The organism is Streptomyces sp. CA-288835, from assembly GCF_050936385.1.
Classification (GTDB): domain Bacteria; phylum Actinomycetota; class Actinomycetes; order Streptomycetales; family Streptomycetaceae; genus Streptomyces.
The window spans coordinates 169,436-625,157 of sequence record NZ_JBNJMW010000001.1 but is presented as its reverse complement, the minus strand read 5'-3'; the positions used below and the strand labels follow the sequence as shown (position 1 = coordinate 625,157).

Here is a 455,722-nt window from a genome sequence, read left to right as displayed (position 1 = left end):
AGGGTCGCGTTGTACGCCGGCTTCTTGTTGCCGTTGCGGTCGAACAGCAGAGGGTTCTCCGAGGCCCGCCAGGAGTCGCTGTCGCGGATGCCCCAGACCGTGATGCCGGTGCAGCGCGTGACGTTCATGCAGGCCCTGACCGTGTTCGCGTACGCGGTCGGTGGTGCCTGTGCGATGTCCAGTTCGGTGATCTGGACGTCCACGCCGAGGGCGGCGAAGTTCGACAGCGTGGTCTGGAAACTGGCGGGCGGGCCGCCGGTGCCGAAGTGGGCCTGAAGGCCGACGCAGTCGATGGGCACGCCGCGGGACTTGAAGTCGCGGACCATGCGGTAGACGCCCTGCGTCTTCGCGGCGTTCCAGTCCTCGATGTTGTAGTCGTTGTAGCAGAGCTTGGCCGCCGGATCGGCGGACCGCGCGGTGCGGAACGCCTCCTCGAGGAAGCCGTTGCCCAGCACGTCGCGGAAGACGGAGCCGCGCAGCTGACCGCTGCCGCCGTCCGCGAAGGCCTCGTTGACCACGTCCCAGGAGTGGATCTTGCCCTTGTAGCGGTTCATCACGGTGGTGATGTGGTTGTTCATCACGCCGCGCAGGGTGTTCGCGTCCCTGATGGAGCTGACCCAGCCGGGCAGTTGGGAGTGCCACACCAGGGTGTGGCCGCGCAGGCGCTGACCGCGGGCCTGCGCGCGGTTGGCGATCTGGTCGGCGGGGCCGAAGTTGAACGAGCCGCGGGACGGCTCGGTCGCGTCCCACTTCATCTCGTTCTCGGCCGTGACCGAGTTGAACTCGCGGTCCAGGATCGAGGTATACGTCCCGTCGCCGAGCCGTCCGGCGGCCACGGCGGTGCCGAAGTAGCGTCCGGACTGGGCGGCTTGGGCGCCTAGCGTGGAGGCCTTGACGTCGTCGGGTGCGCCGGTCGCGGTCTCGGGCGTCACCAGGGTGACCGCCGCCAGGAGGGCTAACACCGAGGCTCGGCGACGGCCGAGTCGTTTCAGCGGGTTCATGGTTCTCCTCGTACGGTTGGGTGGGGGGTTGGGTGTGCGATCCCTCCGATCGTTCAAGGCGTGGACAGCTCGAACCGCGTGACGCGGACCACGCCGCCGAGCGCCTGCGTGGCGTGGTTGAAGAGGGCGAATCGGTAGCCCATGAAGAACCGCCAGTCGTTGCCCATGGAGAAGGCGGGCCCGAGGCGGGTGAACGTGGTGCCGTCGGTGCTGTAGGAGAAGGTGCCTGGGCGTGCCGCGCCGGGTCGGATGTCCGCGCCCGCGCGCAGCCAGATCCGGCCGCCTGAGACGTGCGCGCTCGCGACCTCGGTGCCGGTGCCGGTGGTGTTCCAATTGCCGTCCATGGTCAGCCCGTTGACCATCACCAGCCGCGTCGTGCCGCCGTCGCGCTTGAGGCCGATCCAGGCGGACGAGTCACGCAGCAGCGCGAGCCCGGCCCGGTCGCCGTCCCGCATCGCGGAGTGGTCGAGCTGGACCGTGGCGGTGGAGGTGGGGCCCTGGATGCGGTGGGTGAGGGTGTTGCGGGCCCAGTACAGGTCGTTGGTGACGGTCGCGGTCCGCAGGGTCAGGCCGTTGTTCACCGACCACTTGGTGCTGTCCGGGTTGTGGTTCCACTCCCACCTCGGTTTGAGGGTCGTGCCGTCGAAGGTGTCGACGCCGGTCATGGGGGTGACCTGGCGGGGCGGAGGGGGCACGGCCGGGCTGGGATACGAGGTGCCCCATGCGCCGTTGACGAGTTGCACGACGGGCCAGCCGTCCGAGGTCCAGGTGATCGGCGCCAGGGCGGGCATCCGGCCACCGGGGTACGCGTCCACGAAGGCCAGGTAGTACCAGGCACCGCTCTGCGTCTGTACCAGCCCGCCCTGGTGGGGGACACCACCGCCGGGGATCGGCCCGCGCAGGTCGAGCAGGACCTGCCGCATTGTGTACGGGCCGAAGGGGCCGCTCGACGACTTCAGGATGTACTGCCCGTTCGCGGGGCGGGTCAGGAAGATGTAGTACTGCCCGTTGATCTTGTAGAAGCGGGCGCCCTCCAGGGTGCCCACGTTCGACGGTGTCGTGAACACCTGCTGCGTGCGGACCTGGTTGCGGCCGTCGGGCGAGAGCTGGGCCACGTTGATGGTGGTGTTCCCGTAAGCCACGTACAGGGTGTCGTCGCTGTCGACGAGCAGCCCCGCGTCGAAGTACGGGGTGCTGATCGTCGTAAGCCTGCTCCACGGCCCTTCGGCGGCGGTGGCCGTGTAGACGTACGACCTGGCGAAATCGATCTGGCCGAGCCAGTAGAACGTCCTGTTGCTCGGCCGGTAGGCCAGCGACGACGCCCAGATCCCTCTGACATAGCCGCGGGCACCGTTCAGGTCGTACTTGGCGCCGAAGTCGAGCACGGGCACCGAGTGGCCGGCGATCTCCCAGTTGACCAGGTCGTACGAGCGCAGGACGGGTGCGCCCGGTGAGTAGTGCATGGTCGAGGCCGAGGCGTAGAAGGTGTCACCGACGCGGATGACGTCGATGTCCGCGAAGTCCTGCCAGATCACCGGGTTCGTGAAATCCGCCGCGGTCGCCAGGGCCGGACCTTGGGCGGAGGCGGTGCTGAGGGCCGCTGTCGGAGGAAGCAGGGCACCGGCGACCAGGCCGGTGGCGGCCGCCAGTGCGCGGCGACGGGACTGAGCTTGATGAGTCCATGACATCTGCATGCGGCATTCCCCTTACGTGGCCCAGCCGTTGGTGGTTGGAGTTGTCCGGAGGTGCCCTGCTCGGTTCGCGTGGAGCGGTTGCTCTGTATACGAGATGTCGAACATAGACCGGCTTGTCGCGCATTCTGGATGCTAAGGAGCCGGAGAGCCCCGTCAATACCTCTCGCATGAATCGTTGAGATCATCGAAACATTCGCAGCGCTGACTTCGTGTCACCGCAGGTCAGTTGGCCCGATGATGCAGGTGTGCCACCTTCCGCAGTCTGGGTGGCCGAATCGTGGACGCGGTTCTGTGAAGGGTGTTGACATGTTCGATCGCGTCCTTAGTATCCGTGAGGCCCTTGAGTTTCCGAATGACTCACGAAATTTCGAGCGACCATCTTCTCTCCTGAGTAGTGTCATGGACGTGACATCGATCTTCGCGTCGCCCGCCCATGGCGCCCTTCCTTCCAAAGGAGCCCTTGGTGCTCAGACGATCGGGCGGACGACTGCTCCGCCTCCTCGCGACCACCGTGCTGACGGTCGCCGCGTCCGTGACGGCCTCCGCTGACTCCACCGCTTCGGCCGCGCCCGGCAGCCCGGCGCTCACTCCACCGTTGGGTTGGAACAGCTGGAACAGCTTCGGGTGCGGGATCACCGAGGCACAGGTTCGCCAGGCCGCCGACGCGATGGTGTCCTCGGGCATGCGGGACGCCGGCTACCGGTACGTGGTGGTCGACGATTGCTGGTTCGACCCGCAGCGCGACGCGGCGGGTAACCTGCGAGCCAACCCGACCAAGTTCCCCAGCGGGATGAAGGCGCTCGGGGACTACATCCACAGCAAGGGCCTGAAGTTCGGGATCTACCAGGTGCCGGGCGAGCGCACTTGCGCGCAGACCGTGGGGAACTACCCGGGGTCGACGGGCAGCAGGGGCCACGAGGTCCAGGACGCCAACACGTTCGCCTCGTGGGGCGTCGACTACCTCAAGTACGACTGGTGTTCCTCCGAGGGCACCCGCGACGAGCAGGTCGCGCGGTTCTCGCTCATGCGCGACGCCCTGCGCGCCACCGGGCGGCCGATCGTCTACAGCATCAACCCCAACAGCTTCCACGCGATCACGGGTGCCACGTACAACTGGGGCGAGGTCGCCGACCTGTGGCGGACGACCGAGGACCTGCTCGACATCTGGCAGAACGGCAACACCAACAGCTATCCGATGGGCGTCGGCAACGTCCTGGACGTCACCGCGCCCCTCGCCGCGCAGTCGGGCCCGGGCCACTGGAACGACCCCGACATGCTGGTCGTCGGCCGCCCCGGCCTGTCACTGACCGAGTCCCGTTCCCACTTCGCCCTCTGGGCGCTGATGAGCGCCCCGCTCATGGCCGGCAACGACATCCGCACCATGTCCGCCGACGTGAGCGCCATCCTCCGCAACCCGCGTCTGCTGGCGGTGAACCAGGACTCGCTGGGAGCGGGCGGGCGCAGGGTGCGCGACGACGGCAGCACCGAGGTGTTCGCCAAGCCCTTGTCGGACGGCTCGGTCGCGGTGGGCCTGTTCAACCGGGGAGGGGGCACGGCGGCGGTCACCACCACGGCCGCGCAAGTCGGCCTGTCCGGCGGCCAGTTCACCCTCACCGACCTGTGGACCGGCTCCACGTCCAGCACGTCCGGGCAGATCTCGGCGAGCGTCCCCGCGCACGGAGTCGCCGTGTTCCGGGTGACCGGCGGCAGCCCGCTCACCGCCACCACCTCGCGCCTGCGGGGCAACGGCTCCGGCCGCTGCGTGGACGTGGACAACGCCTCCACCGCCGCCGGGGCCACGGTTCTGCTGTGGGACTGCCACACGGCCGCCAACCAGCTGTGGACCACGTGGGCCGGCGGCGAGATCCGCGTCTTCGGCGACAAGTGCCTGGACGCCTACAACCAGGGCACCACCAACGGCACCCGGGTCATCACCTGGCCCTGCAACGGCCAGAACAACCAGAAGTGGACCGTCGGCTCCGACGGGTCGATCCGCAACGTCCGCGCCGGGCTGTGCCTCGACGTCAACGGGGCCGGCACCGCGGGCGGGACCCCGCTGGTCCTGTGGACCTGCAACGGCCAGACCAGCCAGAAGTGGACCCGCGCGTGAACTACGGGGTCCAGTTGGTCGGGCCCGCGTTGCCGCCGTCGGCGTACGAGGCCTGCATCGTCGCCGGCTCGTCATCCCGGAACTGTGTGGGGACGCGGAACGACGCGGTCGTACCGGTCGTGTCCGACTGCACCGGGGCGCACGCACGACCTTGTGGAAGGACGTGTTCAGCTCGTTGAGCAGTTGGGGCTTGCGGGTGTTGTCGGCGTTGTCGAACTGGGGCTCGTTGACGCTCTCGAAGACCAGCTGGACAGGCTCGTTCCGGAACGCGGTGGCGATCTGGGTTCAGGTCGCGTCGAAGCGGGCCTCGACCTGGTCGTGGTCGGTGGACATCTTGCTGGTCCACTGCCAGGAGTCGTGATGCACGTAGAGGCCGTCGGCGATCGCCCAGTCGACGACCTGCTTGACCCGGCTCATGTATGCCGGGTCGATGGTGTAGTTCGGCGCCGCTCCCTGGTGGTCGCTCCAGGCCACGGGGATACGGATGCTCTTGAAACCCTGGGCTCGGACCGAGTCCAGCAGGGTCTCGGTGGTGCGGGGCTGGCCCCAGTTGGTCTCGTTTGGGACGGCGTCCAGGCTGTTGCCCAGATTCCAGCCCGGCTGCATGGCGGCCACGGCTGCCATCGCGTTGTCGGGCACCGGGGCCGGCGCAGCTGCCGCCTGCGTCTCGGCGTCGCCGAACGTCCCGAAGACCGCGTCGTAGGCGAGAACACCCGCGGCGATCAGCGCCAGCTGCATACCCACGGCCGGCCGGATCCTGCGTCGGCGGTGCTGTGGGCCTTGCTGCCTTCTGATTGCCAACCCGTCTGGAAGACCGAGCCGGTGTCGCTCACAGAAATGGCACAGAAATGTGACCACTGCCGTGGTCGGTGAGGGTCCAGACGGTCATGGGCCGGTCCGTCGCCGTGTAGTGGTTGAAGGCGGCGTAGACCGGGAGGGCTGGCGCATGAGGTCAATGAGGCCGACCCTGAACAGGGCCGGGGCCGTCGCGCGTTGGGCGAAGTGGACACCTTCGAGCAGTCGAGTGTGGCGAAGGCCGTCTCGACGCGGCGCGGACCGACGTCAACACCGCGCGGTACATGGGTCGGTCCGAGCGCGTCATGTGCGTCGCCTCCAGGCGCGGCCGTCGCCGCGTGTACGAGCGCATCGCCGCCCACGACCCGAGCGGTGCGGCCGAGGCGATGTTCACTCACGTCACCGAAGCCTGGCTTGTCCGCTGCAGCGCACCAGGCGACCCGGTACGCCTGGACCGTCGACAAGCGCCACCGGCGGCGGCACCGCGTTACGGGCTGGTGAGGGTTGCCCGGCCGCGCGCTCCGTCGCCGTACGAGCGCTGATGTTGTCGCGTGACCCGGGCGGGCTCGGCCTTCCGCCGAGCCCGCCCCACCGGCTCCGCTCCGTCGCGGAGCCGGACTCGTGTCACGCCGTCAGCGCCGCAGGGTCAGCAGACCCGGACGGTAGGGCCATTGGCCGTAGTCGCCGCCGGAGTTGGGGTCGCGTCCCTGGTAGAGGAACTGCAGGTTGCAGGGGTCGACGGTGAAGGTCTGATCGGCGCTGGCGCGGATCAGTTCGCCATGGCTGATGTCATTGGTCCAGGTGGCGCCGCTGTTGGCCTTGCCGGCGAAGGGATTGCTCTCGGTCGCGGCCTGGGGTGTCCACGAGCCGTTCAGACTGGTGGCCGTGAACGAGCGGAAGTAGCGGCCCTGCGAGCCGATCGCCTCGACGATCATGAGGTACCGGTTCTGGCCCTGGAGCTTGTAGACCTGCGGGGCTTCGAACAGGTTGTTCCTCGTATCGCTCATGATCGTGGTGTAGTTCGAGCCGAAACTGCTCGGGAAGTTCCCGATCGGCATGCTGGCCCGGTAGATCTTGCCGTTGTCACCGGCGAAGAACAGGTACATGTTCGAGCCGTCAGCGATGAGCGTCTGGTCGATGGGTCCTGTTCCGGAGTCGGGGAGGCTTCCGGAGAAGAGCGGCTGCTCCGCTGACCAGCCATTCGGGTTGGTGGGATCGCTCGACGTCCGGTAGGCGAACTGGGTCCGGCCCCACTGGTAGGCGAGCACCCAGATGTTCTTCGGCGCGAAGTAGAAGAGCGTGGGCGCGACGGTGGAATTCGACATCGCGTTCTGGCTGGCCGAGGCCATCTCCGGCCAGTTGGTGAACAGGCCGAAGTTCATCGAGCCCCAGCCCGATCCCTGTCCCACGCCGTGCGTCGTCGCATAGACGAGATGCTTTCCGTTGTACGGGGCGACGGTGAAGTCCTTGAGCGAGGCCCACCCAGGCCTGGGCTGCGCCAGCGCGCCCGTCGATGACCAGCGGTACGTCGACGGAAGGTCACACTGGCCGGGGTTGCCGCTACCGACCTTGACGAGCTGCCACTGCTGGTTGGTGCCACCCCAGTCGTCGTACTGGACGATGTTGCCGCCGTCGGCGGTGGAGCCGCCCTGTACTTCGAGGGCCTTGTTGCTGTGGCGCGCGATGAGCCGCACGTAGCCATCCGAGCTGTCGGCCAGCCGGAACTGCTGGTTGGTGCCATTCAGGTCGGCCCACTGGACGATCGAGCCGCCGTTGGCAGTCGAGAAGTTGTGGACGTCCAGCACCTTGCCGGAGTGGCGGGACTTGATGCGGTAGTAACCGCCGCCGGAGTCGACGAACTGCCACTGCTGCTGGTTCTGGTCGTTCCTGGTCCACTGGGTGATGCGGGCGCCGTCGCTGGTCGCCCTGTTGTAGACGTCCAGAGCTTTGCCGCTGCTGCGGTTGACCAGCACGTACGAGGCGTTGGGGTCTACGGTCGCCCGCGCAGCCGCGCCGGAGGGCTGGGCACCGAGGAAGGTGGCCACGAGCAGCAGGGGCGCAAGCACGGCGAGCAAACGTCTTGGACGGACCGGGGACGGGTGGCGAAACCACATCAGAGGGCCTCCGTTCGGGGGCGGGGGGTGAGGTGACACCGAGGAAGCGCGGAGCGGACGTACCGGGGGACAGGGCATCTCGAATGTTTCGAAGAATTCCCCGATGCTGTGACGCCACAAGCTAGGAATGCAGGGCACTCTGGTCAAGGCCTGTCACTGATCTGTCCATAAACAGCGCCTCCCGTGTGGGATTGACGAGCTGTATCAGCCTTACTGAAAGTTTCGGACGATGAACCGAAACTTCTTCTGCGGGGAGTATTGACGATCCATCGTCAATACTTCAATCTCCCTGTCTGAGCAACGGGCCTTAGTTCGAGATATCGAACCAAGTCGCCCTAAGCAATCTGTGCTGCATGGCAGACCCACGCACAGCTGCATGACAGATCCGTGCACAGCTGCACGACAGATCCGCGCACCAAAGCACCTTCGGCACCCCGTTCGTTCCGGTGAGGTTCGCACCAGCGCATCGTGGCTCTTCGCGCGGTTGGAGAGGTACGCGACGCCGCGTGGCGGCCCCCGGCTGAGCCGCGATGGAGGTACCCCCATGCCTGTGTCGGAACACCGCCGCCGCCCGCCGTAGGACACCCGGCGGCCGGCCGGGTGCCGTCCGTACCGGTTGAGATCGGCCCGGTCCCATCACCGCGATGTCCGGTGATTCCGTGCTGCCCGGATTCCGGCCAGCCCCGTTCGTCTGCCGAGTGAGAGCGGACGACGCATCCCCCTGCGCTCCAGTCCTTCCGTTCCTTCCGTGACTTATACCTTGGAGGCACAGCCATGGGCTCGTATGCCCTACCCAGATCCGCTATCCGCCGGAAGATCCGCGTCCTGCTGTTGGCGCTGGTCGTCGGCGTCCTCGGTGCGGCCGCCACGCTGGCCGCGCCGCCACCGGCCGCACACGCCGCCGAGAGCACGCTCGGCGCCGCGGCGAAGCAGAGCGGCCGCTACTTCGGCACCGCCATCGCCTCGGGCAGGCTGGGCGACTCGACGTACACATCGATCGCCAACCGCGAGTTCAACTCGGTGACGGCCGAGAACGAGATGAAGATCGACGCCACCGAACCGCAGCGGGGCCAGTTCAACTTCACCGCCGGTGACCGCGTCTACAACTGGGCGGTGCAGAACGGCAAGCAGGTGCGCGGCCACACCCTGGCCTGGCACTCCCAGCAGCCCGGCTGGATGCAGAGCCTCAGCGGCAGCAACCTGCGCCAGGCGATGATCGGCCACATCAACGGCGTGATGGCCCACTACAAGGGCAAGATCGCCCAGTGGGACGTCGTGAACGAGGCCTTCGCCGACGGCAATTCGGGAGCCCGGCGCGACTCCAACCTGCAGCGCACAGGCAACGATTGGATCGAGGTCGCCTTCCGCACCGCGCGCGCCGCCGACCCGGCCGCCAAGCTCTGCTACAACGACTACAACGTCGAGAACTGGACCTGGGCCAAGACCCAGGCCATGTACAACATGGTCCGCGACTTCAAACAGCGCGGCGTCCCGATCGACTGCGTCGGCTTCCAGGCCCACTTCAACAACGACAGCCCGTACAACCCCAACTTCCGCACCACCCTGCAGAGCTTCGCCGCCCTCGGCGTGGATGTGGCCATCACCGAGCTCGACATCCAGGGCGCTTCGCCCAACACCTACGCCGCCGTGACCAACGACTGCCTGACCGTCTCGCGCTGCCTCGGCATCACCGTCTGGGGTGTGCGCGACAGCGACTCCTGGCGACCGCAGCACACGCCGCTGCTGTTCAACTCCGACGGCAGCAAGAAGCCCGCCTACAACGCCGTCCTCAACGCACTCAACGGCGGCTCCTCCACGCCCCCTGGGAATGCCGGACAGACCAAGGGCGTCGGTTCAGGCCGCTGCCTGGACGTGCCGAACTCCAGCACCGCCGACGGCACCCAGGTCCAGCTGTGGGACTGCAACAACGGCACCAATCAGCAGTGGACGCACACCGACGCAGGTGAGCTCAGGGTCTACGGCAACAAGTGCCTGGACGCCGCCGGCACCGGCAACGGCGCCAAAGTCCAGATCTACAGCTGCTGGGGCGGCGACAACCAGAAATGGCGCGTCAACTCCGACGGATCCATCGTCGGCGTCCAGTCCGGCCGCTGCCTCGACGCCGTCGGAAGCAGCACCGCCAACGGCACCCTGATCCAGCTCTACACCTGCTCGAACGGCAGCAACCAACGCTGGACCCGCGCCTGATGGGACCTGCCACAGACGAAAGGGCGAGTCGATGAAGACCTACGGTGCGGCTTCCCCCGCCCCTCCACACAGACATCGCTGGTGGTCCCGGGTCGCCGCCGTGGTGGCGGCAACTCTCGCGATCGGCATGCTCACCGCGGTGAATCCGGCGCCCGCCGAGGCGGCGACGGTGGACACCAACGCCTGGTACGTCCTGGTCAACCGCAACAGCGGCAAGGCGCTGGACGTCTCTGGCACGTCCACCGCCGACGGCGCCCGGGTCAGCCAGTGGACGCGCCACGACGGAGCCAACCAGCAGTGGCAGTTCGTGGACTCCGGCGGCGGCTTCTACCGCCTCAAGGCCCGGCATTCGGGCAAGGTTCTCGACGTGGCCGGCTCCTCGACCGCGGACGGTGCCGCGCTCCAGCAGTGGGCCGACCACAACGGGGCCAACCAGCAGTTCCGCCTGGCCGACTCCGACGCGGGCCACGTCCGGCTGATCAACCGCACCAGCAGCAAGGCGGTGGAGGTGCAGGGCGCCTCGACCGCCGACGGCGGCAACGTCGTTCAGTACTCCGACTGGGGCGGCGCCAACCAGCAATGGCAGATGGTCAAGCTGTCGTCCGGTGGCGGCGGCGAGGGCGCATGCGGCAGCGCTCCGACTCTGACGAGCGGTACGCACACGATCCAGAGCGGCGGCAAGAGCCGCAGCTTCATCCTCAGGGTTCCGCCCAACTACGACAACAACCACCGCTACCGGCTGATCTTCGCCTTCCACTGGCGGAGCGGAACCGCCGGCGACGTCGCCTCGGGCGGCACGAGCGGGGCCGCCTGGTCCTACTACGGCCAACAGGAACAGTCGAACAACAGCGCGATCCTCGTCGCCCCCCAGGGCCTCGGCAACGGCTGGGCCAATTCGGGCGGTGAGGACGTCACCTTCGTCGACGACATGATCCGGCGCATCGAGGGCGGCCTCTGTGTCAACCCGGCACAGCGCTTCGCCACGGGATTCAGCTGGGGCGGCGGCATGAGCTACGCACTCGCATGCAGCCGCGCGAACGCCTTCCGGGCCGTCGCGGTCATCGCCGGCGCCCAGATCAGCGGATGCAGCGGCGGCAGCCAGCCCATCGCCTACTTCGGAATCCACGGCATCAGCGACAACGTCCTCAACATCGGGCAAGGACGCTCCCTGCGCGACAAGTTCGTCGCCAACAATGGCTGCACCGCCCAAAACCCGCGCGAGCCCGCGCCGGGCAGCCGCACGCACATCACCACCACCTACTCGGGCTGCCGTGCCGGATACCCGGTCCAATGGGCCGCGTTCGACGGAGGCCACATACCCGGTCCGGTCGACGGCTCCCCCAACGAAAGCGGCGTCACCACCTGGACCAAGGCAGAGATCTGGAGGTTCTTCGCACAGTTCCAGTGACACACCCGCACCACGGAGTGGAGCCAGGATCATCCTGGCTCCACTCCGGCTACGTCCGGGCAACCGACTTCACGCTCTAGAAGAAGTCAGGCTCCGGATCTTGATCCGTGAGCGGGACCGATCACGTCACCGTGAATCCGTCGAACGTGGCAATGCCCCGGGCGCCGTTCCAGCCGTTGGCCGCGGTCATGAAGACCCCGACGTCCTGTGCGGCCGCCGCACCTCCCGGCGTGGCCGTGCCCACCGTCGTCCAGGTGGCGCCGTCCGCGCTGGCTTCCCCGATGTACGAGGCGCCGGACCTGGTCAGCCGCAGCCGCACCGGCGCGGTGAAGGAGCCCGACAGCGCGATCGAGTCAAAACGGCCGTCACCGTCGGCGTCCCAGCTCAACGCGCAGCCGTTGGACGGCGTGACCGCCAGGTTCACATAGCCCGCGCTCCCCTGAGAGCCCAGGTCGTTGCGGACGACGAGGCCCGCCCGCGCCCAGCCCCCGGTCGCGTCCTGGGACGTGACCATGACCTCGGCCACGGTTCCGTCGCCGTACGCGCCCGCCCGGTACACCGCCGCGAACTCGTTGGTGGCGCCCCACAGGTCGGCCCCGGCGCCCTCGACGGCGATCTCGTCGCCGGCCTGGCCGAACACGGCGTCGTTGTAGGAGACAGTGCGGTACGGGTCGCCGACCCCGGCCGCGGCCACCAGCCGTACCGGCGCGACCGCCTTCCCGCCGCCCGCGTACGCCGCCGCCGCGACGACCCGGCCGACCAATTCCGTCGGCTCACCCGCAAGAGAGACCTCGAAGCGAGCGGCGAACGTCTCGCCGAACGCCACCGACGCCGCGCGCACCGGATCGAGCGGCTTCACCGCCATGCCCTCGGGGACGGTGACGGAGAGGGTCACGCCGCGGGCCGCCGCGAACCCGTTCCTGTTGGTGAAGGTGACCGTCACCGTCGCGGGCGTGTCCTCGGCCACCGCTCCCCGGTCGGTCCCCGCGGTGAGGGCCGCCTGATGGGGAGTGGCGGCGAGCAGGTCGCGCACGCGGCGGGCCAGGGCGTACGGGGAGCCGTGGGGCTCGGTCGGGTGCGTCTCGTGCGCGTGAGCCCAGCGGTCCTCCAGGGCGAACCAGTCGATCGTCGCAGGGTCCTTTCCCGTGGCGAGGCCCTTGGCGAGCGCGTCGAAGTACGTCTTCCAGCGGGTCCGGTACAGGCCGCCGACCAGCCCCGCCCACTCCCGGTTCGCGTAGTCGTGCAGGCCCTCTTCGCTGCTGGCGCGTCCGCCCCAAGTGGTGAGGATGGAGCGGGCGTCGTACTCCAGGTGGTCCCTCTCAGTGCGGTCGGCGCCCCAGGACCGTGCGTCGGCGAGCCACCGCCCGAGCAGGTGCGGGCCGGAGGTCGCCAGCAGGTCCTCGAGGAGGTCCATCCAGTCCAGCCAGGTCCTGGTCAGCTTGCCGAACAGGACCCTTTCCCCGGCCTCGTACGCGGCCTTGATCTGCGGCAGCAGGACACGGCTGCGGTTGGACAGGACCTGCCGGGCCACGTCGACGATGTCGTACCGGTAGGCCGAGCTGTCCCTCAACTCCGCTCGTACGGCAAGGAGTTCGGTGAGCGCGGTGTCGAAGGCGGTGGTGTCGTAGCGGTCCTTCTCCGGGCCCCAGGCGGCGGCCTTGTTCGCCGTCAGGCTCGGACGGGCGCCGAACAGGCCGTCGGGTGCCTCGCTCCAGGAGTCCGCGCGGGACATGTTGTACGCGGTGTCGCGGATCGTCTGCCAGGCCGCGGCGGCATGCCGGTCGGGGCCGCCGTAGCGGGAGTGGGCGTAGGCGGTGAACCAGTCGTCCAGGTCGATGACGCCGGGTGTCCAGGCCAGGTCGGTGAGGAGGGCGAGGGCGGGTGCGTTGTTGTCGGCGGCCTCCGGCATCGCCGCGATACCGGCGAGTGAACTGCCCTCCTTGTCACGCCATTTGGGGTACTGCTCCACCCAGTCCGGGGCGTTGGCGCCCATCGGGGTGTGGCCGCCGAAGTTCCAGATGCTGCCGAAGGCGTACGGGGTGCCGTCCCAGTCACTCTCCCGGTCCGTGACGGTGGTGTAGCGGTCCGACAGGCCGTCCACGATCAGCATCCGGCTCTTGTCGACGCCGTCGAGAAGCGCCTTGGACGGGTTGGACTGCCAGCCCAGGATGGCCCAGATCGCGCCCGGGTGGGCTTTCTGGAGCGCCCCTTCGACGGCTGCCGCGGCCTCGTCCACCGGCACGTCACCGGGGTTGCCGCCCTCGTGCAGCAGGTCCATCTTGTACATCGTGCTGTCGCTGAACCGCTCCGACTGGGCCCGGTAGAAGGCGGCGGACACCTCGTTGAAGGCCGTCGTGCGCGGGTCGAGCCAGTCGGGCCGTTTGAAGGCTCCCCAGTCGCCTTGGGGGACCACGGCAGCGTCCCCGCCGTGCTTGGCGACGAAGTCGTCCGGCACGGTGCCGAAGTAACCGGGCAGTACTGGTGTCATGCCCAGTTCGCGCACCCGGTCGGTGATCTTCCGCGCGAGGTCGGCCCGGCGCTCGATGAGCCGCCTGGACACCGGGCCGCCGAACCCCGACATGTTCTGCAGCAGCCACCACGGCTGATGGGCCGGTGCCGGTATCCACGCCCGCATTTCGGCGTCCGAGTAACCGAACTGCCGGAAGGTGTCGTAGTAGACGGCGTCGCCGCCCGTGTAGACCAGCACCCTGTTGATGCCGTGCAGCGCGAGCACGTCCAGCTCGCGCTCCCAAGCGTCCCAGTTCCGGTAGGGGCCGGTGTAGCCGTCGTTGGTGTCGTTGAGGGCGAACCGGTGCGGCACGTTCGCCGATCCGGCGATCTCCCCGTCGGGGCCGGGCAGCAGCCTGGGGAGGTTCAGCTGTTCGCCGTTCCAGGAGATGTCGGCCTTTGCCACCCGCGCGAGATAGGTGTTGAGGCCGGTGAGCAGCACCGCCGAACTGGTGCCCTCCACGGTGATCGCCCCGGCCCGGCCGGTGACCTTGAACCGGTCGGCACTGCCGGCGTCCAGCGCGCGCAGCGTCACCTGCCGGTGGTGGTCGGGCAGCAGCCGTCGCAGCGCGACCGATGCGGGGGTCGTGTTGAAGGGCTTGCCGGCCTTGTCCGCGGCCACTGGTGCGGCGTGGGCACCTGGCTGAGGGGTCAGCAGCACCACTCCGCCGAACGCGGCCGCTCCGGTCAGCAGGCGTCTGCGGCTGAGGGGTTGATTGCCTGTCATGAACGTCCTCTCGAAACTTCTCGGTTCAGGCGACGGTCATCGCGAAGATGTGCAGAGCGGGACTACCGCTCGGCAGGCCGTCGCTGACCTTCGGCAGCACGACGGAGTGCAGTTCCTTGTCCTCCAGTTCGACGCCGAAGGTGTAGAGGCTGACCGGGTTCCTGTCCTGGCCCGAGGGGGTGTTGCGGTACGGCAGCACCACCGCGGCCGCGGGGTTCGCCCAGTACCAGTCGGGGACCTCGACGGAGAAGGCCTGCTCCGTACCGTCCGCGTACACGACCTTCCCGGACCCCTTGCCGTCGCCCCAGGTGCAGGTGCCGAGGAAGGCCAGCCGCGAGCCGGTGCCGGACAGCCGCACGGTCTGCCCGGAGGACACCACGTTGTCCTTGGCCCCGGGCTCGGTGTCCGGCCAGGTGAAGGTCGTCCCGCCGTAGGTGACCGAAGCCCCGGGAGTCAGTCCGACCGAGGCCAGCGCCTGGGCGGACAGGCTGGAACGCGAGCCGTCGATGTCGGCGGTGGTGGTGGCGTCGTCGGAGGAGATGCCGGCGTTGTCGAAGGCACTGGCCAGAGACCGGTACGGCAGCCTCAGCGACGAGGTGACGCGGGTGCAGTCGGAGCCGTGCCGGTGGACGTCGAAGAGCGCGTGGGCGGTGCACTCGATGCGGCCCTCGGCGTCGTCGGGCAGCCGGGTTCGCCAGCTGCGGGTGACCGACCGTCCAGGCGCGATACCGCCGAGGCCGTCCGACTCCGCGATGTCGCCCACGGCGAGGTAGAGAACGGTGCCGCGCAAGGTGATCCCGGTGGTGTTCTTGAGGGTCGCGGTCAGGGTCACGGCCTGGCCCGGCCCGGGGGTGGCCGGGGTGACGGTGAGGGAGACGGGCGGCGGGAGGAAGTCCTGCTCGGGGCGGTAGACGGCCTGAGCGAGGCGATGGGTTGTCATCTCGGCTCCACTGAGAAGTGGTCGAACACGGCCTGCACGGTGGTGCCGGGGTAGTTGAGGTTCACGGCGCTCGCCACCACGGCGGCGTCCAGGGCGCCGCTCGCGGAGGGGACGTTCACGCTCGCGACCTCGGTCCAGGAAAGGCCGCTGTTGGTGCTGGAGTACGCGGTGCAGGTGGTGCCGTCGCGGACCAGACGCAGCCAGGCGGGGTGGGTGGAACCGCCGCCACCGGCCCAGGTGTCGAGCCGTCCGTCGCCGTCGCTGTCGGCCATGAACTCCAGGCCGAACGACTTCGACATGGTGAGTACGGCGTAGCCGCCCTTCTCCGGGGCCGTGAGGTCGTTGGCGATGGCGATGCCGTACTTGGCGGTGGGGTTGTCGCTGCCGGTGAGGCTGACCGTCTTGACCTGCACCACGCTCGCCTCGGCGGCGGAGCCGGGACGGAGGATGCCCCCCTTCTCGTCGGTGCCGCCGGAGAAGTCGCGGCCGCCCGCCCAGATCACCAACTGGCTGCCGTACTGGCCGAACTCGGCGTCGTCGGTGGTGGCGAACGTCCGGTACGGGTCCCGCACCTCATTGGGCTCGTAGGGCACCGTGACCGTCTTCGCGGACCGCGCGCAGTCGCTGCTGCGCCCGTCGACGTCGAAGACCACGTGCGCGGTGAACGACACGTTCCCGGCCACGTCGGCCGGCATCGCCGTCTCCCAGCGCCGGGTTGTCTTCGCGCCGCGCCGCAGGTCGCCGAGCGGGATGGTCTTCGCCGCCGTGGTGGCGCCGGGGTTGATCAGGTGGAGCACGGCGTTGCGGAGCGGGAAGGGGCAGTCGTTGGTGAGGACCGCGGTGGCGGTGACCGTGTCACCGTCGGCCGGCTCGGCGGGTTCCGTGGTGACGGTGAGCGTGGGCCCCAGGGTGTCGAACTGGGTACCGTTACTGATTCCCATGCCGGTCACCGGGCCCAGTCGACGGTGAAGACATTGGCGATGTTGCTCGGCAGGGAGGACGGGACGGTGATGTTGATCTTTCCGTCACGGCGGGTCCACCGCAGACTGCCGCTCTTGCCGAGCAGCCGGATCCGGGAAGTGGCGCTGATGGGGATGTCGCCGGGCACCGACAAGGTGCCGCTGGGTGCGCCCAGCACGATGATGTTGAACTTGCCCGGGGAGACGGTGTAGCGGATGCCGAGCGAGCTGCCCTCCTCCTCCGCCCGCACCCAGGGCGTCGACCCGTAGATCGCCGGGCCGTTGACCTTCAGCCAGGCGCCGATGTCGCGCAGTCGCTCCTGCATGATCTCGGGGATCGTGCCGTCCGGCCTGGGGCCGATGTTGAGCAGCAAGTTGCCGTTCTTGCTGACCACGTCGGCGAGCAGCTGGATCAGGAACTCGGAGGTCTTGTAGTCCCCGTCCGGCTCGTGCTTGTTGTAGCCCCAGGAGTAGCCCATGGTCATGCAGCACTCCCACTTCTGGGGATCCATCGTGGGGTTGGTGCGCTGCTCGTACGTCGCGAAGTCGAAGTGGGTGTCGAACCGGTCGTTGATCACGACACCCTTGGGGTGCCTTCGGTTCTTGGCCTGGTTGTAGTAGTGGGCCAGGGGTTCTTCGCTGCGCCACGGCGGTTCGCCGGTGGGCCGGAACCACTGTCCGTCCGCCCACAGCAGCTCCGGGTCGTAGCGGTCGATGATCTCGTAGAGCTGCTTGAGCTCGTAGTCGCCTATGTAGTCCTCGACCGGTTTGTAGCCGGTCATCGGGATTTCCTCGTCGGTGTAGAAGTTGCGCATCGGCCGGCCGATCGCCGGGTTGAAGTACTCGCCGAGCGAGTAGTACAGGCCCGGGCGCACGGTGCCGCGCTTGCGGGCCGCGGTCATCAGCTCACCGACGAGGTCGCGCTTCGGGCCGTACGCCACGGAGTGACGGTCCGTCACCTTGCTGGGGTAGAGGGCGAAACCGTCGTGGTGCTTGCTGGTCAGCGCGAAGTACTCGGCGCCCGCCTGCTCGAACAGCTTCACCCAGGCGTCGGGATCGTACTTCTCGGCCTTGAACTGCGGGATGAGGTCGTCGTAGGTGACGTCCTCGCCGTAGGTGTCGCGGTGGTACTTCCACTCGGCGGTGTCCTTGGTGCTCTGGTACCAGAGGTACCACTCGGAGGCACTTCTCGGCGTCGCGCCGGCGATCACCGAGTAGATGCCCCAGTGGACGAAGATGCCGAATTTGGCGTCCTTGTACCAGCGCGGCACGGGATGGGTGTCGAGGGATGCCTTGGTGGGCTGGTAGTCAGGGATGCCCGGGGCGCCGGGCGCCGCACCTCGGGCGAGGGCCTGGGCGGTGCCGGGCGGGGCGAGGAGCACGGCGCCGCCGACTGCGGCCGCCGTGGTCATGAAGTGCCTGCGATTGACTGCCATCGGGAGACCTCTCACTTGGTGGTGGAGAAGGAGTCGAATACCGCGGTGGTGGTCTGGCCGGGGTGGTTGAGGTTGACGGCACTTGCGACCAGGCCCGCGTCGCCGTCGCCGCTCGCGGACGGCACGGTCGCGGCGGCGACCTGCTGCCATGCGGTGCCGTCGGCACTGGCGTACGCCGTGTACTCGGCGCCGTCGCGGACGAGCTTCAGCCAGGCGGGGTGGTACGAACTGCCGCCCCCGGCCCAGGTGTCGAGCTCCCCGTCGCCGTCGCTGTCGGTCAGGAATTCCAGGCCGAACTGCGCGGACATGGTCAGCACGGCGTAGCCGCCCTTCTCGGGCGCGGTCAGGTCGTTGGCGACGGCGATCCCGGCCTTGGCGGAGGGCCCGCTGCCGGTCTGTCCGACGACGCGGGCCGTCACGGAGCCCGAGGCGGGCGCGGCGCCCGGCAGATGGATGACGGCCTTCTCGTCCTTCCAGCCGGACAGGTCCTGACCACCCGCCCAGATGGCGAACTGGTCGCCGTTCTGGGCGTATTGGGCGTCGGTGGTGGTGGCGGTCGTCAGGTACGGCGCCTGCACGCCGGACGGCACGGGGGTGACCGTGGCGTCCACCTTATCGGTGTCGAACCGCTGCCTGCCGTCCTGGCGGTAGGAGCTGCGGACCCCCAACGGATGGGTGCCCCACACGGCGTCCGACCCAGGCGTCACGGTCCAGGTGACGGTGGAGCTCTCACCCGGGGCGAGGGTGCGGATACGCGCGCCGCCTGCCGGGTCGGCGGACCAGCCGGCCGGAAGATCCAGCCGGGTACGGATGTTGGTGGCCGCCGAGCGGCCGTCGTTGGTGACGGTGGCGGTGATTTTCGTGCCCGGGTCGCCGTCTTGCACGCTCGGCCGGTACGGGGTGAGCCTGACGCGGGTCGACGGGCAGTCGCGGGCCGCCCCGAGGGTGGTGAGGTCGACGGCGTCGGCGAACGCCTTCATCCCGGTGTCGTTGGGATGCAGATGGTCACCGGAGTCGAAGGCGGCGGCGTAGCGGGTGGGGTCCTCCGGATCCCGTACCGCCTTGTCGAAGTCGGCGTAGTCGTCGAAGACGCCGCCGGAGTCGCGTACGAACGCGTTGACCTTCTGCCGGTCGGCCTCCTTGGCCTCGGTCCACCAGTCACCCCAGCCGCGATACGGGACGACCGTCGCGCCGATCACCCGCAGCCCGCGGGTGTGCGCGCGGCGCGCGATCTCCTTCATGCCGTCGATCACCTGGTCGCCGGTGGCGCCGCCCCAGCTCAGGTCGTTGACACCCTCGAACAGGACCACCGTCCGGGCGCCCGGCTGCGACAGCACATCGCGTTCCAGCCGGTCCAGCACCGACGGGTTGCCGTCGACGCCGGCCGTGATCCGGTTGCCGCTGATGCCCTCGTTCAGCACTCCCGCGGTGGACGAGCAGGCCGACAGCCGTCCCGCCAGATAGTCGGGCCAGCGCCGGTTGGCGTTCGCCGTGGAGGACGCTCCGTCGGTGATGGAGTCGCCGAGCGCCACCACGGAGCCCGCCGTGTCACCGCCGCGTACGTCGACACCGGTCAGGAACGGGAAGGTGGAGTCGGTCCTGGTGAAGGCGTCCCCGGCGGCGTCCGAGGCGTGGTCGCCGCCGCCGTCGGGCGTCCAATAGATGGTCTGCAGGCCCATCCAGTGCTGGCTGATGTGGGTCAGCCGACCGGGGAAGTACAGGCTGACGACCAGGTCACTGCGGGCCGGCACGGGGACCCGGACAGCATCGCTCACCGCCTGCTCCCCGGCGGGGATCGTCACCTCGTCCTTGCCGCCGAACCGCAACTCATACGGCTTCGCGACGGCCGAGCCGCCGTCACTGCGCCCCACGGTCGCGTGCCCGATCGTCACCGGCTCGGTGGTGAAGGCATTGGTCAGGCGGATGCGTACGCTCGACCCGCCGGCGCTCACCCGCACCGGTATCCGTACGGTCACCTCCGAGGTGCCCGGGTCGTACGAGGCGTGCTGTGCGGTTGCCCAAGTCCCTGTCCACTCCGGCTGCTTGGTCTCGGCCGCGGCCGGAGTCGCCGGGAGCAGGGCCGCCAGGACAGCCGCCACGGCCGCGGTCAGGGCTGCGAATCTTCGGCGTTCACGCAGGTGTCCACGTAGATGTCCGAACACGGGCCCTCCTCAGGAACAGCCGCGGCCGAGCCCGAGCGCGGCGAGGTCGATGGAGTCGGCGAAGGCCTTCATCCCGGCGTCGTTGGGGTGCAGATGGTCGCCCGAGTCGTATGCCGCGCCGAGCCGCCGCGGGTCCGCCGGGTCCCGTACCGCCTGGTCGAAGTCGGCGTAGCCGTCGAAGACCCCACCGGAGTCCCGCACGAACGCGTTGACCTGCTGCCGCCGGGCCTCCGTCTCCTCGCTCCAGCCGCCCCAGGTGAAGTCCTTGTACGGCGTGATCGTGGCGGCGACGACCCGCATCCCGCGCTGGTGCGCCCGGTCGGAGATCTCCGTCATCCCGGCGATGATCTGCTCGGCACTCGCCCCGCCGAGATCGTTGATGCCCTCGAAGAGGATCAGGGTCCTGGCCCCCGGTTGGGAGAGCACATCGCGTTCGAGCCGGTCCAGGGCCGAGGGGTTGGTCGCGGTCCCGGCGGTGATCCGGTTGCTGGTGATGCCCGCGTTGAGCACCCCCGCGCCGGGCCGGCAGGCGTTCAGCCGGGCGGAGAGCAGGTCGGGCCAGCGCTGGTTGGTGTCGGGCGTCGAGAAGGACCCGTCGGTGATGGAGTCGCCGAGCGTCACCACCGATCCGGTCCGCGGCGCGGTCACGTCGACGCCGCTGAGGAAGGGCCAGCTCGTGGTGGTCCAGGTGAAAGCGTCGCCGGCGGTGTCGGCGGCGTGGTCGCCCGCCCCGTAATCCGTCCAGTAGACGGTCTGCTGCGCCCACCAGTGGTCGGTGATGTGCGTGATCTGACCGGGCAGATGGAGGCTGACCACCAGATCGGCCAGGGCCGGTACGGAGAGGCGGAGGGGATCGCTGACCGCCTCGCCGCCCGCCGGGACGGTCACCTCACGCTTCCCGCCGAACCGCAGGTCGTACGGACGCGCCACGGCGGAACCGCCGTCGCGCAGCCCCACGGTCGCGTGCCCGATCGTCACGGGGTCGGTGGCGTAGGCGTTGGTCAGCCGAATCCGTACGGATGAACCGCCGACGCTGGTGTGCACCGGCATCCGTACCGTCACCTCGGACATGCCCGAGACCTCGTAGTGCTCGCTCGGTGCCGTGGCCCAGGTCCCCGTCCAGCCGCGCCGACCGTCCTGCTGACCGGCCTCGGCGGGCGCCATCGTCCCGGCCACGACGGCCGAGACCGCCAGAAGCAATGCCGCGAGCCTGCCGCGTATCCCACGCATGTGCCGCCCCTACCGTTCCGCGCCGGTGCGCGCGAGCGCCTGGTACGCCTTGGTGGCGCCCTTGGCCTTGAGATTCACGAACGCCGGGGTCACCCCGAGCGGCGTCGCGTACCCCTTGAGCGTCACCGGGCCGCGGACGACCTCGCCGTCGGTGACGTCGCGCCACGTTCCGGTCGGCAGGAAGACGTCCCGGGTGGTGCCTTCGTCGAGCTTGGGCGCGGCGAGCACGGCCGGGCCCAGCATCCACTCGTCGGTGACCGTGTAACTCGCCTCGTCCTTCGGGAAGTCGAAGAACAGCGGCCGCATGATCGGGTCACCGGTCCTCAGCGTCTGCTGCACCTGGTCCCAGATGTACGGGGCCAGCCGCTCGTGCGTCGCGATGGCCGACCGGTAGAGCTCGACCGTCTCCTGGTCGTAGCCGACCCACTCGCCGGTCGTCGTGTCCCGTACACCGGTGGGTGAGGTCGAGGCGTACATCAGCGGCATCAGGGAGGCGGCCTGTGCCCAGCGGGTCAGGACCTGTTTGGTGGGCGGCGGGTAGCCGAGCGAGCCGCCGATCATGTCGGTCTCGACGAAGGGGTAACCGATCGTGGAGACCGCCAAGTTGGCCGAGACCGCGGCGCGCAGCCCGGCGAAGGTGGTCGGTTTGTCGGCCGTACGGGTGGCGAAGCCCTTCGCCTGCGCGGCGTTCCACGCGACCCGCAACCCCGCCCCCTGCTGGTCGAACTCGTCGGCCAGCTCGGTGCCGTGCCGCACGTAGTCGCCGCGGGTGGCCCCCGGGTAGGGGGCGCACCGGTCGTCGAAGAAGGCGGTGTCGAACTTGAACCCGGCGACCCCCAACTCGCTTGCCTGCGCCTTGAGATCGTCGGTGTACCACTGCCGCGCGGCCGGGTTCGCCAGGTCGATCAGCCCGGTCTGCCGACCGTTCCACCAGGTGAACAGGCACGGTTTGGCCGGGTCGGACGGGTCCTTCAGCAGATACCCGTTGTCGATGGCTTCGGAGAAGTTGGCGGCGGTCTCGGGCATGTACAGGCCGGTCCACATGCCGAGGTCGAACCCGAGGCGGCCCAACTCCCGGGAAAGTGCGGGCAGATCGGGGAAGCGTTCGCCGAAGTCGGCGGCGATCACGCTCTCCTCGATCTGTAGAGCGTGCCCGCCGAGCCCGGCGCCGGCCAGCGCGCGGGCCCAGGCGAGGACGTTCTCCTGGTTCTGCTCGCCGTAGAGCTGGGCCCAGGAGTTCCACAGCGGGGTGGCGTACTGCTCGTAGGAGGTGTCGGAGCGCTCGGGCTTGCCGACCAGCGCGATGTGGTCGCGGTATACCTCGGCGGGGGTGTTCTCGACGAACACCGTGGAGGCGGCGGGCCGGGCCCCGGTGACGGTGAACTCGCCGAGCCCGTTGCCACCGGAGTTGATCCGCACGTCCATCGGGTCGTCCGTGTTCGCCCGCAGCCCGGTGGCGCTGGAGGTGTACCAGAAGGGCGAGACCACCTGGTACGACGCCGGGCTGAACCCGGTGTCCACCAGCTGCCCGGAGTCCAGCGGCCAGGGCTGGACGGTCTGGTCGCTGTTCTCGCCGTGGCCGTACCAGTGCCCGGCGCTGCTCAGGTCGTACGCCGTGCTGAGCACATCGGCGGTGGCCCCGGACAGCGACCAGTCGACGTCGTACCGGTCGGAGCGCAGCGTGATCTTCAGGGCGACGGTGACGCCCGGCAGATCGGTGGCAGCGGTGACACGCAGGGTGTTGCCGTCACGGGTGCTGCCGGTGACCTCCCGGACGAGGTACCAGTCGGCGCCGATCCGGAACCGGAACGCCGCGGGCGCGGTGGCCAGTACGGTCCTGCCCGCCCGTACCGTGGTGAGGGCCAACCGGTCGGTGGCGACGCGCAGTTCGTAGTCCGGTGTCGTGACGGCGATCGGCCCGGATGGGCCGGCCGTCGCGGGGGCCGCGCCGAGCAGCGGGGCGGCCAGGAGCAGCGCCGCCGAGCCGCGTCGGACGGTTCGTCTCCGCACAGGCATCAGGCACCGCCGCCGCAGGTCAGCTTGGCGTCCGCCCAGTCGGCGTGGTCGAGGGCGTTGCCGTCACCGGCGTCCGAGACGACGAGTTCGAGCCGCCGCGCGCCTGCCACGTCGACGTCGATCTCCTTCGTCGCGGTGTCCCGGTCGACGGTGCCGCTCTCGTAGACGGGCGTTCCGTCGGCGAGGACGGTGTAGGTGACGGTGGCCGGGCCGTCGGAGCGGCCGTAGGTCTCCTGGTCGAGGCCGAGCGCGGCGTGGAAGGTGGTGCAGGTGCCGCCGAGCCACACCTGGACGCTGCTGCCGGCGTGGGTGCCAAGTCCCTTGTTGTAGACGGTGTCGTGGAGAGTGAGCGGCAGGCCGTCGCCCTCGGCGTTCTCACCGTTTGACTGGTCGCGTTCGACCGGGCCCCAGCCGTTGCTGCTGGACTGGAACGGCAGATCGCTGACGTAGTGTTCACCGGCCGTGAGCGGCGGTGGCTGCGCGGCCACCACCTGTTCCCCGGTCACCGAACGGGGCTTGCCGACGCGGGTGAAGTCGGCGGTGGCGCGGAGGATCGCGACGGTGCCGGTCTTCTGGTCAGCGGGCACAGTGACGGTCCACTGAGCCTTCGCCGAAGCACCGGGCTTGAGGGTGCCGAGTCGCACAGGATCGGCCGGGGTCGCGGTCCAGCCTTCCGGCAGCTTCGGGCTCAGGGTGAGGTCGCGAAGCGGCTTGCCGTCGTCCGGTACGGCAGCCGTCGCCGTGACCTGGTAGCTGTGGCCCGGCTCCACGGTGTCGGGGGCGTCGACGGTCACCCGCGCCGGGGTGGCCGGGTCGGCGTAGGTGGCGGCGTCGTAGGCCGGGGCGGCCACATTGCCGACCCGCAGCGAGGAAGTGACATTGCCGAGTGTGGTGAGGCCGACCTTTCCGAGGCCGCCGCTCTTCGCGTCCTCGCTCCACGAGGCGATGGCGATGGTGTTCTTGCCGTCGGCGCGCAGGATGCCGTTGGGGACGGGGAAGGTGTGCTGGGGGCCGGTGTCGTTGATGTAGTGGCCCATCAGCCAGCCGTTGACGTAGATGAGGGCGCGGTAGTTCCGCTTGGGGTCGTCGGTGATGGTGACGCCGACGGAGACGTCCTGGCCCTTGGGCAGGCGGGGGTTGAACGTGGTGCGGTACCAGGCGATCCCGGGGGTCTTGTCGGTGGCCGGCAGCGTGGCTTCCTCCCAGGCGCGGTCCGGGTAGCCGGGCAGTGTCCAGCCCGAACGCTCCCCGTACAGACCGCTGTTGTTCATGTGCCCGCGTACGGTGTCGACGGGCTTCTCACCACCCCGGGCGCCCTGGAGGCGCCAGGTGATCTGCGCGTCGGAGCCGGCCAGATACGCCGTGGTCAGGCCGCGCGGCTGCTTGTGGTCGTCGCTGTTCCAGGTGAAGTCCTCGTTGTGGCCCATGGTGCCGACCAGGACGGAGATCACGTTCTCCTTGCCCTCGCGCAGCAGCCCTTCGGCGATGGGGAAGGTCTTGCGGCCGGTCTGACTCGTCCCGGCGAACTTCCCGTTGATCCACACCGAGTACGCGCCCACCGCGGCCGAGCCGGTGTCCGGGTTGGTGGCGTAGGCGGTCAGGGAGAGGGACTTCTCGGTGCCGGTGGCCTTGAAACGGCCGCGGTACCAGACGTAGCCGTAGTGGTAGCCGTACTCGTCCTGGTAGAGCACCGGCAGAGTCCCGGGCTCGGTCGGATTGTTGGTGGTCAGCTTGTCGGCGTACGTCCAGGACGCGTCGTCGAAGTCCGGGTCGGCCTCGGGGGTTTCGGCGGCCGTCTTCCAGCCGGTCAGCTCGGGGAGCTCGACGTCCTTCGGGCCGGGCACGGTGCCCAGCAGGCTGCCGGAGGAGGTCGGTTCCGCTTTCAGGGGTACGCCGTTCCAGGTGACGTTCCGTACACCGGGCGGGGCGAAGACCTCCAGCGGGCCTGCCTTCTTCGCATCGCCGGTGAGGGCGAGCGTCGTCCCCCGGCCGGTGACCGACGCCGTACGGACCAGCTCGGTGCCGCGTTCCAGGACTGGACCGGCTGCCGTGTCCTGCCGCCAGAAGCCGGCGGCCTCGTCGTCGGTGCCGATGAGCAGCAGCAGATCGGGGCGGCCGCCGCCCTGGACGAGGACCCGGGTGAGGCTGGAGTGGGTGTAGTCCAGCTTCAGGTCGCCGCGCTCGGCGTCCCAGGTGGCGTCCGCCTTGCCGTCGAGCACGGTGACCTTGGGCTCGGAGGAGTAGCGGAGCACGGTCTGTCCCGGGTCTCCCTCGCCGCCGTACAGCACGGCTTGCGTGCGGTCACCGGTTCGGGCCCGTGTACTGGTCAGCAGCTCGCTCGTGGAGTAGACGAGCCGCTGACCACCGCCGAGGTCGTGGCCTGCGACGAGGATCTTGCCGGTCTTGCCGTTGAGCCGTGCGGTGACCGGATAGGTGCCGTCCGGGGTCTTCCAGTCGAAGGTGGTGGTGGCGTCGGCGTCGGCCATCGGGTCGCCGTGCCGGAGATAGAGGAACTGGGTGTCGGTGTCCGGGTTGGCGCGGGCCTCGATGTGCACGGCGTTGTTGGAGGAGGCGGGCGCGTCGGCCGGATCGGTCGCGGTGAGCGGGGCGGTAGTGGTGTAGAAGAGGCCCTGCCGCTTCATCTCGTCGTAGTCGGCGCCGGTCTGGCGCGGTTCGCTGATCGGTGCGCCGTAGTCGTACGAGGTGTAGACCTGGCGTGGGTCGGCGAGCCAGCCCCAGTTGGTGCCGCCGTAGGTCATGTACAGGTTCTCGATCGTCGTGCCCTGCATGACCTCGTGCTTGTTGACGATCTTCTGGTAGGCGGGGCCCATCTTCTCCCGGCACTTCTCGTAGCCGGTGTCGCCCCAGGTCTGGAACCAGCCGGTGCCCGCCTCGAAGATCGCCAAGGGTGCGTCGTCCTGCTGCCGCTTGAGGGTGGGCAGCCACCACTCGCCCTTGCAGAAGGAGTTGTACTGGTCCAGCTCGCCGACGAAGTCCAGGCCCTCGCCGCCCGCGTACTGCGGCATCGGCTCATTGCCGACGAGGGGCACGGTGATTCCGTCGGCCCGTACCTGCTTGCTCAGCTCGACGATGTAGTCGCGGCCTTCCGGGTCGTACAGCTCGTTCTCGACCTGGTAGAGCAGCACCGGTCCCGTGCCGTCGGTGACCTGGCGGCGGGCGACGATCTTGTCGATCTCCTTGAGCCACTCGCGGGCGGCGTCGAGGTATTCGGGGTCGGTGGAGCGGGCCTGTCCCTTCTGCGTCATCAGCCAGCCGGGGAAGCCTCCGCCGTCCGTCTCGGCGTTGATGTACGGGCCAGGCCGGGCGATGACATAGAGCCCGGCCTCCTCGGCCATGTCCAGGAGCTTGTCGACGTCACGGACGCCGGTGAAGTCGTAACGGCCCTTCGCCGGGGAGTGGTAGCCCCAGTCGAAGTAGATCGAGACGGCGTTCATGCCGCTGGCCTTGATCTTCTGGAGCACGTCGCGCCACAGGTCGGGGCTGGGGAGCCGCCAGTAGTGGAACTCTCCGGACCAGACGAAGAGCCGCTCGCCGTCGACCTTGACGGAGTACTTGTCGTAAGTAACCGTGTGCGGCGAGGGCTTGGCGGCTGCTGCGGCCGACGGGACCGTGGCGTGGGCGGGAACCGCCGCGGAAAGGGCGAGCAGTACGGCGGCCAACGCTGCGGCCAGTAGGGTACGCAGCTGTCCAACTCGTGCGAGGCTCACGAGGTGCCTCCCGCACAGGTCAGCTTGGCGTCGGCCCAGTCGGCGTGGTCCGTGGACACATCGCCGTCGCCGTCGACCAACAGGTCCAGCCAGCGGGCGCCGGTCACGTCCACGTCGACCGCGGCACCGCCGTCGGAGCCGTACAGCACCGGGCTGTCGAACAGGGAGCGGCCGTCTGCGATCACCTCGAAGGAGACGCTGCCGTTGTCGCCGACCTCGTCGTCCACCCCGGCGGTTGCGGTGAACCGGGTGCAGCCGCCGCCGAGATAGACCCGGACCTGGCTGTTCGCGTGCACGCCGAGGCCCTTGTCGTGCGAGGTGTCACCGACCGAGAGCATCCGCCCGTCGCCCGCCGCGGACTCGCCGTTGGAGGCGTCCTTCTCCACCGGGCCCCAGCCGTTGACCGCCTTGACCAGGGTCAGGTCGCTGACATAGGCGTCGGCGGACAGCCCCAGCGGCGGCACCTGCACGGCCCGTACACCCGTGACGGTGCCCGGACGGCCGGGCTGTGTGAGCGTGGCGGTCGCGGACAGGACGGCGTAGTGGACCGGGTCGCCGGGCGGGATCACGGTGTAGGTGGCGGTCACCGTGCCGCCGGGCCGGACCCGGTCGAAGCGTGTGGTGTCGTCGGTGGTCGACGTCCAGCCGTCCGGGGCCTTCAGCGCCAGCTTGACGTTCCGGGCCGTCGGCGCGTCCTTCGGCACGCTCAGGGTGACGGGGACCTTGGCGGCGGTACCGGTGCCAAGGAACGGCTCGGCGTCGACGGTGACATGGGCGCCCGAGTCCGGCATGGCGTACGTCTTGGCGTTGTACGAGGGCGCGGCGACGGGGCGTACGTCGACACCGCCGGCGGAGGCTCCGAGGTCCACGAGCTTCGCCGAACCCGGGCCCGCGTCAGCCTCGGTGGACCAGACGGCCAGGGCGATGGAGTTGCTGCCCTGCTCGCGCAGGATGCCCTTGGGAATGACGTAGCGTGTCTGGGGTCCGGTGTCCGGCAGGTAGCGGCCTATCAGCCAGCCGTTGACGAAGATCTGGGCGCGGTAGCCGGTACCGCCGCCGTCGACTTCGGCGAGATCGAGTGCGATCGCGTTGTCCTGGCCCTGCGGCAGGTCGAGCCGGGCGGAGGTGCGGTACCAGCGCACGCCGGGCCCGGTCTTCCCGGAATGCCCGGGCAGGGTGGTGCTCTTCCAGCCGCCGTCGGGGAAGCCCGGTAGCGACCAGCCGGCCCGCTCCCCGTAAAGCCCGCCGTTGTTGTACGGGCCCCGGGCAGTGTCGACCGGGTCCTCGCCGCCCCGGCTGCCCTGGATCTTCCAGGTGAGCGTGGAGGCCCCGCCGACCACCTCGGCGCCGAGCAGACCGCGCGGCTCCTTGGAGTAGTCGTGGCCCCATTCCTCGTTGTGGCCCGCGTTCTCGACGAGCACGGAAAGGACGTTGTCGCCGTCCGCCTTGAGCGTCCCGGACGGGATGTCAAAGGTGTGCGCGCCGTCGCCGGAACTGCCGAGGTAGCGGCCGTTGAGCCAGACCGCGTACTGGCCGGTCGGGCCGGTGTTGGCGTCGAGTGCGAGCGCGGTCGCGGCACCGGTGGTTCTGAACCGGCCGCGGTACCAGACGTTGCCGTGGTGGTAGCCGTACTCGTCCATCGCGAGGACCGGCAGCGACCCGGCCAGTTCTGGGTTATTGGCGGTGAGGTGGTCGGCGGTGGTCCAGGTGGAGTCGTCGAAGCCGGGTGCGGACTCCGGCGCCTCCTCCTTGTACTTCCACGTCGTCAGCTCGGGCAGCTCGATGGGGCGCGGCGCCTGGGTCACGGCGACCTTGCGGCCGTTCCAGGTCACCTTCTTGGCATCGGCGATGACCTCGATCTTCGCGGCATCGGTGGAGTCGCCGGTCAACTTCAGGGTGTTGCCCGCCAGTTCGGCCGTACGGACGAGGGACGGGCCGCGTACGAGAACCGGGCCCGCGGCGGTGTCCTGTTGCCACCAGTGGGCGGTCTCGGCGGTGTCGGCGATCAGCAGTTCCATGCCGTTCACCAGCACACGGGCCAGGCCCTTGTGGGTGTAGTTCAGCCGCAGGTCGCCACGTTCCGCGTCCCAGGTGGTGGTGACCTCGCCGTCGAGGACGGTGACCTTCGGCTGCTCGGCGTACCGCAGCACGGTCTCGCCGACCTCGCCCTCACGCCCGTACAGCAGCGCCACGTCCCGGTCATCGATCCGGGCGTGCGTCATGATCTCCGAGGTGGAGTAGACGAGCCGCTGGGTCCTGCTCAAGTCGTAGCCTGCGACGAGGAGTTTGGCGTCCCGGCCGTCGACGGTGATCGTTCCCTGCTGCGGCACGCGCGGGTAGTCGCCGTCCGCGCCGGTCAGGGACAGGGTGGTCTCGTCCTTGTCCTTCACCCGGGTGTCGGCGTGCCGGACGGTGAAGAACTGGGTGCCGTCGTCGGGGTTGACGCGCCGGTCGATGCGCAAGGCGTCGTCGGCCGGGGCCGGGGCCTCGGCCTTGTCGGTGCGCGCCAGCGGGGTCACGGAGTTGACCATGTATCCGAGACGCTTGAACTCCTGGTATTTGTCGGTCAGTTGGCGGGACTCGTTGATCGGGGCCCCGTAGTCGTACGACGTGTAGACCGCGTTGGGGTCGGCGAGCCAGCCCCAGTTGGTGCCGCCGTACGTCATGTAGAAGGACTGGCCGCTCACCCCGGCGGCGATGTTCATCTTGCTGAACACCCGGGTGAAGTCGGTGCCGGTGAGTTTCGCGCAGTTCTGGTATCCGGTGCCGCCCCAGGGGTCGAAGGCGCCGCCCTGAGCCTCCGGGATGATCAGCGGGGACTCGGGCTTCCACTCATTGACGTACGAGTAGTCGGGCAGGTTCTTCCAGGTGTCGGGGTCCTTGCAGTCGAAGCCCTGCGGATAGGCGTCGAAGCCGTAGATGTCCGGCGCGCCCTTGCCGCTGACCCAGTTCTTGTTGGCGCCGCCGTCGTTGACGAAGGTCGGGACGTCGATGCCGTCCTCGCGCGCCCAGTCGATGAGGGTCTGCATGTAGTCGGCGTCCTGACGGCCGCCCTGGTACTCGTTCTCGACCTGATAGAGGATCACATTGCCGGTGCCACGCGTGAGTTGGTGCCGCGCGATGATCGGGTTGATCCGGCTCATCCACTCCCGTGCTGCCTTCATGTACTCCAGCTCGGAGGTGCGGTTCACGCCGGCCTGTGTCTTCCGCCAGGCGGGCATGCCACCGCCGGAGACCTCCGCGTTGATGTACGGGCCCGGGCGGGCGATCACGTACAGGCCCGCGCGCTCGGCCTCGTCGAGCAGCCGCTCCACGTCACGGGTGCCGGTGAAGTCGTACGAGCCCGGCTTGGCCGAGTGGTAGCCCCAGTCGAAGTAGAGCGAGACCGCGTTGAATCCGCCCGCCTTGATCTTCTGGAGGACATCGCGCCAGGCATCCGGGCTGGGCAGCCGGAAGTAGTGGAACTCGGCGCCCCAGATGTACAGGGGTTTGCCGTCGACCCGCACGGAGTACTGGTCGTAGGTCACGGTGTGCGGGGCCGTCGGCTCCGCCTGAACCGGTGCCGCGGCAGCACTTGCGCCGGTCAGGGGCATGACAGAGAGAGCTCCGGCGAGCAGCAGTGATCTCCACTTCCCCCTCATGACGTCAGCCCCTTCACGACTGCGGCCCGCGCGGTCTCGATGTCGCCGACGTCCTTCGTCCGGCCGTCGAGGTTCCGGGTCGCGGTGGTGAGGGCCTCGGTCAGCGCGTCGCTGTCGCCACCGCCGTCCTTCTTCCGCAGCTGGGCGATGAGTTCGTAGTCCTCGATGCCCTCCTTCAGCTGCTCCCAGCGGATGCTGGACATCGGGCCGCCCTTGCCCGGGTAGACCAGATACTCGTCGCCCTGCGTGAAGATGTGCACCGGCTGCTTGAAGGGGTCGCTGGTCCAGCTGTTGTACGACCAGCGCAGGAAACCGTCCAGATTCCGCTGGGCGGAGATCCACGGCAGCATCCGGGATTCGACGGCGGGCGAGTACGACAGCGTGTTGGGGTGGGCCGGCGAGCCGTACACGTAGAAGGTCGTGGTCTTGCCTGCCTTGCGCCGCTCCGCCACCTTCTCCTTCGTCATCGCGTCGATGCCGCCCCAGTCGACGGACAGGTTGGACGCGACGCCTTCGGTGCTGATCGAACCGGCCACGGAGATACGGGCGTCGAAGACCGGCGCGACCTCGTGGACGAAGTCCTTGACGACCGTCATGGTGTCGATGGGCCGCTCGTCGAAGGACAGCCAGGTGTCCTCCAGCCAGCCCTTGGCCTTCAGGTGCTTTTCGAAGGCGGGAAGGAACGCTCCCCACGCCTCCCGCCAGCGGTCGCCGCCGAGATCGACGTTCTCGTAGACAGTCTTGCCGGTGCGGGTGTCGGTGTAGGTGAGGTGCTCCTGGTCCTGGAACGCCAGCATGGAGAAGGCACCGATGTCGGGCCCGAGACCGGCGCGTCTGGCGGCCTGGACGTACTTGTCCCAGCGGCCGAAGTCGAAGGAGAACGTCTCTCCGTTCCAGGCCCAGCCCACCATGCTGGTGTACGGCGTGGCTGTCTGCGACTCCCGGGTGCCGAGTGACCACTGGTGGTGCCAGGGGTTGTCGACGATGGTGGTGTTGATGACCTTCTGGCCGCGCGAGGCCAGGTCGCGGTTGTACTTCTCGATCAGCTTCCAGTGCTGGTCGGACCAGAGCTTGACGCCGTGGTTCTTGGCCATCGTCTCCGGCTGCGCCCACACGTCGAGGAAGAAGTCATAGTCCGCCGGGTCGGGCACGCTCGCGTCCGCGACCTCAATGGTCAGCGGGTAACTGGCCTGAGTACGGCCGTCCGCGTTGACCTTCACTGTGCCGGTGTAGGTGCCGGGCCTGGCCTTCTCGGGGATCTGGAAGGTGAACCAGAGCGGCTGCGCGGCGTACGCGGGCACGTCCATGGAGGACCGCTCCTCAAGGGCGTCGCCGACCACATCGGGGTTGCGGTCGCCGGACACCTCCTTGCCGGAGCTGACCTGGTCGATGGTGGCGGACCAGTCGACCTCGCTCTTGGAACGCTGCACGGGCACGTACTTGACGAACCGGACGTCCGTGTCGGCGCCGGACAGCTTGGCGCCGCCGGGCCCGGTGAGGTCGCCGACCACGGCCTTCACGTTGTCGAGGTCCTGGCCGGAGGCGATCGCCAGCTGCGCGGAGACCTGCTCGTTGCGGACGGCGGAGAGCTTGAGCTCCTTGGTGTCCTTGCCCTGGATGGCGGTCATCGGGTAGCGCGGGACCCGCTCCTCCGCGGAGCCGGCGAAGGAACCGGTGGGAACCCAGGTGATGGTGTCCCTGGTGCCCATGGCGTCGGCGACCTTGGCGGTCAACCAGGTGGTGGTGGCCTTGGAGTTGAGGTCGGGGCCGGTGGTCGCCGTGCCGGTGACGGCGATCGCGGTGGTGCTCGCGGCCACGACCACGCCCGCGACGAAGCCGGCGACAGCTGAGGACGTACGTGCCATGGGGGTGGGTTCCCTCTCTCATGGACGTGCAGGGAGTGGTCCCCGGCAGGCCCCCAGGGGGGTGGGAGGCCTGCCGGGAAACGGGGGTGGTGCCGGCGGTGCCACTGGCACCTGTGGCGTCAGGAGGTGACGGAGAATCCGCTGAAGACGGCTTCGATGTTCTCGCCGGGGTAGTTGGCGTTGGCCGCGCTGGCGACCATCCCGGCATCACCGGTGCCGGTGGCCGACGGCACCTGGGCGGTGCCGACCTGCGACCAGGTCTCGCCGTCCTTGCTGGAGTACGCGGTGTAGGTGGCGCCGTCCCGGGTCAGCTTGAGATACGCCGGGTGGTAGGTGGAGCCACCGCCCGCCCAGGTGTCGAGCTTCCCGTCGCCGTCGCTGTCGGTCATGAACTCCAGGCCGTACTGCTCGGTCATGACCAGCACCGCGTAACCGCCCTTTTCGGGCGCGGTCAGGTCGTTGGCTAGGGCGATCCCGGCTTTCCCGACTGGTGACGCGCTGTCCTGGGAGACCAACTGGGCCTGCACGGTGGCCTTCTCCCCGGCGGCGTCGTCGCGGTAGATGACGCCCTTCTCGTCCTTCCAGCCGGACAGGTCCTGGCCGCCCGCCCAGATGGCGAACTGGTCGCCGCCCTGGGCGTATTGGGCACCCCCGGAGGTGGTGTCAGCCGTCAGATACGGCTCCTGCACGCTTCCCGGGGCGGCCTTCACCTGCGCCCGCACTGTGTCGGACACCTTCTGCGAGCCGTTGCCACCGTTGTAGGTGGCGGTGCCGGTGAGGTCATGGCTGCCCCAGCGGGCGTCGTCGGCCGGGGACACCGTCCAGGTGGTGGTGAGGGTGGCGCCGTTCTTGAGGGACTTCGCGGTGGTCGGGCCGGTCGCCTTGGCGGTCCAGCCGTCGGGCAGGTCCAGTGCCGCCTTGGCGTTCTTGAGGGTCCGGGTGCCCCAGTTGGTCACCTCGGTGGTCACCTCGAACGGCTTACCGGCGTCGGTGGACGGGGCGTCCGGGGTGATCAGGACGGAGGCGGCCGGCGCGTCGTCGCGCTTGAGCGCCTTGACGGCCTTGGCGGCACCCTTGGCCTTGAGGTTGACGAAGGCCGGGGTGACGCCGAGCGGTGCCGCGTACCCCTTGAGGGTCTTGGGACCGCGGATCACGGTGCCCTGGTTCACGTCGTACCACGTGCCCGGCGGCAGATGGACGGAGCGGGTGGCGCCGGTACTCAGCTTGGGTGCGGCCAGCACGGCTGGGCCGAGCATCCACTCGTCGGTGACCGTGTAACTCGCTTCGTCCTTCGGGAAGTCGAAGAACAGCGGCCGCATGATCGGGTCGCCGGTCTTCAGCGTGCTCTGCACCTGGTCCCAGATATAGGGGGCGAGCTTCTCGTGGGTCTCGATCGCCTCCCGGTAGAGGTCGACCGTCTCCTGGTCGTAGTCCACCTTCTGCCCGGTGGTGGTGTCGTTGGTGTCCACCGGGGAGGTCGACGCGTACATCAGCGGCATCAGCGAGGCGGATTGCGCCCACCGCACCAGTACGTCCTTCGTCGGTGCGGGCTGGCCGCCGGAGCCGCCGATCATGTCGGACTCGACGAACGGGTAGCCGATGGTGGAGATGGCCAGGTTCTGGGTGGCGGAGGCGCGCAGGGAGTCCCAGCCGGTGCCCTTGTCGACCTGGCGGGTGACGAAGCCCGCCTCATGGGCCGTCTGGTTCCAGTGCACCCGGATGCCGGCGCCCTGGAGGTCGAACTCGTCGGCGAGCTCGGTGCCGAGCTTCTGGTAGTCCGTGGCCTGGTGGCCCTCGCGCGGCGCGCACTTCTCGTCGAAGAAGCGGGTGTCGAACTTCAGCCCGTCGATGTCGTACGTGTCCATCAGCTTCTTGAGGTTGCCCTCGTACCAGGCCTTGGCGTCGGGGTTCGCCAGGTCGATGATCCCGGCCTGGCCGTTCCACCAGGTCACTTCGCACGGTTTGCTCGTGTCCTTGGCGTCCATGAGCAAGTAGCCGTTGTCGACGGCGTACTGGTAGTTGTCGGAGTCCAGGTTGATCCACAGGGTGACCCAGATGCCGAAGTCGAACCCCATGTCGTGGATCTTCTTGGACAGGCCCTTGGGATCGGGGAAGGTCTTGGGATCCCAGGTCAGATTGCCGTAGTTCGACTCCCACTTGTCGTCGAGCTGGATGGTGTGCCCGTCCAGGCCGTTGTCGTGGAGGTCGGTGGCGTAGTCGAGCAGTTTCTCCTGGTCGATCTTGGTGTAGAACTGCGCCCAGGAATTCCACAGCGGCTTGGCGTACTGCTCGTACGTGGCGTCACTCTTGGCCGGCTTGCCGACGATGCCGATGTAGTCGCGGTAGACCTCCAGCGGGGTCGACTCGACGAACACGGTGGCCTTGTAGGTGTCGGGCGACTCGACGGTGAAGGTGCCGAGGCCGTCCTTGCCCTTGTTGAGCGCCACGTCCATGACGTCCCCGGTGTCGACGCGCAGACCGGTCGACTTGGAGGTGTACCAGAACGGGTCGATCATGTTGTACGACGCCGGGCCGAAGGTCTCGTGGTCGACCTCACCGGTGTCGAGCGGCCAGGGCTGGTTGACACCGGGACCGCCCTGCGGGGTCTCCGCCTCGCCGTGGCCGTACCAGTGGCCGGCCGATGACAGGTCGTAGGCGAGGCCCAGTTGCTCCGCTCCGCCGCCGTGGACGTCCCAGTCGAGCTGGTAGCGGTCGGCGCGGGGGGTGATCCGGGCCTCCACTGTGGTTCCGTCGAGGGTGCTGTCGGCGGTGACGGTCAGGACGCCGTTCTTCCACGTCCAGTCGGTGACGCCGGTCGCGTGCTGCCATGTGCCGTCGGCCGCGGTGAAGCGCAGGGCGCCGGTGTCGCCGGTGGCGGTGGCGAGCACGGTCTTCCCGGCGCGGCGCGTGGTCAGGGCGAGTTCGTCGGTGGCCACGTCGAGGGTGTAGCCGGGGGCTCCGGCGGAGGCGGGCACGGAGACCGTGACGGCGTGCGCGGTGCGGGACACCTTCGGCCCGTCGGTCGTGGCAGTGGTGGCGGTGGTGGGGCGGGCGGCGGCCGTTGCCGCGGTAGAGCCGGTGACGGGCGCCATCAGCATGGCGGCGGTCAGGGCGGCAGCGAGCAACAGGCCGCCGGGATTGCTCAGTCGGGCGTGCACTCGTGTCCTCCTGTCGGACAGGACGGTGACGGTGACTCAGAAGCTGCGGTGCGTGGTGCCGGTGGCGTGCGGAGTGCGGCGTGCGGAGTGCGTGGTCACGAGGAAGCGCGGCGCTTGGGAGGCTTGATGCCTGTCTGATGCTGCGTGCAGATGCAAGGTTTCAAGCGATTTCGCTCATGTTCTTGCGGTGGCCGCCACCTGTCAACCTATGGGGCATACGGCTTCCCAAGGGCCCTGAGGGCTCTCGTGGAACAGTTGTTGTCCCTGGTGGCAGTCGGTCCCGGGGCCCGCTGAGAGGCCTCGACGGGCCCGGAATCCGTTCGTAACGGACGGGTAAATTCTGCGACTTCCCCGAGATCCGTCCGGGGGCGCCCGGTCAGGCCAGGATCACGGAACGGGCCAGATGGCGCGGATTGTCCGGGTCCAGCCCGCGTGCCGAGGCGAGGGCGGCGGCCAGCCGGTGCACCACGACAAGGTCGGACAGGGGGTCCCGGCCGAGTGCCACCAACTGCCCGCCGGTGCGGGCGATGTCGTCGGCGAGACCGGACGGAAGGGCCGCCGGGTCTCCGAACCACCACGCCACGCGGCCGGGTCCGGTAACACTGATCGGGCCGTGCCGGTACTCCATCACCGGATAGGCCTCCGTCCAGGCGCCCGCCGCCTCACGCATCTTCAGCGCCGCCTCCTGGGCGATCCCGTATGCCCAGCCCTGCCCCAGGAAGGTGAACTGCTCGGCCTCGAGCACCCCGGCCGGCAGCGGTTCGTCCAGCGCAGAGAGCCCCTGCTGCGGCAGATGTCCCAGGTCCTCGCCCAAATGCGCCCGCAGGAGCACCAGTTCCGTGCTGGCGAACCGGGTCTGGACGACCGAGATCTCGTCGGCGAAGTCGAGCACGACGACGGCGTCCGCCAACCCCGTCACCGGCGCCTGCGGTACCGCGGTCACCGCGGTCGTGGGGGTGCGCCCGTGCAGTCGGCGGAGCAGCTCCAGCACCTCGGTCGTGGTGCCGGACCGGGTCAGCGCGACCACCCGGTCGTAGGCACGCCCGGCCGGCATCTCGGAGGCGGGAAAGGCGTCGGTCTCGCCGTGGCCACCCGACTCCCTCAGCGCCGCGTACGCCTGGGCGATGAACCAGGACGTCCCGCAGCCGACGACAGCCACCCGCTCGCCGGTTCGGGGCAGCGAGGCGAGGCCGTCGGGCCGCCGGGCCAATGCCACGGCCTGCCGCCAGCAGTCGGGCTGGGTGGCGATCTCGATCTCGGTCTGACTCATCGGGAGTCTCCCCTCTAGGGCGCACGGTGTGACCGATACGTGATGTGACGGCCCTTGACGCCGTGCGCGTTTCATTGAGCATCATGTCGTTGGATGATTGATAACACCAGTAATCGAGCATAAACAAGCAAGCGAGCGCGCCATCGGGCGAGCACGCGCTTGACGAAGCACGCCATGCGTGCGGAGAGGTACTCCGTGAAACGGCACCTCGTATGCCTCGCCGGGGGACTGTCCCTGGCACTGGCCCTCACCGGATGCGGCAAGGGCAGCTCGTCGGAAAGCGGCGGATCCGACGGCAGGACGATCAGGTTCGTCGCGGCGAAGTACGACGACGACACCCAGGTCTACTGGACGGCGCTGATCAAGGACTTCGAATCCGCGAACCCCGGCTACCGGGTGAATCTCGAAGTCGTCGACTGGGAGCAGATGGACTCCAAGGTCAAGACGTACGTCCAGACCAAGCAGGAACCGGACATCCTCAACTACAACAAGTTCTCCGACTTCGCCCGCGACGGCCTGGTCCACAAGGCGCAGGACGTCGTCTCCCCCAAGGTGCTGGCCGACTTCCTCCCGTTGTTCCGGCAGAAGGCGCAGTACGAGGGAACCCAGTACGGTCTGCCCTTCATTTCCAGCGCGCGCCTGTTCTTCTACAACAAGGACATCTTCGCCAAGGCGGGCATCGCCCGGCCGCCGTCCACCTGGGCCGAGGTCGAGGCCGCCGCCAAGAAGATCAAGCAGGCCGGTTACATCGGCCTCGGGCTGCCCCTGGGGGCCGAGGAGGCCCAGGCCGAGTTCCAGATCTGGGCGATGAACAACGGCGGCGGCTGGACCGACACTTCGGGCAAGTGGGCCATCGACCAGCAGGCCAACGTCGACACGCTCACCTATCTGCGGAAACTGACCAAGGACAAGGTCACCCAGCCCAACCCGGAGACCACCAACCGCAAGGACGTCTTCAACCAGTTCGCCCAGGGCAGGATCGGCATGCTGAACGGGGCGGTCTTCATGCGGAAGGGCTTCATCGACCCGGTCGACAAGAAACTGAACTACGGCGTCGCGCCCCTGCCGAGCAAGGACGGCAGTACGCACAAGACGCTCGGTGTGCAGGATTACCTCGTCGCGTTCAAGAAGGGTGAGGGGGCGAACAAGGCGGCGGTGAAGAAGTTCCTCGACTTCTTCTACCAGAAGGAGAACGCCGCCGAGTTCGTCTCCACCGAGGGGTTCCTGTCGGTCACCAAGTCGGCCGGTGAGGTGCTCAGTTCCGACAGCCGGGACGCCGCCTACTACAAGCCGTTCGTCGAGGCCCTCTCCGACGCGGAGTTCGCCCCCACCGATGATCCCGCATGGGCCGCGGTCGACGGCGCCGTGAAACAGCGCATCGGCACGGCGGTGGCGGGCGGCGACCCGGCGAAGGTCCTGGGCGAGATCCAGAAGACCGCGCAGAAGGGCGACTGACCTCGGTGGCCGTACACGATGTCACTGTGAGTGCCACCGGGGCCGAACACCCGGCCCCGGTGGCGCCGACGCCACCCTCGCCGCGCCGCCGTCGCAGGACGTGGCGCGCGCTGGAGCCCGTGTTGTGGCTCGGTCCCGCGGCCCTCCTCATCCTGACCATGGTCGTCTGGCCGGTCATCGAGATGATCCGTACGTCCCTGACACGGGTGAGCTCCACCGGACAGTCCCAGGGGTTCGCCGGCGTCCGCAACTACACCGACCTGTTCGCCGAGGGCGACCTGCCCGGAGTGCTGCTGCGCACCGTCGTGTGGGTCGTCGGAGTCGTCACCGTCACGCTCGTGCTCTCTCTCGGCCTGGCTGGGCTGCTGAACTCCCGGTTCCCCGGGCGCAGGCTGGTGCGGTGGGCGCTGATCGTGCCCTGGGCCTCGTCCGTGCTGATGACGGCGCTCATCTGGCGCTGGATGCTCAACAACTTCTACGGCGTGGTCAACCGGCTGCTCATGGACCTCGGCGTGCTGGACGCGCCCGTCAACTGGCTGGCCGATCCGGGACTGGCCCTCGCCGCGATGATGGGCGTGGCGGTGTTCGTCTCGCTGCCGTTCACCTCGTTCGTCCTGCTGGCCGGTCTGCAGAGCATCCCCGCCGAGGTGTACGAGGCGGCGCGGGTGGACGGCGCAGGACCGGTCCGCGGTTACCTGGGCATCACCCTGCCGCTGCTGCGGCCCTCGCTGGTGGTCGCCGCGATCATCAACATCATCAACGTGTTCAACTCGTTCCCCATCATCTGGGCCATGACGCGCGGCGGCCCCGGTTTCGCCACCGACACGACCACCACCTACCTGTACAAACTCGCCTTCGACAACCAGTCGGTGGGGGAGTCGGCCGCCATGGCCGTCGTCAATTTCGGACTGATCCTGGCTGTGGTGCTGGTCTATCTGCGCGTCGTCCGCCGACAGAAGGACACCACGTGAGCAGGACCGCCGTCATCCCCCGCAAAGGCGCGCCGCGCAGGAGGCGGCCAAGACCGATGAAACTGCGCACCGTCCTGCTCACCGCCGTCGGATGGCTGGTGGCACTGGCGTTTCTCGCGCCCTACGCGGAAATGCTGCTGACGGCGCTCAAACCGACGCCCGAACTGATGAAGTCCCCGCCGTCCTATCTGCCCTCCCGATGGGAGTGGTCGAACTTCACCCACATCTGGTCGCTCACCGACCCGCGCGTCGCGGACGCGCTGGTCTTCTCGCTGTACGTCGCCGGGGCCGCGACGCTGCTCGCCCTGGCCGTCGGGCTGCCCGCCGCGTACTACACCGCCCGGCACCGCTTCCGCGGGCGCGGCGCCTTCCTGCTGCTCGTACTCGTCACCCAGATGTTCGCGCCGACCGCACTGCTGGTCGGCATCTACCGGGAGATGGTCAGCCTCGACCTGACCGACACCGCCGAGGGCCTCATCCTGGTGAACGCCGCGTTCAACCTGCCGTTCTGCGTGTGGATCCTCAACGCGTACTTCGCCAGCATCCCCCGGGAACTGGAGGAGGCGGCCTGGCTCGACGGCACCGGGCGGTTCGGCGCCCTCACCCGTGTCGTACTGCCGCTCGCGATGCCCGGTGTGGTGACCGCGCTCGTCTACACCTTCATCGCCGCGTGGAACGAGTACGTGGTGGCGCTCACCATCACCTCGTCCAGCAACCGGATGACCCTGACCAGGGCGATTCCCGGCTTCGTCACCTCGTACCACGAGCAGTGGCAGTACCTGTTCGCCACTTCGCTCGTCTCGATCGTGCCTGTGGTGGTGCTGTTCGTCTTCGTGGAGCGCCACCTCGTCTCCGGCCTGACCGCGGGCGGCGTCCGGGGATGACGACGGGATGTGCGTCGCGGCCGGGGCCGGCACGGGAGCGGCGTGCGGTGTCAGGCGCGGATGACCTCCACACCGGCCGCCACGAACGACTTGGTCAGCTCGTCCGAGGCGGCCTTGTCGGTCACCAGGACGTCGATCTCCTCCACCGGGCAGATGCGGGCGAAGGCCCGCTGGCCCAGCTTGGAGGAGTCGGCGACCGCGATGACCTGCTGCGCGCGGCGGGCCAGCGCCCGGTTGATGCTGGCCTCGCCCTCGTGGTGGGCGGTCGCCCCGTGGGCCACATCGATGGCATCCACCCCGATGAAGACCTGGTCCAGCGCGATCTCCGCGAGCAGTTCGGTGGCCAGCGGCCCGATCAACTCATAGGACGCCGGCCGGGCCACTCCACCGGTCACCACGAGCTTGACATGGCGCCGCACGACCAACTCGTTGGCGATGTTCAGGGCGTTGGTCACCACGGTGACCGCCGTCTCCGCGCCGCCGGAACTCAGGTCGGCGCGGGTGGCCAGTGCCCGCGCCACCTCGGTGGTCGTCGTGCCGCCGTTCAACCCCACCACGGCGCCGGCCTTCACCAGCTCGGCGGCCGCGTGCGCGATCCGCTCCTTCTCCGGAGCGTTGCGCGCGGCCTTGTAGCGCAGTGGCAGGTCGTAGGCGATGGCGTTGAGCGAGGCCCCGCCGTGCGTGCGGGTGACCATCTGCTGGCGGGCCAGCTCGTCGAGGTCTCGCCTGATCGTCGCGGCGGAGACCCCCAACTCCTCGGCAGCCGCCTCGACTTCGATCCGCCCGTCGCGCGTCAGCATCTCCAGCAGCGCGCTCCACCGGGCCTGCGGTCCCGCCATGTCTCACAACTCCCTGTCGCTGGTGTGCGCCACGATGTGCGCACCTCCATGGAATCACAACGCTTGATTGGGTATTTTATGGTCGCCAAACGAGCAAAACCCTGCACTCCTCATGAGTCCATGCCGCTGTCGCGGCCCACGCACGCCGCGATCGGAGGCCGTCCGTGCCGCTGACTCCCACCGCCGACGTGGTGAGCTCCGCGTGCCGCGGCAGACGGGCCGTAGGCGCCTTCAACGTGATCACTCTGGAGCACGCCGAGGCCGTGGTCACCGGGGCGGAAGCCGCGGGCTGCGCGGTCATCTGCCAGATCAGCGAGAACGCCGTGCGGTTCCATGGCAACCGGCTCGCCCCGATAGCCCGCGCCACCGCCGCGCTCGCCGAGGTGGCCGCCGTCCCCGTGGCGCTGCACCTCGACCATGTCACCGACGAAGCGCTGCTGCGCCGCGCCGCGGACTGCGGCTTCGGATCCGTCATGTTCGACGCGTCCGCGCTGCCGCACGCCGAGAACGTCGCCGCCACGCGCGCCGCGGCGCGGTGGGCGCACGCCCAGGGACTGTGGGTGGAGGCGGAACTCGGCGAGATCGGAGGCAAGGACGGAGTGCACGCCCCCACGGCACGTACGGACCCCGATCAGGCGCGCGACTTCGTGTCCGCCACCGGGGTCGACGCACTCGCCGTCGCGGTCGGCAGCTCCCACGCGATGACCACACGCACCTCCCGGCTGGACCACGGCCTCATCACCCGCCTCGCCGAGGCGGTCCCCGTGCCGCTGGTTCTGCACGGCGCGACGGGCGTGCCCGACATGGAGCTCCGGCAGGCGGTGGCGGCCGGCATGGTCAAGGTCAACATCGGTACGGCACTGAATGCCGCCTTCACCGGCGCGGTCCGCGACACGCTTGCCGCGGCGCCCACGGTCGTCGACCCCCGTCCGGCCCTCACCGTGGCGCGCCGGGCGATGGCCGATACCGTGACCTCGGCGCTGCGGACCCTGTCGGGCGGCGGATACGGGACGAGATGAGCCGACCGGGGTACGTAGGACCCGGCGGCGCCCCGAACCGCTCGGCGGAGCCCGGCACGGTGACCCTGGTGGCGCAGCCGGTCAGCTCAGTTTTCGGCAGTACAGCGCGTCCGGAGTCCGTGCTGAGCCCACCCGACCCGTGTACGCGATCCCGGCCGCGTACTCGTCGTCCGCGCACTGGCCCTTGTAGCGGCCCTGCGCGAAGTCGCCGCCCTTGGCGGCCGAGCCCCTGTTGTCGCCGCGGTCGAACCAGACGGTACGGCCGCCCGTGCCGAGCCCGCCGGCCGGAGCGGCCGCGCACAGGGCGGCGGAGACGGCGGAGCCGCGAACGCTGTAGCCGGTCAGGAAGTGGCCGTCGGCGCACTGGAGTTTGGTGTATCCGGACGCCCAGTCATGGCCCGGCCTGACGTACCGGTCGTCGACGACCACCACATGTCCGCCGGCCGGATCCCACAAGGGGCCGACGGACACGTCCGAGCACAGACCCCGGTTGCCGGTGTGGCTGAGGCCGAGCAGCCGCTGTCCGTCGGGGCACACAGCCTTGCGGGCGCCGGAGTCCCAGTCGGGCAGGGCCCGTATCCGCCGCGACTGGACGAAGTCGCCGTGATCGGGGCTGAGCATCGACCAGTCCGCCACGGGCTCCACCGGGCCGGTGCGACCCTGGGCCTGGATGAGCCGGGTCCAGGCGGCGGCCCGCCAGTCGTCGCCGTCGTAGAGGCCCATGCGGCGGCCCTCGGCGTCCCAGTGCAGAAGGGCCCAGCCGTTGCCCTTGCGGTCCTCGTGCCAGCCGACGAGCGGCCAGTACGCGAAGTCGGCGTCGGTACGGATCAGGTGGTCGACGAAGTTTCCGAACCAGGCGCGCTGCTTCTGGCCGCTCTCGTCACGGCCTCCGATGCCGAACTCGCTGATCCAGACGGGCGCGGTGAAGTGCCGGTCCTGTTCGGCGGTGACGAAGAAGGCCTGGCGGTTCAGAACGTCGACCAGTTCGGTGGGGGTCAGGTCGCGGTAGCGGGGGTCGCTGGTCTCGCCGGTTCCGGTGGCGCCGCTGTGGTTCGGGCCTGTGTAGTCGTAGAAGTGAGCGGAGTACACGAGCTTGCCGGAGTCGACAAGCGTGTGCGAGAGACGGCGTACGGGCTCCAGGGTGGGGCGTTCGTGGGGGAGTCCGTCGACGGGGATGCCGGTCCAGTTGATGCCCTCCACGATGATCAGGAGGTCGGGGTCGGCCTCCGTCAGGATGCGGTCACCGACGCGCTGGGAGGCGGCGAACCAGTCGTGGTTGTCACCGAGCCCCCAGTTGGGGTCGTCCCAGACATTGCGGCGCACCTCGTTGTAGAGGTCGGCGCCGACGACGCGCTGGTTGTCCCGGTAGCGGCGGGCCATGAAGAGCCAGTCGTTCTCCCAGGTCCCGGCGGACTGGCTCGCGTTCCAGCGCTCGTTGCCGTCGACTCCGCAGCACCAGCGTGTGGTGTTGGTGTGGTTGTTCAGGATCACCGCGAGCCCGGCGGCGGTGAGTTCCCGTACCACGACGTCGTACACCTGTAGCGGGGTCCGGCCGCGCAGGGAGGGATTGGCGGCAACGGCGTCGTCCGTGACGGGACGGCTGTCGTGGATCATCTCGTTGGAGAAGGGCAGCCGGATGCTGTTGATCCCGATCTCCCGGAAACCGGCGATGATCTCGGCCATGGGGGCGCGATCCAGGCCGAGCGGTATCCGGCCGGAGTTCTCGCCCGCGTGGTGGTTGGCGTCCTCGTCCGAGCTTCCTGAACCGCTCCAAGTGCCACTGGCTCCATGCCAGTTGCCGGACCGTAGCCTGAAGCGGTCGCCGTCCGCGTCGACGATCCAACGACCTCGCGTGCTCAGCGGCGGCGTCCAGTCCGCCGCGATCGCGGCGATTTCGGGTCGGGCACCGGCCTCGTGGGCGGGGGCGGGCTCTCGCCCGACTGCTGCCTCGGCGATGGGCGTCAGAGTCACCAGGAGGAGTACGGCGGCCAGCGTGGCCATAGCCCTGATGAAGGATCCGCGCATGGTCACCACCCTGAGGCATGCATTGTCATGGCGCCGTCATCATGGGGGACCGCACAGCATTGGTCCAGTCCTGCGCACAGATCGGGAGTGAGGTCGCGTTTCGACTCGCGGCACAGGAGTGCGCCCAGAAGGGCGCCTGACGGTCACCTTCCCTGGTCAGGCGCCCTTTCTCGGTGTCTAGAAGAAGCCCAGCTTCTTCGGCGAGTACGACACCAGCAGGTTCTTCGTCTGCTGGTAGTGCTCCAGCATCATCTTGTGGGTCTCGCGGCCGATGCCGGACTGCTTGTAGCCGCCGAACGCCGCATGGGCCGGGTATGCGTGGTAGCAGTTCGTCCACACTCGGCCCGCCTGGATCGAACGGCCCGCGCGGTACGCCGTGTTCATGTCCCGCGTCCATACGCCGGCCCCGAGCCCGTACAGCGTGTCGTTGGCGATCTTGATGGCGTCGTCGAAGTCGGCGAACGACGTGACCGAGACGACCGGGCCGAATATCTCCTCCTGGAAGATCCGCATCCGGTTGTCGCCCTGGAAGATCGTCGGCTGGACGTAGTAGCCGCCCGCCAACTCACCGTCGTACTCGATACGGTGACCTCCCGTCAGTACCTTGGCACCCTCCTGCTGGCCGATGTCCAGGTAGGAGAGGATCTTCTCCAGCTGGTCGTTGGAGGCCTGGGCGCCGATCATCGTCTCGGTGTCGAGCGGGTGACCGGGCTTGATCTGCTCGGTGCGGGCGACCGCCGCGTCGAGGAACTCGCTGTAGTGGCCCTGCTGCACAAGCGCCCGTGAAGGACAGGTGCACACCTCGCCCTGGTTGAGCGCGAACATCGTGAAGCCCTCGAGCGCCTTGTCGCGGAAGTCGTCGTCCCGCGCCCACACGTCGTCGAAGAAGATGTTCGGGGACTTGCCGCCGAGTTCCAGCGTGACCGGCTTGATGTTCTCGGAGGCGTACTGCAAGATCAGCCGCCCCGTCGTGGTCTCCCCGGTGAAGGCGACCTTCGCCACGCGCGGGCTGGACGCGAGCGGCTTGCCCGCCTCGACTCCGAACCCGTTGACGATGTTCACGACGCCCGGCGGCAGCAGATCCGCGATCAGGCTCATCCAGTAGTGGATGGACGCCGGAGTCTGCTCGGCGGGCTTGATGACGACCGCGTTGCCCGCGGCGAGCGCCGGGGCCAGCTTCCACACCGCCATCAGGATCGGGAAGTTCCACGGGATGATCTGCGCCACCACACCCAGCGGCTCGTGGAAGTGGTACGCGACGGTGTCGTCGTCCAACTCGCCGAGTGAGCCCTCCTGGGCACGGATCGCCCCCGCGAAGTAGCGGAAGTGGTCGATGGCGAGGGGGATGTCGGCGGCCAGGGTCTCGCGCACCGGCTTGCCGTTCTCCCAGCTCTCGGCGACCGCCAGCTTCTCCAGATTCGCCTCCATACGGTCGGCGATCTTGAGGAGTACATCGGAGCGTGCAGTCACCGAAGTACGGCCCCAGGCCGGGGCGGCCGCGTGTGCCGCGTCGAGCGCGCGCTCCACGTCCTCCGCCGTGCCCCGCGCGATCTCCGTGAACGCCTGCCCGTTCACCGGGCTGGGGTTCTCGAAGTACTGCCCGCGGGCCGGCGGCACATACTCGCCGCCGATGAAGTGGTCGTAGCGCGTCTGGTAGGAGACGATCGCGCCGTCGGTGCCGGGCGCTGCGTAACGGGTCATGCTGTTCTGCCTCCCGGGGAAGGACCGTCCGCCGTTGGGCGGCTCTCGGGGCGAGGGTAGGAGCGGAGACGTTGCAGGTACGTTGCGTGCGTACGGCGGGGGAGTGGGCGCGATGCGGGGCGAAAGGCGAGGCTGGGGCGGCGGGCACGGTCCGTCAGCGTCCGGTCCACCCGCGCGGCGCCGACTGCTCGGCCTCCAGTTCCTTCAGGCGAGCCCGTACGGGCGCCGTCGGCCGTATCGCGGCGAGCGTCCGCCATACGTCGAGATCGTCCTCACCCCACGGAGCGTGCGCCCAGTCCGCCAGCAGGTCCGGATCGCGACAGGCAACGAGCGCCGCGCGCAACCCGTCCGCGAGCCTCCGACGCAGCCGCACCACATCCGGCGCCTGCGAACCGGGCAGCAGCGGGCCCGCGTACGCCCTCGCCGCGGCCGTGACCGCCCCAGTGCTGAGCCCCCGCTCGACGACCGCGATGTCCGACTCCACCGGAACCGACAGCCGGTACGGCCGTGAACCGAGCAGCCCCGCACCGAGGAGCCGCCGCAACCGGGCCAGCTCCGCACGCAAGGTCACCGGCGTCACCGACTCGTCCTCGTACAGCGCGCACAGCAACTCATCGCCGGTCAGCCCCTCCGGGTGCCGGGACAGGAGCACCACGATCTCGCTGTGCCTGCGGCTCAGGCGTAGCCTGCGCCCACCCGCCATGAGCAGCGCCTCATCACGGCCCAGCGCGGTCAGCTCGAGCGCGGCGGTGGTGGCCGGAGCCGGCGCCAGCAGCGCCAGCTGGGACTCCGCGGCCCGCGCCACGGCCTGTACGAAACCCAGGCTGTGCGGATGCGCGAGCCCATCCCCACCGGTGATGTCCACCGCCCCCAACAGCCGCCCCGTGCGCGGATCATGCACGGGAGCCGCCGCGCACGTCCACGGCTGCACACGCCGGATGAAGTGCTCAGCCGCGAAGACCTGCACCGGCCGGTCGAGAGCGACCGCCGTACCCGGAGCATTCGTACCGACCGCCGACTCCGCCCAACGCGCACCCGGCACGAAGTTCATGCCGTCCGCCTTCTGGCGGGTCCCCGCATGGCCCTCGACCCACAGGAGCCTGCCCTGCGCGTCGCACACCGCCAGGAGATGCTCGCCATCCGACGCGAACGTGCCCATGAGTTCACGGAACAGCGGCATGACCCTGGCCAGCGGGTGCTCCGCACGGTAGGAGCCCAGGTCGCCCTCCGTGAGCTCCACCGAGGCGGTGCCGTCCGGTCCCACGCCGGCCCGCGCCGAGCGACGCCACGAGTCGGCCACCACGGAACGTACCGGCAGCGGCATCGTGCCCGCCTCGGTGAACGTTTCATGGGCGCGGCGCAGCACTCGCACCCTCTCGACGGGATCGGACCCCGGTTCCAGGGCAACCCATGGATCGGACAACTCGGCCTCCCCGGAAGGCGATGCGGCTGGGGACATCGTCACTCCGGTGACGAGCGCGGACAAGCGCCACGACCAGGCTCGGTACGGGACTCGGTACGGGAGCACCCCGGGCCCGCTGCCTTGCCCACTGACTTCCGCACCTGGACGGCCCGTCCCTCAGGCGGAGTTGACCAGCCTTATATAGCGTGCCCAGTCCCAGTGCGGCCCCGGATCGGTGTGGTCCGAGCTCGGCACTTCATAGTGCGCGAGGATGTGGGAGCGGTCCTTGGGGATGCCGTACTTGGTGCAGATCGCCGCGGTCAATCTCGCCGACTCCTCGTACATCCGGTCGGTGAAGTATCTGGGCTTGTCCACCCAGCCTTCGTGCTCGATACCGATGCTGCGTGTGTTGTAGTCCCAGTTGCCCGCATGCCAGGCGGTGTCGCGCTCCCGCACTATCTGAGCGACACGGCCGTCGGTCGATCGCACGACGTAGTGCGCGGACACGTTCTTCTCCCGGTTCTGGAAGATCCGCAGAGTGTTCGCATAGCTCGCCTGCGCCACATGAATGATCACGAAGTCGATGGGATGGCTTTTCGGACGGTCGGAGGCCGTGTAGTTGGAGGGGCTCGCCGGAACCCATTCGGCGGGCGCGTAGTCGAACGCCGGAGTCCGGGCGCCCGCCCGTGGACTGGGCAGTAACGCGGTGGAGAGTGTGGCGAGGGCGGCTGTCTGCAGGACGCGTCGCCTGCTGGGAAGTTGCTTGGGCCAGAGGCCGGCACGGTTCAAGAGGGAACTGCCTTTCGGTGGTCAGTGGTGGTGGTGAGTCGCTTCTCGCAGCCGAGCGTGCAGCACGCGAGGTATCTCGCGTTCCGACAGCCGCTCCCTGCGGAGCTTGGCCACGCACGGAAACCCGCCCGCCTCCGACCCGTTGCGGCACAGCGGCAGCACTACTCCTGACATGTGAATCCCCGTTCCCCCGGATCCTTGGACACACGGTCCATGGACAAGTCTGCGTCGCTCTGACAGCGGCGCCTCGCGTGAATTACGGTACGGCGCTTGCCGGTTGAGGAGGAAGTGGTCCCGTCAGATCCGTGGACAACACGGCCATTGTGGATAACTCGGCCACCCACAAGGGTGATTGGCGCAGGCGGCACGGCCAGGGGAGAGGCCGGACATGACTCCAAACGATCAAGCGAGTCCTGGCCTATGCCCCGCTCGCCACCGCCGCCGGATCATCGAGGACAGCCCGCACCACCGAGTGCGCGGCGCCCAGCAGTGGGCCCTCTGGCCCGAGTTGGGAGACGGCCACCGCGCATGCGGGACCGGCCGTGCGCCGAGCCAACTCCCGTTCCAGCGACGGCAGCAGCCACGGCGCGAGTTCGGACAGGGCTCCGCCCAGCACCACGGCTTCGGGGTCCAGCAGATTGACCGCGCCGGTCAGCGCGATGCCGAGCGCGGTTCCGGCGTCGTGCAGAGCCCGCCGTACGTCCTGGTCATCCTGCGCGGCGCGCTCGGCCAGCAGCCCGACGCGGTCCTCGCCCGATTCCAGCCCTGCCGCACGCAGTACGGCCTCCTCGCCCGCGTACTGCTCGAGACAGCCCCGCCCGCCGCACGCACAGGCCGGCCCGTCGGGACGTACCGGCACATGCCCCAACTCGCCCGCGAAACCGTGCCTGCCGCGCAGTAGCCGGCCGTCCACGACCACCGCTCCACCGATACCGATCTCGGCCGAGACATGCAGAAAGTCGCGAGGTGCGGCCTCGTTGAGCCAGAGTTCGGCGAGCCCGCCGAAGTTCGCCTCGTTGTCGACCGTCAGCGGGAACTCGGCGGGGAGCAGCGCACCGAGGTCCGTGTCCTGCCAGTCGAGGTTGGGGGCCCGAACCACGGTCCGGGCGTCGCGGGCCACCAGTCCGGGCACGGCGACGGCGAGACCCGCGGGCCACAGGCCTTCCCGGTCCGCGTCGGCGACGACCTGGCGTACCAGCGCGGTCAGGTCTCTCAGCACCGGTTCGGGCGACCGGCCTCGGTTTGCGCCGTGGCGCACCGCCCGTGCCCGCACCTCGCCGCGCAGATCCACCGCGCACACGGCGAGATGGTCGACGCCCACTTCCGCGCCGATCCCGGCGGGACCGTGCCCGCTGACGGCCAGCGCCGAGCCGGGCCGCCCCACCCGGCCGGGGCGCTCGGGGCCGAGCTCTTCGAGGAGCCCCGAGCGGATCAGCTCGTCCACGAGGGTGGAGACAGCTGCCCGGGTCAGCCCGATGCGGGAGGCGACGGCGGCACGGGACAGCGGCCCCTCGGCGCTGACGGTGTGCATCACGCGCGAGAGGTTGCGGCGGCGCATGCCCTGCTGTGTATCGGGCAGTCGGCGGCCGGGACTGCTCGGGTGGGCCTCGTGCAGCGGTGCGGTCATGCCTCCGTCAGTCCTCGTCTGGGGGCCCCTGTCAGGGCTGCCCTGGTCAGTGCGGGCCGAGGCCCGCGGAGTTGGGGTCTCGTCAGCGCTGATCCGGTCGGCGCTCCAGCAGCGGGGCCGCGTCGGAGAGTACCCCTGCGATGCGCGCCAGGGCAGCCTCGTCCCGCTCCACCGCATCGAGTACGGGTCCGCGCGCGGTGTCCCAGCGCCGGGCCACCGCCGCCGGGTCCTCGCCGGTCAGTACGCCCGCGGCCTGCGCGGCGGCGCCGAGCGCGACCAGTTCCTTGGCCTCGGGCACCTGAACGGGGCGTCCCGACAGGCGGCGTACGGTCTCCTGCCAGGCCGTTCCGCGCGCGCCCCCGCCGATGAGCAGGATGGGAGCCGAACGGTCCGCGTCCGCGTCGAGCACCAGGTCGAGGGCGCCGAGCAGCGAGTGGACGGCGCCGTCGTACGCGGCCTGCAGCAACTGCCCGGGTGTCGTGTCGTGGCGCAGCCCGTGCAGCAGCCCCGAGGCGTGCGGCAGGTCCGGGGTCCGTTCGCCGTCCAGGTAGGGGAGCAGGGTCACGCTCGTGCCCGGCTCGACGGCCTGGCGGTCGATGCCCAGCAGGGTGGCGACGCGGTCCACGGCGAGCGTGCAGTTGAGGGTGCAGGCCAGCGGCAGCCAGTCGCCGCGCGCGTCGGCGAAGCCCGCCACGGTCCCGGTCGGATCGGTGGGGCGGTGCGTCGAGACCGCGTACACCGTGCCGGAGGTGCCGAGGCTGAGCACCGCGGTGCCCGGGCGCAGCCCGAGCCCGAGCGCGGCGGCGGCGTTGTCCCCGGTGCCCGGAGCGACCAGCGTGCCCTTGGAGAAGGGCAGGTCGCCGCTGTCGCGTACGGTTCCGACCACCTCGCCGGGCCGGACCACCCGGGGCAGCAGCGCCGGGTCGAGGCCCACGTGGCGGAGGACCTCCTCGTCGTACGTCTCGGTCCCGGACGCCCACCAGCCCGTACCGGACGCATCGCCCCGGTCGGTCGTGCCAAGCCCCGTGAGGCGCCCGGTGAGGTAGTCGTGGGGCAGGCGTACGGCCGCGGTCGCGCGGATCGCCTCGGGCTCGTTCTCGGCGAGCCACGCCCACTTCGTGACCGTGAAGGAAGGGCCCGGCACGCTGCCCGTGCGCTCGGCCCAGGCCTTCGGGCCGCCCAGTTCGTCCACCAGGCGCCGGGCCTGCGGGGCCGAGCGCACGTCGTTCCACAGCAGGGCGGGGCGTACCGGGTCTCCCTGGGCGTCCAGCGTTATGAGCCCGTGTTGCTGGCCGCCAACGGACACCGCCGCGGCCTCGTGCGCCGCGTCGCCGCACTGGTGCAGCGCCTCGCACAACGCCTCCCACCACTGCCGCGGATCACTTTCACGGCCCGCTCCGGAGGAGACGGTGTGCGGTGCCTGTCCGCTCGCCACCACCTCTCCGGTGGCCGCGTCCACGACCAGCGCTTTGGTGGACTGGGTGGACGTGTCCACGCCGACGACGAGCGGACCCTCGGCTGCTGACATCGGGCTCTCTCCCTCTTTCCGCGGCTCGCGGGGTACGGCCTGCTTCCGGGCGCCCGGACCGACCTGGTCCGGCTTTCACACCTCGTCTCTTCCCAGAGATGCCTTCGCATACTAATTTGTTAAGCGCCATGACGAAATAGTCGGAGCGAGCTAGGAGCCGCGGCATGAACTACCAGCCCACCCCCGAGGACAGGTTCACCTTCGGCCTGTGGACCGTCGGCTGGCAGGGAAGGGACCCGTTCGGCGATGCCACCCGGCGTGCCCTTGACCCCGTCGAGACGGTGCAGCGCCTGTCGGAACTCGGCGCCTACGGAGTGACCTTCCACGACGACGACCTGATCCCCTTCGGATCCTCGGACACCGAGCGCGAGTCGCACATCAAGCGCTTCCGTCAGGCGCTCGACACGACCGGCATGACCGTGCCGATGGCCACCACGAACCTCTTCGCGCACCCCGTCTTCAAGGACGGCGCGTTCACCGCCAACGACCGGGACGTGCGCCGCTACGCACTGCGCAAGACGATCCGCAACATCGACCTCGCGGTCGAGCTGGGCGCCCAGATCTACGTCGCCTGGGGCGGCCGGGAAGGCGCCGAATCCGGCGGCGCCAAGGACGTACGCCTTGCACTCGACCGCATGAAGGAGGCCTTCGACCTCCTCGGCGAGTACGTGACCTCCCAGGGATACGATCTGCGCTTCGCGATCGAGCCCAAGCCGAACGAGCCGCGCGGCGACATCCTCCTGCCGACGGTCGGCCACGCCCTGGCGTTCATCGAGCGCCTGGAGCGGCCGGAGCTGTACGGCGTCAACCCCGAAGTGGGCCACGAGCAGATGGCCGGGCTGAACTTCCCGCACGGCATCGCCCAGGCCCTGTGGGCGGACAAGCTCTTCCACATCGACCTCAACGGCCAGTCCGGCATCAAGTACGACCAGGACCTCCGCTTCGGAGCAGGCGACCTACGGGCGGCGTTCTGGCTCGTGGACCTCCTGGAGAGCGCCGGTTACGCGGGACCGAGGCACTTCGACTTCAAGCCCCCGCGCACCGAGGACCTCGACGGCGTGTGGGCATCGGCCGCGGGCTGTATGCGCAACTACCTCATCCTGAAGGAGCGTGCGGCCGCCTTCCGCGCCGACCCGGAGGTCCAGGAGGCCCTGCGCGCCTCGCGCCTGGACGAACTGGCACAGCCCACCGCCGCGGACGGCCTTCAGGCGCTGCTCGCCGACCGCGCGGCCTTCGAGGAGTTCGACGTGGAGGCCGCCGCCGCGCGCGGGATGGCATTCGAGCGTCTGGACCAGCTGGCCATGGACCACCTGCTGGGCGCCAGGGGCTGATCGACCTCTCCTTGTGAAGCCCTGCGCGGAATTCTGCGGAATCGTGCGATCCATGCCATGAGTCCGTATCAAGTTCCGCGCAGGGGTCGCCTGATGACCGGCTCGAGGCGACTCTTGGCGGTATGGCCACGCCGCCCTTACCGCCCCAGCCTCCCCGGCCGCCGGACAACACACCGCCTTCGGGCAACGGTGGCTATGGCCCGCTGCCCGAAGGCTTCGGTCCGCCTCCCGAGGGTTACGGCCCGCCTTCCGGGGGTTACGGTCCGCCCCCCGGGGGCTACGGGCCGCCGACCGGAGGCGGTGGTCCGCCATGGCAGGGCGGCGGGGACTGGCAGCAACCGCCGCCGCCCCCTGGCCCTCCCACTGGACCGGGAGGGCGTCGCAACGTGCTCTTCATCGTGCTCGCCGTGATCGTGGCGATCGGGGCCGTCGCCGCGGTGGCGCTGGTGGTCACCAGCGACGACGGCTCGTCGGGCAAGAAGTCGCCTGCCGCGAGCAGCGACACCACCGGGAGTACGCCCACGCCATCGCTGAGCATCCCGTCGGAGCTGCCCTCGCTGCCTTCCGATGTGCCCTCCCTGCCCTCCGGAGTGCCCGATCTGCCCACTGACCTGCCCAGCGGTCTGCCCACCGACCTGGAGTCACTGCTGCCGACTCCGGCGGGCAATGAAGTGCCGTACTACATGCTGAAGGCCGGCGACTGCTTCAACGTCGACAACAGCAAGCCCGGCCAGGCCGCGAAGCGGTCGTGCCGTACGGCGCATGACGCCGAAGTCGTCAAAGTGACTGAGCTGACAGGCACTTACTCGACCGATGCCGCCCTCAAGAAGGCGGCGACGGACCTGTGCCAGAAACCCCTGCAGGCCAAGGCGGTCAAGCAGCCGGCCGGAACCGTGCGCGGCACCCTGGTGCAGTATCCGGACTCCACCGGCTTCAAGCTCGGCATCGACAACGTCGCGTGCAGCCTGGCCGCGGACCCCAACGGGAACGGCAAACTCACCAAGCCGCTGACGTGAGCCACGCGCGCGTGGAGCAAAAGCGTCAGCCACGCGCGCGTGCCGGATGAAAACGCGAGCCGGGCGTTCAGATGCCGCTTGCGCGCGGCAGCCGTACGTACGTCACCGTCGTCTCGACTCCGCTGTCCACCAGACGCCCCTGGTCGTCGAACGCGCCCTCGCCGTCCGTCATCCCGAAGTCGTTGTCGTTGATCAGGGCGAGCGTGTCGTGATCCACGCGCGCGACGCCCTCGATCTTCCCGGGCAACCCCTCGACCTTGCCGAGGTCGACGACGAGACGCTTGCGCAGCACCGGAACACCGGAGGCAGCCGGATCATCGAGCTGCTCCAGGGACGGAGACGTGGTGGCGTCGTCCCACTTGCCACCGAGGAGGTCCGCGCCCCGGCCCAGCTTCACGACCTGCAACCTGGCCGCCTTGTCGGTGCGTTCCTCGACGAGCAGCCGGTCACGGCCGACGGCCACCACGGAGGAGATCTTCAGCTCGGACGGGTTGTCCTCGCCCGGGTCGACCACGCTCACCGGGTCGAAGCGGTACGCGTACTCGGCCGTGACCGCCCGCTTCTTCGGCGAGAACCGCAGCAGGCGCGTCGTGGGCGAGGCCTCTCCCGCGTCCTGGTCCGGCACGGACAGCGGGCTCTGCACGGCCACCACCAGGTCCCCGCCTGGGAGTTGGGCGAGCCCTTCGAAGCCCCGGTTGACCTTCCGGTGCAGCAGAATCGAGGGCAGTGCCTCGACGACCGGGTAGTCCGCGCCGGTCAGGTTCAGCCCCTTCGGCACGTAGCGGGTGAGCACCCTCCCGCGCGCGGAGACGTGAACCAGCGAGGGCCCATACTCGTCAGCGAGCCAGAAGCTGCCGTCCTTGGCACGCACGATGCCCTCGGTGTCCACACCGTTCGGGTTGTACGAGAGCGGCGTCTTCGCGTCGTATGAGTACGGCGCTTCGTCGCGTCCCTTCTGGTTGGACAGACCTGTGACGGGCTTCCCGGAGGAGGTCGTGATCGGGATCGCGTTCAGGACCTTCACAGTGTCCCCGGAGACGCGGATCTTCACGATGGCCGGATCGAAGCCGGGCACGGGGAACGTACGGCGCTTCTTGCCGTCCACCGGGATCTGGCCGTTGGGCCCGCGATCGGTGACCGTCCAGAACTCGCCCTTACGACCCGCCGGGTAGAGGTCGCTGCCGATACCGCCGAGGTCCACGCCGCGGTCGTTGTCCACCGTGCCCGGCAGCAGCGCGTTGCTGAACGCACCGAGCGGGATGTCGCCGAGCGTCGCGGTGCGCGTGACCCGCGGCGCGTCCCCGGAGGACGAGCCGACAGCCGTGCCGGACGCCACGAGAGCGGCCAGCAGAGCCAGCGGCACGCCCGCGGCGACCGAACGGTGAACATGGCGCCGACCGACGGCGTGCGGGGACATCGAGCCTCCTGAGGCACAGGTGCGTGGACAGCGGCCAGATTTCGCCCCCGCACCGAACGCCGTACGACCGATAGGTGAACGCGGAACGTCAACCACTCATCCGCTGGGCGGTGTTGGGATCACTCATTCGCGGCCTTCCGCCAGAGCGAGGGCTGTCGCCGGATCCTGTGCGGCCGGGCCCACGGGAGCCCATCGTTCTCCTTCCTTGCGATAGGGCCACCAGCGGTCGTCGAGGCCCAGGCGCAGCTGGGCCTGCCCACCGTCGACGGTCCAGCGATTGCGGGACGCACGCAGTCGCGGCCGCTCGTCGTCCTCCCAGGCCGATTCGAGGGCGGCACGCGCGCGTGCGAGCGTTTCCGCCTCCACTGTCCACTCGGTCTCGAGCACGTCGAGGGCGGCCACACCCCCGTACTCCCAGGCGCGGACGGCGAGTTCCAGCCCCTCGCGGTCGCGGCCCGACCCTTCGCCGAGCCGAGCGGCCACGGCGGATTCCGCGGTGCCTACAGCCAGCCGCACCGCGTCCTGTGCGGCCGTCAACTCCGGTTCCACGGGATGCGCTTCGTGATCGGGCCGGAGCGCCTCGGCGAGCAGCCGGTGGGCCTCGCGAGCCGTCTGTGTGGCCAGGAACGCCAGGGCGGTCGGATCGACGCCCGGTGCCGGTGCTGCCTCCGTGTCCAGCGACGGCGGCTGTCCCGGCTCTGAGGGCAGCACAGGCGGGGCGGGCAGCGGCGGCAGGATGTCCGCCGCCGCGTACGCCTCAGCGGCGTCCACGCCCTCGTACGGCTCGTCCCGCACGGGGGCGGCTTCGGCTCGGGGGCCGCTGCGCGCCTGCAACTCGTCCAGCAGCTCACGCTCTCCCCGGCCGCGCATCAACAACAGCACGAATGGGTCCTGGTCCAGCAGCCGCGCCATCTGGTAGCACAGTGCCGCCGTGTGACCACAGTGGTCCCACGCATCGCAGTCGCACTCGGGCTCCAGATCGCCCAGCCCCGGCAGGAGTTCGACGCCGGCGGTCTCCGCGTCCTCGACCAGATGCGGCGGCATTTCACGGTCGAGCAGCGCCGCGATATGCCCGGCTCGCTCGACGGCCATGTCCAGGAAGCGGTCCCACTGGTCCTCGGACAGCTGCTGGAGCAGGACATCGGCGCGATGCGGCGTACGGTCGCGGCCCTGGACCACCGCGGTGATGCGTCCGGGACGCACCGACACGGCTCCCACGGCTCCTGCGCGCGCCAGCCTGCGGCCCGTCTTGACCTGCTCCGAGTCCAGTGCCGCGTCCTCCAGCGCCTTCAGCCAGGCCTGCCCCCACCACGTCTGTGCGAAGCCCCGCCCGTGCGCGGGCGGCAGCGCGTCGAAGGTGCGCTCCGGGCTGTCTTCGTACGCATCGTTCATCGGGCGCCTCCTCGCAGTTCCACCAGGTCGGCCAGTTCGGCGTCGGACAGTTCGGTGAGGGCCGCCTCCCCGGAGCCGAGTACGGAGTCCGCCAGCTTCTGCTTGCGCGCCAGCATGTCCGCGATGCGGTCCTCGATCGTCCCCTCGGCGATCAGCCGGTGCACCTGCACGGGCTGGGTCTGGCCGATGCGGTACGCGCGGTCGGTGGCCTGCGCCTCGACGGCCGGGTTCCACCAGCGGTCGTAGTGCACGACATGTTCGGCCCGCGTCAGGTTCAGACCCGTGCCCGCGGCCTTCAACGACAACAAGAAGACCGGCACTTCGCCCTCCTGGAAGCGATGCACCATGGTCTCCCGTTCGGCGACGGGCGTGCCACCGTGAAGGAACTGAGAGGGCACGCCACGCGCCGCCAAGTGGCGCTCGATCAGCCGGGCCATCCGCACGTACTGGGTGAAGACCAGAACACTCGCTCCCTCGGAGAGGATGGTGTCGAGCAGTTCGTCCAGGAGCTCCAGCTTTCCGGAGCGGCCCGCGATCTTCGGACTGTCCTCCTTGAGGTACTGCGCCGGGTGATTGCAGACCTGCTTCAACCCGGTCAGCAGCTTCACGATCAGCCCGCGCCGCGCCATGCTGTCGGCGCCCGAAATCTCCGCCAGAGTCTCGCGGACCACCGCCTCGTAGAGACCTGCCTGCTCCTTGGTGAGCGATACGGCACGGTCGGTCTCGGTCTTCGGCGGCAGCTCGGGCGCGATGCCCGGGTCAGACTTGCGGCGGCGCAGCAGGAACGGCCGTACGAGCTGGGCGAGCCGATCTGCCGCTCCGGGATCCTGTCCGCCCTCGACGGCCTGCGCGTACCGGGTGCGGAACGTGCCGAGCCTGCCGAGCAGCCCCGGAGTCGTCCAGTCGAGAATCGCCCATAGCTCGGAGAGATTGTTCTCCACGGGAGTCCCGGTGAGCGCCACGCGCGCGCGTGCACCGATCGTCCGCAGCCGGCGTGCCGTGTCCGAGTACGGGTTCTTCACGTGCTGCGCCTCGTCCGCGACGACCATGCCCCACGACGCCCCGGCCAGCTGCTCGGCGTCGAGCCGCATCGTGCCGTACGTCGTGAGGACGAACTCACCGTCGGCCAGGTCCTCCAGGCTCCGCCGCGGCCCGTGAAAACGGCGCACAGGAGTGCCCGGCGCGAACTTCTCGATCTCGCGCTGCCAGTTGCCCATCAGGGACGTCGGGCAGACGACGAGCGTGGGACCCGCCGCCGACTCGTCGCTCTGCCGGTGCAGATGCAGCGCGATCAGAGTGATCGTCTTGCCCAGGCCCATGTCGTCGGCCAGACAGCCGCCCAGCCCCAACGAGGTCATCCGTGCCAGCCAGTTGAGGCCCCGCAGCTGGTAGTCCCGCAGGGTCGCGGCGAGCGCTGCGGGCTGACCGACCGGCTCCTGTCCCTCCGGGTCCGCGAGCCTCTCCCGCAGCGTTGCCAGCCATCCCGTGGGCCGTACGTCGACCTGGCGCCCGTCGACCTCCGTGGAACCCGTCAGAGCGGCGCTCAGCGCGTCGATGGGGGTGACCTTGTGGTCCTGCTGCGCACGGGCGCGTTGCACCTCCTGCGGGTCGACGAGCACCCACTGGTCGCGCAGCCGCACCATGGGGCGGTTCGCCTCGGCGAGCCGGTCCAGCTCCTGCCGCGTCAGCTGCTGATCGCCCAGCGCGAACGACCAGTTGAAGGCCAGCAGCGAGTCGGCCGACAGGAACGAGGGTACGTCCGACGACAGCCGCCCCGGGCCCTGCTCGTCATCCGGCGGTCCGATGACCGCGCGGGCCGTCAGCTTGCGCGCCAGCTCCCTGGGCCAGTGCACCTCGACCCCGGCAGCCGCGAGGGCTCGCGCACCCTCGCCGAGGAGTTCGGTGACCTCCTCGTCGGCGAGTTCGATCGCGTCGGGCACGGCCGCCGACAATAGGGGCGTGAGCGGAGCCCAGGCCCGTGCGGCCCGGCGGAGGGCGAGCAGGGCGTCCAGACGCGCGCGCGGACCGAAGGCAGGTCCCGAAGCGCGCGCGTCAGCCCACACGTCGGCGGCGTCCGCGATTAGAGCCGGGTCGCTCACACTGTGCAGCTGAAGGACCGCGTGGAAGGGCAGTTGTGGCTCGTCCGCCATGGCCGAGTCCAGGCCCGGAACTTCGATGCGCAGCGAGATCCGTACGCCCGCGTCGTGCCCCGCGGCGACGTCGGCGGCCCAGGCGCGCTGCTCGGGGATGTGCTGCGGTGCGGGCGCCGCGAAGGCCGCACCGCCCGTTGCGAGTGGCGCCGCAGGAGACCGGGGGAGCGTGTCGGCGACCGCGTCGAGGAAGGCCCGCACCAGCCGCTCCGGGTCGGGCAGACGCAGCGGCTCGGTCTCGTCGACGGGCACCGCATGCGCGTGCGGTGGCATCGCGGCGGCGAGCTCGCGGATCCGTTCCAGGTCCTCCGCGCGCAATGGACCGACACGCCACGCGTCATGGTCTTCGGCGCTCAGACCGGGCAGGAGGAGTCCGCGCGCGGCCAGTTGAAGGGCGAGCACGGCCGCCATACCCCAGAAGGCGGCTGCCCTGTGCGCGTACCCGGCGGCACGCGCGCGCGTGAGGAGCGGCAGTGCGGCTCTTACCGGCAGCAGCACGGCAGTCACGGTCACCAGCTCGACACCATCCCCGCCGGGCAGGACGACCGTCAGCTCCTCGACGGAGCCTGATTCGATAACAGGAGGGCCGTCGCCGTCGGGGTGCCAGAACGCCACGCTGCCGGTGCGGGCCGGTTCGGCGGGCACGAACACGGCGCAGCAGCGGGCCAGTTCGGAGATCTCGGAGGGAGTTGCCGCGGGATTCCTCTGCACAGGAATAGTCTATTCCTCAAATTTGACTACTGGAAGGCAAGATTGCCGAGGATACAGCATCGATGGTGCTTGGGGGTGCGGCAAAGCTGTGACGTGAGTCACCTCTCCGCGGGGTGTCGTCAGGTCCACCTGAAGGCGGGTGGCTCCCCCAGGGCGAACACGGGTGGTGCCGCCATGGTCGCCCAAGGTCACTGATCCGTACGTTTCTTCAGGTCAGCCCGTTCCCGGAGAGACCGGAGACCACCATGCCCCAGACCGCCGCAGCCGTCGCGGAACGCCCTCCCGGAGCTACCGTCGGAAGCGAGTTCACGCCGCTCCTGCGCACCGTCAAGGGCCAGGGTCTCCTCGACCGCAGGCACGGCTGGTACGCACTCGGCATCACCGTCAACGCACTGGCCCTGGCCGCGGTCGTCGTCGGCGTCGTCCTGATCGGCCACTCCTGGTGGGTGCTTCTCCTGGCCCCACTGCTCGCCCTCCTGTGCGCGCGCACGGCCTTCATAGGCCACGACGCGGGCCACTCCCAGATCACCGCCAACCGGTCGGTGAGCCGCCTGATCGGACTCGTCCACGGCAACCTGCTGCTGGGCATGAGCTACTCCTGGTGGAACGAAAAGCACAACCGCCACCATGCCAACCCCAACCACATCGACAAGGATCCCGACGTCGCCGCCGACGTCCTGGTCTTCACCAGCGAACAGGCGAGCGGCCGGGCCGGCTTTCGCCGCTGGCTCACCCGCAACCAGGCCTGGCTGTTCTTCCCGCTGACCCTCCTCGAAGGCATCGCCCTAAAGATCCACGGTTTCAGGGACCTGCGCCGGCAGCCTCCGCGCGAGCGAACGGTGGAGGGCTTCCTGTTGATGATCCACGTCACGGCCTACGCGACGCTGCTGCTCACCTCCATGTCCATCGGTCAGGCCCTCGCCTTCGCCGCACTCCACCAGGCACTCTTCGGCCTTCACCTGGGCCTGGCCTTCGCGCCGAACCACAAGGGCATGGAAATGCCCGATCCCGAGGGCGAGCGCTGGGGTCATCTGCGCCGCCAGGTCCTCACCTCCCGCAACATTCGCGGCGGTGCTCTCACCGACTGGTTCCTCGGCGGCCTCAACTACCAGATCGAGCACCACCTGTTCCCGAGCATGCCGCGCCCGCACCTGAGGCTGGCCCAGCCCCTGGTGCGCGCCCACTGCCGAGAGTTGGGTATCCCTTACACGGAGACGGGCATCGTGGACTCCTACCGTGCGGCCCTGCGTCACATGCACAAGGTCGGAGAATCCCTCAGGGACGAGTAGGGGTCGCGACTCAGGGTCGTATCAGGGTCGCGTCCTGGAACCGCGAAGGGCACGGACCCGTTCTCAGGACAGAGAGCGGCAGTGGCCGCGAAGGAGGCGACACAAGATGTCGAAGAACGCGAAGATCGCCGCAGGAGGCGTGGCGGCCGGGCTCATCCTGCTGATCTGGCTGCCTTGGTGGGCCGCCTTTCTGATCATCGTGGGGGTTCCGGCGGCAGCGTATCTGACCCTGGACCCCTCACAGCGGCGCAGGCTGCGCCGCGTCACACGCAAGGAGCTCGGCCGCTGAGCCTTCACCGACCGGGTCAGTTCCCTTCCAGCGCACAGGAGTTGACCACACCGCCGCTCGCGGACCTGCCGACGGCACGGTTCGCGAGCGGCGCTTCATCCCGGCGATGAGTGTGTACGGGTCAGAGCGGGCGTACGGCCATCTTGTCCAGCGACTCCAGCAGGCCGGGCAGCTCCGGTCCGCGACCCACCGGCAGGATCTCTCCCGGCTTCTCGTCGAGCAGTACGAAGGCGATGTCGTCGGTCCTGGCCACCATCGACCAGCCCGGACCGTCGGCCCGCAGAGTCCGGGCACCACCCGGCGCGAAGGACGAGCGCACGCGACCGAGAGGCGGCGGCGTGTCCATATACGCGCGGACCTCGGCGAGAACGCGCCGGATACCACTGCGCGGCTCGCCCCCGTCGCCGTCGCTCTCCTGTTTGTCGTCGTCGCCTTGCGCCGTCGGGGCATCGGGAGATTCGCCGCCCGCAGGCACAAACTCCTCGTCGTCGATCTGATCCCGCCAGGCCGCCCACTGGAGCGCTATCTCGTCGGCCCCGAGGCGCCGTTGGGCCGGACCCCAGACCGAGGTGTCCGGCGGGGACAGCGGCTCCCGTTCGGCGATCTCGGGCGCGGGGTCGTGCGGGGCGGGCACATTGGGTGCCGCGACGGCCACGGCCAGCGGCCACCCGGGGAGCGCCGCGACCATCGAGCGATCGTCGGGCGAGAGGTCGTACTCCATGCCGCAGTCCCACGACGCGATGGCGACGGCGACCAGCGACACGTCGTCGACGACGACCGTCCACCGCGCTCCGTCCCCGTCCTGCCCCAGCACCAGGCCGTATCCGTCGGCCAGGGGCGCCAGTCCGAGCGCCGCGCAGGCTTCCGGATAGTCGTCCCCCAGCACGCTGGGGAACTGCGCCGGCGTCAAAAGCACCGCCGTCAGCACATACAGCGCGTCGTCGTCCACGGCGGCGACGGTGGTCTCATCCGTCCCAGCCATCCCAGCCTCCCCATTGCTTACGTCCGATCGGCGCACCTTAGTGCGATCGCTCGGCGGTTGTCACGGTCCCGGGTGCGCGCGGGAGCTGAGGGCAACCGCCTGGACATCGGCGAAACGGCCATCCGTCACGGTCCGGCCGTCCACCATGCCTGGGCGCCTCGGTACACGCAGTCGGCGTCAGACGGCAGGCAGACCGAGGAGCGTCCGCGCCACCGCGGTGGGCGTCTCGTCGCGTTCCCGCGCGAGGGCGATGACCGCCCGGCACGCCAGCTCGTTCACCCCGAACGACAACGCCTCCGGCGACACCCAGGCCGCGGCCTCGTCGATCCGGTCCTGGTCGTCCTCGGCGCACGCCGACACATAGGCCGCGGCCGCCTCGAAGAGGTTGTGAGTGCGCTTCTCCGGACGCCGGTCCTCCTGAGGCCCGGCCGCTTCCGGGCGTGAAAGGAACTTGCGGAGTCTGGCTAACATGCCGGACATGCGGGCCACCTTCCCCCTGTGTGAGTGCCATCGCTGATCGCGCACCTGCTGCTATTCAGCCTGCTACTCAACGTAGAGTTGAAGTCCCGGCACCAGAAGAGGGACGGTGCGGTGAAGCGGCACGGCACAGCCCCCGGTGTTACGTGCGCAGCCACTCCGGAGGGATCCTCAGCCCTCGCGTACGGCCAGTGCGAGGAACCTCGCGTCCTCGTCGACGTACGACGTCATGCGCCAGCCGGAGCCCGACAGGAGCGGGCCGAGATTGGCCTCCGCGCGCAGGTCGTCCGGTGTGATCTGCCGGCCCTGGCGAGCGGCGAGGGCCGCCCGGCCGAGGGGATGGAAGAGCGCCAGCTTCCCGCCGGGCCGTACGACACGAGCCAACTCCCGCAGATTCTCCGCAGGGTTTGGCAGATGCGCGACGAGGCCCGCCGCGAAGACGGCGTCGAGCGAAGCGGTGCGCAGGGGGAGCGCGGCCACATCGGCCAGCAGTAGCCGTCCCGCACGGTCCCGTCCCTCCTGCACCGCGGCCTCCAGCATGGCGGGAGTCAGGTCCGCGCCCAGAACCACACCGGAGGACCCCACGGCCTCCCTCAACGGCGGCAGGGCCCGTCCTGTGTCGCAGCCCGCGTCCAGTACGTGATCGCCCTTCCGCAGGCCCAGTTCGGCGACCGCCGCGGCGTACGCCGGACCGTCGTCGGGAAACCGGGCGTCCCACCCGGCCGCGCGGGCCGCGAAGAACTCCTGCACGTGTGCCTGGTCGTCGCTCATGCTTCGCATGATCTCGCACTGCCGTGAACCGCGAGGTGGTGTACATGTTCGAGCGTGACGCGATCGTTCAGGTACACCATGGCGTCATATTCCAACAGCTTTCGAAATGCGCCCCCTTTATGCGCACCGGGCCGGACTAGCGTCCCGGAGCCATGGGACACCTGGACCACGCCACCTTCGGCTGGCTGACCCCCGTGCTGTCGTACGTGATGGCCTGCATAGGCGCCGCCCTGGGGCTGCGGTGCACCGTCCGCGCGCTGGGCGCCTCGGGGCGTTCGCGCCGCAACTGGCTGCTCACTGCGGCCTCAGCGATCGGCACGGGCATCTGGACCATGCACTTCGTGGCGATGCTCGGCTTCAGCGTCAGCGGCACCGAGATCCGCTACGACGTGCCGCTGACCATCCTCAGCCTGATCGTCGCCATGGTCGTCGTCGGCGCGGGCGTCTTCGCCGTCGGCTACGGCCGTGACCGAGGCCGGGCACTGTTCCTCGGCGGCCTCACCACCGGCCTCGGCGTGGCGAGCATGCACTACCTCGGCATGGTCGCCCTGCGGCTGCACGGTGACGTGAACTACGACCCGGTGCTGGTCGGTATCTCCGTCCTGATCGCCGTGGTCGCGGCGACCGCGGCACTCTGGGCCGCACTGAACATCAAGTCGCCCGTCGCGGTCGCCGTCGCCTCCCTCGTCATGGGAGTGGCGGTGAGCAGCATGCACTACACCGGGATGATCGCGGTCAGCGTCCGTGTCTCCCCTTCCGGCGAGGCCCTGCCCGGGGCCACGGCGATGCAGTTCATCTTCCCCCTCGCCGTCGGCCTCGGGTCCTACCTCTTCCTGACCTCGGCGTTCGTCGCGCTCTCCCCGACCGCTGGAGAACGCCAGGCCTCCGCATCGGCCCAGCGCCCCGTCGAGAGTGCCGCCCACTAGCGCAGTGACCGCGCCCCGCAGGCGCGCCCCCGAACCACTCCGAGCGAGGAGGCCATGCGTACACCCCGTAGGACCCCAGCAGGCGGCTCTCCGCCGCCGCCCTCGACTCCCGCACGGGGCCGCCGCGCGCACGCCGGACCACCGGCCGACGAAGGCTCCGGCCCGGAAGAGCAGGACGGCGCCGCGTCGAGTGAGATACCCACGCGCGCGGGACGTTGGAGCCCGCGCCCCCGCACCGTACGAGCGAAGATCGTCTGCCTGTTGATGGTGCCCGTCATCTCCTTGCTCGCGCTGTGGGCATACGCCACCGTCAGCACGGCCCAGGACGTCGCACGGCTGCGGCAGTTGCAGCGGGTGGACGCCCAGGTGCGTGCCCCGGTGGCCGCCGCCGTCGCCGCACTCCAGGCCGAGCGCACCGCCGCCGTACGCCGGGCGACCGACGCCTCCGCCGAGAAAGAGAGCACCCTCAAGCAACTTGCGGCGCGCACCGACCGGGCAGTGGCGAAGCTGCGGCTCGGCGAGCACAACACCGTCGCCGACAGCCAAGAGCTGCCCTCCGGAGTGGCACAGCGCCTCGAAGCCTTCGTTACCCGTGCCGAGCAACTGCCTTCCCTGCGGACGGCGGTGCTCGAGCGGCGGACGGGATGGAAAGAGACGTACGGGCAATACACGCAGACCATTTCGACGGCCTTCTCAGTGGGCGGTGCGCTCACCGGCATCCAGGACGCCGATCTCGGCTCCGACGCGCGCGTGGTGCTCGAGTTCGCCCGCGCGGGGGAGGCCCTCGCACAGGAGGACGCGGTTCTCGCCGGCGCCCGCATCACCGAGACTCTCGACGGAGAGCGGCTGCGACTGTTCAACGGTGCCGTCCACACCCGCCGGTTGCTCACCGAATCCGCTGTCCCTGACCTGCGCGGGCACGAACACGCTGCATGGGGTGCCCTCGCGGAGAGCAGCGCCTACGCAGGCCTACGTGCTGCCGAGGACAAGGTGCTCGCGAGCGCACCCGGCCGCAGGGCGGTCCAGGCCGCGCCCGAGGAGAGCTGGACAGCAGCGCACGCGCGCGTGCAGGACGACATGCGGACGATCGAGACGAGCGCGGGCCATGCGGTCGCGGACCAGGCCGACCCGTTCCGGCGCGGCCTGCTCTCCCCGGCCGGTGCCGCGGTGCTCCTGGGCCTCGTCGCCGTGGCGGCCTCTCTCGTCATCTCCGTACGCATCGGACGCGGCCTCGTCGTCGAATTGGTGAGCCTGCGCAACAGCGCACTGGAGATCGCCCGCCGCAAACTCCCGCACGCCATGCGCAGACTGCGGGCGGGAGAGGAGATCGACGTCCGTGCCGAGGCCCCTCCCGGCCCGCCTGCCGAGGACGAGGCCGGCCAGGTCGCGGAGGCCCTGGGCACCGTGCACCGCGCTGCCCTGCGCGCCGCCGTCGAACGCGCGGAGCTCGCCAGCGGCATCTCCGGAGTCTTCGTCAATCTCGCCCGCCGCAGCCAGGTCCTCGTACACCGCCAACTGAACCTGCTGGACAGCATGGAGCGCCGCTCCGACGACCCGGACGAACTCAGCGACCTGTTCCGGCTCGACCACCTGACCACGCGTATGCGCCGCCACGCGGAGAGCCTGATCATCCTCTCCGGAGCCGCTCCCGGCCGGGCCTGGCGAATGCCGGTGTCGCTCTCGAATGTGGTCCGTGCCGCCGTATCAGAAGTCGAGGACTACGCGCGCGTGGAGGTACGACACCTCCCGGAGACGTCGGTCGTCGGAGCCGCGGTCGCCGACCTCACGCACCTCCTTGCCGAAATCGTCGAGAACGCCGCCCAGTTCTCGCCGCCCCACACCAAGGTGCGCATCACCGGCGAACCGGTCGGCAACGGCTACGCGCTGGAGATCGAAGACCGGGGACTCGGCATGGGCAAGGAGACCCTCGCCGAAGCGAACCGTCGCATCGAGCAGTCCGAAGCTCTCGACCTGTTCGACAGCGACCGGCTCGGGCTCTTCGTGGTGAGCAGGCTCGCCGCCCGGCACGGCATCAAGGTGCACCTGCGGACCTCACCCTTCGGGGGCACCACCGCGGTGGTCCTGCTGCCCACCGCACTGCTTCAGACAACCGCGCCTTCCGGTGCCCACCGGGAGGAAACGGGACCGCCCGCAGAACGCGAGTACGCGCGCGTGCCCGCCGCCGCCCCACAACAGGACTCCGTAGAGCCCCAGAACGAACGACCCGCTCTGGTGGCCCCCCTACAGGCGGCCATGCAGGCCTCCGGAGACCGGCCGAGGGCCGACGCGAACGGCTCCCACGACGCCCCACCGCCCGGCGTCACCACCCTGCGGCTGCACCGACCGCCCGACGACACGCAGGAACCGGATGAGCTCCCACGACGCGTACGACAGGCGAGCCTCGCCCCGCAACTGCGCGAGGAGCGCCCCGCCGAGCCCACGACCGCGGCGGACCCCCAGGGCGACGAGGAACGCACCCCTGAGCTGGTACGGGACCGTATGGCGGCCTACCGCGCCGGCTGGGCCCGCGGCGGCGGCCGCTCGCCCGGCCTCGGCGCAACCCCCGACCTCGCACCGGGCGCGGACGGCAGTGAAGGAGACCTCGCATGATCCACGACCAGGGCATGGGGACCACACAGCGAACCGGTGAACTCGACTGGCTGCTGGACGACTTGGTGACCCGCGTCGGCGAGGTACGGCACGCCGTGGTGCTGTCCAACGACGGGCTCGCGATGGGCGCGTCCGGCGCCCTCACACGGGAGGACGCCGAGCACCTCGCCGCGGTCGCCTCGGGCTTCAACAGCCTGGCCAAGGGCGCCGGCCGCCACTTCGGCGTCGGCGGCGTACGCCAGACCATGGTGGAGATGGACGACGGCTTCCTGTTCGTGGCTGCCGCAGGCGACGGCTCCTGCCTCGCCGTCCTCAGCGCCGTGACGGCCGACATAGGGCTGATCGCCTACGAAATGGCCCTCCTGGTCAAGCGGGTAGGCGAGCACCTCTCCACCGCTCCGCGTGCCGCCGCTCGACCGGCGTCCGGGTGAGCGAAGGACGGCGGACATGACCGAAGACAGAACCGGCCCACCTGAGCAGCCAGGCAGCCAGTGGTACGACGACGAGGCCGGGCCGCTCGTCCGCCCGTACGCGATGACGGGCGGACGCACCAAACCCGGACCCACCGGAGTGCGCTTCGACCTGATCGCGCTCGTCACACTGCACACGGGCGCCCCGGACGTAGGCGACGACACCTCGCTCGGCCCGGAACACCTGGCCCTCATCGACCTCTGCCGTGCGGAGACCCAGTCCGTCGCCGAACTGGCCGCGGGTGCCGACCTGCCCGTCGGCGTGGTCCGGGTGCTCCTCGGAGACCTCCTTGAGCGAGGCCGCGTCACAGTCAGCCGCCCAGTGCCACCGGCCCAGCTGCCCGACGAGCGCATCCTGCGCGAGGTCATTGAGGGACTGAGAGCACTGTGATGCGGACCCGAAACCACGCCGGCCGTGCCCGGCACTCCCGAGAGAAGTGATCGATGGCCTCCGAGCATCCCGACGCCCCGAACGCCGAGACGGCCCCACTGGCTCTGAAGATCCTGGTCGCCGGTGGCTTCGGCGTGGGCAAGACCACGCTCGTAGGAGCCGTCAGCGAGATCAAGCCGCTGCGCACCGAGGAACTGCTCAGCGAGGTGGGCCAGTCGGTCGACGACACCGACGGTGTCGACCACAAGGTCACGACCACCGTCGCCATGGACTTCGGCCGCATCACCATCCGGTCCGGTCTGTCGCTCTATCTGTTCGGGACGCCGGGACAGGACCGGTTCTGGTTCTTGTGGGACGAACTGTCACAGGGTGCCCTCGGTGCCGTCGTCCTCGCGGACACCCGGCGGCTCGGGGACTGCTTCCCCGCGGTTGACTACTTCGAGCACCGGCACATCCCGTTTGTCGTGGCCGTCAACTGCTTCGCGGATGCGCGCACTTACGGCGCCCACGAGGTGTCACGCGCCCTCGACCTCGACCGCGGCACCCCCGTTGTGCTCTGCGACGCCCGGGACCGCGACTCGGGGAAGGAGGTGCTGATCCGTCTCGTCGAGTACGCCGGGCGGATGCACACCGCCCGGCTGCTCGACTCCGTCGGCTGACGCTCCGGCTCGCTCAGTCCGAGACGGCGGCCTGGGCGAGGACCTTCTCGATGCTCACCCGCACGAGGAGTTCGCCCGGCACGCCGTTGCGGGCGGCGAACTCCTCGGCCCGGTCCTCGCCCATGTAGCGCGCTCCTATCCGCCCAGCCCACAGCCGGACCTCTTCGAGATCCTCCGAGATCCGGGCGCGCCCCCGCAGGACCACGAAGGCGTACGGGGGCCGGTCGTCGTCCACGCACAGGGCGACCCGGCCGTCCCGGGCAAGATTGCGCCCCTTGACGCTGTCCTTCCCGGTGTTGAAGACAAGGTCGTCCCCGTCGAGTACGAACCAGATCGGGGTCACGTGCGGACTTCCGTCCGCTCGAACGGTCGACAGCTTGCCGGTGCGGGTGCCCTCGGAGACGAACGCCCGCCATTCCTCATCGGTCATGTTCTGTGCCATGACCCCATCATGCTTGCCCCGACAGAGGCTGTGGGGAAGGCTGGCTCGTCAGAACCTCAGGCCAGAGGTGACTCACAACACGGGGAGACGGATCATGGAGCAGAACCAGGGACTCGGCTGGTTGCTGGACGACCTGACCGAGCGCGTCGAACACGTACGACATGCACTGGTGCTGTCCAACGACGGGCTGGTCACGGCGGCCAGTACGGGACTCAGGCGCGAGGACGCCGAACACCTCGCCGCCGTCTCCTCGGGGCTGCACAGCCTGGCCAAGGGCTCGGGGCGGCACTTCGGCGCCGGCCAAGTCCGCCAGACCATGATCGAGTTCGATGACGCGGTGCTGTTCGTCACGGCGGCGGGCACCGGCAGCTGCCTGTGCGTGCTCAGCGCGGCCGAAGCGGACATCGGCCAGGTCGCCTACGAGATGACGCTGCTCGTCAACCGCGTCGGTGAACACCTCGACATCGATGCGCGACAGCCGGAACACGCACCCGCCATAGACACCTGACCTGCAAGAACGTCGACCCGCTCCAAGTTATCCACAGGCCGAGCGGGAGGCGAGGCAAACCGGCTACGGTTTTTCCCGAAGCGAGCGCACGCATACGGCGCAAGCAAGGCAAAGGCACGCAAGTGCATATCGCTGTACGGGGGAGAACCACCATGTCCGGCAACACCATCACGCAATCCGCCCTGCCCACCACCACCCCGCGCACCGCGCAGGCGGTCCGGCCGGCCCTCACACCGAGCCACGCCGCACGGGAACTGGGCCTCAAACGAGGCGAATTCGACCTCGCCGTCCGACTCGGATGCATCAGGACCCTTCCCGACGAGGGTGGCGGAGGCCGCCGCGTGGCGCGCGCGGAAATCGACCGGGTGCGTTCCGAAACCGGCTTTCCCGAGGCGCTCCGCGAGCGCGTCAAGGCCGTGGGCACCGCGGAGGGCGCGGCCCTCATGGGGGTGTCGGCAGCCCGGTTCACGCGGTTCGCACGCCTCGGCCTGATCGCGCCCGTCAAGTGGTACTTGAACCGCTACCGAGCTGTGGTCTGGCTGTATCTGGCCGAAGAACTACGGCAGTTCGCCGCGAGCGAGGACAACGCCCGGCTGTTGAGGGGGCGTACGCCCGAAGGTCTGCGCGACCAGTTGGACGCGGGCGTGGACCTGCGGGCCCGCAACTGGCGGGGACGGCACGTGGGGTTTCTGCTGCGGCAGACCGAGGATCCCTGGGCACGCGCCGCGGCCGTGGCATCCCTGCTGGATCCCGTGCAAGTCGCGGAGATCATCGAGGACCCGTACGAACGCGCCTATCTGAACCGCTACCACCCCGACCAGCCGGCCCACGGCGCGCCCGATTCACCCGCCGCCCACGTCGCCGCACGGATCATGACGGCGCAGGACCCGGACGAGATCAGCTGGCTCCGCAGCGACCTGGCGAACGCGATCGAGGAGGCACGAGAGCACCGGCCCGCCCCACGTCCGACACCGAGGGGAGCCGAGACACCGCATGCGGGTGCGAAGCCACAGCCACGACCGGTCGAGGAGCAGGGGAGCGTCGAGGAACCGGAACGCTCCCGCCGCCGCTTCGGATGGCTGCGCCGCAGAAACCCCTGACCCGTCAAGGGCCGGGCTTGGAGCCGCGGACTGATTCAGAAGCCAGACAAGATCAGCCCAGCTTCCTGAACAACCCCTCCTGGACGACGGACACGATCAGCTGTCCATCGAGGTTGTAGATCCGCCCGCGCGCCAGGCCCCGGCCACCGGTCGCGATCGGTGACTCCTGGTCGTACAGGAACCACTCGTCCGCGCGGAACGGCCGGTGGAACCACATGGCGTGGTCCAGAGAGGCCATGTCGAAGCCGCGGGGGCCCCAGAGCGGCTCCACCGGGATGCGGACGGCATCCAGGAGGGTCATGTCGCTCGCGTAGGTGAGCGCGCAGGTGTGGATCAGCGGGTCGTCGCCCAGGGGGCCGACGGCGCGCATCCATACGGCGCTGCGCGGTTCGGCGTGCTCGACCTCCTCGGGGGTCCAGCGCATCCGGTCCACGTAGCGGATGTCGAAGGGCTGGCGGCGGGCCATGCGCTCCAACGTCTCGGGGAGCTCGCCCAGATGCTCCTTGATCTCCTGAGTGACGGTCGGGAGCGACTCAGGATCCGGGACTTCGCGGGCCGGCGGCAGCTGGTGCTCGAAGCTCCCCTCTTCAGGCTTGTGGAAGGAGGCGGTCAGATTGAAGATCGTGCGGCCCTGCTGCACGGCGGTGACCCGGCGCGTGGTGAACGACCGCCCGTCGCGGACGCGTTCGACCTGGTACACGATCGGCACACCCGGTCGGCCCGGGCGCAGGAAGTACGCGTGCAGCGAGTGCACCGGCCGTTCCCCGTCCGTGGTGCGGCCGGCGGCGACGAGGGCCTGGCCCGCGACCTGCCCGCCGAAGACCCGCTGCAGGGACTCCTGCGGGCTGCGGCCACGGAAGATGTTGACCTCGATCTGCTCCAGGTCGAGCAGGTCGACGAGTCGTTCCGCTGGGTTCGTCATGTGTCAGCTTCTCCTGTGCTCACAGCTGGCCGACGTCGGTGACCTTGACGACGGCACGTCCCTCGGCGTCGGAGGCAGCGAGGTCGACCTCCGCGCTGATGCCCCAGTCGTGATCGCCGTTCGGATCGGCGAAGGTCTGCCGGACGCGCCACAGGCCGTTCTGCGGCTCCTCCTCGATGAGCAACAGCTTGGGGCCGCGCGCGTCGGGGCCGGTGCCGAGGTCGTCGTACTCGTCCCAGTACTTGTCCATGGCCTCGCCCCAGGCATCGGCATCCCAGCCCGACTCGGCGTCCAACTCGCCGAGTTCCTCGACCTGGTCGAGGGCTGCGAGTTCGACACGGCGGAACATGGCGTTGCGGACGAGGACGCGGAACGCGCGCGCGTTCGCGGTGACCGGCCTGACCTGGTCGGCCTTCTCCTGGGCCTCCTCGGCCGTCATCTCCTCCGGGTTGGCGAGCTGCTCCCACTCGTCGAGGAGGCTGGAGTCGACCTGCCGCACCATCTCGCCGAGCCAGGCGATCAGGTCCTCCAGGTCCTCGGACTTGAGGTCGTCCGGGACGGTGTGATCAAGAGCCTTGTAGGCGCTGGCGAGGTAGCGCAGCACGATGCCCTCGGTGCGGGCGAGTTCGTAGAAGGAGACGAACTCCGTGAAGGACAGGGCCCGTTCGTACATGTCGCGGATGACGGACTTCGGCGACAGCGGATGGTCGCCGACCCACGGATGGCTCTTGCGGTAGGTGTTGTACGCGTGGAAGAGGAGCTCCTCCAGCGGCTTCGGGTACGTCACGTCCTGGAGCCGCTCCATCCGCTCCTCGTACTCGACGCCGTCCGCCTTCATCGCCGCCACGGCCTCGCCACGGGCCTTGTTCTGCTGGGCGGCGAGGATCTGCCGAGGGTCGTCCAGCGTCGATTCGACGACGGACACCATGTCCAGCGCGTAGGAAGGGGACTCCGGTTCCAGGAGCTCGAACGCGGCGAGGGCGAAGGTGGACAGCGGCTGGTTGAGTGCGAAGTCCTGCTGCAGATCGACCGTCAGGCGCACGATACGACCCTGGGCGTCCGGCTCGTCGAGCTTCTCGACGATGCCGCCGTCCAGCAGCGAGCGGTAGATGGCGATCGCGCGCCGGATGTGCCGCAACTGCTGCTTGCGCGGCTCGTGGTTGTCCTCCAGCAGATTGCGCATCGCTTCGAAGGCGTTGCCGGGCCGGGCGATCACCGACAGAAGCATCGTGTGCGTCACCCGGAACCGGGAGGTGAGCGGCTCCGGATCGGAGGAGATGAGCTTCTCGAAGGTGTTCTCCGTCCAGCCGACGAACCCCTCGGGAGCCTTCTTGCGGACCACCTTGCGACGCTTCTTGGGATCGTCGCCGGCCTTGGCGAGCGCCTTCTCGTTCTCGACGACGTGCTCGGGAGCCTGGGCGACGACGAACCCGGCCGTGTCGAAGCCCGCCCGGCCGGCACGGCCCGCGATCTGGTGGAACTCACGTGCGCGAAGCGTCCGCACACGGTTGCCGTCGTACTTCGCCAGAGCAGTGAACAGCACCGTGCGGATGGGGACATTGACGCCGACACCGAGGGTGTCGGTACCGCAGATGACCTTCAGGAGACCGGCCTGGGCCAGCTTCTCCACCAGGCGCCGGTACTTGGGCAGCATGCCGGCGTGATGCACACCGATGCCGTGCCGCACGTAACGGGACAGATTGCGGCCGAACTTGGTGGTGAAACGGAAGTTGCCGATCAGCTCGGCGATCTGGTCCTTTTCCGCACGCGTGCACATGTTGATGCTCATCAGCGCCTGGGCTCGCTCCACGGCCTGGGCCTGGGTGAAGTGCACGATGTAGACGGGGGCCTGCTTGGTCTCAAGGAGTTCGGTGAGCGTCTCCGTAAGCGGCGTCAGCCGGTACTCGTAGGACAGCGGCACGGGCCGCGTCGCCGAGCGGACGACCGAGGTGGGGCGGCCGGTCCGCCGCGTGAGGTCCTTCTCGAACATCGAGACATCGCCGAGCGTGGCCGACATCAGGATGAACTGGACCTGCGGCAGTTCGAGAATCGGGATCTGCCAGGCCCAGCCGCGGTCGCCCTCGGCGTAGAAGTGGAACTCGTCCATGACGACCTGACCGACATCGGCCCGCTTGCCGTCGCGCAGCGCGATCGACGCCAGGACCTCCGCCGTGCAGCAAATGACGGGGGCGTCGGCGTTGACGGAGGCATCGCCGGTCAGCATGCCGACGTTCTCGGTGCCGAAGAGCTTGCACAGCTCGAAGAACTTCTCCGAGACGAGCGCCTTGATCGGTGCCGTGTAGAAGGTGACCTCGTCCCGGGCGAGCGCCGCGAAGTGCGCACCGGCGGCGATCAGGCTCTTGCCGGAGCCGGTGGGCGTCGACACGATCACATTCGCGCCCGACACCACCTCGATCAGCGCCTCCTCCTGGTGGGGATAGAGCGCGATACCGCGTTCCCCGGTCCACGACTCGAAGGCTTCGTAGAGGGCGTCGGGATCTGCGGTCTGCGGCAGCTGATCGATAAGGGTCACGTCCCCATCTTGCCTGTGATCCCGGGCAATGAGGGAATCGGTTGCCGGACAGAAGATCACGAACGCTACGCTGTGGCGCCGACGAGGCATCAGCGCACATCGACAACTGGGCGCGAGCACACCGAGTACACGAGGAATGGGGCGGGGCGCGGCCATGATGGGACCAGCACACTCACTGTCCGGGGCCGCGGCCTGGCTGGGCGTCGGAGCCGCGGCGGCGGCCACCGGACACACGATGCCCTGGCCGGTCCTCCTGGTCGGCGCACTGATCTGCGCCGGCGCCGCACTCGCCCCCGACCTCGACCACAAGGCGGCCACCATCTCGCGGGCCTTCGGGCCCCTCTCACGGGGCCTGTGCGAGATCGTCGACAAGCTCTCGTACGCCATCTACAAGGGGACGAAAAAGCAAGGCGATCCGCGTCGCTCGGGCGGGCACCGCACCCTGACGCACACCTGGCTGTGGGCCGCGTTGATCGGTGCGGGCACCTCCGTCATCGCGATCACGGGGGAGCGCTGGGCGGTCCTGGCGATCCTCTTCGTGCACATAGTGCTCGCCATCGAGGGTCTGCTGTGGCGGGCGACGCGGGGGCAGAGCGCCGACGTCCTGGTCTGGCTGCTGGCCGCGACGAGTGCCTGGATCCTGGCGGGCGTCCTGGACGAGCCGGGCAACGGCGCCGACTGGCTGTTCACGGCGCCGGGCCAGGAGTACCTGTGGCTGGGACTGCCGGTCGTCCTCGGCGCGCTGGTGCACGACATCGGCGACGCGCTGACCGTGTCGGGCTGCCCGATCCTGTGGCCGATACCCATAGGGCGCAAGCGCTGGTACCCGGTGGGGCCGCCCAAGGCGATGCGGTTCCGGGCGGGCAGCTGGGTCGAGCTGAAGGTGCTGATGCCGGTGTTCATGCTGCTCGGCGGAGTGGGCTGCGCGGCGGCGCTCAACGTCATCTGAGCGACGCAGGTTCAGCCGGACTGGGCGTCCTCGTCGACGATGTGCATGGCCGCCTCCTCAGCCGAGGCGGCGGCACCGTCGATGCCCACATCGGTGGCGATCAGCCGACTCTCCTCGTCCCCATGCGCACCTTCGTCCGGGGCCACGAGACGTCCGGAGCGGATGGTGCCCACCTCGTTGTCCAGGGCCTCGCCGTCGGAATCGAGACTGTCGCCGATACCGTCCCCGTCGGGCGCCACGACCTCCGGGAGCTCCACGGCGAGCCGTTCGTCCAGCGTCTCGCCGCGAAGCCGTTCGGCCGCGGTCACGTCCCTGCGCTCCACGGCCCACGGCCGCTCCGGCGGGGACCAGCCACGGTCCAGAGGGTCGTTCACACCGTCGGACTCCAGGGTGTCCTCGGCGCCGAGCAGCCCCGCGTCGTCCTGCACCTCGGATTGGTCGGGCTGGTAGACGTCGTCTCCCCATCCGCCGGCGCTGTCCACGGGTACCTCCAGGTGATGCGGGCCGATCCGCCGCCACCGCGTTCAGCAGCGGGCGCGCGGGCCGCTGGGCTCAGGCAATCGCTCGTACGGAACCGGGTGGTGCCGGTGCGCTTCCCGAGCCCGTGCCGGTATCCAGCCTTCCACCCCTTGTCGATACACCGCAACGCCACGGAGCCGACCACTGGTCGGGCCCGCCCGCACGGCAGGGCCCGGGCCCGGCCGCCAGTACGGCCGTGGCGCCGGTCCGCCCGGACGCGGGCGGACCTGGCACCGGCAGTCGGCTCACCCGTGCCAGGACCGCCACAGCGCGGCGTACGCGCCGTCCGCGGTGACCAACTGGTCGTGGCTGCCGAGTTCGCTGATGCGGCCGTTCTCGACGACGGCGATGACGTCGGCGTCGTGGGCGGTGTGCAGTCGGTGGGCGATGGCGACCACGGTGCGGCCGTCGAGGACGCGGGCCAGGGAGCGTTCCAGGTGGCGGGCGGCGCGCGGGTCGAGGAGCGAGGTGGCCTCGTCCAGGACCAGCGTGTGCGGATCGGCGAGCACCAGCCGGGCCAGCGCGATCTGCTGGGCCTGGGCCGGGGTGAGGCCGAGGCCGCCCGAGCCGACCTCGGTGTCCAGACCGTCGTCCAGCGCCCGCGCCCAGTCATCGGCGTCGACCGCGCCGAGGGCCGCCCACAGCTCGGCGTCATCGGCATCGGTTCGGGCGAGCAACAGGTTGTCGCGCAGGGATCCCACGAAGACGTGGTGTTCCTGGTTGACCAGTGCCACGTGGGAGCGGACGCGTTCGGCGGACATCTCGGACAGTTCGGCGTTGCCCAGGGTGATGTGGCCGACGCGGGGCGCGTAGATCCCGGCGAGCAGCCTGCCCAGCGTGGACTTGCCCGCGCCGGACGGGCCGACCAGCGCCAGCCGGGTGCCCGGCGCGATCTCCAGCGACACCTTGCGCAGAACGTCGACGCCCTCCCGGTAGCCGAAGTGCACACGGTCGGCGCGCACCTCGCGCCCGTCCGGGTCCAGCGAGTCGTCACCGGCGTCCGGCTCGATGTCGCGTACGCCGACCAGCCGGGCCAGCGACACATGGGCGACCTGCAGTTCGTCGTACCAGCGCAGGATCAGGCCCACCGGGTCGACGAGCATCTGCGCGATGAGCGCGCCCGTCGTCAGCTGGCCGACCTCGATCCAGCCCTGGAGCACAAAGAACCCGCCGATCATCAGGACCGAACCGAGGACCGTGACATGCGTGATGTTGATGACCGGGAAGAGCACCGTACGAAGCCACAAGGTGTACCGCTCCCATGCGGTCCACTCCCTGACTCGCTGGTCCGACAGGTCGATGCGGCGCTCGCCCAGGCGGTGCGCCTCGACGGTGCGCCCGGCATCCACGGTCTCGGCGAGGACGGCGGCCACGGCGGCGTACCCGGCGGCCTCGGAGCGGTAGGCCGACGGCGCGCGCTTGAAGTACCAGCGGCAGCCGGCCACCAGGAGCGGGACGGCGATCAGCACGGCGGGTGCGAGCGGCGGCGCGGTCACGGCGAGCCCGCCGAGCAACAGGGCCACCCACACCACACCGATGGCCAGTTGGGGCACGGCCTCGCGCATGGCGTTGGCGAGCCGGTCGATGTCCGTCGTGATCCGGGACAGCAGGTCGCCCGTCCCGGCCCGCTCCAGGACGCCCGGCGGCAGTCCCACCGACCGGACGAGGAAGTCTTCGCGCAGGTCGGCCAGCATGCGCTCGCCGAGCATGGCGCCGCGCAGCCGCACCTGGCGTACGAACACGGCCTGGACGACCAGCGCGAGGACGAAGATCGCGGCGGTGCGTTCCAGATGCAGTTCGTTCGCCGCGGTGGCGCTGTCGGAGACGCGCTCGACGAGGGAGCCCAGCAGGTAGGGGCCCACCATCGAGGCGACGACGGCGACCGTGTTGACGGTGATGAGCAGCAGGAAGGCCCGGCGGTGCCGTTGGAACAGTTCGGCCACGTAGGCGCGTACGGTCGCGGGGGCGCCGACGGGCAGGGTGTTCGCCGTCGTCGGGGCCGCCGGGTCGTAGGCCGGTGGCGCCACGCCGATCATGCGGTCTCCTCGATCTCTTCGAGTGCTTCCAGGTGGTCCAGGTCGCGAACGGCGGACTCGTCGTCGGTCTCACGAGTCACCACGGCGCGGTACCGGGGTTCGCTGTGCACCAGTTCGCGGTGCACGCCGACCGCGGCGACCTCGCCCTCATGGACGAGCACGACCCGGTCCGCGTGGTCCAGGAGCAGCGGGGACGAGGTGAAGACCACCGTCGTATGCCCCTGTCGCAGCGACCGGATGCCGTCGGCGATCCGTGCTTCGGTGTGCGAGTCGACGGCGGACGTCGGCTCGTCCAGGACGAGCACCTCCGGGTCAGTGACTAGGGACCGCGCCAGTGCGAGGCGCTGGCGCTGGCCGCCCGACAGCGAGCGTCCGCGTTCGGTGATCCGGGTGTCCATCGGGTCCTCGGCGTCCAGCGACCCCTGGGCGAGCGCGTCTAGCACGTCACCGCACTGCGCGGCGGCCAGCGCGTCCTGGGCACTGACGCCGCCCGAGGCGGGCACGTCGAGCAGTTCGCGAAGGGTGCCCGACAGCAGTACCGGGTCCTTGTCCTGGACGAGGACGGCAGTGCGGGCGGAGTCGAGCGGCAGCTCGTCCAGCGGTACACCCCCGAGAAGCGCGGACGGCAGTTCCGAGGAGTCCGCGGCGTGCCCGCCGAGCCGCTCGGCCAGCACACCCGAAGCATCCGGGTCACCGCACACCACAGCGGTGAGCCGTCCGTCCGGAGCGAGCAGCCCGGTCGCCGGATCGTACAGATCCCCGGCCGGCGCGACCGCCTCGAGCGAGCCCTCGCTGTCCATCGCGCGCTCCAGCGCCAGCACCCGAGCCGCGCGTTTCGCGGACGGCCGGGAGAAGGAGTACGCCATCGCGATCTCAACGAAGTGGTGCAACGGGTACGACATGATCATGACGGCGCTGTACACGGTGACCATCTCGCCGACGGTGATCCGGCCCTCACGGGCCAGGTTCACGCCGTGCCAGACGACCGCGATCAGCAGCAGACCGGGCAACAGCACCTGGACCGCGGCGATCAGCGACCACATCCGGGCGCTGCGGACGGCGGCGTGGCGTACCTCCTGCGAGGCCCGGCGGTACCTGTCCAGGAACAGCTCCTCGCCGCCGATGCCGCGCAGCACGCGCAGACCCGCGACCGTGTCCGAGGCCAGCTCGGTGGCGCGGCCCGCCTTCTCCCGCTGGAAGTCGGCACGCCGGGTGGCGCGCGGCAGCAGGGGCAGCACCGCGAGCGCCAGGACGGGCACGCCCACGGCGACCACGATCCCGAGCGCGGGCTCGTACACGACCAGGGCGACACAGACCAGGACGATGGTCACGGCGGCCGCGGTGAACCGCGACACGGCCTCCACGAACCATCCAATTTTTTCCACGTCACCCGTGGATACAGAGACCACTTCACCGGCCGCCACGCGCCGCGTCAGTGCGGAGCCCAACTGGGCGGTCCTGCGGGCCAGTAGCTGCTGGACCCGGGCGGCGGCGGTGATCCAGTTGGTGACCGCGGTCCGGTGCAGCATGGTGTCGCCCACCGCGATACCGAGCCCGCACAGCGCGATCAGGCCACCCGCCAGGGCCAGCCGTGCGCCGGAGCGGTCCACGACGGCCTGGATGGCGAACCCGACACAGAAGGGCAGCCCGGACACGGAGAGGAAGTGCAGCAACCCCCAGGCCAGGGACTTCAGCTGTCCGCCGAGTTGATTCCGGCCGAGCCATACCAGGAATCGGGGACCCGAGCGGGCGTCCGGCACACCCGGGTCGGGATACGGAAGGTCTTGAATCTGCATGACGTCCCAGGGGCTCGTAGAACGGGGTTGGGGGGAGACAACAAACTGTGAAAGGTTCGCGCCACAGCGTGTCCGCAGGCAAACGGTTTTTCGGCGTCAGGCAAAGATTCGGCTCGCATCGCCCGCATATGGCCGGGATACCCCGGTGCCGGGCGCAATCGTCCGGAACACGGTGCGACGATGGATCGCATGCGAGTTGGCGGTGCGATGCGTACGACAGTTGCGGCCGCGGCCTGTGCTGCCCTTTTCATGTCCCTGACGGCTTGCGGCGGTTCGGACAGCGGAGGCGGTCACCAGAGCGAGGCGAAGCCGAGCGACCGGCCGCGACAGGCCCAGGCGCGCACCGTCGACCTCAAGCACATCCCCGACGTCGGGGACAGACTGCGGAAGCAGATTCCGGCCAACTCCCGTCAGGTCGTGGCCGTCTACGGCGAGGGCAAGAACTCGGCGGAGTCCAAGATCGTCCTCTACACCAAGTCCGGTTCCACCTGGGACCAGACGCGCAGCTGGCAGGGGCACAACGGCAAGAAGGGCTGGACCACCGACCACCGCGAGGGCGACAACCGCAGCCCTGTCGGCGTGTTCACCCTCAGCGACGCGGGCGGCGTCCTCCCCGACCCGGGCGCGGGCCTCCCGTACACCCGGTCCGCGGGCTTCCAGGCCCCGCGCTACTGGTCCAAGTCGCACTGGCACGACTTCGATTACGTCATCGCCATCGACTACAACCGCGTCAAGGGCACCTCACCCAACGATCCGACCCGCCCCCAGGGCCAGTCCAAGGGCGGCAGCATCTGGCTGCACATGGACCACGGCAGCGGTACGTCGGCCTGTGTGAGCCTGTCCAAGCCGGGCATGGAGTACCTGCTGCGCACTCTCGACCCGGCCAAGCACCCGGTCGTGGTGATGGGCGACAAGGCGAACCTCAAGGCCTGACAAGCCCCTCGTCGACCTCCCCATCGGTGCGACCCGGCCGGCTCGCACCAGCCACAAGCCACAAGCCCAAGTCCTCAGTAGTAGTGCCGGAGCGAGGGCCACAGTCTCGACCACGGCTGGGTCGTTCCCGAGCAGAGGACGATCGCCGCGTCCTGCTCCTCGTTCTCCACGCCGTGTCCGTTGTCGACGCGGGCGACCTGACGGCAGCCGGTGAAGTACCGCTTGATATCGCGTGCGTCCTCCTGCCGGACGAGGAGAACGGGTCCGTCGGCCGAGTCCGGCGGAGGACCCCAGTCGGCGTAGCTCATATGGCCGGAATAGGGCCGGGGCAGCCCGCGTGCGGGCCCGTAGCGGTCGAGGGCGCCCGCCTCACCGTAGTTCTGCGTGAACACCACGGCGCGTGCCCGCTCAGGCGCGGGAATCGCGGACCACCCTTCGCGCGCCGCGTCGGCGAGCGCGGGCCAGCCCACCTGCTCACCCTGTTCCTTGTTGAGCGCCATCGGTACGGCGAGCGCACTCTGCGGCAGCACGGGCAGCGTCACCATCGCGTTGATCGCCGCGGTCAGCGCGACGGCAACCACGAGCCACGTACGGCCATGGCGCCGCGTCCAGGCGAGAACCGGCTCGCAGCCCGCCACCAACAGGACGACGAGCAGCGGCACTGCGTAGTACCCCTTGCCGCCCAGCCCGAGCACCAGCACACACAGCAGCGGATACGCCACAGCCATCGACCGTGCCCAGCGCAGCGCCGGATCGCGCCACAGCCGCAGCCAGCCCGCGATCCAGGCGGGCACGAACAGCGGTGAGAGATAGATGAGTTGCTCGGGAAGGAAGAGGATGCGGTTCTCGGCACCGTCGTCCGAGCTGATTCCTTCCGCGACGGTGAACTGCGGCCAGCCGTGGTCTGCCTGCCACCACAGGTTGGGTGCCGCCACCGCGAGGGCGACGGCGATACCGGCCGGCAGCCAGGGGCTGCGCAGCATCCGCCGGGGCCCCACGGCGAGCACGGACGCGAGCAGGGCCACGACCAGCAGCGCCACGAGGTACTTGTTCAGCAGACCGACCCCGACACACAGTCCGACCGGCAGCCACCACCGTCCGTCGCCGGTGCGCAGCAGCCGCAGCACCAGCCAGCAGATCACCAGCCAGGCCAGCTGATCGAAGCTGGCGGTCGACACCATGTGCCCGACCGCCAGTGGCTGCGCGCCCAGAGCAGCGAGCCCCGCGGCAAGCACTTGCGTCCGGCGGTCGGAGCCCAACTCCCTTGCCAGCAGTGCGACCGTGAAGATGAAGGCCACAAAGGCGAGGGTCGCCGCGACGCGCAGCCCGACCGTCGAGTCCCCGAACAAGGTGGTGGCCGCCCGCGCGATGAGCGGCGTCAGCGGCGGCTGGTCGACGTATCCCAATGCCAGGTGATCGCCGGCCGCGAGGAAGTACAACTCGTCCCGGTGGTAGCCGTACCGGCCGGACAGCGCGGTCAGCACGACGGCGAAACCAACCGCCAGAGAGGCGACCGGACCGGTGGCGAAACGAGGCAAGTCGCGCGGTGCGTCATCGTCCCATGCCCGATCCATAGCGCCCCCCTCGCCAACCGGTCGCACCACGGTACTGACATGGCAGAAACCCGTCGAGAGGGCTGACTCATCGCCCGAGGACTCATTGCGGGCAGCTCCAACTCCCCGTAGAACTCCGGCCATGAGAAGACGGATCATCATGTCCATGCTCGCCGGGGTGACCCTCGTGGCGAGCACACTCCTCGGCGAGCCCCCAGCCCCGGCCGCCGCCCCATCCCACACCCTCGCCGCCGAATCCCCCGCCCCGCCCGCCGAGTTCGGCACCGACTGGCACGACCCCCTGACCGCCGCGCCGCCCGTCACCCGACCCAATGACGCGAAGTCCTGCGAGATGACGGTTGCCGAAGCTCAGTTCCGCGACTTCACGCCGTACAAGGGCACGTACGCGCCCCCGCGCGGCTGCGGCGACCGATGGAGCAAGGTCGTGCTGCGGCTCGACGGCAAGGTGAAGGGGCGGCAGTTCGACCGGCTCGGCTATCTGCACATGGGTGGCGTCGAGGTCTTCCGTACGTCCACCCCGCAGCCCTCGCCGGACGGCATCGAGTGGTCTGTGGAGAAGGACGTCACCCGATACAGCGACACGTTCCGGCACCGCCAGGACGTCGAGATGCTCATCGGGAACGTCGTCGACGACACGTACACGGGCATCATCGACGTCAAGGTGACGCTGACCTTCTACGAGGGCAGGCCCGCGGCCACCACCCCCGACCGCGTCCTCACTCTTAAGGACGGCACCCTCACCACGCCCCGTAACAGCGAACGCATCGTCGCCGAGGTGTACGCCACGGGTTCCGGCGGCGGCTGCGAGGAGTACTGGTATCTGACGGTGCCCGATGCCGCGCCGTACTCCTGCAAGGCGGACGACGGCCCCTACCGCGAGGTGCAGATCAAGGTCGACGGCCAACTGGCGGGCATCGCCACGCCGTTCCCGACCGTGTGGACCGGGGGCTGGTCCAATCCCTTCCTCTGGTATGTGATTCCGGGGCCGCGCACCTTCGACATCAAGCCCATCGAGTACGACCTGACACCCTTCGCGGGGCTGCTCAACGACGGCCGTCCGCACCGGATCGAGGTCTCCGTGGTCGGCGTTCCGGAGGGGCAGTCCGGCTGGAGCGCCCCGGTGAACGTCCTCGTCCAGCAGGATGCCAAGACTAGGCAGGTGACCGGAAAGCTGACCGCGCACAAGGCGGGCGACCTCGCCAACTCCTCGACGTACACGCCCGGTTCTGAGCACCGGCTGGACACCGAGGCCGGCCACGGGTTGACCGTGTCCGGGTACGTCGACACCTCCCACGGCCGCGTGACGACCACCGTCAGGCGATCGCTCGCCCATACGTCCCTGCACCGCTGGACCGACGGCGAGAACACCGACGCTCTGAAGGCGAACTGGACCGACGACGAGACGGTCACCGTCGACGGACGCGGACCGGCGACGTCGACCCGCACGCACCGGACGTACACGATGGACGGCACCACGACCCTCGGCGCGGGCGACCGGCTGCGGACCGTCATGTCGCTGGGGGACCAGGCCGCCGTCGTGGAGACGCGCGGCAGCCGGCGCACCGACTGGTACCGGCTCGACGACAGCTACGTGGGCGACGCGACGTATACGGCGAATGTGCCGCGCGACCAGCGGCATGCGGTCGGCACGACGAGTGAGCGCTACCGGTTGTACGGACAGGGCGGTTGCTTCGACCGGAGTGTGATCACTGTGCAGGGGATGGTCACCGAGGACCGGGAGCGCTGCTGAGTCCAGAGCCTGTGTGACGTGTCACACCCTCCATCATTTACATGGACGTGACACGGGTGTTGTCGGCGGTAGCAAACTCCCCCGATAGTGATCGACGCGGAAGCGCTTTTCCGCATCCCAGAAGTCTCATTCGGAGGAGTGCCCGTGCCGCCGTCTGTACCGTCCCCTACGCGACGCGTCGCACGCATACTGCGTACCTCATTGTTCGCCCAGGTCGCCGTCGCCCTGGTGCTCGGAATCATCGTCGGAAGGTTGTGGCCCGACACGGCCACAACCTTCCAGCCGCTCGGCGACGGTTTCATCCGGCTCATCAAGACGGTGATCTCGCCGCTGGTGTTCTGCGTGGTCGTCGTCGGCATCGCCAAGGCCGGCAATCTGAAGGCCTTCGGGCGGATCGGGCTCAAGGCCCTGATCTGGTTCGAGGTCGCGTCCACGGCCGCCTTGCTCATCGGCCTGATCGCCGCCAATGTCGTTGCCCCCGGCTCCGGCATGAACGTCGACCCCTCGCAGCTCGACACCTCGGCGGTCGACGACAAGACCGCCGGCGGTTCACTGCCGTCGACCACCGAGTTCATCCTGGAAGCGCTGCCGCAGAGCGCGATCGGCGCGTTCGCGGAGAACTCGCTGCTTCAGGTACTGGTGCTGGCCTGCCTCGTCGGTGCCGCGCTGCTGCACCTCGGCCACACCAAGGTTCCCAAGATCCTGCCCGCCATCGAGCAGGCCCAGGAGGTCATCTTCGCGATCGTCGGCTTCGTGATGAAGCTGGCGCCGCTCGCCGTGTTCGGCGCGATGGTCCACCTGGTGGGGGAGTACGGCCTCGGGGTGATGAAGACGTACGGCAAGCTCATCATCCTCTGCTACGCCGTGGCCGCGATCTTCCTCGTACTGCTCTCCGTCGCGCTGAAGCTGGTCACCGGGCTCAGCCTGTGGAAGTTCGTGCGCTACACGCGCGAGGAGATGCTGCTCGCGCTCGGTACCGCCTCCAGCGAATCCGTCCTGCCGCGCATGATGCAGAAGCTGCGGCAGGCGGGCGCCCGCGACGACGCCGTGGGCCTGGTGCTGCCCACCGGCTACTCGTTCAACCTCGACGGCGCCTCCATCTATCTCTCCATCGGCACGCTGTTCATCGCGCAGGCCGTCGGCGTGGACCTCAGCCTGAGCCAGCAGATCACCGTGGTCCTGGTCCTCATGCTGACCAGCAAGGGCATGGCCGGCATCCCCGGTTCGGCCTTCCTCGCCCTGTCGGCGACCGCATCCTCGCTCGGCGCCATACCCGCCGGGGCTGTGGCCCTGCTGCTCGGCGTCGACCGCATCATGGACTCGATGCGCGTCGTCACCAACCTGCTCGGCAACTGCGTCGCCGTGTTCGCGGTGTCGAAGTGGGAGGGGGCGCTCGACACGGAGCGGGCCAAGAAGATGCTCGACGGTGAGATCGCGTTCGTGGAGGAAGACGAGGCCGACGAGAACACGCCGAAGAAGGAGGCGCCTGCTTCCGAGAGCGCGTCGGGGACGGGGAAGCCCTCCTCTGAAGGCGAGGCTCCCGAGGGTGCCGCTGTCGAGAGCACCGCTCCCGAGGGCGCCGAGGTCAAGGCACCGGCCAAGTAGCCCGCGGGCTAAGTGAGTTGAGAGAGCATGGCCCGGCGTGCATCGCATGCCGGGCCATGCTCTGTTCAGTCCTCCACCGCGGGCATCCCGTCGACCAGTGTGTCCAGCAACCCGCCCAGTACCTTGCGCTGTTCGTCCGTCAGCGGAGCCAGGATGTCCTCCGCCGCGGCCCGGCGCGCGCCGCGCAGCTCGCGCAGTGCCCGGCGTCCGTCGTCCGTGAGCTCGATCCGTATCACCCGGCGATTGGTCGGGTCGGGTACGCGACGCACCTTGCCGCTAGCCTCCAGACCGTCGACCAGCGTCGTCACGGCCCGGGGCACGACCTCCAGACGCTCGGCCAGATCGGCCATGCGCGGCGGCGAGGCGTAGGGCGCGAGGGTGCGCAGCAGCCGTGACTGGGCCGGGGTGATACCGAGCCCGCGCTCCTGAAGATGACGCTTCTGGATGCGGTGCACACGACGGGTCAACCGCAGCAGTTGCTCGGCGAGCACGCCGTCGGCGTCGGGGGTGTTCATGCGGGAACAATATCAGGACCTTGTGCATTGTGAGTATAGGTAACAATGAGCTACGCTCCATCAGTCGACTTCGTCCCACACCCCGTAGGAGCCCATGCCTTCCGACACGCTCACCTGGACCCCGCCACCTACCAAGCCCGGAGAGCCGCGGCAGGTGCGCCGCATCCTGAAGCTCTTCCATCCCTACCGCGGCCGGCTCGCCGTCGTCGGCCTGCTCGTCGGCGCCGCGTCGCTGGTCTCGGTCGCCACGCCCTTCATGCTGAAGGAGATCCTCGACACCGCGATCCCGCAGGGCCGCACCGGCCTGCTGAGCCTGCTCGCGCTCGGGATGATCCTCAGCGCCGTACTCACCAGCGTCTTCGGCGTGCTGCAGACCCTCATCTCCACGACGGTCGGGCAGCGCGTCATGCACGATCTGCGCACCGCTGTCTATGACCGGCTGCAGCGCATGTCGCTCGCCTTCTTCACCAGAACGCGCACGGGTGAGGTCCAGTCGCGTATCGCGAACGACATCGGCGGCATGCAGGCCACGGTCACCTCAACGGCCACCTCGCTGGTCTCCAACCTGACCAGCGTCATCGCCACGATCGTCGCGATGGTCGCCCTGGACTGGCGGCTGACGGTGGTCTCGCTGCTCCTGCTGCCGTTGTTCGTCTGGATCAGCCGCAGAGTCGGCAACGAACGCAAGAAGATCACCACTCAACGTCAGAAACAGATGGCCGTGATGGCCGCCACCGTCACCGAATCACTGTCCGTCGGCGGCATCCTGCTCGGCCGCACGATGGGCCGCTCCGACTCGCTCACCCGGTCCTTCGCGGACGAGTCCGAGGGTCTCGTCGACCTCGAAGTGCGGTCGAACATGGCGGGACGCTGGCGCATGGCCGTCATCTCGATCGTCATGGCCGCCATGCCCGCCGTCATCTACTGGACCGCAGGGCTGGCCATGCAATTCGGCGGCCCCGCCGTCTCCATCGGCACGCTCGTCGCCTTCGTCTCGCTCCAGCAGGGCCTGTTCCGGCCGACCGTCAGCCTGCTCTCCACCGGTGTGCAGATCCAGGCCTCGCTCGCCCTGTTCCAGCGCATCTTCGAGTACCTCGACCTGCCCATCGACATCACCGAGCCCGAGCGCCCGGTCCACCTCGACCAGATCAAGGGCGAAGTCCGCTTCGAGGACGTCGAGTTCCGCTATGACGACAAGAGCGCGCCGATACTCGACGGCATAGACATCACCGTCCCCGCGGGCGGCAGCCTCGCCGTCGTCGGCGCCACCGGCGCCGGAAAGTCCACGCTCAGCTATCTCGTGCCACGGCTGTACGACGTCACCGGCGGCCGCGTCACGCTCGACGGGGTCGACGTACGGGACCTGGACTTCGACACCCTCGCGCGCGCGGTCGGCGTCGTCTCCCAGGAGACCTACCTCTTCCACGCCTCCGTCGCCGACAACCTGCGCTTCGCCAAGCCGGACGCCACCGACGAAGAACTGCACGCCGCCGCGAAGGCCGCCCAGATCCACGACCACATCGCGTCCCTGCCCGACGGCTACGACACGATGGTGGGGGAACGCGGACACCGCTTCTCCGGCGGCGAGAAGCAGCGCCTCGCCATCGCCCGCACCATCCTGCGCGACCCGCCCGTACTGATCCTCGACGAGGCGACCAGCGCCCTGGACACCCGCACCGAGCGCGCCGTACAGGAGGCCATCGACGCCCTCTCGGCCAACCGGACCACACTCACCATCGCCCACCGGCTGTCCACCATTCGGGGCGCCGACCAGATCGTGGTCCTGGACGCCGGGCGCGCGGTCGAACGCGGCACCCACGAGGAGCTGTTGGAGCACGAGGGCCGTTACGCCGCACTGGTGCGCCGGGACGCCCAACTGGAGCCAACAAGATGAAGATATGCCGGGTTTACACCCTTATGCGGGTTAGCGTGCCCGCATGCAGACCCACACCCCGCCACGGAGAACGATTCGACTGACGCGCCGAGGCCGGATCGCCCTCATCGCGACCGGAGCCGTCGTAGCGGCCACCGCCGTGGCGGTGCCGCTGCTGAGCACGGACGAAGCCGAGGGGCCCCAGCACGTGGTGATCCCGGAGGGCTGGCGTGCCCGCCAGGTGTACAAGGCCGTCGACACGGCCCTCGCCCTGCCCGCGGGCACCACCAAGAAGTCCCTGGACAAGGCCCGTCTCAAGCTCCCCGAGGACGCGAGCGGCAATCCCGAGGGCTACCTCTTCCCGGCGACATATCCGATCGACGAGAAGTCGACTCCGGCGTCCCTGCTCTCGTACATGGTCCATACGGCGAACAAGAAGTTCAGCGGCGGTACGGTCACCGCCGGGGCCGAGCAGAACGCCATGAACGTCTATCAGACCGTCACCGTCGCGAGCATGGTCCAGGCCGAGGCGGACACCAAGGCGGACATGGGCAAGGTGGCGCGCGTCATCTATAACCGCCTCGTTCGCGGTATGCCGCTCCAGATGGACTCGACGATCAACTACGCGCTGAACCGCAGCACGCTCCGCACCAGCGAGCGCGACACAAAGCTCAACAGCCCGTACAACACGTACCAGCGGATGGGCCTGCCACCCACGCCCATTGCCAACCCCGGCGAGGACGCGATGCGCGCCGCGGTCAGTCCGCCGCAGGGCGACTGGCTGTACTTCGTCACGGTCAAGCCGGGCGACACACGCTTCACGGCCGACTACGCCGAACACCAGAAGAACGTCGCTGAGTTCAACCGAAACCGCCAGAGCGCGTCCGCGTCCCGCTGAGCCCCGGCTCGGGGAGACTCACGCGGCGACCGGCACCTGAGCCAGCAGCCGGCGGATGTCCCGTACCGCCGAGCGCCCGGCACGGTTGGCGCCGATGGTGCTGGCCGACGGCCCGTACCCGACCAGATGGATACGCGGATCGGAGACCGCACGCGTCCCCTCGACTCGGATGCCACCGCCCGGCTCACGCAGCCGCAGGGGTGCCAGATGGTCGATCGCCGCGCGGAAACCGGTCGCCCACAGGATGACGTCGGCGTCCACGCGACGGCCGTCGTCCCATTCCACGCCGTCCGGAGTGATCCGGTCGAACATCGGCAGCCGGTGCAGCACGCCGTCGTCGATCGCCTGGCGGATCGTGTCGTTGAGCGGCAGCCCGGTGACCGATACGACGCTCTGGGGCGGAAGCCCCTTCCGGACCCGTTCCTCGACGAGCGCGACTGCGGACCGCCCCGTGCCCTCGTCGAAGGGTCCCTCGCGGAAGACCGGCGGTCGCCGCGTCACCCACGTGGTCTCCGCCGCGTACGGCGCGATCTCCATCAGATGCTGGGTGCCGGAGGCGCCGCCGCCCACGACGATGACCCGCTGCCCGGCGAACTCCTCGGGGCCGGGGTACTGAGCCGTGTGCAACTGCCGCCCGCGGAACGTCTCCTGGCCCGGATAGCGGGGCCAGAACGGCCGGTCCCAGGTACCCGTCGCATTGATCAGCGCCCGCGTCGACCAGGTCCCCGCCGAGGTCTCCACGAGCAGGCGCCCGCCATCGCCCTCGCGTACGGCCCGCACGTCGACGGGGCGCCGTACGCGCAGGTCGAAGGTTCGCTCGTAATGGTCGAAGTACTCCGCGATGACCTCGGAGGACGGGCGGGCCGGGTCAGCGTCCGTCAGTTCCATGCCGGGCAGTGAATGCATCCCGTGCACCTTGCCGTACGTGAGCGAGGGCCACCGGAACTGCCATGCGCCGCCCGGTTGGGGCGCATGGTCCAGCACCACGAAGTCCCGCTCGGGCTCGAAGCCGGTGCGCCGCAGGTGATAGGCGCTGGACAGTCCGGCCTGCCCGGCGCCGATGACGACCACATCGATCTCTCGTGCCGCGTCTTGTACCCCGATTTCGTTCACGCTTCTACTAACTCAACCGGAGAGCGGGATCTTCCCGTCGGCGCCCACTCGCGACAGACTCCAGCCAGATCGGACGTACGGGCATGGGGTGGCACGGAACTGATGCGCCAGGATTGACCCATGTCCGATGCCTTCACCACCCGCGTACTGAACGTCGCCACCGGCTCCACGGAGAGGATCGTCGACCTCACCCACGAATGCGAGGCCTTCCTCGGGGAGGCGGCGGGCGACCGTGACGGCCTGCTGAACATCTTCGTACCCCACGCCACCGCCGGAGTCGCGATCATCGAAACCGGAGCGGGCAGCGATGACGACCTCCTCGCCGCCCTCCGCGCCCTGCTCCCCGCCGACGACCGCTGGCAGCACCGCCACGGAAGCCCCGGCCACGGCCGCGACCACGTACTCCCCGGGCTCGTACCTCCGCATGCCACGCTGCCGGTGCTGGGCGGCCGCCTTGCGTTGGGGACTTGGCAGTCGGTGTGCCTGGTCGATACGAACCGCGACAATCCAGACAGGCAGGTTCGGTTGTCGTTCCTTGGCTGAGGGCCGGGGTGTGGCGACTGCAGGCCTCATGCCCCGCCGCTTCCTGAGCCTCGACATGGACAGGCTGCCACCAGGAACCGGGCGCCCGGCCCGCGGATGAGGCCGGGCGCCACCGGCGGCGCCTGCAACGCGGTGCCGCCGGTGCCGCCCGCTAACGGTCCAGCCGCACCGGGTCGCCCGGCGCGCTGCGGCGGACGAGCCAGGCTTCGGTGATGTGGGTGAACATCGCCTCGGCCGCACCGCTCGGGTCGTGGGCGGCGATGCGCTCGTACACGCGGCGATGGCCGTGGTTGGACGCGATGCACATGGCGCGCTCGGGCCGGCCCATGTACCGCGCGGTGTTGACGACTTGGCTCTCCAGTGCGCGTATCACCCCACGGGCGATGCGGTTTCCCGACGCCTGCATGATGACGTCGTGGAAGGCGCGGTCGTGCTCCGCGTATGTGACGTGGTCGTCCACGAGTTCGTCCATGCGGTCCACCAGTGTGCGCAGCTGATCCACGACGTCCTGAGTGGCCAGCCGGGCGGCGACGTGCGCCATGTCGGACTCCAACAGCCGCCGTGTGACCACGAGGTCGTCGAGGAGCTGCAGACTCTCGTCCTGGTCGATGCTCGCCGCCAGGACGTGCTCGTCGAGCATGTTCCACTTCGCCGGGGCGGTCACCATGGTGCCGGCCCCCTGGCGGACCTGCACCAGTCCCTTCTCCTGCAGGATCTTCACGGCTTCCCGGATGACGGTCCGGCTCACCGCGAAGGCCTCGCAGAGAGCGGGCTCGGGCGGAAGCGGCGTCCCCGGCGGGTGCTCCCCGCGAACGATGCGCCCCACCAACTCAGCCGTGACCGCCTTCGCAAGGTTGGTCGGCCGTCGTGCCCAGGCGGGAGGCGCCGAACTGCTCTCGGCTGCTGGCTGCGTTGCCGTCATGGCTTCCTCCGGTGGTCCCGCGACCACGCGGGCGACTCGAGGCGCCATCATACGCGACAACCATTGACGTCATACGTCATACGAGTTACGTTTCCGGATCATCGGCGGGCGGAGAGTCCCCGCAAGGCAACGGAGAGTGATCGGCATGAAGCGGCGAGCACTGTGGGCGGCCGTCCTGGTCGCGGCGATGACGCTGTCCGGCTGCGGCAGCGCGGGATCCGGCTCCTCTTCCGACAACGCGGACGACAAGCTCGTGGTCTGGGACTGGAAGTCCGGCGAGGAGTCGGCCGCCTCCTACATCAAGCAGGCGAAAGCCGACTTCGCCGAGAAGCACCCGGATGTGAAGGTGGAGTTCGTCGCCCAGCCGTTCGACCAGTACTACACGTTGCTGGGCACGGCCATTCAGTCCGGCAAGGGCCCCGACGTCATGCTCTTCAACGGCGGCGGTGAGATACGCGACCGTACGGACGCCCTCCTGCCCCTCGACGACTACGTGGCCAAGGACAGGAAACGGCTGGCGGGTTGGGAGGCCTTCACCGCGCAGGGCAAGGTCTATGCCGCGCCGGTGACGTTGCAGGGGCATCCGGTCTACTACAACAAGGCCCTCTACAAGGACGCCGGTCTCGACCCCGAACAGCCGGCGACGACGTGGCCGGAGTTCCTCGACGACTGCAAGGCCATCGCCGAGAAGACCAAGGCCAGTTGTCTCTCCCTCGGGAACAAGGAGGGCATCGGCATCCAGTTCTTCCTCTCGGGACTGGGGCCGGGCGTCCTCACACCGCAGGAGTACGACGACTGGATCGCCGGGAAACGGGACTGGAACTCACCCCATGTGCGACAGATCTTCGAGCTCTGGAAGGAGGCCGAGGACGCCGGCCTGAACAACGACGGGGCCAACTCGACCGCGCTGTTCAACGACGCCTTCGCCCGCTTCCAGTCCGGTGAGGCTGCCCACATCGTGGGGCTCATGTCGGACGTGGGCCACTGGAAGGACTTCAGCGAGTTCCTGAACCCGGACGACATCGGCGTGATGCGGGCTCCGCTCGTCAACTCCGAAGCCGACCCCGCCCTTCCGTACGACGGCGGTATCGGCTACGGGGTCGCCGAGTGGACGAAGAAGCCGAAACTGGCCGCGGACCTGGTGCGCTCCCTGACGTCGAAGGACGCTCTCAAGGCGTTCTACGCCGACGCCGGCGCGGTCGCATCCGACAGCACCCTTGACGTGTCGGGCGGCGGCCAGGCCCTCACCACGATCGTGTCGGAGATCAAAACCGGCAAGCCCGCCCTGCACGTCGCGCTGTCCTCGAAGACGCTGGATCTGATGGGGAGGCTGTCCCAGCAGATCCTGAGCGGATCGACCAGCGTCGACGACGCCTTGCAGAAGCTGGCCGACTCCGACCAGAAGGGCTGAACCCGTGCCGCTCCGGGGTTCGCCCTCGTCGGTCCGCCCGGCTGATACCGGGCGAATCGACAAGACGCAGGCAGGGCAGCGCACGCGCCGTACGGATCCCGGGGTGCATGCACCGCGGCGCATCAGTGGGCAGCGGGCCGAACGCCTCGCGCCCTACGTCCTGCTGGCCCCGGCCATCGCGATCGTCGTGGCGTTCCGCCTGGTCCCGCTGCTCATGGGCGTCAACTTCTCCTTCACCGGCGACGGCGAGCGCGACGGAACCGCGGTGGGCCTGGACAACTACGCGGAACTGTTCCGGGACCCGCTCTTTCGCACAGCCCTGCAGAACGTCGGACTGCTCGTGCTGCTGCTTCCGGTGGCGGTGGCGATTCCCGGCCTGCTCGCGACGTTCATCTATCTGCGCGTGCCCGGGCACCGGATCTACCGCAGCGTCTACTTCTTTCCGGCCGTGCTCTCTCCGGTGCTCGTCGGCGCGATCTTCAACCTGCTGCTGGCCTTCGACGGCCCGCTCAACGCGGCTCTCGGGAACACCGCCATCGACCCCGTCGACTGGCTCGGCGATCCGGACCTCGCCATGTTCACGGTGGTCGGCGTTCACGTCTGGGCGACGTTCGGTATGGCCCTGGTCGTCTTCCTCGCCGGGTTCTCCACCCTGGACGCCTCACTCCTCGACGCCGCCCGGGTCGACGGCGCGTCGCTGCCTCAGGTGATCTGGCACGTGATCGTCCCGGGCCTGTCCCGCACCATTCAGTTCGTCTTCGTCACCACCATGATCGGGATGCTGACATCCATGTTCGGCCTGCTCTACGTGATGACCAGCGGCGGCCCGGAGGGGGCCACCTATCTGCCCGAGTACTACATCTGGGTCCAGCAGGGGGAGATGAACCGGCCGGCGCTCGCCTCGGCCGCCTCGACGGTTCTCTTTCTCCTGATGCTCGTGGTGGGGCTCGCGCAGATCGCGCTGCTCCGCCGCGCGGGAAGGGAGCACTGATGCGCCGCGTGCGCCTGCGTGTGTGGGCGGTCGCCGTCCCGATGGCCGCCCTGGCAGTGGCGACGATCTACCCTCTGGTGTTCACCGCCAACGTCGCCATGAAGACCCGGCACGACTACATCCTCGACCGGTTCTCCCTGACGAATTCCCTGTCCTGGGACAACATCGCCACGGCATGGACGAGTGTCGGCCTGGGGCGGTACTTCGCCAACTCCGTCATCGTGGTGGCGTCCGCTGTCGTCCTCCTGCTGCTGATCGGCTCGATGGCCGGCTTCGCGCTGAGCCAGCTGCGGTTCCGGGGCTCACGGGCCCTGTTCCTGTGCTTTCTCGCGGCGCTGTTCATCCCGTTCCAGGTGATCATGGTCCCGCTTGCGCGGGTCATGGCGGACAGCGGCCTCATGGACACCTATCCCGGGCTGATCCTCGCCTACGTCGCGCAGTTCCTCCCGTTCACGATCTTCCTGATGACGAGCTACTACTCCGGGATCCCGGGCGAGATCATGGACGCGGCCAGGATCGACGGGAACACGACGTACGGCGTCTACCGGCGGATCATGCTGCCGATCGGCCGCCCGGCTCTGCTGTCGGTCGGCATCCTCAACGCCCTGTTCTGCTGGAACGACGTGCTCATCTCCCTGCTGATGATGCCGTCCCCCGAACATCGCACCCTCATGGTCGGAGTCACGTCACTGCGCGGTCAGTACTCCGACGACATCCCCACCTTCGCCTCCGGGGTGCTGATCGCCGCACTGCCGGTCCTCGTGCTCTACCTCTTCTTCCAGCGCCAGATCGCCGACGGGATCACCGCCGGTGCCACGAAGGGCTGACATGCGGATAACCGGGTTTCGCACTCTCACGACCGTCCACGAATGGGGTCGGCCCATCGGTGACGCCAACGGCGTCTACGCCGACGGGGTCACTCCGGTCCCGATCATCCTGGTGGACACCGACGCGGGCATCACCGGCGTCGGACTGGGACCTCACATAGAGGTGGACGCCGTCTTCTCCGCCATCGACGGCGAGGACCCGCGGTGCGTGACCGCGCTTTACGACCGCATGCTGCGGCACACCTTCAAGGCCGGCCACGCCGGAGCCCTCTTCGGAACCATCGGTGCCCTCGACACCGCCCTGTGGGACATCAAGGCGAAAGCAGCGGGCGAACCTCTGTGGCGCCTTCTGGGGGGAGGCGACCGGAGAGTCCCCGCCTACGCATCGGCCCTCGACATCGCCCTCAGCGACGACGAACTGGCCCACGTCTACCAGACCTACGCCGAGCACGGCCTGCGGGCAGCCAAGCTCAAGGGCGGTCTGGACGTCGAGCGGGACCGCGACCGGTTGACCCTCGTACGGGAGGTCCTGACCGAGGCCGGACGGGGGGCGCGACCGGCCCTGATGCTGGACGCGAACGAGACCTGGACCCGCAAGCAGGCGGTCCGTCACGTCGGGGAACTGGAACGCACACTCGACCTCACCTGGGTCGAGGAACCCGTCCGGCGCTGGGACGCCGAAGGAATGGCTGCCGTCGGACGGGGAATCCGGGCTTCCGTCGCCAGCGGGGAGAACCTCAGCGGCCTTGAACAGTACCGGCCGCTGCTGGCCCGGGACGCGGTCGACATCGTCCAGTCGGCGGCGGTCTGGGGCGTGACCCACTTTCTTCGGGTCGCCGCCCTGGCTCACGCCCACGACCTGCCCGTCAGCCCGATCGGCGACACTCCCGTAGCGCTCCTGCACGCCGCGACGTCCGTGCCCAACCTCATCGCCGCCGAGCTGCAGAACCTCCAGCCGCCCCTCGGCCTCTCCCTCGACCTGCACGTCGAGGACGGTGCCTTCGTCCTCGGCCACGCGCCGGGCCTGGGCATCGAGGTCGACGAGGAAGCGATAACGGCGTCAGGGCGTCAGCACACCGCTGCACCCGAAGGTCCCGGCATCCGGCCCGATCACGCAGGACGACGACTGCTCACAGCAGCCGACCGCCACACCGGCCCGCAGCAGCACCACCCCGGTCCTCCCCGGTTCCTCGTACCGCACCCCGTCAACGAAGTGCCGCGCACCGCCGGACCCTGACCGGCCCGGACCACCCCACCGCGAAGAAAAGGACGTAGCCATGCACTCGCTCCTCGCACGGCCCACAAGAACGTCCGTCGTGGCGACCGCCGCGACCCTGGCCGCCGGACTGCTCGCCGCCCTGCCCTCCGACGCACACGCCGCTCCAAAGGGATACAGACTCGTCGTCGCTCCCACCGGCGCTCCGCGCGCCAGCGACCACGGGCCAGGCACGGTCAAACGGCCGTTGAAGACCCTGGCGGAGGCGCAGCGCCGGGCACGGGTCCTCGCTGCCCGAGGCGACGGCGACGTCACCGTGAACCTCCTGGGCGGGACCCACCGGCTCACCTCGCCGCTGCGCTTCGGCGCAGCCGACTCCGGCCGCCGCGGGCACACGGTGACCTGGAAGGCCGCGCCCGGAGCGAAGCCGGTGGTGAGCGGCGCGGACCCGGTCACCGACTGGGAACTCGACGACCCGGACAAGGGCATCTACAAGGCACAGGTCGGCACCGGCTTCGATACCCGTCAGCTCTACGTCGACGGCGTCCCGGCACAGCGCGCGCGCCTCGCGCTGAACCGGTCCGACATCTCGCTCAACCCGACCGGCTTCACGCTCGACAAGCCGGACCTGGATCACCTGGCCACGCTGCCGAACCAGAAGCGCATCGAACTCCAGGCGATGCTGTCGTTCACCAACCGCTTCGCGCCCGTGGAGAGCATCTCCGGCTCCAGGGTCGTGATGCAGCAACCCGCCTGGGACAACAACACCTACGGATACGACACCATCCAGTCCCCGTTCCGGACGCCGAAGTTGTGGCTGCTGAACTCCAAGAGCTTCCTCGACGAGGCCGGAGAGTGGTACCTGGACACGACGGCCGGCACGCTGTACTACAAGCCGCTCAAGGGACAGGACCTGGAGAGCGCACAGGTCGAGCTGCCGCGCATGGAAACGCTGCTCGAGGTCGGTGGCACCGACGACGAGCCGGCCCATGACCTCCGGTTCCAGAAGATGACCTTCACGGGCACCACGTGGCTGCACCCCAGCTCGCCCAACGGATACGCCAACCAGCAGACGGGCGCGTTCATCACCGGCGTGCAGCCCCATCGGCCCGCCGATGCCTTCACGTCATGTGCCGTCGGCTGCAAGGGATTTGAGGGTGCACGCAACAACTGGGCACAGGCGCCCGCGGCCGTGCAGGTATCGGCGGCGCATGACATCACCTTCGCCGACAACCGCTTCGTCAACCTCGGCTCCGTCGGGCTCGGCATCGGCAACGACGCCAACGCACACGCCACCGGCGTCGGATTGGGCGCACAGAACATCTCCGTCACGGGCAACACGTTCACCGCGAGCGCCGGCGGCGGCATCGTGGTCGGCGGAGTGCGTCCCGACGCGCACCACCCGTCGGACGAGCGCATGATCAACCGCGACATCCTGATCGGCAACAACCGCATCTTCTCCACGGCGCTGGAGTACCTAGACCAGGACGGCATCTTCGCCAGCTACGCCACCCGGCTGACCATCGAGCACAACGACGTCTCCGACATGCCGTACAGCGGCATCGGGATCGGCTACGGATGGGGTGCCAACGATCCGGGCGGCAGCCCTGAGTACATCGCCCGCGGACTGTACGACTTCCAGCCGATCTACGACACGCCCACGACCCTGACGGACCTGGACGTGGTGGGCAACCACGTGAGCAACGTCGTACACACGCTGTTCGACGCCGGCTGCATCTACACGCTCTCCGCCAACCCCAAGGGCACCATCAAGGAGAACTTCTGCGAGAAGAGCGGGCAGCTCGGCCTGTACTTCGACGAGGGATCCCGCTACATGACCGCGAACCGCAACGTCTTCCTGAACACCGCGAGTCAGTGGGCGCACGCCAACAACCAGAACAGCAACCTCACCGGCGATCAGACCCTGATCGGAAACTACGCGACCAACCCCAACATCACCGGCCTCGTCGACGGCCAGCGCGGCAACGTCGTACGGAACAACACCATCTTCACCAGCGACAACATCCCCGCAGAGGCGCGAGAGATCATGTCCAACGCGGGCGCGGCCGACACGAAGCGTGGCCGCACCGAAGAATGAGGGTGCCGACGACCATGTCGACATGGTGACCTGACCGTTGTTGATCACCGTCACCCTCACCGTCACAGGCGGACGACACCCGGCCGCGCCCTCTCGCCGCATCCGCGCACGCACCGGGACGAGTGGGCGCAGCCGGGTCTTCGCCCCGGCCCTTGCGGATCGGGTGGCGCGATCGGATCGCGGACTACGTGGACCCGTGGGCCGATGCGCGAGCCTGCCGCTCCTGGCTGGCCCTGGCGGGCGCTGCCGACCGCCGCTGCACCCTTGATCTCGTTCCCGCACTGAGGCGGTTTACGACGCCCAAGTTGCTGATCTGGGGCGAGGACGACAGGCACAAGAAGGTGGAGTACGCCGAGCGGTTCGCCTAGTGAGCTGTTCTTGAGTTCGTGGTTCGCCACATGTGTCGTTTCTCGTTTCAGATCTAGGCTGTCTGCTGCGGCTGACCGAGCGGGGGCGCTGTGCTGGTTGATCGTCCCCACGAGCGTCGGAGCGAACAGAATCGCCGCCCAGCTGGAGCTCTTCTCGAAGTTGTCCACCACGTGGTGTTGACCTGGTGTTATGTGGTTTCTGCGTCCCCGACCTGCGCGGATGCTTCTTTGAGTGTCTTTGAGGTTTGTGCCGGGTGACGCAGTCGGTTCTCCCCAACGCCGCCATGCTCCCCAGATTCTCCCCAAGTGGGCCCGTCTTACGGACGCCTGCAAAGAGGTAGTCAGTCCGTCGGGCGCGCTGCTGTAGGCACGCTGAGTGACTGCGGAAGTTGGGCTACGCGGAGGGGGCACGCCAGCAGGTTCTTGGTCTGCTGGTGGTACGCATGAAGGGACCGTGCGTTGACAACCGGGCGACTCCGCAGCTCCAGCCGTTTGATGGCTTTCAGGGCGGCCTGCCGGTGTACCGACACAGGCGCTGGGCATAGAGGCGACCCCGACGCCGCCATTGTCACGCTCCCCTTCTCTTGGCCGTCCTCCGTCGCGGTTCGTGGTCCTTCCCCGTCGCCGGGGGACGGGTTCAGCAATGCTGTCAACCGACGTCGAAGAGATTCGGCAGTCGGAGGAGGTAACGGGTGCGGTCGTGGCGTTTGAGCGCCTCGAACTCGGGGGCCCGGTACAGCGGGGTGACGGTGCATCGCTCGGCGACCGAACCGATCCCGTCCAGCAGGGCGTTGACGGCCTGCCGGGCCGAGGTATTGGCGCCTTCCATGGTGGCCAGATCGATGGGCACGGCCACATAGTCGCCGGACAGGAAGAGGTTGGGGATCTTCGTGGCCGACCGCGGGCGGTGGTGGAAGGTCCCCGTCGGATGGATGAGCAGCTGTTCCTCGTTGACCGGGTTCGGAGTGCCGAGTCCGTCCACGGCGGGATCGAGGAACCAGGAGTGCAGTACGGAGTCCTTCAGGACCGTACGGCCGGTGTCGTTGAGTGCCGCCTTCAACTGCGCCCACACCTCGCGGGCGACTTCGGTGCGGGTGCACTGCTTGGCCGTCTTGCCGTACAGGATGCCCGGCTGGTCCCACTCGGAGACGTCCACGGACAGGCAGTCCGCGACCGTGCCGTCCCCGAAGTCGGCGGGGAAGTCGTGGCCCGGCCAGTGCTGCGCCTGGGCGATCGCGGTCAGCGACCAGGGGGAGTCGATGAGGTCGAGGTGGCCGTGCAGGATCGGTGTACGTTCGGTCAGATAGAACTGGATGCCGGTCATCCAGTCCGTCTCCAGCCGGTCGCACTCGGCCAGTTGGGGGTCGGCGGCGCGCACGTCGGAGTTCCAGGTGCGGCGGGCGTGCTCGACCGGCATGGCCGAAATGTAGTGGTCGGCGGTGACGGTCCGGCGGGCACCCCCCGGGTCCACCATGACAGCCCCGGCGATCCGGCCCGCGTCCAGAGTCAGGTCCCGTACGGTCCAGCCGATGTGGAACTCGACCCCGAGTGACTTCAGGTACGTCACCCAGGGGTCGATCCAGGCTTCGTTGGTGGGCGCGTTGAGGATCCGGTCCAGCGGTCCGTCCGCGCCCCGCCCGAGGAGGTTGAAGGCGAAGGCCTCCAGCAGGGTGGCGACCGTACGGGTGCTGGCCTCTTCCGCCTTGGTGGCCACGATGTTGCGGGTGATGCCAACGGCGAGGATCCGCTGGTAGTCGTACGACATCCGTCCGGCCCGTACGAACTCCCACCACGGCATCTGCTCCCAGGCGTCGTCGCGGCGTTCGTCGCAGCTGGTGAGGAAGACAAGAAAGCGGTTGGCGAAGTAGAGGGCCTCGTGGAGGGGGAGGTTGAAGGCGGTGTCCAGAACCGAGGTGAGGGCGCGGCGGATCTCGTCGGGGGTGAGTTCGGCCGGGGTGTTGCCGGGCCAGGGAAGCGGGATCCGGATGTCCTCGCGGCCGCCCGACCGGGCGAACAGCATCTCCTTGGGGGCGACGAGGTTGTCGTGGACACCGTTGGTGTTGCCGGGGAAGGGGATGCGCCGCATGGTGTCGGGCAGGTTGTGGTATATGCCGGGGATGAAGCGGAAGCCGTGCTCCCCGGGCAGCGGTCCGCGGCCGCCCGTGCCGGTGCCCGGTACGTCCATGCTGCGGGCCTTGCCGCCCAGCGCCTTGCGTTCGTAGACCGTGACGCGGAAGCCGCGTTCGGCGAGTTCGTGCGCGGCCGTGAGCCCGGCGACGCCCCCGCCCAGTACGGCCACGGTCTGTGGGACGGCGCCGTTCCGGGCCGCGGCCCGCTGGGGCGTTCCGAGGGCGACCCCGCCGCCGGCGGCCGCGGCTGTGCCCAGGAACCCTCTGCGTGTGGTGCCGCCCATGCCTACCCCTTACCATCGGTAACCATTGGCGCACGAGGATATGAGTGACGCACCAATCTCGGAAGGCGACCGACGAAGCTTGGGTCACTTTGGCTTGATGCCGCATCACTTCGGCGACACGCCACGGCGTGTGAAGGCCTTGCTGGTCACAAGTTGGACCAGGAAGCACCGGACGCCTGGCCGGCATCGGCCACCTCACCGGGCCCGACCTGACCTTCCGCCGCCCCAGCTGCTGCCTCTTCTACCGCACTCCCGCGGGCACGAAGTCGGGGACTGCTGCCTGGCCCGATGAATCAGTCGACGGCCGGGGTACCAGGGGGCGCGGCTGGGCAAGGCGCCTAGACCCGGGGCCCTGCCTGACAGGAGCGGCAGACGGACGTCCCCCGCCCACGTCCCTGGCCAGAACCCGAACCGGAGCCGTCCTGCTGACCGCCCTCGCCGGAGCCCTGCCGCCACCCCGCGATGTCCGCCCCGCTTCCGGTCCTCCACGTGAGACCGGGCCGACCCGCGCGGCGCAGTTGGCCTGGCGTGCGGTGTCCCGGGGGTAGAGGTAAGACTGACAGGGAGCCCGGCGGCACGGGCCCAGGGATCGCGCTGCCGCCGGAAGGAGCGTCCGGTATGCCTGAGCGAGAGACCCGGACCGGGAACGGCTGGCAGGACTGTGTCAGTGCTGCGCCTGGTGGGCTGCTCGATCTGCTGCGAGTGGCAGCCCTCGTCCTGGGGAGCGACGGCCGGATCGCGCTGTGGAGTCCCGAGGCCGAGTCGCTGCTCGGCTTCTCCGCCGCAGAAGCACTGGGCCGGGACGCGGGCGCGCTGCTGGTGGCCTCGGAGAACCGGTCCCGGGCTCGCGAGCTGTTCGAGCGCGTGCGCACCGGGGCGCGCTGGGCGGGAGTCTTTCCCATGCGGCACAAGGACGGCTCGTCGCGGTGGGTGGAGTTCCGCACCATGCAGCTGCGCGATGCACGCGGTGACATTCATGCCCTGGGCCTGGGCGCCGACGCCGAGACCGTACGGAACGTGGAGCGGGACCTGGCCCTGTCCCACATTCTGGTCGACCAGTCGCCGGTGGGTATCGCGGTGTTCGACACCGATCTGAGGTGGGTGGGTGTCAATCCGTCACTGGAACGCATCAACGGCGTCCCCGAGGAGGCCGTGCTGGGCCGCCGCGTCGGCGAGGTGCTGCCGGCACTCGACGTTCAGGCCATCGAGTCGCGGATGCGGCAGGTCCTTGAGACCGGTGAGCCACTGCTGGATCAGCAGACGATCGGCCGCACGGTCGCGGACAGTGACGATCACGCCTACTCCGAGTCCTATCGCCGGATCGAGGACCCGAACGGGCGTGTGCTGGGCCTGGCGATGGCGGTACTCGATGTCTCCGAGCGACAGCGGGCGGCGGCCGAGGTTGCCAAAGCGCGGGAGCGCCTGGCGGTCATAGCCGACGCCAGCGTCCGCATTGGCACCACGCTGGACCTTCGCCAGACGGCATCTGAACTCGCGGACGTGGCTGTTCCGGAGCTTGCCGACCTCGCGACCGTCGACGTGCTCGACTCGGTGGTCCACCCTGGCGGCGCGGCCGCAGTGCGGGCGGACGACTCCCTCGACCTCCGGGCGCTCGCCTTCAAGGCCGGCCATCCCACCGATGCGATCAAGGCCGCGGGTCCAGTCGGCGAGCCGGCGTCGTACAGCTCGTCACGGGTGATCACCCAGTGCGTACGAGAGGCGCGGCCGATCCTGCTGCAACACGTGAACAACACGGCGCTACGGCGTATCGCCAGGGACCACTCCGCCGCCGAGGCCCTGCGGCAGGCCGGCGTCCACTCCTATCTAGCCACTCCGCTGATGGCCCGCGGCGAGGTACTGGGCACTCTCAGCCTGTGCCGCACAGTGAACCCCCGGCCGTTCGACGACCAGGACCTCACACTCGCCACCGAGCTGGCCGCACGCGCCGCCATCTGTATCGACAACGCCCGGGTGTACGGGCGCGAACGGGCCACCGCGCTCACCCTTCAGCGCAGCCTGCTCTCCCAGGAGCCAGTGCCCCAGGGCGGCATCGAGGTCGCCTCCCGCTATCTGCCTGCGATCAGCGAAGTGGGTGGGGACTGGTTCGACGTGCTGCCCCTCAAAGACGGCAAGGTCGGCCTGGTCGTCGGCGACGTGATGGGCAAGGGCGTACACGCCGCAGCGATCATGGGACAGCTCCGCACGGCCACCCGCGCCCTCGCCCGACTCGACCTCCCTCCGGCCGAGCTGCTGCACCACCTCGACGACATCGCCGCCTCCCTCGGCGACTCCGACACGCTGGCCACCTGCCTCTATGTCGTCTGCGACCCAGGGCGCAGCCGATGCGAAGTCTCCCGCGCGGGCCACCTGCCGCCAGTACTGGTGGACCCGGACGGGAAAGCCGCATTCCTGGACATCGCCGGAGGCGTGCCACTCGGGGTGGGTGGAGTGCCGTTCAGCGCCGACGAGTGGGAACTCGCCGAAGGCACACTGCTCGCACTGTTCACGGACGGCCTGGTGGAAAGCCACGCAACGCCCATCGACGCAGGACTGCAGACCCTGCTACGCCTGCTGGACGACACCCACCTCCCCCTGGAAGAGACCTGCGACATGCTGCTCGGCGCGCTGAGCCGAGAGCCGGATGACGATGTGGCGCTGCTCCTCGCCCGGCGCAGGAGTTGATTCACATCGGCGGCGGTGGTGGCACTGCTCGAGCCGCCGTGGCGACATCGCAGTAAACTGAATCCAATTCAAGTGCTCGGTAGTCATACCGTGCAGATGTGGTGACCATGTCCCGGCGCTTCGGTGACGACGCCCAAGGTAATGGCCTGTTCAGGGCCAAATTCTCACATTCCCTGCCCACGCGCATTGTCTCCACTTCGGCTTTCTGTCTCCGCTTATCAAGAAAACCCGTGTATCAGGGCTAGCTGTACTGAGTTCAGTTCTGTACCGTCCCGGGCGTCGGCAAGGTACGGGACCGTGCCGTGGGAAGGAGAGCCGGAGGATGAGTGCCACTCAGCAGCCCGCCAAATCAGGGGAGGAGTCAGCGGCGTACGAACCGCGTACCGTGCGCCGCGCGATGCTCGCCGGGAGTCTGGGCACCCTGATCGAGTACTACGACTTCAGTGTCTACGGCTATCTCGCCGTAGTGATCGCTCCTCAGTTCTTCCCGAGCGACGATCCGGCGGCCTCGCTTCTGGCGGCGCTCGCGGTGTTCGCCACCGGCCTCGTGGTGCGGCCGGTCGGCGGCGTCTTCTTCGGGTGGCTGGGTGACCGATGGGGGCGTCGCAAGGCGCTGGTGTCCTCGGTGCTGTGCATGGGAGTGGCCAGCAGCATCACCGGACTGCTGCCGACCTACAGTCAGATCGGTGTGGCCGCCGCCGTGCTGCTCCTCCTCACCCGGCTGGTGCAGGGCATCTCGACGGGCGGCGAGTCGGTCGGCGCCTACACCTACATCTACGAGTCGGCGCCGCCCAGTCGCAGGGCCTTCCTCGGTGCCGTCACGCCCATCGGGTCCAACCTCGGGTTCATGTTCGCCGCTGCCACGGCCGGGGTGATCTCCGCGCTCGCCACCAAGGACCAGATGGCCGACTGGGGCTGGCGGCTGCCCTTCCTGATGGCCGTGCCGCTGACGCTGTTCTGCCTGTGGGCGCGGCTGCGGATTGAGGACACCCCGGAGTTCGAGGAGGCCGCACGTCGCGCCGACATCCCCACGGCTCCGATCCGGGAGGTCCTGTCCACCCATCGCGCGGCGCTGCTGCAGTCCATCGGACTGTCCATGGCGCAGGGCGGCGCCATCTTCCTCGGCCTGACGTATATCGGCATCTATCTCACCAACGATCTGGGGTACGACTCCACGCAGGTCCTCTGGCTGAGTGCGGGCGTCGTGCTCGGCACCGTGCTGCTCATGGTCCCGGCCGGATGGCTCTCCGGCCGGTTCGGCTCCCGTCGAGTCCTGCTGTTCGGGATGCTGGGATTCCTCGTGACGGCCTATCCCGCGATGATGCTCATGGGCCGGGGCAGTCTGGCCTTGGCCGGGCTGGCCTACATGCTCTTCATGCTGAGCAGCGCGTTCGTGCAGGTTCCGGCGGCCAGCTTGTGGCCGCATCTGTTCGAACGCCGGGTCCGCTACACCGGGATGGCCATCGGGTACAACATCGGCACCGTGCTCGCGGGCGGCACAGCTCCGTACATCGCAACCTTCCTGGTCCAGCGCACCGGGATCCTGCTCTCCCCGGCGTTCTTCGTCATGCTGGTCTGCCTGATCGGAATCGGCGCCCTGCTCACCGTCCGCAAGGACGTATGACGCGGGCCGCTTCAGCGGTTCAGCGTGCGGTCCAGCCTCCGTCGACGTACAGCTCCGAGCCGGTCATGAAGCCCGCGTCGTCCGAGGCGAGGAACGCCACGGCGCCCGCCACCTCCTCGGTCGTGCCCAGCCGGCCGAGCGGGGTGCCCTCGATCATCGCGGTGAGCCGTGGCGTGCCCTGCCACAGTTCCCGCGACAGGGGCGTCTCGATGAAACCGGGGTGCAGCGAGTTGACCCGTACACCGCGCCCGCCCCAGTGCAACGCCGCGTTCTTGGTCATCAGCCGTACGGCGCCCTTGGCCGCGTGGTACGAGAACTGGGCGCCGAAGCCGCCGACCGTACCGAAGATCGAGGCGATGTTGACGATGGAGCCGCCGCCGGAGCGCTCGATGGCCGGACCGCCGTGCTTCATGCCGAGCCACACCCCGGTCTGCGTCACCCCGATCACCCGGTCCCAGGTCTCGCGGGTCTCGGTCTCCACCGTGCCCATCGCGGCGATGCCCGCGTTGTTGACCAGCACCGACAGGCTTCCCAGACGGTCGGTCACCCGGGCGACGACCGTTTCCCAGGCCGTCTCGTCGGTGACGTCCAGGCGCAACCCCAGGGCGCCGTCCGGGAGTTCCCCGGCGAGCTTCTCGCACTTGTCCGCGTCGAGATCGGTGACCACGACGGTCGCACCCTCGGCCGCCAGCCGTCGCGCGATCGCCTCGCCGATGCCTCCGGTGGCGCCGGTCACCAGCGCCACCTTTCCCGAGAGCCGGTCTTCCCTCACCACTGCTCACACCCCTTCTCACGTACGCGGCACATCAGTTGCGCGGTACATCGATCGACAGACCGGAGCGCAGCAGTGTGGGCACCGCAGAGCCGACCCGGTCGAAGCCAGGGCCGACCGTGCGCCCGGCGAGATGGCGGGCGTGGATGCCCTCCGCGATGACCGCCAGCTTGAAGTAGCCGAGGGCCCGGTGGAACGGCAGCGCGGACACATCGCGGCCGGACCGCGCCGCGTACCGGTCCGCCAGCTCCGCGGCGGAGAGGAAGCCCGGGTTGGCCGCCGGGACGTGCCGTCCGCCGAGGACCGGCTCGCACGCGGGATCCCAGTACACGAGGAGCAGGCCGAGGTCGGCGAGTGGATCGCCCAGTGCGGCCATCTCCCAGTCGACGATCGCGGCGATCCGCCGCGGGTCGTCGGCGCTCAGGATGACGTTGTCCAGCCGGTAGTCCCCGTGCAGGACCGCCGGAGCGGCACCGTCGTCCTGCACCAAGGGCAGTCCGCGCTCCAACTTCCCGTGCAGCGCGTCCAGTTCGGGCAGTTTGCGGGTGGCGACGCGGTCCCACTGGCCGCGCCATCGCCGTACCTGCCGCTCCAGGTATCCGGCCGGGCGGCCGAATCCGCCCAGCCCGATCTCGTACGGATCGAGGGCGTGGAGCGCGGCCAGTTGGTCGACCAGCGCTTCGGAGCACCGCCTCGCGTCGTCGGCGGACAGTCCGGCCGCCTGATCACCGTCCCGCAGCACTTCGCCGTCGACGTAGGAGACGACGGTGAACGGCGCGCCGATCACCGACTCGTCCGTGCAGGAGAGCACGGTCCGCGGTACCGGGACGTCGGTGGCGGCGAGCGCGTCCATGACGCGGTACTCGCGGTCCATGTCGTGCGCGGTCGGGGTGAGCGTGCCAAGCGGTGGTCTGCGCAGCACCCAGCGGTGGGTGCCGTCGGTCACGAGGTACGTGAGATTGGACCGCCCGCCGAGCAGCAGGCGGATGTCCAGGGGGCCGGAGCACTGCGGGACTTCGCGCTCGAAGAAGCGCCGCAGCGCGGGCAGGTCCACCCCGGCCACGGTGGCGTCGCCGGGGGCGTTCCCGGGAGCTGACGCCGTCATCGCACACCCCCTTGCTCCCGGGCGGCCCGGACCGCGCGCTTGGCGATGGCCCACCGGTGGGTCTCCGACGGCCCGTCATAGACGCGGAACGGCCGGACCTCCCGGTAAAGGGAGGCCAGCGGCGCGTCCTCCGAGATGCCGAGCGCCCCGCAGATCTGCACCGCGCGGTCCACGACCCGGCCCACGGCCTCGGACACGAAGGTCTTCGCGATGGAGGTGTGCTGGGCGCCGGGCCTGCCCTGGTCGAGTTCCCAGCAGGCCCGCCAGAGCACCGCCCGGCTCGTCTCGATGTCGATCTCCGAGTCGGCCAACTGCTGCTGCACCATGCCCAGTTCGGCCAGCGGCCCGCCGAAGGCCGTACGTGTGGCGGCCCGGTCCAGGGCGATGTCCTGCGCCCGGCGGGCCACCCCGAGCCACCGCATGCAGTGCGTCAGCCGGGCCGGCCCGAGACGCACCTGCGCGTACTCGAATCCCTTGTCGGCCTCGCCGAGCACCGCGTCGTCGGTCACCTCGCAGTCGTCGAAGGCGAGTTCGCTGTGACCGGCGAACAGGGCCCGGTCCAGGGTGCCGATGTTCCTGACCACCTTCATGCCCGGATTGTCGGCGCCGATCAGGAACATGGTCGCCCCGCCCGGGTCGCCGGGCTCACCGCTGGTGCGCGCCATACAGATGGCGAACGCCGCCCCGTCCGCGCCGCTGATGAACCACTTGCGGCCGTTGATCCGCCATCCGCCCGGGACCCGTACCGCCGTGGTGGCCAGTGCCCGCGGGTCGGAGCCGGCGCCGGGGGAGGGCTCGGTCATCGCGAAGCACGACCGGGTCTCTCCGGCAGCCAGGGGAGCGAGGAAGCGAGCTTTCTGCTCCTCGGTCGCGACCACTTCGAGCAGATGCATGTTGCCCTCGTCGGGCGCCGCGCAGTTCAGGGCCAGCGGGCCCAGCAGCGAATATCCCGCCGCTTCGAAGACGACCGCCTGACCCCGCAGATCCAGACCGAGCCCTCCCCACCGCTGCGGGACATGGGGAGCGAACACCCCCGCCGCGCGGGCCGCCTCCTGCAGCCCGCGCCGCAGGGGTTCGGGACCCGCGTGCACGTCCCCGTGGCACTCCTCCTCCGCCGGAAGAACGGTGTCACGGACGAAGTCGGCGGTCCGCCGCGCGATGTCGGCGACGTCCCGGTCGATGTCGAACTCGATGGCCATACGGCCCCTCTCGATCCCGTTACCTGGTGCTGTACGAGGTCACTCCTGGACCCCACGCCATGCCAGCGCCCCGCCGTCGATGACGTACGAGGCGCCGGTGATGAACGCCGCGTCGTCGGAGGCCAGGAAGCAGGCCAGCTTCGCCACCTCCTCCGGCCGCCCCAGGCGCCGTACGAGCTGCGGCGCCGTCAACTCCCGCTCCATGGCGTCACGATCGTCGGCCGCCTCGAAGAAGTCCCGCGCCAGGGGCGTCTCGATGACGCCGGGGCAGAAGCAGTTGCAGCGCACCGGCGCCAGGTCGACAGCGGTGACCTTGGTGAGGTGGATGACGCCCGCTTTGGTGGTGCCGTAGATCGGGGCCAGGGCGAAACCGGTGAGCCCGGACACCGAGGCCGTGTTGACGATCGCCGGGCCGCGGGTGGAGCGCCGTAAGTGGGGCGCGGCGAACTTCGTCGTGAGCCACACGGCCTTGAGGTTGACCTCGTAGACCGCGTCCCAGACCTCTTCGGGGAGCGTGTCGATCGCGCGGTCGCCCGGCCGGTCCACCAGCGAGGATTCGACGATTCCGGCGTTGTTGACGAGGGCGTCGAGCCCGCCGAACCGTTCCGCCGTGCGGGCCACCATCGCCTCGATGTGCTCGCGGTCGCGCAGGTCGCAGACGATTGCCTCCGCCTCGGCCCCGGCGGCGCGTACGAGGTCGGCTGTCTCGGTCGCGGTCGTCTCGTTCCGGTCGGCGACCGCGACTGCCCCCGCGCCCTGGCGGGCCATCTCCACGGCGATCGACCGTCCGATGCCCTGGCCGGCGCCCGTGACGAGGACCGTCTTGCCGTCGAGCGAGCCCATGCCCATATCCCTGCTCCTCCTCACAGCTTCTCGAAGATGTCGGATCCCGCGACGGACATGGCGACGAAGACGCCCACGGATGTCACCAGCGTCATCACGAGCGCGATCGCCGCCACCAGCGGATAGGAGCCGTTGGCCCAGTAGTCGAACAGGATGGTGCCCATGACCTGCGTCGTGGGGGCCCGTACCAGCAGCGACGCGGTGAACTCGTGGGTGAGCAGCACGAACATCAGCGCTGCGGCACCCGCGAGCGTCGGGCGCAGCAGCGGCAGCACGATCTCGGTGTTGGTCCGCAGCGCACCCGCGCCGCTGGTACGCGAGGCCTCCAGATACGTGTCGCCGAGCGCCACCATCGCGGACAGTTGCATCCGGGTGGCGAAGGGCAGCATCAGCGTCACGTAGACGAGGACGATCACTGTTCGGGTGCCGTACAGAATGAACGGCTCACGGCTGTACGTCAGCAGGAAGCCGGCACCGAAGACGACGGCGGGGATCCCGAGGGGCATCGCCACGATGAAGTCGACCGCGGCCCGGATGATGCGGAACCGCCGCCCCTTGAGCAGCAGCGAGGCGGCGATGAAGCCGAGCGGCAGCGCGATGGCGACGGAGATGACCGAGGTGGTGAGGCTGTTGACGATCGCGTCGGTGATCCCCGACTCCTGGAACACCCGCCGGAAGTTGTCGAGCGTGAACCCGCTCGGTTGGATCTTCCCGCTCCAGAAGGCGGAGAGCGATACGACGATGAGCGCGCCCAGCGGCAGCGCCAGTGCCACCAGGCCGTAGAGAACGATGCCGGTGACCGCTACCCACGACGGCCGTCCACCGGACCGGAACGCCTTGCCGCCGTGGGTGACGAAGCGGCTGTGGTCGCCGAGGATCACCTTCTGGAAGAGCACGACGGCGATACCGAAGAGCAGCAGCGGTGAGCCGATCGCGGCGGCTTTGCCGTAGTCGACCGGGCTCTGTGACACGGCGACGTACATGTCTGTGGTGAGCACGTTGACGCCGTTGTTCCTGCCGAGCAGCAGGGGGCCCGTGAACTGGCCGAGTCCGAGGAGCAGGGCCACAAATCCCCCGTACACCAGGACCGGTCGCAGCAGTGGCAGCGTCACCCGGAAGAACACACCGGCCGGTGACGAGCCGCTGACCTGTGCCGCCTCGATCAGCTCCGCGTTGATGTTGCCGAAGCCTGCGCTGACGAAGAGATAGACGAAGGCGGTCAGGCCGAAGCCGGTGATGAGGACGATCCACGGCAGCGTGTAGATGTCTACGGGGCCTTCGTCGAGATGGTTCCACCAGGGCAGGTTGCGCAGCGCCGCGTTGAGGTAGCCGGGACGCGGCGAGAACAGGAACGCCCAGCCGGTCACCGCGGCCACGGCCGGCACCACGATGGGCAGGACCGGCACGACACGCAGCAGCCGCAGACGGGGTGGCAGGCGGGTCGCCGCCCAGGCCAGGAACGTGCCGAGGACGAGCGCGATGACCAGCGACCCCAGCGCCATACCGGCCGTCGTGCGCAGCGTCTCGGCCATGTCCGGGCTGTCGAAGGCGGCGCTGTAGCCACGGGCGTCGTCCTCAAAGGCCAGCCGCTGCAGGCCCACCAGCGGAGCGATCACCAAGTAGCCGATGACGGCCAGGAAGACGAGCGCGCCGAGGCGCGGCAGATGGCGCCGCGCACGGGTCAACGCCGTTGGGTGCTGCGGCACTTGGGGTGGCGGTGTCGTCGTGTGGGAGGGAGAGGGGGCGGGTACGGCGGGTGCGGCCACGACGTCACGCTCCCACTGCTGCGGCAGGGGCGTGCCCTGCGGTCCGTACCCCGTCGGCGTCGTAGTAGATGGCCGCGTCCTTGGCGAACCACGCGGTCACCTGCTGTCCGCGCGACAGACTCCGGGCCCATGGCTTGCCGGTCAGCGGCGCCCGCGCGTGCAGGCGGCTACCGGCGATGGTGACGACCACGTCCATGTGACGGCCGCCGAACTGTGCGTCGACGACCTCCGCCGGGAGGCCGACGCTGTGGGCCGGGGGTTTCTCCTCGGCGGGACAGAGCTGAAGGTCGTCGGGGCGCAGCCGGGCGGCGACCAAGCTGTGCGAGCGGGGTACCGGGAGTTCGTCGGCCACTGCCTGGGCCGCTGAGCCGTCGGCGCCCGGCTGGTCGGCGAGAGCCCATCCCTCGCCCTGACGTCGGAGCGGGAGCCGGTTCGACATTCCGATGAAGCCGGCGACGTACTCGGTGGCCGGTTCCTCGAAGACCCGCTCCGGCGTGTCCAGTTGCTCGATCCGCCCCGCCTTCATGATCGCCAGACGGTTGCCGAGCGCCAGTGCCTCGCTCTGGTCGTGGGTGACGAAAACGGCGGTAAAACCCAGTCGTGCGTGCAACTCGTGGAGCTGTGCGCGTACTTGGTCGCGCAGCCGGGCGTCGAGGTTGCTCAGCGGCTCATCGAAGAGCACCAGGTCGGGCTGGGCGGCCAGACCGCGGGCCAGCGCGACCCGCTGCTGTTGGCCGCCGCTGAGCTGCGCCGGATAGCGGTCGAGCAGGGCGGCGCAGTCGACGAGCTCCGCCGCCTCCTCGATCCGCGTCCGCGCCTGCTCACGGGGAACTCGTCTGGTTCTGAGGGGATATCCGATGTTGCGGCGCACTGTCATGTGCGGCCACAGCGCGTACGACTGGAACACCATCCCGATCCGGCGCTTGTTCGGAGGGAGGTTCACCTTCCCTCGTAGATCCAGCACTGTCTCGTCGCCCAGAGAGATGCGTCCCTCGTCGGGCGTCTCCAGGCCGGCCAGACAGCGCAGCGTCGTGGTTTTCCCGCAGCCGCTCGGGCCGAGCAGAACGATGAACTCGCCCGGCTCGATCTCCAGCGACAAGTCGTCCACCGCGACAGCCGGCGGCTTGCCGGCGAACCTTTTCGTCAGACCCTCGATGCGCACGTGGGACACGGAGGACTCCTCACATCCAAAGACCGAGACGTTCCTAGACCGAGACGGTCAAAGACCGAGTGAGTGGGCACCGTCGTGGGTGCCCACACTGCTGTGCACCGGCACTGGCCGACGCACCCACCGCCCCTACTGGAAGAGGGACTTCCACTTCTTCTGGTACGCGGCCACGGCCTCCGGGGTCAGCTTGGCCGGATCCTGCACCCGTACCTTGTCGTTGGTGATCACAGTGCCGGGAACCTTGGGCAGCACCGCGCCGGCGGACGGCGTGATCAGCTCCTGCCCCTCGGCGGTCACCATGAAGTTGGCGAACAGTTGGCCGGCGTTGGGGTGCGGGGCGCTCTCCAGCACCATTCCGTAGTACCGGGCGCCCCACGTGCCGTCCGGCGCCATGCGGTAGTCCACCGGCGCGCCCTTCTTCTTGGCGGGCTCGAGAGCGATCGGCGCTATGAAGCTGCCGGCGGCGATCTCGCCGGACGTCAGGGCCTCACCCATGGGCAGGGAGCTGGGGTAGATGCGGGGCTTCTGGGCGGCCAGCTTCTTCACGAAGTCGGCGCCGTACGTCTCCTCCAGCCACAGGTAGAAGTCGACGATCGAGGGCGCGGTCGGCTCGATGACGCCGATCTTTCCGCCTGCGAGGGACGGGTCGAGCAGGTCCGGGTAGTCGGTCAGCCCTTGGGAGTGGAGCTTGGTGTTCCAGCCGAAGGTGAGTACGGCGGAGTTGGTCTCGAAGTAGTTGCCGTCGTGGACGTACTGCTTGGCGTCGTAGTCGCCCTTGCCGGTGAGTTCGGGACCGGTCGGCGCCAGGAACCGCTTGGCCTCGGCCTGCGGCTTCACCCAGGACAGGCTCGCGCTGACGTACATGTCGGCGATGCCCTTGCCGGTGTTGAACTCCGTCTCGACCTTCACCCCGAGGTCACCGTCGACGCCCCGGACGGTCTTGACGTCGATCCCCGGGTACTTGGCCTCGAAGGCTTTGGCGAGGTTGTTGAGGGCGGTCAGATCCTGGGCCGAGTAGACGGTGAGCTGTCCTTCTTTCTTCGCTGCGGCGACCAGCTCGTCGATGCCCGCCGACGCGGGCACGACCTTGGACTCGGCGTTGTTGGCGGTGCCGCCGCCGCACGAGGCGACCAGCAGTGTGGTGATCGACAGCACGATGAGCAAAGCCCCGCGCCGTCGCGGATCTGATCTCATTCTCGGCTCCCTTAGGTGAACCGGCCCCGGCCGAACCGGCGCACAACCAAGCGAACTTTGCGCTGGACCGTGGCCGGATGGCCAAGATTGCGTGGAAGTTACCAAACTGAACTCGGTTAGGCAATACTGTTCACAGCTGTGCGGGGGATGGGTTGAGGGAGTGGTCGGGGTGGTCGCGCGCTGCGCTTTTCACGGCACCGGGCTGCACTGCGGAGTTGGGTGGGGTCGATCTGTGTGCGGAGCCAGGTGGAGTGGCCCGGCAGTACGGCCAGGCCGCCTCCAAGGTGGCGTAGGTTGGGCTTATCTCAGTTCAGTTCGGCGGCGTGGGCTCGGTAGGTCCGGCGCCCACACGACGTGCCTCAGTCGACGGTGCCCTCACGATGCGCGCCGTCATCGATCCGCACAAGCGTCTTGCCGGTGTTGTCGGCCCGCAGCAGGCCTGCCAGTGCCGTGGGCGCCTGCGTCAGCCCGTCAACGATGTTTCCCGGCAACGGAGTTGACCCTCGCGCATCCACGCGCCCACCTGGCGTTGCATCTCGGGCAGCAAGCGGGCGTGGCCGCTGGCCCGGAAGCCGCGGATCGTCAGGCTCTTCGTCACCGCCAACATGAGGTTTCCGGGGCCGCGGGACGGCTTCTTGGCCGCTTACTCCGCGCGCCTGCGGTCAGCCTGGCCATTCCCGCTCACCAGAACACGCTCGAGGGCACTCCTGCTGGAGCAGCTCGTTACCCCTTTCTTGACGTGCGTTGCGTGTCAGTCAGGGACGAGTACGGCCCGCCCCCGCACCTGGCCCCGGCGAAGCCGGCCGATTGCCTCCGGTGCGGCGGACAGCGGGAACTGCTCCGTTTCGACGTGGATCGCCCCCGAGTGGGCCAGCGCGACGACCTCGGCGAGCTCGGGGCGGGTTCCCCAGAAGGGGAGTGAGAGCCGGAATCCCGGCGGGAGAACGCCCGGCTTGGAGACCGTCAGCCGGCCGCCTCCGCTGCCGACGACGGCGAGTTCGCCCCCCGGACGCAGGATGCCGGCCGCGAGTTCCAGCGTCTGCGTGGTGCCGACGAAGTCGAGTACGGCGTCCGCTCCCGCTCCCGCGCCACCGCTCCGCTTTCGCAGGACATTCGCGGTGTCGGCCCGCAGCAGGGTGCCGAAGTCGGCGCCGGAGCGGTCCGCGAGAGCGAGCGCCTCCTCCCGGACGTCGACCGCCAGTACGCGGCTCGGGGTGGTTGCGCGGAGGATCTGCACAGCCAGGTGACCGAGTCCGCCGACACCGATCACGACGGCGGTGGTGCCCTGTTCGAGCGCGTGCCGGAGACCGGCCACGGCGTGATAGGACGTCAGGCCTGCGTCGGAGAGCGGAGCCGCCTGAGCGGCCGGCAAGTCGCCGATCGGTACGAGGTGGCGGGCGGACGGGACGAGTACGTAATCGGCCATTCCGCCGTTCTGGCCCAGTCCCACGCCGTGCCAGGCGAGGGTGTCGCGCCGGTCGCAGTAGTTGTCCCGGCCGGCGGCGCAACGGTCGCAGGTTCCGCAACCCCATGGTCCGTACAGCACCACGCGGTCGCCGACCGACACCCCGTCGGCGTCCGGTCCCAGGGCCACGGTCCGCCCGGCGACCTCGTGGCCGAGAGTGAACGGCATCCGGTAGGGGAGGGCTCCCGGAGCCGCGTCGATGACGTGCAGGTCGGAATGGCACAAGCCGGTGGCCTCGACGCGTACCAGCACCTCGGTGCCGTGCGGGACGGGTTGCTCGACCTCGGTCTGCGTCGGGGGCTCGCCCCACGCCGTGAGCCGCAGTGCCCTCATCTTCACCGTCCCAGGTCTTGTCAGCCCCGTGGCCGTCACGGTAACAGAGGTGAAGTCAGTTCAATAGATCGGGGAAGGCAGTGAAGGAGGGATTGGCTTGACGCGCAGCGACGTTCAGGCGGGCAGGTTCGCGGGCAAGGTCGCGATGGTGACAGGCGCCGGCTCCGGCATGGGTGCGGCGGTCGCCCGGCAGTTGGCGGCGGAAGGGGCGCGGGCCGTCGTCCTGGCCGACGTGAACGGCGAGGGCGCCGTGGCCATCGCCAAGGAACTGTCCGCCGCCGAGGCGGTCGCATTCGACGTGGCGGACGCGGCGGGCGTCGACGCCGCCGTCCAGGACGTACTTCAGCGGCACGGACGGCTCGACGTCCTTGTGCACGCGGCCGGGGTCGACGACCCCGAGGCCAAGCAGCACATCGCGGACGCGCTGGTCCAGGGGCGGCCGGTCGAGCTGACGGATTCCCTCGACGACGCCTCCTGGCGGCGCGTCATGCGGGTGAACCTGGACGGCACGTTCCACATGCTGCGCGCGGCGGTGCGGGTTATGCGGCCCTTCGGTGCCGGGGCGATCGTGGTGATCGGTTCGTCGTCGGCCTTCGACACCCCCGTCGGCTATCCCCACTACGCCGCCTCCAAGGCGGGTGTGCACGCACTGGCTCAGGCTGTGGCCAAGGAGGTCGTCGCGTCCGGAATCCGCGTGAACGTGGTGGCTCCGGGGCCGACGGAGACGGGGATGGCGGCCCGTACGCCCGAGGCGCTGCGAGCCGGTTTCGCCGACCCGCTGGTGCGTCCGTATGCGACGCCCGAGGAGATCGCGGACATCGCTCTCTTTCTCGCGAGTGATGCCGCGGCGAACCTGGTCGGCGCGGTGTTGCTCGCCAACGGGGGCCGGTTCACCGCCTGAGCGGGTTCCGGTCCGCTCTGCCCTGCCGGGGGCGAAGGTGCCCCAATCAACTCGTGCACGGGTCTTGCCTGTCTTGCAAGTCGATGCCTATGTTCTCGAATTGAGTTCAGTTTGTAGATCCGTTTCGCAGCTCTGAGTTCGCCGCTCTCAGTTCTCCGGCACACGAGCACGAGGGGACCCTATGCACCGTCGCCATCCCGAGATCGACCCCCAGCTGCTGTCCGAGACCGACGAACAGCGGCAACTGCGCGTCGTCCTGCGGGACTTCTACACCGAGACGAGCGGTCCCGAGGACGTCCGCAAGCATCTGGCCACCCCGCGCGGATACGACGAGGTGCTCTGGACGCGGCTCGCGGGCGAGATCGGGGTGCACGGACTGGCTGTGCCCGAGGAGTACGGCGGCTCGGGCTTCACATTCGCCGAACTGGCCGTGGCCCTGGAGGAATCCGGGCGGGCCCTCAGCTGCGCTCCGCTGCTGCCCACGGTGGCTCTCGCCGCCCACGCCCTGCTGTACAGCGACGACCGCGCGGCATGCGAGCGATACCTGCCGCGGATCGCCGACGGCACGCTCACCGCGACCGTGGCCGGATTCGACACCGAAGAGCACGGCGTCATCGCCGAGCAGGGCAGCGCGGGCTGGGTGCTGCGCGGCCGGGCGGACTTCGTGCTCGACGGGGCCGGCGCGGACCTGATCCTCGTACGGGCCCAAACCCCCGCGGGCGCCCGGCTGTTCGCCTGTGAGCCAACCTCACACTCATGTCGGCGGACTCCGCGCTGCGTCCTGGACGAGACGCGCCGCCAAGCGCTCGTGGAGTTCCTGGGCGCCCCGGCCACCGCCGTGGGCACGGCGGAGGGTGCCGAGGACATCGTCTCGGCGACCTTCGACACCGGGCGGGCCGCGCTGGCCGCCGAGCAGGTCGGGGGCAGCGGGCACGCGCTGGATGCCACGGTCGAATTCGTCGCACAGCGCCACCAGTTCGGGCGACCCATCGGTTCCTTCCAGGCTGTCAAGCACCGGCTGGCCGATGTGCTGGTCGCGCTGGAGGCGGCACGCTCGGCGTCGGCGTACGCGACCGCCTGCGCCGCCGTCGCCTCACCGCAGCTGCCGGTGGCCTCCTGCGCAGCCGCCGTGGTCTGCTCCGAGGCCTTCCGCCTGGCCACGGCCGAATACGTGCAACTGCACGGCGGCATCGGCTTCACCTGGGAGCACCCGGCCCATCTCTACGTGCGCCGCGCACGCAGCAGCGAGGTGCTGTTCGGCACGGCGGACGGGCACCGGGTCCGGCTCGCCGAACTCATCGGTCTCGCTGCCCGCTCAGCCGCCTGAACGGACACAGAGGTCAGCGAAGAGAGCCGTATGACGCCAACGCCAAGCACCGCACAACTTGCCCTCGCCGCACCATTCACACTCGGCGGGCTCACCCTCCGCAACCGCCTTGTCGCCACCGCCCACGCAACCGCCGCCGTCACCGACGGTGCCCCCACCGAGACCGACGCGGCCTACTGGCGGCGACTGACACAGGGCGGCGCCGGCATGGTGATCACCGGAGGAACCGCCGTGGCCCCCGAGTCGACGCTGCCGCAGCGCTATCTGACCGAAGCGTGGCGCCCCGAGATCAAGGACGCGGTACGCCGCCGTGCCGAGGCCATCACCGACGGGGGCGCTGTGGCCGTCGCACAGCTCGTCCACCTCGGCAGGGAGACCCTGGGCGCCGGCACCTACTACGCGCCGGTCTCCGCCGCGGCCGTGCGCTCGCCCCGCGAGGCGACCGCGCCCCATCCGCTGAGCACCGAAGAAGTACGCGGCGTCGTCGACGCCTTCCGCATCTCGGCGGCGAACAGCGTGCAGGCCGGTTTCCACGGCGTGGAGTTACACGCAGGCCACGGCTACCTGCTCGCGCAGTTCCTCTCCCGGGTCAACAACACCCGCGACGACGAGTACGGCGACCGCATCGCCCTCCCGGCCCAGGTGATCGACGCCATCCGCACCGAGATCGGTGAACTTCCCATCGGCGTACGGGTGTCGGTGGAGCCCGGCGAGAACTCCGGACTCGGTCTGGACGACCTGATCGAGCTGCTGCCGCGCCTGTGCGCCGCCGCGCCCTTCGCGTACGTCAACATCACCACCGGCGTCCGCAACACCTACGTCCCCGGCATGGCCACCACCCGCCCGCCGCTGCTGGAGTCCGTGGCCCGGCTCCGCTCGGCCGTCGCCCTGCCGCTCCTGGTCAGCCAGGGCTTCCGGTCGGTGACGGACATCGAGCGTGCGCTGGACTCGGGGGCCGATCTGGTCGGCATGGCCCGGCCGTTCATCGCCGACCCCGACTTCGCCCGCAAGGTGATCGCGGACGACGAGCGGTCCGTACGCCCCTGCACGGGCTGCAACGAGGGCTGCCGGACCTTCGAGCCCACCGGATCGTGCTCGGTGAACCCCGAACTCGGCCCGCCGGGAGCCGCCGGCCGCCCGGCCGTCCCGTTGCTGCTCACCCGGCCGGTCGAGCCGCTGTCGCGCACCCTGCCGGACTCCCGCAGTGAACCTGTCGCAGTCCTGGGAGCTGGCCCCGCCGGCATGGAGTGCGCGATGGCACTCGCCCGATCCGGCGCCGAGGTGACCGTCTTCGACAAGGCTCGGCAAGTCGGAGGTCAGGCGCGCCTCGCCTCCCTCGGCCCGCATCGCTCCGGCTGGCAGAAGTTCGTCGACTACCAGCGCGAGCAGCTTGCCGCTCTCGGCGTGCGAGTGCTGCTGGGCGCCTTCCCGGGGGCGGACGACATGGCGGCGTACACCCAGATCGTGCTCGCCACCGGCGCGGAGGAAGAGCCCGTCCCCGTGCCGGGCGAGCTTCGGACGCTCACCAGTACGGATTTCCTGCGCCGGTACGGGGACGTCGTACCAGAAGCACTCGGCGTCGCCGTCCTCGATGACGGTTTCGGCTGGTGGCAGGGCATCAGCGCGGTGGAGAGCGCGCTGTCGGCCGGCGCACGGGAGGTCACCGTCATCACACCCGGCACCGGTTTCGCGACGGGCCTGTCGCCTGAGAACCGCACGCAGCTGATGAACCGCCTCACCGGCGCGCCCCTGCGCGTCGTCGCGATGAGCACCGCGACCTCGACGACCGCCGACGGCGTGCGCCTGCGCCATGTGCTGGACGGTCAACAGATACACCTCGCCGCCGACATCCTGGTCACCGTCGGCGAACGCCGCCCGCACCGCCCCGACTTCACTCCGGCCGCCCATCAGACCGTCCGCGCGGTCGGCGACTGCGTCGTGCCGCGCCGCATCGCGCACGCCGTCGCGGAGGGACGCGCGGCCGCAGCGGCCGTCGCCGCGCGGGCCGCGCAGCCGCTGTGACGATCGGCGCGCGGGCAACGGCCGCGTACCGCGCCGATGCTGACACTTCTGACCGCGTGCGCTCGGGGCGATGCCCTGTGACCCGCCGCGCGACCGGCCGGCGCCGAACAATTCTCTTCCTCCAGAAGGTTTCCACCCCAGTGGTTCCGCGTTTCCGCAGAGAGGCAGTCACCACATGGCACACGACTACGACCGCATCCTCATCGGAGGCCGGCTCACCGCCCCCTCCACCGACCGTGTCGCACAGGTCGTCTCACCCAGCACCGAGGAGGTCATCGGCCACGTCCCCCTGGCCTCCACGGCGGACATCGACGACGCAGTCGCCGCGGCCCGGCAGGCGTTCGACACCGGCCCCTGGCCGACGTGGACCGTGCACCAGCGCGCCGCTGCCCTGCGCGACCTCGCCGACCGCCTCGACACGCGCGCGGCCGAACTCGCCGGTCTGGCCATGGCCGAGACCGGCTGCCCGCGCGGCTTCGCCGAGGGGTACTTCGCTGTCGCCCCCTCCAACTACTTCCGTTTCTACGCCACTTTGGCCGAGGGATTCGCCTTCGAGGAGGAGCGGGTCAACGGACCGACCCGCACCCTGATCGTCCGTGAACCCGTCGGCGTCGTCGTGGCCATCCCCGCCTGGAACGGTCCACTCCCGCTGACCACCCAGAAGATCGCCGCCGCTCTCATGGCCGGCTGCACGGTCATCGTCAAGGTGCCGGTGCAGGACCCGCTCGCCTGCCATGTGTTCGCCGAGGTCGTCGCCGAATCGGCCGTTCCCGAGGGCGTCATCAGCCTGTTCGCCGCCGATGCCGCGGAGAGCGAGTACGTGGTCGCCCACCCGGGTGTGGACAAGGTCAGTTTCACAGGAAGCACCGCCGTCGGCGCCCGGATAGCCGAGGCCTGCGGTCGCGACATCCGCCGTGTGACGCTGGAACTGGGCGGGAAATCCGCGGCCATCGTGCTGGAGGACGCCGACATCGACGCCGTCGTCCCGGCTCTCGTCGGTTGCGGCGCCGCCTTCATGCAGGGCGAGATCTGCACCGCCCAGACCCGCATCCTGCTGCCGCGCTCGCGCTACGCCGAGTTCACCGAGGCCTTGTCCCGCCACATGAGCGCCCTGCCCATCGGCGACCCGGCCGACCCCGCGACCGTGATCGGACCGCTGATCACCGAGGCGCACCGGGCGCGTGTCGAGGAGTACATCGCTCTCGGCCGGAAGGAAGGGGCCACCGTCGCATGCGGCGGCGGCCGCCCTGCGGGCCTGACCACCGGCTGGTACCTGGAACCCACCCTGTTCACCGACGTCACCAACGACATGCGGATCGCCCAGGAGGAGATCTTCGGCCCCGTCGTCGTCGCCATCCCGCACGACGGCCCCGACCACGCCGTCGAGCTCGCCAACGACTCCCCGTACGGGCTCTCCGGAACCGTCTGGACCCAGGACGAGGAAGCCGCCCTCCGGATCGCTCGCCGCGTGCGCACAGGAACCTTCAGCATCAACAGCTACACCCTCGACATCAACGCCCCCTTCGGCGGCAGCAAGAAGTCGGGCATCGGACGCGAGAACGGCCCCGAAGGCCTCGACGACTTTCTCGAGCCCAAGTCGATCGCCCTGTCCGGCGCGCGCCTGAGCGGCTGATACGCCCGCCTCCCGCCTGCGATTCCTTCATCTCCCACATCTCTGGACATCTCCTTCAGCGCTTTCATCTCCGTGATCTCCGTGATCTCCGTGAACTCAAGTCTTTCGTCTCAAAGAAGAGAAGAGGTAACCATGGCGCGTCGCATAGTGGTGTGCGGCGGAGGTTCCGCCGGTGGGGTCCTGGCCGCCCGGCTGAGCGAGGAACCCGCGAACACCGTCACGCTCGTCGAGGCGGGCCCCGACTACCGCACCCCGGAGGAGACCGCCCCCGAGGTGCTCGACGCCAACCAGTTCGGGTTCACCACCCACGACTGGGCCTACGAGTCGGCCGACCACGTCGTCGATGCCGACAGCATCCCGATGTTCGGGATCGTCGAGCAGGGCGTCGTGCCCGTCCTCCGCGGCAAGGTCATCGGAGGCTCCTCAGCCGTCAACGGCGCCAACGCTCTCCGGCCCACGCCCGAGGACTTCGCCCGCTGGACCGGACTGGGCAACGACCGCTGGTCCTGGGACCAGGTCCTCCCGTATCTGAAGAAACTGGAGGACGATCCGGTCGGCGGAGAACTGCACGGCACCGGTGGACCCGTACACATCGAGCGCTTCACCGAAGGCAACGGGCTGCGCCCGGTCATGGCCGCGTTCCTGGAGGCCTGTGCGCAGGCCGGCCACCCCATCCACGAGGACATCAACGGCGTCCGCAGGCGTGGTGCGGGCCCGGTCCCCTTCAACCGCAAGAACGGCATCCGCCAGAGCTCGGCCCTCGCCTACCTCGGCCCGGCCCGCCACCGCGAGAACCTGACCGTATTAGGCGAACGGACCGTTGACCGCGTGGAGTTCGCCGAGGACGGGACGGCCCAAGCGGTGATCCTCGGCGACGGCACCCGCCTCGAAGCCGATCTGGTCGTCCTCTCCGCCGGAACCGTCGGCAGCCCGGCGGTCCTGATGCGTTCCGGCATCGGACCGCGGCGGCTACTCGAAGAGCTGTCCATCCCCGTGATCCAGGCCCTCGAAGGCGTGGGCAGGAATCTGCGCGACCACCCGATGGTGTACCTCACCTATGCCGTGGACGAGGAGGCTGTCGGCGAACTCCTCCCGCCGCTGCAGACCGTGCTGGCCTTTTCCTCGGCAGGTGCCGACAGCGCAGGCGAAGTCGACCTGCACGCACTGCCGTTCACCATGGAACCAGGAGTGATGCTGGTGCCGCTCGGCCTGGTCCGTCCGTACTCGCTGGGCAGGGTGGAGATCACCTCACGCGATCCTGAGGCCGCCCCGCAGATCCGGCTGGGCCTGCTGGACCACCCCGACGACGTGCGGCGCATGGTGGCCGGTATCCGCCAGGTCCGGGAGATCATCGGCTCGGGCCCAATGGAGAAGTACGTACGGGCGGAACAGTGGCCCGGACCCGCGGCGACCACGGACGCCGACCTGACCCGTGCCGTTCTGCAGGGCAAGAACACCTACTGCCACGCCGTGGGCACCTGTGCGATGGGCGGTGCCGGAACCCCGACCGCGGTGGTCGACGAGAGCGGCAAGGTACACGGCCTCGACGGGCTGTACGTCGTCGACGCTTCGATCATGCCGGACATTCCGGCGGTGCCGACCAACACCACCGTGATGATGATGGCCGAGCGCTGCGCGGACGAACTGCGCCGAGGCGACTGACCGCCGACATGCCCACGCCGTACGACCGCAAGCCGCGGCCACGCCCGTACGACCGCACCGTATGAGTGAGTCGGACGCCGGATGTCCGGCGTCCGACTCACCGGCATGAGATGCCCCACTTTCCGGTTTGAATCAGGTTCGGTTCGATCAGCTGGCAGAAGTCTTTTAGGTTCGTCTCCAGTCTGGCCTCACCTTCGGAACGTGTCCCGATCAAAGGGTTGACAGCACACCTTCGTCCTCGCAGACTCGTAGTGAATTCAGTTCAATTGGGAGGCCGAGATGGCAGTGGAAGACGAGATCCAGTTCGAGCGCGACGGACACGTCGCGCGTGTGTGGCTCAACCGCCCGTGGAAGAAGAACTGCGTCACCGTGCCGATCCTGGACCGGCTCGACGAGATCATCACCGAGGTCGACGAGGACCCGGAGCTGCGGGTCCTGGTGGTCCGCGGTCGCGGCGGCACCTTCTGCTCGGGCTTCGACCTCGACAGCCTGAAGGCGGAGTACGTCGGCAAGTCGAACGCGATCGACGTCGCGGTGAAGTCCGCGAAGGTGTGCGACCGCCTCTACTCGATGAAGACCCCCTCGGTCGCGGTCCTGGAAGGCCATGTCACCGCCGGCGGCTTCGAGATCATGATCTCCTGCGACTTCGCCATCTCCGCGGACGACGCCAAGATCGGCGACTTCCACATCCGCCGCGCACTGTTCGGCGGAGCCGGCCCGATCTACCGGGTGCCGCGCATGATCGGCATCCGCAAGACCAAGGAGCTGATGCTCACCGGCAAGCTCCTCTCCGGCATCGAGGCCGCCGAGTTCGGGCTGATCAACAAGTCCGCCCCGGCCGACAAGCTGGACGCGACGGTCGAGGACTTCATCGCCGACCTCACCGACAAGAGCCCCTTCACGATGTGGCTCACGAAGATGACGATCGACCGCAGCCTGGACGCCGATACCCAGTCGCTGATGGTGATGGAACACCTCGCCGTGGGCGTGGCCCTCAACTCCGATGACGCGAACGAAGGCGTGTCGGCGTTCCTGGAGAAGCGCGAACCCAAGTGGACGGGGCGCTGATCCGGATGGCCACGGATCCGCGGAGTCCGACCGCCACCGCCGTCGGGCTCCAGGGCTCACGCTGCTCCGGCGACGGCTGCGCGGTGACGGTCTACCCCGCGGATGACGCCTGCCCGCGCTGCGGGGGACCGGCCGATCCTGCGGTCCTCCACGGCACCGGCACGCTGTGGACCTGGACAGTGCAGCGGTACGCCCCCAAGTCGCCGCCCTACCAGCCTCCGCCCGGCGGCTTCGAACCCTTCGCCCTCGGCTACGTCGAACTCGCGGAAGGCGTGCGCGTGGCCGCCGTACTCGAAGTCGACGACCTCGACGACATCCGTATCGGCATGCCCCTCACCGTGACCGCCGGCAACGGCGGCGTACCGCGGGCCAGGCCCACGACACCCGGCGAGGAGGGGACATGAGTACCGACGTGCTGATCTGCGGCGCGGGACGCACCCCGTTCGGCCGGTCGGAGGCGAGCGGTCGGCAGCTCGCCGTCCACGCCGTGAACGCCGCGCTGGCGGACGCCGGGATCGAGTGGTCGCGGGTCGGGGCGGCGTTCGGCGGCAGTGACAGCGCCGGACTCGCCGACACCCTGGTCGCCCAACTCGGCCTGACCGGCCTGCCGTTCGTCAACGTCAAGAACGGCTGCGCCACCGGCGGCAGCGCGCTGGTCTCTGCCGCGAACGCTATCCGCTCCGGCATGGCGGACGTCGTCCTCGCCGTCGGCTTCGACAAGCACCCGCGCGGCGCCTTCGATCCACGGCCCGAGGACTGGGGGCTGGGGGAGGAGTACGGCAGCGACGGGCTGATGGTCACCACCCAGTTCTTCGGCATGAAGATCCAGCGCTATATGTACGACCACGGGATCACCCCGCGCACTCTCGCACTGGTCGCCGAGAAGGCGTACCGCAACGGTGGCCTGACCCCCGAGGCATGGCGCCGCAAGCCGGTGTCCGCCGAGGAGATCCTCGACTCCGGCATGGTCAGCGATCCGTTGACCCGCTACATGTTCTGCTCTCCGGGCGCGGGCGCGGCCGCGCTGGTGCTCTGCTCGCCCGAGGCCGCCCGTGCCTTGGACGGACCGTCGGTCACTTTGCGCTCGGCGGCCGTACGCACCCGGCGTTTCGGCTCGTTCGAGGTGTTCAGCCCGTGGATTCCCGGAGGCGAACTGACCAGCGTCAGCCGTGACGCCTCGGCCGCCGCCTTCGAGGAGGCCGGGATCGGCCCCGGCGACATTGAGGTCTGCCAGTTGCAGGACACCGAGAGTGGCGCCGAGGTCATGCACATGGCCGAGTGCGGCTTCTGCGAGGACGGCGAGCAGGAGCGGCTGCTCGCCTCCGGTGCCACCGAGATCGGCGGGACGCTCCCGGTCAACACCGACGGCGGCTGCATCGCCAACGGCGAACCCATCGGCGCCTCCGGCCTGCGCCAGGTCTACGAGATCGTCCAGCAGCTCCGCGGACGGGCCGGCGAACGCCAGGTCCCCGGCGAACCCAGGGTCGGCTTCACCCATGTGTACGGCGCCCCCGGCGTGAGCGCCTGCACGGTGCTGTCCCGCTGAAAGTCCCGTGAACGCCCCGCCGATCGAAGGTGGAAGAAAGAGATGAGCGGTATCCCGGAACCCGAGGAGTTCCGCGCCCAGGCCCGGCAGTGGCTCACCACGGTCGCCCGGCCCCGCGCCGACGACGGAGAGTGGGGCAGCGGCTCCGACTCCGTCGCCGTGTTCGAGAACTGGACCGAGGAGCAGGAGCGCGAGCACACCTCCCGCACCCAGGAGTGGGAACGTACCCGCTACGACCAGGGGTGGGGCGCCCTCAACTGGCAGGCGGAGTACGGAGGGCGCGGCCTGCCCGCGTACTACGAGCAGCTCTACCGCACCGAAGAGGCCGCCTTCGACGTGCCGCACCGCACCGAGGTCTTCCCGGTGACGCAGCAACTCGTCGCCCCCGCGATCGGCATCTGGGGCACCGAGGAGCAGAAGAAGCGCTGGCTGCGTCCCATGCTCCGTACCGACGAACTGGCCTGCCAGCTGTTCTCGGAGACCGAGGCAGGGTCCGACCTCGCCGCGGTGCGGACCAGGGCGGTGCGCGAGGGCGACCACTGGGTGCTGACCGGGCACAAGGTGTGGACCTCCGGCGCCCGCGTCGCGACCTGGGGCGTCGCGGTGTGCCGTACCGATCCGGACGTACGCAAGCACGCCGGCATCACCGTCTTCCTGGTGCGCATGGACGCGCCGGGCGTGACGGTACGGCCCATCCAGCAGATGACCGGCGGCACCAGCTTCAACGAGGTCTACCTGGACGGCGTGGTGGTGCCCGACAGCGACCGGCTCGGGCCGGTCGGCGAGGGCTGGCGGGTCACGCTCAGTGTGCTGGCCGCCGAGCGGCTCGACTCCGGCAACCTCGGCCTGGACAACGCCGACCGGGCGCTCGAACTGGCCGGGAACCTGCCCCGCCCACTCACCGGCAGCGAGCAGCAGCGGGCCGCCGACCTCCACATCCGCACCCTCGTCCAGCGGCTCATCGGACTGCGGGTGACCGCCGCCCTCGTCGCCGGACGGGAGCCCGGCGCGGAAGCCTCGGTCGGCAAGCTCTACGCCACCGAGACCATGCGGCGCACCAGCGATCTGGTCTCGGAACTGCTGGGCCCGAGTCTCGTCGCGGACACGTGGGAGTGGGGCACCTACGCCTGGACGGAGCACCTGCTCGGCGCTCCGGGCTACAGCATCGCGGGCGGCACCGACGAGATCCAGCACAACATCCTCGCCGAACGCGTCCTCGGTCTGCCCAAAGAGCCGCTGCCCAAGGAGCCCGTCCGATGAGCACGGCCACCGAGGTGCCTCAGTTGGCCGTCAGGGTTCGCGAACGGCTCGCTCACCGTCATCCAGGCGCTCCCATAGGCGAGTTGGCGGTGCTGCCCGGCGGTCACTCGGGGCTGACGTACTCGGTTACGGCAGGCGATGCCAAGTACGTCGTCAAGGCAGTACCTCCGGGGCAGCGGCCCGTCGGACGCAACGACGTGCTGCGCCAGGCGCGTGTGCTGGGCGCGCTGGCCGGGTCCACGGAGCGGGTGCCGGTGCCGGGCGTCGCGGCCATCGACGAGACCCAACCGGCTTGGTTCGCCATGGACTTCGTGGCTGGGGAGGCCGTCGAGCCCGTACTCGACGAGCCCGAGGTGCCCGCCGCCACGGCCCGCGCCCGCATGCTGGAGATCGCCTCCGTCCTGCGGCGGCTGCACGCCACCGACACCCGGACGCCCGGGCTCGACGCGCCCGAACCACTCGACGCGGCAGGTGAGTTGGAGCGTTGGAGCCGCACCCTGCACGCCGTACCACCGGAACTCCGACCGGGCGGCGAGGAGTTGCTCGCTCGCCTGGCCGCCGACGTGCCCGGCGGCATGCCACCGGTGCTGCTACACGGCGACTTCCGGCTCGGCAACGTGCTGTGCGTCGGCGAGCGCGCGGTGGCCGTCGTCGACTGGGAGATCTGGAGCGTCGGCGATCCGCGCATCGACCTCGGCTGGTTCCTGCTGTTCGCCGACCACCGCAACTTCCCTCAGCTGGGGCGCGCCGTGCCCGGCCTGCCCACCGAGGCCGAACTGCTGGACGCCTATCTCGACGGTCGGCCCGCGCTGCCCGCGATGGACTGGTTCCGGGCGCTCGGCCGCATGAAGATGGCCGCGATCATGGGCCACAACCTGCGCCGGCACCGCGAGGGCAAGCACCACGACCCGGACCAGGAGCGACTGCCGCCCACCATCGCCGCGATGATCCGCACGGCACGCGACATCCTCGGCTGATCCGGACCCACCACACGAACCTCGACGAATCCCGGACAGGAGCAATCGTGGACTTCGGATTCTCGCCACGGGCGAGTGAACTCCAGGACCGCATGCGGTCGTTCATGGAGCAGCACGTCTTCCCCGCGGAAGCGGTCTACGACCGGCAGCTGGCCGAGGCCGACGATCCGCACGCGCTGCCACCCGTGATGACCGAACTGAAGGAGAAGGCGCGCGCCGAGGGCCTGTGGAACCTCTTCATGGCGCACGGCGACTGGGGCGCGGGCCTCACCAACCTCGAGTACGCGCCGCTTGCCGAACTGGCGGGACGCTCGATCATCGGCCCTGAGGTGTTCAACTGCTCGGCACCGGACACCGGCAACATGGAACTGCTCGCGCTCTACGGCACTCCAGAACAGCAGGAGCGCTGGCTGAAGCCCCTCCTCGACGCGGAGATCCGCTCCTGCTTCGCCATGACCGAGCCGGAGGTCGCCAGCTCCGACGCCCGCAACATCCGTACCCGCATCACCCGCGACGGCGAGAGCTACGTCGTCAACGGCCGCAAGTGGTACACGTCCGGGATCCTCGACCCCGACTGCAAGCTGATCATCCTGATGGGCAAGACCGACCCGGACGCGCCCACCTACCGGCAGCAGAGCATGCTGCTCATCCCCCGCGACACACCGGGCGTCACGGTCCTGCGCGACCTACCGATGTTCGGCTACACGGACCGGCTCGGACACGGCGACGTCCTCTTCGAGAACGTCCGCGTGCCGGTGGAGAACATCCTCAGAGGAGAGGGAGAGGGCTTTGCGCTCGCCCAGGGGCGGCTCGGGCCTGGACGGATGCACTATGCGATGCGCGCCGTGGGCTTCGCCGAGCGCGCCCTTCAGCTGATGTGCGAACGCGTCACCGAACGCATCGCTTTCGGCGGGCCGCTCGCCGACCAGGGCGTCGTACGCGAGTGGATCGCCCGCAGCCGCATCGAGATCGAGCAGCTGCGCCTCCTCGTCCTCAAGTCCGCCTGGCTGATGGACACCGTCGGCAACGCCGCCGCCCGCATGGAGGTCGCCGCGATCAAGGTCGCGGCGCTGGAGGTCGCCCACAAGGTGGTCGACCGCGCGGTGCAGGCGCACGGCGCGGCGGGCGTCAGCGACGACACCGTGCTGGCCCGGCTGTACGCCATCACGCGGGCGCTGCGCATCGCCGACGGCCCGGACGAGGTGCATCTGCGGACCGTCGCCCGCCAGGAACTCGCCAAATACAAGAAGACCGACACGAAGACGGGGGCAGCGTGAGCTCCAACACCTACGACGGCGGCGGCAACACCCTCGACGGCAAGGTCGCCGTCATCACCGGCGGATCCCGCGGCATCGGCCTCGGCATCGCCACCGCCTACCGAGCGGCCGGCGCGCACGTGGTGATCGCGGCCCGCAAATCCGCCGGACTCGCCGAAGCGCGCGAGGAGTTGCTGCGCGTCAAGGGCAACGGCGACGTACACACGGTGGTGGCCAACGCCGGCGAACCCGAGCAAGCACAGGCCTGCGTCGACGAGACCATGGCCCGCTTCGGCCGGGTCGACATCCTCGTCAACAACGCGGCGACGAACCCGTACCACGGCGATCTGCTCGACCTGGACCTGCCGCGCGCGGAGAAGACCGTACGCGTCAACCAGTACGGCATGATCGCCTGGACCCGCTGCGCCTGGCGGGCCTGGATGGCCGAGCACGGGGGAGCGGTGGTCAACATCGCCTCCGTGGGCGGGCTGATCGTCGATCCGCACATCGGCTACTACAACGCCACCAAGGCCGCCATGCTGCACATGACCCGGCAGCTCGCCTACGAACTCGGGCCGCGGGCACGGGTGAACGCCATCGCCCCCGGACTGATCAAGACCGAACTGGCGCGCGCGGTATGGGAAGTACGCGAGCCGATCCTCACCGCCAAGCTGCCGCTGCGGCGCCTCGGCACGGTGGAGGACGTGGCGAACGCGGCGCTGTTCCTGGCCTGCGACGCCTCCTCCTGGATGACCGGCCAGACCCTGGTGCTCGACGGCGGCGCAACCGCCCTGCCGATCGGGGTGGACGAGTGAGCGCGCCGACGCCCCCAACCGCCGCCGAGTTGTTCTCGCTTCAGGGCAGGACAGCCATCGTCACCGGCGCCTCCGCCGGGCTCGGCGCACGCTTCGCCGCCGTCCTCGCGCAGGCCGGCGCCACCGTGTTCGCCGCCGCCCGCCGTATCGACCGGCTGAAGGAACTCGCCGACTCCGACGCCCGTATCCACCCCGTCGCCTGCGACGTCTCGCTCGCCGCCGACCGTACGCGGCTGGCCGAGACCGCGCTCGACACCACCGGTCGCATCGACATCCTGGTCAACAACGCGGCCACCTCCGGCGAGACCCGCGCCGAGAACGAATCCCCGGACGCCTTCGCCGACGTCCTCGGCGTCAACCTCACCGCGCCCTTCCACCTCGCCCGCCTCACCGCCGAGGCGCCAGGCCCCGCCGACGGCAGGAGCATCATCAACGTCTCCTCCATCCTCGGGCTGGTGACCGCCGCCCCACTCGGCGGCGCGAGTTACTCGGCGTCCAAAGCCGGACTGCTGGGAATGACACGGGAGTTGGCCGGGCAGTGGGGCGGCAGCGGCATCCGTGTCAATGCGCTCGCTCCCGGCTGGTTCCGTACCGAGATGACCGCGGACCTCTTCGGCGACGAACGCTCCAGCCGCTGGGTCGAGCGCAACACCCTGCTCCGGCGCGGCGGCGACGGCCACGAACTCGACGGCGCGCTGCTGTTCCTCGCCTCGGACGCCTCCTCGTACTGCACCGGCCAGGTGCTGACCGTCGACGGCGGATGGACCGCGCGATGAAGGCCGCGGCGACAGGGGTCGGCATCGAGATCGACGACGGCGGACTGGCCCGCGTCACCCTGCGACGGGGCGAGGCGGGCAACGCCATCGACCTGGACATGGCACGCGGACTGCTGGACGCGGCGCGGGTCTGCGCCCGTGAGGCCGTACGGGTCGTGCTGTTGACCGGCGAGGGGAAGTCCTTCTGCGTCGGCGGCGATCTCAGGGAGTTCTCCCGGTTCTCCGGTGAGGACCTGGAGAAGCACCTCACCGCGGTGACCGACGCGTTGCACGATGCCCTGCGGATGTTCGCGGCGAGCGACGCTCCCGTGGTGGCCGCCGTGCAGGGAGCCGTCGCGGGCGCGGGCGTCGGTCTGGCCGCGGCCGCGGATGTGACCCTCGCTGCCGACAACGCCTCGTTCACCGCCGCGTACACCGGGATCGGTTACTCACCGGACGCCGGAGTCAGCTGGTTCCTGCCCCGGCTCGTCGGCCCCAAGCGGGCCCTGGACCTGCTGCTGACCAACCGCCGCGTTCCGGCGGCGGAAGCCGCTGAGATCGGGCTGGTGAGCAGGGTCGTCTCCGCCGACCGGCTGGCAGCCGAGGCCGCGTACACGGCGGAGGCCCTGCGTCGCGGACCCACCGCCGCCCTCGGCGCAACCCGCCGCCTCGTCGCCGCCGGACTGACCACGGACCTCGGCGCGCACCTGGACCACGAGGCCCGCGCGCTCGTCGCCGCGGCCGCCTCCGAGGCGGGCCGTGAGGGCGTCGCAGCTTTCCTCGGAAAGCGGACGCCCGACTTCACACACGTCCCGCCCAGCAGCTGAACCGTTGGTGCTCGAGACTCTTTGACCTGAAAGCCGATTGGCAACTGAACTCAGCTTGGGGCTACTCTCGGGTACGGACAGCTGGGCGGCAGCCAGGAGACAGGTAGGTCATGGCGACACGGATCGTTGAAACGGAAGCGGGACCGAGGTCCAAGCGCGCTGCCATTCTGGCGGCCGCCGTCGACTGCTTCGGTGAGACAGGCTTCGAGGCCACCAAGTGGTCGACCGTGGCGGAGCGGGTCGGCATCGGGCAGACCGCGCTGTACCACTACTTCGAGTCCAAGACCCACTGCCTGCTCACCATCATGCGCCTCGAACTCCAGCGCTCCCACGACAAGTTCACGGAGGCGACCGCGGACGCCACGGACCCGGTCGAGGCACTCCGGGCCGCCGTACGGGCGGCGTACGACGTCTCCGACCACGAGGTCCTGCAGATGCGCATCCTGCAGAACCACATGGACCTGCTTTCCGGGCCGCGCAAGTCCAAGCGGGAGGAGGCCGAGCGCGTCGCGGCCCGCCAGCTGGTCCAGCTCGTCGAGCGGGACTGGACGAACCTGCTGGTGCGTGGCATGTCCCAGGGCGCGTTCCCGTTGCGGGACGCGCAACTGCTGGGATCGAGCGTGCTCGGCCTGATCGTCAGCGTCTGGCGGTGGTACCGGCCGTCGGGGCCGACGCCGCTGTCCGAGGTCAGCGAACTGATCGAGGGTGCCTGCGTGCGGATGGTCGCCACCTGATGCCCTGAGCGGCCCTCGGCTTCTCCGGTCGGCCTTCCTGCCCCCTGGTGGACAAGCGTCAGGGGGCTTTGTCGTGCCCGCTTCCGGCGCCGCGCTACCGCTGCGGAAGCTTGGTGACGCACTATTGCCAGGCCTGTTTCCCCGGGATTACCATCCAAACTGAATTGAACTTGACTCAGGTTGATCTGAAGAGGGCTCCTATGGCGTTGCGTGCGTACATGGCCAGCATGGACAGCCGGTCTCCGGAACGGACGTTGGACCTGCTCGAACCGGACTTCCGCTTTCTCATCGCGCTGCCCGGCAAGGAGGTCGTCGGCAAGTCCAGGGAGGACTTCGCCGCGTACCTCGCGAGCCGCAATCCCGTGGACCGGGCGCACGAGATCCTGCGCTACAGCCGGGACGGCGATCTCGAGACCGTCTACGGAGTGGTGACGGAGGGCGGGCGGTACTGCGGGTCCTTCCTGTCGGCCGCGGTCGTGTCGCCCGGCGGACTTCTGGCGCGTTACCAGTCCTTCTTCACCACTACCTTCGAGCTGGTCGACTGGGCCCCGGACGACAGGAGCCGGACATGACGGACACGTCGACCCCAGCCCAAGGAGCCGCGGCCCCCTTCCTCACCGCCTGGTTCGAGATCCTCGACGGGGACGAGCCGTACCGGATCCTCGACCTGATCAGTGACGACTTCTCGTTGTCGATTCTGTTCTCCACCGGCGACGGCAACGCCACCGATTTCGCCGGAGGCCGTGACGCCCTGGTGGGCTACCTAGAGCAGCGCGAGCGGGGCACACGCACCCACCATCTGCTGTCGGCTACCACGCTTGGCCAGGACGAGCTCTTCCTGGGGGAGGTACGACGGGCGGGCGTCCCGGAGGCGACCTTCGTCGCCGCCGGGCGCGTCAACGGCGAAGGCCGGCTGCAACGCCTGCTGATCGGCCGCTCGTCCGAGATCCGCTTCACCTGACCGCGTGCGTCGGAACGACCACGACCGACGACGACGTACGACCGACCATGTACGGACGTACGACCGACCATGTACGGAGGACCGTCATGTACAACCTCGTCCTGCTGGCCGCCCGGCCTCCGGAGTGGACGCACGAACGGTTCATCGAGTGGTGGCGAGGCGACCACGCCGAGCTGACCTACCGCCTGCCCGGACTGCGCGCGTGGCGGCACACCGAGATCGACGCCGCTCTCGAGCCGCGCTCCGAAGGCTGGGACGGCATCTCCGTGCTCAGCTTCGACTCGCCGGAGGACCTGAAGAAGGCCCTGGCGAGCCCCGAGTGGGCCGATGCCGTCGCCCAGGTCGGCGACATGAAGGGCCGCCGTATCGCGGTGATGGGGCACGAGGCGGAGATGTTCGCGGCCTGAGGCTTCCGGCGGTCCGGAGACCGGCCAACCCCGTCCCGGTTCACCAGGGCGGCAGGCACCGCAGCGTTCAGTAGACGGAGTTCGGCACGGCGCAGCGAGGGACGAGATGCGACAGGTAGTGCGAGAGTTCCAACAGAAGGCAGACGAAGCCGACTTCGTGGCCGTGATCGACGACGCGGGCAGCCATACGGCCCGGCAGCTGCTCGAAGAGGCAACGCGGCTGGCCGGAGTGCTGTCCACCGCCGGCACGACGGGCGGGACCGTCCTGCTCCAGGCCGACAACTCATGGCGTACCGTCGCCGCCACCCTCGCCGTAGGCCTGAGCGGCGGCGACGGCGGTGTGGTCGCGGTGGTCAACCGGCACACCACACCGGCCGAGTTCGCCGCGGCTTGGGAGGACATCCGCCCGGACGCCGTCGTCGCCGAGCCCTCGGCGATGGCCGAGTGGGCGGTGCCCGAACGGCTGCCGGGACCGGCGCGGACGGTGCTCGACGGCTGGCAGTGCCTGTCCACTCCCGGCGAGCGCGACGTGGCGCGCTGGTCGGGCGGCGTCCTGATCGGCCTCACCTCAGGGTCGACCGGACGGCCCAAAGGCGTCGTCCAGTCCGAGCGGTCCCTGCGCTATGCCGCCACTAGCACCATGACCGTCAACGGCCTGTCGCCCGGGGACGCCGTCGCCGCGATCGTGCCGCTGTCGTCGACGGCGGCGTACTGCTTCGGCGTCTACCTCTCCCTTCTACTGCGCGGGCCACTCGTCATGACGGGGAAGTGGGACCGGGCCGTCGTACTGCGGCGGATGGCCGAGGCCGACGTCCGCTGGACCATGTGCGTACCGACCATGGCGCTCCAGATGGGCACCGAGGCGGCCGGCTCCGGCATCCTCCGAGGTGTCCGGTCGATCACCGTCGGCGGCGGACCCATGGACCGCGGCGCCCTCGCCCGGGCCGAACAGTCCCTGGGCACGAAGATCCTCCGCGTCTTCGGCATGTCCGAGTGCCTCGGCCACACCTCGCCCAGTCCCGACGAACCCGAGGAGATCCGGCTCGGCAGAGACGGCCGCCCCTTCCCGGGTACGGAGCTCCGCGCGCTCACCCCCGACGGGCGGACCGCGGGCCCCGGCGTGACCGGACGGGCACACGTGCGCGGCCCTTCCCTCTTCCTCGGCTACGCCCGCGACGGCAAGGTCGATCCGCCGGCGCTGACGGAGGACGGCTTCCTGCCCACCGGTGACCTGCTGATGACCCACGAGGACGGCACCATCAGCATCATGGGCCGCGAGAAGGACATCATCATCCGTGGCGGACGCAACATCGACATCACCGAGATCGAGCGCGCGGTGGCCAGTTACCCGCGTGTGGCCAGGGCCTGTGTCGTGGCGGTTCCCGACGACGTCCTCGGCGAACGCGTGGCGCTGCTCGTCGTCACCGAGGACGGCGGCGGCATCGACCTCGCCGAAGTGACCGGACATCTCGAGAGCGTCGGCCTGTCCAAGCCCAAGTGGCCGGAATTCGTGTACGGCATAGAGGAGTTGCCCCAGACCAAGGTCGGCAAGCTCGACCGGCGCGGAGCCCGGGACCTGGCGGCCAGACTCCATACTCGTACATCTGGGCGGTCCGAGTCACGCCACTACGATCCGGCCTGACGAGGCAACACATTCGCGAACCGTGCCGCCGCGCGCGCCCTCAGGCGTGATCCACGCGGCGGCACACCGATGAGGAGGATCATGACAACGCGGTTCGACCAGGGCCCGTGGGCCGCAGCCGGAGTGCAGACCGTACAGCCCGGGGTGCACCGCGTTCCTCTGCCGCTTCCCAACGACGGCCTGCACGCCGTCAATGTCTACCTGCTGGAGGACCTGGCCGACGACGGCGGCATCGTCATGATCGACGGCGGCTGGGCGATCCCCGAGGCGCGCAAGGCGCTCGAGGAGGCGCTTGCCGCCATCGGCCGCGACCTCGGCGACATCAGCCACATCCTCGTCACCCACATCCACCGCGACCACTACACGAACGCGGTGGAACTCCGCCGGCTGCTCGGCTCGCGCGTCTACCTCGGCGCGGGCGAACGACCGGGCCTGGAGATGCTCGACCGACTGCGCAGCGACATACCCGCCGGCTCACTGGAGACCCTGCGCACCGCAGGAGCCGGCGAACTCGCCGACCGCATCCAGGCGATGGACCACGGCGGCTACGACCCGAGCGTGTGGGAGGCGCCCGATCGCTGGCTCGCCGCCGAGACGCTCCGCTTCGGCGAGCGCGAACTACATGTCGTACCAACTCCCGGACACACCAAGGGACATGTCGTCTTCCTGGACGAGCAACGGGAGCTGCTGTTCTCCGGCGACCACGTCCTGCCGCACATCACCCCGTCCATCGGTTTCGAGCTGGCTGAGCCGGGCGGCCGGCCGCTCGCCGACTACCTGGACTCGCTGCGGCTGATGCACCGGTACGCCGACGCCCGCCTGCTGCCCGCGCACGGGCCGGTCGCCGACAGCGCCCACACCCGGGTCGCCGAACTGCTCGATCACCATGACGACCGGCTGGCCAAGAGCTTGACGGCGCTGGGCGAGGACACCCTCGACGCCCACGCGGTGGCACGCAAGCTCGGATGGACGCGCCGGGCGGTGCCGTTCGGCGAACTGAACGCCTTCAACCAGATGCTCGCGGTCAACGAGACCGCGGCGCACCTGGATGTCCTCGTGCTGCAGGGGCAGGCGACCGTGGCGTTCGTGGGCGGCGTGAACCAGTACACGCGCCTGCGATGACACCAAAGCCTGCGATGACACCCAGGAAGATCACTCGTCCAGGTCCGGCAGCCGCGCCGGGGCCGGGCTGATGCGTTCGCCGTGCTGGTCGAAGACGAAGAGATGCGCCAGGTCGACCAGCAGCGGGACCTGCATACCGAGGCGGAGCTCGATGTCGGGGGTCGTGCGGACCACCAGGTCACCGGGCAGGCGGTTCTCCTGCGCCGCCGGCGCCGCAAGGTCGGGACGCTCGTCGTCCGGCTCGTCCAGGACCACGACCGGGCCGGCGCGCAGGGCGCCCGCGCGACCCCAGATGCGATCGAGGACCGTACCGTCACGGCGGCGGCGACGGGCGGCGCGTACGGGATACGGGGCCTCCAAGTCCGGCACGAAGGCAGGCTGGGAGCCCGTGTTGAAGTGGACGAGGACCTCGTGCCCCTGGAACTCCAGATGCTCGACCAGGCCACTGATCGCCACCTCTCCAGGACGCGCGGAGCCGGGCTTGGCGATGCGTACCGCCTCCGAGCGCAGCCCGACGATGACCTCCCGGCCCTGCTGCACGCGCAGCATCTGGTGGTCCAGGGACAGGGGTTCGGGCAGGCGCAGGTATTGGCGGCCCAGGCTGATGGACATCGCGCCGTCGAGCGGGGCGCGGACCAGGCCGCGCAGCAGGTTGATGCGGGGCGTGCCGATGAAGGCGGCGACGAAGACGTTCCGGGGCAGCGAGTACACCGAGCGTGGGGTGCCCACCTGCTGGAGCACACCGCCGCGCAGTACGGCCACCCGGTCGCCGAGCGACATGGCCTCGGCCTGGTCATGGGTGACGTACACCGTCGTCACGCCGAGCTGCCGGGTGAGCGTGGAGATCTCGGCACGCAGGTGGTTGCGGAGCTTGGCGTCGAGGTTGGACAGCGGTTCGTCCATGAGGAACGCGGTGGGGTGGCGCACGATGGCCCGGCCCATGGCCACGCGCTGGCGCTCGCCACCGGAGAGCTGGCGGGGGTAGCGGTCGAGCAGGTCCTCGATGCCGAGCATGCGGGCCGTCGCGTCCACGCGGGGACCTCGGTCCTCGCCCGGGTTCTCGACGCGCAGCGGGAAGCCGATGTTGCCGCGGGTGGTCATGTTCGGGTAGAGGGCGAAGTTCTGGAACACCATCGCCATCGCCCGCTCCGACGGCTGCAGATCGTCTGCGGGTTCCCCGTCGAGCAGCAGCTCGCCCTCGGTGATCTCCTCGAGTCCGGCGATCATCCGGAGCACGGTGGACTTCCCGCAGCCGGACGGCCCGAGCAGCACGAGGAACTCGCCGGGCGCGATGTCGAGCGAGAGCCGGTCCACTACCCGGACGCCCCGCGTATAGGCCTTGCTCACGTCGTGCAGAGAGATGGCGCGTGTCATGGCAGATGCCCCCGAGGGCTTGCTGAGCGCTGGTGCTCCGCTGTCGGAGGTCCCGGGCGGTCGCACGGGACTTCTTCAGTCACGGAAATTACACGCGACTTGAGTCACGGAAATTAACGGACCGCACATGTCCGAGGGAAGACCCCGCCGGTACCGGAATTCGGATGGTTCCGTCCCGGAAGCCGAGAAAGCGGACAGATCGCGTGCCGGATCTCTCTGCCTTGGGTACTCGAGGCGTCCAGAGCCCAGCGAGTATCACGGTGGGAGGACGAAGATGATCTCCGACTTGGTGTTGGTGCCCGCAAGCGGGGCCCCGCTCGCAGGCGATCTGGTCGTCCCCGGCCCGGTGCGGTCGGTGGTGGTCATCACCGAGGGCAGCAGCAGCTCCCGCGGCAGTTCGCGCGACCGCGCGCTCGCCGATACGTTCCACCGGGCGGGCATGGGCACGCTGCTCCTTGATCTCCTCACCGAACTGGAGAAGCGGCAGGACGCACGCTCGGCCCGGCATCTCTTCGACATCCCGTTCCTGGCCCAGCGGCTGGTGGATGCCATCGACTGGCTGGACCAGCGGCCGGAGACCGCCGGTGTCCCGGTGTGCCTGTTCGGCGGCGATTCATCGGCTCTGCTGGCGGCAGCGGAGCGGCCGCAACGCGTTGCTGCCGTGGTCGTCCGAGGCGGGCGTCCTGACCTCACGTACGACGCGCTGCAGAGCGTCCGGGCCCCGGTGCTGTTCGTGGTAGGCGGCAACGAAGAGGCGGACCCGCGCCTCAACCAGGAGGCCGCCGGAAGGCTCAGCGGGCCGAGCCAGATCTACGTCGTGCGCGGCGCAACGCATCTGTTCCATGAGCCGGGGGCACTGGAGGACATCGCTGCCGCGGCCCGGCAGTGGTTCGCATCCCATGTGGAGAGCGGACCTCGCGCAGGCACAGGCCGGTGACGGCTGGGGCGGTACCTTCCGTACGCCGCCCCAACCGGCACCGGCTCGCGATCAGGCGGTGGTACGGAACGGGCCGGTCACCTCGTAGGTGATGCCGCCGGAGGAGCTGCCGCTCGTACCGCGCTGGCTGGAGAAGTACAGCCGCTTGCCGTCGGGCGAGAAGGCCGGGCCGCAGATCTCGGAGCCGGACTGGCCAGTGATGCGCAGGAAGGGGGCGACGATGTCGTTGGGCGTGATGATGCAGATCTCCATGTTGCCGCCGTCCTCGGCGACGAACAGGTCGCCCGAGGAGCTGCCGGTGACGTTGTCGACGCCCGTCAGCGGTGCGGCGCCGTTGGTGACCAGGCTGTCGTCGTAGGCCAGTTCGTAGGTGCTGTTGAGCAGGTTGAGCTGCCAGACGCGGTTGTCGCCCTTGGTCGTGAACCAGACGGTGTCGCTGGCGTAGTGGCAGCCCTCGCCGCCGTTGAAGATCTTGGCACCGGAGACCTGATCGCGGGTGTAGGTGGGGGAGCCGTCCGGGTCGGGCACGTTCGCCCAGGTGTAGGAGCCGGAGGTGCCGGTGCCGGCTCTCAGCACCTGGAGGGTGCCGGAGGACACGTCGCCCCAGGTGCTGGGGATGAACCGGTAGAAGCAGCCGTCCGACTCGTCCTCGGTCAGGTAGATCACCTTGCGTACCGGGTCGGCGGCGGCAGCCTCATGCTTGAAGCGGCCCATCGCGTCGCGGCGGAGGGCGGCCTTCACACCCCACGGATCGGTCTCGTAGACGTAGCCGCGGCTCACCTCCTCACAGGACAGCCAGGTGTTCCACGGGGTGGCGCCGCCCGCGCAGTTGTTCCGCGTATTGGACAGGATGCGGTAGGCGCCGGTGACGGCGCCCGAGGAGCTGAACTTGACGGCGCTCGCGCCGCCACCGGTTCCGACCTCGGAGTTCGAGACGTAGATCCAGCCGCTGCCGTCGGCGAAGCAGGCGCCGCCGTCGGGGGCGTTGTGCCAGGTGTACGAAGTGCCGGGGACCGTCTGGCTGGAGCGGGCGATGACTTTGCTGGTGAAGCCACTGGGCAGCATGATCCCGTTGGCGTTCGCGGCCTGCAGACCGCCGTACGGGCTGGTGCCGTTCTGGGCGGGGGCCGCGTACGCGGCGCCGTGCATGAGCGTGCCGCCGAAGACGGCGGCCGAGGTGCCGATCACTGCACCGCGCAGGAAATTGCGACGTTCCACAGCTACTCCTTCGTCAAAGAAGAGCGAACGATGACTTGTTGAGCGCCGCCGACTGGTCACCCGGACCCTAGAGCCGCTGGCAGGGAGCGGTAAGGAGCCTTTGAACCAACTCTTCCTGGCCAACTGGTGGGCAGATGCCGCGCAGAAACGATCAGCCCGGCACCAAATGAACGGGCAGGGAATCCTCACGGACGAACTGATGGAGATCTTTTACGGCGCCGTCAGGCCCCGGTGGAGGACGGGACGAACGGCGCGCAGACCGCATGGTGGCCAAGGTGGACCTTGCGGCTGGTGTTGACGAACGTGGCGTGGCCGCCCAGGAGTTGGCTGCCGTGCGCCTCGCGGGCGTAGATCGGCGTCAGCCGGATGCGTGCCCTCGGCAGCAGGCACAGCTGTCTGCTCTGCGGGTGCAGGAACTCCACGTCGAACCGGTCGCTGTCGACCAGGTCGCTGATCACGAAGCGGGAGCCGGTGGCCTCGGGACACCCCGGGACGTGACCGGCGGCGGCCGCGTCCAGCGCGCCCCGCCACCGACCGGCCGAGTGGTCGCCGAAGAAGACCCCTCGGCTTCCCCAGGTGAACTCCGCGGCGTCGGAGTCGATCACCTTCAGCACCTTCTCGCGGCCACACGCCTTGAACTGCTCGACAAGCCCCGGGTCGGGCCGATCCGGCAACACTTGCGACCACGGGACGCAGGTGCGGAGCACGCTCGTGACCTCTGCCCCGAGCCGCTCGGCGATCGGGGACTCCAGGGCCGGGTCCCAGACCAGCGAGAGCAGGGCCTTGGTGCCGAAGCCGTGGAACAGCGGGTTGATCAGCCGCTCCGCCGCCGCGAAGATCTCCCGGCGCAGGGGCGCTCCGTACTGCCGTAGCTCCTTGACGTAGCAGAAACGCCAGCCCCTGCGCCCGTCGTCATGGAAGCGGGAGAAGAACTCCACATCCACCGGGCGGCCGAACTGCTCCCGCATGCGGCGGGCGGCGAGTTCGTTCTCCGGCAGGTACGTCGGGTACTGGTCGTCCATCCAGATCCGCTCGATTCCGCGCCGATGGAAGGCCCGGAACAGCTCGCCGGCACCCACGCCGTACGCCCGCTCGAAGGCGTGCATCTTCCCGACGTTGCCGAAGGCCTCCTCGATCTCCGTCACACGCGGCACACCCTGGCTCACCACGACATCGAGCCGGAACAACTCGATACGGCGCTCCAGGTCGCGACCGCGCAGATCCTCGGGCACACCGATGTCCAGAGCGGCCCGGACGTGCGGATCCCCCTCCGCGTACAGATCCTGCGCCGTGTCGCACAGCGCGAAGACGGCGGCCCCGAGCCGTTCGAGCTGCCGCGTCAGACCCGGCCCGAGCGGGAAGGGACGCGCGGCAACGAGCCAGGGCGCGTGCTCCGGGTCCGATCCGCCGTACCGCACCTGCAGCGCGACGAGCGCGTCCTCGGCCCGCAGCGCAGCTCCGAGCCGGTCGGGGTCCTGCGCGGCAGGTACGTACGCGACACCGGCCAGATCGCGCCGCAGCTCGGCCCGCGCGAAGGCCTTCACACAAGAACCCTAAGTCCATCGGCGCCGGGCGGCAGTAAGCCGTATGGCGGCCGTGCCGGAGACGGCCCGTCAGAAAGTGGAATACCCCGCGCCGGGTGCGTGACGCACCGCTCGTCGAAACGCCTATGGCCCCGCCGAGAGGCTCGACCCCCAGCGGAACCGGACCAGGCCACCGCGCTGTCTTCAGAGTCACCATCCGATCTGCCGGTACGGGGGACTTCTGATGAGGCGGGTACGAGCATCGGTCTGGGCGGCAGCCATGGCACTGGCTGCGGGAAGCCTTCTTGTGGGCTGTTCTCAGGAGTACGACGACAAGCGGGGCAAGGGCGACGCCCCGGTGAAGGGCAAGAAGGGCGACGACACCCCGGCCGAGGTCTACAACATGCCGGACGGCTTCGGGAATCTCGCCACCAAGTGCGTGGGGCACGGCTTCCGCGCGTATGTCACGACGAACGCAGGTGCTCCGTCGAACGTCCAGATCGTCAAGGACAAGTCGTGCGCCGGCTGACCACGACGGGCGTCGCCACCTGCGCTGTGCTGCTGTTCGCCGTCCTGCTCACCGGCTGCTCCCAGGAACGCGACGACGAGCGGGGCAAGGGCGATGCCCCGGTGAAGGGCCGGGCAGGGGAGGACACCGCAGCGGAGGTCTACAACTTCCCCGACGGCTTCGGGAACCTCGCCACGAAGTGCGTCGGGGACGGCAAGCGGGGCTACGTCACCACAAGGTTCGAGGAGGACGCCGTGATCCTTCCGTCGAACGCGGTGATCGTCGACGACCCGCACTGCGCGGCACCCTGACGCACGCCGCGCTCGCCACGAAGGGGACGGCGCACTTGGATCTCCCGTACCCCGCACCCGCCCGCCACCGCTCGAGTGGTGACGCCACTCGGGCGGGCGTACCGTCGAACGGTGCAAGCAGGAGTGGACGGAACCGCTCGCTGATCCCTCGCGAGGGTTCGACCTCCGGGGGTGCGACACGCCATGACCAGCAGCCCGCAGCCGGCCCCTTCAGCGCAGGCCACCACCAAGGAACCCGGCGGTGGCGGAAACGCGATGGCTCTGCTGGTCATCGCGTCCTGCCAGCTGATGGTGGTCCTGGACATCACCATCGTGAACATCGCGCTGCCGCACATTCAGCGCTCCCTGGAGTTCTCCACCACCAGCCTGTCCTGGGTGGTCAACGCGTACACCCTCACCTTCGGCGGGCTGCTCCTGCTGGGCGGCCGCACCGGTGACATCCTCGGCAGACGGCGCGTCTTCATCTTCGGCGTACTGCTCTTCGTGCTCGCCTCCCTGCTCGGCGGACTCGCGCAGAACGCCGGCCAACTCCTCGCTGCCCGCGCCCTCCAGGGCGTCGGCGGCGCCATCGCGTCCCCGACCGCCCTCTCCCTGGTCAGTACGACCTTCCGCGAAGGCCCCGAACGCAACCGGGCCTTCGGTGTGTTCGCCGCGGTCTCGGCGGGCGGCGGCGCCATCGGCCTGCTCGCCGGCGGAATCCTCGTCGAGTGGCTGAACTGGCGCTGGGTGCTCTTCGTCAACGTCCCCATCGGGCTGCTCATCGCCCTCGCCACACCCCGCTGGATCAAGGAGTCCGAACGCCACCCCGGCCACTTCGACATCGCCGGAGCACTCACATCCACCGCGGGCATGGTGCTGCTGGTCTACGGATTCATCAGGGCCGCGCAGGAGGGCTGGCGGGACGGGCTCACGGTCGCCTCGTTCGCGGCGGCCGTCGTCATCCTCACGGTGTTCATCCTGATCGAGAAGCAGTCCAGACAGCCGATCACGCCCCTGCACATGTTCGCCGACCGTAACCGCGCGGGCACCTACGGCATGATGCTGAGCCTGGCCGCCGCGATCTTCGGCATGTTCTTCTTCCTCACGCTCTTCACGCAGAACGTGCTGGACTTCAGCCCGCTGCAGACCGGTCTCGCCTTCCTGCCCGTCAGCGCGGTCATCGCGATCGGCGCCGGGCTGGCCTCACAGTTCCTGCCCAGATACGGCCCCAAGCCCTTCATGGTGGTGGGCGGCATCCTGGCGGCGACCGGCCTGGCCTGGCTGACCCTGACCGACGTCCACTCCACCTACGTGGGCAGCGTCCTCGGGCCGATCCTGGTCTTCAGCCTGGGCATGGGCATGGAGTTCGTCTCGCTCACGCTCATGGCGCTCTCGAACGTCTCCACACATGAGACCGGCGCCGCCTCCGGACTCCTCAATGCCACCCAGCAGGTCGGCGGCTCGCTCGGCCTGTCCATCCTGGTCACGACGTTCGGCACGGCCAGCGGAAACGAGGCGGACAAGCAGGTACCGCGCTTCCTGGAGCAGGCGACCCCGGCAGAACGCGCGCGTTTCGAGCGCACCGGGGACCTCCCGCCGCCCTGGGCCGACGAGGTCCTCACCGCAGGCGTCTCGGCCGCCTTCATCATGGCGGCGATCTTCGCCATACTCGCCGCTCTGATCGCCGTCGTGGTCATCCAGGTCCGCCCCGCCGACCTGGAACGCCTGGGCGGGAAGGGCCTCGGCCCGGTCTGAGACCGAGGCCCTTCCGGGCGGGAGGATCAGCGGTACGAGACTTTGAGGCCGCGCAGCCGCCCGATGTTGTCGAACGACCCGAAGCCCACCCTGCCGGAGCCGAGCGTGGTGTCGACAGCCGTCATCAGCGGATACTTCGAGCCGTCGACGTACACCGCGATCTCACCGCTGCTCGCGCACCGCACCACCCGCACCTTGTGCCAGTCGCTGTCGGTGATGGCCGGTGGGGCGCCTGTCCTGCCGTTCCACTGGTCCTCGATCCGGAGCCGGTCGGCGTCGTTCACGACGAAGATCCCGTTGTGCGGATAGATCGTGTTGTCCGTGGACAGATGGGCGTAGGAGAACTTCGTGTCCGACTGGTAGTCGAAGACGATGATCACGTCCCGGTTGGTGATCTCGACGGGAGTGTCGATCCGCACCTCGGCATCGATCCGTACGGAGCCGAGCGCCGCCGGACCCGCGGTCAGCACGGCGTACTCGAAGGGACGGCGCGGTCCGGGCCGCTGGACTCCGGGCTCGGCGAGGACGGCCTCGTGGCCGGGGAACCGCCACTTCGACGGGGTGACAGGACCCCAGTTCCGACCGGCCATGACGTTACGGAGCGTGGAGCCGCCAGTGTCGCAAGAGGCGAACGTCCGGGTCCCGGTGACCTTCCAGATCTTGCCGTTGGCCTTGGAGAGCAGATACAGCTCGCCGTCCGCGTCCTGCCCGAAACGCAGGTCCACCCGGGCGTCCCCGGCAAGGTCCTGCATGGTGACGCGCTTGCCGCTCGCGCCGTACACCATCAGGTCGTACAGCTGGGCCAGTCCCTTCCCGCGCCGCATGTCCTTGGAGTCGGCGAAGAGCAGACGGCCGTCGACGATGTCCCCGAAGACGTACTTGCCGCGCAGCTGAGGCACGTCATGGCCGCGGTAGACGAAGCCACCGACAATCGCGCGGCCCACGTCGGAGGTGCAGTTCCAGTCGGCGGGCGGGTCGTGGTCGTAGGCGGCGACGGGATAGGTGTAGCCGTACTTCTCGTCGTCCTCGGGGAGCGGGAGCATCTGGTCGCAGGGGTCGGCGGCCGTCTTGTCGAAGACGAACGCGGCTTCGCGTTCGCTCCAGCCCAAGTTGTCGCCCGCGCGCACCTCGTAGACGGACTCGACGGCGTGCTGTCCGATGTGACCGAGGTACATGCGGTGGCTGCCACCGGTGTCCCAGCTGAAGCGGTGCGGGTCGCGCATGCCGTACGCGTAGATCTCGCCCAGTGCGCCGGGGGTGCGGGTGAACGGGTTCCGGGCCGGGATGCCGTACTTGCCGTTGGCGCTGTTCGTGCCGCGGGGGTCGATGCGCAGGATCTTGCCGTGGGGGAGGGAGAGGTCTTGCGGCTCGGTGTTCCTGACACCTTGACCGCCGTCGCCGACGGCTACGTAGAGGAGTCCGTAATCGGTGCTGTGGGGGCGGGAGTTGGGGTTGAAGTCGATCTGCTGGATGCCGTGGATCGTGCCCGCGAAGCCGATGCGCAGGATTTCGCGGCGGGTGCCCTGGAAGGTGTCGGCCGAGGGGTCGTCGGCGGTCCACTCGGTGATGATGCCGTGGTAGTTGGTCGCCGCCTGCTGCCGGAAGTCGGGTACGGCGGTGGTGGCGGAGGCCAGTTCGGTGTGGACGGTGTAGAAGCGGCCGTTGCGCCTGAAGCCGGGGTCGAAGGTCACGAACCCGAAGCCCTGGCCGAGACCACGGCTGGCGAAGAACGCGGGGCCGAAGGAGGCCGCGATGTCGAGATAGACCTGCGGGCTGCCGCCGTCCTCGACGAAGTACAGCTTGCCGTTGAGGTCGGGGACGGCCTTCCGGCCGGAACCGTCGGGGAGTTCGCTCAAGTAGTTGATCCGAGCGTGCCGCATCAGCCGTGGATCGGTGACCGGGCCGGGCGGCGGCTCGGTCTTCGGGAAGGAGGCGTACTCCTCGACGGTCAGCCCGATACCGGAGGTGGCGGGCCGCTCGGGGATGGGGTCGGTGATGGGCTCGGCGGCGTGCGCCGTGCCGGGCAGGGAGACGAGGGCCGACAGCAGTAGGGAGAGGACAAGGAGAGGGGCCAGTGCGAGGGGTCTCGGTCTGGCGCCGGGGGATGTGGTCATCGGTATCACTCCTTTGGTGCGCTCAGTGCCGGCCGGAGTGCGACAGGCGGTACTGCGCCCGGACCCGGTCGCCGTCCACGGCCCGGTTGAGGAACATCAGGCTGTCCATGCGGCAGTCGCAGGGATTGCGTTCACCGGTGTTCTGCGGAAAGCTCCCGCCGATCTTGATGCCCCGGGGATCGGTCGGTGAGGCCCGGTGCGGTCCCGGTCCCGAGAGGTCCCAGGGGTCGCCGGAGACGGTGTAGAAACCGTCCAGCCGCTGCCCGTTGCGGTAGAGCGCCATGGCTCCGGTGTCGAAGTCGAAGGTCGCGGCGAGGAAGACCCACTCGCTGTCCGGCAGCAGGGTCCGCCAGTCCTCGGACGCGGCGAAGGTCTGGGAGCTCGCCCCGTCGATGCGTCGGCCGAGGGCGACGAGCCGGAGTTCGCCGTTCACCTCGATGATCTCCAGCAGGCCGCGCACCGCGTGCCCGTCGGAGTCCCCGGAAAGTACGCCTGCCAGGCCGACGGCACCGTAGTAGTCGTCCGGGTTGGCCGTGTTGCTGTTCCGGCCCGGGTTCGGACCGGTCGCCTTGAACCAGCCCATGACGGTCATCCCCTTGGCGGCGTTGAAGGCCCGCAGGCTCGGGACACCCGAGGCCCCGTACACGCCCGCCTTCCAGTCGTCGTTGCCGGCCGCCTTCGGGTTCACCTGCCGCACCTGGAGCGAGGTCCGGCTGCCCCAGTGCGCCCCGTCCCGCGTGCGCATCGCCGCGCCGCCGTTGACGAGATCGATGTCGGTACGCGAGAAACCCTGGTCCCGCTCCCTCGCCGGATTGCCACGCACCGGGTGCTCGAAGTCGTAGTACGCCGCCAAGTACGGCCTGAGAGAAGGGTGTACGGCCCCACGGACCACGCCAGCTGCGGCAGGAGCCGAGGCCAGCGCGGTCAGGGCCGTCAGAAAGGCGGCGAGAGCCACCGCCGTGTGCCGTCTGCGTCGCGTGAACATTCCACTCGCTCCCTTTGCGAGGCGTTTCTACGAGCCGTGACCACGAGCCATGCCTGAGAGGCGCGTCATCGGCGGGCGGGCCGGCCCCCGAGATAGAGCTCGCCCAGTTGCGGATCGGCGAGCAACTCCCGTGCCGGGCCCGAGACATGGACCCGGCCGAGGTCGAGTACGCAGCCGGTGTCGGCTGCTTCCAGGGCGCGCCGCGCGTTCTGTTCGACGAGCAGGACGGCGGTGCCCGCATCCCGCATCCGTACGATCTGCTCGAAGACGACGCCCGTCGCCTTGGGGTCGAGCCCCATCGACGGCTCGTCGAGCAGCACCACCCGGGGCTTGACCATCAGCGAACGCGCGAACTCCACCTGCTTCTGCTGGCCTCCGGAGAGCAGCCCGGCCAGGCTCGTCCACCGCTCCCCGACGACCGGGAATAGGTCCCGTACGAAGCTCACCCGCTCGGCGATGAGTTGCTTGTCCCGGAGGGTGTAGCCGCCGAGCAGAACGTTCTCGGCGACCGTCATCTCCCGGAAAACGCTGTGCCCTTGGAGCACATGGGCGACTCCGGCGGCCAGCATCCGCTGAGGTCCATGGCCGGTGAGGTCTTTACCGTCGACGAGGACCCGGCCCGAGCGCGGGGCGAGGAGTCCGCTGGCGACCTTCAGGACGGTGGACTTGCCCGCGCCGTTCGGCCCGACCAGGCAGACGATCGCCCCGGCGGGGACCTGGACGGTCAGCCCGCGCAGCACGAGGGCCGCCCGGCCGTATCCGGCCCGTATGTCGTCGAGTTCGAGAAGGAATGGAGAGCCAGGAGATACACGGTCGGTGTGTGTGTCAGACGCCAAGGTATGCCCCGAGGACTCGTTCGTCGGACTGGATCACGGAGGGCGGGCCCTCGGCTATCGGCCTGCCGCGGTCGAACACGACGACGTGGTCGCTGAGACTCATGACCAGGTCCATGTTGTGCTCGACGATCAGGAAAGTGCGTCCCTCGGCGTTGAGTTCGCGCACCAGGTCGCAGATGCGGTCGATGAGGGCCGGGTTGACCCCGCCGGCCGGTTCGTCCAGCAGGATCAGTTCCGGCTCGCTCATCAGCACACCCGCGAGCTCCAGCAACTTCTGCTGCCCCCACGAGAGTTGGCGTGCCTCCGCCTGCTCCAGATGCTCGATGCCCATCCGCGACAGCCAGCCGCGGGCCCGCTCGGTCTCCTCCCGCCGGCCCGCGCGGGCGAGCTGCCCCGCGAGGGAGGACGGCTGTACGGCGGCGAGGAGGTTGTCGAGCACGGTCATCCGCGGGAAGACACGGCACAGTTGGAAGGACCGCCCGATGCCGGCGCGGGCGATCCGGTGCGGAGGCTTTCCGGTGATGTCGCGCCCGCGGTAGGTGGTACGACCCGCATCCGCGCGGATCATTCCGGTGACGCAGTTGAAGAAGGTGGTCTTGCCGGAGCCGTTGGGACCGATCAGGGCGTTGACCTTGCCGTGGTGGAAGGTCACGGTGGCGGAGTCGAGCGCGGTGACACCGCCGAAGGCTTTGCTGAGGCCGACGGTCGCCAGACTCGGCCGAACTCCGGGCTCAGCCGCCGCTTCCGCTTCGCTCACTGTCCCTCACCTCCGTTCCATTGCCCTGCCTGTGCCGCTCCTTCAGTTCGCCCGCGGTCACCTCGCGAATCGAGGTCTCGCCGGACTTGCGGAAGCGGGCAAGCAGCGAGGTGGCGGCCGGGATGACCCCGTCCGGCATGAACATCACGACCACGCCCAGCAGCAGCCCCGCCACGACCAGATGCAGAGGGGTGTCGCCGTACTCGACCTTGGAGTACTCCAGCGCGTACCCGACGATCAAGGCGCCGAGCAGCGGCCCGTACAGATGGCGTACGCCTCCCAGCAGCGCCATCAGCACCATGTACGCCCCGCTGAGGATGGAGAACTGGAAGACCGGGTCGAGATCGCCGAACCAGAGCGCGTAGAGCCCGCCGGCCAGCGAGGTGAAGGCGGCGGAGACCACGAAGACGACGAGCTTGTAGGCGAAGGTGGGCGTACCCAGGGACTGGGCCTTGTCCTCGTCCTCACGGATCGCCTTCAGGCCCATGCCGAACCGCGAACGGTCGATGATCCACCAGGTCAGCAGGGCCACCGCGAGCAGTGCGACGAACAGGAAGTAGAAGGTCCGGTGGTGCTCGGAGCGCAGCATCCCCGGGAACGGCCGCGGTACGACCAGCCCCCGCGAGCCGCCGGTGAACGAGGCCCAGCTCTGGAAGACCAGCAGCAGGATGAGGACAAGGGCGATGGAGACGATGACGAAGGAGGCGCCGCGCACCCGCAGGGCGGCATAGCCGACCGGCACCGCGAGCGCGGCCACCAGCACGGCGGCCATGAACAGCGCGGCGAACGGCGGGAGTTCGGCCTTGGTGACCAACAGCCCCGTCCCATAGGCGCCGAGTCCGGCGAAGGCACCGTGCCCGAGCGAGATATAGCCGGTGAAGCCGCCGACGAAGTTCCAGGAGGTGGACAGCACCGCGTAGTTGAGGATGGCGATGCCCACGGTGATCTCGTACGGGCTCGGGGCCATCGACGGGAAGGACAGGGCGACCGCGACGCCGGCGACCAGAGCGCCGACGTGCAGGAGGGCGCTCGTACGCAACCTGCCTGCCCGGAACGGGAGTTCAGAACCTTTGCGCAAGCCGCCCCCCGAAGAAGCCCTGGGGCCGGAAGGCCAGGGTGGCGAAGAGCGCGACGTAGAAGACGGTCTGCGCCCAGGTGGTGGAGAGCTCCAGTTGGAGCAGGCTCTGCAGCATGCCCAGCGTCATGGCGGCGATGGCGGCTCCCGGTACGCTGCCGAGTCCGCCGACGACGATGATCGCCATCAGTGGGCCGATCCAATGCCAGTGCAGTGACGGGTAGATGGTGGTGTCGAGGGCGAGGGCCGTACCGCCGACGGCCGCCGTGGCGAGGCCGAGTCCGAAGCCGTAGCCGGCGATCCGGTCGGTGTCGATGCCGAGCAGCTGGGCGGCTTCCCGGTGCTGGATGGTGGCGCGCAGCGCCTGGCCGAACCGGCTGTGCTTCATCAGCACATACAGCCCCAGCAGGGCGAGCGCGGCCATACCGAAGGCGATCAGCTTGACCGCCGCGATCCTCGCCCCCAGGAACTCGAAGCCGGCCGAGCTGTAGCCGAGCCGGATCCGGCGCTGCGTCCCGCTGAAGGCGTACCCAAGAAGTCCCTCGATGGTCAGGGCGACCGAGAAGGTGAGCAGCACCGACATCATGGTGAGGGTCGCTGGGCGGAGCCGGGTGAGCAGCAGCCGCTGCATGGCGACGCCCGCGACGAAGAACAGCGGCACGGTGACGACCAGGGTGAGCAGCGGGTCGATGCCGGTCTCCCGGTGGGCGTACCAGGCGAGGTAGGCGGCGAGGATCAGGAAGGCGGAGTGGGCGATCATCACGACGCGCATGACGCCGAAGTAGAGGGTCAGGCCTGCCGCGAGGAGGGCGTAGAGCCCTCCCAGCAGCACACCGAGGACGACGCTCTGGAAGACGAGGCTCGCGGAGGGCACGCCGGCCTCACCAGGCCGGCTTGGGGTGGACCAGATCCGCTTCCTTCTGTGCCTCCGGGAGCACGATCTGGATCTCCCCGTCGACCCACTGCTGGATCATGTGCGCGCTCTGCGGGCGGCCCTTGTCGTCCCACTTCAGCGGTCCGACGACGGTCTCCACCTCGTTGCCGCGCAGCCAGTCGATCAACTTGCTCTGGCATTCGGGGTCCTGGGTCGCACAGTCGGCGGCCTCGACGGCCGCGGCGACCACCTGGCCGGTGGTGTAGGCGTTGGCCTCGTCCTCCTCCGGGGCCTTGCCGAACTGCTTCGTGTACTTCTCGACGAACTCCTTGTTGCTCGGATAGTCGGCCTTCTGCGTATAGCCGGTGGGCGCGAGGATGCCCTCGGTCTTGTTGCCGATGGCCTTCGCGAACTCCGGTTCGGTGGGCGCGGTGGAGAAGGCGGCCATCTTCGGCTGGTAGTTGAGCTGCTGGAGAGCGACGATCAGATTGACGCCGTCCTGGTACTGCGAACCGCCCACCACCATGTCCGCCTTCGAGTCGGCGATCTTGGCGGCGATGCTGCCGAAATCAGTGGTGTTGGGCGGATAGACCTCGTCGACGACGGTCTTGACGCCGCCCTTCTCCAGCTTCTCCTTGAGCCCGTACGCGGTCCCCTGGGCGAAGGGGTCGTCCATGGCGGCGTACGCGACGGTCTTGGGACGCTCGTTCGCCGGCAGGGCGAGGATGTGTTCGGCCAGGTGGTTGTAGTGGTCGTTGGCGACGGCAGGCGCGGCGTAGAAGAGGTTCTTGAAGCCCTGGTCGAATACCTCGGGCGCGGCTCCCGCCGGTTCGACGAAGAGCATGCCGTACTCCTCGGCCACGCGGGCGGAGGGGACGACGAGCCGGGTGGAGAAGGGGCCGAAGACCAGGTCGACCTCGTCCCTGCCGATCAGCTGCTCGTAGTCGGAGACGACGCGGTCGGCATTCGACTGGTCGTCGAGGATCTTCAACTCGACCTTGCGGCCGAGGAGTCCGCCCTTGTCGTTGACGATCTTCGCCCAGGCCTTGTAGCCGCGTTCGACGCCCTTGCCGGGTTCGGAGAAGTCACCGGTGAGGGGCAAGGAGACACCGATCACGATGGAGTCATCGGATGAATCTCCGGAACCGGAACCACCGGCACAACCGCTGGCGGCGAGCGCCAGAGTGAGCGTGCCTGCGGCGATTCTCCCTTGTAGACGGCGTGTTGGTCTCATCGATGGACACCCCTCATCGGCTGGACACCCGCATGGGCTGGCCGGAATCCGTGGTGCGCGAAAGCGCTTTCGAGGGCGCTTTCATACTATGAAAGCCGTGTCCCACCGGTCTGGACAACAGTCGTGCACGTATCAGTTGTCCTTCGTGCGACGTGTCCTGACGGGATGTCCGGGCACCGAACGAGAAGTTGCCCGGGAGGACGGGATGAGTCCGTCCTCCCGGGCAACTGGTGGTGACCGATTTCCGCCAACAGCCGTGTGCTCAGGCCCCGCTGCCGCCGTAGATGGCGGCCTCCTTGGAGGTGGCAGCGATGCCGTTCGCGCCGTGGAAGATCCGCTGACCCCAACTGGTGAGCTGGTTCGGGTCGAAGTTCGTGACCACGTCCAGGTACTCGACTCCGCCGCCGTTGCCGCTCCAGGACCAGCCGAGGTAGCCGAGCCCGAGCTGCTGGGCGGTGGCCAGAATGGCATCCTCGTCGGGGTTGCCGTCCGAGTGCTCGTGGCCGAACTCGCCTACCACGATGGGGAGTTTCGCGGTGACGAAGCGGTTCAGATAGTCGCGGACCTCCGCGGTGGTGTTGAAGACGCCGTACATGTGGACGGAGAAGATCGTGTTGGCGTCCGGGTCCGCGGCGAACACCGAGGCGGCGTTGTTGCGCATGGTGAACGCCCAGTCCTGGCCCCAGTTGGGCGCGTCGACCATGATCGTGTGGTCGAACCCGGCGCCGCGGAGCTTCTGGATCGCGGCCTTCGTGTCCGCCGTCCAGCTCAGGAAATTGAGGCTCCCGTGCGGCTCGTTGCCGATGTTGACGATGACGTAGTCCTCTTGACCACTCAGCGCGTCCTGCACGCTGATCCAATAGTCCGCGGCCCGCGAGAGCGAGACGCTTCCGCTCTGTTCCCAGTAACCGGTCGTGTCGTGGACCTCCAGCACGCAGATGAGCCGGTTCTGCTTGCACTGGCTGACGACGTTCGCCACATCGGCAGCGTCGTTACGGGTCCACCGGTCACCGCTGGAGAGGACGACCCGTACGGTGTTGGCGCCCTTCGCCTTGATGTGCGCGAGCGAGCTGATCCGGTCCGGAAACCAGGTGTGAGCGTGGTTGACACCCCGCATCACGAAGTCGTTCCCCGACGCCTCCAGCAGCCGGCCGTTCTCGATACGGAAGCCGGTGGGCGAGGCATGAGCCGGGGCACCCAGGCCGAGCAGGGGGAGGAGCAGGGCGGCGACGAGGCCGAAAACCGGGGCGATCCGTAAAGGCAAGTGGCGGGTGCTGCGCATGATGTTCTCTTCTCTGAGTGAGGTGGGAGCGCTCGCGATCACCATCAATCGTTGTCATTGACACGTCAAGACCGACTGTGCAGCTGCTCGACCGGGACCTCAGACGGATAGAACTGCGCGTACCAGCGCCGCAACGCCCGGATGCCCTTCTCATGGGGCAGCAGCACCGGCCGCGACTGATGGATCTTGTGATCCCAGATCCGGACCTCCTCACGCACCTCGCCCAGGGCTTCAGCCCGGAAGACGAGCTTGAGAAGAGGCACCAGGAACGGCAGCCGGGCCGGCTTGCGGAGGTAGTACAGCATCCGCATCTCGCTCATACGGTCGTCGACGGGCGTCGTCAGGGCGACCGCGGTGACCGAGAGAACGGGCCCGTGGGAGCGGACCACCATGACGCCCGGTCCGTACATGAACGCGTCGAAGGTGTTGTTGATGTCCCAGCCGAGAACGCGCCGCCCGATCCGGCCGCGGACCTCCGCGAAGGGACCGTCGGTCCGCAGGTCCTGCACGGGTGGTTCACTCTGGCCGTGGATGAAGTGGAAGTGGGACTCGTCCACGATGTTCTCGCGCATCTCCTGGACGTGGATACGGGCCCGGCAGGTGTCGTCGATCGGCTTGGCGAAGTCGTCGGCCGCCGCCTCCGGAATCTCCGGCACCTCCCACGCCGGCTCGCCCGGCCCGGCATAGACGAAGACAAGTCCGCTGTGCTCACGAACCGGAAAGCCGCCGATGGACACCTTCGGCGTCCGGACCGCGAACGGCGCCTCCACGCACCGCCCGTCCGCACCGAACCGCCACCCGTGGAACGGACACTCCACCGTCCCGTCCACCACCTTCCCGCCCACGCCCAGATGCGCCCCGTAATGCGGGCAGTGCGCGTCCCGTACGGCCGGCTGACCGTCCGCTCCGCGGAAGGCGATGAGGGCACGCCCGAAGTAGTGCAGGCTGACGACCCGGCCCGGGCGTAACTCGACGCTGCGGAGCACGGCGTACCACCCATGCGGGACAGTCGGCATCGGGTACGCGTCGGCGCGCGGATCGCGCGGCAGGGCGGCGAGGCTGTCATGGCTACGACGAAAAGACATGGCGCCGAGGCTAACTTGATCTCCCCGACGGGCCGTCAGATATCGGCCGTCTCCACCGGCAGGGTCTTGGTTCCGGTCGGCATCATTTCCAGCCGTACGCGTACGCGGCGACCCACGTCACCTCGAGCTGGGCACTGCTGCCCGGGGCCGCTCCCGGCCCCTGCAGGGCGCTCTCGTTCTGAAGCACCCAGGACAGGGGGCGGTTCGGTACGCCACGCGTGTCGTGCCCCGTCTGCCGGCCGTCCACGAAGAACCGCACATGTCCCGGCGTCCACTCGGTCGATACGGTGTGCCACTCGGTCCAGTCGTCGGCCCCCGGGAAGTAGCCCTGCTCGCCCCCACTGCACGCGTGATGGAAGGCGGTGAGCTCGCCGGTCCACTCGCCTTCGGGGTGGTCCATCTCGCAGCCTCCGCCGTAGTGCAGCCAGGCGGACTTGTAGCCCGGAGCGAGCTTCGTCACCCGCCGTCGACCGCGTACGAGGCGTCCAGCCAGGCCCGGTAGCCTGGCGGGGTGACTGGCTCGGAAGCATCTCCCTCGTTCCGCCTCGCGTACGTTCCGGGGGTGACGCCCGCCAAGTGGGTGCGGATCTGGAGCGAGCGGCTGCCCGACGTTCCGCTGACCCTCGTCGATGTGCCGGCCGCTGAGGCGTCCGATGTGTTGCGGAGCGGGGGAGCCGATGTGGGGGTCGTGCGGCTTCCGGTCGACCGTACGGTCTTCAGCGCGATCCCTCTCTACACCGAGTCGACGGTGGTCGTGGTGCCGAAGGATCACCTGGTGACGGCGGCGGACGAGGTGAGCGTCGCGGATCTCGCCGACGACGTCGTGTTCCATCCGCTCGATGACGTGCTCTCTTGGGAGCGGTTGCCGGGGCGTCCCGCCATTGAGCGGCCTGCCACGACGGCGGATGCCATCGAGCTCGTGGCGGCGGGGGTGGGGTTGCTCGTCGTCCCACAGTCGTTGGCTCGGCTGCACCATCGCAAGGACCTCACGTTCCGGCCTGTGGTCGATGCGCCTCAGTCGAGCGTTGCGCTGGTTTGGCCCGAGGATGCGACCACCGAGCTGGTCGAGGACTTCATCGGGATCGTCCGTGGCCGGACGGTCAACAGCACGCGTGGGCGTGCGCCGGCTCCGGCGCAGCCGAAGGCCAAGCGTCGCGAAGCGGCGGACGGCCGCCGGAAGCCCGCGTCGAGCGGCGGAAGCCGTGGAAGCGGGGCCGGAGCGAAGGGCGGCAAGCGTGGGAAGCCTCGGCGTCGGTCGTAGGTAGCAGTTCCCCAATCCCGCCCCTTCCCGAAGCTGGGGCTGCGCCCCAGGCCCCCGCCAGGGGGAGGGGTGACATGTCGTGTCGCGGCTGCGGGTGCGTTGTGGCTGGTCGCGCAGTTCCCCGCGCCCCTAAACAGCCTGCGACTGCCCGCACCCAGACGAGCCAGCGAACCGAAAATCCCCCGCCCGGACGGGGCCCGCGCCCTGCACCCGCCCGCGCGGAAAAGCCCGGACCCCCTGCTACCCGCGCTCTTCAGCCGGTGGGAGGGGACGTGGGCCGGTGCGTCCTATGCCCGTCGCTTAGCTTCGGTCTGGGCACACCAGGACCCTGTGGAAGCACGGGGTCGTATGCCCCGTTGGCGACGGGCTGACGCACCGGACCGCGGCCCCGCACCCACCACGCACCCAAGGGGCGCGGGGAACTGCGCGACCAGCCACAACGGACCCGCAGCCGCCCAACCGCCGGAGGCACCCCGCGGGGAACTGCGCGACCAGCCACAACGGCGCCGCAGCCGACAACGAACCCACCCGCACAACCGCCGGAGGCAACCCGCTCAACCGCCGGAGGCACCGGTGGGGGCGATGGCGCTGCGGACCCGGAAACGGCCGACCTTGTTCCCCTCCACCTCGGTGAGCCGGACGGCAACCGGTCCGGCGAACGAGTAGCCCTGCTCCGCGGCGTGCCTGCGCACGTGGTTCGACAGGTAGTTGTCCAACGGGTCTCTGCTGTCGGCCAGTTGCCGGTGCGATTCCGGCGGCAATTCGATGACGAAGACATTGGGCACCAGGATGCGTTGCCGGTCCAGAATCAAGGCACGGTCGTCGCATTCCTGGTGCAGCGTCCTCACCAGCTCTGTTTCGTTGTGTTGTCTGTGGACGGGCGGGATGAGCAGGGTCCAGAGAGCATTGCTCCATCGCTCCATGGCCTGTTCCAGGGCCGTGAGGGATTTCATCTGGTGCCGCTGCCCGCCGGAATGCTGGGCACACTCCTCCGTACGGGTGTTGGTCGAGATGGATACGGGCGCTGACGTGCGTGCGCGTGTCGGGGGATGACTCAAGTTTCTCTGGGCAAGCGAGAAAAAGGTCAGCGTCCACCACCGGAGGCCTGTGATCGTGCATTCATCCGAGGAAGAAGAGGAAGACCACCAACCCCTGCACCTGACAAGTCCGCAGAGCGCGGGACGGGCGAGGAATGTGGCGCGCGGATTCTTGTCCGCGGTAGCCGCACGTGCCGGAGCCGAGACGGACGCGGTGTTGCTCGTGGTGTCGGAACTGGTCACCAACGCGGTCCGGCACGCCGGCGGGGTGACCCGGTTCCAACTGGCCGCCGGACCGGGAACAGTGACAGTGTCGGTAGAAGACGCCAGCACCACCGCCCCGCAGCCGCGGCGAACTGACGCGGTCAAACCGGGTGGGTTCGGCTGGCACATGGTGCAGGAGCTGTCCGCAGATGTGCGGGTCAGCATCGGACCCCGAGGAAAGACGGTGTCCGCAGTTCTGCCGTTGTCCCACTAAGGGGTCGCTGTCACCCTGCCAGGGAGCAGGTCCGGGCGCCGCACCACGACTGGGCACCCGTACCAACCCCGGTGCCCCGCACCACCCACGAACCCACCCGCCCGACCGCCGGAGGCACCCCGTGATGGCCACGATCGAGGTCGCGACGCCCGGACTGCGCGCCCGCGCCCGCGCCCGTGCCCGCGTGCGCGAGCGCGCCGACGCATGACGTCCCCACCGATGGCTGAGGACGGCGAGGGCCCGACTGCCGCGGCGGCCCGACTCACCGGGCACCCGGCGACCAGCGAGCGCCGTCTGTCCGGCGCCCTCGCCGAAGTCACCCTCAACGGCGGCCAGTTGGTGATGGTCAAGCGCGCCGACGAGCCGGGCGCGGCCCGCGCCGAGGCGGCGGGCCTGCGCTGGCTGGCGGACGCCGGCACGGTCCGTATCCCGGCGGTGCGCGGCCAAGACGAGCGCTGGCTCGTGACCGACCGCGTCCCGACCGGGCGCCCCAGCGCCGAGGCCGCGGTCCGGTTCGGCCGCGACCTAGCCGCGCTGCACGCCGCGGGCGCGCCCCAGTTCGGCGCCCCACCACCCGGCGGCCCCGTGGACGCGTACATCGGGCTCGCCCCGATGCGCAACGTCCCCGGCACCGACTGGCCACGCTGGTACGCCGAGCACCGCGTGCTGCCCTACCTGCGCCGAGCGGTCGACGACGGCACCCTGCGCCAGGCCGAGGCGACCGTCGTGGAGCGCGTATGTGAGCGCCTGCCCGAACTGGCCGGCCCCGCCGAGCCGCCCGCCCGGCTGCATGGCGACCTCTGGAACGGCAACGTGCTGTGGGGCGCCGACGGACACACCTGGCTGATCGACCCGGCCGCGCACGGCGGCCACCGGGAGACCGACCTGGCGATGCTCCACCTGTTCGGCTGCCCGCACCTGGACCGGGTGCTGGACGGCTACCAGGAAACGGCGCCGCTCGCCGACGGCTGGCGGGAGCGCGTGAGCCTGCACCAGCTCTTCCCGCTGCTCGTACACGCCGTACTGTTCGGCCGCGGCTACGCCGAGCAGGCCCTCGCGGCGGCCCGGTCGGCGCTGGCCGGGTGACCCGCTGACGGGACAGCCCGCTCTTCGGGCGTGATCGACGCGGACCGCACGTCATGATGAATCGGTGTCGCCGAGCCGGTCAGAGGAACGCCCGAGCCGCCGTGCCGTACAGCGACGATCTCGGCGGCGATGGCCAGGGCCGTCTCCTCGGGAGTACGGGCGCCGAGATCGAGGCCGATCGGGGAGCGCAGGCGGGCCAGATCCCGTTCGGTGACGCCGACTTCACGCAACCGCCGGTTGCGGTCGTCGTGGGTGCGACGCGAGCCCATCGCACCGACGTAAGCCACCGGTAGCCGTAGGGCAGCCTCCAGCAGCGGTACGTCGAACTTGGCGTCGTGGGTGAGTACGCACAGGACCGTGCGGCTGTCCGTCTCGGTGCGCCGGAGGTAGCGGTGCGGCCAGTCGACCACGATGTCGTCGGCCTCGGGGAACCGCACCCGCGTGGCGAAGACAGGACGGGCGTCGCACACGGTGACGTGGTAACCGAGGAACTTGCCCGTCCTCACAAGCGCCGCGGCGAAGTCGATGGCGCCGAAGACAATCATGCGGGGCGGCGGCACGCGCGACTCGACGAACACCGTCAGGGCAGCCCCGCGGCGTGATCCTCCCTCAGACTCCGTCCGGGGAGACCCCCATCTCGCTGTGCTCGCGGAGATGTCGAACGTGCCCGTGCGGCCGGCGCTCAGCAGGGCGCGGACCTCGTGCACCACTGTGCGGTCCAGCTCGGGATGCCCGCCGAGTTCGCCTTCGAACGATCCTCCCGCAGACTCCGTCCGGTGGGAATCCCATCTCGCTTCTCCCTCAGACTCTGTCCGGGGGGACCCCCATGTCGCTGCGCTCGGTCGGACGAGCAGCGCCCTGCCCAGCAGTTCGACGGGGCCCTGGACCACGCGCGCGAGAGCCACGGACTCGCCCTGGGCGGCGGCCGAGAGCGCCGACGCGAACACTTTCCTGCCCGGCGCGTCCGCACCTACCGGCGTGACCAGGACCTCGATGACTCCGCCGCAGGTCAGTCCCACCGCGAAGGCATCCTCATCGCTGTAGCCGAACCGCTCGCGCACCACCTCGCCGTCCTGGAGCGCCTGGACACACAGGTCGTACACCGCCCCTTCCACACAGCCGCCGGAGACCGAACCAATGGCTGTGCCCTCGCTGTCGACGGCGAGGGCGGCACCCGGACTGCGCGGCGCGCTGCCGCCCACGGCCACGACGGTGGCGACGGCGAAGTCCCGGCCCTGCTCGATCCAGCGGTTCAGCTCGTCGGCGATGTCAAGCATCCCGCTCGCCCTCCGCTTCGGCTTCCGCCAGCAGGACCCGGTCGGGCCGGATGGGGAGGTAGCGGTGGCGTACGCCGGTCGCGTGCCAGACCGCGTTGGCGATCGCCGCCGCGGCTCCCACGATGCCGATCTCGCCGATGCCCTTGATCCCGACCGGGTCGTCCGGGTCCGGGTCGTCCACCCAGTCCGCCTCGACGAGCGGGACGTCGGCGTGTGCGGCGACGTGATAGCCCGCGAGGTCGGCGCCGTAGTGGCCGCCCGAGGCCCGGTCCCGGACCGCCTCCTCGTGCAGGGCCATGGAGATGCCCCAGATCATCCCGCCGACCAACTGGCCGCGCGCCGTCAGCGGGTTGACGATCCGGCCCGCCGCGAAGATGCCGAGCATGCGCCGTACGCGCACCTCTCCGGTGGCGGGGTCCACGGCGACCTCGGCGAACTGCGCCCCGAAGGAGTGCCGTTCCTTCCGGGCCAGGGCGCCGATGGCCGCGGTGGTGTCCGACCGTACCGTGATGCCCTCCGGTGGGATGTCGGTGTTCAGGGCGAGCCGCTCCCGCAGTTCGCCTGCCGCGGCCGTGACCGCCCACGCCCAGGAGCGGGTGCCCATCGAACCGCCGGCGATCCACGCCGGTCCGAATTCGCTGTCGCCGATGCGGACCTGGACACGGTCCGGTGCCACCTCCAGCGCGTCGGCGGCGACCAGGGTGAGCGCGGTCCGGGCCCCGGTGCCGATGTCCGCCGCGTTGATCCGCACGGTGAACGTGCCGTCCGCCTCCGCCGTCATGGCCGCCGTGGACGGTCCGGCTCCGGCACCGAAGGAGGCCGCCGCCGTACCGGTGCCGAGCAGCCAGCGCCCGTCCCGGCGCAGGCCCGGACGGGGGTCCCGGTCCGCCCAGCCGAACCTGCGGGCGCCCTCCCGGAAGCAGGCGAGCAGGTTGCGGCTGCTGAACGGCAGCCCGGACACGGGGCCCGTCTCGGGCTCGTTGCGTACGCGCAGCTCGATCGGGTCGATACCGCACTTCTCGGCGAGCTCGTCCAGCGCCGCCTCCAACGCGAACGACCCCGGCGCCTCGCCCGGCGCGCGCATCCATGTCGGGGTCGGCACGTCGAGCCGTACGACCCGGTTGGCCGTGTGGTGGGCGTCGGCGTCGTACATCACCCGTGCCACCCCTGCGCTCGGCTCGACGAACTCGTGCACGGTCGAGGTGAGGCTCAGGGAGCTGTGGTCCAGCGCGCGCAGCCGTCCGTCGGCACGGGCGCCGAGCCTGATCCGCTGCGTCGTGGGGCTGCGGTAGCCGGCGAGCGAGAACATCTGACGGCGGGTCATGACGACCCGGACCGGACGCCGCAGGCCGGCCGCGGCCATCACGGCGGCCACCTGGTGCGCGCGGAGGCCCTTGCTGCCGAAGCCGCCGCCGACGTGCTCGGATCGCACCCGTACCGAGGCCGGGTCGAGGGAGAACATGTTCGCGATCTCGCTCGCGACCCAGGCGGTGCCCTGGTTCGAGTCGACCACTTCCAGTCGGCCGCCGTCCCAGAGAGCCGTCGCCGCATGGGGCTCCATCGGATTGTGGTGCTCTTCCGGCGTGGTGTATTCCGCGTCGACGACGAGGGCGGACGCGGCGAGTTCCGCCTCCAGGTCCCCCTTCTCCGTCACTGCCGGCATGAAGCCGTCCACCTGGTATGCGTCCGGGTGTCCGGCCGAGAACGTGACGTCGTGCGGCTCTTCCTCGTAGTGCACCACGAGCGCTTCGGCGGCCTCCCTGGCCTGCTCGGACGTCTCCGCGACGACCAGCGCCACCGGCCAGCCCATGTGCGGCACCCGCTCGTGCTGGAAGACGGCGGCGGTCGGGTCCGGGGTGCCCAGCATGCCGACGTAGTCGCTGTCGACCCGCGGGGCGTTCCCGTGATGCAGGACGGTGAGGACACCCGGCATCCCGAGGACGGCAGCGGTCTCCACCGAGCGGATGCGGCCGCGGGCGACGGTCGACAACACCAGCCATCCGTGGGCCAGTTCGTCGAAGGGGATCTCGCCGGCGTAGCGAGCGGCTCCGGTGACCTTGTCGCGGCCCTCCACGCGGGTGTGCGCGGTCCCGACGGCACCCGTCACCGCAGTGGCCTGAGTCGTCGTGGTCATCGGGAGGCCTCCTCGGCGAGTTCGGTCAGCACGGCCACGACCAGGTTGCGCATCAGCGTCACCTTGTAGGCGTTGTGGGGCAGCGGCCTGGCGGCCGCCAGTTCGGCGTCCGCGGCGGCGGCGAAGGCATCGGCCGTAGCGGGGCCCCCGGCCAAGGTCCGCTCTGCCGCCGTGGCCCGCCACGGCCGGGACGCGACCGCACCGAAGGCGAGGCGCACTTCGCGTACGACCCCGTCCTCGATGTCGAGAGCGGCGGCGAGCGAGCCGATCGCGAACGCGTAGGACGCGCGCTCGCGCACCTTCCGATAGCGGGAGAGGGCGGCGACCGGGGCAGGGGGCAGGGTGATGCCGGTGATCAGCGCGCCGGGCGGCAGGGCCGTCTCCAGATGCGGCGTGTCACCCACGGGCAGGTACAACTCGGCAAGGGGCAACTCGCCCGGCCCGTCGGTCGTTTCGTACGCGACGACGGCGTCGAAGGCGGTGAGCGCCACCGCCATGTCCGAGGGGTGGGTGGCCACGCAGTGTTCGGAGGCGCCGAGGATGGCGTGGTTGTGGTGCTCGCCCTCGATGGCGGGGCATCCGCTGCCGGGGACGCGCTTGTTGCATGGCTTGGTCACGTCGGTGAAGTAGCCGCAGCGGGTGCGCTGGAGCAGATTGCCGCCGACGGTGGCCATGTTGCGCAGTTGCCCGGAGGCGCCGGCCAGCACGGCCTGCGTCAACGCCGGGTAACGGCGCCGGACTTCGGGGTGGGCGGCGAGGTCGCTGTTGGTGACAGTGGCACCGATGCGCAGACCGCCGTCTGTCGTCGACTCGATCCGGTCGAGGGGCAGTTCGCGTACGTCGACGAGCCGCGCGGGCCGTTCCACGCCGGTCTTCATCAAGTCGACGAGGTTGGTGCCGCCGCCGAGGATGCGCGCGTCCGGATCGGCGTCGAGCAGCGTGACCGCGCCGGAGACGTCGAGGGCACGCTGATAGCCGAACTCCCTCATGCGGCTGTCTCCTCGGCCTCGGCCGTGTGCGCCTCTGCCGCCTGTGCGACTGCCTGCACGATGGACACGTACGCACCGCAGCGGCACAGATTGCCGCTCATCCGCTCCCGGATCTCCTCTGCGCTGAGCGGCGGGGATCCCGCTTCGGGCCGTACGTCGTCGGTGGCGGCGCTCGGCCAGCCCGCCGCGTGCTCCTCGATCACCCCGAGGGCCGAACAGATCTGCCCCGGAGTGCAGTAGCCGCACTGGTAGCCGTCGAGGTCGAGGAACGCCTGCTGTACGGGGTGCAGTTGCTCGCCCTGGGCGATGCCTTCGATGGTGGTGATCTCACGCCCCTCGGCGGCCACCGCGAGCTGGAGACAGGAGACGGCGCGGCGTCCGTCGATCAGTAACGTGCAGGCACCGCACTGACCTTGGTCGCAGCCCTTCTTGGTGCCTGTCAGATCGAGATGCTCGCGCAATGCGTCGAGCAGGGTGGTGCGGTGGTCGACTGGCAGTGTGTACTTCTCGCCGTTGATGTTGAGGGTGATGGCACTGTAAGCCGAGGGAGCTGGGGCCATGATCAGCCTTCCTTCGCGTGGGTGGTGCGCGTCGAAGCCGGACGGGACAATGCGGTCGACGATCGATTCCGGCCGTCCGTGCAGGAGTATTCGCCGCTAAGGTGGACCTAAGCGGACAGCTGTCCGTTAGGTTCTGAACCTAACGGACAGCTGTCCGCTTAACAAGGCGGGCCCTGACGTGATTCCTGGAAGGAGGACGAGTGCAGGACAGAATTGACGCGCCCATGCGCTCGGACGCGGTACGGAATCGCGAGCGCATCCTGGAGGTGGCGCTGGCGGAGCTGACCCGCTCGGCCGACGTCCCGCTGAGTACGATCGCCAAGAAGGCGGGTGTCGGGCAGGGGACGTTCTACCGCAACTTCCCCAGCCGTGAAGCCCTCGTCCTGGAGGTTTACCGCCACGAAATGCAGCAGGTCGCCGACGCCGCGGCCCAGTTGCTGCAGACTCACGCGCCGGACCAGGCGCTGCGCGAGTGGATGGACCGCCTTGCCCAGTACGCCATGGCCAAAGTGGGGCTGGCCGACGCGATCCGCAAAGTGACCAGTGCGCCCGGCAGCCCGGCGAAACCGGGGCACGGCCCGGTGAGCGACGCCATCGCACTCCTGTTGAAGGCGAACGAGGACGCCGGCACCATCCGCCCAGGGGTGACCCCCGACGACTTCATGCTCGCCATCGCCGGCCTCTGGCAGATAGATCCACAGGGGGACTGGCAACTACGCGCCGGGCGACTCATGGACCTTGTCATGGACGGCCTGCGCGCCGGAGCTCCGGGGCGCTGAGCGGGTGCCTTCGAGGGGCGATCCTCAGCCGGCCGCCTGGCTGCTGTCGCGGAGTTTGCCCCAGCCGTGCCAGCGGTCGATCTCCAGCCAGGCGCTGACCCGGGCGCGCTCCCGTTGCGGGTACGGGCGGCCGCCGTAGTGCCGGGACAAGCGGTCGATGTCGGCCAGGCCCTCGTCGTCGCGGATCTCGACCACCCGGCCGATGAGCGTGACGTGCGTGTACCAGTTGCCCTCGTCGAGCACCGTAAGCGTGACCCGTGGGTCGTTGCGCAGATGGTCGAGCCGCTTGCGGCCCTCGTCCATGTTGACCAGTACCCGCCCGTCGTCCTCCCAGAGGTACCAGGTGGCCGTGGACACCGGCTGCCCGTCGGAGCGCAGCGTGGCGATGACAGCCGGGTTGGGCTTCTTCAGCATGGCGACGGCGGCGTCCGGGAGCGGCGGCTTCGACATAAGTCCTCCTGCTGGTCGCGATCTTCCCGTTCCTCACATGGTGCACGGCCGCGCGATGCCGATCCACGGTTGGTGCGCCGCCCCCACGCTGCCACCACGTTTGCCTCCTGCGCAGGGGGAACGCGTCACGGTGACGGAGCCAGGAGAGGAGCCGATCATGAGTAGTGCAACCGGACTGCGGGTCGTCGTCACCGGGGCCACCGGGAACGTGGGCACCAGCGTGATGCGTCATCTGAGCGAGGATCCGCAGGTGGACTCCGTACTCGGCATCGCGCGCAGGTTGCCCGACGAGCCGCCGGTGTCGTCGGCGAAGTGGGCCGCGGTGGATCTGACGGCCGAGTCCGAGCTGACCAAGCACTTCGAGGGCGCCGACGTCGTCGTCCACCTGGCCTGGAAGCTGCAGCCCGCCCGGGACCCGGCGGTCACCTGGCGCACCAATGTGCTCGGCAGCGTGAAGGTGTTCCACGCGGCGGCCACCGCCAAGGTGCCGACGCTGGTGTACGCGTCCTCGGTCGGCGCCTACTCGCCGGGGCCGAGGGAGCGTGCCGTGGACGAGTCCTGGCCGACCCACGGGTGGCCGGAAGCGGCGTACTGCCGTGAAAAGGCGTATGTGGAGCGGGTGTTGGACACCTTCGAGTACGAGCGGCCGGAGACGCGTGTGGTCCGTATGCGGCCCGCTTTCCTCTTCAAGGAGGAGTCGGGGAGCCAGCAGCGCCGTCTGTTCGCCGGGCGCTTCAAGCCCGGACCGCTGGCCCGCCCGGAGCTGCTGCCCGTACTGCCGGACGTCCGCGGACTGCGCGTACAGGCACTGCACACCGAGGACGCGGCCGAGGCGTACCGTCTCGCCGTGACCAGCGATGTCCGTGGCGCCTTCAACCTGGCGGCCGAACCGCCGCTGGACGCCGAGGTGTTGGGCGAGCTGTTCCATTCCCGGCTGGTGCGGATGCCCCGCAAGGCGGCGCGGTCCGCCCTCGCCGCGGCCTGGGGCCTGCACCTGGTGCCCGCCTCGCCGCAGCTGTTTGACGCGGTGCTGCGGCTGCCCCTCATGGACTGCACCCGGGCTCGCCACGAACTGGGCTGGCGGCCGCGGTACACCGCGATCGAGGCCGTCGAGGAAGTCCTGCAGGGCATGCGCGAGGGCGCCGGCGAGGAGACCGCCCCGCTGGCGGGCGCGAAGGTCGGCTGACCCGGCCCCTCGGAGGTGAGCCCGGCAGCGGGTGAGCGTCGCGAAGGCGGGTACTCGCCGAGCGCCTCCGGCGACGACGAGCAGCAGGGCGAGCAGCCCGCGGCCGGGGCAGCCGACGAGCAGCCGCGAAGGGAGCGCACGATGAGGGCCGTGACCTGGCAGGGCAAGCGCGAAGTACGAGTGGAGACCGTACCCGTCCCGGAGATCGAGGAACCGACGGACGCGATCGTACGCATCACCTCCAGCGGGCTCTGCGGCTCCGATCTGCATCTGTACGAAGTGCTCACTCCGTTCATGACACCGGGGGACATCCTCGGGCACGAGCCCATCGGTGTGGTCGAGGAGGTCGGGTCGGAGGTGACCGGGCTCAAGCCCGGCGACCGGGTCGTCGTGCCCTTCCAGATCGCCTGCGGGCACTGCTGGATGTGCGGCGCCGGGCTGCCCACGCAGTGCGAGACCACCCAGGTGCACGACTCGGGCATGGGCGCGGCCCTGTTCGGCTACACCAGGCTGTACGGCGGCGTGCCGGGTGCCCAAGCCGAATATCTGCGGGTCCCGCAGGCGCAGTTCGGGCCGATCAAGGTACCGGACGGGCCGCCGGACGACCGTTACGTCTATCTCTCGGACGTCCTGCCGACGGCCTGGCAGGCCGTGCAGTACGCCGACATCCCGCCCGGCGGCTCCGTCGCCGTCCTCGGCCTCGGACCGATCGGCGACATGTGCTGCCGGATCGCTCGGCTCCAGCGGGCCGAGATCGTCATGGGCGTCGACCTGGTGTCGGAGCGGCTGCGCCGGGCGCGCGAGCGGGGCGTGGAGACGTACGACCTCCGGCGGTACGAGGGACGCAAGGAACTCATCGAGGAGATCCGCGACCGGACCGACGGCCGGGGCCCCGACGCCGTGATCGACGCCGTGGGGACGGAGGCCCACGGCAGCCCCGTAGGACGGACCGCCCAGCAGATGTCCGCGATGCTGCCCCGCGCGTGGGCCGCCCGGCTCGCCGAACGGGCCGGCACCGACCGGCTGGCCGCGCTCCTCACCGCCATCGAACTGGTGCGGCGCGGCGGCACGATCTCGCTGAGCGGTGTCTACGGCGGCATGGCCTCGCCGCTGCCGCTGATGACGATGTTCGACAAGCAGATCCAGCTCCGGATGGGCCAGGCGAACGTACGGCGCTGGGTCGACGACATCCTGCCGCTGCTCACCGACGAGGACCCCCTCGGAGTCGACGGCTTCGCCACGCACCGGCTGCCGCTGGAGGAGGCGCCGCACGCGTACGAGATCTTCCAGCGCAAGCAGGAGGAAGCGGTGAAGATCCTCTTCCAGCCTTGAACCAAGAGGGTGGAGGGGCGCCAGATCAGGACGACGCAGCCGAGCGTACGAGCCAGTCGTACGCGGCCCGTGCCGTGAACTCGCTCTGGCCGTCGCGCAGCAGCAACCCGGCCGTGGCGAACGCCGGGTCGTCGGCCTGCGCGGCCAGGTACGGGATCGCGATGCAGCGCATCCCGGCCGCGTGCGCCGCCGCCGCGCCCGGAGCGGCGTCCTCGAGGACCACGCAGTCCGCCGGGGCCGCTCCCAGTCGGCGTGCCGCCTCCAGGAAGACGTCCGGAGCGGGCTTGCCCTGGGCGACCTCCTCGGCCGAGACGACGGTGCGCAGCGAGGCGTCCAGGCCCGTGCCCGCCAGGATCGCCTCGATGGCCTCCCGCGAGGAACCCGAGGCCACGGCCATGCGTACGCCCTCGGCGGCCAGCAACTCCACGAACTTCCGCATCTCCGGGTAGACGTGCGTGGCGGTGCGGGCCAGCGTCAGATAGCGCCGGTTCTTCTCCGCGAGCAGCACGTCCCGCGGGGCCTCGAGGGCGTACCGCTCCTTCCAGTGAGCGACTGTCTCCGCGGTGCTGATGCCGACGTACTGCTCGAAGTCCGTCCAGGTGAAGTCGGTGACGCCGTGCTCGGCGAGTGTCTGGCGTCCTGCCTCGTAGTAGTTGGGCTCGCTGTCCACGAGTGTGCCGTCGAGATCGAAGATGACCGCGGTGTCGCCGAGAGTGCTCATGGCTTCCAGGATGCCAAGCGCCGGTTATCGACCGTTGAACAGCTCTGGGCTGTCGGTCGGCCTTTTGGCGCCGGTCACTTCCCGGCCGCGCGTCCGACCGCCTCCACGAGCGGCAGCAGCCGGTGCGGAACGCGCTCGCGCAGCGCCACTTCCGTACGGGTGCGGACGACGCCCGGCATGCTGATCAGCGCCTGGATCACATCCTCCAAATGGGCGTTGTCGCGTGCGACGACCCGCGTCAGCAGGTCACCGCCGCCAGTGATCGAGAACGCCTCGATGATCTCCGGTACGGCGGCCAGGGCGTCGCCCACCTCGTCGAGATGGCCCTGCGTGACCTCGATGTGCACGAAGGCGAGCACGGGATGGCCCAGCGCGGCGGGGGAGAGCGAGGGACCCGTGCCGGTGATCACGCCGTCGCGTTCCATGCGGTCGAGCCGCGCCTGGAGCGTTCCGCGGGCGACGCCGAGGGTGCGGGCGTATTCGCGGACGCTGGTGCGGGGCTGCTCGAGGAGCAGTCGCAGGATGCGGGTGTCGAGTGCGTCGACGGCCATGGTCCGTTGGCCTCCCTGCGGTCTCGGCTGATCGTCCTCGACTGTACCAATGGCTCAGCTGATCGCGAGCCTGTTGAGCCACTTCCCTCCCCTCGCTTACCTTGTGGCTGTACATGGCGTCGTGAAGCGCCGGACGGCAAGGAAGCCGGATCCGGACCCGCGGCGCCATTCCCATGTCCAGAAGGTCGCTGTGGTGAAGAAGATGTTCATGGCCCCGGATCCGGGGCTGGTACGGCTCCGGCTCGCGCTGCGGGCGGTCCTCGGCGTCGGTCTCGCGGTGACGGCCTGCGAACTCGCCGGGCTCTCGCTGCCCGCCTCGATCACGGGCGGGCTCGCCGCGCTTCTCGCGCTGTTCACGGTCGGCGACCCGACCGTGCGCGGCCAGGCGGCCACCACTGCTCTGCTGCCCGTCGTCGGCTTCCCCGTGCTCGCCCTGGCGACCGTGCTGCACTCGGTGCCAACCGTGCGCGACGCGGTCTGGCTTGCCGTGATCTTCTGCGGGGTGTACGCCCGTCGCTGGGGGCCGCGTGGTCAGGCGCTCGGCATCTTCGCGTTCATGACCTTTTTCATCACGCAGTTCCTGTACGCCGTACCCGGTCAACTGCCGCAGCTGTACGCCGCGATGGCGCTGGCGCTGGCCGCTTCCTCGGCGGTGCGCTTCGGCGCGTGGTGCATCGAGCGACGTACCCCGCCGCCGGCGCTTCCCGCCCCGCTCGACGGTCGCGGGCTCGCCCGGCCGACCACCCGGCAGGCCTTCCAGGCCACGGCCGCCTGCGCCTTCGCGATGGCGGCGGGCCAGTTCCTGTCGGACGAGCGCTGGTACTGGGCCGTCGGCACCGCCTGGTGGATCTTCGTGAACACGGCCTCGCGCGGCGAGACGCTGGTACGCGGCTTCCGGCGCCTCGTCGGCACGGTCACCGGAATCGCGGCAGGGCTGCTGATCGCCGTACCGCTGCACGGCGCGCCGACGCCCACGGCAGCGATCGTCGCCGTCTGCGTGGGGGGCATCTTCTACACCGCGGCGCTCTCGTACAGCTGGATGATGTTCTTCGTCACCGTCATGGCGGGCCTGCTGTACGGGCTCCTCGGCGTGCTGCATCCAGGGCTGCTGGGGCTGCGACTCGCCGAGACCGCGGCCGGTGCGCTCGGTGCCGCGCTCGCCGTCGCGCTGATCCTGCCGGTCACCACGCACGCGGTGACCGATCGCTGGGTGGCCCGGGCCGTGCACGCCGTACACGAGTGCACCTCGGCGGCGGCCCGGCGCCTTGCCGGTGACCTGGACGCTGATCCCGCGCGGCCCGCAGCGGAGTTGGAGGCGCTGCTCGGCCGGGTACGGTTCGCGCTCGCCCCGCTGGTCCACCCGCTCAACCCGATGCGGGCTCGCAAGGCCAGGGCCCGGCAGGTCCTCGCGCTCCTCGACGACTGCGCCCGCGAGGTACGCGGTCTCGCGGCCGTCGCCGCCGACCCCGACGCCTCGCACGACGCCCGCCTCACCGCGGCGTGCGGACGCGTCGAGGCGGCGATCGAGGGGCTGAGCGCTCCGCTGGGAGCCCGGCGCGTCAGCTACGGGTCCGTCGTGGCTGGCCGTGCGCCCAAGCTCTCGGCTTCGCTCGAACCCGGGGGAACCCGCATCGCGGCGGAACGGCAAATGTCCCAGTCCCGCGCTCCATTGGAGCGCTACCGCACCGCACCGGATTGTGCCGGACTCGGCGCGATGCCGGAGCGTGCCGTGGCGTCGTCCGCGGGGGCGGCGGACGTGGGAGTGCCGGGCGTGAGAGTGCCGGCCGCGGAGGCGCAGGATGTGGGGGCGCCGGGCACGGGCGTGTCGGCCGCCGGGCCGCAGGACGTAGGGGCGCCCAGCCACGACCCCGGAGCCGAGCAGGCCCTCGCCCACCTCCACAGCCTGGAGCGCGCGCTCGCCGCGCTGGCCGCGCCCCTGCAGGGCACCTCGACGGCGAAGGCCTGAGCACGCACGCAAGCCGTCACACAGGCACTCGGCTTGGTCCAGTCCTTTGATCGTCTGCTGCTACCGTCGCCCCGACAGCGCGGCACCGAGAGGGGACGGCAGTGGCAGACGGCGGCAGGCGGCAACGGCGTGCGTTCATCGGCTCGTTCACGGCGGCTGGAGGACTCGGTGTCCTCACCGCGGCCCTCGACGAGGACAGCGGCGCACTGACGGCTCTCAGCAGCGTTGACAGTGTCCCCGATCCGTCGTACCTCGCGCTGTCGCCCGCCGGGGACATGCTCTACGCGGTCAGCGAGATGGCCGAGGGCGCGGTGGCCGCGTATCGCGTCAAGGGCGACAAGCCGGAACTCGCGGGCCCGCCGGTCCCGGTCGACGGCAGCGGACCCACCCACCTCTGCGTGCACGCCGGACACGTTCTGACCGCCAACTACGGCTCCGGCAGCGTCAGCGCCGTGCCCCTCCGCACCGACGGCACCCTGGACGGCACCGCGTCCGGCGTGCTCCAGCACTCCGGTGCGGGCCCGCACACCCAGCGTCAGCAGGGCCCGCACGCCCACCAGGTGCAGCCCGATCCGAGCGGGCGGTGGGCCGTGAGCGTCGACCTGGGCACGGACTCCGTACGCGTGTGCACGCTGCGGGACGGGGCACTCACAGTGCACCGCGAGATCGCGCTGCGCCCCGGGTCAGGGCCCCGCCACCTCGCGTTCCATCCGGACGGCGAGCACGCGTACGTGGTCAACGAGCTCGCGCCCACCGTCACCGTCTGCCGCTGGGACGCCGCCGAGGGCGCCCTGCGGCCGGTCGGCGAGACGCCGGTGCTGCCGGTCGCCCCGGACGGCGACGCGTACCCTTCGGGCATCGTCGTGTCACCCGACAGCCGCTTCGTCTGGACCGCCACCCGGGGCCAGGACGTCATCTCCGTGCTCGCGGCCGACGCGGACGAGCTTCGCCCGGTCATGACGGTGCCCTGCGGCGGCACTTGGCCGCGCGCGCTCGCCCTCGACCCCTCGGGACGCTTCCTGTACGTGGCGAACGAGCGCTCCGGCGACGTGACCTGGTTCGCGCTCGACCCGGACACCGGCATCCCGCGCCGCGGCGGCTCCATCGAGGCGCCCGCGGCGTCGTGCGTGGTGTTCGACTAGCAACCAGAGACGACTGGCAATCAGATACGACTGGCAACCAGACACGACGAAGGGCCCGTTCCTGCGAGAGGAGCGGGCCCTTCGTCGTACAGCGTGCGGCGTCAGCGAACCGGCGCACCCTGCGGCTGCTGCGGGGCGATGCCCAGTGCCGTCGTGTACTTGGAGAGCGCGAGCTTGCCGATCGCCGGGTACGCGCCGAGCCCCTCGGCGGCGGAGCAACCCGCCTCCTTCGCGGCCGCGTGGAGCAGGGTCGAGTCGAGCTCGGGGCCGATCAGGTACGGCGCGAGCGCCAGCTGCTGGGACCCGGAGGAACGCAGCTGCTCGGCGGTGGACGCGATCGCGCCCTCCTCGTCGAGCGCCGCCGCCATCACCGGCACGGCGAGGCGGGCGGCGAGCAGCATGCCGGTGATCCCGGCCGCCTGCACGGCCTCCTCGCCACCCACGGACGCCAGGATGATTCCGTCCGCGGCCGTCGCCACGGTGAACAGCCGGGCGCGGTCGGCGCGCGCCAGACCCGCCTCGGAAAGCCGGACGTGCAGCGCCTCGGCGAGCAGCGGATGCGGTCCGAGCACATCGGTCAGCTCGGCAGCGACACGGCTCTCCATGACCGCCTGGCGGATGCGGCGCAGCAGCGCGTTGTCCGGGCCTGCGAGAAGCGGCACGACGACGGCGACGGGGCCCTCCGGCTCCCTGACGTCCACACCGGCGGCACGGGCCTGCTCAAAGCGGGCGGTGCGCTCCTCGGCGGCGTGCACGAGCACCGACTGAAGCGTGGGGAACTCCGCGTCGTCACCGTCGAGGTACCCGATCCGGGCGTCGAGGCCGGGCAGCTCGGAGCGTGCGATGCTCACGACCTCGTCGGCAAGGCTGCGCACGGCACCGCTGGGCGTGCCGGGCACCGCGAGGAGCAGCGCGGGCGCGCCCTCGGGAGCCGACAGCGGCTCCGGACGGCGGTGCCGCCCGGGCTGGCGGGGTCGCGGCATTCGTACTGGCAGGCCGGACTCGGGCCCAGTGGGGGAGCTCATGGCGCCGCATGTTACTGGTTTCTGGGGCTCCCCTGTTCGGGGAGGGTGCAGGTGAGCGGTATACGTCCCGTTTTGTCCGATGAGTTACGTACGGATTGATCTCTTTGCGTACGTACGGATCAAGGTGCGGGGGTCTCGGGTGCGAGGGCCTCGGGCGCGGCGGTCTCCGCCACCACGTGCAGCATGTCCACCTCGCGCGGCAGCGTCAGCCGGTCTTCGGCCAGGTCGGCGGCGATGCGTACGGCGCCGGCGAGCGGATCGCCCGCGGCCGGAACCTGTCGCGCGTACGGCAGCCGATCCGTCAGCGCGGCACGCAGGGGTACGAGCAGGGGGTCGCCCATCTTGAACAGTCCACCCGTAAGGGCGACTTGGACCTCCCCGGTGACCTCGCCGCTGGTGGGGCAGACCGCGCGGGCCGCGTCGGCGATATGCCGGGCGGCCTCGGCCAGGATGCCCGCGGCCACCGGGTCGCCGTCCGCGCAGGCGGCCACCTCGGGTGCGAAGGACGCGAGCAAGGCGGGGCGGTCGGTGCGCGGGTAGAGCTGCCCCGGCCAGGTGTCGGCCGGGCCGAACATCGCCTCGCCGCGCGCCAGGAGCGGGGCCGAGCCCCCGGAGCGTCCGTCGTGCGCGCGCAGGGCCGCTTCGAGTCCGGCTCGCCCGATCCACGCCCCGCTGCCGTGGTCGCCCAGCAGATGTCCCCAGCCGTCCGCTCTGCGCCAGCTCGTCAGCTCCGTGCCGATCGCGATCAGGCCTGTGCCGGCTGCGACCACCGCACCCGGCCGCTGCCCCAGTGCGCCCACGTACGCGGTGACCCCGTCGGCGGCCAACGCGAGCCTGCGCACGCCCAGTTCGCGGGCCAGCGCGGACGGCAGGTCGGCGCGCAAGGAGTCACCCAACGAGGTGTAACCCGCAGCCCCCACGGTGACAGCGGCAAGCGTGGCGATCCCCGCGTCCGCCATCAACTGCCGTGCCATCGGCACCAGTTGCTCCACCAGATGCCCGGCGTCGATACCGCGCGGCCCCGTGCGCACCGGCTCCCTGGACTCCAGCGGAGCCGTACTCCCGCCGTCCTGGCCACCCTTGACCGCCAGTACGGCCCGCAGACCCGAACCCCCGGAGTCCACACCCAGTACGCCCGACATCGCGCCGGGACCGGTCACGGCAGCCGCCAGTCCACGGGTTCGCCGCCCTGACGGACCAGCAGGTCGTTTGCGCGGCTGAACGGGCGCGAGCCGAAGAAGCCGCGGTCCGCCGACATCGGCGAGGGATGCGCCGACTCCACCGACGGCAGGTCACCGAGCAGCGGCCGGAGGTTACGGGCGTCGCGCCCCCACAGGATCGACACCAGCGGCCCGCCACGCTCGGCCAGCGCTCGTATCGCCTGCTCCGTGACCTCCTCCCAGCCCTTGCCCCGGTGCGCGGCGGGACGGCGCGGGGCTGTGGTCAGCGCCCTGTTGAGCAGCAGCACGCCCTGCTTGGTCCAGGGCGTCAGGTCGCCGTTGGACGGCTGTGGCAGACCCAAGTCGCTGCTCAGCTCCCGGTAGATGTTGATGAGGCTGCCGGGCAGCGGCCGCACCTCGGGCGCGACCGAGAACGACAGCCCCACCGCATGTCCCGGTGTCGGATAAGGGTCCTGGCCGACGATGAGGACCCGCACCTCCTCGAACGGTTGCTGGAAGGCACGGAGCACATTCGAGCCCGCCGGGAGATAGGTGCGTCCCGCGGCGATCTCCGCGCGCAGGAAGTCACCCATCTCGGCGATCCGTCCGGCCACGGGTTCCAGGGCCTTGGCCCAACCCGGTTCAACGATTTCATGCAACGGTCGTGGAGCCACGGCGTCACCCTACTGGCGCCCGAACGGGCTCCATCAACCGGTGGCCGCGGAACGACCCAGCGTGATACGTCCGTTGACGGCCAGGGTTGGCCAGGGCTCAACAGTTGACCGCGAGGGCTCAGTCGATCACCGCCGCCCGTACGCACAGCACATCCGGCAGATGCGACGCCAACTGCCGCCAGCTGTCCCCGTCGTCGGCCGAGGCGAACACCTCTCCGTTGCGATTGCCGAAGTACACGCCCGCCGGGTCCGCGCCGTCCGTGCACATCGCGTCGCGCAGCACCGTGCCGTAGTGGTCCTCTTGCGGAAGTCCCGCCGAGAGCGCCTCCCAGGTCTTGCCCGCGTCGGCGGTGCGGAAGACCCGGCATCGGCGCTCGGCCGGGACCCGGTCCGAGTCGGCGGTGATCGGGAACAGATATGCCGTGTCCCCCCGGTGCGGGTGCGCGGCCGCGGCGAAACCGAATGTGGACGGCAAGCCCTCGCCGATGTCCGTCCAGTGCGCGCCCGCGTCGTCGCTTCTGTAGACACCCCAGTGGTTCTGCAGATACAGCCGGTCCGGCGTCGCTGCGTCTTGTGCGATCTTGTGCACGCACTGGCCGAACTCCGGGTTCGGATCGGGCAGGAACACCGCGGAGACACCGGAGTTGGAGGGCACCCAGCTCTCTCCGCCGTCCTTCGTGCGGAAGACACCGGCCGTGGAGACGGCGACCGTCACCGCGCGCGGATCGCGCTGGTCCGTGATGACCGTGTGCAGGCCCTCTCCGCCGCCGCCGGGCACCCACTGCGAGCGCGTCGGGTGCTCCCACAGAGGGCGGACGAGTTCGAAAGTCTCGCCGCGGTCCTCGGAGCGGTACAACGCGGCCGGTTCCGTGCCCGCGTACACCACGTCCGGCTCGGCCGCCGCCGGATGCAGCTGCCACACCCGCTCCAGCGAAGCCCCCGTGTCCTGGGGGAACTTGACCGCGGGCTTGGCCGGTTCGGTCCAGGTGCGGCCCAGGTCGTCGGAGTGGAACACGGACGGGCCCCAGTGCGCGCTGTCCCCGCCGACGAGGAGCCGCGGCACATCACCGCGGGAGTCGATGGCGACCGAGTAGACGGCCTGCGCGTTGAAGTACGGACTGTCGTCGAACTCCCAGGCGCCGCCGCGCCGTCGCCCGATGAACAGGCCTTTCCGTGTGCCTACGGTGAGCAGTACGTCGGCCATGCCGACCACCTCCGGACGTCGTTGTCAGCAGACACGGGTCAGTCTGCACCCAGGCACTGACAATCACCTCTGGACGCGTCATCCGCGCAGGTCAGACGGTATTTCGGCGGCCAACGGCGATGTGGGGAACGTCTCCCTGTGAGCACCGGGGCGATCGCTCGCGTATGGGAGGGAGGGGGACTGGTGCGTCGGTGAGGAGATTGGGGCGTTCGATGGCGGCATTCCGTGGTCCGAAGGTGTGGCTGTGGCGATGGCGGCGCAACCCGCTGCGACGCCGCAGCGACGAACTGGAGTCCTGGCTCCTGCTCGCCACCTGGACCCTGATGCTGGTCACCGGTCTGCTCGCCGGACTGGGGACGGCACACGCGGTCGAGAGCACCCTGGCCCAGCAGCGCGCCGAGTGGCATCCCGTCCTCGCCCTGACCACCGAGAACACGCCCGCCGCGAGCACCTCCGCGGCCAGTCACGAACGGATCTGGGCCGAGGTGCGCTGGACCGCGGCGGACGGTGCGCCGCACACCGGCCAGGCGCGTGTCGACCCCGGCAGCACGGCCGGTACCCCCGTCGTCGTGTGGACGGACCGCGACGGGCACCTCGTCACCAAGCCCGCCAGCGCGCACCAGGCCGGACTGCGGGCCGGAATGTCCGGAGTGCTGGTGGGTGCCTGCGCCGCCGCCGTGCCCCTCGGCGGCGGGCGGCTGTTGCGCAAGCGCCTGGATCAGCGGCGCATGGAGCAGTGGGACGCGGAGTGGGAGAAGTTCGGCCCGCAGTGGGGGCGGAAGACGGGCTGAGGGGGCGCGTGGTCAGACGGACCGGTGGTACTGGTCCGGTACGTGCACCTCGGCGCCGAGTTCGCGCGCCGCATGCCGGGCCCATGAAGGGTTGCGCAGCAGCTCCCGGCCCAGCAGCACCGCGTCCGCCTCACCATTGGCGAGGATCTTCTCGGCCTGCTCGACCTCGGTGATGAGGCCGACGGCGGCGACGGGCATGGTCGTCTCGTTCTTCACGCGGGCGGCGAAGGGAACCTGGTAGCCCGGGCCGACGGGGATGCGGACGCCGGAGGCGTTGCCGCCGCTGGAGACGTCGAGCAGATCGACGCCGTGGGCGGTCAGTTCGGCAGCGAAGCGGACCGTGTCGTCGGCCGTCCAGCCGTTCTCCTCCAGCCAGTCGGTGGCCGAGATCCGGAAGAACAGGGCCTTGTCGTCCGGCCATACGGCCCGTACGGCGTCGACGACTTCGAGGGCCAGGCGCGTGCGGTTATCGTACGAGCCGCCGTACGCGTCCGTGCGCTGGTTGGAGTGCGGGGAGAGGAACTCACCGATCAAGTAGCCGTGCGCGCCGTGGATTTCGACGATCTCGAAGCCGGCGGCGAGAGCGCGCCGCGCGGCGTCGGCGAACTGGCCGACGACCTCCCGGATCCCCTCGACCGTGAGCTCGGTCGGCACCGGGTGGTTCGCGTCGAAGGCGAGCGGGCTGGGCCCGAGCGGCTGCCAGCCGTGGGCTTCGGGACCGACCGGAGCGCCGCCCTTCCAGGGGCGGTCGGTCGAGGCCTTGCGTCCGGCGTGCGCGAGCTGCACGGCCGGAACGGTGCCCTGTCCCTTGAGGAAGCCGGTGATCCGGCGGAAGGCCTCGGTCTGCGTGTCGTTCCAGATGCCGAGGTCGTGCGGCGAGATCCGGCCCTCGGCGCTGACGGCCGTGGCCTCGACGACGATCAGCCCCGTACCGCCGGTGGCGCGCGCCGCGTAGTGCGCGAAGTGCCAGTCGTTCGGGGCGCCCATGTCCGGGCCCTCGGGCGCCGCCGAGTACTGGCACATCGGAGGCATCCAGATGCGGTTGGGGATGGTCACATCGCGCAGGGTGTAGGGCTCGAAGAGCGCGCTCACGGCGGACTCCAATCGTCACGGGGCCGGGTTACGACTCGTACGATAGGCATCGTAGTACGGGAGATGTCAAACTACGAGAGTTCTCGTACAATGGGGTCCTCCGGAGCGATACAGCCCTCGGAGACCCGGGAATCCGCCGGACCTCCGGACCCGAAGGCCCGAGCACAAGGACTGGAGCTCGCCGTGACGACCGCCGCCCCCACCAGCAGCCGTGAACTCCCGCATCCCACACGCGAGGAGATCCGGCTGGAAGCCGTGCTGCACGCGCTCTCCGACCCGATGCGGCTCCTGGTCGTACGAGAGCTCGCCGCCGACGGCGAAGAGCTCTCCTGTTCGCATTTCGACCTGCCCGTCACCAAGTCCACGACCACGCACCACTTCCGGGTGCTGCGCGAGAGCGGAGTGATCCGGCAGGTCTACCGGGGCACCGCCAAGATGAACGGCCTGCGCCGCGACGACCTGGACGACCTCTTCCCGGGACTTCTCGACAGCGTCCTGGCCGCCGCCGCTGGTCAGGCCGCCCGCCTCGAGGACAGCTGAACCGCCCTGGGAGGCAAGGCGGTTGAAGGGCAGTCCCCTTACCGGGCGTTCGCTGCCCGGGCCGCCTCCAGCAGGGACTGCCAGTCCGGAAGCTTGACCACGCTCCGGCCCAGTGAGGCCCCCAGCTCCGCCTCCGCCCGCTCGATCGCCAGCCAGCCCGACCATTCGACCGGCCGCAGGCCTTCCGCCCGCAGCACCGCGAGGGGATCGTCCGGCACCTCACGGCGTACGAGTTCGGGGGCGTCCTCCAGCAGCGAGGTCACCGTCTCCTTCGAGCAGGGCCGGTTGGTGCCGATCACTCCCGTCGGACCCCGCTTGATCCACCCCGCCACGTACTCGCCCGGCGCCACCGAGCCCTCACGCAGGACCCGTCCGGCGAGATGCGGCACCGTGCCGCGTTCGGCGTCGAAGGGCAGGCCCTCCAGCGGCACCCCGCGATAGCCGACCGAGCGCAGCACCAGCTGCGCCTCGATGTCCTCGAACTGCCCGGTGCCCGTCACGCCCCCGGATCCGTCCGGCGCCGTCCGCTCGAAACGCACCGCGCCCACGCGTTCTCCGGCGGGGAGCAGCTCGACCGGGCGCAGGAAGAAGCGGAGCCGGATCCGCCGGGAACCGCCACTCGGTCGCTGCGTGGCCCAGCCGCGCAGCACCTCAACGTTGCGGCGCTGGGCTGCGGGGAGCGCGGAGGGGTCCGCGTACGCCGGATCGAGCGCCAACTCCTCGGGGTCCACGATCACTTCGGTGTCGGGCAGGGTGCCCAGCTCCCGAAGCTCCTTGGTGGTGAAGCGGGCCTGGGACGGGCCGCGCCGCCCCACCATCTGGATGTCCCGCACCTGGCTGTGGGCCAACGCGGCGAGCGCTCCCTGCGGCATGTCGGTGGGGCTCAGCTCCGCGGCGCCGCGGGCCAGCATCCGGGTCACGTCCACCGCGACGTTGCCCACGCCGATGACGACGGCCGCCCGCGCGCCGAGCACGAAGCCGTCGGCGGTGGCGTCCGGATGCGCGCTGTACCAGGACACGAACTCGGTCGCCGACCAGCTGCCCGGCAGCTCCTCGCCGGGCACCCCGAGATGCCGGTCGGTGGCGGCTCCCACGCAGTACACGACCGCGTGGTACAGCTCCCGCAACCGGGCGGCCGACAGCCCGCCCGGGCCGACCTCGACGCCGCCCAGGAACCGCACCCGCTCGTGCTCCAGGACCGTACGCAGATTGTTCTGCAGCGACTTGATCTTCTCGTGGTCGGGGGCCACGCCGTACCGCACCAGTCCGTACGGGCAGGGCAGCCGGTCCAGTACGTCCACGTGGACCTCGGGCACCTGGCTCTGCTGGACGAGACTTTGCGCGGCGTAGACCCCACTCGGCCCCGAACCGACCACGGCGACATGCAGCACGGCGGAACTCCTTCCCGTAGGAGAACGAGGAGATCGCTGCTACCTCCAGAATCGCACCGAGCCGCCGTCCACGGGAGGGCCACGAACGCGTCGCTACGCCACCGGAGTGCACCACCCGGGCGCCGTGCGTGCCGTCGTCAGGGCATGTCCCGCATCTTGTTGATCTCCGTCGTCTGCTGGGCGATCACGTCGTCGGCCATTTCGCCGATCTGGACGTTGTTGCCCTGTGCGAGCACATCCGTGGCCATGGTGATGGCGCCGTCGTGATGGGTGATCATCAGCTTGATGAACAGCTCGTCGAAGGCCTTCCCCTTTGCGGCGCGCAACTTCTTGAGCTGGGCCTCGGTCGCCATACCGGGCATCGCTTCATGGTCGTGCGCCTGGCCCTTCTTCGCGCCGCCGTGCGCGTGCTGCCAGGCCTTCATGGCGTCGATTTCCGGCCCCTGCGCGGCCGCGATCCGCTCGGCGAGGCGCTTCACCTTGCTCGACTCGGCACGTTTCGGGGCGAGTTCGGTCATGTCCAGGGCCTGGGTGTGATGCTCGATCATCATCCGCGCGTAGTCGTGGTCCGCCGAGTTGGGGGAGTCGTCGGGCCGCCGCTTCTCGGCCTCCTCGGCGGAGAGCGTCTCGGCCGCCTCGCCCGGCTTCCCCGGAGCGATCACCGAAGGACCTTTGCCAGACGCGGACTTGGGCTCGTCGTCCGAACCGGTGCAGCCGGCGAGGGTGAGCACGGCGACCGTCACGGCGGCGGTGACCACGTGACGGTACGTACGACGAATGAGCACAGCGGCCTCCTGTGGCACACGAAAGGACGGACACCTTGTGGGTGTTGAGAGACGTCCTACCCCGTTACCGATCGCCGATGACATGTTGCCGTTCGTGAATGATCGGAAGGATTCGTTACGACTGCATTGCGCCCTGTTGTTCTGAGCATGATGAAGACGATACTGCGGTGGTGCCTTAACCGTTCAACTGCGAACGGCTACAAGGGAGGACGCAGTGACCCTGTTGAACAACCACCGAACACGGCGCAGACGACTGGGAGTTGTCGCCACCGCGGCCGGACTCCTGGCCGCGCTGCTCACGGCCGGTCCGGCGGTCGCCACCCCGGACCCGGGGGACAAGCCGGCCACCCCGGACAAGGTCTCCAAGAGCACGGCGGCCGAGGTCAGGGAAGCGATCGAGAGCGGCGACATACCCGGCAAGGACGAGATCGTCCACTCGGACAACATCACCCACGTCGGCAACACCCCCAAGGACGCGCTGCCCGGCACCAACTCGGACCTGGCCTTCCAGGGCAAGTACGCGTTCGCCGGCAACTACGACGGCTTCCGCGTCTTCGACATCAGCAACCCCAAGGCCCCGAAGACGGTCGCCCAGGTGCTCTGCCCCGGCTCGCAGAACGACATCTCCGTCTCCGGCAACCTGCTCTTCCTCTCCACCGACTCCTCGCGCAGCGACAACTCCTGCAACAGCACTTCGCAGCCCGCGACTGAGAAGTCCTCGTGGGAGGGCATGAAGATCTTCGACATCAGCAACAAGCGCCACCCCAAGTACGTCGCCGCCGTCGAGACCGCCTGCGGCTCGCACACGCACACGCTGGTGCCCGAGCGCCGCAACGTCTACGTGTACGTCTCCTCGTACTCGCCCAGCGCCACCTTCCCGGACTGCCAGCCGCCGCACGACGGCATCTCGGTCATCAAGGTGCCGCGCAAGGCGCCCCAGAAGGCGGCGGTCGTCGGCTTCCCGGTGATCTTCCCCGGTGAGGGTCCCGACGGCGGCGGCAACCCGGGCTCGCCCACCAACCCGGGTGTCTCCAAGACCACCGGCTGCCACGACATCACCGTGCTGCCCTCCAAGGACCTCGCGGCGGGCGCCTGCATGGGCGACGGCATCCTGTTCTCCATCAAGGACCCGGAGAACCCGAAGGTCATCGACCAGGTCCAGGACAACGTGAACTTCGCGTTCTGGCACTCGGCGACCTTCAACCAGAAGGCGAACAAGGTCGTCTTCACCGACGAGCTGGGCGGCGGCGGCGCGGCCACCTGCAACGCGGCCATCGGACCCAACCGCGGCGCCGACGGCATCTACGACCTCGTCGGCAAGGGCGACAAGCGCAAGCTCGTCTTCAAGAGCTACTTCAAGATCCCGCGCCACCAGGCGGACACCGAGAACTGTGTCGCTCACAACGGCTCGCTGATCCCGGTCAAGGGCAAGGACATCATGGTCCAGGCCTGGTACCAGGGCGGCGTCTCCGTCTGGGACTTCACCAACTCCTCGAAGCCCAAGGAGATCGCCTACTTCGAGCGCGGCCCGATCTCCACGGACACCATGGTGGGCGGCGGCTCCTGGTCGGCGTACTACTACAACGGCTACATCTACTCGAACGACATGGCCAAGGGCTTCGACGTCCTGAAGATCAGCGACCGGCGTACGGACCCGGCGAGGTGGATCCGTATGTCCGAGCTGAACGTGCAGACCCAGCCGGACTACTTCGGCTGGTGGGGCTGACCGGCCCGGGCCGCCGCGTCGGCTTCGCGGCCCTGGGGCGAGAAGAACCGTGACAGGTCTGCGCCACAGGTCCCGCCGGGCGCTTCGGCGTCCGGCGGGACACCCAGCTCCCAGTCGAGCCGGTACCGCTTGAACAGCTCGGCCCGCAGAGTCGCCAGCGGCATCGGAACGCCCGGCACCAGGGCCGCGAACACCGAACCCATCAGCAGCGCCCGCAACATCGGATAGTCGGCGGCGGGGTCCGCGGAACCGTACCGGGCCACGGTGTCCTTGAGCAGCTCCGCCAGGCGCTGCTGCTCCGGGCACTGCACCAACCCCTCGGCCTGCAGTATCCCGGCCATGTGCTGGCGCATCAGCACCGGATGGTCCCGGGCCAGGCCCAGGACCGCGTCGATGGCGCGCGCCAAGCGCTCCCGCCCGTCCCCGGTGCGCGGCTCACGCTCCAGTGCCTCCCGGAGCGTGCAGTGCATCAGCCGGTGGACAGCCGACTGCACGAGCTGCCGCTTGCCCGGGAAGTAGTACGAGACGAGTCCGCGCGCGGAGCCCGCGCGGTCCGCGATGTCGCCAAGTGTTGTCGCCTCGTAACCATGCGCGCTGACCAGCTCAAGTGCCGCCTGCAGCAGCTTTTCCCGGGATCGCCGCCGCAACTCTTCATTGACCGAGCGGCTGCGGGGGGACATCCTGTAACTCCTGTGTTGACTGGCTGCCAGCCAACTATACTCAGCGGGTCCATGGCGACCCCTTCCCAGGGGTCTCTTTCGGGCTGCCGTTCGCCTGGGCGACGCGGGGGATCGTCCAGGCGGACGGGAATCTCAGAGCTCTCGGCCGACCAGGTCCAGCACCGGTCGCAGCCCGTCCGGGCGCTCGGTCACCGGCAGATGGTCGACGAAGTGCACCGCGCAGCCCAGGGCCGCCGCACCGCCGTCCGCGTGGCGGCTGTCGCCCACCATCAGCGTCTCCCGCGGATCGACGCCGAGCGCGTCGCAGGCGGCCGCGAACAGGCGTGGGTCCGGCTTCTGGATGCCGTGTTCGTACGACAGGACGTAGGCGTCGACGTACGGGTCGATGCCGTGGTCACGGAAGATGGGCCGCAGGTCCCAGCCGATGTTGCTGACCACACCGATCGCCACCCCGCGCTCACGCAGCGCGCCCAGCACCTCGGCCGTGTCGGGGTACGGGCGCCACGCGGCCGGTGTCATATGGCGGGCGTACAGCGCGTCGTGCAGGGCGGGATCGGGCAGCGGCACCAAACGGGAGAGGCCCGTGTACGCGGCACGGTGCAGCTCGGCGCTCTTGTCGCGGATCTCCCACACCTGGGCGAGCTCATCGGGGATGCGCCTCGACGGAAAGGATCCGCCGGGCAGCGCGCCCACCTCGTCCAGTTCCCGGGCCGCCCGGATCAACTCCGGATCGGAGAGGGGGATTTCGGCCTCGGCCAGCGCCGCGCGCAGCCAGGACTCGGTGGATTCAATACGGAAGAGGGTTCCGGAGAAGTCGAATAAGACAGCAGCCACGTGCTGGACCTTACCGGTGTTCCTGTTCTTCCTGTTGGGCAAGTGGCCGCTGTGGCACATCGGTCGAAGGCGCCCGCCACCGTTCGTACGCCACCACCGTCAGCGCGACGGTCAGCGCGCCGAGCAGCCAGCCGCCGAGCACGTCCGTCGGCCAGTGCACGCCGTTCCAGACGCGGGTGAGGCCCACACCGATCACGGAGACCGCCGCGAGGGTCAGGGCGATACGCCACAGGACGCGCCCGGCGCCGTACAGGTGCAGGAGCCACAGCAGCAGGCAGCAGACCACCGCCGCCGTCATGGCGTGGCCGGACGGGAAGGCGGCGTAGTGGGCCGAGTCCACGGGGTCGCGCCACACGGGGCGCTCCCGGCCGACCGCGGCCTTCATGCCCTGCTGAAGCAGGGTGCCGAGCAGGGTGGCGGCACCCAGCCACAGGGCGGGCCGCCAGGCCGAGCGCCGGATGATCAGCCAGAGCACGGTCGCGGTGGCCAGGGCACGCATGGTCCAGGGGTCCCAGACCCAGTCCGTCAGAATGCGGGACGTCTGCGTGACGTCGGGCTCGTCGACCGCCCACCCGTGCGTCGTACGCGCGATATCGCCGTCCAGGTCCATCAGCGGGTCCCAGGACAGGGCGACCAGCGCGATCAGCAGCACGGTGGGGACGGCGAGGGCCACCGCGGCGCGGACGGCGGTTGTGGGGGCCGCTGTACGGGGTGGCGAGTCGACGGTGGGGGAGTGCATGGAACGATTCTCGCGGACCGCTGGGGCCGAAGGCCAACTCCGGGGCGTACGTCGACTTGTGCGCTTCGTTACCCCAGCGCCCGTAGCCCCGGCACGAACGCCACCAGCAGCGGAACCACCGGCACCAGCGCCGCGGACGCCGTGAGCCGCAGCCGATGGACGGGCGGAAGGCGGTCCGGGGGAGTGAGCAGACGGTTCACGCGCTGCGGGACATGGGCCTGCGGGGCGGGGCAGGGGCCGAACACGCCCCGGTCCTCGTTCAGTTCCACCAGTGCGAGGGCGGTCGTCAGGCGGCCGAAGCGGCGGGACGCCATGTCGTCGGCGGCGAGTTCGACCAGGCGGTGCATCTCGTCTCGGAACGCCGCGAACACGGGGACCTGCGGAAAGCCGTTGGCCAGCGCCGCCGAGGAGTGCAGCAGCCAGTCGTGCCGGGCCCGCGCGTGCCCCTGCTCGTGGGCGAGTACGGCGTCGAGCTGGCTCCCCTTGAGGCGGCGCAACGCGGCGGTGGTGATGACCAGTTGAGGCGCCGCGCCGGGCAGCCACCAGGCATCCGGGCGCTCGCCCTCGAGCACGACGAGGCGGTCGCCGCCGGGCTCCTCGCCGGGCAACAGCGGGGCGCGCACCTGGAGTTCGGCGCGCTCGCGGCGGTGGCGGGCACGGGCCCGTACGATCTCGCGGACCAGCATCGCCGCGCTCCACAGGCCGCCGCAGGCGAGCGCCACGGCGGTCACGGCGGCCCAGGGGCTCGCCTCGGCGAGTGCGTAGGCGTCCACGACGTGGTGCGGGGCCGGGGCGAACACATGGCCGCGCACCGCCTGCCAGGCGGCGGCCGCGCTGAGGGTCATCGACAGCACGCAGCACAGCAGGACCGCCACCACCACGCACTGCCACACCCAGAGGGCGACCACCGGTTCGCGGTCCGCCCAGTCGGCTCGGGCGAGCAGCCGCGGAGCCAGGACGGCGGCCAGGGCGCCGAGCAGCAGCAGTGCCGCGGGGACCATCATGGGGCCAGCCTATTTGGGCGGCGCAGCGAGGGGATACGGGCTGCCGGGGCAAAGTGACACAGACCACGATCTCGTACAGGCCCCGCGCACGCCCGTCACATGGTGAGGAGCATGGCCAGCATCCCGATCCCCATCGAGAGCCGGCAGGCACACGCCAGCTCCGGGCGATCGGCCAGTTGGACCGTGCGGGCGCCTCGGGTGTTTCGGCTGGCCCCTTCGGTTGCGGCGACGGCGACGGGCACCAGGCGCGTCCCGGTCCAGAGCACATACCCGGTGAAGTACGCGAGGAGGGTCCCGGTCAGCACCGGTGGCCCGGAGTGTGTCCCGCCCGCCATCACCGCCGCCATGTAGACCATCGCGGACGCGCCCACCAGGTGGTGAAGGTGAAGGCGGTCGGCCCGTGCCGCCCACAGGGCCTGCAGCGCGGCGGCACCGAACACCACCGCACCGGCCAGCCAGGCCCAGCGCGGCGGCGACAGTGCGGCGGCGGGCACGGCCATCGCGGCCATGCCGAAGCCCATGAGTGCCTCACCGCCCGCCGTGCGCCGCTGCGCCTCGACGGAACTCCGCATCCTCAGCAGACCATAGGCCCCAGTCGCCGCGCACAGCGCGACGAGCAGCCAGAGCGCCGGCACCGGTCCGTGCACCGCGCACCTCCCCGATCGACGGTGTTCGGACAGTCCGGTCGAAGAGATGCCCTGGCCTGCTCGCGTGCACGCGAGCGCAAGGGTGTACACGGGGAGCGCCCGGGGTGCACTTCCCTCCGGAGCGGGCGCTGCGCGCCGGGCCGAGCGGACACCGTACGCTCGCAGCATTGGTACGACTGCAGGACTGCACGCACTCGGGGGCGCACAGGCATGACGACAGCGAATGGGCGGGCGACAGCGGGGGACACCGTCGGGGAGGTGGTGCGGCAGTGGCGGACGGTGCACCCGGACCTCGACACCAGTCCCATAGAGATCATCGGCCGCATCAACCGTTGTGCCGCCCTGCTCCGGGAGGCGGAGGACGCCCCGCTGCGCCATGCCGGGCTCACCCGTCCCGAGTTCGAGCTGCTGGCCGCGCTGCGCCGCACCGGCCGGGAGCTGACCCCCGGGGAACTGGCCCGGGAGACCTTCTCCTCAGCCGCCGCCGTGGCCAAGCGGCTCAAGCAGCTGACCGGGCGCGGCCTCGTCGAGCGCCGCGGTGACAGCCGTGACCGGCGCGTCGCCCACCTGCGTCTCACCGACGCCGGACGCGAACTCGTCGACGAAATCGTCCCCGAACAACTCGCGTACGAGACCGCCGTCCTGTCCGGGATCGACACCTCGACGCAGGGCGAACTCGGCGCGCTTTTGGGGGAGTTGCTGGGCCGCCTTGAAGAACGGCTGGGCGCTCCGCGGGTCTGAGAGCTTCTGTCGCCTCAGAAACTTCTTGGTTACTGCCCGTTGACATGAGACCTGTGTCACTCCTACGTTCGGCACGCCGGTTCGGTGAACCGGCTGACGTACGAAATGTCGAACGACTCTGGGTGTGGGGGAGGTGTGTCCGCGATGTCGAACCGGTTCGACGAGGTGGCCGAAAGCAGCCGCACCCCCGTGCGCGACGGCGGCCCCACTCCTACGGCCAGCGGCGACACCCCTGCGACCAGCGGCCCCAACTCCGCAACCGGCGGCCCCGACTCTGCGACCAAGGGCAGCCGCATACCCGTGAACAGCGGCAGCCCCACCCCCGTCAACATCGGCGAGATCGCCCGCCTCGCCGGTGTCTCGCGCAGCACGGTCTCGTACGCCCTGAGCGGCAAGCGGCCGATCTCGGAGCGGACCCGGCTGCGTATCCAGAAGGTCATCGACGAGCACGGCTTCCAGCCCAACGCCAGCGCCCGCGCCCTGGCCCACGGCCGCACCCAGACCATCGGCGTGGTGTTCCCGCCGGCCGGCCGGCGCTACACCGACATGCAGCTCGACTTCCTCAGCGCGGTGATCGACGCCGCCGCCGTGCAAGACCACGACGTACTGCTGTCCCGCAGCGGTGAGGGCTCGGACGAGGCCTTCGACCGGCTGGTGGGCCAACGCCGCGTGGACGGCGCGATCCTGATGGAGATACGCGTACAGGACTCGCGGGTGGACCGGCTCCTCGGCACCGGGTTCCCCTTCGTCACCATGGGACGGACCGCGGACCCCGACGCCCTGTCGTGGGTCGACATGGACTGGACGGAGCTCACCGCCCGCTGCGTACGGCATCTCGCCGAACTCGGTCACCGGCGGCTCGCCCTGGTGAACCGGCCGCGGAAGCTGTTCGCCGTGGGCTACGAGGCCGCGCATCGAGGCGTCGACGGCTTCCGGGCCGCCGTCGGCGAACTGGGGCTGACCGGCGAGATCCACCACTGCGAGGACGACGCCGCCTCCGGCGAGGCCGTCGTCCGCGAAATCCTCGACCACGACCCGCGGACGACCGGGCTCGTGGTGCTCAACGAGGCCGCGCTCGTGGGCCTGTACCGCGGGCTCGACCGGGCGGGCCTGTCCGTGCCCGGCGATGTCTCGGTGACCGGCGTCGTCGGCGCCCGCTGGGCCGAGACGGTCACCCCGATGATGACCGGCTTCGACAACTCGTCGGACGTCATGGGCCGGCTCGCCGTGGACCTGCTGCTGGAACGGCTGGCGGGCTCCTCGACGGCAAGGCCCCGGCAGCACCTGCTCACCCCCGAACTCACGGTCCGCGCGAGCACCGGCCCCGCGCAGACGCGCAGTTGATCCACGCACCCCCTGGGAGACGCACATGTCGAACCGGTTCGACCGCCGCTCGTTCATGCGGATATCGGGCTCTGGAGTTCTCGCCGCGGGCCTCGCGGGCCCGCTCACCGCCTGCGGTGGCTCGGAGAGCGGCTCCTCCGGCTCCAACGAGCTCGTCTGGTGGGACTACCTCGTCGAGGAGGCCCGCCAGCCCGGGATAAAGGCCCTTATCGCCGACATCGAGAAGCAGGTCGGCGTCAAGATCACGCGGCGGAGCTTCCCCTTCGCCGAGCTGGAGCCCGCGATCATCAAGGGCGCCGCCTCCGGCGACCTGCCGGACATCGCGATCGTCGACAACACCTCGATGAACTCCTTCGTCCCGCAGGGACTCCTCACCGATCTCACCGACCGTGTGAAGGAGTGGGGCCAGTCGAAGGCGTACTACGAGGGCCCGTGGAACAGCGGCGTCATCGACGGCAAGACGTACTCCGTGCCGAACAACTCCAACTGCCTCTGTCTGTACTACAACACCGAGATGCTCGAGGCCGCGGGCGTCGAGCCCCCGAAGACCTGGGACGAGCTCGCGGAGGCGGCGAAGAAGCTCACCAAGGGCGACACGTTCGGGTTTGCCATGAGCGCGGTCAAGACCGAGGAGGGCGTCTTCCAGTTCGAGCCCTTCCTGTGGTCCACCGGCGGTGACCTGGACACCTTCGGCACGGACGGCGCCAAGGCGCTCGGGTTCCTCAAGGAGTTGGTGGACGCCGGCTCGATGTCGAAGCAGAGCGTGGGCTGGACGCAGCAGGACGCCAACACTCAGTTCGTGTCCGGGCGTGCGGCCATGCAGATCAACGGGCCCTGGCAACTGCCCGCCCTGCAGGAGCAGACGAAGGTCAAGTGGGGCGTCGTACCGATTCCCATCGACAAGGAGCCGGCGAGCTGCCTCGGCGGTGAGAACTGGGTGATCCTCAAGACCAGCAGCAAGGCCGACCAGTGCTGGAAGGCCATCGTGCGCAGCCAGGAGAAGGCGGTCCTGGCCAAGTACCTCGACGGGCTCGGCCTGCTGCCCGCCCGCTCCGACATGGCCGACGCGGGCAAGTGGGCCACCGACCCCACCCTGAAGGTCTTCGTGCAGGAATTCGCCAACGCGCGCCCCCGCTCGTACGGCCCGAACTACCCGCAGATGTCGCAGGCGATGGCCGAGGCCCTCCAGGCGTCCCTCACGGGCAGCTCCAGCCCGCAGGCCGCCGCACGGAAGGCCGCGTCCGCCATCACGCCCAAGCTGAAGAAGTAAGGCAGGGAATGAGCCTTCAGGTGAAAGCCCGCGAGCCGCTGAAGGCGGTGGAGAAGACCGAGACCGTGCGGCGCGGCCGTTCCCTCGCGGTGCGCCGCACACGGGCCGGGTACGTCATGTCGGCGCCGGCCCTGCTGTTCCTCGGCGCGACCATGCTCTTCCCGCTCGCCTACAACTTCTGGACGTCCGTCCATGATGTCGCCATCGGTGATCTCCTCACCGGGGACTGGCAGTTCAGCGGCGCCGACAACTACGACAGCGTCGCCTCCGAGGGCGCCTTCTGGCACGCGGTGCGCGTCTCGCTGGTGTTCACGGCCGGCTCGCTGTTCTTCCAGTTCACGATCGGGTTCGCGCTGGCGCTGCTGTTCGTGAAGACGTTCCCGCTCGCGGGCCTGTTCCGCTCGCTGATGCTGGTGGCCTGGCTGCTGCCGCCGATCGTCAGCGGCACCCTCTTCCGCTGGATGCTCGACGCCGACGCGGGCGCGTACAACGAACTCCTGCGCCTCGTCGGCCTCGACTCCCTCGCCCACAACTGGCTGACCGACCCCAGCACCGCCCTGCCCGGAGTCATCGCCGCCAACATCTGGGTGGGCGTTCCCTTCAACATGCTGCTGCTCCTGGTCGGCCTGCAGTCCATCGACCCGACGCTCTACGAGGCCGCCGAGATCGACGGCGCCGGACCCTGGCAGCGGCTGCGCCACATCACCGTCCCGATGATGAAGCCGGTCGCGGCCGCCGTCCTCCTCCTCGGCCTCATCTACACCTTCAAGGTCTTCGACCTGGTCTTCGTCCTCACCGGCGGTGGCCCCGTCGACAGCACCAGAGTCCTGCCGCTGTACGTGTACGAGATCGCCTTCAAACTCTTCCAGCTCGGCCGGGGCGCGGCGGCGGGCACGCTCCTGCTGGTCATCCCACTGGTCGTCGCCATCGTCTACGTACGGCGCCTGCGCAAGGAAGGAGCCGCCTCATGACCCGCACCAAACGGCCCTGGCTGCTCACGCTCGTCGCGGGCGTCATCACGGCCTTCTTCCTGCTGCCGCTGTACTGGATGATCGCCACCTCGCTGAAAAAGCCCGACCAGGTGCTCGTCTCGCCACCGCAGTGGATCCCCTCGCCGTTCACCGGCGACAGCTACTCGCGGGCCCTCGACAAGCCGATGCTCGGCCAGGCACTGCTCAACAGCGTCGCCATCTCGCTCGGCGTGGTGGCGCTGACACTGCTGCTCGCGGTGCCCCTGACCTACGCGGTCGCCCGGATCCGGATGCGGGGCTCCGGCGCGATGGTCCTGTCGCTGCTGGTGGCGCAGTTGCTGCCGAGCATCGTGCTGGCCGCGCCGCTGTTCATCGTGCTGCGGCAAGTGGAGCTGACCAACACCCTCATCGGCCTGGTGATCGCCGATACGACACTGACCTTGCCGTTCGCGGTCATCGTGCTGCGGCCACTGGTGCGGGCCATGCCCGTCGAGGTGGAGGAGGCGGCGCTGGTGGACGGCTGCGGTCTGCCAGGGGTGTTGTGGCGGGTCGTACTGCCGGTGATGCGACCGGGCCTGATCGCGATCGGCGGCTTCTCGTTCCTGCTCGGCTGGGGCGAGTTCGTCTTCGGGATCACGCTGAACAGCGATCCCAAGGTGCAGCCGGTGACCGTCCTGCTCAACACCTTCGTCGGCCAGACGGGTACCGACTGGGGGCCCCTCATGGCGGTCGCCACGCTCGTCAGCATCCCCGTGGTATGCGTCTTCGCGATGCTCCAGCGCTACATCGTCGGCGGCCTGACCGCTGGCAGCGTCAAATCCTGAGGCCCCTCCTGAGACCCACTACAGCTTCGTAACTCCCCTCGTACGCAAGGAGATTCATGCCCGTCTTCCGTGTGCTCGACGAGGCCCTGGAGGTGCGGCACCGGCACGAGGTGCTGCGTGTCGAGGCCTGGGGCACGGACAGTGCCCGCGTCCGGGTCGCCCAGTACCGCATCCCCACGGACAGCGTCGGCGCCCTCGAGACGCCGCCGGAGCGCACCGGCACCCTGACCGTCGGCGCCGACAAGACCACGGCCCAGCTGGTCAACGGCGAGCTGACGGTCACGGTCGTCTTCAGCGGCGCCGAGTCACTGCTGACCTTCACCCGCACCAGCACCGGCGAGGAACTGCTCGCCGAGCGCCCGGAGCACCCCTGGTCGCCGGGCGCCCGCGAGTTCAAGGGCAACCGGTCCGGCGCGTACGAGATCCACCAGCGGTTCGCGGCGTACGAGGGCGAACGGCTCTACGGCCTCGGCCAGCACACCCACGGCCGCCTCGACCACAAGGGTCTGGGCCTCGACCTCATCCAGCGCAACGGCGAAGTGTCCATCCCCTTCGTGCTCTCCAGCCGGGGCTATGGCCTCCTGTGGAACCAACCCGCCCTCGGCCGGGTCGAGTTCGCCGAGAACTCCACCCGCTGGACCGCCGACCAGGCCCGCGCGATCGACTACTGGATCACGGCTGCGCCCACCCCGCGCGACATCCTCGCCCGGTACGCCGACGCCACCGGCCACGCACCCGAACTCCCCGACTGGGCCAGCGGCTTCTGGCAGTGCAAGCTCCGTTACCGCACCCAGGACGAACTCCTCGCCGTGGCCCGCGAGCACAAGAGCCGCGGACTGCCGATGTCCGTCATCGTCTCCGACTACTTCCACTGGTCGGCGATGGGCGACTACCGCTTCGACCCCGACGAATGGCCCGACCCACAGGCCATGGTCGACGAACTCGCCGAGCTGGGCATCGAGTTGATGGTGTCCATCTGGCCCACCGTGTCGCCCCTGTCGGAGAACTACGAGGACTTCCGCGACCGCGGTCTGCTCCTCGGCTCCGACCAGGGCGCCGAGGTGCACCACCTGGTCCAGGACAAGGGCATGGCGGCCCGGATGCAGGTCTCCGTCTACGACCCGACCAACCCCGACACCCGCGCGTACGTCTGGGACTTGGTCCGGCGCAACTACCTCGACCTGGGCATCCGCGTCTTCTGGCTGGACGCCTGCGAGCCCGAACTCGACCCGGCTCACCACGAGAACACGACGTTGTACGCGGGTCCCGGCGCCCAGGCCGTCAACGTCTACCCCCGCGACAACGCCCGCCTCTTCGCCGAGGGCATGGCCGCCGCCGGACAGCCAGGCACCGTACTGCTGTCCCGCTCGGCCTGGGCGGGCTCCCAGAAGTACGGAGCGGCCGTCTGGTCCGGCGACATCCCCGCGACCTGGGACTCGCTGCGCGCACAGGTGCGGGCGGGACTGTCCGTCGCCGTCTCCGGCATCCCCTGGTGGACCACTGACATCGGCGGCTTCCACGGCGGCGACCCGGACGACCCGGCGTATCGCGAACTGATGATCCGCTGGTTCCAGTACGGCGTCTTCTGTCCCCTCTTCCGCCTGCACGGCGACCGCGAACCCCGCATGCCCTGGGGATACGCGCAGACCGGCGGCCCCAACGAGGTGTGGTCATACGGCGAGGAGGCGTACGGAATTCTGAAGGAGCAGCTCTTCCTGCGAGAGCGTCTGCGGCCCTACCTCCACGAGCAGATGCGGATCGCGGCGGCCGACGGAGTGCCGCCCATGCGACCGCTCTTCGTCGACTTCCCCCAGGACGCGGCCAGTTGGACCGTCGAGGACCAGTTCCTCTTCGGCCCGGACATCCTCGTCGCACCCGTCACCGAACCGGGCGCACGCAGTCGCGAGGTGTACCTCCCCGCGGGCCGTACCTGGACCGATGCCTGGACGGGAGACACGTACGAGGGCGGCCGGACACTCACCGTCGAGGCGCCGATCGAACGCATCCCGGTCTTCACGACTCAGGGAGCCGAGCTGCCCCTCAGGGAGGAGGGCGAGTGATGGGCGGGGCCTATTCCTCGCCCGCGGTGTAGAGACCGAACACCGCGCCCTGCGGATCCCGCGGTACGGCGATGCGGCGGCCGTCCCCGATCGTGGTGGGTTCCATGAGGAGGGAGCCGCCGGCGGCGGTGCAGTCCTGCGCGGTCCTGTCGACGTCCTCGACGGCGAAATAGGGCAGCCAGTGGGAGGGCACCTCGTGCGGGAACTTGTCGCCCATCTCCACCATGCCGCCGAAGTCGGCTCCCTCTATGCCCCATTGCGTGTACGACGCCGAGGCGCGGACCGTCCAGCCGAACACCGCCGTGTAGAAGGCGGTCACCGCCACGGGATCGCGCGTCATCAACTCGACCCAGCCGAGCGAGCCCGGCGCGTTGAACAGTCCCGCGCCGGGAAAGGACCGCGCCTGCCACAGCTGGAAGGCCGCGCCGCCCGGATCGGTCACCACCGCGAAACGGCCCAGGTCGAACACGTCCATCGGCTCCATGAGGACCGCGCCGCCCGCGGCGCGTACCGCCGCCACGGCCGCGTCCGCGTCGGGCACCCAGAACGACACGTTCCAGGCGACCGGCTGCGACTCCTGGTACAGCGGAGTCAGCGCCGCGACCGGTGCCTCGCCGAGGTGCGCGATGGTGTAGCCGCCCGCCTCCTGACGCGGATCCGTCTCCGGACGCCAGCCGAAGATGTTCGTGTAGAACCGCTTGGCCGCGTCCAGATCACTGGTCCCCAGCTCGGTCCAGCAGGGGCCTCCGGGAACCGCCTTGTCCAGCTTCATGGTCGTCCCTTCGCCGGAAGCGCTCCTTGCACAGCACGCTAAACCCGGCCTCCGCCTCCCGGCCATCCGACGGAAATCCCATGGCGGGTCCAATCCGAGCGGCGTACCCTCAGCGTCGTACCGCACCTCATGGCGGCCTCCTCACGCTCATCTCCCCGGAGGTCCCCGCATGTCCGCGCTCCAGGTGCGCCCCTTCCACCGCGACGACCGCGATCAACTCACCGAACTCGTCAACGCCCATGTCGCCGCCGTGGTCCCCGGTGTCTCCGTCTCCGTGAACACCGTGCTCAGCGAACTCCAGCGCCAGCCCGACGAGTTCATCACCGACCCCTGGGTGGCAGAGCGTGTCACCCTCGTCGCCGAGCAGCGCCAGTACGTGGTGGCCGGCGCCCATCTGCTGCGCTACCGCGCCGACGCCGAGGTCGGCGAGGACTACCGGGACGCCGGCGAGATCAACTGGTTCGTCTGCCAGCCGACCGCCTCCTTCTGGAAGGACTCCGACGCCGCCGCCGAGTTGCTGATGGCCGCCTGCGTCGCCCAGCTCGCCCGCTGGAACGTCCGCGTCCGGTATGCCGACGGCGCCCTGCCCGCCCCCGCCGTGTACGGGCTGCCCCGGCCCTGGCCGCACATCCGGGCCGCATACGAACGAGCCGGCTTCCGGCACACGGGCGGCACCGAAGTCATCCTGATCGCCGAGGTGGCCGATCTGCCACCGCTGACGCCACTGCCGGGCGTCCACGTCGCCCGCACCCTCGGCGAGTGCGGCACCCGCTTCACGGCACGGACCGACCGGCGCGCCCTCGGCTTCATCGAGATCGACACCGCCCTCAGCCGCCCCGAACGCCACGCCCGCAGCGGCGGCCTCGCCGACATCGGCAACTTCCACATCGAGCACCCGATGAAGGGCCTGGAGAACTGGCTCCTCGCCCAGGCTGCCCACTGGCTGCGGCTGTGTGGCGTGGAGCGGCTCCTCGCGTACGAGGACGCCGACGACACGGAGGCGATCGGACGCCTGACCGCCGCCGGCTTCCACGAGCTGACCCGCACGGACCGCGGCTGGGTGCACCAGCCCAACTACCTGGCCCCGCGCGGAAGTTGAGCACCCGCTGTCGCGTGGTCGTCTCCGCCGACTGGATGCAGCACCTGTGGCGGCCCGGCCTCATGCCCGCGAAGGGAAGGGGCCGTGCCGTTCCACCAGTCGGCGTTGCCGTCCTCGATACAGCGGAGCAGGACGCCTTCGCGCAGCGCCCAGGGGCAGATGGTCACCTCGTCGATGCCCATCAGCTTCATGGTGGTGTGCGCGACGATGGCCCCGGCGAGGGACTGTTCGGCGCGCGCGGCCGAGATGCCGGGCAGGGCGGCGCGTTCCGCGGCAGGCAGCTCGGCGAGCCGACGCGTGGCCAGGCGGAGGTCGGCGCGGGTCATGGCGCGCGGCGTGAAGGGTCCCGACCGGCCGGGTTGCGCCCCGCACAGCCGGCCGAGCTGCTGGAACGTACGCGAGGTGGCGACGGTCGTACGCGGCGCCTCCCACCGTATGCGGGCCGCGACATCGCGCAGCTGGTGCCGGACATGGCGGCGCAGCGTCCGCACCCTGCGTTCCGAGGGCGGGTCCTGGCCGCGGAAGTGCTCACGGGTCAGACGGTTGGCGCCCAGCGGCAGCGAGATCGCGAAGTCGGGCAGCTTGCTGCGGCCGAACGCCACCTCCAGCGAACCGCCGCCGATGTCCAGCATGGCCAGCGGCCCCGCCCGCCAGCCCATCCAGCGCCGCGCGGCCAGGAACGTCAGCTCGGCCTCGACCTCGCCGGGCAGGATGTGCAGCGGCACCCCGGTCTCCGTGGCGACCTTCCGCAAGATCTCCGCACGGTTCGGGGCGTCCCGCACGATCGCCGTGGCGAAGGCGAAGGGCGCCGACACACCCCAGCGCACGCCCTCGTCCCGGGCGGCCGTGACGGCATCCACAAGCCTGGCCACCTGCTCGTCCGGCAGATGGCCACCCCGTTCGACGTACGCCGAGAGTCTCAGGCGCCGTTTCGCGGTGTGCACGGGCAGTGGAACGGCACCGTCCGTCTCCGCGATGACCAGCCGTACCGTGTTCGAACCAACATCGAGCACTCCCATACGCATCCCTCCTCAGTACCCGGGCCGGCGTCCGCCATGCGGTGCTCCCGCGCACGCGGACGCGTGCGCGCCCCCTCCGAGCTGGGCCCGCGGGCACCGTTTCAGCCGGTCCGGTGGGGTACACGAGGGGTATGGACACCTTCGGCAGAGGTTTGGCCATCCCTCACGAGATCGCGGCGGGGGCCATCCCCTTCGCGATGGGGGTGGTGATCGCGTCGATGCTGATCCTTGCGGTGTGGCTGGGTATGCGCGTGCGTTCCCGGGAGCCCGAGCCGCCGCGTCCGGAGGACCAGCCGCATCTCCCCGACTCCGGTCCCGTCCACGAGGTCCGCGAGATGCGCGAGCCGGACGAGGTGCCGCATGACGGCGGCTACCTCGCCCCGCACGAGCTGCGGGGCTTCGGCAACATCCGCTCGCACACCGCGAAGGACCAGACACCGCCGCGCTGGAGCCCGAACAGCAGCGGCGGGTTCGGCAGCGGCAGCCCCGGGCACCACTGAGGGTCGCCGGCCGGTCTACGAAGGGGCGGGGCTTGTGACGGAGCCCCGTCCCGTCGAGGGCTGCCCGCGCGACCCGGCCGGGTGGGGCGTCAGCAGTAGGGAGCGGCCGTGACCGCCATGCAGTCGTTCGTCGACCGGCTCGACCACCCCGCGTACGTCGTGACCGTCGCCGCCGACGGAGAACGAGCCGGCTGCCTGGTCACCTTCGCCTCGCCGTGCTCGATCAAACCCGCCCGTTTCATGGTCTGGCTCTCGACCCTGAACCGGACGTACCGGGTGGCCCGCTCCGCCGACCAGCTCGCCGTCCACCTGCTCGCGAGCGACCAGCACGCCCTCGCGGAACTCTTCGGCGGCGAGACGGGCGACCGCGTGGACAAGTTCGCCCGCACGCCTTGGACGCCGGGCCCCGGCGGCGTTCCCGTACTGGACGACACGCTCGCCTGGTTCGCCGGCCGGGTCGAAGGCCACGTCGACACGGGCGATCACATCGGCTTCCTGCTCAGCTCCGTCGCCGGCGAGACACAGGAGGCGACGGATCGGCGGCCGCTGTGCTTGAGCGATGTCGTCGACATCACCGCCGGGCACCCGGTCAGCTGAAGGCGGGCAGCTCGCACACGGCGACCCCGTCCTCCAGCAGGCTGCCCAGCACGAGGGTGCCCTCATGCGCGTACACGCTGGTCACCATCCGGTAGCCCGCCCTGGACCGCCTGAGGTCGTGGCGGACGCCGCCATCGGGACCGATGCCCATGACACGCGCGACCGGCAGCGGCCGGATACGCAGAGGGCGTACGGCCCGCCAGACCGCCCGGCGCACCGGGACCGGCGCGCGTCGCAGCCAGTCGAGGGGTGCCTGCCGCGGACCCGCGAGGGCGACCCAGATCGTCCCGTCCGCGCCACGGGAAAGGTTGTCCGGGAACCCTGGGAGGTCCTCGATCAGGGTGTCGCGGCGGCCGGCTCGCGGGCCGGACAGCCACAGCCGGGTCAGGCGGTACGCGCCTGTCTCGGCCACCACGACACAGGACTCGTCCTCGGACAGCACCACTCCGTTGGCGAAGTCGAGGCCGTCCAGCAGGACTTCCGGCGCGTCGGCGTCGGGCCGCAGTCGGAACAGCCGGCCGGTCGCCGTGTGCTCCATCAGATCGCCGAGCCAGTCCTGAAGCCCGTAGCGCGTGCTGGACGCGGTGAAGTACACGGTGCCGTCCGAAGCCGCGGCCGCGTTGCTGCAGAACCGCAGTGGCGCACCCGCCACGGAGTCCACGAGAACCTCGACCCTGCCCTCGCCGGAGCTGCCCGGGCCGCCGACGCTCGGCGTGACCCGCAGCAGCCCGCGCTCCGCGTCGCACACCAACAGCCGCCCGTCCCGCAGGACTTCCAGCCCCAGCGGACGCCCTCCGGTACGGGCGATCTGCTCGACCCGGGCAGGACCTTGGGTGTGGACGCGCAGGATGCGACCGTCCTCGACACCCGTGACCACGCGGCCTTCGTGGTCGGCGACCACATCCTCGGGTCCCGTCCCGCCGAGCAGGATCCGACGCGGCGACGGCAGCGGACGAGGAGCGGTTCGGCGCGGTGTCATGAAGCGCGTTGCGCCCGGACGCAGCGCCGCAGTTCCTCGGCGTAGGGCAGCGCGACACCGGCGCCGATCACCGCGCCGAGGCCCAGCAGGTACGGAGCCGACAGGGGCCGCTCCTTGGGCAGCAGCTTCCAGTCGTCGCGGCCGGGACCGCCACGCAGCGTCGCGCGCACCTGGTCCGCATGGAGGCAGCCGATGAAGGCGAGTCCCGCCAGCGGCAGCACCTCCAGGAAACTGTGGATGTGCTGCTCGATGGGGCGGACCTCGCGCTTGTGGGTGGCCAGGGTCACGTCGTAGAGGGCGGTGGCGGTGTGGGCCGCCGCGGCGCCGCCCATGACGGACAGGACAAGCGGGTTGATGCGGGCCAGGAGGCCCATGGCGACCGGGATTCCGGCCTCGGTCATCATGAGCGCGTGTACGGCGGACTCCTTCGTGCCGGAGGTGTGCTCGATCCGGGTGCGCCGGTGCATCCACCAGTCGGCGACCGCGGGTACGACCCACAAGGGCAGCACTCCGTAGAGGAGAAACCTCCGGTTCGCGTCCTCCACGTCGGTCGAGGAGAGGGGAACCGACAACTGGGCGCGCCCCTGCCGCCAGTGCCTCCAGGAGCGGGTCAGGGACTTGCCGGGCAGAGTCATGGAAACCTCCGTCGCAACACGGGCATGCGGCGTGCCCGGCTCCGGTACCCGACACCGGCCCGGGCACACACACCGTCGGCTGTCGCACCGGGCCTGCAACGGCTCGGTGTCAACGATTCCGCAGTGCCTTGATCAGCTCGTCCTTCGACATCGAGGAACGGCCCTTGATGCCGACCTTCTTGGCTTCCTCGTAGATGTCCGACTTCGACTGGTCCTCGTACTTGCCGTGCTTGCCGCCCTTGCGGGACGAGGACGTCGGGCTGTTGGCGATCCGCGCCGCCTTCTCCTTGCCCGCGCCCTCACGGCGCAGCGACTCGTACGTCTTCTCGTCCTTGATCTGCGACCTGGGCATGGAGATCCCTTCTTTCATCCAGGGCACGTTTCGGGTACCCCGCACCGGCCACCCGGAACTCATGGTGCGAATCGGATACACGATGATGACCGAGCAGACCGGCCCCCGTGAGCTCGTACGGGATGTGGTGGCCGCGGAGCAGGCCGGATTCGACTTCTCCGTCACCTCGGACCACTACTTCCCGTGGCTCGAGGAACAGGGGCACGCCCCGTACGCGTGGAGCGTGCTCGGCGCCGCGGCGCAGGCCACGTCCACGATTCCCCTCATGACGTACGTGACCTGCCCGACGACCCGCTATCACCCGGCGGTCGTCGCGCAGAAGGCCGCCACGACGCAGCTGCTCGCCGAGGGCCGCTTCCGGCTCGGGCTCGGCTCCGGCGAGAACCTCAACGAGCATGTGGTGGGCGGCGGTTGGCCCGCCGCGCATACCCGTCTCGACATGCTGGAAGAGTCCGTGGAGATCATCCGCGCCTTGTTCACCGGCGAGAACGTGAACCACCACGGCGAACACTTCGACGTGGTGAACGCCAAGCTGTACGACGTCCCCGACGACCCGCCCCCGATCGGCATCGCCGTCTCCGGCGAGCGCTCCTGCGCACTCGCCGGCCGCCTGGCCGACCTCCTGATCGCCACCGAGCCCAAGTCCGAACTGCTGGACTCCTTCGACCGCCACGGCGGGACCGGCAAACCCAGGGTGGGTCAACTCCCCGTCTGCTACGACCCCGACAAGGACGCCGCCGTCACCCGGGCCCACGAGCAGTTCCGCTGGTCGCTCGGCGGCTGGCCGGTCAACGCCGAACTGCCCGGCCCCAAGAACTTCGACGCGGCCACCGCGAACGTACGCCCCGAGGACGTCGCACAGACCATCCCGTGCGGCGACGACGTCGACACCTTCGTCGAAGCCGTACGCCCCTACGTCACCGCGGGCTTCACCGAGATCGCCCTGGTCCAGGTCGGCGGCGACCACCAACTGCCGTTCCTGGAATGGGCGGAGAAGGAGCTGCTGGCGGCCCTGAAGGACCTGTGAACGAGACCTGAGCGGAGAGAAAGGACGTCCACACCATGCCCATCGCCGAGTACCGCCTCGTAGCCCTGGACTGCCCGGATCCCCCGGCCCTCGCCGCCTTCTACGCGGGTGTGCTCGGCGGTGACATCAAGCAGTACAACGACGACTGGTACACCCTCCACGTGCCCGGCGGCCACCAGATCGCGTTCCAGCGGGCTCACGGCTACCGCCCGCCGGACTGGCCGCGCGCCGACGAGAACTCCCAGCAGGTGCATCTGGACTTCACCATCCAGGACATCGAAGCCGCCGAGGCCCAGGTACTGGCCCTCGGCGCCACCCCACTCGACCTGGACGACGAGAACGGCCGCCGGGGCTGGCGCGTGTACGCGGATCCGGTGGGCCACCCGTTCTGCCTGTGCTGGGACTGACGAGCCAAGCCCTACGGCCGATACCGCAGCGGATGGTCCGCCGGCACCTCCACCACCACGATCTCGGTCCCGTCCGGATCGGTGAGCCACATCTCGATCAGGCCCCACGGTTCCTTGACCGGGGGCCGTACGATCTCGACGCCCCGAGCGGTCAGCTCCTCGTACGCGGCCGTCGCGTCCGCCACCTGGAGCCATAGCTTGACCGCGGGGGAGGGGGGTTCCTCGGAGTGGCCCGCGACCTCCAGGAAACCGCCGCCGAGGAAGTAGACGGTGCCGCGCTCCGATCCGGTGCCGAACTCTCGGTAGACGGGGAGGCCCAGTTGCTCGCCGTAGAAGGCGCGGGAACGTTCGGGATCGGTCGGCCGGAGCAGGGTCCGGCTGCTCAGTACGTGCACCATGGAGTCGCACCTTAGTGGGAGAGGGCTACCCTCGTCGGTGCCCGAGCCGCGCCGAGATCGGAGACTCCCTCCATGGACACCGCCGCATCCACCGGACTGACCTTCCGCGATGCCACCGACGCCGACGTCGACTCCCTTGTCGCGCTGATCGAGTCGGCCTACCGCGGGGACTCCAGCCGGACCGGCTGGACCACCGAGGCGGACATCCTTCAGGGGCAGCGGACGGACCCGGAGGGCGTGCTCGAGGTCATCAAGGCGCCGGACAGCCGACTGCGCGTGGTCGAGCGCGACGGCAGCCTGATCGCCTGCTGTCAGCTCGAACACCGCGGTGACCACGCCTACTTCGGCATGTTCGCGGTCAGCCCGGAGCAGCAGGGCGGGGGCCTCGGCAAGGTGATCCTCGCCGAGGCCGAGCGGTACGCCCGCGTGAACTGGGGCGCCGTGGAGATGCACATGACCGTGATCACCGCACGAGAAGACCTCATCGCCTGGTACGAGCGGCGCGGCTACCGCCGTACGGGACAGAGGACGCCCTTCCCGTACGGCGACGAGCGGTTCGGCATTCCACAGCGCGACGACCTGGAGTTCGAGCTGCTGGTGAAGCCGCTCGCGTAGGCGTTATGCCGTGAAGCGGCCGGTGCGCTTGATCTCCGGGTAGTCGGTGGTCGCGCCGTCCAGCTCCAGGGCGCGTACCAGCCGCAGATGGTCCTGCGTGTTCACCACCCAGCCGATGATCCGCAGATCCGCCTTGCGCGCGCACTCGACGATCTCCAGGGTGAGCCGCCGGATGTTCAGTACGACACTGGTGGCGCCGGCCGCGATCGCGCGCTCGACGACATCGGTGCCGTACCGACTGGCGACGAGACCGGTGCGTACACCCGGGACGAGCCGCCCGATCTCGGCGACCGCCTCGTCGTGGAACGACAGCACCTCGACCCGTCCGGCCAGATCCCGCCGGTGCATGACCTCGGCGAGTGCCCGAGCCGCCGCGACGTCCTTGATCTCGGCCTGGAGCGGAGCCGCGACGGCGTCCACGACCTCCTCGAAGACCGGGATGCGCTCACCGCGGCCCGCGTCCAGCGTGCGCAGCTCGGCGAGGGTCTGCTCGGCGATCGGCCCCGAACCGTTGGTCGTCCGGTCCACGTCGGCGTCGTGCATGACCACGAGTGCGCCGTCCTTGCTCAGATGCAGATCGAGTTCGATCACGTCGAGGCCGGCCTGCTCGGCGGCGACGAAGGAACGGAGGGTGTTCTCGGGTTCGACACCCATGATTCCGCGGTGACCGATGGTGAGGAAGTTCAAGACTGACTCCGCTTCCGTCGACGGCGGCTCGGCAGCCGCGCGCTGCGGTCCCGTGCCCACGCGGCCAGCCGCAGCCTAATCGCCCAGCTCGGCGATGGACCCGGTCCGAACGCGAGGAATCACGCATTCCAGCTGCCTGCAGCGGGCCCGGGCTCACCCTCCGGTGGGCGAGTCCCGAGGCGGGTTGACCGTCCGCACGCCGACCGCCAGGCACCGCTACCCAGGCAACGGTGGAAGTAATCGCCTGAACGGTATCTCACAGGAAAAAGGGCGGTGAAGGTGGGGTGACACAGGACGATTTCCCGAACCTCCACTTGTGGGAGAGAACCCCACATGCATACGGTGTGGGTACGCGAGGTTCTCCCGTGGAGGATGGGGTCATGACGGAAATTCTTGTGCAGGTGGGTATGGAGGAGCAGGTTCCTCCCGGTGGCAGGGTGGTGGAGCACCCGGCCTGGCCCGTGCTCAAGGATGCCGTGGAGCGGATCCGGCCATGGCAGTCCAAGGACGGCTCGATCGACTTCGAAGCCAAGGGCGCCCCCGATCGCGAGGACGCCGAGCGCGCCGTACGCCGTGTCGTGGACGCGGTCGAGGTGCTCGCCCCTCTGCTGCCGCACGACGCCGCGTACCACAAGGCGCTGGTCGCCGACCTGCGCCGCTGGGCCGACGGCGGCTTCAAGGTGCCCGACTTCCTCGACTCACTGCTGGCCTTCCAGCCCGCCGCCAACCGCCGGGACGGCCTCCAGCACCTGGTCGTCTTCCCGATGTACACGCAGAACGGCAACCCGAACCGCAACCTCGAAGCCCTCGTGCTGCGCATGGTCTGGCCGGACTGGCTCGCCGAACTGGAGCGCACCCGCTACGACAACCCGCTGTTCTGCGGCATCACCTTCGAGGACTTCACCTCCGGCTACGACACCAACTCGGCTGTCCTCTTCCCGGAGACCATCGCCGTGCGCGAGGCCCCCGAGCGGTTCAGCTGGGGCGGCATCTTCTGTGACCGGGAGGCCGCCCGGTTCCGCCGGGTCACCGAGGCCGCCGTCGGCATCCTCGGGCTCGAACTGCCCGACGACGTCCGCGAGATGGTCGCCGACCAGGACCGCTGCCAGCAGGCCTTCGTCCTGTGGGACATGGTCCACGACCGCACCCACAGCCATGGCGACCTGCCCTTCGACCCGTTCATGATCAAGCAGCGCCAGCCGTTCTGGATGTACGGCCTGGAGGAGCTGCGCTGCGACCTCACCGCCTTCCGGGAGGCCGTGAAGCTGGAGGCCGACGGCGTCTCGCAGGGCCGTGACGTCCAGTACGCGGTGCTGTTCGACCGGATGTTCCGCTTCCCGGTCACCGGCGAGCGCGTCCGCAACTACGACGGCCTCGGTGGCCAGCTGCTCTTCGCGTACCTGCACAAGCACGATGTCGTCCGCTGGACCGACAACAAGCTGTCCATCGACTGGCAGCGCGCCCCGCAGGTCACCAACGAGCTGTGCGCCGAGATCGAGAAGCTGTACCGCGAGGGCATCGACCGCCCGAAGCTGGTCCACTGGTTCGCCGGCTACGAACTGGTCTCCACCTACCTCGCCCCGCACCCGGGCTCCAAGTGGGCCAAGGGCCCAGACGCCCTGGATCTGAGCCAGCCGCCGCGAAAACTCGTCGATGACGTGCTTCCGGACGAGTTTCCGCTGAGCATGTTCTATGAGGCACTGTCCAAGAAGCTGAAGAACGTGATTGCCTCGACGAAGGGCATCACCGCGGAGAGCGCCGAGCGGGTCGCCGCGTGAGTGACCTCGCTACGAACACTGCTCAGGAGGCGAGGACCATGGGGAACGGGGCGCTCGACGGCGCGGTGATCGCGGTGGCCGGTGCCGGTGGTCCCGCTGGCCGGGCCACTTTGATGCGGCTCGCCGAGGCCGGTGCGGTCGTCATCGGCTCGGACAACGATCCGGAGCGGCTCGCGGAGGCCGTGGACGCGGCGAGCTACGCACACGGCGGCGCGACCGTCGTCGGGGACACGGTCGACCTGCTCGACCGGCAGTCGGCTCAGGACTGGGCCACCCGCATCGAGAAGGACTTCGGGCGCGTCGACGGCCTGGTCCACCTCGTCGGCGGCTGGCGCGGCAGCGAGACCTTCGCCAGGACGAGCCTCGACGACTGGGACTTCCTCGAGATGCTGCTCATCCGTACGGTGGCGCACACCTCCCTCGCCTTCCACGAGGCCCTGCAGCGCAGCGATCGCGGCCGGTACGTCCTGATCAGCGCCGCGGGGGCGAGCAAGCCCACCGCGGGCAACGCCGCCTACGCCGCCGCGAAGGCCGCCGCCGAGGCCTGGACGCTGGCCATGGCGGACTACTTCCGCAAGGCCGGGGGTGAGTCCGGGCCCACGTCGGCGGCTGCGATCCTGGTCGTGAAGGCGTTGGTGCACGACGCGATGCGCGCCGAGCGCCCCAACGCGAAGTTCGCGGGTTTCACGGACGTCAAGGACCTGGCCGAGGCCATCGCCGACGTCTGGGAGCGGCCCGCCGCCGAAGTGAACGGACAGCGTCTGTGGCTGACAAAGAAGCCGTGAACCCTCCGAAGACCGACGCGCGGCGTCATCACGACCCGGAGATCCGCGGCTTCGCCAGCGACAACTACGCGGGAGCCCATCCCGAGGTGCTCGCCGCCCTGGCCCTGGCCAACGGCGGTCACCAGGTCGCATACGGAGAGGACGCGTACACGGAAAACCTCCAGCAGGTGATGCGCAGTCACTTCGGTGCGACGGCCGAGGCGTTCCCCGTCTTCAACGGGACGGGCGCCAACGTCGTGGCACTCCAGGCGCTCACGGACCGCTGGGGCGCGGTGATCTGCGCGGAGAGCGCGCACATCAACGTCGACGAGGGCGGCGCCCCCGAGCGCATGGGCGGCCTCAAGCTGCTGACGGTGCCCACCCCCGACGGCAAGCTCACACCCGAGCTGATCGACCGGCAGGCGTACGGCTGGGAGGACGAGCACCGCGCCATGCCGCAGGTCGTCTCGATCACCCAGAACACCGAACTCGGCACCGTCTACACGCCCGAGGAGATCCGCGCGATCTGCGAGCACGCCCACGCCCGCGGCATGAAGGTGCACCTCGACGGCGCCCGGATCGCCAACGCGGCGGCCTCGCTGAACGTGCCGATGCGGGCGTTCACCAACGCGGTCGGCGTGGACGTGCTGTCCTTCGGCGGCACCAAGAACGGTGCGCTGTTCGGCGAGGCCGTCGTCGTCCTCAACCAGGACGCCGTCAGCCATATGAAGCACCTGCGCAAGCTGTCGATGCAGCTCGCCTCCAAGATGCGCTTCGTTTCCGTGCAGTTGGAGGCCCTGCTCGCCAGGGACCTGTGGCTGCGCAACGCCCGCCACTCCAACGAGATGGCCCAGCGCCTCGCCGAGGGCGTCCGCGCGGTCCACGGCGTCGAGATCCTCCACCCGGTGCAGGCCAACGCCGTCTTCGCCCGGCTGCCCCACGACGTGAGCGAACGCCTCCAGAAGCGCTACCGCTTCTACTTCTGGGACGAAGCAGCAGGCGACGTCCGCTGGATGTGCTCCTTCGATACGAGGGAGGACGACGTGGACGGCTTCCTGGCCGCCTTGAAGGAGGAGATGGCGCGATGAGCCGTCACCGACGGCTGACCTCGCCCGTCCGCGCCTCCTCGGCGTCCTCCGCCTCCCAGCGCAGCAGGTCTCCCGGCTGACACTCGAGCACCTCACAGAGCGCGGCAAGGGTGGTGAAGCGCACCGCCTTCGCGCGGCCGTTCTTGAGCACCGCCAGGTTGGCGGGCGTGATCCCGACGCGGTCGGCTAGCTCGCCCACGGACATCTTCCGCCGGGCCAGCATCACATCGATGTCGACGGCGATCGGCATCAGATCACCTCGTCCAACTCGGCCTGCATCTGCGCCGCTTCGACGTCGCGCGCGACGGCCTGGGCGAGCAGCATCCGCAGCACGAGCACGATGAGCGCCACTCCCAGGATGGCCACGCCAATCCCGCCCATGATGAGGGTGACGCCCGGGTCGTCCCGCTGGCCGGGTGCATTCAGGGCCGTGGCCGCGAACCACACGAGAGCAGCCGCAACGATCGCGCCGATGATGACGTCCACGTACTGGAAGGCGGCGTGGGAGAACACGGTTCCGCGTCGCACCATCGTTACCAGTCGCCATATACAGACCAGGGCGACCTGGGCCGTCCCGATGCCCAGGATCGTGATCACGCGCAGCGGCGTCAGCGGGAGTGACCCGTCCTCCGGGTCACTCCCGCTGACCAACGCCCACACCATCGATGCCTGTACGAACACGGTGCCGGTGAGCACCACCACGAGCACGGCGCGCAGCGCAAGCACCGCCAGCTTTCCCATTGCTTCTCCCTCGATCGAACCACGATGGAAAGCTATCGATATTCGATAGGCGTGGCAAGGGGGGTGGGCTGTGCAGAGGGGGAGGCGCTTGCATAAATATGCGTTTGAAAGAAAAGTCATTGACTCTCTACTGGTCGCGTTCCTATGCTCTGCGGGCATGGAGCTGATCCAGGAAACCCCTGACCTTTCCGCGTACTTGGCCGCCGACGAGGTTATCGACCATCATCATCCGCTCGTACGGGAGACGGCGGCGCGGCTCGCCTCGACGGTCGCCGACTCGTATGCCTATGCACAAGCGGCGTACGAGTTTGTCCGCGATGGCATCCCGCACTCGGCTGACAGCGGTGATCCGCGCGTCACCTGGCGCGCCTCGGACGTACTGGAGCAGGGGACCGGTATCTGTCACGCCAAGGCCCACGCGTTGGCCGCGCTGCTGCGGGCCGAGGACATCCCTACGGCGCTGTGCTACCAGTCGCTGATGCATGACGACGGCAGCGCGCTCTGCGTGCACGGTCTCGTCGCCGTGCGGTTCAACGGGGCATGGCATCGGCAGGACCCCCGCGGCAACAAGCCGGGGGTCGACGCCCGGTTCTCGCTCGAGGGGGAGCGCCTGGCCTGGGTGCCCGACCCGAAGTCCAACGAGACGGACTACTCAGTTCTGTACGCCGAACCTCACCCGGCTGTTCTGCACGCCCTCAAGGCCGCTCCCGACCGCGAGTACCTCTGGAAGACACTCCCCACCGCACTCTGAGGGGGCAAGACGGATAAGGCGGACGCGAAGCAGCGGCTCAGCGCGCCTCGGCGGCCTTGACCTCTTCGGGAGTGGGGGCCGTGCCGCCGAGGTGGGCCGGCATCCACCAGGTGTCGTTCGGGTCCTTGGGGCGTACGGGGTAGGCGCGCTGGGCGGCTTCCAGGAGTTCCTGGACGCGCTCGCGGAGCTGGCGGGTGATCGCGCCGGCGTACTTGTCGCGGGAGGCCTCGATCGCCTCGCCCACCCGGATGGTGATCGGGATGTGGCTCCGCTTGAAGTTCTTCGGGTGCCCCTTCGTCCACAGTCGCTGCGTACCCCACAGGGCCATCGGGATCAGCGGGACGCCGGCCTCCTGGGCCATGCGCGCGGCACCCGACTTGAAGCTCTTCAGCGTGAACGACTGCGAGATGGTGGCCTCAGGGAAGACCCCGACGATTTCACCGGAACGCAGCGAGTCCAGTGCGTGCGCGTACGCGGCCTCACCGTTCCTGCGGTCCACGGGGATGTGCTTCATGTTGCGCATCAGCGGGCCGGAGACCTTGTGCCGGAACACCGACTCCTTCGCCATAAAGCGGACGAGGCGCTTCTGTGGCAGGGCGGCGAGACCGTCGAAGATGAAGTCGAGGTAGCTGATGTGATTGCTCACCAGCACCGCACCGCCCGAGCGCGGGATGTTCTCCGATCCCTTGCAGTCGATCTTCAGGTCCCAGGCCTTGAACAGCGTGCGGGCGAGACCGATGGCGGGACGGTAGGCAAGCTCAGCCATGGACGGAGTGGACCCTTCTCTCTGCCTGGGAAGGGGGGCTCCCGGCGGGAAAGTTACGCAGCCGTAGGTTTACGGCATTGGGCAGATCGTGCCCGAAGAACGGACGAGTAGCCAGTCCTCGTTCATTCGAACGGCGAGATTCTCGTCACTTCGGGGGACGGTCCGCCTCCAATGGGCCGGGAATCTTCGGGCTTTCATAAGTGCTGAAGGGGCAGGGTGCTCGCGGTGGCGGGCGACTACGGAGTGCGGCATCGGCGGCGAAGCAGGAGGATGAACGTGCGCGGGCGCGACACCGAACGGCGGCTCGGCGTGGCCGAGTTGGGGGACGACCTCGGTGAACGGGCCACGCTGGTCCAGTTCTCCAGCGCGTTCTGCGCGCCCTGCCGGGCGACCCGCAGGGTGCTCGCCGAAGTGGCCGGAATGGTCCCGGGCGTGACCCACGTCGAGATCGACGCCGAGGACCACCTGGATCTCGTACGCGAACTCGGCATCCTCAAGACCCCGACCGTCCTGGTGCTCGACACGGAGGGGCACATCGTCCGGCGAGCCACCGGACAGCCCCGTAAGGCGGACGTGATCGCGGCGCTGGGAGAGGCCGTTGCGACGCCCTGACGACCGGCGCACTCGCCCCGCGGCACCGGCGGTGACACATCTCCCAGATACTGGAACGCACTTGACTGCACGTACCACCCATCGTCAGCGTGACCCTGTGCCCCCGGAAGTGCTTCTCCCTCAACTCGCCTCTCCCGACCTGCTGCGCTCGGTCTTCCGGCGGCACGCGGCCGGAGTCGCCGTGATCACCGCACAGCGCGGCGGCAGCCCGGTCGGCTTCACCGCCACCTCGCTCACCTCCGTGTCCGCAGAGCCCCCGATGATTTCCTTCGGCATCGGCACGAACGCTTCCAGCTGGCCGGTGATCTCCGAGACGGAGCACGTCGGCGTCCACATACTCGGCGAGCATCAGCAGGAGCTGGCCGCCACCTTCGCCCGCAGCGGCGCCGACCGTTTCGCCGCGCCCACCAGTTGGCGTGAGGGCCCCGAGGGTGTGCCCGTACTCGACGACGTCCTGGCCTGGCTCGTATGCCGGATCGTCGCGCGCGTACCCGCGGGGGACCACCGCGTCGTCCTCGCCGAGGTCGCCCTCGGTGATCCCACCGGCCCCGGGCGCCCGCTGCTCTACCACCAGGGGCGCTTCAACGGTCTGCGTGAGTGAAGGGCCGACTTGTGCGCAAGCGTCGGGTTCCGATTACGCTGCGTTGCAAAGGTCACAGTTCAAAGCGCTTGCTTAGCGGGCAAGAACTGGGTGTACTGGCGAGTAATATTTGGTTCGGAGCGCAGGCCGCCCCAACCGGGACGGGCCGCTTGAGGCGCCTATGCTGCCTGAAAGAAGGCAGCTCGGAAATGACGATTGCAGTAGGAGAGCCGGCGTGAGCTTGAGGATCGTTGTCACTGTGAAGTACGTGCCCGACGCCACTGGCGACCGGCACTTCGCCGATGACCTGACCGTCGATCGCGACGACGTGGACGGTCTGCTCTCGGAGCTCGACGAGTACGCGGTCGAGCAGGCACTGCAGATCGCCGAGGATGCCGACGACGCGGAGATCACCGTCCTGACCATCGGCCCCGAGGACGCCAAGGACGCGCTGCGCAAGGCGCTGTCCATGGGCGCCGACAAGGCCATCCATGTCGAGGACGACGACCTGCACGGCACCGACGCCATCGGTACGTCGCTGGTGCTGGCCAAGGCGATCGAGAAGGCCGGTTACGACCTGGTGATCTCCGGCATGGCCTCCACCGACGGCACCATGGGTGTCGTACCGGCGCTGGTCGCCGAGCGCCTGGGCGTCCCGCAGGTCACCCTGCTCTCCGAGGTCTCCGTCGAGGACGGCACGGTCAAGGGCCGCCGCGACGGCGACTCCGCCTCCGAGCAGCTGGAGGCCTCCCTGCCGGCGGTCGTGTCGGTCACCGACCAGTCGGGCGAGGCGCGCTACCCGTCCTTCAAGGGCATCATGGCCGCCAAGAAGAAGCCGGTGACCTCCTGGGACCTGTCCGACCTCGACATCGAGGCCGAGGAAGTCGGTCTGGAGGGCGCCTACACGGTCGTCGACTCCGCCGCGGAGCGCCCGGCGCGTACCGCGGGCACGATCGTCAAGGACGAGGGCGAGGGCGGCAAGCAGCTCGCTGAGTTCCTCGCGGGCCAGAAGTTCATCTAAGGCCCAAGTCGCTTACCGCCCAGCACACTTCGCAAGCAGGAGAGAAGAAGTCCCATGGCTGAAGTCCTCGTCTACGTCGACCACGTGGACGGTGCCGTCCGCAAGCCCACCCTGGAGCTGCTGACGCTGGCCCGCCGCATCGGCGAGCCGGTCGCCGTCGCCCTCGGCGCGGGCGCCGCCGACACCGCCGCCGCACTCGCCGAGCACGGCGCGACCCGCGTCCTGACGGCCGACGCCCCCGAGTTCGCCGACTACCTGGTCGTCCCGAAGGTGGACGCGCTGCAGGCCGCGTACGACGCCGTGTCCCCGGCCGCCGTTCTCGTTCCGTCCTCCGCCGAGGGCAAGGAGATCGCCGCTCGCCTTGCCGTCCGTATCGGCTCGGGCATCATCACCGACGCCGTCGACCTGGAGGCCGGCGACGAGGGCCCGGTGGCCACGCAGTCGGTGTTCGCCGCCGCCTTCTCCACCAAGTCCCGTGTCTCCAAGGGCACTCCGGTCATCACGGTCAAGCCCAACAGCGCGGCCGTGGAGCCCGCCCCGGCCGCCGGTGCCGTCGAGGCGCTGTCCGTGTCCTTCTCGGAGCAGGCCACCGGCACCAAGGTCACGTCCCGTACGCCGCGTGAGTCGACCGGGCGTCCGGAGCTGACCGAGGCCGCGATCGTGGTCTCCGGTGGCCGTGGCGTCAACGGCGCGGAGAACTTCGCGATCATCGAGGCGCTCGCCGACTCCCTCGGTGCGGCCGTCGGTGCCTCGCGTGCCGCGGTGGACGCGGGCTGGTACCCGCACTCCAACCAGGTCGGCCAGACCGGCAAGTCCGTGTCCCCGCAGCTGTACATCGCCTCCGGTATCTCCGGCGCGATCCAGCACCGGGCCGGTATGCAGACCTCGAAGACGATCGTGGCGATCAACAAGGACGCCGAGGCCCCGATCTTCGACCTGGTCGACTACGGCGTGGTCGGCGACCTCTTCGAGGTCGTCCCGCAGCTCACCGAGGAGATCAAGACCCGCAAGGGCTGAGTGTCTCTGAGCAGTACGAGGCCCCTGTGACCGTCGACGCGGTCACAGGGGCCTCGCCTCATTCCGGGCTCGTGCCGGTGCTCAGCCCAGGGTCAGCGACGCCTGGACGGGCAGATGGTCGCTCGGGAACTGGCCGTTCACGGAGAAGGTGTTGATCGAGGCCCGGTGTGCGGTGACGCCGGGAGTGGTGAGGACCCAGTCGATACGGTCGCCGTCGGGGACCAGCGGCCGGTAGCCGTGGAAGGTCGCGTACAGCTTGCTCCGCTCGGCCGCCGTGTCCCAGGTGTCGACGAGGCCGGCGCCCAGCATCGTGTCGTAGACGGGGTTCTTGTGCGCGGCGACGTTGAAGTCGCCGGTCACGACGAGCGGCAGTGAGCGGTCGAGGCCCGCGATGCGCTGGGCGATCAGCTGGGCGGCACGCGCGCGTGCGTTCTGGCTCGCGTTGTCGAGGTGGGTGTTGAGGAAGTAGAACTGCCGCTCCCCGTCGCGCAGGTCGCGGAAGCGGACCCAGGTCACCATGCGGATGGAGCCGCCGCCCCAGGTGTTCGAGCCGATCACGTTGGGCGTGTCGGAGAGCCAGAAGTGGTCGTACTCCATCGGGGCCAGCCGGCGGGTGTCGTAGAAGACCGCCATGAACTCGTCGCGGCTGCCGCCCGCGCGGCCGGTGCCGATCCAGTCGTAGTGCGGTCCTAGGTCGGCTTCGATGTCGCGCACCTGCTGGTAGAGGCCCTCCTGGGTGCCGATGACATGGAGGCCTTCGCGGCGCAGCAGTTCGCGGGTCACGGGGCGGCGGGCGGCCCAGCTGTTGGGTTCGGTGGTGCTCGCGTAGCGCAGATTGAACGACATGACTTCCAGGCGGCGGCTGGATCTGTCCAGTGCCGCGGCGGTCGTGGTGAGGGGTGCTGTACTGGACAGAGGCAGGGCGACCGCGGCGGCGATGGCGGTCTTCAGGCCCAGACGACGCGTGACTCGGCTGTGCTTGATGGGCACGGGTGGGCTCCTTCGATGACGGATGCCGGGCGAGTCGTGCGCACTGAAGTGTCGGAGTTGGGCGTGAACATGTCGAGAGGGCGTGGTGGCCACAGAGGGAAGTCCCGGGGTGGAGCTGGGCGGAGGGGGGTGTTGACCAGCGGGAAGGTCCGCGGATAGCTTCGCTCTACGGACTGTTGATTCCGGCCAGCGGAAAATCGAGAGGGTGGCGGGATGGGCCAGGGCGCACAGGAGAAGGTGGCGACGAGCCTCGCGGGCGCTGTCAGCGAGGAGATCAGCGCCTCCCTCGCCTCCATCGACGCCGAACTGGAGCGCCGCTACCCCGGAGATCCCGGCACCCGTCAGCCCGTCCACACCGTCTACGTACCCGGTGACGTGTTCGCCGCCGACACCATCCGCTCCTGGGGCGACCAGGCCCTCGCCGCCCTCGACGAACACGCCCCGGACGCCGCCTCGTTCGCCGCCGTACTCGGCCTCTCCGACGAACTGGCCGAACCCGTCCACACCCGCGTACGCGCCAAGCTCGGGCAGGAGCCCATCGAAGACCTGCGCGTCGACTTCGAGGACGGCTACGGCCCGCGCCCCGACGCCGAGGAGGACGAGGCCGCCGCCCGTGCCGCGCGGCTGGTGGCGGAGGCGTACGAAAAGGGCACGGCAGCCCCGTACATGGGCATCCGTATGAAGTGCATGGAGGCGCCGGTACGCGACCGGGGCATCCGGACCCTCGACATCTTCCTGACCGGGCTGATGGCGGCGGGCGGACTGCCGGACGGGTTGGTCCTGACGCTGCCGAAGGTGACGTACGCCGAGCAGGTCACCGCGATGGGGCGGCTGCTGGAGGAGTTCGAGAAGGCGCACCAACTCGAGCCGGGGCGGATCGGGTTCGAGATCCAGATCGAGACCAGCCAGGCCATCCTCGCCGCCGACGGCACCGCCACCGTCGCCCGGATGATCCAGGCCGCCGAGGGCCGCGCCACCGGCCTGCACTACGGGACCTTCGACTACAGCGCCTGCCTCGGCGTCAGCGCCGCCCACCAGGCGAGCGACCATCCGGCCGCCGACCACGCCAAGGCGATCATGCAGGTCGCGGCGGCGGGCACCGGCGTACGCGTCTCGGACGGCTCGACCAACGTCCTTCCCGTAGGCCCGACTTCGCGGGTCCATGACGCCTGGCGGCTGCACTACGGCCTCACCCGCCGGGCTCTTGCCCGTGCCTACTACCAGGGCTGGGACATGCACCCGCGCCACCTCCCGACCCGGTACGCCGCCGTGTTCGCCTACTATCGCGAGGGCTTCGAGCAGGCCGCGTCGCGCCTCGCCCGGTACGTCAACCGCACGGGTGGCGACGTGATGGACGAACCCGCGACCGCCAAGGCGCTCAGCGGCTATCTGCTGCGCGGCCTGGACTGTGGCGCCCTCGACATCGCGGAGGTGGCGCGCGCGACGGGCCTGACCCGCGCGGACCTGGAGAGTTACGCGGCGCCGAGGCGTGCCGACTTGACGAACTCGGCCCGGTAGAGGGCCCGTTGGGCTGGGGTGACACCCGCGTACCGAGATCGTCACAGGAGCCGCTCCTGTGCATCGACTGTCACTCGTGACCCGTAGGCTGTACGCCACTCATGGCGTGACACAGGAACGGGGCAGGGGTGTCTTCGGGGGCGAACGAAAGCACGGACGGGGTCGGTCGGCTGCTTGCCGGGCGCTATCGCGTTGTGGCCCAGCTCGGGCGCGGCGGTATGGGCGTCGTCTGGCGGGCTCTCGACGAGGTCCTGGGCCGTGAGGTCGCGGTCAAGGAACTGCGGACGTACACCGACGCCGGAGGGCCCGAACTGGCCGACCTGGGGCGCAGGATGCAGCGCGAAGCGCGCGCGGCGGCCCGCGTGCGCCACCCCGGAGTCATCGCCGTGCACGACGTCGCCGAGGTCGACGGGCGCCCGCTGATCGTCATGGAGCTGGTCGACGGGCCCTCCCTGGACGACGTCCTACGTGAGGAGGGTCCCCGCGAACCGGGCGAGGCCGCCGAGATCGGCGCCAAGGTCATGGACGCCCTGGCCGCCGCCCACCGCGCCGGAGTCCTGCACCGCGACGTGAAGCCCGGCAACATCCTGCTCGACCGCTCCGGCCGCGTGGTCCTCACCGACTTCGGCATCGCGACGATGGAGGACCCCGGTGACGGCGCCACCACGCATCTCACCCGAAGCGGTGAACTGGTGGGCTCTCTGGACTACTTGGCGCCCGAGCGCGCCCAGGGCCACGACTTCGGGCCCGCCTCCGACGTGTGGGCCCTGGGCGCCACGCTGTACGCGGCCGTCGAAGGCACCTCACCCTTCCGCCGTACGTCGACCTGGTCCACGCTCACCGCGATCGTGTCCGACCCGCTGCCCGAGCCACGCGCCTCCGGGCCGCTGGCCCCCGTACTGCAAGAACTCATGCAGAAGCAGCCGGAGGACCGGCCGGACGCCGACCGCGCACGCGAACTGCTGGAAGCGGTGGCACAGGCGGCCGGTCAGGACTCCGCGACCACCAACCTGGGCGGACCCGCGGCGAAGCAACGCGAGGCCGCCGAGCGGAGCGCCCCGGCGGTCCCGCCCGGCTTCGGGCCGCCGGGCTCGGCCGCACCGGGCCCCGCAGCGCCACAGCCCCAAGGTGAGACCACCACCTCCGACTCCGGCGGCGGCTCCCGGCCTCGTAAGGCCCGAGCCCTTCTCGCCGCCGCCGCAGTCACCGCCGTCCTGGCCGCGACCGGCGTCACCGTGGCCCTGCTGACCAACACCGACGACTCCGAGAAATCCGCGCGGCCTTCGGCCTCCCAGGAAGCCGGCGACTCCCCGACCTCGGCGGACCCCGGCCCCGGCACGCTGAAGCCGTCCGACGACCCCGACCCCACAGAGCAGGGCGACAAGCAGACCTCGCCCACGCCCGCGCCCGGGAAGCCGGAGCGTACGGAGCCCGCCGAGCCGACGAAGAAGGACCCCGCCCCCGCGCCGAGCGCCACCGACGACGGCGGCTCCACAGGCGGCGGCAACTCGGGCGGCACGAGTGGCGGCGGAGGCGGCGCTGAGCCCGCCTCCGGCTGCGAGTCCATCGGCGGCGGCAAGTACAACTGCGACGTCTGGCGCACCGCCACGTCCTACACCGCGGACGGGACCGAGGTCGGCACCCTGAACGCGGGCATCAACTACTTCTACTGCCAGCAGAACCTGGGCCGCCGCGAGACCCACGGCGAGTGGACCAACATCTGGTGGGCGAAGACCGACGACGACAGCGGCAACAAAGACGTCTTCATCAGCGACGTCTACATCAAGGGCGGCGACAACGATCAACCGGTGCCGGGACTGCCGCTCTGCTGAGCGCGTACGTACTTCTCCAGACCGGAGGCCGTCGTCCACCCCAACTCGGCGAACAGCCGGGTGCCGCGCATGCACAGGGCCAGGTCGCCGCGCGACCGGGCGCAGAACTCCTCGGGAGTGGAGCCGAACAGAGCCCTCAACCGCGGTGATTCGGCGAGGAGTTCGGTGAGCAGCGCATGCTCGCCGGGATGCGTGCGCGGGGTTCCGGAGCCGTCCTGGAGGACGCCCCGCCGGTTCACGTAGAGATGTGCGCTGTCGAGCAGCTCGCCCGACTCCAGCTCGACGGGAACGTCGGCAGCGGGCAGCAGGACACGGTCGTACGGACCGGACGGCGAGGTGACGCCCTCGCTCCGGTCGATCGCGTCGAGCTGCGCCGGGTTCAGCCAGGTGAGGAACAACTCGCGGGTGAGTCCGGGAGCACGGAAGGGGGAGGCGGACACGTAACCGAGCCCGGTGATGTGCGCGGAGACGCCGATCTCGATGCCTGTGACCTTCGCCTTCACCAAGGGGAGGGGCGCGGTGATCCCGTACTCCCGCAGCTTGTGGCGGAGTTGGGCGGGGCAGGCGTTGGAGCCGACGGCGAGGACCGGGACGCGGTCCTCGAAGGTGAGGCGGGTCAGCGGCAACAGCCGGTCGCCGTCCAGGAGTCCGGACTCCTCGGGCCAGGCGCCCGGATAGGTCAGGGGGTGGTCGCGTGGGGCCTCGGCGAGGCCGAGTGCCGTCAGGGTGCGGTGATCCGGATGGGGCATGGGTCAGCTCGCCGGGGGCAGTTCGCCCGAGCCGCGGGTGATCAGCCTGGTCGGGAGTTCGACGCGCTCCGGGAGGGCGAGTGTGCCGTCGAGGCGGTGGAAGAGGCGCTCGGCGGCCGTGCGGCCGAGCTGGGCGGAGTCTTGGGCGATCACGGTGACGCCGGGCTGGAGGAGATCGGCGAGTTCGATGTCGTCGAAACCGACGAGGGCGACGGGCCGGGAGTGTTCGGCGAGGACGCGGACGACGGTGACCGTCACACGGTTGTTGCCCGTGAAGATCGCGGTGACTGGAGAGGGCCCCGACAGCATCGCCTCGGCGGCTTGGCGGACCCGTTGCGGATCGGTGATGCCCAGGGACGTCCAGGCCTCCTCGACCGGGATGCCCGCGGCGTCCATGGCGGTGCGATAGCCGCGCAGCCGCTCGGCGGCGGTGTGGATGCGGGGCATGTCGCCGATGAAGCCGATCCGGCGATGCCCGTGGGCGATGAGATGGGCGACGCCGTCGCGTGCACCGCCGAAGTTGTCGGACAGGACGACATCCGCGTCGATCTGGCCGGCGGGGCGGTCCACGAAGACCGTGGCGACGCCCGCTTTTATCTCCGGCTCCAGATAGCGGTGGTCGTCACCGGCCGGGATCACGACGAGCCCGTCCACCCGGCGCGCGCACAGCGCCAGCACCAACTCCTGCTCGCGGTCCGGGTCTTCGGCGCTGGAACCGTTGATCAGCAGGGCGCCGTGGGCGCGGGCCACCTCCTCGACCGCGCGGCTGAGCGGGCCGTAGAACGGGTCGGAGAGATCCTCCAGGACCAGGCCGATGCTCGCCGTACGTCCCTTGCGCAGCACCCGCGCGCTGTCGTTGCGGCGAAAGCCCAGCGCGTCGATCGCCTCCTGCACCCGGCGCTCGGTGTCCGGGGTGACCCCGGGCTCACCGTTGACTACGCGCGACACCGTCTTGAGGCCGACTCCGGCACGCGCCGCGACGTCTTTCATGGTCGGACGGTTGCCGTAGCGGTTGTCGGTTCGGCGGGCGGTCTCGGCCACGATGCGCTGTCCTGTCCTGTTGTCCACGGGGTGCGTTGGTCCTGACGTGCTCTACTGCGTACTCAGTGCGTGGTCAATGCGTGGTTGTTCCGTGCTCATACGGATGTGGCGTCGAGCATAGGGCCTGGACAACGTTGTCAGATGCGGGAGACACTATCCCCCGCATTCTCCGGCCCGCCCTGCTACGGGACCAGTCGTGCTGCCTGACGTCGAGGCCAGTCGTGCTGCCTGTTCCAACGGCCGGGGTCAAGGGGGGACATCCCTGGTAAGACTTCGGGGGCGCCGCCGCCGCGGCCGCCGCAGGAACGACACCGCACCGGGAGAAGCAGACACAAATGCACACCGACCTCGTGGCCGCGCTCGACATCGGCGGCACCAAGATCGCCGGAGCCCTGGTGGACGGCCAAGGCCGGATCCTCCTGCGCGCGCAGCGCGCCACGCCCGCACAGGAGGACGGCGACACCATCATGGGGGCCGTCGAGGCGGTGCTCGGCGAGATCACCGGCTCGCCGCTGTGGAGCCGCGCCACCGCCCTCGGCATCGGCAGCGCGGGCCCGGTGGACGCCTCGAAGGGCACGGTGAGCCCCGTGAACATCCCGGGCTGGCGCGACTATCCGCTGGTCGAGCGGGTCCGCGCCGCCACCGGAGGGCTGCCCGTGGAGCTGATCGGCGATGGCGTGGCGATCACCGCCGCCGAGCACTGGCAGGGCGCCGCCCGCGGGCACGACAACGCGCTGTGCATGGTCGTCTCCACCGGCGTCGGCGGCGGTCTGGTCCTGGGTGGCCGACTGCATCCGGGGCCCACGGGCAACGCCGGCCACATCGGTCACATCAGCGTGGACCTCGACGGCGACCTCTGCCCGTGCGGTTCCCGCGGTTGCGTGGAGCGCATCGCGAGCGGGCCGAACATCGCGCGCCGCGCCATCGAGGGCGGCTGGCAGCCCGGCCCCGACGGCGACACCTCGGCCGCCGCGGTGGCCGCCGCCGCCCGCGCGGGCGACCCGGTGGCTCTGGCCTCCTTCGAGCGCGCCGCCCAGGCCCTGGCCGCGGGTATCGCCGCGACGGCGAACCTGGTGGAGATCGACATCGCGGTGATCGGCGGGGGAGTGGGCAAGGCGGGCGACCTCCTGTTCACGCCCCTGCGCGCCGCCCTGCGCGACTACGCGACGCTGTCGTTCGCCCAGCGCCTCACCGTGGCGCCCGCCCAGATGGGGACGGACGCCGGCCTGGTCGGCGCCGCGGCGGCCGCGCTCAGCCGGAGGCCGAGCGCGACAGCGGCGGGGGTGGGAGGCTGACGCCGCGCCGCGCGGGATCCCGTACGAGCGGCTTGGCCGAACAGTGCGGCGGTCAGCACAAGGCAGCGCTTGCCGCGTCGACCGGGCCCGGCTCGGCCGAACGGAGCGCGGCGGTCAGCCTGCCCGCATCGGCCTAACCGGCTGCCTCCAGGGCGAGTTCGGCGGCGGCCGGGTGCTCGGCCCCCTTGGTGTCGGCCGAGATGCGGACGAGAACCGTGCCGTGCGCCGGTACGGTCGCCGTGATCGCGCCCGTCGTGGTGTCGCTCTTGTGCTGCCACAGGTCGCGCACCGTGTACGCAGCGGCCTCCGGCAGCCCGACGGCCCGCGCGGACGTGGCGATGCGCTGAGGGCTGCCCGTCTCGTTGAACAGGGCCACCGCGCGGCTGCCGTCCTTCATCTCCTTGGCGACGACCCAGCGCCCGCCCTCGGAGGACACGACCACGCCCTGCTTGCCCAGCGGGTCCTGATCGACCGCGATGACCTCCTCGTTGCCGAGGATGTCGAAGGTCTCCTCGGACACCGACCGCAGATCGGAGCCGATGAGCAGCGGCGCGGCCATGATCGACCACATCGAGAAGTGCGTGCGGTACTCCGTGTCCGTCATCCCGCCGTTGCCGACCTCCAGCATGTCGGGGTCGTTCCAGTGCCCGGGACCGGCGTGCTCGGCGAGCGGCAAGTTCTTCTTCATGATCGACAGCATCGAGCCCCAGTTGTCACTGATGTCGCCGGTCGTACGCCACAGATGCCCGACGTCCGCCGCCCACTCCCAGGGCCTGTTCTCGCCCCACTCGCAGATGCTGTAGACGATGGGGCGCCCCGTCTTCTCGGAGGCGGCCTTCAGGGCGTCACGCATGGTCGTGTAGCGCTGCTTGGCGTCCACGCCTTGGTTGTTGCAGTTGTCGTACTTGAGGTAGTCGACGCCCCAGTCCGCGAACTGCTGGGCATCGCTGTACTCGTGGCCCAGTGCACCGGGGAAACCGGCGGTGTTGCACGTCTTGGTGCCGGCGCTGGTGTAGATGCCGAGCTTGAGTCCCTTGGAGTGGACGTAGTCCGCAACTGCCTTGATTCCGTTGGGGAAACGGACCGGGTCCGGCACCAACTTGCCGTTCGCGTCGCGCTCTGGACGCGCCCAGCAGTCGTCCAGGTTGACGTACTGATAGCCGGCGTCCTTGAGCCCCTTCTCGACGAAGATGTCGGCGATACCCTTGACCATCGACTCGTCGAACTCGGCCCGGCAGTGCGTGGCGTTCCAGTTGTTGAAGCCCATCGGCGGGGTGCGGGCCTGCCCGTCGTCGAGGAGGGGGCCGGCTGCGTCGGTGTCGCCTGGGACCTGTGCCGCGACAGAGGCAGTGAGCCCGCTCGTGCACAGGACGGCCGTGGCGAGCGCTCCGAGCACTCTTCGTCGGGTGGTGCGGGTTGGGAGATGACGCATCGTTACGTTCCTCCGTACTCGCGAAAGATGGGTGACTACCGGGGTGGAAGTCGTCGGCGGCGCTCACGGTAGGCCGCGTCGAACCATGTTGGAAGAGCGGACCGTGTGGGAAGAAGGGCTGACCGTGACTCATGCGCCGTTTCGCAGTTGAGTCGGGCATGAAGAAGCGAAGCATGCTCGCCGTCGCGTCCCTCGCCGCCGGATTCGTGGTGGCGGCCGTCACCCCGTCCCACTCACTCGAAGGCGACGCCCTCGGCAAGCTCGACGTACAGGACACGCTCAGCACGCTGGACAAGACGGTCGGAGAGGGCAAGGCGGCCGTCAACCCCGTGGTGGAGAACACTCAGCAGCAGAAGGGCTGAGTCAACTGCGGCTCCCCGGGGCCGTATCTCGACATCTCAGTAGCCCGACATCCCGATAGCTCGGCATATCGACATCTCGATGTCCCGACAAGAAGCCCGGCCCGCCCACGGCCGGGCTTCCGCATGTGTACGACCCGGTGCCAGGCCTTGTCTCCAAGGCGGCGGAAGGCGCACTCATCAGGACCTGGTTTCCGTGGCAAGGTGGAGGGCAAGCCTCAGGGGGTCAACAGAAGAGGGGGAACCGTGACCGTCGTTTGGATCAACGGCGCGTTCGGTGCGGGGAAGACCACCACCGCACGGGAACTGATCGACCTGATCCCGAACAGCACACTCTTCGACCCCGAGCTCATCGGAGCCGGGCTGACGCACATGCTGCCGCCCAAGCACCTCGCCGAGGTCGGTGACTACCAGGACCTGCCCATCTGGCGCCGGCTCGTGGTCGACACCGCGGCCGCGCTGCTCGCCGAACTCGGCGGCGTCCTGGTGGTACCCATGACCCTGCTCCGGCAGGAATACCGCGACGAGATCTTCGGCGGACTCGCCTCCCGCAGGATTCCCGTACGGCATGTGCTCCTCGCCCCGGCGGAAACGATCCTGCGGGAACGAATAGCCGACCGCGAAGTGCCACCCGACCTGCCCGACGGGGAGATACGGGTGCGCCAGTGGTCGTACGACCACATCGAGCCCTACCGTGCCGCCCTGGCCGGCTGGCTCACCGCCGACGCCCATCTCGTGGACACCAGCACACTCACCCCGTACGAGTCCGCGGAACGCATCGCCGACGCCGTGCGCACCGGCGCCGTCCCCGTCTGCGACATCGTGCAGACCCCGGAGCCCACCGCCGAGACCGTCGCCGCCGGGGTGCTCCTCTTCGACGAGCAGAATCGCGTACTCCTCGTCGATCCCACGTACAAGGCGGGCTGGGAGTTCCCCGGCGGTGTCGTCGAACGCGGCGAGGCACCCGCACGCGCGGGCATCCGCGAGGTCGCCGAGGAGACCGGCATCCAACTCGACGACGTACCAAGCCTGTTGGTCGTCGACTGGGAGCCGCCCGCACCCCCCGGCTACGGCGGACTGCGCCTCCTCTTCGACGGAGGACAGCTCGACAGCACCGAGGCCCGGCGGATGCTGCTGCCGGGCCCCGAACTGCGCGACTGGCGCTTCGCCAGCGAGGAGGAGGCCGCCACCCTGCTGCCACCGGTCCGCTACGAGCGGCTGCGCTGGGCATTGCGCGCACGGGAACGGGGAGCGGCGCTCTATCTGGAGGCCGGCGTGCCCGTGGGATAAGTCCTCATCCAGCGCTCGCCAACTCGCTCAGCCAGCCGCGTAGTTGCGCAGGAACAGCGCCTCGGCGACCGACAGGCGCTCCAGCTCCTCAGGAGACACGCTCTCGTTCACCGCGTGAATCTGGGCCTCCGGCTCGCTCAGGCCGATCAGCAGGATTTCGGCGCTCGGGTAGAGGGACGCGAGGGTGTTGCACAGCGGGATCGAGCCACCCTGCCCGGCGTACTGCATCTCCGCCCCGTCGTACGCGACGCGCATCGCCTCGGCCATCGCCGCGTACGCCGGGCTGGAGGTGTCGGCGCGGAATGCCTGGCCCTGGCCGATCTGCTCGGTGCTCACCCGCGCGCCCCACGGCGTGTGCGCCTCCAGGTGGGCCTGGAGCAGCTTGGTCGCCTCGGCCGCGTCCACGCCCGGCGGCACCCGCAGGCTGACCAGGGCGCGGGCGCCCGCCTGCACGGACGGGGTGGCGCCGACCACCGGCGGGCAGTCGATGCCGAGCACGGTTACAGCGGGACGCGCCCAGATACGGTCGGCCACCGTGCCGGAGCCGATCAGCTCGACGCCCTCGAGCACCTTGGCGTCCTCGCGGAACTGGCCTTCCTCGTACTGCAGGCCGTCCCAGCGCGCCTCGCCCGTCAGCCCGTCGACCGTCGTGGAACCGTCCTCGGCGCGCAGCGAGTCCAGTACGCGGATCAGCGCGGCCAGCGCGTCGGGCGCCGCGCCGCCGAACTGCCCCGAGTGAAGATTGCCGCCGAGGGTGTCGATCCGGACCCGTACGAGGGTCATGCCGCGCAGCGCCGTCGTGACCGTCGGCACGCCGACCCTGAAGTTGCCGGCGTCACCGATGATGATCGTGTCGGCGGCGAGCAACTCCGGGTGGTCCTCCGCGTACCGCTCGAGTCCGCCCGTGCCCTGCTCCTCCGAACCCTCCGCGATCACCTTGACGTTGACCGGGACGCCACCGTTCGCCTTGAGCGCGCGCAACGCGAGGAGGTGCATGATGACGCCGCCCTTGCAGTCGGCGGCGCCCCGCCCGTACCAGCGGCCCTCGCGCTCCGTCAGCTCGAACGGCGGTGTCACCCACGCCGTTTCGTCGAGCGGCGGCTGCACGTCGTAGTGCGCGTACAGCAGCACCGTCTTCGCGCCCTCGGGACCGGGCAGGAAGCCGTACACCGACTGCGTGCCGTCCGGGGTGTCGAGCAGCGCCACATCCTGGAAACCCTCGGAACGCAGCGCCTCGGCCACCCAGTTCGCGGCGCCCTCACTCTCACTCCGGGGGAACTGGTCGAAGTCCGCCACCGACTTGAAGGCCACCAGCTCGGTGAGCTCCGCCTTCGCCCTGGGCATCAGCGAGGCGACGGTCTCGGCGACCGGGTTCGACGACATGGGCACGCTCCTCGTAGGTGCGACGTTGTGCGGCTGGGTACGTGTGGTTGGTACGTGTGGGATGCACGCGCGTACGGGTGCGCCTCGTGCATACGCTGCCGATACTCCCACAGCGGTCTGCCCCGGGGCCCGCCGTAGGATGCGGGAGGCAGGAGCGGCAGGCGGCTGGATCGGAGCAGCGGACCATCGTGAGCAGCGAGAACTCTTCGGGCGACGCACAGCGGGTATGGGATGTCGTCGTGGTCGGTGCGGGCCCCGCGGGCGCATCGGCGGCCTATGCGGCAGCGGTCGCGGGGCGCCGCGTGCTCCTGCTGGAGAAGGCGGAGCTGCCCCGCTACAAGACGTGCGGCGGCGGCATCATCGGCCCCTCGCGCGATGCCCTGCCGCCCGGCTTCGAGCTGCCGCTGCGGGACCGGGTGCACGCGGTCACGTTCTCGCTCGACGGCAGGTTCACCCGCACCCGCCGCTCCAAGCAGATGCTCTTCGGGCTCATCAACCGGCCCGAGTTCGACCAGCGGCTCGTCGAGCACGCGCAGAAGGCGGGCGCCGAACTGCGCACCGGCGTCACGGTCGCACGCGTGGAACAGCACGGCTCCGCCGTACCGGACCGGCGCACCGTGGCCGTCGTACTGCAGGACGGCGAGACCGTGCTGGCGCGGGCCGTGGTCGGCGCGGACGGCAGCGCCAGCCGGATAGGAGCCCACGTCGGGGTGAAGCTCGACCAGGTCGACCTCGGCCTGGAGGCGGAGATCCCCGTACCGGAGACCGTCGCCGAGGACTGGAAGGGGCGCGTCCTCATCGACTGGGGCCCCATGCCCGGCAGTTACGGCTGGGTGTTCCCCAAGGGCGACACCCTCACCGTCGGCGTGATCTCGGCGCGTGGTGAAGGGGCCGCCACCAAGCGGTACTTGGAGGACTTCATCGCCCGGCTGGGGCTCGCGGGCTTCGAGCCGAGCATCTCCTCGGGGCATTTGACCCGCTGCCGCGCCGACGACTCGCCCCTTTCGCGCGGGCGGGTGCTGGTGTGCGGGGACGCGGCGGGGCTGCTCGAGCCGTGGACCCGCGAGGGCATCTCGTTCGCGCTGCGGTCGGGGCGGCTCGCGGGGGAGTGGGCGGTACGGATCTCCGAGGCGAACGACGCCGTGGACACCCGGCGCCAGGCCTTGAATTACGCCTTCGCCATCAAGGCGGGGCTGGGCGTCGAGATGAGCGTGGGAAAGCGCCTGCTCATGGTCTTCGCACGCCGGCCCGGCATGTTCCACGCGGCGCTCACGGGCTTCAGGCCGGCCTGGAAGGCGTTCACGGGGATCACCCGCGGGGCGACCTCGCTCGGTGAGATCGTCCGTACGCATCCCCTGGCCGGGCGCGCCCTGAGCTCACTCGACCGCTGACCTGACCAGGACCGCCGGGCGGGGTTCAGCTCTTGACGGTGATCCGGAAGACGGGGTGGTTGCGCGCGGCGGCGAGCAGTTCCTCGTCGCTGGACTTGGCCGTGACGTCACCGAAGAAACGGCCGACCTCCCAGCCCCACTTCTTGAGGTAGGTGCGCAGCACGACGGGCTTCTCCTCGTCGGGCAGCTCAACGGCCGTGAACTCCCGCGTCTTGCGGCCCACTTGGAGCTGCCCGCCGCCGGCCGCCCGCAGATTGCGCACCCACTCGGAGTGGCCGCGCGCCGAGACGAGGTACGGGCCGCCCTCGTACGGGAGCGGGTTGACGGGTACGCGCCGCCACTCGCCGCTCTTGCGTCCGCGGACGGAGAGTTCGGCGCTGCCGACGAGGCTGAGGCCGCGGCGGGCGAGCCAGCCGATGAAGCGGTTCATGCCGGCCTCGAAGCCGCCGGGCTTGATGTAGTGCTGCTGTGCGGTCACGGGGTCCCCCAGTGGTTGAGATCGGTTGCGAGAGCACTGCTCTCGCTTGAGAGCAGTGTGCACGAGATCGGTGGTCCAAAGCAAGAGCAGTGCTCTCGAATGTGTGCACCGCTCTTGGAGGTGAGTGCCGCTCTCGGGCTCGATTCCTGCTCTCTGAGTTGAGCGCTGCTCTCGAAGCTGGAGTACTGATCTCGGGGTGGAGCACTGCTCTCGGACCTGGGCGTTGATCTCGCGGCAGAGCGTTGATCTCGGTCCGGGGCGTTGCGTCACCGCGAGAGCGTCGATCCAAATTCAGAGCACCGCTCACGTTTGTGTGCAGTGCTCCGAATTCATGGCACACTGCCCGGCATGAGTACCGCCCGAGGAGCTCGCGCCCGAGCCAGGACCGAAGTCACCGCGGCCATCAAGGACGAGGCGCGCAGACAGCTCGCGAAGGAAGGCGCCGCCAAGCTCTCGCTGCGGGCTGTGGCCCGCGAACTCGGCATGGTCTCCTCCGCGTTGTACCGCTACTTCCCCAGCCGCGACGACCTGTTGACCGCCCTCATCATCGACGCCTACGACTCGCTCGGACAGACCGCGGAGGCCGCGCACGAGAAGGTCGCCGACGTCGGCCCGATCCGGCGCTGGGCAGTGGTGTGCGAGGCGGTGCGCGGCTGGGCGCTCGCGCATCCGCACGAGTACGCGTTGATCTACGGTTCGCCCGTGCCCGGATACGCCGCCCCCGACTCGACCGTGCCGGCGGCGTCCCGGGTCGCGTTGCTGTTCGTCGAGATCGTCCGCGACGCGCACCGGGGCGTGGGCGTCGCCCTGCCCCGCCTGCCAGCCGAACTCAAGCCGGAGGCACGGCGGTTGGCCCAGGACCTCGCCCCCGATCTGCCGCCGGAGGTGGTGACGGCCTTCGTCGCCGCCTGGGCCCAGCTGTTCGGGCTGATCGGCTTCGAGCTGTTCGGCCAGTTCAACCGCGTGGTGGAGGACCGCGAAGCCTTCTTCCGGCACGCCGCCGCTCAACTCGGCCATGGCGTCGGCCTGGTGTTCCCTCAGGACACTGGCACGGGAGGAGCCGGAGACGGCAGCAAGTCGGGGGCCTGACGCAGGATGCCCGGGATCGCCCTCGTGGCGATGTAAGGGGGAGTAGCCGCGAACAGAGGCGGTACTTCCCCGGGAGTACGTCTGATCGCCACGCTCGGCGGACGCCCGGACCGGCCGACGCGTCTAGCGTGGCTGGCATGGAAGAGCAGCGCACACGCCTGTGCGGCGGTTCGCCCTGGGCGCGCGGTGGGCCCCCGTGGCGATGGCGGCACGGCACGCCGTGGTGGAACGACGGCGACGACGAGGCGGCGGAGCGCCGGCCGCGCTGGCCGTGGCGTTCGACGCTGCTGATCACCGTGTTCGTGCAGGTCGGCAGTAACTTCGCCGCCGAGGCGCAGGAGGGTGTGCGCGAGCCCTTCGGCCTGTTCGCCCGGGCATTGTTGCTTGTGGGCACCCTGCTGCTCCTGTGGCGGCATCGGTATCCGGTGCTGGTGGTGTTCGGTGTCGCGGTGTCGGCGCTCTTCTACTTCGGGGCCGGTTATCCGTACGGCCCGATCTTCCTGACCATCGCGCTCGCCTGCTTCAGCGCGGTTGTCGCCGGGCATCGGCGTGCGGCCTGGGCGGCGCTCGGCCTGCTGTGGGTGGCCCATCTGCTGGAGGGGCACTGGCTCTATCAGTGGCTGCCGCCGGACGGCGACACGGTGGGCGACTGGGGCGAGGACGTCTCGGTCGCCATCTGGATGGTGGCCATCGCCGCCGTCTCCGAACTCGTCCGCGTACGCCGTGAGCAGTGGGGACGGGAGCGTACGGAACGTCTGCAGGCGGCCCGGCGGCGCGCCGACGAGGAGCGGCTGCGGATCGCCCGCGAACTGCACGACGTGCTGGCGCACAGCATCTCCGTCATCAACGTCCAAGCGGGCACGGGCCTCGCACTGCTCGACTCCGACCCGGAACAGGCCCGTACCGCCCTCACCACCATCAAGGCGGCGAGCAAGGAGGCGCTGGGGGAGGTACGCCAGGTGCTCGACACCCTCCGCACGCCCGGCGACGCGCCGCGTACGCCGGCGCCCGGACTCTCCCGGCTGCCCGAACTCGTCGAGCAGGCGGCGAGCGCCGGACTGACCGTCGGCGTCGAGACCGAGGGGAAGCGGCGGGCCCTGCCGCCGGGTGCCGATCTCGCCGCCTTCCGGATCGTGCAGGAGGCGCTGACCAATGTCGTACGGCACTCAGGGTCGCGGCACGCGCGCGTGCTGCTCCGCTACGAGAACGACGCCCTGAAGCTCCGTATCGACGACGACGGACCGGCGACCGGTGCCGACGCGGGCGGCAGCGGAAACGGGCTGGCCGGAATGCGGGAGCGGGCCGCGGCCCTGGGTGGCACGATCGAGGCCGGGCCGCGCGAGGACGGCGGTTTCCGGGTGCTGGCCGTGCTGCCGCTCGAGCACAAAGCCAAGCTCGCCGAACTCAAGGAGGACCGGTGATCCGCGTACTGCTTGCCGACGACCAGTCACTGGTTCGCGCAGGCTTCAAGGCGCTCCTCGACGCACAGAAGGACATCGAGGTGGCCGGAGAGGCAGCCGACGGCGAGGAGGCGCTGCGCAAAGTGCGCGAACTGCGCCCCGATGTCGTCCTGATGGACATCCGTATGCCCGTGCTCGACGGTCTCGAAGCGACCCGCCGCATCACGGAGGACGCCGGCCTGCACGACATCAAGGTGGTCATGCTCACCACCTTCGAGCTCGACGAGTACGTCTTCGAAGCCATCCGTTCCGGGGCCTCCGGCTTTCTCGTCAAGGACACCGAACCGGACGAACTCCTGCGCGCGGTCAGGGCGGTGGTCGAAGGCGACGCGCTGCTCTCGCCCGGCGTGACACGGCGGCTGATCGCCGAGTTCGCGGCCCGGTCCAAGGAGCCGACCGCCGCTCAGTCGCTCGCCGAACTCACCGAGCGGGAGCGGGAAGTGATGGCCCTGGTGGGCATCGGGCTGTCCAACGACGAGATCGCGCGCCGGCTGGTCGTCAGTCCGCTCACGGCGAAGACCCATGTGAGCCGCACGATGGTGAAGCTGGGCGCCCGCGACCGGGCCCAACTGGTCGTACTCGCCTACGAGTCGGGCTTGGTGCGGCCGGGCTGGCTGGGCTGAGACCCACGCCCGAAACGGACCAGCACACTGACCACCCGTACGAAGAAGACCAGGACCGCGAGGCAGGTCCCGGCCATGAGCAGCAGGTCTTCGGCGCCGGCAGGGAGCTCGAAGACCAGCGCCGGACCGGCTATGGCCCCGAAGACGAGGGCGGCCGCGACCGCAGCACTCGCCAGTGCGTAGCCGATCTCGACGGTCATCGCGTCCCGCTCGGCCTGAGTGCGCCGTCCCCCGCTGTTCCCCATGTGCCGAAGTGTCACAGCAGAGCGCCCGGCGGGCAAGAACAGCCCGCCGGGCGCGCGTAGTTGCGTAGAGGGAAGGGGGGAGAGGGATCAGTCGCGGACCGGCACCCGCTCCTCGCGTGCCTCCTGTCCCTCCTGTACGGAGTCGGACTTGGCGACCAGGACCGTCGTCTGCTGCGTACGCTGCTTGCGCAGACCCGTGGCCGTGATCAGCAGGCCGAGGACCGCGATCGCCGTGACCACGATCAGCCCCGTGCGGTAGCTGTCGAGGACGGCCTGCGGAGAGGCGTCGTCGGAGGCGCTCGCGGTCACCACGGCCGTCACGATCGCCAGGAAGATCGCGCCGCCCACCTGTACCGAGGTGTTGAGCAGGCCGGAGACCATGCCCTGCTCGTGGTCGTCGACGCCGTTGGTGGCCTGGATGTTGAGTGAGGGGAAGACCAGCGCGCAGGCGGCGCCGATCAGGAGCATCGTCGGCAGGATCACCGCCGCGTACACGGGGTTGAGGTCGATGTTCAGGAACAGCGCGTACGCGATGACCATGCTGGCGAAGCCCACCGGGATCAGCCGCCGGGTGCCGAACCGATCGACGACGGCTCCCATCTTCGTGGCGGACAGCGCCACCAGCGCGCCCGCGGGCAGGAAGGCGAGCGCCGTCTCCAGGGCCGACCAGCCGAGCAGCGTCTGCAGATACAGCGTGGCCAGGACCTGGAAGCCGATGTATGAGCCGAAGAACGTCATCGCGCCGAGCTGGGCCCGAATCTGGTTGCCGGAGCGCAGCACGCCGAGCCTGACCAGGGGACCCGCCGAGCGCTGCTCGATCCGGACGAAGATCGCGAGCAGGACGGCGACGGCGAGGAAGGAGAGCAGCGTACGGGCCGAGGCCCAGCCGACCTCTGGGGCCTGGACGACGGTGAAGACGAGCAGCAGCATCGAGGCCGTGCCGATGATGGCGCCGGGGATGTCATAGCCGTTGTGGTTCTTCTCGCGCTCGCTGCGCGGCAGCAGCTTGAGGCCGGCTATCAGGGCGATGATCGCGATGGGTGCGGGCAGGAGCATGGTCAGGCGCCAGCTGGCCTCGGTGAGCAGACCGGACAGGACGAGGCCCATGGAGAAGCCGGTGGCGGCGCAGGTGGTGTAGATCGACAGGGCGCGGTTGCGCAGCGGGCCCTCGGCGAAGGTCGTGGTGATGATCGACAGGCCCGCGGGCGCGGTGAACGCCGCGCTGAGGCCCTTGATGAAGCGGCTGGCGATCAGCAGTGGGCCGGAGTCGACGAGCCCGCCGAGCAGTGAGGCGAGCGCGAACACGGCCAGGGCGATCAGGAAGACCTGGCGGCGGCCGAGCAGGTCGGCGGTCCGGCCGCCGAGGAGCAACAGGCCGCCGTAGCCCAGGATGTAGCCGCTGACGACCCATTGCAGGGCCGAGGTGGAGAGGTCGAGTTCGGAGCCGATGGACGGCAGGGCGACGCCGACCATCGACACGTCCAGCGCGTCCAGGAACATCGCGGCGCAGAGCACGAGGAGGGTGCCCCATAGGCGAGGTGTCCAGCGTTCCTGGGTCGCGGAATCGGGGAGCGGAGAGGTCATGCGCCACACACTACATGCGCATGCATTCAATGCAAGCGCATTTAATTCGGATGCAACAAAGCCTGATTTCTGCTACGGTCCGGCGTCATGGCGGCTGCGGAGAACGTTGAGCAGGGGCTCGTCGACCAGTGGCGCGACCTCCTCGCGGTGCACGCACGCACAGTGTCCGAGCTCGACCGCGCACTCCATCAACACGGCCTGTGCGCCAGCGACTTCGAGGTCCTCGACGTACTGGCAGGCTGCGCCGCGGCCGACGGTGCCGGTGCGTATCGCGTCCAGGAGATCGCCGAGCGGGTCCATCTCAGCCAGAGCGCACTGTCCCGGCTGATCGGCCGGCTCGAGAAGGACGGTCTGGTGGAGCGCTGCATGTGCCCGCAGGACCGGCGGGGCGTACGCGTCTCGCTCACGACCGAGGGGCGCGCGCTGCACGGCGACGTGCTGCCGGTGCAGCGCGCGGTGCTGGAGCGGATGCTGGCGGCGGGTCCGGGCGACTGATCACCGGCGCGCGGGTCCACTCCAGGTGATCGCCGACGTCTCGCGCCACAGCGTCGCGAGGGCGGGATCTCCGGTCACGCCCGGGAAGGGCCGACGGTTCCACAGCGACAGGTAGAGCTGGGCGGCCGGGCCCGCCAACTCGCAGTCGGCGTCGGCCAGTTCGCCCCGCTCGCTGACCGGCGCCTCGGGCGACAGTCGTACGGTCCACACCGCGTCGGTGTCCTCGGCCCGCACCCTCAGCACGCGCGGCACCTCCGTACGCACCGCGCTCTTCTTGCGGGCGTGGAAGCCGAAGAGCAACTCGTCGATTCCGTCGATTGCGAAGTCGACGGCGATCGGGCTCGGGGTGCCGCCGAGCGCGGATTCCGCGTCGTACCGGTGCACCGTCGTCTCGTGCGCCTGCCTCCGTGCCCAGAAGGCGAGCGGCGAGGGTGCGGGCAGGAAGCTCCAGCAGTCCACGTCGGCAGGGGCATCCGCGAGCGTGTCGACCAGCCGGCGGTGGCCCTCGCGGAACCAGGTCATCAGCTCCGTACCGTCCAGATCCGGCAGGCCCTCGTCGGGGTGGTACGAGGTGTGTCTCTCGGCGACGAACGCCGTCGCCCAGCGGTGCACCATGCCCGTGTGCCGCACCAGGTCCCGCACCTGCCAGCCGGGGCAGGTGGGCACCTTGGCGTTGGTCCCGGCCTCTTCGGCCGCCGTCGCCAGCAACTGGCCCTCGGTGTCCAGGGTTGCGATGAGCTGCGCGGTCTCCATGCGGTGAGTCTGCCGGATGGAGTGCGGTCGAAGGGAAGAGATTTACCCCGGTCTCGCGGGCGCGGTCGGCCAGTAATCGGCTGTGCCCCGGCCCCGCATGATCAATAGCCTTGAACGGCCTGCCGGTTGACGCTTCAAGGAGTCCCCCCACGTGACCACCGCACCGGACCTGCCCGACATCCTGTCGAAGGAATTCGCCGAAGACCCCTATCCCGCCTACCGGATCATGCGCGAGAACGCCCCGCTGATCTGGCACGAGGCCACCCAGAGCTACATCGTGTCGCGCTACGAGGACGTCGAACGGATCTTCAAGGACCGCGACGGACAGTTCACCACCGACAACTACGTATGGCAGATCGAGCCCGTGCACGGCCGGACGATCCTGACGCTCAGCGGGCGCGAACACGCCGTGCGCCGGGCTCTGGTGGCCCCGGCCTTCCGCGGCCGTGACCTGCAGGAGAAGTTCCTGCCCGTCATCGAGGACAACGCCCGGGCCCTCATCGACCGCTTCCGCCATACGGGGAGTGCCGATCTGGTCGCGGACTTCGCGACGCGCTTCCCCGTCAACGTCATCGCCGACATGCTCGGCCTGGACAAGGCCGACCACGACCGCTTCCACCGCTGGTACACGTCCGTGATCGCCTTCCTCGGCAATCTCGCGGGCGATCCGGAGGTCGCCGCGGCCGGTGAGCGCACCCGCGTGGAGTTCGCCGAGTACATGATCCCGATCATCCGGCACCGCCGTGACCACCTCGGCGACGACCTGCTGTCCACGCTGTGCGCCGCCGAAGTGGAAGGCGTGCGCATGAGCGACGAGGACATCAAGGCGTTCTGCAGCCTGCTGCTCGCGGCAGGCGGGGAGACCACGGACAAGGCCCTCGCGAGCATCTTCGCCAACCTGCTCGCGCATCCCGAACAGCTCCAGGCCGTACGGGACGACCGCTCACTGATCGAGCGGGCCTTCGCGGAGACCCTGCGGTACACCCCGCCGGTCCACATGATCATGCGTCAGTCGGCCGAGGAAGTGGAGCTGAGCGGCGGCACCGTTCCGCCGGGAGCCACGGTGACCTGCCTGATCGGAGCCGCGAACCGGGACCCCGCCCGCTACCGGGACCCGGACCGCTTCGACATCTTCCGCGACGACCTGACCACCACGAAGGCCTTCTCCGCCGCGGCCGACCATCTCGCGTTCGCTCTGGGCCGCCACTTCTGCGTGGGCGCCCTGCTGGCCCGCGCCGAGGTCGAGATCGGCGTCAACCAACTTCTCGACGCCATGCCCGACATACGGCTCGCCGACGGTTTTCGGCCAGCCGAGCAGGGCGTGTTCACGCGGGGACCGCAGGCGCTGCCCGTGCGCTTCACCCCGGCCCCGACCTGAGCCCGGCCCGCATGACGTGCCCGTACGACATGCTCGTACGGGCACGGGCAGGCCTCACCGCAGAATCGGCGTGAACTCCACCGGCAGTGAGGTCAGTCCCCGCATCCAGATCGACGGCCGCCATACGAGCTCCTCCGGCTCGACCGAGAGGACGACGTCGGGCAGGCGCTCCAGCAGCGTCTCGACGGCCGTGCGCGCGATGACGTCGGCGAGCAACGGAGCCGGGTAGGGGCAGCGGTGCTCGCCGTTGGAGAAGGACAGATGGGCGCCGTTCCCCTCGGCGCCGACATGGCCCTCGGGCCAGATCTGTGGATCGGTGTTCGCCGCCGCGAGCCCGAGGACCAGACAGTCGCCCGCCTTGATCCGGCGCCCGCCGAGCAGGGTGTCGCGCACCGCCCAGCGGCCGATGAAGTTCTGGGTCGGTGTGTCCAGCCACAGCACCTCGGTGAGGGCCTCGCCGACGCTGACCCGGCCGCCGGAGACGTTCAGCGCGAAGCGGTCGTCGGTGAGCAGCAGCCGCAGCGTGTTGCAGATCCAGTTGGCGGTGGGCTGCTGAGCCGCCGCGACGACCGAGATCAGGTCCTGGACGATCGCGTCATCGCTCAGCCCCTCGGGATGGGCCAGCATGCGGGAGACCACGTCCGCGCCGGGTTCCGCCCGCTTGTCCTTCACCAGCTGCTGGATGCGTTCCTGTACGCGGACGTAGGCGGCGACCGGATCCTCGCCCTCGCCCGTGTCCAGGGAGATCCGCAAGTCCCGTACGAGATCGTCGGTGTCCGTGCTGTGGGCCGACATGCCGCACATCTCCACCGCGGCCCGCATCGCCAGGGGATGCGCGTACGTGCTCATCAGCTCGGTCTCGCCGCTGCCTGTGAAGGCGTCGATGAGCTGGTCGGCGATCCGCGCGCAGTTGACGCCGAGCTCGAACTGGTCGACGCCCTCCAGGGCTTCGGTGATGACGCCGGCCCGGCGCTGGTGCTCGGCGCCCTCGGTGAACAGCACCGAGGGCTGGTAGCCGACGAAGGGCAGCAGCGGCCAGTCCGCGGGAATGTTCTCCCACTGGTTCCAGCGCCGCGAGTCACGGGCGAAGAGCTCGTCGTGGGCGGTGACGAACGAGACCTCCGGGTAGCCGAGGACCAGCCAGGCGGGTACGTCCCCGTCGAGCAGTACGGGCGCCACGGAGCCGTGGGTGCGGCGCAGTTCCTGGTACAGCGCGGCGGGAGTCTGCTGGTACTCCAGGCCGCTCAGCGGAACCGCGTTCGCGTGCGCCGGGCAGCCCGAGGTGGTCCGCTTCGCGTCGGCGGGGCGCGGGTCGAAGCCGGTCGCGTCGTCGTTCATGGGGTCATCTCCCGGGCCATGGCCAGTTCGTAGAGGTGGTCGACAAGACTGATCAGGACGTTCTTGCCGGACGAGCGGACCCGCGCGTCGCAGTCGATCAGCGGTACGTGCTCGGGCAGCGCGAGTGCCTGGCGGATCTCGTTCAGGGAGAAGGCGTTGGAGTCCTGCTCAAACCGGTTGACCGCGACGACAAAGGGCGTCCTGTGGTGCTCCAGGCGGTCGATCGCGTACCAGCAGTCGCTCATCCGCCGGGTGTCCACCAGCACGACGGCACCCAGGGTCCCCGCGAAGAGCCGGTCCCACAGGAACCAGAAACGCTCCTGGCCCGGGGCGCCGAACAGATACAGAACCGTGCGCTCGCTCAGGCTGATCCGGCCGAAGTCGAAGGCGACGGTCGTCGTGGACTTGTCGGCCAGACCCGCGGTCCGGTCGATGCCGACACCGGCCTCGGTCATGACCTCTTCGGTGTTCAGGGGGCGGATCTCGCTCACCGAGCGGACCAGCGTGGTCTTGCCGACGCCGAAGCCGCCCACCACGACGATCTTGAGCCCGGTCTCGGACGTGGCGCTGAGCGGCGTACGGGCAGGGGGCTCAGAGCTTGTGGAGGGCTCAAAGCTTACGGAGTCCATCGAGAACCTCCAGCAGGAGAGCGGATTCGGGCAGGGCGGCCGCCGCGGACGCGGGCCGGGGATGGCGAGCGGTGACCTTCGCCATCGCCAGCAGATCGCCCACCAGGATCCGGACGACCGTCACCGGCAGCTTCAACTCGGCGGCGATCTCGACCACGGCGGCCGGGCGACGGCACAGCTCCAGGATCCGGACGTGCTCGGACTGCATGCCGCGAGCGGGCTCGCACTCGCTGACGATCAGCGAGACGAGGTCGAGATCGTCGGGAGCTTCGCTGCGGCCCCCGGTGATGGTGTACAGCCGGTCCGGGTCCCCGGTGTCGACCGGACGTCGGCTCATCGGGATCAGCTCTCCTCTGTCGGGTCCATCGGGGTGCGGGCCTCGGCACGCAGGTGCTCGCCGATCCGCTCCACCAGGTCGGTCATGTGGTGTCCCACCACACCCGGGTCGGCGCCGTCGTCCGCGACGACCGCCAGGTGCGCGCCCTGCCCGGCCTCGACGATGAACAGCAGCCCGCCGTAGAACTCCGTCATCGAGTGGCGTACGCCGCCGCTGCCGTCGCCGAACTCGACCGAGGCGCCCTGCGCCAGGGCCTGCATCCCGGAGGCGATGGCCGAGAGCTGGTCCGCCTGGTCGACGTCCAACTGCTGGGTCCAGCACAGCTTCAGCCCGTCGCGGGAGAGCACGAGGGCGTGCCGGGTCCCGGGGGCGCGCTCGAGAAGGCCTTCCAGGAGCCAGGTCAGTGTGGTGTCAGTGGTCTGCATGGGTGGGTGAAGAGCTGGTGATCCGTTGAGGCCCGGCCACCGGCCCTTTCCTCCAATCTCCGGTCTGTGACGGGTCGGGACGCCCGGTCGAGGCGTCCCGCGAGAAGAAGGGCCGGGCTCAGTCGGCGTCGTGTGGGTCGGCCGGGTCGGCCGGTTTGGCGGCTCGGGCCGCCTCCTCGGCTGCCGCGGCCTCACCGGCCGCCGCGGCGAGGCGCGCGCGGTGGAAGGCGCCGAAGCTCTTGCCGGCGTCACGGGCTGCGGGCCGGTCGGCCGCCGGGCGTTCCCCGGGCGTACGGACACGTTCGGCTGCCGCCATCGTGCGCCCCGGGGGACGTACTGGAAGGCCGTTGGCGGTCACCGAACCGTTGTCGCCGGTCGGGGCGGAAGGGGCTGGCGGGGAGGCGGCGGGTGTGGGGGCCGGTGTGTCCGGCATGCGCGAACTGGTCCGTGCGGAGGGGGTGTTGGGCGTCCGCGGACTGTGCGGTGCGGCCGGAGTGTCGGGCATCGGCGAACCGGCTGGTGTGTCCGGCGTCCGCGAACCGGCCGTCGTGGCCGAAGTGTCGGGGGTCCGCGAACCGGCCGTCGCGGCGGGGGAGTTGGGCGTCCGTGACCCGTCCAGCGTGTCCGGCGTCCGTAAACCGCCGCCCGATGCCGCCCGCCTCCTGTCGCCCGCCCGCGCCTCGGTGCCCCCGGCGCCGGCCGCCACACGCTCGCGCGGTCGCGCCGACGGGTCGTGCAGCGGGGGCTCCGCGAGTGCCGTGCGCTGCTGGGCGAGCAGTTGGGCAGGGAGGTGTACGACGACTCCGGTGCCGCCTCGGGAGGAGGGGCGGTAGCTGACGGAGATGCCGTACTTGACGGCGAGCCGTCCGACGACCGCGAGCCCCAGCCGGGTCCCCTGGAGGGAGGCGAGGTCGCTCATCGCGCCCGACACCGCCTCCTCGGCCCGACGCAGCGCGGCGTCGGCCATCTTCAGGCCGCTGTCCTCGATGGTGACGACGATGCCGGCGGAGCGCTCCTCCACATAGACGTGAACCTGGTCGATCGGCGCGGAGAAGCTGGTCGCGTTGTCCATCAGTTCGGCGAGGAGATGCATCACGCCCTCGGCCGCGAACCCGGCCACCGCCGCCTTGCTGGCACAGTTCAGGCTGACCCTGCGGTACGCGGCGATCCGGCCCACGGCGCCGCGCAGGATGCTCTCCATCGGGATCGGCTTATTCCAGGAGCGGCTGGCCCGCCCGCCCATGAGCAGCGCCAACCGGTCGGTGAGGAGGCCGAGTTGGGAGGTGCTGTGGTCCAGCTCGAGCAGGTCGCCGAGGACCGCTTCGCCGTGCCTGTCCTGCATCTCCCGTAGATCCGCCAGGATGCCCACGGCCTGGGCCTGTACCCGGCTCAGCGCCTTCGCACTGGCGGCCCGGGCCGCGGCGGAACGCCGCTCGCTGACCGCGAGTTCGCGTACGCCGGCATCCACCAGCTCGCGCACGACGGTGCTGGAGAACTGGGACAGCCGCAGCTCCGCGCGGACCGTGTCCAGTGAGGCTCCCTCGCCCAGTCTCCGTACCGCCGTGGGCAGGATCTGCGAGGTCGCCTTCTGCAGATCGCGGGTGATGGCCTCCCAGGCCCGAACCGCCTGCTCGCGCTCGCCGTCCGCCCTGGCCGCGCGCCGCTGCGCCGCGCCCAGCGCCTCCGTCACCGCGTGCTGCACAGCCCTGAGTTGAGGCTCCGTCGGCTGCCAGGCACTGGCCGATCCCATCGCGGCGGACACGGGACCGCTCGTGGGGTCCTCGATCGCCGAGGTCAGCTCCGGGAGCACCGCGCCGGCCAGATACTCCGCCTCGGAGCGACGCCGCGCCGACTCCGCCATCGACCTGTCCACCTGCGCGGTGAGCTTGCGGTGCAGCCGCGTGGCCGCCGCGGCGAGCAGGACGAGGCAGCCGCCCGCCCCCACGACTGTGCCCGCGACCCAGTCGCGTGCGGCGTCCGGTGCGGCGAGTACGAGAGGTGTGCCGACGGCCGCGGTCACCACCGCCGAGGCGATCGGCAGAAGCCGCCACGCCGACCTCTGGCGTGGACTGGACGCGTCGGGATGTGCCATGCCGCGATCCTCGATGTTTCTCGGGGGTGATGTGCGTGCCGCGCACGCGTGGGAGGGTCAACTCGCCCCTGTGCTACGGCGGTTGAACTGCGAACCATGCTAACCACGCGTTCTGGCCGGAAGCCGGGCCTCCACATCGCCCACACATGCTGAAAACAATTCGACGCATACTGAGCCCCGGCGGACGTACCTGTGCTACGCACCGACCGACGGCACTTCGCCTTCGAATCCCCCTGAACACCCCCCAGCCAGGGGTGGAGCAGACGTTTTCGGCATGCCTCTATACACGCGATAATTACGGGGAATTCCGGCGGAAGAATGCCGACCGGCGGTGCCGAATTCGCGTGACGGCAATCGAACTTCAGCCATTTCGGGTGACGATCGAGACGACCGACGGGAAACGGGTCGTCGGGTGTGCGGACGTCAGCGCTCCGCCGATTGACGTGTCGTCACGCCGATGAGGGCGGCGACGGCCGCCAGCGCCGCCACGCTCGTGAGGGCGATGGGCAGGGAGAACCAGTCCGCCATGAAGCCGATCGCGGGCGGTCCGAGCAGCATGCCGCCGTAGCCGAGGGTGGATGCGGTCGCGACGCCGCTGGGGCCCGCCAGGGCGCCGGCCCGTTCGATGGCGACCGGGAAGATGTTGGCGAGGCCGAGCCCGGTGACCGCGAAGCCGAGCAGGGTCGCCCAGACCGATGGGGCTAGCGAGCCGAGCAGCATGCCAGCGGCGGCCATGGCGCCGCCGGCCACCACTGTCCGGGTGCGCCCGAGTCGCTCCAGGAGCGTCGTCCCGCTGAGCCGGCCGATCGTCATGGCGAGCGCGAAGCAGGAGTAGCCCGCCGCGGCGACGCCCGGGTGAGCGTCCAGGTCCTGCTCCAGGTGCAGTGCTCCCCAGTCGGCCAGGGCGCCTTCGCCGTACGCGGTGCAGAGGGCGATCAGGCCGAAGACGGTCACCAGAGTGCGGGTACGGGCGTCGAGGCGGCGCGGTGTACGTTCCTGGTCCTGCCCGCGGTCCGGCGGTAGCGGAGCCTCGTACCGCAGCAGGGTGCGTCCCGCGACGCCGGTCACCGCCAGGCCGATGAGGGTGAGACCGAGCAGGTGGCGGGTGGGGGACAAGGAGCCCGCGACCAGGCCGCCGAGCCCCGCACCGATCATGCCGCCCAGGCTGAAGGCCGCGTGGAAACTGGGCATGACCGGCCGCCGCAGCGCCGCGACCAGGTCGACGGCGGCGCTGTTGAAGGCGACGTTGATCCCGCCGTAGGCGGCGCCGAAGACCAGCAGTACCGCGCCCAGTGCGGCTACGGAGTGCGTCAGCGGCGGCAACGCGACGCTCAGCGACAGCAGGACGCCGCACACGACCGTCACCGGGTGGCTGCCGAAGCGGCGGCAGAGCCGCCCGGTGAGGACCATCGTGACCACAGCGCCTGCGGAGACTCCGAGGAGCGCGAGTCCGAGCTCGCTGGCAGAGGCGTTCGTCTGCTCCTTGATAGCGGGGATGCGCACGACCCACCCGGCGAAGATGAAGCCGTCGAGGGCGAAGAAGGTGGTCAGGGCGATACGGAGCCGGGTGAGGTCGTTGTCCTTGCCCGGCACGGCGTTGTGCGCTCGGGCTTTGTTTATTTGCGGCACAAAATCAGGCTAGGTGGGGTGGGTGGCTGGGGCAAGGTCGGCCTCGGCTTCCAGACAGCTCAGTGAAGTCGGGCTAGAACGTCTGGATTTGCGCAGTGCGCGAGGGGTCGGCCTTGCAGGAATCTTGCTACTTCCGAGGCCACGATGGAGGCGGCGTTGAAGGCGGTCTGTTTGCTGGCGCCGGCCAGATGGGGCGTCATGACGATGTTGGGGGTCGTCAGCAGGCGTGAGTCGGTGGGGATCGGCTCGCGGGGGAAGACGTCGAAGGCCGCGCCGAAGAGCTTTCCGGCGTCCAGGGCGTCGCACACGGCGTCGTAGTCGACAAGGGACCCGCGGGCGCAGTTGACCAGTACGCCGCCCGCGGGCATCAGGTCGATCAGCTGCCGGGAGATCAAGCCCTCGGTCTGCGGAGTCGCGCGGGCGTGGACGGTGACGAACGTGGAGCGCCGCATGAGGTCTGCCAGGTCGGTGACCTCGGCCGGTGACACGTCGTCCGGACGGACAAAGGGGTCGGCGACGAGCACGTGTGCGCCGAAGCCGCGCAGGATCCGGGCGACCCGGGAGCCGATGGCGCCGTATCCCACGATGCCGACGGTGCTGCCCTCGAGCTCCGGCCCGACCTTGTCGAACATGTAGTAGTCACCTCGCCAGGTGCCTGCGGCGAGGTCCGCGTGGGTGGCGGGGACGCGTCGGGCCGCGGCCATCATGAGGGCGACCGTGTGCTCGGCGGTGGCGGTGGCGTTGCGCCCGGGGGCGAAGGAGACCGCGACGCCGTGCCGGGTGGCTGCCTCGAGGTTGGCGTTGACGGGGCCGCCGCGGCTGACGCAGAACAGACGCAGATCGGGGCAGGCTTTGAGGATCCGGTCGGTGAGCGGTGCCATCTGGGTGACGCAGATGTCCACTCCGCTGAGGGCTTCGATGAGCTGCTCCTCGGTGCCCGATGCCTCCCGTACCTCGGCCACCTCCCCGAAGGGCTCGACCGGCCAGGGCAGGGTGAGTTCGCGGAAGGTCGCGGTGGGTGCGGCCGGCCGGAGTCTGTCGGTGAGCAGGGAGTTGAGGACGAAGTGGTCACCGGCGGCGAGGATGGTGGTCACTTGAGTGCTGGCGACCGCGCAACCGTCGACGGCGTTCCACGGCGACATCCGGCACCGCACCCAATCCATGACGTCGGAGAAGAGCGCACTCGCCCGTGCCGCACTTGGCCTCGTCAAGCCCGGGCAGTCCCTCATCGTCGACGACAGCACCACCGCCCTCGCGCTCGCCGGACTGCTCTCGCAGCGCGCACCGCTGACGGTCATCACCAACTTCGTACCCGTCATCCAGGTTCTCGCCGGCAGTCCGGGAATCGAGCTCATCTCACTCGGCGGCGCGTACTACCCCGCCTACGACGCGTTCCTCGGCATCCGGACCATCGACGCGGTCAACAGCCTGCGTGCCGACACGCTGTTCGCCTCGACGACCGCCATCACCCGCGGCCACTGCTACCACCAGTCCCAGGAGACGGTGGGAGTGAAACGAGCCCTGATGGAAGCCTGCGACCGCAAGATCCTTCTGGTCGACCACACCAAGTTCCAGCGCCGCGGCCTTTACCAGCTCGCACCCGTCACCGCGTTCGACCTCGTCATCGTCGACGCCGGCATCTCGGCATCGGAGCTTGACACGCTGCAGGCCAGCGGCGTGGAGGTCCTCGTTGTCGGCGTGGAGTGAAACCCGGTTCGCGTGCGTCGGGGGAGCGGCCCGCGGCCGCCACGGGCGTCGTGCGCGGGCTCCTTCACGGTGGGTCCCGTCCAGACCGCTTGAATGTCGGCCATTCCTCAGGGGAACGGTTGTGCGTGGGGGCAGTTGAGCGTTCGTACCCTTGCACTGCGGGGCACAGCAATCGCGTACCGTGGAGGCATCACAACCGGAGGTCACGCACATGTCCGCGCTACCGCACGAGCCGAGCCCGCAGGCCGATTCGGATCCGCAGCGACTCGAACACGCCGAGGGTCCGCAGACGCTCGGCGAGTTGCGCGCGGCGCTCGCGGTGATCAGCCCCGGAGTGTTGACGGCTTTCAATGCCCGGCTGGACGCCGCGACGTTCGGTGAGGAGCACGCCGAGGTCATCGCCAAAGCCCGCCGCACCGTGGCGTTCTCGAACCGCACCGAGGTGACGCCCCTCGCGGACCCCATCGACGAAACGCCCGCGGCGCAGCCGGCCGAGGATCCGTGGGCCCACCTCGACGTGCGGGACAGCTCCTAAGCGCCAGGTCACAGACTGCGCACGTCGTCGGCGACGGCGGGCAGAAGCAACAGGGGCGAACGTGCCCGGGCGGGCGGCCCGGCGATCCCCGTCGTCAGCCGTGCTGCCGCCCCGTCAAGGAGGCGAGCCCGTCCTCCAGGCCCTGGCGGAACGCTGACCGCCGTTCCTCCGGTATGTCGAGCAGCAACCGGTCCTCCAGCTTCTGCACGGCCGGCGCGCACGCCGCCAGCAGTTCCTCCCCCTCCCGCGTCAGCCGGGCCTCCATGATCCGCCGGTTACCCGGGGCATGGGCGCGCTCGATCAGCCCGCGCTCCTCCAGCGCTCGTACCATCTCGTGCATCGTCTGGGGTCTGACGAAGGAGCGGCGGGCCAACTGGGCGGAGGAGAGCCCGCCTCGGTGCTGAAGCACGGTCAGGGCCGTGTACTGGAACGTCGTCAGCCCGTACGGCCGAAGGGCCTCGTCCATGAAGTGACGGATGGCCAGTTCGAGTTGCTTGACGAGATAGATCGTCAGCGGGCCCTTGTGGCCCTCGGGGTCCGGATCGGGCCCCGCACCAGGTGCCGGCCCCGCACCCGGCACCGGCCACGGATCCCGATCGGCTGCCTCCGCCATCGTTCGCACCTCTTGGTCGGTCGCCGGGAGGTCGGGCGAGGTCGTCATCGAGGTCAGACGACCGGTGTCTTCACCCGATAGCCGACAGGTAGTAGTTCCAGATCACGTCGGCGAGCCACGGTACCCCACAGCCCATGGGGCATCCACAGCGTCATCCCGATGGCGAGCGCGCCGAGCCCGATCAGGTACCAGGTGCCTCCGGTGTCCCCGAACCAGTCCTGCACCAGGAAGAACACGATCGCCCCGATGATCGGTCCCTCGAAGGTGCCGAGGCCGCCGATGACCACCATGAAGATCATGTACGCGGACCAGTGGACCCCGAAGATGGAGTCCGGCTGCACCCGCAGGGTGTTGGCGAGGGTGAGTCCACCGGCCGCGGCACCGCCCACCGCCGCCAGGACGAAGACCAGCCGTTTCGCCGAGGTGACCCGTACCCCGACGGATGCCGCCCCCACCGGGTCGTCGCGGATCGCCTCCAGCGAAGCCCCCAGCCTGCTGCGCAGCAGCACGAACACGGCCAGCAGCAGCGCACTCATCAGTGCCAGGGCGAGCCAGTACACCTGAGCCTGCCGCACCGCCGGATCGGTGGCCGACAGATCGGTGAGCGAGCGGCCGGAACCGCCGCCCAGCGAAGGCGTGTTCACCACGACCAGCCGGAAGAACTCCGCGATCGCCCACATGCCGATGGCGAACTGCCCACCGGTGAGCCGGAACGCGAGCAGCGAGGTGGGTACGGCTAGGGCACCCGCGAGCAGGGCCGACAGGACGACCGCGACGAAGGGGTTGACGCCCCGGTCGACGAAGAGGAAGACACCGTACGCGCCGAGGCCGATGAAGCCCTGCTGGCCGACGGAGACAAGACCGGCGTAGCCCGCCAGCGCGTTCCACATGGCCGCGATGATGACGAGGACGAACAGGGTCGTCAGCTTCGCGGTCACCTCAGGGGTGAAGACCAAGGGCGCGAATGCCAGGACGAGCAGCAGGGCAGCCAGAGCACTCGAGGCCGTACGGGAGACGGGGGTCCATCGGTGGATGGTCGAGGGGGCGGTGGCGGTAGCGGGCGCCACCGGTGGTGCGGTGGTCATGTGCGGCTCCTTCTCATGCCGAGCAGTCCCTGTGGACGGAAGGCCAGGACCGCGAGGAACACCGCGTGTCCGGCGATGATGGAGAAGCGGGGATCCACCTGCGCGCCGACCGTCTGGGCGACGCCGAGGACCATGCCTCCGACGAGCGTCCCCCACAGCGAACCGAGCCCTCCGATCACGACGACCTCGAAGGCGAACAGCAGCTGGGTCGGCCCCATGGAGGGGCTGAACGACGACCGCATCGCGAAGAACGCTCCCGCCAGGCCGGCGGTGGCGACGGCGATGGCGGCGGCCCAGGCGTACACCCTGCGGCTGTCGATCCCGACCAGCTCGGCGGTGTCCGCGTCGGCGGCCGTGGCGCGGATCGCCCGGCCGATGCCCGTACGGGCCAGCAGCAGTTGCAGCCCGCCGAGCAGCGCGACTGCCACCGCCACGGTCAGCACACCGAGATACGGGATGCTCACCGACGACCCGAGCTGGAGGCCGTCCGTGGACAGCGAACCGACCTCCAGGGAGCGGGAGTCGGCGCTGAAGATCTCCAGCAGTACGTTCTGCAGCACGATGGCGAGACCGAAGGTGGCCAGCATCGACGACATCCCGCCGGTGCGCAGCGACCTGCTGAGGATGCCCCGCTGCAACGCCACTCCGACCAGGCCCATCACGGGCAGGACCAGCAGTACCGCGAAGAACGGGCTGATGCCGACGGCGGCGGCCAGCACCGCCACCAGGAACGCGCCGAGGACCGCTAGGTCGCCGTGGCTCAGGTTGACGGTCCGCATGACGCCGAACATCAGGGAGAGGCCGCAGGCGAAGAGCGCGTAGACACCGCCGAGCATGACGCCCTGCACGATGGCGTTGATCCAGTTCATGCCGGCTCCTCCTGCACGGTTGCGGCTGCGGCGCGGCTCAGCCCGAAGTACGCCTCGACGACCTGTTCGCGAGTGACGTCGCCGGCGGGTTCGTCCAGGACGACGCGGCCTTCGAGCATGCACAGCACGCGCCGGGACACCCCCAGGGCGCGGCCGAGGTCCTGCTCCACCAGCAGCACCGTCGTACCGCCGGAGAGGATCGTGCCGAGCGAGTCGTAGAGGGTGTCGACCATGACGGGCGCGAGGCCCAGCGAGACCTCGTCGAGCAGCAGCAGCCGGGGGTTGGTCATCAGCGCCCTGCCGATGGCCACGGCCTGCTGCTCACCACCCGACAGGTTGCCGGCCCGCCGCTTCAGCAGCCCGTCGAGCAGCGGGAAGGCGGCCACGACGGCTGCCAGGTCCCACGGTCCGGGGCGCCGTACCCGGGACGCGACCAGCAGGTTCTCCTCCACGGTGAGGTCGGCGAAGAGCCGCCGCCCCTCCGGGACCAGGGCGATCCCGGCCGCGACACGGTCGTGGGCGCGCCGGGCCGTCACATCGACACCGTCCAGGCCGATACGGCCCTCGGCCGGCTGGTGTGCTCCGGCGACGGCCCGCATCAGGGTGGACTTTCCGGCACCGTTGGCCCCGACCACCGCCACGACCTCGCCCTCGTCCACGGCGAAGGAGACATCGCGGACGGCGCGCAGCAGGCCGTGCCGTACTTCGAGATTCTCGACCGTCAGCAGACTCATGCCGCGCTCCCGAGGTAGGCCTCGACGACCCGGGGATCGGACATGACGGCGTCCGGTTCGCCCTCGGCCAGGACCCGGCCCTGCGCGAGACAGACCAGCCGGTCGATCACCCGCAGCAGCGCGTGGATGACGTGCTCGATCCAGACGATGGCGATGCCGTCGGCACGCAACTGCTCGATGGTGGCGATCAGTTCGTCCGTCTCGGCGTCGGTGAGACCGCCGGCGATCTCGTCAAGGAGCAGCACCTGCGGATCGGTCGCCAGCGCCCGCGCCATCTCGAGCCGCTTGCGTTCCAGCAGGGTGAGCGCGGCCGCGGGCCGGTTGGCCTGGCCGAGCATGCCGCAGCGCTCGAGTATGCCGAGCGCGTGCTGCTGCGCGGCCCGACGCCGGTGCGCACCGCCCTGCACCGACGCGACCAGCACGTTCTCGTAGGCCGTCATGCCGGTGAAGGGACGCGGCACCTGATGGGAGCGCCCGATGCCGCTGCGACAACGGCGGTCGACCTTCCAGCGGGTCACGTCCTGCCCCTGGAAGGTGACGCTGCCCTCGGAGGGGGACTGCGCCCCGGAGAGGATGTCGAGCAGGGTCGTCTTTCCGGCGCCGTTCGGGCCGACGATGCCCAGGGCCTCGCCGGGCGCGAGGGTGAGGTCGATGCCTTCGAGGACGACCAGACTGCCGAAGCGCCGGTGAATGCCGTTCGCCGAGAGCACCGGCGGGGCCGGGGCGGCCGCCCCGGCGGCCTCCCCTTTCCCCACGGTCATCGGCTCAGCGGAGGGGCTCAAGTTCGCCTCCCAGCGGGATGTCGCCGAAGCCGCCGTTGTCGACGATCACCGGCTCGACGGCGAACTTGCTGCCCCCCGTTGCCTTGCGCCACTGCGCCATGACCAGCGGCTCCGTGGACACGTTCTTCACCGGCCCGGACGTGAAGTCCAGCGGCCCGGCGACGGTGGTGAGCTTGGCCTTGCCGAGGGCGGCCGCCAGTTCCGTACGGTCCTTGGGGTCGGAGGTCGCCTTCAGCGCGTGGACCGCGACCTCGAAGAGCGCCATGTTGGACCCGATGACCTGGTTCCACTGCTTGCCCGTCGACTTCTCGTAGTCGTCGGCCAGTTGCTTGGCGGTCTGCTCGGTGAGGGTGGAGGTGTACGGGAACTGGGGCGACCACCAGAAGCCGGCGCTGAGGCCGTGTCCGAGCGAGCCGAGCGCCTCGACCTGGGAGGGGAGGAGACCGGTCTTGGCGATGGACGCGATACGCGGCCGATAGCCCTGCTGCCGGGCCTGCTTCCAGAAGGTGGCGAAGTCGGGCGGCAGCGGGAAGGTGTTGAAGATCTCCGCGTCCGCCTTCTTGAACGCCGCTATCTGTGCCGAGTAGTCGTTCGTGCCGTCCTCGTACGCCCCCGGGTCGACGATCCTGAATCCGCTCTTCTTCAGCTGCGGCCCGAGCCCCTGCCGGATCGCCTTGCCGTCGGGGTCGTTGGGCCACATGACGCCGACCCGCCGGTTGGTCTCCACCCCGCCCTTCGTCCACAGGGAGACGTACGCGGCATGGATCTCCGCGACGCCTATGAAGAAGTGGTAGGTGTACGCGAACGGCTTCTCGGGGGTGGCGCCGCGGCCGAAGTACCAGGCCTCCCACGGCACGGCGGTCGACAGACACGGGATCTTGGCCGCCTCGCACGCGTCGGCGACGGGGTTGACCGTCTCCGGGGTCGAGGTGACGAGCATCAGGTCGATCTTCTCGCTGTTGATCAGATCGCTCGCGACCTGCGCGGCCGTCTGCGGATTCGACTGACTGTCGCGGTCGACGATCTCGACCGAGTACTTCTTGCCGCCGATCTTCAGTCCGTCCTTGAAGGTGGCGCGCAGCTTCTTCAGCAGGAACGCGTTCGGCTCGCCGAAGCCCGCGGCCGGGCCCGTGCTGGGCGAGACATAGCCGATCCGGAGCACCGTGTCGGCCTGCGCGGCGGACTCCTTGATGCCGCCACACGCGGTCAGCAGACCGCCTGCGGTGAACAGCCCTGCGGCTCCGGCCGTCCCCCGGATAATGGATCTTCGGGACAAATTGCCGTTCGCGGGTGTGCTGATGGGCGCGCTCATGAATGCCTCCGGGCACTTCGAGGGAGCGGAGCTGAGGGTGGTGAAGCTGCTGAGGAAGCCGGAACGGGCGGCTGAAGCCGCTGGGGGAAGCCGTAGCCGGCAGCAGAAGAGCGGTGGCGGGTTCCTTGTCGTCCCGGTAGGGCCGGGCAACGTACCCGGATATCAGGAACCCTGATGATGGCCATGATGATGCACGCGGCGACGCCGGATGACAAGGGTGTTGCCGAGACATCTCGGACGCACTCCTCGGGGGCCGCCCATCCGGCCCCTCGGGGGAGGGGAGTTGCTGCGACGGCCTTGACGGGGCTTGTTCGCAGGCGTATTTGTTTCTCAGGTTTCCTGACATTCGTCCCGAGTGGACTGCTCTCGACGCATGCCTCGGCTTCGAGCTCTGGGTGCTCGAGACCGCGGACGACTTCGCCGAGCGGGAGAAGTCATGCAAACGGCGCCGGACGAGGAGTCCGACGCCGAGCAGAACGCCTACCTGGGAGGCAAGGGGATGTCAGGGGCCCGCCAGCCCTGTGGCTGCAAGTCGGAGAGGACTGACGCCGGACAGGTCGTGGGCCGTCACGCTGTTGCGGTCGGCGACCGAGCGGCCGAGGGCGTGGTGCGGCCATAGACCCCCGGCCACGCGACGGCTGCGCTCGGTCCATTCGCGGGAGGGTGCGCTGCTGGTCTTGTAGTGGTTGAGCGCGTAGCCGCCGGAGTGGATACGGAGGAGGCAGAAGCCGCCCGGATAGTCCTTGACGGCGCTGACCTCCTGCAGTGTGACGTGCGGGGTCTGCGGCAGGACGGTGCGCTTGTTGCGGTGGGTGTGGCCGGCGTGGTGGAGGAAAACACCGGGCGCGGCGGCATAGGCCTCCAGGATGGCGCGGGCCTGGCGGCGGCCGAGGCGCTGACCGCGGGCCACCGGGAAGGCGGAGTCCCGTACGGTCAGCGGATGGTGGCCGAACACGATCGTGGGCTGCTCTCTGTGCTCCCTCAACCGGGCCCGGAACCAGGACAGTTGCTCGGCACCGAGCCCACCCGCGTCCGCGCCGTTGCCGCGCTTCTCGTAGGTGTCGAGCCCGATGATCCGCAGCCCGCCGAGGTCGCGGGCGAAGTACGCGGGCCCTTCGCCGCCGAGGAAACCGTCGCGGAAGGCGTCACCGTCGCCGTCATGGCGGGGCCGGTCGTGGTTTCCGCGTACGACGAAGTAGTCCTGCCCATGGCTGCCGAAGCCGTCCAGGATCCGCTTGGCCTCGGCCAGGTCGTGCAGCGCGCCGCCGGCCGAGATGTCCCCCGCGGCCAGCAGCAGGTCCGCTCCGCGCCGCCGGGCCTCCTCCACCAGGGCGCGGCTCATGATCTCCGGATACGGAGCGAGCCCCGGCTCCTGCGCCACACCGCGCATCAGCGGTACGCCGGTCATGAGGCCGGATGTGGTCTCCCCGATGTGGAGGTCGTTGCAGAGCGCGATCGACAGCAGATGCCGTCCCGGCGGGGGCTGCGGTGTGGTGAAGGAGTACGTGCCTCCGCTCCAGCCGAGCCCGTAGAGGTTGGTGCCGACGGCGTTCCCGCGGACCAGGTGCAGGGGTGTGGGTTTGGCGGCCCGGCCCCGCGAGCGGGCCTGGTAGTAGTACGTCTGCCCCGGCTCCAGGCCCGTGAGCTCCACCTGGTGGTGTGCGGTGGGCCGGTCCTCCGCCGCGCTGCGGTCCAGCCGGGAGGGGTGGGTGCCGTAGACGACCTCGCCCTCCGTGACGGCGGGGAGCATGTGGCCAAGCCCGTCGTCGGTGCCGGGTATCCCCGTGTACCAGGTGATGATGGCGCGGTCCTCGGTCAGGGTGACCAGTTCCAGGTTGACGGCCGCCAGGGTGTCGGGGTGGTGACGGCGGTTCTTGTACGCGGAGCCGTGCAGCGCGCCGGCGGCGGCCCGCAGCAGAGCGGGGGCGAAGAGGGCACCGGACCGTAGAACTTCACAGGGGGAGGGCAGGGCCGACAGGGCCGCGAGGGGAGCGGAGAAACAGCAGCGCATGACTGAGTATGTGCCCGCGCGCGGTGAACGCCGACCGTGGTGCCGGGGGCGGAGCCGGGTATGGGGTGCGACATCTCCGCCCGGATGCCGACTTGTTGGATCTTTCTCCGAGCTTTGCGCTTGGTGCGCGCAGACTCAACAGCGTTGCGAAGCAGGGGTTTTGACGGGACCCGGAGAGTGCGTCCCTCGCGCGGACGTGGAGCGGGGCACCGGCGAGTTGGCCGCGCCGCTCACCGGGACGTGTTTTTCGCCACCATCCCAATGCCGATGTGGTGGATCACGGTGGAGCGTTGAGTGCGACGACGTTTCCGTGTCCGGATCTGCCTTCCGGTTCACGCTCTGCTCGCCTGCCATGTCTGAGAGTTAACGGCGCATTAGGGCACATGCGGTGTGAAGCACTCTTTTGGTGCCGATCATCTTGTCATGAACCTGCGATCCGATGGGCGGATCGCAGCCTCATGGAGGTGTGGGATGCACCGCAGACTCGCTACCGGTCTTGCCGCTTCAACCCTGGCCCTCTTCACCGTCGTAGGCACCGCCAAAGTCGCCGTCGCCGCCCCCGCCGACAAGCCCCAGGTCCTCGCGAAGTGGACCCAGACCAGCGCGTCGAGCTACAACCTCTGGGCGGCCGCCCGTGCGAACCGGACGGCCTGGGCCGCGTACCGGTTCAACTGGTCCACCGACTACTGCTCCTCCTCGCCGGACAACCCGTTCGGCTTCCCCTTCGCCCTCTCCTGCGCCCGGCACGACTTCGGCTACCGCAATCACAAGGCCGCCGGCACCTTCAGCGCCAACAAGTCGCGTCTCGACAGTGCCTTCCACGAGGACCTCAAGCGCGTCTGCGCCAGATACACCGGCGGGTCCAAGAACGCCTGCAACAGCACGGCCTGGACCTACTACCAGGCCGTCAAGACCTTCGGTGGCAAGGCTTTCGGCTGAGAGGCCGTCGATCGAATCGGGAGGTACGGCGCCGCTTGCGCGGCGTCGTACAACACGCGCCCCGGGGCCGGCGGAGTGGCCGGCCGTCAATTCCCGGAATCCAGCACCGCCGGAGCCACCCGGTCACGAGTCGGCCCCGGTCACGAGCCGGCAGCGGCCTCCGGGCGTGGTTGCCGATAGGGCTTCACCGCGCGGCGGGCGATGGCGAAGCGGTGCGTCTCCGACGGGCCGTCGTAGATCCGGAACGGCCGCACCTCCCTGAGCAGGCGCGCCAGTGGGGCGTCGGCGGCCGAGATGCCGAGTGCTCCGCAGATCTGCACCGCCCGGTCGACGACCCGGTTCACGGCCTCCGCCACGAACGTCTTGGACACCGACGTGAGTTGCGCGGCGGCGGCAGAGCCGGTGTCCAACTCCCAAGCGGTGCGTAGGATCAGGGCGCGGCTCGCCTCGATGTCGATCTCGGAGTCGGCCAGCATCTGCTGCACCATGCCGAGGTCCCCCAGCACGGAGCCGAACGCCATCCGAGTGCCCGCCCGCTCCAGAGCGACGCCCTGGGCGCGACGGGCGGCTCCCAGCCAGCGCATGCAGTGGGTCATACGGGCAGGGCCGAGCCGGACCTGGGCGTTCTCGAAGCCGCGGTCCACGGCTCCGAGCACCCGGTCCTCGCTCACCACGCAGTCCTCGAAGGCGAGTTCGCTGTGTCCGGCGAAGATGCTCTCGTCCAGGGTCTCGATGTCCCGGACGACGCGCATGCCCGGGGTGTCGGCGTCGACCAGGAACATGGTGGCGCCGCCCGGGTCACCGGGGCTGCCGGAGGTGCGGGCCATGACGATCGCGAAGCCGGCGCCATGGGCCCCGCTGATGAACCACTTGCGCCCGTCGATGCGCCACCCGCCGGGGACCCGCGTCGCGGTGGTCCGCAGGGAACGGGGGTCGGCGCCCGCGCCCGGAGCCGGTTCGGTCATCGCGAAGCAGGACCGCACCTCGCCCGCGGCGAGCGGCCGCAGGAAGCGGTCCTTCTGCTCCTCCGTTGCCACCTTCTCCAGCAGATGCATGTTGCCCTCGTCCGGAGCCGCGATGTTGAGCGCTAGGGGCCCCAGCAGCGAGTACCCGGCGGCTTCGAACACCACCGCCTGTCCGCGCAGGTCGAGCCCGTGCCCGCCCCACCGTGCCGGCATATGCGGCGCGAACACGCCTGCCTCGCGGGCACCTTTCTGCAGGGTCTCGCGCAGGGCCTCCGGAGCGTCGTGCACCGAACCGCCGCACTCGCGCTCGGCCGGGATGACCACCTCGCGTACGAACTCCGCGGTGGCCGCGGCGAGTCGGGCGACAGGTGGATCGACATCGAACTGGATGGGCACGGTTCCTCCCGCCGGCGGGCTACGGGCATCGGTGCCCGTCGCGTTCTAGAAACTGTACAGCGTCTTCAGTATCTTGCTGCGTGGCGCTCGACGTGAGGAGCGTTGGATCTGAGGAGCGCTTGATCTGGGGAGCACTCGGCCCGGCGGTCCTCGACGACGGAAGAAGACCCCTATGAGCACCCAGCCGGTCCGTGTCGTCCGTCATCCCGACGGAGTCGTCGAGCTGAGGCTGGAGGACCCCGGGAGAGGCAACGCCCTGGACCTCCCGACGGCCGAGGCGCTGCGGGACGCGACCGCCGAGGTGGCCGCCGATCCGGGCGGCGCGGTTCTGCTGCGGGCGGCGGGCGCCGCCTTCTGTGTGGGCGGTGACCTGCGCGCCTTCGCCGGCCGGGGCGAGGGCACGGGCGCCTATGTGCACGCCGTGGCGACCGCCGCACACGCCGCGGTGCGGACTCTGTACGAGCTGCCCGTGCCCGTGGTGACCGCCGTGCGAGGCGCCGCCGCAGGCGGCGGAATCGGTCTCGCCCTGGTCGGCGACATCGTCCTGGCCGCACGGTCGGCGCGCTTCCGGCTGGCGTACACGGCGATGGGGCTCACCCCGGACTGCGGGGCGACCTGGCTCCTGCCGCGCCTGGTGGGCCCCCGTCTGGCGACGGACCTGGTCCTCACCAACCGGGTCCTCACGGGCGACGAGGCCGAGCTGCTCGGCCTGGTCTCCCGGGTCGTCGAGGGAGGCGAAGTGGACGAGGCCGCGTACCGGACCGCCGCCGAACTGGCAGGTGGGGCGGGTGAGGCGCTGCGTGCCGCGAAGCGCCTGCTGCGGGACGAGGGTGCGGGGGAGGGGCTGAGCCGTCATCTCGACGAGGAGGCGCGGCTGATCGCCGGCCTGGCGGGGAGCGACGAGGCGCAGGCGCGGATGACCGCGTTCCTGGCCCCACGGGTCCGTGCACGGGTGCGCAGCGGCCAGTCCGCGCCAGGCAGTCCGGAAAGTGTTTCTTGATTCCCTCTTCACTAACCACTCCGTCGGAGCGTAACCTCCGGGCAACACAGATCTGAGGAACCGGGCGCGACAGCACCGGGGAAATGGTGTGGCGATGCAATCTGCTGCCGTGGGCCGGACGGACGCTCTCGACGAGAACCTCACCGAAGCCGTGGTCGACCTCGTTCTGCGTGGGATGTGGCGCGGCAGGCCCGAGGCGGACCACCGCCCGCTGGTCGACGCCGGACTGGCCATGGTGAAGGGCCCGATGGTGCTGCCGACCGAGCCCGCCAGGGCAGCCGCGGCGCAGCTCCTGCGGGTCGCCGCCGGTTCCGAACAGGAGCAGCGGATCACCGCCGCCTACGAGGCCTTCCTGCCCGTCAACAGGACGCTCCGCGAAGTGTGCACGGCCTGGCAGTGCCGGCCCGACGGCACGGTCAACGACCACAGCGACAGCGTCTACGACGCCGGGGTGCGCGAGTCACTGGAAGACGTGCACGAGGCCATCCAGCCCGTACTGCGCAGGCTAGACGGGCTCCCGTCGGGCAGCGGGAGTTATGTCACGGCGCTGGAGGAAGCCCTCGACCGCTTCGACGACGGCGCGGTGGAGTGGCTGGCCTCGCCCCTGTGCGACTCGTACCACACCGTTTGGATGCGGCTGCACCAGGAGCTGCTGCTGGTTCTGGGCATCAGCCGGGCGCAGGACGAGGCGCTCGAAGAGGAACTGGTCACCAGGAGCCGGGGTTGAGCATCACCGACCGCCACTCCGGCGTACCCACACAGGCGCACCCCCCTAGCCACGCCCTGGTGCCCTACGGCCAGGGACGGATCCGGGGGCTGGACGCCGGTGAACTGGGCACGCACGGCATCGCCATGGACCGGCTGGTGGCTCTCGGGCTCCCGGTGGTGCCCGGACTGACGGTGCCGGCCGGCTCGGCCGCGTCGCTGTGCGAGCCGGGTACCGCCCGCACCGCCCTGGAACTCGTGGAACAACTGACGGGACGGCGGATCGGCGATCGGAGCAGGCCGCTGCTGCTGCGTCTGTCGGCGAGCGCGTCGACCGAGGTCGCCGGGCTGCCGCCGGACCTCGCCTGCATCGGTATCACCCCGGCCGACGCCGATGGCATCCGTGCCGTCATCGGCCGCGACGACGTGCTGTACGAGGTATGGGCGGCCACCGTCCGGATGATCGCGGAGTACGCCCTTGACGTGCCCGCACCGGAGCTCGACGACGCATCGCTCGACGCCCCTGATCCTAGGGCCCGCGTCGACGCACTGCTCTCGACGGTCGCCCGGCATGCCGAGCGGCCGTACCCCGACGATCCGGCCGAGCAGCTCGCGCTGGCCGCTCGGGCGGTGCTGGGGCGGTGGGCCTCACCCCGGGCCAGGCGGTCCCGCAAAGCCCAGCGGCTCCCCGCGGAGTTGGGCATCGCACTGCATGTCCAGGCCGTGCGCATCGGGCCATGGGACCACTCCGGCTTCGGCACGGCGGTCAGCCGGCACCCCGACAGCGGCCGCTTCTCGCCGCAGGGCTCCTTCTTCCGGGGCGTACGCCGCAGCGCGCCGCCCCCGCGCACGGGCGAGCCGCTGGAGAAGCTGGGCGGGAGTTCCGCGCTGCTCGAGCACTCGCTGCTCACCCTCGAACGTCATCTGCACGCCCCGGTCACCGTCGACTTCGAGGTGCGCGACAGCGAGATCTCGCTGCTGGCCGCCTCGGCGCAGAGCCGCCCGCCGCTCCGTGCGGCGGTGTGCCTCGCCGCGGACCTGGCCGGGGACGGAGCACTCGACCGGGAAGAGGCCGTACGCCGGATCAGCCCCGCGCAGGTACAGGAACTGCTGCACCCCCAGCTCCGGCTGACCGGCGGCGAGCAGCTCCTGGTGAAGGGACTGCCCGCCTCCCCGGGGGCGGCGACCGGCGCGATCGTCCTCTCCAGCGAACGTGCCCTCGAATTGGCCGCGGACGGCAGGCAGGTCGTGCTCGTGGCCCATGAGACGACTCCGGCCGACGTGCCCGGAATGCTGGCCGCGGTCGCTGTACTGACCGGCAGCGGCGGTATCGCCTCGCACGCCGCCGTGGTGGCGCGGGGCGCGGGCAAGCCCGCCGTGTGCGGCGCCGAGGGACTGCGCGCCGACCGGGCCGCCGGCACCGTACGGATCGGGGACCGGGTGCTGCGCGAGGGCGATCCCGTCTCGCTGGACGGCCGTACCGGAGCCGTCTACGAGGGGACGCTGAGCGTCAGCGTCGCCGGACCGCCGCCCGAACTGTCCACCCTGCTGGAGTGGGCGGACGGCATGCGCCGGCTGGGCGTACGGGCCAACGCCGACACCGCCGCGGAGGTGACCACCGCCGTCGCCCTGGGCGCGGAGGGCGTGGGGCTGTGCCGTACGGAGCACCAGTTCCTCGGCGACCGGCTGCCGCTGATCCGTCGGGTGATCCTGGCCGCCGACGCCGCGGCTCGCGACGAGGCGCTGTCGGCACTGGAACAGGCCCAGCACGAGGACTTCAAGGCCCTGTTGACCGCGGTCGGGGACCGGCCGGTGACCGTACGCCTGCTGGACGCCCCGCTGCACGAGTTCCTGCCCGCTGCCGGAGAGGCTCAGGACGCCGCTGAGGAACAGCGGGCCGCCGCGCTGCGCGAGGCGAACCCGATGCTCGGTCTGCGCGGCGTACGCCTGGCCCTGCTCCACGAGAGGCTCTATCCGGCGCAGGCCGAGGCGCTCTTCACCGCCTGGGCCGATGTCGCCGCCACCGGAGTCCACCCCCAGCTCGAGGTGATGATCCCGCTCGTCAGCCTGCCGGAGGAACTGGCCGCCGCGGCCGCGTACGTACGGGGCGCCGCCGACGCGGTCGCCGCCCGGACCGGCGTGGAGGTCCCGTACCGGCTCGGCACGATGATCGAGACACCGCGGGCCGCGCTGCTGGCCGGGGAACTCGCCGAACACGCCGAGTTCTTCTCCTTCGGCACCAACGACCTCACCCAGCTCACCTACGGGTTCTCCCGGGACGACGTCGAGCGCCAGGTGCTCGCCTCGTACCAGGAACGCGGGTTCCTGACGGCCAGCCCGTTCGCCCGGCTAGATCCGCACGGGGTGGGCGCGTTGATCGCCCTGGCGGTGGAGCGGGCACGGAGCGTACGCCCGGACATCAAGCTGGGCGTGTGCGGTGAGCACGGCGGCGACCCGGAGTCCATCGCCTTCTGCGACGAGCTGGGCCTCGACTACGTCTCTTGCTCCGCGCACCGCGTGCCGGTCGCCCGGATGGCGGCGGCCCACAGTGCCGTGCGGGAGCAGCGCGACGAGAGCGGGAGCGCACGATGACGAGCACCGTGACCGACGGCACGGCCCTGTCGGACGCCGAACTGGACGACCTTCGCGAGACCGTACGGTCGGTGTGCGCCGACGCGGGCGGTACCGCCGCGGTGCGCCGGCTGTCCGAGCAATCCCCGGGCATCGACGCCAAGTTGTGGGACACCCTCGGCGGGCAGGTCGGCCTCGCAGCCCTCGGTCTGCCCGAGGCGGCCGGCGGCATCGGCGGCCTAGCCGAGATCGCCGCGGTCTGCGAGGAGTTGGGCCGGACTCTGACGCCGGTGCCCCTGCTGTCCTCAACTGTGCTAGCCGGGCAGGTCCTGGCAGGCTGTGGCACGGCCGACCGGGCACTGGCGGAGCTGGCCGAGGGCAAGGTGCACGCCCTGGCGGTGGCCGCGCCCGACGGTGTGTGGCGGCCGGACGCCGTGCCGGTGGCCGTCACCTGGCGAGGCGGCGTCCCGCTCCTCGACGGCACCGTTCCCTTCGTATTGGACGGTGCCGACGCCGAAGCCCTGGTTGTCGCCGCGGCCGGGGTCGACGGCCTGGACCTCTTCCTCGCCGACCCGCGCGAGCCCGGGGTTACGGTCCGCCGAGTGCCCACCCTGGACCTCAGCCGCGGACAGGCGGTGGTCTCCTTCTCCGGCGCCCGTGCCCGGCCCCTGACCGCCGGGGGAGAGGGAGCGGACATCGTGAGCCGCGCCCTGGATGTGGCCCTGGTGGCCCTGGCCGCCGAGCAACTCGGCGGTGCGCAGGCCGCGTTGGACATGACGGTGGCCCATGTGCGCGACCGCACACAGTTCGGCAGGGCCATCGGTGGCTTCCAGGCGATCAAGCACACCTGTGCCGACATGCTGCTCCAGGTCGAGGCCGCGCGGTCCGCGGTGGTGCGTGCCGTGCGAGCGGCCGACTCGTCCGAGTCGCTGGCCGAGGCGGCGGCGGTGGCGCAGGCATGGTGCGGCGAGGCGTTCGTGTTCGTGGCCGCCGAGTGCGTCCAACTGCACGGCGGCATGGGCTTCACCTGGGAGCACGACGCGCACCTGTACTTCCGGCGCGCCCAGTCCGACGCCGTCCTGCTGGGCGGCGCCGCACATCACCGGGAACGGCTGGCCGGACTGCTGGGCTGGTGACTTCACCCGCGGTCACCGCACCACCGCACGACGACCGTGCAGAGAACCGCACGACGACCGTGCAGAAAAGGGCAGGACGGCATGATCAGCAGACTCATCGACGAGGGCCTGTTCGAGAGCGCGAATCCACCACGCCTCACAGGCGCGCGCTGCTCCGGCTGCGCCACCGTGGTCTTCCCCCGGCAGGACTCGTGCCCCAAGTGCTCGGACGGAGCCATGTCCGCGCACGTGCTGCCGGTGAGCGGGCGGGTGTGGTCGTGGACGCTGCAGGCGTTCCAGCCCAAGTCGCCGTACCGGCCGCCGGCCGGGGGCTATCGCCCGTATCACGTGGGTTATGTCGACCTCGGTGAGGTGCTGGTCGAGGCGCGGCTGGAGGTTCCCCGCGCCGAGATACGGATCGGGCTGCCGGTCCGGCTCACCATGGTGACCGCGTACCACGACGAGGACGGGACCGAGGTTCTGACCTTCGCGTTCCGCGCAGACGGGCATGGGGAGCGATGAGCCGGAGCGACGAGGTCTATGTCGTCGGCTGCGGCATGCATCCCTTCGGCCGCGACGAGACCGTCACCGGGATGGACATGGCGGAGCGTGCGGTACGTGAGGCCCTGGCCGACGCCGGTGTCGCCTGGGAGGACATCGGTTACGCGGCGGGCGGTTCCGACGTGTCCGGTAAGCCCGACACACTGGTCGGCCGTCTGGGCCTGACCGGTGTGCCGTTCGCCAACGTGCAGAACGGCTGCGCCACCGGTGCCTCGACGGTGCTCGCCGTGGCCAACGCACTGCGCGCCGGCGAGGCCTCGCTCGGACTGGCCGTGGGCTTCGACAAGCACGAGCGGGGCGCCTTCAACGTCTCCGCGGCACGCTACGGACTGCCCGACTGGTACGCCGAGACCGGCATGATGCTGACCACCCAGTTCTTCGCCCTGAAGACACAGAGGTACCTGCACGAGCACGGGATCTCGGAGCGGGCGCTGGCGAGAGTGGCCGCGCGGGCCTTCCGCAACGGCTCCCAGCACCCCCTGGCCTGGCGGCGCAAGGAGCTGACGGAGGAGGAGATCCTCAACTCCGCCGAGGTCAGTCCGCCCCTCACCCAGTACATGTTCTGCTCGCCGGGGCAGGGCGCGGCGGCTCTGGTGCTGGCGCTCGGCGACCGCGCCTTCGACCTGTGCGAACGCCCCGTAAAACTGGCGTCGTTGGCCTTCAGGACCAGACGGTTCGGCTCATTCGAGGTGTTCTCGCCCTGGCTGCCGCCCGGCCCGCACCGCAGCCCGAGCGTCGACGCCGCGGAGGCTGCCTTCCGCACGGCGGGGCTGCGGCCCGCAGACGTACAGGTCGCCCAACTGCAGGACACCGACAGCGGATCGGAACTGATCCACCTGGCGGAAACCGGACTGTGCGGCCACGGCGAGCAGGAGGAACTCCTCTCCGGCGGGGACACCGACCCCACGGGCCGGATCCCGGTCAACACCGACGGCGGCTGCCTGGCCGGTGGCGAACCCGTCGGCGCCTCGGGGCTGCGCCAGTTCCATGAGGTCGTACGGCAGTTGCAGGGCCGGGCGCCGGGTGTGCAGGTGCCGGGTGCTCCCCGGGTCGGCTTCACCCATGTGTACGGGGCGCCCGGGATCAGCGCCTGCTCGGTGCTGACGGTCTGACATCGGCGCCGACGGTTTGAGAGGGCAGGCACACCATGGAGCACGGCAACAGAACCGCACTGGTCACCGGCGGAGCGCGCGGGCTGGGAACGGAGATCTGCCGTCAACTGGCCAACCAAGGGCTACGAGTCCTGGTGGCCGCCAGGAAGCGGGAGGCAGCCGAGGAGGCCTGCCGCGGTATCGGTCCTGCGGCGGTGCCGCTGGCCCTGGATGTGACCTCCGCCGCGAGCGTCACCGAAGCGGTACGCGAAGCTCAGGGGCGTTACGGCACGATCGACGTCCTCGTCAACAATGCCGGGGTCAGCGTTGACGCTTCGCGGACAGCCCTGGAACTCGACGAGGACACGCTGCGCACCACGCTGGACACCAATCTGGTGGGCGCCTGGCGGCTGGCCGAGGCCATCGTGCCGGGCATGGCACGGGGCGGCTACGGACGGGTCGTCAACGTCACCAGCTCATACGGCTCCCTTGCCCTGATGGACTCCGGCCGCCGCCCGGCCTACCGGATTTCCAAGACCGCGCTCAACGCCCTGACCCGTATGCTCGCGGCCGAACTGGCGGGCACAGGCGTCCTGGTCAACGCCGCCGACCCCGGCTGGACCCGCAGCGGCATGGGCGGTTCCGCCGCCCCGCGCGGTCCGGAGGAGGGGGCGGACACCCCGGTCTGGCTGGCAACCCTCCCCGAGGGCGACGGGACGACGGGCGGGCTGTTCGCCGACCGCAAGCCCCTGCCCTGGTGAACTGGACCTGGTGAACCCCCTCAGCTGGAAGCCGCGGCCGGCTTCTGCTCGGCGGTGACGATGCGCAGCGCCAGCGACCTGACCGCCTCCTGCACGGACCGCGAGGGCAACTGGGACAGCGGCCCGCCTTCCGCTCGCAGCGCGGTGACCAGGATGGTCGTACTGATCAGCGTGCGGACCGCGAGTGCCTGTGCCGCGTGACGTGACTTGGCCGCCCGGGGACTGCGCGTGGTGCTCTCCGGCAGGTAGTCGTACGCCCGCTGGATGTGCCGTTGCTCGAACTCGTCCCGCAACACCTTGACGTTGCCGTTGGCCGAGGCGATCTGCACCTGGTACAGCCGGGCCTCCTCCGGGTTCTGCTCCACCCAGTCCCAGACCGCGTCGATGACCCGCAGCAGACCTTCCGCACTACCGGGTTCGGACTCCGGGCGGGCCGCCTCCACCACCGCGTTCAGCTGGTCGAAGACGCGCCGCATGGAGAGTTCGAGCAGCTCTTCCTTGCCGTCGAAGTGGTAGTAAACGGCCGTGGGTACCACCTGGGCCTCGTCGGCGATGTCCTGGATGCTGGTCTCCGCGAATCCGTTGCGGCCGAAGACCCGTACGGCGGCGGTGATGATGTGCTGCCGTCGCGAGGGGCGGTGGGCGGGCTGCTTGCCGTTCTGCGTGGTGGCCATCATGCTCCCTGGCGGCTGCCGCGACCCGCGTCTGTGTGGGCCCTGTTCACTGACCATGCTATCCAGTAACTCCGGCAGGTCGATGGCGTAATTCCTGCTGCGCGTGTGCCGTCAGAGTACGAAGATCCCGGCATACTTGACACCATGACGACATCCGGAGCCCGCGCCGCGCACCGTCCTTCGCGCAAGCAGTGGGTGATCGAAGCGGCCACGGAGCTGTTCGCCACCCAGTCGCCGGACGAGGTGACGGTGGCCGACATCGCCGCTCGTGCGGAGATGACCTCGGCAGCGGTCTACTACCACTTCTCCTCCAAGGACAAGGTGCTGGTGGAGGGGATGCGGGTGTTCGCCACGGCGCTGCGCGAAGAGCTGCATGCGCTCACGGAGGCCCACGAGCCCGGCTCGCCCGTCGGACCGACCGTCACCGCTCTGGTGGCCTGGCTGGGCGAACACCGGTCCGCCGCCACCGTCTTCTTCACGTCCTCGGCCGGCATGAGCCAGGAGGCGGAGGCGCTGCGCCAGGAGAGCCGTACGCAGTTGCTGGAGGAACTGGTACGGCTGACCCGCAAGGCCCGTGAGTCGGTCTCCGACGCGGAGGCGGCCGTCATCGCCCTGGGCCTGCTGTCGCTGCTGGAGACCGCGGCGACCTCGCAGGTCCGCGGGGACGACGTCTACCGCTCGCTCGGACACCGCTCCTTCGTCCGCGAGGTCGGCCGCCTCGCCGAGCGGATCGCCGACCCGGCGGCGGCCGAATAGCCCTCGACCCAGTATCAGCTCTCCGCCCAGGATCAGACCAACAGCCGGAGCGGCTTGCGCAGCAACTCACCGACCGTGCGCAGATACTCGGCTGCCGGCGCCCCGTCGACGGCACGGTGGTCGAAGGTGAGGCTCAGGGTCAGCACCTGCGTCCGCAGCGGCCGGTCGTCCACCCACTCGACACCGTCCCTGAGCCTGCCCACGCCGAGGATGGCGACATTGCCCGGGTTGATCACGGGGGTGAAGAAGTCGACGCCGTATCCGCCCAGCGAGGTGACGACGAAGGTGGCGCCTTCCAACTGGGCCGGAGAGATTCGCCCCTCGCGCGCGGCCACGGCCAGGATTCGCGACCGGCGGGCGATCTCGGGCAGCGGCAACTCCACCGCGTCCTCGATCACGGGGACCATCAGGCCGCCCGGCACGGCCACCGCGAAGCCGAGGTGGATGTCGCCGAGCAGATGGATGCCGTCATCCCGCACCGTCGCGTTGAGCAGCGGGTGTTCGCGCAGGGCCAGTGCGGCGGCCTTGAGCAGGAAGTCGTTGAGGCTGGGGACGGGCAGGTCGCTGTCGGCCCATTCCTGCTTGAGCTGGGCCCGCAAGGACACGACGGCGTCCATCCGCACCTCGTAACCGTGCGTCAGCTGCGCCATCTCCTGGAGGCTGGCGTGCATCCGGCGGGCGATGGTGCCGCGCATTCCGGTCAGGGGGAGGACGTCTCCCGGTTGGGGTACTGCCTTCGGACGTACGGGCGCGGGTGCGGGTGCCGGGGGCACGGCGTCGAGGTCCGACCTGCGGATCTTGCCGCCCGGACCGGTGCCGTTCACTCCTGAGAGATCGATGCCCCGCTCCTTCGCCAGCCGGCGGACCAGGGGCGAGACAGGGGTGACCGCGTCGCCGTGCAGGGCAGCGGCGGACGGCACCTGTGCCACCGGCGCGGCGGCAGCGGCGGCGAGGAAGTCCTCCACGTCCTCGGAGACGATCCGGCCTCCGGGCCCGGTGCCGCGTACGGCGGTGATGTCCACGCCGGCCTCGGCCGCCACCCGACGGGCGTTCGGCGAGGCGAGCAGTCGACCTCCGTGACCGACGGAGGCCGCGCTGCCATTGAGAGATGGCGCGGCGGAGCCATAGCCGCCGTGACCGGACGCTGCCGCGCCGGTGCCATTGAGCGCCGGGGCCACGGAAGTGCCGCCGCCATCGAATGCCGACGCCGCGGAGCCAATGCCGCCGTGACCGGACGCTGCCGCGCCGGTGCCATTGAGCGCCGGGGCCACGGAAGTGCCGCCGCCATCGAATGCCGACGCCGCGGAGCCAATGCCGCCGTGACCGGACGCTGCCGCGCCGCTGCCACTGAGTGCCGGGGCAACGGAAGTCCCGCCGCCATCGAATGCCGGCGCCGCGGAGACAGCGCCCACGGCCACGGACTGCGCAGCCGTACCACCGGACCCGGATCCGGAAGCCATCGGCGAACCCCCCGGCTCCGGCAGCTTCTCTCCCTCGGCCAGCAGCCAGCCGATGAGTTCCCCGGCCGGGACGGTCGCCCCGGCGGGGACCACGGGGTGGAACAGTCCACCAGCCTCCGCTTCGACGTCCACGTCGACCTTGTCGGTGGCCAGCCGCAGCAGGGCGTCGCCCTCCGAGACAGCGGTGCCGGTGGGCACGAGCCACTCGTCGATCGTGCCTTCCTGCATGGTCAGGCCGATCTTCGGCAGCAGAACCTCGACCGCCACTTCGTCACGACCTTTCGAGAAGACGGCGGCACCCTTGTGCGATGCGGGCGCCATCGGGGACGTACGCCTTCTCCAGAACCGGGGAGAACGGCACGGGGGAGAAGGGGGCGCCGATGCGCAGGACCGGCGCGTCCAGGTAGTCGAAGGCCGCGTCCTGGATCTGGGCGGCGATCTCCCCGCCGAGCCCGCCGAAGGTGACGGCTTCGTGTACGACGAGGACGCGGTTGGTGCGGCGTACGGAGGCGATCATGGTCTCGGTGTCCAGGGGCTGGACGGTGCGAGGGTCGATGACCTCGATCTCGACGCCCTCGGCGGCGAGTTCGTCGGCCGCGGAGAGGGCCTCGCCCACCATGCGGCCGAGCGCGATGACGGTGACGTCGGAGCCCTGGCGCGCGGTGTGGGCCTGGCCGAGCGGGATGCCGTAGATCGGCTCGGGCACCTGGCTCTTGCTGCCCAGCAGGACCTTGTTGAGCATGACGACGACCGGGTTGTCGTCCCGGATCGCCGAGACGGTCAGGCCCTTGGCGGTGTACGCGTCGCACGGCATGACGACCTTGAGGCCGGGCACATGCGCGAGCCAGGCCTCCAGGCTCTGGCTGTGCTGGGCGGCGGCACCGAGGCCGGCGCCGGAGGCGGTCGTGATGGTGAGCGGCACCGAGAGGGCGCCGCCGAACATGTACTTCATCTTGGCGGCCTGGTTGACGATCTGGTCCAGGCAGACGCCGATGAAGTCCATGAACATCAGGTCGACGACGGGGCGCAGTCCCCGGGCCGCGGCGCCCACGCCGAGGCCGACCAGTGCGGCCTCGGAGATCGGGGTGTCGATCATGCGGCGTGGGCCGAACTCGTCGAGGAGGTTGTCGAACATGCGGAAGACGCCGCCGTATCCGGCGACGTCCTCTCCGGCGACGAAGACGTTCTCGTCCTCGCGCATGGCCTGCGCGAGTCCTTCGTTGAAGGCCTTGACGTAGGTCAGTTCGCGGGCCGTGGCGTCCGGGGCGACGGCGGGTGCTTCGGTGATGGTGGTCATGGCGGTCACCCCGAGTAGACGTTGAGGAGCAGGTCGGCGGTGTCGGGCAGCGGGCTGGCCTCGGCGTACGCGATGGCGTCGGCGATGTCGTCCCGGGTGCGCTGCCAGGTGTCGTCCAGCTCCGCGCGGGTGGCGGTGCCGTCGGCGAGGGCGCGGGCTTCCAGCAGGTCGATCGGGTCGCGGGCCTTCCACTCGGCGACCTCCTCGTCCGAGCGGTAGGGGTGGCGCAGTCCCTTGACGCCCTGGTGGTCGTAGAAGCGGTAGGTCTTGGCCTCGATCATCATCGGGCCCTCGCCTGCCCGGGCGCGTGCGACGGCGTCGGCGGCGGCCTGGTGGACGGCGGCCGCGTCCATGCCGTCGACGATCACGCTGGGCATGCCGTAGGCCGCGGCCCGGTCGGCGACGTCGGTGATCAGCATGTGCTTCGACTGGGGGGTGAACTCGGCGTAGCCGTTGTTCTCGCAGATGAACAGCACCGGCAGCCGCAGTACGGCGGCCATGTTGGCGGCCTCGTGGAAGGTGCCGATGTTGGTCGCGCCGTCGCCGAAGAAGGAGACGGCCACGCTGTCCTCGCCCTTGTACTGGGCGGCGAACGCGGCGCCGACGGCGATCGGGATGCCCGCGCCGACGATGCCGTTCGCGCCGAGCATGCCGAGGGTGAGGTCGTTGATGTGCATGCTTCCGCCGCGTCCCAGGCAGGCTCCGGTGACCCGGCCGTACAGCTCGGCGTACATGTGCCGGAAGCTGACGCCCTTGGCCACGGCGTGGCCGTGTCCGCGGTGGGTGGAGGTGATCTGGTCGTCGTCGCGCAGTGCCGCCATCACTCCCGCGGCCACGGCTTCCTGGCCGACGTACAGGTGCAGGAAGCCCGGCAGTTTGCCGGCCTCCATGAGCTTGCCCGCCTCGGTCTCGAACAGCCGGATGCGCACCATGCGCTCGTGCAGGTCCCTGACGACCTGCGCGGATGCCTGGTTCGCGGCCGGATCGGCCGACTTCTTCCGGGCCCTTGATGACCTGGATGTGCTTGATGTGCTTGAGGCCCGTTGAGCCATCGTCCGCCCCTTCGCCCGAGGGAGGTGTGCCGGTGTGCCACGCATTCGGACTTTGTTGTGCCGGTCTACAGTAAGTAGCAGTGGGCACCTTACTGAACAGGCTCTCTAATTACTACGCCTCTGTCCGATCCGGCCCCGGATCGTCGCCCCGCCCGTCGACCAACTCCACCGCGTTGCCTTCCGGATCCGCCCAGAAGCTGATCCGCCGACCCCGCGCGCGGACGACGACCGGGTCCGAAAGGGGCCGGGCGTCCGCGGCCGACAGCGCCGCCACCATCGGGTCCAGGTCGGCCATGTGGAAGGTGAGGTACGCCAGCCCCCGGTGCGCGGTCAGCGGCACGGCCGACTGGACGGGGGCCGGAGGCGTCTGAGGCTGGATCAGCTTGACGCGCCCGCCGGAGGGCACCTGCAGCCAGACGACCAAGAGCTCGCCTCCCAGTCCCGCCGGGGCGCCGATGGACTCCGGTATGCGCGAGCGGTGCACCGCGGGGCAGCCGAGCACCTCGCGGTAGAAGCGCTCCATCAGCTCCAGGTCGCGTACGACCACGCCCACCTCGAACGGCTCGGTCATGCGGGTAGCCGGCTGATGTGCCGGAGCCGCCTCGTCCTCGCTCACCCCGCCGCCCTCCTCGTTGAATGTCCGACCCTCGCACTCGCGTGACTGGAGCGGAAGCAAAGAAAGATCTCGGTCCACCGAGACCACGGAACCCGGGGAATGCGAGGTCGTCTGCGAGGCGCCGTATGGCGACTTCACCACTTTCTATTGACAGACAACACTAAGTCCTGTTGTCGTGTGCGTCACAGCCCAGCTGTCGCATCCAAAGCCCTTCGATGGCTCGCGGCTGGGAGGATTGTGAGGACAACGTGGTCCAGATCAGTACGCCGGAGGCTTCGGAGACAGACGCCCGGCGTCAGCCGCCCCCGGCCCCCGAGTACTCCTCGTGGATCAGCCAGGACCGGTCCACCGATGCCGCATCCGTGACGATGCGGCGGGAGGCCGCCGAACTCGTCGAGCGCGTGATGACGCACTACCGCGACAACACGACGCACGAGGTGGACGGCCAGTGGACCGAACCCGTGGCCCACTACCACGACGCCGACCGCTGGCGACGGGAGATGGACGCCGTCCACCGCAGCGTCCCGCTGCCGCTCGCCATGTCCGCGGAGCTTCCCGGGCCGAACACGTACAAGGCCCTGGACGTGCTCGGCATTCCGGTGCTGATCACCCGCGACCGCCAGGGCGCCATCCACGCGATGATCAACGCCTGCCGGCACCGGGGCGCGAAGATCATCGAACCGGGCTGCGGGGTGTCCAAGCGCCTCACCTGCCCGTATCACTCCTGGTCGTACGACCTCGCCGGGCAGTTGCGGGGTGTGTACGCCGAGAAGACCTTCGGCGACGTGCCGCGCGAGGGACGCAGCCTGATCAGGCTCCCGGCCGGGGAACGCGCCGGAATCGTCTTCGTCTCTCTCGACCCGGCGTCCGAGCATGACCTCGACGCCTGGCTGGGCGATCTGCAGCCACTCCTCGAGGGGATGCGCCTCGGTGAGTGCCACCACTACGGGACCAAAGAGCTGACCAGCCCCAACTGGAAGGTCACCCTCGACGGCTACCTGGAGACGTACCACTTCGCCTCACTGCACCCGAAGACGGTGTTCGAGACGAACCTCTCCAACATGATGGCCCACGACACGTGGGGCCCTCACCAGCGCCTCGCACCGGCCCTGCGCCCGATCGCGCAGGCGGTCGAGCTGTCCCCGGACAAGCGCGATCCCGGCGACTGCGTCGGCCCGATCTACTGGCTGTTCCCAGGTCTGGCGATCGCCGGTGGCTGGCGTCAGAAGATCGCCGTCTCCCTGGTGCTTCCCCGGACGGCCACCGAATCGGTGACCCAGCAGATCATCCTGCTGCGGGAACCGGCGGTCACCGAGGAGGAACGCCAGGCCGCCGACAAGTTCGGCGAGTGGTTTTACGAGGTGGTCCGCGACGAGGACTACGCGACCACCTACGGCGTCCAGCAGGGCCTGCAGGCCCTCAGCGGCACCGACTTCGTCTTCGGGCGCAACGAGCCCGGACTCCAGCACTTCCACCGCACCATTCACCAGCACCTGGAAAACACAGCAAGAGCCGCCAGGTGAAGAACCGACAAGACTCGCGGGAGAACACCATGGTGGCTACGGGCAGCCTCGACGGACGTGTCGCGGTGATCACGGGCAGCACGCGCAGCATCGGACGCGCCATCGCCGAGGCCTTTCTGGCCGACGGCGCAACGGTCGTGATCAGCGGCCGTTCGGAACTCAAGGGCAAGCAGGCCCTGGACGAGATGGACGCCGGGGACCGGGCCGTCTTCCACCCCTGCGACGCCAACAGCCAGGAGGACATCGAGGGCCTCGCCGACTTCGCCGCCGAGCGCTTCGGCCGGCTCGACATCTGGGTCAACAACGTCGGCGGCACCTCGGGCTTCGCCCCGATCCACGAGCTCAGCGACGAGGCCTGGAACGACGCCCTCAAGCTGAACCTCAACGCCTACTTCTACGGCACCCGCCGCGCCCTGCCGAAGATGCTGGCGGGCGGATGGGGACGCATCATCAACATCTCCTCCGTCGAGGGCAAGCAGGCCAACAAGCCGGCGATCAGCCACTACATCACCAACAAGCACGCCATCCACGGACTGACCAAGGCGACCGCCTTCGAGTACGGCACCCAGGGCATCACCTGCAACGCCATCTGCCCCGGCGCCGTCGACACCGATCTGATGCGGGCCGCGGGGCCCGCGGCGGCCGAGGCCGAGGGCATCTCGTACGAGGAGTGGCTGGGCCGCTTCGCGGAGCACGCCGCCACCAAGAAGATCACCACCGTGGAGCAGATCGCCGGTGTGGCGTCGCTGCTCGCGAGCGACGCGGGCGCGGGCATCACGGGCACGCTGATCAGCGTCGACGGCGGAACAGCGCAGTGGTAGGCGGCGAGACGAACGGCGGGAGGCCCTCGGCCATGAAGAGCTGGATCACGGACTGGCAGCGCAGTGAGCGGCTGCCGCACTACACCCGGGCCAACGCGGGCGAGACCCTTCCGGAGCCGGCCAGCCCCCTGGGCTGGACCCTGGTGTGGGGGCGCGGTCTGCAGGGCTGGCGTCGCGGTTTCGTCGGGTTCGGCATCTACCGCGAGGAGGAGGTGGCCGGTCCCCGGCCGCCGTTCGTCGGCATGTTCGGCGGCTACTTCTACCTCAACCTGTCGCACATGCGGCTGTTCGGCATCCGTATGGGCCAGACCGCGGACCAGATCGACACGGCCTTCGTCGGCCAGCGCTCCGACACCCCGGTGTACGTGGCGCACCCCGAGGACCAGGACGGCGAGCTGACGGCCAAGGCCGGCGGCACGCTCCAGCGGATGCTCGGCCAGACCTCCTTCCCGGAGGCCGACGCCGACCGCGAACGGCTGCGCCGGATCCGCCGCGAGCGGCCCGACCTGACGCGGCTGTCGGACGCCGAACTGGTGTCGCACGCCCGCTCGCTGCTCGACGAGGTGGAGACGACGTTCCAGCGGCATGTCGAGTCGTCGCTGCCCGCGTCCGTCGGACCGGCGATCCTCGGCCCGCTGTGCGCGAGCGTGGAGCGTTCCGGCGATCTGCTCGACCTCATCGGCGGGCTGGGGGACGTCGACTCGGCCTCGCCCTCGACCGGGCTGTGGACGCTGTCCCGCCAGGTGGCGGCCTCCGCGGAGCTCACCGCGCTCTTCGGCGAGGGCACGGCCGCGGTGGAGCGGGCGCTCGACGGGGCGACCGGGGACGTGAAGGCGTTCCGTGACGCGTTCGAGGAGTTCCTGGCCGAGTCCGGCGACCGCGGCCCCAACGAGTGGGACATCCACGCGCTGTCCTGGGAGGCGGCGCCCATCCAGGTGCTCGCCCTGGTCGACCGGATCCGGCACAGCGCGGACGACGACTCTCCAGCCGTACGCCATCAGCGGCTGACCGAGCGACGCGAGCGGACGGCGCAGGAGATCCGGGCCGTACTGCCTGAAGACGTGCAGCCGATGTTCGACGCCGGAATGCACGCCGCGCAGGTGTGGATCCCGGCCCGCGAACGCACCAAAGCGAACTGCGTGACCGTCGTCAACGAGATCCGGATGGCGGTACGTGAACTCGGCCGCCGCGGGGTCGAGGCGGGACGTTTCGCGAAGCCCGAGGACGTGATGATGCTGCTGGACACCGAACTCGACGACTATGTCGCCGACCCGGAGCCCTTCGGCCCCGTCATCGCACAGCGGCTTGAGGAGTACGCAGGCCTGCACGAGCTGGAACCGCCGTTCTTCGTCGCGGCGGACGCGCAGACCGAGATCGACACCTGGCCGCGGCGCACCGAGGAACGCACCGAGGCCGCCGTCGAGGGCGATGTGCTCAGCGGCGTCGGCGGCAGCCACGGCACCTACACCGGCAGGGTGCGGGTGGTCACCGACCCGGCCTCCTGCGAGGCGCTGGAGCCGGGCGAGGTACTGGTCGCGCCGATCACCGACGCGGCCTGGACCCCGCTGTTCCTCGTCGCCGGAGCCGCCGTCGTGGATGTGGGCGCGCTCAACAGCCACGCCGTCGTGGTCTGCCGCGAGCTCGGCATTCCGGCAGTCATCTCCGTCGAGGGCGGTACGCGACGGCTGCGTGACGGCATGGTGATCACGATCGACGGCGACAAGGGAACGGTCACCGTGGACAGCGTCCCGGCGGCGCTCGTCATCTGAACCGCCGCGGGCCCGTCGCTTCCCCTGACAGGGGCGACGGGCCCGCGCGCATGACCCGAGAAACCCGAGAAGAGGACCACCGTGTCAGAGGAAGTCATCGTCGCCGGCTGGATGGACTACGAGCCGGGCGACCGCGACACGATGCTGGGACAGCTGGTCGAACTGGGGCACCGGACCCTCGAAGAAGAGCCGGGCTGTCTGGACTACGCCATGACCGCGGACCCCAGCGACGAGCGCCGGATCCGCGTGTACGAGCGCTGGGCCTCCCAGCAGGCCCTCGACGAGCACTTCACCACCCCGCACATCAAGGACTTCCGGGCAGCCGTGTCCGGGCTGACCCGGGTGGACGTCTCCTTGCAGGCCCACGTGATCGCAGCGACCCGCTCCATGCGCTGACGGCCAACCCCCGGCGGTCTACGCGGAATCGCCCAGCCGGACCAGCATCTTGCCGACGTTGCCACCGTCCAGCAAGGACAGCAGCGCCCCGGGAGCGTTCTCCAGGCCGTCAACCACCGTCTCGCGCGCGGTGATCCGGCCCGTACGGAGCCAACCCGCGACCCGCTCCTCGAACTCCGGCCGCAGATCCTCGTGGTCGCGGACGATGAAGCCGCGCAGCGTCAGCCGCTTGAGCACCGCCTGGATCAACTGGTTGATGTCAGCCGACCGTTGGCCGCTGCCGGCGGCCCGCCGCTCTCCGCCGAACTGCGACATCATGCCGCACAGAGCGACCCGGCCACCGGTCCGCAACGCGTGCAGGGCGGCGACCAGTTGCTCCCCGCCCACGTTGTCGAAATAGACGTCGACGCCGTCGGGTGCCATCCGGGCCAGCGCCTCGCGCACCGGCTCGGCGCGGTAGTCCGCAGCGGCGTCGTAGCCGAACTCCTTCACCAGCAGGCCGCACTTGTCCGGCCCTCCGGCGGTCCCGACGACCCGCTCCGCGCCCAGCAACCGCGCGAACTGCCCGGCGGCACTTCCCACGGCCCCGGCCGCCGCCGACACGAAGACGGTGTCCCCGGGGCGTACCTCGGCGATCCGGGCCAGCCCGACGTACGCGGTGAAGCCGGTCTGCCCGAGCAGCCCCAACCAGGTGGGCAGCGGCGCGAGTTCGGGGTCGATACGACCGGCGCCGTCGGTGTCCGCGGCATCCAGCACGGCCCACTCCCGCCAGCCCAACTGGTGCCGCACATACGCCCCCGCCGGCACGGAGGCACAGCGGCTCTCCTCCACGACACCCAACGCCCGGCCGTCGAGCGGCGATCCGGGCGTGAAGTTGTGCGTGTAGTGCTTCTCGGTGCTCTCCAGCCGCCCGCGCATGGACGGGTCGACGCTCATGTACAGGTTGCGGACGAGCAGTTGACCCTCGCCGAGGGACGGGAGCGGGCGCTCCTCGACGGCGAAGTCACCGGTCACCGGTTCCCCGTCGGGCCGGCGCAGGAGACAGACCACCCGGGTCGTACGGGGCGTCACGGCGTCATTCCTCCGGCTGCTGGGCGACTCGCCGCTGAGCGAGGCGGCCCACCCAGCCGGCCATCTGGAGGTCGGCGTGGCGCAGTTCGCCCGACTGCCAACGGGCCTGGAAGTCGAAGATGCCCCGTGCCCCGGTCTTCGGGTCGGTCACCTCGACCAGACCGTCCTCGGTGAGCCGGTACACATGCCCGGTCAGCGGATGGATCACTTGCTTGGACATGGGGCTCACTCCTGCACTCGGCGGCGTACGCCGCGCTTGGTCACGGTCACCGGGCCCTCGACCCGGAGCCGGCAGGCGAGCCGGGTCAGGCCGTCCACGGGTTTACGCAGGGCTTCGATGCCCTCGCGTTCCAGCGGGTCCACGGGGGAACAGTTCTCGGTGCCCTCCTCGACCGCCACGAAGCAGGTACGGCAGGTGCCCTTGCCGCCGCAGACGGTGGGCCAGCGGTATCCGAGCCGCTGGGCGGCGCTGAACAGGTCTTCGCCGTCGAGCACTTCGAGTTCGACGCCGGAGGGCCTGACCGACACACGATGGGCCGCCACACGGTGGGTCACGTGTTCATCCACCGGTCGAGCGTCTGGTTGAAGTGGCGGATGCGGCTCTCCTGGTAGTTGGCCAGGGTGATGCCCGGCTTGCGCATCGCCTTCAGTCCCTGCTGGACGTAGGGGAGGTTCTCGCAGTCCTGGTCGAAGACGGGCCCGAGGACACCGAGTTCGGGGATGTCCGCGAAGAGCATGTCCTCCGGCACCCAGCGGATCTTGGCCGGGGGCGGCATCTCTCCGGGCTTCTTCGGGGCCGACATGAAGATGATCTCGGCAGTGCAGGAGTCGGGGTCGAGACCGTTGGGCCGGAACCGGTAGATGATGTTGGACTTGGCGCCGCCCCAGGGGTTGAAGTTGGGGAACAGCAAGTAGTTGATGGCGTCCAGCAGTTCGGTGTCGGCGGTCTGGGAGAAGTCCTGGGTCGAGGTGGCCGCCAGCTGTGCGCGCATCCGCTCGGCGAGGACCTGGCGGGCGGTGCCGCCGGCCGGGATCGCCGGCATTTCGTCCCCTTCCTGCATCACCAGGTCACGGCCCTGGGCCGCCGCGTAGAACGCACGCGAGTCGTAGAACGTCTCCAGTACGTCCTCCTCCGTGACGGAGTCCGCCACGTGCGGGCTGGGAGCACCCTGGATATTGATCATCCGGTTCCAGTTCGGCTGATCCGCCATGACGTCGTACTGCGAGTTGGCGTCCGCCAACCACGTCAGCATCTGCGGGTGGGTGGCGATCACATGGAAGGACTCGATGAACGCGTCCTGGGCCACCTTCCAGTTGCAGGGCAGCACCTTCGCGATGTGCAGCGACTTGTAGCGGTCCTCCAGCGGCCAGATGTAGTACTCGTCGAAGGTGCCGCAGTAGCTCTCGAAGGACTCCGCGTACGGGTCCATGTTGATGAAGACGAAGCCGCGCCAAGTGGCCACCTGGGCCTCGGGGAGCGCGAACTTCTCCGGTGTGACATGCGGGAAGTCCCAGGCGCAGGGCGGGGTCTGCATGGTGCCGTCGAGGTTCCAGGTGAAACCGTGGAACGAGCAGCGGAACTCGCCGACGTTGCCGCCGCTGGTACGCAGTTTGCGGCCGCGGTGCAGGCACACGTTGACGTACGCGCGGATCTCGTCGGGGGCCGTCCGTACGACGATCAGCGAGTCGTCGCCGATCTCGTAGACCTCGTGGTCGCCGACCTCCGGGATCTCGCTCTCCAGGCAGGCGAACTGCCACACGCGCCGCCACACCTGCCGCATCTCACGCTCCGCCCATTCGCGGGAGACGAAGCGCGCGGAGTCGATGTCCTCGCTGCCGATGTAGTCGTTCCTGTCATGCCTCAGGGCGGCGGGAACCGGGCGGCTGTCCTGGTCGAGGTAGTCCTGGACGCTGGGTCCGGGGCACCGCGCGGCGACCGACTCCGACGATTCGTCCATCATCTCTCCTCAGGCAGAAACTTTATAGTGAGTGTAGTTAGCGGGTGCGGCCAGGAGCAACACTCGCGACGCCGTCCGGATCCCGGATCTGCCGAGGTTGTTGAGGAAAAGTCCCGTACCGGCTTGAAATTATGGTGACGCACCTCTCCCCAAGCCTGCCGGGGCGTGTCACACTCCGACGCACTTGAGGCTGTAGTGCCTCATAAGTTTCTTGGCCTGAGCGGAGTTTCGCCGCCCCGGCCGCAGCGCCGCGCGGTCACCCCGGCGGCCCGCGCCGTACCCCACGACGGCGGTTCACGCAGCCCTCTCGACCCTCCATGCGTGGGAGTACTCAACGATGAGTTCCAGACCCCGTAGCGCGGTCCGCCGCGCCCTCACCGCGATCATCCCCGTCACCGCTCTGCTCGCCCTGACGGCGTGCGGCGGCGACGCCACTCCGGCCGCAGGCGCCTCGCAGGCCGCGGCGGCCAACAGCCCGGGCCTCGCGGCCGCCCGTGAGGCCGCGGAGATGTACTCCGACCGCCCGGCCCGCATCCCCGTCACCGAGCCGGTGGGCAAGGACATCCCCAAGGGCAAGCAGATCGACTTCATCCTGTGTGGCGTCCAGTCCTGCAAGGACCTCGCCGACTTCTTCACGGCCGCCGCCGAGGAACTCGGCTGGACGGTGAAGCAGATCCCCACGCAGGGCACGCCCGAGTCCGTCCAGGCCGCCTACGAGCAGGCCGTACGCGACAAACCGGACGCCGTCGTCGCCTCCGGCTTCCCACGCGCCGTCTACGCCAAGCAGCTGGCGCAGCTGAAGGCGGCCGACATCCCCGTCATCCAGTCGAACGCCGACGACGTGGTGGGCGACGGCATCTCCCTGCTGAAGAACGGACCGAAGGACGTCGGCGTCCAGGGCGAGATGCTCGCCTCATGGGTGGTGTCGGACAGCGGCGCCAAGGCCAACACCGTGTACTTCGATCTTCCGGCCTACACGATCCTCAAGCCCGTCAAGGAAGGGTTCGCGGCCAAGTACGAGCAATGGTGCCAGAGTTGTGCGCTCGACAGCGTCGACGTGCCGATCACGTCGGTCGGCAAGGACATGCCGGACCGCGTGGTGTCGTACCTCAGATCGCATCCGAAGGTGACCCACGTCGTCTTCTCCCTGGGCCTGCTCAACGTCGGCGTCCCGGCCGCGCTGAAGACCGCCGGCATCACCGGCAAGCACATCGTCGTCAACGTCGGTGACGCGCAGAACTACCAGTACATCCAAAGCGGCCTCACCGACGGCGCGATGGCCCTGAACTCCCACGAGACGGCATGGCTCCAGGCCGACGCGCTGGCCCGCCACTTCACCGGCCAGTCCATGGACGTGGCCCAGGAGGCGGTGCTGCCCAACATGCTGGTCACCAAGGACAACCTCCCGTCCGCCGACGGCGACTTCCCGCTCATCGAGGACTACGAGGCGCAATTCAAGGCGCTCTGGGGCCTGAGTTGACGCGCCCGCTGCTGCAGGTAGCCGCCCTGTCGAAGAGGTTCGGCGGAACCCAGGCGCTGAAGGACGTCGATCTGGAGGTCGCACCCGGCGAGATCCACGCACTGATCGGCCCCAACGGTTCCGGCAAGTCCACCCTCATCAAGATCCTCGCCGGCTACCACCACGCCGAGCCGGGAGCGAAGGCCGAATTGGACGGTGAACCGTTCGACCTGAGCCAGGTCGCCGCCTCCCGTCACGACCGGCTCCGCTTCGTCCATCAAGAGCTGGGCCTGGTGGGCGAGTTGAGCGCCACGGACAACCTCGCGCTCAGCCGTGGCTTCGCCCATACGGCCTTCGGCAACATCCGCTGGTCGGAGATGGAGCGGCGGACGACCGCGCTGGTGGAACGGTTCGGCCTCGGCATCGACGTACGCCTGCCGCTGTCCATGGCCTCTCCCGTCCAGCGCGCGGTGGTGGCCATCGCCGCCGCGCTGCAGGGCTGGGAGGGGCGGCGCGGTGTCCTCGTACTCGATGAACCAACCGCCATCCTCCCGCCCGGGGAGGTGGCCCGGCTCTTCGACATCGTGCGGGAGATCCGCGACACGGGTGCCGGCGTCCTTTACGTCTCGCACCGGATGGACGAGATCTTCGCGCTCGCCGACCGGGTGACCGTGATCCGCGGCGGGCGACGGATCGCCACCCTTCCCGTCGCCGGCCTCACTCCGCGCTCGCTGGCGGAGTTGATGGCGGGGGAGGAGATGGAGACCGACCACCGGCCGCCTTCTGCTCCCGGTCCCTCCGAGGCCGTACTGGAGGTCCGCGACCTGTGGGCAGGCCCGCTGCGCGGAATCGACTTCGACCTGGCCAGGGGCGAGCGCCTGGGCATCACCGGCCTCGTCGGCTCCGGCCACGAGATCGTGCCGTACGCGGTGTGCGGGGCCCACACCGGGCCGGTACGCGGCAGACTGCGCCTGCCGGAGCGCTCCGAGCGGTGGGTTGACGCGCGCGACGCCGGCGGTCTCGGCCTCCCCCTGGTCCCCGCGGACCGGGCCGGCGAGGGAGTGATCGGCGACTTCTCGGTGGGGGAGAACCTCACACTCCCCCTCCTCGACCGCCTCCGTGCCCGCGGCGGCCGACTGCACCGAGGACGGGAGGGCGCGCTCGCCGAGGAATGGATCGAGCGGGTCGGGGTGCGAACGGCCGGACGCGGGGCCCGGATCACCACCCTGAGCGGCGGCAACCAGCAGAAGGTCGTCATGGCCCGCTGCTTGGCCCAGCGCCCACCGGTGCTGATGCTCTGCGAACCCACGGCCGGCGTCGACATCGGCACCCGCCTGCAGCTGTACGACCTGATCGAGCGCCAGGCCGACGAGGGCATGGGCGTCATCGTGTCCTCCTCCGACACCCAGGACCTGCTCGCGCTGTGCACCCGCGTCCTCGTGGTGAGGGACGGCCGGGTCGTACGGGAGATCGGCGGCCGGCACATCACCGAGCCCGCGCTCGTCCATGCCATGGAAGGAACTTCAGGGACATGACATCCACCCCGACCCGGGCCCGCCCCGCCGCGCCACCGGAACCGGACAGGCCCGCGCCCGCCCTTGGTGCGTGGGGCCGACGGACAGCGGCGGCCCTGTCGTTCCGGAACATCGGCGCCGTCTACGTATGGCTGGTCATCGTCGTGCTCTTCTCCGTCTGGGTGCCGGAGACGTTCCCGACAGCCATCACGGTCAAGCAGGTCCTGAACGGCAACGCCGTGGCAGGACTGGTCGCCCTGAGCGTCGTACTGCCGCTCGCCGCGCGCGTCTTCGACCTGTCCGTCGCCTTCATCATGTCGCTCACCAGCGTGCTGACCGCGTACTTCATGGTCTCCACGGGCCTGGGTCCCGGCGCGGCGATCGCCCTGGCGATGACCGCCGCGCTGCTGATAGGCGTGGTCAACGGAATCGTGGTGGTGGTGCTGCGGGTCGACTCGTTCATCGCCACCCTGGCCACCGGGGCACTGATCCAGTCCCTGATCACCATGGTCACGAACGACAGCTCCATCACCGGCGTGCAGCTACTGGCGAAGCCGTTCGCGAGCATCGCCCAGCTAGATGCGGGCGGCATCACGTTGCCGGTGCTGTACCTGCTGCTCGCCGCGACGGCCATCTGGTTCCTGCTGGAACACACCGCCAGTGGACGCCGGTTGTACGCCACCGGCTTCAACGCCGACGCGGCACGTCTGCAAGGAGTACGCACCGACCGGCTGCGGTTCCTGACCCTGGTGGCGTCCGCGCTGCTCTCCGGTTTCGCCGGGATCGTCTTCGCGTCCTCGGTGGGATCCGGATCCCCGACCGCCGGCACACCGTATCTGCTCTCCGCCTACGCGGCGGCCTTCGTCGGGGCGACCCAGCTGCGCGCGGGCCGCTTCAACGCCTGGGGCACCGTGCTCGCCGTGCTGCTTCTCGGCACCGGCATCACCGGGCTCGGGCTCGCCACCAGCGCGCAGTGGGCCGCGAGCCTGTTCACCGGCTCGGTGCTCATCGTCGCGCTGGTCCTCACGGGTGGGCGGATCGCGCTGCCGACGGTTCTGCGCCGCCGGAAGTCGCCGCCCGCAGAGCCTGTCACCACCCCTGACAAGGAGATCTCATGATGAAAGCGGTTCAGTACCGGACGGTGGGTGCCGGGCCCGAGGTGGTCGAGGTTCCGGTGCCCGAACCCGGCCCGGGCCAGGTGCTGTTGAAGGTGACGGCCGCGGGGCTGTGCCACTCCGACCTGGCCGTCATGAGCTGGCCCGAGGAAATCTTCCCCTATCCGCTGCCGATGACGCTGGGACACGAGGGCGTCGGCACCGTCGCGGCTCTGGGCAGCGGAGTCACCGAGGTCGCGGAGGGCGAGGAGGTGGCGGTGTACGGGCCGTGGGGCTGCGGCCGCTGCCGCACCTGCGCCGAGGGCAGGGAGAACTACTGCCCGCACGCTCCCGGGCTCGGCATCATGCCGCCCGGGCTTGGCTCTCCCGGCGCCCTCGCCGAGTACATGGTGGTGGACTCGCCCCGCCATCTGGTGCCGCTGGGCGGACTGGACCCGGTGCAGGCGGCACCGCTCACCGACGCCGGGCTGACGCCGTATCACGCGATCCGGCAGGCGCTGCCGAAGCTGGTTCCCGGGAGTACGGCGGTGGTGATCGGTGTCGGCGGGCTAGGGCATCTCGCCGTGCAGCTGCTGCGCGCGCTGACATCGGCCCGGGTGGTCGCCCTTGATGTGAGCAAGGAGAAGCTGGAGTTGGCGCGTGCGGTGGGCGCCCACGAGACGTTGCTCTCCGATGGTGAGGCGGCGGCACGGGTGCGGGAGCTGACCGGCGGTACCGGGGCGGAGGTCGTGCTGGACTTCGTGGGGGCCGAGGCGACCTTGGCGGTGGCCGCCGCGTCCGTGGCGGTGGCGGGGGATGTGACCGTCGTCGGCATTGGGGGTGGCACGCTGGCGGTCGGCTTCGGCGGCGGTCTGCCCTTCGGGGTGTCCGCGTCGGCGCCCTACTGGGGCAGCCGCGTGGAACTCATCGACGTCGTCGGGCTCGCGCGGCAGGGGCTCGTCTCCTCCCACGTGGAGACGTTCTCGATCGAGGACGCCCCGTCGGCGTACAAGCGCCTGCATGCCGGAGAGATCAACGGCCGCGCGGTGGTGCTGCCGCACGGGTGAGCCGGGCTGGCCGTGGGGGTGGGGTCTCGCCCCCGCCGCCCCTACCCGTCCCATCCTTCTGGGGCTCCGCCCCAGACCCCACCAGGGGGCGCTGCCCCCTGGACCCCCGGTCCTCAAACGCCGGACGGGCTGAAATCAGCCCGTCCGGCGTTTGAGGACGAGGCCGTTCGCCCCGGTTCGCTCAGCCGCCCACCGGGCTCGTGACACCCACGACCCTCTCGACACACCGTCCCAGCACTGTCAGGAACTCCGTCGTCTCCCAGGGCCCCCGGTCCACCCGCCCGGTGTCATCCACACCGAGGTCCTGCACGTCGTAGCGCCCCCGGCAGTGCCCGAGGGTGAAGCAACACACCTCACCGAGACCGTGTCGCTTCAGATACAGCACAGGCCGCGGCGCGTCGTCGACCGCCGCCGTGTCGCCCTCGGCGAAACCCCGGCACGGCCCCGTGTACTCGGCATGCAGCAGCACCTCCAGCTCCCCGTGCAGCTCACAGACGTACAACTCGTCGGTGACCGTGAACGGCTCGATCCCGGCGACCAGCGGATGGCCGGGCAGGGTGACCTGGACCTCGTACGGTTCGATCGGCGGATGGGCGACGAACTGGCTGCCGAGCACCTCGGCGAGCTCCCCGAGGAGCCGCGGTGTGCTGAACACCCGCGGCCCACCGGACGCCGGCGCCTCGATCACCGCGTTGGTGCCGTGCAGGGCGAGCCAGCGCCCGCCCCGCTCGACGAACCGGGCCAGCGCGGCCCGCTGGGCCGGGCGGGGCCGTACGTCGCAGGTGTAGGTGACCAGCAGGTCGGCCTTCTCCAGCTCGGCCACGCAGTCGTAGTCCTGGTGGACCGTCGTACGCACCTGGGGATGCTCGCCGAGCAGTTCCAGCAGCCGCAGCCGCGCGTAGTCGAAGTCGTGCCATTTGCCGCCGCAGACCAGCACGGCGTCCAGGCGGCCGGCCGGGCCCGCCACGGCTCAGTACTGGACGCGGGTCAACAGCCCGCCGTCCACCACGAGGTTGACGCCGACGCAGAAGGAGCCGGTTCGGGGTCCGAGCAGGAACGCCACCGCCGCGGCCACGTCCTCGGCGGTGCCGTAGCGGCCGATGGGCAGCTTGGCGAGGACCTCCTCGTAGACCTCCGGGCGGCTGGTGCGGATGGTCTCCCACGCGCCGCCGGGGAAGTCGATCGGGCCGGGGGAGACCGTGTTGACGCGGATGCCCTTCGGAGCGAGGGAGTGCGCCAGAGCCGAAGCGTGCTGGACGACCGCGGCCTTCATGGCGGAGTACGAGTTGGCTCCGGCCGGGCGGGCGGTGTCGGAGGCGTTGGTGGTGCCGATGGCGACCACAGCGGCCCGGTCAGAGGCCTCCAGGAAGGGCATGGCCGCCTCGACCAGTCCGGCGAACGGGACCAGGTCACCGCGCAGGCTGGCCTCCCACGACTCGGGGCCCTTGACGTTGCCCGCCGACACGTTGGACACGAGCAGGTCCAGGCCGCCGAGTTCGCCGGCCGCCCGCTCCACGAAGCCCGCGAGCGCGACCGGGTCGGTGACGTCGACCGGCTCGGCGAACACCGTCGCTCCCTCGCCACGCAACTCTGCGGCCGCCTTTGCCAGGGCCTCCTCGCCCCGGGCGCACAGCGCCAGCGCGCAGCCCTCGGCAGCCAGTGTTCCCGCGATCGCCCGGCCGATACCCCGGCTCGCGCCGGTCACCAGTGCCTTCGCACCTGTCAGTCCCAGATCCATCGATGCCACTCCTTTGTGATGCCGTGATGCGGTTATGCCGTGATGCGGTGAAGGCCGTAGCGGCCGACGTGTCAGTTACCAGGAAGCTGTGAGAACGGCACCCGGTCCACCCGCGGTTCCGGCGGCAGTTTCAGTACGCGCTCGCCGATGAGGTTGCGCTGGATCTGGTCGGTGCCGCCGGCCAGCCGGTAGCCGGGGGCGCCGAGCAGGTGCTGGGTCCAGGCGAACGTGCCTGGTTCCCCGGTGTCGGCGCTGATCCGGGCGCCCATCAGCTCGGCGGCGACCTGCCCGGTGCGACTCAGCAGGTCGGAGGCCATGAGTTTGGTCAGGGACGCTTCCGGGCCCGGCTTGTCACCGGCGGCACTCGCCCTGGCGACGCGGTCCACCGTGGCGGCACGGAGCGCGGTACGCACGTACAAGTCGGCGAGCTGCTGGCGAACCAGCGGATCTCCTGTGCGGTCGAGCGAGCGCGCGAGGGCGAGCACATCGTCGAAAGTGCCGCCCTTGCGCCGGTTGCCGCTGCCGGAGGCGGTCCGTTCGAAGGCGAGAGTGGTGGTGGCGACCTCCCAGCCCTGCCCCGGGCGCCCGATCCGCAGCCGGTCCGGAACGCGTACGCCGCTGAGGAAGACCTCGTTGAACGAGGCACCGCCGCTCATCTGGCGGATGGGGCGCACCTCCATGCCGGGCGCGTCCATCGGGACCAGGAACGCGGTGATGCCGGCCTGCTTCACGACGTCCGGATCGGTGCGGGCGAGCAGCAGCCCGAAGTCGGCGAACTGGGCTCCCGAGGTCCACACCTTCTGACCGTCGATCACCCAGTCCTCGCCGTCCCGCCGGGCGCGCGTACGCACCGCGGCGAGGTCGGAACCGGCGCCGGGCTCGCTGAAGAGCTGGCAGGCCAGCAGGTCCGTACGCAGAAACGCCCGTGCGTACTCGTCACATTGCTCGGCCGTCCCGAACAGGGAGACCGACATCCCGACCAGGCGCACGGTGACGCTGATCAGCTCGGTGGAGGGCGGGACCTCGAAGGCCGACTCCTCCTGGGCGAAGGCCGCCACGTGGGCGGCGGTCAGGCCCGCGCCGCCCTTGTCCCCAGGGAGGGTCAGGGCCTGGTACCCGGCGTCGAAGCGGGCGCGCTGGTAGACGCGGCAGCGTTCCAGCAGCAGGCGTTCCTCGTCCTCGGGGAGGTTGTGGAAGACGGCTAGATCACCGGTGGCCTCGGTCTCCCCGGCCGGTTCGAGCACGGTGGTCAGCCACTGCCGGACCTGTGTGCGCCATGCGTCCAGATCGGGCTGGGACATGGCTCCTCCTCAAGAGCAGTTACCAGATGGCGGGTTCAGTAACAGGGAGAGTGCATGCAACCCCTTGCCCGCCGGAGCCATGGGCGGATGCTTGCGGCTCGGGTCAGAGTGTTCCGTACTTTCTTGATAAACGCTACAGTCTCGGCATTGACTCTCCCACGCACCGGGAGGGGCCCGAGGAGCCGCCGGAGGAGCCATGTCTCTGCTACCACTCGACCGTCGTGCCCAGGAGACACCCCACGAGCCCGCTCTCGTCGACGATCAGGGCGTGCTGACCTGGTCGGAGCTCGCCGATCAGGTCGCGCGGGCGGCTGCACGGCTGCTGGAGATCGCACCCGGCCCGGACGACCGGGTCGCCGTCCTCGGCGACAACGCGATCCCCACTCTGGTGGCCCATCTGGCCGGCCTGCGCGCCGGAGTGGGAACCGTCGCCACCTCCCGGCACCTGATGGTGGGCGAACTCGTCGACCAGATCACCGACGCGGGCGCGACCGGGATCATCTCCGGACCCGCCGGTGCGGTCCCCGCCCTGGAGGCGGCCCGCGAACTGGGCCTGCCGCTCGTGATGCACGGAACCTCGGCCATCGGGCACGCCTTCGAGTGGGACCTGTGGCTGGCGGCGGCGCCCACCGGACGGACCTTGCCCACGGGCCGTGCCGCCCGGCCGCCCCTCGTCTACACCTCCGGAACCACCGGCCGGGCACGCGGCACAGAGGTGCGCTGGGTGAGCGGCCCGGTCGCCGACAGCTCCGCATACCTGGCCGCGATCGCGGCCCGCCCCGGATTCCCGCCGGGACCGCACCTCGTGTGCGGCCCCCTGCAGCACAACGCGCCGCTGACATCCCTGCGGCACCTGGCGGCCGGTCAGCAGGTGGTCGTACTCGGCGGATATGACGCGGAGGCGTTCCTGCGCCGCGTCGAGGAGTGGCGGGTCACCTCCACGGTCATGGTGCCCACCCACTTCCAACGCCTGCTCGCCCTGCCGGAAGAGGTGCGCAGCCGGTACGACGTCTCCAGCCTCCTCCAGGTCTCTCACACGGGTTCCGCCTGCCCGCCGGACGTGAAGCGGACCATGATCGAGTGGTTCGGCCCGGTGCTGACCGAGTCCTACGGCGCCAGCGAGGCGGGCACCGTGGCACGCATCAGCAGCACCGAGTGGCTGGAGCATCCCGGTTCGGTCGGGCGAGTCCAGCCCCCGTACGAGGTCCTCGTGACCGACGACAACGGCCGTCCGCTGCCGCCCGGCGAGCTCGGGCTGCTGGCGTTCCAGGCGCCCGAGGGCGGCGGAGTGCGCTATCACGCGGACCCGGACAAGACCAAGGCCGCCTATCTCGCGCCGGGCGTCTTCACACTCGGCGACATCGGCTACGTCGACGCGAGCGGCTACATCTTCATCACCGACCGGGCCGCCGACGTCGTCGTCTCCGGCGGGGTCAACCTGTACCCGGCCGAGAGCGAGGCGGTACTGCGCCGCCACCCTGCGGTCGCCGAGATCGCGGTCATCGGTGTGCCCCACCCGGACTTCGGCGAGTCGCTGCGCGCGCTGGTCGTGGCCGCCGGAGACGAGCCGTCGGCCGAGGAGCTGGACCGGTTCTGCCGCGACCGGCTGGCCGCCTACAAGTGCCCCAAGTCGTACGAGTTCGTCCCGAGCCTCCTGCGCAACGCGATGGGCAAGCTCGACAAACGCGCGATGCGCCGCCCCTACTGGCGCTCCGAGCGCACCATCGCCGGCTGAGCACGGAAGAACCCGCGCCCGCCACCCGTACATACGAAGGATCCCCATGACTGAACTCCTCCTCATCCGGCACGGCCTCCCCATGGCGGGCGTCTACGACCCGGGCCTGTCGCAGGAGGGCACCGCCCAGGCCGAACGTCTCGCGGCCTGGCTCGTGCACGAGGACGTCGACGCCCTCTACACCAGCCCCTTCCAGCGGGCCCGCGAAACGGTGGCCCCGCTGGAGCGGCTCACCGGCATGAGCGCCACCGTCCTCGACGACCTGCGCGAATGGGACACCGACGTCTCGCACCCCTACACGCCGCCGGAGCAGATCAACGCCGACGACCCCCGTTCGGTGGCGCTCTCCGAGGGACGGTACGAGGACTTCGTGCCCGACCTGGACTGGGACGCCTTCCGGGAGCGGGCGGCGCGGGCCATGGACACGATCCTGGACGCCCATCCCGGCGGGCGGGTCGCGGTCGTGTGCCACGGCGGCATCACCAACACCTACCTGGCGACGGTGCTCGGCCTCTCCCGCATGTTCTGGTTCCACCCCGGCTACACCTCGGTCAGCCGGGTGCGACGGATGCCGGGCGGACGCATCGTTCTGCACTCGGTGAACGAGACGGCCCACATGGTCGCCGAGCGCGCCGTCGACGCCGTCGCCTGACCTGCCCGCATCCCCTTCAGGAGGTCCCGTCCGTGCCCGGATCCGTCATCGTCGCCGGCGCCAGAACACCCATCGGCAAACTGATGGGCGCCCTGAGCCCGCTGTCCGCCGCCGACCTCGGCGCACACGCCATCAGCGCCGCCCTGGCCGCCGTACACCTGGACCCGGCCGCGGTGGAAGCCGTCGTCATGGGCCATGTCGTCCAGGCGGGAGCCGGTCCCAATACGGCACGGCAGGCCGCCGTCAGCGCAGGCATTCCGTTCGCCGTACCGGCGAGCACCGTCAACAAGCTCTGCCTGTCCGGTCTGCACGCCATCGCCCTGGCCGACCTCATGATCGCCTCCGGGCGCCACGAGGTGGTCGTCGCGGGCGGGATGGAGTCCATGTCGGGGGCCCCGCACCTGCTGCGCGGAGCCCGTACCGGCTGGAAGTACGGGCCTGCCGCGGTCGAGGACGCCCTCGACCGGGATGCCCTCGTCTGCGCCTTCGACGGGGTCTCCATGGGCGCGGCCACCGAGCGGTACCAGCAGCCGTTCGGCTTCACCCGCGCGGAGCAGGACGAGTACAGCGCACGGTCGCACCAACGGTCCCTGAGCGCCCAGGAATCCGGCGCCCTGGCCGCGGAGATCGCCCCGGTCACGGTGGCCGGGCGTCGCGGCGAGGAGACGTTGGTGGCGGCCGACGAGGGGATACGTCCGGGAAGTACCGCGGAGAGCCTGGGGCGCCTGAAGCCCGCCTTCTCCGCCGGGGGTACGGTCACCGCGGGCAACTCCTCACAGCTCTCCGACGGCGGTGCGGCCGTCGTCGTGATGAGCGCCGACCGCGCCCGCCGGGAGGGCCTGACCCCGCTCGCTGAAATCGGCGCCTACGGCACGGTCGCGGGCCCCGACCCCTCCCTGCTCGTCCAGCCGGCCGGCGCGATCCGTGACGCCCTGTCCCGGGACGGCCGGCTGAAGACCGCCGACCTCGACCTGTTCGAGATCAACGAGGCGTTCGCCGGTGTGGCCCTGGCCTCCGTACGGGAGCTGGACATCCCGCTGGACAAGGTGAACGTCAACGGCGGCGCGATCGCCCTGGGACACCCGGTCGGCATGACCGGCACCCGGCTGGTGCTGACCCTCGCGACAGAACTGGGGCGGCGCGGAGGCGGTACCGGAGCGGCGGCCCTGTGCGGGGGCGGCGGCCAGGGCGACGCGCTGCTGCTGCACGTACCACCGCGAGCCTGACCCCGCACCTCCCGCCCGCGTCCGTCCCCACATCCGTACGAGACCAGGTTGACCCACCATGACCGACCAGCTGCCCCTGGACGAGGAGACCCTCGTCGTGGCGACCCGTACCCACGTCGCCGACGGCGTCGTCTCCCTCACCCTGCGCCGCCCGGACGGCCGGCCGCTCCCGTCCTGGACGCCGGGAGCGCACCTCGATCTGTTCCTGGACGGCGGCCTGATCCGCCAGTACTCGCTGTGCGGGGCCCCCGCCGAACCGGACGTGTGGCGCATCGCCGTCCTGCGTGAGCCGCAGGGTCGCGGCGGATCCGCGTACGTCCACGACCACCTGCCGGAAGGTTCCGCCGTGCGCGTCCGCGGGCCGCGGAACAACTTCCCGCTGCGGCCGGCCACGCGCCAGCTGTTCATCGCCGGCGGCGTCGGCATCACACCGATCCTGCCGATGGTCGAAGCCGCCGAGGCTGCCGGGGCCGACTGGCGTCTGCTGTACGGCGGCCGCACCCGCACCTCCATGGCGTTCCTGGACCGACTCACGCCGTACGGGGACCGGGTGCTCGTCCGCCCACAGGACGAGTACGGCCTGCTCGACCTCGCTGCCTTCCTCGGCTCACCCGAGGAGGGCACCCTGGTGCACGCCTGCGGCCCCGAACCCCTGCTGCGGGCGGCGCAGGAGCAGTGCGCCGACTGGCCGGGCGGCACGCTGGGCGTCGAGCGGTTCGCCCCGGTGCAGGCAGCCGAAGCCCGCCCCGCCGCGGCCTTCGAGGTGGTGCTCGCCCGCGCCGGGCTCACTCTCACCGTGCCGCCCGACCGCTCGGTCCTCGAATCCCTCGAGGAGGCAGGCGTCGACGTGGACTTCTCCTGCCGCGAAGGCACCTGCGGCACCTGCGAGACCGACGTACTCGACGGCACGCCCGACCACCGCGACTCCCTGCTCAGCGAGGACGAACGGGCCACCGGCGACACCATGCTCATCTGCGTCTCCCGCTCCTGCGGGCCCCGCCTCGTCCTCGACCTGTGACCGGCCCGGCACGGCACCGCCTGCTCACTCGATACCGCAGAACCGCCACCGTTCGCTGACTGTCCGGGTTCCGCCCGAAGTGCGACCCTAGGGGGACAAGAGGCATCCGCCGAGGGAACTCGGGAGGGCCACGATGGGACGTGATGTGCCGGCCCTGGTGTTCACGCGGGAGGACCGCCGTCGGTACCGGGAGAAGATGCACACCTGCCTCGATGTGCTGACGCAGATGTTGCGCGAGTCGGCTTTCGAGAGCGAACGCCCCCAGGTCGGGCTGGAGATCGAGCTCAACCTGGTGGACGCCGACGGTCGACCGGTGATGCGGAACACCGAGGTCCTCCAGGCGATCGCCGACCCCGCCTGGGCGAGCGAACTGGGCCGCTTCAACCTGGAGATCAACATCCCGCCCCGGCAACTGACGGCCGGCGGCCCCGGCGACTGGGAGCAGGAGATCCGCGACGCCCTCAACCACGCCGAGGAACGCGCCTCCGCCGTGGGCGCGCACCTGATCATGATCGGCATTCTGCCGACCCTGGGGGAGAGCGACGTCGGCGAGAGCGCCCTGTCCGGCGATCCGCGCTACCGCCTGCTCAACGAGCAGATCTTCGCGGCACGCGGCGAGGACCTGCGGATCAGGGTGGACGGCGTGGAGCGCCTGTCGATGTACGCCGATGCCATCACCCCTGAGGCCGCCTGTACCAGCACCCAGTTCCACCTGCAGGTCGACCCGAAGCAGTTCGCGGACTACTGGAACGCGGCCCAGGCCATCGCGGGCGTCCAGATCGCCCTGGCCGCGAACTCGCCCTTCCTCTTCGGCAGGGAGCTGTGGCGCGAGACCCGCATCCCCCTGTTCGAGCAGGCCACCGACACCCGCCCCGAGGAGATCAAGGCCCAGGGCGTACGACCCCGGGTGTGGTTCGGAGAGCGCTGGATCACCAGCGTCTTCGACCTCTTCGAGGAGAACGTGCGCTACTACCCGGCACTGCTGCCCCTGTGCGACGACGAGGACCCGCAGCAGGCGCTCGACGGCGGAGGCATCCCGCAACTGGGCGAACTGACGCTGCACAACGGCACGATCTACCGCTGGAACCGCCCCGTCTACGCCGTCACCGACGGCCGACCCCATCTGCGCATCGAGAACCGCGTCCTGCCCGCCGGCCCCACCGTGGCCGACATCATCGCCAACGGCGCCTTCTACTACGGCCTGACCCGCGCCCTCGTCGACGAGGACCGGCCCGTGTGGACGCGGATGTCCTTCTCGGTCGCCGAGGAGAACCTGCACACCGCGGCCCGCGACGGCATCGACGCCCGCCTCTACTGGCCCGGCGCGGGCGAAGTCCCCGTCACAGAACTGGTGTTGAGGCGCCTGCTGCCCCTGGCCCACCGGGGCCTCGAGCTGACCGGCATGGACGCGGAGTGGCGCGAACCCCTGCTGGGGATCATCGAGCAGCGCTGCGTGACGGCGCGGAACGGCGCCTTGTGGCAGGCGGAGATGGTCCACCACCTGGAGAAGGCGGGAACCTCCGACCGGGGGGAGGCGCTGCGGCAGATGACCACGACGTACATCGACTACATGCACATGAACGCGCCCGCCCACACATGGCCCGTGGACTGACACCCGCCGACTTCAGCACGCCGCCTTCAGCCCGCCGGCTTCACCAGGCGGCGAGCCCACTCCACTCCTCGGCAGCCGTCAGCGGAACGGGCACGGGTGGCTCCGCCGACGACGTCAGCTCTATGCGGCGCCCCTCGGCCGACGAGCGCAGGAGGGCACTCATCGTCTCCAGTACATGTAGGGCGAGTTCGCCGTTCGCACGAGGCGCCCGCTGTGCGTCGGCGGCGACGAAGTCGAGCAGTCCGACGCCCCGCGCGCCGCCGACGTAGCCCGCCGACACCGGAAGCGTGCGCCACTGCGTATCGCCGAGTTCGAAGCGCCGCACCGCGCCGTCGAAGCCGTTCGGATCCGGAACGGCGAGGGTCCCCGTCTCGCCGTGGACCTCGATCGGCGCGGCCGTGGTGGCCACACCGTCGAAGCTCGTCGTGATCGTCGTCAGGACTCCGCTCACGTGCTCGAGCACACCGGAGACATGACTGTCCACCTCGACCGGTATCCGCTCGCCCGCACGCGGTCCGGAACCGATGACGCGCTCGTCGCGCAGCCGCCCGGCCGCCCCGGTCACGGCACGCACCGGACCCAGCAGATGGACGAGCGACGCCAGGTAGTACGGGCCCATGTCCATCAGAGGGCCGCCCCCGGCGGTGTAGTAGAAGTCGGGGTGCGGGTGCCAGCGTTCGTGCCCCGGGGTGACCATGACGGCCGAGGCGAACAACGGGCGCCCGATGCTTCCCGCCGCCACCGCAGCACGCGCCGTCTGGATTCCGGTTCCCAGGACGGTGTCCGGCGCGCACCCCACACCGACGCCCGCCCGCGCGGCGGCCTCCATGACGGCATGGGCCTCGGGGAGCGTCGCGGCCAGCGGCTTCTCTCCGTATACGTTCTTGCCGTGGCCGATCGCGCCGAGGGCGATCTCGGCATGGGCTGCGGGGACGGTGAGGTTGAGCACCGTGTCCACGTCCGGGCTGCTCAGCAACTCCTCGACGGACAGCGCCTGGACGCCGGGCAGTTCGGCGGCGATCGCGGCCGACCGGGAGGCGTCGAGGTCGGCGACCGCGGTGACCTGCACGGCGGGATGGCCGACGAGCGTGTCCAGGTACGCGCGGGAGATGACTCCGAGACCTACGACGCCTATGCGGTGCGCGTCGCCCACAACATGCCCCTTTCGATGATGGTGCGGACGTTGGGGTTCTCCAGGACGTCGAGGCTGTGGCCCGGTGTCGTCACCACGACGCGGCCGGCGCCCCAACGCCGGGTCCAGATCGCCGGCGTGGTGACCGGCCGGTCCCAGGGCTGCCACGGCTGGGCGGGATGCGTGGTGGTGGCCAGGACCTCGATGAGGTCGTCGTGGAGCACCCAGTACTGCTCGGTGTCCAGCTCGAAGTCCTCGATGCCCGCGGTGATTTGGTGGCCGCGGCCCAGCTCGGTGATGTTGATGGTGTGCGGCAGGTAGTAGTCCGTCTCGTCACCGCGTCGCTCGCACGGATCCTTGCCCGGATGTGTGGCGAACTGACCTCCCACCAGGTGGAGATAGTCGGAGGAGGCGCGGAACGAGTCTGCGATCCCGCCGTGCCAGCCGGTGAAGCCGGTGCCGCCCACGACCGCCGCGTTCAGTCCCGCCAACTGCTCTGGGGCGATCTCCGACATGGTGATGCACTGTACGACGAGGTCGGTGGCGGCCATCTCGTCCGTATCGGCGTAGACGTCGGTCGACTCCTCGACCCGGACGGTGTATCCGTTGCTCTGCAGGAAGGGCAGGAACAGCTCAGTGGCCTTGACCGGCTGGTGCCCCTCCCATCCACCTCTGACGACCAGGGCTTTCTTCCGCGTCATCTTGTCCCTTCGTGAGGCCCGTAGACAGCGCCCTCACTATCCTTCAGCGGCCTGCGGACCCGAAAGGGGCGCCGGACAACACGAAAGTTTCGAGGACCAGAACGGACCCGATGTGACTGACGCGACCGAACCCGACGGGACCGGATCGGACGGACCGGATGGGCCTGCAGAGTCCACCTGCCCGATCGTGCAGCGCGAGTGACCCTGACGCCTCCCACCCCGTGGTGAGCATCGGACCGCGCACCCTACTCCGGCGCGGTCGACGCGGAAGAAGCCCGGGCGCCGACCATCCAACAGGCCGCGGTGAAGCGGACATCCGAGCCCTGCACATAGGTCTCGAACGCGACGCGAACCGTTTCGACGACCTGTGCGCGGGTCTGCTCGTCCACCTCCCGCAGGGCCACGCCGACGGGGCCGAACCGGGTGAAGTAACCGACCAGTTCCTTCTCGGGCAGGGTGCAGGCCACGTCGATCGGCTGGATGTCGATACCGGTCCAGCCGCTCTCCGTCAGGATGCGGTGAATCCGGTCCGGGTCCGCGAAGGCGAACTGCCCCGGCTCGTCCGGCTTTCGGGCGGGCAGATTCGGCAGGAACGGTGCCGCGGCGCGTTCGGCCGTCGTCATGAACGGATTCTCCGCGGGACCGCGCCAGGTGATGAAACGGAGTTCGGCTTCGTCCTTCGCGGCGCTCCGTAGATTCGAGAAGGCCCGGACGGAGTCGTTGAAGAACATGACGCCGAAGCGCGAAATGACGGCGTCGAAAACTGCGCTTCCGAACGCGTGGTCCTCTGCGTCGGCGTGGATGAAGGACGCCGGTGTACCGGCCTCCTCGGCACGCGCCCGGGCAGCGCTGAGCATCGGTTCGGAAATGTCGACGCCGACGCAGCGACCCGCAGGACCGAGCTGTCGTGCCACGGCCACTGTGGTGCTGCCGGTGCCGCAGCCCACGTCGAGAACGTGACCTCCGGGTCCCACGGACATCGCTTCGACGAGGAGCTCTTCAAACGGCCTGAGCAGCTCGTCCATCACTGCCTGTGCATCGACCCAGGCGTTGCCGGCGGGCCCGCTCCAACGGGCTGCCTGTTCGTCATCGGTCCTGCGCGTGGCGTCCATGGTCGTCTCCTGGGCTTGTCCACATCGGGGCGAGGTGAAAGCGTGCTACTTCAAGTCGACTTGAGGTCAAGGGTATGGCGGAGGAACTGGACATCGCGGAGGTGGCGCAGCGCGCCGGGGTGCCCGCCTCGACGCTGCGGTTCTACGAGGAGAAGGGGCTGATCGCCTCGACCGGCAGGCGAGGCCTGCGCCGCCAGTACGATCCCGGCGTACTGGAGCGCCTGGCGCTGATCGCGTTGGGGCGCACGGCCGGGTTCTCGCTCGACGAGATCGCGCGCATGTTCGCGCCGGACGGACAGCCGCGTATCGACCGGCAGATGCTCGCGGCCAAGGCGGAGGAACTGGACAGGAAGATCCGCGAACTGGGCGTCCTGCGCGACTCCTTGCGGCACGCCGCCGACTGCCCCGCTCCGAGCCACATGGAATGCCCCACATTCCGCCGCCTCCTCAAGGCCGCCGCGTCCCGCCCCGTCGCGATGCCGAGGAGGCGAGCCCCGGGGTCACCGTGAGACCCCGCCGCCTGTGCCCGGTCCCGCACAGCCTGACACGGCTCCGCCGATCCGTTGACATGCTCAAAACACCTGATTAGCATTCACGAAATCTTGGAAAGCGCTTTCTCCCTGCTCATGCCTCTGCATTTACGCCTCCGCGCCATCCGACGCGCGGGGTGCATCTCCTGACGGGAGAGTGCCGACATGCACTCGAGGAACCGCAAGACGGCGTCGTTCCCGAAGACGTCCGCAAGGAAGCGTCCATTACGCCCCGCACGCGGCCTTCCCGCTCTCGCGCTCGCCCTGCTCCTCGGCGCGACGATGGTGCCGGCAGGCAGCGGCAGTGCCACCGCGCAGACGTCGACGCTACGGGCCGAGACCTCGCCCACCGGCTTCGCCGCGGTCAACGCACTCGGCCAGAACGGCACCACCGGCGGAGCCGGCGGCCCGACCGTCACCGCCACCAGCACCGAGCAGTTCCTGGAGTACATCGACACGACCGGTCCGCTGGTCATCCAGGTTCAGGGCACCATCGACATCACCAGTAAGCAGGGCGTGCGCCCGAACAAGACCATCGTCGGGGTCGGTTCGTCAGCCGTCATCAACGGCGGTGGCCTGGACTTCTACCGCTCGCACAACGTCATCGTGCGGAACATCAGGTTCACCAACGCCGAAGACGACGCCGTCAACGTCGGCCAGGAGTCCCATCACATCTGGATCGACCACAACGAGTTCGTCGGAGCCGTCGACGGGGCGATCGACATCGTCCGCGGCTCCGAGTACGTGACCGTGTCATGGAACTGGTTCAACAAGACCGACAAGAGCATGCTGCTCGGTCACTCCGACAGCAACAGCGGCCAGGACACCGGCAAGTTGAAGGTCTCCATCCACCACAACTTCTTCGACGGCTCACGGCAGCGGCATCCGCGCGTACGGTTCGGCGAACCGGTGCACGTCTACAACAACTACTACAAGGGCAACGCCATCTACGGCGTCGCGTCGACCATGAACGCGGGCGTGCTGGTCGAGGGCAACCACTTCGAAGGCGTCGAGTACCCCTGCTACTCCGCGAGCGGATACGACGAGTCGGGCCCGGGCCGACTGGTGCAGCGCAACAACACCTTCACCGGATCCGGTACATGCGAGACCAACGGCACCGTGACCGAGCCGCGCACCTACTACTCGTACACGCTGGACCCCGCTGCCGACGTTCCCTCTCTGGTGCGGGCCGGGGCGGGCGTCGGAAAGACCGGTGGCTGAGCGCCTGAGCTCGCCCGCCCCACGACATTCCGTCCGAAGCGAGACGGACGGACTGATCCGCCGTCACCCCGACACTCGACGGCCCACCCCCACAGGAGGAACCCTTCCTTGACTTCTCCCCCAGCTGAAGCAGGGCGTTTCGACCCTCGCGGGTCGAGCTTTCTGCTTCTCAGACAGCAGCTGCCCCGAATCAACGGCAAGGGACGTTGGTACGCCCAGCAGTCTTACACCAGCTCCACAGACCTGACATCCCGCCAGCCCGGCGGTAGACCCGGCCAGCTTGGTTATCGCCGACCGGGCGGCGTACAAGCTACCACTCTTCTGCAGGTGGTTGGCGGTGGACGACGATCCGCGCTGGCGGCGAATCGGCTTTCCCTGCCCTGCTCCGCAGGAGTCTGTTTCCTTCCCCGCCTGAACGCGGGGGTATCCACGGAGGAACCCCGATGAGCCGACGACGGACCCCGTTGCCCACCGAGAGACCATCCATACCCTGGCGCAACAAGCTGGCCGTGGCCGCCCTGGCAGCCGCCATGCTGGCCGGGCCCGGCGTCGCGCAGGCCGCCCCGCAAGCCGCACTGGCACCAGCGCAGGAACGGGTGGCGGCGGCCAGCATCACCTGGAGCCTCGAGCGGGCGAGCAATCCCACCGCGGACCAGCAGGACGCGTACAACCGCATCACGGCGGCCATGAACGCCGCTGTGTCCCGCTACAACAACCTCAGCGACCTCGGCAAGAACATCAGGGTCCGCTACGAGCCGGGCGTGCCCACCGCCGACGGCAACATCAACGGAACCATCCGCTTCGGCAGCAACCGCAGCTACATGACCCAGCGGACCGCCCTGCACGAGATCGCCCACACCATCGGCGTGGGAACGAGCGCGGGCTGGTCCCGCCTCGCCGGAAGCGGCACCTGGACCGGTGCACAGGCCACGGCACTGGTCAGGCAGTACGACGGTTCGGGCGCCAAACTGTCCACCGGCGGCGGCCACTTCTGGCCGTACGGTCTGAACTACGAGAACGAGTTCTCGAACACGGCGGCCGATCGGCACGTCCACATCGTCGCCGCCATGGTTCGCGACGGTCTGTGACAGTACGTGGCCCAAGCGGCCGATGCTTGGGAGCGGCCTCCGCTCCCAAGCACGCCGCCGGGAAAACGGTCAGCCGGCCTTCGGTTCCGCCTGCTGCAGGACCTCCATGGTCCACACGGTCGATCCGGAGGCAGCCGGCTTGGGACGGTCGGCCCCGCCCTGGTGCGCTTCCTTCATCGAACCCTCCATCCAGGCCTGGAACGACGCCTCGTCACGCCACCGGGTGTAGACGAGGTAGTTGTCCGTGCCGTCGACCGGGCGGAGCAGCTCGAACCACTCGAACCCGTCGGCACTCTCGACGAGCCCGGCCCGGGAGGCGAACCGCTTCTCCAGCGTCTCGCGCTGCTCGGCCGGCACGGTGAGGACGTTGATCTTGACGATGCTCATGGGTTCATCCTGCCGCACAGAACCCTGGCAGTGGCGGGCGGCCCCGCCCGGTCGACCCGTGTCACCGATTCAGTCGCCCAGCACCCGGCGCAGGTACTCATTGCCGAACCGCCGGTCGGGATCGAGACGGTCGCGCAGGGCAGTGAACTCCGCGAAGCGCGGGTACGCCTCTGCGAAGTAGCCGGCGTCCCGCGTATGCAGCTTGCCCCAGTGCGGGCGGCCGTCGTGGGCGGTGAAGATGCGTTCCGCGGCCGAGAAGTACTGGTGGTACGGCGTGCCCCGGTACACGTGGACGGCGATGTAGGCGCTCTCGCGGCCGGACGCCGTGGAGAGCGTGATGTCGTCCGCGGGTGCCGTACGGACCTCCACGGGGAAACTGATCCGCAGGTCCGAGCGGTCGACCATGACCTTCAGTTCGCGCAGGGTCTCCACCAGGGCCTCGCGCGGGACGGCGTACTCCATCTCCGTGAAGCGCACGCGGCGCGGCGAGGTGAAGACCTTGTACGGGATTTCCGTGTACGTACGAGCCGAAAGGGCCCGGCTGGAGATCTTCGCGATCGCCGGGATGGTCGCGGGAACGGCACGACCCAGCGAATTGGCCACCTGGTAGACGCCGTTGGAGAGGAACTCGTCCTCGAACCAGCCGCTGAGCCGACCCACTGGAGCGGGCGGGCCCGCGCTTCGGTTGTTGCGCTTGGTGTTGCAGTTGCCTGTGTGCGGGAACCAGTAGAACTCGAAGTGCTCGTTCTCCGCGTGGAGTTCGTCGAAGGTGGCGGTGACCCGGTCGAAGGTCATCGGTTCTTCGCGTGCCGAGAGGAGGAAGATCGGTTCCACGGCGAAGGTGACCGCGGTGACGATTCCCAGTGCGCCCAGTCCGATGCGGGCGGCCGCGAAGACCTCCGGGTTCTCCGTCTCCGAGCAGGTGATCAAGGAGCCGTCGGCGGTGACCAGTTCAAGGCCGCGGACCTGTGCCGCGATCGAGGCCGACGCGCGGCCCGTGCCATGGGTGCCGGTACTGATCGCGCCCGAGACGGTCTGCTCCATGATGTCGCCCATGTTCGTGAGCGACAGGCCCTCCCGCGCCAGGGCCAGGTTCAGTGTCTCGAGCCGGGTTCCCGCAGCCACGGTCACGGTGCCGGCCGCGTGGTCGATGGCGCGGATGCCGGTGAGGTTCTCGGGCCGTATCAGCACGCCGTCGGTCGCGGCGGCCGGGGTGAAGGAGTGGCCGCTGCCGACGGGCTTCACCGTCAGGCCGTCCTCGGCTGCCTCGCGTACGACGGCCTGGAGCTCCTGGACCGACGCGGGAGCGGTGACGCGTGCCGGGCGGACGGTGACGTTCCCGTCCCAGTTCCGCCAGACGCTCCTGCGCTCGGGGGCCTGGTCCCGGGGCGTACGGTAGCGGGTTGTCTCCACGACCTTCCTTCCTGCTTGCTACGTAACTGGCTGTCAGGTTGGGTGAGTTGGTGGCTCAGAGGAAGGCGTGGCCCTCGCCGCGGTACGTCGGGACCTGGCCGACGACCTGCCCGCCCGCCACCAGATGGAGCGTGTTCACGCGCTCGCACAGCTCGCCCGCCTTGGCATGCCGGAACCACACATGGTCACCGAGCCGCAGACCGTACGCGGCCTTGCCGAGCACCGGTGTCTGGACCTCGCCCGCGCCCTCCAGGGGGTTCATCCGCAGGCCCTGGGGCCAGCTCAGGGTGGGCAGCCGGTCCTTGCCGTGCGGCCCGGAGGCGACCCAGCCGCCGCCGAGGACGGTGGCGATCCGGTGGGAAGGGCGGCGTACAACCGGCATGACGAAGAAGGCGGCGGGCCGCGGGCGGAAGCGCCGGTAGAAGTCGAACAGTCCGGGCCCGTAGAGACCAGATCCCGCACCGACCTCGGTGATCACCTGCTCGGCCGCGGTCTGCTCGATGGAGCCGGTGCCGCCGCCGTTGACGAACTCCAGCGGCTGTATGGCCTCGACGGCGGCGATGGTGGCTGCCCGCCGTTCGGCCAGCTCCCGGGCGGAGAAGCGCTGCATGGCGCGGAGCGCGGCACGCTTCAGCGGCGACCCCGGCTGGTTGTCGCCGAGACCGGCGATCTGACCCTCGTACGACATGAGCCCGGCGAGGTGGAACCCGGGCCGGCCCACGATCGCGCGGGCGAGTTCCGCGGCCTGCCCCGGAGTGTGCACGGGGGAGCGGTACGGGCCCAGGTGGAGGCGTCCGCCGGCCAGTTCCAGCGAGGCGTCCAGGTCGATGCAGAGGCGAAGGTCCGGTCGGCTTGAGCCCAACACGTCGTCCATGAAGTCGAGTTGGCCGACGGAGTCGACCATGAGCGTGATGCGCGAGGCCGCGCGCTCGTCCTTCGCCAGTTGCCGCAACGCGGTGCGGTCCGTGGTCGGATAGCCGATGACCACGTCTTCGTGCTCCCGAGCCAGCCACAGGGCTTCGGGCAGGGTGAAGGCCAGAATGCCGTGGTAGCCGTCCCGCTCGAGCGCACGCGCTATCAGATGGCGGCTACGGACCGACTTGCTGGCCAGCCGGATGGTGGCGCGTGAGCCGGTCCGGTGTGCCAGATCGGCGGCGTTGGCGTCGAAGGCGTCCAGGTCCACCACGGCGAACGGCGGATCCAAGTGCTCGGTGGCGCGGTCGAGTTGGGCCATCCGGGCCTCGTTCAGAGGGACCAGGGCGGAGGCGGCCGATGCCGTCTGTTGCATTGCAGAGGCTCCCTGCTGGCGCGGGGCTTAGGTTGCCCGGGCTGAGTTGGTCACTCGTACAAGACGCTTGACTCGTACGGGCGACCATCTCATTCCCGGCCAGCCGAAGTCAACGCTCCGCGAGGGTCATGAGGTGCTCGCCCGCCAGGCGCAGGACCTCGCGGCTGTGCTCGCTGTTGCGGTCGGCGAGCCAGCACAGGGTCACGCCGTCCAGTACCGAGTTGAGGTAGCGGGCCAGGACGGGAAGGGGCACGGTCCACCGGATGCCCGCGCTCTCGGCGGCCGCCACCAAGAACTCCTGGTGGACCTCCAGGTAGTGCTCGTACTGTCGGCGGGCCAGTTCCTCGAACCCGGCCTGACGCAGGGCGTAGTGGGTGAGTTCGTACCCCACCTGGTGCTCGCCCGGGCTGAGCTCCACGCCCTCCCAGAAGGTGAACAGCGTCTTGGTGACGCGCGCGGCGAGGTCGTCGTCCTCCGCCGCGAACACGTCCCTGGCCTTGGCGACACTGCTGTCCGTGAGGCGGGTGATGACCTCCTGCAGAAGCTCCTCGCGCGAGTTGAAGCAGTAGTGGAAGACGCCGAGCGGCATGCCCGCCTCGCCCACGATGGCGCGTGTCGTGGCCTTGGTGACGCCGTCGCGGACCATGACACGGATCGCCGCGGCGATCAGCTCTTCCCGCCGGTCCTTCGCTGCCATACGAGCCATGGGGCCGCCGCTCCTTCAAGCTTCGAGAGTGGATGCGTAGGACGATGCTAGCGCCCTGTCTTGGACGCTCGACCAATATGGGGTCTCGGCGTGCTCGCACTGCAAGCGGCAGACCGCGGCCTCTCCCGCAAGAACGCTCAGCCCGCCCGTCCCCGAACAGTGCGCGACGATGGACCCATGTCAGCGAGCCAGTCGGCCATCCGGGAGAGCACGGCATGAGCCATGTCGAGAACGAGCTGAACAGTCAGCCCGAGTGCTGGGTCCGGGCCGCCGAGCAGGCCGCGGAGCACGCGGCCGTGCTGCCCGCCGCGGGGGAGCGGGTGGCGATCGTGGGGTGCGGTACCTCGTGGTTCATGGGGCAGGCGGCCGCGGCGCTGCGCGAGCAGGCGGGCCAGGGCGAGACGGACGCCTTCGCCGCCTCCGAGTTCCCGTACGGGCGGACGTACGATCGCGTCATCGCCCTCACCCGCTCCGGCACCACCACCGAGGTGCTCGACCTCCTCGGCCGACTGAAGGGGCGTACGCGCACGGTCGCCATCACCGCGGATCCGCGAACTCCCGTGATGGAGGCGGCAGATGACGTGATCGTCCTCGACTTCGCGGACGAACGGTCCGTGGTGCAGACCCGGTTCGCCACCACCGCGCTCACGCTGCTGCGGGCCCACTTCGGCCTGCACACCGAGGCCGTCGTCGCCGATGCCCGTACCGCGCTGTCGGTGCCGCTGCCCGAAGGGCTGGTCGACTGCGCGCAGTTCACGTTCCTGGGCCGTGGCTGGAGCGTGGGGCTCGCGAACGAGGCCGGGCTCAAGATGCGCGAGGCATCGCTGGCGTGGGCCGAGGCCTACCCGGCGATGGAGTACCGGCACGGCCCGATCAGCATCACCTCCGCCGGAACCGCGACCTGGATGCTCGGCGAGGCGCCGGACGGTCTGGCCGAACAGGTGCGGGCGACAGGCGGGTTGTGGATCGAGGGCCGCCTCGACCCGCTCGCCGAACTCGTCCGCGCCCAGCGACTCGCCGTGGCCGTCGCCGCGGCCCGTGGCCTCGACCCTGACCAGCCGCGCCACCTCACCCGTTCGGTCATCCTCACCACGCCGTGAACCGGCGATCCCCGTCAGACGGAAGGGAGAAGCCGTGCCCCTCGTAGCAACCGGTGAGCTGGTCAGCCGGGCGGCCACGGAACGCCCCGCTGTCGCCGCGTTCAACATCATCACGCTGGAGCATGTCGAAGCCGTCGTCGCCGGCGCCGAATCCGTGAACGCCCCCGTCATCCTCCAAGTCAGCGAGAACGCCGTGAAGTTCCGCCGCGGACGGCTGCTCCCGCTGGCCCGTGCCGCGACCGCGGCAGCGGAACAGGCCTCCGTGCCCGTCGCGTTGCACCTCGACCACGTACAGAGCGACGGACTGCTGCGACAGGCACCCGACGCCGGATTCAGCTCCGTGATGTACGACGCCTCGCGGCTGCCGTACGCCGAGAACCTCACCGCCACACGGACGGCCGCCCGCTGGGCCCATGACCAAGGGCTATGGATCGAGGCCGAGTTGGGAGAGGTCGGCGGCAAGAACGGCCGGCCACCGCTGGACGCGCACGCCCCCACCGCCCGGACGGATCCCGCCGAGGCACGCGCCTTCGTCGCCGACTCCGGCGTGGACGCCCTCGCCGTGGCGATCGGCAGCGCCCACGCCATGACCACCCGCACCGCCGCCCTCGACCACGCCCTCCTCAAACGCCTCACCGCCACCCTCGACATACCGCTCGTCCTGCACGGCTCCTCCGGCCTCCCGGACGCCGAACTGACGGCGGCCGTCACCGGCGGCATCACCAAGGTCAACTTCGGAACAGCCCTGAACCTCGCGATGACCGGCGCGATCCGCGACTTCCTCGCCGCGCATCCGGAGGCGGTCGACTCACGCAAGTACCTCACGGTGGCGCGCGAGGCGATGACGGAGGAAGTGGCGCGGATCATGAGGGTGGTACGAGCCGTCTGAGCTGAGCACAGAAGCACCACGAAGGCCGATCGAGTGGCTGGTCGTGCTCGGTACCACTGGTAATTTTTCGCCATGCGGGAGACGCAGATCCACCTTGGAGAACCGCCCGTCGTGGTGAACGCCGGAGTGGGCGTGCACGGCGTCGCGAGCCGTACCGATGTGTTCCGGCTGCCCGAGCTGTGGCAGCTTCACCTGTACCAGTACGAAGCGGAGCTGATCGTCGACGGCACCGCGCACGCCGTCCGCCCCGGCCGAGTCAGTCTCGTACCGCCCGGCACGACGGTCCGTTTCCGCTACCAGGGCCGCTCCGAACACCTCTACGCGCATCTGCGCATCGCCCCTGCCGGGCCGCCGCGCACCATCCCTGTCATGCAGGACGCCGGGCCCGAACTCCCCACACTCACTAGCCTGTTGCTCCATGCGATCGCCTCCGTGCCCGGCGCGCCCGAACGCACCCGAGCCGAAATCTGGACGGCCCTGTGGCGCATCGCCCACCTCACCCCGGAAGCCGCCGGGCGCCCCGGCCCTCACCCGGCCGTCAGCGCAGCCATCGCGTACATCGAGGCGAACCTGGCCGCCCCCCTCACCGTGCCCGCCGTCGCCCGCGCCGCGGGCGTCTCGCACAACCACCTGACCCGGCTCTTCCGCGCCACGACGGGCGGCACGGTCGTCGCGTACGTCCGACGCCGCAGGCTGGACCGCGCCCACCACCTGCTGCGCGCCTCGACGCTCTCCATCCCGGCAGTCGCCGCATCCGTCGGCATCCCCGACCTCCAGGCCTTCAACAAGGCATGCCGACGCGAACTGGGAGCCTCACCACGCGCCCTGCGCGGCGCGACCGGACCCTCCTCCGGCGCTACTTCTTGACGGCCTTCAGGACCACGAACTTCGCATCGCTGGCCACGACTTGGCTGTTGCCGAAGATGCGGCGCAGCTTCACGTGGTAGCCGAGGTGCCGGTTGCCCACCACCCACAGCTCGCCGCCCGGCCGCAGCGCCCGGCGCGCTCCGGAGAACATCCGCCACGCCGTTGCGTCGGTCGTCGCCTGGTGGGAGTGGAAGGGCGGGTTGTTGAGCACGAGGTCGACGCTCTCGGGCGGGACGCCGGTCAGCCCGTCGCTGACGCGGAACTCCGCCTTGCCGACGGTCCCTTCGGAGTTGGCGCGGTACGTCGCCTCCGCCGAGGCCACCGCCTGGTACGACTCGTCCACGAACAGCACCTCGGCCTCCGGGTCGGCCAGTGCCATCGCCGTACCGACGACACCGTTGCCGCAGCCCAGGTCCACCACGCGCCCGGCCCCGGGCCCGTACGGCAGATGCTGGAGGAAGAACCGGGTGCCGATGTCGAGACGTTCGGCGCAGAAGACGCCCGCGTGGTTGACGACGGTGCGGCCGGAGACGGGACCGATGCCGTCGGGCAGCGTGTAGGTGTGCGGCCAGGGGTTCTTCGGCCGGGTGAGCGCGGGGTCCGGCTCGCAGAAGATCAGCCGGGCCTTCTTCTCGGCCAGGGAGGTCCTGGTCGGGCCGAGGATCCGCTCGAACAGCCTCAGCGTCGAGGTGTGGATCTCCTTGACCATCCCGGTACCGACGACGACCGTCCCCTCATGCACTCCGGGCGCCAGACGCAGCAACTGGTCCTCCAGGAGCGCGAGGCTCTTGGGCACGCGGATCAGGAGCACGTCGATCCGGTCGGGCGGCGGATCCTGGGTGGTGAGCAGGCGCACCGAGTCCGCGTCGACACCGTTCCGTGCCAGATTCGCGCGGGTCGCCTCCTGGGCGAGGAACGAGTCCGTGATCTGCACCGGCCGCAGCGTGTGAAGGGCGGTGACGAGAGCGCCCCAGCGGTCGCCCACCACGACGACGGTTCCGTCAAGCGACTGCCCCCGCTCCCTGAGTTCCGCGAGATGCGTCAGCAGATACGTGTCGGAGGCGTCCCAGGCGCGCAGCCGCTCACGAGGGTCCTCGGGAAAACGGGCCAGCTCGTGCTCGCCCCATGGTGTCGCCATACGCTCGGTCATCGTGCGCCCAGGCTAGCCGAGCCGCAGCTCATGACGTTTTTCGCCCGTACGTCTCCGAGCAGTGCGCCACCATGGAGCCATGAACGCCGAGCTGTTTCCCCGCAGTCGTACGGAGGTCGCACCGGGCGCAGTGCACCTGCCCGACTGGCTGGACGCCGGGCGCCAGCGCGAACTGCTCGAAGCCTGCCGCGACTGGTCGCGCCCGCCCGCCGGCCTGCGCACGGTCCACACGCCCGGCGGCGGCACGATGACGTCGCGGCAGGTCTGTCTCGGCTGGCACTGGTATCCGTACGGGTACGCGCGCACGGTCGTCGACGGCGACGGCGCGCCCGTGAAGCCGTTCCCGGAGTGGCTGGGCGAGCTCGGCCGTCGCGCGGTGGCCGACGCCTTCTCGGGCGACGATGCCTTCGAGGGCGACCCGACAGCCCCGTACGACATCGCCCTGATCAACTTCTACGACGCCGACGCCCGCATGGGCATGCACCGCGACAGCGACGAGAAGTCCGATGCCCCGGTGGTGTCGCTGAGCCTCGGCGACACGTGCGTCTTCCGCTTCGGCAACACTCAGTCGCGTACACGCCCGTACACGGACGTCGAACTGCGCAGCGGCGACCTCTTCGTCTTCGGCGGCCCCGCCCGGCTCGCGTACCACGGCGTGCCGCGTGCACCCGGGCACCGCGCCTCCGGAACTCGGCCTGTCGGGCAGGCTCAACGTCACGCTGCGGGCCAGCGGCTTCTAGCCGGGCACTCCGCAGAGCGGATCATGGGAGACTCGCCCTCATGAACGGCAAGCCGACCCCCCGAGCAGCGGGAGAAGGAACCACGCGGACCCGGCTCGACCGCGGACGCGGCGCGCTCGGGCCCGCACTGGAGCTCGTACACACGGGACGCGCGCCGACGCGGGCCGTGCTCACCGCCGAACTGGGGGTCACGCGGGCGACGGCGGGCGCGGTCGCCGCGGAGCTCGAGGCGCTCGGGCTGATCCGGGTCGACGCCCGCCCCGGCGCCGCCGCCGGTTCGCAGGGGCGGCCCTCGCACCGGCTCCGGGTCGCCGAGGACGGTCCTGTCGCCCTCGCCGCCCAGGTGCACGCCGACGGTTTCCGCGCGGCGCTGGTCGGGCTCGGCGGCCGTATCGTCGCGACCACACTGGGCTGCGAGATCGTCGACGCCGACCCGGCGAAGGTGCTCGGCTCGGTCGTCGACGCGGGCGCCCAGCTCCTCGAGCAGACCGGACGTTACTGCGTCGGCGCCGGACTCGCCGTGCCCTCCGCCGTCGCCGAACCCGAGGGCACGGCCCTCAACCCACTCCACCTGGCCTGGCCGGCAGGCGCACCCGTACGGGAGATCTTCGCGGAGCGGATCCACGCGGCCGGAATCACCGGCCCCGCCTTCGCCGCCAACGACGTCAACCTCGCCGCGATCGCCGAACACCGCCACGGCGCGGGCCGCGGCGCCCGCGACCTGCTGTGCGTGGCCACCGGACACCGCGGCGTGGGCGGCGCGCTCGTCCTCAACGGCCGCCTGCACACGGGCAGTTCGGGCCTGGCACTCGAAGTCGGGCACCTCACGGTCAACCCCGAGGGCCGCCCCTGCCACTGCGGCAGTCGCGGCTGCCTGGACGTCGAGGCGGACCCCCTCGCCTTCCTCACCGCGGCGGGCCGCGACCCCGGCTCCGAGGTCTCGCTCCTCCAGGAAGCGAACGACCTGATCCGCGACCATTACACCGACCCGGCCGTCAGCACGGCCACCGAGGCACTGATCGACCGACTGGGCCTGGGACTTGCCGGGCTGGTCAACATCCTCAACCCGGACCGCATCATCCTCGGAGGACTCCACCGCACCCTCCTCGACGCCGACCCGGAACGCCTGCGTGCCGTCGTCGCCGACCGCAGCCTGTGGGGACAGAGCGGCGGCGTACCGATCCTCGCCTGCACGCTCGACCACAACAGCCTGGTCGGAGCAGCCGAGTTGGCCTGGCAGCCGGTGCTCGACGACCCGCTCGCCGCGCTCACGCCCCAGTAAGGCTCCACAGCGCCGACACCAACGGCCGCCGCAGATCGGCACGTCGTACGCACAGGCCGATCGGGAACGGCTCAGGCGGGGGAGTGGCGGGCAGCACCGCCAGCCGGTCGCGCACCGCGCTGTGCTCGAGCACGAGACGGGGTACGACACCGGTGCCGCAGCCGAGCGCGACCAGCGTCAACAGCCCCTCGTGGCCGTCGGGTTCGGCCGCCACCTCGGGCGTGACGCCCCGCCCGCGGAACCATCGGTCGGCCGCCTCGCGCACCAGTCCACGGTGCGGCAGCACGAACGGCCCGTCGAGCCCGTCGTCGGCGCGATCGCGGGCCGTGACTAGGACCAGCTCGGTCACCGCCACCGTCCGGCTGACCAGCGGCCCCGGCAGTCTCGCCGGAATGCCCGCGACCGCCGCGTCGACCTCGCCCTCGTCGAGCCGGGCGAGCGCGGCTGCCGCGTCACCGGTGCGCAGGTCGAGGCGTACCTGGGGATGTGCGGCGCGAAAGGGTGCGAGGAGGTCGGGCAGCAGCGCCTGACAGGCAGTCACCGTCGCGAACAAGGCGAGCCTGCCGGTGAGTTCGGCCGGGTCCGGATGCTCCTCGCGGTACGTGCGCCACAACTCCAGCGCCTCCATCGCGTACGCGCGGAATCGGTGCCCCTCCGCCGTCAGCGACACCCCGCGCGGTCCACGGTCGAAGAGCCGGTGGCCGAGCCCCGCCTCGAGACGCTGCACGGTACGGGTCAGCGTCGCCGGGCTGACATGACAGTCCAGACTCGTCCGGCCGAAGTTCAACGTCTGCGCCAGATGAAGGAACAGCCGTAGCTCACGATGGTCATCGAGCATGCCTTCACCTGTGCCTTTCATTACACGCAACACCCCGATGCATAAGTTGCGCTTGCCGCAACGCAGAGCCGGAGCCTACAACTCGACCATGACCTCGACTGTGACCCCGACGTACGCGTCCACCGTCTTCCCCCTCGAAACCATGACCGTCCCCGGCGGCACCGAGACCATCCTGCGCGGCGGCCGCCACCTCTTCCCCCTCCTGCCGCGGGCCTTCGCGGGCGTCCACCGCATCGGCGTCATCGGCTGGGGCCCTCAAGGCCGCGCCCAGGCAAGCAACTTGAGGGACTCTCTCGCCGGTACGGACATCCGTGTCGCCGTCGGTCTGCGCCCCGGTTCCGCCTCGGCCGCCGACGCCCGCGCGCACGGGTTCACCGAGGCGGACGGCACGCTCGGCGACTGGCTCGCCGTCACCGCCGAGAGCGACCTGGTGATCCTGCTGATCGCGGACGCCGCGCTCGCCGCCCACCACCAGGAACTCTTCGCGGAGCTGAAGCCCGGCGCCACGATCGGCCTGTCGCACGGCTTCCTGCTCGGTCATCTCCAGGAAACCGGCGACGAGTTCCCCGCCGGGCACGGGGTGATCGCCGTCTGCCCCAAGGGCATGGGCGACTCGGTGCGACGCCTGTATCTGCAGGGCGCGGAGACCAACGGCGCTGGAATCAACAGCAGTTTCGCCGTGCACGCCGACCCCGACGGTCACGCCGTCGACCGTGCACTCGGCTGGTCGGTCGCGCTCGGGTCCCCGTACACCTTCCACACCACACTGGACAGCGAGTACCGCTCCGACATCGTCGGCGAGCGCGCCATCCTGCTCGGCGCCGTCCACGGCATCGTCGAGAGCCTGTACGCGCGCTTCCGCCTCGTCGGCGACGATCCGGTGACCGCGTACGAACGGTCCTGCGAGAACGTCACCGGCCCGATCGCCCGCACCATCTCTCGCTCCGGTCTGCGAGCGGTGCGCGAGAACCTCGACCCGTCAGGGCGGGACACCTTCGACCGCGCGTACACGGCGACGTACGGCCCCGCCCGCGACCTCGTCGCCGAGATCTACGACGAGGTCGCCGACGGCACCGAACTACGCAGCGTGATCCTCGCCGAACAGCGCCTCGGCACCCGCCCGATGACCGAGATCGGCGGCTCGCCCATGTGGGCGGCGGGCGACGAGGTACGCGCCCGGCGAGCCCAACGCGCGCTGCCTGTCGACCCGTTCACGGCAGGCGTCTTCATCGCCACCATGACAGCCCAGATCGACGAGTTCGCCGAACGCGGCCACCCCTGGTCGGAGATTGTCAACGAGTCGATCATCGAGGCCGTCGACTCACTGCTGCCCTACATGCACGCCCGAGACGTCGCCTATATGGTCGACAACTGCTCCCGCACAGCCCGCCTGGGCACCCGCCGCTGGGGCCCACGCTTCCAGGCGGCGTACGACCAGATCGCCTTCCCCGCCTCCGAAAACCCCGCGGGCCAGGCCCTGTTGAGCACCTTCACCACGAACCCGGTACACGAGGCGCTGGCCGCGGCGGCGAAACTCCGGCCGTCCGTGGATATCGCCGTGGTCTAGGGGCCTCTAGGACGACGAAGGCTCGGTCGCAGCGGAGGAGACGGCGTACTGCGCCACGCCTTCGCCGAAGGACCAGTCGATCGGCTCGTTCTCGATCAGGTTGACGAACACGTTCCGCGGCTCGGTCCCCGCGTAGGCCAGGGCGAGTTCGGCGATCCGCCGGTACAGCGCCTGCTTCTGCGCGGGGGTCCGCCCGGAGCGCAGGGTGATCGTGACGTACACGAGGCCGTCGTCCCGGTGGATGCCGAGGTAACCGTCGTCATAGCGCAGTGTGCTGCGGCTGCCGTCATGGCCGACCAGGACCTGGAACCGGTCGTCGGGCGGGATCCCGATGGCCTCGACCAGGGCGTCGTGCACGGCACGGCCGAGGGCGTCGAGCCGGTCGGGGTCGGCGCCGAGGGCATCAATGCGGACGAAGGGCATGGCTCTCCTTGTCGAAACGGTGTCGAGAACGGTGACTTACAGGGCTTGCGGCAACCGGTCCCGCCCCGGCGCCGACATATGCAGCACCTCGTACGCGTCGCCGTCGGCCTTGGGGGTGGCGGGTTCCCAGAGGGAGAAGTGGACGAGTTCCCAACGGCTGGTGTCCACGGCCGCCGCCGCGAGCACCGCGCCGTCCTCGTCGGCCAGCCGACGGGTCTCGCGTACGGCCTCCTCCGCGATCTCGGCCAACGGCACGTCGTCCGCCGCAGGTTGGCGCCGCAGCACCGCGACGCGCGCGGGGGAGCGGGCGGCGCCACCCTCCTCGTACGCCAGCCCGGTCCACTGCCGGACCTGCGGCCTGCCGAAGTCATCGGCGATCCCCTGGAAACCGCCGCCCCAGAGAAAGGAGTTCATGCCCGCCACGGTGTTCCACAGATAGAACGGGGCGTACTGGTTGACCGGAGATCCGTGCACGCCGCGCTCGCGTATCAGGTACGCCTTGACGCCGAGGCCCTCCCACTCGTCGAGCAGATGCCCCCTGCGGGCGACCCGGTCGCGGATGACGGTCATGTCGTAGTCAGCGGGCAGAGTGAGCGCGTACTGCATGGCGTGCAACGAGTGCCTCCTCAGGCGGGACGGTTTACGGGAGCGGCGGAGGCGAGCAGGGACAGCAGCCCCCGTACACCCGCGTCGAAGGCCGCGGGTGAACCCGACGCGCGGGCCAGCACATAACCGCCCTGGACGGTCGCGACGACGGCCGCCGCGACCTCCTCGCCGTCCAGCGAGGGCGCGAACTCGCCCTGTTCCTGGCCCTCTTCGACGATCCGCGCGAGCCGCTCACGCAGCCAGTCGAGCGTCTCGTCGACCGGAGCACGCAGCTCGGGGCTGGCGATCACGTCGGGGTCCATCGTGAGACGCCCTATGGGACAGCCGCGCAGCACATCGCGCTCGCGCCGCAGATACGCCTCGATGCGCTCGTACGGCGTGCCCGGCCCGTCGAGTACTCCCGCGGCGGTAGCCCGCATCTCCTCGGCGGTCTTCTGGATCGCGGCCAGGGCGAGGTCCGGTTTCCCCTTGAAGTGGTGGTACATGCTGCCCTGCCCCGCGCCCGCGCGCTCCAGGATGGCTTTGGGGCTGGTGCCCACGTAACCGCGCTCCCACAGCAGCTCACGAGTGGACTCGATCAGACGCTCCGACGTGCTCATACACGAACTGTACATACTAGTAGTTACAGAAGTCGAGACGCCTGAGAAGCAGCGGTGAGCAACCCGCGTACTCCCGCGGAGGTACGCGCACTGCCGCTGGCCGTACGACGACCTGGAACCCCCTCCAGGACGACTCTCGGAAGCGACACACAACGACATCGCACCGCACATCGCTTCCGAGGAGTTGACCGACCATGCAGACCCTGGCGCACTTCGGCGACGGCGGGCCCGGCCCGTGGATCCTGTTCTTCCCGGTGATCTGGGCACTGGTCATCGGCGGCGGCATCGCGCTGCTGCGCCGCACGATGTGGCGCGGACGCCGCGGCCCCTGGAGGACCGAGGCCGTGGCCGACAACTCACCGATCACCGTGCTCGGCCACCGCTTCGCCTCCGGCGAGATCGACGAGGACGAGTACTGGCGCCGACTGTCCGTCCTGGACGAGCAGTTCGGCCGCACCGGAAAGGGCGCCGCGGCATGACCACGACCACAACGACGACCACCACGGGCGCCCTGGACGCCCCTTCCCGAAACTGAGGGCTGCGCCCCAGGCCCCGCTGCCTACGGCGGGTGGGTGGGGTGCCTACCGGGGTGGGGGGTGACAGTCGTGTCGCGGCTGCGGGTGCGTTGTGGCTGGTTGCGCAGTTCCCCGTGCCCCTGAAAAACCTGCGACTGCCCGCAGCCCGACGAGCAAGCGAACCGACAAGCCCGCAACCCCGACTACCCGCGCTCTTCCGCCGGTGGGAGGGGACGTGGGCCGGTGCGTCCTATGCCCGTCGCTTAGCTTCGGTCTGGGCACACCAGAACCCTGTGCAAGCAAGGGGCCGTATGCCCTGTTGGCGACGGGCTGACGCACCGGACCGCGGCCCCGCACCCACCAACCACCTAGGGGCGCGGGGCTGTGACATTAGCGGCTCCGCCGCGGGGCGCGACCAGCCACGACGAACCGTCAGTCGACAACGAACCCAACCCGCCCAACCGCCGGAAGCAACCCGCAGCTTCTAACCAACCGCCCCCAGCGGAGCGCCGTGCACCGCCGTCTCCGTAACCGCCCCATACGGCGGACAAGGCGGCAGCGTCACCGCAGGCGCCGGCGCCACAAGCGTGAACCACACGACCTTGCCGGACTCGCCGTCCGGCCGCACCCCCCAGCTCTCACTCATCGCGGCGACCATCGCAAGGCCACGACCGCACGTTGCGGAGGGCGAGGCGTCGCGAACCTCCGGAAGCCGCGGATCGCGGTCCCGCACCGACACCGTGAGCCGGTCGAGCAACAGCTCGATCTCCACGGTGCACAGCTTGTCGGGCTCCGCATGCCGGTGAACGTTGGTCAGCAGCTCGGTCACCCCCAGCGCGGCCCGGTCTATCAAGGCGTCGAGATGCCAGTAGCGCAGTTGCGCCGAGACGATCCTGCGGACCTGGCCGATCCGCGACGGCAGGGCTTGGAGCTCCACCGTGCAGTGCCTGCTTGGCTGGCTGATCACGGCTGCGACTCCCCGAATTGAGGTCCGGAAGAAGACGAGTACGGATCCAGCAGGGTGCCTGCATACAACGGCCGCCTGCTGTTCGTGACCGGCGCGCGCTGGTTCACAGCGTAATCACCGGTGAACCCAGAGTGACGTGGGATCAGCGTGACTCAGGGCATGGGGTCCTGCAACTCGTGGCACCCTCAGCGGCCGCGCCCCGCCGCCTTGCGCACCGCCTCGATGAACCGGCGGGCGGCGGGCGGTCCGGCCTCCCCCGGAGCGGGGTCGTGCTCACCCAGAGTGAGCGTGTAGCGGGTGCCGTTGACTTCCGCAAGTGCACGGTCGTCCTGGGCGAACCACGGCTTCGACGCACGGACCGCCCGCACAGGTGCGCTGTCGATCTCGCTGCCGTAGCTGGTCAGCAACTCCAGCCTGCCGTCGCTGATCCGGACCTGTCCGGCCCGGGTGAGCGAACGCAGCCTCTTCCCGATCCGTACGCCCGTGGCTGTGAACTCCGGCTCCGCCATGATGCCCCGCCCCCTTGTGCGCTACGGCTGTGCTCCGTCCTGGTCCAGTGTGCGTGGCGCTCGGGATCGCCGTCTCGTCTCGGGTTCGCCGTCCCCTGCGGTGCAGTCTGCACGTCCCGCGCGTCGAGCACCAGTGCGCACACAAACGTCGGGCGCACGGTCCGGCGCACTCGCGCGGATGCGCCCCCCACCGTTGTGTGCCAGTGGTTCCTTTGAGGCGCTCAAAGGTATGTCTATGCAGGTGAGAAGCGTGCGGAAGCTGTCTATGATCGACGCGTCCGACCCGCCGAACCGGTGTCGGCCCATCCTGAAGGAGCCCGGCCGTGACAACCCCAGAGCAGGCCCGCACCCATGAGCCGATGGCCACCCTCGACGTCGACCACAGCGACACCGAGTACCGGCACTGGCTCAAGGAAGCCGTCCGCAAGGTCCAGGCCGACGCCAACCGCTCCGCCGACACCCACCTGCTGCGCTTCCCGCTGCCCGAGGCGTGGGGCATCGACCTCTACCTCAAGGACGAGTCCACCCACATCACGGGCAGCCTCAAGCACCGCCTGGCCCGCTCGCTCTTCCTGTACGGCCTGTGCAACGGCTGGATCCGGCGCGGCCGACCCGTCATCGAGGCGTCCAGCGGCTCCACGGCCGTCTCCGAGGCGTACTTCGCGAAGCTGATCGGGGTCCCCTTCATCGCGGTCATGCCCCGCACGACCAGCGCCGAGAAGTGCCGACTGATCGAATTCCACGGCGGGCAGTGCCACTTCGTGGACGACCCGCGCAAGATGTACGAGGAGTCCGTCGCCCTCGCGGCCGAGACCGGCGGCCACTACATGGACCAGTTCACCTACGCGGAACGGGCCACGGACTGGCGCGGAAACAACAACATCGCCGAATCGATCTACCGCCAGCTGCAGTTGGAGCGCTACCCCGAGCCCGCGTGGATCGTCGCCACCGCCGGCACCGGCGGAACGTCGGCGACCATCGCGCGCTACGTGCACTACATGCAGTACGACACCCGTATCTGCGTGGCCGATCCGGAGAACTCCTGCTTCTTCGAGGGCTGGACGACGGGCAACGCAGAGGTCACCACCGACTGCGGTTCACGCATCGAGGGCATCGGCCGGCCGCGCATGGAGCCGAGCTTCGTACCGGGCGCCGTCGACCGGATGATGAAGGTCCCGGACGCGGCAAGTGTGGCCGCCGTACGCGCACTGGAACAGTCCATCGGCCGCAAGGCGGGCGGCTCGACGGGCACCGGCCTGTGGAGCGCCCTGAAGATCGTCGCCGAGATGGCGGCCGCGGGCCGCACGGGAAGCGTCGTCACGCTGCTGTGCGACCCCGGAGACCGCTACCTGGACAAGTACTACTCGGACGAGTGGCTGGCCGCGCAGGGCCTGGACATCGCACCGTACGCGAAGGCGATCGAGTCCCTGCTGGCTACGGGGGTGTGGCCGGACTAGGTGTTCTTGGGGTGCACGCGCGCGTGCACCTCCTTACGTCCGTGCTGACGCCAGCCGCCGGTCCAGCTTCACCACCGCGTCCCGGAACGCGCGCCCCAGCCCCGGCCGCCCCAGCTTCACGGCGAAGCGGAACGCCGCGGTTCCGTCGGCGGCAAAGGTCCACTGCACCCGCGTACCCGTCCCGTGCGGGGTCAGCCGCCACTCCTCGACGAGGGCACGGACCCCGGGGGCGTTCGTCTCGTCCACGCGATACGCGTACACCTCGGCGGGCTCGGCCGCGAGCACCGTCTCCTGGAAGCGCGTACCGCCCTTGAGCCGGATCTGCCGCCCCTTGCCGTCCTCGGTCGGCCGGGCCAGCGTCACCGCCGAGAACCACTCCGGCCAGCCCGCCACGTCCTCGGCCAGCGCGCGGAAGACCGCCTCCGGGGGAGCGCTCACCACTCTCGCGAACACCAGACGCACAGGAGCAGACTGGACGAAGTCGAGCCCCACCGGGCGCAGTTGGCGAGCCACGTACGAAAACCCCCTCGCGGGAACGGAATCCGGACAGCGTCAGACCCGAGGTGAAGCGGTGGAATACGGGCGTACGGTCACGATAACTGGCGGTCCGTCAGATGTCTGTATCCTCCTCGGGTTCGCCCGCCACCACCAGGCGCCGCAGATGCTCGGAGACCTCCGCGCGTGCCTCGGCGGGCAGCCCGGCGTCCGTGACCAGCGTGTCGACCTGCTCCAGCGCGGCGAACGAACTCAGCCCCACCGTGCCCCACTTGGTGTGGTCCGCGACCACGACGACGCGTCGCGCGGACTGCACGAGACGCCGGTTCGTCTCGGCCTCCGCCAGGTTCGGCGTCGACAGGCCTGCCTCGACCGAGATGCCGTGCACCCCGAGGAACAGCACATCGAAGTGCAGCGCCCCGATCGCCTGGTCGGCGACCGGTCCCACGAGCGAGTCCGAGGGCGTACGCACACCACCGGTCAGTACGACCGTGGCCGCGCCTTGCCGTTGCCCGGAGGTGCGCTGCGCCGCGTGGAAGACATCGGCCACGCGCACCGAGTTGGTCACCACTGTCAGGTCCGGCACATCGAGCAGCTGCTGGGCCAGCGCGTATGTCGTCGTGCCGCCCGACAGGGCGATCGCCGTGCCCGGCGCGACCAGGCTCGCCGCGGCCCGCGCGATGTCCTCCTTGGCGGTCAGCTCCAGTCCCGACTTGGCCTCGAAGCCCGGCTCATGGGTGCTGGCCTCGACGATCGGGACCGCGCCGCCGTGCACCTTCTCCACCACGCCCTGCCGGGACAGCGCGTCCAGATCGCGGCGGACCGTCATATCGGAGACGCCGAGCTTTCTGGTGAGCTCGTTGACGCGGACGCCGCCGCGCCGCCGGACCTCGTCGAGGATCAGAGCGCGGCGCTGCTCCGCGAGGAGGTTCTGATTCTCGCTCACGTCTGCTCCGGTCCCTTCGCCTCGTATTCGCCCGACACTGTCTCGAACCCCCTCCGACCCGACTTCGACCCCTCCGACCCCCTCCGACGAGGACATTCTCGCCGCCCGGGACCCCAAGGGCGTCCCATACTCGCACGGGTGACCACCCCTTGCGCCACTGCCTGTGCTCATGCGCACACGTCACGCGGGCAACGCGGGGCCGTCACCGTCACACGGATCGGGGAGATTCGGTGACCAGGGGTGCGCACCGGCCGCGTAGCCGGGATTCTTGTACCTGCGCATGACATGTCACCAGGCAGTACGGGGGAAGCAGGGACAGTGGAGCGTTCACAGGAACGTGCCTCGGCGGGGCAGGCGACCAGCCCCGAGCGGCGGCCCGAAACGGCCGACACCGCACTTGAACTCCTGGTCCACGGCGTGGGCGGCACCACGCCCGAGGAGATGCTGAACGATCCGCGCACCGTGCGGATCACCGGCGACGAGACGGCCGCCGTCTTCCGCCGTATCGATGACGCCGACGCCGAGCAGCGGCCCGACGACTACCGCGGCAAGCCGGTACCCGAGGCGTACGTATGGTGCAACCTCACCTCCGGCAACGGCGCCCGCGCCCTGTGGCTGCTGCTCCTGCCGTTCATGGTGGTCAACCTCGCCCACTGGATGCGGCCCACGGTGAGCGACAACCGGACCAGGACGGTACGCCTCTACGGCCTGCTCGTCCGGCTGGTGAGCCTGACCCTCACGGTGCTGCTGGTCGCCGCCGCCTGCGAGGTGGCCCTGGACCTGGCCGCCTGGCAGTGCGCGGGCTCGCGCGCGTGCGCCGCGGACCACTCCTGGCTGGGCTTCATGGCGCCCGTCGAGTCCGGCGACGGCTGGTGGAGCCAGCCCGGCCGCCGGCTCGCGCTCGCCGCCGTGGTGCCGGCCGCCCTCACCGGCCTGTTGTGGTACCTCTCCCACCGCACCTGGAGCGCGTACGAGTCCCAGCAGCCGATGACCGACGGGGCCGACCTGGACGAAGACACCAGCCGCCTGGGCCTGGGCCGCCCCGGCTTCTGGTACGGGCGCCGCCTGGTGGCCCGGCTGCGCGCCGCCCACACCGCCGCGGGCCTGTTGACGGTCACCGCCGGCGTCGGCACCTCCGCCGCCCGCCACGACCGCGGTGACGGCGGACCGCTCGTCCTGGAGACACTGGGCTGGCTGCTGAACGCAACGCTCGTCGTGGGCACGGCAGTTGTGGTGTGGGTCGTGTGCCGCAGGGGCCGCAGCGAGCGCCGTCTGGACCGGCAGCTCGACGAGGCCTTGGTGCGCTGGCTGCCGATCGGCTCGCTGGTCCTGCTCGCCCTCACCGTCGTGTACGCGGGCTGGTCGCGTCCGGAATGGCGGTCGGTGCACCGGCTGCCGGGCGACGCGACCTTCGGCGGCATCGTCCTCGTCCAGGGCCTCCTCGTGATCGCGATCGGCGTGGTCGCCCACCTCCTCTACCGCTCCCACCCCGACACCCGCACCGCGATGCGCGGCCTGGCCGGTCCCGCCGTCGCCATGCTGGCCTGCGCGCTCGGCGGCGTGTTCTCCGGCGGCGTCGCCCAGCGCGTTGCCGACTGGCTGGACGGCACCGGAGGCTCGATCAAGGGCCCACCGGTGTTCCTGACCTGGCAGGCATCCGTCATCCCGCCCCTCCTCATCGTCCTCCTGCTGCTCTTCGCCTGGCTGGCCCGGCGCACGGTTCAACTGCGCCGCGCCGCGATGAGCGAGGTGGAACAGGACTACCCCGCCGAACCCAAGGACACCGAACGCACCCGACGCATCGCGCGCACCCGCGCGATGGCCTCGCTCACCGACCGGGCTCCCCGCATCATCGGTATCACCTCCACGGTGACGCTCCTGCTGGGCATCGTCGCCCTCGTAGGCGCCATGGCGTCCGACAAAGTGCCGGGCAAGGCGGCGCAGGACACGCACGCCTTCGTGGAGGGCGCGGCCGAGACCGCGCAGGCGCTCGGCTCCTGGCTGATCGGCGTCGGCTTCATACTGTTCGTCACCTGGGGCCGCCGCGCCTACAAAGACCCCTCCGCCAGGCGCACCATCGGCATCCTGTGGGACGTCGGTACGTTCTGGCCGCGCGCGGCACATCCCTTCGCGCCCCCCTGCTACGCCGAGCGCGCCGTGCCCGACCTGACCTGGCGCATGGCCACCTGGACGCGCACCACGGGCGGACGGCTCGTCATCTCCGGGCACTCCCAGGGCAGCGTCCTCGCCGCCGCCGCGGCCTGGCAGCTCACCCCGTCAGTCCGCAAACGCGTCGCGCTGCTGACCTACGGCTCACCCCTGGAGCGGCTCTACGGACGCTGGTTCCCGGCCCACTTCGGTCCCGACGCGCTCAGCGGACTGCACCGCGAGATCGACTGCTGGCGCAATCTCCACCGGGCCACCGACCCCATCGGCGGCCCCGTCAGGCTCCACGGCGACTGCGGCCCGAAGGTCGACCGCGAGCCACTCAAGGACCCCCTCGCATACGGCCGAACCGCCGAACACCCGCTGCCCGCACCGATCCTCGGCCACTCCGACTACCAGGCGGACCCGGCCTTCGCCGAGGAACGGCAGCGACTGCTCACGCGACTCAGGCCGGATGTGCCGGGCCCGCGCCCGGAAGGCGGGGCCCCAGGACCTAGTGAGCCTGATCCGGACACGCCACCTGACGGCGAGCCACAGTCCGGTCCGCGCCCACCCGGCGGGCCGGCGCTCGCTTCGGATGCGGACGTTGCGCCTCAGCCCGGTCCGGGCGCGGCCAGTGAGCCTCAGTCCAGCCCGGGTGCGGACGGCGAGCCGTAGCCCGGTCCGGGCGCTGAAGACGAACTGCAGCCCGGTCGGGGTGCGGACAGTGAAGCTCAGCCCGATCCAGGAGCGGACGGTGCGCCTCAGGGCAACTCGGGCAAGTCCTCGGCGTAGAGCAGGGTGAGGTCGTCCGTGCTCGTCTCGGCGAGCTGGGCGACCCGCCCCGCATGCCGCTCCACCATCGCCTCGAACGTCTGCCGCGCGGTGCGGCCGTTGCCGAACGCGGGCCCCTTAGGGATCGCCGTGAAGTACTTCAGCAGTGCCTCGCCGGCGCCCGGCGCCAACCGGTACTCGTGCTCCTCGGCCTGCTGCTCCACGATCCGCAGCAGCTCCTCGGGAACGTAATCACTGAAAGTGATGGTCCGTGAGAAACGGGACGCCACCCCGGGGTTGACCCGAAGGAAGCGCTCCATCTCGGCCGTGTACCCCGCGACGATCACCACCACCGCCTCCCGGTGGTCCTCCATCAGCTTCACGAGCGTGTCGATGGCCTCGCGCCCGAAGTCGCGTCCCGAGTCCTCTGGAGACAGCGCGTACGCCTCGTCAATGAACAGCACGCCTCCGCGCGCCTTGTCGAAGGCCTCCTGCGTACGGATGGCCGTGGAGCCGATGTGCTCGCCGACCAGATCGACCCGGGACACCTCGACGAGATGGCCCTTCTCCAGGACGCCGAGCGAGGCCAGGATCTCGCCGTACAGCCGGGCGACGGTCGTCTTGCCGGTGCCGGGGGAGCCCGTGAAGACCAGATGGCGCCGCACGGAGGCCGCCTTGAGGCCCGCCTGCTGGCGGCGGCGGCCCACCTCGATCATGTCGGTGAGGGCACGTACTTCGCGCTTGACGCTGTCGAGGCCGACCAGCGCGTCGAGTTCACCGAGTACGGCCTTCGACGTGCGTGCGGGCTGCTCGGACTGCCCGGGGTTCTGGGCGGTGACGAGCGGCTCCTGCTCGGTCGTGCGCTGGCCCGGGATGGCGCCCAGCAGACCGGGGGACTGGCTCGTCGTCTCCACGGCCGTCTGAGCTGCCGGGGGCCGTACCCCGGCGCTCTCGTCGCTCGTGCAGTCCTCGACGACGGGTCCGTTGCCGGAGCCCTGGTCGCCGCCGGCGTCGGCGAACTCGTAACCCCCGCGCGCGCAGCGCTCCGTACGGCACTTCCTGAGCGTCGTACGGCAGCCGTCGATCACATGGAAGCCGTAGCCCCCGCTGCCCGTGACCCGGCAGCCGTGGAACGTGCCGCGGCCGCCGGCCGAGACGTAGAAACCGGCCTCCGCGGGCGAGTCGACCGTGCAGCGCTCGACGGTGGGGTCGGCGCCCTTGGTCACGATCACACCCGTCTGCGCACCGTCGATGGTGCAGCCCGAGAGTGTGCCGCCGCTGCCGTGATCGCGGAACCAGGCGCCGGTCGCGGCGTCCCGGATCCGGCAGTCGTCGAGCTGTGCGGTGGCACCGTCGCTCACCGACACCGCCGTGTTGCGCACCTGCCACAGATCGCTGTCGACGACATCGGCGCGCGAGCCGCGGTCGAGCACGAAGAGGGCGTCCGGCACGTCGTGCACCCGGCACGAGTCGAGCACCACGGTCGCGCCGTCACTCACCCAGACCGCGGGGTAGTCGCCCGTACTGTCATGGATCTCGCACTGGTTGGCGTCCACGCGTGTGCCGGGGTCCCACACCGACAGGCCGTTGCGCCCGAACTGCCGCACCGTGGAACGGGTCATCGTCAGGACCGAGCGGGAACGCAGATCGACCGCGTTCTCCGGGATGTCGTGGATCCGGCAGTCGGCGAGCGTCAGTACGGCGTCCGTGTCGAGCGTGACACCGTCCGCCGTGGTCCGGTGCACCACGCAGTCGGTGAGATGCGCCGTCGCCCGCGCGGTGACCTGGACGCCGCTGCCTTTGACCTCGTACACCTCGCAGCCGACGGCCTCCAGCGCGGAATGCTCACCGGTCGCCGACAGGCCCGCCCCCGACGCGTGATGCACCCGGCAGCGCTCGAGGCGTGGATGGGCGGCGCCGCGCACGGCGATGCCCGACTGGCCTGCGGCCACGACCTCGCAGTCCTCGAACACCCCGCCCCCGCCGTCCAGTACGGCGATGCCGACACCCGCCGGATTGTCGACCGTGCAGCGCCGCACCGTCGGACGCGCACCGCCGCGCACCTCGATCCCGGCCGCGGAACGCGTGACGATCCGGATGTCCGTGAGCTCCGGAGCGCCCTCCTCGACGAGCAGCGCGGGCGCCGCCGCGTCCTGGCCCTCCACGAGCAGGTCCTGGACCACGGCGGACGCGCGCACCGTGAGCGGCACACCGTCGACGGGCGCGATGCGCACGGAACCGGGGGAGCCCTCCGGGCCACGCAGAGTCACCGTCCGCTGGACAACGAGGTTCTCCCGGTACGTACCGGGCGCGACGGTGAGCACATCACCGTCGCCCGCGGCCTCCAGGGCGGCGGCGAGCGATGCGTACTCACCCGTGCGGCGTCGCCACCGAGACGTGCCGGTGTGCGTCACCTGGACCGTGCCCTGTGCCATGGCGCTGCTGTGCCCCCACCTCGTCGTACGCGGGTCCTGAGAGGCTCCCCGTCGCTCCCCCTCGCCCCCGACCGGTCAGCTCACGGGGGTTCGGAAAACAGCCTCTCACGACGTGCCGAACAGTTCGGCCGGTCCACCGTAGCGTGCGCGGGCAGGGGGAGTTGACCGTAGCGGAAGGCTGTCAGCTGCCCGTGCCGGTCCTGCCCCAGTCCGGTCCGGCCTGCGACCATGCCCGGTCCAGGCGGGCGTACCGGCGACGCATCATGCGCCACACAACCAGCCTCCGGGAGCCCTCGAGGAATCCGGCGCAGGCGGCTGCCGTGCCGAACCCGGCGAGCACGGCGTGCGTCGTCGCGGTGGCGGTGTCCAGGGGGCGGCCGATTATTCGGCCCTGTTCGTCCGTCCACAGCTTGAACCGGTCGCCCGGCTGCGGGGACTTGAGGGCGGCCGTCACCGTGCCCTGCCGCTCCGAGCCGTCCGGGCCCTTCCAGTCGGCGACCACCCGGTTGTGGGAGTCGCGTGCCGAGGACGTCTCGGGGTCGGGGTCGAACGGGCGGCTGTCCGCCTTCTTCACGACGGTTGCGTCCACCAGGTGGCGGTCCAGCCGCTGTTGCCGTACGGACTCCTGCAGGGCGTCCTGGGCGACTGAGCCGACCCATGCGCCGACCACGGGGGCGGCGACCAGGATGAGCAGCAGCGTCGCCAGCGCCAGCCAGGCCTCGACGAGGTCGGTCTTACGGCACAGCGGATTGCGCCGCCAGCGCCAGAGTCCCCTGATGGCCCGCAATGTCCCGCACCCCCTTCCCCATCCGTCATAACCCGCCGACGGAGCCGTCCACGCACGTGGCCGGGGAAGAGAGAGCGAAATCACCCCAGCACCGGCCATTCATGAACTTCTCACAAGACCTCAACGGGCGTGCCCGGCGCCCTGGTTCCCCACGCGAGGGTCTAATCGAGGATTCTGACCAGGTCTCCCACGCGCACGGTGCCGACGGACTCCGGCACGAGGTTCTGCCCGAAGAGCAGCTTGCCGCCGATGCGCCGGTGGCGGCCGAGCGTGCGCAGCGGTTCCCCGCCGCGCTCGGCGGTGTCCTGGTCGGTGGTGGTCACGACACAGCGCGCACACGGCTTGGCCACGCGGAAGACCGCCTCACCGATGGCGATCCTCGACCAACCGTCCTCGGACCAGGCGTCGGTGCCGTCGACCACGACGTTCGGCCGGAAGCGGTTCATGGGGAGAGGGCCCTCGTCGGGCCGGTCGCCATGCGCTATCAGCGAGTTGAGGGCATCGAGGGAGGCGACGGTGGTGAGCAGCAGGGGATAGGCATCGGCGAAGCTGACGGTCTCGCCCGGACGCGCGTACTCCGGATCGAGGGGACGTCGGGTGGCCGGCTCGTCGAGATGCACGAGACGCACGTCGATGCCGAGATAGTCGCTGAACCAGGCGTGCGCCGCGGCGTCGGCCGGAACCCCCTCCACCTTGTCGCGCGGCATCTCGACCGTCGTCGTGCCGATCGGCTCGGGCACGGGAACGGCGAGCGGTTCACGGCCGGGTCCGGACAGCAGAACACCGCCGCCGGGCTGTGGCTCGGCGGCGGCAAGCGCCATGCGCGGATGTGCGCGCTGGGTGATGACCTTGCCCGTCTCGTCGATCAGCACCCAACGCCGGTCGCCCGCAAGGCCCCAGGGCTCCACGACGGCCTCGCCTGAGGCATGGCCCCTGGCCGCCTTGAGCGGATAGACGTGGATCGAGTGCAGCACCGACATCGACATGAGGTCATATTGTCAGCCGGCACTGACAACCTCCTCGGAGGCGGCCGGCTGATCGGAGCGAGACCTCAGTAGCCGCCGCGGTATTGCTGCTGCTGATTGTTGTACGGGTCCTGATACGGCGCCGGAGCCGGACGGGGAGCCGCGGGGCGCATCGCCTCGTAGCCCGTACCGCCCGCCACGGGACGCTGCGGTTGTACCGGACGCTGGGGTTGTACCGGACGCTGCGGCTGCTGGGCCTGCGGGCCCGGGTAGCCGCGCGGACCGGCTGTCTGCTGTTGCGGGATGTACGGCGTGGCGGCCTGTTGCAGCGGCTGGGGCTGCTGGGCCTGCGGGTAGCCGTACGACGGCGCCTGCGGTGACGGGGCGGCCGGCAGGGCGGGCAGCGCCGACGGAAGCGCGGGCAGGTGGTTGCCCGTGTCGTACGCCGAGGGGACCCGGATCGGCGCGATCTGCGGGGTACCCCGCTCAGCGACGAGCGAGTCGTAGATCGGAGTGTCCGGGAAGGAGGCGGAGTAGTAACCACCGCCATAGGTGGAGCGAGGGGAGGTCATGGCACATAAGTTAAGCCCACGATGTGCTGGTTGGGGAGACCGATAAGAGGGTTGTTTTTCGTGTCGGCAGTGACGTGCCATCCCTAATGTGAGCGAACTTGCAGAAAAGGGGCGGCGGTTGAAGTTGAGATCTGGTAAAGGCCGAGTTCCGGGAGGGTTACCGGCGAGTCGCACGTCCTTCCGGCGAACGGGGTCATGGGCGTTCGCCGTCCGCTGGAATAGGTTGGCGAAGAACGACTTCATGTACTGATCTGAAGCGCGATCCGGCGCGGAGACACCCGATGGGGGCGGACATGTCAATGCCTAAAGGTTCGAACGTTCCGGTGCCGACGGCCGGACTTCGCGTCGAATTGGGGTGGCGTTCCGGCCCCGGCGTCCCCGACGCGGATGCCTCGGCGCTGTTGCTGGTCTCCGGAAAGGTCCGGTCGGACCGGGACTTCGTTTTCTACAACCAGCCCGCGCACGCCTCCGGAGCTGTACGGCACGAGGGCAAGCAGAACGCCGGCGGCCAGGTGAGCGACACACTGGTCGTCGACCTCGCGCGCGTGGAGCCCGAGGTCGAGACCGTGGTGCTCGCCGCCTCCACGGACGGCGCCACGTTCGGGCAGGTGCCCGGCCTGTACATCCGGGTCCTCGATGCCCAACAGGGCACAGAGGTCGCGCGCTTCGACAGTGAGGGCGCGACCGTGGAGACGGCGTTCGTGCTCGGGGAGTTCTACCGCCGCCAGGGCGCCTGGAAGTTCCGCGCCGTCGGCCAGGGCTACAGCAGCGGACTCGAGGGGCTGGCCACGGACTTCGGCATCACGGTGGATGAACCGCAGCAGGCGGCGCCCGCGCCCACGACGCCATCGCCCATGCCCTCGACGCCACCGCCGCCCGCGCCCGTCGCTCCGCCGCCCGCGCCCGTCGCCCCGCCGGTCACGGCCGCCGCGCCGACGCCGCCACCGGCCGCGCCGCCTGCGCAGCCCGCCGCCCCGGTACGTCTGACCAAGGTCACGCTGACCAAGGAAGCCCCCTCGGTCTCGCTCACCAAGCAGGGCGGCACTTCCGGCGCCATGCGTGTGAACCTCAACTGGCAGGTGCGTAAGCAGTTCTCGGGGTGGCGCAGCAAGCTGGGCCAGGCCGTCGCCATGCACTCCGACCTCGACCTCGACCTGTGCGCCCTGTACGAGCTCTCCGACGGCAGCAAGGGCGTCGTACAGGCACTGGGCAACGCTTTCGGAGCGCTGCACCAGCCGCCGTTCATCCATCTCGACGGCGACGACCGCACCGGAGCCTCGGCGAGTGGCGAGAACATGAGCATCAACCTCGACCACCAGCAGTACTTCCGCCGCATCCTGATCTTCGTCACCATCTACGAAGGAGCCCGGTCCTTCGCCGACCTGGACGCCACGGTGACCCTCCAGCCGCTGCACGGCGCGCCCATCGACTTCTCGCTCGGCGAGTGCACCGTGCCCTCGACGGTGTGCGCGCTGGCCCTCATCACCAACACGGGCAGCGATCTCGTCGTCCAGCGCGAGGCCCGCTTCCTCGTTCCCGAGCGCGGCGTGAGCCCGCAGCGCACCGTCGACTACGCCTACGGGTGGGGCATGAACTGGACGCCCGGCAGGAAGTGACCTGGCCGGAAGTGATCATTCACTGCTGCTCGGTTGCCGCGTCGGGGCGGGTGTAGGTGCGGCCCTTCCAGGCCGCACCGCGCCCCCTGTAGTGCTGCACCGCGGAATCCACCGTCATGAGGAGGTACAAAAACGCGGTGACCGGCAACAACAAGGCGAGCGGGAGCGGTTGCCGGTAGTAGCGGAGCATCGGCAGATACGTCGCTGTCATCACCAGCCACGCGAGCCCGCCCGCCGCCGCTGCCCCGGCGCTCCCCGCGGCCAGACCCGCGCAGAGCGCCACGGGCGGCACCAGGTACACCACGGCGAGGCCCACGACCGTGCCGACCAGCAGCAGCGGGTTGTGCCGCAGTTGGGCGTACGCGCTGCGCGAGACCATCCGCCAGAGGTCGTGCAGTCGCGGATACGGGCGCACGCTGTCGACCTTTTCCGCGAGCCCCAGCCAGATGTGGCCCCCGGAGTGCTTGACCGCCTTCGCGAGCGCCACGTCGTCGATGACCGCGTGCCGGATGGCATCCGGAATGCGGGCCCGCTCGGCGGCGTCCGCGCGCAACAGGACGCAGCCGCCCGCCGCGGCAGCCGTCCGCGACCCCCTCACGGCGATCCGGCGGAACGGATACAGCTGCGCGAAGAAGTACACGAAGGCGGGCACCACCAGCCGCTCCCAGACGCTCTCGACCCGCAACCGCGCCATCTGCGAGACGAGATCGAAGCCTCCGGTGCGGGCAGCGGACACCAACTCCCGCAGGCTGTCCGGGGCGTGGGCGATGTCCGCGTCCGTCAGCAGCAGATACTCGGGTGCACGCGCGCGGGCCAGGCCGATTCCGTGCCGTACGGCCCAGAGCTTGCCCGTCCAGCCCGCGGGCGGCTCCCCGGGTGAACCGACGGTCAGCGGCAGCCCGCCGTGCCGCTCGGCAAGCTCGCGGGCCAGTTCCCCGGTGCCGTCCGAACTCCCGTCGTCGACCAGGAACACTTCCGCCCGCCCCGGATAGTCCTGTGCGAGGAGCGACGGCAGGCTGCGCGGCAGCACGGCGGCCTCGTCCCGCGCCGGTACGACGACGCAGACGTGCGGCCAGTCCTCCGGCTCCCGGCGCGGCGGCAACCGTAGATCCGTACGCCAGAAGAAGCCCTGTCCCAGCAGTAGCCACAGCCAGGCGGCCAGCGATCCGGTGGCGGTCCACACGAGGGCGTTCACGGGCGCAGTCTGCCCCACGCCGGGGGCCTGTTGAGGCGGATCGTCTATGGTGACCGGGTGAAGATCGCGCTCATGGACTCCGGGATCGGACTGCTCGCGGCAGCCGCCGTGGTACGTCGACTGCGGCCCGACGCCGACGTCGTTCTGTCCTCCGCCCCCGAGAGCATGCCCTGGGGGCCGCATTCTCCCGAGTACGTGACCGAGCGCGCCCTCGCCGTCGCCGAGGCGGCGGCGGCCCACCGGCCGGACGCGCTGATCGTCGCGTGCAACACCGCCTCCGTGCACGCCCTGCCCGCCCTGCGCGCCCGCCTTGAACCGGACCTGCCGGTCATCGGCACGGTTCCCGCGATCAAGCCCGCCGCGGCGGGCGGCGGACCCGTCGCGATCTGGGCCACGCCCGCCACCACCGGCAGCCCCTACCAGCGCGGTCTCATCCAGGAGTTCGCCGCCGGAGTGACCGTCACCGAAGTGCCGTGCCCCGGCCTCGCCGACGCGGTGGAGCAGGCCGACGAGGCCGCCGTCGACCGGGCGATCGCCGCCGCCGCGAAGCTCACCCCGGACGATGTAAGGGCCGTCGTCCTGGGCTGCACCCATTACGAACTGGTCGCCGAACGCATCCGCGCGGCCGTGCAGCAACCCGGGGACGCCCCGCTCGTCCTGCACGGCTCGGCCGGCGCCGTGGCCGCCCAGGCCCTGCGCCGCATCGGCGAACACCCCGCACCGGAAGCGCCCGCGCGGGGCACCCTCACGGTGTTGCTCAACGGACGGGAGGCGGCCCTGCCCGCGGCCGCGCTGACGTACGACGAGGGCAGGCTGCTGCAGGCCGTCAGCCCCGCCCGCTGAACCCCTCTCGCCACGAACCGGACCCCGGACATCCACCCGGACCAGTAACTGTGCGCAACGCAGTGCCCGCGCTGCGGAACCTGAGTACTCTCAAGGCCATGAGGCACCCCCACGGCGAAGAGGACGCTGCCGACACCCCGCACTCCGACGTGTGGCACGGCCGCGCGACCAACCGTGTGCAGTGGCTGCTCGCCCTGGGCGGCGCCGGCTGCATGGCCCTGGGCATCGAGCTGGCCGTCGACTCGGCCTGGACGTCGGGCGTCGTGCCGCTCCTCATGTCCGTGGTCGGCTGCATCGCCGGGGGACTCCTGGTCCTCTTCGGCACGCTCGCGTTCGTGCACGTCGCCGTGAAGGTCGACAAGGAATGCCTCGAAGTGCGCTGCGGCCACATGGGCCTACCGCGCCGCCGGATCCCCCTCTCCCACATCACCGGCGCGGACTTCCTGCCTCGGGTGACCCCGCGGCACTGGGGCGGCTGGGGCTACCGCTGGCGGCCCGAGAAGGGGACCGCCGTAGTCGTCCGGCGCGGCGAGGGCCTGGTGCTCCGGCTCGGCGACGGCCATTCGTTCACGATCACGGTGGACAACGCGGAGGCGGCCGTACGGGTCATCCGGGCCCGCCTCGCGTCGACGACCTCCACGACCCGGGGCACCGCGCACTGACGCGCCCGGTCAGGGACCCAGCCGGCCGCTGCGAGTACGCCGGCCAGCATCCACCGCGCTGTCCCGATCCTGGGGCAGGGGGCGAGCCGTGGCCAGCCCCGCGAGCAGTCCCGCGCCCGCCGTCACCGTGGGGAAGCTCAGCGCGTTGCCGACCGCGGCGATCGCCGCCAGCGCCGTGAGCGCGGCGCCCGCGGTGAGCGCGACCGGCGTGCGGCGCGCCGTGCGCCACAGCGCGTACAGCACCCAGCAGAACACCGCCGCGAGCAGCACCACGCCCACGAGCCCCTGCTCGGCCGCCTGCTGAAACGGCGCGGAGTACGGCTTGCCGTCCGCCGTCGGCGACTGCGTGATCGTCGGGCTCAGCTCCGCGAACCGTCCCGGTCCGACCCCAAGGCCCGGCTCCTCGTGGGCCAGATCGAGCGCGTCGCGCCACAGCTGGACCCGCTGCTGGGTGAGCTGCCCCTCCAGGGAAGAGGTCAGGCCGTCCGGCAGCACATTCTCAGCGACGGCCCAGGTCGCTCCGGTCACCAGGCCCGTGGCGAGGGCGAGGCCCGCGAGTCCCGGGCCACGGCGCATGTGGTCGGCGGCCAGGGAGCACAGCAGTACACCCGCACAGGCGACACAGCCCGCCGTCGAACCCAGGAAGGCCGAGGCCACCCCGATCCCGGCGGCCAGCAGCCGCAGCCCGAGCCGCAGCCCCGGCGAGCGCGCCGCCCAGGCCGCACAACACGCGGCCCCCGCGGACAGGGTCAGAAGAGCCGCCGTGGAGCCGGTCTGCCCGAGCGGCGAGATGACCTGCGACCCCGGCGCCGTGTTCGGGGCGGTGATCGCAAGGCCAAGACCGGCCAGCGCACCCGCGGCAGGGGCGGCGACCGGCACGTACGTGCCGCATATCCGCCCCGAGGCATAACCGGCGGCCACGGCGAGCACCGCGAGCAGCACGCCCTCGGGTCGGCCACCGCTCACCGAGGCGGTGATCACGGACCAGGTCGCGCAGCCACCGAGCACGATCACGCCCGCCACGTCCGAAACGGCACGTCTGCCGAGCGCCGGCATCGGCTCGGCCGACGCCATTCCCGTGAACCCCACCCGTCGACCCCCGACCCATGACAGAGCCCGACCGACTGGCCGGATACGGCCGTACGTGAGGGGCTTCGGCACACCGTAACGGGTGGTGCGCCGCTTTGTGGACGACTTGCGCAGAAACGATGCAGCTGTCGGGTGGAAGCCGCCTGGCCAGAGGCGGACGGACCGCGCTGTCGGCGACCAGGTGACGCGCCGTACACTCCCCGAGTGACCGCCACCGCAACATCTGTAGACCAGCCGGAACAGCTCGGACCCGAGGCCCGGCGCGCATCGCGCGGGGCACGGCTGGTCCAGCGGTTCGGTCTGGCCGCCGTCTCGGCGCTCTCTGGAGTGCTCCTCTACGTCAGCTTCCCGCCGCGCACCCTGTGGTGGCTCGCCCTGCCCGCCTTCGCGGCCTTCGGCTGGTGCCTGCGCGGGCGCACCTGGAAGACGGGCCTACGGCTCGGCTACCTGTTCGGCCTCGGCTTCCTGCTGCCCCTGCTCGTATGGACGGGTGTGGAGGTCGGGCCGGGGCCGTGGCTGGCCCTCGCCTTCATCGAGGCGGTGTTCGTCGCGCTCGTCGGCGCCGGTGTCGCGGCGGTGTCGAAACTGCCCGGCTGGCCCTTGTGGGCGGCTGCCCTGTGGACCGCCGGCGAAGCGGCACGCGCGCGCGTGCCGTTCGGCGGCTTCCCCTGGGGCAAGATCGCCTTCGGCCAGGCGGACGGGATCTTTCTGCCGCTCGCCGCGGTGGGCGGCACTCCGGTGCTCGGTTTCGCGGTCGTCCTGTGCGGCTTCGGGCTGTACGAGGTCGTCCGCCAGGCCGTCGAATTCCGGCGCACCCATGTCGTACGACGTGGGGCTGCCGCCGCGGCACTGCTCAGCTTCGTACTCCCCGTAGTGGCCGCTTTCGCCGCCCCGCCCCTGGTCAGCGACAAGGCGGAGGTCGGCACCGCGACCGTCGCCGTCATTCAGGGCAACGTCCCGCGCGCGGGCCTCGACTTCAACGCCCAGCGGCGCGCCGTGCTCGACTACCACGCCCGGCAGACCGAGCGCCTGGCCGCGCAGGTCAAGGCGGGCAAGGTCGCCCAGCCGGACTTCGTGCTGTGGCCGGAGAACTCCTCCGACATCGACCCGTTCAGCAACCCCGACGCACGCGACGTGATCGAGACGGCCGTCAAGGCGATCGGCGCGCCTGTCTCGGTCGGCGGCGTCGTCGCGAAGGACGGCAAGCTCTACAACGAGCAGATCCTCTGGGACCCCGACAAGGGGCCTGGCGACACCTACGACAAGCGGCAGGTCCAGCCGTTCGGCGAATACCTCCCGCTGCGCTCGCTCGTCGGCGCCATCAACGAGGACTGGACGTCCATGGTGCGCCAGAACTTCAGCCGGGGCAGCGAGCCCGGCGTGTTCACCATGGCGGGCACCAAGGTGGGCCTGGCGACCTGCTACGAGGCCGCCTTCGACTGGGCCGTGCGCGACACGGTCACCGACGGCGCCCAGATGATCTCCGTACCGAGCAACAACGCCACGTTCGGCCGCAGCGAGATGACCTACCAGCAGCTCGCCATGTCCCGGGTCCGCGCCGTCGAGCACAGCCGGACCGTCACCGTCCCGGTCACCAGCGGCGTCAGCGCCGTGATCATGCCCGACGGAAAGATCACGCAGAAGACGGGCATGTTCGTGGCGGACTCGCTGGTCCAGGAGGTGCCACTGCGGTCCTCCGAGACTCCGGCCACGCGTCTCGGTGAGCTTCCCGAGCTGGCGATCGTGCTGGTCGCGGCTGGCGGGCTCGGCTGGGTGGTGACGGCGCGGGTGCGCGGTCGACGCTCCGGTGACGTGTAGCCGTACGCCGGTCGTACGCGCCTCGTCAGCGCCGGAGTTGACGGACCCGGGCCGTTAGGGTCGCTCCATGGCTACTCCTGACTTCATCACCGCCATCCGGGCCACCGCGGGCCAGCAACTCCTCTGGCTTCCCGGAGTCACCGCCATCGTCCTCGACGACGAGGACAGAGTGCTGCTGGGACGTCGCTCCGACACCCGCAAGTGGTCGGTGATCGGCGGCATCCCGGACCCGGGCGAGCAGCCGGCGGCCTGTGCGGTACGGGAGGTCTACGAGGAGACGGCGGTGCACTGCGTCGCCGAGCGGGTCGTCCTGGTGCAGGCCCTGGCGCCGGTCACGTACGAGAACGGCGACACCTGCCAGTACATGGACATCACCTTCCGCTGCCGGGCCGTCGGTGGCGAGGCACGCGTCAACGACGACGAGTCCCTCGAGGTCGGCTGGTTCCCGGTCGACGCCCTGCCGGAGCTGAACGAGCACGGACTGTTCCGGATCAAGCAGGCACTGTCCGAGGAACCCACATGGTTCGAACCCATGACCTGAGGGCGAAGTGTGGGTGATGACCACATCGGTCGGGGCGTGGCTGCTGCCTAGGGTCGGGGCATGACCGCGCCCAGCGCCCTCGCAGGCCCCCACGCCCCGTCCCTCGACCTCGGCGGCCGCACCGCCCTCGTCACCGGCGCCGCAGGCGGCATCGGCCGCGCGTGCGCACTGCGGCTCGCCGCGGCGGGGGCCAAAGTGCGGGCGGTCGACCGGGAGGCCGGGGGCCTGGAAACGCTCGGCGAACAGGCCCGGGGCCTCGCGGGCACCGTCGAACCAGACGTCCTCGACCTCACCGACCTGGACGCCACGGAGTCCGCCGCCGCGGGCACCGATGTCCTCGTCAACAACGCCGGGCTGCAACTGGTGCGCCCGCTCGAGGAGTTCCCGCCCGACACCTTCCACACCATGCTGACCGTGATGCTGGAGGCCCCGTTCCGGCTCATCCGCGGGGCACTGCCGCACATGTACGGGCAGGGGTGGGGCCGCATCCTCAATGTGTCGTCGGTCCATGGGCTGCGCGCCTCTGCTTTCAAGGCGGCGTATGTGGCAGCGAAACATGGACTGGAGGGCCTCTCCAAAACCGCTGCCCTGGAAGGCGCCCCCCATGGCGTCACCTCGAACTGTGTGAACCCGGCCTATGTGCGCACCCCACTGGTCGAGAAGCAGCTGTCCGACCAGGCCGCGGCCCACGGGATCCCCGAGGAGCGGGTGCTGACCGAGATCCTGTTGCGGGACAGCGCCGTCAAGCGGCTCATCGAACCGGAGGAGGTCGCCGAGGCGGTCGCGTACCTGTGCAGTCCGCAGGCCTCCTTCGTCACCGGGACCTCGCTGGTCCTCGACGGTGGCTGGACCGCGCACTGAACGTGAGTTGTCCACAGGGCTGGTCGGACTGTCGGTGCGGTGAGTAATCCTGGTGGACATGTCTCGCGATCAATTGCAGTCCGCAGGGCGCTCCGAGGCGAGCGCCGAGGCGCCGTTCCTCGAGCTGCTGGCCCGGGGCGCGTCCGCCGACGCGTACGAGCAGCCGGTGCTGCTCGCCCGTGCCGACGGACTGCCGCCCGAGCAGGTCGCCGCTCTGGAGCACGCCAAGGTGCTCGCGCTGCGCGTGCGCTCCGAGATGGAGGGACGCCGCCGACGCGAGGCCGAACTGTCCGCGCTCTTCGAGACGGCCCACGACCTGGCGGGACTGCGCGATCTCGACGCCGTGCTGCAGGCGATCGTGCAGCGCGCGCGGTCGCTGCTGAGTACGGACGTCGCGTACCTCAGCCTGAACGACCCGGCCCAGGGCGACACGTACATGCGGGTCACAGAGGGCTCGGTGGCGGCGCGCTTCCAGCAGTTGCGGCTCGGCATGGGGGAAGGGCTCGGTGGGCTCGTCGCCCAGACGGCCCGCCCCTATGTCACCGACGACTACTTCAAGGACGACCGTTTCCAGCACACGTCGACCATCGACGCGGGTGTACGGGACGAGGGGCTGGTGGCGATCCTCGGTGTGCCGCTGACGCTCGGCCCGCATGTCATCGGCGTGCTCTTCGCGGCCGACCGCCGGGCACGGGTCTTCGAGCGGGAGCAGATCGCGCTGCTCGGCTCGTTCGCCGCCCTGGCGGCCGCCGCCATCGACACCGCCAACCTGCTCACCGAGACCCGGGAAGCACTCGAGGACCTGGAGCGGGCCAACGAGATCATCCGGGACCGCAGCGGGGTCATCGAGCGCGCCTCGGACGTGCACGACCGGCTCGCCGAACTCGTCCTGCGCGGCGGCGGGGTTCACGACGTGGCGGCCGCGGTCTCCCAAGTCCTCGACGGCACTGTGGAGTTCGCCGAGGCGGGCGCCGCACCCGGTGATGCCCTCGAGGTGTCACGCGCCGAAGGACACGCCGTCCGGCACGGGGACGACTGGGTCGCGGCCGTCGCCGCCGGCGGTGAACTGCTTGGCGCGCTGCTGCTGCACGGCCATCCCGGGCTCGACCCCGTCGACCAGCGCACCCTGGAGCGGGCCGCCATGGTCACCTCGCTTCTGCTGCTGGCCCGCCGCTCGGCCGCCGAGGCCGAACAACGCGTCCGCGGCGAGCTGCTGGACGATCTGCTCGACGCGCGCGACCGCGACCCCCGGCTGCTGCGCGAGCGTGCCGCCCGGCTGGACGCCGACCTCGACGCCACCCACGTGGTGCTGGCCGCTCGTCTCGATTCCACAGCCGCCGACGCCGACCACGAGGCCGCCGCCCGCCGCAGGCTGTGGTCCGCCGCGTCCCACCTCGCCGCCACCCGGCACGGCCTTGCCGCCGCCCGCGACGGTGGCACAGTCCTGCTCTTGCCCCTGCGCCCCGGTGACACCGCGACGGACCTGGCCCGCCGCACGGCCGGAGACCTGGGCACCGCAGTCTCCGAGGCGGTCACCGTCGGCGCCTCCGCGCCCGTCGAGAACCTCACCGCCCATCCGGACAGCGTGGCCGAGGCCTACGCGGAAGGGCAGCGATGCCGCGACGCGCTGCGACTGCTCGGCCGGGCCGGGGACGGCGCCGCCGCCGAGGACTTCGGGTTCCTGGGACTCCTCCTCGCCGGGAGCCGGGACATCTCTGGCTTCGTCGAGCGCACCATCGGCCAGGTCGTGGCGTACGACGCGAAACGCGGCACCAATCTCCTGCGCACCCTCGACGCGTACTTCGCGTGCGGCAAGAGCCCGGCGCGCACGAGCGACGAGCTCCACGTCCACGTCAACACGGTCGCGCAGCGCCTGGAGCGGGTGGGCCGGCTGCTCGGACCCGACTGGCAGAGCCCGGCCAGGGCTCTGGAGATCCAACTCGCCGTACGGCTGCACCGGTTGTCGTCCACGGCGCGACATTGACCCCCGCACGGGCGCACGGGGGTCGGTCTCGGGGAAGCTTGCCGTGTAACCGGCTCAGACGGGACGGGCGTCAGTGGCGCGGGCCGACGTCGTCGCGGGCTCCGCATCCTCCTGGCCGTCCTCACCCTCCCATTCCGCGAGGTCACGGTGCCGGGTCTCCTTCGCCACTCCCACCGCGATCAGTGTCAGTACGGCCGCCCCGATCACGTACAGGGCGATCGGAGTGGAGCTGTCGTAGTCGGCCAGCAGTGCGGTCGCGATGAGCGGCGCGGGCGCGCCCGCCGCGACGGACGAGAACTGTGCGCCGATCGAAGCGCCCGAGTAGCGCATACGGGTCGCGAACATCTCCGAGAAGAAGGCGGCCTGCGGTGCGTACATGGCCCCGTGCAGGACCAGGCCCACGGTCACGGCGAGGATCAGGTTCCCGAAGCTCCCGGTGTCGATGAGCGCGAAGAACGGGAACATCCACACACCGACTCCCGCCGCGCCCAGCAGATAGACGGGCCGACGGCCGACGCGGTCCGACAGGGCGCCCCAGGCCGGGATGACGGCGAAGTGCACGGCGGAGGCGATGAGCACCGCGTTCAGCGCGGTCTGCTTGGAGAGACCGGCCGATGTGGTGGCGTACACGAGGATGAAGGCGGTGATCACGTAGTAGCTGATGTTCTCGGCCATACGCGCGCCCATCGCGATCAGGACGTCGCGCCAGTGGTGCCGCAGCACGGACACGAGCGGGAGCTTCTCGGCGGGTCCGTCCTGGGCCGCCTTGCGCGTTTCGGCCTGCGCGAGGGCCGCCTTGAAGACGGGCGATTCATCGACAGACAGACGAATCCACAAACCGACGATCACCAGTACGCCCGACAGCAGGAACGGAATACGCCAGCCCCAGGACATGAAGGCGGCGTCCGAGAGGACCGCGGTCAGCAGCGACAGCACACCCGTCGCCAGCAACTGCCCCGCGGGTGCCCCGGTCTGCGGCCACGAAGCCCAGAACCCGCGCCGCCGCGCGTCCCCGTGCTCCGACACCAGCAGCACGGCGCCTCCCCATTCGCCGCCCAGCGCGAAGCCCTGCACCAGGCGCAGCACGGTGAGCAGCACCGGGGCCGCAGTACCGATGGTCGCGTGCGTGGGCAGCAGCCCGATCGCGAAGGTCGCCCCGCCCATCAGCAGCAGACTCAGCACCAGCAGCTTCTTGCGCCCGAGCCGGTCGCCGTAGTGCCCGAAGACCAGCGCCCCGAGCGGCCGGGCCGCGAATCCCACCGCGTACGTCAAGAACGAGAGCAGCGTGCCGACGAGCGGGTCGGAGCCCGGGAAGAACAGCTTGTTGAAGACGAGCGCGGCGGCGGATCCGTAGAGGAAGAAGTCGTACCACTCGATCGTGGTGCCGATGAGGCTCGCGGCGACGATCCGGCGGAGGTTCGAGGGCGGCGGGGGAGCGGTTGCTGCGGAGGCCATGAACACCACTTCCAGGCGGCGGGGACGCTTACTTGTCGGCACAACCTAGGAAGGAGCACGTCCATGGCACATGTGGGGGGACAACATAGTTTTTGGCGACGGTGTGCGGCTATTCACCATGAGCCTGAGGGCGGGGACCAGCTGAGACCCCGAGTGTGACGCAGCCATGGCTCACTTGCGCGGGGCCCTGTCGGGGGAGGGCCGCTCACGAGATATCTTGATGTCGAGCAATGTTGCAGACGTGGAGCGGAGCACCCGGTGACTGACTCGACCATCATCTATACGCACACTGACGAGGCCCCGGCCCTGGCGACGCATTCGTTCCTGCCGGTGATCCAGGCCTACGCCTCGACGGCCGGGGTCACCGTGGAGACGCGGGACATCTCCCTGGCGGGACGGATCATCGCTCTCTTCCCGGAGTACCTCGAAGAGGGGCAGCGCATCCCGGACGACCTGGCCGAGCTCGGCGCTCTCGCCAAGACGCCCGAGGCGAACATCATCAAGCTGCCGAACATCTCGGCGTCCATCCCCCAGCTCAAGGCCGCGGTCGCCGAGCTGCAGGAGCAGGGCTACGCGCTGCCGGCGTACCCGGACGACCCGAAGACCGACGAGGAGCGCGACATCCGCGCCCGCTACGACAAGGTCAAGGGCTCCGCCGTCAACCCGGTCCTGCGCGAGGGCAACTCCGACCGCCGAGCCCCCGCCTCGGTGAAGAACTACGCGAAGGCCCACCCGCACCGCATGGGCGCCTGGACCCCCGAGTCGAAGACCAACGTCGCGACCATGGGCGTGGACGACTTCCGCTCGACGGAGAAGTCCGCCGTGATCTCCGAGGCCGGCGCGCTGCGCATCGAGCTGAAGGGCGACGACGGCTCCACCACCGTGCTGCGCGAGTCCGTACCCGTACTCGCCGGTGAGGTCGTCGACGCCTCCGTGATGCGGGTCGCCGCGCTGCGCGAGTTCCTGACCGCGCAGATCGCCCGCGCCAAGTCCGAGGGCGTGCTGTTCTCCGTACACCTGAAGGCCACGATGATGAAGGTCTCCGACCCGATCATCTTCGGTCATGTCGTACGCGCCTTCTTCCCGAAGACGTTCGCGAAGTACGGCGAGAAGCTCGCCGCGGCCGGCCTCACCCCGAACGACGGCCTCGGCGGCATCTACAAGGGCCTCGAGTCTCTGCCCGAGGGCGCCGAGATCAAGGCCTCCTTCGACGCCGAGCTCGCCGAGGGTCCCGAACTGGCCATGGTCGACTCTGACCGCGGCATCACGAACCTGCACGTTCCGTCCGACGTCATCGTCGACGCCTCCATGCCGGCCATGATCCGCACCTCCGGCCACATGTGGGGCCCGGACGGCGAGGAGGCCGACACGCTGGCCGTCCTGCCGGACAGCAGCTACTCGGGCGTCTACCAGGTCGTCGTCGACGATTGCCGCGCGAACGGTGCCTTCGACCCGTCGACGATGGGCTCGGTCCCGAACGTCGGCCTGATGGCGCAGAAGGCCGAGGAGTACGGCAGCCACGACAAGACCTTCGAGATCCCCACCACGGGCACGGTTCGCCTCGTCGACCAGGCCGGGAACGTCGTCATCGAGCAGACCGTCTCCGCCGGCGACATCTTCCGCGCCTGCCAGACCAAGGACGCCCCGATCAAGGACTGGGTGAAGCTGGCCGTCACCCGCGCCCGCGCCACCGGCGACCCGGCCGTGTTCTGGCTGGACGAGACGCGTGCGCACGACGCGCAGCTCATCGCGAAGGTCGAGCAGTACCTGCCGGAGCACGACACCGAAGGCCTGGACATCCGCATCCTGAACCCGGTCGAGGCGACCAAGCTCTCCGTGGAGCGCATCCGCCGCGGCGAGAACACCATCTCGGTCACCGGCAACGTCCTGCGTGACTACCTCACCGACCTGTTCCCGATCCTGGAGCTGGGCACCAGCGCCAAGATGCTCTCGGTCGTCCCGCTGATGAACGGCGGCGGCCTCTTCGAGACGGGCGCCGGCGGTTCCGCACCGAAGCACGTCCAACAGCTGGTCAAGGAGAACTACCTGCGCTGGGACAGCCTGGGCGAGTTCCTCGCGCTGGCCTCCAGCTTCGAGCACCTCGCGCAGACCACCGACAACGCGCGCGCCCAGGTCCTCGCGGACACCCTCGACCGCGCGACCGCCCTGTTCCTGGAGAACGACAAGTCGCCGAGCCGTCGCGTCGGCGGCATCGACAACCGCGGCAGCCACTTCTACCTGGCCCTCTACTGGGCCCAGGAGCTGGCCAGGCAGACCGACGACGCGGCGCTCGCCAAGGCCTTCGCCCCGCTGGCCGAGACGCTGACCACGCAGGAGCAGACCATCGTCGACGAGCTGCTCGCGGTGCAGGGCTCGCCCGCCGACATCGGCGGCTACTACCGGCCCGACCCCGCCAAGGCGTCGGCCGTGATGCGCCCGTCGGCGACCCTCAACCAGGCGCTGGCTTCGCTGGCCTGACGGTTCGGTTCGCGAACTGGCTTCGCGAGCAGAACGAACACGCCGGAAGGTATCCGTTCCGCCCCGGTCGGCAGCCAGCCGACCGGGGCGGTCCCGTCTGTGCACCGAGGGCCCGGCAGGCCGGGGGAGTGGCGGCGTAGAGTACCGGGCGAGAACGTCCTCGGCGACGTCCTGAAGGTGTTCCGAGCCGGACGAGCAGGGCCCCGCCCACCATCCGCATCGGGGCGGGGCCTGCTCGCTTGCGTCAGGCCTCCCGGGGCGCGGCGCGGCGTTCCACGAGCTGGAACTGGATGCCCTCCGACGTATGGGGCTGGGTGAAGGCGTTGAGGTTGCCGTCGATCGCCACGGGCTGGGGGGCGACGAACTCGACGCCGAAACCGCTGAAGGCCTGCATGATCTTGAGGATGTCGTCGTCGACCTCGACGGCGATGTGCTCGATGCGGGCCGGGGAGCCGTCACCGAGCCGGCGTCGGCGGGCCTCGGGCGTGGTGGGTTCGATGAGCTCGATCCGGGCACCGTCGCCCACTCGGTAGAACGCGGCCCGCACGTGTCGTTCGGGCAGCTCGCGTTCGAACTCGAGGGTGAGGCCGAGACTCTCGAGGAACTTCTTGGTCCGGAAGAGGTCGTCGACGACGACACCGATGTGGTCGATGCGCGTGAGCACGAGAGGCTGTCCCTTCAGGGTGTGTGTGGTGTGGTGACGCGCGGGCCGGCCCCGTGGGTGCGATGCAACTGGGCGGCCGTCACAAGCAGCACGGCCACCAGCAGGAACCAGCCGGCCGTGTAGCCGGTCAGGCCGACGACCACGCCGAAGAGCGGGGGCGTGGCCGCGGCGACGATCTGGTTCAAGGTGATCGCGAAGCTGATCGTGGAGGCGACCGCGTGCCGTGGGGCAATCTCGGCGACCTGCACGAGGTACAGCGGGTACCAGCCGACGCTGAGCAGGCCCAGCAGTGTGCACAGCGCGTAGGCGAGCACACGAGGCGAAGCGGGCGTCAACGCCGTGAGCGCGGCGATCGGGACCGCGGAGAAAGCGAGCACCCACTTCAGCGAACGCATCCGCATCCCGGGCCAAAAGTGATCACTGACCCAGGCAAGACCGATCCGGCCGGCGATCCCGGCGGCCTGGGCCATCGAGTACATGAAGCCGGCGTTGACGATGGGGATGCGCAGGTGATCGTTGAGGAAAAGGAGAATCTGCGCGGAGAACACGTACTGGAACGCCGCCAGAGCGAGTCCGGCAATCAGCAGTGAGCGGACCGTCCGGTCCCGTACCAGGCCGGTGATCAGGCTGCGCAGGCGCACGGGCGTCTTCCGCACGCTCGTGGTGGCGTCGTCCGCCTTGCGGTAGAAGGCGGCGAAGACGATGCCACCGAGGATCCCGGCCACTCCCTGGACAATCATGGCGGCCGCCCAGTCGTGGTGCAGGGCGAGAGCGGGCAGGACGGCACCGGCGACGGCCGCGCCGATCGGAAGACCGGCCTGGCGTACACCGGTGGCCATGCCTTGCAGGCCCGGCTCGAACCAGCGGGTGATGGCGCGCTGCCCGCCGGGCAGGATCGACCCGTAGAAGGCGCCCATCACCAGGATGAACAGCAGCAGCACGGGATAGCTGCGGCTGGCGCCCGCGGCGATGAACGCCGTGATGCCCATGGCGATCATCGTGAGCGAGACGACCCAGCGCTCTCCGTAGCGGTCAATGGCCCGCCCGATGACCAGCATCGAGGTGATCGGCCCGGCCTGGATCGCGGTCGCCGCCAGAGCGGCGGTGGCCGCGGACAGGTCGTAGGTGTCCTTCCAGAACGGCATCAGGACGCTGACACCGGAGTAGACGACCGAACCGGTGGTCAGCGCGGTGACGGCGACGGCCAGCACGACCCACTTGTACGGACCGGCGTCGTGAGGTGCGGGCGCGAACGCCGCCTTGTCGAGATCCTGCGCGGTCAAGAGCCGACCTCCGGTTGCCTGGAGGCCAGATTGCCCAGGTGGGCGAGCATCGGGATGTTCATCAGGTTGAGCAGGACCAGGTCCTGACCGGTGGCGTTGTCGAAATGGTGCAGGGACCAGGCGGGGACGAGCAGGAGGTCCCCGGGGTTCAGATCAGTGCTCTCGCCGGTGTCGTGGAACGTGACGACGCCGGTGCCGGACTGCACGACGAACAGGTGATACCAGGTGTGCGCGTGCGGGGTCGTGTGCTGCCCCGCGGGGACGACCTGGTAGGCGACGGCTACATCGCGGATGATCTCTGCACCGCCGTCCGGCATGGACAAGGCGAGCGTGCCGCGTTCGGGGTGCTCGGTGTCGCCGAGTCCGCCGGAGATGTCCGTCCAGCGCCACACCACCGGCTCCGGCGGCGGGGTGTCGTAGCGCTTCTTGAAGTCAGTGTAGGGAAACTGGCTGCCGCTGCCGATCTTCACGGGTCTCGCCCTCCTCCTTGATCATGAGTTGCTGCCACATGTCTCCGACGGCGGCCTTCGCCTCGTCCGTGAAGCGCGACTTCTGCCCGGCCCTGGGCAGGTAGTAGGTGTAGTAGCGCGGCCCTTCGACGAGGTACCCGAGAGCCCACACACCGGCCAGTGGTGTGCCGGTCCTGGAGATCACACGGCTTGTGGAGGTGATGTCGATGCCCCCCGGCTCGTAGGAGCCGTTGCGGTAGGAGCGGATCAGTCCCCGTTCCAGCAGCCGCGCGGTCAGCGGGGAGCCGTCCGTCCTGGGATGGAACAGGTCCAAGCGCGCCGCCACGAGCGTGTCGGCGTACCGCGTGGTGGGGCCGGCGCCGGTGAAATCCGTTCGGATGGCGAACCTGGCCGTCTCCGGGTCGGGGACGACGCGGCAGCCCGGTCCGCCGGCGAGGTCGACCAGCCCCGCGTTCATGAGAGCGAGGAGTTCGTAGTTGCGGCGGCGGGGCGGGCCGAACGAAACCCTGTTCATCAGCGGGACCCAGCGGTTGTTGAACACCCAGTGCGAATCCGGGGTCAAACCCGAGAACTCAACGGCTTCACGCAGGCTGGCGCGGACGTCGCGGATGGCATCCGTGGCCGCCTTGACGGGACTCGTACGGTTGCCCCGCTCCGCGTGCTCCAAGTCCTCCGTGACGAACGCCCTCAAGAAGGTGCGGAAGCAGTCCAGACCCCTGAAGGTCCTGCCCGCGAGCGGGTCGAGGACAGCGGCGATGGCTGCCTGGTCGGCGGCCGAGAACTCGTACTGCTCGGGCGGGATGTCGCGTTGCTCCAGCGCGCAGCGGTAGACGTAGCCCATCTCCCTGAGCAGCAGCGGCGCGACATCCGTCTCGAAGTCGATCTGTGTGCTGCCGCGCCTTTCCTCCGCGTGCCTGCGCAGGTCGCGGACGGCGCCGGGGGTGAGGAAGTTCGGCTTGTAGTCGCCGGTCAGGCCCTTCTGGTTGATGCCGCGCGCGGCGGCGGGCAGACATTGACGGGAGAACAGCAGGATGCTCGGTTCGCGACCGGACGGCAGGTAGCGCATGTCGAGGCCGTCGCCCTCGAATCGTCCGCCGCGTCCCGTTGTCAGATGGGCGATGACGTCATGGGCGGTCAGCCCCAGTCCCTGCACGGCGACCGTGGTCCCGGGGGCGATGCGCTCGAGCTTGTCGACCGGGTAGCAGTGCTCCACATAGGCGAGGCGGTCGTTGCGGTCCCGGTGGTCGCTGACGAAGTTCCCGAACCTGACGTCCTCCTGATCAGGGGCGCGCCGGCAGTGCCCGGTGGCCAGGAACACGAAGTCGGAAGGGATCTCGTAGCCCCCCTCGATCCGGACCAGGTACCTGCCGGACGGCAGGAGTTCCTGCAAGTCGACGGCGCGGGCGCGGTGGTGTACGACCCGGATGCTCCCGGGCAGCGAGCGAACCGTGCGGTCGAACGCGAACGAGAGGTATTCACCGAGAAGACTGCGCGGCAGGTAGTCGTGCGACCCGATCGGATCCCCGCAAGTCTCCCCTGTGCGGTGGTAGAACCCGTCGAACCGGCGGTAGCCCGCCTGCTGCGCCCATTCGGTGAACGACGGGCCGCTCCCGTCGGGGAACATGGTGAGCTGGCTGGCCAGGGTGTTGGTGAGCAGATGGTCCGGCTGCCGACTGGAGTGCACCCCTTGTCCGCTGTCGCCGGGATCGACGAGATGTACGTCCAGCACGGTCCCCTCGGGAAGCCGGTGTGCGCTGTGGATCATGTGCTGGAGGATGCCGAGGCCCCGGGGCCCCATGCCGACGATCGTGACCTGAACCGTCCTCATGACACCACCCGCTCGCTCAGTTCCGAACTCGCTGGGTCGGCGTACGGGGCCATAGGCTCCCGGTGCAACTGCACCCAGCGGGCGGCGCCCTCCACCTGGGGAAAGCGGGTGGCGACCTGAGGGTCGTGTCCGGGGATGACGTGGTCGGCGCCGTCCGCCAGCTGCTCGACCGTGTCGTACGCCTCCACCATGGACGCAAGGTGGTCGAGGATCGGAAACGGTGTCCTGCGACGGAGGTTGACCCAGAGGTGCGATGAATCGCTCGCCAGAACGACCCAGCCGCGCTCCGTGTGCACGCGTACCACCTGGAGGCCGGGGGTGTGCCCGGGCGCCGGGTGAACCTCGACGCCGGGCACGATCGTCGCCGGACCCTTGTGCAGGGTGAGCCGCTCTTCGAACAGCAGTTGAATCGCCGTGCTCACATCCCCTGCCTCGAAGGGGCGACGAGGTGCCGCGTGGCGCATGGCGCGGCCGGTGCAGAACGCGAGCTCGCTCTCCTGCAGATGAACCCGAGCCGTGGGGAAGGAGGCGAGGTGACCGGCGTGGTCCCAGTGCATGTGCGTCACCAGCAGGTGCGACACATCAGTGGGATGGATATCCAGATCCGCGAGCGCCTCGACAGGGTGATGCAGTTGTTCGCGACCACGCTTCGCCGCGGTGTGGGCGGCGAACCCGGTGTCGACGACGATCACCTGGCCCTGCCCCCGGATGACCCAGATGTAGAAGTCGAACTCGGCCGGGACATCGGTGGCACAGGGGTCGTCGGCGAACAGGAAGTTCTCCCGCGCGAGTCGTCCCGACTGCCTGCCGAACCTGAGCGCGAGGAGTTCGTAGGCTGGTGTCCGGCTCATGCGGCCACCACCGTCAGTTCACGCGTCTCGCCCGCCGGTTGCGGCAGCTCGTGCTCGAAGAAGAACCTGTCCTCGCCGAAGGCCGGCTTGAGCTGGTCGAACCAGGTCGCGCTCGGGTCGTACGCGGCGTAGAACGGGCGGCGCGCCCAGTCCGCGTTGCGTCCCTGGAGGAACTGAAGAGCGAACACCTTCTCGCCGCGGATGGTGGGGGTGCCGTCGATGAGCACCTTGCCCGGGAAGGCGCTCATCGACGGCCCGCGCACGGTGCGGGCGAGACCGGAGACCGAGGTGTAGGCGTTACGGAAGATCTCGTACGCCTTCGCCAGGGGAATCTCGAAATACGAGCGGGCCCCGGTGTCGCGTTCGACGAACATGTAGTACGGGATGGCGCCCAGCCGCACACCGGTGGTCCAAAGCTCCTGCCAGGCCGCCGCGTTGTCGTTGATGTGCTTCAGCACCGGCGACTGGAGGCGCGCGTTTGCACCGGTGGCGATGATCCGCCTCAGGGCCGTCTGTGCGATGTCGGGGCGCAGTTCGACGGGATGGTTGTAGTGGCACATGATCGCCAGGTGCTTGCCCGCGGCGGCGACCCGTTCGAAGAGGCGAATGAGTTCGTCGGCGTCCCGGTCTGTGACGAATCTCTGGGGCCAGTAGGCGACCGACTTGGTTCCGATCCGGATGTTGCGGATGTGTTCGAACTCCGGCTCCAGGAGCGGTTCGATGTAGCGGGCGAGCGTGTTCGTCCGCATGATCAGCGGGTCGCCGCCCGTGATCAGGACATCGGTGACCTCCCGGTGGCGTGCGAGATACGCGGTGAGGCCCCGGGCGTCCTTGGCGGCGAAGGAGAGTTCGTCGGCGCCGATGAACTGCGGCCACCGGAAGCAGAACGTGCAGTAGGCGTGGCAGGTCTGGCCAGCCTTGGGGAAGAACAACACCGTCTCGGTGTACTTGTGCTGGATCCCCGGCACTTCCTCGCCGTCCAGTTCGGGCACATTGTGGGTCTGCTGGCCGGCCGGGTGAGGGTTCATCTGCTCGCGCAGCTTGCCCACATGAAGGGCGATCTGCCCCTTGTCACCGTCGGCCACGACATCCCGCAGACTCGTGTAGTCGGTGGGATCCAGCATCGTCCGGTGGGGGAAGTTCAGCCGGAAGATTGGATCGTCCGGGAGGTTGTCCCAATCGATGAGCTCGTCCAGCACGTACTGGTTGGTGCGGAACGGGAGCACTTGCGCGACGACCGTGACGGCCTCGCGTAACTCCTCGGGTATTCGCCCCCATTGCGGGGCGCGATGAATTGTTTTGCTGTTGTACGGCGTGAATTTCTCGACAGTCATACCAAGCTCCTTTTTTCCGTTACTGACCGAGCCGCGGGAGGGTTTCCGTCCGGGATGCCTTCACTCCCCAGCCGAGGTCACGCTCCGAGGCCTCGATGGTTCGCTTGACCTGCGGACTCGACAGCTCGAAGGCGATGTCGGCGACGCCTGTGACGGCCATCGCCGAGAAGGCCAGGACGGTGATTCGTGACGCGATCTTGCGCACGGTTGACTCCACTCCTCATCAATCAATGGGTTGTTTGGGGCTGATCCCTCTGGGGCGTCACGATCCTGCCTCACGGAAAGGCGCTTGTCGCGGCCGTCGATCATCGCAGGTACGCCTGACGTAACCCCGCCATGCAGCAAAACGGGCAATGGAGACGGATTGAGTTACCGCTGTTTACGTAAATGCAACAAGGCCGGGGGCGGCCCCGGCCTTGTTGTGCTTGTCCTCGATACCGAACGATGATCAGTGCTGGGCGGTCAGCCTCTCGTACCCGGCAAGCCGCACACACACGGTGATGCCGTACGCGATCTGCTCCAGTTCCTCGAGTGTCGGGTAGGTGGGTCCGATGCGAATCACACGGTCGTCGGGATCGTTGCCGTGGGGGTGCGTGGCCCCGGCCGGGGTGACGGCGATGCCGGCCTCGGCGGCCAGGCGGACCACGTCACGGGCACAGCCCTCGAGGACCCGGAGCGCGACGAAGTAGCCGCCCTTCGGCCGTGTCCACGTGGCGAGCCCGGTGTCGCCGAGCTGCTCGCCGAAGGTGCGGTCCACGGTCTCGAACTTCGGCGCCAGGATCCTGCGGTGGCGGCGCATATGAGCGCGCAGCCCGTCGGTGTCCTTGAGGAAGAGCGCGTGACGGAGCTGGTTGAGCTTGTCCGGGCCGATCGTCCGCTTCCCCGAGTTGGCACGCCACCAGGCGACGTTCGCGGGCGAGGAGCCGAAGAACGCGACCCCTGCCCCGGCGAGGGTGATCTTCGAGGTGGAGCCGAACACGAACACCCGGTCCGGGTGGCCGGCCTCCACGCATGCGGTGAGGATGTCGCCGATGTCCGTCTCGCCGTCGAGGTGGTGCACGGCGTACGCGTTGTCCCAGAAGATCCTGAAGTCCGCAGCAGCCGTCTCCATGGTGGACAGCCGGCGCACGGTCTCGTCGTTGTAGCAGGTACCGTCGGGGTTGCTGTACTTGGGCACGCACCAGATGCCCTTGATCCTCGTGTCGGAGCGCACGAGATTCTCGACGACACTCATGTCCGGTCCGCCGTCGCTCATCGGGACGGGGATCATGTCGATGCCGAAGCGTTCACACAGGGCGAAGTGCCGGTCGTAGCCGGGCACCGGACAGAGAAGCGCCACCCGCTGGTCGGCCCAGCGGCCTTCGGCCCCGGGCACAGTGCCAAGGAGGGCGTGCACGAGGCAGTCGTGCATGAGCTCGAGGCTCGAGTTGCCGACCGCCAGCAGTTGGTCGACGGGCACCTGGAGGACGGGGGCGAAGATGTCACGCAGCTCCCGCAGCCCATCACTCGGGGCGCCGTAGTTGCGGCAGTCGGTGCCGTCCAGTGCCGTGTAGCGCCCGCCGGGCAACGTGAGCAGATCAGCGGCCAGGTCGAGCTGCTCGGGTGAGGGCTTGCCCCTCGTCAGATCCAGTGAGAGGCCGCGGGCCTTGAGGTCGGCGTAGTCACGACGCGCCTCATCCAGGCGTAAGGCGAGTTCGTCGGCGTCACGGTGAGCAATGGTTGTCATGGTGTCCTTCGGTCAACGCGATTACGGGCGGCGCCGTGGTGCCGCCGCCCGGGCCGACGCTAGCAAGCAACAACCAGTCGGCTCACCGCTTTTGCTGCTCGACGGCCTTCTCGTGGAAGATGTCGAGATCGCGCAGCAGGTAGCCCGCGTGGAGCCGGTTACGGGCACCGATGCGACGCATGATGTCGGCGAGGTGGCGTTGGAAGGTACGCAACGAGATGCCGAGACGCTTTGCGACAACCTTGTCGTCGTAGCCCTGGGAGAGCAGCTTCACGATCGCCGTCTTGATCTCCTCCGAGCTGCGCAGCACCTGATCCCGTTCGTAGGCGAGGGGGAACGGCAACGCTTTGGCCCAGGCTCCCTCGAAGGCGCGCACCAGGAAATGGAGGACGTGCGGATCGCGGATGACCAGCGCGCCCTTCGGATTGTCGGCCAGCTCGATCAGGGCGACCTCTCCGTCGAAGACGATGAGCCGCATGAACACCTCCGTGACGAGCCGGACTTGGGCGCCGTGCTCGACGAGCAGCGAGGCGTGGTCCACGGTGGGCTGATGGAACTGCGCCGCGTACTGGTAGAGCGTGCGCATGCGGATGCCGCGTTCCAGGACCCCGATCGTGCGATCGGTGGCCTCCTTGAGGACAGGCTCGGGGCGAGGACCGCCCGGCTGGGACGTGAGAATCTCCCGGGCCGCCCGGGCCGAAAGCTCGGACAGTGCCATGCGGACGGCGTCCACACCCTCGAGGCGGTGCAACAACTGTGTCCGCCCGCGTTTCAGGACACTGTCCTCATATATGGGCATCAATTCCATGAGGTGGGAACTCACGTCGTTGATCACCGCCTGGCGCTCGCGCAGCTCGCGGATGGCCGGCATCAGGAGCTGTGCGTGGGCGGTGGCCGGCGCCACCGGTATGAGTTGATTCGGGTCTTCCGGTTTCCTGGTGAGCACCTTGAGTTGCAGTAACCGGTCGATTGCCCTGCCCGTGTCATGAGGTGAAGCCTCCGCGAACCCCATGAGTTCGTTGTGGGAGACGCTATCCCGCGCTGTCGCGTACGCGTACAGATCGGCTGCGAGACGGCTGACACTGCTCGTTGCCTCATCGCATTCTTGGCATACGTATCCCATTGACATGGTGCGTTCCTTTCGCGCTCATGGAGCCTTCCGTGAACCTCCAAGATCAGGAAAGGAAAGTCCCCGACACAAGAGCGCGAATGCGTCGCTCGGCCGCAGCTGCCGGGGCTGATCCTGCTCGCTTCCGTACGAGCTGGTTCGCATCGCCCGCCTTCTTGCGCATTCCTTCGGCAAATGCCAAAGCCTTCACCTGGGCCGAGTACATCGACGGGAGCAGCGGTCGCCCTGGGCGCGCTGGGCGACGGCCGCCGAGCTCGCCCGCCTCGCAAAGGAGAGTGCGACCACGTCCGACCCTTCGGGCGCGGCGCACACGCTCAGGCCCCGGACACCGCTGCCCTGTGCGGTCAGTGCGGTAGCGGCAGGGCCGCCATCGGCCCGAACGGCGACGTTGCCCCCTGCGTCTTCTCGAGATGGATGGACGTCGGCAACATCCGCGATGCGCCGCTGGCCTCTATCCTCGGCGGCGACGCCATGACGCAGGCCAACGCGATCATCCGCAGCACACCGCGAATGGCCGGCTGCGAACCCGGATGCGAGCCCAACAGTGCGTGCAATCCGGGAACCCCGCCCAGCGACTGCAACCCTCGGAGGTAAGCGAATCCATGACGCGCCCACTGCCCGACCCCGCGTTCTGGGCACTGATCCACTCGCACACCGGGGACCTGGCCGACACGCAGCCAACGGAGCGCGGATTCGGCTCGGACCTGAGCGCGGTAGTCGAGTGCGAGAAGGGGCCGTTCTTCGTCAAGGCGATGCGCAACCGGCCCGGAGGCCGCCGCGACTCCATCACCCGCGAGAGGCTCATCAACCCGTTCATCCGTTCCTTCGGGCACAGCGCCGAGTCCGCCGAATGGTGGGCGGCCCGCTGCTTCCAGGCCTGGGTGAACGCGGCTCGAAGGCACTCGACGCGTTCGCGGCTGCCACCGTGCGCATGTATCGCGGTTTCGCCGAGCGGCAGCCCGATGCGTCGTGGCTCGAGGTCATGGCGGCAGCGGCTGAGTCCTGGGTCGACCACCGTGGCGTGACGGGGGTCTGACGCACGTACGACAGGCCCCGCCGCCGGGAGGCCAGAAGCCTCCTGCGGCGGGGTCTTTGCGTGCCCGCTCTTCCCTCCGGGAGGGCACCGCCGTCTCACACAGATCTCACAAACCTGGTGTGAGACGGCGGCCATGGAGCCGCCAAGCCGGACGTTATGGGCGCAGGAGGCGCCCGTTGAACGCCACGAACGCCCTATAGAGTACCGGGCGGGGTATACGAGGAGGGAGCGTTCCGTATGGAACTGCAGATGGCGGCCGACGAGCTGAAGTCCGTGATCAACCGGCTCAAGCGAGCCCAGGGGCAGATAGCGGGCGTGATCAACATGATCGAGCAGGGCCGCTCCTGCGATGAGGTGGTCACCCAACTGGCCGCCGCCTCAAGGGCGTTGGACCGCGCCGGGTTCGCGATCATCGCGACCGGTCTGGAGCACTGCATGGCCCCCGAGAACGGCGAGCCGGACATGGACCGCGACCAGATGCGGGCCCGACTGGAGAAGCTGTTCCTCTCGCTCGCTTGACTCGGAGTGCCGGGGGTCTACGAGTGTGACCGCGGCGGGCCTCAGTCCCGCCCCGCCCCCCGGTACAGATCCAGCTCCCCGTCCAGCTCGATGGCCAGCACCGTGGCCTGATCGTCCAGGTCGGCCGCAGCGGGCGCGTCGATCCAGGTCACGCCCGGTACGGTGTCCAGGCCGCCGGTGACATGGTGGCCCAGTTCGGCGCCCGTACCCAGGACCGTGGCCCGAAGCACGCGGTTGCGCAGTCCGCGTACGGAAACGGAATCGCGCGGCGCATCGAAGCAGACCAGGTACACCGTGCGCCGGTCGGCGGACAGTGTGCTGGGACCGTAGTGGTGCCCGGCGGGCAGCCCGGCGACGGTGCCGTACACGGCGTCGGCATGGCGCGCGATCCACGCGCCGAGGCCCTCCAGGCGTTCGACCTGCTCCTCGGGGATCGTGCCGTCCTCCCGCGGCCCCGCGCCGAGCAGCAGATTGCCGCCCATGCCGATCGTCTCCGTGAAGTAACGCACCAACTGACGCACCGACTTGAAGTCGCGATCCTGCGGCCGGTAGCTCCACGAGTCGTTGATCGTGAGGCACAGCTCCCAAGGACCTTCCGGGGCCTGGAGCGGTGCACCCTGTTCCGGGGTGGCGTAGTCGCCGTAGCCGAGCATGCGGCCGTTGAGGATGGTGTCCGGGTTGCGCGCCAGGATGAGCTCGGCCAGCTCCCGCATCCGCCACTGCTCCTCCGAGCGCTCCCACTCACCGTCGAACCAGAGGATGTCGGGGCGGAAGCGGTCGACGAGCTCGCGGACCTGGCCGTCGCGGTACGCGAGATAGCGCGCCCAGGCCTCCGGGTCCTCCTTGCCGGGCTCGGCGTGCGAGTAGGCATTGGCCGGCACGAGGTGCGGCCCCGGGTGCCGCTCGCTCGCGTAGTCCGGGTGGTTCCAGTCGGAGTGCGAGTAGTAGAGGCCGACCTTGAGGTCCCTGGCGCGTAGCGCGTCTACGAAGCCGGTGACGAGGTCGCGGCCGGCCGGTGTGTCGCGGACGACGTCGAGATTGCGGTGGTCGGTGTCCCACAGGGCGACGCCGTCGTGGTGCTTCGTGGTGAGCACCGCGTACTGCGCGCCCACGCGGGCGAACAACTCGGCCCAGGCGTCCGGGTCGTAGCGCGACGCGGTGAAGCCGTCGAGCTGTTTCATGTACTGCTCGTGCGTCATCTCGCCCGTGTAGAAGGACCAGGACTCGGCAGCGCCGCCCACGGCGTAGATGCCGTAGTGGATGAACACGCCCAGCTTGGCGTCGGGAAACCAGGGTTGCATCGGCATACGTCCACGCTAGGCGCGGTGCCGCGGACTACGCGTGGGCGGCGGTCACCACTGCTGGTCCGTTTTCACCATGGGGCGAGACTCAGCCGTACGACTCCGAATACCGCGCCGTGAACCAGTGGCGAAACCCGGCATCCGATCGCGCCGAGGTGGTCGAGCAGTACCCCGACCTGGGCGGTCTCCAGCCGGTGCGTGCGCAAGTACACCTCGTGACGGCGCGCCCCCGGCGCGCCCCGGATCACCCCTCGGTTGGGCCTACTTGGCGCTATCCGATGGGTACAAGGGAGGCCGGTCGCGTGTTCAATCACCAGTACCGCGCTACGTACGGACGGCCCCACACTTCAGGAGGCACCGTGATAGCCCCTCCCGAACCCGCCCTGACCGAAAGCGAGTTGATCGAGCGGGCGGTGGCCATGCGGCCCGCGCTGCTCGAACGGCAGCTGGAGACCGAGCGATTGACGCGCTACCCGAAGGAGACCCACGAGGATTTCTTACGCGCCGGCTTCTACCGGATCCTCCAACCGCGCCGCTACGGCGGATACGAGTTCGGTCTGCCGACCTTCTACCGGGTGGTCACCGAGATCGCCCGTGGCTGCCCCTCGACGGGCTGGGCCCTCTCGCTCACCGCCGCCCATGTCCTCCAAGGGGCCTCCTTGTTCGAGGCGAAGGCGCAGGACGAGATCTTCGGTGACGAGGGCGACTTCCGGGCCGCGTCCACCGCGATGCCGGCCGGCGTGGCCGAGCCGGACGGCCACGGCCATGTCGTCCTCGACGGCACCTGGCCGTATGCCTCGGGCTCCCCGTACTCCACGCACTTCGTCGGCCAGATACTGCGCGCCCCCGAGAAGCCGGGCGACCCGCCAGGACCGATGGTGCTGTTCGTTGCGCCGCGCGCGGTCTGGACGCTGCTTGACGACTGGCACGGAGTCCTGGGTCTGCGCGGCAGCGGCTCCAACAGCATCCGGATGGAACGGGCGCGCATCCCCGAGTACTTCACCGTGGAAGCGAGCCTGCTCGATCTGCCGGTCGAGGGCGGCTCGCCCGGATCGGAGCTGCACGGCAACCCGATGTACGCGGGGCGCGCGCCCAGCTTCTTCCACGGCGAGCTGGCCGCCATCATGATCGGCACCGCGTACGCAGCCGCCGACGAGTACGCGCGGATCGTCGCCGAACGCCCACTGACCCTGGAACCCCACCGCACCCGGGCCGAACTCCACGACTACCAGCGCCACTTGGGCGAAGCGCTCGGCGTGATCCACACGGCGCACGCCGCTCTCCAGCGCACCGCCGAGGAGTACATGGAGGTCTGCCACCGCAACGTGACAGGCGAGGCCCCCTTCACCACCGCCGAGGACAACCGCCTCGCGATGGTCTTCCTGAACGCCGGCCGTATGGCCTGGGACGCGCTGCAGAACACCCTCTTCCGGTCGGCGGGCTCCCGGTACGCCCGCGACGGGGAACGGATGCAGCGCTACTTCCGGGACGCGGCCACGTACTGGACGCATCTCGGCCCCAACATGGCGGAGCCGCTCGCACGGCGGGTCGGCCGCGACCGGCTCGGGCTGCCCTCGGACGACGTCCCCCTCATTCCGTGAGCCATCCGTGATGCGTGGGGCAGGAATGCCATGCCCCACGGCGGGTACGCGAGCCACGCGCCCGGAGCGAACGGTTGTCCGGGTGCCCGAAAACGCCACTACGTCGGGATGTGCCATGGAAATACCCTCGAACGACAGCGTCACGTCGGCGGCGGAGCGGGCGCTGAGCGTGCTGGCCGAGAACACCGAGGACGATGCGGCGCTGGACACGCTGGCCGGTACGGATGTGCTGGTTCCGGTGCCCGATGACACCGACGACGAGGCGGCGGCCGATCCCACGGTGGTGGCGCTGCCCGTCCTGGAGCAGGACGGCGAGGACCCGCTTGTGCCGGTGTTCACGTCGGAGATGCGGATGGCTGAGCTGCTGCCGTATGTGTCCCGGTACCGGCTGGTGCCGCTCGCTGCGCTGGCTTCTCAGTGGCCTTCTGGGGATCTGTCGCTGACGATCGACGCGAGTTCTCCGCACGGGTTGACGCTTGATTCGGAGGGTGTGCGCACCCTCCTGATCCGTTAGCCACAGGTTCGAATCTGCGGGTTCGTTGTGGTTGCTCGCGCAGTTCCCCGCGCCCCTTGGGTGGTTGGTGGGTGCGGGGCCGCGGTCCGGTGCGTCAGCCCGTCGCCAACAGGGCATACGACCCCGTGCTGACACAAGGCGCAGGTATGCCCAGACCGAAGCTAAGCGACGGGCATACGACGCACCGGCCCACGTCCCCTCCCACCGGCGGAAGAGCGCGGGTAGTCGGGGGTGCGGGCTTGTCGGTTCGCTTGCTCGTCGGGCTGCGGGCAGTCGCAGGTTTTTCAGGGGCGCGGGGAACTGCGCGACCAGCCACAACGGACCCGCAGCCGCGACACGAAGTGTCACCCACCACCCCCTGGCGGGGGTCTGGGGCGCAGCCCAAGTTTCGGGAAGGGGCGGGATTGGGGAACTGCGCGACCAGCCACGACGCACCCGCAGCCGCGACACGCAGTGTCACCCACCACCCCCTGGCGGGGGCCTAGGGCGCAGCCCCGGGAGGTTCAGTCACCCTTCAGCATGCGCGCCAGCGCGGCCCGCTGGAGGGGCCGTACCTCCGTGTGCAGATCGCGGCCCTTCTGGGTGAGCGTGACAAACACCCCGCGGCGGTCCTCCTGGCAGAGGGACCGCGTGACCAGGCCCTCCCTCTCCAGGCGGCCGATAAGGCGAGACAGCGCGCTCTGGCTCAGGTGGACGCGGTCGGCGATGTCCTGGACGCGGCACTTTTCGCCCGGGTGCGGGGCCGCGACCAGGATGTCGAGGACCTCGAAGTCGCTGGCCCCCAAGCCGTGCGGATGCAACTCGCGGTCGATCTCGCAGATCGTGCGCGCATGCACCGCCAGGATCTCCCGCCACTGCTCCGCGAGCCGGGAATCGGCCGTCTCCGCTGACATATATGCACGGTAACAGAAACTGGAACTTTTGTTGCCTGTGCAACTAGTGCCCCGAGTCAGGTGAAGATCTCGACCGCCGACCATACGGCGAGGCCGAGCATGCACAGCCCCCCGATGCGCTGAACGGTCTTCAGCGGCACGCGCTTGGCGATGAAGCGGCCCGCCAGTAGCGCCAGGGCGGAGACCGACATGAGGGCCGCCGCGGAGCCGACCGCCACCGACGCGAGGCCGCTCGTGGCCGCGAGGTTGGCCGTCGTGATCTGCGTCAGGTCGCCCCACTCGCTGATGAAGACGGCCATGAAGGCGGTCGTGTAGACCGGCCAGAACCCGGTGACCGTCCGGCTGCCGCCCGCGTCCGCCTCGTCGTCCTCTCCTTCGCCGCGCAGCAACATGTAGGCGCCGAAGGCGAAGAGCGCGGCCGAGACGGTCTTGACGGTCCAGTCGGGCAGCAGGCCGATGAGGCTGCCGGCGCCGACGGCGATCGCGACATGCACGACGAACGCGGTCGACGTGCCGAACCACACGTACAAGGGCCGCATACGCGTGCCCATGGCCAGCGAGGCGAACATCGTCTTGTCGGGCAGTTCGGCGAGGAAGATCAGCCCGAAGGCGGTGATGATTGCCAAGGGGTCGAGGTCGAGAGACGCCAGAGGGGCGAGGGACATCCGGGTGGCTTTCTGTACGGGCCGGGCCTTCCGGATCTTCGCGAAGCGCCCTCGGCTGGGGCGACGGGAGAACCGATCGGCCCGGCATGACGGGTGCACCGCACGGCGTGCGAGCACATCAATGCCTGGCCGAAGGTCTCGCCCACCCGCCTGTTCACGCGGGCCCGGCCACCGGGAGCCCGTGGGCTCCAGTGTGTCGACGACCGGTTCGCAGAGCTACTCCCCTTCGCGATCACCCAGTCTACCGGTCATCCGCGCGTGCTCCGCATGAGCGTGCGAACGAAGGGTAGGCGACAGTTGTCCCACAAGGACGGTCCCACGCGGACGGAAAACGTCGTCCGCGGGACACGAACGAAACGCCACCCCCATGACCAGCCCTCCCGACGAAGACACGTCCGCCGGCATCCTTCGCGCCCTGGGTGTCCTGGCGTATGACGGCCAGGACAGTGAGGCACGGGCCCTTTTGGCAGCGAGCAAGGTGCTGGTGCCGGCCGACCCTCTCGACGACGCGGACGCCCCAGCACTGACGCTCACGACGACAAGCCATACGGTTCAGGTCTTCACGTCGGAGGAGCGGATGGCCCAGGCGTTGCCGGACGTCCAGACCTACCACCTCGTACCCCTCGGCCTACTCCCGGCCCACTGGCCCGAGGGCGGCGACTCGCTCACCATCGACCCCGGTTCGCCGGACAGCCTGACGCTGTCGGTGGACGGCGTACGGCTGCTGCTCGGCGAACCCTGACGCCACGCCCTGTCGCAGGGTTCAGGTCGAGTGCCGCTTCACCAGCTCCGTCGGCAGGATCACCGCCGCCGGGTCCTCGCCGCCGATCTGGGCGAGCAGGACGCGCACCATCTCGGCGCTGATGCGGTCCCAGGGCTGACGGATCGTGGTCAGTTCCGGGCTCGCCGCGGTGGCGGCGGGGGAGTCGTCGAAGCCGCCGACCGCGACATCCTCCGGGACTCGGCATCCGGCCCGCTGGAGCACGGCCAGCACGCCCTGCGCCATCAGGTCGGAGGCCACGAACACGGCGTCGATGTCGGGCACTTGGGCGATGAGCCGCTCGGCGCCCGCCTCACCGCTGGAGCGGCTGTAGTCGCCGGAGACGATGAGCCGCTCGTCGATCTCGATGCCCGCTTCGGTGAGCACCTCCCGGTAACCCGCGAGCCGTTCAACACCACCCGGTGTGTCCAGCGGACCGGTCACCACGCCGATGCGACGGCGGCCGAGCGACAGCAGGTGGCGCACCATGTCCCGGGCACCGTCCCGGTCGTCCGCGGCCACGTAACTCACCTTGGAGCCAAGGCCGATGGGTTTGCCACAGGCGACCAGCGGTACCCCCGCCTCCCGCAACTGTTCGGCGACCGGGTCGCCGGAGTGGCTGGAGACCAGCAGTACCCCGTCGACATGGCCCGCGGTGATGTACCGGGTGATGCGCCGCCGTTCGTCCTCGGTGCCGGCCAGCATCAGCAGCAGCGGGATGTCGTGCGCGGCCAGCGCCTGGGTGCAACCCCGCAGCAGAACATTGAAGTTGGGGTCCTCGAAGAACCTCTCCTGCGGTTCGGTCAGCAGGAAACCGATCGAGTCCGACCGCCCGGTGATCAGCGAGCGGGCGTGCCGGTTGACGACGTAACCCGTCCTGCGGATGGCCGCGTTGACCGCCTCCTGCGCCGCCGGGCTCACATAGTGCCCGCCGTTGAGAACGCGGGAGACGGTGCCGCGCGAGACACCGGCCTCGCGCGCCACGTCATGGATCGTCGGCGGCTTGCGCCGGCCCCCCGTCGAGTGCATGGTCATGACTTTACGGCTCCGGACAGCAGGTCGAGGCTCCAGAACCGCTGGATGACCAGGAACAGCGCGATCAGCGGGATCACCGCGAGCAGCGCTCCCGTGATCACGAGCGTGTACAAGGCCGGGGTGTTGGAGCCCTGTTCGAGGAGCGTGAACAGGCCCAGCGTGATCGGGAACTTCTCGTCGTCGCTGAGCATGATGAACGGCAGCAGGAAGTTGTTCCACACCGCCACGAACTGGAACAGGAAGACGGTCACCAGGCCCGGCACCATCATCGGCAGCGCGACCCGAGTGAAGATCCGCCACTCGCTCGCCCCATCCATCCGCCCGGCCTCGACCACATCACTCGGCACGGCCGCGGTGGCGTAGATGCGAGCGAGGTAGACGCCGTACGGCGAGAGGATCAGCGGCAGCAGCACCGAGGCGTACGAATCCGTCAAGTCGGCCTTGGCCAGCAGCAGATACTGGGGGATCGCCAGGATCACCGGCGGCATCAGCACGCCCGCCAGGAGGATGCTGAACACGGTCTCGCGGCCACGGAAGCGGTAGATCGCGAGGGCGTAGCCGCTGAGCGCCGAGACCGCTGTCGACAGGAGGGCGCCCAGGCCCGCGTAGAGGGCGGAGTTGCCCATCCACTTCCAGTAGACGCCGTCCCGATAGGCGTTGAGGTCGGACAGGTTCTCCGCGAAGCCGGTGCCCGGCAGGAACGTGAACGTCGAGAACAGCTCACGGCCCGACTTGGTCGCCGCGATCACTACCCAGGCCACCGGCAGCAGACAGTAGACCGCGCCAAGCAGCAGCGTGACCGTCGGGACGAAGGCGATACGGCGGCGCAGCGGCGGCCCCTGCGCGGTGCCGGGCGTCGTACCGGCGGCCGGAGCGGCCTTGCGGACGGCAAGAGAACTCATCGTGCTTCCTCCTGCTTCGTACGGGAGTTGGCGGCGCGGAGGAACCCGAAGGACAGGACGAGCGTGACGAGCGCGATGATCACGGCGCCCGCGGCGGCCGAGTGGATGTCGCCCTTGCCGAAGGCGTCCACGTACACCTTCATCAGCGGACTCCAGGTGGTGGAAACGGAGTTGGTGAGCGGCTTGAGCGTGGTCGGCTCGCTGAACACCTGAAGTGTCGCGATGATCGAGAAGAAGAAGGTCAGCACCAGCGAGGGCGCCACCATCGGGATCTTGATCCGCAGCGCGATCTGCAGGGGTGAGCAGCCGTCGAGCTTCGCCGCCTCGTACACCTCCGTCGGGATGGCCTGCAGCGAGGTGTAGATGACGATCATGTTGAAGCCGGTGCCGCCCCAGACCGCGATGTTGGACAGCGCGAGGAACAGCGGCCCGCCGTCCAGCAGGTCCGGCTGCGGCATCCCCAGCTTGTCGAGTACGAAGTAGAAGGGGCTGACGTCCGGCAGGTACAGGAAGCCCCACAGCAGCGCTGCGACGACGCCGGGAATGGCGTACGGCAGGAAGATGGCGAGCCGGGTGAAGGGCGCGAGACGGACCCGCTCGGTGTCGAGCATCAGCGCGAAGAGAAGAGCGAGGCCGAGCATGACCGGGACGACGATGGCGCCGTACCCGAGCACACGCAGCGCGCCGGCCAGCAGCTCCGAGTCGGTCAGGGCGTCGGTGTAGTTCTCCAGACCCGCCCAGACCTCGCTGCGGGCGCCCGAGCCCAGGCCCAGGCCCTTGACCTGAACCTTGTGCAGGCTGAGCCAGACCGCGTAGCCGATGGGCAGCGCGAAGAAGAGGGCGAACAGGATCGTTGCAGGAAGGAGGAAGGCATACGGGGCCCCCTTGACCCCGTACGACTTCCGGCGTGCGCTCGTCACTCCGCGACCTCGAAGCCCTGCTTCTTCATGTCGGCGATCGTGTCGTCCTGCATCGTCTTCAGGGCGGCACCGAAGTCCGACTTGTCCTTGGCGGCCTTGCCGAAGGCGTCCTTGAAGGTGGTGTACGCGACGTTCACGTTCGGGCCCCATGCGGAGGGCGCGGTGGTCTTCGCGATCTCGGAGGCCTTGGTGTAGAAGTCCGGCTGATTGGAGAAGAAGGCCGGCGGCTCGGTGAACGCCCCGCTGGTCTGCGCGTTCGTGGCGGCGGGGTAGATGCCGCCCTCCTTCGCGAGCGCGGTGAGCGCCTCAGGGTCCGTGTTCAGCCAGGCGGCGAACTTCGCGGCGGCCGACTTGTTCTTGGAGTCCGTGGTGACGGCCGTGGAGGAGCCGCCCCAGCTGCCGGTCACGTTCTCGCCGGCCGACCACTGCGGCAGTGGGGCCATCGCCCACTTGCCCTTCGTGTCGGGCGCCGCGGTCGTCAGGGTGCCGGGCGCCCAGACCGCGCTCACCCAGGCGATCTGCTTGCCGGTGTTGAGCGCCTTGTTCCAAGCCGGCGTGTACATCGGCTGGTTGTCGATCGCGCCCTCCTTGACGAGACCGCCCCAGAAGTCGGCGACCTTCTGCGTCGCCGCGTCGTCGATGCCGACCTTCCACGTCTCGCCCTCAGTGGTCCACCACTTGGCGCCCGCCTGCTGTGCCAGACCTGCGAACTGCCCGGAGTCGTTGGCGGAGAACGTGGTGAGGTCCGTCTCCGGGGACTTCTTCTTCAGCGCGCGGGCCGTCTCCGCGAACTCGTCCCAGGTCGTCGGAACCTTGAGGCCGTACTTCTTGAAGAGGTCCTCGCGGTAGTAGAACATCATCGGCCCGGAGTCCTGCGGGATCGCGTACACCGCGTCCGAACCCAGCGTCGTCTGCTGCCAGACGCCCTCGGCGAACTTGTCCTTCACGCCGTCCACCTCGCCGGCTATGTCGGCGAGCGCGTCATTGCCGACCAGCGTCGGCAGGGCCTGGTACTCGGCCTGCACCAAGTCCGGGGCCTTCTTGGCCTTGTGCGCCGTGAGGATCTTGGTGACGAGGGTGTCGCCGGACGCCTGCTTCTTCACCGTGACGGTGATCTGCTCGTCCTTGCCCGGGCCTTTGTTCCACAGGTCGGCGACCTTGTCCATGCCCGGCGTCCAGGACCAGTACGTCAGCGAGACCGGCCCCGAGTCGGCCTCGCTGTCCTCGTCCGAGGAGCCGCAGGCGGCAAGAGCGGTGGCGCCGAGTGAGACGGCGACCGAGATGGTCACGAGGCGACGCAGCTTCGTGTATGGCATGGATGTATCTCCCTGACCGTGGTCTCCGCCTGCTGCGGAGGCCTGCCCCTTTTTCTGGCGCGGCTCGCCCCTTCGGCTCGCCCGTGCTGGTTCTGTGAGCGTTCACAGTAGAGAAACATCCAGGACACTTGTCAATGGTTGTTGCTGTGCGGTTATGTTGGGCTCGCGCCACCAGTGCTGTGTGTGCACGTTCCCAAATGATCGACAAACCGGGAGAGATCCATGCCGGAGACTGCCCCCAAGGGCCTCACCAGGCTCGCCTTCGGCGGGGACTACAACCCCGAGCAGTGGCCGGAAAGGGTCTGGCACGAGGACGTCCGGCTGATGCGCGAGGCGGGCGTCACGATGGTGAGCGTCGGGATCTTCTCCTGGGCCCTGCTGGAGCCTTCACCGGGGGTGTACGAGTTCGGCTGGCTGGACCGCCTCCTCGACCTGCTGCACGAGAACGGGATACGCGCCGACCTCGGTACGCCGACGGTCGCGCCCCCGGCCTGGTTCTACCGCGCACACCCCGAGGCCCTGCCGGTGACCGCCGACGGGACGCGCTACGAGTTCGGCTCGCGCGGCGCCATCTGCCACAGCAACCCGCACTACCGCGAGGCCGCCGCCGCCATCACCACTCGGCTTGCCAAGCGCTACGCGAACCATCCCGCGCTCGCGCTGTGGCACGTCCACAACGAGTACGGCGTCCCCGTCTCGGCCTGCTACTGCGAGTCCTGCGCCGCACACTTCCGCCGCTGGCTGGCAGCGACGTACGAGAGTGTCGACGCGGTCAACGAAGCCTGGGGAACCGCCTTCTGGGGCCAGCGGTACGCGGACTTCGACCAGATCAACCCACCCCGGGTGACCCCCACGGTCGGCAACCCGGCCCAGGCGCTCGACTACAAGCGCTTCGCCGACGCCACCATGCGCGAGAACTTCATGACCGAGCGCGACATCCTGCACCGCCTCTCACCCGGCATCCCCGTCACCACGAACTTCATGACCGCCCTCAGCCAGTGCGACTCCGTCGACTACTGGGCCTGGGGCCGCGAGGTCGACCTCGTCACCAACGACCACTACCTGATCACCGACGGCCGCCGTACGCACGTGAACCTCGCGATGGCCGCCGACCTCACCCGCTCCGTCGCCGGCGGCGCACCCTGGCTGCTCCTCGAGCACTCCACGTCAGGCGTCAACTGGCAGCCCCGTAACCCCGCCAAGGCCCCCGGCGAGATGGCCCGCAACTCCCTCGCACATGTGGCCCGCGGTTCCGACGGCGCCCTGTTCTTCCAGTGGCGCCAGTCACGGCGCGGCGCGGAGAAGTTCCACTCGGCGATGCTTCCGCACGGCGGCACGGACACGCGCGTATGGCGCGAAGTGGTCGAACTCGGCGCGTCTGTAAGCGAGTTGGCGCCGATCCAGGGCACGCGCACCGTCGCCGACGTGGCCGTCCTCTGGGACTGGCACTCCTGGTGGGCGCAGAACCTCCAGTGGCGCCCCAGCGAGGACCACGACGCCCGCGAACGCGCCGACGCCTTCTACGAAGCCCTATACGACCGCCACCTCACCGTCGACTTCGCCCACCCCGAAGCCGACTTGTCGGCCTATCCACTTGTCGTCGTACCCGCCCTGTATCTGATGACCCAAGCCGCCGGTCGGAACCTCAAGGAGTACGTCGAGAACGGCGGCACCCTCGTCGTCTCGTACTTCTCCGGCATCGTCGACGAGCACGACGCCGTGCACGACGGCCCGTACCCGGGCCCCCTGCGGGACGTACTCGGCCTGACCGTCGAGGAGTTCTCGCCGCTGCTCCCCGGCGACCAGGTCCACGTCACCGGCCCCGAGGGCTCCGAACTCACCGCCGACGTATGGACCGAGTTCGTGGTGCCGCGCGGCGCCGACACCGTCTGGACGTACGCCGACGGGCTCGCCGCGGGCCACCCGGCCATCACCCGGAACCGGCTCGGCGAGGGCACCGCCTGGTACGTCTCCACCCGACTCGGCGGCGACGGCCTCGACGCCCTCATGGGCTGGGCCGCCGAGGACGCCCGCATCGCGCCGCGCGCCGACCTCCCGCGCGACGTCGAAGTGGTGCGCCGCACCGGCGAGTCGGGCACCTACCTCTTCGCGATCAACCACACCTCGTCCGACGCCAAGGTGCCGCTGGAGGCGCACGGCACCGAACTGCTGACGGGCGAACGCGCCGCGGGCCGCCTCGCGGTTCCCGCGGGAGCCGTCCGGGTCGTACGACTCGACGGCTGAGCCGACTCCCTCCGCCCGTGTGAGCCACGCGCCGCGGGCGGAGGGCGCCCTCCCCAGCCCCATCAGGAGGGGCACCCCCACATCCCCATCACGTCGAAGGGACGACGGACGACGATGTTCCATCCCAGACGCACGCTCAAGGCCCTGCTGCTGCCGCTCGCGGCCGGGCTCGCCCTCACCGCCCTGCCCGCACAGTCGGCGGTGGCGGCCAGCACGCTCCAGAACACCGGGTTCGAGGCCGACGGTTCCGGTGTCGCCACGCCCAGCGGCTGGTCGGAGTACGGTTCCACCGGCGCCTCCTTCGTGGAGTCCGGTGGCCGCAGCGGCAGTTACCGCCTGTCGCACTACGCGTCCTCCGCGTACAAGGTGGAGACGTACCAGTACCTCTCCGGGCTGACCAACGGGAACTACACCCTCAGGGCCTGGGTGCGCTCGGGCGGCGGCCAGAAGTCCGCGTACCTGGCGCTCAAGAACTGCGGAAGCGCCGAGCAGCGCACCGATCTGCCGGTCTCCAGCAGCGGCTGGGTCCGCATCGTCGTCCCCCTCCGGGTGACGAACAGCCAGTGCACGATCAGCATCAACTCCGATGCGAACGCGGGCAACTGGATCAACGTCGACGACCTGACGTTCACCTCGGGCACGACCAACGGCCTGGCCATCAAGGGCTCTGACGTCTCGTCACTCCCCAAGAGCGAGGCCAAGGGCGGCGTCTACCGGACGAGCTCCGGCAGCACAGGGGACGCCCTCGCCATTCTCAAGTCCCACGGGCACAACTACGCCCGCCTCAAGGTGTGGGTGAACCCGGCCGACGGCTACAACAACAAGGCCCGCGTCCTCGCGATGGCCAAGCGCGTCAAGGCGCAGGGCATGAAGCTCCTCGTCGACTTCCACTACTCGGACTTCTGGGCCGACCCGGGCCGCCAGGACAAGCCCGCCGCCTGGGCCGGACACTCGTACAGCCAGCTGAAGACGGACGTCTACAACCACACGTACGACGTCCTCAACGCCCTGAAGGCGCAGGGCACCACGGCCGACATGGTGCAGGTCGGCAACGAGACCAACGGCGGCATGCTCTGGAACGAGGGCTCCACCGACAACTGGGGCCAGCTCGCCGGGCTGCTCAACTCCGGCTACGACGCGGTCAAGGCGGTCAACTCGTCCACGACCGTGGCGCTGCACCTCGCCAAGGGCGGCGACCTCGCGGGCACCCGCTGGTGGTTCGACAGCGCACGCTCGAACGGTGTGAAGTTCGACGTCATCGGCCTGTCGTACTACGGCTACTGGCACGGCTCGCTCACCGACTTCCAGACCACCCTGGACGACGCGGCGACCCGCTACGGCAAGCCGGTCTACGTCGCCGAGACGGCCTACCCCTTCCGTCTCGGCAGCGAGGACTCGCACGAGGACATCATCAACACGAGCGGTGAGCTGGTGGCCGGATACCCGGCCACCACGGCCGGGCAGACCGCCTGGTTCCGCGACATCATGAACATCGTGGAGGCCGTCCCGAACAACCGCGGCCTTGGTGTCTTCTACTGGGAGTCCACCTGGACCGCGGTCAACGGCAACGGCTGGGACCCGACCGACCCGTCGTCGGGCAACGCCTGGGAGAACCAGGCCTTGTTTGGCTACGACGACCGGCCGCTTCCGGCGATGTCATTGTTCAACCGCCGGTGACACCCTGATGCGGAAGCCCGCCCGCGCCCGGAGCGCGGGCGGGCTTTCCGTCACGTACCGGCGTCGCCGTCCCTCCAGAACGGCTCCCGCAGCTTGAACTTCTGCAGCTTCCCGGTGGCCGTACGCGGCAGCGACTCGACGAAGTCGACCCGCTTCGGGGTCTTGAAACCGGCGAGCTGCGTACGGCAGTGGGCGATCAACTCCTCGGCGGTGACGCCCGATCCGTCCGTCACGACGAGCGCGGTGACCAGTTCGCCCCACTTGGCGTCCGGGATTCCGATGACCGCCACCTCGCGCACGGCCGGATGCGAGGTGATCACGTCCTCCACCTCGATCGACGAGACGTTCTCGCCGCCGGAGATGATGACGTCCTTCTTGCGGTCGGAGATCACCAGATAGCCCTCGTCGTCGACGTATCCGCCGTCGCCGGTGTGGAACCAGCCGCCCGCCTGCGCCTTCGCCGTCTCCTCGGGCTGGTCCCAGTAGCCGTCAAGGTTGTGGTTCGAGGCGGTGAGCACCTCGCCGTCGGCGTCCACGTCGACGCGTACGCCGAGCGCAGGCACCCCGGCCCGCCCGAGCCGGCGGGCACGCTCGGTGGGCTCCAGGTCGTCCCACTCCTCGCGTCCGCGGTTGACCGTGACGAGCGGGGAGGTCTCCGTCAGCCCGTAGATCTGGATGAACTCCCAGCCCAGTTCGCCCATCACACGCTCGATGGTGCGGGTCGGCGGCGGCGCGCCCGCGCAGACGATACGGACCCGGTCGCGGCCGGGGATCTCGCCGTCCCAGTCGGCCGCCGCGTCGAGCACGGCGTTCAGGACGGCGGGCGCCGCGCACATCAGGGTGACGCCGTGCCGCTCGACGCGGCGCAGGATCTCGGTGCCGTCGATCTGGCGAAGCACGATGTGACGACCGCCGACGCCTGTCACGCCGTACGGCATGCCCCAGCCGTTGGCGTGGAACATCGGCAGCGTGTGCAGATAGACGTCACGGTCACTGATCGTGGTGTGCAGGCCGAACACCGTCGCGTTCAGCCACAGATTGCGGTGGGTGAGCTGAACTCCCTTGGGGCGGGCGGTGGTTCCGGACGTGTAGTTGATGCTGGCGGTGGCGTCCTCGGCCGGCTCGGGCCACTCCCGCGGCTCGGTGCCGTGCAGGAAGAGCTCCTCGTCGTCGCTCTCGCCGAGTACGAACTTGTGCTTCACATCGAGTGTGTCGAGTAGGTCCGTGCGGGACGCGTCCGCGTAGACGGCGGACGCGCCGGAGTGCCGCACGATGTAGTCGATCTCCGGCTGGGTGAGCCGGAAGTTGACCGGCACCAAAACCCGCCCCCACCCGGAGACCCCGAAGAACGAGGTCAGCAATCGCGCCGAGTTCTGCGAGACCACCGCCACGCGCCCGCCCACCGGGATGTCGAGCCGGTCGAGCCGGGCAGCTTGAGCACGGGCCAGCGCGGCCAGCTCCCGATAGGTGAGCTCTCCGAGGCTCGGTCCTGGCTGCTCCGGTTCGTCGACGACGGCGACGCGGTCCCGATACACATGCGCCGCACGGTCGAGGAAGTCACGGACGGTCAGCGGGTAGTACACAACAGCACCTCCGAGGGTCGGTAGTTCCTCCGGTATAGCCGCCGGGGCGCCGCCATCCGTACTGTCCGACACACAGAACCAACCAAAGGATGACGAGGTCAGCAGTGAACCCCTTCCGCAAGGCCGTCGAGGACGGCGACCACGAGGCCGTCGTCGCCCTGCTCGCCGAGGACGTCGTGTTCACCAGCCCGGTGGTGTTCAAGCCGTACGCCGGAAAGGCGATCACCGCGGCGATCCTGGGCGCCGTCCTGCGCGTCTTCGAGGACTTCCGCTACGTCCGCGAGATCGCGAACCCGGACGGCCGCGACCTCGCCCTGGTCTTCGAGGCGCGTGTGGGTGAGCGGCAGATCCAGGGCTGCGACCTGCTGCACTTCGACGAGGACGGCCGGATCGACGCCCTCACGGTCATGGTTCGCCCGCTGTCCGGCGCCCAGGCGCTCCAGCAGGCGATGGCGGCACAGTTCGAGCGCATCGAGCGAGAGGCCGCGGGCGCCTGAGAATCCCGGAGCGATAGCCTGATCTCCTGCCACGACCAGGAGATCTACGTCCATGACAGCGCCCCAATCCGAGCAGGTGGACGGACCCGGGGAGTTCCGTGCGCCCGCCCGGCGGCCGTCGGCGTGGCACGGACAGGGACCGATCGTGGCGGTGGTCGCGGCCGGCGGCGCGGTGGGCGCGACCGCCCGGTACGGCGCCTCGCTGATCTGGCCCACGCAGACCGGGGCCTTCCCCTGGACCACGTTCTTGGTCAATGTCATCGGATGTGCCGTGATCGGCGTCTTCATGGTCGTGATCAGCGACGTGTGGGCGGCACACCGGCTGGTCCGCCCCTTCTTCGGCACGGGCGTCCTCGGCGGCTTCACCACCTTCTCGACGTACGCCGTCGACATCCAGAAACTGGTCGACGAGGGCCGCCCCCGCACCGGCCTCGCCTACCTCGCCGCCACCCTGGTCGCGGCGCTCGTGGCGGTGTGGCTCGCGGTGACGGCGGCCCGCCGGGTCCTGGCATGGAGGCGGCGATGACAAGGCTGACCGGCGACGCCCTACGGCTGACGATCTTCATCGGCGAGAACGACACCTGGCACCGCAAACCGCTGTACTCGCAGATCGTGCACCGGGCACGCGCGGCGGGACTCGCGGGCGCGAGCGTCTTCCGCGGCATCGAGGGTTTCGGCGCATCCTCACTGATCCACACCTCGCGCCTGCTGTCGCTGAGCGAGGACCTGCCGGTGGCCATCGTCATCGTGGACACGGAGGAGCGCGTACGCGCCTTTCTGCCGGAGCTGGACGAGTTGGTGGGGGAGGGGCTGGTGATCTTGGACGATTGCCAGGTCATCCGGTACGTAGGCCGCGAGGAGAACCCCGCTCCCGCGGACCGGAAAAGCAAGAAACCGTCGTGAACTGGCTGTTGGTGATCGCGGGCGGAATGGTCGGCGCCCCCCTGCGCTACCTCACCGACCGCGCGGTGCAGACCCGCCACGACACGGTCTTCCCCTGGGGCACCTTCACCGTGAACGTCATCGGCTGCCTGATCCTGGGCACCCTGACCGGCGCGGCCGCGGCCGGAGCAGCCTCCTCACACATCCAACTCCTGCTCGGCACAGGCCTGTGCGGCGCGCTCACCACGTACTCGACGTTCTCGTACGAGACCTTGCGGCTGGCCGAGGACGGGGCCCGTTTCTACGCCGCCGTCAATGTGATCGCGAGCGTGGTGGCGGGGCTCGGGGCGGCCTTTGTGGGGGTTTCGGTCGCTGAGGCTCTGTGGGCGTAGCCGACCGAGTCGCCCGGCGGTCCGTCTCGAACCCTTGACAGTCACCTCTCGTTCCCCGCAGGATCACCCACGTGAACCTGTCAGACAGCCAGACAGGTGGCTCGGTCCCGCGGCGCGTCAGCGCTATGGAAGCGGTGCTCAGTCATCTGCGGAGTGCGATCGAGCGCGGTGAGTACGCCGTGGGGGACAAGCTGCCGTCCGAGGCGGAGCTGTGCCGGAGCCTCGAGGTCAGCCGACCCGTGTTGCGGGAGGCGTTGCGGGCCCTGCAAACGATGGGCCTGACCGTGTCCCGTACCGGCAAGGGGACGTTCGTCGTCTCGAACGGGCCGGTCGTCGACCCCACCTTCGGCGACTACGCGGCCAGTGACCTGATCGAGGTCCGGCGCCATGTCGAGATCCCCGTCGCGGGCTACGCCGCCACCCGGCGAACGCCCGAGGACCTCGACCATCTCGCCCACCTGCTCGACCGGATGGAGCGCGAGACCGACACCACCGCCTGGGTGGCAATGGACACGCTCTTCCATCTCGCCGTCGCGCAGGCCGCGCAGAACCCGGTCTTCCGCCGCGTCATCGAGGAGATCCGCGACGCGCTGGCCCGCCAGTCCGCGTTCCTCAACGAACTCGGCGGCCGTCGCGAGCAGTCCAACCGCGAACACCGGGCGATCGTCGAGGCGTTGATCGACGGCAGCGAGCACGACGCCACCGAAGCCATGGCCCACCACCTCGACCGCGTCGAGACCACCCTCACCGCGATCGTGCGCCCCGAGGGCGAAAGCCCCGACGACCCCGAGAGCACAGACACCCCCACAGAAGGCGAGACCCCGGCGTGAGCGAGCAGTCCCTCCACGAAGAGATACCGAAGAAGCAGGCCGTTCACGTCGACGCCGGCGACGCGGGGTACAGCAAGTCCCTGAAGTCCCGGCACGTCAACATGATCGCCATCGGCGGCGCCATCGGCACCGGCCTCTTCCTCGGCGCCGGCGGACGGCTCGCCGACGCCGGACCTTCGCTCTTCATCGCGTACGCCGTCTGCGGAATCTTCGCCTTCCTGGTCGTGCGGGCCCTCGGCGAACTCGTCCTCTACCGGCCCTCGTCCGGCGCCTTCGTGTCGTACGCCCGCGAGTTCCTCGGCGAGAAGGGCGCGTACACCGCGGGCTGGATGTACTTCCTGAACTGGGCGACCACCGGCATCGCCGACATCACCGCGGTCGCCACCTACACCCACTACTGGGGCATGTTCTCCGACATCCCGCAGTGGGTGATCGCGCTCATCGCACTCGCCGTCGTCCTCACCGTGAACCTCATCTCGGTGAAGTACTTCGGTGAGCTGGAGTTCTGGTTCGCGATCATCAAGGTCGGCGCCCTGGTCGCCTTCATGTTCATCGGCATCTTCCTGCTGGCCACCCAGCAGCCCGTGGACGGCACCACCCCCGGCCCCTCCCTGATCACCGACAACGGCGGCCTCTTCCCCAACGGCCTGCTGCCGATGCTGCTGATCGTCCAGGGCGTCGTCTTCGCCTACGCCTCCGTCGAGCTGGTCGGTGTCGCGGCGGGCGAGACGGAGAACCCGGAGAAGATCATGCCGAAGGCGATCAACTCCATCATGTGGCGCGTCGGTCTCTTCTACGTCGGCTCCGTGGTCCTCCTCTCGATGCTGCTGCCGTGGTCCTCGTACAGCGCCGGCGAGAGCCCCTTCGTCACCGTGCTGTCCAACATCGGCATCCCGGCCGCGGGCGGCGTGATGAACCTGGTCGTGATGACCGCCGCCATGTCCTCGCTGAACTCCGGCCTCTACTCCACCGGCCGCATCCTGCGCTCCATGGCGATGTCCGGCTCGGCGCCGAAGTTCACCTCGGTGATGAGCCGCAGCCAGGTCCCGTACGGCGGAATCCTGCTCACCAGCGGTATCTGTGTACTCGGCGTCGGGCTCAACTTCGTCGTCCCCGACGACGCGTTCGAGATCGTGCTGAACTTCGCCGCCATCGGCATCCTCGCCACCTGGGGCATGATCATGATCTGTCACCTGGTCTTCTGGCGGAAGACACAGGACGGTGAGCTGGAGCGCCCCAGCTACCGCCTGCCGGGCTCCCCCTGGACGGAACTCGTCACACTGTTCTTCCTCGCCTCCGTGCTGGTGCTGATGTACGCCGACGGGGGAGCGGGACGTACGACCGTGCTGTGTCTGCCGCTGATCGTGGCGGCTCTGGTGGCGGGATGGTTCGGCGTACGGCGCAAAGTGGCCGCCATACAGAAGTCCGGAGCCGACGCGTGAGTCCCAACGCCCTTGCCCAACAGGCCAGTTCAGTCGCCGAGGCGCCCGCGATCCGGGAACCGCTGCACGCGCCCGTCGCCCAGCTCGTACGCGGTGGCGTCATCGAGGGCATCCACTACGGCTCGGTCGTCGTGCTCGCCGCCGACGGCACAGTGGAGCTGCAGATCGGCGACATCGAGGCGGCCTTCTACCCGCGCTCGGCGCTCAAGCCCGTACAGGCCGTGGCGCTGCTGCGGGCCGGGCTGCCGCTCGACGGGGAACTGCTCGCGCTGACCGCGGCCAGCCACTCCGGCGAGGAGCGGCATCTCGCCGGCACCCGGCGAATACTGGAGCAGGCCGGGCTCCCCGAGGACGCGCTGCGCAATGTGCCGGACATGCCCTACGACCCGGTCGTACGGGAAGCCTGGGTGCGCGAGGGGCGGCTGCCCTCGCGGCTCGCGCAGAACTGCTCGGGCAAGCACGCGGCGATGCTCTACACGGCACATCTCAACGCCTGGTCGCTCGACGACTACCTCGAGCCCGCCCATCCGATCCAGCAGGCGATCGCGGAGATCGTCGAGGATCTCACCGGGCAGGCCATCGCCGCGGTGACGGTGGACGGTTGCGGTGCGCCCCTGTTCTCCGTCTCGCTGCACGGGCTGGCGCGCGCCGCCGCCCGGATCACCACCGCGCCGCCCGGCACACCCGAGGCGCGCGTCGCCGACGCGATGCGTGAGCACGCCGAAATGGCGTCCGGCTCCGGCCGTGATGTCGCCGCGCTGATGCGGGCCGTGCCGGGGCTGCTCACCAAGGACGGCTTCGAGGGCGTACACGTCGCGGCGCTTCCCGACGGGCGGGCGGTCGCCGTGAAGATCGCGGACGGGGCGGACCGGGCCCGGCTGCCCGTGGTCGCCGCCGCCCTCGCACGCTGCGGCGTCGACCCGGTCGTACTCGCCGAGTTCGCCCAGGCACCGCTGTTCGGCGGCGGGGAGGTGGTCGGGAGCATCCGGCCGGCCCGCGCACTGGAACCGCTCACTGACTGACGCCTGATCCGCTCACGCAGGCCTGATCCACTCCTTCTCCTGAAAGAGGAGCCGCACTCACATGACCGCCGCCGCAGCCCATCGCAGCGAGCACGACCTGCTCGGCGAACGTGACGTCCCCGCCGAGGCGTACTGGGGCATCCACTCCCTGCGCGCCAAGGAGAACTTCCCCATCACGGGCACGCCGATCTCCGCCTACCCGCACCTGATCGACGCACTGGCCGCCGTCAAGGAGGCCGCCGCCCGCGCCAACGAGGAACTCGGCCTGCTGGAGCCGGCCAAGGCGGCGGCCATCGTCGAGGCCTGCCAGGAGATCCGCGACGGGAAGCTGCACGACCAGTTCGTCGTCGACGTCATCCAGGGCGGCGCCGGGACCTCGACGAACATGAACGCCAACGAGGTTGTCGCGAACCGGGCGTTGGAGCTCCTCGGACATCCGAAGGGCGCGTACGAGTTCCTGCACCCGAACGAGGACGTCAACCTCGGCCAGTCGACCAACGACGTCTATCCGACCGCCGTCAACATCGCCACCATCTTCGCGGTGCGCGGGCTGCTCCGGGCGATGGCCGTGCTGCAGGACGCCTTCGCCGCCAAGGCCGTCGAGTTCCGTGACGTGCTGAAGATGGGGCGTACGCAGTTGCAGGACGCGGTGCCGATGACGCTCGGTCAGGAGTTCTCGGCGTATGCGGTGATGCTGGACGAGGACCGCAGCCGGCTCGCCGAGGCGGTCGCGCTGATCCACGAGATCAATCTGGGCGCGACGGCGATCGGTACCGGGCTCAACGCGCCCGCCGGATACGCCGAGGCCGCGCGCCGGCACCTCGCGGACATCACCGGGCTGCCGCTGGTCACCGCCGCCAACCTCGTCGAGGCCACGCAGGACTGCGGGGCCTTCGTGCAGATGTCTGGGGTGCTGAAGCGGATCGCCGTGAAGCTCTCGAAGAGCTGTAACGATCTGCGGCTGCTGTCGTCGGGTCCGCGGGCGGGCCTCAACGAGATCAACCTCCCACCCGTGCAGGCTGGTTCGAGCATCATGCCCGGCAAGGTGAACCCGGTGATTCCCGAGGTCGTCAACCAGGTCGCCTTCGAGGTGATCGGCAACGACGTCACCATCACCATGGCCGCCGAGGCCGGACAGCTCCAGCTCAACGCCTTCGAGCCGGTCATCCTGCACTCCCTGTCCGAGAGCATCACGCATCTGCGCGCCGCCTGCCTGACGCTTGCCGAGCGCTGCGTCGCAGGGATCACGGCCAACGAGGACGTGCTGCGTGAGGCCGTCGAGAACTCCATCGGGTTGGTCACCGCGCTCAACCCGTACATCGGGTACGAGGCGGCCACCGGCATCGCGAAGGAGGCCCTCGCGACGGGGCGCGGCGTTGCCGAACTCGTTCTGGAAAAGGGGCTGTTGCCTCCCGACCGGCTGGCCGCGCTGCTGCGGCCGGAGGTGTTGGCGGGGTCTCGGGCCGGCTGAGTGGTGCGGAGGGTTCCTTTCCCCAGCCCCGCCCCTTCCCGAAACTGGGGCTGCGCCCCAGGCCCCCCGCCAGGGGGGTGGTGGGTGACACTTCGTGTCGCGGCTGCGGGTGCGTCGTGGTTGCTCGCGCAGTTCCCCGCGCCCCTAACGGGGCGCTCCCCGAGCCGTCCGTCACACAGCTCACCAGTCGCCATGCTCGCCAGCCACGACGAAACCGGCACCCTCCCGCCGGTGGGAGGGGACGTGGGCCGGTGCGTCGTATGTCCGTCGCTTAGCTTCGGACTGGGCACTGCTGCGCCCTGTGTCAGCACGGGGTCGTATGCCCTGTTGGCGACGGGCTGACGCACCGGACCGCGGCCCCGCACCCACCAACAACCCAGGGGCGCGGGGAACTGCGCGAGCAACCACAACGAACCCGCACCCGCCCAACCGCCGGAGGCACCCCGCGGGGCGGCGCCACAAGCCACAACGAACCCGCACCCGACAACGAACCCAACCGCCCCACCGCCGGAGGCAAAATGTTCACGTCGTCGCCGGCCTTCCAGCCGGTACTCCACCGCATCGCCGCCGAGATCGAGAACGTGCCCGCGCGTGGCCGCCCCGCCGACTACATCCCGGCCCTCGCGGCCTGCGACCCGCGTCGGTTCGGTATGGCCGTCGCGGAACTCGACGGCACGGTGTACGGCGTGGGGGACTGGCGGCAGCCGTTCTCCGCGCAGTCGCTCACCAAGGTGTTCACCCTCGCCCTCGTTCTGGCGGGTGGGGGTGAAGACCTGTGGGAGCGCGTCGGACGCGAGCCCTCCGGCAACCCCTTCAACTCGCTGGTGCAGCTCGAGTATGAGAACGGCATCCCGCGCAACCCGTTCATCAACGCGGGCGCCCTCGTCGTCACCGACCGCCTCCACACCCAGACCGGCGACGCGGCCGGCACCCTCCTCGACTTCCTGCGCGCGGAGAGCGGCAACGCGCGGCTCGCCAGCGACAAGGACGTCGCCGCCTCCGAAGCCGCCCACGGCGACCGCAACGCCGCCCTCGGCCACTTCATGGCCTCGTACGGGAACATCGGCAACCCGGTCCCGGTGCTCCTCGGCCAGTACTTCCGGCAGTGCTCCATCGAGGCATCCTGCGCCGACCTCGCCCTCGCCACCGGATTCCTCGCCCGCCATGGCATACGGGCCGACGGCACGCGCCTGCTGACCAGCAGTCAGGCCAAGCAGGTCAACGCGGTCATGCTGACCTGCGGCACCTACGACGCCGCGGGCGAGTTCGCGTACCGGGTCGGCCTGCCCGGCAAGAGCGGCGTCGGCGGCGGCATCATCGCCGTCGTCCCCGGTCACTGCACGCTGTGCGTGTGGAGCCCGGGCCTGGACGAACGGGGCAACTCGGTGGCGGGCGTCGCGGCCTTGGAGCGTTTCACGACGCTGACGGGATTGTCCGTGTTCTGAGGGGGCGGTTCTCAGGCGGATTTGAAGGATGGTCGCCGTTCGGTCAGACGGCGGTCACATCTCGGCTGCCGATCAGAGGGACGTACGTCGCTTTCTCGCCACCCGGCATTGACAGGCTGCCCGAGTGTTGGCCATGGGTTTCTCCGTCGATCTGCGTCGCTGTCAGTTGCTCGGACTTGTCGGTTCGGGCTTTCTCGCGGCGGGGGGTGAGACGGCCGGGGCCCTGCCGGTGCGGGAGCTGCTGGCCCCGGCTTCGGCGAGGGCGGCGCTCGGCCTGGTCGGTGTGTACTTCGGGGTGGTGCTGCTGATCGCCGCCTGGGCTTTGTTGGGGCGGGTGATACGGGGACCCGAACCGCCAACTCCGCGCGCCCTGTTGGTGGTTCTGGGGGTGTGGGCCGCGCCGCTGCTGCTCGCGCCGCCGTTGTTCAGCCGGGACGTGTACAGCTACCTCGCACAGGGCGCCATGGTCGACGCGCACATCGACGTCTACAGCCACGGGCCCGCACGGCTCGGCGGGCCGCTCGCCGACGAGGTGGCGCCCGTGTGGCAGCACACCGCGACACCGTACGGTCCCGCCTTCCTCGCCGTCGCCTCCGCGCTGTCCGGGCTGACGCGGGGCGAAGTACCGGCCGGGTTGTTCGGGATGCGGGTGGTCGCGGTGCTCGGCGTGGCACTGATGGCCGCCGCCCTGCCGAGGCTCGCCCGGCACAGCGGCGCCGACCCGGCCGCCGCGCTGTGGCTCGGCGCGCTCAACCCGCTCGTACTGCTGCACCTCGTCGCCGGCGCGCACAACGACGCCATCATGCTCGGCCTGCTGGGCATCGGACTGGTGGCAGCGCTCGGCCGCTGGCCCGTCCTCGGCGCCGTACTCGTCACGCTCGCCGCCCTGGTCAAGGTCCCGGCCCTACTGGGACTCGCAGCCGTCGTGGCACTCCAAGTGCGCGCAGGACGCGGCCTGTTGAAGGCGACGGTGACCACCGGGGCCGCCGCGCTCGCCACCACGGTCGTAGCAACCGCCGTCGCCGGCACGGGATACGGCTGGATCAGCGCCCTGAAGACACCCATCTCACCGCACAACTGGTCACCCACCAGCCTCCTCGGCCGCACGACGGAGTCCCTCCTCGAGGACCTGGGCAGCGACCTCGCGCCCCTCGCCCTCCCCGCCTGGCACGCCCTCGGACTCGTCGTCACCGTCGTCGTCATACTCGCCATATGGCTGCGCCGCCCCCGGCTCAGCCCCGTCTACGCACTCGGCCTCAGCCTGGCGACGGTGGCGATCCTCGGTCCGGCCATCCGGCCCTGGTACGCCCTGTGGGGCCTGTTCCTCATTGCCGCCGCGGCCCCCAGCGCTTCCGTACGCCACCGGGTCGCCGCCGTGACGGGAGTGCTCGCGCTCGGCGTCCTGCCCAGCGGCAGCCCACCGGACCTGGAGCAACTGGTCCTCGCCGTGTCGGGCGGCGTGCTCGCGGTGGTCGTGCTCTGGCAGGCCCACCAGACGGCGAACGCGCCGGTCCTGGAGCGCACCGCATGAGGCTTCCGCGTACGGAACGGGGGCGGCTCGCCCTCGTCCTGGTCCTCGTCGCCGCCGTGACCGTCTTCACCGCGACCGTGCCGCTACTGCGCGGCTGGTTCGACCTGCGGGTGTACCACGGGGCCATCGACGCCTGGATCCATCACGGCGGCCGGATCTACGACTACCACGTGCCCGGGACGACATACGGCTTCACCTACCCGCCCTTCGCCGCGGTCAGCATGGTGCCGATGGCGCTCCTCGGACTGCACGCCGCGATCGCCGTCGGACTGATCCTCAACCTCGCGGCGACCGCCCTGGTCCTCGGCATCCTGATGCCGCGCGAACTGCGTCGCCGGCACGGCTGGTTCGGCTTCGCCCTGGCCATCTGCATGCTGGCCATGTTCGAGCCCGCCCGCGACACCTTCAGCTTCGGCCAAGTCAACCTTCTGCTGCTGGCCCTCGTCCTCGTCGACGCCTGGCTGCTGTCCACCGGGCGCGGTCGCTGGGCGGGCGTCGGCATCGGCCTTGCCGCCGCGATCAAGCTCACACCCGCGATCTTCATCGTTCTACTGCTGCTCGCCCGGCGGCCCCGCGCTGCCTCGGTCGCGGCGGCCGTCACCGCGACCGCCACCGCCCTCGCGGCTTGGGCGGCACCAGATCCCTCCCGCTTCTATTGGACCGAGGCCGTCTGGGACACGACCCGCATCGGCCGCCTCGCCTACGTGTCCAACCAGTCCCTGCAAGGCGTACTGGCCCGGCTCGCCGACCCCGCCGAACCGAGCCGTATCGTCTGGGTGCTGGCCGCTCTCGTCGTCCTGGGCGTCTGGGCCTGGCGTGCGCATCGAGCCGTCGCCGCCAGTGACTTGATGGGCGCGTTCGCCCTGACCGGGCTCGTCGCCTGTCTGGTCAGCCCGATCACCTGGGTGCACCATCTCGTATGGCTGCTGCCGTCCTTCGCGATCCTCGTCGAGGAGGGGCTGCGGCGCAGGCGGCTGCTGTGGGCGGCCGGCGTGTCGTACGTGCTGCTGTGCAGCAGCGTGGTGTGGCTCTGGTTCGACGACGCGTCCGGCATCGACGGCTTCCTCGGCAGCAACATCTACGTGTGGATCACCCTCGGCCTGCTCTTCGCCCTGCCCGTCGGTCAGACACGCGTGAACCATCTGCCGCGCAGCACCACCGCCACGACGCCCGCACCCAGACAGGCCGCCCCCGAGATCGCCCCCGCCGCCGCCCACCGGTCGGAGCCGTCGGCGACCACCATGGCCGCGGGCACCGGCGCCGGCCCCGCCTGCGGCACGGCACGCGAGGGCACCAGCGAGCCCACCGGCTCGACACGCCCGGCGGCCTCGAAGCCCCAGTCGAGCAGCGAGCGCGCCTCTTCGTAGACGGCGAAGCGGCCGCCCGACTGAGGGTTCATCACCGTGACGACAAGGGTGCGCCCGCCCCGGCGCGCGGCGGCGATGAGCGTGTTGCCCGCCTTGGAGGTGTAACCGTTCTTGACGCCGATGAGCCCCCTATAGGGCTCGACTCCGTCGGCGCCGGTCAGCAGCCGGTTGGTGTTCTGGATGTCGTACGACCGGCCCTTGACCGGGAATCTGGCCGTCACCGTCGCGCAGTATCGCGCGAAGTCCGCGTTACGCAGCCCTGCCCGCCCGAAGACAGCCAGGTCGTACGCGGACGACACCTGGCCCGGCGTGTCGTATCCGTCGGGCGAGACAACGCGCGTGTCGCGGGCGCCGAGCGCGCGGGCCTTGGCCTGCATCTGGGCGGCCGTGGCACGCCAGCCGCCGTTCATCGCGGCCAGGACGCGCACGGCGTCGTTGCCGGAGTTGAGGAAGACACCCCGCCAGAGGTCAGACGCGCGGTAGGTGCGCCCCGGCTCAACGCCGACCCGGCTGCTGCCGTCCCCGACCCCCTTCAACTCCCGCTCTGTGGCGGTGTGTTGGACCGCCGCGGGCAGCGTCGGCAGCAAGGTCACCGCGAACAGAGCCTTCAAGGTGCTCGCGGGCGGCAGCTTGCGGTGCGCGTTGCGGGCGGCCAGCACCTCACCAGAGCCCGCGTCGGCCACCAGCCACGACCGGGCGGAGAGTTTGGCGGGCACCTTGGGCGCCCCCTCCCCGAGCCGTACGTGCGTCCCGGACCGGTACAGTCCCGCGGGCTTCGAGGCCGCTGGGCTCGGTGCGAGCGGCTGGGCCTCCGCGGGCGCGGCGGAGACGTCGGCTCCAGTACGTGCCGCGGCAGGGCTCGGTGCGAAGGCCAGCGCGGCGGCCACCCAGGCGGCGGAGCAGCAGACGGCGACACGGCAAGAGAGTCCGATGGTCATACCGCAAACGTAGGAACGCTCGGGGGACATCCCCGGCTCCCCGGGCCGAGCCGCGGCATCGAGCACCCGGATGCCGCAGCGGGGCCACGGCCTTGCAGGCGGGGGAGGCTCACAGGCCTCCGGGCACGGTCGGCTGGACCTGACGCAGAAACGTGGCGTTGTCCGGCGTGTCCCGCATCCGCTCCAGCAGAGTTTCGAGGCCCGCCTGCGTGTCGCCGCGGGAGTGCAGGGCGCGTCGCAGCCCTCGTACTGCCGACAACTCGCTTGCCGGAACCAGGAGTTCCTCGCGTCGCGTGCCGGACGGCGTGATGTCGACGGCCGGAAAGATCCGCCTGGACGCCAGCGTGCGATCCAGGCGCAGCTCCATGTTGCCGGTGCTCTTCAGCTCCTCGAAGTAGAAGTCGTCGGCACGCGAGCCGGTCTCCACCAGTGCCGTGGCGAGGATCGTCAGCGAGCCGCCCTCCTCGGCGAGGCGCGCGGCACCGAAGAGCCGCTTGGGTCCGGCGAGCGCGGCGGCGTCGACACCGCCGCTGAGGGTGCGGCCACCGGCGGCGGCCGCGTTGTTGTGCGCCCTGCACAGCCGGGTCAGCGAGTCCAGGAGGATCACGACGTCCTGGCCCGCCTCGACGAGCCGCTTGGCCCGCTCCACCGCCAGCTCGGCGAGCGCGATGTGCTGCTTCGGCCCCCGGTCGAACGTCGAGGCCAGCACCTCACCGCGTACGGAACGCCGCATGTCGGTGACCTCCTCGGGGCGCTCGTCGAGCAGCACCACCATCAGATGGCACTCGGGGTGGTTGCCAGCGATGGCGGCGGCCAGTTGCTGGAGCAGCACCGTCTTGCCGGTCTTGGGCGGGGCGACGATCAGCCCGCGCTGGCCCTTGCCGATCGGCGAGACCAGGTCGATGACGCGGGTCGTCAGGCCGCCCGCCGGGTGCTCGAGCCGCAGCCGCTCACGCGGGTGCAGCGGGGTGAGGTCACGGAAGTGCGGGCGGGAGCGCAGCTCTTCGGGTGCGCGGCCGTTGACGCGCTCGATCCCGGTGAGGGCACGCTGCTTGCCGCTTACGGCTGCACCCACGCCTACGCCTTCGACGAGGTCGCCCTTGCGCAGGCCGTACCGGCGGATCAGCGCGGGAGAGACCTGGAGGTCGGTGGACTCGGGCAGGCAGCTTGCGGTGCGCAGATGGCCCTGCCCGTTGGAAGTGATGTCGAGTACGCCGGTGGCCTGCTCCTGCGTGTGCGAAGTGGGCGGGCGTTCGAGTGTGGTGGTCATGTGGGTGGGTCCTTTCGCGGACGAACCATGAGGTCAGGGGTCATGAAGGGGAGAGGCCGAATGAGGGGGCGGCATGGTCACGCCCCGTACGGCGGAGACATCACCTCTCGTGCGGCGGGCGAGAACGCCCATGGCCGTACGTGAAGAGAGGTGGTGCTGAGAAGCTGCTTCGCCGGTCGGAAAGGGACGGGCGGATCAGCTGACTGAGATGAGACTGGCACCGGCGCCCGAGAAGGGGCGTACACAAGTGCTAGAACAACCGTAGCACAGAGGGATTTTGATCAGCGGCGGGCCAGGAGCCCGTACAGGAGCGGGATGCGCGGGAAGCTGTCCGGCAGGCGCCACCAGCCGGACGAGGTGCGGTTCATCTCGGGCCAGCGGGGCCACGGCAGTTCGTCGCTCTCCCGTAGCCGCTCGATCCGCAGACCGGCTCCCACCAGGGCGCCCACGACCTCGCCGAGACCGTGCATCCACTCATAGCTGTCGGTCGCGCCCTCTACGGGCGGGCCGTCCGTGTACGTGTATTTGCCGGTCCGGTGTACGGCTGTCCCGCGGCCCAAGTAGTCGTGACGCAACAGGAGTTCGGAGCCCTCACCCTCGGCGGGCTTCGGGCCCAGGGAGTTGAGGAGGGGATGGAACTCGGCGATGTACAACCGGCCCTCCGGACGCAGGAGTTGGGCGACCGTCGCCGCCCAGCGGTCCAGATCGGGCAGGTAGCACAGGGCGCCCTTGCCGGTGTAGAGGACGTCGAACCGTCGTCCGTCGAGGGCTTCGACGGCGTCGTACACATTGGCCCGTACGTACTCGACGTCGGCGCCCGCACGCCCGGCGATGTCCGCCGCGGCCTTGACCGACGCCTCGGAGATGTCGAGGCCCACCGCCCGGGCGCCGCGATGGGCGAAGGCGATCGTCTCCGTGCCGAGGTGGCACTGGAGGTGGAGCACGTCACGTCCGGCCAGTTCACCGAGGTCCTCCCACTCCCAGGCGGCGAACCAGCGCTCCGGGTCGAGGGAGGTGTCGAGGCGGTAGAACCGGCTGGCGAGGTGGACGGGGGTTGCGGACTGACTGCGCATTGGCGTGTTCTGGCGCACATGGGTGACCGGGCTGCGGCACGTGCGACCTCATGGGTAAGAACGAAGGTTTCTCTGTCGAATGTGTGACCTCTTGCGGTGGTGGTCGTTGGGTGGGGTGACGGGTTCTTCGACTCGCGTGGGGACGGGGTGAAGGGATGGGCGGGCTGAGGGAGATGGCGGTGCCGTTCGTCGCCCTGGGGCCGTCCGGTGTGGCGGTCCGCGACCGGCTCAAGCACCTGACTGCCGAGGATGAGAAGGTTCTTCGTCTGGTTGGTGATCTGCTCGGTACGCTCGCCTCCCGGGATCTGAGGGCGCGGTGTGCGGCGGGGCTCGATCACGACACTGAGGAGTGGGCGCTGCGCAAGCGGGCCCTGACGGAGGAGTCCTCCTCCCGCTGGGCCGGGTCGATCACGAAGGCCACCCACGATCAGTGGGCGCTCGCCCGGCGCGGGCAGCTCGCCCACATCCAGAGTCTGGAAGCGGGTGTGCGGACGATCGCACACCGGCTGTCCCTGCCGGTCGGGGAGAAGGGCGGCAAACGGGCTCCGGGCGGCTACCGCAGCAAGCAGGAGTGGTTCGTCAAGACCCGCCGCCTGCACGTGCTCGCCGACCGGCTCGACGCGGCGCGGGCCGATCATGAGGCCGGAGTCGTGCACGTGGTGCGCGGCGGCAAGCGGCTGCTGACCACCCGCCACCATCTGGACGCCGCCCGGATCACCGAGGAGCAGTGGCGTACGCGGTGGCAGGCCGGGCGCCGGTTCCTCCAGGCCGACGGGGAGTCGGGGAAGAGGTTCGGCAACGAGACGATCCGCGTCACCTGCGACGGCGAGGTCTCCCTCAAGCTCCCCGCGCCGCTCGCGCACCTGGCCAACGCCCCGCACGGCCGGTACGCGCTCGCCTCTCGGGTGGCGTTCGCGCACCGGGGAGCGCAGTGGCGCGACCGCGTCCAGGCGAACCGGGCCGTCGCCTACCGCATCCACGAAGACACGGTGCGCGGGCGCTGGTACCTGACCGCGTCGTGGACGATCCCGCCGGTGAAGACCGTGCCGCTGGCAGCGGCACGCGCGAACGGGCTGGTCGGCGTCGACACCAACGCCGATCACCTGGCTGCCTGGCGCTTGGACAAACACGGCAACCCCGTCGGCGAGCCCCTCCGGTTCGGCTTCGACCTGTCCGGCACCGCCCAGCACCGGGACGCCCAGGTGCGGCACGCCCTCATCCGCCTGCTGCATTGGGCCAAGCGCCATGGCCTGTCCATCGCGATCGAAGACCTCGACTTCACCGCCGAGAAGACCCGCGAGAAGCACGGCAGGCGTAAGAAGTTCCGCAAACTCATCTCCGGCATGCCCGTCAGCAAGCTGCGGGCCCGCCTGGTGTCGATGGCGGCCGAACTCGGCATCACCATCGTCGCCGTGGACCCGGCCTACACCTCGAAGTGGGGCGCCCAGCACTGGCAAACGCCCCTCACCACCACAACGCGCAAGATCACTCGCCACGACGCAGCCGCCGTGGCGATCGGCAGGCGCGCCCTGGGATACCTGGTCCGGCGACGGACGGCACCGCCCCTGCACGACCAGAGCGATCGTGCAGGGCATCGGACCGTCCAGGCCGCACCGGAGGTCCCGGGGCGTGAGGAACCCCGCCCCCGCATCCCCGGACCACGGACACGATCCGCGAGTGCCGGATGCGGAGCGAACGCGGGGGACCAGGACGCCCAACACCGTTCGGGGCGTCCGGCTGAGCATGAGTTCTGGCAACAGGACTCACTCCCGCTCAGTCTTTAGGAGCGGTACGGGCGTCCCAGTTGGCCTGGTTGGCCCTCATCATCCGCTCGTGCTCGTCGGTCATGGGCGTATCCAACCGTGGACGGGAACCGAGTGGGAAGGACTCCCCGATGCCCCGGATGTGGCTGCCGTCCGGCAGGACAATCATGGGGACGTGTCGATCCGGCGCCGGCCCGTTCGTCGGTGGGGTGTCAAGGCCTCATGAGCACCAGGAGGAATCATGAAGTACATGCTGCTGGTCTGCGGTGACGACACCGCGGACGCTTCCGGCATGGCCCCCGTCGAACCATGGGTCGAGGAGCTGAGCGCCCAGAAGGGCGTACGGCTGCACGGCCACCGGCTGCGGCTGCCCGCCGAGGCGGTCACCGTACGGGTGCGCGGCGGTGAAGTGCTGCGCACGGACGGGCCGTTCGCGGAGACGAAGGAGTACGTCGCCGGGTACGACATCCTCGAGTGCGACAGCATGGAGGAGGCCATCGAGGCAGCCGCGAAGCACCCCGTGGCGACCATCGGGGCCATGGAGGTGCGCCCGTTCTGGGAGGACGAGGACGCCGAGGGCGAGATCCGCCGCCTCGACGACGAGTTGACGCTCGCCACGCGCGAGCGGGACATCGACAGGATGGCGGCCTGTTACGCGCCCGACGTCGAGGTCTTCCACCCCATGAGCGGTCTGGAGGAGCGCGGGATCGATGCCTTCCGCAAGGCCCAGGAGTGGTGGTTCTCCACCGTCACCGGACCCGTGAGCCGCGACGTGCTGGAGTTCCGGGTCCGGGTGGACGAGAGCGTCGCGTTCAGCCACGCCCTCGTCCGGATGCGCGCCATGCTCACCACCGGCGAACCGCTGGACAGCACGGTGCGGGTGACCACCGGCTACCGCGCCGCCGGCGACCGCTGGCAGATCGTCCACCAGCACCTGTCGGTTCCGTTCGACGCAGGCGTGGAGGAGGCCCGGTCATGAAGTACGCACTGTTCATCTGCACTCCCGTAGGCGGCGAAGAACTCAGCCCCGAGGAGATCGCCGAAGACCCCCGCTTCACCTCGTACATCGAAGAGGTGCGCAGCCGCGACATCGTCAAGGGCGGGGCACGGCTGAGGCCGTCCACCGACGCCACCACCGTGCGCGTCCAAGGCGACGAAGTCCTGCTCAGCGACGGGCCGTTCGTGGAGTCCAAGGAGTACGTCGCCGGCATCGACATCATCGAAGTCGCCGACCTCGACGAGGCCATCTCGCTCGCCTCGAGGCATCCCGCCGCGCTGGGCGGCGGCTCCATCGAGGTGCGGCCGGTCTGGGAGTGAACGGTTGGGAGTGAACGACGTCGAGGATCCGATATAGACAGATTACCCTTAAGGGGGGAGATAGGTGATCAAAATGGACGCCAAGCCGCAACGAGCGATCTTGCTCGTACGCATCAGCGACGACAAAGCCGAGGACGCCAGGGGCGTAGGACGGCAGGAGGATGATGGCCGGGCACTGGCCGACCGGCTGGGCTGGGGGATAGCTGAGGTGATCGTCGAGAACGACACCTCCGCCTTCAAGCGCAGGAAGGTCCAGCTGCCGGATGGCCGGGTGGAGCTGCGCACCGTGCGGCCCGGCTTCAGGTCCACCCTCGACAAGCTCGCTACCGGCCAGTGTGACGGGCTGCTCGCGTACGACCTCGACCGCACCGCGCGCGATCCGCGTGACCTTGAGGACCTGATCGACGTCGTTGAGTCCAAGTCGCCCCACATGCCCGTCCAGTCGGTGACCGGCTCGCTGCGGTTGGCCAACGACGCCGACATCACGATGGCCCGCGTCATGGTCGCCGTCGCCAACAAGGCCAGCCGCGACGCCTCCCGCCGCGTCACCCGCAAGCACGTGGAGCTGGCGGCGGAGGGCAAGTGGAACGGTGGCGGATTCAGGGGATACGGCTACACCCGCAGGGGCATGGAGATCATCCCGGAGGAGGCCAAGGTCATCCGGGACATCGCCGCGTGGGTGTTGGGCGATCCGAACCACTCCCTCAATTGGATCAAGAACGAGCTGAACCGCCAGAGCATCCCCGCAGCGACCGGAAAACCGTGGAACTCACGGAGTGTCCGGTCCGTCGTCACGAAGCCGTCAGTGGTCGGTCTGCGGGCTCACAAGGGCGAAGTCGTCGCCCCTGCACAGTGGCAGCCGATCCTTGACCGCGACACCTGGGAGCAGGTGTGCGCGACCCTCGCCGGACGGACCCGCAACGTCGACCTAACCCTGAAGCGTTGGCTGTCTGGCATCCTCTATTGCCCGTTGTCTGGACACCGGTTGACCAGCGGGTCTGCGCCCAACGGGAAGTACCGGTACTGGTGCGCGACCCCGCAGGGCGGCTGCGGGAAGATCGCGGTCAAGGGGGCCGAGGCGGAGGCGGAGATCGAGCGTCAGGTGCTCGGGCTGCTCACCAAGCCGCGCGTCCTTCAGCGCCTGCACACCCTCTCCACGAGTGAGGTCACCGACGACGCCCGGCGTGAACTCGCCGAGGACGAAGCGCAGTTGAAGGAGCTCTCCCGGATGTGGGCGCGCAAGGAGCTGTCGATGGGCGAGTTCCGCGAGGCCCGGAAGATCATCGAGCGACGGGTGAAGGAGAACAAGGCCCTCATGACCGCGTCGACGCCCAGGGCTTTGCGTACCCTCCTCGCCGGAGACGTGCGCGCCGGATGGGAGCGGCTAACCCCCGCAGACAAGCGCGAGGTTGTGCTCACCTTGGTGCCGGAGGGGTACGTGGTGCAGCCGCACGACCGGAGCCGGGGCTCGAAGTTCCAGCCGGAACGGATGAAGCCGGTGGGCAAGGCCGGATAATCAGCTTCCGGCGTTGTCTGATAATCGTGTTACGATCGAATTCATGGCAGGCAGTCATGCCCGGAAACAATTGATCACTACCGATGATGCCGTGCTGTGCATGCTCTTGTCCCTGGACTCACATGCGCCCGCTGAGGCAATCGTGGCCGTAGCGGCCAGGGCAGAAACCAAGCGTCGTATCTACAACCTGGCGCGGGACGGCAAACTCACCCGGTACGGCGGCAAGGCCCGAGGCCAGGCCCTGTGGGATCGCGCCGAGATCATCGCGATAGGCCGCGCCGAAAGCCAGTAAAGCCGAACCAACACACAACACTCCCAAGCCCCCGTCAAGTTGGCGGGGGCTTTCGTATGCCCAAAAACAGGAAGGAAGCCAATGCAGCCCGTCACCGCCACGACCGATTTTTCGGGATCCGCGCTCCGTCGATGCCGTACCGCGCGGGGTTTCACCTGCCCCGAACTGGCCGAAATCGCCGGATGTTCGGAAGCGATGATCCACGTTCTGGAACAGGGGAAGGCCCGCCCATCGGTACCGCTGCTATGCCGCCTCGCCGATGCTCTTGGCACACACCCGGCCGTGCTCTTCACGGGCGTGGAGGACCGTCGATGACCAATCCACTTGATGATCACGAAATCACCGATGCACAACTCCGCCGCATCGTCGCGCTCCTACTCGGAAAGCGAAACGAGGACGACTAGAACCAGCGCATCCGCCCCTGACCCGCAAGTCAGTGAGTACAAAACATGGAAAAGCAGAACGCCCCGGTGGACCAGACCGGGGCGCGGAACGAAAAATCAGCGAACTTCAATGTACACCGGGCCGAGGGGGGCGCCGCCGTTCCGTTTTCCCAGCCCGCCACTGTCGGCGACGGCCCCGGTGTCGGCGGCACCGGCCAGCAACCAGCCCTGTGGCTCTCTCACCTGGCCGACCACGCCCTGTCCCTCACCGAGGCAGGACAGGAGGCCGTACGGCAGGCCGTTCCCAGGGACCTGCGCGACGACTTCGCCGCGATCATGGAGGTCAGGGCAACCCGTCCCGACTCTCCGGCGAACGTACGGAGGCGGCGGGAGGATGACGAGTACGAGAAGCTGGCGGCCAGGGACGCCGCGAACGCGAGGCTGAGGCAGGAGAAGGCCGGGCCGCCGTCATGGGGCCGGATCGACCCCGCCCAGGCCCTGGAGGCCGCCAGGAGCACTCGTGAGCCGGAAGTTGGTCGATTCCGCGGCGAACCGGCGCACGGGGTGTTCTACGCCGGATGCGTCAACGGCGTGCACGGCGAGTCGGAGAGCGGCAAGAGCTGGCTCGTCCTGTACGTGACCGCCCAGGAGTTGAAGGCTGGGCACGGTGTCGTCTACGTCGACTACGAGGACGACGAGGGATCGGTGTACCGGCGCCTGAAGCTGCTGGGCGTGTCGGAGGCCATCCTCGCGGGCGACCTGTTCCGCTATCACCGGCCGAACGGGCCGATGACCGAGGCCGAAAAGGTCACGTTCATGGAGTCCGTCGCCCTCGGCGGTTCCATCGCCGTCTTCGACGGCGTCACCGAAGGCATGTCGCTGGAGGGGCTGGACGGCCGCCTGGAAAAGGACGTGGTCGCCTGGCACAGCAAGGTCACGAAGGGTCTCGCTCACGACGGATGGTGCGTCGTCGTCATCGACCACACGCCGCACGACGGGAACCGGGCCATTGGCAGCCAGCACAAGAAGTCGTGCATCACCGGCGTCTCCTATCTGGCCGATCCAATACATCCGATCGGTGCCGACGAGCGAGGCGCACTCCGGCTCCGCGTGGCCAAGGACCGCCCTGCATCCGTACGCCGGGAGTGCCCACCGGGCAACGCGCCCAGGTGGCGCGGCGACCTGGTCGTGGACTTCAGGCCGTACCCGGATGGGCCGATCGGCTGCGACGGGAACGAGGTCCCGGACGTGGCTCTGTGGCCCGCGCTCCCAAGGGACGCGCAGCCGGAGCCGGTGCCGGGGCTGTCCCCCGTCCAGCGTGAGTATCTGAAGGCGCTGGCTGAGTACGCGGAGCTCGGCGCCTCGGGGACGACCCTCGGCCAGGACACGGGCAAGGCGAGGTCGGTTGCCGAGAAGGCGATGGTACGGCTGGGCAAGCTTGGGTGCGTCGGGAAGATCGGGACGACCAGTCGTTTTGGGATCACCGAGCTGGGCGTCAGGGCCCTCGCCGAGGCCGACCAGACCTCCGAGGCCGACCAGGAGGTTGCCCCCTCCGACGCCTTCCCCGAGATCGGCCAGGAGGCCCTCTTCGGCACCGGCCAGGAGACGTCGGAATGAAGATCGAGATGGGGGTGCGCCTCAGGGTGCGGCGCACCCTCATCCGCACCCTCGTCCCGCACCCCGACGCAGCCCTGCGCACCCCGAGGTGCACCCCGTCTGACCTGCGATGCCTCCTCGACGCACCCGCCGGCGCACCCTTACCGGCCCAAGGCGCACCCCTCCTCCTGGGGGTGCACGTAGTGCCCCCAGGGGGTGCAGGTGCTCAAAGGGCACTGAAAGTGAAGACGAAGCCATTCAATAGAAGGAGAAGGCCCATGGACGACGACAAGACCGACAGCACCTCGTACGACGACAGCAACTCCGGCGGCATGGAGGAATGGTCGCCGGTGGCCCAGTTCAAGGTGAAGACGATCGTCGCGAATGTCTGGGCGGCTATGGACGAAGAACACCGTCAACAGCTCTGCGACCACGGCATGGCCATCGGTGACATAGGTACAAAGTGGCGACGCGAAGACGAGGCCATCGTCTTCACATGGGCAGGGACGGATATCGCCGTCGTAGAGGAAACCTGGCTCATGGACGATGACAGCACAACGTTCCCCGAAGCGGTATTCCTGCCCGAATGCCCCGATGACATTTCGGGCCTGGAAGACGGACGGGAAGGCTGAAATAGAAAGGGCGACTCCGGTCACCCTCGACGAGGAATTTTACAATTCCCATTCCGAGGGGTAGTAATTCGCACGAAAGGGGCGTACCCTGCTTGTGCAGCTCGGCATCTTTGAGTGAGGCATCGGCGTCGCGAGCCACAGGGGTGAGCGACCGAAGAAGCTCAAGTCACCATGCGCACAGGTGGGATACACCCCTTTCTTCAGTGCGCCCTTTTTATGGTGGTGAAACCTTGAGCGCATTCCCAATTCTTCATCGAACAGCAGAACTCGTCCGTGCCGACGAGACCGGCAGGACCGTGTTCGGCCTGGCCGTTCCATACGGCGTGGATACCGACATCCGAGAACATGGCAGCTCCTACATCGAGCGCTTCGCACCGGGTGCCTTCGCCCGCTCCATCGATGAGCGCGGCTCCAAGGTGCGGCTCTTCGTCGGCCACGAGGCACGACGACTCCCCATCGGCCGGGCAACGGAACTCCGTGAGGCTTCAGACGGCCTCCATGCGGCCTTCCACATTCCGGCGACCCGCGACGGTGACGACGCCCTCGAACTCGTCCGTACGGGCGTCGTGGACGCCTTCTCCATCGGATTCCGGCCGATCCGCAACCGCCAGGACGGCGACGTGACCGTGCGGACCGAGGCCGCCCTCATAGAGGTCTCCCTCGTCGGAATCCCCGCCTACGAAGGTGCCGCCGTCGCAGGCGTCCGCACCGCCTCCCCTGCTCTCTCGGTCGACGTGGCACGCCGCCGACTCGACCTAATCCTCAAGACCTGGACGTGAACAACATGTACGACCAAGACGAACGCCTGGATGACGACGCCATCGGCCGCCTTCAGCGGCTGGAAGACCGCGATATCCCTGCCGAACGCGACCGCCTCGCGGCCGAGGGCCGGGACATCCTCAACCGATCCGAGAACGCCCTCACCGCCGACGACGAGAACCGCTTTGGTGTGATCGAAGCCAGCCTCGACTACCTGAAGTACCGCACCGAGATGCGCGCCAAGCTGATGGCCCTCTGCGACCGTGGCTCGTTCGAGCACGGCAGCGACCGCGGACCGCAGGGTCACAAGACCGGCCGGCAGCATCGGGCCGCCCTCGAAGGCAGCCAGTTCCTCACCCGCGACCAGAAGATGACCGACTGGGTACGGGACAATGGCGGATACGCCCACCGCGACGAGGAGCACGCGTCGTTCGACCGCTACTTGCGCGGCATCGTCACCGGCGACTGGAGGGGCGCCACCCTCGAACGCACCCTCAGCGAAGGCACCCTGACGGCTGGCGGGCACCTGGTACCGACCCCGCTCGCCTCGAACGTCATCGACCTCGCGCGCAACGCCATGCGGGTGGCCCAGGCGGGTGCCACGTTCGTACCGATGACCGCGCAGACCCTCAAGGTGCCGAGGCTCACCGGGGAGGGCTCCCCCGCCTGGCGAAATGAGAACGCGCCGCTCACCGCCGGGGACCTGACCTTCGACGCCGTGACCTTCACTGCACGTTCGCTGGACCGGCTTGTCATCATGTCCCGCGAACTGTTCGAGGACTCCGACCCAGCAGCCGGTGACATCATCGCCCACTCCTTCGCGGCTCAACTGGCCCTGGAGTTGGACCGGGTGGCGCTTCGTGGCAGTGGCACCGCCCCGGAGCCGCGCGGTGTCCTCAACACCTCCGGCATCACCACGACGACTCACGGAGCCAACGGCGCCGCCATCACCAATTACGACTGGTGGCTCGACAGCGTGGGCACGGTGCGGAACAGCAACTACGAGCCCAACGCACAGGTCCAGGCGCCGCGTACGGAGACCTCGCTGTCCAAGCTCAAGGAGGCGACCACCAACGCGTATTTGGCTCCGCCGTCGGGCCTCGCCAGCATCCCCCGGCTCAACACCAAGCAGGTGCCGACCAACCTCACGGTGGGCACCTCGACCGACTGCTCGGAAATCTATACGGGGCAGTGGGGAATGCTGGGCATCGGCCTGCGGACCGGCTTTACCCTTGAGTTCCTCCGGGAGCGGTACGCCGACAACGGGCAGGTCGCCTTCATCGCCCACCTCCGTGCGGACGTGCAGGTGTTCCAGCCCACGGCGTTCGTCGTCGACACCGGCGTGCGTTCCTGATGGGCGGCTTCGAGGTACTCGTGGAGGCCGCTGCGGAGAACGCCAAGGCGGCCGAGGAAGCCTTGGACGCCGCACTGGACGCCCCCACACGGGAAGGCATCCCGCTCCAAATGTGGCGAGCGCTACCCGACTCACCCGGCGAAGAGTCCTAGGCTCCGGGCAGCGAGTGAAGGCCCCGATCGTCCCGTCGCCTGGTGCGGTCGGTGCCTTACCTCGCCGTCAGGCCCGACGCCGGAAGAGAGACCGCTGCCGTGGCTGCGTGTCGGCAACACCGAGTGCATGACTCGGTTGTGAGAAGTGCTGCTGTGCAGTGCTCGTGAATTGGTTCAACAACTGCCCGTACGTGGTCACCCTTGCGAAAGCAACTCGATGGCAATCTGGCTCATCATCAGCTCGATCTAGGCGTGCGCCATGCCATTGACGCGTGGTCCCGGCAGCCTCGTTCCGTGCGTTACCCACAGCTCTGGCACTGTCCGCCATGCTCGTTGGCATGCGAAGTAACAAAGCCACCTCTCGCAAGGTGCATTCGTCCTCAACCTCTAACAGTTCCCTCAGAAGCTGATGGCGTGAATCCACGCCATAGCTGTGTAGTAGCGCTTCCTCCTGATCGTGATCAAACTCTGCAACGGCAAGCAGTTGCCTGAACTTGATCAACGCTCGATTGCAAGCGTCCACGAACTGAGCGCACGCATCGATCTCAGCCTGCCAAAGAGCCTCCGCCCGTTGCCCCGAGAGCTGTAGCTGTACGCCCTCGACCGTGCCGCGCGCCTGAGCCCTACCGCTGACGTATCCGCCGATCGCACCCAGCGCCGCTCCTACCAGACCAGCCGCAGCGCCAACGACCGTCGCCCAACCCTCGTCCATGGCGATGGATTGTGCCAGCCGTGCACGCGAGCGAGGCTGCGCTCGGTGACGACGACCGGTGACCGTGACGGTGACGGTGCGTGTCGTCCGTTTGGGCGCGATCATCATCAGGCTGTACCGGCGAAACTCCTGGTAATCCTCCGTAGGCGACCGGTACCCGACCTCGAAGATAAACATCTTCTCGTCCCAAGGAGGGGGGCGGGTTCTCGACGTAATCGCAGGTCGGCGGTCCACACCGCCCCCTCGACCGTTTCTCCCCCCGTCACAAATTTGCGCAAGCCGCGTCCTGGCCCGCTCACGAATTGATCAACCTTGCCGTCAACCGAGTCGGCTCCCGGCAGGATGGCCGTGTGCGAGCGGAGATGTGGGCGGGGCTATTCAGTCTCGGCGGAGCCGTGATCGGTGCAGGCGGAGCGATCCTGGGCGCCTGGTTCCAGCAGCGACACCAGGCGAAGACTGCGGGCGAGCAGCGGCGAGAAGAACGCCGCTACACGTCGGGCCAGGCGGCTCTGGACATGCTGATACGTCTGCGCCACGCCGCCGCGAACCGAGCGGAGGGAGACGATGAGAGCGAGTCTGCGTGGACAGACCAACTGGTCGAGTGGAGCACCTCCTTCGACGCCGCCCTCTTCCTCGTACCCGGCGGAGACGAGATGCGTGAGCGCGTCTTCGAGGTGGTCAGGCATCTCGGGTACTACGACATGCTTGGCCAGAATCACCGTGAGGCCAATGGCTGGCTCGACCAGGTATGTGGCGAGGCGATCACCATCCTCTCTGCGTTCCTCCGTGAAGATCTACTGCCGCCGCAATCCAGTGTGTTTCTTGATCGCCAGGACATGATCGCGGCTTACCTGAGGGACCAGGCGGACCGGTCATGATGAGTCGAGAGCTCTGGCGATGCGCGCTCTCGCCTCTGCGCCGTGCACCGCGATCCGGGACAGTTCAGCGAAGGCTCTCAGGTACGTGCGGATCTCGTCAGGGGCCGTGATGTTGACTTCGGCCGTCAGTGTCTCGACCGCCACCTGGGCGTCGTCGAAGGCGTAGAAGGCCTCCAATGGCCAAACGGTGCGCCGGGCCGTGAAGGGAATGATCCCGAGGGACACGTTCGGCCGGGACATGACCTCTAGGAGGTACCGCAGCTGCCCGGCCATCGCCGCGTCGTCGCAGACCCTGTAGCGCAGCACCGTCTCTTCGAGTAGCAGGGCGAACCGGTGGTTGCCCTCGTGGACGACGCGGGAGCGGTTCAGGCGTGCCTGGACGGCGTCGGCGACGTCGTCGGGGGTGCCCTGGAAGTCCGTGATGGACCGCAGGAGCCCCGTCGCGTAGTCGGCGGTCTGGAGCATGCCGGGCACCAGGTTCGAGGCATAGACGCGGAAATGACGTGTGCGCTGGTACAGCGGCAGGGTCCTCTCGTGGACGCGCCGCATGCCGTCGCGGTGGATCTGCCGCCACTGCACGTACATGGACTCGGCGGTACGGGAAGCGGCGATCAGATCCGCTACCTGATCCTCGGCGCTACAGGCCCGGCACCACGCCCGTATGTCGGCGTCGGACGGTGCAGTCTTGGCGCGGGCGATACGGGACGCCTTCGACTTGTGCCAGCCGCACCGCTGCGCCAGTTCATGCCCGGTGAGCCCGGCGTCCTTCCTGATCTCGTCCAGGCGGGTGGCGATGGCCGCACGGGCAGCCTGGGCGGTGGACAGCGGAGACGTGGACATGAACTGGCGTACCGGGGCTTTCAGATGACGTACTTCTCGTGCGGGATGGCCCGCTCCCAGGCGGCGTCGAACGCGGTTGAGCACAACTGGGCAACCGCCGGCTCGTTGGTCTGGTCGGTGTGCACCCAACGCCCGTCACCATCAAAGACGTTGAACTGAACGATACGGCCGTCGAAGAGCCAATAGTCGTTCCCCGGCAGCGCGAGATCCGACGCCTGCCGCCTCGGAAGCCAGCGGACCTCCTCGCCCGCCGCGACGTTGGTGAAGGTGAAGGAGTGCTCGTAGCGGATGTACTCGCTCACCGGCTCGGAGACGATACGGGCGCGGCGCATGACGACGCCCTTGGCGGTGACCTCCTGGACGAGGTCGAGCCACGGGCGCCACCACGACTCGCGGTCGTCCGGGTCGAGCCGGTGGCCCCGCTTCCACGCCGCGAAGCCTTCGTCCTCGTTGGAGATCGCGTACACGTCTCGCGTTTCAAGGTGTACGGCGGAGTGCTCCACGGACCGGATCAGGTCAGCGAAGCTATTGAGGCTCTGCGCCATCAAGCGCCTCCTTCAGGAGCGGGATCATGCGCTGCGGCAGCCGGATCACGGCCTCGTGGTCGGGTAGCGGGCTGTCCTGGATGGTCCGGGCCACAGTCTCGGTGTCGGCCTTCACACCCTGGATGACGAGATCCTGTGTCTCCTCGTCCACCCACACGGCCGGGCAGCCGTGATCTCCGGACTCCGGATCTTTGCCGATGAACCGTAGCTGCATTGCCTCTCCCAACGTCGGGCCGGTTGCTGCTGGTTGCAGGGTGAGCCTCACCTGGGCGGAAGAGGGGGGTCAAGGATTCACATGCCCGTCGTGCAACCGCGTGCAACCTTGTGGACCGCCCAACTCCCGCTCCCTACGGTCGTATCCAGAGTCACACGAGTCGGGGGAGCATCCACATGGCGTCAAGGCCAAAGCAGCAGACCACCCAGGAGCCGCCCATCGACCTCCCGGTGGGCTTCAACGCATGGCTTCTGGATTGCTCACCGGCGCCCAACTGCGGTGTGTGCCAGGCCAATTGGAAGCAACTCACGGCCGCGAAGAGCATGGGCGACATCACGCAGGCCGCGAGGCACGCCACCGAGATCAGGGACCACTCCTCTGGGGTGCACTCGTGACGATGGACATGGACACGTACCGCGCTGGTCGCAGGCAGGCCACGGACGCGGCGGAGGCGATCCGGGCTGCTCTGGCCGGTCTGGGCCTCCCAGAACGCGTCTGGGGCTCGGTGCGGCCGATGGTCACCCACAACGGCAAGGCCCACGTGCACATCGGCATGGTGCGTGCGGACGCGGCCGAGAAGATGGCCGAGGCGATGAAGACTCCGGCCGAGCCCGAGCCCGAGCCCGAGCCCGAGCCCGAGCCCGAGCCCGTTGAGTAGACCGTGTGGCGGGGAGCCCCGACTCAGCTGCCGTCCTCCCTGTGCGTGGCGGCTCTCAGATCCTCGGCGGTGCACTCCTTGAGACGTTTGCTCTCGCCGTTGCCTAGATCAATGAGGCTGTCAAGATGCTGCTGGCGTTCCTGCTCGTGCTGGTGCGCATGCTCACGCAGTGTGATGTCCTCCAGCGTAAGATCGTCTTCAGCCCTAGCGCCCAGCTCCGTCAGCAGTTGATGCAGCGGCGGCCCGTCGTCGTACGGTGCGCGCATCGCGACGACTGTGAGAGCGGTGCGCGAGACCTGCGCCGGGCTGCGACCCGTCGACATCGACCACGTATAGACCTGATTGATATTCCACTTGCGCTTGAGGGGGTGCGGGGGGTCGAGCTCCTCACGACTCACGCTCTCGAATGCCACCTCCTCGACGGGGATTCCCCAGCCGTCGATCTTCAGCCAGTACCTGTGCGTCATAGCAATCAAATCTCCTTTGCGGCTACATGTCCCAATATATACCTCGACCAATGTCCCAACTGGCCCGCGCAACCCTTGACTTGAGGCAATTTCGGAGCGGTTTTGCATCGGGGGCAATCCGCTGGCGCTTTTGCCTGCCGTGCCGGGCAAGACACTCCGCTTCTCTCAGGACACGCGTTGGGACACATGACACCCAAGAGACGACCGGAAACGATTCGTTGGTCGTACTGCTGCCTAGCCCATGAGGTCCCCTTGACTACGTCGGTGAGGCGGTGGCCGCCGCCTTCCGCGAGGAATGGGGCCAGGTTGTCGCCACCCTGATCAGGGTGACCGGCGAATGGGACCTCGCCGAGGAGTGTGCGCAGGACGCCTTTGCGCAGGCCATGGACCGGTGGCGGGGCGACGGAATCCCACGCCGCCCCGGCGCCTGGCTGACCACGACCGCGCGCAACCGCGCCCTGGACGTGCTGCGCCGGGAGGCGGTGGGGGCGGCGAAGCTGCGGGAGGTGGCGGTGCTGGCGCGGGACGACGGGCCGTACGACCCGGACGACGAGGACGACAGCGGGGTGACGGACGACCGGCTGCGGCTGATCTTCACCTGCTGCCATCCAGCTCTGCCCATGGAGGCGCGGGTCGCCCTGACCCTGCGCACGCTCGCCGGGCTGACCACGCCCGAGATCGCCCGGGCCTTCCTCGTACCCGAGGCGACGATGGCGCAACGCCTGGTGCGGGCCAAGCGGAAGATCCGCAACGCCGGAATCCCGTACCGCGTACCGCCCGCCCACCTGCTGCCCGAGCGCACAACGGGTGTGCTGGGCGTCGTGTACCTGCTGTTCAACGAGGGATACGCTGCCACATCCGGCGCCGACCTGCTGCGTACGAACCTGTGCGCGGAAGCCATCCGCCTCGCCCGCGTGCTGGCCCGGCTCATGCCCGACGAGCCCGAGACGCTCGGGCTGCTCGCGCTGCTGCTCCTGCACGACGCCCGGCGGGGCACGCGGGTGGACGCGGCGGGCGACCTGGTGACGCTGGAGGACCAGGACCGTACGGCGTGGGAGCGCGCCGCGATCGACGAGGGCGCCGCTCTGCTGGAGACGGCCCTGCGGCGCGGCCGGCCGGGGCCGTACCAGATCCAGGCCGCCATCGCCGCCTGCCACACCACCGCGGCCACGGCCGAGGACACCGACTGGGCCGATATCGCCGCGCTGTACGGGGAGTTGAGGCGCTTCGTGCCCTCCGCGGTGGTGGAACTCAACCGCGCGGTCGCGGTCGGCATGGCAGAGGGACCGGAGGCGGGGCTGGCCCTGCTGGCCGAGCTGGAGAAGGCGGGCGACCTGGCCGGATACCACCTGCTGCCCGCCACCCGCGCGGATCTTCTGCGGCGCATGGGGCGGACGGGGGAGGCGGCCGAGGCGTACGCGCGGGCGCTGGAGCTGGTGGAGAACGAGGCGGAGCGGCGTTTTCTCGAGAAGCGGCTCGCGGAGTGTCGATCGGCGTAGGGGGCGTTCGTCGGTGGGGTGAAACGACCCAAACGACACCGGAGGGTTCCCATGACCGCCACCGTTCCCACCCGCCGCACCAGGAAGGTTCTCTCCTCTCTCCGCCTACGCCGTCGACCTTTGACACCCCGTGCTCCCCGCGACCGAAGGCCGGACGCACCCGACGTCTGGCTGGCGGGCCTCCGCCTGGGGAGCTGAGCGCGATGACCGACCCCATCCGCAACCACCGCACCCGGAAGAGCCGGAAGAACCGAAAAGTCCGGCAGGTCCTTGGCCGGCGGCTCCCCACGCGCCGGGCGATGGGCGCCCCGCGCGACCACGGATCCGGCGCAGGACCAGACCCTCTCGAGGTCTGGCTGTTCGCCCACCCCCTGGGAGGCTGGTCATGACCGCCGCCCCGACCTCAGCACCCGACCCCCGCCGCTGGCGCGCGCTCGCCCTGCTCTGCGTGGCCGGATTCATGGTGATCCTCGACTCGCAGATCGTCGTCCTCGCGCTGCCGTCCATCGCCGACGGGCTCGATTTCCCACCGGGAGATGCGCAGTGGGTGATGAGCGCCTACCTGCTCAGCTTCGGCGGACTGCTGCTCCTCGGCGGGCGGATCGCCGACCTGCTGGGCCGCCGTCGCGTCTTCATGACCGGCACGCTGCTGTTCGGGGTGTCCTCGCTGCTGTGCGGATTCGCCTGGACCGGGGGCGTGCTCGTGGCGGCGCGCGCCATACAGGGCCTGTCGGCCGCCGTCATGGCGCCCACCGCCCTGTCCATCCTCCTGAACACCTTCGAGGAGGGCCCCGAACGCAACAAAGCCCTCGCCATCTGGTCGGGCAGCGGCGGCTTCGGTGCCACGGCCGCGCTGCTGATCGGCGGACCGCTCACCGACGTCCTCGGCTGGGAGTGGGTCTTCTTCCTGAACGTGCCGATCGCCGCACTGCTCATCGGCCTGAGCCCGGTGCTGCTGCGCGAGAGCCGCGCCGAGGCGCGCAACCGCTCGTACGACCCGGTCGGAGCGCTCACCATCACCGCCGCGCTCCTCGCCTGCGTGTACGCCGTCGTCGAGGCACCCCGCGCCGGCTGGCTGTCGGCACAGACCGTCGGCCTGCTGGCCGCTGCCGCCGCGCTGGCCCTGCTCTTCGTCCGCGTCGAGGCACGGTCCAAGGCGCCCCTGGTGCCGCTGCGGCTGTTGCGCGCCCGGTCCGTCAGTGGCGGCAACCTGGTCGTGTTTCTGCTGGGCAGTTGCGCCTTCGGGATGTCGTACACCCTCTCCCAGTACGGGCAGGGCGTGCTCGGCTACTCGCCACTGCGCTTCGGCCTCTACAACGTGGTGATGCCCGCGACCGCCGTGATCGGCTCGTACGCCGGCCAAGCCCTGGTCACGCGGATCGGCCCGCGTCCGGTCGCGGTCGGCGGTCTCACGCTGGTCGGCGCGGGCAGTCTGCTGCTGGCCGGGGTGCCGGTGGACGGCGGCTTCGCCCGAGACCTCTTCCCCGGGCTGCTGGTCTTCGGGCCGGGCCTCGGTGCGTGTGCGGTCGCCGGTTCCATCGCGGCGCTGACCGGGGTGGGGGAGCGGGAGTCGGGGGTCGCGTCCGGCATCAATACCGCGGCCTTCCAGATCGGGGGCGCATTCGGCGTCGCCGTCGTCTCGTCGGTCGCCGTGTCCTCCACCAAGGGCGGGGACAGGATCGTGGCGATGACGGAGGGCTATCAGGCCGCGTTCACCGCGTGTGTCGTCCTCGCGGCGGTGGGTCTGGCCTGCGCGCTGGTTCTGCTGCGGGGGCTGGGGCCGCGGTCGGATGACGATCAGGTGACTCCCTCCTCCGCCTTGCAACCGGACGCACCAGACCCCGCTCACCCCCGCTGATCAGGCACCGTGACTCGTCCACTGACCTGACCGGCCGGACAGGCTCTAAGCTGACCTCGATGTTCACCCCGGAGGGCCCCACGTTCCGCGAGCTCGCCGTTCAGGCGTTGTCGTCCGTCGAGCACGGCTACGACCTGCTCGCGCCGAAGTTCGACCACACCCCATTCCGTACGCCGGACCCGATCCTGCGCTCCGTCGCGCGGGCGCTGGAGCGGATCGGACCCTTCGACAGCGGGCTCGATCTGTGCTGTGGCACCGGCGCGGGCATCGACGTGCTGCGCACGGTGTGCCGGGAGCGGATCACCGGCGTCGACATCAGCGCGGGCATGCTCGCCGTGGCCCGCGAACAGACGCGTCCCGGCGGGCCGCTGGTGGCGTGGGTTCGCGGCGACGTGCGCGCGTTGCCGTTCGGGCCGGCCTTCGACCTGGTGGTGAGCTTCGGGGCGTTCGGCCACTTCCTGCCGCGCGAACTGCCGGGGCTGTTCGGCCAGGTGCACTCGGTGTTGCGGCCCGGCGGACGTTTTGCGTTCCCCGTCGTGGCTCCGGCTCGCCCCGGCTCTCCCGGCTACTGGGCGCTCCTCGCCTTCGATACGGCGATGCGGGTACGCAACGCGGTGTGGCGGCCCCCGTTCGTCATGTACTACCGCGCCTTCCGCCTCAGCGACGTACGCCGCGAACTGATCCGCGCCGGCTTCGTCGTGGACCTGGAGACACTCCCCGAGTTCGGCCGCAGGGACGACGGCAGCCCGCGCTGCCGGATGGTGGTGGCGACCCGCCAGGGGTAGCCGACGCGTTGAGGATCAGTGCTCCACAACGAGGGCGAGTGAGGTGGCAGAGCTTTCGCAGCGCAGGGCGAGCGGCCGGATGTCCACCGCGACAGCACTGGTGGCGGCCGTCACGCTGCTGGTGCTCACGAACCTGGTCAACAACCGGTGGGCGCCGTCCTGGATCGTGCTCAGCTCCGCGATCGCCTCCGCCGCGCTGATCGCGATCACATTCCGGGCCGGTGGCGGCTGGGCCGACCTCGGACTGTCCCGGGACACGCTGCGCCGCGGCCTCGGCTGGGCGTTGGCGCTGGTCGGGATCGTCGCGGTGGTGTACTTGTGTGCGGCGGCCATGCCCGTCACCCGCGAGCTGTTCGAGGACGAGAGGGCCAGCGGACTGAGCGGCGCGGAGGTCGTCGGCCGGGTGCTGGTCAAGGTGCCGATCGGCACGGTGCTGCTGGAAGAGGTCGCCTTCCGCGGAGTGCTCTACGGACTGGTGCTGCGCGCCCGCGGCCCCGTCGCGGCCACCGTGTTCTCGTCCGTGCTGTTCGGCCTCTGGCACATCCTGCCGTCGCTTCATCTCACCGACTCCAACCAGGCGGTGGGCTCACTCTTCGGGCATTCGGCCCTCGGCACCGTCCTGGCCACCCTCGGCGCGGTCCTCCTCACCGCAGCGGCGGGCTGCCTGTTCTGCTACCTGCGACACCGCACCGGCAGCCTGCTCGCCCCCATGGGGCTCCACTGGGCGACCAACTCACTCGGCTACGTGTTCAGCTCTGCGCTGGCCTGAACCGGCCCGAGCGCAAGAACCGTGCATCGATCGTGTTCGCGAAGCCCTCCCGGAAAGCCTCGACATCCCGGACTTCACCGTGATCGAGATGGAGTTCTTTGACGCCAGGTCCAACTGGATCTCCGACAACGACAATTCGCCCGACAACCAGGCATACCGCGACCTGAAGAACGCCACGCCCTGAGCCCGAGCGCCGGGAAATGACGGGTCCTCGCCGCTCTTCGGCGAGGACTCGCAACTCCGCGACCGCGAGGCCGTCAACCGCTCCCGCTACAGGCGCTTCGGCAGCCACGCCAGCTGGGCCGCCTCCTGGTACGGGCCGCCGCCCTCATGGTCGTTGAAGTCGTACACCTCGATCGTCTTGTCCTCGTGCGGCCAGGCGTTGAAGGCGGCGAACACCGTCGACGGCGGGCAGGTCTGGTCCTCCAGGGCCGCCGAGAACAGGGCGGGCGCCCGGCCGCGCGCCGCGAAGTGCACGCCGTCGAAGTACGCCAGCGTGCGCCGCACCTGCTCGGTGCGACCGCGGTGCGTCTTGAGATACTTGCCTATCTCCCGGTACGGATCGCGGTCCGTCAGCGTCGTCGCGCGCGGGAAGTCGCACAGGAACGGCACGTCCGGGGCGATCGCCGCCAGGTCCGGTACGAGACCGGCGACCGCGATCGTGATGCCGCCGCCCTGGCTGGAACCGACCGCCGCGGTACGCGAGGCGTCGATCAGCGGATGCGAGCGGGCAGCCTCCACGGCCCGTACCGCATCGGTGAACACCCGCCGGTAGTAGTAGCTTTCGGGATCCTCGACCCCGCGGGTCATGAAGCCGGGAAACGCGGGCGCGCTGCCCACCGGGTCCGGTGTGTCACCGCCACCCCACGCACTGCCCTGACCCCGGGTGTCCATCACGAAGTGCGCGAAGCCCGCCGAGGCCCACAGCAGATGCGTATGCGGAAGTCCGCGCCCGCCGCCGTACCCGACGAACTGGACGACAGCGGGCCGCGGTGTGTCCGCCGAGGCCGGCAGCGTCAGCCAGCCCTTCACCGGGTGACCGCCGAACCCGGCGAACGTGACGTCGTACACCTTCACGGTCTTGAGCTGCGTCTCGACCGGCTCGAAAGTAGCGTCCAGGTCGTACTCGCGCGCCTCCTGAAGCGTCTTGGCCCAGAAGGCGTCGAAGTCCTCGGGCTCGACGGACGCGCTGCGGTAGTTCCGGAGCTGGTCGAGGGGCAGGTCGAACAAGGCCATGGATGACCGCCTTTACGGGATCACGGGACAGGGTGCGGATGATCACACCGTACGGTGGCCGTCAGCGCGCCACCAGACCCTTTTCCGCGCACCGGCCGGGCCCCGGTCATGCCCAGCGTCGGCCCCACTCCGGCCCCGTACGGGCCCACTCGCGTTCCCACTCGGCCATGCGGTGGCGGAGGGCGACGCGGCGTACGACGAAGTGTCCGGCCAGGACGACGGCCGCGGCACCGCCGGCGGTGCAGCCTCCCACCGCGAGCGCCTGCTGCCAGATCGCCGTGCTGTCCGCCGGGGCGGCGACGGTCCGGCCCGCCTCGTCCAGCCACACATGGGTGTGGTCGCCGGGGCGGGTGCCGGCCGGTACCCGAGCCTCGCCCGTGCGCGCTCCCTCGCCGGGCTCGGTCCAGCGCACGGCGACCCAGTAGCTGGGCTGCTTGCCGCCGGTGGCGGTGGGTATCGCGGCGGGCGCCCGCTCGGTGACCTCCGCGCGCACCCGATGGCGTTCGGCCCGCTGCTCCGCGGCCGCGTCCCGCGCCGCGTCGTACGCCTGCCAGCCCGTGACGAGCCCGGCCAGCGGTGCGCCGACGCACAGCAGGACAGCGACAACCAGGACCGTCCACGCCTCCACCACATCGCAGCGGCGGCGCAGCGGATTGGGCCGCCAACGCCAGCCGCGCACCCGCGTGCCCATGTCCACGCCTCCTCCCGTCGTACGCCGCCCGAGTTCCCCATCGGCGCCGAACGGACCCTCTGAGTCGCCATCCCGTCGCGGCCGGTGCACGCGCCGGGGCGCATCCGCCCGCGCACGACTGATACGCGCCCCGCGTGGAACCCGGGCCGGTACGAGGAAAGGCGCGAGCCATGAGCAAGGACACCCGGGCCATCACCGTCGGCATCGACGGTTCCCGCGCCGGCCTGGACGCCGCGGACTGGGCGGCCCGCGAGGCTCAGCGCCGTCACCTCGCGCTGCGCCTGCTGCAGGCCGGCCCCGACCCCGCGTCGCCGCCGGACGGCGAGCCGTCCGGCGTGACGCTCGACCGCGCCGCCGTCCAACTCGCGTACGCCCACCCGGCGTTGGACATCATGGCCCGTCGCACCGACACCCCGGCGGTGCCGGCGCTACTGGCCGCCGCAGCGGAGTCGGAGGCGCTGGCCCTCGGCTCCCGCGGCTTCAGCGACGTCGCCGGTTTCCCGGTCGGCTCGGTCGCGCGCGCCGTGGCCTCCCGCGCTGAGCGGCCGGTGGTGCTGGTGCGCGCGGGAGAACTCCCCGAGGACGAACGCGTGCCCGTCGACGAGGCGACACCGCCGGCCCATGCCCCGTACCTGCCGGTGGTCCTCGGCCTGGACCTCTTGCACCCGGCCGACAGCCTCATCGGCTACGCCTTCGATGCGGCCGCCATCCGCGCGGCGCCCCTCCACGTCGTGCACGCCTGGACGCTGCCACCGCCGTCCGGCTACGCCGTCGGCACGCGAACGCTGGACGACACGGCCGGCTTGGAGGACGCCAACCGCCGTTCCCTGTCGGTGATTCTGCAGCCGTGGCGCCACAAGTTCCCGGAGACGCCCGTCCTCGAGGAGGTGGCGTACGGCCTCGCGGGCCACCACCTGCTGAAGGCGTCGATCCAGGCGGGCCTGCTGGTCCTCGGCCGCGCCACCTCCGGCCCGGGCCTCGGCCGCGTGGCCCACTTCGTGATCCACCACTGTGCTTGCCCGGTCGCGGTGGTCCCGCACGACTAGCTCCGCTGGTTAGGCGGTTCGGCATCTGCGGGCTCGTTGTGGCTGGTCGCGCCCGCGCGGCGGAGCCGCAAAATTTATACAGCCCCGCGCCCCTATCGGGGCCCGCGGCCCCTCAAGCGGGCGCAGTTCCGCGCCCCGTCGGGGCCGCGGCCCTCAAGCGGCGCTGTACCGCACCGGACTTCACCAAGGCCGCTTTGCGCTCCGCTGGAGGTGCAGTTCGAAGCCACGGGTTCGTTGTGGCTGGTCGCGCCCGCGCGGCGGAGCCGCAAATTGATACAGCCCCGCGCCCCTATCAGGGCCTGCGGCCCGCTCAAGCGGGCGCAGTTCCGCACGCCCATGTCGCGGCCCGCGGCCCTCAAGCGGGCCCGGTACCGCACCGGACGCCAATAAGGCCGCTCAGCGCCCGCCGACCAGCCTCAGCCGAACCGTTCGATCCGGATACGGTCCACCGGCTGACCCGCCTCGACGAGGAGCCGCGACGCATGCTCGGCGAACCCGTTGGACCCGCACACATAGGCCTCCCACCCGCCGTCCGGCACGTCGGCCACGAGCGCCGCCACCTGCGCGGCAGACAGGCGCCCCACCGGCACGCCGGGCGGCGCGCTGCGCGTGAACACGGGCGTGGTCTCGGAGCCGTACTCCGACGCGTAGATCAACTCCTCGGGCCCACGCGCCGAGACGAGCAGGCGCAGTGGCACGGACAGTGAGCGCGCCCGGTGGTGGCGGACCATCGACATCAGCGGTACGACACCCGAGCCCGCGCCAACGAGAAGCGCGGGCCGGTCGCCGGTCCAGGCGAAGAAACCGCTGTCCGGGCCACGGACTTCGACCTGGTCGCCCGGCTCGGCGACGGTATGGAACCAGCCCGACACCTCGCCGCCCTCGACATGGTCCAGCGTCAGCTCGATATGCCCGGCATCGTCGGGCGGCGACGCGATCGAATAGTGCCGCTGGGCGGTGTAACCGTCCTCCGCAGTCAGCCGCAGCATCACGTGCTGGCCAGGCACATGGCCGCGCCAGCCGGGCACGGCGAACCGGAAGGTGGCCGCGCGCGGGGTCTCGCGGCGGATCTCGGTGAGCGTGGCGCGCTGCCAGGTCGTCGCCGTGTCGGAGTTCACGGCGATGCGGCCGGGCACCGCGAAGCGGGTCGGGGGCGTGAACGTCCCGGTCACGCAAAGGTCTTCGGTCGTCTCAGTCACCGGAGTAGCGCTGCTCTTCCCAGGGGTTGCCGCGGTGGTGGTAGCCGTTCTGCTCCCAGAAACCAGGTTCGTCATGGTCCAGGAGCCTGAGGCCCGCGATCCATTTGGCGCTCTTCCAGAAGTACAGATGCGGTACGAGCAGCCGTGCCGGACCGCCGTGTTCCGCGGGCAGCGGCTCGTCGCCGTACTCCCAGACGATCCAGGCGCGCCCGCCGGTCAGATCGGCCAGCGGGAGGTTGGTGGTGTACCCGGTGTGGGAGTACGCGACCGCGTGCGTCGCCTCCAGGCCCGGGCGTACGAGATCCAGGAACGCGTCCAGCGACACACCCCCGAAGCGCACCCCGAACTTCGACCAGCTCGTCACACAGTGGATGTCGCCCTCGTACGCGGATGCCGGCAGCGCGTGCGCCTCGTCCCAGGACCAGGTGCACGGCTCGGCCACCAGCCCGTCGACGGTGAACGTCCAGTCCGCGGGCGCCAGTTCGGGCGTGACCTCGGCGGACAGGACCGGCCAGTCGTCGCCCGCGTCGTACTGACCGGGCGGCAGCCCGGAGTTGGGGACGCGCGGGCGTCCGGTGAAGCCTCGGGTGACATGCATCGGTCCACGGTACCCGGCGCCCGCACGGGGAATGGGGTCGGGAATAGCCGCCCGGCGATCTTCCCGGCATGCTGAGCTGAGCAGGCGCAGCCAGGTGCAGCAACCCGGTGGAGAAAGAGGAAGCAGATGCCCAAGGCGTACGTCTTCACGCGGTTCGGCGGTCCGGAGACCGGGGCCCTCGTCGACCAGGACCGGCCGAGCCCCGCTCCCGGTCAACTCCTCGTCGCCGTACGGGCGGCCGGCGTGAACCCCGTCGACTACAAGCAGCGCAACGGTTACGCCCGCCCGGGCCAGACGGCGCGCGAGCTGCCTGCGGTGTTCGGCAACGAGGCCGCCGGTGTGGTCGAGGAGGTTGGCGAGGGAGTCACCGGCTTCACGGTGGGTGACGCGGTGTTCGGCAACCCGGTCGGCGGCGGCTACGCCGAGTACACCCAGCTCCCCGTCGCGATGACGGCCCACAAGCCCGACTCGGTCTCCTTCACGGACGCGGCCGCTCTGCCGGTCGCGGGGGCGACGGCGTATGACGGCATCCGTCAGCTCGACCTGCCCGCCGGCTCGACCCTGCTGATCACGGGTGCCGGCGGTGGCGTGGGCGTGGCGGCCACCCAGATCGCGCGCGCCTTCGGGGTGAAGGTGATCGGCACGGCCAGTGCGGGCAAGAAGGACTTCGTCGAGTCGCTCGGCGCCGTGCATGTGCTCTCGGGCCCGGACTTCGTGGCCGGCGTACGGGCCGCCGCACCGGACGGCGTAGACGCGGTCTACGACCTGATCGGCGGCGAAGTCCTCGAAGCGGCGGCCGAACTCCTCACCGACCGCTCGAAGTTGATCACGGCGGGCGGCAAGGACATCGTGGGCCGCCTCGGCGGCGCCCCCGTTACCCGGGCCCGCAACGCCGCGATCCTCGACGAGGTAGCCCGCCTTGTGGCCGACGGCAAGCTGAACCCCCTCGTCACGCAGACATTCCCCTTGTCCCGCGCCGGGGAGGCACTGCGGCTGGTGGAGGACGGCCACGCCCGCGGAAAGATCGTCATCGAGATCGGCGGCTGAGCGGATATGGGGCGGCGGTGCGCGCCCCTTCAGGGGCGCGGGGCCGTAACACTGTGCGGCTCCGCCGCGTGGGCGCGACCAGCCACTGACCACCCGCACTCGCCTGCGAACCCAAACCCACCACCCCCATAGGCGCCCCGCGGTTGAGCCCGGAGGGCCTCGTGGCGCCAGCCGGGCCCCGTGTAATGTTGCCGTCCGGCTGCGGACCGCCCCAGCCGTGCAGGGAACGAGGAGGTGAGCCCCATTACCGCTGTGTCAGCTCGGGTGCTCTCGCCTCAGGGGTTCACCGCCGCCAGGTGACCGGGAGAGCACTCTTCGGGTTCCCGAAAGGCTCTCGGCTTCCATGCCCAACTCCTCCATTCCTTCCGCCTCGTACGCCACTGTCGTCGCCGCACTCCGCTCCGCGGGCTGTGTCTTCGCCGAGGACGAGGCGCGGCTGATCGTCTCCACCGCCCGCACCCCGGCCGAACTCACCGCCATGGTGGACCGCCGCTCCGCGGGCCTGCCCCTCGAACACGTCCTGGGCTGGGCCGAGTTCTGCGGTCTGCGCATCGCCGTCGAGCCGGGCGTCTTCGTGCCGCGCCGACGTACCGAGTTCCTGGTCCAGCAGGCCCTCGCGTCGGCCCCCGAAGCCCCGGCCCCCGTCGTCGTGGACCTGTGCTGCGGCTCGGGCGCGATGGCCGCCGCGCTCGCCGCCTCCCTCCCCGGCGCCGAGCTGCACGCCGCCGACATCGACCCGGCCGCTGTTCGCTGCGCCCGCCGGAACGTCGGCGAGCGCGGCCACGTCCACGAGGGCGACCTCTTCGAGCCGCTGCCGCGCGGCCTCCGCGGTCGCGTCGACATCCTGGCCGCCAACGTCCCGTACGTCCCCACCGAAGAGGTCGGCCTCCTGCCCCCGGAGGCCCGCGACCACGAACCCCTCGTGGCGCTCGACGGCGGAGGCGACGGGCTCGACACCCTGCGCCGGGTGACCGCGGAAGCCCCGCAATGGCTGGCCCCCGGCGGCATCCTCCTGGTCGAGACGAGCGAACGCCAGGCACCCGTCGCCGTCGAAGCCTTCGCCGACGCCGGGCTCGCCCCGCGCCTGGCCGTGTCGGAGGAGCTGTACAGCACGGTCGTCATCGGAACGAGGTCCTAGTCACATCACGCCTCCGCCATCGTGCAACTAGTTGCAAAAAGCTCGGCCCCTCGTCTACAACAGACCCCACGACACCGCGCACGGAGGGGCCCATGAGCCGTTACCCGCACCTGCTGACCCCGCTCGACCTGGGCTTCACCACGCTGCCCAACCGCGTGCTCATGGGCTCCATGCACGTGGGCCTGGAGGAGGCGGAACGCGGCTTCGAGCGCATGGCGGAGTTCTACGCGGCCCGGGCACGCGGGGGAGTGGGACTCATCGTCACGGGCGGCATCGCGCCGAACGAGGCGGGGCGGCCGTACGAGGGCGGCGCCAAGCTCACGACCGAGGCGGAGGCCGAGCAGCACACGGTCATCACCGAGGCCGTGCACCGCGAGGGCGGCAGGATCGCCATGCAGATCCTGCACTTCGGGCGGTACGCCTACCACCAGGACCTCGTTGCGCCCAGCGCCCTCCAGGCCCCGATCAGCCCCCATGTCCCGCACGCGCTCACCGACGACGAGGTCGAGCGGACGATCGACGACTACGCCCGCACCGCCCGCCTGGCCCGGCAGGCGGGCTACGACGGCGTCGAGATCATGGGCTCCGAGGGCTACCTCATCAACGAGTTCATCGCCACCCAGACCAATCAGCGCGAGGACCGCTGGGGCGGCTCGTACGAGAACCGGATGCGCTTCCCCGTGGAGATCGTCCGACGGGTTCGCGAGGCGGTCGGCGAGGACTTCGTCATCATCTACCGGCTGTCGATGCTGGACCTGGTGCCCGGCGGATCGACGCTGGACGAGGTGATCACGCTCGCCCGGGCCGTAGAGGCCGCCGGGGCGACGATCATCAACACCGGTATCGGCTGGCACGAGGCGCGGATCCCCACCATCGCGACTTCGGTGCCGCGGGGCGCGTACGCCTGGGTGACCAAGAAGGTCATGGGTGCCGTCTCGATCCCGCTGGTGACAACCAACCGCATCAACACCCCTGAACTCGCCGAGGAGTTGCTCGCCGGGGGCTACGCCGACATGGTGTCCCTGGCCCGCCCGATGCTCGCCGACCCCGACTTCGTCAACAAGGCGCGGGACGGGCGCCCCGACGCCATCAACACCTGCATCGGCTGCAACCAGGCCTGCCTCGACCACACCTTCAGCGGCAAGATCACCTCCTGCCTGGTCAACCCGCGCGCCTGCCACGAGACCGAGTTGGTCCTCTCGCCGACCCGGCATCGTAAGCGCGTCGCCGTCGTCGGGGCGGGCCCCGCCGGACTCGCCTGCGCCGTCTCCGCCGCCGAACGCGGCCACGACGTCACGCTCTACGATGCCGCGCCCGAGATCGGCGGCCAGCTGAACGTGGCCCGCAAGGTCCCCGGCAAGCAGGAGTTCGACGAGACGCTGCGCTACTTCCGTACGCAGCTCGAACTGCGGGGAGTGGAGCTGCAGTTGGGCACGTACGTCACTGACGGCGACCTCACCGCGTACGACGAGGTCGTAGTCGCGACCGGCGTCACCCCACGCACGCCCGACATCCCTGGCGTCGACCACCCGAGCGTCCTCGGCTACCTCGACGTGCTGCGCGACAGCGCGCCCGTCGGCGCCCGCGTCGCGATCCTCGGCGCGGGCGGCATCGGCTTCGACGTCGCCGAGTACCTGACCGACAGCGGCGACAAGGCGAGCGAGGACCCGGCGACGTACTTCCGGCAGTGGGGCGTCGACATGGACCACCGCACGCCCGGCGGCCTCGCGGCGCCCGAGCGGCCCGCGTCGCCGCGCTCCGTCCACCTCCTGCAGCGGAAGGCCACCAAGGTCGGCGCCGGGCTCGGCAAAACAACCGGCTGGATCCACCGCACGGAGCTCAGGCACCGTGGCGTCACCATGATCGCCGGTGTCCAGTACGACCGGATCGACGACGAAGGCCTGCACGTCACCGTCGCCGGGCAGAGCACCGTCCTGCCGGTCGACACGATCGTGCTCTGCACCGGGCAGGAACCGCGCCGCGACCTGTACGACACGCTGCGCACCGCCGGTCGCAGCGTGCACCTCATCGGCGGCGCGGACGTGGCCGCCGAACTGGACGCCAAGCGCGCGATCAAGCAGGGCACGGAGCTGGCGGCGGCGCTGTAGCCAATGGATCGCCTTTCGGCGCCGTACCTAGGATGAATTCATGTCACTGCCGCACGCCATCCTCACCGCCCTGCTGGAGAAGCCGTCGTCGGGCCTTGAGCTGACCCGGCGTTTCGACAGGTCGATCGGCTACTTCTGGTCGGCGTCGCATCAGCAGATCTATCGCGAGCTGGGCAAACTGGAGGCCGAGGGCTACATCCGGGCGCTGGCGGACGAGCAGCCGGCCCGCGGGCAGAAGAAGAGCTACGAGGTCCTGCCCGCCGGCCGCGCCGAACTCACCCGCTGGACCGCCGCCTCCCAGGACCCCAAGCCCCTGCGCGACCCGCTGCTGCTGCGCCTGCGGGCCGCGGCCGTGGTCGGCACCGCGGGCATCGAGGCGGATCTGCGCCGCCATCTCGACCTGCACCGACGGCAGTTGGCGGAGTACGAGGAGATCCAGCAGCGGGACTTCCCGCCCGGCAGCAAGACGCCCCAGGACCGGCTCCAGCACCTCATCCTGCGCGCCGGGATCGACCTGGAGACCTTCTGGACCGGCTGGCTGACGCATGCGCTGGAGGAGTTCGGGCGACTGCCCGCGCAGGATCCCGCTTCCCGGGAGTCGACGGTGTGATCAGAGGTGGCGGGGCTGTGATCAGAGCCGGTTGGGCTTGGCGCGGCGGCGCAGGACCCAGGCCGTGGCTCCGACGCCCGTCGCCACCAGGATTCCGCCCGCCGTGTAGGTGACGGTGCTGTAGTCCTTCGCGGAGCCGCCGGTACCGCCCATGACCCCGCGTGTCGCCGTGGTCGTAGGTGAGGGCGATCGCGTCGGCGTCGGAGAGGGCGATGGGGTGGCCGTCGCGGAGATCGTGGGGCTCGTGCCCGTGGACACGGTGATGGACTGGGTGCCCGCCGTCGTGCCGTTCTCGCAGACCACGATGACGGTGTACGTGCCCGCGCTGACGCCCGACCACGAGGCGCTCTGACTGCTGGTGCCGGACAGCGCCACCTGGCGCCCCTGGGCGAAGTTCGTCTGTCCGCTGGACAGCAGCGAGGCGTCGCCGCCGCCCGGGCACGACGTGGTGTTCACCTGGACCGTGGACCCACTGGAGGTCACGGTGATCTGTGTGTTCACCGCGGCAGCGGGCCCGGCGGTGAGGGCCAGTGGCAGCGCGGCGGAGGCCGCCACGGTCAGACCGGCGCGGACGAACATCTGAGTAGTACGCATTGGACTGCCCTCCGGCGGCACGGTTGGCGGTACATCCCATGCGCCGCCGAGGGTTGGGAAACGCCCGTGCTGCCCTGGGACGAGCCAACGTGCCCTTCCCCGCCCCCGCACGCGGGGCGGGCCCGGCCAGGTGACGGAGTCCTCCGTACGGCGCACTCGGACGGCGCGCCACGCGGTGTCACCGGACCAGCGGCCCCCTCCGCGTCCGCCGCGTCACACCTTCCGGTACGTGTACGCCTCCGAAGCCGCCGCTTCCACCGCCGCGAGGTCCGCTCCCGACGAGGCCGTGACGACCGCGGCGACCGCGCCCTCGACGAAGGGGGCGTCCACGAGGCGGGTGTGGGCCGGGAGTTCGTCGCCCTCGGCGAGGAGGGTCTTCACGGTGAGGACCGCGCTGCCGAGGTCGGTGAGTACGGCGACACCGGCGCCGCGGTCCACGGAGGCGGCCGCGGCGGAGATCAGCTCGGCGCTGGTGCCGAGGCCGCCGCCCTCGACCCCGCCCGCCGGAGCCACCGGCGCGGTCGTGCCGCCGCCCGCGAGCCCTACCGCCAGCTCGGCGACCGAGGCAGCCACCGCGGCGCTGTGCGACACGAGCACGATCCCCACCAGCTTCTCGTCACTCACCGGCCGCCTCCTCGAGGGCCGCGATCAGCAGGGCGGAGGAGGTGGCGCCGGGATCCTGGTGCCCGATGCTCCGCTCGCCCAGATAACTCGCCCTGCCCTTGCGGGCCTGCAAGGGCGTGGTCGCCAGAGCGCCCTCCTCGGCGGCAGCCCGCGCCGCTGCGAAGGACTCGCCGAGCGCTTTGACCGCGGGCACCAGCGCGTCGATCATGGTCTTGTCGCCGGGCGCCGCCCCGCCCAGCTGCATCACCGCGTCCACGCCGGTGCGCAACGCGTCCGTGAGCTGCTCCTCGCTGACCTCGGCCGCGTCCCCGAGCGCCTTCCCGGTACGGCGCAGCAGAGTGCCGTACAACGGACCCGACGCACCGCCCACCGTCGAGATCAACTGCCGCCCGGAGAGCATGAGGACGGCACCCGGCGTGCCCGGCGCCTCCTTCTCCAGCGTGGCCGTCACGGCCGTGAAGCCGCGCTGCAGATTGCTGCCGTGGTCGGCGTCGCCGATGGGCGAGTCGAGGGCGGTGAGCCGCGCCGCCTCGCGGTCGACGGACGCGGCGGTCGCCGTCATCCAACGGCGGAAGAAGTCGGCGTCGAGCACAGGATCTCCTCGCATGGTGCTTGCGTAGTCATCGTGCTTGTCTGGTAAGGGAGTTGACCGGTCTCACATGCCCCAGCGCAGGCCCGCCGTACGCACCGGAGCATCCCACAGCCGCAGCAGCTCCTCATCGACCTGACACAGCGTCACCGAGGCTCCTGCCATGTCGAGCGAGGTGACGTAGTTGCCGACGAGGGTGCGTGCCACGGCGACACCACGCTCGGTCAGCACGCGCTGCACCTCCGCGTTGAAGCCGTACAACTCCAGAAGCGGCGTCGCCCCCATGCCGTTGACCAGGACCAGCACCGGATTCCTGGGGCTGAGGTCCTCCAGGATCGCGTTCACCGAGAAGTCCGCGATCTCCCGCGACGTCATCATCGCGCGCCGCTCACGGCCCGGCTCGCCGTGGATCCCGACGCCCAACTCCAGCTCGCCGGGCGGCAGATCGAAAGTGGGGCTGCCCTTGGCCGGAGTGGTGCAGGCACTCAGAGCGACACCGAAACTGCGCGAGCTCTCGTTGACCTGACGGGCCACCGCCTCGACCCGCTCCAGCGACTGGCCCTCCTGCGCCGCGGCGCCCGCGATCTTCTCCACGAACAGCGTCGCGCCGGTGCCGCGCCGCCCCGCCGTGTAGAGGCTGTCGGTCACCGCCACATCGTCGTTGACGAGTACCTTCGCCACCTGGATGCCCTCGTCCTCGGCGAGCTCCGCGGCCATGTCGAAGTTGAGGACGTCCCCGGTGTAGTTCTTCACGATGAACAGCACGCCGGCGCCGCTGTCCACGGCGGCGGCCGCCCGCACCATCTGGTCCGGCACCGGGCTGGTGAACACCTCTCCCGGACAGGCTGCCGACAGCATCCCCGGACCCACGAACCCGCCGTGCAGCGGCTCGTGCCCCGAACCACCGCCGGAGACGAGCCCCACCTGCCCGGCGACCGGAGCGTCCCGCCGTACGATCACCCGGTTCTCGACATCCACGGTCAGCTCGGGATGCGCGGCCGCCATGCCCCGCAGCGCGTCCGTGACAACCGTCTCCGCGACGTTGATGAGCATCTTCATTCCGTACCTCCGGGTGAGGTGAGCAGCCGTGGCCGCGTCCTGGATCTCTCAAAGCCTGCGGGTCAAGTATCGATCGCCGAGTGCGGTTGGGCACCGGTGGGAACGGCGGATCTCGTGCCCTCTTGGTGACGCCGCCGGGTTTGACCAAGCGGCGTACGGCAACTCGGTCAGCGTGTCAGCGACAGATCAGCAGGAACTCGTCCGTTTCCTCGAGGACCGGTTCGCCTGTGCGCAGGCGTGTACCGAGTGCGCGCGGGTGTGTGCGCTGCGCGCGAGTCTCGCCGATCTCGACGGTCCCGAAGACCAGCAGCTGCTGCGGCGCAATAGCATCATGTGCGCGGAGGTCTGCGACGCGACCTGCCGTGTGCTGGCCGAGCAGACCTGGCAGGACGAGGCCGGAACACGCGCCCAGGTCGAGTGGTGCCGCGCCGTCTGCCTGGAGACCGCGCACGTCTTCGACCGGAACCCGGACGCCGAAGAGGGCGCACAGGCCTGCCGGGACTGCGCGCGTGCGTGCACGGAGTTCCTCGCCCAGCTGAGGTGACGAGCCGGCTGTGGCGACAGCCGCCCCGAGGTGACGGACCCTTGCCCAGCCTTCGGCTCGCCCATCAGCACCCGAGCGCCCGCGTTGCTGTGATGACATCCACCCCGAGGCGACGGACCGCCGCCCAGCCCTCGGCGCACCCGTCAGTCCCCGAGCGCCCGGCCCACCCGTACGTTCCAGCGCCCGGCCCGCCCGCTGAGCTCCGTCGCCGTCAGTGGTGGTACGTCGATCCGCCAGAACGCCGGCTCCGGAGCACCAAGGGCCCGTACCACCACGGCCCGTACGATCTCCGGCTCGACAACGGCGAGGGTCCGGCCCTCGAACTCCCCAGCCACGTCAAGCCACTTGGCCACCCGGTCGCACAATCCGCGTACGGATTCACCGCCGTGCGGGGCGTACGACGGATCCGCCAGCCAGCGCGCGACCGCCTCAGGCTCCTCGGCGCTCACCTCGGCCAGGCTCGCGCCGCGCCAGCGACCGACGTCGAGTCCCGCCAACTCCGGCTCGTCCGCGGCGTCGAGACCGAGCGCGGCGGCCGTCTCGCGGCAGCGCACCCCTGGGGAGACCAGGGCACGGTCCGTAGCGGGCAGCGAACCCGCGGCCGCCTCCGCGAGCCGCAGCCCGGAGGCGTCGAGGGAGCATCCGTCATCGAAACGCGCCTCCCGCAACGCGGCACTGATCGCTGGTGAGATCAACATCACTCGGCTGGTCATCGGCCCACTCTCGTACTCAAACGCCCGCTCAAAGCCCTTGCCCGCACCGGGAATTGGGGCGTGACCAGGACAACGGCGCACGCTCCGGCACCGCGTGCGCCCTTGGCCGCCTCCCCGCTTCGCGGTACGGTCACGTCGAAATTGACGACGGTTCGACGGAAGCCGGTGAGGATCCGGCACGGTCGCGCCACTGTAAGCCCGTACCGACCGCCACCCACCAGGGGCGGTTTCGGCCGGGTAAGTCAGACCCGTGGCCGTCGTCCTGTGCACCACCAAGATGGGACGCGAGTTCCCCAGGAGGTCCTGCCACATGGCGCAGTCCGTCGCTCAGCCGAGCGCAACCAACCCCGCCGCACCGGTCGCCGTGCCGGCCACGCTGCCGATCGGCGCGATCGCCCCCTGGGCGGTCTTCTTCGGCATCCTGATGCTGGTCCTGCTCTACTTCGTCGGCGCCGAGCAGGGCGCCACCTCGCTGCTCTCCGGTGAAGGAGTGCACGAGTGGGTGCACGACGCCCGCCATCTGCTCGGCTTCCCCTGCCACTGACGGCGACGAGGAAGCGTACGAGCACATGGATTCAGCAACCGTCAGAAACCTCCTGGTGCGTGGCATGCTCGCGGGACTCGCCGCGGGCCTGCTCGCCCTGGTCGTCGCCTATTTCCTCGGCGAACCACGCGTCGACGAGGCCATCGCCTTCGAGGAGGCCCACGCCCACGAGCACGGCGGCGAGGAACTCGTCAGCCGCACCATGCAGTCCACCGCCGGCCTGAGCACCGGCGTCCTCGTCTACGGCGTCGCGTTCGGCGGCATCGCCGCCCTCGCGTACTGCTTCGCACTCGGCAGGATCGGCCGCTTCGGGCCGCGCGCGAGCGCGCTGCTGCTGTCGACCGCGGGCCTGCTCGCGGTCTACGTCGTGCCGTTCCTGAAGTACCCCGCCAACCCGCCCGCCGTCGGCGACCCCGACACCCTCAACGAGCGGACCACGCTGTACTTCCTGATGGTCGTCCTCAGCGTGCTGCTGGCCGTCGGCACGGTGATCCTCGGCAAGCGCCTATCGCCACGCCTGGGCAACTGGAACGCCACTCTCTCCGCGGGAGCCTTCTTCGTCCTCGTCGTGGGCTTGGCGTACGCCTTCCTGCCCTCGTACAACATGGTCCCGGAGGGCTTCCCCGGCACCCTGCTGTGGCAGTACCGGCTCGCCGCCCTCGCCATCCAGGTGACCCTGTGGACCGCGTACGGCCTGGTCTTCGGGTACCTCGCGGAGCGCGTGCTGGCTCCACGTACGGCTGCCGCCCCGCCCGAGGGGGCTACAGCCGTCGCGCACTGAGCCGTTGAACAGGAAAAAGGCTCCCGGCCTCGGCCGGGGGCCTTTTTCCTCTGTGTTCGACCCTCCCGTGTGTTCCCAATTTCTGAAACAGGTTCTACGGTGTGCGCCGTCAGGACCGGGCGGCCGGAACGGCAGGCCAGTGGGAGCCAGGAGGCGCCGTGCATCTCGAATACACGCCGGAGCAGCAGGAGTTGCGCACCGAACTGCGCGCCTACTTCACCGAGTTGGTACCGGAGAACGTGCACGCCCGGTACGCCGACCCGGCCGCGCAGAAGCGGTTCTACCGCGAGACCATCCGCCGGCTCGGCTCCGACGGCTGGCTCGGGGTGGGCTGGCCGAAGGAGTACGGCGGGCGCGGGCTGAGCCCGATGGAACAGTTCATCTTCTTCGACGAGGCCGCCCAGGCGGGCGTACCTCTGCCCCTGATGGCGCTGAACACGGTCGGCCCGACGATCATGCAGTTCGGCACGGATGAGCAGAAGGCGTACTTCCTGCCGAAGATCCTCTCCGGTGAGATCGACTTCGCGATCGGCTACAGCGAGCCGGACGCGGGCACGGACCTGGCCTCCCTGAAGACGCGCGCGATCAGGGAGGGTGACGAGTACATCGTCAACGGCCAGAAGATCTGGACGACCAACGGCGACACGGCCGACTGGGTCTGGCTGGCCGTCCGTACCGACCCGGACGCGCCCCCGCACAAGGGCATCACCATGCTCCTCGTACCGACCTCCGACCCCGGCTACTCCTGCACCCTCATCAACACCCTCGCCTCGCATGACACCACCGCGAGCTACTACGAGAACATCCGCGTCCCCGTCTCCCGCCGCGTCGGCGAGGAGAACAAGGGCTGGCGGCTGATCACCAACCAGCTCAATCACGAGCGCGTTACCCTCGCCGCCCACGGCACCATGGCCATCCGCGCCCTGCACGACGTACAGCGCTGGGCCATGGAGACCAAGCTCGCCGACGGCCGCCGCGTCGTCGACCTGCCCTGGGTGCGCCGCCGCCTCGCCCAGACCCACACGAAGCTCGACGCGATGAAGCTCCTCAACTGGCAGATGGTGAACGCCGTTCAGGAAGGCACCCTCACCCCCCAGGACGCCTCCGCCGTGAAGGTGTACGGCTCCGAGGCGCGCCGGGACGCGTACGCCTGGCTCATGGAGATCGTCGCCGCGGCCGGAGCCCTGAAGGAGGGCTCGGCGGGCGCGGTCCTCCATGGCGAGCTGGAGCGCGGCTACCGCTCGGCCGTGATCTTCACCTTCGGCGGCGGGAACAACGAGATCCAGCGCGAAATCATCTCGTGGATCGGTCTGGGGATGCCGCGGGTGCGTCGCTGAGCGGCTGTGACGAGGCTTTCTAGTTGGCATAAAAGCGGGATAGTTGGCACTGAGCGGAGCGCTTGGCCTGACGCGCGATGGGCTTGGCTTGTTGGCGTCCTGGGCCCGCTGATCTGCCAATTCCTCAGGGTCAGCGCAACTGGGCCGTGCGGGGCTGAGGCGGCGGCCGATACTGAGGTCGCCGGCGTCCCGGATGTTGAACGGCGCCAGGCCGATCCTCTGGGCGCTCTCGCCGCCCATCTGTGTCAGGCGGCGGCGATCACGTACCCGTCTGCGTCCCGCCAATCCGGGGTGGAGACGGCACCGAGTCCTGACGGGGCTCGGGCCCTTCGCGACTTTTTCCACAACACGCCGATAGCCTGGCTGGCCCGGAAGAAAGTATGGACACATTGGGCTGAAGTCTTCTAGCCTTGTCGGCGGACCATCACGGTCGTCGATGTGACCCGACAGCGCGGTAGCCATCGACTTCTCCTGTTTCCGAGCGGTTGCCCCCGCTCGGCGTAGTGGCCTGCTGAAGCACACCCAGCGGGCCGAAGCGGCGACATCCCGCTACGGCATCGGCGCGGCAGCGCGCGCCCCAAGCCTGGCAGACACCTGTTCAGGAAGGGGACTGTGTTGTCATGTTCATGAAAATCAGGGCTGCGGCCGCACGTTGGCCGGCCATCGGTTCGGCTCTGCTCCTGGTCGCGGCCGCTCTCACCGCGGCCGTGTCCAGTGCGACCCCGGCCTCGGCGCACCCGATCAACCCCGCCGACTTCCAGCAGGTCCAACTGGCCCGCGGGGTCCCGGAGGTCGGTGAGCCGATGTCGCTGGCCGTACTCGCCGACCGGTCGGTGCTGCATACCGCTCGCAACGGGACCGTGCGCCGCACGGATGCGGGCGGCACCACCACGGTGATCGGCAACATCCCCGTATACGTGCACGACGAGGACGGCCTCCAGGGCATCGGCATCGACCCGGGTTTCGCCACCAACCGGCACATCTACCTCTACTACGCCCCGCCGCTGTCCACACCAGGAGGCGACGCACCGACTACCGGCGGCAACTGGTCGGCGTGGCAGGGTGTCAACCGGCTTTCCCGGTTCACGCTCAACGCCGACTTCACGCTCAGCCAGTCCAGCAGAGTGGACATCCTCGACGTGCCGGCTGACCGAGGAATCTGCTGCCACGCCGGCGGAGACATCGACTTCGACGCGGCAGGCAACCTGTACCTGTCCACAGGCGACGACACCAACCCGTTCGAGTCCGCCGGATATTCCCCACTCGACGAGCGGGCCAACCGCAACCCGGCGTTCGACGCGCAGCGCACCGCCGCCAACACCAACGACCTGCGCGGCAAGATCTTACGAATCAAGGTGAACGAGAACGGGTCGTACTCGATCCCGGCAGGCAACATGTTCCCGCCCGGCACGGCCAGGACCCGGCCGGAGATCTACGCGATGGGCCTGCGCAACCCGTTCCGGATGAGCGTGGACAAGGCCACCGGCATCGTCTACGTCGGCGACTACGGCCCCGATGCCGGCGCCACCTCGGCGCGCGGACCGCAGGGCCAGGTCGAGTTCAACCGCATCACGGGCCCGGGCTTCTATGGCTGGCCATACTGCAATGGCACGAACACGAGCTCCGAGACGTACGCCGAGTGGGACTTCGCTACGAACACGGCAGGCGCGAAGTACAACTGCGCGGGCGGGCCGACGAACAACTCGTTCCGCAATACCGGCTTGAGCGCGCTGCCCCCCGCCAAGGCTGCCTGGATCCGTTACGGCGGCGACGCCGGCAGCCCGCCGGCGTTCGGCAGCGGCTCGGAGTCGCCGATGGCGGGCCCGGTGTACCGGTACGACCCCAACGTCAGCTCGCCCACGAAGTTCCCGCAGTCGTTCGACGGGCAGTTCTTCGCCACGGAGTTCGGCCGCGGCTGGATCAAGCCGATCCACCTCAACGCCGACGGCTCCCCGGGGACCATCGACAGCTTCCCCTGGACTGGCAAGCAGGTGATCGACTCGGCGTTCGGCCCGGACGGCTCCTACTACGTGCTGGACTACGGCGCCGGGCTGTACCAGGGCGACCAATACTCTGCCCTTTACCGCTTCGACTACGTCGGCGGCGGCAACCGGGCGCCCACGGCGATGGCCGGCGCCAACCGGACCTCCGGCGCGGCGCCGTTGACCGTGACATTCTCCTCGGCCGGCTCCTCCGACCCTGACGGAGGGGCACTGACCTATGCGTGGAGCTTCGGTGACGGCACCACCTCCACCGTCGCCAACCCGACGAAGACGTACAACACAAACGGCGACTACACGGCCACGCTGACCGTGCGCGACCCGCAGGGTGCCACCGGCACCGCCGACGTGCGGATCACCGTCGGCAACACCGCGCCGACCGTGACCATCAACAGCCCCGCCGCGGGGGAGATCTTCGCCTTCGGCGACACCGTGCCGTTCAGTATCACCGTGACGGATCCGGAGGACGGCACGGTCGACTGCACCAAGGTCAAGCTGACGTACATCGTCGGTCACGACAGCCACGGCCACCCGATCACCTCGAAGACCGGTTGCTCCGGCACGATCACCATCCCGGTCGACGGTGAGCACGACGACGCGGCGAACATCTTCGGGGTCTTCGATGCCGAGTACACCGACAACGCCGGGCTCACCACGCACAAGCAGCACATCCTGCAGCCGAAGCACCGGCAGGCCGAGCACTACAAGACATCGTCCGGCATCGCCACCTTGGACAAGTCGACCGCCGAGGGCGGCAAGTCCGTCGGTGACATCGAGAACGGCGACTGGATCGCATTCGAGCCGTACAAGCTGAGCAACGCCACGTCGTTCAGCGCCCGGGTGTCGTCAGCCGGCGCGGGCGGCACGTTGCAGGTTCGGGCCGGCTCGCCGACCGGCACCATCCTCGGCTCCGCCACCGTCCCGGTCACCGGCTCGTGGACGAACTTCACCACCGTCAACGGCTCGATCTCCGGTGCACCGGCCGGCACCACCACGCTCTACCTGACGTTCGCCGGCGGCTCCGGATTCCTCTTCGACGTCGACGCGTTCACCTTCAATCCCGGCGGCGGCCCGACACCCGGCGTGGGGCCGGTCGTGGGGGTCGCGGGTAAGTGTCTGGATGTCCGTAACGGCGGCTCGGTGGATGGTACGGCGGTGCAGATCTCGTCGTGTACGGGCTCTGTGGGGCAGCAGTGGACGGTGGCGCCGGGGTCGACGGTCAAGGCGTTGGGCAAGTGCCTGGATGTCAACGGCAACAGCACGGCGGACGGGGCGAGAGTCCAGTTGTGGTCCTGCAACGGTGGCGCCAACCAGAACTGGCAGGCGCACCCGGACGGTTCGCTGCGGAACCCGCAGGCGGGCAAGTGCCTGGACGTGTCGGGCGCGGGCTCGTCGGACGGCACCCTCGTGCACCTGTGGACCTGCAACGGCGGAGCCAACCAGAAATGGACCCTGCCCTGATTTCTGTCACCAAGAAGAGAGCGACGGACATGCGCAGACAACCCCGAAGCCTGCTTGGTGGGGCGGCCGCGACACTCGCCGCCCTGGCCCTCGTCGGGCAGCCCACCCCCGTCAATGCCGCGGACACGCCCTACGACGTCCTCGTGTTCTCCAAGACGGCCGGTTTCCGGCACGACTCGATCCCGGCAGGGATCCAGGCCGTCCGCGACCTCGGCGCGGCGAACAGTTTCACGGTGACGGCCACGGAGGACGGCAACCACTTCACCACCAGCAACCTGAGCCGTTACGAGGCGGTGGTCTTCCTCAACACCACCGGGGACGTTCTGAACGACGCCCAGCAGTCGGCGTTCCAGTCGTACATCGGCTCGGGCGGCGGCTTCGTCGGCGTCCACTCGGCCGCGGACACGGAGTACAGCTGGCCATTCTACGGCGATCTGGTCGGCGCGTACTTCGCGTCGCACCCCGCTGTCCAGCAGGCCAACGTCAAGGTGGAGGGGCGGGCGCACGCGGCGACCGCCCACCTGCCGCAGACATGGACCCGCACCGATGAGTGGTACAACTTCCGGACCAACCCCCGTACCACCGCGCGCGTGCTCACCACGCTGGACGAGTCCTCGTACTCGGGCGGCTCGATGGGCGCCGACCACCCGCACACCTGGTGCAAGACCTACTCGGGGGGCCGGGCCTTCTACACCGGCGGCGGGCACAGCCAGGCGTCGTACGCGGAGCCGGCGTTCCGGGCGCACCTGCTCGGCGGCATCCGGTACGCGGCCGGCCAGACCAAGGCCGACTGCCGACCTGAGACCGGCTACACGACCCTCTACAACGGCTCGACCACCGGCTGGTCGCAGGCCGGACCAGGCGGCTTCACCAACTCGGACGCCACCCTCGCCTCGAACGGCGGCCTGGGCATGCTCTGGTACAGCGCCCGGCAGTTCACCAACTACTCGCTGAAGCTGGACTGGAAGATGCCCGGCGACGACAACTCCGGCGTGATCGTGGGCTTCCCACCGTCGAGCGACCCGTCGTCGGCACTGAACAACGGCTACGAGGTCCAGATCGACGCCACCGACGCGCCTGACCGCACGACTGGCTCGATCTACGCCATCAAGGCCCCGGACACGGCTGCCCGGGACGCGGCGCTCAACCCACCGGGCGAGTGGAACACCTTCGAGTTGCTGGTGGAGGGCGAGCGGCTCCAGGTCTGGCTCAATGGCGTGAAGATCAATGACTTCACCAACACCGACCCCGCCCGCTCGCTCGCCGGCCACGTCGGCATCCAGAATCACGGCACGGGGGACGACGTATCGTTCCGCAACGTCCGGATCAAGGAGCTGGGCGGCGGCCCGGCACCCGGCGTGGGTCCGGTCGTGGGGGTCGCGGGTAAGTGTCTGGATGTCCGTAACGGCGGCTCGGCGGATGGGACGGCGGTGCAGATCTCGTCGTGTGCGGGTTCGGCGGGGCAGCGGTGGACGGTGGCGCCGGGGTCGACGGTCAAGGCGTTGGGCAAGTGCCTGGATGTGAGCGGTAACAGCACGGTGGACGGGGCGAGAGTCCAGTTGTGGTCCTGTAACGGTGGCGCCAACCAGAACTGGCAGGCGTATCCGGACGGGTCGCTGCGGAACCCGCAGTCGGGCAAGTGCCTGGACGTGTCGGGCGCCAACTCGTCGGACGGCACCCTCGTGCACCTGTGGACCTGCCACGGCGGAGCCAACCAGAAATGGACCCTGCCCTGAGCTGACGCGGCACGCTGGAAGGGCCACCTGCCACTGTGCGGTGGCCCTTCCGAGTTGCCCGGCGGCCGTCACGGTGACGCAGTGCCAGCGTCCCGCTCCAGCTGAGGCTGCCCGGCGGGGGCGGCAGAAAGGATCCTCCAGAGGCGAGCAACTCGGCCGCGGGACGACCGACGACTTCCGCGGAGGGCCAGCCCAGCAGGCGTCGTGCCCCCTCGTTCCACTCGACGAGCGAGCCGTCGCCGGTCACTCGGGGCAAGGAAGTTCGACGAAGGGGACCGTCGACGGGCGCCCTGCCTGGAGCCCACCGACGTGACCGGATGCGACAAGACCTTCACCGACGGCCCTTACCGCAAGAGAGTTGAAGGCACCGGCCCGCAGGAACGGCGGGTCTTCGCCACCGTTGTCCTGCGCACGGCCGACGAGCCGCACGCCGGGCGTCCGAAGGGCGACCGCAAGTCCCTCGCGGCGGACCCGCGTTCCCTGGTCTTCGTGACCGCCGAGATCGTCGACGCCCGGGGAGTGGCGGTCCCCGACGCCGAGTACCTGATCTCCTTCGACGTAACGCGGGCCGACCACCAGGGGCGTACCGTCCCGGCGCGCAAGCGGAGTCACCGCTTCGAGGTCCGGACGAGAAACCGGACACAGAACCAGTCCTGTCCGGGTAGTTGACGGGCTGTCAGGTCTCGAACAACATGGCTAACGTAGGCCTCTGGGAGCGCTCCCACGCCATCGGTCACCGCTGTGCGCCCACCTCCCCCGAGGAGCCCAGACGTGAAACGACGCAGAACCACCCTGCTCGCCATAACGGCCCTCCTCGCGGCGGCGCTCACCGCGCTGCCCACCGGCTCGGCCCAGGCCGAGGAGGTCGAACAGGTCAAGAACGGCACCTTCGACACCACCACCGCCCCATGGTGGACGTCCAGCAACGTCACCGCGGGCCTGACCGACGGCCGTCTCTGCGCCGAGGTCCCGGGCGGTACCACCAACCGCTGGGACGCCGCAGTCGGCCAGAACGACATCACCCTCGTCAAGGGCGAGTCGTACCGGTTCAGCTTCTCCGCCTCCGGCACCCCCCAGGGAAAGATCCTGCGGGCGATCGTCGGCCTGTCGGTGGCGCCGTACGACACCTGGTTCGAGGTGAGCCCGCAGCTGAACGTCGCGGGCGACTCGTACTCATACACCTTCACCTCGCCCGTCGACACCGCCCAGGCTCAGGTCGGCTTCCAACTCGGCGGCGATGCCGACCCGTTCACCTTCTGCATGGACGACGTGTCGCTGCTCGGCGGGGTGCCGCCGGAGGTGTACGAGCCCGACACCGGGCCCCGGGTGCGTGTCAACCAGGTCGCCTATCTGCCCGCCGGGCCGAAGAACGCCACCCTGGTCACCGACGCCACGACGAAGCTCCCCTGGCAGCTGAAGAACGCCTCGGGTGCCGTGGTCGCCCACGGCCGCACCACCCCGCGCGGCCTCGACGCCTCCTCCGGGCAGAACGTCCACTCCATCGACTTCGGCTCCTACCGCAAGCGCGGCGCGGGCCTCACACTGGTCGTCGACGGTGAGACCAGCCGACCCTTCGACATCGACGCGAGCGCCTACGAGCGGCTGCGGCTCGACTCGCTGAAGTACTACTACACCCAGCGCAGCGGCATCGGGATCAGCGACGACCTGCGCCCCGGCTACGGCCGCGCAGCCGGCCATCTGAACGTCGCCCCCAACAAGGGTGACGACGACGTGCCCTGCCAGCCCGGCGTCTGCGACTACACGCTCGATGTCACCGGCGGCTGGTACGACGCCGGCGATCACGGCAAGTACGTCGTCAACGGCGGTATCTCCACGTGGGAGGTGCTCAGCACCTACGAGCGCGCCCTGTACGCCCGCACCGGGCAGGCCGGGAAGCTGGGCGACGGCTCGCTCGACATCCCGGAGAGCGGCAACAGGGTGCCAGACCTACTGGACGAGGTCCGCTGGGAGCTGGAGTTCCTGCTGAAGATGCAGGTGCCGGACGGGAAGCCGCTCGCCGGCATGGCCCACCACAAGATCCACGACGAGCAGTGGACCGGCCTGCCCCTGATGCCCGGCGACGACCCGCAGAAGCGTGAACTGCACCCGCCGAGCACGGCGGCGACCCTGAACCTGGCGGCCACGGCCGCGCAGGCGGCCCGCCTGTACCGCCCCTACGACCGCGCCTTCGCGGCGAAGACCCTCGACGCGGCGCGGACCGCCTGGGCGGCAGCCCGCCAACACCCTGAGCTCCACGCCTCCGAGAGCGACGGCATCGGCGGCGGCGCCTACGCCGACAACAACGCCACCGACGAGTTCTACTGGGCGGCCGCCCAGCTGTACCTCACCACGGGTGAGAAGGAGTTCGCCGACTTCGTCCTCGACTCGCCCGTGCACACCGCCGACATCTTCAAACCCATCGGCTTCGACTGGGCCAGGACGGCCGCCGCGGGCCGCCTGGACCTGGCGACCGTGCCGAACAGACTGCCCGGCCGCGACAAGATCCGCCAGTCCGTGATCAAGGGCGCCGACCGCTACCTGGCCACGCTCAAGGCACACCCGTACGGCATGCCGTACGCCCCCGACAACAACCTCTACGACTGGGGCTCCAACCACCAGATCCTCAACAACGCGGTCGTCATCGCCACGGCGTACGACATCACCGGGGCGTCGAAGTACCGCGAGGGCGCGCTGCAGAGCATGGACTACATCTTCGGCCGTAACGCCCTGAACATCTCCTACGTGACGGGCTACGGCGAGGTCGACGCCCGCAACCAACACAGCCGCTGGTACGCCCACCAGCTCGACCCGGACCTCCCGAACCCGCCCGCCGGCACGCTCGCCGGAGGACCGAACTCGAGCATCCAGGACCCCTACGCACAGAGCAAACTCCAGGGCTGCGTCGGTCAGTTCTGCTACATCGACGACATCCAGTCCTGGTCGACCAACGAACACACGATCAACTGGAACGCGCCGCTGGCACGGATGGCGTCGTTCGTCGCGGACCAGATCTGACTCCGCCGTCCGCTCCCGTGCGGCCGACGCCCTCGCGAAGGGCGTCGGCCGCACTGCTTCGGTACCGCATCGCAACACGCCATCGCTCCGATCCCGCAGCATCGCATTCGGCGACCGCCCGGCGCCCCTCCTCTTCGCCTTCGCCCGGGGCGCCGCCCGCGACGTGGGCTCGGGCCAGCCACGCGAGCGCCCGGCCGGCATCGAAGGCGCCCTGGATGTCGAGCAGCGTCGTACGCGCGGTGCTCAGGGTCTCGATCGCCTCGGCAGGGCGGTGGAGTTCGAGCTGGGCCTGACTCGACCGGCTCGCCTCCGCCCAGGCCGCTGGCCGGGCCCACGACTTCGACACGGCCATAGCGGCCGCCGACACGTACCGCCTTCACTCGTGCGCCTATGCCCGCGTCCAGCGCTGGTTGGCACCGTCGTGGCAGCTCCACACGATGACCGCGGAGCCGTTGGCGGTGCTTGCGCCGTTGATATCCGGGCACAACCCGTTCTGACCGTTGCGGATCGTGCCGTCCATGGATGTAGCGACTCAGCGGTAGCCGGCGGCGACGATGTTGGCTTGTACCGCGTTCTCGGTTGCGTCGGACGGGTATCCGGACACCATCGCGCCCTCGTAGAAGGTGCCGGCGCTGAGGTTCGCGCCGCCGCCGGGCTTGCAGCAGTCACCACCGCTGCCGAGGATGATGGCGCCCTGCTTCTTCATGGGGCTGTAGCCGGGCGGAAGTGCGCCGTCCCAGAGCGTGGTCAGGCTTCCGGTCTGGCCGTTGCCACCCTTGAGCGCGAAACGGCTCGTCCCGTTGTTCTTCAACATCGCCGTCACGAACTTGCTGGTGAAGGCCCGCTGGTTCGTGTTCCAGCTCTGACTGCCACCGGAGTAGAGCCCCCATTCGAGGTCGGCCTGGACCCATGGGCCGTTGCCGACGCACCCGCCGAACCAGCACTGGGTGCTGAAATTGATCGCGTCCATCGCCCCGGCCGCGTCGGCCGCTCGGGTCGTCTCACTGTTGCCGTAGTCGAAGCAGCAGCCACCGTTGACATGGGTGCCGCTGGTCACCATGTACATGCCTTCGGGGGCGCTGCCGGTCGGCACGCCGGTCAGGTGGCCGTCCCGCCAGTAGCTGTTGCCGGGGTTGATGTAGAGCGAGTAGGCCTTGCTGCCGCCGACCGCCAGTGACTCCGACGTCGCGATCGCCGGGCGGCTCTGGTTGGAGCCGGGAACCACACTCGATCCCTGGTACCACAGGTCGTTCCCGCGGCCGGACTGGTCGTAGACGACGGTGATGACACAGGTGGTCCCCGCGCAGAACGAGTCCTGCGTCGTCGCGTCGGCGGCGCCACCCGCGCTCAGGACGCCGATGTTCCGGGTCGTGCTGTCGGACGAGCGCCGGACCTGGTAGAGGTTCCCGTTGTAGGTGCCGTAGAGCGCTCGTACGGTGCTGTGGGCGGCGATGCAGGGGGTGCCGCCTGAGGCGTAGATGTCGCACGTGCCCGCGCCGCCCGGCACCGGCGGGGTCGGCGAGTTCCACTGCTGGTTGGTGCCGCTGTGGCAGGACCAGAGGGTGGTCCTGGTGCCGTTGGCGGTGCCGTCGGCGTTGGCGTCGAGGCATAGTCCGGAGTGGACGCCGGTGATGGTGCCGTTGGGGTTGACGTTCCACTGTTGGTTGTTCTGGCCGTTGCAGTCCCAGATGATGACCGGGGTGCCGTTGGTGGTGCCGCGTCCGCTGGCGTCGAGGCACTTGTTGCCGTGGACGGTCAGTTGTTTGCCGGCGGTGTAGGTCCAGGTCTGTCCGGCTGCGCCGGTGCAGTCCCAGAGTTGGGTCTGGGTGCCGTTGGTGGTGCCGGCGCCGGGGACGGTCAGGCAGCGGCCGGACTGCGCGCCCACGATGGGGGCGCTCTGCCCGGGCTCGATCGGTGCCGCCACCGCGGTGGCGCCGACGGCGACAAGCACCAGGGCTGTGCCCAGCGCGGACAGCCGTCCGTACCGGCGGGGCCGAGGTATCCGAAACACCATGGCGGTTCCTCACCTGTTCGTAGAGAGGGATGCCCGGCGCGCAACCGCGCCGGGCATCCCGTTCGGACGGGCTATACGGCGGTGAACCGCCACTGTTGGTTGGTGCCGCTGTGGCAGCTCCATTGCAGGAGTCGTGCGCCGTCGGCCGTCGAGCCGCCGTTGACGTCGACGCACAGTCCACTGGGGAGGCTTTTCACCGTGTACACGCCCACCGTGGTGGTCGGTGTGACGAGGAACTTCTGCGGGTTGCCGTTGTCGCAGGTGGACTGCTGCAGGAACGCGCCCTGGGCGGTGGAGCCGTTGGTGACGGCGAGGCACTTGTCGCTGTGCACCGCCTTCAGGTGGACGGCGCCGCCACCGGCGTCGACGGCTTGCCACTTCTGGTTGTTGCCGCCGGTGGCCGACCACTGGACGATCTGGGCGCCGTCAGCGGTCGAGGCGCCGTTGACGTCCATGAATTTGCCGCTGTGCTGCGCTGCGACCGTCCAGGTCCGACCGGCCACGCCGCCACCACCGCCGCCCGGTTCGCCGACGCCGCTGCCGCCGAAGGTGAGCGAGTCGAGGTCGAACCAGTTGTTCGAGGTGCCCTTGAACACCAGGTAGAGCCGGTGCGAGCCGGCGAGATCGGCAGTGTTCACCGCCGGCGTGGACTGGTAGTTGTTCCAGCCGCCGGTGCTGGGCACCGGTGTCGTGGCCAGGAGTGTGCCGGTCGGGGAGTCGGCGCGCAGTTCGATCGATCCGCCGCCGCTCGGCGACGACAGGCGGTAGCTCACGTTCGTGATGCCCGACAGGCTCATCGGGTCGAACGCGATCCAGTCGTTGGCGGAGATGTTGCCGACCCGCTTGCCGCTCTCCGCGCCGGCCTGCTCGACGACCTGCACACCCGACTGGTCCGTGTAGAACTCGGCCTGTTTGTGCTTGGGCTGGAGGATCGCGTGAGCGTAGCCGGTGAGCGGGGCCGCACCGCCGGGGCCGCCGTCGTCGGTGTAACGGGCGTTGAGGACGTAGTACAGGTTGGCGCCGTCAGGGTGCCCGCCGAGCAGCGTCGTGTCGATGGTGCCCGAGCACCCCGGGTAGTCCGTGGTCTCATGCTGGTGGTCGTCGTGGCCGAGGGCGGGGTTGACGAACACCTTTGTGCAGTCGATGGGCGCGCCGCCGGGGTCCGAGACAGACACCTTGTACGAGACGCGGTCGCCGAAGTCCAGCATGCCGCCGTCGGGCGGAATCGTGATGGTGACCTTCGGTGCGGTGTTGCCCACGGTGATCGGCACGTTGGCGAAGGCCGTCTTGCCGGTGTTGTCGGTGACCTTGAGTTGGGCGGTGTAGTTGCCGTTGGCGGTGTAGGTGTGTGACGGGTTGGCCGCCGTGGACGTGGTGCCGTCGCCGAACGTCCAGTGGTAGCTGAGCGTGCTGCCGGGATCCGGGTCCGTGGACCCCGCGCTGCTGAACTGCACGTTCAGTGGCGCGTCCCCATTGGTGGGCGTTCCGGTGGCTTTGGCGATCGGCGACCGTCCGCCGTGGTTGTAGTCGATGCGGTAGAGACCCGAGTCGTTGTTGCCACCGCCGAAGTTGGTGCCCCATTCGAGCAGGTACAACGAACCGTCAGGCCCGAACTCCATGTCCATCGGCTTGAGGAACTTGGCGGCGGGCAAGAAGGAGTTGGTCCGGGTGACCGCGGTCGCGGAGTCGAAGTGGACCTCCTTGACGGTGTGGCGCGACCACTCGTAGAAGAAGTGGACCCCGTCGTAGTAGGGCGGGAACTTTGTCTCGGACGGGTTCGCGGCGTCGTAGCGGTAGACCGGTCCGCCCATCGGCCCCGAGCCGCCGGAGCCGAGTTCGGGGAAGTTCGGTGAGACGCCGTAGCCGTACCACATGTTCGGCGCGACGATCGGCTTGAGGCTGGTCAGGCCGGTGTTGTTCGGCGAGTTGTTGACCGGTGCGTTGCAGTTGAACTTGGCGCCGACGACGCCGGTGCTCGGGTTGTAGGGCGCGTAGGCCTGGTTGTCGCCGTGGCAGAACGGCCAGCCGTAGTTGCCCGGGGCCTTGATGACATTGAGTTCGACGAGCCCTTCGGGGCCGCGGTTGGTCGCGGGCGGGTTCCGGTCCGGGCCGTAGTCGGCGAGGTAGACCCACCCGTTGTCCGGGTCGATCGAGAAGCGGAACGGGTTGCGGAAGCCCATCGCGTAGATCTCCGGCCGGGTCTGCGCCGTGCCCTGCGGGTAGAGGTTGCCGGCCGGGACGGTGTAGCCGCCGTCGGCCGACGGCCGGATGCGCAGGAGCTTGCCACGCAGGTCGTTGGTGTTGCCGGCGGTGCGGGCGGCGTCGAGGTTGGCCTTGCCCTGCCGCCAGTCCAGCGGGGCGTAGCCCTGCCAGTTGGAGTCGAGGTTCGGTGGGACGTCGTCCCCGGTGCCGATGTAGAGGTTCCCGTCGGGGCCGAACTCGATGTACCCGCCCGTGTGCCCGGGCTCGGCGAACGTGCGGTCCCGGGTCGCGGGGATGTCGATGATCGTCACCTGGCTCGACATGTTCAGGGTGTCGCCGGTGAGCGTGAACCGGGAGACCCGGTTGATGTCGTTCGGGACTCCGGCCGGGGAGTGATACAGGTACACGTAGCCGTTGCTGGCGAAGTCGGGGTCGAGCGCCAGTCCGGTGAGGCCGTCCTCGCCGCCGGTGTAGACGCTGAGCGTGCCGGCTGTCACGGTGCTGTTCGTGGTCGGTTTGAAGATCTTCAGCTGACCGGCCCGCTGGACATAGAGCACCCGCCCGTCCGGGGCGACCGCGAGAGCCATCGGGTCCGCGGTGTTGTCGTCGAGGGTGCGCTTCTCGAAGTTGCTCCACACGGTGCCGCCGCAGTCGCCGGGCTCGTTGCCGGCCGCCCACTTGACGCCACCGAGGACGTGGTTGCGGAAATGGGTCTCGCTGTAGGCCGCGCTGGTGTGCCCCATGGCGGTGGCCCAGACGCGGCCGCCGCCGGTGTTGCGGCACCAGGAGATGGGGTGGTCCGGCCCCATGGCGCGGGGGCCCGGGTTGTACGTGCGCTCGTCCGCGGTGACCAGGACATGGACGTCGCCGCGGGGGTTGCGGTCGAAGTTGTACCACTCCTCGCTGCGGTTCCATCGGTCCGGCAGGCCGGCCGTCGACGGGTGCTTCTTGTCCGCGACGATGGCGGCGCCGGGCAGCACGCCGGGGGAGTGCTCCGGCATGTGTGCGCTGCCGTTGATGGTCTGGTCCCACCACGGGTACTCGTTCTCGATGCCCATGTCTGTGGCGTTGTGGATCGCGACGATGCCCTTGCCGCTGGCGAGGTAGCCCTCCACCGCCTGACGTTGGGCCGCCGTGTTCCACACCATTCCCGAGGTCTGGAACATGATGAGCACGTCGAAGGTGGCGAGGTTTGCCGGGGTGAAAACGCTCGAGTCCTCGCTATGGACCAACTCGAAGTTGTTGGCCGCCGCCTGCTCCCGAAACATCGCGAGGCCGGCCGGGATCGAATCGTGCCGGTAGCCGGCCGTCTCCGTGAAGACCAGGGCTCGGAAGGCCGGCGCCGCTGACGCCGGTTGGGCGATGACGAGCGACAGGAGCACGCTCGCGATCGCCCCGAAGATTAATATGATGCGACGCATGCCGTCTCCTATTTCGGCGGAGCAACGATGGCATGACCACGGGCACGCGTCGGCCGCACCTCCGATGCGCCAGAGTGCCTGAGTGCGTCGTAGGCACGCGTGTGCCGTCAGCTCGTCATCCCGTCCGCCGTGACGGGCAGTCAAGTCCCTACGGAATACAGGGGCGTCACTCCAGATGCGACCGTCTCCCGTGGTCTGGCGGCCAGCATGCAGCGGCGTATTGCAACAGTCAATATGGCTCGGGTGCGGCCGATTCGATAACACTTTTTGGGTATCAATTATCGTCGTTTGGTGCGCGACTGTCGTCGGGCCGATTCCATAACACTTTTTGGGCATCAATCGTCGTCGTTTGGCGGGCGACTGTGGACGGGCCGATTCGATAACAGATTTTGGCGTATCAATCGCTGTCGACTGATCGCCGGTCCACATTGAGCAATCGAACGGCGAACTTCCTACTGTGATGTCCGGTGGTATTGCCAGGCGCTCATCGAGGCATTTACCCTCGGGGCCGCGATGTCGCCATCGCGTCCGGCGAAAGTTCGCGGCTATTCGACGACAGCTCGCGGGCGGGAGCTGTCATTCCATGCCGGCCGTACCAATTCAGCTATCGGTGACTCAATCCTGCTGACGACGCGAATGTAGAGGGTCCCACGATGTCTGGCCTGCTGCCGTCGCCGCTGCTCGCTCTGCGAGGCATCGGCAAGTCGTTCCTCGGCGTGCGGGTGCTCGATGGCGTCGACCTCCAGGTCCGGCCGGGCGAGGTGCACGCGGTCGTCGGCGAGAACGGCGCCGGCAAGTCCACGCTCATGAAGGTGGTGTCCGGCGTCTACCAGCCCGACGAGGGCACGGTTGAGTTCGCCGGCGCACCGCGGACGTTCCGCAGCCCACGTGAGGCCCAACAGGCCGGTATCGGCATCGTCTACCAGGAGCTGACCCTGCTGCCCGAGCGCACCGTCGCGGAGAACGTCTGCCTGGGCCGCGAGCCCCTGCGCCACGGGCTCGTCGACCGTAGGGCGATGCTCAGCCACACCGCGGGGCTCCTCGCCTCGATCGGGGAGGGCTCGTTACCGCCCGACACGCGCGTGGGACGACTCGGCGTGGCGCAACAACAGGTGGTCGAGATCGTCAAGGCGCTCGCCCTCGACGCGCGGCTGCTCATCATGGACGAGCCCACCGCGGCTCTCGCCGACCACGAAGTCGACCAGCTCTACGCGCTCGTACGGCGGTTGCAGGAGCACGGGATAGGCGTGCTGTACGTCTCGCACCGCCTCAAGGAGGTCTTCGACCTGTCCAGCCGGATCACCGTGCTCAAGGACGGCCGGGCGGTGGCCACCTTGGACACCGCGGACACCAGCGCCGATCAGCTGGTGCGCCACATGGTCGGCCGCGAGCTGTCGAGCTACTACCCCGACCCGGCGAAGCCGCAGGAGCTGGGCCCGGTGCGGCTGACTGTCCGGGGCGGAGGCAACCGGAAACTGCGCGGCATCGACCTACGGCTGCGCGCCGGCGAGGTGCTCGGCGTCGGCGGCCTGCAGGGCTCCGGCCGGTCGGCGTTGGCCCGCGCACTGTTCGGCGCCGCACCGTTCAGCACCGGCCAGGTGACCGTCGACGGAGCGCCGGTCCGGCTGCGCTCGCCCCGCGCCGCGATGCGGGCCGGTATCGCCTACGTCTCCGAGGACCGCAAGGGCGAGGGGATCGTCGCCGAGCAGTCGGTGCTCGACAACGCGCTGTTGGCCGGCCGCGCCGTCCGCCCGGGCTGGGTCGGCCGCGGTGCCCGGACCGCGCGGGTCCGGGAGCTGCTCGCGGCCGTTGAGCTTCGCGCCGCAGGGGAGGACCAGGAGATCCGTTTCCTGTCCGGGGGCAACCAGCAGAAGGTCGTGCTGGCCAGGTGGCTCGCGCTCGCCCCGAGGATCCTGCTCTTCGACGAGCCGACCCGGGGCATCGACGTGGGCGCCAAGTCGGCGATCCACGATCTCGTCCGCCGGCTGGCCCGCGACGGCGCCGCCGTGCTGATGGTCTCGTCCGAGCTGCCCGAGCTGCTCGGCATGAGCGACCGGATCATCGTCATGCGCGACGGCCGGATCGCCGGCGAGCTACCCGCCGGCGCGGCAGAGGAGGATGTCGTCGCCCTGGCGGTCGGCACCGTGCGGGGGGCGGCCGGATGAGCGGCGCGCTGTCCCTGCCGGCCCGGCGGACCCCGCCCGGCGTGTTCGTCGCCCTGGTCCTCACCCTGGCGATCGGTTGGCTCATCGTCACGGCCGATGGCGGCCGGCTGTTCAGCCTGCCGACGACGGTGAGCCTGCTGCACGTCGCCGCCGGTCTGGGCCTCGTCGCGGTCGGCCAGACGCTGGTCATCGTCGGGGGCTCGCTGGACCTGTCCGTGGCGTACGTGGTCAGTCTGAGCACCCTCGTCGCCGCCGAGACCATGGCCGGTGACGACGGTGCGCTGCTGCCGGCGATCGGCCTGACGCTCGCCGTCAGCGCCACGATCGGCCTCGTCAACGGCCTGCTCGTCACCACAGCGCGGATCAACCCCTTCATCGCGACCGTCGGCGTCGGACTGCTGCTGAAGGGATACCTCGACAACGGATACGACGGCCCGGCCGGCAAGACCGCACCCGCCCTGGTGCAGGGCCTGGGGTACCAGCGCATCGGCCCGGTGCCGCTGTCGTTCCTGCTGCTGCTCGCCGTCGCCGCCGCGGCCTGGTTCGTGCTGGCGCGCACCCGCTTCGGCCACCACCTGATCGCCGTGGGCGGTGACCCGGAGGTCGCCCGGCTCTCCGGCGTGCGCAACAGCCGGGTCCTCGTCACCGCCCATGTGCTGTGCGCCCTCTGCGCCGGCCTCGCCGGGGTCTACCTCGCCAGTCGGCTCGGCGCCGGCGCACCAAGGGTGGGCACCGAGGGACTGTACGACCTGGAGTCGATCGCCGCGGTGGTGCTCGGCGGCACCGCCCTGGCCGGCGGGCGCGGCGGCGTTGTTGGCACGGTCGGTGGCGTGCTGCTGCTCGCGAGCATCGACGCCATCTTCAACCAGCTCGAGGTCGACGTGTTCTTCAAGCAGGTGATCCGTGGCGTGATCATCATCGCGGCGGTCGCCGTCTACGCCCGCCGGGCGATGCGAAAGGCGTCATAGCATGCAGATCGCGCGCCCACTGCGGCTCCTCAAGTTCCGCTCCGGCGGTCTCGTACCGATCATCGTGATCCTGGCGGTGTTGTTGGTTCTGCTGACCGCCCGCCAACCGGACTTCCTCTCGCCGCCATCGCTGATGTCGTTCCTCGGCCGCTCCGCGCCGATCATCCTGCTCGCCGCCGGCCAGTACTTCGTGATCGTCTCCGGCGAGTTGGACCTGTCCGTCGGCTCTCTGGTCACCGCGCAGGTGGTCATCGCGGCCCGGCTGATCGACAGCGATCCGTCGGCCGGCTGGCCTGTCGTCGTGCTCATGCTCGCGTTCGGCATCGCCGTCGGCCTCGTCAACGGCCTCGTCACCACGCGGCTGCGGGTGCCGTCGTTCATCACGACTCTCGGGATGTTCCTGATCCTCGTCGGTGCCGTGTACCTGTGGTCCAACGGTGCCCCGAAGGGCGGCCTCTCCGAGGAGTTCCGCCGGCTCGGTCGGTCGGCTTTCGAGGACGTGCCCGCGCTGGGCCGGATACCGTACGCCCTGGTCATCCTGCTGGCGGCGGCCGCTCTGGCGCTGGTGCTGACGCGTTCGGACTTCGGCCGCACCCTGGTCGCCGTCGGCGGCAACCCGCGGACCGCCGAGCTGAGCGGCGTGCGCGTGTGGCGCGCCAAGACCATGGCGTTCGTCCTCAGCGGACTCGCCGCCACGCTCGCGGCGGTCCTTATCGGCGGGTACAGCGGAGTGTCGTTCCAGGCCGGTGCCGGCCTTGAGTTCGGCGCGATCACCGCGGCGGTCCTCGGCGGTGTCGCTCTGGGCGGGGGCCGCGGTTCGGTCGTCGGCGCGATGCTGGGCGCGCTGACCCTCGAGACGCTCTTCACGCTCATGAACTTCTACGGCGTCTCCGGCGCCCTCAAACCGACCGTCCAGGGCGCGATCATTCTGTTCGCCGTGGCGGCGGCGTCCTTCCGTTTCCCGTCCAGATAAATTTCCCGTCCAGATAAAGGGGATTCAGTGAGGCATTCCACGACGGTGCTGGCCGTAAGCGCCTTACTGGTGCTGGCCGGCTGCTCCACCGACGAGCCCACCACCGGCGCATCGGGTTCGCCCTCCGCGGGCAGCGGGTCGGGCACCGGCAAGCAGTCGAAGTTCTTCGTGCAGGCCGACTACGACAAGCAGCTCGCGCTCCTGGACGCCGGGCCCACCGGGCCGGCCGGCAAGCCCTGGGAGCAGGCGCTCAACCCGGCGATGGTGGAGACCGCGAAGTTCAAGAAGCCCGGACCGTACAAGATCTGCTTCTCCAACGCGGGGCTGAACAACCCCTGGCGCCAGGTCGGTTTCAAGACCATGCGGGCCGAGGTCGACACGCACCGCGGCCGCATCTCCGAATTTGTCCACGTCGATGCCGAAGGCAAGGACCAGAAGCAGATCGCCGACATCAACGACCTGCTCGGCAAGGGCTGCGACGCGCTCATCGTCTCGCCGAACACCACCGCGACGCTCACCCCGGCCGTGGAGGCCGCCTGCCAGAAGGGCCTGCCGGTCATCGTCTTCGACCGCGGCGTCGACACGACCTGCCCGGTGACGTTCATCAACCCGATCGGCGGCTACGGATTCGGCCACGTCGCGGCGGAGTTCGTCACCCAGAAGATGAAGCGGGGTGGCAAGGTGCTCGCGCTGCGCATCCTGCCCGGCGTCGACGTGCTGGAGACCCGTTGGTCCGCGGCGAAGGTCGCCTTCGACAAGGCGGGCGTCGACGTCGTCGGCGTCGAGTTCACCGACGGCGACCCGGCCAAGACGAAGAAGATCGTCAACGACTACATCCAGCGGTACGGCACGATCGACGGTGTCTGGATGGACGCGGGGGCGGTCGCGGGCGCGGCGGTGGAGGCGTTCGAGGACGCCGGCAAGCCGGTGCCGCCGATCAACGGCGAGGACCAGCTCGACTTCCTGAAGCTGTGGAAGGACAAGAAGCTCACGGCGATCGCCCCGACCTACCCGACCTACCAGTGGCGCACCCCGATCATCGCCGCGCTGAAGATCCTCGATGGCGAGCAGGTGCCGAACCCGTGGAAGCTGCCACAGCCGACCATCACCCAGGACAACCTGGACGAGTACGTCGACCCCACCATGCCGCCGCTGCACTACGCGATGTGCGGCTGCACCGACCTGCCCGGTTACCCGCGGCGCTGGAAGTAGTTCGGTGTACACCATCGGTGTCAACCCGTGGGTCTGGGCCTCGCCGGTCGACGACGCGGCCATGGCCGAGCTGGTGCCGCGGATCGCCGCGTTCGGTTTCGACGCGGTCGAGCTGCCGATCGAGCAACCCGGCGACTGGGACCCCGCCCGCACCCGGGACCTGCTGGCGGCGTACGGCCTGCGGGCGGTCGGCGTGTGTGCGGTCACCTCGCCCGGACGTGACCTCGTGAACGCCCCGCCGGAGGCCGTCGCCTCCACCGAGGCGTACCTGAAAACGTGTGTGGACAGTGCGGTGGCCGTCGGCGCGCCCTGCGTCGGCGGCCCGGTCTACGCCGCGGTGGGGCGGACCTGGCGCATGTCACCGGTGGAGCGCGCGGCCTGCTACGCGGACGTCCGCCGCGCCCTGCGGCCAGTGGCCGACTACGCGGGGGAGCGGGGCGTGAGCATCGGTGTGGAGGCCCTCAACCGCTATGAGACGAGCGTCGTCAACACGGTCGAGCAGGCGGTGGAGCTGATCGACGGCCTGCCCGCGAATGTCGGTCTCATGATCGACACGTATCACATGAACATCGAGGAGGCCGACCCCTACGAGGCGCTCGTCACGGCTGGTCCGCACATCAAGCACGTGCAGGTCAGCGGCACCGACCGCGGCGCCCCGGGCGCCGACCACTTCGACTGGCCACGCTTCCTCGCCGGCCTGGCCACGACCGGCTACGGCGGCGCGGTGTGCATCGAGTCGTTCACCGCGCAGAACGAGGCCATCGCTACCGCGGCCTCGATCTGGCGGCCGCTTGCCCCGTCGCAGGACACCCTCGCCCGTGACGGGCTTTCCTACCTCCGAACCGTCCTCCGCGGACTGGAGAACGCTCCCCCGCACACCGAGTAGCCCGGTCGCGCCGTCATCTCCTTCCGCCCGGGAACTGCCATAAGGAGAAAGCGTGTTGACAACTCTCAGTCGGATACGAAGGCGGCTTCTGGCCGGAGCCGCCACAGTCGGTTTAACCACGACCGCGGTGATGGCGTCCCCCGCGCCCGCATCCGCAGCTCCCCTCACTGTGTACGTCTCGCCGTCCGGCACCGGCACTGACTGTTCCAGCGCGCAGCCGTGCTCACTGACAGCTGCGCAGACGGCGGTGCGATCGCTCAACGACGCCATGTCGGACGACATCGTGGTGCAGTTGGCCGACGGTGTGTACCGGCTGGCCCAACCCTTGCGGCTGACGGCGGAGGACTCCGGCTCAGGCGGTCACACGGTCGTGTGGCAGGCCGCCCCGTCGGCACGTCCGGTGATCACCGGTGCCCGGGCGGTCACCGGTTGGTCGGTCGCCGACGCAGCCAAGAACATCTGGCGGGCCGACGTGCCCGCCGGCGTCGATGCCCGGCAGCTCTATGTCGACGGCGCCGTCGCCACCCGGGCACGCACGCAGGTGAACAGGGCCGATTTCACGGCCACCACCGCCGGAATGAGGTTCTCGGGCGGTGCGCTGAGCTATCTGAACAACCTGGCCAACCAGAGCCGGATCGAGGTGGAGAGCGTCAACTCCTTCACCGACCGGTACTCGCCGGTGCAGAGCATCAGTGCGAACTTCATCACGATGCAGCAGCCGGCGTGGAACAACAACAACTTCGGCTACGACACCCTCATGCGGCCACACCGGGCCGGTCCGTTCTACCTGTCCAACGCGTACGAGTTCCTGGACTCGCCCGGCGAGTGGTACCTCAACCCCACGGCCGGAGCCTTGTACTACATCCCCCTGGCCGGGCAGAACATGAGCACCGCCGGCGTGGAACTGCCGACGCTGCAGTCGCTGGTGAACCTCGGGGGCACGTACAGCGAGCCGGCGCACCACATCACGTTCAGCGGGATCACCTTCACCGGTACGAGCTGGCTGGGCCCCAGCAGCAACCAGGGTTACGCAGACCAGCAGACCGGCGCGTACATCGCCGGCAACTGGAGCTGGCCGAGCTTCGACTCCTGCCACAACGGCTGCACGCAGTTCGAGGCCGCCCGGCCACACTGGCTGCAGATGCCGGCCGCCGTGCAGATCTCCGCCGCCAACACCATCACCTTCAGCGACTCCAAGTTCGTCAACCTGGGCCAGACGGCCATCGGTATCGGCAACGACGCCAACGCGCACGCCAGCGGCGTCGGCCTGGGCGCCGACAACATCACGGTGACGCGGTCGGAGATCGCCCGGAGCTCAGCCGGTGGCATCCTCGTGGGCGGCGTGCGCGCCGACGCCCACCACCCCAGCGACCAGCGCATGGTCAACAGGAACATCACGATCAGCAACAACCGCATCCACGACCTCGGGGCGGACCACCGGGGCATCGTCTCTGTCCTGACCACGTACGTCACCAACAGCACCGTCGCCCAGAACGAGGTCTACAACATGCCGTACTCCGGCATGTCGATCGGGTACGGCTGGGGCGCCAACGACGCGGGCGGCAGCAACCACTATGCCAACCGCGGCCTGTACAACTACCAGCCGCGCTACACGACGCCGACCACCGCGTCCAACAACCGGCTCATCGGCAACTACATCCACGATGTCATGCAGCAGATGAACGACGGTGGCTGCATCTACACGCTCGGATGGAACCCGAGCGCGCTGATCAGCCGGAACCACTGCCTGCGGACCAACGGACACTTCGGGCTGTACTTCGACGAGGGCTCGAAGTACTACACGGCCACCAACAATGTCTTCTCGAACACCGGTACGTGGGCGACGGCCAACTACTGGGGTGGCGAGAACATGGGGAACTGGACCGTCACCAACAACTGGTCGACCAACGGCAGCACGAACGTGACCAACGGGGACCGCGGCAACGTGGTCTCCGGCAATGTCACGGTCACCAACGGCAATTGGCCTTCCGGTGCCCAGGACGTGATGGCGTCCGCCGGACCGAAGGACACCACCCCACCGCCGACAACGGCTCAGCAGATCGTGGGCGCGCAGTCCGGCCGCTGCCTGACCGTCCCCGGCTCCAGCACCACCAACGGCACCCAGACCCAACTCTGGGACTGCACCGGCGCAGCCGGCCAGACCTGGACCTACGCCGCCGGCAAACAACTGACCGTCCACGGCAACAAGTGCCTCGACGCCAGCGGACGCGGCACCACCAACGGCACCCCGGTCATCATCTGGGACTGCAACGGCCAGAACAACCAACAGTGGAACGTCAACCCCAACGGCACCATCACCGGCGTCCACTCCGGACTATGCCTCGACGCCAACGCCAACGCCGACGGCACCGCCAACGGCACCAGGACCACCCTCTGGTCCTGCCACAGCGGCACCAACCAGCAGTGGGCACTGCGATAGCGGAATCAACGCCTATCCGCTCCCTTGAGACAGGAGCGGATGCCGGCAGCGGGGCCCGAGTGGGTGCGGGCCCCGCTGCGCCTCGGTGGATCTGCGGACACGCGGTGTCGTGGTGAGCACGGACGGTCGTGGAGTCCACGCTGACCAGGGACAGGTCTGTCTTGCCCTGGCGGGCGGATTCGGCGATCAGGCCCTCCAGCAGGGCGGTGAAGACACCGGCGTTCCGCCAGACCCGGAAGCGTCCGTAGACGGTCGGCCAGGGCCCGAATGCTTCCGGCATCTCCCGCCACTGCGCGCCTGTCCTGAACCGTCAGATCACCCCCTCGAACTGCTCGCGCAGCCGCTCGGGGTACGGGCCGTACTCACCTATCGGCAGGAACGGCTCGATCAACTTCCGTCGCTCGTCGGTGAGTTGCCTGCACGTCACAAAAGTCTTCCTACTGGATCCGCCTCCCAGACGGATCCGGAACGACAAAGATTGATCACGACATCACTCAGACCCTAGGAGCACAGGAAGCCCCGTCGGGGCAGGGTGACCAAATGGGTCCCCTGGCCCGACGGAGCTCGGTCGGCCGGGCGGCGGGTTACCGGCGCCCGGCAGGGGCCGATCCCGTGTGCGGCGCTCCCCGGCTCAGCCGAAGTTCACGTCGCTGCACCACATGTAGGCCTGGTCGAGGTGCGAGGCCTGCCAGATCACGAACAGGATGTGGTGTCCGGTGTAGCCGGAGGTCTGGACGGGGAACGTGATGTCCTTCGCCGGGGCGAAGCGGCCGGTCTGCGTGATGAAGTCGAGGTTGCTCCAGCCCAGGGTCTGGGTCTTGGGGTTGAAGCCCTGCTTGCTCACGTAGACCTTGAAGTAGTCGGCACCGTGGGACGCCTGGTCGTACAGGTGGACCGAGAAGTTGTTGCCGACGGTGGTGGTCTTCCACTGCCCGGGCTTGTCCAGGCTGGCGTTCCTCGAGAGGTTGTTGCTGCAGAGCGTCCCGTCGGGGGTCCGCGCCTGGAACTGGCCACCGAGGCCGTCGCGGAGCGCGCTCATCCAGTTCCACATGGTGTCGGGGTTGGCCTGGAAGGCCTGCCAACACATGGGGTCTTGGGTCTGCATGGCCGGGTTGGTGTGGTTGCTGCCCCAGGTCTTCCAGCACTGGTACGCGCGGGTGGCGGGGCCGACGACGGTGCCGTGAGCCTGGGCGGGGGCCGACCAGGTGAGGGCGCCGACAACCACGGCGAACAGCATGACGAGCGCCTGGAGAGGCCGGTGGAGGGATGACCGCGAACGCCCGGCTAACGGACTCTGTTTGCGCATGTGGGGGGACTCCTTCCAGTTGCAAGACTGTCGTGGGAGCGCTCCCAACGGTTTGCAAGGCTGCCATGGGAGCGCTCCCAGCGTTAGGTCTTCTGAGTGAGATGTCAATGAAACAAACGGAGTTGATTACAGGGGTGGGGTCTCACCGCGGACCGCAAGTCCCGTCCGTTGTCGTTCGTCCTGAGCGCGGGACGGGCCGCTGACAGCCCGCAGTTCGTCCCCGTGCTGCAGAAGGTGCGGGTCCGTCTGCCTGTTGGCCGTCCCCGGACCCGGCCCGGCGCTGTCGCCCCGGACAAGGCCTACTCAGCCCGCGCCAATCGCTCTTACCTGCGCGAACGCAACATCAAGGCAGTCATCCCGGAGAAAAAGGGCCAGGCCGCCAGCGGAAGAAGAAGGGCAGCCGGGGCGGCCGGCCCTCAGGTCACGACGCCGATCTCCACAAGGAACGGAACACCGTCGAGCGGCTGATCAACCGGCTGAAGGACTGGCGCGGCATCGCCACACGCTTCGACAAGACGCCCGAAAGCTATCTCGCCTGCCTCCACCTCCGCGCCTCTATGATCTGGATCAACGACTGCTGACGGCAGCCGGTTGATCACGACGTCACGCAGGCCCTAACGCCGCAGCCGGGCCGGCTCGCCCGGCCCGCTGCGGCGCACCATCCACGCCTCGGTGATGTGGGTGAACATCGCCTCGGCCGCGCCCTTGGGGTCGTGCGCGGCGATCCGCTCGTAGATGCGCCGATGGCCGTGGTTGGACGCGACGCAGAAGGCGCGGCCGGTTCGGCCCATGTAACGGGCAGAGCTGATGACCTGGCGCTCCAGCGAACGGACCACGGCACGGCCGATGCGGTTCTCCGACGCCTGCATGACGGTGTCGTGGAACGTCCGGTCCTCTTCGTTGTACGAAGCGGGGTCGTCGACGAGCTCATCCATCCGCTCCACCAGACTGTGTAACTGGTCGATCACCTCGGCGTTCGCCAGACGAGCGGCGACGTTGGCCATATCGGACTCCAGTACGCGGCGGGTCGCGACGAGGTGATCGAGGATGGCCAGGCTCTCGTCTTCGGCGATGGTGGCGCCGAGGACCAGCTCGTCAAGCATGTTCCACATCGCCGGCGGGGTAACCATCGTGCCGGCGCCCTGGCGGACCTGCACCAGCCCCTTCTCCTGAAGAATCTTCACCGCCTCGCGGACCACGGTGCGGCTGACCGAGAAGGTCTCGCAGAGCACGGGCTCGGAGGGTAGCGGCGAACCGGACGGATGGACTCCACGGACGATCCGCTCCACCAGCTCAACCGTGACCGCGGCGGCAAGGTTCGCCGGGCGCCGGCTCCAGGCGGGGGTCTGGGAGTCCTCTGCGGATGACTGCGGTACTGCCGTCATGACACCCCCGGAATCCGTGCCCTACCACGAATGCTCGCCAACTATAGGGCATCCGGTTGACGTCATACGTCATACGAGTTACATACGTCATACGAGTTGCGTTCCTCCTCAACCTCAACTGCCGGACAGCCGGCCGCCTCAGGAGAGCGGGGCAGCAATGCGAACACTGTGGGAGGCGATCCTGGTTGCCGGGATCGTTGTCTTAGCCGGCTGCGGAAGCGCCTCCGACCCGGATTCGGCGTCCGGTGGTTCGAAGGGCAAGCTCGTCGTCCGGGACTGGAACTCCGGCGACGCCACAGCGCCCTCATACGTCAAACCACCTTCGCAGCCGGTGTCCTGATCGCCGGGCTACCCGTGTTGGTGACCTACCTGTTCCTGCAGCACCAGATCGCTGACGGCGCGACGAAGGGCTGACGCATGCGCATCACCGGGTACAGAAGCCTGACGACGGCGCAGCATTGGGGTCAACCTGTCGGTGACGCCAATGGCGTCTACGTCGACGGCGTCGTGCCCGTGCCGGTCGTCATCGTCGAGACCGGTGAGGGGATCACCGGAGTCGGCCTGGGACCGCACGTGGAAGCCGAGGTGATTTTCGCCGTCGGCGTGGTGTTCGGCACGATCGGTACGTTCGACACGGCGTTGTGGGACATCAAGGCACAGGCCGTGGGTGAGCCGCTGTGGCGGTTGCTCGGCGGCGACGACCGCATGGTCCACGCCTACGCCTCCGGCCTGGACATCGGCCTCACCGACGACGAGCCCGTCGCCACCTACCACGGGACCCGGCCAGGGCTCATGCTGGATGCGAACGAGTCCTGGAGCCGCAAGCAGGCGGTACGCCACGTCGGTGAATTGGAACGCACACTCGACCTGACCTGGATCGAGGAGCCAGTCCGGCGCTGGGACGCCGACGGCCTGGCCGCAGTCAGCCGTGGCGTAAGGACGGCGGTCGCCAGTGGGGAGAACCTCACCGGCCTTGAGCAGTTCCGCCCGCTGATCGCGGCGGGAGGCGTCGACATCGTCCAGACGGCCGCGGTCTGGGGAGTCACCCACTTCCTGCGTGTCGCCGCGCTGGCGCACGCCTACGACCTGCCGGCCAGCCCGATCGGCAACACGCCTGTCGCGCTGCTGCACGCCGCGACGTCGGTGCCCAACCACCTCGTCAGCGAACTGCAGGGCCTGCAGCCGCCGATCGGCGTCTCGATGGACCTGCACGTCGAGGACGGCGCCTTTGTGCTCGGCGACATGCCGGGCCTGGGCATCCGGATCGACGAAACGGTGATGACCGCGGCCCGTCAGCGAACGGCACACGCACCCGACGGACCGCACATACGGCCGGAGCAGGCCGGCCGGCGGCTGCTCGCGGTCACCCCTGGACCATGCCGATCCACCGCGGAAGGGACGTTCGACACCATGGGGATGGAGGATCGATGAAGGCGGTTTTCTACCGCGGGGCCCGCACCCTCGAGATCGAGAGCCGGGTCGCCGAGGCGCCGGCCCTGGCGAAGGAGTGGGGCGCGCGCGGCGTCAACGTCAATGCACCGGGCTACATCGCCACCGACAACACCGAGGCGTTACGCACGGACCTCCAGTGCGACCAGGCGATCCTTGGACGGATTCCGGCCGGTCGCTGGAGACGCGCCGACGATTTCGCCGGGGCCACGCTGTTCCTCGCCTCCCCGGCGTCGGACTGTGTCCACGGCATCGTTCTTCCCGTTGATGGCGGATGGCTGGGGCGATGATGGGCGGCCCAGCATTACGAGCCGGCCGCGCCCGAGGCAACGTATATGGGCTCGTGATGCGAGCCGGTCGAGCCGACGAGACGAGCCTTGTCGTCGCCGCGCAGGCCGGCGATCCACGAGCGCTCGACGACCTGGCCGCGACGTACCTGCCGCTGGTATACGCGATCGTGCGCAGGGCACTGGGTGAGCTTGCGGACGTCGACGACGTGGTGCAGGAGACGATGCTGCGGGCACTTCCTGAGCTGCGCACGCTGCGCGCCCCGGAGTGCTTCCGGCCGTGGCTGGCCACGATCGCGACACGACAGATCAGCACCCATCTGCACCGGCGGCAGGCGGACGCCGAACGGACGGCCCCCCTCGACGAGATGGCCGACCCGCCGGACGCCGACGCCGAGAACCTGGCCCTGATCCACGTCGAGCTGTCCGGTCATCGCCGAAAGACCGTACGCGCCAGTCGATGGCTCGCCCCGGACGCCCGGGCGCTGCTGTCGCTGTGGTGGCTGGAGACCGCGGGCCGGCTGACGAGGGCGGAGCTCGCGTCGGCGCTGGGAACGAGCGTCGCTCACGCGGGTGTGCGCGTCCAGCGCATGCGCAACCAGCTGGAGCTGAGCCGGTCACTCGTCGCCGCGCTGGAAGCCAGCCCCCGGTGCCCACAGCTGACCGCCGCGCTGGGGGGCTGGGACGGCGTACCGAGCACGCTGTGGCGTAAGCGCATCACCCGGCACACCCGATCCTGTGCGGACTGCGGCCGGACCGCCGACGAACTGGTGCCCCTTGAGCGGCTGATCGTCGCCCTGGCGCTGCTCCCCGCCCCGCTGGCGCGGTCGGCCACAGTGCTCGACAAACCTGCGCTCGTCGGGGCGACCGAGAATGCCGTCGTGATGGGAGCCGATCGGCCGAGGTCGGCTCCGGGCCGGTTGCCGGCGTCGAGGCTGGGTTACTCGGCCAACTCGCCTGAGGGCCGCTTGAGTCGGCACCCAAGTCTTCGCGTTCGGTGACGGCACCGTGCTTTTCGGCACTACGGCGACTGCGACTGTTCAAGCCGGCCGCCGATAACGAAAACTGCCGCGATTTACACGCGTCCGGCACTCCAATTCGCCGCCTGAAAAGGTTATGAGGGGTGGCCGCCAATAGTCCCGCTTCTTCGGTTAGTTGCACGACGGCCAAGGCCCATATATATCGACGACTCCCTCTTGATTGGACCATGACAATCCGTCTATCTTCTGGTCGTCGACGCGTAACGTGCCTCATTCATGACCTGTGAAAGTGGAAGCCAAAAGCGATCTACGGATTGCTGGCGCCGACGCAGTGAGGTGGCTCCGACTTCGAAAGGTGCCGGTGATGAACGAATTCGTGCACTCGGCTGATCCGCCGCGGCTGCCCCGGGCCCGAGCCGATCCTGCCCCTGCTGTTAGCCCTGCCAGCCGGGTTGGTCGTGGCCGGCACGGTGCCGCTGTTCACGGGCACCGCCGACGCGGCGTCCACATTGGGCGCCTCGGCGGCGGAAAAGGGCCGCTACTTTGGCGCCGCGGTCGGCACGTACAAGTTCTCCGACAGCCCCTACATGTCGGTTCTCAACCGCGAGTTCAACAGCGTCGTCGCCGAGAACGAGATGACGGAGTCGAGCCCGTTCGCCCGCTCCTACAACGTGACGTTCTCGGGCCCGGCGTGGACCCGGGATTTCAGCCACGGGGAGCTGATCCGGGCCGGTGACGACCAGACCGTGCCGTTGAACCCGTGCCAGTTGCAGTTTCTGTACCAGGGCATGGACCCCAACGCCGGCGGCGACTACGTCTCCCTGCCGTGGCGGACGGGGCTACTCACCCAGACCAACTCCACCTGCTGACCGGAGATCCGGGCGAAGCCGGGAGCGAGGCTTTCCAGGCGCCAACGGCAGCGGCATGACGCTGACATGCTCGCTGCGCGAGCGATCTGGGAGGGGGCCGGCGCGGAGAGGGCAAGCTCCGCGCCGGCTCGGCCGGCTGCCGGCAGGCGGCCAACGTCAACAGATCCTGCACAGCGCAGACGTGACCACACCGCCTACCGGGAGGGGACGACCATGCCCCACACCCATCGCCGGCGCTACCTCGCCCGGACGCTCGCCTGCATCCTGACCGCTCTCAGCGCGCTCGCGGTCGTCGAGCACCAGAGCGACGCCTCGCCGGCCGCCGCCGACACCGCCCAGTTCCGCGGCGTCAACTGGGCCCGGCTCGGTGACAACTTCCACGGTGGACCGCTCGTCCTGCACGGATTGAGCGGCTCCGACAGCTACCAGACGGTCGTGGCGAAAGCCAACGCCATCTACACCGGCTTCGAGAACAACCTCGGCGCCAACACCGTTCGGCTCCCGATCAACACCTACACAGTCGGGACGAGCTGGTGGAGCGCGTATACGGGCGCGATAGACGCAGCCACCGCGAAGGGATTCAAGGTCGTCCTCTCCTACTGGGACGACGGGGTGGCCGCCCGCGGCGGTCGCATCGTCAACGCGAGCGCCTTCGACACCATGTGGAACACCGTGCTTGCCCGGTACGGCACGAACAGCCTCGTCTACTTCGAGCCGATGAACGAACCGGGAGGGCACAGCGCCGGCGAGTGGGCGGACGTGGTGAGCAACTGGATCAGCAGCCGCCCGTCGATTCCGCGGAACCGCATCTTCGTCAGCGGCGCCGGCCTGAACACTGACATCGGATCCATGTGCGCCGACCGCCGCCTTGACGGGACGTTCCTGTCGCTGCACCACTACACGTTCTTCAGCGGCGCGAAGACCTACGACCAGTGGGTGGCGTACCTGCGGGACGCGATCGGCTCCTGCGCCGACCGCACTGTCGTCGATGAGTTCGGCGCGCCGATGGATACCGGGCTCAACTACCACGACGCCGGCAGCACCGACAACTTCGTACGCTACTTCCGGGCCACCACCACGGTGCTCCGGGAACTGCGGATCGGCTCCATCTACTGGCCCGGGCTGGGCGGGAAGATACGCGCTGGCCAGGGCGACGACTGGTATGCCATGCAGAAACTGCACGGCACCGGTACCAACCTCACGCTCAGCACCCCCAGCGCCGGCGGCCGCGAGCGCCTCAGATACGGCTGGGGCTTGGATGGCGACGTCCCGGCCCCGACCAGCCTGCTGCGCAACGTCAGCACCGGGCGCTGTCTGGACATCCCCGGCGGGACCACGGCGAACATCCAGGTCCAGGTGTACACCTGCGCCAACACGGATGGCCAGCAGTGGACCTTGACGGCCGGCGGACAGATCACCGCAGCCGGGGGCCAGAAGTGCCTGGATGCGTACAGCAGCGGGACGACGAACGGCACCGTGGTCGGCACGTGGGCGTGTAACGGCGGCGACAACCAGCGTTGGACGGTGGGCGCTGACGGCACCATCCGCAGCGTTCACTCCGGCCTCTGCCTCGACGTGAACACCGCCACCTTCAAGGTGCAGCTGTGGGCGTGCTGGGGCGGCGACAACCAGAGATGGCAGATCCAGAACACTGACGCGCGACGCGACGCCCGACTCGGCGGACACGATGGACGGTGACCGCCGGCCGCGGCCGAGCCGATGGCTACAACGACGCCACAGTAGACGGTCTGCCGGCAGCTCAAGGGTCGTTTTGTTCTACGAGGCGACGAGGTTCGCCACCGGGCGCAAGAACGCGCTCCGCGTGGAGATCAACGGTCACTCGGCGCGGTCGCCTTTGCCCTGCCCCGGCATTCGCTCGCCGCCTCCGCGGTGGCCCACCGCTCACTGGACTTCCTGCGCGCCGCGGCCCGCCTCGCGCCCATCGGGGCAGGAGTGGCGGCCGAGACCTCGACCGTGACGGCGACGAAGGGGGTCGGCCGATGACCCCCGACCAGTTACGAACCGCGCTTCGAGACGTGCCCGATGGCGGTTGGCGGTCTGTCCTGCTCGGCGCGCCGGCCGCCCCGCGTTCGCGAGGAAGGACTGAGGCCGGCGCAGGGCCGGTCACCCAGCCGGTGGCCGGCCTGCGGCTCGTCGGAGAAGACAGCGAACGGCCGTCGCCTTCCTCACGGGCGGTTTGTCATCACCAAAGTCAGTGACCTGCTCCAGTCCGTGAAGGGAGAACGACATGTCCGAGGTGACACGCAGACGGTTTCTCGCCGCCGGAGCGGCGGCTGGAGCAGGGATCGTGCCGGGTGGGTGGACGGCCATTGCCAGGAGCGGCTCGGCCGCGCCGCCGTTGGATCTGGCCGCCAACGACCTCGCCCTGTGGTACGACAAGCCGGCCGGCGCGGACTGGCTGCGGGCACTGCCGATCGGCAACGGACGCCTCGGCGCGATGGTGTTCGGCAACGTCGACACCGAACGGCTGCAGCTCAACGAGGACACCGTCTGGGCCGGCGGTCCGTACGACTCCGCCAACACCCGCGGCGCGGCCAACATCGCGGAGATCCGGCGGCGGGTCTTCGCGGATCAGTGGGCGCCGGCCCAGGACCTGATCAATCAGACGATGCTGGGCAGCCCGGCCGGACAGCTGGCCTACCAGCCGGTCGGAAACCTTCTGCTCTCCTTCGGCAGCGCTACCGGTGCGTCGCAGTACAACCGGACGCTCGACCTCACCACCGCCACGGCCATCACGACCTACGTGCTGAACGGCGTGCGGTACCAGCGTGAGGTGTTCGCCAGCGCACCTGACCAGGTGATCGTGGTCCGGCTGACGGCCGACCGGGCCAACTCCATCACCTTCAACGCCACATTCGACAGTCCACAACGGACTACGGTGTCCAGCCCGGACGGGGCCACGATCGCCCTCGACGGCATCTCCGCCACCATGGAGGGCATCGCCGGGCGGGTCCGGTTCCTCGCCCTGGCCAATGCCGCCGTGACGGGCGGCACGGTCAGCAGCTCGGGCGGCACGCTGCGGGTCTCCGGCGCCACCAGCGCGACGGTGCTGGTGTCGATCGGCTCCAGCTACGTCAACTTCCGGAACGTCGACGGCGACTACCAGGGGATCGCGCGGAGCCGCCTCAACGCTGCCCGCAACATCGGCATCGACGAACTACGCAGCCGGCATCTCGCCGACTATCAGGCGCTGTTCAACCGGGTGTCCGTTGATCTGGGACGTACGACGGCGGCCGACCAGCCGACCGACGTACGGATCGCACAGCATGCGCAAGTGAACGACCCGCAGTTTTCCGCCCTGTTGTTCCAGTTCGGCCGGTATCTGCTCATCTCGTCCTCTCGGCCGGGCACCCAGCCGGCGAACCTGCAGGGCATCTGGAACGACCAGATGGCTCCGTCCTGGGACTCGAAGTTCACCATCAACGCCAACCTGCCGATGAACTACTGGCCCGCCGACACGACGAACCTGTCCGAATGCTTCCGCCCGGTCTTCGACATGATCAACGACCTGACCGTGACCGGCGCCCGGGTGGCCCAGGCGCAGTACGGCGCCGGCGGCTGGGTGACGCATCACAATACCGACGCGTGGCGGGGCGCCTCGGTCGTCGACGGAGCGCAGTGGGGGATGTGGCAGACCGGTGGCGCATGGCTGGCCACCCTGATCTGGGACCACTACCTGTTCACCGGTGACATCGACTTTCTCCGCTCGAACTATCCGGCCATGAAGGGCGCCGCCCAGTTCTTCCTCGACACCCTGGTCGCCCACCCGACGCTCGGATACCTGGTCACCAACCCGTCAAACTCTCCGGAGCTCACTCACCATGCGAACGCCACCGTCTGCGCGGGGCCCACCATGGACAACCAGATCCTGCGCGATCTTTTCAACAGCGCTGCCCGGGCCGGCGAAATCCTTGGGGTGGACGCCACCTTCCGCGCTCAGGCAGTGGCGGCCCGCGACCGGCTGGCGCCGATGCGGGTCGGCTCCAGGGGCAATATCCAGGAGTGGCTGGCCGACTGGGTGGAGACCGAGCCGGCTCACCGGCACGTCTCCCACCTGTACGGTCTGCATCCGAGCAACCAGATCACCAAGCGCGGGACACCCCAGTTGCACGAGGCCGCGCGGCGGACGCTGGAACTGCGCGGTGACGACGGTACGGGATGGTCGCTCGCGTGGAAGATCAACTTCTGGGCACGCATGGAGGACGGCGCCCGGGCCCACAAGCTGATCCGGGACCTGGTGCGGACGGACCGGCTCGCGCCCAACATGTTCGATTTGCACCCACCATTCCAGATCGACGGCAACTTCGGCGCCACATCGGGCATCGCGGAGATGCTGCTGCAGAGCCACAACGGCGAACTGCACGTGCTGCCGGCGCTGCCGGCCGCCTGGCCCACGGGGCGCGTGAGCGGACTGCGCGGCCGCGGCGGATACACCGTCGGCGCCGAATGGAGCAGTGGCCGGATCGAGTTCGTCGTCACACCCGACCGAACCGGTGCCGTCCGGGTGCGCAGTCGGATCTTCGCCGGCGACTTCGCGCTGCGGGACGATTCGAGCGGCGAGCCGGTCCAGCCGAAGCGGCTCGAGGCCGATCTCATCGAGTTCGCCGGCCAGGCCGGCAAAACCTACCGCGCGTCCGCACTCAGGTCGGGGCCGGTGGAGGCCGGCGTGGCCTATCGGCTGGTGGCCCAGCACAGCGGCAAGGCTGCCGACATCAACGGTGCGTCCACGGCCGCAGGTGCGCGGCTGATCCAGTGGCAGATCACCGCCGGTCTCAACCAGCACTTCGAGTTCCTGCCCTCCGACGCCGGGCACTACAAGATCCGGGTTGGGCACAGTGGTCTGGTCCTGCACGTCGCCAGTAGCAGCAGCGGCGCCGACATCACCCAGCAGGCGGATACCAACGCCGCCGGCCAGCAGTGGCGCACAGTCGACCACGGCGGTGGCGTGATCAGTCTGGTCAACCGGCAGAGCGGCCTCGCCCTGGACGTGTGGGAGGCCTCCACCGCCGACGGCGCCCGCATCTCCCAGTGGGCGGCCACCGGTAGCACCAACCAGCGATTCCAACTCCACCGCATCCAGCCCCAGAGCGAACCGCGACCCGACCAACCAGGGAGAGCCAAGTCACCGAGCAGCGAGGGAGTCGCATGATGTCGATCCATAGATTGTTCTCTTGGCGAGCCGTGGTAGCGGCATTGCTCGCTCTCGCCATGGCCGGCGTGGCAGGAGTCAGCGCTGTGGCCAGCACGTCGCCCACCGCCGGGGCCACACTTGCGGGGACTGCCGGATGCGGACGTGCCCCAACACTGACGAACGGTACGCACACGATTCAAAGCGGCGGTAAGAATCGCTCCTTCATCCTGAGCATCCCTGAGAACTACGACAACACCCGCCAACATCGACTGGTCTTCGGATTCCACTGGTTGGGTGGCACCGCCGGGCAAGTCGCCGGCGGCGGAAGCGATGGCGACGTCTATGCCCACTACGGACTCCGGCGACTGGCGAACAACAGCACGATCTTCGTTGCTCCGCAGGGCATCAACAACGGCTGGGGCAACTCCGGTGGCGAGGACGTGACCTTCGTCGACGACATGATCAGGCGTATCGACAACGACCTCTGTGTCGACACCACGCAGCGCTTCGCCCTCGGGTTCAGCTACGGCGGAGCCATGAGCTACGCACTCGCATGTGCCAGGCCGGACGTTTTTCGTGCGGTCGCCGCGATAGCCGCGCCTGGGGGGATCAGCGGGTGCAGCGGGGGCACTCAGCCCTTCGCGTACATGGGAATCCACGGCATCAATGACAACATCGGCGCCGGTCGCGGGTTGCGGGACAGGTTTGTCAGGAACAACGGCTGTACTCCCCAGAACCCGCCGGAGCCCGCGCCGGGCAGCCGCACCCACATCACCACCGCCTACTCGGGTTGCCGAGAGGGGTATCCGGTCGTCTGGGCCGCGTTCGACGGAGGCCACCAGCAAGGCCCCGTGGACGGGTGCGCCGGCTGTGAGAGCGGCGCCAGGAGCTGGGTCAAGGAGGAGATCTGGAGCTTCTTCACGGGTGCTGACCCGAACCCGACCCCGACCACATTCCGGCTGCAGAGCCAGTCGGCCGGCCGATGCCTGGACGTCAGCGGTGCCAACTCGTCCAACGGCGCTCAGATGATCATCTGGGACTGCCACACCGGCGCCAACCAGCAGTTCACTCAGACCGGACAGACCCTGCGGGTGATGGGCAGATGCCTGGACGTGCCGAGCAACGCCGCCTCCGGCGCCCGAGCACGGATCTGGGACTGCACCGGCGGCGCGAACCAGCAATGGAATGTGAACACCAACGGAACCGTCAGCAACGTCCAGACCGGACTCTGCCTGGACGTCAACGGCGGCAGCACCGCCAACGGCGCTGCGGTGATCGTGTGGAGCTGCCACACCGGCGTCAACCAACGCTGGGCCCGAGCGTAAGCAGAAGTGTGAAGGCGGCCGCAGTAGTCGCGGCCGCCTTCATCTCCAGTTGGCCCAGCCTTTCGCACCGCGTCGATCATCTCTCGGTGGCAGCAGCCCTCCGGACGCCCGCCCCGGCCCGCCATCCACGACGGCACCGGCAGCAGATCCCGCACGAGTGCCCACTCGGCATCGCTCATGTCCGAGCCGTACCGCGGCCGGCGCTCCGGCCGGTCGGCCGCGTTCCCGAACCTGTGGGCGAGACAGTTCAGGCGCAGCGTCGATCTCCTGTCGGTGGTGCCTGGCCCAGCGACCATATGATCCATTGAGGTATCCCGGCACCCCATGTGACCTGCGGTGTACCAAAGTGCCAACTACCTCTGAATCCGGGCGTGGACCTAAGGAAGCTAGTTGGCATCGGCGCAGGTCACGAACGTTGCCCGGTGCCAAGTAGCGCTCCCGGTCACACTGAGCGGCGGCGCTCAGTTCTGCGGCGGGGCCGTGCTCTCGCGGACCACGAGGTGGGTGGCGATCTCGAGGCCGAGCTGAGGGATCTTCTCGCCGCGGCCGAGGGTCAGGGCCAACTCCGTTGCCGCCGCGGCCATTTCGGTCAGTGGTTGGTGCACGGTCGTCAGTGGTGGGTCCACCCAGGCCGTGACCGGTACGTCGTCGTAGCCGACCACGCTCAGGTCCTCCGGGATGCGCAGGCCGGCCTCGCGTGCCGCCTGGTAGACGCCGAGCGCCTGGAGGTCGTTGGCGGTGAAGATCGCGGTCGGCCGGTCGGGGCGGGTGAGCAGTTCGGCCGCCGCGGCGTGCCCGTCCTCCCGGGTGAGCTGCATGCGGACGATCAGCTCCGGGTCCACAGGAAGCCCGGCCGCCTCCAGCGCCGAGCGGTAACCGGCCATCCGCGCCAGGCAGAACGCGTGATCGGGGCCGCTGATCATGGCGATGCGCCGGTGGCCGAGGCCGATCAGGTGGCGTGCCGCGGACTGGCCACCCCTGAAGTGCGTGGCGGAGACGTACGGGACACCGTCGGAGACGTCGTCGATCGGGTCGAAGACGACGTACGGGATGCTGCTCGCCGCGAGGCGGCCGCGCTCCGCCTCGGAGAGCCAGGACACCGACAGGACGCACTGCGGGCGCCGCCCCGCGGTCTCGTCCATCGCGGCCTTCGAGTCGTGCAGGCCGAACTTGGAGACCAGGACGCCGATCCGGTTCCTGCTGGCCACCTCTTCCACGCCGCGCAGGATCTCCACGCCCCACATGCTCTCCAGCTCGCGGAAGACCAGCTCCACGATCTTCTGGCGGCGGCTTCCCGGGGGCTTGCGGTACCCGTACTTGTTGATCAGTTTCTCGACCCGGGCCCGGGTCTCGTCGGACACCCCGGAGCGGCCGTTGAGCACCTTGGACACTGTGGGGACCGAGACGCCGGCTGACTCCGCGATGTACGCGATGGTCACCGACGGCAGCCCGCCGCCCGACGCGGGCTGCTCGCTGTCCTTCGCCGCATCCTCGATCTTGTCCGCCACGGCTTCCTTTCCTCGTTCTGGGGGGCCGACCTGTCGCCCGCCCCTGCGTGCGCCCGCCCATATGGCGCCATTCTGGCATCGGAGCACGAGCGGGCTCACTCGCTCTCGGGCCGCGCGTGCGGGGACGGCGGCGTTCCGCTCACCCGCAGCGGTCCGTGGGGGCGGCGGGGGCGTGTCCGTCCCAGCCGCCGCGGACGGCCAAAGCCTGCTTGACGGACGTCATCGCTCCTCCGCGGGGGCGTCCGGTTCGGCGGCGAGGACACGGACGTCCCATGCACGGAGATTCACGGCGGTGCCGGCCGGGAGCGCGCCACCGTCGAGGGCGTCGGTCAGATGCACGGGTGCCGTGACGGTCGCAGGCTCCCAGCTCCAGTTGTGGACCACGTGGACGCGGCGGCCGTCGGGGGAGGTGCCGGTCGAGACCGTGACCGAGCCGGGCAGATCCCGCCAGCCGCTGCGCGGGGCGGGGGCGAGCCATACGGCGAGCGCGCGGGCGAGATCGCGGCCGGGCACGGTCCCGACGCAGGTGACGTGGCCCGCACCGTGGCGGCGGGTGGTGACGGCGGGCCAGCGCCCGAAGTGCGGGTGGTCGTACTCGGCCAGGACCTCGGCGCCCTCGCCGGCCAGGCCCTCTACCCAACGGGTGGCCACCGCGCCGCCCGGCAGCTGGAGCGGGCTGTCCGGTGCGGTGCGCAGCGGCAGGTCGGCGTGCAGGTTGCTGAACTCCTCGTAGCGGACCCCCGCGGCCTCCACCAGCCGCGCGGGCGTCACTTCGTGGCGGGCTCGCGCCTCGTGATCGCCGTAGCCGGTACGCGGCCCGAGCACGAGATGGCCGCCCGCTTCGGCGTACGCGGCGAGCCAGTCGAGCATGCCGTCGTCCGCCACGTACAGCCCCGGCGCGATGAGGACGGGGTGTCGTTCGGCAGCCAACTCCGGTGCGATACGCGGCCGTTCACCACTTGGGTCGTGCAACTGGCGGGCGTGCAGGATCCGCACCTGGCGCCCCGCCTCGAACGCGCCCCGGTAGAACGGTTCGAAGATGCCCTCGTACGCATACGCGTCCGGGCCGCCGTCGGCTCCGGCGAGCGGCGGGTGCTTGCGCATCAGCCACTTGCTCGGCGCGGAGTACACCATGGCGATGTCGGCGTCCGGGGTGATGCCGGCGACCAGGGCGCCGGCCCGCTCGAACTCCTCGCCGAGGCGGGCGAGTTCGCGGTAGGCGCGCCCGGGCCTGCCGCTGTGCGGGAGGATCCCGCCCCAGTACGTCTCGGTGCCGAAGTGCAGCGTGTGCCAGTGCCAGTACTCGATCATGCGGGCGCCGCGCGCGACCAGCGCCCACGCGGCCTGCCGCCACTGCCCGTCGAAGGCGGGCCGGTTGTCCGAACTGCCCCCGATAGCCTGGGCGTTGGTCTCCGTGATCAGGAACGGCTCCTGGCGCGAGGAGTAGATCCGGTCGGCGCTGTGGTGCAGTGCCCACGCCCCGTACGCCATCCACTGCTGCGGCAGCTTCTCGCGCGGCGGCTCGGGCATGGTGAGGCTGTCCTGCATGTCGTAGTACGGGTTGCCCGCGGTGACGTCCAGGGCGTCGGTGAGCTCGTCGTCCTCCAGGCCGGGGGAACCGTAGGCGAGGCAGGTGGTGACGAACTGCTCCGGCCGTGTGTACTCGCGCACGATGCCGGCCTGCCAGGCGATGAACTCGGCGGTCTGGCGTGCCTGGAAAGCCTGCCATGCCAGGTCGTACTGCGGCTGCGCATTGCCCTGAGGGGTCCACAGGTCGGCCCAGGTGGACAGCCGGTGCGACCAGTACACGAGCCCCCACTCGCGGTTGAGGGTCTCCACGTCGCCGTACCGCTGCCGCAGGTCGTCCACGAACCGCTGGAAGACACCGTGGTTGTGCGGCAGTCGCGGGCCGGGCTCGTTGTCGACCTGGAAGCCGATGACCGCGGGGTGGGCGGCGTAGCGGGCCGCGATCGCCCGGATCACCCGCTCCGCGTGGAACCGGAACGCCGGGTGTGTGAAGTCGACCTCCTGGCGGGCACCCCACCCGGCAGGCTTTCCGGAGGCGTCCTCGGCGGCGATCTCCGGGTACTGCCGGGCCAGCCACGGCGGCACCGCGTAGGTGGGGGTGCCGAGGACGACGGAAATGCCGCGCGTGTGGGCGCCGTCGAGGACGGGCTGCAGCCAGTCGAGCTCGAAGCGGCCGTTCTCGGGCTCCCAGGTGGACCACACCGATTCGCCGACTCGTATGACGGTGAACTTGGCCTCGGCCATCAGATCGAGGTCGGTCTTCAGACGCTCGTACGGCTGATACTCGTGGTAGTAGGCGGCGCCGAACAGGACGCGCGGGGGCAGTGTGGTCATGGGAAGTCCTCATGCAGGGTCCCGGCTGCCGGGAGTGGGACGTCGGACCCGGCAGCCGGGACGATCGGGAGTGGGGGTCAGACGGCGGAACCGGTCACCGACGTACCGGACTTGATCACCTGGTAGGTGATCTTGGCGCCGCTGTAGAAGTGGAACGTCAGTTTCACCGGGGCGTTGTCGCGCAGCGAGGTGAGGAACTTTTCGGTGAGGGTGATGGTGCTGCCCGCGTAGTCGGGGGTGAAGGAGATGTTGAACTCCTGGAACTCCGTCCAGTCGGTGGGCCCGGCATTGGTGCCGTCGCCGTACTTGGCCTCCATGGTGGCGAGCTGGTCCCCGCGGAATTGGGTGGGATGGTGAGCGCGGAGGTGGTGCCCGACGCGGCGGTCTGCTGCGGGGCGTCGTACGTCGCCACATGGAGCTTCCAGGACTGGCCCTGCGAGAACTTGGCCTGGAGCGTGGCGTTGTCACCGTACGAGCGGTCTCCGACAAGGCGGGTCAGTGCGGCGGCCTTCAGGGTGAGCTTGTCACCGGAGACCGTGTAGTCCGAGCCCGCGACCAGCTTCTGGTCACCGTGCCAAAGACCGTCGAACGACAGGCCGTTGCGGTTCAGCGTGAGCGACTGGTCCGTGATCTGTCCGGACTTGGGGACGAAGAGGCGGTCGAAGGACGTCGAGCCCGAGCGGGTGGTCCAGCTCGTCCTGATCAGGTCGAAGAGCTCCTGGTCCCGCCACTGGAAGGTCTCGCGATTGAGATAGGCGAAGGGGTCCCACAGGGCGGTGGTCACTCCGGCCCGGCGTGCCGCGTGGCCGAGGTGCTCGAAGTACTTGAGGGACTCGCCCCGCTCGAGACGGGAGGGGTGGTGGTGGTCCGGCCAGCTGAGCAGCCCGTACTCACCGAGGTAGACCGGGATGCCGCGCGCGACGAAGGTGTCGCGCATGCGCTGGAAGGCACCGTCGAGGTCCTTCCGCGCGGTCTCGTCGTAGTGGGTGCCACCCGCGATGTTCACGCTGAACGGGAACCAGCTGTAATAGTGCACGGTGGCGACCAGGTTGGGGTCGTTCAGGGACTTGATCGTGTTGTACAGCGCGTCCATGAGCGGCTGGTCAGGCTTGCAGTAGATCGTGGGCAGCATGAGCAGGCGGTCGGTGTTCTGCCCGCCCGAGCCGCGGACGATCTTGTGGAACGACGTGTTCAGCTCGTTCAGGAACGTGGCCTTCTGCTCGTCGGTGGCGTTCTCGAACTCGGGCTCGTTGATGCTCTCGAAGAGCAGGGTGCGCGGCTTGTCCTTGAACGTCGACGAGATCTGCGTCCAGAGGGAGTTGAAACGGGCCATCACGTTGTCGTGGTCGGTGGACATCTTGCCGACCCACTGCCACGAGTCGTGGTGCACGTTGAGCACCACGTAGAGCCCCTCGGCCAGCGCGAAGTCGGTGATCTCCTCCACCCGGTCCATGTACGTGGCGTCGACGGCGTACGGGGCGGTGGCGGACTGGTGGTCGGTCCAGGTGACCGGGATGCGGACGCTGCGGAAGCCCTCCGAGCGGATCTTCGCCAGGTGCGCCCTGGTGGTGAGCGGGTTGCCCCAGGAGGTCTCGTTCGGGAAGGCGTCCAGGGTGTTGCCGAGGTTCCAGCTGGGCTCCATCGCGGCGACTGTGTCCTTGGCGGACTTGGCCTTCGCGGGCACGCGCGGCACGGGTGGGGCGGCGTCGGCCGCCGGAGCGGTGAGCCCGGCGCCGAGCAGCAGGCCGGCGGTGGCGACCAGGGCGAGCAGCATGTTCGCCATGCGCCTCGGGAGTCGTCTCACGGCTTGGTACGAGTGGGTCATGTCCCTTGGGTCCCTTTCGATTTCGGGATGGGCGTGGGGGGCCCGCCTGCGGGACGTGCGTACAGGCGGAAATCCAGGGGGTTACGGTGCGCGCTCAGGTCGTCGATGTGCTCAGGTCTTCGGCGCGTACGTGAACCAGTCGGCGTGGACGGTGCCTTGGGCCGCGTACAGGCCGATGACGCGGCCCGTGAATCCGCCGGCCACCTCGGTCGACAGATAGCGGCCGTCGAGCGTGGCGAGTTCGGTGAAGGTGCCGTCCGGCTGCTCCACGCCGAGGCTGATGACGTCCGGTCCGGTGCGCGCGTCGTGTGGCCGGGGCGGCGGCGTGATCCTTACGGACAGGACGGCAGGGCCCGCGGGCACCGGCAGCGTGGCCACGGCGGCGCGGACCGAGCCGACGCGTGAGATGACCCGCACCTGGGTGCCATCCGTTTCGATGGCGTAGTGGTGCTGCTCGTCGAGGCGCACGGCGAGACCGCCGGCGCCCTGCGTCGCATCGATCAACGCGCTGGCCCGGCAGGTGAAGTGCTGTTGGCGGCGGCCGATGAAGACGGCGTCCGGTTCGTCGAGGGACGTACCGCGGGCCCGCAGAGTCAGCCGGCCGGGGCGGTCCTTGGTCGTGCAGTGCTCGGGGGACCGGTCGCGTACGGAGATCCAGGACGGGTGGAGTTCGGGCAGGTCGAAGTCGTCGCGGAACGGTTCATCGGCAGCGGTGCCTTCCGGTGAGACGATCTCGCCGACCACGGGCCAGCCGTCCTTGGTCCAGGTGACCGGGGCGAGGAAGGTCTCACGGCCCAGGACGTGCCAGCCGGGCGTACCGCCGCCCGGTCGTACGCCGAGGAACACCAGCCACCAGGAGCCGTCGGCGTCCTGCACCAGGTCGCCGTGACCGGTGTTCTGCACGGGGTGGTCGGTGCCCCGGTGGGTGAGGACGGGGTTGTCCGGACAGGGCTCGAAAGGGCCGTTCGGTGACGTGCCGCGGGCGATGGAGACGCCGTGGCCGCGCTCGGTGCCACCCTCTGCGATGAGCAGGTACCAGTACGCGCCGATCCGGTAGAGGTGCGGCGCCTCGGGGGCTTTGGCGCCCGGGGCACCGGACCACAGACTGCGCACTTCGCCGCGTGCGCGGCCTGTGTACGGGTCGATGGCGAGCTGCCCGACACCCGCGATCGTGCACCAGCATGTGCCGTCCTCGTCCCAGGCGAGGTCCGGGTCGATTCCCGGGACGTCGGGCAGCCAGGTGGGTTCCGACCAGGGCCCCGCCGGGTCGGTGGAGGTGACCAGGAAATTGCCGCCGCCCTCCGCGCAGTTGGTGACGATCAGCCAGAAGCGGCCGTCGTGGTGGCGCAGCGTCGGGGCGTAGATCCCGCCCGACGACGGCATGTCGACGGGCAGCCGCAGCTGCTCAGGACGGTCGAGGACATTGCCGATCTGCGTCCAGTGCCGCAGGCCGCGGCTGTGGAAGAGCGGGATGCCGGGGAAGTACTCGAAGCTGGAGCAGACGAGGTAGTAGTCGTCGCCGACGCGGCAGACGCTTGGATCAGGATGGAAACCGGGGACGACGGGCTGCTCGGACACCAACGGTCCTTTCACAGTGGGGCGGGAGAACAGGGCAGGTCAGCCCTTGATCGCGCCGGTGAGGACACCGCTGCGGAAGTGCTTCTGCAGGAACGGGTAGACGATCAGCAGCGGCACCAGGGTGAGGACGACCACCGCCATCTGCAGCGAGAGCGGGGCGGTCTGTGCCTGGGTGTCGCCGAAGCCCCCGTTGGTCTGGCCCGGCAGCCCGATGCCCCGGTTCACGTAGGTGAGGAGCACGTACTGCAACGGCCACTTCTCGCTGTCCGTCGGCATGTACAACATGACGTTGAAGAAGGAGTTCCAGTAGCCCACGCCGTAGAACAGGGCGATCACCGCGGTCACGGCGCGCGAGGTGGGCAGTACCACGGACCACAGGATCCGCCAGTCGCCCGCGCCGTCCATGCGCGCCGCGTCGATCAGCTCGGACGAGGTCGACGAGTAAAAGGCGCGCAGGACCAGGATGTTGAAGACGGAGACCGCGCTCGGCAGGATCAGCGCCCAGAACTGGCCGTAGCCGCCGAGCCCGGTGACGACCAGGAAGGTGGGGATCAGGCCGCCGCTGACGAACATCGTGACGATCAGTAGCCAGAGCACGACACGGTGCCCGTACGAATGCGGACGGGACAGGCCGTACGCGCACAGCACCGAGATCACCATCGACACCACGGTGCCGACCGCGGTGATACCGAGGCTCACCAGGAGCGCCGTGCGGACCGTCGGCTCGCCCAGCATCTCCTTGTACGGCTGCAGCGTCAGGCCGTCCGGCCACAGGACCAGGCCGCCCGCCCGGTTGATGGAGCCCGAGGTCGACAGGCTGGTCACGACGATGATCCACAGCGGGATCAGCACCGCGCCCACCACGGCGGTCAGCGTCAGGCCCTTGGCTGTCTGTCCGAGCGCGGTCGGCGGTTCCTCCCACGGCGCCCGCTCCGCCTTGATCGTGAAGATGTTCGTCATTTCCGGTACAACCCGTCCTCGCCGAAAGCGTGGGCCAGGCGGTTGGCGCCCCAGATGAGCAGCAGTGAGATCACGCTCTTGAAGAGGCCGGCCGCCGCGCCGTAGCCGTAGTTGCCGGTGGCGATGCCGTAGTAGAAGGAGAAAGTGTCGAGCACGTCGGCCGTCTCATGGCCGACCGCGTTGCGCTGGATCAGGAACTGCTCGAACCCGACGGTGAGGGCGTTGCCCAGGCGCAGGACCAGCATCAGGACGATGACCCCGCGCAGCCCCGGCAGCGTGATGTGCCAGGTGCGCCGCCACCGGCCCGCGCCGTCGGCGGCCGCCGCCTCGTACAGATCGGTGTTGATCGCGGCCAGCGCGGCGAGGAAGACGATGATCCCCCAGCCCGCTTCCTTCCAGATCGCCTGCGAGGTGACCAGAAGGGCGAACGTGTCGGGGTTGGTCATGATGTCCCACGTGCCGATGTCGTGGGTGCGCAGGAAGTGGTTGAGCACGCCGGCGCCGCCCAGCATCTGCTGGAAGATCGTGATGGCGAGGACCCACGAGAAGAAGTGGGGCAGGTAGACGATCGACTGGATGAAGTTGCGGATCCGCTCGCTGAGCAGCGTATTGAGGAGCAGCGCCAGCGCGATCGGTACGGGGAAGAACAGGATCAGCTGGACGAAGCTGAGATAGAGCGTGTTCTGCAGCGCACCCCAGAACTGCACGTCGTTCAGGAGCTGTTGGAACTGGTCGAGCCCGGCCCACTCGCTGTTCCGGATTCCGGTCAGCGGGTCGTAGTACTGGAAGGCCGTGACGAGGCCGACCAGTGGTGCGTAGTTGAAGACCAGGAGCAGGACGACCGTAGGGACCGTCATGATCAGCAGCGAGCGGTCGCGGCGCAGCCTCATCCGCCAGGTGAGCCGCTGAGGCTGCCGCGCATCAGGCGGCTCGGCCTGAGGCGCCCGGGCCCGACGCCGCTTGGTGGGCGTCGATGCGTCGGTGGTACTCACTGGCCGGTCCCGTACTTCTCCAGGACGTTCTCGGTCATCCAGCGCTTGAGCCGGTCCCCGCTACTCGACTGCCAGCTCGAGATCGCGGCCTGGACGTCCTTGACCGACTTCTTGCCGAAGTAGCAGTCCTTGACCGTGTCGTTGACGGACTGCGCCGCTTCGGCCGTGGCCATCTGCTGCTGCATCGCGATGTTCATGTTCCAGAAGACCGGCTTGTACAGGCGCTTGACGTTCCTGGCCTGCCAGGCGGCGTAGTCCCGGGTGACGTCTTCAGCGCCCATGCTGCTGATCACGGCGGTCGGCGAGGCGAGGAAGGGGTACGTCGGCACCTGGGTGGACTTCTTGCCCTCGGCGGTGGCCGTCGGAACACCGTCCTTCAGCGTGTGGTGCACGCCCTCGACACCGAAGTTCGTAAGGGTGTACTCGCGTGAACCGTAGGGCGCGGCAAGGTAGTTGGCGACCGCGAGCAGTTCCTTGATCTGCGCGGGCTTCAGCCTGGCGTTGAAGTAGCTGACCAGGCTGGTGGAGGCGCCCATGAAGGTACGCGGGGTGCTCTTGCCGTCGGCGGCGAAGACGTCGAACGCGCCGCGCCGGTAGTTCTCGTTCGCCGCCCGGCCGGACTCATGGTCGGCCAGAGTCCAGGCCCCGGTGCCGCCGCCGCTGATGAGCACCTTGCCGGAGTAGAAGCGGGTGAGGCTGCCCGCGTTGTCGCCGGCCAGCGCATCGGGGTGCATGTAGCCGGACTTGGCGAGCTTGTGGTGCCAGTCGAGCGCCTCCAGGTACTGCGGTGTCTCGAAGACGTGGACCAGCTTGTCGTCCTCGACCTGCCACTTCTGGGCCGCGCCGAAGAGGGGGTAGAGATAGGTCCATACGTCGTCGAAGGCCCACACGCCCCGCTTGGCGTCGGTGAGTTCCTTACCCAGGCTCATCAGGTCGGCGGCGGACTTGACCTGATCGGCCGTGATGCCCTTTGCCTCCAGGATGTCCCGCCGGTAGAACGTGGCGCCGGGGACCACGAAGCGGCTGGCGGAGCAGGGTATGCCGTAGATCTTGTCCCGCCAGGCGCCGACGTGCCAGGCGGCGGTCGGCAGGGCGGCGAGGTTCGGGTACTTCTTGATCTTGTCGCCGGACACGTACGGGGTGAGATCGGCGAGTTGGGACCCGGCCAGCTGCCCCACATTGAGGTTGCTGTTCCACCAGGTCGGCAGCTGGATCCAGTCGGGCAGCCGCTTGGCCGCCGTCATGGTCGGCACGATGGTGGCGTAGTTGTTGCCGTCGGCAGGCTTCATCGTCAGCTCGACGCCGAGCGCCTTGCTCATGGCCTGGTAGAAGGAGTTGCCCGGCGACGGCACCGTGCCCCACAGCGGAGTGACCGCGGTGTACTTTCCTCCGCTGCCCGGCACCCCGTCGACGGTCGTCGCGCGCTCGGACGGGTAGCGCAGGAAGCCCGGGTCCGTCACCGCGCCCTCGCTACCCTGGACCGGCGCAATGTCGGGCTTGACAGCGTTGCGCGGTACGTAGTCCGGCAGGGCCGCCTTCAGGCCGGACTTGGAGTTGCCGCCGGTGTTCTGCTCGCCCCCGCCTCCGCAGGCCGACAGCAGGGGACCCGCTGCGGCGACCGCGGCGACCGACGCTGCCGCGCCGACGAACCTTCTGCGGTTGAACTCTTGAGTCATGAGGGTGGCCCTTTCGCCCTAGGGATCGCAGTCGGGATCGCACGGGAATCACGCTCGGTGGCGGCACAACTGTCGAAGCGCTTCACTTGGAGGTGGAAGCTAACGAGCTGTTTCGTTCGAAACAAGGGGTCCAACATGAAGAAACTTTCTTCAGTTCGGAGCATTGACACCCTGTGATGGGGGGTGGGTGCGTCGATGTGCTTCCCCAACTTTCCTCTGCCTTCCGCATGTTGATGCTGCCATCCGGTGGGTTTTGCTCACCCGCCCGCTGCTGACCGGCCCGCGTTCCATGATCCCGCCCGTGCCGTGTCGAAGCGCATCGACAACCTGGTCGAAGGGCTCACGCTCGACGAACGTTTCGCAATGCTGCATCAGTACGCACCGGCCGTGCCGCGCCTCGGCATCGCCCCTTCCGCACCGGCAGCGAGGCCCTGCACGGCGTCTCCTGGCCCGGGGTGGCGACAGGCCTCGGCGCCCGTGCTCAACCTGCTGCGCGACCCGCGCTGGGGGCGCAACGAGGAGGGCTACTCCGAGGACCCGGTGTACACCGCCCGGATCGGCGAGGCGTTCTGCAGCGGCCTGTCCGGGTGCCACCAGACCTACCTGCGCGCCGCCCCGGTGTTCAAGCACTTCCTCGCCTACGAGGACGACCGCCGGACCACCTCCTCCGGGCTGCGCCCGTGCGTGCTCCAGGAGTACGACCTGGCCGCCTTCCGCCCCGTCGTCGCCTCCGGCGCCGCGACCGGCGCCATGGCCGCGCGTACAACCTGGTCAACGGCTGTTCCTGTCACGTGAGTCCGCTCGTCGAGGCAGAACTCCGCCGCTGGGCCGGGCCGACCGGGCGCGAACTGTTCGCGGTCAGCGCCGCCGAAGCGCCCTCCAACCTCGTCGACCTGGAGCATTACTTCGACGACCACCCCGAGGGCTACGCGGCTGCCCTCAAAGCCGGCATCGACAACCTCACCAACCAGCACGAGGACAGCGCGACCATGACCTCTCGGCTGCGCGAGGCACTGGAGAGCGACCTGATCGACGAGGGGGACGTGGACCGCGCCGTGCGACGACAGCTGGAACTCCGCTTCCGGCTTGGCGAGTTCGATCCCGATCTCGACCCGTACGCCGGGAACGGCCCCGAGGTGATCGACTGCTCCGCGCACCGTGCCCTGGCCCGGAAGGCCGCGACCGAGTCGGTCGTATTGCTCAAGAACGAGGGGCTGCTGCTCCTCGATCGGTCGCGCACACCGCGGATCGCCGTCATCGGCCCGCTCGCCGACACGCTGTACGAGGACCGGTACGGCGGCACCATGCCCTACCAGGTCCGCATCGCCGCCGTACTTAACGCGGCACGCGGCTGCCACGGCGGCGAGGTGATCCGCGTGGAGGACGCCGACCGGATCGCGCTGCGCTCCCGCACCACCGGTGAACCGCTCGGCAAGGCCGCGTTCGACGTGACCGACTGGGGCGGCGGCGCACTGACCCTGCGCTCCACCGCCGACGGCCGCTAGCTGAGCCTCAAGGACGACGCCTCAATGGTGGCCGACCAGGAACTGCTCAAGAGCTGAGAGATCCACGAGACCTGCCGACTGGAATCGGCCCTGACGACGGCTCCGTACTGCTGCGCTCCGTGCTCACCGGACAGTACGCCGCCGTGGACCCCGCCGACGGCCGGGTCACCATCACCGCCGACACCCCGAAGCCTCCGAGCGCCGGCAGCGGGAACTGGTGCGCGACGGCACGGTCAGGTGGTGGGGCGGGAGTGCACGCTGACGGCGTAGCCGCCGCCCTGAGAATAGGGCTCGCCGCCCCAGGTGGCGTAGCGCTGGCTCAGGGTCAGCCCGGCCTGGGTGCACCAGTGATCGAACTCCGTCAGAGTCACTGGAGGTTCCGGCAGCGGCAGGTGTGCCGCGTCCAGCCCCATGCCCGTGACCAGCAGTCCGCCGGGACGCAGGGCGGCGGACAGTTGCTGTACGACGGCTGATTCGGTGCCGGAGGCCAGCAGGGGGATGACGTTCCCGGCGGCAACCACCAGGTCGAAGCCCGGTTTCAGGCCAAGGGCATC

General features: G+C 69.7%; 404 protein-coding genes, 9 pseudogenes and 1 riboswitch (2 of these 414 cut by a window edge). Of the genes and pseudogenes, 210 read left to right on the top strand and 203 right to left on the bottom strand.

The features are described from left to right. Nucleotides 1-1,001: pseudogene (locus ACQEVY_RS02925) on the bottom strand (endo-1,4-beta-xylanase); its annotated part reaches 70 nt to the left of the window's first position; the annotation flags it as partial. A 53-nt stretch (nt 1,002-1,054) separates the two neighbouring features. Next, on the bottom strand, nt 1,055-2,695 hold the full coding sequence (locus ACQEVY_RS02920) for a family 43 glycosylhydrolase (protein WP_432944462.1): 1,641 nt from the start codon (nt 2,693-2,695) through the stop codon (nt 1,055-1,057). A 463-nt stretch (nt 2,696-3,158) separates the two neighbouring features. Here ACQEVY_RS02920 and ACQEVY_RS02915 point away from each other — a divergent pair, with 463 nt between their 5' ends. After that, the gene (locus ACQEVY_RS02915) at nt 3,159-4,805 is read left to right on the top strand and encodes a glycoside hydrolase family 27 protein (protein ID WP_432944460.1); all 1,647 of its coding nucleotides are present in this window, start codon (nt 3,159-3,161) and stop codon (nt 4,803-4,805) included. A gap of 1 nt (nt 4,806) precedes the next feature. Here the strand turns inward: ACQEVY_RS02915 and ACQEVY_RS02910 are convergent, their stop codons facing one another. After that, nucleotides 4,807-4,938: a hypothetical protein gene (locus ACQEVY_RS02910; RefSeq protein ID WP_432944458.1), complete on the bottom strand. Its 132-nt coding sequence runs from the start codon at nt 4,936-4,938 to the stop codon at nt 4,807-4,809. Nucleotides 4,939-5,090: 152 nt separating this feature from the next. Next, nucleotides 5,091-5,543, bottom strand: a complete 453-nt coding sequence (locus tag ACQEVY_RS02905; protein WP_432955038.1) for a glycoside hydrolase family 5 protein — start codon at nt 5,541-5,543, stop codon at nt 5,091-5,093. A gap of 341 nt (nt 5,544-5,884) precedes the next feature. On the opposite strand from ACQEVY_RS02905, the gene ACQEVY_RS02900 reads away from it, so the two are divergent. Beyond that, the gene (locus ACQEVY_RS02900) at nt 5,885-6,142 is read left to right on the top strand and encodes a hypothetical protein (protein ID WP_432944456.1); all 258 of its coding nucleotides are present in this window, start codon (nt 5,885-5,887) and stop codon (nt 6,140-6,142) included. A 90-nt stretch (nt 6,143-6,232) separates the two neighbouring features. Here the strand turns inward: ACQEVY_RS02900 and ACQEVY_RS02895 are convergent, their stop codons facing one another. Then, nucleotides 6,233-7,714, bottom strand: a complete 1,482-nt coding sequence (locus tag ACQEVY_RS02895) for a non-reducing end alpha-L-arabinofuranosidase family hydrolase (RefSeq protein ID WP_432944454.1) — start codon at nt 7,712-7,714, stop codon at nt 6,233-6,235. Between the two features lie 774 nt (nt 7,715-8,488). Here ACQEVY_RS02895 and ACQEVY_RS02890 point away from each other — a divergent pair. Further along, entirely contained in the window at nt 8,489-9,922 is a 1,434-nt protein-coding gene (locus tag ACQEVY_RS02890) for an endo-1,4-beta-xylanase (protein ID WP_432944452.1), read from the top strand. A 100-nt stretch (nt 9,923-10,022) separates the two neighbouring features. Then, the gene (locus ACQEVY_RS02885; RefSeq protein WP_432955036.1) at nt 10,023-11,330 is read left to right on the top strand and encodes an RICIN domain-containing protein; all 1,308 of its coding nucleotides are present in this window, start codon (nt 10,023-10,025) and stop codon (nt 11,328-11,330) included. A gap of 121 nt (nt 11,331-11,451) precedes the next feature. Here the strand turns inward: ACQEVY_RS02885 and ACQEVY_RS02880 are convergent, their stop codons facing one another. From ACQEVY_RS02880 to ACQEVY_RS02825, 12 genes are all read right to left on the bottom strand, one after another. Then, entirely contained in the window at nt 11,452-14,565 is a 3,114-nt protein-coding gene (locus ACQEVY_RS02880; RefSeq protein WP_432944450.1) for an alpha-N-acetylglucosaminidase TIM-barrel domain-containing protein, read from the bottom strand. Between the two features lie 25 nt (nt 14,566-14,590). Next, nucleotides 14,591-15,505 carry a beta-glucosidase gene (locus tag ACQEVY_RS02875; RefSeq protein ID WP_432944448.1) on the bottom strand — a complete coding sequence of 305 codons (915 nt, stop codon included), beginning with the start codon at nt 15,503-15,505 and terminating at the stop codon, nt 14,591-14,593. Continuing rightward, entirely contained in the window at nt 15,502-16,446 is a 945-nt protein-coding gene (locus ACQEVY_RS02870) for a hypothetical protein (protein ID WP_432944446.1), read from the bottom strand. The genes ACQEVY_RS02875 and ACQEVY_RS02870 overlap by 4 nt, the downstream gene beginning before the upstream one ends. A gap of 5 nt (nt 16,447-16,451) precedes the next feature. Then, complete coding sequence (locus tag ACQEVY_RS02865; protein WP_432944444.1) at nt 16,452-17,900, bottom strand: alpha-L-fucosidase; 1,449 nt, start codon at nt 17,898-17,900, stop codon at nt 16,452-16,454. A gap of 11 nt (nt 17,901-17,911) precedes the next feature. Beyond that, on the bottom strand, nt 17,912-20,062 hold the full coding sequence (locus ACQEVY_RS02860; RefSeq protein WP_432944442.1) for a GDSL-type esterase/lipase family protein: 2,151 nt from the start codon (nt 20,060-20,062) through the stop codon (nt 17,912-17,914). Nucleotides 20,063-20,071: 9 nt separating this feature from the next. Next, a complete protein-coding gene (locus ACQEVY_RS02855) occupies nt 20,072-21,292 on the bottom strand; it encodes an SGNH/GDSL hydrolase family protein (RefSeq protein ID WP_432944440.1) in 1,221 nt (406 codons plus the stop codon). A 9-nt stretch (nt 21,293-21,301) separates the two neighbouring features. After that, entirely contained in the window at nt 21,302-23,308 is a 2,007-nt protein-coding gene (locus ACQEVY_RS02850) for a glycoside hydrolase family 31 protein (protein ID WP_432944438.1), read from the bottom strand. Continuing rightward, the gene (locus ACQEVY_RS02845) at nt 23,308-27,036 is read right to left on the bottom strand and encodes a beta-galactosidase (RefSeq protein ID WP_432944436.1); all 3,729 of its coding nucleotides are present in this window, start codon (nt 27,034-27,036) and stop codon (nt 23,308-23,310) included. Before ACQEVY_RS02845 ends, ACQEVY_RS02850 begins: the two co-directional genes overlap by 1 nt. Next, nucleotides 27,033-30,677, bottom strand: coding sequence for a beta-galactosidase (locus ACQEVY_RS02840; protein ID WP_432944434.1), 3,645 nt, complete (start codon nt 30,675-30,677; stop codon nt 27,033-27,035). The genes ACQEVY_RS02845 and ACQEVY_RS02840 overlap by 4 nt, the downstream gene beginning before the upstream one ends. Continuing rightward, on the bottom strand, nt 30,674-32,542 hold the full coding sequence (locus ACQEVY_RS02835) for a glycoside hydrolase domain-containing protein (protein ID WP_432944432.1): 1,869 nt from the start codon (nt 32,540-32,542) through the stop codon (nt 30,674-30,676). The genes ACQEVY_RS02840 and ACQEVY_RS02835 overlap by 4 nt, the downstream gene beginning before the upstream one ends. A 119-nt stretch (nt 32,543-32,661) precedes the next feature. Further along, nucleotides 32,662-35,640, bottom strand: a complete 2,979-nt coding sequence (locus ACQEVY_RS02830; RefSeq protein ID WP_432955035.1) for a TIM-barrel domain-containing protein — start codon at nt 35,638-35,640, stop codon at nt 32,662-32,664. Between the two features lie 436 nt (nt 35,641-36,076). After that, entirely contained in the window at nt 36,077-36,970 is an 894-nt protein-coding gene (locus tag ACQEVY_RS02825) for an SIS domain-containing protein (protein ID WP_432944430.1), read from the bottom strand. 174 nt (nt 36,971-37,144) lie between these two features. Here ACQEVY_RS02825 and ACQEVY_RS02820 point away from each other — a divergent pair, with 174 nt between their 5' ends. The 3 genes from ACQEVY_RS02820 to ACQEVY_RS02810 are packed head-to-tail and all read left to right on the top strand — an operon-like array spanning nt 37,145 to nt 40,280. Beyond that, nucleotides 37,145-38,425 (top strand): extracellular solute-binding protein, encoded by a 1,281-nt coding sequence (locus tag ACQEVY_RS02820; RefSeq protein WP_432944428.1) that lies wholly within the window; start codon nt 37,145-37,147, stop codon nt 38,423-38,425. A 26-nt stretch (nt 38,426-38,451) separates the two neighbouring features. Beyond that, nucleotides 38,452-39,396, top strand: coding sequence for a carbohydrate ABC transporter permease (locus ACQEVY_RS02815; protein WP_432944426.1), 945 nt, complete (start codon nt 38,452-38,454; stop codon nt 39,394-39,396). 56 nt (nt 39,397-39,452) lie between these two features. Next, a complete protein-coding gene (locus ACQEVY_RS02810) occupies nt 39,453-40,280 on the top strand; it encodes a carbohydrate ABC transporter permease (protein WP_432944424.1) in 828 nt (275 codons plus the stop codon). Nucleotides 40,281-40,330: 50 nt separating this feature from the next. Here the strand turns inward: ACQEVY_RS02810 and ACQEVY_RS02805 are convergent, their stop codons facing one another. Beyond that, on the bottom strand, nt 40,331-41,119 hold the full coding sequence (locus ACQEVY_RS02805; RefSeq protein ID WP_210571185.1) for a DeoR/GlpR family DNA-binding transcription regulator: 789 nt from the start codon (nt 41,117-41,119) through the stop codon (nt 40,331-40,333). A gap of 164 nt (nt 41,120-41,283) precedes the next feature. Between ACQEVY_RS02805 and ACQEVY_RS02800 the strand changes: the two genes are divergently transcribed. After that, nucleotides 41,284-42,138 carry a class II fructose-bisphosphate aldolase gene (locus ACQEVY_RS02800; protein WP_432944421.1) on the top strand — a complete coding sequence of 285 codons (855 nt, stop codon included), beginning with the start codon at nt 41,284-41,286 and terminating at the stop codon, nt 42,136-42,138. A gap of 81 nt (nt 42,139-42,219) precedes the next feature. On the opposite strand, the gene ACQEVY_RS02795 is transcribed toward ACQEVY_RS02800, so the two are convergent. The 6 genes from ACQEVY_RS02795 to xylB form a co-directional block, all read right to left on the bottom strand. After that, on the bottom strand, nt 42,220-44,163 hold the full coding sequence (locus tag ACQEVY_RS02795) for a glycoside hydrolase family 5 protein (protein WP_432944419.1): 1,944 nt from the start codon (nt 44,161-44,163) through the stop codon (nt 42,220-42,222). 177 nt (nt 44,164-44,340) lie between these two features. After that, nucleotides 44,341-45,864, bottom strand: a complete 1,524-nt coding sequence (gene exaC / locus ACQEVY_RS02790) for an acetaldehyde dehydrogenase ExaC (RefSeq protein WP_432944417.1) — start codon at nt 45,862-45,864, stop codon at nt 44,341-44,343. Between the two features lie 154 nt (nt 45,865-46,018). Continuing rightward, on the bottom strand, nt 46,019-47,323 hold the full coding sequence (locus ACQEVY_RS02785; RefSeq protein ID WP_432944415.1) for a GAF domain-containing protein: 1,305 nt from the start codon (nt 47,321-47,323) through the stop codon (nt 46,019-46,021). Nucleotides 47,324-47,443: 120 nt separating this feature from the next. Then, nucleotides 47,444-48,055: an N-acetylmuramoyl-L-alanine amidase gene (locus ACQEVY_RS02780; protein ID WP_432944413.1), complete on the bottom strand. Its 612-nt coding sequence runs from the start codon at nt 48,053-48,055 to the stop codon at nt 47,444-47,446. A gap of 418 nt (nt 48,056-48,473) precedes the next feature. Continuing rightward, nucleotides 48,474-49,682: an ROK family protein gene (locus ACQEVY_RS02775; protein WP_432944411.1), complete on the bottom strand. Its 1,209-nt coding sequence runs from the start codon at nt 49,680-49,682 to the stop codon at nt 48,474-48,476. A gap of 82 nt (nt 49,683-49,764) precedes the next feature. Further along, nucleotides 49,765-51,210, bottom strand: coding sequence for a xylulokinase (xylB, locus tag ACQEVY_RS02770; protein ID WP_432944409.1), 1,446 nt, complete (start codon nt 51,208-51,210; stop codon nt 49,765-49,767). Nucleotides 51,211-51,374: 164 nt separating this feature from the next. Between xylB and xylA the strand changes: the two genes are divergently transcribed. After that, entirely contained in the window at nt 51,375-52,541 is a 1,167-nt protein-coding gene (gene xylA, locus ACQEVY_RS02765; RefSeq protein ID WP_432944407.1) for a xylose isomerase, read from the top strand. Between the two features lie 386 nt (nt 52,542-52,927). After that, nucleotides 52,928-53,557, top strand: coding sequence for a hypothetical protein (locus tag ACQEVY_RS02760; RefSeq protein WP_432944405.1), 630 nt, complete (start codon nt 52,928-52,930; stop codon nt 53,555-53,557). A gap of 67 nt (nt 53,558-53,624) precedes the next feature. On the opposite strand, the gene ACQEVY_RS02755 is transcribed toward ACQEVY_RS02760, so the two are convergent. The 3 genes from ACQEVY_RS02755 to ACQEVY_RS02745 all read right to left on the bottom strand — a co-directional run bounded on the left by ACQEVY_RS02755 (nt 53,625) and on the right by ACQEVY_RS02745 (nt 59,227). Continuing rightward, nucleotides 53,625-54,974, bottom strand: a complete 1,350-nt coding sequence (locus ACQEVY_RS02755; RefSeq protein ID WP_432944403.1) for an esterase-like activity of phytase family protein — start codon at nt 54,972-54,974, stop codon at nt 53,625-53,627. Nucleotides 54,975-55,097: 123 nt separating this feature from the next. After that, nucleotides 55,098-56,366 (bottom strand): SWF or SNF family helicase, encoded by a 1,269-nt coding sequence (locus ACQEVY_RS02750; protein WP_432944401.1) that lies wholly within the window; start codon nt 56,364-56,366, stop codon nt 55,098-55,100. Beyond that, nucleotides 56,363-59,227 (bottom strand): DEAD/DEAH box helicase, encoded by a 2,865-nt coding sequence (locus ACQEVY_RS02745; RefSeq protein WP_432944399.1) that lies wholly within the window; start codon nt 59,225-59,227, stop codon nt 56,363-56,365. The genes ACQEVY_RS02750 and ACQEVY_RS02745 overlap by 4 nt, the downstream gene beginning before the upstream one ends. A gap of 245 nt (nt 59,228-59,472) precedes the next feature. On the opposite strand from ACQEVY_RS02745, the gene ACQEVY_RS02740 reads away from it, so the two are divergent. Together ACQEVY_RS02740 and ACQEVY_RS02735 are read left to right on the top strand one after the other, a co-directional pair. Further along, nucleotides 59,473-60,516, top strand: coding sequence for an acyl-CoA desaturase (locus ACQEVY_RS02740; protein ID WP_432944397.1), 1,044 nt, complete (start codon nt 59,473-59,475; stop codon nt 60,514-60,516). Between the two features lie 106 nt (nt 60,517-60,622). Further along, nucleotides 60,623-60,805, top strand: a complete 183-nt coding sequence (locus tag ACQEVY_RS02735) for a hypothetical protein (protein ID WP_033322903.1) — start codon at nt 60,623-60,625, stop codon at nt 60,803-60,805. A gap of 121 nt (nt 60,806-60,926) precedes the next feature. Here ACQEVY_RS02735 and ACQEVY_RS02730 read toward each other — a convergent pair whose 3' ends face one another. From ACQEVY_RS02730 to ACQEVY_RS02720, 3 genes are all read right to left on the bottom strand, one after another. Next, nucleotides 60,927-61,787 (bottom strand): hypothetical protein, encoded by an 861-nt coding sequence (locus ACQEVY_RS02730; RefSeq protein WP_432944394.1) that lies wholly within the window; start codon nt 61,785-61,787, stop codon nt 60,927-60,929. Between the two features lie 177 nt (nt 61,788-61,964). Next, nucleotides 61,965-62,258 (bottom strand): hypothetical protein, encoded by a 294-nt coding sequence (locus ACQEVY_RS02725; protein ID WP_432955033.1) that lies wholly within the window; start codon nt 62,256-62,258, stop codon nt 61,965-61,967. 177 nt (nt 62,259-62,435) lie between these two features. After that, nucleotides 62,436-63,035 (bottom strand): class I SAM-dependent methyltransferase, encoded by a 600-nt coding sequence (locus ACQEVY_RS02720; protein WP_432944392.1) that lies wholly within the window; start codon nt 63,033-63,035, stop codon nt 62,436-62,438. A 152-nt stretch (nt 63,036-63,187) separates the two neighbouring features. Here ACQEVY_RS02720 and ACQEVY_RS02715 point away from each other — a divergent pair, with 152 nt between their 5' ends. Genes ACQEVY_RS02715 through ACQEVY_RS02695 form a run of 5 tightly spaced genes read left to right on the top strand, consistent with a single transcriptional unit; the run spans nt 63,188 to nt 68,091 of the window. Beyond that, on the top strand, nt 63,188-63,961 hold the full coding sequence (locus ACQEVY_RS02715; RefSeq protein ID WP_432944390.1) for an MHYT domain-containing protein: 774 nt from the start codon (nt 63,188-63,190) through the stop codon (nt 63,959-63,961). Between the two features lie 54 nt (nt 63,962-64,015). Then, on the top strand, nt 64,016-66,571 hold the full coding sequence (locus ACQEVY_RS02710; protein ID WP_432944388.1) for a sensor histidine kinase: 2,556 nt from the start codon (nt 64,016-64,018) through the stop codon (nt 66,569-66,571). Further along, nucleotides 66,568-67,002 carry a roadblock/LC7 domain-containing protein gene (locus ACQEVY_RS02705; RefSeq protein ID WP_432944386.1) on the top strand — a complete coding sequence of 145 codons (435 nt, stop codon included), beginning with the start codon at nt 66,568-66,570 and terminating at the stop codon, nt 67,000-67,002. The genes ACQEVY_RS02710 and ACQEVY_RS02705 overlap by 4 nt, the downstream gene beginning before the upstream one ends. A gap of 16 nt (nt 67,003-67,018) precedes the next feature. Beyond that, the gene (locus ACQEVY_RS02700) at nt 67,019-67,432 is read left to right on the top strand and encodes a DUF742 domain-containing protein (protein ID WP_432944384.1); all 414 of its coding nucleotides are present in this window, start codon (nt 67,019-67,021) and stop codon (nt 67,430-67,432) included. A 53-nt stretch (nt 67,433-67,485) separates the two neighbouring features. Next, nucleotides 67,486-68,091: a GTP-binding protein gene (locus ACQEVY_RS02695; RefSeq protein WP_328766458.1), complete on the top strand. Its 606-nt coding sequence runs from the start codon at nt 67,486-67,488 to the stop codon at nt 68,089-68,091. Nucleotides 68,092-68,104: 13 nt separating this feature from the next. Here ACQEVY_RS02695 and ACQEVY_RS02690 read toward each other — a convergent pair whose 3' ends face one another. Continuing rightward, nucleotides 68,105-68,533 carry a PPOX class F420-dependent oxidoreductase gene (locus ACQEVY_RS02690; protein ID WP_432944382.1) on the bottom strand — a complete coding sequence of 143 codons (429 nt, stop codon included), beginning with the start codon at nt 68,531-68,533 and terminating at the stop codon, nt 68,105-68,107. Between the two features lie 94 nt (nt 68,534-68,627). On the opposite strand from ACQEVY_RS02690, the gene ACQEVY_RS02685 reads away from it, so the two are divergent. Continuing rightward, on the top strand, nt 68,628-69,041 hold the full coding sequence (locus tag ACQEVY_RS02685) for a roadblock/LC7 domain-containing protein (protein ID WP_328766456.1): 414 nt from the start codon (nt 68,628-68,630) through the stop codon (nt 69,039-69,041). A 152-nt stretch (nt 69,042-69,193) separates the two neighbouring features. Beyond that, nucleotides 69,194-70,141: a DUF6397 family protein gene (locus ACQEVY_RS02680; protein WP_432944379.1), complete on the top strand. Its 948-nt coding sequence runs from the start codon at nt 69,194-69,196 to the stop codon at nt 70,139-70,141. A gap of 52 nt (nt 70,142-70,193) precedes the next feature. Here the strand turns inward: ACQEVY_RS02680 and ACQEVY_RS02675 are convergent, their stop codons facing one another. Both ACQEVY_RS02675 and ACQEVY_RS02670 read right to left on the bottom strand, forming a co-directional pair. Continuing rightward, entirely contained in the window at nt 70,194-71,063 is an 870-nt protein-coding gene (locus tag ACQEVY_RS02675) for an acyl-CoA thioesterase (protein ID WP_432944377.1), read from the bottom strand. A 19-nt stretch (nt 71,064-71,082) separates the two neighbouring features. Continuing rightward, complete coding sequence (locus ACQEVY_RS02670) at nt 71,083-73,596, bottom strand: DUF3516 domain-containing protein (RefSeq protein WP_432944375.1); 2,514 nt, start codon at nt 73,594-73,596, stop codon at nt 71,083-71,085. A gap of 154 nt (nt 73,597-73,750) precedes the next feature. On the opposite strand from ACQEVY_RS02670, the gene ACQEVY_RS02665 reads away from it, so the two are divergent. Further along, the gene (locus ACQEVY_RS02665; RefSeq protein ID WP_432944373.1) at nt 73,751-74,545 is read left to right on the top strand and encodes a metal-dependent hydrolase; all 795 of its coding nucleotides are present in this window, start codon (nt 73,751-73,753) and stop codon (nt 74,543-74,545) included. An 11-nt stretch (nt 74,546-74,556) separates the two neighbouring features. On the opposite strand, the gene ACQEVY_RS02660 is transcribed toward ACQEVY_RS02665, so the two are convergent. From ACQEVY_RS02660 to ACQEVY_RS02650, 3 genes are all read right to left on the bottom strand, one after another. Then, the gene (locus tag ACQEVY_RS02660; protein ID WP_432944371.1) at nt 74,557-75,027 is read right to left on the bottom strand and encodes a DUF5709 domain-containing protein; all 471 of its coding nucleotides are present in this window, start codon (nt 75,025-75,027) and stop codon (nt 74,557-74,559) included. Between the two features lie 282 nt (nt 75,028-75,309). Next, on the bottom strand, nt 75,310-77,100 hold the full coding sequence (locus tag ACQEVY_RS02655) for an ABC transporter ATP-binding protein (RefSeq protein ID WP_432944369.1): 1,791 nt from the start codon (nt 77,098-77,100) through the stop codon (nt 75,310-75,312). Next, nucleotides 77,097-78,896, bottom strand: coding sequence for an ABC transporter transmembrane domain-containing protein (locus ACQEVY_RS02650; protein ID WP_432944367.1), 1,800 nt, complete (start codon nt 78,894-78,896; stop codon nt 77,097-77,099). The genes ACQEVY_RS02655 and ACQEVY_RS02650 overlap by 4 nt, the downstream gene beginning before the upstream one ends. Nucleotides 78,897-79,085: 189 nt before the next feature. Here ACQEVY_RS02650 and ACQEVY_RS02645 point away from each other — a divergent pair, with 189 nt between their 5' ends. Continuing rightward, entirely contained in the window at nt 79,086-79,829 is a 744-nt protein-coding gene (locus tag ACQEVY_RS02645) for a hypothetical protein (RefSeq protein WP_432944365.1), read from the top strand. Between the two features lie 74 nt (nt 79,830-79,903). Here ACQEVY_RS02645 and ACQEVY_RS02640 read toward each other — a convergent pair whose 3' ends face one another. Continuing rightward, nucleotides 79,904-81,403 carry a glycosyltransferase family 39 protein gene (locus ACQEVY_RS02640; protein ID WP_432944363.1) on the bottom strand — a complete coding sequence of 500 codons (1,500 nt, stop codon included), beginning with the start codon at nt 81,401-81,403 and terminating at the stop codon, nt 79,904-79,906. Nucleotides 81,404-81,524: 121 nt separating this feature from the next. On the opposite strand from ACQEVY_RS02640, the gene ACQEVY_RS02635 reads away from it, so the two are divergent. Beyond that, nucleotides 81,525-83,153 carry a peptide-N4-asparagine amidase gene (locus ACQEVY_RS02635; RefSeq protein WP_432944361.1) on the top strand — a complete coding sequence of 543 codons (1,629 nt, stop codon included), beginning with the start codon at nt 81,525-81,527 and terminating at the stop codon, nt 83,151-83,153. Nucleotides 83,154-83,297: 144 nt separating this feature from the next. Continuing rightward, on the top strand, nt 83,298-84,758 hold the full coding sequence (locus ACQEVY_RS02630; RefSeq protein WP_432944359.1) for a cation:dicarboxylate symporter family transporter: 1,461 nt from the start codon (nt 83,298-83,300) through the stop codon (nt 84,756-84,758). Nucleotides 84,759-84,823: 65 nt separating this feature from the next. On the opposite strand, the gene ACQEVY_RS02625 is transcribed toward ACQEVY_RS02630, so the two are convergent. Further along, a complete protein-coding gene (locus ACQEVY_RS02625; protein WP_328766443.1) occupies nt 84,824-85,273 on the bottom strand; it encodes a MarR family winged helix-turn-helix transcriptional regulator in 450 nt (149 codons plus the stop codon). 94 nt (nt 85,274-85,367) lie between these two features. Between ACQEVY_RS02625 and ACQEVY_RS02620 the strand changes: the two genes are divergently transcribed. Next, entirely contained in the window at nt 85,368-87,167 is a 1,800-nt protein-coding gene (locus ACQEVY_RS02620; protein WP_432944356.1) for an ABC transporter ATP-binding protein, read from the top strand. A 43-nt stretch (nt 87,168-87,210) separates the two neighbouring features. Continuing rightward, entirely contained in the window at nt 87,211-88,044 is an 834-nt protein-coding gene (mltG, locus tag ACQEVY_RS02615; RefSeq protein WP_432944354.1) for an endolytic transglycosylase MltG, read from the top strand. A gap of 18 nt (nt 88,045-88,062) precedes the next feature. Here the strand turns inward: mltG and ACQEVY_RS02610 are convergent, their stop codons facing one another. Further along, complete coding sequence (locus tag ACQEVY_RS02610) at nt 88,063-89,157, bottom strand: NAD(P)-binding domain-containing protein (RefSeq protein ID WP_432944352.1); 1,095 nt, start codon at nt 89,155-89,157, stop codon at nt 88,063-88,065. 120 nt (nt 89,158-89,277) lie between these two features. Here ACQEVY_RS02610 and ACQEVY_RS02605 point away from each other — a divergent pair, with 120 nt between their 5' ends. Then, nucleotides 89,278-89,700, top strand: a complete 423-nt coding sequence (locus ACQEVY_RS02605; protein WP_432944350.1) for a YjbQ family protein — start codon at nt 89,278-89,280, stop codon at nt 89,698-89,700. A 151-nt stretch (nt 89,701-89,851) separates the two neighbouring features. On the opposite strand, the gene ACQEVY_RS02600 is transcribed toward ACQEVY_RS02605, so the two are convergent. Further along, on the bottom strand, nt 89,852-90,622 hold the full coding sequence (locus ACQEVY_RS02600) for a FadR/GntR family transcriptional regulator (RefSeq protein WP_432944348.1): 771 nt from the start codon (nt 90,620-90,622) through the stop codon (nt 89,852-89,854). A gap of 145 nt (nt 90,623-90,767) precedes the next feature. Between ACQEVY_RS02600 and ACQEVY_RS02595 the strand changes: the two genes are divergently transcribed. The 6 genes from ACQEVY_RS02595 to ACQEVY_RS02570 all read left to right on the top strand — a co-directional run bounded on the left by ACQEVY_RS02595 (nt 90,768) and on the right by ACQEVY_RS02570 (nt 97,533). Further along, nucleotides 90,768-92,033, top strand: coding sequence for an ABC transporter substrate-binding protein (locus ACQEVY_RS02595; protein WP_432944346.1), 1,266 nt, complete (start codon nt 90,768-90,770; stop codon nt 92,031-92,033). 103 nt (nt 92,034-92,136) lie between these two features. After that, nucleotides 92,137-93,024 carry a carbohydrate ABC transporter permease gene (locus tag ACQEVY_RS02590; RefSeq protein WP_432944344.1) on the top strand — a complete coding sequence of 296 codons (888 nt, stop codon included), beginning with the start codon at nt 92,137-92,139 and terminating at the stop codon, nt 93,022-93,024. Next, entirely contained in the window at nt 93,024-93,851 is an 828-nt protein-coding gene (locus tag ACQEVY_RS02585; protein WP_432944342.1) for a carbohydrate ABC transporter permease, read from the top strand. The genes ACQEVY_RS02590 and ACQEVY_RS02585 overlap by 1 nt, the downstream gene beginning before the upstream one ends. Nucleotide 93,852: 1 nt before the next feature. Continuing rightward, nucleotides 93,853-95,088, top strand: coding sequence for a mandelate racemase/muconate lactonizing enzyme family protein (locus tag ACQEVY_RS02580; protein ID WP_432944340.1), 1,236 nt, complete (start codon nt 93,853-93,855; stop codon nt 95,086-95,088). A 40-nt stretch (nt 95,089-95,128) separates the two neighbouring features. Beyond that, nucleotides 95,129-97,165, top strand: coding sequence for a right-handed parallel beta-helix repeat-containing protein (locus ACQEVY_RS02575; protein ID WP_432944338.1), 2,037 nt, complete (start codon nt 95,129-95,131; stop codon nt 97,163-97,165). 152 nt (nt 97,166-97,317) lie between these two features. Next, the gene (locus ACQEVY_RS02570) at nt 97,318-97,533 is read left to right on the top strand and encodes an alpha/beta fold hydrolase (protein ID WP_432944336.1); all 216 of its coding nucleotides are present in this window, start codon (nt 97,318-97,320) and stop codon (nt 97,531-97,533) included. Nucleotides 97,534-98,182: 649 nt separating this feature from the next. Here ACQEVY_RS02570 and ACQEVY_RS02565 read toward each other — a convergent pair. Beyond that, on the bottom strand, nt 98,183-99,946 hold the full coding sequence (locus ACQEVY_RS02565) for a hydroxysqualene dehydroxylase (protein WP_432944334.1): 1,764 nt from the start codon (nt 99,944-99,946) through the stop codon (nt 98,183-98,185). Between the two features lie 618 nt (nt 99,947-100,564). On the opposite strand from ACQEVY_RS02565, the gene ACQEVY_RS02560 reads away from it, so the two are divergent. Together ACQEVY_RS02560 and ACQEVY_RS02555 are read left to right on the top strand one after the other, a co-directional pair. Continuing rightward, nucleotides 100,565-102,628 (top strand): SpoIIE family protein phosphatase, encoded by a 2,064-nt coding sequence (locus ACQEVY_RS02560; RefSeq protein ID WP_432944332.1) that lies wholly within the window; start codon nt 100,565-100,567, stop codon nt 102,626-102,628. A 322-nt stretch (nt 102,629-102,950) separates the two neighbouring features. Beyond that, the gene (locus ACQEVY_RS02555; RefSeq protein WP_432944330.1) at nt 102,951-104,252 is read left to right on the top strand and encodes an MFS transporter; all 1,302 of its coding nucleotides are present in this window, start codon (nt 102,951-102,953) and stop codon (nt 104,250-104,252) included. Nucleotides 104,253-104,271: 19 nt separating this feature from the next. Here ACQEVY_RS02555 and ACQEVY_RS02550 read toward each other — a convergent pair whose 3' ends face one another. From ACQEVY_RS02550 to ACQEVY_RS02510, 9 genes are all read right to left on the bottom strand, one after another. Then, nucleotides 104,272-105,024: an SDR family NAD(P)-dependent oxidoreductase gene (locus ACQEVY_RS02550; protein WP_432955031.1), complete on the bottom strand. Its 753-nt coding sequence runs from the start codon at nt 105,022-105,024 to the stop codon at nt 104,272-104,274. Nucleotides 105,025-105,058: 34 nt separating this feature from the next. After that, nucleotides 105,059-106,129, bottom strand: a complete 1,071-nt coding sequence (locus tag ACQEVY_RS02545; protein ID WP_432944328.1) for a phosphotransferase family protein — start codon at nt 106,127-106,129, stop codon at nt 105,059-105,061. Then, nucleotides 106,126-107,328, bottom strand: coding sequence for an acyl-CoA dehydrogenase family protein (locus tag ACQEVY_RS02540; protein WP_432944326.1), 1,203 nt, complete (start codon nt 107,326-107,328; stop codon nt 106,126-106,128). Before ACQEVY_RS02540 ends, ACQEVY_RS02545 begins: the two co-directional genes overlap by 4 nt. A gap of 39 nt (nt 107,329-107,367) precedes the next feature. After that, entirely contained in the window at nt 107,368-108,177 is an 810-nt protein-coding gene (locus tag ACQEVY_RS02535; RefSeq protein WP_432944324.1) for an SDR family NAD(P)-dependent oxidoreductase, read from the bottom strand. Between the two features lie 14 nt (nt 108,178-108,191). After that, complete coding sequence (locus tag ACQEVY_RS02530) at nt 108,192-109,856, bottom strand: ABC transporter permease (RefSeq protein ID WP_432944322.1); 1,665 nt, start codon at nt 109,854-109,856, stop codon at nt 108,192-108,194. Between the two features lie 85 nt (nt 109,857-109,941). Beyond that, complete coding sequence (locus ACQEVY_RS02525) at nt 109,942-111,108, bottom strand: ABC transporter ATP-binding protein (RefSeq protein WP_432944320.1); 1,167 nt, start codon at nt 111,106-111,108, stop codon at nt 109,942-109,944. A gap of 126 nt (nt 111,109-111,234) precedes the next feature. Next, nucleotides 111,235-112,299, bottom strand: a complete 1,065-nt coding sequence (locus ACQEVY_RS02520; protein ID WP_432944318.1) for an ABC transporter substrate-binding protein — start codon at nt 112,297-112,299, stop codon at nt 111,235-111,237. Between the two features lie 359 nt (nt 112,300-112,658). Continuing rightward, nucleotides 112,659-112,814, bottom strand: a complete 156-nt coding sequence (locus tag ACQEVY_RS02515; RefSeq protein ID WP_432944316.1) for a hypothetical protein — start codon at nt 112,812-112,814, stop codon at nt 112,659-112,661. Between the two features lie 236 nt (nt 112,815-113,050). Beyond that, entirely contained in the window at nt 113,051-114,097 is a 1,047-nt protein-coding gene (locus tag ACQEVY_RS02510; RefSeq protein ID WP_432944314.1) for an NAD(P)-dependent alcohol dehydrogenase, read from the bottom strand. 97 nt (nt 114,098-114,194) lie between these two features. On the opposite strand from ACQEVY_RS02510, the gene ACQEVY_RS02505 reads away from it, so the two are divergent. The 20 genes from ACQEVY_RS02505 (at nt 114,195) to ACQEVY_RS02410 (ending at nt 135,012) form a co-directional block, all read left to right on the top strand. After that, entirely contained in the window at nt 114,195-114,998 is an 804-nt protein-coding gene (locus ACQEVY_RS02505) for an SDR family NAD(P)-dependent oxidoreductase (RefSeq protein ID WP_432944312.1), read from the top strand. A 181-nt stretch (nt 114,999-115,179) separates the two neighbouring features. After that, complete coding sequence (locus ACQEVY_RS02500) at nt 115,180-116,325, top strand: acyl-CoA dehydrogenase family protein (protein WP_432944310.1); 1,146 nt, start codon at nt 115,180-115,182, stop codon at nt 116,323-116,325. 30 nt (nt 116,326-116,355) lie between these two features. Further along, nucleotides 116,356-118,347, top strand: coding sequence for an FAD-dependent oxidoreductase (locus ACQEVY_RS02495; RefSeq protein WP_432944308.1), 1,992 nt, complete (start codon nt 116,356-116,358; stop codon nt 118,345-118,347). A 175-nt stretch (nt 118,348-118,522) separates the two neighbouring features. Next, nucleotides 118,523-119,980 carry an aldehyde dehydrogenase gene (locus ACQEVY_RS02490; protein ID WP_432944306.1) on the top strand — a complete coding sequence of 486 codons (1,458 nt, stop codon included), beginning with the start codon at nt 118,523-118,525 and terminating at the stop codon, nt 119,978-119,980. Nucleotides 119,981-120,112: 132 nt separating this feature from the next. Then, nucleotides 120,113-121,642, top strand: coding sequence for a GMC family oxidoreductase (locus ACQEVY_RS02485; protein ID WP_432944304.1), 1,530 nt, complete (start codon nt 120,113-120,115; stop codon nt 121,640-121,642). A 279-nt stretch (nt 121,643-121,921) separates the two neighbouring features. Next, nucleotides 121,922-122,710: an enoyl-CoA hydratase/isomerase family protein gene (locus ACQEVY_RS02480; protein ID WP_432944302.1), complete on the top strand. Its 789-nt coding sequence runs from the start codon at nt 121,922-121,924 to the stop codon at nt 122,708-122,710. 5 nt (nt 122,711-122,715) lie between these two features. Then, nucleotides 122,716-123,114, top strand: a complete 399-nt coding sequence (locus ACQEVY_RS02475) for a Zn-ribbon domain-containing OB-fold protein (protein ID WP_432955030.1) — start codon at nt 122,716-122,718, stop codon at nt 123,112-123,114. Continuing rightward, entirely contained in the window at nt 123,111-124,256 is a 1,146-nt protein-coding gene (locus ACQEVY_RS02470) for a thiolase family protein (protein WP_432944300.1), read from the top strand. Before ACQEVY_RS02475 ends, ACQEVY_RS02470 begins: the two co-directional genes overlap by 4 nt. 42 nt (nt 124,257-124,298) lie before the next feature. Continuing rightward, complete coding sequence (locus tag ACQEVY_RS02465) at nt 124,299-125,516, top strand: acyl-CoA dehydrogenase family protein (protein ID WP_432944298.1); 1,218 nt, start codon at nt 124,299-124,301, stop codon at nt 125,514-125,516. Next, nucleotides 125,513-126,493 (top strand): phosphotransferase family protein, encoded by a 981-nt coding sequence (locus tag ACQEVY_RS02460; protein ID WP_432944296.1) that lies wholly within the window; start codon nt 125,513-125,515, stop codon nt 126,491-126,493. The genes ACQEVY_RS02465 and ACQEVY_RS02460 overlap by 4 nt, the downstream gene beginning before the upstream one ends. Nucleotides 126,494-126,540: 47 nt before the next feature. Continuing rightward, complete coding sequence (locus tag ACQEVY_RS02455) at nt 126,541-127,770, top strand: acyl-CoA dehydrogenase family protein (RefSeq protein ID WP_432944294.1); 1,230 nt, start codon at nt 126,541-126,543, stop codon at nt 127,768-127,770. Beyond that, entirely contained in the window at nt 127,767-128,564 is a 798-nt protein-coding gene (locus ACQEVY_RS02450; RefSeq protein WP_432944292.1) for an SDR family oxidoreductase, read from the top strand. Before ACQEVY_RS02455 ends, ACQEVY_RS02450 begins: the two co-directional genes overlap by 4 nt. Then, nucleotides 128,561-129,340, top strand: coding sequence for an SDR family NAD(P)-dependent oxidoreductase (locus tag ACQEVY_RS02445; RefSeq protein ID WP_432944290.1), 780 nt, complete (start codon nt 128,561-128,563; stop codon nt 129,338-129,340). Before ACQEVY_RS02450 ends, ACQEVY_RS02445 begins: the two co-directional genes overlap by 4 nt. Beyond that, nucleotides 129,337-130,146, top strand: a complete 810-nt coding sequence (locus tag ACQEVY_RS02440) for an enoyl-CoA hydratase/isomerase family protein (RefSeq protein ID WP_432944288.1) — start codon at nt 129,337-129,339, stop codon at nt 130,144-130,146. The genes ACQEVY_RS02445 and ACQEVY_RS02440 overlap by 4 nt, the downstream gene beginning before the upstream one ends. A 110-nt stretch (nt 130,147-130,256) precedes the next feature. Continuing rightward, nucleotides 130,257-130,880 (top strand): TetR/AcrR family transcriptional regulator, encoded by a 624-nt coding sequence (locus ACQEVY_RS02435; protein WP_432944286.1) that lies wholly within the window; start codon nt 130,257-130,259, stop codon nt 130,878-130,880. Between the two features lie 200 nt (nt 130,881-131,080). Then, nucleotides 131,081-131,452 (top strand): nuclear transport factor 2 family protein, encoded by a 372-nt coding sequence (locus ACQEVY_RS02430; RefSeq protein WP_432944284.1) that lies wholly within the window; start codon nt 131,081-131,083, stop codon nt 131,450-131,452. Next, the gene (locus ACQEVY_RS02425) at nt 131,449-131,841 is read left to right on the top strand and encodes a hypothetical protein (protein ID WP_432944282.1); all 393 of its coding nucleotides are present in this window, start codon (nt 131,449-131,451) and stop codon (nt 131,839-131,841) included. The genes ACQEVY_RS02430 and ACQEVY_RS02425 overlap by 4 nt, the downstream gene beginning before the upstream one ends. Before the next feature lie 86 nt (nt 131,842-131,927). Beyond that, entirely contained in the window at nt 131,928-132,248 is a 321-nt protein-coding gene (locus tag ACQEVY_RS02420) for an EthD family reductase (protein WP_328766396.1), read from the top strand. Between the two features lie 118 nt (nt 132,249-132,366). Further along, nucleotides 132,367-133,890: a class I adenylate-forming enzyme family protein gene (locus ACQEVY_RS02415; RefSeq protein WP_432944279.1), complete on the top strand. Its 1,524-nt coding sequence runs from the start codon at nt 132,367-132,369 to the stop codon at nt 133,888-133,890. 81 nt (nt 133,891-133,971) lie between these two features. Then, nucleotides 133,972-135,012 (top strand): MBL fold metallo-hydrolase, encoded by a 1,041-nt coding sequence (locus ACQEVY_RS02410; protein ID WP_432944277.1) that lies wholly within the window; start codon nt 133,972-133,974, stop codon nt 135,010-135,012. 30 nt (nt 135,013-135,042) lie between these two features. On the opposite strand, the gene ACQEVY_RS02405 is transcribed toward ACQEVY_RS02410, so the two are convergent. Further along, nucleotides 135,043-136,386, bottom strand: a complete 1,344-nt coding sequence (locus tag ACQEVY_RS02405) for an ABC transporter ATP-binding protein (protein ID WP_432944275.1) — start codon at nt 136,384-136,386, stop codon at nt 135,043-135,045. A 274-nt stretch (nt 136,387-136,660) separates the two neighbouring features. Between ACQEVY_RS02405 and ACQEVY_RS02400 the strand changes: the two genes are divergently transcribed. Continuing rightward, nucleotides 136,661-137,323: a dienelactone hydrolase family protein gene (locus ACQEVY_RS02400; protein WP_432944273.1), complete on the top strand. Its 663-nt coding sequence runs from the start codon at nt 136,661-136,663 to the stop codon at nt 137,321-137,323. A gap of 51 nt (nt 137,324-137,374) precedes the next feature. Here ACQEVY_RS02400 and ACQEVY_RS02395 read toward each other — a convergent pair whose 3' ends face one another. Both ACQEVY_RS02395 and ACQEVY_RS02390 read right to left on the bottom strand, forming a co-directional pair. Continuing rightward, nucleotides 137,375-138,541, bottom strand: a complete 1,167-nt coding sequence (locus ACQEVY_RS02395; RefSeq protein ID WP_432944271.1) for an alkaline phosphatase PhoX — start codon at nt 138,539-138,541, stop codon at nt 137,375-137,377. 221 nt (nt 138,542-138,762) lie between these two features. Continuing rightward, on the bottom strand, nt 138,763-140,085 hold the full coding sequence (locus tag ACQEVY_RS02390; protein WP_432944269.1) for a hypothetical protein: 1,323 nt from the start codon (nt 140,083-140,085) through the stop codon (nt 138,763-138,765). Nucleotides 140,086-140,308: 223 nt separating this feature from the next. Between ACQEVY_RS02390 and ACQEVY_RS02385 the strand changes: the two genes are divergently transcribed. The 3 genes from ACQEVY_RS02385 (at nt 140,309) to ACQEVY_RS02375 (ending at nt 142,617) form a co-directional block, all read left to right on the top strand. Next, entirely contained in the window at nt 140,309-140,593 is a 285-nt protein-coding gene (locus ACQEVY_RS02385; RefSeq protein WP_432944267.1) for a hypothetical protein, read from the top strand. Beyond that, on the top strand, nt 140,581-140,883 hold the full coding sequence (locus ACQEVY_RS02380; protein WP_432944265.1) for a hypothetical protein: 303 nt from the start codon (nt 140,581-140,583) through the stop codon (nt 140,881-140,883). The genes ACQEVY_RS02385 and ACQEVY_RS02380 overlap by 13 nt, the downstream gene beginning before the upstream one ends. 183 nt (nt 140,884-141,066) lie before the next feature. After that, nucleotides 141,067-142,617 carry an MFS transporter gene (locus ACQEVY_RS02375; protein ID WP_432944263.1) on the top strand — a complete coding sequence of 517 codons (1,551 nt, stop codon included), beginning with the start codon at nt 141,067-141,069 and terminating at the stop codon, nt 142,615-142,617. A 26-nt stretch (nt 142,618-142,643) separates the two neighbouring features. On the opposite strand, the gene ACQEVY_RS02370 is transcribed toward ACQEVY_RS02375, so the two are convergent. The 10 genes from ACQEVY_RS02370 to ACQEVY_RS02325 form a co-directional block, all read right to left on the bottom strand. After that, nucleotides 142,644-144,731: a PQQ-dependent sugar dehydrogenase gene (locus tag ACQEVY_RS02370; protein WP_432944261.1), complete on the bottom strand. Its 2,088-nt coding sequence runs from the start codon at nt 144,729-144,731 to the stop codon at nt 142,644-142,646. 22 nt (nt 144,732-144,753) lie between these two features. Further along, on the bottom strand, nt 144,754-145,716 hold the full coding sequence (locus ACQEVY_RS02365; RefSeq protein WP_432944259.1) for a LamG-like jellyroll fold domain-containing protein: 963 nt from the start codon (nt 145,714-145,716) through the stop codon (nt 144,754-144,756). A gap of 65 nt (nt 145,717-145,781) precedes the next feature. Then, nucleotides 145,782-146,552: an ABC transporter ATP-binding protein gene (locus ACQEVY_RS02360; RefSeq protein WP_432944257.1), complete on the bottom strand. Its 771-nt coding sequence runs from the start codon at nt 146,550-146,552 to the stop codon at nt 145,782-145,784. Beyond that, nucleotides 146,542-147,309: an ABC transporter ATP-binding protein gene (locus ACQEVY_RS02355; RefSeq protein ID WP_432944255.1), complete on the bottom strand. Its 768-nt coding sequence runs from the start codon at nt 147,307-147,309 to the stop codon at nt 146,542-146,544. The genes ACQEVY_RS02360 and ACQEVY_RS02355 overlap by 11 nt, the downstream gene beginning before the upstream one ends. After that, nucleotides 147,284-148,387, bottom strand: a complete 1,104-nt coding sequence (locus ACQEVY_RS02350) for a branched-chain amino acid ABC transporter permease (protein WP_432944253.1) — start codon at nt 148,385-148,387, stop codon at nt 147,284-147,286. The genes ACQEVY_RS02355 and ACQEVY_RS02350 overlap by 26 nt, the downstream gene beginning before the upstream one ends. Next, complete coding sequence (locus ACQEVY_RS02345; protein WP_432944251.1) at nt 148,371-149,258, bottom strand: branched-chain amino acid ABC transporter permease; 888 nt, start codon at nt 149,256-149,258, stop codon at nt 148,371-148,373. Before ACQEVY_RS02345 ends, ACQEVY_RS02350 begins: the two co-directional genes overlap by 17 nt. Nucleotides 149,259-149,265: 7 nt before the next feature. Further along, entirely contained in the window at nt 149,266-150,375 is a 1,110-nt protein-coding gene (locus ACQEVY_RS02340) for an amino acid ABC transporter substrate-binding protein (RefSeq protein WP_432944249.1), read from the bottom strand. 379 nt (nt 150,376-150,754) lie between these two features. Next, nucleotides 150,755-151,774 (bottom strand): glycoside hydrolase family 5 protein, encoded by a 1,020-nt coding sequence (locus ACQEVY_RS02335; RefSeq protein ID WP_432944247.1) that lies wholly within the window; start codon nt 151,772-151,774, stop codon nt 150,755-150,757. Nucleotides 151,775-151,839: 65 nt separating this feature from the next. Then, complete coding sequence (locus ACQEVY_RS02330) at nt 151,840-152,859, bottom strand: Rieske 2Fe-2S domain-containing protein (protein WP_432944245.1); 1,020 nt, start codon at nt 152,857-152,859, stop codon at nt 151,840-151,842. An 82-nt stretch (nt 152,860-152,941) separates the two neighbouring features. Further along, complete coding sequence (locus ACQEVY_RS02325) at nt 152,942-153,319, bottom strand: glycoside hydrolase family 16 protein (RefSeq protein WP_432944243.1); 378 nt, start codon at nt 153,317-153,319, stop codon at nt 152,942-152,944. 51 nt (nt 153,320-153,370) lie between these two features. On the opposite strand from ACQEVY_RS02325, the gene ACQEVY_RS02320 reads away from it, so the two are divergent. Continuing rightward, on the top strand, nt 153,371-154,120 hold the full coding sequence (locus ACQEVY_RS02320) for a LysR family substrate-binding domain-containing protein (RefSeq protein ID WP_432944241.1): 750 nt from the start codon (nt 153,371-153,373) through the stop codon (nt 154,118-154,120). 554 nt (nt 154,121-154,674) lie between these two features. Here the strand turns inward: ACQEVY_RS02320 and ACQEVY_RS02315 are convergent. After that, nucleotides 154,675-155,073 carry a DUF3662 domain-containing protein gene (locus tag ACQEVY_RS02315; RefSeq protein WP_432944239.1) on the bottom strand — a complete coding sequence of 133 codons (399 nt, stop codon included), beginning with the start codon at nt 155,071-155,073 and terminating at the stop codon, nt 154,675-154,677. A 154-nt stretch (nt 155,074-155,227) separates the two neighbouring features. On the opposite strand from ACQEVY_RS02315, the gene ACQEVY_RS02310 reads away from it, so the two are divergent. After that, nucleotides 155,228-155,635 carry an ATP-binding protein gene (locus tag ACQEVY_RS02310; protein ID WP_432944237.1) on the top strand — a complete coding sequence of 136 codons (408 nt, stop codon included), beginning with the start codon at nt 155,228-155,230 and terminating at the stop codon, nt 155,633-155,635. A gap of 204 nt (nt 155,636-155,839) precedes the next feature. After that, the gene (locus ACQEVY_RS02305) at nt 155,840-156,721 is read left to right on the top strand and encodes a fructosamine kinase family protein (protein ID WP_432944235.1); all 882 of its coding nucleotides are present in this window, start codon (nt 155,840-155,842) and stop codon (nt 156,719-156,721) included. Here ACQEVY_RS02305 and ACQEVY_RS02300 read toward each other — a convergent pair. From ACQEVY_RS02300 to ACQEVY_RS02285, 4 genes are read right to left on the bottom strand one after another with little or no spacing between them, the layout of a single operon-like run. Then, on the bottom strand, nt 156,673-157,998 hold the full coding sequence (locus ACQEVY_RS02300) for an XdhC family protein (protein WP_432944233.1): 1,326 nt from the start codon (nt 157,996-157,998) through the stop codon (nt 156,673-156,675). The two genes, ACQEVY_RS02305 and ACQEVY_RS02300, sit on opposite strands and share 49 nt — an antisense overlap. Beyond that, entirely contained in the window at nt 157,991-160,132 is a 2,142-nt protein-coding gene (locus ACQEVY_RS02295; protein WP_432944231.1) for a xanthine dehydrogenase family protein molybdopterin-binding subunit, read from the bottom strand. Before ACQEVY_RS02295 ends, ACQEVY_RS02300 begins: the two co-directional genes overlap by 8 nt. Further along, nucleotides 160,129-161,121, bottom strand: coding sequence for an FAD binding domain-containing protein (locus ACQEVY_RS02290; RefSeq protein WP_432944229.1), 993 nt, complete (start codon nt 161,119-161,121; stop codon nt 160,129-160,131). The genes ACQEVY_RS02295 and ACQEVY_RS02290 overlap by 4 nt, the downstream gene beginning before the upstream one ends. Next, a complete protein-coding gene (locus ACQEVY_RS02285; RefSeq protein WP_432944227.1) occupies nt 161,118-161,681 on the bottom strand; it encodes a 2Fe-2S iron-sulfur cluster-binding protein in 564 nt (187 codons plus the stop codon). The genes ACQEVY_RS02290 and ACQEVY_RS02285 overlap by 4 nt, the downstream gene beginning before the upstream one ends. A 224-nt stretch (nt 161,682-161,905) precedes the next feature. Here ACQEVY_RS02285 and ACQEVY_RS02280 point away from each other — a divergent pair, with 224 nt between their 5' ends. Then, nucleotides 161,906-162,460 carry a TetR/AcrR family transcriptional regulator gene (locus tag ACQEVY_RS02280; protein WP_432955028.1) on the top strand — a complete coding sequence of 185 codons (555 nt, stop codon included), beginning with the start codon at nt 161,906-161,908 and terminating at the stop codon, nt 162,458-162,460. Nucleotides 162,461-162,484: 24 nt separating this feature from the next. Here the strand turns inward: ACQEVY_RS02280 and ACQEVY_RS02275 are convergent, their stop codons facing one another. Continuing rightward, the gene (locus ACQEVY_RS02275; RefSeq protein ID WP_432944225.1) at nt 162,485-162,910 is read right to left on the bottom strand and encodes a PPOX class F420-dependent oxidoreductase; all 426 of its coding nucleotides are present in this window, start codon (nt 162,908-162,910) and stop codon (nt 162,485-162,487) included. 157 nt (nt 162,911-163,067) lie between these two features. Here ACQEVY_RS02275 and ACQEVY_RS02270 point away from each other — a divergent pair, with 157 nt between their 5' ends. Together ACQEVY_RS02270 and ACQEVY_RS02265 are read left to right on the top strand one after the other, a co-directional pair. After that, a complete protein-coding gene (locus ACQEVY_RS02270) occupies nt 163,068-164,096 on the top strand; it encodes an NAD-dependent epimerase/dehydratase family protein (RefSeq protein ID WP_432944223.1) in 1,029 nt (342 codons plus the stop codon). 141 nt (nt 164,097-164,237) lie between these two features. Further along, nucleotides 164,238-165,428 carry a zinc-dependent alcohol dehydrogenase gene (locus ACQEVY_RS02265; protein ID WP_165338413.1) on the top strand — a complete coding sequence of 397 codons (1,191 nt, stop codon included), beginning with the start codon at nt 164,238-164,240 and terminating at the stop codon, nt 165,426-165,428. A gap of 25 nt (nt 165,429-165,453) precedes the next feature. On the opposite strand, the gene ACQEVY_RS02260 is transcribed toward ACQEVY_RS02265, so the two are convergent. Continuing rightward, nucleotides 165,454-166,149, bottom strand: coding sequence for an HAD family hydrolase (locus ACQEVY_RS02260; RefSeq protein ID WP_432944221.1), 696 nt, complete (start codon nt 166,147-166,149; stop codon nt 165,454-165,456). Between the two features lie 74 nt (nt 166,150-166,223). Next, on the bottom strand, nt 166,224-166,700 hold the full coding sequence (locus tag ACQEVY_RS02255; RefSeq protein WP_432944219.1) for an Lrp/AsnC family transcriptional regulator: 477 nt from the start codon (nt 166,698-166,700) through the stop codon (nt 166,224-166,226). Nucleotides 166,701-166,902: 202 nt separating this feature from the next. Between ACQEVY_RS02255 and ACQEVY_RS02250 the strand changes: the two genes are divergently transcribed. Next, nucleotides 166,903-168,666 (top strand): FUSC family protein, encoded by a 1,764-nt coding sequence (locus ACQEVY_RS02250; protein ID WP_432955026.1) that lies wholly within the window; start codon nt 166,903-166,905, stop codon nt 168,664-168,666. A 101-nt stretch (nt 168,667-168,767) separates the two neighbouring features. Beyond that, nucleotides 168,768-169,808 (top strand): lactonase family protein, encoded by a 1,041-nt coding sequence (locus ACQEVY_RS02245; protein WP_432944217.1) that lies wholly within the window; start codon nt 168,768-168,770, stop codon nt 169,806-169,808. 101 nt (nt 169,809-169,909) lie between these two features. Here ACQEVY_RS02245 and ACQEVY_RS02240 read toward each other — a convergent pair whose 3' ends face one another. The 4 genes from ACQEVY_RS02240 to ACQEVY_RS02225 form a co-directional block, all read right to left on the bottom strand. After that, nucleotides 169,910-170,833 carry a sirohydrochlorin chelatase gene (locus ACQEVY_RS02240; RefSeq protein WP_432944215.1) on the bottom strand — a complete coding sequence of 308 codons (924 nt, stop codon included), beginning with the start codon at nt 170,831-170,833 and terminating at the stop codon, nt 169,910-169,912. A 119-nt stretch (nt 170,834-170,952) separates the two neighbouring features. Beyond that, a complete protein-coding gene (locus ACQEVY_RS02235; RefSeq protein ID WP_432944213.1) occupies nt 170,953-171,993 on the bottom strand; it encodes an N-acetylglucosamine kinase in 1,041 nt (346 codons plus the stop codon). Then, complete coding sequence (locus tag ACQEVY_RS02230; protein WP_432944211.1) at nt 171,990-172,667, bottom strand: uracil-DNA glycosylase; 678 nt, start codon at nt 172,665-172,667, stop codon at nt 171,990-171,992. The genes ACQEVY_RS02235 and ACQEVY_RS02230 overlap by 4 nt, the downstream gene beginning before the upstream one ends. A gap of 118 nt (nt 172,668-172,785) precedes the next feature. Continuing rightward, entirely contained in the window at nt 172,786-173,871 is a 1,086-nt protein-coding gene (locus tag ACQEVY_RS02225; protein ID WP_432944209.1) for a WD40/YVTN/BNR-like repeat-containing protein, read from the bottom strand. Between the two features lie 212 nt (nt 173,872-174,083). Between ACQEVY_RS02225 and ACQEVY_RS02220 the strand changes: the two genes are divergently transcribed. After that, nucleotides 174,084-174,662: an Rv1733c family protein gene (locus ACQEVY_RS02220; protein WP_432944207.1), complete on the top strand. Its 579-nt coding sequence runs from the start codon at nt 174,084-174,086 to the stop codon at nt 174,660-174,662. A 12-nt stretch (nt 174,663-174,674) separates the two neighbouring features. On the opposite strand, the gene ACQEVY_RS02215 is transcribed toward ACQEVY_RS02220, so the two are convergent. Then, nucleotides 174,675-175,754: an NADH:flavin oxidoreductase/NADH oxidase gene (locus ACQEVY_RS02215; RefSeq protein WP_432944205.1), complete on the bottom strand. Its 1,080-nt coding sequence runs from the start codon at nt 175,752-175,754 to the stop codon at nt 174,675-174,677. A gap of 183 nt (nt 175,755-175,937) precedes the next feature. Here ACQEVY_RS02215 and ACQEVY_RS02210 point away from each other — a divergent pair, with 183 nt between their 5' ends. After that, complete coding sequence (locus ACQEVY_RS02210) at nt 175,938-176,294, top strand: ArsR/SmtB family transcription factor (RefSeq protein ID WP_432944203.1); 357 nt, start codon at nt 175,938-175,940, stop codon at nt 176,292-176,294. 38 nt (nt 176,295-176,332) lie between these two features. Here the strand turns inward: ACQEVY_RS02210 and ACQEVY_RS02205 are convergent, their stop codons facing one another. Then, the gene (locus ACQEVY_RS02205; RefSeq protein WP_432944201.1) at nt 176,333-177,685 is read right to left on the bottom strand and encodes an FAD-dependent oxidoreductase; all 1,353 of its coding nucleotides are present in this window, start codon (nt 177,683-177,685) and stop codon (nt 176,333-176,335) included. Nucleotides 177,686-177,822: 137 nt separating this feature from the next. Next, complete coding sequence (locus tag ACQEVY_RS02200; protein ID WP_432944199.1) at nt 177,823-178,470, bottom strand: DUF305 domain-containing protein; 648 nt, start codon at nt 178,468-178,470, stop codon at nt 177,823-177,825. A gap of 214 nt (nt 178,471-178,684) precedes the next feature. Between ACQEVY_RS02200 and ACQEVY_RS02195 the strand changes: the two genes are divergently transcribed. Next, nucleotides 178,685-180,196 (top strand): LVIVD repeat-containing protein, encoded by a 1,512-nt coding sequence (locus tag ACQEVY_RS02195; RefSeq protein WP_432944197.1) that lies wholly within the window; start codon nt 178,685-178,687, stop codon nt 180,194-180,196. Here the strand turns inward: ACQEVY_RS02195 and ACQEVY_RS02190 are convergent. The 5 genes from ACQEVY_RS02190 to ACQEVY_RS02170 form a co-directional block, all read right to left on the bottom strand. Beyond that, nucleotides 180,175-180,876, bottom strand: a complete 702-nt coding sequence (locus tag ACQEVY_RS02190; RefSeq protein WP_432944195.1) for a TetR/AcrR family transcriptional regulator — start codon at nt 180,874-180,876, stop codon at nt 180,175-180,177. The genes ACQEVY_RS02195 and ACQEVY_RS02190 overlap by 22 nt on opposite strands. Nucleotides 180,877-181,008: 132 nt before the next feature. Beyond that, entirely contained in the window at nt 181,009-181,710 is a 702-nt protein-coding gene (locus tag ACQEVY_RS02185) for an HAD family hydrolase (protein ID WP_432944193.1), read from the bottom strand. A gap of 10 nt (nt 181,711-181,720) precedes the next feature. Then, nucleotides 181,721-182,449, bottom strand: coding sequence for a phosphatase PAP2 family protein (locus tag ACQEVY_RS02180; RefSeq protein WP_432944191.1), 729 nt, complete (start codon nt 182,447-182,449; stop codon nt 181,721-181,723). A gap of 68 nt (nt 182,450-182,517) precedes the next feature. After that, a complete protein-coding gene (locus tag ACQEVY_RS02175) occupies nt 182,518-183,453 on the bottom strand; it encodes a M56 family metallopeptidase (protein ID WP_432944189.1) in 936 nt (311 codons plus the stop codon). 95 nt (nt 183,454-183,548) lie between these two features. Next, nucleotides 183,549-184,100 carry a DUF5134 domain-containing protein gene (locus ACQEVY_RS02170; RefSeq protein ID WP_432944187.1) on the bottom strand — a complete coding sequence of 184 codons (552 nt, stop codon included), beginning with the start codon at nt 184,098-184,100 and terminating at the stop codon, nt 183,549-183,551. Nucleotides 184,101-184,310: 210 nt separating this feature from the next. Here ACQEVY_RS02170 and ACQEVY_RS02165 point away from each other — a divergent pair, with 210 nt between their 5' ends. The 6 genes from ACQEVY_RS02165 to ACQEVY_RS02140 all read left to right on the top strand — a co-directional run bounded on the left by ACQEVY_RS02165 (nt 184,311) and on the right by ACQEVY_RS02140 (nt 191,310). After that, nucleotides 184,311-184,841: a MarR family winged helix-turn-helix transcriptional regulator gene (locus ACQEVY_RS02165; RefSeq protein WP_432944185.1), complete on the top strand. Its 531-nt coding sequence runs from the start codon at nt 184,311-184,313 to the stop codon at nt 184,839-184,841. A gap of 144 nt (nt 184,842-184,985) precedes the next feature. Further along, complete coding sequence (locus ACQEVY_RS02160; protein WP_432944183.1) at nt 184,986-186,185, top strand: LacI family DNA-binding transcriptional regulator; 1,200 nt, start codon at nt 184,986-184,988, stop codon at nt 186,183-186,185. A 25-nt stretch (nt 186,186-186,210) separates the two neighbouring features. Then, nucleotides 186,211-187,455, top strand: coding sequence for a sugar ABC transporter substrate-binding protein (locus ACQEVY_RS02155; RefSeq protein ID WP_432944181.1), 1,245 nt, complete (start codon nt 186,211-186,213; stop codon nt 187,453-187,455). Nucleotides 187,456-187,463: 8 nt separating this feature from the next. Then, entirely contained in the window at nt 187,464-188,426 is a 963-nt protein-coding gene (locus ACQEVY_RS02150) for a carbohydrate ABC transporter permease (protein WP_432944179.1), read from the top strand. After that, nucleotides 188,423-189,250 (top strand): carbohydrate ABC transporter permease, encoded by an 828-nt coding sequence (locus ACQEVY_RS02145; protein WP_432944177.1) that lies wholly within the window; start codon nt 188,423-188,425, stop codon nt 189,248-189,250. Before ACQEVY_RS02150 ends, ACQEVY_RS02145 begins: the two co-directional genes overlap by 4 nt. A gap of 56 nt (nt 189,251-189,306) precedes the next feature. Then, a complete protein-coding gene (locus ACQEVY_RS02140) occupies nt 189,307-191,310 on the top strand; it encodes a glycoside hydrolase family 31 protein (protein WP_432944175.1) in 2,004 nt (667 codons plus the stop codon). Nucleotides 191,311-191,320: 10 nt separating this feature from the next. Here ACQEVY_RS02140 and ACQEVY_RS02135 read toward each other — a convergent pair whose 3' ends face one another. After that, entirely contained in the window at nt 191,321-192,082 is a 762-nt protein-coding gene (locus tag ACQEVY_RS02135; RefSeq protein WP_432944173.1) for a VOC family protein, read from the bottom strand. 169 nt (nt 192,083-192,251) lie between these two features. On the opposite strand from ACQEVY_RS02135, the gene ACQEVY_RS02130 reads away from it, so the two are divergent. Continuing rightward, complete coding sequence (locus tag ACQEVY_RS02130) at nt 192,252-193,181, top strand: N-acetyltransferase (RefSeq protein WP_432944171.1); 930 nt, start codon at nt 192,252-192,254, stop codon at nt 193,179-193,181. On the opposite strand, the gene ACQEVY_RS02125 is transcribed toward ACQEVY_RS02130, so the two are convergent. Next, entirely contained in the window at nt 193,157-194,206 is a 1,050-nt protein-coding gene (locus ACQEVY_RS02125; protein ID WP_432944169.1) for a Ppx/GppA family phosphatase, read from the bottom strand. The two genes, ACQEVY_RS02130 and ACQEVY_RS02125, sit on opposite strands and share 25 nt — an antisense overlap. Nucleotides 194,207-194,331: 125 nt before the next feature. Here ACQEVY_RS02125 and ACQEVY_RS02120 point away from each other — a divergent pair, with 125 nt between their 5' ends. Both ACQEVY_RS02120 and ACQEVY_RS02115 read left to right on the top strand, forming a co-directional pair. Beyond that, nucleotides 194,332-194,700 (top strand): DUF6479 family protein, encoded by a 369-nt coding sequence (locus ACQEVY_RS02120; RefSeq protein ID WP_432944167.1) that lies wholly within the window; start codon nt 194,332-194,334, stop codon nt 194,698-194,700. A gap of 117 nt (nt 194,701-194,817) precedes the next feature. Beyond that, a complete protein-coding gene (locus ACQEVY_RS02115; RefSeq protein WP_432955024.1) occupies nt 194,818-195,297 on the top strand; it encodes a flavin reductase family protein in 480 nt (159 codons plus the stop codon). Here ACQEVY_RS02115 and ACQEVY_RS02110 read toward each other — a convergent pair. The 3 genes from ACQEVY_RS02110 to ACQEVY_RS02100 all read right to left on the bottom strand — a co-directional run bounded on the left by ACQEVY_RS02110 (nt 195,290) and on the right by ACQEVY_RS02100 (nt 197,263). Further along, nucleotides 195,290-196,276 (bottom strand): SMP-30/gluconolactonase/LRE family protein, encoded by a 987-nt coding sequence (locus ACQEVY_RS02110; protein ID WP_432944165.1) that lies wholly within the window; start codon nt 196,274-196,276, stop codon nt 195,290-195,292. The genes ACQEVY_RS02115 and ACQEVY_RS02110 overlap by 8 nt on opposite strands. Continuing rightward, a complete protein-coding gene (locus tag ACQEVY_RS02105) occupies nt 196,273-196,911 on the bottom strand; it encodes a diguanylate cyclase (RefSeq protein ID WP_432944163.1) in 639 nt (212 codons plus the stop codon). Before ACQEVY_RS02105 ends, ACQEVY_RS02110 begins: the two co-directional genes overlap by 4 nt. Before the next feature lie 109 nt (nt 196,912-197,020). After that, nucleotides 197,021-197,263: a DUF7218 family protein gene (locus ACQEVY_RS02100; protein WP_432944161.1), complete on the bottom strand. Its 243-nt coding sequence runs from the start codon at nt 197,261-197,263 to the stop codon at nt 197,021-197,023. Between the two features lie 61 nt (nt 197,264-197,324). Between ACQEVY_RS02100 and ACQEVY_RS02095 the strand changes: the two genes are divergently transcribed. Together ACQEVY_RS02095 and ACQEVY_RS02090 are read left to right on the top strand one after the other, a co-directional pair. After that, nucleotides 197,325-198,290, top strand: a complete 966-nt coding sequence (locus ACQEVY_RS02095) for an LLM class F420-dependent oxidoreductase (RefSeq protein ID WP_432944159.1) — start codon at nt 197,325-197,327, stop codon at nt 198,288-198,290. Nucleotides 198,291-198,325: 35 nt separating this feature from the next. Continuing rightward, nucleotides 198,326-198,697: a VOC family protein gene (locus ACQEVY_RS02090; protein ID WP_432944157.1), complete on the top strand. Its 372-nt coding sequence runs from the start codon at nt 198,326-198,328 to the stop codon at nt 198,695-198,697. A gap of 11 nt (nt 198,698-198,708) precedes the next feature. Here ACQEVY_RS02090 and ACQEVY_RS02085 read toward each other — a convergent pair whose 3' ends face one another. Beyond that, the gene (locus tag ACQEVY_RS02085; protein ID WP_432944155.1) at nt 198,709-199,095 is read right to left on the bottom strand and encodes a VOC family protein; all 387 of its coding nucleotides are present in this window, start codon (nt 199,093-199,095) and stop codon (nt 198,709-198,711) included. A 72-nt stretch (nt 199,096-199,167) separates the two neighbouring features. Here ACQEVY_RS02085 and ACQEVY_RS02080 point away from each other — a divergent pair, with 72 nt between their 5' ends. Next, nucleotides 199,168-199,710: a GNAT family N-acetyltransferase gene (locus tag ACQEVY_RS02080; RefSeq protein WP_432944153.1), complete on the top strand. Its 543-nt coding sequence runs from the start codon at nt 199,168-199,170 to the stop codon at nt 199,708-199,710. Nucleotides 199,711-199,713: 3 nt separating this feature from the next. Here ACQEVY_RS02080 and ACQEVY_RS02075 read toward each other — a convergent pair whose 3' ends face one another. Continuing rightward, nucleotides 199,714-200,397 carry a glycerophosphodiester phosphodiesterase gene (locus ACQEVY_RS02075; RefSeq protein WP_432944151.1) on the bottom strand — a complete coding sequence of 228 codons (684 nt, stop codon included), beginning with the start codon at nt 200,395-200,397 and terminating at the stop codon, nt 199,714-199,716. A gap of 380 nt (nt 200,398-200,777) precedes the next feature. On the opposite strand from ACQEVY_RS02075, the gene ACQEVY_RS02070 reads away from it, so the two are divergent. The 3 genes from ACQEVY_RS02070 to ACQEVY_RS02060 are packed head-to-tail and all read left to right on the top strand — an operon-like array spanning nt 200,778 to nt 204,027. Beyond that, nucleotides 200,778-202,175 (top strand): DUF6421 family protein, encoded by a 1,398-nt coding sequence (locus tag ACQEVY_RS02070; RefSeq protein ID WP_432944149.1) that lies wholly within the window; start codon nt 200,778-200,780, stop codon nt 202,173-202,175. 38 nt (nt 202,176-202,213) lie between these two features. Next, nucleotides 202,214-202,960, top strand: a complete 747-nt coding sequence (locus tag ACQEVY_RS02065) for an SDR family NAD(P)-dependent oxidoreductase (RefSeq protein WP_432944147.1) — start codon at nt 202,214-202,216, stop codon at nt 202,958-202,960. After that, the gene (locus ACQEVY_RS02060) at nt 202,957-204,027 is read left to right on the top strand and encodes a threonine aldolase family protein (protein ID WP_432944145.1); all 1,071 of its coding nucleotides are present in this window, start codon (nt 202,957-202,959) and stop codon (nt 204,025-204,027) included. Before ACQEVY_RS02065 ends, ACQEVY_RS02060 begins: the two co-directional genes overlap by 4 nt. A 4-nt stretch (nt 204,028-204,031) precedes the next feature. On the opposite strand, the gene ACQEVY_RS02055 is transcribed toward ACQEVY_RS02060, so the two are convergent. Both ACQEVY_RS02055 and ACQEVY_RS02050 read right to left on the bottom strand, forming a co-directional pair. Further along, the gene (locus tag ACQEVY_RS02055; protein ID WP_165338154.1) at nt 204,032-204,277 is read right to left on the bottom strand and encodes a helix-turn-helix domain-containing protein; all 246 of its coding nucleotides are present in this window, start codon (nt 204,275-204,277) and stop codon (nt 204,032-204,034) included. Beyond that, nucleotides 204,277-204,768: a DUF2975 domain-containing protein gene (locus ACQEVY_RS02050; RefSeq protein ID WP_432944142.1), complete on the bottom strand. Its 492-nt coding sequence runs from the start codon at nt 204,766-204,768 to the stop codon at nt 204,277-204,279. Before ACQEVY_RS02050 ends, ACQEVY_RS02055 begins: the two co-directional genes overlap by 1 nt. Before the next feature lie 157 nt (nt 204,769-204,925). Between ACQEVY_RS02050 and ACQEVY_RS02045 the strand changes: the two genes are divergently transcribed. Next, a complete protein-coding gene (locus tag ACQEVY_RS02045; protein ID WP_432944140.1) occupies nt 204,926-205,519 on the top strand; it encodes a transglutaminase domain-containing protein in 594 nt (197 codons plus the stop codon). Nucleotides 205,520-205,556: 37 nt separating this feature from the next. On the opposite strand, the gene ACQEVY_RS02040 is transcribed toward ACQEVY_RS02045, so the two are convergent. Continuing rightward, the gene (locus tag ACQEVY_RS02040) at nt 205,557-206,285 is read right to left on the bottom strand and encodes a lysophospholipid acyltransferase family protein (protein ID WP_432944138.1); all 729 of its coding nucleotides are present in this window, start codon (nt 206,283-206,285) and stop codon (nt 205,557-205,559) included. A 270-nt stretch (nt 206,286-206,555) separates the two neighbouring features. On the opposite strand from ACQEVY_RS02040, the gene ACQEVY_RS02035 reads away from it, so the two are divergent. The 4 genes from ACQEVY_RS02035 to ACQEVY_RS02020 all read left to right on the top strand — a co-directional run bounded on the left by ACQEVY_RS02035 (nt 206,556) and on the right by ACQEVY_RS02020 (nt 209,515). Next, nucleotides 206,556-206,897 carry a TlpA family protein disulfide reductase gene (locus ACQEVY_RS02035; RefSeq protein WP_432944136.1) on the top strand — a complete coding sequence of 114 codons (342 nt, stop codon included), beginning with the start codon at nt 206,556-206,558 and terminating at the stop codon, nt 206,895-206,897. Between the two features lie 97 nt (nt 206,898-206,994). Next, complete coding sequence (locus ACQEVY_RS02030; RefSeq protein WP_432944134.1) at nt 206,995-207,498, top strand: flavin reductase family protein; 504 nt, start codon at nt 206,995-206,997, stop codon at nt 207,496-207,498. A gap of 214 nt (nt 207,499-207,712) precedes the next feature. Continuing rightward, entirely contained in the window at nt 207,713-208,498 is a 786-nt protein-coding gene (locus ACQEVY_RS02025) for an electron transfer flavoprotein subunit beta/FixA family protein (RefSeq protein ID WP_328766302.1), read from the top strand. 54 nt (nt 208,499-208,552) lie between these two features. Further along, nucleotides 208,553-209,515 carry an electron transfer flavoprotein subunit alpha/FixB family protein gene (locus ACQEVY_RS02020; RefSeq protein WP_432944132.1) on the top strand — a complete coding sequence of 321 codons (963 nt, stop codon included), beginning with the start codon at nt 208,553-208,555 and terminating at the stop codon, nt 209,513-209,515. An 81-nt stretch (nt 209,516-209,596) separates the two neighbouring features. Here the strand turns inward: ACQEVY_RS02020 and ACQEVY_RS02015 are convergent, their stop codons facing one another. Beyond that, nucleotides 209,597-210,505 (bottom strand): endonuclease/exonuclease/phosphatase family protein, encoded by a 909-nt coding sequence (locus ACQEVY_RS02015; RefSeq protein ID WP_432944130.1) that lies wholly within the window; start codon nt 210,503-210,505, stop codon nt 209,597-209,599. 213 nt (nt 210,506-210,718) lie between these two features. Here ACQEVY_RS02015 and ACQEVY_RS02010 point away from each other — a divergent pair, with 213 nt between their 5' ends. Both ACQEVY_RS02010 and ACQEVY_RS02005 read left to right on the top strand, forming a co-directional pair. Beyond that, the gene (locus ACQEVY_RS02010) at nt 210,719-212,023 is read left to right on the top strand and encodes a DUF6986 family protein (RefSeq protein ID WP_432944128.1); all 1,305 of its coding nucleotides are present in this window, start codon (nt 210,719-210,721) and stop codon (nt 212,021-212,023) included. A gap of 128 nt (nt 212,024-212,151) precedes the next feature. Next, nucleotides 212,152-213,855 (top strand): serine/threonine-protein kinase, encoded by a 1,704-nt coding sequence (locus ACQEVY_RS02005; RefSeq protein WP_432944125.1) that lies wholly within the window; start codon nt 212,152-212,154, stop codon nt 213,853-213,855. Here ACQEVY_RS02005 and ACQEVY_RS02000 read toward each other — a convergent pair. Both ACQEVY_RS02000 and ACQEVY_RS01995 read right to left on the bottom strand, forming a co-directional pair. Further along, complete coding sequence (locus ACQEVY_RS02000) at nt 213,825-214,604, bottom strand: hypothetical protein (protein WP_432944123.1); 780 nt, start codon at nt 214,602-214,604, stop codon at nt 213,825-213,827. The two genes, ACQEVY_RS02005 and ACQEVY_RS02000, sit on opposite strands and share 31 nt — an antisense overlap. 3 nt (nt 214,605-214,607) lie before the next feature. Beyond that, entirely contained in the window at nt 214,608-215,672 is a 1,065-nt protein-coding gene (locus ACQEVY_RS01995; protein WP_432944121.1) for a LacI family DNA-binding transcriptional regulator, read from the bottom strand. A 308-nt stretch (nt 215,673-215,980) separates the two neighbouring features. Here ACQEVY_RS01995 and ACQEVY_RS01990 point away from each other — a divergent pair, with 308 nt between their 5' ends. Beyond that, nucleotides 215,981-216,940: an ROK family protein gene (locus tag ACQEVY_RS01990; RefSeq protein ID WP_432944119.1), complete on the top strand. Its 960-nt coding sequence runs from the start codon at nt 215,981-215,983 to the stop codon at nt 216,938-216,940. A gap of 139 nt (nt 216,941-217,079) precedes the next feature. On the opposite strand, the pseudogene ACQEVY_RS01985 reads toward ACQEVY_RS01990, so the two are convergent. Then, nucleotides 217,080-218,372 (bottom strand): annotated as a pseudogene (locus tag ACQEVY_RS01985) (glycoside hydrolase family 27 protein); the annotation flags it as partial. Between the two features lie 158 nt (nt 218,373-218,530). On the opposite strand from ACQEVY_RS01985, the gene ACQEVY_RS01980 reads away from it, so the two are divergent. Beyond that, on the top strand, nt 218,531-218,734 hold the full coding sequence (locus ACQEVY_RS01980; RefSeq protein ID WP_432944117.1) for a hypothetical protein: 204 nt from the start codon (nt 218,531-218,533) through the stop codon (nt 218,732-218,734). 243 nt (nt 218,735-218,977) lie between these two features. Further along, nucleotides 218,978-220,021 (top strand): NUDIX hydrolase, encoded by a 1,044-nt coding sequence (locus ACQEVY_RS01975; RefSeq protein WP_328766292.1) that lies wholly within the window; start codon nt 218,978-218,980, stop codon nt 220,019-220,021. Nucleotides 220,022-220,048: 27 nt separating this feature from the next. Here the strand turns inward: ACQEVY_RS01975 and ACQEVY_RS01970 are convergent, their stop codons facing one another. After that, nucleotides 220,049-221,404, bottom strand: coding sequence for a dipeptidase (locus tag ACQEVY_RS01970; RefSeq protein ID WP_432944114.1), 1,356 nt, complete (start codon nt 221,402-221,404; stop codon nt 220,049-220,051). A gap of 188 nt (nt 221,405-221,592) precedes the next feature. Between ACQEVY_RS01970 and ACQEVY_RS01965 the strand changes: the two genes are divergently transcribed. After that, complete coding sequence (locus tag ACQEVY_RS01965; RefSeq protein WP_432944112.1) at nt 221,593-222,795, top strand: geranylgeranyl reductase family protein; 1,203 nt, start codon at nt 221,593-221,595, stop codon at nt 222,793-222,795. A gap of 25 nt (nt 222,796-222,820) precedes the next feature. Here the strand turns inward: ACQEVY_RS01965 and ACQEVY_RS01960 are convergent, their stop codons facing one another. Next, nucleotides 222,821-223,225 (bottom strand): nitroreductase family deazaflavin-dependent oxidoreductase, encoded by a 405-nt coding sequence (locus ACQEVY_RS01960; RefSeq protein WP_432955022.1) that lies wholly within the window; start codon nt 223,223-223,225, stop codon nt 222,821-222,823. A 396-nt stretch (nt 223,226-223,621) separates the two neighbouring features. On the opposite strand from ACQEVY_RS01960, the gene ACQEVY_RS01955 reads away from it, so the two are divergent. The 3 genes from ACQEVY_RS01955 (at nt 223,622) to ACQEVY_RS01945 (ending at nt 226,445) form a co-directional block, all read left to right on the top strand. Beyond that, nucleotides 223,622-224,362 carry a TetR/AcrR family transcriptional regulator gene (locus ACQEVY_RS01955; RefSeq protein ID WP_432944110.1) on the top strand — a complete coding sequence of 247 codons (741 nt, stop codon included), beginning with the start codon at nt 223,622-223,624 and terminating at the stop codon, nt 224,360-224,362. 128 nt (nt 224,363-224,490) lie between these two features. Further along, on the top strand, nt 224,491-225,783 hold the full coding sequence (locus ACQEVY_RS01950) for a sensor histidine kinase (RefSeq protein ID WP_432944108.1): 1,293 nt from the start codon (nt 224,491-224,493) through the stop codon (nt 225,781-225,783). Then, entirely contained in the window at nt 225,780-226,445 is a 666-nt protein-coding gene (locus tag ACQEVY_RS01945) for a response regulator (RefSeq protein ID WP_432944105.1), read from the top strand. Before ACQEVY_RS01950 ends, ACQEVY_RS01945 begins: the two co-directional genes overlap by 4 nt. On the opposite strand, the gene ACQEVY_RS01940 is transcribed toward ACQEVY_RS01945, so the two are convergent. Together ACQEVY_RS01940 and ACQEVY_RS01935 are read right to left on the bottom strand one after the other, a co-directional pair. After that, nucleotides 226,406-226,690, bottom strand: a complete 285-nt coding sequence (locus ACQEVY_RS01940) for a DUF6332 family protein (RefSeq protein ID WP_432944103.1) — start codon at nt 226,688-226,690, stop codon at nt 226,406-226,408. The two genes, ACQEVY_RS01945 and ACQEVY_RS01940, sit on opposite strands and share 40 nt — an antisense overlap. Before the next feature lie 87 nt (nt 226,691-226,777). Further along, a complete protein-coding gene (locus tag ACQEVY_RS01935; protein WP_432944101.1) occupies nt 226,778-228,274 on the bottom strand; it encodes an MFS transporter in 1,497 nt (498 codons plus the stop codon). Between the two features lie 87 nt (nt 228,275-228,361). Here ACQEVY_RS01935 and ACQEVY_RS01930 point away from each other — a divergent pair, with 87 nt between their 5' ends. Then, nucleotides 228,362-228,769, top strand: coding sequence for a MarR family winged helix-turn-helix transcriptional regulator (locus tag ACQEVY_RS01930; protein ID WP_432944099.1), 408 nt, complete (start codon nt 228,362-228,364; stop codon nt 228,767-228,769). Here the strand turns inward: ACQEVY_RS01930 and ACQEVY_RS01925 are convergent, their stop codons facing one another. Continuing rightward, the gene (locus ACQEVY_RS01925; protein ID WP_432944097.1) at nt 228,770-229,522 is read right to left on the bottom strand and encodes a maleylpyruvate isomerase family mycothiol-dependent enzyme; all 753 of its coding nucleotides are present in this window, start codon (nt 229,520-229,522) and stop codon (nt 228,770-228,772) included. A 151-nt stretch (nt 229,523-229,673) separates the two neighbouring features. Between ACQEVY_RS01925 and ACQEVY_RS01920 the strand changes: the two genes are divergently transcribed. Then, nucleotides 229,674-230,900: a cytochrome P450 gene (locus tag ACQEVY_RS01920; protein ID WP_432944095.1), complete on the top strand. Its 1,227-nt coding sequence runs from the start codon at nt 229,674-229,676 to the stop codon at nt 230,898-230,900. Between the two features lie 54 nt (nt 230,901-230,954). Here ACQEVY_RS01920 and ACQEVY_RS01915 read toward each other — a convergent pair whose 3' ends face one another. From ACQEVY_RS01915 to ACQEVY_RS01885, 7 genes are all read right to left on the bottom strand, one after another. Next, entirely contained in the window at nt 230,955-232,238 is a 1,284-nt protein-coding gene (locus tag ACQEVY_RS01915; protein WP_432944093.1) for a cytochrome P450, read from the bottom strand. After that, the gene (locus ACQEVY_RS01910; RefSeq protein WP_432944091.1) at nt 232,235-232,867 is read right to left on the bottom strand and encodes a GTP-binding protein; all 633 of its coding nucleotides are present in this window, start codon (nt 232,865-232,867) and stop codon (nt 232,235-232,237) included. Before ACQEVY_RS01910 ends, ACQEVY_RS01915 begins: the two co-directional genes overlap by 4 nt. Beyond that, nucleotides 232,848-233,204: a DUF742 domain-containing protein gene (locus tag ACQEVY_RS01905; protein ID WP_165338126.1), complete on the bottom strand. Its 357-nt coding sequence runs from the start codon at nt 233,202-233,204 to the stop codon at nt 232,848-232,850. The genes ACQEVY_RS01910 and ACQEVY_RS01905 overlap by 20 nt, the downstream gene beginning before the upstream one ends. A 5-nt stretch (nt 233,205-233,209) precedes the next feature. Beyond that, nucleotides 233,210-233,629 (bottom strand): roadblock/LC7 domain-containing protein, encoded by a 420-nt coding sequence (locus ACQEVY_RS01900; RefSeq protein WP_432944089.1) that lies wholly within the window; start codon nt 233,627-233,629, stop codon nt 233,210-233,212. A gap of 118 nt (nt 233,630-233,747) precedes the next feature. Beyond that, complete coding sequence (locus tag ACQEVY_RS01895; protein ID WP_432944087.1) at nt 233,748-235,721, bottom strand: ATP-binding protein; 1,974 nt, start codon at nt 235,719-235,721, stop codon at nt 233,748-233,750. A 423-nt stretch (nt 235,722-236,144) separates the two neighbouring features. Continuing rightward, the gene (locus ACQEVY_RS01890) at nt 236,145-237,314 is read right to left on the bottom strand and encodes an MFS transporter (protein WP_432955020.1); all 1,170 of its coding nucleotides are present in this window, start codon (nt 237,312-237,314) and stop codon (nt 236,145-236,147) included. A gap of 95 nt (nt 237,315-237,409) precedes the next feature. After that, complete coding sequence (locus ACQEVY_RS01885) at nt 237,410-238,492, bottom strand: 2-hydroxyacid dehydrogenase (RefSeq protein ID WP_432944085.1); 1,083 nt, start codon at nt 238,490-238,492, stop codon at nt 237,410-237,412. A gap of 19 nt (nt 238,493-238,511) precedes the next feature. Here ACQEVY_RS01885 and ACQEVY_RS01880 point away from each other — a divergent pair, with 19 nt between their 5' ends. Further along, on the top strand, nt 238,512-239,057 hold the full coding sequence (locus ACQEVY_RS01880; RefSeq protein WP_432944083.1) for a DeoR/GlpR family DNA-binding transcription regulator: 546 nt from the start codon (nt 238,512-238,514) through the stop codon (nt 239,055-239,057). Nucleotides 239,058-239,268: 211 nt separating this feature from the next. After that, on the top strand, nt 239,269-239,592 hold the full coding sequence (locus ACQEVY_RS01875; RefSeq protein WP_432944081.1) for a hypothetical protein: 324 nt from the start codon (nt 239,269-239,271) through the stop codon (nt 239,590-239,592). Nucleotides 239,593-239,686: 94 nt separating this feature from the next. Here the strand turns inward: ACQEVY_RS01875 and ACQEVY_RS01870 are convergent, their stop codons facing one another. The 8 genes and pseudogenes from ACQEVY_RS01870 to ACQEVY_RS01835 form a co-directional block, all read right to left on the bottom strand. Continuing rightward, nucleotides 239,687-240,253 carry a MarR family winged helix-turn-helix transcriptional regulator gene (locus tag ACQEVY_RS01870; protein WP_432944079.1) on the bottom strand — a complete coding sequence of 189 codons (567 nt, stop codon included), beginning with the start codon at nt 240,251-240,253 and terminating at the stop codon, nt 239,687-239,689. Between the two features lie 5 nt (nt 240,254-240,258). Further along, entirely contained in the window at nt 240,259-241,290 is a 1,032-nt protein-coding gene (locus tag ACQEVY_RS01865) for a branched-chain amino acid ABC transporter permease (protein ID WP_432944077.1), read from the bottom strand. After that, a complete protein-coding gene (locus ACQEVY_RS01860; protein ID WP_432944075.1) occupies nt 241,287-242,159 on the bottom strand; it encodes a branched-chain amino acid ABC transporter permease in 873 nt (290 codons plus the stop codon). Before ACQEVY_RS01860 ends, ACQEVY_RS01865 begins: the two co-directional genes overlap by 4 nt. Beyond that, entirely contained in the window at nt 242,156-242,893 is a 738-nt protein-coding gene (locus ACQEVY_RS01855; protein ID WP_432944073.1) for an ABC transporter ATP-binding protein, read from the bottom strand. The genes ACQEVY_RS01860 and ACQEVY_RS01855 overlap by 4 nt, the downstream gene beginning before the upstream one ends. After that, nucleotides 242,890-243,003, bottom strand: a complete 114-nt coding sequence (locus ACQEVY_RS01850; protein WP_432955019.1) for a hypothetical protein — start codon at nt 243,001-243,003, stop codon at nt 242,890-242,892. Before ACQEVY_RS01850 ends, ACQEVY_RS01855 begins: the two co-directional genes overlap by 4 nt. 129 nt (nt 243,004-243,132) lie before the next feature. Next, nucleotides 243,133-243,654, bottom strand: a pseudogene (locus tag ACQEVY_RS01845) (ATP-binding cassette domain-containing protein); the annotation flags it as partial. A gap of 4 nt (nt 243,655-243,658) precedes the next feature. Beyond that, nucleotides 243,659-244,987, bottom strand: a complete 1,329-nt coding sequence (locus ACQEVY_RS01840; RefSeq protein WP_432944071.1) for an ABC transporter substrate-binding protein — start codon at nt 244,985-244,987, stop codon at nt 243,659-243,661. 502 nt (nt 244,988-245,489) lie between these two features. Continuing rightward, the gene (locus tag ACQEVY_RS01835; RefSeq protein ID WP_432944069.1) at nt 245,490-246,998 is read right to left on the bottom strand and encodes a metallophosphoesterase; all 1,509 of its coding nucleotides are present in this window, start codon (nt 246,996-246,998) and stop codon (nt 245,490-245,492) included. A gap of 471 nt (nt 246,999-247,469) precedes the next feature. Here ACQEVY_RS01835 and ACQEVY_RS01830 point away from each other — a divergent pair, with 471 nt between their 5' ends. Further along, nucleotides 247,470-247,937 (top strand): phospholipase, encoded by a 468-nt coding sequence (locus ACQEVY_RS01830; protein ID WP_432944067.1) that lies wholly within the window; start codon nt 247,470-247,472, stop codon nt 247,935-247,937. 140 nt (nt 247,938-248,077) lie between these two features. Here ACQEVY_RS01830 and ACQEVY_RS01825 read toward each other — a convergent pair whose 3' ends face one another. After that, the gene (locus tag ACQEVY_RS01825) at nt 248,078-249,298 is read right to left on the bottom strand and encodes an acyl-CoA dehydrogenase family protein (RefSeq protein ID WP_432944065.1); all 1,221 of its coding nucleotides are present in this window, start codon (nt 249,296-249,298) and stop codon (nt 248,078-248,080) included. A 172-nt stretch (nt 249,299-249,470) separates the two neighbouring features. Between ACQEVY_RS01825 and ACQEVY_RS01820 the strand changes: the two genes are divergently transcribed. From ACQEVY_RS01820 to ACQEVY_RS01790, 7 genes are all read left to right on the top strand, one after another. Next, on the top strand, nt 249,471-250,298 hold the full coding sequence (locus tag ACQEVY_RS01820; RefSeq protein WP_432944063.1) for an enoyl-CoA hydratase/isomerase family protein: 828 nt from the start codon (nt 249,471-249,473) through the stop codon (nt 250,296-250,298). A 94-nt stretch (nt 250,299-250,392) separates the two neighbouring features. After that, nucleotides 250,393-251,025, top strand: coding sequence for a hypothetical protein (locus ACQEVY_RS01815; RefSeq protein ID WP_432944061.1), 633 nt, complete (start codon nt 250,393-250,395; stop codon nt 251,023-251,025). Then, nucleotides 251,022-253,595 carry a putative PEP-binding protein gene (locus tag ACQEVY_RS01810; RefSeq protein ID WP_432944059.1) on the top strand — a complete coding sequence of 858 codons (2,574 nt, stop codon included), beginning with the start codon at nt 251,022-251,024 and terminating at the stop codon, nt 253,593-253,595. Before ACQEVY_RS01815 ends, ACQEVY_RS01810 begins: the two co-directional genes overlap by 4 nt. Then, complete coding sequence (locus tag ACQEVY_RS01805; RefSeq protein ID WP_432944057.1) at nt 253,592-254,710, top strand: acyl-CoA dehydrogenase family protein; 1,119 nt, start codon at nt 253,592-253,594, stop codon at nt 254,708-254,710. The genes ACQEVY_RS01810 and ACQEVY_RS01805 overlap by 4 nt, the downstream gene beginning before the upstream one ends. Nucleotides 254,711-254,791: 81 nt before the next feature. After that, complete coding sequence (locus ACQEVY_RS01800) at nt 254,792-255,211, top strand: Zn-ribbon domain-containing OB-fold protein (RefSeq protein ID WP_432944055.1); 420 nt, start codon at nt 254,792-254,794, stop codon at nt 255,209-255,211. Further along, complete coding sequence (locus ACQEVY_RS01795) at nt 255,208-256,362, top strand: thiolase family protein (protein ID WP_432944053.1); 1,155 nt, start codon at nt 255,208-255,210, stop codon at nt 256,360-256,362. Before ACQEVY_RS01800 ends, ACQEVY_RS01795 begins: the two co-directional genes overlap by 4 nt. 35 nt (nt 256,363-256,397) lie before the next feature. Continuing rightward, entirely contained in the window at nt 256,398-257,102 is a 705-nt protein-coding gene (locus tag ACQEVY_RS01790; RefSeq protein WP_432944051.1) for an SDR family NAD(P)-dependent oxidoreductase, read from the top strand. A gap of 20 nt (nt 257,103-257,122) precedes the next feature. Here ACQEVY_RS01790 and ACQEVY_RS01785 read toward each other — a convergent pair whose 3' ends face one another. Beyond that, nucleotides 257,123-257,779 carry a TetR/AcrR family transcriptional regulator gene (locus ACQEVY_RS01785; protein ID WP_432944049.1) on the bottom strand — a complete coding sequence of 219 codons (657 nt, stop codon included), beginning with the start codon at nt 257,777-257,779 and terminating at the stop codon, nt 257,123-257,125. 141 nt (nt 257,780-257,920) lie between these two features. Here ACQEVY_RS01785 and ACQEVY_RS01780 point away from each other — a divergent pair, with 141 nt between their 5' ends. Next, nucleotides 257,921-258,532, top strand: coding sequence for a TetR/AcrR family transcriptional regulator (locus ACQEVY_RS01780; protein ID WP_432944047.1), 612 nt, complete (start codon nt 257,921-257,923; stop codon nt 258,530-258,532). A 32-nt stretch (nt 258,533-258,564) separates the two neighbouring features. Here the strand turns inward: ACQEVY_RS01780 and ACQEVY_RS01775 are convergent, their stop codons facing one another. The 4 genes from ACQEVY_RS01775 to ACQEVY_RS01760 form a co-directional block, all read right to left on the bottom strand. Continuing rightward, nucleotides 258,565-260,259: a 2-oxo acid dehydrogenase subunit E2 gene (locus ACQEVY_RS01775; protein WP_432944045.1), complete on the bottom strand. Its 1,695-nt coding sequence runs from the start codon at nt 260,257-260,259 to the stop codon at nt 258,565-258,567. Between the two features lie 4 nt (nt 260,260-260,263). Further along, nucleotides 260,264-261,289, bottom strand: a complete 1,026-nt coding sequence (locus tag ACQEVY_RS01770) for an alpha-ketoacid dehydrogenase subunit beta (RefSeq protein ID WP_432944043.1) — start codon at nt 261,287-261,289, stop codon at nt 260,264-260,266. Nucleotides 261,290-261,294: 5 nt separating this feature from the next. Continuing rightward, nucleotides 261,295-262,341: a thiamine pyrophosphate-dependent dehydrogenase E1 component subunit alpha gene (locus ACQEVY_RS01765; RefSeq protein WP_432944041.1), complete on the bottom strand. Its 1,047-nt coding sequence runs from the start codon at nt 262,339-262,341 to the stop codon at nt 261,295-261,297. A gap of 112 nt (nt 262,342-262,453) precedes the next feature. Beyond that, entirely contained in the window at nt 262,454-262,957 is a 504-nt protein-coding gene (locus ACQEVY_RS01760) for a VOC family protein (protein ID WP_432944039.1), read from the bottom strand. A gap of 248 nt (nt 262,958-263,205) precedes the next feature. On the opposite strand from ACQEVY_RS01760, the gene ACQEVY_RS01755 reads away from it, so the two are divergent. From ACQEVY_RS01755 to ACQEVY_RS01740, 4 genes are all read left to right on the top strand, one after another. Further along, nucleotides 263,206-264,480: an aromatic ring-hydroxylating oxygenase subunit alpha gene (locus ACQEVY_RS01755; RefSeq protein ID WP_432944037.1), complete on the top strand. Its 1,275-nt coding sequence runs from the start codon at nt 263,206-263,208 to the stop codon at nt 264,478-264,480. Further along, nucleotides 264,477-265,301, top strand: coding sequence for an SDR family NAD(P)-dependent oxidoreductase (locus ACQEVY_RS01750; RefSeq protein WP_432944035.1), 825 nt, complete (start codon nt 264,477-264,479; stop codon nt 265,299-265,301). Before ACQEVY_RS01755 ends, ACQEVY_RS01750 begins: the two co-directional genes overlap by 4 nt. Before the next feature lie 32 nt (nt 265,302-265,333). Beyond that, nucleotides 265,334-267,070 (top strand): PEP-utilizing enzyme, encoded by a 1,737-nt coding sequence (locus ACQEVY_RS01745; protein WP_432944033.1) that lies wholly within the window; start codon nt 265,334-265,336, stop codon nt 267,068-267,070. Between the two features lie 81 nt (nt 267,071-267,151). Continuing rightward, on the top strand, nt 267,152-267,466 hold the full coding sequence (locus ACQEVY_RS01740; RefSeq protein WP_432944031.1) for a putative quinol monooxygenase: 315 nt from the start codon (nt 267,152-267,154) through the stop codon (nt 267,464-267,466). A gap of 18 nt (nt 267,467-267,484) precedes the next feature. Here the strand turns inward: ACQEVY_RS01740 and ACQEVY_RS01735 are convergent, their stop codons facing one another. The 4 genes from ACQEVY_RS01735 to ACQEVY_RS01720 are packed head-to-tail and all read right to left on the bottom strand — an operon-like array spanning nt 267,485 to nt 270,498. Further along, entirely contained in the window at nt 267,485-268,537 is a 1,053-nt protein-coding gene (locus tag ACQEVY_RS01735; RefSeq protein WP_432944029.1) for an NADP-dependent oxidoreductase, read from the bottom strand. A 4-nt stretch (nt 268,538-268,541) separates the two neighbouring features. After that, nucleotides 268,542-268,757, bottom strand: coding sequence for a transposase (locus tag ACQEVY_RS01730; protein WP_432944027.1), 216 nt, complete (start codon nt 268,755-268,757; stop codon nt 268,542-268,544). 5 nt (nt 268,758-268,762) lie between these two features. Next, a complete protein-coding gene (locus ACQEVY_RS01725; RefSeq protein WP_245685213.1) occupies nt 268,763-269,092 on the bottom strand; it encodes a 2Fe-2S iron-sulfur cluster-binding protein in 330 nt (109 codons plus the stop codon). Beyond that, on the bottom strand, nt 269,089-270,498 hold the full coding sequence (locus ACQEVY_RS01720) for an aromatic ring-hydroxylating oxygenase subunit alpha (protein ID WP_432944024.1): 1,410 nt from the start codon (nt 270,496-270,498) through the stop codon (nt 269,089-269,091). The genes ACQEVY_RS01725 and ACQEVY_RS01720 overlap by 4 nt, the downstream gene beginning before the upstream one ends. A 334-nt stretch (nt 270,499-270,832) precedes the next feature. Between ACQEVY_RS01720 and ACQEVY_RS01715 the strand changes: the two genes are divergently transcribed. Genes ACQEVY_RS01715 through ACQEVY_RS01700 form a run of 4 tightly spaced genes read left to right on the top strand, consistent with a single transcriptional unit; the run spans nt 270,833 to nt 275,629 of the window. Next, the gene (locus ACQEVY_RS01715) at nt 270,833-271,975 is read left to right on the top strand and encodes a sugar ABC transporter substrate-binding protein (protein WP_432944022.1); all 1,143 of its coding nucleotides are present in this window, start codon (nt 270,833-270,835) and stop codon (nt 271,973-271,975) included. Beyond that, on the top strand, nt 271,972-273,489 hold the full coding sequence (locus ACQEVY_RS01710; RefSeq protein WP_432944020.1) for a sugar ABC transporter ATP-binding protein: 1,518 nt from the start codon (nt 271,972-271,974) through the stop codon (nt 273,487-273,489). The genes ACQEVY_RS01715 and ACQEVY_RS01710 overlap by 4 nt, the downstream gene beginning before the upstream one ends. Continuing rightward, a complete protein-coding gene (locus tag ACQEVY_RS01705; RefSeq protein ID WP_432944017.1) occupies nt 273,486-274,586 on the top strand; it encodes an ABC transporter permease in 1,101 nt (366 codons plus the stop codon). Before ACQEVY_RS01710 ends, ACQEVY_RS01705 begins: the two co-directional genes overlap by 4 nt. Then, nucleotides 274,586-275,629 (top strand): NAD(P)-dependent alcohol dehydrogenase, encoded by a 1,044-nt coding sequence (locus ACQEVY_RS01700; protein ID WP_432955017.1) that lies wholly within the window; start codon nt 274,586-274,588, stop codon nt 275,627-275,629. The genes ACQEVY_RS01705 and ACQEVY_RS01700 overlap by 1 nt, the downstream gene beginning before the upstream one ends. Before the next feature lie 181 nt (nt 275,630-275,810). On the opposite strand, the gene ACQEVY_RS01695 is transcribed toward ACQEVY_RS01700, so the two are convergent. The 3 genes from ACQEVY_RS01695 to ACQEVY_RS01685 form a co-directional block, all read right to left on the bottom strand. Further along, nucleotides 275,811-276,596: a ThuA domain-containing protein gene (locus ACQEVY_RS01695; protein WP_432944015.1), complete on the bottom strand. Its 786-nt coding sequence runs from the start codon at nt 276,594-276,596 to the stop codon at nt 275,811-275,813. Nucleotides 276,597-276,599: 3 nt separating this feature from the next. Further along, entirely contained in the window at nt 276,600-277,367 is a 768-nt protein-coding gene (locus tag ACQEVY_RS01690; protein ID WP_432944013.1) for an SDR family NAD(P)-dependent oxidoreductase, read from the bottom strand. 71 nt (nt 277,368-277,438) lie between these two features. Then, the gene (locus ACQEVY_RS01685) at nt 277,439-278,668 is read right to left on the bottom strand and encodes an acyl-CoA dehydrogenase family protein (RefSeq protein WP_432944011.1); all 1,230 of its coding nucleotides are present in this window, start codon (nt 278,666-278,668) and stop codon (nt 277,439-277,441) included. Between the two features lie 196 nt (nt 278,669-278,864). On the opposite strand from ACQEVY_RS01685, the gene ACQEVY_RS01680 reads away from it, so the two are divergent. The 5 genes from ACQEVY_RS01680 (at nt 278,865) to ACQEVY_RS01660 (ending at nt 284,911) form a co-directional block, all read left to right on the top strand. Next, nucleotides 278,865-280,403, top strand: a complete 1,539-nt coding sequence (locus ACQEVY_RS01680) for an AMP-binding protein (RefSeq protein WP_432944009.1) — start codon at nt 278,865-278,867, stop codon at nt 280,401-280,403. A gap of 46 nt (nt 280,404-280,449) precedes the next feature. After that, complete coding sequence (locus ACQEVY_RS01675) at nt 280,450-281,055, top strand: histidine phosphatase family protein (protein ID WP_432944007.1); 606 nt, start codon at nt 280,450-280,452, stop codon at nt 281,053-281,055. A 32-nt stretch (nt 281,056-281,087) separates the two neighbouring features. Further along, complete coding sequence (locus ACQEVY_RS01670) at nt 281,088-282,281, top strand: acetyl-CoA C-acyltransferase (RefSeq protein WP_432944005.1); 1,194 nt, start codon at nt 281,088-281,090, stop codon at nt 282,279-282,281. Nucleotides 282,282-282,339: 58 nt separating this feature from the next. Beyond that, nucleotides 282,340-283,299 (top strand): PDR/VanB family oxidoreductase, encoded by a 960-nt coding sequence (locus tag ACQEVY_RS01665; protein WP_432944003.1) that lies wholly within the window; start codon nt 282,340-282,342, stop codon nt 283,297-283,299. A gap of 133 nt (nt 283,300-283,432) precedes the next feature. Then, nucleotides 283,433-284,911 (top strand): glutamate--cysteine ligase, encoded by a 1,479-nt coding sequence (locus tag ACQEVY_RS01660; RefSeq protein ID WP_432944001.1) that lies wholly within the window; start codon nt 283,433-283,435, stop codon nt 284,909-284,911. Nucleotides 284,912-284,951: 40 nt separating this feature from the next. Here ACQEVY_RS01660 and ACQEVY_RS01655 read toward each other — a convergent pair whose 3' ends face one another. From ACQEVY_RS01655 to ACQEVY_RS01645, 3 genes are all read right to left on the bottom strand, one after another. Then, on the bottom strand, nt 284,952-286,064 hold the full coding sequence (locus tag ACQEVY_RS01655) for a Gfo/Idh/MocA family protein (protein ID WP_432943999.1): 1,113 nt from the start codon (nt 286,062-286,064) through the stop codon (nt 284,952-284,954). Continuing rightward, nucleotides 286,043-286,744 (bottom strand): ThuA domain-containing protein, encoded by a 702-nt coding sequence (locus ACQEVY_RS01650; protein WP_432943997.1) that lies wholly within the window; start codon nt 286,742-286,744, stop codon nt 286,043-286,045. The genes ACQEVY_RS01655 and ACQEVY_RS01650 overlap by 22 nt, the downstream gene beginning before the upstream one ends. A 245-nt stretch (nt 286,745-286,989) precedes the next feature. Continuing rightward, nucleotides 286,990-287,856, bottom strand: coding sequence for a class I SAM-dependent methyltransferase (locus ACQEVY_RS01645; protein ID WP_432943995.1), 867 nt, complete (start codon nt 287,854-287,856; stop codon nt 286,990-286,992). A 74-nt stretch (nt 287,857-287,930) separates the two neighbouring features. Between ACQEVY_RS01645 and ACQEVY_RS01640 the strand changes: the two genes are divergently transcribed. From ACQEVY_RS01640 to ACQEVY_RS01630, 3 genes are all read left to right on the top strand, one after another. After that, nucleotides 287,931-288,365, top strand: coding sequence for a helix-turn-helix domain-containing protein (locus ACQEVY_RS01640; protein WP_432943993.1), 435 nt, complete (start codon nt 287,931-287,933; stop codon nt 288,363-288,365). Between the two features lie 186 nt (nt 288,366-288,551). Further along, on the top strand, nt 288,552-289,607 hold the full coding sequence (locus ACQEVY_RS01635; protein ID WP_432943991.1) for a pectate lyase family protein: 1,056 nt from the start codon (nt 288,552-288,554) through the stop codon (nt 289,605-289,607). Nucleotides 289,608-290,137: 530 nt separating this feature from the next. Continuing rightward, nucleotides 290,138-290,695, top strand: coding sequence for a hypothetical protein (locus ACQEVY_RS01630; protein WP_432955015.1), 558 nt, complete (start codon nt 290,138-290,140; stop codon nt 290,693-290,695). Nucleotides 290,696-290,764: 69 nt separating this feature from the next. Here ACQEVY_RS01630 and ACQEVY_RS01625 read toward each other — a convergent pair whose 3' ends face one another. The 4 genes from ACQEVY_RS01625 to ACQEVY_RS01610 all read right to left on the bottom strand — a co-directional run bounded on the left by ACQEVY_RS01625 (nt 290,765) and on the right by ACQEVY_RS01610 (nt 294,489). Then, a complete protein-coding gene (locus ACQEVY_RS01625) occupies nt 290,765-291,082 on the bottom strand; it encodes an antibiotic biosynthesis monooxygenase family protein (RefSeq protein ID WP_432943989.1) in 318 nt (105 codons plus the stop codon). A gap of 69 nt (nt 291,083-291,151) precedes the next feature. Continuing rightward, nucleotides 291,152-292,495: a D-arabinono-1,4-lactone oxidase gene (locus ACQEVY_RS01620; RefSeq protein ID WP_432943987.1), complete on the bottom strand. Its 1,344-nt coding sequence runs from the start codon at nt 292,493-292,495 to the stop codon at nt 291,152-291,154. A 55-nt stretch (nt 292,496-292,550) separates the two neighbouring features. Then, on the bottom strand, nt 292,551-293,783 hold the full coding sequence (locus ACQEVY_RS01615; protein WP_432943985.1) for an amino acid deaminase/aldolase: 1,233 nt from the start codon (nt 293,781-293,783) through the stop codon (nt 292,551-292,553). 109 nt (nt 293,784-293,892) lie between these two features. Beyond that, complete coding sequence (locus ACQEVY_RS01610; protein ID WP_432943983.1) at nt 293,893-294,489, bottom strand: TetR/AcrR family transcriptional regulator; 597 nt, start codon at nt 294,487-294,489, stop codon at nt 293,893-293,895. A gap of 215 nt (nt 294,490-294,704) precedes the next feature. Here ACQEVY_RS01610 and ACQEVY_RS01605 point away from each other — a divergent pair, with 215 nt between their 5' ends. From ACQEVY_RS01605 to ACQEVY_RS01595, 3 genes are all read left to right on the top strand, one after another. Beyond that, nucleotides 294,705-295,589, top strand: a complete 885-nt coding sequence (locus ACQEVY_RS01605) for an SIS domain-containing protein (protein ID WP_432943981.1) — start codon at nt 294,705-294,707, stop codon at nt 295,587-295,589. A 34-nt stretch (nt 295,590-295,623) separates the two neighbouring features. Then, complete coding sequence (locus ACQEVY_RS01600; RefSeq protein ID WP_432943979.1) at nt 295,624-296,478, top strand: class II fructose-bisphosphate aldolase; 855 nt, start codon at nt 295,624-295,626, stop codon at nt 296,476-296,478. 72 nt (nt 296,479-296,550) lie between these two features. After that, nucleotides 296,551-297,345: a helix-turn-helix domain-containing protein gene (locus tag ACQEVY_RS01595; protein ID WP_432943977.1), complete on the top strand. Its 795-nt coding sequence runs from the start codon at nt 296,551-296,553 to the stop codon at nt 297,343-297,345. Here ACQEVY_RS01595 and ACQEVY_RS01590 read toward each other — a convergent pair. After that, the gene (locus tag ACQEVY_RS01590; RefSeq protein WP_432955013.1) at nt 297,335-298,483 is read right to left on the bottom strand and encodes a methyltransferase; all 1,149 of its coding nucleotides are present in this window, start codon (nt 298,481-298,483) and stop codon (nt 297,335-297,337) included. The genes ACQEVY_RS01595 and ACQEVY_RS01590 overlap by 11 nt on opposite strands. Nucleotides 298,484-298,574: 91 nt before the next feature. Between ACQEVY_RS01590 and ACQEVY_RS01585 the strand changes: the two are divergent. Next, a pseudogene (locus tag ACQEVY_RS01585) lies at nt 298,575-299,235 on the top strand (alpha-ketoglutarate-dependent dioxygenase AlkB family protein). A gap of 40 nt (nt 299,236-299,275) precedes the next feature. Then, nucleotides 299,276-300,517, top strand: a complete 1,242-nt coding sequence (locus tag ACQEVY_RS01580) for an ROK family protein (protein ID WP_432943975.1) — start codon at nt 299,276-299,278, stop codon at nt 300,515-300,517. Here the strand turns inward: ACQEVY_RS01580 and ilvY are convergent. After that, complete coding sequence (gene ilvY, locus ACQEVY_RS01575; RefSeq protein ID WP_432943973.1) at nt 300,504-301,355, bottom strand: HTH-type transcriptional activator IlvY; 852 nt, start codon at nt 301,353-301,355, stop codon at nt 300,504-300,506. The genes ACQEVY_RS01580 and ilvY overlap by 14 nt on opposite strands. 88 nt (nt 301,356-301,443) lie before the next feature. Here ilvY and ACQEVY_RS01570 point away from each other — a divergent pair, with 88 nt between their 5' ends. Next, a complete protein-coding gene (locus ACQEVY_RS01570) occupies nt 301,444-302,922 on the top strand; it encodes a ketol-acid reductoisomerase (protein WP_432943971.1) in 1,479 nt (492 codons plus the stop codon). Between the two features lie 6 nt (nt 302,923-302,928). On the opposite strand, the gene ACQEVY_RS01565 is transcribed toward ACQEVY_RS01570, so the two are convergent. From ACQEVY_RS01565 to ACQEVY_RS01555, 3 genes are read right to left on the bottom strand one after another with little or no spacing between them, the layout of a single operon-like run. Beyond that, nucleotides 302,929-303,345, bottom strand: a complete 417-nt coding sequence (locus tag ACQEVY_RS01565) for a tautomerase family protein (RefSeq protein WP_432943969.1) — start codon at nt 303,343-303,345, stop codon at nt 302,929-302,931. Between the two features lie 36 nt (nt 303,346-303,381). Then, nucleotides 303,382-303,960, bottom strand: a complete 579-nt coding sequence (locus ACQEVY_RS01560; protein WP_432943967.1) for a DUF4865 family protein — start codon at nt 303,958-303,960, stop codon at nt 303,382-303,384. Nucleotides 303,961-303,971: 11 nt separating this feature from the next. After that, nucleotides 303,972-304,550 (bottom strand): TetR/AcrR family transcriptional regulator, encoded by a 579-nt coding sequence (locus ACQEVY_RS01555; protein WP_432943965.1) that lies wholly within the window; start codon nt 304,548-304,550, stop codon nt 303,972-303,974. A 194-nt stretch (nt 304,551-304,744) separates the two neighbouring features. Here ACQEVY_RS01555 and ACQEVY_RS01550 point away from each other — a divergent pair, with 194 nt between their 5' ends. Next, entirely contained in the window at nt 304,745-305,029 is a 285-nt protein-coding gene (locus tag ACQEVY_RS01550; RefSeq protein ID WP_432943963.1) for an SHOCT domain-containing protein, read from the top strand. A gap of 520 nt (nt 305,030-305,549) precedes the next feature. On the opposite strand, the gene ACQEVY_RS01545 is transcribed toward ACQEVY_RS01550, so the two are convergent. Continuing rightward, the gene (locus tag ACQEVY_RS01545) at nt 305,550-306,032 is read right to left on the bottom strand and encodes an ATP-binding protein (protein WP_432943961.1); all 483 of its coding nucleotides are present in this window, start codon (nt 306,030-306,032) and stop codon (nt 305,550-305,552) included. Between the two features lie 185 nt (nt 306,033-306,217). After that, nucleotides 306,218-306,541 carry a hypothetical protein gene (locus tag ACQEVY_RS01540; protein ID WP_432943959.1) on the bottom strand — a complete coding sequence of 108 codons (324 nt, stop codon included), beginning with the start codon at nt 306,539-306,541 and terminating at the stop codon, nt 306,218-306,220. 323 nt (nt 306,542-306,864) lie between these two features. Here ACQEVY_RS01540 and ACQEVY_RS01535 point away from each other — a divergent pair, with 323 nt between their 5' ends. Further along, nucleotides 306,865-307,998 carry a PLP-dependent cysteine synthase family protein gene (locus tag ACQEVY_RS01535; RefSeq protein WP_432943957.1) on the top strand — a complete coding sequence of 378 codons (1,134 nt, stop codon included), beginning with the start codon at nt 306,865-306,867 and terminating at the stop codon, nt 307,996-307,998. A 33-nt stretch (nt 307,999-308,031) separates the two neighbouring features. On the opposite strand, the gene ACQEVY_RS01530 is transcribed toward ACQEVY_RS01535, so the two are convergent. Further along, the gene (locus tag ACQEVY_RS01530) at nt 308,032-308,511 is read right to left on the bottom strand and encodes an SRPBCC family protein (RefSeq protein WP_432943955.1); all 480 of its coding nucleotides are present in this window, start codon (nt 308,509-308,511) and stop codon (nt 308,032-308,034) included. A 97-nt stretch (nt 308,512-308,608) separates the two neighbouring features. After that, entirely contained in the window at nt 308,609-309,439 is an 831-nt protein-coding gene (locus tag ACQEVY_RS01525) for a DeoR/GlpR family DNA-binding transcription regulator (RefSeq protein WP_432943953.1), read from the bottom strand. A 318-nt stretch (nt 309,440-309,757) separates the two neighbouring features. On the opposite strand from ACQEVY_RS01525, the gene ACQEVY_RS01520 reads away from it, so the two are divergent. Beyond that, nucleotides 309,758-312,262: a hypothetical protein gene (locus ACQEVY_RS01520; protein WP_432943951.1), complete on the top strand. Its 2,505-nt coding sequence runs from the start codon at nt 309,758-309,760 to the stop codon at nt 312,260-312,262. A gap of 86 nt (nt 312,263-312,348) precedes the next feature. Here ACQEVY_RS01520 and ACQEVY_RS01515 read toward each other — a convergent pair whose 3' ends face one another. From ACQEVY_RS01515 to ACQEVY_RS01500, 4 genes are all read right to left on the bottom strand, one after another. Then, a complete protein-coding gene (locus tag ACQEVY_RS01515) occupies nt 312,349-314,793 on the bottom strand; it encodes a right-handed parallel beta-helix repeat-containing protein (protein ID WP_432943949.1) in 2,445 nt (814 codons plus the stop codon). 181 nt (nt 314,794-314,974) lie between these two features. After that, nucleotides 314,975-315,580, bottom strand: a complete 606-nt coding sequence (locus ACQEVY_RS01510; RefSeq protein WP_432943947.1) for an Rv1733c family protein — start codon at nt 315,578-315,580, stop codon at nt 314,975-314,977. Between the two features lie 161 nt (nt 315,581-315,741). Continuing rightward, nucleotides 315,742-316,566 (bottom strand): MOSC domain-containing protein, encoded by an 825-nt coding sequence (locus ACQEVY_RS01505; protein WP_432943945.1) that lies wholly within the window; start codon nt 316,564-316,566, stop codon nt 315,742-315,744. A gap of 65 nt (nt 316,567-316,631) precedes the next feature. After that, nucleotides 316,632-317,117, bottom strand: a complete 486-nt coding sequence (locus ACQEVY_RS01500) for a DUF6643 family protein (protein WP_432943943.1) — start codon at nt 317,115-317,117, stop codon at nt 316,632-316,634. A 299-nt stretch (nt 317,118-317,416) separates the two neighbouring features. Between ACQEVY_RS01500 and ACQEVY_RS01495 the strand changes: the two genes are divergently transcribed. Continuing rightward, nucleotides 317,417-318,733, top strand: a complete 1,317-nt coding sequence (locus tag ACQEVY_RS01495) for a TerD family protein (RefSeq protein WP_432955012.1) — start codon at nt 317,417-317,419, stop codon at nt 318,731-318,733. A gap of 19 nt (nt 318,734-318,752) precedes the next feature. Here ACQEVY_RS01495 and ACQEVY_RS01490 read toward each other — a convergent pair whose 3' ends face one another. After that, entirely contained in the window at nt 318,753-319,928 is a 1,176-nt protein-coding gene (locus ACQEVY_RS01490) for a glycosyltransferase (RefSeq protein WP_432943941.1), read from the bottom strand. 57 nt (nt 319,929-319,985) lie between these two features. Here ACQEVY_RS01490 and ACQEVY_RS01485 point away from each other — a divergent pair, with 57 nt between their 5' ends. Together ACQEVY_RS01485 and ACQEVY_RS01480 are read left to right on the top strand one after the other, a co-directional pair. Next, the gene (locus ACQEVY_RS01485; RefSeq protein ID WP_432943939.1) at nt 319,986-320,771 is read left to right on the top strand and encodes a glutamate racemase; all 786 of its coding nucleotides are present in this window, start codon (nt 319,986-319,988) and stop codon (nt 320,769-320,771) included. Nucleotides 320,772-320,869: 98 nt separating this feature from the next. Then, nucleotides 320,870-321,433 (top strand): hypothetical protein, encoded by a 564-nt coding sequence (locus ACQEVY_RS01480; RefSeq protein WP_432943937.1) that lies wholly within the window; start codon nt 320,870-320,872, stop codon nt 321,431-321,433. Nucleotides 321,434-321,442: 9 nt separating this feature from the next. On the opposite strand, the gene ACQEVY_RS01475 is transcribed toward ACQEVY_RS01480, so the two are convergent. Beyond that, entirely contained in the window at nt 321,443-322,507 is a 1,065-nt protein-coding gene (locus ACQEVY_RS01475) for an O-antigen ligase family protein (protein WP_432943935.1), read from the bottom strand. Between the two features lie 219 nt (nt 322,508-322,726). Here ACQEVY_RS01475 and lnt point away from each other — a divergent pair, with 219 nt between their 5' ends. The 4 genes from lnt (at nt 322,727) to ACQEVY_RS01455 (ending at nt 327,726) form a co-directional block, all read left to right on the top strand. Continuing rightward, on the top strand, nt 322,727-324,340 hold the full coding sequence (gene lnt, locus ACQEVY_RS01470; RefSeq protein WP_432943933.1) for an apolipoprotein N-acyltransferase: 1,614 nt from the start codon (nt 322,727-322,729) through the stop codon (nt 324,338-324,340). 67 nt (nt 324,341-324,407) lie between these two features. Then, nucleotides 324,408-324,881 carry an NUDIX hydrolase gene (locus ACQEVY_RS01465; RefSeq protein WP_432943931.1) on the top strand — a complete coding sequence of 158 codons (474 nt, stop codon included), beginning with the start codon at nt 324,408-324,410 and terminating at the stop codon, nt 324,879-324,881. 60 nt (nt 324,882-324,941) lie between these two features. Continuing rightward, nucleotides 324,942-325,742, top strand: coding sequence for a 3-hydroxybutyrate dehydrogenase (locus ACQEVY_RS01460; protein WP_432943929.1), 801 nt, complete (start codon nt 324,942-324,944; stop codon nt 325,740-325,742). Nucleotides 325,743-325,800: 58 nt separating this feature from the next. Beyond that, nucleotides 325,801-327,726 (top strand): helix-turn-helix domain-containing protein, encoded by a 1,926-nt coding sequence (locus tag ACQEVY_RS01455; RefSeq protein WP_432943927.1) that lies wholly within the window; start codon nt 325,801-325,803, stop codon nt 327,724-327,726. Between the two features lie 54 nt (nt 327,727-327,780). Here the strand turns inward: ACQEVY_RS01455 and ACQEVY_RS01450 are convergent, their stop codons facing one another. Continuing rightward, nucleotides 327,781-329,181 (bottom strand): MFS transporter, encoded by a 1,401-nt coding sequence (locus ACQEVY_RS01450; protein WP_432943925.1) that lies wholly within the window; start codon nt 329,179-329,181, stop codon nt 327,781-327,783. Between the two features lie 258 nt (nt 329,182-329,439). Here ACQEVY_RS01450 and ACQEVY_RS01445 point away from each other — a divergent pair, with 258 nt between their 5' ends. Beyond that, nucleotides 329,440-331,659 (top strand): NADP-dependent isocitrate dehydrogenase, encoded by a 2,220-nt coding sequence (locus tag ACQEVY_RS01445; RefSeq protein ID WP_432943923.1) that lies wholly within the window; start codon nt 329,440-329,442, stop codon nt 331,657-331,659. A gap of 244 nt (nt 331,660-331,903) precedes the next feature. On the opposite strand, the gene ACQEVY_RS01440 is transcribed toward ACQEVY_RS01445, so the two are convergent. The 9 genes from ACQEVY_RS01440 to ACQEVY_RS01400 form a co-directional block, all read right to left on the bottom strand. Further along, entirely contained in the window at nt 331,904-332,323 is a 420-nt protein-coding gene (locus ACQEVY_RS01440) for a VOC family protein (protein WP_432943921.1), read from the bottom strand. 14 nt (nt 332,324-332,337) lie between these two features. Further along, a complete protein-coding gene (locus tag ACQEVY_RS01435) occupies nt 332,338-333,606 on the bottom strand; it encodes an MFS transporter (protein WP_432943919.1) in 1,269 nt (422 codons plus the stop codon). After that, nucleotides 333,603-334,076, bottom strand: coding sequence for a cupin domain-containing protein (locus ACQEVY_RS01430; protein ID WP_432943917.1), 474 nt, complete (start codon nt 334,074-334,076; stop codon nt 333,603-333,605). The genes ACQEVY_RS01435 and ACQEVY_RS01430 overlap by 4 nt, the downstream gene beginning before the upstream one ends. Continuing rightward, the gene (locus tag ACQEVY_RS01425) at nt 334,039-335,904 is read right to left on the bottom strand and encodes an FAD/NAD(P)-binding protein (RefSeq protein ID WP_432943915.1); all 1,866 of its coding nucleotides are present in this window, start codon (nt 335,902-335,904) and stop codon (nt 334,039-334,041) included. The genes ACQEVY_RS01430 and ACQEVY_RS01425 overlap by 38 nt, the downstream gene beginning before the upstream one ends. Continuing rightward, nucleotides 335,901-336,755, bottom strand: a complete 855-nt coding sequence (locus tag ACQEVY_RS01420; protein ID WP_432943913.1) for an N-acyl homoserine lactonase family protein — start codon at nt 336,753-336,755, stop codon at nt 335,901-335,903. Before ACQEVY_RS01420 ends, ACQEVY_RS01425 begins: the two co-directional genes overlap by 4 nt. Next, complete coding sequence (locus tag ACQEVY_RS01415; RefSeq protein ID WP_432943911.1) at nt 336,752-338,089, bottom strand: KamA family radical SAM protein; 1,338 nt, start codon at nt 338,087-338,089, stop codon at nt 336,752-336,754. Before ACQEVY_RS01415 ends, ACQEVY_RS01420 begins: the two co-directional genes overlap by 4 nt. A 19-nt stretch (nt 338,090-338,108) precedes the next feature. After that, a complete protein-coding gene (locus ACQEVY_RS01410; protein WP_432943909.1) occupies nt 338,109-338,294 on the bottom strand; it encodes a hypothetical protein in 186 nt (61 codons plus the stop codon). A 243-nt stretch (nt 338,295-338,537) separates the two neighbouring features. Continuing rightward, nucleotides 338,538-339,815: an aminotransferase gene (locus ACQEVY_RS01405; RefSeq protein ID WP_432943907.1), complete on the bottom strand. Its 1,278-nt coding sequence runs from the start codon at nt 339,813-339,815 to the stop codon at nt 338,538-338,540. A gap of 82 nt (nt 339,816-339,897) precedes the next feature. Next, the gene (locus ACQEVY_RS01400; RefSeq protein ID WP_432943905.1) at nt 339,898-340,719 is read right to left on the bottom strand and encodes a LuxR C-terminal-related transcriptional regulator; all 822 of its coding nucleotides are present in this window, start codon (nt 340,717-340,719) and stop codon (nt 339,898-339,900) included. A gap of 399 nt (nt 340,720-341,118) precedes the next feature. Between ACQEVY_RS01400 and ACQEVY_RS01395 the strand changes: the two genes are divergently transcribed. From ACQEVY_RS01395 to ACQEVY_RS01385, 3 genes are all read left to right on the top strand, one after another. Next, nucleotides 341,119-341,538, top strand: coding sequence for an SPASM domain-containing protein (locus tag ACQEVY_RS01395; protein ID WP_432943903.1), 420 nt, complete (start codon nt 341,119-341,121; stop codon nt 341,536-341,538). Between the two features lie 8 nt (nt 341,539-341,546). Next, on the top strand, nt 341,547-341,969 hold the full coding sequence (locus tag ACQEVY_RS01390; RefSeq protein ID WP_432943901.1) for a hypothetical protein: 423 nt from the start codon (nt 341,547-341,549) through the stop codon (nt 341,967-341,969). Between the two features lie 248 nt (nt 341,970-342,217). After that, nucleotides 342,218-342,499, top strand: coding sequence for a metal-sensitive transcriptional regulator (locus tag ACQEVY_RS01385; RefSeq protein WP_033318546.1), 282 nt, complete (start codon nt 342,218-342,220; stop codon nt 342,497-342,499). A 41-nt stretch (nt 342,500-342,540) separates the two neighbouring features. Here ACQEVY_RS01385 and ACQEVY_RS01380 read toward each other — a convergent pair whose 3' ends face one another. Beyond that, the gene (locus ACQEVY_RS01380) at nt 342,541-343,806 is read right to left on the bottom strand and encodes an alpha-L-fucosidase (RefSeq protein WP_432943899.1); all 1,266 of its coding nucleotides are present in this window, start codon (nt 343,804-343,806) and stop codon (nt 342,541-342,543) included. Nucleotides 343,807-344,159: 353 nt separating this feature from the next. Here ACQEVY_RS01380 and ACQEVY_RS01375 point away from each other — a divergent pair, with 353 nt between their 5' ends. Beyond that, nucleotides 344,160-345,401, top strand: coding sequence for an acyl-CoA dehydrogenase family protein (locus ACQEVY_RS01375; RefSeq protein WP_432943897.1), 1,242 nt, complete (start codon nt 344,160-344,162; stop codon nt 345,399-345,401). A 115-nt stretch (nt 345,402-345,516) separates the two neighbouring features. Continuing rightward, complete coding sequence (locus tag ACQEVY_RS01370; protein ID WP_432943895.1) at nt 345,517-345,915, top strand: SseB family protein; 399 nt, start codon at nt 345,517-345,519, stop codon at nt 345,913-345,915. 503 nt (nt 345,916-346,418) lie between these two features. On the opposite strand, the gene ACQEVY_RS01365 is transcribed toward ACQEVY_RS01370, so the two are convergent. Further along, entirely contained in the window at nt 346,419-346,808 is a 390-nt protein-coding gene (locus ACQEVY_RS01365; protein WP_328766180.1) for a MarR family winged helix-turn-helix transcriptional regulator, read from the bottom strand. A 56-nt stretch (nt 346,809-346,864) separates the two neighbouring features. After that, on the bottom strand, nt 346,865-347,473 hold the full coding sequence (locus tag ACQEVY_RS01360) for a TMEM165/GDT1 family protein (protein ID WP_432943892.1): 609 nt from the start codon (nt 347,471-347,473) through the stop codon (nt 346,865-346,867). 367 nt (nt 347,474-347,840) lie between these two features. Here ACQEVY_RS01360 and ACQEVY_RS01355 point away from each other — a divergent pair, with 367 nt between their 5' ends. Beyond that, nucleotides 347,841-348,215 carry an SseB family protein gene (locus tag ACQEVY_RS01355; protein WP_432943890.1) on the top strand — a complete coding sequence of 125 codons (375 nt, stop codon included), beginning with the start codon at nt 347,841-347,843 and terminating at the stop codon, nt 348,213-348,215. 21 nt (nt 348,216-348,236) lie between these two features. Here ACQEVY_RS01355 and ACQEVY_RS01350 read toward each other — a convergent pair whose 3' ends face one another. From ACQEVY_RS01350 to ACQEVY_RS01335, 4 genes are read right to left on the bottom strand one after another with little or no spacing between them, the layout of a single operon-like run. Then, complete coding sequence (locus ACQEVY_RS01350) at nt 348,237-349,268, bottom strand: LacI family DNA-binding transcriptional regulator (RefSeq protein WP_432943888.1); 1,032 nt, start codon at nt 349,266-349,268, stop codon at nt 348,237-348,239. Beyond that, on the bottom strand, nt 349,265-350,170 hold the full coding sequence (locus ACQEVY_RS01345; RefSeq protein WP_432943886.1) for a carbohydrate ABC transporter permease: 906 nt from the start codon (nt 350,168-350,170) through the stop codon (nt 349,265-349,267). Before ACQEVY_RS01345 ends, ACQEVY_RS01350 begins: the two co-directional genes overlap by 4 nt. Then, entirely contained in the window at nt 350,167-351,090 is a 924-nt protein-coding gene (locus ACQEVY_RS01340) for a carbohydrate ABC transporter permease (protein WP_432943884.1), read from the bottom strand. Before ACQEVY_RS01340 ends, ACQEVY_RS01345 begins: the two co-directional genes overlap by 4 nt. Next, nucleotides 351,087-352,406 carry an ABC transporter substrate-binding protein gene (locus ACQEVY_RS01335; protein WP_432943882.1) on the bottom strand — a complete coding sequence of 440 codons (1,320 nt, stop codon included), beginning with the start codon at nt 352,404-352,406 and terminating at the stop codon, nt 351,087-351,089. The genes ACQEVY_RS01340 and ACQEVY_RS01335 overlap by 4 nt, the downstream gene beginning before the upstream one ends. Nucleotides 352,407-352,628: 222 nt before the next feature. Here ACQEVY_RS01335 and ACQEVY_RS01330 point away from each other — a divergent pair, with 222 nt between their 5' ends. Together ACQEVY_RS01330 and ACQEVY_RS01325 are read left to right on the top strand one after the other, a co-directional pair. Beyond that, nucleotides 352,629-354,650, top strand: a complete 2,022-nt coding sequence (locus ACQEVY_RS01330) for a beta-galactosidase (RefSeq protein ID WP_432943880.1) — start codon at nt 352,629-352,631, stop codon at nt 354,648-354,650. A 114-nt stretch (nt 354,651-354,764) separates the two neighbouring features. Beyond that, a complete protein-coding gene (locus ACQEVY_RS01325; RefSeq protein ID WP_432943878.1) occupies nt 354,765-356,327 on the top strand; it encodes a glycoside hydrolase family 53 protein in 1,563 nt (520 codons plus the stop codon). A 50-nt stretch (nt 356,328-356,377) separates the two neighbouring features. Here the strand turns inward: ACQEVY_RS01325 and ACQEVY_RS01320 are convergent, their stop codons facing one another. Then, nucleotides 356,378-357,910 carry an AMP-binding protein gene (locus ACQEVY_RS01320; RefSeq protein WP_432943876.1) on the bottom strand — a complete coding sequence of 511 codons (1,533 nt, stop codon included), beginning with the start codon at nt 357,908-357,910 and terminating at the stop codon, nt 356,378-356,380. Nucleotides 357,911-358,014: 104 nt separating this feature from the next. Between ACQEVY_RS01320 and ACQEVY_RS01315 the strand changes: the two genes are divergently transcribed. The 11 genes from ACQEVY_RS01315 to ACQEVY_RS01265 all read left to right on the top strand — a co-directional run bounded on the left by ACQEVY_RS01315 (nt 358,015) and on the right by ACQEVY_RS01265 (nt 368,789). Further along, nucleotides 358,015-358,407, top strand: a complete 393-nt coding sequence (locus tag ACQEVY_RS01315; protein ID WP_432955010.1) for a nuclear transport factor 2 family protein — start codon at nt 358,015-358,017, stop codon at nt 358,405-358,407. Between the two features lie 52 nt (nt 358,408-358,459). Continuing rightward, on the top strand, nt 358,460-358,933 hold the full coding sequence (crcB, locus tag ACQEVY_RS01310) for a fluoride efflux transporter CrcB (RefSeq protein WP_432943874.1): 474 nt from the start codon (nt 358,460-358,462) through the stop codon (nt 358,931-358,933). Then, nucleotides 358,930-359,310 (top strand): DUF190 domain-containing protein, encoded by a 381-nt coding sequence (locus tag ACQEVY_RS01305; RefSeq protein WP_432943872.1) that lies wholly within the window; start codon nt 358,930-358,932, stop codon nt 359,308-359,310. The genes crcB (ACQEVY_RS01310) and ACQEVY_RS01305 overlap by 4 nt, the downstream gene beginning before the upstream one ends. Then, on the top strand, nt 359,307-359,681 hold the full coding sequence (crcB, locus tag ACQEVY_RS01300; RefSeq protein WP_432943870.1) for a fluoride efflux transporter CrcB: 375 nt from the start codon (nt 359,307-359,309) through the stop codon (nt 359,679-359,681). Before ACQEVY_RS01305 ends, crcB (ACQEVY_RS01300) begins: the two co-directional genes overlap by 4 nt. A 71-nt stretch (nt 359,682-359,752) precedes the next feature. Continuing rightward, nucleotides 359,753-360,511: a FadR/GntR family transcriptional regulator gene (locus ACQEVY_RS01295; protein ID WP_432943868.1), complete on the top strand. Its 759-nt coding sequence runs from the start codon at nt 359,753-359,755 to the stop codon at nt 360,509-360,511. Beyond that, the gene (locus ACQEVY_RS01290; protein ID WP_328766166.1) at nt 360,508-361,953 is read left to right on the top strand and encodes an amino acid permease; all 1,446 of its coding nucleotides are present in this window, start codon (nt 360,508-360,510) and stop codon (nt 361,951-361,953) included. Before ACQEVY_RS01295 ends, ACQEVY_RS01290 begins: the two co-directional genes overlap by 4 nt. Beyond that, the gene (locus tag ACQEVY_RS01285; RefSeq protein WP_432943865.1) at nt 361,950-362,975 is read left to right on the top strand and encodes an asparaginase; all 1,026 of its coding nucleotides are present in this window, start codon (nt 361,950-361,952) and stop codon (nt 362,973-362,975) included. The genes ACQEVY_RS01290 and ACQEVY_RS01285 overlap by 4 nt, the downstream gene beginning before the upstream one ends. Nucleotides 362,976-363,036: 61 nt before the next feature. Continuing rightward, nucleotides 363,037-364,446 carry an aspartate ammonia-lyase gene (gene aspA / locus ACQEVY_RS01280; RefSeq protein WP_432943863.1) on the top strand — a complete coding sequence of 470 codons (1,410 nt, stop codon included), beginning with the start codon at nt 363,037-363,039 and terminating at the stop codon, nt 364,444-364,446. Between the two features lie 518 nt (nt 364,447-364,964). After that, the gene (locus ACQEVY_RS01275; protein ID WP_432943861.1) at nt 364,965-365,891 is read left to right on the top strand and encodes a glutaminase; all 927 of its coding nucleotides are present in this window, start codon (nt 364,965-364,967) and stop codon (nt 365,889-365,891) included. Between the two features lie 133 nt (nt 365,892-366,024). Continuing rightward, nucleotides 366,025-367,422 (top strand): polyprenol phosphomannose-dependent alpha 1,6 mannosyltransferase MptB, encoded by a 1,398-nt coding sequence (mptB, locus tag ACQEVY_RS01270; protein ID WP_432943859.1) that lies wholly within the window; start codon nt 366,025-366,027, stop codon nt 367,420-367,422. Further along, nucleotides 367,419-368,789, top strand: coding sequence for a glycosyltransferase 87 family protein (locus ACQEVY_RS01265; RefSeq protein ID WP_432943857.1), 1,371 nt, complete (start codon nt 367,419-367,421; stop codon nt 368,787-368,789). Before mptB ends, ACQEVY_RS01265 begins: the two co-directional genes overlap by 4 nt. A gap of 83 nt (nt 368,790-368,872) precedes the next feature. On the opposite strand, the pseudogene ACQEVY_RS01260 reads toward ACQEVY_RS01265, so the two are convergent. The 3 genes and pseudogenes from ACQEVY_RS01260 to ACQEVY_RS01250 form a co-directional block, all read right to left on the bottom strand. Continuing rightward, a pseudogene (locus ACQEVY_RS01260) lies at nt 368,873-369,727 on the bottom strand (D-alanyl-D-alanine carboxypeptidase family protein); the annotation flags it as partial. A 109-nt stretch (nt 369,728-369,836) separates the two neighbouring features. Further along, on the bottom strand, nt 369,837-370,997 hold the full coding sequence (rho, locus tag ACQEVY_RS01255) for a transcription termination factor Rho (RefSeq protein WP_432943855.1): 1,161 nt from the start codon (nt 370,995-370,997) through the stop codon (nt 369,837-369,839). 281 nt (nt 370,998-371,278) lie between these two features. Then, the gene (locus ACQEVY_RS01250) at nt 371,279-372,070 is read right to left on the bottom strand and encodes a class I SAM-dependent methyltransferase (RefSeq protein ID WP_432943853.1); all 792 of its coding nucleotides are present in this window, start codon (nt 372,068-372,070) and stop codon (nt 371,279-371,281) included. 155 nt (nt 372,071-372,225) lie between these two features. Between ACQEVY_RS01250 and ACQEVY_RS01245 the strand changes: the two genes are divergently transcribed. Beyond that, a complete protein-coding gene (locus ACQEVY_RS01245) occupies nt 372,226-373,854 on the top strand; it encodes an IS200/IS605 family accessory protein TnpB-related protein (protein ID WP_432943851.1) in 1,629 nt (542 codons plus the stop codon). On the opposite strand, the gene ACQEVY_RS01240 is transcribed toward ACQEVY_RS01245, so the two are convergent. Further along, a complete protein-coding gene (locus ACQEVY_RS01240) occupies nt 373,844-374,002 on the bottom strand; it encodes a hypothetical protein (RefSeq protein WP_432943849.1) in 159 nt (52 codons plus the stop codon). The two genes, ACQEVY_RS01245 and ACQEVY_RS01240, sit on opposite strands and share 11 nt — an antisense overlap. Nucleotides 374,003-374,074: 72 nt before the next feature. Here ACQEVY_RS01240 and ACQEVY_RS01235 point away from each other — a divergent pair, with 72 nt between their 5' ends. From ACQEVY_RS01235 to ACQEVY_RS01190, 10 genes are all read left to right on the top strand, one after another. After that, nucleotides 374,075-374,812: a nuclear transport factor 2 family protein gene (locus tag ACQEVY_RS01235; protein ID WP_432943847.1), complete on the top strand. Its 738-nt coding sequence runs from the start codon at nt 374,075-374,077 to the stop codon at nt 374,810-374,812. Beyond that, on the top strand, nt 374,809-375,150 hold the full coding sequence (locus ACQEVY_RS01230; RefSeq protein ID WP_432943845.1) for a YciI family protein: 342 nt from the start codon (nt 374,809-374,811) through the stop codon (nt 375,148-375,150). The genes ACQEVY_RS01235 and ACQEVY_RS01230 overlap by 4 nt, the downstream gene beginning before the upstream one ends. 73 nt (nt 375,151-375,223) lie before the next feature. Next, nucleotides 375,224-376,666: a recombinase family protein gene (locus ACQEVY_RS01225; protein WP_432955009.1), complete on the top strand. Its 1,443-nt coding sequence runs from the start codon at nt 375,224-375,226 to the stop codon at nt 376,664-376,666. A 100-nt stretch (nt 376,667-376,766) separates the two neighbouring features. After that, nucleotides 376,767-376,958 carry a hypothetical protein gene (locus tag ACQEVY_RS01220; protein ID WP_432943843.1) on the top strand — a complete coding sequence of 64 codons (192 nt, stop codon included), beginning with the start codon at nt 376,767-376,769 and terminating at the stop codon, nt 376,956-376,958. 81 nt (nt 376,959-377,039) lie between these two features. After that, a complete protein-coding gene (locus ACQEVY_RS01215) occupies nt 377,040-377,273 on the top strand; it encodes a helix-turn-helix domain-containing protein (protein WP_432943841.1) in 234 nt (77 codons plus the stop codon). A gap of 134 nt (nt 377,274-377,407) precedes the next feature. Continuing rightward, the gene (locus ACQEVY_RS01210; protein WP_432943839.1) at nt 377,408-378,958 is read left to right on the top strand and encodes a hypothetical protein; all 1,551 of its coding nucleotides are present in this window, start codon (nt 377,408-377,410) and stop codon (nt 378,956-378,958) included. A 257-nt stretch (nt 378,959-379,215) separates the two neighbouring features. Beyond that, complete coding sequence (locus tag ACQEVY_RS01205; RefSeq protein ID WP_432943837.1) at nt 379,216-379,569, top strand: hypothetical protein; 354 nt, start codon at nt 379,216-379,218, stop codon at nt 379,567-379,569. A gap of 230 nt (nt 379,570-379,799) precedes the next feature. Continuing rightward, entirely contained in the window at nt 379,800-380,348 is a 549-nt protein-coding gene (locus tag ACQEVY_RS01200; protein WP_432943835.1) for an HK97 family phage prohead protease, read from the top strand. Between the two features lie 5 nt (nt 380,349-380,353). Beyond that, nucleotides 380,354-381,682, top strand: a complete 1,329-nt coding sequence (locus ACQEVY_RS01195; protein WP_432955007.1) for a phage major capsid protein — start codon at nt 380,354-380,356, stop codon at nt 381,680-381,682. Then, nucleotides 381,682-381,834, top strand: coding sequence for a hypothetical protein (locus ACQEVY_RS01190; RefSeq protein WP_432943833.1), 153 nt, complete (start codon nt 381,682-381,684; stop codon nt 381,832-381,834). Before ACQEVY_RS01195 ends, ACQEVY_RS01190 begins: the two co-directional genes overlap by 1 nt. A 67-nt stretch (nt 381,835-381,901) precedes the next feature. Here the strand turns inward: ACQEVY_RS01190 and ACQEVY_RS01185 are convergent, their stop codons facing one another. Then, the gene (locus ACQEVY_RS01185) at nt 381,902-382,723 is read right to left on the bottom strand and encodes a hypothetical protein (RefSeq protein WP_432943831.1); all 822 of its coding nucleotides are present in this window, start codon (nt 382,721-382,723) and stop codon (nt 381,902-381,904) included. A gap of 173 nt (nt 382,724-382,896) precedes the next feature. Here ACQEVY_RS01185 and ACQEVY_RS01180 point away from each other — a divergent pair, with 173 nt between their 5' ends. Continuing rightward, nucleotides 382,897-383,424 (top strand): hypothetical protein, encoded by a 528-nt coding sequence (locus ACQEVY_RS01180; RefSeq protein WP_432943829.1) that lies wholly within the window; start codon nt 382,897-382,899, stop codon nt 383,422-383,424. Here ACQEVY_RS01180 and ACQEVY_RS01175 read toward each other — a convergent pair. Genes ACQEVY_RS01175 through ACQEVY_RS01165 form a run of 3 tightly spaced genes read right to left on the bottom strand, consistent with a single transcriptional unit; the run spans nt 383,419 to nt 385,023 of the window. Beyond that, a complete protein-coding gene (locus ACQEVY_RS01175; protein ID WP_432943827.1) occupies nt 383,419-384,264 on the bottom strand; it encodes a helix-turn-helix domain-containing protein in 846 nt (281 codons plus the stop codon). The two genes, ACQEVY_RS01180 and ACQEVY_RS01175, sit on opposite strands and share 6 nt — an antisense overlap. 20 nt (nt 384,265-384,284) lie before the next feature. Next, nucleotides 384,285-384,809 carry a DUF6879 family protein gene (locus ACQEVY_RS01170; protein WP_432943825.1) on the bottom strand — a complete coding sequence of 175 codons (525 nt, stop codon included), beginning with the start codon at nt 384,807-384,809 and terminating at the stop codon, nt 384,285-384,287. Further along, nucleotides 384,790-385,023, bottom strand: a complete 234-nt coding sequence (locus ACQEVY_RS01165; RefSeq protein ID WP_432943823.1) for a hypothetical protein — start codon at nt 385,021-385,023, stop codon at nt 384,790-384,792. The genes ACQEVY_RS01170 and ACQEVY_RS01165 overlap by 20 nt, the downstream gene beginning before the upstream one ends. A 176-nt stretch (nt 385,024-385,199) precedes the next feature. On the opposite strand from ACQEVY_RS01165, the gene ACQEVY_RS01160 reads away from it, so the two are divergent. Next, entirely contained in the window at nt 385,200-385,418 is a 219-nt protein-coding gene (locus ACQEVY_RS01160) for a hypothetical protein (protein ID WP_432943821.1), read from the top strand. A gap of 2 nt (nt 385,419-385,420) precedes the next feature. Further along, a complete protein-coding gene (locus ACQEVY_RS01155) occupies nt 385,421-385,681 on the top strand; it encodes a hypothetical protein (protein ID WP_432955006.1) in 261 nt (86 codons plus the stop codon). A gap of 23 nt (nt 385,682-385,704) precedes the next feature. Here ACQEVY_RS01155 and ACQEVY_RS01150 read toward each other — a convergent pair whose 3' ends face one another. Further along, nucleotides 385,705-386,148 (bottom strand): hypothetical protein, encoded by a 444-nt coding sequence (locus tag ACQEVY_RS01150; protein ID WP_432943819.1) that lies wholly within the window; start codon nt 386,146-386,148, stop codon nt 385,705-385,707. Nucleotides 386,149-386,420: 272 nt separating this feature from the next. Between ACQEVY_RS01150 and ACQEVY_RS01145 the strand changes: the two genes are divergently transcribed. The 4 genes from ACQEVY_RS01145 to ACQEVY_RS01130 all read left to right on the top strand — a co-directional run bounded on the left by ACQEVY_RS01145 (nt 386,421) and on the right by ACQEVY_RS01130 (nt 391,059). Next, nucleotides 386,421-387,647, top strand: a complete 1,227-nt coding sequence (locus tag ACQEVY_RS01145) for an RNA polymerase sigma factor (RefSeq protein ID WP_432943817.1) — start codon at nt 386,421-386,423, stop codon at nt 387,645-387,647. 385 nt (nt 387,648-388,032) lie between these two features. Then, on the top strand, nt 388,033-389,505 hold the full coding sequence (locus tag ACQEVY_RS01140) for an MFS transporter (RefSeq protein ID WP_432943815.1): 1,473 nt from the start codon (nt 388,033-388,035) through the stop codon (nt 389,503-389,505). Between the two features lie 59 nt (nt 389,506-389,564). Beyond that, entirely contained in the window at nt 389,565-390,290 is a 726-nt protein-coding gene (locus ACQEVY_RS01135; RefSeq protein WP_432943813.1) for a class I SAM-dependent methyltransferase, read from the top strand. 43 nt (nt 390,291-390,333) lie between these two features. After that, nucleotides 390,334-391,059, top strand: a complete 726-nt coding sequence (locus ACQEVY_RS01130) for a lysostaphin resistance A-like protein (RefSeq protein WP_432943811.1) — start codon at nt 390,334-390,336, stop codon at nt 391,057-391,059. Nucleotides 391,060-391,329: 270 nt separating this feature from the next. On the opposite strand, the gene ACQEVY_RS01125 is transcribed toward ACQEVY_RS01130, so the two are convergent. After that, nucleotides 391,330-392,295 carry an acetylxylan esterase gene (locus ACQEVY_RS01125; protein WP_432943809.1) on the bottom strand — a complete coding sequence of 322 codons (966 nt, stop codon included), beginning with the start codon at nt 392,293-392,295 and terminating at the stop codon, nt 391,330-391,332. A gap of 106 nt (nt 392,296-392,401) precedes the next feature. Beyond that, nucleotides 392,402-392,986, bottom strand: a complete 585-nt coding sequence (locus ACQEVY_RS01120; RefSeq protein ID WP_432943807.1) for an Rv1733c family protein — start codon at nt 392,984-392,986, stop codon at nt 392,402-392,404. 170 nt (nt 392,987-393,156) lie between these two features. Between ACQEVY_RS01120 and ACQEVY_RS01115 the strand changes: the two genes are divergently transcribed. Further along, entirely contained in the window at nt 393,157-394,032 is an 876-nt protein-coding gene (locus ACQEVY_RS01115; RefSeq protein WP_432943805.1) for a universal stress protein, read from the top strand. A 416-nt stretch (nt 394,033-394,448) separates the two neighbouring features. Here ACQEVY_RS01115 and ACQEVY_RS01110 read toward each other — a convergent pair whose 3' ends face one another. Further along, complete coding sequence (locus ACQEVY_RS01110) at nt 394,449-395,204, bottom strand: ferredoxin reductase (RefSeq protein ID WP_432955004.1); 756 nt, start codon at nt 395,202-395,204, stop codon at nt 394,449-394,451. 19 nt (nt 395,205-395,223) lie between these two features. Continuing rightward, entirely contained in the window at nt 395,224-395,829 is a 606-nt protein-coding gene (locus ACQEVY_RS01105) for a sulfite oxidase-like oxidoreductase (protein WP_432943803.1), read from the bottom strand. 126 nt (nt 395,830-395,955) lie between these two features. Here ACQEVY_RS01105 and ACQEVY_RS01100 point away from each other — a divergent pair, with 126 nt between their 5' ends. The 4 genes from ACQEVY_RS01100 to ACQEVY_RS01085 all read left to right on the top strand — a co-directional run bounded on the left by ACQEVY_RS01100 (nt 395,956) and on the right by ACQEVY_RS01085 (nt 400,732). Further along, nucleotides 395,956-396,876 (top strand): quinone oxidoreductase family protein, encoded by a 921-nt coding sequence (locus tag ACQEVY_RS01100; protein WP_432943801.1) that lies wholly within the window; start codon nt 395,956-395,958, stop codon nt 396,874-396,876. A 343-nt stretch (nt 396,877-397,219) separates the two neighbouring features. Continuing rightward, nucleotides 397,220-398,014 carry a putative protein N(5)-glutamine methyltransferase gene (locus tag ACQEVY_RS01095; RefSeq protein WP_432943799.1) on the top strand — a complete coding sequence of 265 codons (795 nt, stop codon included), beginning with the start codon at nt 397,220-397,222 and terminating at the stop codon, nt 398,012-398,014. A gap of 92 nt (nt 398,015-398,106) precedes the next feature. Next, the gene (locus tag ACQEVY_RS01090) at nt 398,107-400,122 is read left to right on the top strand and encodes an FAD-dependent oxidoreductase (RefSeq protein WP_432943797.1); all 2,016 of its coding nucleotides are present in this window, start codon (nt 398,107-398,109) and stop codon (nt 400,120-400,122) included. A gap of 40 nt (nt 400,123-400,162) precedes the next feature. Continuing rightward, on the top strand, nt 400,163-400,732 hold the full coding sequence (locus ACQEVY_RS01085; protein WP_432943795.1) for a PadR family transcriptional regulator: 570 nt from the start codon (nt 400,163-400,165) through the stop codon (nt 400,730-400,732). Nucleotides 400,733-400,753: 21 nt separating this feature from the next. Here the strand turns inward: ACQEVY_RS01085 and ACQEVY_RS01080 are convergent, their stop codons facing one another. From ACQEVY_RS01080 to dhaK, 4 genes are all read right to left on the bottom strand, one after another. Next, nucleotides 400,754-401,326, bottom strand: a complete 573-nt coding sequence (locus tag ACQEVY_RS01080; protein WP_432943793.1) for a hypothetical protein — start codon at nt 401,324-401,326, stop codon at nt 400,754-400,756. A gap of 213 nt (nt 401,327-401,539) precedes the next feature. After that, the gene (locus tag ACQEVY_RS01075) at nt 401,540-401,950 is read right to left on the bottom strand and encodes a PTS-dependent dihydroxyacetone kinase phosphotransferase subunit DhaM (protein ID WP_432943791.1); all 411 of its coding nucleotides are present in this window, start codon (nt 401,948-401,950) and stop codon (nt 401,540-401,542) included. After that, nucleotides 401,943-402,542: a dihydroxyacetone kinase subunit DhaL gene (dhaL, locus tag ACQEVY_RS01070; RefSeq protein ID WP_432955003.1), complete on the bottom strand. Its 600-nt coding sequence runs from the start codon at nt 402,540-402,542 to the stop codon at nt 401,943-401,945. Before dhaL ends, ACQEVY_RS01075 begins: the two co-directional genes overlap by 8 nt. A 63-nt stretch (nt 402,543-402,605) precedes the next feature. After that, on the bottom strand, nt 402,606-403,598 hold the full coding sequence (gene dhaK / locus ACQEVY_RS01065) for a dihydroxyacetone kinase subunit DhaK (RefSeq protein ID WP_432943789.1): 993 nt from the start codon (nt 403,596-403,598) through the stop codon (nt 402,606-402,608). Nucleotides 403,599-403,770: 172 nt separating this feature from the next. Between dhaK and ACQEVY_RS01060 the strand changes: the two genes are divergently transcribed. After that, the gene (locus tag ACQEVY_RS01060) at nt 403,771-404,142 is read left to right on the top strand and encodes a four-helix bundle copper-binding protein (RefSeq protein ID WP_432943787.1); all 372 of its coding nucleotides are present in this window, start codon (nt 403,771-403,773) and stop codon (nt 404,140-404,142) included. A 143-nt stretch (nt 404,143-404,285) separates the two neighbouring features. On the opposite strand, the gene ACQEVY_RS01055 is transcribed toward ACQEVY_RS01060, so the two are convergent. After that, complete coding sequence (locus ACQEVY_RS01055; protein ID WP_432943785.1) at nt 404,286-404,855, bottom strand: histidine phosphatase family protein; 570 nt, start codon at nt 404,853-404,855, stop codon at nt 404,286-404,288. Between the two features lie 131 nt (nt 404,856-404,986). Continuing rightward, nucleotides 404,987-405,128, top strand: a riboswitch (cobalamin riboswitch). A 37-nt stretch (nt 405,129-405,165) separates the two neighbouring features. Here ACQEVY_RS01055 and ACQEVY_RS01050 point away from each other — a divergent pair. The 7 genes from ACQEVY_RS01050 to ACQEVY_RS01020 all read left to right on the top strand — a co-directional run bounded on the left by ACQEVY_RS01050 (nt 405,166) and on the right by ACQEVY_RS01020 (nt 415,729). Next, nucleotides 405,166-405,399 (top strand): CbtB domain-containing protein, encoded by a 234-nt coding sequence (locus tag ACQEVY_RS01050; RefSeq protein WP_432943783.1) that lies wholly within the window; start codon nt 405,166-405,168, stop codon nt 405,397-405,399. A 25-nt stretch (nt 405,400-405,424) separates the two neighbouring features. After that, nucleotides 405,425-406,180 carry a CbtA family protein gene (locus tag ACQEVY_RS01045; protein WP_432943781.1) on the top strand — a complete coding sequence of 252 codons (756 nt, stop codon included), beginning with the start codon at nt 405,425-405,427 and terminating at the stop codon, nt 406,178-406,180. Nucleotides 406,181-406,338: 158 nt separating this feature from the next. Continuing rightward, nucleotides 406,339-407,517 (top strand): acyl-CoA dehydrogenase family protein, encoded by a 1,179-nt coding sequence (locus tag ACQEVY_RS01040; protein WP_432943779.1) that lies wholly within the window; start codon nt 406,339-406,341, stop codon nt 407,515-407,517. Between the two features lie 620 nt (nt 407,518-408,137). Then, entirely contained in the window at nt 408,138-410,978 is a 2,841-nt protein-coding gene (locus ACQEVY_RS01035; RefSeq protein ID WP_432943777.1) for a carbohydrate-binding protein, read from the top strand. Between the two features lie 29 nt (nt 410,979-411,007). Further along, complete coding sequence (locus tag ACQEVY_RS01030; RefSeq protein ID WP_432943775.1) at nt 411,008-412,714, top strand: ThuA domain-containing protein; 1,707 nt, start codon at nt 411,008-411,010, stop codon at nt 412,712-412,714. A gap of 309 nt (nt 412,715-413,023) precedes the next feature. After that, complete coding sequence (locus ACQEVY_RS01025; RefSeq protein ID WP_432943773.1) at nt 413,024-413,383, top strand: hypothetical protein; 360 nt, start codon at nt 413,024-413,026, stop codon at nt 413,381-413,383. Between the two features lie 102 nt (nt 413,384-413,485). Next, nucleotides 413,486-415,729, top strand: coding sequence for a glycoside hydrolase family 9 protein (locus tag ACQEVY_RS01020; protein ID WP_432943771.1), 2,244 nt, complete (start codon nt 413,486-413,488; stop codon nt 415,727-415,729). A 388-nt stretch (nt 415,730-416,117) separates the two neighbouring features. Here ACQEVY_RS01020 and ACQEVY_RS01015 read toward each other — a convergent pair whose 3' ends face one another. From ACQEVY_RS01015 to ACQEVY_RS01005, 3 genes are all read right to left on the bottom strand, one after another. Continuing rightward, a complete protein-coding gene (locus tag ACQEVY_RS01015; protein WP_432943769.1) occupies nt 416,118-416,249 on the bottom strand; it encodes a ricin-type beta-trefoil lectin domain protein in 132 nt (43 codons plus the stop codon). A 12-nt stretch (nt 416,250-416,261) separates the two neighbouring features. Then, nucleotides 416,262-417,743 carry an arabinofuranosidase catalytic domain-containing protein gene (locus ACQEVY_RS01010; protein WP_432943767.1) on the bottom strand — a complete coding sequence of 494 codons (1,482 nt, stop codon included), beginning with the start codon at nt 417,741-417,743 and terminating at the stop codon, nt 416,262-416,264. A gap of 71 nt (nt 417,744-417,814) precedes the next feature. Beyond that, nucleotides 417,815-421,366, bottom strand: coding sequence for a ThuA domain-containing protein (locus ACQEVY_RS01005; RefSeq protein WP_432943765.1), 3,552 nt, complete (start codon nt 421,364-421,366; stop codon nt 417,815-417,817). A gap of 653 nt (nt 421,367-422,019) precedes the next feature. On the opposite strand from ACQEVY_RS01005, the gene ACQEVY_RS01000 reads away from it, so the two are divergent. From ACQEVY_RS01000 to ACQEVY_RS00975, 6 genes are all read left to right on the top strand, one after another. After that, nucleotides 422,020-423,531: a sugar ABC transporter ATP-binding protein gene (locus ACQEVY_RS01000; RefSeq protein WP_432943763.1), complete on the top strand. Its 1,512-nt coding sequence runs from the start codon at nt 422,020-422,022 to the stop codon at nt 423,529-423,531. Further along, nucleotides 423,528-424,499, top strand: coding sequence for an ABC transporter permease (locus ACQEVY_RS00995; protein ID WP_432943761.1), 972 nt, complete (start codon nt 423,528-423,530; stop codon nt 424,497-424,499). Before ACQEVY_RS01000 ends, ACQEVY_RS00995 begins: the two co-directional genes overlap by 4 nt. Before the next feature lies 1 nt (nt 424,500). Continuing rightward, nucleotides 424,501-425,472, top strand: coding sequence for an ABC transporter permease (locus ACQEVY_RS00990; protein ID WP_432943759.1), 972 nt, complete (start codon nt 424,501-424,503; stop codon nt 425,470-425,472). Nucleotides 425,473-425,499: 27 nt separating this feature from the next. Further along, on the top strand, nt 425,500-426,684 hold the full coding sequence (locus ACQEVY_RS00985) for an ABC transporter substrate-binding protein (protein ID WP_432943757.1): 1,185 nt from the start codon (nt 425,500-425,502) through the stop codon (nt 426,682-426,684). Between the two features lie 4 nt (nt 426,685-426,688). Beyond that, complete coding sequence (locus tag ACQEVY_RS00980; protein WP_432943755.1) at nt 426,689-427,570, top strand: sugar phosphate isomerase/epimerase family protein; 882 nt, start codon at nt 426,689-426,691, stop codon at nt 427,568-427,570. Between the two features lie 130 nt (nt 427,571-427,700). Next, nucleotides 427,701-430,010: an RICIN domain-containing protein gene (locus ACQEVY_RS00975; RefSeq protein ID WP_432943753.1), complete on the top strand. Its 2,310-nt coding sequence runs from the start codon at nt 427,701-427,703 to the stop codon at nt 430,008-430,010. Nucleotides 430,011-430,092: 82 nt separating this feature from the next. Here the strand turns inward: ACQEVY_RS00975 and ACQEVY_RS00970 are convergent. Together ACQEVY_RS00970 and ACQEVY_RS00965 are read right to left on the bottom strand one after the other, a co-directional pair. Beyond that, a pseudogene (locus tag ACQEVY_RS00970) lies at nt 430,093-430,437 on the bottom strand (transposase); the annotation flags it as partial. Nucleotides 430,438-430,641: 204 nt separating this feature from the next. Further along, complete coding sequence (locus tag ACQEVY_RS00965; RefSeq protein WP_432955001.1) at nt 430,642-431,247, bottom strand: lytic polysaccharide monooxygenase auxiliary activity family 9 protein; 606 nt, start codon at nt 431,245-431,247, stop codon at nt 430,642-430,644. Between the two features lie 210 nt (nt 431,248-431,457). On the opposite strand from ACQEVY_RS00965, the pseudogene ACQEVY_RS00960 reads away from it, so the two are divergent. Further along, nucleotides 431,458-431,897: pseudogene (locus ACQEVY_RS00960) on the top strand (transposase); the annotation flags it as partial. 33 nt (nt 431,898-431,930) lie between these two features. On the opposite strand, the gene ACQEVY_RS00955 reads toward ACQEVY_RS00960, so the two are convergent. Then, nucleotides 431,931-432,701, bottom strand: coding sequence for a FadR/GntR family transcriptional regulator (locus ACQEVY_RS00955; RefSeq protein ID WP_432943751.1), 771 nt, complete (start codon nt 432,699-432,701; stop codon nt 431,931-431,933). A 417-nt stretch (nt 432,702-433,118) separates the two neighbouring features. Between ACQEVY_RS00955 and ACQEVY_RS00950 the strand changes: the two genes are divergently transcribed. The 7 genes and pseudogenes from ACQEVY_RS00950 (at nt 433,119) to ACQEVY_RS00920 (ending at nt 442,763) form a co-directional block, all read left to right on the top strand. After that, nucleotides 433,119-434,132 carry a mandelate racemase/muconate lactonizing enzyme family protein gene (locus ACQEVY_RS00950; protein ID WP_432943749.1) on the top strand — a complete coding sequence of 338 codons (1,014 nt, stop codon included), beginning with the start codon at nt 433,119-433,121 and terminating at the stop codon, nt 434,130-434,132. A 62-nt stretch (nt 434,133-434,194) separates the two neighbouring features. Beyond that, nucleotides 434,195-434,440: pseudogene (locus ACQEVY_RS00945) on the top strand (SDR family oxidoreductase); the annotation flags it as partial. Nucleotides 434,441-434,496: 56 nt separating this feature from the next. Continuing rightward, complete coding sequence (locus ACQEVY_RS00940; RefSeq protein ID WP_432943747.1) at nt 434,497-435,438, top strand: RNA polymerase sigma factor; 942 nt, start codon at nt 434,497-434,499, stop codon at nt 435,436-435,438. A 437-nt stretch (nt 435,439-435,875) separates the two neighbouring features. Further along, on the top strand, nt 435,876-436,286 hold the full coding sequence (locus ACQEVY_RS00935) for a non-reducing end alpha-L-arabinofuranosidase family hydrolase (protein ID WP_432943745.1): 411 nt from the start codon (nt 435,876-435,878) through the stop codon (nt 436,284-436,286). 213 nt (nt 436,287-436,499) lie between these two features. Continuing rightward, nucleotides 436,500-437,984: an RICIN domain-containing protein gene (locus tag ACQEVY_RS00930; protein WP_432943743.1), complete on the top strand. Its 1,485-nt coding sequence runs from the start codon at nt 436,500-436,502 to the stop codon at nt 437,982-437,984. Between the two features lie 550 nt (nt 437,985-438,534). Beyond that, complete coding sequence (locus ACQEVY_RS00925) at nt 438,535-441,456, top strand: glycosyl hydrolase family 95 catalytic domain-containing protein (protein ID WP_432943741.1); 2,922 nt, start codon at nt 438,535-438,537, stop codon at nt 441,454-441,456. Between the two features lie 59 nt (nt 441,457-441,515). Next, complete coding sequence (locus ACQEVY_RS00920; RefSeq protein WP_432943739.1) at nt 441,516-442,763, top strand: RICIN domain-containing protein; 1,248 nt, start codon at nt 441,516-441,518, stop codon at nt 442,761-442,763. A 461-nt stretch (nt 442,764-443,224) separates the two neighbouring features. Here ACQEVY_RS00920 and ACQEVY_RS00915 read toward each other — a convergent pair whose 3' ends face one another. From ACQEVY_RS00915 to ACQEVY_RS00880, 8 genes and pseudogenes are all read right to left on the bottom strand, one after another. Beyond that, the gene (locus ACQEVY_RS00915) at nt 443,225-444,259 is read right to left on the bottom strand and encodes a LacI family DNA-binding transcriptional regulator (protein ID WP_432954999.1); all 1,035 of its coding nucleotides are present in this window, start codon (nt 444,257-444,259) and stop codon (nt 443,225-443,227) included. A gap of 231 nt (nt 444,260-444,490) precedes the next feature. Then, nucleotides 444,491-446,632: a beta-galactosidase gene (locus ACQEVY_RS00910; RefSeq protein WP_432943737.1), complete on the bottom strand. Its 2,142-nt coding sequence runs from the start codon at nt 446,630-446,632 to the stop codon at nt 444,491-444,493. Between the two features lie 77 nt (nt 446,633-446,709). Next, the gene (locus tag ACQEVY_RS00905; RefSeq protein WP_432943735.1) at nt 446,710-446,949 is read right to left on the bottom strand and encodes a hypothetical protein; all 240 of its coding nucleotides are present in this window, start codon (nt 446,947-446,949) and stop codon (nt 446,710-446,712) included. Nucleotides 446,950-447,101: 152 nt separating this feature from the next. Then, nucleotides 447,102-448,274, bottom strand: a pseudogene (locus ACQEVY_RS00900) (cellulase family glycosylhydrolase); the annotation flags it as partial. Between the two features lie 294 nt (nt 448,275-448,568). Then, nucleotides 448,569-450,035, bottom strand: coding sequence for a glycoside hydrolase family 43 protein (locus ACQEVY_RS00895; RefSeq protein WP_432943733.1), 1,467 nt, complete (start codon nt 450,033-450,035; stop codon nt 448,569-448,571). 39 nt (nt 450,036-450,074) lie between these two features. Next, nucleotides 450,075-450,995, bottom strand: coding sequence for a carbohydrate ABC transporter permease (locus tag ACQEVY_RS00890; protein ID WP_432943731.1), 921 nt, complete (start codon nt 450,993-450,995; stop codon nt 450,075-450,077). Continuing rightward, on the bottom strand, nt 450,992-451,987 hold the full coding sequence (locus ACQEVY_RS00885; RefSeq protein ID WP_432943729.1) for an ABC transporter permease: 996 nt from the start codon (nt 451,985-451,987) through the stop codon (nt 450,992-450,994). The genes ACQEVY_RS00890 and ACQEVY_RS00885 overlap by 4 nt, the downstream gene beginning before the upstream one ends. Continuing rightward, the gene (locus ACQEVY_RS00880) at nt 451,984-453,663 is read right to left on the bottom strand and encodes an ABC transporter substrate-binding protein (RefSeq protein ID WP_432943727.1); all 1,680 of its coding nucleotides are present in this window, start codon (nt 453,661-453,663) and stop codon (nt 451,984-451,986) included. Before ACQEVY_RS00880 ends, ACQEVY_RS00885 begins: the two co-directional genes overlap by 4 nt. 306 nt (nt 453,664-453,969) lie before the next feature. Between ACQEVY_RS00880 and ACQEVY_RS00875 the strand changes: the two genes are divergently transcribed. After that, nucleotides 453,970-454,458 (top strand): glycoside hydrolase family 3 N-terminal domain-containing protein, encoded by a 489-nt coding sequence (locus tag ACQEVY_RS00875; RefSeq protein WP_432943725.1) that lies wholly within the window; start codon nt 453,970-453,972, stop codon nt 454,456-454,458. Then, nucleotides 454,455-455,168 (top strand): hypothetical protein, encoded by a 714-nt coding sequence (locus ACQEVY_RS00870; protein WP_432943723.1) that lies wholly within the window; start codon nt 454,455-454,457, stop codon nt 455,166-455,168. Before ACQEVY_RS00875 ends, ACQEVY_RS00870 begins: the two co-directional genes overlap by 4 nt. 233 nt (nt 455,169-455,401) lie before the next feature. Here ACQEVY_RS00870 and ACQEVY_RS00865 read toward each other — a convergent pair whose 3' ends face one another. Next, nucleotides 455,402-455,722 carry the 3' portion of a class I SAM-dependent methyltransferase gene (locus ACQEVY_RS00865; protein ID WP_432943721.1) on the bottom strand. It continues 306 nt past the right edge of the window, so 321 of the gene's 627 nt are visible here — the last part of the coding sequence; its start codon lies beyond the right edge, outside the window; the stop codon is at nt 455,402-455,404.

Excerpts from the sequence above, each read along its gene's own strand:
- ACQEVY_RS02920 (WP_432944462.1), bottom strand. The coding sequence starts at position 2,695 with ATGCAGATGTCATGGACTCATCAAGCTCAGTCCCGTCGCCGCGCACTG.
- ACQEVY_RS02905 (WP_432955038.1), bottom strand. The coding sequence starts at position 5,543 with ATGCAGCTGGCGCTGATCGCCGCGGGTGTTCTCGCCTACGACGCGGTC.
- ACQEVY_RS02900 (WP_432944456.1), top strand. The coding sequence starts at position 5,885 with ATGGGTCGGTCCGAGCGCGTCATGTGCGTCGCCTCCAGGCGCGGCCGT.
- ACQEVY_RS02895 (WP_432944454.1), bottom strand. The coding sequence starts at position 7,714 with ATGTGGTTTCGCCACCCGTCCCCGGTCCGTCCAAGACGTTTGCTCGCC.
- ACQEVY_RS02890 (WP_432944452.1), top strand. The coding sequence starts at position 8,489 with ATGGGCTCGTATGCCCTACCCAGATCCGCTATCCGCCGGAAGATCCGC.
- ACQEVY_RS02880 (WP_432944450.1), bottom strand. The coding sequence starts at position 14,565 with ATGACAGGCAATCAACCCCTCAGCCGCAGACGCCTGCTGACCGGAGCG.
- ACQEVY_RS02875 (WP_432944448.1), bottom strand. The coding sequence starts at position 15,505 with ATGACAACCCATCGCCTCGCTCAGGCCGTCTACCGCCCCGAGCAGGAC.
- ACQEVY_RS02870 (WP_432944446.1), bottom strand. The coding sequence starts at position 16,446 with ATGGGAATCAGTAACGGTACCCAGTTCGACACCCTGGGGCCCACGCTC.
- ACQEVY_RS02865 (WP_432944444.1), bottom strand. The coding sequence starts at position 17,900 with ATGGCAGTCAATCGCAGGCACTTCATGACCACGGCGGCCGCAGTCGGC.
- ACQEVY_RS02855 (WP_432944440.1), bottom strand. The coding sequence starts at position 21,292 with ATGCGTGGGATACGCGGCAGGCTCGCGGCATTGCTTCTGGCGGTCTCG.
- ACQEVY_RS02850 (WP_432944438.1), bottom strand. The coding sequence starts at position 23,308 with ATGCCTGTGCGGAGACGAACCGTCCGACGCGGCTCGGCGGCGCTGCTC.
- ACQEVY_RS02840 (WP_432944434.1), bottom strand. The coding sequence starts at position 30,677 with ATGAGGGGGAAGTGGAGATCACTGCTGCTCGCCGGAGCTCTCTCTGTC.
- ACQEVY_RS02835 (WP_432944432.1), bottom strand. The coding sequence starts at position 32,542 with ATGGCACGTACGTCCTCAGCTGTCGCCGGCTTCGTCGCGGGCGTGGTC.
- ACQEVY_RS02830 (WP_432955035.1), bottom strand. The coding sequence starts at position 35,640 with ATGCTGATGGCGCCCGTCACCGGCTCTACCGCGGCAACGGCCGCCGCC.
- ACQEVY_RS02825 (WP_432944430.1), bottom strand. The coding sequence starts at position 36,970 with ATGAGTCAGACCGAGATCGAGATCGCCACCCAGCCCGACTGCTGGCGG.
- ACQEVY_RS02820 (WP_432944428.1), top strand. The coding sequence starts at position 37,145 with ATGCGTGCGGAGAGGTACTCCGTGAAACGGCACCTCGTATGCCTCGCC.
- ACQEVY_RS02810 (WP_432944424.1), top strand. The coding sequence starts at position 39,453 with ATGAAACTGCGCACCGTCCTGCTCACCGCCGTCGGATGGCTGGTGGCA.
- ACQEVY_RS02805 (WP_210571185.1), bottom strand. The coding sequence starts at position 41,119 with ATGGCGGGACCGCAGGCCCGGTGGAGCGCGCTGCTGGAGATGCTGACG.
- ACQEVY_RS02795 (WP_432944419.1), bottom strand. The coding sequence starts at position 44,163 with ATGCGCGGATCCTTCATCAGGGCTATGGCCACGCTGGCCGCCGTACTC.
- exaC (WP_432944417.1), bottom strand. The coding sequence starts at position 45,864 with ATGACCCGTTACGCAGCGCCCGGCACCGACGGCGCGATCGTCTCCTAC.
- ACQEVY_RS02785 (WP_432944415.1), bottom strand. The coding sequence starts at position 47,323 with ATGTCCCCAGCCGCATCGCCTTCCGGGGAGGCCGAGTTGTCCGATCCA.
- ACQEVY_RS02775 (WP_432944411.1), bottom strand. The coding sequence starts at position 49,682 with ATGACCGCACCGCTGCACGAGGCCCACCCGAGCAGTCCCGGCCGCCGA.
- xylB (WP_432944409.1), bottom strand. The coding sequence starts at position 51,210 with ATGTCAGCAGCCGAGGGTCCGCTCGTCGTCGGCGTGGACACGTCCACC.
- xylA (WP_432944407.1), top strand. The coding sequence starts at position 51,375 with ATGAACTACCAGCCCACCCCCGAGGACAGGTTCACCTTCGGCCTGTGG.
- ACQEVY_RS02755 (WP_432944403.1), bottom strand. The coding sequence starts at position 54,974 with ATGTCCCCGCACGCCGTCGGTCGGCGCCATGTTCACCGTTCGGTCGCC.
- ACQEVY_RS02750 (WP_432944401.1), bottom strand. The coding sequence starts at position 56,366 with ATGAACGATGCGTACGAAGACAGCCCGGAGCGCACCTTCGACGCGCTG.
- ACQEVY_RS02740 (WP_432944397.1), top strand. The coding sequence starts at position 59,473 with ATGCCCCAGACCGCCGCAGCCGTCGCGGAACGCCCTCCCGGAGCTACC.
- ACQEVY_RS02735 (WP_033322903.1), top strand. The coding sequence starts at position 60,623 with ATGTCGAAGAACGCGAAGATCGCCGCAGGAGGCGTGGCGGCCGGGCTC.
- ACQEVY_RS02730 (WP_432944394.1), bottom strand. The coding sequence starts at position 61,787 with ATGGCTGGGACGGATGAGACCACCGTCGCCGCCGTGGACGACGACGCG.
- ACQEVY_RS02725 (WP_432955033.1), bottom strand. The coding sequence starts at position 62,258 with ATGTTAGCCAGACTCCGCAAGTTCCTTTCACGCCCGGAAGCGGCCGGG.
- ACQEVY_RS02720 (WP_432944392.1), bottom strand. The coding sequence starts at position 63,035 with ATGAGCGACGACCAGGCACACGTGCAGGAGTTCTTCGCGGCCCGCGCG.
- ACQEVY_RS02715 (WP_432944390.1), top strand. The coding sequence starts at position 63,188 with ATGGGACACCTGGACCACGCCACCTTCGGCTGGCTGACCCCCGTGCTG.
- ACQEVY_RS02710 (WP_432944388.1), top strand. The coding sequence starts at position 64,016 with ATGCGTACACCCCGTAGGACCCCAGCAGGCGGCTCTCCGCCGCCGCCC.
- ACQEVY_RS02705 (WP_432944386.1), top strand. The coding sequence starts at position 66,568 with ATGATCCACGACCAGGGCATGGGGACCACACAGCGAACCGGTGAACTC.
- ACQEVY_RS02700 (WP_432944384.1), top strand. The coding sequence starts at position 67,019 with ATGACCGAAGACAGAACCGGCCCACCTGAGCAGCCAGGCAGCCAGTGG.
- ACQEVY_RS02695 (WP_328766458.1), top strand. The coding sequence starts at position 67,486 with ATGGCCTCCGAGCATCCCGACGCCCCGAACGCCGAGACGGCCCCACTG.
- ACQEVY_RS02690 (WP_432944382.1), bottom strand. The coding sequence starts at position 68,533 with ATGGCACAGAACATGACCGATGAGGAATGGCGGGCGTTCGTCTCCGAG.
- ACQEVY_RS02685 (WP_328766456.1), top strand. The coding sequence starts at position 68,628 with ATGGAGCAGAACCAGGGACTCGGCTGGTTGCTGGACGACCTGACCGAG.
- ACQEVY_RS02680 (WP_432944379.1), top strand. The coding sequence starts at position 69,194 with ATGTCCGGCAACACCATCACGCAATCCGCCCTGCCCACCACCACCCCG.
- ACQEVY_RS02675 (WP_432944377.1), bottom strand. The coding sequence starts at position 71,063 with ATGACGAACCCAGCGGAACGACTCGTCGACCTGCTCGACCTGGAGCAG.
- ACQEVY_RS02665 (WP_432944373.1), top strand. The coding sequence starts at position 73,751 with ATGATGGGACCAGCACACTCACTGTCCGGGGCCGCGGCCTGGCTGGGC.
- ACQEVY_RS02655 (WP_432944369.1), bottom strand. The coding sequence starts at position 77,100 with ATGATCGGCGTGGCGCCACCGGCCTACGACCCGGCGGCCCCGACGACG.
- ACQEVY_RS02650 (WP_432944367.1), bottom strand. The coding sequence starts at position 78,896 with ATGCAGATTCAAGACCTTCCGTATCCCGACCCGGGTGTGCCGGACGCC.
- ACQEVY_RS02645 (WP_432944365.1), top strand. The coding sequence starts at position 79,086 with ATGCGAGTTGGCGGTGCGATGCGTACGACAGTTGCGGCCGCGGCCTGT.
- ACQEVY_RS02640 (WP_432944363.1), bottom strand. The coding sequence starts at position 81,403 with ATGGATCGGGCATGGGACGATGACGCACCGCGCGACTTGCCTCGTTTC.
- ACQEVY_RS02635 (WP_432944361.1), top strand. The coding sequence starts at position 81,525 with ATGAGAAGACGGATCATCATGTCCATGCTCGCCGGGGTGACCCTCGTG.
- ACQEVY_RS02625 (WP_328766443.1), bottom strand. The coding sequence starts at position 85,273 with ATGAACACCCCCGACGCCGACGGCGTGCTCGCCGAGCAACTGCTGCGG.
- ACQEVY_RS02620 (WP_432944356.1), top strand. The coding sequence starts at position 85,368 with ATGCCTTCCGACACGCTCACCTGGACCCCGCCACCTACCAAGCCCGGA.
- mltG (WP_432944354.1), top strand. The coding sequence starts at position 87,211 with ATGCAGACCCACACCCCGCCACGGAGAACGATTCGACTGACGCGCCGA.
- ACQEVY_RS02605 (WP_432944350.1), top strand. The coding sequence starts at position 89,278 with ATGTCCGATGCCTTCACCACCCGCGTACTGAACGTCGCCACCGGCTCC.
- ACQEVY_RS02600 (WP_432944348.1), bottom strand. The coding sequence starts at position 90,622 with ATGACGGCAACGCAGCCAGCAGCCGAGAGCAGTTCGGCGCCTCCCGCC.
- ACQEVY_RS02595 (WP_432944346.1), top strand. The coding sequence starts at position 90,768 with ATGAAGCGGCGAGCACTGTGGGCGGCCGTCCTGGTCGCGGCGATGACG.
- ACQEVY_RS02585 (WP_432944342.1), top strand. The coding sequence starts at position 93,024 with ATGCGCCGCGTGCGCCTGCGTGTGTGGGCGGTCGCCGTCCCGATGGCC.
- ACQEVY_RS02580 (WP_432944340.1), top strand. The coding sequence starts at position 93,853 with ATGCGGATAACCGGGTTTCGCACTCTCACGACCGTCCACGAATGGGGT.
- ACQEVY_RS02575 (WP_432944338.1), top strand. The coding sequence starts at position 95,129 with ATGCACTCGCTCCTCGCACGGCCCACAAGAACGTCCGTCGTGGCGACC.
- ACQEVY_RS02565 (WP_432944334.1), bottom strand. The coding sequence starts at position 99,946 with ATGGGCGGCACCACACGCAGAGGGTTCCTGGGCACAGCCGCGGCCGCC.
- ACQEVY_RS02560 (WP_432944332.1), top strand. The coding sequence starts at position 100,565 with ATGCCTGAGCGAGAGACCCGGACCGGGAACGGCTGGCAGGACTGTGTC.
- ACQEVY_RS02555 (WP_432944330.1), top strand. The coding sequence starts at position 102,951 with ATGAGTGCCACTCAGCAGCCCGCCAAATCAGGGGAGGAGTCAGCGGCG.
- ACQEVY_RS02545 (WP_432944328.1), bottom strand. The coding sequence starts at position 106,129 with ATGACGGCGTCAGCTCCCGGGAACGCCCCCGGCGACGCCACCGTGGCC.
- ACQEVY_RS02540 (WP_432944326.1), bottom strand. The coding sequence starts at position 107,328 with ATGGCCATCGAGTTCGACATCGACCGGGACGTCGCCGACATCGCGCGG.
- ACQEVY_RS02535 (WP_432944324.1), bottom strand. The coding sequence starts at position 108,177 with ATGGGCATGGGCTCGCTCGACGGCAAGACGGTCCTCGTCACGGGCGCC.
- ACQEVY_RS02520 (WP_432944318.1), bottom strand. The coding sequence starts at position 112,299 with ATGAGATCAGATCCGCGACGGCGCGGGGCTTTGCTCATCGTGCTGTCG.
- ACQEVY_RS02510 (WP_432944314.1), bottom strand. The coding sequence starts at position 114,097 with ATGAGGGCACTGCGGCTCACGGCGTGGGGCGAGCCCCCGACGCAGACC.
- ACQEVY_RS02500 (WP_432944310.1), top strand. The coding sequence starts at position 115,180 with ATGCACCGTCGCCATCCCGAGATCGACCCCCAGCTGCTGTCCGAGACC.
- ACQEVY_RS02495 (WP_432944308.1), top strand. The coding sequence starts at position 116,356 with ATGACGCCAACGCCAAGCACCGCACAACTTGCCCTCGCCGCACCATTC.
- ACQEVY_RS02490 (WP_432944306.1), top strand. The coding sequence starts at position 118,523 with ATGGCACACGACTACGACCGCATCCTCATCGGAGGCCGGCTCACCGCC.
- ACQEVY_RS02485 (WP_432944304.1), top strand. The coding sequence starts at position 120,113 with ATGGCGCGTCGCATAGTGGTGTGCGGCGGAGGTTCCGCCGGTGGGGTC.
- ACQEVY_RS02480 (WP_432944302.1), top strand. The coding sequence starts at position 121,922 with ATGGCAGTGGAAGACGAGATCCAGTTCGAGCGCGACGGACACGTCGCG.
- ACQEVY_RS02475 (WP_432955030.1), top strand. The coding sequence starts at position 122,716 with ATGGCCACGGATCCGCGGAGTCCGACCGCCACCGCCGTCGGGCTCCAG.
- ACQEVY_RS02470 (WP_432944300.1), top strand. The coding sequence starts at position 123,111 with ATGAGTACCGACGTGCTGATCTGCGGCGCGGGACGCACCCCGTTCGGC.
- ACQEVY_RS02465 (WP_432944298.1), top strand. The coding sequence starts at position 124,299 with ATGAGCGGTATCCCGGAACCCGAGGAGTTCCGCGCCCAGGCCCGGCAG.
- ACQEVY_RS02460 (WP_432944296.1), top strand. The coding sequence starts at position 125,513 with ATGAGCACGGCCACCGAGGTGCCTCAGTTGGCCGTCAGGGTTCGCGAA.
- ACQEVY_RS02440 (WP_432944288.1), top strand. The coding sequence starts at position 129,337 with ATGAAGGCCGCGGCGACAGGGGTCGGCATCGAGATCGACGACGGCGGA.
- ACQEVY_RS02435 (WP_432944286.1), top strand. The coding sequence starts at position 130,257 with ATGGCGACACGGATCGTTGAAACGGAAGCGGGACCGAGGTCCAAGCGC.
- ACQEVY_RS02430 (WP_432944284.1), top strand. The coding sequence starts at position 131,081 with ATGGCGTTGCGTGCGTACATGGCCAGCATGGACAGCCGGTCTCCGGAA.
- ACQEVY_RS02425 (WP_432944282.1), top strand. The coding sequence starts at position 131,449 with ATGACGGACACGTCGACCCCAGCCCAAGGAGCCGCGGCCCCCTTCCTC.
- ACQEVY_RS02420 (WP_328766396.1), top strand. The coding sequence starts at position 131,928 with ATGTACAACCTCGTCCTGCTGGCCGCCCGGCCTCCGGAGTGGACGCAC.
- ACQEVY_RS02410 (WP_432944277.1), top strand. The coding sequence starts at position 133,972 with ATGACAACGCGGTTCGACCAGGGCCCGTGGGCCGCAGCCGGAGTGCAG.
- ACQEVY_RS02405 (WP_432944275.1), bottom strand. The coding sequence starts at position 136,386 with ATGACACGCGCCATCTCTCTGCACGACGTGAGCAAGGCCTATACGCGG.
- ACQEVY_RS02400 (WP_432944273.1), top strand. The coding sequence starts at position 136,661 with ATGATCTCCGACTTGGTGTTGGTGCCCGCAAGCGGGGCCCCGCTCGCA.
- ACQEVY_RS02385 (WP_432944267.1), top strand. The coding sequence starts at position 140,309 with ATGAGGCGGGTACGAGCATCGGTCTGGGCGGCAGCCATGGCACTGGCT.
- ACQEVY_RS02375 (WP_432944263.1), top strand. The coding sequence starts at position 141,067 with ATGACCAGCAGCCCGCAGCCGGCCCCTTCAGCGCAGGCCACCACCAAG.
- ACQEVY_RS02370 (WP_432944261.1), bottom strand. The coding sequence starts at position 144,731 with ATGACCACATCCCCCGGCGCCAGACCGAGACCCCTCGCACTGGCCCCT.
- ACQEVY_RS02365 (WP_432944259.1), bottom strand. The coding sequence starts at position 145,716 with ATGTTCACGCGACGCAGACGGCACACGGCGGTGGCTCTCGCCGCCTTT.
- ACQEVY_RS02335 (WP_432944247.1), bottom strand. The coding sequence starts at position 151,774 with ATGCGCAGCACCCGCCACTTGCCTTTACGGATCGCCCCGGTTTTCGGC.
- ACQEVY_RS02330 (WP_432944245.1), bottom strand. The coding sequence starts at position 152,859 with ATGTCTTTTCGTCGTAGCCATGACAGCCTCGCCGCCCTGCCGCGCGAT.
- ACQEVY_RS02315 (WP_432944239.1), bottom strand. The coding sequence starts at position 155,073 with ATGAAATCCCTCACGGCCCTGGAACAGGCCATGGAGCGATGGAGCAAT.
- ACQEVY_RS02305 (WP_432944235.1), top strand. The coding sequence starts at position 155,840 with ATGACGTCCCCACCGATGGCTGAGGACGGCGAGGGCCCGACTGCCGCG.
- ACQEVY_RS02300 (WP_432944233.1), bottom strand. The coding sequence starts at position 157,998 with ATGCTTGACATCGCCGACGAGCTGAACCGCTGGATCGAGCAGGGCCGG.
- ACQEVY_RS02295 (WP_432944231.1), bottom strand. The coding sequence starts at position 160,132 with ATGACCACGACGACTCAGGCCACTGCGGTGACGGGTGCCGTCGGGACC.
- ACQEVY_RS02290 (WP_432944229.1), bottom strand. The coding sequence starts at position 161,121 with ATGAGGGAGTTCGGCTATCAGCGTGCCCTCGACGTCTCCGGCGCGGTC.
- ACQEVY_RS02285 (WP_432944227.1), bottom strand. The coding sequence starts at position 161,681 with ATGGCCCCAGCTCCCTCGGCTTACAGTGCCATCACCCTCAACATCAAC.
- ACQEVY_RS02280 (WP_432955028.1), top strand. The coding sequence starts at position 161,906 with ATGCGCTCGGACGCGGTACGGAATCGCGAGCGCATCCTGGAGGTGGCG.
- ACQEVY_RS02275 (WP_432944225.1), bottom strand. The coding sequence starts at position 162,910 with ATGTCGAAGCCGCCGCTCCCGGACGCCGCCGTCGCCATGCTGAAGAAG.
- ACQEVY_RS02270 (WP_432944223.1), top strand. The coding sequence starts at position 163,068 with ATGAGTAGTGCAACCGGACTGCGGGTCGTCGTCACCGGGGCCACCGGG.
- ACQEVY_RS02265 (WP_165338413.1), top strand. The coding sequence starts at position 164,238 with ATGAGGGCCGTGACCTGGCAGGGCAAGCGCGAAGTACGAGTGGAGACC.
- ACQEVY_RS02260 (WP_432944221.1), bottom strand. The coding sequence starts at position 166,149 with ATGAGCACTCTCGGCGACACCGCGGTCATCTTCGATCTCGACGGCACA.
- ACQEVY_RS02255 (WP_432944219.1), bottom strand. The coding sequence starts at position 166,700 with ATGGCCGTCGACGCACTCGACACCCGCATCCTGCGACTGCTCCTCGAG.
- ACQEVY_RS02250 (WP_432955026.1), top strand. The coding sequence starts at position 166,903 with ATGTTCATGGCCCCGGATCCGGGGCTGGTACGGCTCCGGCTCGCGCTG.
- ACQEVY_RS02240 (WP_432944215.1), bottom strand. The coding sequence starts at position 170,833 with ATGAGCTCCCCCACTGGGCCCGAGTCCGGCCTGCCAGTACGAATGCCG.
- ACQEVY_RS02225 (WP_432944209.1), bottom strand. The coding sequence starts at position 173,871 with ATGGCCGACGTACTGCTCACCGTAGGCACACGGAAAGGCCTGTTCATC.
- ACQEVY_RS02220 (WP_432944207.1), top strand. The coding sequence starts at position 174,084 with ATGGCGGCATTCCGTGGTCCGAAGGTGTGGCTGTGGCGATGGCGGCGC.
- ACQEVY_RS02190 (WP_432944195.1), bottom strand. The coding sequence starts at position 180,876 with ATGTCCCCCCGCAGCCGCTCGGTCAATGAAGAGTTGCGGCGGCGATCC.
- ACQEVY_RS02180 (WP_432944191.1), bottom strand. The coding sequence starts at position 182,449 with ATGCACTCCCCCACCGTCGACTCGCCACCCCGTACAGCGGCCCCCACA.
- ACQEVY_RS02175 (WP_432944189.1), bottom strand. The coding sequence starts at position 183,453 with ATGATGGTCCCCGCGGCACTGCTGCTGCTCGGCGCCCTGGCCGCCGTC.
- ACQEVY_RS02165 (WP_432944185.1), top strand. The coding sequence starts at position 184,311 with ATGACGACAGCGAATGGGCGGGCGACAGCGGGGGACACCGTCGGGGAG.
- ACQEVY_RS02160 (WP_432944183.1), top strand. The coding sequence starts at position 184,986 with ATGTCGAACCGGTTCGACGAGGTGGCCGAAAGCAGCCGCACCCCCGTG.
- ACQEVY_RS02155 (WP_432944181.1), top strand. The coding sequence starts at position 186,211 with ATGTCGAACCGGTTCGACCGCCGCTCGTTCATGCGGATATCGGGCTCT.
- ACQEVY_RS02150 (WP_432944179.1), top strand. The coding sequence starts at position 187,464 with ATGAGCCTTCAGGTGAAAGCCCGCGAGCCGCTGAAGGCGGTGGAGAAG.
- ACQEVY_RS02145 (WP_432944177.1), top strand. The coding sequence starts at position 188,423 with ATGACCCGCACCAAACGGCCCTGGCTGCTCACGCTCGTCGCGGGCGTC.
- ACQEVY_RS02140 (WP_432944175.1), top strand. The coding sequence starts at position 189,307 with ATGCCCGTCTTCCGTGTGCTCGACGAGGCCCTGGAGGTGCGGCACCGG.
- ACQEVY_RS02135 (WP_432944173.1), bottom strand. The coding sequence starts at position 192,082 with ATGAAGCTGGACAAGGCGGTTCCCGGAGGCCCCTGCTGGACCGAGCTG.
- ACQEVY_RS02130 (WP_432944171.1), top strand. The coding sequence starts at position 192,252 with ATGTCCGCGCTCCAGGTGCGCCCCTTCCACCGCGACGACCGCGATCAA.
- ACQEVY_RS02125 (WP_432944169.1), bottom strand. The coding sequence starts at position 194,206 with ATGCGTATGGGAGTGCTCGATGTTGGTTCGAACACGGTACGGCTGGTC.
- ACQEVY_RS02120 (WP_432944167.1), top strand. The coding sequence starts at position 194,332 with ATGGACACCTTCGGCAGAGGTTTGGCCATCCCTCACGAGATCGCGGCG.
- ACQEVY_RS02115 (WP_432955024.1), top strand. The coding sequence starts at position 194,818 with ATGCAGTCGTTCGTCGACCGGCTCGACCACCCCGCGTACGTCGTGACC.
- ACQEVY_RS02110 (WP_432944165.1), bottom strand. The coding sequence starts at position 196,276 with ATGACACCGCGCCGAACCGCTCCTCGTCCGCTGCCGTCGCCGCGTCGG.
- ACQEVY_RS02105 (WP_432944163.1), bottom strand. The coding sequence starts at position 196,911 with ATGACTCTGCCCGGCAAGTCCCTGACCCGCTCCTGGAGGCACTGGCGG.
- ACQEVY_RS02100 (WP_432944161.1), bottom strand. The coding sequence starts at position 197,263 with ATGCCCAGGTCGCAGATCAAGGACGAGAAGACGTACGAGTCGCTGCGC.
- ACQEVY_RS02095 (WP_432944159.1), top strand. The coding sequence starts at position 197,325 with ATGGTGCGAATCGGATACACGATGATGACCGAGCAGACCGGCCCCCGT.
- ACQEVY_RS02090 (WP_432944157.1), top strand. The coding sequence starts at position 198,326 with ATGCCCATCGCCGAGTACCGCCTCGTAGCCCTGGACTGCCCGGATCCC.
- ACQEVY_RS02085 (WP_432944155.1), bottom strand. The coding sequence starts at position 199,095 with ATGGTGCACGTACTGAGCAGCCGGACCCTGCTCCGGCCGACCGATCCC.
- ACQEVY_RS02080 (WP_432944153.1), top strand. The coding sequence starts at position 199,168 with ATGGACACCGCCGCATCCACCGGACTGACCTTCCGCGATGCCACCGAC.
- ACQEVY_RS02070 (WP_432944149.1), top strand. The coding sequence starts at position 200,778 with ATGACGGAAATTCTTGTGCAGGTGGGTATGGAGGAGCAGGTTCCTCCC.
- ACQEVY_RS02065 (WP_432944147.1), top strand. The coding sequence starts at position 202,214 with ATGGGGAACGGGGCGCTCGACGGCGCGGTGATCGCGGTGGCCGGTGCC.
- ACQEVY_RS02055 (WP_165338154.1), bottom strand. The coding sequence starts at position 204,277 with ATGCCGATCGCCGTCGACATCGATGTGATGCTGGCCCGGCGGAAGATG.
- ACQEVY_RS02050 (WP_432944142.1), bottom strand. The coding sequence starts at position 204,768 with ATGGGAAAGCTGGCGGTGCTTGCGCTGCGCGCCGTGCTCGTGGTGGTG.
- ACQEVY_RS02045 (WP_432944140.1), top strand. The coding sequence starts at position 204,926 with ATGGAGCTGATCCAGGAAACCCCTGACCTTTCCGCGTACTTGGCCGCC.
- ACQEVY_RS02040 (WP_432944138.1), bottom strand. The coding sequence starts at position 206,285 with ATGGCTGAGCTTGCCTACCGTCCCGCCATCGGTCTCGCCCGCACGCTG.
- ACQEVY_RS02035 (WP_432944136.1), top strand. The coding sequence starts at position 206,556 with ATGAACGTGCGCGGGCGCGACACCGAACGGCGGCTCGGCGTGGCCGAG.
- ACQEVY_RS02020 (WP_432944132.1), top strand. The coding sequence starts at position 208,553 with ATGGCTGAAGTCCTCGTCTACGTCGACCACGTGGACGGTGCCGTCCGC.
- ACQEVY_RS02010 (WP_432944128.1), top strand. The coding sequence starts at position 210,719 with ATGGGCCAGGGCGCACAGGAGAAGGTGGCGACGAGCCTCGCGGGCGCT.
- ACQEVY_RS02000 (WP_432944123.1), bottom strand. The coding sequence starts at position 214,604 with ATGCCCCATCCGGATCACCGCACCCTGACGGCACTCGGCCTCGCCGAG.
- ACQEVY_RS01990 (WP_432944119.1), top strand. The coding sequence starts at position 215,981 with ATGCACACCGACCTCGTGGCCGCGCTCGACATCGGCGGCACCAAGATC.
- ACQEVY_RS01980 (WP_432944117.1), top strand. The coding sequence starts at position 218,531 with ATGAAGAAGCGAAGCATGCTCGCCGTCGCGTCCCTCGCCGCCGGATTC.
- ACQEVY_RS01970 (WP_432944114.1), bottom strand. The coding sequence starts at position 221,404 with ATGTCGTCGAACCCGGTCGCCGAGACCGTCGCCTCGCTGATGCCCAGG.
- ACQEVY_RS01960 (WP_432955022.1), bottom strand. The coding sequence starts at position 223,225 with ATGAACCGCTTCATCGGCTGGCTCGCCCGCCGCGGCCTCAGCCTCGTC.
- ACQEVY_RS01955 (WP_432944110.1), top strand. The coding sequence starts at position 223,622 with ATGAGTACCGCCCGAGGAGCTCGCGCCCGAGCCAGGACCGAAGTCACC.
- ACQEVY_RS01940 (WP_432944103.1), bottom strand. The coding sequence starts at position 226,690 with ATGGGGAACAGCGGGGGACGGCGCACTCAGGCCGAGCGGGACGCGATG.
- ACQEVY_RS01935 (WP_432944101.1), bottom strand. The coding sequence starts at position 228,274 with ATGACCTCTCCGCTCCCCGATTCCGCGACCCAGGAACGCTGGACACCT.
- ACQEVY_RS01930 (WP_432944099.1), top strand. The coding sequence starts at position 228,362 with ATGGCGGCTGCGGAGAACGTTGAGCAGGGGCTCGTCGACCAGTGGCGC.
- ACQEVY_RS01925 (WP_432944097.1), bottom strand. The coding sequence starts at position 229,522 with ATGGAGACCGCGCAGCTCATCGCAACCCTGGACACCGAGGGCCAGTTG.
- ACQEVY_RS01915 (WP_432944093.1), bottom strand. The coding sequence starts at position 232,238 with ATGAACGACGACGCGACCGGCTTCGACCCGCGCCCCGCCGACGCGAAG.
- ACQEVY_RS01910 (WP_432944091.1), bottom strand. The coding sequence starts at position 232,867 with ATGGACTCCGTAAGCTTTGAGCCCTCCACAAGCTCTGAGCCCCCTGCC.
- ACQEVY_RS01905 (WP_165338126.1), bottom strand. The coding sequence starts at position 233,204 with ATGAGCCGACGTCCGGTCGACACCGGGGACCCGGACCGGCTGTACACC.
- ACQEVY_RS01900 (WP_432944089.1), bottom strand. The coding sequence starts at position 233,629 with ATGCAGACCACTGACACCACACTGACCTGGCTCCTGGAAGGCCTTCTC.
- ACQEVY_RS01895 (WP_432944087.1), bottom strand. The coding sequence starts at position 235,721 with ATGGCACATCCCGACGCGTCCAGTCCACGCCAGAGGTCGGCGTGGCGG.
- ACQEVY_RS01885 (WP_432944085.1), bottom strand. The coding sequence starts at position 238,492 with ATGTCGCCGTGGAACGCCGTCGACGGTTGCGCGGTCGCCAGCACTCAA.
- ACQEVY_RS01880 (WP_432944083.1), top strand. The coding sequence starts at position 238,512 with ATGACGTCGGAGAAGAGCGCACTCGCCCGTGCCGCACTTGGCCTCGTC.
- ACQEVY_RS01875 (WP_432944081.1), top strand. The coding sequence starts at position 239,269 with ATGTCCGCGCTACCGCACGAGCCGAGCCCGCAGGCCGATTCGGATCCG.
- ACQEVY_RS01870 (WP_432944079.1), bottom strand. The coding sequence starts at position 240,253 with ATGACGACCTCGCCCGACCTCCCGGCGACCGACCAAGAGGTGCGAACG.
- ACQEVY_RS01865 (WP_432944077.1), bottom strand. The coding sequence starts at position 241,290 with ATGACCACCGCACCACCGGTGGCGCCCGCTACCGCCACCGCCCCCTCG.
- ACQEVY_RS01860 (WP_432944075.1), bottom strand. The coding sequence starts at position 242,159 with ATGAACTGGATCAACGCCATCGTGCAGGGCGTCATGCTCGGCGGTGTC.
- ACQEVY_RS01855 (WP_432944073.1), bottom strand. The coding sequence starts at position 242,893 with ATGAGTCTGCTGACGGTCGAGAATCTCGAAGTACGGCACGGCCTGCTG.
- ACQEVY_RS01840 (WP_432944071.1), bottom strand. The coding sequence starts at position 244,987 with ATGAGCGCGCCCATCAGCACACCCGCGAACGGCAATTTGTCCCGAAGA.
- ACQEVY_RS01835 (WP_432944069.1), bottom strand. The coding sequence starts at position 246,998 with ATGCGCTGCTGTTTCTCCGCTCCCCTCGCGGCCCTGTCGGCCCTGCCC.
- ACQEVY_RS01830 (WP_432944067.1), top strand. The coding sequence starts at position 247,470 with ATGCACCGCAGACTCGCTACCGGTCTTGCCGCTTCAACCCTGGCCCTC.
- ACQEVY_RS01820 (WP_432944063.1), top strand. The coding sequence starts at position 249,471 with ATGAGCACCCAGCCGGTCCGTGTCGTCCGTCATCCCGACGGAGTCGTC.
- ACQEVY_RS01815 (WP_432944061.1), top strand. The coding sequence starts at position 250,393 with ATGCAATCTGCTGCCGTGGGCCGGACGGACGCTCTCGACGAGAACCTC.
- ACQEVY_RS01805 (WP_432944057.1), top strand. The coding sequence starts at position 253,592 with ATGACGAGCACCGTGACCGACGGCACGGCCCTGTCGGACGCCGAACTG.
- ACQEVY_RS01800 (WP_432944055.1), top strand. The coding sequence starts at position 254,792 with ATGATCAGCAGACTCATCGACGAGGGCCTGTTCGAGAGCGCGAATCCA.
- ACQEVY_RS01795 (WP_432944053.1), top strand. The coding sequence starts at position 255,208 with ATGAGCCGGAGCGACGAGGTCTATGTCGTCGGCTGCGGCATGCATCCC.
- ACQEVY_RS01790 (WP_432944051.1), top strand. The coding sequence starts at position 256,398 with ATGGAGCACGGCAACAGAACCGCACTGGTCACCGGCGGAGCGCGCGGG.
- ACQEVY_RS01785 (WP_432944049.1), bottom strand. The coding sequence starts at position 257,779 with ATGATGGCCACCACGCAGAACGGCAAGCAGCCCGCCCACCGCCCCTCG.
- ACQEVY_RS01780 (WP_432944047.1), top strand. The coding sequence starts at position 257,921 with ATGACGACATCCGGAGCCCGCGCCGCGCACCGTCCTTCGCGCAAGCAG.
- ACQEVY_RS01770 (WP_432944043.1), bottom strand. The coding sequence starts at position 261,289 with ATGACCACCATCACCGAAGCACCCGCCGTCGCCCCGGACGCCACGGCC.
- ACQEVY_RS01765 (WP_432944041.1), bottom strand. The coding sequence starts at position 262,341 with ATGGCTCAACGGGCCTCAAGCACATCAAGCACATCCAGGTCATCAAGG.
- ACQEVY_RS01745 (WP_432944033.1), top strand. The coding sequence starts at position 265,334 with ATGAAGAGCTGGATCACGGACTGGCAGCGCAGTGAGCGGCTGCCGCAC.
- ACQEVY_RS01730 (WP_432944027.1), bottom strand. The coding sequence starts at position 268,757 with ATGTCCAAGCAAGTGATCCATCCGCTGACCGGGCATGTGTACCGGCTC.
- ACQEVY_RS01720 (WP_432944024.1), bottom strand. The coding sequence starts at position 270,498 with ATGATGGACGAATCGTCGGAGTCGGTCGCCGCGCGGTGCCCCGGACCC.
- ACQEVY_RS01715 (WP_432944022.1), top strand. The coding sequence starts at position 270,833 with ATGAGTTCCAGACCCCGTAGCGCGGTCCGCCGCGCCCTCACCGCGATC.
- ACQEVY_RS01705 (WP_432944017.1), top strand. The coding sequence starts at position 273,486 with ATGACATCCACCCCGACCCGGGCCCGCCCCGCCGCGCCACCGGAACCG.
- ACQEVY_RS01700 (WP_432955017.1), top strand. The coding sequence starts at position 274,586 with ATGAAAGCGGTTCAGTACCGGACGGTGGGTGCCGGGCCCGAGGTGGTC.
- ACQEVY_RS01690 (WP_432944013.1), bottom strand. The coding sequence starts at position 277,367 with ATGGATCTGGGACTGACAGGTGCGAAGGCACTGGTGACCGGCGCGAGC.
- ACQEVY_RS01685 (WP_432944011.1), bottom strand. The coding sequence starts at position 278,668 with ATGTCCCAGCCCGATCTGGACGCATGGCGCACACAGGTCCGGCAGTGG.
- ACQEVY_RS01680 (WP_432944009.1), top strand. The coding sequence starts at position 278,865 with ATGTCTCTGCTACCACTCGACCGTCGTGCCCAGGAGACACCCCACGAG.
- ACQEVY_RS01675 (WP_432944007.1), top strand. The coding sequence starts at position 280,450 with ATGACTGAACTCCTCCTCATCCGGCACGGCCTCCCCATGGCGGGCGTC.
- ACQEVY_RS01665 (WP_432944003.1), top strand. The coding sequence starts at position 282,340 with ATGACCGACCAGCTGCCCCTGGACGAGGAGACCCTCGTCGTGGCGACC.
- ACQEVY_RS01660 (WP_432944001.1), top strand. The coding sequence starts at position 283,433 with ATGGGACGTGATGTGCCGGCCCTGGTGTTCACGCGGGAGGACCGCCGT.
- ACQEVY_RS01650 (WP_432943997.1), bottom strand. The coding sequence starts at position 286,744 with ATGACGCGGAAGAAAGCCCTGGTCGTCAGAGGTGGATGGGAGGGGCAC.
- ACQEVY_RS01645 (WP_432943995.1), bottom strand. The coding sequence starts at position 287,856 with ATGGACGCCACGCGCAGGACCGATGACGAACAGGCAGCCCGTTGGAGC.
- ACQEVY_RS01640 (WP_432943993.1), top strand. The coding sequence starts at position 287,931 with ATGGCGGAGGAACTGGACATCGCGGAGGTGGCGCAGCGCGCCGGGGTG.
- ACQEVY_RS01635 (WP_432943991.1), top strand. The coding sequence starts at position 288,552 with ATGCACTCGAGGAACCGCAAGACGGCGTCGTTCCCGAAGACGTCCGCA.
- ACQEVY_RS01630 (WP_432955015.1), top strand. The coding sequence starts at position 290,138 with ATGCTGGCCGGGCCCGGCGTCGCGCAGGCCGCCCCGCAAGCCGCACTG.
- ACQEVY_RS01625 (WP_432943989.1), bottom strand. The coding sequence starts at position 291,082 with ATGAGCATCGTCAAGATCAACGTCCTCACCGTGCCGGCCGAGCAGCGC.
- ACQEVY_RS01615 (WP_432943985.1), bottom strand. The coding sequence starts at position 293,783 with ATGCAACAGACGGCATCGGCCGCCTCCGCCCTGGTCCCTCTGAACGAG.
- ACQEVY_RS01610 (WP_432943983.1), bottom strand. The coding sequence starts at position 294,489 with ATGGCTCGTATGGCAGCGAAGGACCGGCGGGAAGAGCTGATCGCCGCG.
- ACQEVY_RS01605 (WP_432943981.1), top strand. The coding sequence starts at position 294,705 with ATGAGCCATGTCGAGAACGAGCTGAACAGTCAGCCCGAGTGCTGGGTC.
- ACQEVY_RS01595 (WP_432943977.1), top strand. The coding sequence starts at position 296,551 with ATGCGGGAGACGCAGATCCACCTTGGAGAACCGCCCGTCGTGGTGAAC.
- ACQEVY_RS01590 (WP_432955013.1), bottom strand. The coding sequence starts at position 298,483 with ATGGCGACACCATGGGGCGAGCACGAGCTGGCCCGTTTTCCCGAGGAC.
- ACQEVY_RS01580 (WP_432943975.1), top strand. The coding sequence starts at position 299,276 with ATGAACGGCAAGCCGACCCCCCGAGCAGCGGGAGAAGGAACCACGCGG.
- ilvY (WP_432943973.1), bottom strand. The coding sequence starts at position 301,355 with ATGCTCGATGACCATCGTGAGCTACGGCTGTTCCTTCATCTGGCGCAG.
- ACQEVY_RS01570 (WP_432943971.1), top strand. The coding sequence starts at position 301,444 with ATGACCTCGACTGTGACCCCGACGTACGCGTCCACCGTCTTCCCCCTC.
- ACQEVY_RS01565 (WP_432943969.1), bottom strand. The coding sequence starts at position 303,345 with ATGCCCTTCGTCCGCATTGATGCCCTCGGCGCCGACCCCGACCGGCTC.
- ACQEVY_RS01555 (WP_432943965.1), bottom strand. The coding sequence starts at position 304,550 with ATGAGCACGTCGGAGCGTCTGATCGAGTCCACTCGTGAGCTGCTGTGG.
- ACQEVY_RS01550 (WP_432943963.1), top strand. The coding sequence starts at position 304,745 with ATGCAGACCCTGGCGCACTTCGGCGACGGCGGGCCCGGCCCGTGGATC.
- ACQEVY_RS01540 (WP_432943959.1), bottom strand. The coding sequence starts at position 306,541 with ATGGCGGAGCCGGAGTTCACAGCCACGGGCGTACGGATCGGGAAGAGG.
- ACQEVY_RS01515 (WP_432943949.1), bottom strand. The coding sequence starts at position 314,793 with ATGGCACAGGGCACGGTCCAGGTGACGCACACCGGCACGTCTCGGTGG.
- ACQEVY_RS01505 (WP_432943945.1), bottom strand. The coding sequence starts at position 316,566 with ATGTCGATGTCGGTGCTGCACTCGATCCACGTCTATCCGCTCAAGGCG.
- ACQEVY_RS01500 (WP_432943943.1), bottom strand. The coding sequence starts at position 317,117 with ATGACCTCCCCTCGCTCCACCTATGGCGGTGGTTACTACTCCGCCTCC.
- ACQEVY_RS01495 (WP_432955012.1), top strand. The coding sequence starts at position 317,417 with ATGCCTAAAGGTTCGAACGTTCCGGTGCCGACGGCCGGACTTCGCGTC.
- ACQEVY_RS01480 (WP_432943937.1), top strand. The coding sequence starts at position 320,870 with ATGAGGCACCCCCACGGCGAAGAGGACGCTGCCGACACCCCGCACTCC.
- ACQEVY_RS01475 (WP_432943935.1), bottom strand. The coding sequence starts at position 322,507 with ATGGCGTCGGCCGAGCCGATGCCGGCGCTCGGCAGACGTGCCGTTTCG.
- ACQEVY_RS01465 (WP_432943931.1), top strand. The coding sequence starts at position 324,408 with ATGGCTACTCCTGACTTCATCACCGCCATCCGGGCCACCGCGGGCCAG.
- ACQEVY_RS01460 (WP_432943929.1), top strand. The coding sequence starts at position 324,942 with ATGACCGCGCCCAGCGCCCTCGCAGGCCCCCACGCCCCGTCCCTCGAC.
- ACQEVY_RS01455 (WP_432943927.1), top strand. The coding sequence starts at position 325,801 with ATGTCTCGCGATCAATTGCAGTCCGCAGGGCGCTCCGAGGCGAGCGCC.
- ACQEVY_RS01450 (WP_432943925.1), bottom strand. The coding sequence starts at position 329,181 with ATGGCCTCCGCAGCAACCGCTCCCCCGCCGCCCTCGAACCTCCGCCGG.
- ACQEVY_RS01425 (WP_432943915.1), bottom strand. The coding sequence starts at position 335,904 with ATGAGGACGGTTCAGGTCACGATCGTCGGCATGGGGCCCCGGGGCCTC.
- ACQEVY_RS01420 (WP_432943913.1), bottom strand. The coding sequence starts at position 336,755 with ATGAGCCGGACACCAGCCTACGAACTCCTCGCGCTCAGGTTCGGCAGG.
- ACQEVY_RS01415 (WP_432943911.1), bottom strand. The coding sequence starts at position 338,089 with ATGACTGTCGAGAAATTCACGCCGTACAACAGCAAAACAATTCATCGC.
- ACQEVY_RS01405 (WP_432943907.1), bottom strand. The coding sequence starts at position 339,815 with ATGACAACCATTGCTCACCGTGACGCCGACGAACTCGCCTTACGCCTG.
- ACQEVY_RS01395 (WP_432943903.1), top strand. The coding sequence starts at position 341,119 with ATGCCAAAGCCTTCACCTGGGCCGAGTACATCGACGGGAGCAGCGGTC.
- ACQEVY_RS01390 (WP_432943901.1), top strand. The coding sequence starts at position 341,547 with ATGACGCGCCCACTGCCCGACCCCGCGTTCTGGGCACTGATCCACTCG.
- ACQEVY_RS01385 (WP_033318546.1), top strand. The coding sequence starts at position 342,218 with ATGGAACTGCAGATGGCGGCCGACGAGCTGAAGTCCGTGATCAACCGG.
- ACQEVY_RS01380 (WP_432943899.1), bottom strand. The coding sequence starts at position 343,806 with ATGCCGATGCAACCCTGGTTTCCCGACGCCAAGCTGGGCGTGTTCATC.
- ACQEVY_RS01370 (WP_432943895.1), top strand. The coding sequence starts at position 345,517 with ATGGAAATACCCTCGAACGACAGCGTCACGTCGGCGGCGGAGCGGGCG.
- ACQEVY_RS01365 (WP_328766180.1), bottom strand. The coding sequence starts at position 346,808 with ATGTCAGCGGAGACGGCCGATTCCCGGCTCGCGGAGCAGTGGCGGGAG.
- ACQEVY_RS01360 (WP_432943892.1), bottom strand. The coding sequence starts at position 347,473 with ATGTCCCTCGCCCCTCTGGCGTCTCTCGACCTCGACCCCTTGGCAATC.
- ACQEVY_RS01355 (WP_432943890.1), top strand. The coding sequence starts at position 347,841 with ATGACCAGCCCTCCCGACGAAGACACGTCCGCCGGCATCCTTCGCGCC.
- ACQEVY_RS01350 (WP_432943888.1), bottom strand. The coding sequence starts at position 349,268 with ATGACCATGCACTCGACGGGGGGCCGGCGCAAGCCGCCGACGATCCAT.
- ACQEVY_RS01345 (WP_432943886.1), bottom strand. The coding sequence starts at position 350,170 with ATGAGTTCTCTTGCCGTCCGCAAGGCCGCTCCGGCCGCCGGTACGACG.
- ACQEVY_RS01335 (WP_432943882.1), bottom strand. The coding sequence starts at position 352,406 with ATGCCATACACGAAGCTGCGTCGCCTCGTGACCATCTCGGTCGCCGTC.
- ACQEVY_RS01330 (WP_432943880.1), top strand. The coding sequence starts at position 352,629 with ATGCCGGAGACTGCCCCCAAGGGCCTCACCAGGCTCGCCTTCGGCGGG.
- ACQEVY_RS01325 (WP_432943878.1), top strand. The coding sequence starts at position 354,765 with ATGTTCCATCCCAGACGCACGCTCAAGGCCCTGCTGCTGCCGCTCGCG.
- crcB (WP_432943874.1), top strand. The coding sequence starts at position 358,460 with ATGACAGCGCCCCAATCCGAGCAGGTGGACGGACCCGGGGAGTTCCGT.
- ACQEVY_RS01305 (WP_432943872.1), top strand. The coding sequence starts at position 358,930 with ATGACAAGGCTGACCGGCGACGCCCTACGGCTGACGATCTTCATCGGC.
- aspA (WP_432943863.1), top strand. The coding sequence starts at position 363,037 with ATGACCGCCGCCGCAGCCCATCGCAGCGAGCACGACCTGCTCGGCGAA.
- ACQEVY_RS01275 (WP_432943861.1), top strand. The coding sequence starts at position 364,965 with ATGTTCACGTCGTCGCCGGCCTTCCAGCCGGTACTCCACCGCATCGCC.
- mptB (WP_432943859.1), top strand. The coding sequence starts at position 366,025 with ATGGGTTTCTCCGTCGATCTGCGTCGCTGTCAGTTGCTCGGACTTGTC.
- ACQEVY_RS01265 (WP_432943857.1), top strand. The coding sequence starts at position 367,419 with ATGAGGCTTCCGCGTACGGAACGGGGGCGGCTCGCCCTCGTCCTGGTC.
- rho (WP_432943855.1), bottom strand. The coding sequence starts at position 370,997 with ATGACCACCACACTCGAACGCCCGCCCACTTCGCACACGCAGGAGCAG.
- ACQEVY_RS01250 (WP_432943853.1), bottom strand. The coding sequence starts at position 372,070 with ATGCGCAGTCAGTCCGCAACCCCCGTCCACCTCGCCAGCCGGTTCTAC.
- ACQEVY_RS01245 (WP_432943851.1), top strand. The coding sequence starts at position 372,226 with ATGGGCGGGCTGAGGGAGATGGCGGTGCCGTTCGTCGCCCTGGGGCCG.
- ACQEVY_RS01240 (WP_432943849.1), bottom strand. The coding sequence starts at position 374,002 with ATGATTGTCCTGCCGGACGGCAGCCACATCCGGGGCATCGGGGAGTCC.
- ACQEVY_RS01235 (WP_432943847.1), top strand. The coding sequence starts at position 374,075 with ATGAAGTACATGCTGCTGGTCTGCGGTGACGACACCGCGGACGCTTCC.
- ACQEVY_RS01230 (WP_432943845.1), top strand. The coding sequence starts at position 374,809 with ATGAAGTACGCACTGTTCATCTGCACTCCCGTAGGCGGCGAAGAACTC.
- ACQEVY_RS01225 (WP_432955009.1), top strand. The coding sequence starts at position 375,224 with ATGGACGCCAAGCCGCAACGAGCGATCTTGCTCGTACGCATCAGCGAC.
- ACQEVY_RS01220 (WP_432943843.1), top strand. The coding sequence starts at position 376,767 with ATGCTCTTGTCCCTGGACTCACATGCGCCCGCTGAGGCAATCGTGGCC.
- ACQEVY_RS01215 (WP_432943841.1), top strand. The coding sequence starts at position 377,040 with ATGCAGCCCGTCACCGCCACGACCGATTTTTCGGGATCCGCGCTCCGT.
- ACQEVY_RS01210 (WP_432943839.1), top strand. The coding sequence starts at position 377,408 with ATGGAAAAGCAGAACGCCCCGGTGGACCAGACCGGGGCGCGGAACGAA.
- ACQEVY_RS01205 (WP_432943837.1), top strand. The coding sequence starts at position 379,216 with ATGGACGACGACAAGACCGACAGCACCTCGTACGACGACAGCAACTCC.
- ACQEVY_RS01195 (WP_432955007.1), top strand. The coding sequence starts at position 380,354 with ATGTACGACCAAGACGAACGCCTGGATGACGACGCCATCGGCCGCCTT.
- ACQEVY_RS01190 (WP_432943833.1), top strand. The coding sequence starts at position 381,682 with ATGGGCGGCTTCGAGGTACTCGTGGAGGCCGCTGCGGAGAACGCCAAG.
- ACQEVY_RS01185 (WP_432943831.1), bottom strand. The coding sequence starts at position 382,723 with ATGTTTATCTTCGAGGTCGGGTACCGGTCGCCTACGGAGGATTACCAG.
- ACQEVY_RS01175 (WP_432943827.1), bottom strand. The coding sequence starts at position 384,264 with ATGTCCACGTCTCCGCTGTCCACCGCCCAGGCTGCCCGTGCGGCCATC.
- ACQEVY_RS01170 (WP_432943825.1), bottom strand. The coding sequence starts at position 384,809 with ATGGCGCAGAGCCTCAATAGCTTCGCTGACCTGATCCGGTCCGTGGAG.
- ACQEVY_RS01165 (WP_432943823.1), bottom strand. The coding sequence starts at position 385,023 with ATGCAGCTACGGTTCATCGGCAAAGATCCGGAGTCCGGAGATCACGGC.
- ACQEVY_RS01160 (WP_432943821.1), top strand. The coding sequence starts at position 385,200 with ATGGCGTCAAGGCCAAAGCAGCAGACCACCCAGGAGCCGCCCATCGAC.
- ACQEVY_RS01155 (WP_432955006.1), top strand. The coding sequence starts at position 385,421 with ATGGACATGGACACGTACCGCGCTGGTCGCAGGCAGGCCACGGACGCG.
- ACQEVY_RS01150 (WP_432943819.1), bottom strand. The coding sequence starts at position 386,148 with ATGACGCACAGGTACTGGCTGAAGATCGACGGCTGGGGAATCCCCGTC.
- ACQEVY_RS01140 (WP_432943815.1), top strand. The coding sequence starts at position 388,033 with ATGACCGCCGCCCCGACCTCAGCACCCGACCCCCGCCGCTGGCGCGCG.
- ACQEVY_RS01135 (WP_432943813.1), top strand. The coding sequence starts at position 389,565 with ATGTTCACCCCGGAGGGCCCCACGTTCCGCGAGCTCGCCGTTCAGGCG.
- ACQEVY_RS01125 (WP_432943809.1), bottom strand. The coding sequence starts at position 392,295 with ATGGCCTTGTTCGACCTGCCCCTCGACCAGCTCCGGAACTACCGCAGC.
- ACQEVY_RS01120 (WP_432943807.1), bottom strand. The coding sequence starts at position 392,986 with ATGGGCACGCGGGTGCGCGGCTGGCGTTGGCGGCCCAATCCGCTGCGC.
- ACQEVY_RS01115 (WP_432943805.1), top strand. The coding sequence starts at position 393,157 with ATGAGCAAGGACACCCGGGCCATCACCGTCGGCATCGACGGTTCCCGC.
- ACQEVY_RS01105 (WP_432943803.1), bottom strand. The coding sequence starts at position 395,829 with ATGCATGTCACCCGAGGCTTCACCGGACGCCCGCGCGTCCCCAACTCC.
- ACQEVY_RS01100 (WP_432943801.1), top strand. The coding sequence starts at position 395,956 with ATGCCCAAGGCGTACGTCTTCACGCGGTTCGGCGGTCCGGAGACCGGG.
- ACQEVY_RS01095 (WP_432943799.1), top strand. The coding sequence starts at position 397,220 with ATGCCCAACTCCTCCATTCCTTCCGCCTCGTACGCCACTGTCGTCGCC.
- ACQEVY_RS01090 (WP_432943797.1), top strand. The coding sequence starts at position 398,107 with ATGAGCCGTTACCCGCACCTGCTGACCCCGCTCGACCTGGGCTTCACC.
- ACQEVY_RS01085 (WP_432943795.1), top strand. The coding sequence starts at position 400,163 with ATGTCACTGCCGCACGCCATCCTCACCGCCCTGCTGGAGAAGCCGTCG.
- ACQEVY_RS01080 (WP_432943793.1), bottom strand. The coding sequence starts at position 401,326 with ATGCGTACTACTCAGATGTTCGTCCGCGCCGGTCTGACCGTGGCGGCC.
- dhaK (WP_432943789.1), bottom strand. The coding sequence starts at position 403,598 with ATGAAGATGCTCATCAACGTCGCGGAGACGGTTGTCACGGACGCGCTG.
- ACQEVY_RS01055 (WP_432943785.1), bottom strand. The coding sequence starts at position 404,855 with ATGACCAGCCGAGTGATGTTGATCTCACCAGCGATCAGTGCCGCGTTG.
- ACQEVY_RS01050 (WP_432943783.1), top strand. The coding sequence starts at position 405,166 with ATGGCGCAGTCCGTCGCTCAGCCGAGCGCAACCAACCCCGCCGCACCG.
- ACQEVY_RS01045 (WP_432943781.1), top strand. The coding sequence starts at position 405,425 with ATGGATTCAGCAACCGTCAGAAACCTCCTGGTGCGTGGCATGCTCGCG.
- ACQEVY_RS01035 (WP_432943777.1), top strand. The coding sequence starts at position 408,138 with ATGTTCATGAAAATCAGGGCTGCGGCCGCACGTTGGCCGGCCATCGGT.
- ACQEVY_RS01030 (WP_432943775.1), top strand. The coding sequence starts at position 411,008 with ATGCGCAGACAACCCCGAAGCCTGCTTGGTGGGGCGGCCGCGACACTC.
- ACQEVY_RS01015 (WP_432943769.1), bottom strand. The coding sequence starts at position 416,249 with ATGGACGGCACGATCCGCAACGGTCAGAACGGGTTGTGCCCGGATATC.
- ACQEVY_RS01010 (WP_432943767.1), bottom strand. The coding sequence starts at position 417,743 with ATGGTGTTTCGGATACCTCGGCCCCGCCGGTACGGACGGCTGTCCGCG.
- ACQEVY_RS01005 (WP_432943765.1), bottom strand. The coding sequence starts at position 421,366 with ATGCGTCGCATCATATTAATCTTCGGGGCGATCGCGAGCGTGCTCCTG.
- ACQEVY_RS01000 (WP_432943763.1), top strand. The coding sequence starts at position 422,020 with ATGTCTGGCCTGCTGCCGTCGCCGCTGCTCGCTCTGCGAGGCATCGGC.
- ACQEVY_RS00995 (WP_432943761.1), top strand. The coding sequence starts at position 423,528 with ATGAGCGGCGCGCTGTCCCTGCCGGCCCGGCGGACCCCGCCCGGCGTG.
- ACQEVY_RS00990 (WP_432943759.1), top strand. The coding sequence starts at position 424,501 with ATGCAGATCGCGCGCCCACTGCGGCTCCTCAAGTTCCGCTCCGGCGGT.
- ACQEVY_RS00975 (WP_432943753.1), top strand. The coding sequence starts at position 427,701 with ATGGCGTCCCCCGCGCCCGCATCCGCAGCTCCCCTCACTGTGTACGTC.
- ACQEVY_RS00965 (WP_432955001.1), bottom strand. The coding sequence starts at position 431,247 with ATGCTGTTCGCCGTGGTTGTCGGCGCCCTCACCTGGTCGGCCCCCGCC.
- ACQEVY_RS00955 (WP_432943751.1), bottom strand. The coding sequence starts at position 432,701 with ATGACGGCAGTACCGCAGTCATCCGCAGAGGACTCCCAGACCCCCGCC.
- ACQEVY_RS00950 (WP_432943749.1), top strand. The coding sequence starts at position 433,119 with ATGCGCATCACCGGGTACAGAAGCCTGACGACGGCGCAGCATTGGGGT.
- ACQEVY_RS00940 (WP_432943747.1), top strand. The coding sequence starts at position 434,497 with ATGCGAGCCGGTCGAGCCGACGAGACGAGCCTTGTCGTCGCCGCGCAG.
- ACQEVY_RS00930 (WP_432943743.1), top strand. The coding sequence starts at position 436,500 with ATGCCCCACACCCATCGCCGGCGCTACCTCGCCCGGACGCTCGCCTGC.
- ACQEVY_RS00925 (WP_432943741.1), top strand. The coding sequence starts at position 438,535 with ATGTCCGAGGTGACACGCAGACGGTTTCTCGCCGCCGGAGCGGCGGCT.
- ACQEVY_RS00920 (WP_432943739.1), top strand. The coding sequence starts at position 441,516 with ATGGCCGGCGTGGCAGGAGTCAGCGCTGTGGCCAGCACGTCGCCCACC.
- ACQEVY_RS00910 (WP_432943737.1), bottom strand. The coding sequence starts at position 446,632 with ATGACCACACTGCCCCCGCGCGTCCTGTTCGGCGCCGCCTACTACCAC.
- ACQEVY_RS00905 (WP_432943735.1), bottom strand. The coding sequence starts at position 446,949 with ATGGAGGCCAAGTACGGCGACGGCACCAATGCCGGGCCCACCGACTGG.
- ACQEVY_RS00890 (WP_432943731.1), bottom strand. The coding sequence starts at position 450,995 with ATGACGAACATCTTCACGATCAAGGCGGAGCGGGCGCCGTGGGAGGAA.
- ACQEVY_RS00880 (WP_432943727.1), bottom strand. The coding sequence starts at position 453,663 with ATGACTCAAGAGTTCAACCGCAGAAGGTTCGTCGGCGCGGCAGCGTCG.